The organism is Streptomyces niger (assembly GCF_000718305.1).
Taxonomy (GTDB): Bacteria; Actinomycetota; Actinomycetes; order Streptomycetales; family Streptomycetaceae; genus Streptomyces; species Streptomyces niger.
Map to the genome: position 1 here is coordinate 342572 of NZ_JOFQ01000001.1, position 448589 is coordinate 791160.

Below are 448589 nucleotides of genomic sequence, written 5' to 3' on the forward strand. Positions count from 1 at the left end.
GTCCGCCCCCCTCTTCGCGCGCTTCAGCCGTGCCACGGCTCCCACAAGGCCTTCTCGTCAGGAGTGAGCGGCGGCCCCCACACCAGCATCGAGCCGATCAGCCCCGGCCGGTAGCCCGGGAACAGCTTCGGGTACTCCAGTCTGTCGGCCGTCTCCTCCAGGAACATGGTCAGCGACAAGTCCTCGACCGTGCGCTCGGCTGTCTCGGTCCAGCGCCCGGTTTCGCCCGTCCCGCCGTCGACGAACATGCCGTAACTCAGATCCGTGACGCTCCACGAGCAGAAGGGAATCCAGGACGGCCGCCACAGCGGCATTCCCTCCTCCTCGCCGAACCGCTGCTCCTGCCGGCGCCGGCTTTCCATGTGCCACCGGTACGACCTCGCCACCGCGTCAAGATCCATCAAGGCCCAGCCGTGGTCGGGAAGCAGCCCGGCGCCGCGCACGTCGAGGCTTCCCGCACACAGGCGCCACAGCGCCCGCAGCGATGCCGGTACCCGCACGCCGAGCGCCGCCTCGCACGCCGCGATCTCGCTCTCCGACGCGCCGGGTTTGAGCGCGGCATGCGTGGTGGGGGCGTTCCGGCGCAGCCAGGCCTCGATGCGCCGCCACGCTTCGGTCACCTGCCGCGCCTGCACCGCGTCCGCGAGCGGCCGCTCGTTCCGGCCGGCGTGTTCGGGCTCCGTCGTGCGCGCAGGCGCACGGGGCAGCACGTCCACGCTGCGCACCTGCACCACGCCCTCGACCGACGCCGGCGGCCCGTAGGCGTACACAACGTCCAGCGCCGGGCAGTCGTCGAAGGTCTCGTCGTCGACATGGACCACGTACTCCGACGGTTCCCAGCCCGGCGTCCCCATCAGCGGGTCAGCCGCCAGCTGGGCGCACAACACCTTCAACGCGTATACGACGCCGGGCCCCGAGCGTGTGCACTGATCCCGTATCTCGTCCGGCACCTCGACCACCACAGCCCCGCCTCCTCGGTTCCTCCCGCCCCCCATCGGTGGCGAGTTCACATCATCACCGAAGGCGCGCCACTCCTCGCCGCTCGCCGACCGGTGGCTGTCGGGCCGGAGCGCCCCGTTTCCTTTTCCTGCGGGCCTTGGTGGGACGGTCGTTCGCGTCCCCAGGCGGCCAGCGGTTGGAGTGCGGTGTTGAGGCGGGTGCCGTCCTCGGTCAGTGTGTACTCGACGCGGGGCGGCACCTCGTCGTAGGAGACACGCTGCACGATGCCGTCCGCCTCCATCTCACGCAGGTGGGAGGCCAACACCTTCTCGGTGATGCCCGGAAGCAGTCGGCGCAGCTCGCCGAAGCGGCGGCAAGGATGCTCGTGCAGCGCCCAGAGGATCAGCACCTTCCACTTGCCGCCGATCACCTCCATCGCGGCGTCGATTCCGCAGACGTGGCCGCCTGCTGCACCCGGCCGATTCAGCGTCGTCATGCCCCACCCCTCTGACCTGCTCACTCACCCCGGGGTAAGCACCCACTCCGAAGTGCGTACTTGAGGACGCCCGGGCCTGGTACCAGCCTAATCGGCATGGCAGACAACAACATTGAGAAGACTCCCGTCGCACTGCTGGGCCTCGGCGCAATGGGCGCCGCGCTGGCCCGTGCCTGGCTTGCCGCCGGCCACCCGGTCACCGTCTGGAACCGCACACCGGCCCGCGCCGCGGCGCTCGCCGCCGAGGGGGCGAGGGTCGCGGGCAGCGCGGCCGAAGCGGTCGCGGCGCATACCCTGGTGGTCGCGTGCCTGTTGGACGATGCCTCGGTCGACGAGGTGTTGACCGGCGCCGACCTGACCGACAGAGACCTGGTCAACCTGACCACCAGCACCCCCGCCCAGGCCCGCGCCCGCGCCGAGTGGGCCCGCGAGCGCGGCGCCCACTACCTGGACGGCGGCATCATGGCCGTCCCGCCGATGATCGGTGTCCCGGAGGCCGGCAGCTACGTCTTCTACAGCGGCTCGCGGGAGCTTTTCGAACGGCACCGGGAGACGTTGGCGGTTCCGGCCGGCACCACCTACGTCGGCCACGACGCGGGGTTCGCCGCCCTCCACGACGTGGCCCTGCTCAGCGCCATGTACGGGATGTTCGCCGGGATCACGCACGCCTTCGCGCTGATCCGCAAGGAAGACATCGACCCCGCATCGCTCGCCCCGCTGCTCGCCGACTGGCTCGTCGCGATGGCCCCGGGAATTCACCAGACCGCCGACCAACTGCGGCACGGCGACTACACCAAGGGGGTCGTCTCGCGTCTCGCCATGCAGGTGGCCGGCACGCCGACCTTCCTGAGCACCGCACAGCAGCAGGGCGTCAGTCCGGAGCTGCTCAGCCCCTACTTCGCGCTGATGCGCCGCCGCTTGGCCGAGGCCGGCGGCGAGGAGGGCCTGACGGGGCTGGTCGACCTGCTGGTGCACTGACCCGCCGCTCAAGGCCCCGGAGACGGACCACGCCCCTCGGACCTCGGCCTTTGCGACCACGCCCCTCGCACCTCGGCCTCCGCCCGGGATTCAGAGTTCCCGTCGCATGAGGACGCACATCGTCTCGTGGCGACGGATCGACCCGTCCGGTCCTTCCTCGTCCCAGCCGTCGGGCGCACGGCCGTATGCGGTGTACCCCAGACGTGTGTAGAGAGCGCGAGCCCGGGGGTTGTCCTCCTCCACGGCGAGCGCGGCCCGGTGCAGGCCGCGTCCTTTGATCCGTTGTTCGGCAGCTCGGATCGACAGCGTACCCAGGCCGCGGGATTGCAGTGCCGGCACCACCGCGAGCTGCCACAAGGTGCCGGCTCCCGCAGCGACCTGGTAGTCGACGCCGCCGATCGCCACCGGCAGATCCACCGGGGTGCACACGGCCAGGTAGTCCACCTCGCCGGCTTCGGCTCGCTCCAACGCCCGTGCCACGTGACGCAGGTGCGTGGCCGAACCCGACCAGGTGCAGGCGGGGAGGTCTCGCGGCAGGAGGTCACGCACCCGGACGGGCATCGTGACGCGGAGATGATGACGCCTCCGAGCAGTGGGCCGATGGCCAGCCCAGCCCGAAGCCGTTGTCCCCGTGCAGTGCGCCGATCGCCCGGCCGCGCCGGGACTCGGAGAACGCGTTCCGCACGATCGCGCCGGTGGGGGTGTAGAGCACGGCGTCCGGCCGAACGCCGGCGGCAGGCTGCCGGAGCCGGATGAGTTAGGTTCGCTGGAGACCACTTGCGTGCTGTGGCCCGGGAACGGTCCGGCCAGAACCGGAGGAAACCATGCCGAATCCCACAGGACCGGCGCCGATGGACGGCGAACCGTCGGACGCCCGGCAAGAGGAGCTCGACCGGCTCCAGCGGGAAGTACGGGACCTGCGCGCCAAGGTGCGCACGCACCCACTGATCTCCCTCGCACAGGGCATCGTCCAGGAACGCTACCGACTGCCGGACGCACAGAGCGCTTTCGACCTGATGAAGCGTTGTTCGCAACGGCACAATCTCAAACTGCGTGTGCTGGCGTCCGCCGTGGTGTCCGTGCCCCGCCCGGACGACGACCGGGGCCTGTGGTTTCCCGGCCGCTCCGACCGGAGACCGCCGGCGCTGCGGTTTTTGCCCGGTCACCGGCCGGACAAGGTCAACCGCAGCACCGTCCTCAAGCAGGTGCTGCACCAGGCACTGGACTGCACCGGGGCACCGATGGGCGATCTGCAGACGGTCGAGCCTCCGGTCGGGCTGCGGATGGAGCAGCATCGCGGGCTCAGCGAGGAGTTCCTGGACTTCTTCGCCGTGGTCGACGAAGGCACCTCCTGTTCCCTCGCCGCCCGGCGCCGGGTCCGTGTCGCCTCCGACGTCGCCTCCGACCCCACGGTCAGCGAACCGGCGCGCGAAATGATCCTGTCGGTCGGCAGCCGCACCACGCACAGCACGCCGATGCTCTCCCCCGCAGGCCGCACCGTCGGGGTGTTCTCCCTCCACCTCCCGCGGGAGAACCAGGACCTCACACGGGCGCAGGCCACCGCCATGGACGCGATAGCCGTGCAGGCCGGCCGGTGGCTCGACTGGCATCAGCGCACCATCGTCCTGAACGCCCTGGAAGACGTCCACCGGTACGGCACGGCCCTGCGGGGCACACCGATCCGGCGACCGACCGACGACAGCGCCGGGTAGCACACACTTCGCCGCCCCGTGACGCAGCACGACACCGGGCGACGCCCGCTGCTACGGACGTCGCCCGGCGCTCCGTGTCAGTGGCGCCGGCCGGCCGAGCGCGGGGACGAGCAGCAGGAGATGAACCCCCGCGTGAGGCGATCCGCGAGCGCGGAAGGCGCGGCCTCACGCGAGCCGAAGGCGGAAGGGGCGGAAGGCGCGGCTCACGCGAGGCGAAGTTCGATCCACACCTCGGCCGACCGGCTACCGCTCGGCCCGGGTACCACGTGCACCCGGGCCTCCCCCGATGCCGACGCCCCCTCGGGAAGCTCCGCGTGGCACGCCAGGGTGTAGTCGCCCGGAGCCGGAACGGTCAGGGTGAACCTGCCCGCGCCGTCTGTCAGTACGGCGATATCGGGCAGCGGCTGCGGGCTTTCCGTGAAAAAGACCCGGGCGTCGGCCACCGGAGCACCGGAGGCATTGCGGACGACGCCGTTGAGCAGAGCAGCGGGGGCAGGTCCGGTTTCACTCATGCTGAGATGTTCACGCCTTCCAGGCCACATAGTTGTTGAATACCGGCGTGGTGATGCGCGTACCGGAATTCACCCTGGCACCACCGTAGGCATGGATGGCAAACCCGAAACGGCCGCCGGTGTCGGTACGGATGCGATAGACGGAGCTACCGCTCTGGCCGCCCGCCGTATCGATGTCGTAGTACACCTTACGTGCGGCTACCGAGTCGATACCGCGCGCCGCGTACCACAGGGTCCCCGCCGGCTTGTCGCCCGGATAACCCGCGATGTTCCCGGTCGTCTTCAGCAGGTCGGCATCCGGGTACACCCCGAAGCCGAAATAGCCGAGGGTGGAACCGACGTTGGACGGAGTGATGATGGCGCCGTAGTCGTAGTTCTCGTCGCCGTTGTTCGTCCAGCCCGTCACCGAGCGGAAGCTGGTGCAGTTGATGCTTCCGAACGGCAGCGACGAACCGTTGCGGCCCGGCATGACCTGGATGCTCTTGACCCAGCCGTCCCGGCCGGCCACGCCGCTGCCCTTGATGTAGACCACGTGCCCGGCCGTGGCAATGGTGTGCGGTCCGAGGAACCAGCCAGTTCCCTGATATCGGGTGTTGTCGGCGGCGGTGATGAGCAAATAGCAGTGCACTCGCCACGGATAAACGGTGGTGTTGGTTATCTGGACCCGGTCGTCCGGTCCGTGGACCGTCTCCGCGACGGGCGGCGGAGGACCGAACGAGGCCTCTCCGATATCGGGCAGCGACGCACTCGGCGCGGTCCAGGACTCCGGCGAGAAGTGCTCGGGTCGCCGATATCCCTCCACCTGTTCCAGGCCTTCGGCGGTCGAGTGGAGCGGTTCGCCCTGCGCCCCTTCCGACGGGGGTTCCGTCATGGCCGGCTGGTCCGCGGCCAGGGCTACGGCCTCTTCCGCGGGCTCGTTCGACACAGCGGTATGCAAATCTTGCGGCATTGTGCGTCACCCGGTCTTCCGGTGAGTTGATGGTCTCAACGCCGCGGCCGCAACGCCCTTCCTTCCCTCCTTCTTCTACTGCCGCTCGATAAGGGTGGCAATAGCCCCGCAGAGAGAACTCGTACCGGCCCGTGGAGTACCGCACGACGGAACGATCCCTACCGCCGAACGTTCGTTCACGATATAGGGTCGGTGATTACAGCGAATTCCTTTGCGACGCCCTCTCCGCCGCTCTCCGTCGCCTCTCCGCCGCTCTCCGTCGCCTCTCCGCCGCCGCTCCTCACCGCCTCTCCGCCGCTCTCCACCGCCTCTCCACCGCCTCTCCCGACCGGAGATCGAGCGGGTCAGCGGGTGGCGAGGAGGCCGTCCACCAGCGCCCGCAGCCCCTCCATGTAGGTGTCCTCGGCGGTCAGCGGCGCCCAGTGGTCCGCGACCTGGGCCAAGCGAGGGGTCTCGCTCGGGTCGAGGTCGGCGAAGACCCGCTCCCGATAGGTGGGGCGGTCGTCGTCCGCACGCCGCCGGGCGGCTGTCGTGCGGACCACGATCTCTCCGGCGGTGTAGTACCAGATCGCACGGTATCCGTGTACCGCCCGCTCGGGCGTCAGGCCGCACTCGACCAGGCCGTCGACGATCTGCTCGACGAACCACAGGGCGGACGCGGCCATCAGGTCATCGGCGGTCAACACCGGCACGATCCAGGGGCAGGCGGCGAGCACTTCGTGGATCGTGGCGGCGGCGAGGACGACCCGCTCGCGAGGCCGGTCGGGCATGCGGGGCCGGCGCAGGGTTCGCGCGGCGTAGTCGTCCAGCAGCAGGACGAGCAGTTCTTCCTTGTTGCTGACGTGGTGGTAGAGCGCCATCGGCGTACTGCCGATCTCCGTGGCCAGCCGCCGCATGGTCAGTCGGTCCACGCCGTCTTCGTCGACGATCCTGCGGGCTGTGTCGAGGACCTGCTCGCGGGAGATGCGGGGAGGTCGGCCGGTGGTTCTGCGCGGTGCGGACGGTTGCGGCATGGCCCTCATCATTCCTCAGGCATCGACGGCATTCCTCAGGTGTCGACAGCGGCGACTCCTGACGCTACTTTTCTTACATGTACAAAAACGCTCCCGAGCCCACCGCGCCAACGACGAACCAGCGAAAGGCGATCCCGTCATGACCACCACGTCCACCACGTCCACCACTCCCCGCTCCCCCGTCGATCTGTTCGCCTCGGCGCTGCACATCGGCCCCGACGGCACTGTCCGAGCCGCCGAACGCCGCATGACCAGCGGCGATCCCGGCACCTGGCACGTTGCGACGTTCCACGTCGAGACCGATGCCGACGTGCACGCCGACCACTGGGAGATGCATCCGGAGGCCGAGGAGGCAGTGTGTTGCCTGACCGGCGGGGTCCGCCTCTACTTCCGGCCCACCGAGCCCGGCGACGCCGAGGACGTGGTGCAGTTGCCGGCGGGCACCGCCGCGATCGTCCCCCGCGGCCGCTGGCACCGCCTGGAACTGGACGCCCCGAGCGACCTGATGTCCCTCACCCTTCGCCACGGCACCCGCCTGGAGAAGCGCACCGAACTGGAGAAGCGCATCGACCTGGAGAAGTGCACCGACACCGGCTGCTCCTGATCGCCGCCGGTCGCGCGTCGCGGCTGACGAACCCGGGCGAGTGCACCACCGTGCGGAGTCGCTCCGCTCGTGACACAGGCAGCGGGGCCATGCGGAGACGGCCCGAGCGAGCAGCCGATGGTTTCATCGCCCAACGAGCGGGCAACCGCAAAGAAGGCCGCCCGCTGATGCATCCCCCGTCGTCAGCGAGCGGCCTTCTCGTATCGCATCGATCGCATCGGAAGCATCGAACGCATCGAACGCGACGGACGCGACGGACGCGACGGACGCGATGAACGCGACGGACCCGACGGACCCGACGGACGCATTGAACGACCCGCCACGGCACGATCCGGGCGAGCAAGGCACCGCCTGGGGCGCGTCACCGGGCGGGCGGCAGCGCGAGCCAGTCCTGCCAGGAGATGTCGCGACCCAGGTAACGGGGGTGCCGGAAGGGCCAGTCGGCGGCGATCCACTGCGGCACCAGCGCGTCGAGCGCGCGCTCCACCTCGCCACCGGCATGGTCGTCCACCACCCACCAGGCGATCTCCCCGTCGGAGCCGATGCGCTCGGGCGGGTCGATGTAGACGCAGCCGAGGAGCGTCGTTTCGTCCTCGTCCAACAGCGCGTAGTTGAACGACTGGTGCGCGGCTATCTCCTTCTCGTGCCGCAGCAGGTCGACGCGGTCCTCTTCATACGTCATCGTCTCCTTGGGCCAGCCCCAGGCCGGACCGAAGATCTCCCACAGGCGCTCTCGGGAGCCCATCACGGCGGGGTAGTCGATCGCGGTGTCCGCCTCCCGGATCGGCCGCAGGTGCAGCGCGGTGTCGGGCACGCGCACGTACGTGGGGTGGACGAAGTCGTCAGGCAGCCAGCTCATAAGGGCCGAGGCTACAACTCGGCGGGACGAACCGGGCGTCCTACGGGGCGATCCGGGCGAAGCAGTCGGCGTCACGGCGGACGATCACCGGAATCCACGCAGGCCGCCGCCACGCGGGGCAACGCGGTCGGGCGCACGCCGGTCGGGCGCACGCCGGTCCAGGCCGCGGGTCTCGCGCCGATCGGTCTCGCCTTCCCTGTCGGACGAGAATCCGCGCGCGGCCGCCCTGTCACGGCCACCCTCGGCACGGCCGCCCGTCAGGTCACGAGGTGGAACCGGCCGCCGATGCCGGGGACGTGGTGCGGTGGACTTCGTCCTGAACGAGCAGGGAGAGCAGGGAGGCCACCGTCAGGCCCGCTTCGGCCGGGTGGCGCAGCACCTTGCCGGGGTCGATCCGGTAGGTGTTGGTGCGGCCCTCCCTCGTGTGGGAGAGATAACCGGCCTCTTCCAGGTCGGCGATGATCTTCTGGACGGCGCGTTCGGTGAGGCGGCAGTAAGCCGCGATCTCACGGATGCGGACACTGTGGTTGTCGGCGATGACGGCCAGTACCCGCGCGTGGTTGGTGATGAACGTCCATCCGGTGTAGGGCTCGGGCACTCCATCCATGTGGTCGACTTTACCGTCCTGGGGTGCAGGTTTCCAGAAACACGCATCGGGCTTCAGGTATTGGCTGACGTGCATGTGCTGTCCACACATGCCCCTGCGACCGGCCGGTTCGCGCTCTTCGGCCGCCGTGCGGTCGGGGCGTCGATCGCATGCGGGAATCGCATGCGGGAATCGCATCCGGGAGGGGTCTCCGCACGGCCCGCGGGGAAGCCGGTGGCCATGCCGGCGACCTTGTACCGACTCTCGTACCGGCCGGTGCTGCACCGCCGGAGGACGGCTCGTCAAGCCCTACTAGGGTGGGGCCGGTCTTGGCAACAGCGAGAGAAAGGCGCCCCCGTGGTAGACATGACAGCCGCAGCGCGAAAGGTCTTCGAGCGTTACGACCTCGACGGTGACGGTCAGCTGACCGCAGAGGAGTACCGGAAGGTCGTCGAGGAGCTCGGCGAGACGGGCGTCACCGACGAGGCCGCGCAGGCACTCATCGACACCATCGACAGCGACGGTGACCGCAAGGTCTCGTTCGAGGAGTTCCGGGCCTCCATGGGCCTCTGAGCGCCTGTCTCCGTGACGTACGGAGAACGCCCGAGACGTCGGGCACGTACTCCGGGCCCGCGGGCACGTACTCCGGGCCCGTGCGGCCGGCGTACGTGCCCGCGGGTCGCGTGGAGCCCTCGGTCGGTCGGAGACCGACTCACCGATTACGTATACCGATTAGGTACACAGGCTCCTACCGCATAGAGTGGCCGTACCGACGCGGGGTGGAGCAGCTCGGTAGCTCGCTGGGCTCATAACCCAGAGGTCGCAGGTTCAAATCCTGTCCCCGCTACTCGTCACTGGGCCCGCCGGAGCATCTTCCGGCGGGCCCAGAACCGTTTGCGCGAGCGGATGCATTGGTTCCCCTCATGGGCTCCAAGGCAAGCGCACGGCCTCGGTCTCACTGTCGTGCAGAAGAGCGTTGATCAGCGCTACGGGCCCTGCGAGCGGTCCGCGGCCCAGAGGTTGGACGGGCTGAAGTCGCTCTCGGGGCGGTCGTACAGGACCGCGGCGTCACCGAGGCGGCCCGCACGCCACGACTCCGCCGAGCAGCGCACGTACCGGTACACGCGGGAGCCGGGCCTGCCCCGGCAACCTTTCCGGGGTGGGGGTGGTCTTACCCGGTGGCGCGTTCGGAAGATGAGCGTGCAGCGGCGCAGCGGCCCGTGCCGGCAATCGTATGGAAAGGCGCAGTGATGGCGATCGATCCCGACCTCTGTCTGGACGTTCCGGAGGACTTCGACGACTCGGGTGAGGAGAGTCAGGTTCATCCCATGGCCAGGAAGCTCTTCCCCGTCACCACTGCCGAGGAGGCTTTTCGGCAGGCCCACGAGTGGGTGAAGGAGCACGACGTCCGCCTGATCGATGTGTCGTGGAAGCATGTCGACGGCGAGCCCTACTCGTACCAGCTGAGCATCTATTTCACGTTCGAGCTGGAGCCCGAAGACGCGGAGTGACGACCGCCGGAGGCTGGTCGACCGTACGCGGGCGGCTCGACGACCGAGCAGCGCCACCCGCCCGGCCACCTTCGTCGACCCCATCGGCTGAGGAGTCGACACCGGCCGGCTGCGACCGCGGGCGTACACCTGACCCGGACCACGGTCGATGCAGTGCCGGTGATCCTGCGGCAGAGACCTACCGCGCACACCGATCGCCTCCCCACTGCTGACGCTTGAGGCACCCTTGCGCCGGGACGCGGCCGTATAGTCGGCTACCCCTCATGAGGAGCATGAGGAGCATGAGGAACAGAGGCATGGGTGCGCTGGCCGCCGTCGCCCTGGTCGCGGGAACCCTGTGTGCAGCCGTACCGCATCCGCGAGCGGAAGGCGCGGAATCCGGTGCCGACGGCTCGCCGGTACCGGCCGGTTCGCCACCGAAGCCGGGGGGCGACCTCGACACGGTCACCATCCCGGAACTGCAGTCGCGCATGGCTGCCGGCTCTCTCACCTCGTCGGCGTTGACCAGCACTTATCTGTGGCGGATCAAGACCGTGGACCCCAAGATCAACGCGGTGTTGCGTACCGATCCGACGGCTCTGCGCCAGGCCGCCGCCAGCGACGCCCGGCACCGGCAAGGGCGCACCCTCGGCCCGTTGGACGGCATTCCCGTGCTGCTCAAGGACAACGTGGACACCCGCGACATGCCGACGACGGCCGGGTCGCTCGCCCTGGCCGGCAGCCCGCCGCGTACCGACGCTCCCCTGGTCAAGCGGCTGCGGGCCGCCGGCGCCGTGATCCTCGGCAAGACCAACCTGTCCGAGTGGGCGAACTTCCGCGCGGAGAAGCCGACATCGGGCTGGTCGGCAGTGGGCGGGCAGACCCACAATCCGTACGTACTGGACCGGAACCCGTGCGGGTCCTCCGCCGGTTCGGGTGCCGCGCTCGCCGCGTCCCTGGCTCAGGTGGCGATCGGTACCGAGACGGACGGTTCCATCGTCTGCCCGGCCGGGATGAACGGGGTGGTCGGCCACAAGCCCAGCCTCGGACTGGTCAGTCAGGACGGCGTGGTGCCGATCTCCGCGGAGCAGGACACCGCGGGCCCCATGGCGCGCAACGTGACCGACACCGCGCTCACCCTCTCGGTGCTCAGCGGTGACGGCTCCGCTGCGCCTCGCGGCGGCGCCGCCGGTCTCCCGGGCGGGTCGGCGCACCGTGGCGACCTGCGCGGCAAGCGGATCGGCCTGTGGCGGTTGCCTTCGCTCGGAGCGGAGGTGGACGCGCTGATGTCCCGTACCGCCAAGAAATTGCGCGCGGCGGGGGCCGAGGTCGTCGAGGTGACGCCGCCGTATCAGAAGCGGCTCGCCGAACTCGAATTCCCGGCGCTGCTCAGCGAGTTCCACCGGGACATCGACGCCTACCTCGCCACTCGCAAGGGGCCGAAGAGCCTCGCCGAGCTCATCGACTTCAACCGCACCCACCCGGCGGAGCGGACCTGCTTCGCCGGCCAGGAGCTGTTCGAGCAGGCTCTCGCCGCGCCTCCCACCACCGACCCCGCGTACCGGGCCAAGCGCGCCGAACTGAAAGACCTCTCCCGGCGTTCCATCGACGAGACCATGGCCGCCCATCGGCTGGACGCCATCGCCTCCCCGACGAATCCGCCGGCCTGGACGACCGACTGTGCGCGGGGCGACAACGACGTGATCCCGTCCTCCACCCCCGCCGCTGTCGCCGGATACCCGTCCTTGTCGGTGCCCGCCGGGTTCGTGAACAAGTTGCCCGTCGGGGTGCTTCTGATGGCCGGTGACCACCAGGACGGCGATCTGCTGTCGTTGGGGGCCGCGGTGGAGCACCGGCTGTCCGCCTGGCGCGCACCGCACTACCTGCCGTCGGTGGGCTCCGACGCAGCCCCGCCGTCGTCCTGACGGGCCGAGCCGTGGGGACCGACGTGCCCACCCACTGTCAGTGACGCGCCCGCCCACCGTCAGTGAAGCGCCCGACCAGCATCAGTGACGCGCCCGCCCACCGTCACTGTCGTGCCCGGCCACCGTCAGTGTCGTGCCCGGCCACCGTCAGTGATGTGACCGTGGCCGGGCGCGGGGGCGGTGGGGTCCTGGAGTCAGTGTTGGGGGTGCGGGCGGGAGTGGAACAGGGGTCGCCGCCGCGTTTCGGTGCCCCGAGCGAGGCGGCCGACCGCGACCCGCATCCTGACGGCGTGGCAGACCTCGACCACCCCGAGCACTATGGCCAGGATGCCCACGGTGAGGGTGAGAGCGGCGATCGAGGTGAGCGGCGAGACGATCAGTACGATGCCCGCCAGCATGCTGATGATGCCGTAGAACAGCGTCCAGCCTCGCGCCGGCACGGCCTTCGCCGAGACCGTCGCGACCGTCATCATGATGCCGCGCACCAGCCAGCTGAAGCCGATCCACAGGGCGAGCAGGAGGAGTGACTGCAGGGTGCCCCGGAAGCAGATCAGTCCGAGCAGGACGGAGAGCGCACCGGTAAGGAAATGCAGCGCCCGAAGATGTCCGGGGACGTGCGTGCCGAAGGCGGCGGCGAGCTGGAAGACACCCGTGACCAACAGGTAGATGCCGAAGAGCACACCGATGACCCGCAGCGTCTCCCCCGTCCAGGCAAGAATCACCACGCCCAGGGCGATGGTGGCCAGGCCCGCGGTGAGCAGGAATTGCCAGCCTGCGTTCGCCAGGGGGGCCAGGCTTTGGGGGACGGCGGCGTCTTGTGGTGCGGCGCCGGTCAGGGGGTCTGTGCCGGAGGACGTTGAATCCGAGGAAGATGTCATGCCGTCTCCTCCTAGGGACAGCGTGGCAGGGTCAGGTCACCCCTATCGTCATCCCGTCCGTCCCCGATGCGCCCGCTGAGGACGGCGGTGGCGCCGGTGGTGGCACCGTCCACGCGGACGCAACGGCCCGGACCAGTACGGTTCGCAGGGCTGCACCAAATGGTGCGAGCCGTTTGCTCCATACCGGTCCGGGCGGCGGCGTAGGTCACCGGGCGTCGAACGCAGCCGTGGCCTCAACCGCGCGGCGGACTCGGCCGTCGGCTCCCGCTCACGCGAGGTGGTGGACCTCCTGCAGGCCGTAGACCGGGGTGGGCAGACCCTCGTAACGCGCCTTGAGCTGCAGGGCGAGGTAGAGCGAGTAGTGCCGGGACTGGTGCAGGTTCCCGCCGTGGAACCACAGCCCCGGCTGCTGGGTGGGTTTCCACATGTTGCGCTGCTCCCCTTCCCAGGGGCCCGGGTCCTTGGTCGTGTCCGAGCCCAGCCCCCAGCACTTGCCGACCCGGTCCGCCATCTCCTGGCCACACAGGTCGGCGACCCAGCCGTTCATGGAGCCGTAGCCGGTCGCGTACACGATGAGGTCGGCGTCCAGTTCGGTGCCGTCGGCGAGCACGACGCCGGTCCGGGTGAGGTGGTCGACCTGGCCTCGGGCGAGCTTGATCCGGCCGTCGGCGACGAGTTCGGCCGCGCCCACGTCGATGTAGTAACCGGAGCCGCGGCGCAGGTACTTCATGAACAGGCCCGACCCGTCGTCACCCCAATCGTGGTCGAAGCCGGCCTTCTCCAGGCGTTCGTAGAAGTCGGCGTCGCGTTCGCGGATCTGCTCGTAGATCGGGATCTGGAACTCGTGCATGATGCGGTACGGCAGCGACGCGAACACCATGTCGGCCTTCTCGGTGGTCATCCCGGCGCGTACCGCGCGTTCGGAGTAGAGGTCCCCGAGGCCCAAGTCCATCAGCGACTCCGACCGCACGACGTGCGTCGAGGAGCGCTGCACCATCGTCACGTCCGCGCCGTGCTCCCACAGCGCCGCGCAGATGTCGTGGGCGGAGTTGTTGGAGCCGATGACGACCGCCTTCTTGCCCGCGTACCGGTCCGGGCCCGGGTGCTGCGAGGAGTGGTGCTGCTCGCCCTCGAAGTCCGCCATGCCGGGGAACGACGGCAGGTGGGGTTTGCCCGACATGCCGGTGGCGAACACCACGTGGCACGGCGTGAGCACGATCTCCTCGCCGTCCCGGTCCACCACGACCCGCCAGGTCTCGGTCGCCTCGTCGAATGCGGCCGAGGTGGCCGCCGAGCGCGTCCAGTACGGCACGTCCATCACGCGGGTATACATCTCCAGCCAGTCCGCGATCTTGTCCTTCGGCGCGAACACCGGCCAGTTGTCCGGGAAGGGCAGGTAGGGGAGGTGGTCGTACCAGACCGGGTCGTGCAGGCACAGGCTCTTGTACCGCTTGCGCCAGGAGTCGCCCGGGCGGTCGTTGCGTTCCACGACCAGCGCCGGCACGCCGAGCTGGCGCAGCCGGGCACCGAGCGCGATGCCACCCTGGCCGCCGCCGATGACCACCACGTACGGCTGCCGGTCGTACCCCAGCTGTTCCTGCTCCAGCGCCCGCTCCTCGGCCCAGGACCGGCGGTGGGTGATCGCGCCGTGCTGCGCGCCCTTGGGCCGCAGCTCACCCAGCGGTTCGGGGAAGTCCTTGAGCTCGCGCAGGCTGGTCAGCAGCGTCCACGCGCCGTCGTCCGTCAGCCGCAGGTGGCCCTTCGCCCGCCCCACCGCGGTCTCGAACTCGATCCACGCCTCGGTGACCCCATCGGCCTCCACCGGCGCCTCGGTGGTGCGGAAACCGGCCGGGTCGGTGTGGTCGAGGCAGGCGGTGAGCAGGTCCGCGACGCCCGCCCGCCCCTCCACGGTCTTGATGTTCCAGGTGAAGGCCACCAGATCCCGCCAGTAGCTGGTGACGGCGAACAGCGAGGCCGCTGCCGCCACGTCCCGCGCCGCGAGTGCGGCCTCGAACCGGGCGAGCCAGCCATCCACTCGTGCCTGAGGAGAACGGTCCTCTCGTGCCCGGGAAGGACGATCCTCGGAACCGTCCTGCCGCGCCACGTCCAGCGTCTCTGTCATCGGGGCTCCCTCCGACCGGCGTTCCTGCTGTAACGCCGATCACAGCCGACCGAGGCGCCGGCGGCAAGGGTTGCGTCGAGTTGCACGCGCGCAGGACCGTGGCCTTCGCCCCGGCGCCTCTTCGGGGCGGTCGTGGACACCCGCCTGTACCGGCTCGCCGAGGGCGTACGACTCACCATCCGTCCCGAGCGATGACGATGGTGCCGCGGATGCGCAGCGTGTGGGTGCCTTGAGCCGGCGGTCGCCGGGCCGGCCTGCGCCAGCGCTGCGCTGGCATCCAGCCACTCACACCCCGGGTACGACGAAGGACACCATGAGCGCGAGCGTCGAAAGTGCGAGCAGGCCGAGACAGTTGAGCCAGAACTCGGACCGGAGGAAGCGTGCGCGAATGTGTGCGACGGACGCCGCGAGGAAGTAGCAGATGACACCGGCGTTCGCAGCCACGCCGATGCCCGCCACGTAGATGCCGGTGATGAGGCCCGCGGCGGCGAGGAGCTTGATCACGACGAGCGTCCACCACCAGTCCTCGGGGAATCTGACCCCGTTCAGACAGGCACGGATGAAGGCAGGCGGGCGGATGGACATCGCGGCATCCACGGCAAGGATGCCCGCGAGGACTGCCTGCGGCCACCACGGGTCCGGAAGCACGGTCATCGCTGCTCACTTTCTTGGCGCTCGTTGTCACTGTCGGCCTTGCTGTTGCTAGCTGTTGCCTTCGGCGGCGTTGCTGTTGCCTTCGGCGGCGTTATTGCTGTCGGTGATGAACCGCACGACGGAGACGAGGTCTTCGACGGGGCCGCTCAGGTCGGCCCCGCCGGCCCCGGCACCGACGAAGAGAGCGCCGAGGTAGGCGAGGTGGATCGCGGTCGCGCCACCGGCGGCGGCCTCCGGTGTGAAACCGGCGCGGATGAGTACGTCGCCGATCTCCCGCCGTAGCGCCGCACCGAGCTCGTTGAAGACGCCCGCTCGGTGTTTGCCGGTCACGAGGGCCGCCGCGTAGTGGCGGGCGAGCTCGGGATCGCCGGCGAAGAGGGCGAGGAACGGCTCGAAGAGGGCGAGGACGTCGTCGGCAAGGCGGCCCGGAGAAGGAGCCGTTCGGCGCGGTGCGTCCCGCTTCGCTCGCGTCTCGTGCAGCGCCGAGATGCGTCGATCGAACAGCTCGACCAGGATCGTCGCCTTGTCGCCGACCGCCATCACGGTGCCCACGCTCACACCGGCACGCGCGGCGATGTCCCGGATGGTGGTGGCGTCATACCCGTGGGCGGTGAACAACTGCTCCGCCGCACTCAGGACCCGCTGGCGGGTGACTTCCCGCTGTTCTTTCCGTGAGGTCACGTCGCCTCGTAATGAACGCGTTCACTGAACATGTTCATAGAATCTAATGCGGTCGATCGATCTGCGTCAATGCACCAAGGCGTCAACGCATCAAGGCGTCAATGCGCCAATGCCCGGCATCCCGCCGGTAGCGCCGACCGGCCGGACGCGTACGCCCGACGGCCGGTACGCCGGGAGGCCCTGAGCCACCTCAGCAGCCGCGATGCCGGAGGAGGAATCCCCGCTTCGGTACACCAACACCGCCAACTGCTCACCCTCGCCGTAGCGTTGCCGTGGCGATCGCCAGGAAGTCGCGCAGCAGTTTCTCGTGTCGGTCGGCGGGGGCGACCAGGCATGTTTCGGTCTCCGGCGCGTCCGTGACGGGCACGTGGACGAGGTCGGGGCGGGAGTAGGCCCGCGCGACGCTCAACGGGACGAGCGCAATGCCGTGCCCGGAGGCGATGAGCTCGAACTTCTCCTCGATGGAGGACGTGCGCCGGGTCGGCGCGTCGAGCAGGCGGACGCCGTCGAGGTCCGCCGAGGTGAGCTGCCGGCGTGGAGCCAGCGGGTGCGTCGCGGGCATGCAGGCGGTCCTCGGCTCACGACCGATGGGAATGACGTGCAGCCCCGCCTCGTCGAACGGTCGCCGAATGTACGCGACTTGGGCCCGGCCGTCCCGGATCGGCGCGTCCTGCTCCCACCAACGCACGGGCACGACGTCGGTCTCGACGTCCGGATGGCGCGACGTGAACGCCCGTATCGCCTCGGACACATGCAGCCCGGTGGAGAAGGCGACGACGAGCCGTTGTACGCCTCGACCGACGTCGTGCACGCGTCGGACCGCCGCGCCGACGGCCGCGAGGATCCCCTGCGCCTCTTGGTAGAGCTGCTTACCGGCGGCGGTCAGCTCCACGCTTCGGGTGCTCCGCACGAGCAGTGTGCACTCCAACTCCTTCTCGAAAGCCTTGATTTGGCGGCTGAGGACCGGCTGGGCGATGTAGAGCTGTTCTGCCGCCCGGCCGAAGTGCCGGTGCTCGGCCACCGCGACGAAGTAGCGGAGCTTGCGCAGATCGAGATCCATGCCCTCAAGGTATCAATCGCCAGGAAGGGTATTGGACGCCGCAAATGAACACCCCGAGACTCAAAACATGATCGTCATCACCACTCCCACCGGCCAGATCGGCGGCCGGCTCCTGGACATCCTGCTCAACGAGTCCCCCACGTGCAGCGACGAGCTGCGCGTCATCGTGCGCGACCCCGCCAGGCTCCCCGCGGCGGTCCGCTCCCGCGTCGACGTCGTCACCGGCTCGCACGGCGATGCCGAGGTCGTCGACCGGGCCTTCGCCGGCGCGGACGCCGTCTTCTGGGTGGTCCCGCCGGCGCCGCGGACACCGAGCCTGGACGACATGTACTCCGGGTTCACCCGCGCTGCCGCGAAGGCGTTCACCACTCACGGCGTCGGTCACGTCGTCGGGGTGTCGGCGCTCGGCCGCGGCACTCCCATGGCCGGCCGCGCCGGTCACGTGACGGCGTCGCTGGCCATGGACGACCTCATCGCGAGCACAGGCGTGGCCTACCGGGCGCTCGCCAACCCGACCTTCATGGACAACCTGCTCTGGGAAGTGGCCTCGATCCGCGACGACGGCGTGTTCACCAACACCGTCACCGCCGACCGCGCAGCGCCACTGGCCGCCACCCGGGACATCGCCGCGGCCGCCGCCGGACTGCTGCGCGACCGCTCGTGGTCGGGGACGGGCGAGGTCCGGGTGTTGGGGCCCGAGGACCTCTCGCCGAACGACATGGCGCGCATCATGTCCGACGTGCTCGGCCGCCCGGTCCGCTACCAGCAGCAATCGCTCGACGAGTTCCGTGCCGCACTGGTGGGACGCGGGGTCGGGGAGGCGCTCGTGGCGGGTTACGTCGACATGATGCGCGCCAAGGATAACGGCCTCGACGGCGGCCTGCGACGCACCCCTGAGACCACCAGTCCGACGACCTTCCGCGAATGGTGCGAGCAGGTCCTCAAGCCGGCGGTCCAGGCATGAGCACGAAGACCGCTCTCATCGTCGGGGCGTCCCGCACCCTCGGACTCGGTCTCGCCACCGAGTACGCGCACCGCGGCTGGAACGTCATCGGAACCGTACGAGGCGACGGGCGCACCGGGCTCCACGACCTGGCCGAGGCGTCCGAGGGCCGCGTCACGGTCGAGTCGCTGGACATGACGCAGCCGGCACAGATCGCCGCGCTGCGCGACCGGCTGGCGGGACGCACCCTCGACATGCTGTTCGTCAACGCCGGCATCACGAGGGGCGACATTCCGATCGGCGACGTCCCGACGGAGATGTTCGTCGAGGTCATGGTCACGAACGCGCTCAGCCCGATGCGCGTGATCGAGTCCTTGCGGTCTCTGGTGGCACCGGCCGGGACCATCGGCGTCATGTCGTCTCGCCAGGGCAGTCTCGGCTTCAACACCAGGGGCGGTCAGGACGTCTACCGCGCCGGCAAGTCCGCCCTGAACCAGCTGATGCGCTGCTACGCCGTACGGTACGCCGACGCCGCGCACACACTGCTGCTCATGTGCCCCGGCCACGTACGCACCGAACTCGGCGGCCCGGACGCACCACTGACCGTCGAGCAGTCCGTCCCCGGCGTGGCGAACACCATCGACCGCCACAGCGGCGAGCCGGGTCTGAAGTACCTCGACCACACGGGCGAGACCGTGCCCTGGTAACGGCCATCGGAGCGACTTCCCGGCCGGGCCCCCGCCTGCGGAAGCCAGGTGTCCGAAAGCACCCCCCGGACGGCGCAACAGCACGCGGTACCGCCCGTCAGCTGCCACCATTATTGGCTTCTGCAATGGTGTGTATGCAAAGACAGGTATTCGGGGTGCCCGCGATGCGTCCGTCCACCACCACGACCGGCGACAGATCCGTACCGGCGGCCGCCCCGGCGCCACCCCGTGCCGGCACCGGGCGCACCGCGGCCCTGCTCGTGCTCTTCGTGGCCGCCACGATCATCTCGCTGGCGGGCCCCGGAGCCGCGTTGCACGGCACGGGAGAGGCCGCGGCTCCCGGCGCCCACTGGGTCACACTGCTCCGCGTACTGCTGTTCGCGGCGGTGTGTGTGCAGGTCGGCGAGGTGATCGCGCCGTGGCTGGCGCGTCGTGTCCCCCGGGCGCCCGAGCTGCTGCCCCGCGGCTGGTCCGCGGCGGCAGCGTGGGGCGGTGCCGTGGCCGCGCTGGGGCTCGCCCTGATCGTCGCCGCCGGCAACCTCGTGCCGTCCCGGCTCGCCGACATGGATCTCGCCGATCTCTACCGCACGCGCGACGGGCTGCTGGCACTGCTGGAAGTCGATGCCTTTCTCGTCGCGGCCCTGCTCGCACGCTCGCGCCGCCCCGCGGCGCAGGCCCTTCCGCTGGCCGCGATCGCCGTGGCAGAGGCACTGCGCGCGCATCCCGCCACGGAGGACGGCCCGCTCCTCGGCTCGGCCCTGACCCTCGTCCACTTCACGTGTGCCGCACTGTGGGCAGGCGGGCTGCTCCACGTCCTGCGGATGGTGCGGCTGTGGCGTGCGCTGGAGCCGGCGGCCGGTGCGGAGCTGCTCGCCCGGTACGCGCGCGGCGCCGCCGGCCTGCTCATCGCGCTCACCGTCACCGGCGTGTGCAGCACGCTGCGGCGGATGCCGCCCGGCACCGTCCTGGACCAGCTCACCAGCACCGCTTACGGTCGTACGCTGCTCGCCAAGGTGCTGCTGGTCGCGGTCGCGAGCGCACTGGCGCTGTGCGCGCGCCGCCGGCTGCGGCACGCCGCCGACCCGCTCACGGCCTGCACTCCGGCACGCTTCGAAGTTCTCACCCTCGGGCTGACGGTCGCGGTCACCGCGCTCCTCACCGCCCTCCCGGTTCCGATCCGCTGGTAGCGGCCGGTGTCGACCCGCTGGTAGCGGCGGCGGCACGCGCCCGCTCGGGGAAGAGACCCGGGCCCCGACAGAGAAAGACGAGGGGGAAAAGAGAAAGGCAAGGAGGTGAATCCTCTCCTTGCCACTCTCAACTTATAGCGCAGTGGGGGCCTTGCGGCAAGGCCCTGGTCGTGGGGCAGAATCGCGGGCCGATGCGAGAAGTTCCACAAATGGGGGGATGCACGAAGTGAGTGCACTTTTGAGGCCTTACGGGGAGCCGCGCAAAGGCAGCCCCAGCGCGTTCCGGCTTCCCGACCACCTCTCCCACAAGGCCGACCCGACGCTGATCGACGCCGACGAGCGGCACTTCGCGGCCATCGCGGAGAGCCTCGATCAGTCGATCAACGAACTGTCCGACCGCCTCGCGGCCGAGCGCAGGGCGCCCGGTGGCGTCGGCCGCGCGGCGATGGACCGGGACGCGGAGGTGCACCGGCTGACCGGTCGCCTGCGCGCCCTGCGCCGCTTCGGGCTCGACCTGTGCCTGGGACACATCGTCAGTGGGGACAGCCCGGAACCCGTGTACATCGGGCGCCTCGGCCTCACCGACAGCACGGGGCGCCGACTGTTGCTCGACTGGCGCTCCCCCGCGGCCGAGCCGTTCTTCGCCGCTACCCACGCCCACCCGATGGGCCTGGTGAGCCGCCGTAGGTACCGCTGGTCCCACGGCCTGATCAGCGACTACTGGGACGAGGTGTTCACCGCCGAGGGGCTCGAAGGGCACGCCGCGCTGGACGACCAGTCCGCGTTCATCGCCAGCCTGGGCAGCAACCGGTCGGCGCGCATGCGCGACGTGCTCGCCACGATCCAGGCCGACCAGGACGCCATCATCCGAGCCGGCTCGCAGGGCACCCTCGTCGTCGACGGCGGCCCCGGCACGGGCAAGACCGTCGTCGCGCTGCACCGCGCCGCGCACCTCCTCTACTCCGACCCGCGCCTGGGGCACCGCCGGGGCGGCGTGTTGTTCGTCGGCCCGCACGAGCCCTACCTGGCCTACGTCGCCGACGTCCTGCCCAGCCTCGGCGAGGAGGGCGTACGGACCTGCACCCTGCGCGACCTCGTGCCGGAGGGAGCGGGAGCGGTGGTCGAGGCCGACCCGAGCGTGGCCCTGCTGAAGTCGTCGGCGGACATGGTGAAGGCGATCGAACCGGCCGTCGCCCTCTACGAGGAACCGCCCACGGAGGGGATGACGGTCTCCAGCCACTGGTCCGACATCTGGCTGAGCGCCGAGGACTGGGCGGCGGCGTTCGATGCGGTGGAACCCGGTACGCCGCACAACGAGGCACGCGACCAGATCCGCGAGGAACTGCTCACGATCCTGATGGACAAGGACGACAGTGACGCACCGCCCGAATCGCTCCGGCGGTCGCTGTTGCAGGACCGGGAGCTGATCAGGACGCTCAACCGTGCGTGGCCGATGCTGGCGGCGAGCGACCTCGTCGGAGACCTGTGGTCGGTGCCCGCCTACCTGCGCAAGTGCGCCCCCTGGCTCAGCCGCGAGGACGTACGGAAGCTCCAGCGCGCGGACGCCCAGGCCTGGACGGTGTCCGACCTGCCGCTCCTGGACGCGGCACGGCAGCGGCTCGGCGACCCGGAGGCCTCGGTACGCAAGCGCCGGCACGAGGCCGCCGTCGCCGCCGAACGGGCACGCAGGGCCGACGTCATCGCCGGCATCCTGCAGGACACCGAGATCGATGAGAGCGAAGGCGCGGTGGGGATGCTGCGCGGCCAGGACCTGCAGGAGGCCCTGATCGACGAGAGCGCACTGCCCGGCACCGCCACGGACCCCCTCGCCGGGCCGTTCGCGCACATCATCGTGGACGAGGCCCAGGAGCTGACGGACGCCGAGTGGCAGATCCTGCTGCACCGCTGCCCGTCCCGGAGCTTCACCGTCGTCGGCGACCGCGCCCAGGCCCGGCACGGATTCACGGAGTCGTGGCAGGAACGCCTGGAACGCGTCGGACTGGACCGCACCACCGTGTCCTGCCTGAGCATCAACTACCGTACGCCGGAAGAGGTCATGGCCGAGGCGGAGCCGACCATCCGCGCCGCGCTCCCGGACGCCAACGTACCGACGTCCATCCGCAGCAGCGGCCTCCCCGTCCGCCACGGAACCGTCGCTGACCTGGACTCGATCCTCGACAGCTGGCTGGCCGCCCACGCCGAGGGCACCGCCTGCGTCATCGGCGCCGGTGACAACGGAGCGGGCACGTTCCGGGGGACCTCCCGCATCCGGTCGCTGAGCCCGGAACTGTCGAAGGGGCTGGAGTTCGATCTGGTCGTCCTCATCGATCCGGAGTCGTTCGGCGACGGCATCGAGGGCGCCGTCGACCGCTACGTCGCCATGACCCGCGCGACCCGGCAACTCGTCATCCTCCGGGGGTCCGCCCGGCATGAGTGACCGGGCGGACGGTGCCGCGCCGGGGCGGGCCGAGAGCGGTGCGGGGAGTCCTCAACCGCTGAACGTCCACGCCACCGAGTCGTCGGCGGCGACGAGGGCGCCGTACACGATCAGGTCGCAGACGCCGAGCCCCAGGCCCGCCATCGCGGGGAGGCGGCGGCTGGTGGCGCGCGACAGCGCGAGGCTCGCCATGACGATGGCGACCGGCCCCAGGACCAGGTTCATGACCAGCAGTCCGAGGAGTCCCAGGACGAACGAGGCGACGGCCATGCCATTGGCGTCGCGCAGTCCGGTGCGCCTGCGGGGAGGAGCGGTGACCTCCATCATTCGGCTCCTTCGGGTCATTGGTGCCGGTGGCGGACGCGCTCACGTATGGCGAACGCGAGCAGGCAGCCGCCGATGACGATCGCGGCGGGCAGCGTGGCGGCGGGCGGGGCGTGCGCCGAAGCGCCCATCAGGCCCTCCGTCAGCAGGAGTCCGAGAAAGGGCAGAAGCATGTGATGCCTCTCATCGTGGACTTCGAGGTCATGGGTACCGTTCGTTGTGCAGCGCCCCGCGGGTACCCACCCGTCTCGGTTTCACCACATCACTCCGTGCCCCCGCGGCGCAGCCGCGCTGCGAGATGGTGTTGCAGCGGCTGACCGACCGCCGCCAGGTCGTGGCCGAAGTCGAGGGTGTCCGCATCGGTCAGGGTGTACCGGCGGCGGGTCGCGGTGACCTCCTTGGCGGTCGGCGTGCACGCCACCTGATGGGTGGCGAGGTCGACCGTCCCGTCGCCCACCCGGCCCACCAGGATTTCCGCGATCCCGGTGGGCTGCGTGATCAGCGCTTCCACCCGGCCGTCGGGTTGCAGCCGCCACCAGCCGCTCTCCCGGGCCGCCGGCCGCAGCGGCGCGCCGTCGGCGTCCAGCAGCCAGGCCCGGGCCTCGTAGGAGAGGAAGGGCCGGCCGTCGTGGCGGAAGGTGACCTCCTGTGCGTACGTGAAGTCCTCGGCGAGCGTCGGATACTCGCCGCTCCCCCGGCCGGTCCAGGTGCCCAGCAGGCCGAGCACCGGGGCGAGCAGCGCGTGCGGTGCCGGTGCGTCGCCCTGGTCGTAGGCGTCGGGGAAGGGGAGCTGCGGGGTGGGGTGGGCCATGTGGAGCGCTCCTGGGTCGGGGCCGGTGCCGGGGTTGGCAGCCTAGGGGGTGCCCTCGTGCCGCTCGTGTCGCCCGCACTGTGATCACACCGGTGACCGATATGCGGACACTCGCGTGGCCGGATCCGACCGGAGCCTACGATTCCGCCCTACCATGTCCCTGATCTGCACCGGAAGGCGCCCGTGAGCTCCACCTCTCCCCCGCCCGCCAGCACGTCGCCGGAGACGGCGTCCGGCACGGTGCTGATCCGTTCGGCGGCCGACGTCTCCGATCTGGTCAACTCGGGCACGGCACGCGGCCGGCACGCCAGGATGATCGTGATCATCGCGCTCGGCGGCATCTTCCTCGACGCGTACGACCTGAGCTCCCTCGCGTACGGGCTGCCCGACATCACGAAGCAGTTCGGCCTCAGCTCCACGATGGCCGGCCTGGTCACCGCCTCGATCAGCGTCGGCTCGCTGCTGGGCGCCCTGCTCGGCGGCTGGCTGGTGGACCGCATCGGCCGCTACCGGGTATTCATGGCCAACATGCTCTTCTTCGTCGTCACCGCGCTGGTGTCCGCGGTGGCGCAGGACGTGTGGACCCTGACCGTCGCGCGCTTCGTGATGGGCATCGGCGTCGGCATGGACATACCGGTCGCCATCGCGTTCCTCGCCGAGTTCTCGCGGCTGCGGGGCAAGGGCAGCAAGGGTTCCCGCACGGCCGCCTGGTCGCCCGCGTGGTACGCCGCGACCAGCGGCTGCTACCTGGTGATCATGCTGCTGTACTTCGTCCTGCCGGACGCGCAGCTGGGCTGGCTCTGGCGGTTCACCGTCGGCTTCGGCGCGGTGCCCGCACTGGTCGTGCTGCTGCTCCGCCGGCGCTACATGAACGAGTCCCCGACCTGGGCCGCCGACCAGGGAGACCTGGCGGGCGCGGCGCGGATCCTGCGGCAGTCCTACGGTGTGGACGCGCGCGTCGCCGACGACGTACCGGCGAAGGCGCCCCGCCCGCCCCGGCCGGGCCTGGCCTCGTACGTGCGGCTCTTCACACCGCCGTACCGCACCCGCACCATCCAGTCGGTGACGGTCGGCATCGCCGAGACCTTCGGGTACAACGCGGTCGCCTTCGGCCTGCCGATCATCATCGCGACGCTCATGACCCAGGGACCGCTGACCACGATCGCGTCGTCCTTCGCCCTGAACCTCGTCTTCGCCCTCACCGGTGGGCTGCTCGGCATCCGCTGGGCCTCGACGAAGGGCGCCTGGCCGATGATGACGCTGGGCTTCGCGATCCAGCTCGTCGCCATCGCGGTGCTCGGCCTCATCGGGGCGCCGTCCGGGACGGCCGTGGTGACGGCGGCGATCCTGATGCTCGGTGCGTTCATGTTCGCCCAGGGCTTCGGCCCGGGCGCGCACATCATGAGCTATGCCTCGCTGGGCTTCCCGACGTCGATGCGCGGCGTCAGTATCGGCTTCAACCAGGCCGTCCTGCGCCTCGGTTCGACCCTGACGCTGTTCTTCTTCCCGATCCTCAGCAGCGGCCTCGGGACGGACGTGTACTGGGTCATCCTCGGCGCGCCCGTCCTCGGCCTGATCGCCCTGCTCGTGAAGCGCTGGGAACCGGTCGGCTTCGACGCGGACGCCGAGGACCGCGCCCGGACGGCCACCGGGACGGCCGCCCGGAGCTGAGCCCCGGGGCCGTCCCGGCCGGCGGGCGCCTCAGTCCTGGTAGACCTTGTTGCTGCCCGGGCCGCCGGAGAGGGTGTCCTCGCCCCGGCCGCCGTACAGCACGTCGTCGCCGCTGTTGCCGTACATGGTGTCGTTGCCGTCCTCGCCGTACAGCTTGTCGTTGCCGCGGCCGCCGTAGACCTCGTCGTTGTCGGATCCGGCGTGCAGGATGTCGTTGCCGTCGTCGCCGTACAGCGCGTTGATGTCGCCGGTGCCGGTGACGGAGTCGTCGCCGGCGCCACCGCGGCAGACGTACTGGCAGGCGCCGGTGATGGTGTCGTTGCCGGCGCCGCCGTCGGCGCCGAGGCCGTCACTGCCGTCGATGCGGTCGTTGCCGTCGCCGCCGTTGTACTGGTTCTGTCCGGTGCCCTTGAGGACGTCGGCGCCGGCTCCGCCGTTGATCGCGGCGATGGCGCCGGTGTCGGAGGTGATCGTGACTCTGTCGTCGCCGTCGCCGAGGTCCACCTCGTAGTTCGTCGAGTCGTCGGAGCCGAGCGGCTCCGGGACCGTGCACTGCACGACGGTGTGGTCGGCCGCGGTGGGGTACGTGCAGGAGTCCCACTCGGCCGCGCCCGCGTCGACGGCCATGCCGGCCGGGTCCCGGAAGGTGATGAGGTAGTCGCCGCCGAACTCGGAGGGGTCGACGTCGATGCCCTCGACGGTGACCGCGAGGTCGTTCCGCTGCCCGTCGGCGGCCTGGTACCGGAGCACGCCCTCGTCGTGGACGACGGTGGCCCGGCCCGTTGCGGGCGTGGCGTCCGCCTGAGCGGCGGGCGCCACGAGCACGACCGCACCGAAGGCGAGGCCGGCGGCAGCGGTGGCGGCGAGTAATCCGTGCTTACGCATGCAGAGGTGCCTTTCACGTGGCTGATGGCGATTGCCCGGTGTTTCCGATCACCTGCTCAGACAGCGCCTCAGGGGCACCGGTTGCACCGAAATGCCCCTGTGGTCACGTGAGTTCGAGAATTCACCTACGAGCCGCCCGGGGTTCTCCCGGAGTGCTCCGGGAGGCCGCCGCGGAGACATGTCCCGCGGCGTTGCCGCCACCGCGGGCCGACGTCACCCCCCGAGCGCCCCGAGTGCCGCGTCCATGGCGAAGACGCCGCCGAGGCCGAGGACGGCGAGGACCGTCGTGTAGGTCGTACGTGCCTTGATGGCGTCCAGGACGGAGAGGTTGAAGTACTCCTTGAACATCCAGAAGCCGGGGTCGTTGACGTGGGAGAAGGCGATGGAGCCGCAGGACACCGCGAGGACCATCAGCTCCGGGGAGGTGCCGCTGCCGGCGACGAGCGGGGCCGCGATGCCGGCGGCGGTGGTCACCGCGACCGTCGCCGAACCGAGCGCGATGCGCAGGATCGCGGCGATCAGCCAGGCCAGCAGGATCGGCGAGATGGACCAGCCGTGCGTGAGGTCCTTGATGTAGTCGGCGATCCCGCCCTCGACCAGGACGTTCTTGAAGGCGCCGCCGGCGCCGATGACCAGCAGGATCATCGCCATGGCCTTGGCCGCGTCGCTGCAGGAGGTCGCCACGTCCTTGAGCGGGCGGCCGATGCGCGGGCCGAACACCCAGGCCGCCAGCACCAAGGTGAGCAGCAGGGCGACCGGAGCCGAGCCGAGGAAGGCGACCAGCGGCATCCCGGCGTGGTGTTCGCCGATCACCATCTCGGCCACCGACGCACCCGCGATGAGCACCACCGGGAAGAGCGCGACCGACAGGGACCAGCCCATGCCGGGCATCTCCTCGTCGGTGAACCGGCGGTCGCTGACCAGACCGGTCGGGATGGACGGGTCCATCCGGCGGACGAAGGCCAGCCGGGGCCACACCAGCGCGATGAGCGCACCGGCCGGGACCGCGATGAACAGGCCGAAGAAGAGGGTCTTGCCGATGGAGGCGTCGAAGGTGGCCGCGACGGCGGTCGGGCCGGGGTGCGGGGGCAGGAAGCTGTGCATCGTGGACAGTGCGATGGACATCGGCAGGCCGATCCACAGCAGGTTCTTGCCGGTGACGCGGACCAGGGTGAACGCCACGGGGACGATGATCACGAAGGCCACTTCGTAGAACATGGTGACGCCGATGAGCATGGCCGTGACCACCATGGCGACCTGGACCCAACGGTCGCCGAACCGGTCGGACATCGTCGTCGCGATCCGCTGGGCCGCGCCGGAGTCGCCCATCACCCGGCCGACCATCGCCCCCAGTCCGATGACGAGCATGGTGTCGCCTATCTGACCGCCGACACCTTCAGCGAGTACGTCGGGGATCTTCTCCAGGTCTATTCCCCGGATGACTGCCACGGCCACCGCGACCAGCAACAGAGCGATGAACCCGTTGAGCTTGAGCCGGGTCATCAGGAAGAGCAGCGCCACCACGCTGAGCGCCACGACGAGCAGGGGCATATCACTTCTCCCTTGAAGTGATGCCGGGTGCGGACCGCCGGAGCCGAGGGCCCGGCGGCCAGGATTCCCGGGTGGTGAGTGGAGGGGAAGGCGGTGCGTGTCGGGGGATCAGCGGACGAGCGCCGGCCGCTTCGGGTCGAACTTCCAGCCGGGCAGCAGGTACTGCATGCCGGCGGCGTCGTCACGGCCGCCGAGGCCGAGGCTGTGGTAGAGCTCCTCGGCGGCCGCCACGCGGTCCAGGTCCAGGTCGACGCCGAGGCCGGGTCGGTCCGGCAGGGCGATGGCGCCGTCGCGGATGGCGAGCGGCTCGCGGGTCAGGTGCTGGCCGTCCTGCCAGATCCAGTGCGTGTCGATCGCGGTGATGTTCCCGGGCGCGGCGGCGGCGACGTGGGTGAACATCGCCAGCGACACATCGAAGTGGTTGTTGGAGTGCGAACCCCAGGTCAGGCCCCAGGCGTCGCAGAGCTGGGCGACGCGCACCGAACCGTTCATGGTCCAGAAGTGCGGGTCGGCGAGCGGGATGTCGACGGCGTCGGCCTTGATCGCGTGCCCGAGCTGCCGCCAGTCCGTCGCGATCATGTTGGTGGCGGTGGGCAGTCCGGTGGCGCGGCGGAACTCCGCCATCGTCTCGCGTCCGGAGTAGCCGCCCTCGCCGCCGCAGGGGTCCTCGGCGTACGCCAGGACGTCGCGCAGCCCGCGCCCGATCTCGATGGCGTCACGCAGCAGCCAGGCGCCGTTGGGGTCCAGGGTGATGCGGGCGTCGGGGAAGCGCTCGGCGAGGGCGGTGACGGCGGCGGCTTCGGAAGGCCCGTCCAGTACGCCGCCCTTGAGCTTGAAGTCCTGGAATCCGTACCGCTCCTGGGCGGCCTCGGCGAGTCGGACGACGGCCTCGGGGGTGAGCGCCTCCTCGTCGCGCAGCCGCAGCCAGTCGTCCTCGGCGTCCGGGTCGCTGCGGTAGGGCAGGTCGGTGCGTGCGCGGTCGCCGACGTAGAAGAGGTAGCCGAGGACGGGGACGCTGGTGCGCTGGACGCCCTCGCCGAGCAGGGCCGCGGTCGGCACGTCGAGGTGCTGGCCGAGCAGGTCGAGCAGTGCCGACTCGACGGCGGTCACCGCGTGCACGGTGACGCGCAGGTCGAAGGTCTGGGCGCCGCGGCCGCCCGCGTCGCGGTCGGCGAAGCGCTCGCGGATGGTGCGCAGCACGGCGTGCGGGTCGCCGACGGGCCGGCCGACGACCAGGTCGCGGGCCTCCTCCAGGGTGCTGCGGATGCCCTCCCCGCCGGGCACCTCGCCGACGCCGGTACGGCCTTCGGAGTCGGTGAGCAGCACCAGGTTGCGGGTGAAGTACGGGGCGTGTGCGCCGCTGAGGTTCAGCAGCATGCTGTCCTGGCCGGCGACCGGTATGACGCGCATCGCGGAGACGACAGGGGTGCTGGTGGGAGGTGTGCTGGTGTTCATGAAGCGGTGCCTTTCGGAGCGGGTGCGGCGGGTGTGCGCGGCGGCGGCTCAGGCGCCGATACCCCGGATGAGGGTGGTGAGCTGCGCCAGCTCCGCCGGCTCCAGGTCGGTCAGCGGCGGCCGGACGGGTCCTGCCGGGTGGCCGGTGATCTGCATGCCGGCCTTGACGATGCTCACCGCGTAGCCCTGCTTGCGGTCGCGGATCAGGGTGTAGGGGAGGACGAAGTCGTCGAGCATGCGCAGGACGTCGGCCCGGCGGCGGTCCCGTACGGCGGCGTAGAAGTCGAGCGCGAATTCCGGGAGGAAGTTGAAGAGGGCCGAGGAGTAGGTGGTGACGCCGAGTTCGAGGAGCGGCAGTGCGTACGTCTCGGCCGTCGGCAGGCCGCCGATGTAGGTCAGGCGGTCGCCCATGCGGGAGTGGAGGCGGGTGAGGGTGTCGATGTCGCCGACGCCGTCCTTGAAGCCGATGAGGTTCGGGCAGCGCTCGGCGAGGCGGGCGACGGTGTCCGGGGCGTATACGGCGTTGGACCGGCTGTAGACGATGACGCCCAGGCCGGTGGCGCGGCAGACCGCCTCGACGTGGGCGGCGAGGCCGTCCTGCGAGGCTTCGGTGAGGTACGGCGGGAAGAGGAGCAGGCCGTCGGCGCCGGCACGCTCCGCCGCCTCGGCGAGCTCGACCGCGGTCGCCGTGCCGTATCCGGCGGGGGCGACGATCGGGGTGTCCGCCGGCGCGCTGTCGGCGGCGGCGGTGACGACGCGTGCCACCTCCGCCGGGGTGAGCGAGAAGAACTCGCCGGTGCCGCCGGCCGCGAAGAGTCCCGCCACGTCGTACTTCCCGAGCCGGGCGATGTTCGTGCGGTACGCGTCCTCGTCGAACGCGAGGTTCTCGGGCCGGAAGTGTGTCACCGGGAAGGACAACAGGCCGGAACCGAGGCGGCGGCCCAGTTCGGCAGGAGTGAGGTCGGTCATGGCAGGAGGCTCCTGGGGTGCGCGGAGACGGGCGGCTCACGCGGCTTCCCGGCGCCGGGCGTGGTCCGCCCACGACTTCCGGAACTCCCGGGCGGGCGGGGCGATGGCCCGAGCCCCGGACGGAAGCCGCTTCGATTGCTGGCCGGAACGTTAAGAGCCGGTTGCGATGCGGGTCCAACACCATTTCGGCATGCTGTGATACCCGCGGCGCATCATGAGGAGCGCCTGCTCATGCGGTGTTTCACAGGTCGGGCGCCGGCGGGCCGGAGGCCTCGCTCACAGGTGCCGGAGCAGCGCGTGCAGGGCCGGGTTGTCGTTGGCCCTGCGCCATACCAGGTGCAGCTCGACGGGGGTGGGGTCGGGCAGTTCGAGGGGCCGGAAGGTGATGCCCGAGAAACGCATCTGGGCGGCCGCCTCGGGGACGAAGGCAATGCCCCAGCCCGCGTTGACCATCGCCAGGAGGCTGTGGACCTGGCTGAGGTACTGGGTGAACCGTGGGGTGACGCGGGCGGCCCGGAAGATGCTGACCAGCAGTTCGTGGAAGTAGCGGGCCTCCACCGGGGAGTACATGAGGACGTCCTGCCCGTCGGAGTCGCTGATCCGCAACGGGCCGTCGTCCGCGCCGAGCGGATGGTCGCGGGGTACGGCGGCGAGCAGGCCTTCGCGGATGGTGGGGCGGGTCGCCAGGTCGGGGCCGGTGCTGGAGGGGCGGATCATGCCGAGGTCGAGGGAGCCCTCGGTGATCGCTTCGAGTTGGTCGCGGGTCACCTTCTCCCGCAGCACTATCTCGGTGCGGGGCATGGTGGAGCGGGCGACGTCGAGCAGTGTGCCGAGCGCGGAGTAGGCACTGGCCGCGGTGAACCCTATGGCGATCGCCCCGGCCTGCCCGGCGGAGACCTGCTTGGCGGAGAGGGTGGCCGCTTCCGCCTGGCGCAGGATGTTGCGGGCTTCGTTGAGGAAGGCGCGGCCGGCCGGGGTGAGGCGTACGGTGCGATTGGTGCGGTCCAGCAGCTGTACGCCCAATTCGTGCTCCAGCAGCTGAATCTGGCGGCTCAGGGGCGGCTGGGTCATCCGGAGGCGTTCGGCGGCTCTGGTGAAGTGCAGCTCCTCGGCCACCGCGACAAAACTCGCCAGCTGCACGAGTGTGAACACCAATACCCTCCAGGTATGGAATCATCCAAAAACTAAGTTGGACGTGGATCAATCGCCGACCTTAGCGTCAGGCAAAACCCACGGCGAGCCGCCCCTCCCCCGCCGGCGCCCGGCCCGGAGGGGGCTGCCCGTGCCTCTGGGGCCCGGCACCGCCACCACGGCCGGCCGCATCCGCATCCACCCACGACCCCAGGGACACGAAGTGGTGACCATGACGCACTCAGCCACCTCCGCAGCCGGCCGTCACGGCGAGGCGACGCTCGACACCATCGCCTGGATCAAACTCTCCTCGGTCACCCTGCCGCTGGCCACCCCGATCAGCGATGCCAAGGTGCTGACCGGGCGGCAGAAGCCGATGACCGAAGTGGCCTTCCTGTTCGTGGAGATCGAGACCGAGCAGGGGCACCGGGGCATCGGCTTCAGCTACTCCAAGCGCGCCGGCGGCCCCGCCCAGTACGCACACGCCAAGGAGATCGTCGACGAGCTGATGGGCGAGGACCCGAGCGACATCGGCAGGCTGTGGACCAAGCTGGTGTGGGCCGGCGCTTCGGTGGGGCGCAGTGGTGTCGCCACGCAGGCCGTCGCCGCCGTGGACGTCGCCCTGTGGGACCTCAAGGCCAAGCGGGCCGGACTGCCGCTGGCCAAGCTGCTGGGTGCCCACCGCGACTCGGTGCGCTGCTACAACACCTCCGGCGGGTTCCTGCACACCCCCACCGAGCAGGTCCTCGACAACGCCACCGCGTCGCTGGCCAGCGGCATCGGCGGCATCAAGATCAAGGTCGGGCACCCGGACGGCAAGCAGGACCTGCGCCGCCTGACCGCCGTGCGCGAGCACATCGGGGACGACGTGCCACTGATGGTCGACGCCAACCAGCAGTGGGACCGGCCCACCGCCCAGCGCATGGGGCGCGCCATGGAGGAGTTCGGCCTGGTCTGGATCGAGGAGCCGCTGGACGCCTACGACGCGCAGGGGCACGCCGCGCTCGCGGCCTCGCTGGACACCCCGGTCGCCACCGGCGAGATGCTGGCCAGTGTGGCCGAGCACTACGAGCTGATCCGGCTGAACGCCACCGACGTCATCCAGCCCGACGCGCCGCGCATCGGCGGCATCACCCAGTTCCTCAAGCTCGCCGCGCTCGCCGAACACCACCACCTGCAGCTGGCCCCGCACTTCGCCATGGAGATCCACCTGCACCTCGCCGCCGCGTACCCCATCGAGCCGTGGGTGGAGCACTTCGACTGGCTGGAGCCGCTGTTCAACGAGCGCCTCACGATCAGCGACGGGCGGATGCACGTGTCCGCGCGTCCCGGACTGGGCATCACCCTCAGCGATCAGGCGCGCGCCTGGACGCAGGCCACCCACGAGGCCGGCAAGCGCCCCTGACGTCGCCGCCACCTCCTTCCGGCGCGGGCCCCGCTGTTACGGCAGCGGGGCCCGCGCCGCGTGCGTACGGGCAAGCCGCAACGATGCTCAGCAGGTATTGATGAATGCCAAAACAGTGTTGGACCCGCATGACTCATGGCTCGTAGCGTCGTCACCGGGCACACCGCTCACGGCGCGGCCACGCCACCACCCCTGCATCTCATCGCGGAGACCACGCATGACCTCTTTCAGCCCGTCAGAGCTCGGCCGGCGCATCGGCTCGGGCCTGCTCTCCTTCCCCGTCACCCATTTCACGGCCGACGACCTCTCCTTCGACGAGGGCGCCTACCGCAGCAACATCGAGCGGCTGTCGGCGTACGAGGTCGGCGGGCTCTTCGCGGCCGGCGGCACGGGTGAGTTCTTCTCCCTGACCGCCACCGAGACCGAGCAGGTGGTGACCGCGGCGGTCCAGGCGGCCCCGGAGGGCACGCCGATCCTCGCCCCGGCCGGGTACGGCACCCGTACGGCCGTCGAGTACGCCCGGGCCGCCGAGCGGGCCGGCGCCGACGGCATCCTGCTGTTCCCGCCCTACCTGACCGAGGCGGGGCAGGACGGGCTCGCCGCACACGTGGCGGCCGTGTGCCGCGCGACCTCCCTCGGCGTCATCGTCTACGGCCGCGCCAACGCCACCTACACCGCCGGCGCCCTCGCCCGCCTCGCCGACGCGTGCCCCAACCTCATCGGCTACAAGGACGGCACGGGCGACATCGACGCGATGACCCGCATCCACACCCGGCTCGGCGACCGGCTCACCTACGTCGGCGGCCTGCCCACCGCGGAGACCTACGCCCTGCCGTACCTCGAACTCGGCGTCACCACCTATTCCTCCGCCATCTTCAACTTCCTCCCCGACTTCGCCCTGCGGTTCTACGGCGCCGTCCGCGCGCGGCAGCACGACACCGTCCGCGCCCTGCTCAAGGACTTCGTCCTGCCCTACACCGAGATCCGCAACCGGCAGCCCGGATACGCGGTCAGCATCGTCAAGGCCGGCATGACCGCCACCGGCCACGGCGCCGGCCCCGTACGGCCGCCGCTGACCGACCTGACACGCAGCGAACTGGCCGAACTCACCGCGCTCATAGGCGAGTTGCCGACCGTCACCGCCTGAGGCGCCGCTCGCCCCGCCCGCACCACCGCGCACACCCCCGCAGAAGGACGAACCCCAGGTGACCACGGCGGCCCGCACCCCGCCACCTCCGACGTCCGCACCACCTCTGTCGGCTGCCTGGCGATCGACCGCTTCCTGCGCCCCGTCGCCTATCAGAACCTGCCTGAGCACCTCCTTCCCGCCCCTCCAGGATGACAACCCCTACGACATCCCCCGCCGCATCGACGGCGCCCTCACGTCGGGCTGACGGCCCGCGGGGTCAGGGCTGCCGGGACACGTAACGGAATTCGGGGCCGTAGGTGGCTTCCGGGTCGCCGGGCTGCGGGATCTGCATCAGGGCGCGTGCCAAGGCACGCATGCTGGTCATGGCGCTCACCGCGCCCCGCAGCGTGTTCAGCCGGTCGGTTGCGTCCGGTGTGCGCCAGGCCGCCTCGAAGGTGCGGAGCATCTCGCTGAAGTAGGCGTTGAACTCGTCGAGCAGCACGACGACCGCTTCCGGTACCCGCGAGGCTCCCCTGTCGTTCGCCCAGCCACCGGCCGGCACCCTGCCCATGGGATACACCGGGGGAATGACGACAGGTCGGTCCGAGAACTCCCACCTACCGGAGCGGTTCTCCAGCTTCCGGCCCCGGCTGATCTCCAGGAAGGCGTAGTAGTGGGCCAGCTCCCCGGGGTCGAGGGGGTACGGATTGATCGGCGAGGCCGAGGTGCCCTCGCCCTGTTCCTTGATGATGGTGAGCGCTTCGTCGGCGGCCTCCCACGTGGCGAGGGGTTTGACGTCGTTGCCCCGCCCGTGCACCTGCTGGAGCGGCCACTGCAGTTGGTGCCCCTTGTCACCGACCAGGTGCCGGTTCGCGCTCAGGACGCGTTGCACCTTGGCGTAGAAGGCACCGATCGAGGAGTAGTCCTCGCCTCGCGCGGAGACGACCGGGTCATCGGTCTTCTCGATCGCCGCGAACATGCCGGCGGCTGCCCTGTCGAAACCGCTCAGCTGGACGGTCAGGCCACGGTTCACGCCGCCGGGTAGCGGGCCCGGATACCTGGGCAGCTGCTCCGGATCGGTCAGCACGGGGGTGCCGCCGATGGCGCTCAGCAGATTGCCGACCAGCCCGAAGTGCGACATCTCGTCGAACAGGATCTCCCGGACGGTCTTGTACACGCCCGGCGTGGACTCCACGTCCTTGATCGACCAGACGGCACAGGCGTACGGGGGGATGGTGGCGAGCTCCAGCATGAGCGCTGTCTGGAGCGCCTCCCTCAGCCACTCCTCCCCACACTTCACGTCCGCCACCTGCATGAGCTCGGCGACGGTGTTGCTCCGGTGTTCGAGGTGGGTCATGGCGCGTCCTCTCCACTGCGGGTCCTCTGCTGGATCACCGCTGTGTGGGCTGCCGCCGCAGCGGGAGTGGTCCTGGGACGCCACTCCCGCTGCGGCGGCGGATGGTGGCCGGGGCGTCACGCGGCGGCGGCCTCGACCTTCTCCTTGATCAGGTGCATCTGGGTCGCGGTGTTGCGGTTGAGCCGGTCGGTCATCTGGGCGTCGTCCAGCGGGGCGCCGGGCTTCATCGCGAAGTCCTGGACCCAGCGCATCCGTACGCCCTCGGGGCTCTGCACGTACGACCAGTGGATGTTCATGTACATGAAGGCGCCGGTCTCCACCCGGTGGGCCGACACCGTGCGGTTCGCCGCATCGGTGGTGCGCCGGGAGACCCAGCTCCAGATGGTGCCCGTCTCGTCCGGATGGAGCGTGAGCCGGAAGGTGACGGTGTCCCCGTCCCGGTCCAGGATCTCGGCCGCCGCGTACTCGCTGAACAGCTGGGGCCAGGCGGCCACGTCGTTGGTCATGGACCACACCAGGTCCATCGGTGCGTCGATGACGATCGTGTTGTCCGTGTGTCCCGCCATCAGACCTTCACCTCCGCGAGTCGCGCGACGACGTACGTGACGGCCTCGCGCAGGGTCATGGTGTGCGACAGGTCGCCGTCCGGGATCGTGATGCCGTATTCCCGCTCGATGCGGCTGGACAGTTCCAGCACCGCGAGCGAGTCGTAGTCCAGGTCGGTGAACCGCTGGTCGGCGAGGTCCGCACCGTTCATGTGGACGTCGTCGTTGGTCCCGGCGGCCTCGTACAGGATGCGCTTCAGGTCGTTGACGGTGAACTCAGCCATGGTGAACTGCCCTTCCGGCATGGGTCATCGGATACGGTCCGTCGGTCATGGGGTACGGTCCGTCGGTCGTGAGGTACGGTCCGTCGGTCATGGGGTCGGTCATGGGGCGACGTCGGTGCGGTTGCCCGCCGCCACCACCAGTGCGGAGGTGAAGCCGCCGTGGCCGCGCGCGAGCACCAGTGCGGTACCCGGGCCGAGGGGCCGCGGCCGGTCCACGACGAGGTCGATGGCGTACTCCGGAGCGGCCCGGTCGAGGCCGGCGGTGTGCGGCACCACTCCCGCGCTCAGGGCGAGCAGCGCGGTCGCGACGTCCAGGGCGGCGCCGCCGTAGAGCCGGCCGGTGAGGACCTTCGGTGCGGTCACCGGCACGCCACGGGCGCCGAACACCTCGGTGAGCGCCCGGGCCTCGGCCCGGTCGCGTCCCGGTACGCCCGAGGCGTCGGCGACGACCATGCCGATGTCCGCCGGGTCGAGCCGCGCGTCGGCGAGGGCGCGGCGGATGACCGACGCGAGGACCGGTGGCCGACCGGAGTCGGCCGGCGGGTCGAACCCGGCGGCGTAGCCGAGGAGTTCGCCGTAGTGTTGCGCTCCGCGGGCGCGGGCGGACGTGGCGGTCTCGACGACCAGGAACGCACCGCCCTCGCCCGGTACGAACCCCGATGCGGCGGCGTCGAAGGGCAGGTAGGCGCAGGCCGGGTCGTCCGCTGTGGACAGTTCGCCGGTCATGGTCTGCGCGACCAGGCCGTACGGGCTGAGTGAGGCGTCGGTGCCGCCGCTGAGCACCAGCTCGGAGCCGGTGTTCAGGAGCCGCCGGGACTGCCCGAGCGCGTCGAGCCCGCCGGCCTGCTCACAGCACAGCACTCCGCACGGGCCGCGCATGCCGTGCCGGATGGACACCTGGCCGGTGGTCGCCGCGTAGAACCAGGCGATGGACTGGTAGGCCCCCACCCACGACGGCCCCTGCTGGTACAGCCGCTCCATCTCCCGCTGGCCGAATTCGGTGCCGCCGGAGGAGCTGGCGGTCACCACCGCCATCGCGTACTCGGGCAGCGCCTGCGGGTCCACGGCCGCGTCGTCGAGGGCCTGCTCGGCCGCCGCCAGCGCGAAGTGCGTGAACCGGTCGGTCTGCGGGACGAGCCGGCCGGGCACCCGTTCCTTGGCCACGAACCCGGGCACTTCGCCCGCCACCCGCACGGGGTAGCCGGCGGGGTCGAACCGGGTGATGCGGCCGAGACCGCTCTTCCCGGCGAGGACCGACTCCCAGTGCCGGCGCGCCCCGATGCCGGTGGGGGCGACGACGCCCAGTCCGGTGACCACGGCCGTGCCGCGGTGTCCGGCGCGGATTCCGGATGCGCTCATGCCGCCTCTCCCTTGCTGTCCAGGTCGTACCGGCCGAGCACCATCGCGCTCTGGAAGCCGCCGAACCCGCTGCCCACGGTGAGCACCCGGTCCATCCGGTGGGCGCGTGCCGTCACCGGTACGTAGTCCAGGTCGCACTCCGGGTCGGCCGCGGCGAGGTTGGCCGTCGGCGGAACGGTCTGGTGGCGCAGTGCGAGCGCACAGGCGGCGATCTCCAGCGAGCCGATGGCGCCGAGCGAGTGCCCGATCATCGACTTGATGGAGCTGACCGGCACCTCGTACGCGCGCGGGCCGAGGCTCCGTTTGAAGGCGGCGGTCTCGTGCCGGTCGTTCTGCTTGGTGCCGGAGCCGTGGGCGTTGATGTAGTCGATGTCGTCCGGGTCGAGGCGGGCCCGGTCCAGGGCGACGCGGATGGCCTCCGCCATCTCGCGGCCGTCCGGCTTCAGACCGGTCATGTGGAAGGCGTTGCTGCGCCCCGCGAATCCCAACACCTCGGCGTACACCGTGGCGCCCCGGCGCCTGGCCGCTGCCGCCTCCTCGATGACCAGTACCGCGGCGCCCTCGCCCAGCACGAAGCCGTCGCGCCGGCCGTCGAAGGGCCGGGAGGCGTGCGCGGGGTCGTCGTTGTTGGGCGTGGTGGCCTTGATGGCGTCGAAGCAGGCGGAGGTGATGGGCGAGAGCGGGGCGTCGGTGGCACCGGCGAGGACGAGGTCGGCGCTGCCCTCCTCGATGAGCTGGACGCCGTGCCCGACCGCGTCGATACCGGAGGTGCAGCCGGTGGAGACCAGCGCGACCGGGCCCTCGGCCTCGGCCTGCCGGGCCACCTCGACGGCGAGGGTGCTGGGCACCATGTAGCCGTACAGGTGCGGCACTCCGTAGGAGTGGTCCACCAGCCAGTTCCGGCCGCCGTCGGACAGCACGGCGTACTCCTCCTCCAGCCCCATCGTGCAGCCCACCGCGCTGCCGATGCTGACGCCGACCCGGCCGGGGTCGCCGGCGGGCAGTTCGATGCCGCTGTCCGCGATCGCCTCGCGCGCCGCGACGACCGCGAACTGCGCGGCCCGGTCCATCCGCCGCGCCTCCTTCGGCGTCAGGCCCGCCGCCGCGGGATCGAAGTCGCACTCGGCGGCCACCCGGGAGCGGAAGCCGGTGGCGTCGAAGAGGCTGATCGGGCGGGTGGCGGTACGCCCGGCGGCGAGCAGGTCCCAGTAGGCGTCCCGGCCGTTGGCACCGGGCGCCACCACCCCCACACCGGTGAGCACTGCGCGGCGCGTCATCGCACACCACCGACGTCCGGGTTGCCCGCCTCGGCGTGCACGGGGCTTTCGGTGTCGACGTGGCCGAGTTCGGGACGCGGCGCGAGCGGGGACAGGTGGAAGACGCCCTTCGCGGGCACGTTCCCGGTGTTGACCAGCCGGTGGCGTACGCCGATCGGCACGAGGAGTGAATCGCCGGGCAGGAGCGGTGTCGGGTGTCCGTCCAGCGTGATCTCCACCTCGCCCTGGACGACGTGCAGGAACTCCTCGGAGTACGGGTGGTAGTGCTCGGTGACGTGTTCCCCCGCGGCCAGCTGCAGCACTCCCCCGAAACCGGAGCTGCAACCGGCCGTCTTCGGGCTCAGCGTCACCCGGATGTCGCCGCCCCGCTTGGTGTTGGCCGGCACCTCGTTCGAGGACACCTTGCGCGCCGGCCGAGCCTCCCCCGCAGGAAGGGTCTGCGGGCTCGGTGCGGGCGGCGGGTCGCCCGCCGTCCAGGAGTAGAAGGGCACCGCAAGGGCGTCCTTCCGGTCCCGCGCCTCGGGGTCGAACGGAGAGAGGAAATGCCGCAGGCGGGAATTGACCTCGTGGAACAGCGGATGGTTGCGCACCTTGTCGAGGTTGGACTCGAAGTCCTGGTCCGACTCCGCCAGGTGGAAGTACAGGCCGTTGAAGGTGAACAGTGTCCTCCTGGTGAGGCCCACCAGGTGCGGCAGTTCAGAGCTGTCGGAATCGGCGAATATCGCGCGCACGCTCTCGGCGCTCTCCGGATCCATTTTCGCGACGGTCAGAGTTCGATACATGGTGGTCTCCCGATTCATCGGTGGTGTCCTCGCGGGTGCCGGACCGAGCCGGTTCCGGATCGAAGCAATCGAGCAACAGGCCGTAGATCATGTCGAGTTCCACGACCCGGATGGTCGTCGAGCGGGCCGGCCCGAGTTCAGAGCGCACGGACGGCCACCTCCACCCCTCCTTCAAGAGGCAGCGAGAGCGAGACGTAACCGTCGTCGTGGCTGAGGAAGCGGACCAGCGATTCCCCGTCTGAACGATCGCCGCGCGCCTGGCTCCCCATGGCCACGATCAGCGCGCCGGGCAGCAGCCTGGGCTCCACCGCCCGGAATATCGGCAGGTGTTCCTCGCCGGGGCAGCCGAGTACGAGAAGGTCGACCGGCCCGGGCAAGCGCCGCAACGCCTGCCGGATGTCGCCGTGCAGCACGTCGACGTACCTGGCGACGCCCGCCGTTTCGAGCATGACGGACGCGTCCAGGGCCTGGTCGGCGTCGGACACGCAGGCCACGACCCGGCCGCCGCCGTTGTCGCGGAGCGCGCAGGCGACGGACGCGGCCCTGCGCACCGCCGCCGGCCCGCACGCCACCACCGCGGTGGCGCCCGTGGCGAGCACGAGCTGCTGCAGCAGGGTGGCCGTCGATTCCGTGTCCGCCTGCGCGGGGCGTACGGCGGTGCGGTCGGCGGAGTCTTCGGGTAATTGCTTCACATGGGTCCTGTGCACTTGCAGGGCCTTCCGTACGTAGGGCGCTTGTGGTGTCAGACGCAACTGGCGGCGAGGGCCTGCTCGAATTCGAAGAGCTCCAAGTGGTTCAGCACCGCGTCCGCCATCTGCGGAGAGTCGAGGATGCCGAGGTGGCCGCCGCCGGAAAGGCTGAGGGAATCGACGTGGTGTCCGTCCGTCGCGCTGGACACCGGGACCACCCGATCGGTGGGCGACCCGATGAGGGACCAGCGGACCCGGCCGCTCGAACACATCGCGGGCAGTCCGCGGAGGAATTCCGAATTCACCCGCATCTGCTGCGCGGCCGGGCCGACCCCCGCGTACGCGAGCGGCGTACCGCGATGCGGCGTCGCGACGGTGGTGACGCTGACCGGGTCGCCGGTCAGGCCCAGTCGCTGCACGGCATACCGAATGATCAGCCCGCCCATGCTGTATCCGATGAGATGGACGCCGGCACTTCCGGCGGCCCGGGTGGCATCGGACACCTTCACGGCCAGCGCCTCGGCGATCTCCGGAATCCCCGCGCGCAAGGAGTCGTAGGGAAAGCAGATGGTGTTCCGGTAGCCGTTCGCGTGCAGCCGGGGCAGCAGGGCGTCCCAGCATCCCAGCGGGGAGAGGTACCCCGAGACCAGGACGATGGGGGTGTCACTGCCCCGTTCCCAGCGCGGCGGACCGGCCGGGCGGGGAAACCCGGGACGCCGGGTGGCGAACGGCTGCCTGGGTGCTGCTTTCCTGAGCGTGCGGAAAGCGGTGGTCAGGGCGACCAGGGTCGCCTCGGTGGGAACGAGCGCGGCGGCACGCGCGCGCCCTTCCGGGGCGGTCACATTGATTCGCATCTCACCGGCCTCTGCATTCCTGTCCGACGTCTGCCGTGCGCCGCGGATGCTTCCGATGCCTTTCGGCACGGACCCGGAGAGCAGTCCCCCCGCTGCCCTCCGGGAGCCTCCGCGGCGACGACTTCATCGTGCTGCGGGGCATTGCAGGGCTCGTTGCAGTCCTCACTGCAGCGCGAACGGAGTCCTATGAAGGGCAGTTGAGGCCATGGAAGTGCCGCACAGGATTGTCATGCGTCGGGTGACGGAGGTGCGCCGGGCGGAGTGGCCGTCAGCCTGTCGTGTCGTCGTCGCCGTCGCCGCACTCGTCGTCCGGTCGGGCCGGGCCGAAGGGGTGGATCCTGGGGTTCGCGTAGGGGCCCTGCGTGCCGGGCAGCCCCTTGATGCGCGAGCCGGCCTCCTCGGTCACCATGAGGGCGAAGAGGTTCCGGGCAGGGTCGATGGACACCAGGCCGTACCCCGCATCGACCTCGTCGTCGGCCAGCCCGAGCCGCCGCTGGGCATCCTGGAGCGTGCTGCCCGGCGGCAGTGTCACGGTGACGAGGGCGGTGCGGCTTCCGGGAGCCATGGGCCTCCTACGATCGGGCGGTGTGCTTGCTGCGCCGGCGCAGCGCCTCCACGATCGCCGCGGTGTTGAGGATGCCGTAACCGTGGTCGTAGTCGAAGCCGGCGACACCCGCGTCGTTGGCGGTACGCCGCAGCAGGGTGCGCATCCTGGCCGGCGAGAGGTCCTGCGGCGACAGCCGCGTGCGGACGGCCGCGACGACGCCCGCGGCGACCGGGCAGGCGGCCGAGGTGCCGGAGTCGGGACTGTCCGGGCCGAACGCCTGTGAACCGGCGAAGTGGGTGCAGGTGGCGACGTCGGGCTTGCGCTGGCTGAGCCGGCCCGGGCCCTGGGACGAGTAGCCGACCCGGGCGCCTCGGGTGTCGACGCCGGCCACGGACAGCACCCGGGGGTGCGAGTTGGCGCCGGTGATGGGCCGGTCGGGGTAGGCGCACCGGCCGTCGGGGCAGTCGCGGCCGCAGTTGCCCGCGGCGAAGAGGATGTCGGCGCCGGCGTTCTCCAGGGCGGCCACCGCGAGGTTGAAGGGGTGGGCGCGGTTGTCGGAGTAGTTGCCCGGATGCCCCGGCGGGAAGTCCCACCGCGGACTGTACGAGCCCCAGCTGTTGCTGACGACCAGCCCGGGGCGTTGCTCGGGCGGGACCGCCTCCAGCAGTGCCCTCAGGTGAGCGTAGGCGGCGATCGCGTCGGAGAGCAGCCCTTCCATGACCGTGGCCCCCTGCCGGGCGGCACGGAGCACGGGGAGGTCGAGGAGGGCGACGCGCCGGGCGACGATCAGCGCGTCGAAGGCGCACATGGTGCCGTGCGCCACGGGGAACCGGCCGAAGGCCTCGTTGACGCCGGCCGGCTTCCAACTGCGTTCGGCGTCGACCGCTGCGGTGCTCCCCAGCACCTGCCCGAGGTGGTCGACGTTGATGCCGGTGTCGACGACGGCGAGGGCGACGTTCCGGCCGTCGAGCCCTTCGCTCTTGAGCTCGTCGGTGACGGCGTGTTCGACGTCGTGCCAGTCCCCGACGGGAGCGCCGCCGCAGACCGGCATGGTCTCGACGACGGGGTCGGAGGAGATGCCGACGATGTCGGGCCGTGCTGTGGCGAGCGCCGACAGCCGGCTGGCGACGTCGTAGTCCTGGACCTCACCGCGGACCAGGACGCTGGCGTCCTCGGGGGCCATGGAGAACACGAGCGGCTGCTCCAGCGACAGCGGATCACCGCCGGGCGTGGCCGGCCTCGGCTGCGGAACGGGGACCGGCGTGAAGGCGGCATCGAGGGCGAGGCCGGGAATCGGCCCGGCCACGTCCGCGGCCGGCGGAGTGGTGACATGCGGATCGATGACGGCTGCCACGACGTCGCGTTCCGGCCGCATTTGCAAGATGAGTCGCATGCTTCCCCCTTGCGCGGAAGATTCATGCAGGTGAACGCCGGACGCGTGCCGACGCTGGTATGGACCGGAATCCATCCTATGGTGGGGTGTGCCACCCTTCCATACGCACTAGGGCGTAGTGCTTTTCAGCGCCGTTGCGCCGTTGGCCCTTCGTCCGGCTTCTCAGCGCCGTTGGCCCTTCGTCCGCGGGACGATCATGAACTTGTCGCCGCGTGCGCTGTAGACGACCTGCACGTCCTCGCCTGCCGCGTTACGGCCCGCCACTTCCGCGTCCAGCCGCGGCAGCGACCGCGGGTCTCCGGCGGGCAGCCACCTGGCGCTGGTCCGAAGCTGCGTCGCGTTGCTCATGGTGGTGCCTCCTGACCCTGCGTCGGTCTGTGCACCCCATCGTTCCCGCCCGCGTTGCAGGACTCGTTGCAGCAGCGGTTACAACGCCCGGGGCCGGTCGCTCCGTCAGGGGTGCGGAGCCGGGTCGGCTTCCTTGCGCACGAGGCCCTCGCGGTCGAGAGCGGCCAGCTGGGCGCGCACGGTGTCGGCGGCGGGGACGCCGAGGCCGGCGTACAGGCTCAGGGCGTACTCCCAGTGCCGGCGGGCGCGGTGCAGGTCGCCGGTGGCGTGGTGGAGGGCGGCGATGCCCTCGTGCGCGCGGGCCTGCTCGAAACGTTCCCCGATCTCCACCGCCTTGGCCAGCGCGTCCGCGTGCGAGGCACGCGCCGCTGTCGCTTCGCCGCTCGCCCGCAAGGCCTCGCCCAGGCCGTTGAGCGCCTCGACCTCGCAGGCACGGTAACCGGTCTGCCGGGCCAGCTCCAGGGCCAGCCGGTGGTGGTCGACGGCTTGCTCGTAGCGGCCCTGGTGGCAGTCGACCAGGCCCAGGTGGGTCAGTGTGTAGGACTGGCCGTCGCGATTGCCGGTCCGCCGGAACAGGACCAGCGCCCGGCGGAGTTGGTCGACGGCCTGCCGGTAGCGCCGCTGCTCGCAGTGGTCCAGGCCCAGGTGGGTGAGTGCGTAGGCCTGACCGTTCCGGTCGCCGAGCTGCTCGAAGAGGTCCAGGGACCGGCGGTGCTCGTCGACGGCCCGCTCGTACCGGCCCAGCCGCCAGTGGACCAGGCCGAGGAGAAGCAGTGCGTAGGCCTGTCCGTACCGGTTGCCGGTCCGCTGGAAGAGGCCGAATGCCTGCTCGTAGTCGTCGACGGCGCGCTGGTAGTGACCTTGGCGCCAGTGGACCATGCCCAGGTAGGACAGTGCGGACCCCTGGCCGTCGCGGTTGCCGGTCCGCCGGAAGAGGTCCAGCGCTCTGCCGTGGTGGTCGACGGCGCGCGCGAAGTGGCCCTGCCGCCAGTAGACATACCCCAGGCAGGTCAGGGCGGAGGCCTCGCCGTCACGATCGCCGATCTGGCGGGCGGCCTGCTCGGCGTGCGTATGGATGACCAGGCCGTCGGCGTAGTGTCCGCCGGTGTCCAGGTAGCGGAAGAGCGTGGTCCCCAGTTCCACGGCGTGGCTGTTCCAGCCGTGGCTGGCGGCCTGCGCACAGACGGCAGCCAAGTTGGTGCGTTCGGCGTCCAGCCAGGCCAGTGCCGCCTCCGGACCGTCGATCGACGGCATGGGCGTGGCCGACGCGGACGGGGCGGGGAGCGGGAGCCGGTCCACCCGGTGCTGGTGGAGTGTGGTCGTCGCGGTGATGGCGGTGGCCAGGTAGTGGTCGAACAGACGGGTCAGCGCGGCGTGCCGGTCGGCGGGTGGATCGATGTCGGCGGCCAGTTCGGCTGCGTAGGCGCGCAGCAGGTCGTGCATGGCGTACCGGTGGGTGCCGGTGGGTTGGATGAGGTGGGCGCGGGCCAGCCGGTCGAGCAGCAGTTCGGCCTGCTCGGACGTGGTGCGGGTGAGGGCGGCGGTGGCGTGGGTGTTCCAGTCGGGGCCGGGGTGCAGGGCCAGCAGGCGGAAGGCTCGGGCGGCCTCGCCGGGCAGGCGCTGGTACGACCAGGAGAACACCGCGCGCACGTCGGCACTGGGATCTTCGTCGTCGTGGAGGAGGTCCAACTGATGTACCCGGTCGCCCAGTTCGGCGGCCAGTTCGGCCAGGCTCTGGTGGGGGCGCGCGGTGACCAGTTCTGCGGTGAGCCGCAGGGCGAGGGGCAGCCGGCGGCACCGGTCCGCCAGTACGCCGGCGGCCCGGGGTTCGGCCTCCACTCGCGGGCCGATGAGCTGGTGCAGCAGGGCGTGCGCGTCCTCGGCGGGCAGCAGGTCCAGCTCGATGCGGTGGGCGCCGTGCAGCGCCACCAGGCCCGGCAGGGCGTCGCGGCTGGTCACCAGGGTCGAGCAGCCGGCAGTCCCGGGCAGCAGCGGCCTGATCTGCTCGGGCGTCGCGGCGTTGTCCAGGATGACGAGCATGCGGCGCCCGGCCAGTTCGCTGCGGTACCGGGCGGAGCGGTCGGTGACGTCCAGGGGGATGTCCTGGCCGCCCAGCCCGAGGGCGGCCAGCAGCCGGGCGAGCGCCTCCCCGGCGGCCATGGGCTGTTCGGGGTCGTAGCCGCGTAGGTTCACATACAACTGCCCGTCGGGAAAAGCCTGTCGTACGCGGTGCGCCCAATGCACCGTCAGGGCCGTCTTGCCCACCCCCGGGGCGCCGGTGACCAGGCAGATCACCGCGGCCGTCGACGCCGGGTCCGGACTCGTCAGCGCGTCCAGTTCCGCCAGTTGCCGGGCGCGGCCGGTGAAGCCCGCGACATCGCCGGGGAGCAGGCACGGCACCGGACGCGGTGGGGACTGCGGATGCGCGGGCGAGGTGAGGGTGGGGTCGGCGTTGAGTACCGCCTGTTCCAGTCGTTGGAGTTCGGGGCCGGGTTCGATGCCCAGTTCCTCGGCCAGCAGCGTCCGGGTGGTGCGGTACGCCGCCAATGCCTCGGCCTGCCGCCCCGACCGGTACAGGGCCACCATCAGCCGCTCGCACAGCCGCTCGCGCAGTGGGTGCTCGCGTACCAGCGCGGCCAGCTCGGCCACCACCGAGGCGTGCCGGCCCAGTTCGAGGTCGGCTTCGATGCGTTCCTCCAGCACGCTGAGCCGGTGTTCCTCCAGCCGGTCGCGCTCGGCGTCCAGCAACGGTCCGGCCAGGCCCTCGCACAGCTGCCCCCGCCACAACCGCAACGCACCGTGCAGCGCCGTGGCCGCCGCTTGCCAGTCACCGGCGGCCCGCGCCCGCCGCCCCCGTTCGATGTGCTCCTCGACGGCCTCCAGGTCCAGCGCGCCGGGCGGTACGGACAGCACGTAACCGCTCTCGGTCCAGGTCAGCAGCCGGGACGGGGAACGGGCCGGCCGGTCCGGCTCCAGCACTCTGCGCAGCCCGGCGGCGTGCCGCTGCACCAGATTCACCGCGCGCCCCGGAGCCGCCGGGCCCCACACCGCATCGATCAGCTTCTCCCGCGACAGTGGCCGGTTCGCGTGCAGCAGCAGCACGGCGAGCACCACCCGCTGCTGCACCGGCCCCACGTCCAGCTCCACCCCGTCCCGCCACACCCGCAGCGGGCCCAGTGCCTCGAAACGCAACGCCCCCGGTGTTCCGTGATCGCCCATTCTTGCCTCCCCGCGTGGCAATCCCTCACAAGTTAACCCGGACGGCGCCATACGGACACCCAACGGCACCCATCGACACGCAACGGACAGCTACCGGCAGGGCCCTTCTCCCCGTGTTCTCCCCGTATCCCACCGACGGGTCCTGCGACCCCACTTCGCACCTCGTCCCCCGGTCCACTTTTCGACCTGTCGCCGACGCTTCCCGCGTGAGTACGGTGGGACCGGCAGGACGCCTGTCGGACGTGCGTGTCGTTCCGTTCCGGTCCGGTGGGGTCCGCAGCACACCGCACCCCCAGGAGGTCTCGGGGAGAGCCGTAGCGGCCTCGGAGACGAAAGGCGGTCGGCTCATGTCCTTGCATTTCATCGCCTATTCACCGGACGTCGAAAGCGTCGAACCGGACTTCGACGAAAACGTGCGGACGGTGCTCGCGAAGCTGGAGCAGCACATCACCGGCTCCCTGACGTCCGACGGGGCCGGCCGCGCGCTCCGCGAGGCGCACGCCAAGGGGTACGGGCTGGTCCGGGGCGAAGTGGAGATCCTCGACGGGCTTCCGAAGGAGTACGCACAGGGCATCTACGCGGCCCCGGGCAGGCACGATGCGCTGGTGCGGTTCTCCAACGGTTCGGCGCACCCCGGGCCCGACCACCGGTTGGGCGGCGCCGTAGGGCTGGCGCTCAAGATGTTCGACGTCGACGGTCCGACGTTGCTGGAGGACGAGCCCGACAGCCGGACGTTCGACTACAACGCCATCAACTCGCCGGTGTTCTTCTGCAGCACCGTCCGGCACTACCTCTTCGTCCAGGAGCTCTTCTTCCGGGCCGGGGCCTACTTCACGGAGGGGAGGCACGGTCGGCACCGCTTCTACCACGACTACGTGACCGGCATGGGCGCCCTGCCGCCGGACGAATGGGCATGGGATGAGCTGCTGGCCTTCCTCGCCCTCGCCCAGCGGCCCATGGTGAACGTACTGCTGTCGACCTACACGACGATGGGAGCGGTCCGGCACGGCGACCACATCGCCAAGGTGCGGTTGGCACCCGACCCCACCTGCGCGGCCGCCGTCGTCGAGCGGCGCATGGCCCCCGCCGCCACCGCCGAGTTCTTCCGGCCCGCGCTGGTGGCCGAACTGCGCGAGCGGCCCTACGTCTTCGACATCCAGGTCCAGCTCTGCACCGACCCGGACCACATGCCGGTCGAGGACCTCACGGTCGAATGGCCGGAGTGGCGGTCCCCCTACGTCACGGTGGCCAGGCTCCGCTTCCCCGCGCAGGACATCTCCGGCCCGGACAACCTGGAACGGATGGACGCCCTGTCCTTCACACCCTGGCGGGTACCCGCCGCCCACCGGCCGTTGGGCAGCATCATGCGTGCCCGCAAAGAGGCGTACCGCCGCTCCTCCCTCCTGCGCCACCGGCTCAACCACCAGGAACGGCGCGAGCCGCGCACCGCGGACGAGGTGCTGCCGCTGACGGCACCGGGCCCGACCACGACGGCGCCCGAAGTGCCCGGGCCCGCCACCGGGCCCTGAACCGCGAGCCGGTCGCACCGCAGAGGAGGAGGGAGACGGATCGCCATGGCAGAGCGTACGGACCCGTCCGCACCGCAGGCGCTGGAGCTGGCCGACATCCAGGGCGCCATGCTGCGGAAGCGCCCCGGCCCCTACGTCGGCAGCTACCTGCTGCTGCGCATCGATACCCCTTCGGACGGCCGCCGGCTGCTCGCGCACCTGCTGCCGCACGTCGCCTCGGCTGCCCGGTGGTGGGATCCGCCCGGCGGCGCGTGGCTGGGCGTCGCGCTGAGCCACTCCGGGCTGCGGGCGCTGGGAGTACGGCAGGAGTCGCTGGACAGCTTCCCGGCGGAGTTCATCGCGGGCATGGCCGACCGCGCCGCCCGGCTCGGGGACACCGGCGAGAGCAGCCCCGAGCACTGGGACGCCCCCTTGGGCAGCCCCGACGTCCACCTCGTCGTGGCGGCCTTCGCCGCGGACCGGGCCGCGTGCGACTCCCTGGTGGAGACGGTACGGGAAGCCCTGCGCGGCCTGCCCGACGTACAGCTGCTCCACCGGCTGGAAGCCGCGCAGCTGCCGAGCGGGCGCACGCACCTGGGCTTCGTGGACAACATCGGCAAGCCGAACATCGAAGGCACCGGTGCGCCCCGGGACGACCGGGCGGGCGCTGCCGGCCCGGGGCACTACGGCGATCCGCCCGGCGCCGGTCCCGCGGTCAAGGCCGGCGAGTTCGTACTCGGCTACCCGGACCAGGACGGGGTACTCGCCACGCAGCCCCTGCCGGACGCACTGCGCCGTAACGGCACCTACGTCGCCTTCCGCAAACTGCACGTGCGGGTCGCGGAGTTCCGCCGCTACCTCAAGGAGAACGCCTCCTCGGCCGCGGAAGAAGAACTGCTGGCGGCCAAGATGGTCGGCCGCTGGCGCAGCGGAGCCCCCCTGGTGCTCGCGCCCTCGCAGGACGACCCCGTGCTCGCCGCGGACGCCGCGCGCAACAACGACTTCAGCTACCGCGAGCAGGATCCCGAGGGCCGGCGCTGCCCGGTCGGCTCCCACATCCGGCGCATGAACCCCCGTGACTCCCCGGGGGTTTCCGTGGACGTGCTCCGCCACTGCATCCTCCGGCGCAGTACCACCTACGGCCCCGAACTGCCCGAAGGGCAGCTGACGGACGACGGCGCCGCGCGGGGCATCGTCTTCCTCTTCATGGGCACCGACATCCGCCGGCAATTCGAGTTCGTCAAGCGGCAGTGGGCCAACGACGGCAATTTCGCCGGGCTCGAAACGGAGCAGGACCCGCTCACCGGCAACCGCGAGGGGGCCAGGACCTTCACCGTTCCGCTGCCCGCGCGGGCCCGCCGCCACCAGTACGAGCAACTGCCCCGCTTCGTCGTCACCAAGGGGGGCGAGTACCTCTTCCTGCCGGGCATCCGTGCCCTGCACTGGATCGCCGGCCTCGACCACTGAGCCGCCGGCCGGAAGGCCGTGGGCCGGCCGCACCGAGGCGGCGCACCCAGCCCATCGCCGAGAAGGGACCCAAGATGACCACACACCCCGAGAAACCGGCCCGGCCGGGCGCGATCGACGGGCGGACCTCCGAGTTCACCCTCTTCTTCAAGGTCAAGCCCGGTCACGGCAAACTGCTCCGCGACATCTTCCAGCAGAGGTCGTTCGACCAGCTCAGCAGGCAGGTGACCGAGCAGATCGGCACGCTGCACGACGCGCGGTGGGTCCTCTTCGACGACGACACGCGCCTGATGTTCGCCACGTCCTTCGACGGTGACTGGGACGTCTACATCGAAGAGTTCGCCCGCCGTATCCCCCAGATATTCGACGACATCCTGATCCATGCCGAGGACTATCCGGGCATCAACGCTCCCGTCATCAAGGAGTACATCGTCGCCCACCAGGTCACCGCCTGCTCGTACTTCCGCGCCATTCCCGATGCCACGGTGCGGGACCTCAGGAGGGCACGAGCCGTCTACGAGGCCTACGACACGCTGGTGAAGGCGTACGGCTGACGCTCCACACCGCGCAGGGCCAGGAGGGCTCCGGCGGTGAAGCAGGCCGCGCTGATCAGTGGGCCGATGCGTATGCCGTGGAGGAAGGCGGATGCCGGCGTGATCAGCGCGCCCAGCAGCGCCACGCCCACCGCGCTGCCGACCTGGCGGGCCGCGTTGAAGGCGCCCGAGGCCAGCCCGGCGCGGTGTGCGGGAGCCGATTCGACCACGGCGGCGACCGCGGCCGGCATCGTGAGGGCGGTGCCGAAGCCGGGGATGGCGGCCAGCGGCGGAACCAGGGCCGGGTAGGGCGTCGTACGGCCGGCCAGGAGCAGGCCCAGGAAGCCCAGCACGCCCAGTCCGAGACCCAGCACCATCGGCGTCCGCGGTCCGCTTCTCCACCACGAGGAAACCGCCGCCGCAGAGGACGAACAGGGCCGACGCCGCGAGGGCACCGGGGTCGGTCCAGCCGGCGTGTCCCGCCTCGATGACGGCGAACGTGGGAGGTGCCGGCGGCGATCGGCGTGACGGTTCCGGAGAGCCGCAGGCGGATGGTGCGGTACTGCGTGGACTGGACCGAGCAGCGTCACCACCTGTCGGGGGCCGTGGGGGCCGCCCTGCTCGACCGCTGCATCGAGCGGCCTGGGTGGAACGCGCGCCGAACAGCCGGGTCGTCCGCATCCTGCCCGCCGGCGAACAGGGACTGCACGACTGGCTGGGTCTCGACACGAGCGCCTTCACGCGTGGCTGACGGCAGGGCCACGCCCGGCTCGATTGCGCGCAGCGCCCGGGTGCGCCCGATAGGTTGTGTCGTCGGAGTCGGACGGTTCGTCAGGGCGGCCGTCCGCACCGGGCCGCCCACGCGCGCACCCTCGCCAGGACGGAGCAGGTGCGGCCGACGCCAGGGATGATCGGATCCGCCCTGTGCGTTGTACGGGACCAGGAAACGCAGAAGAAGAGTGTTCCAGAGCTGGGAGATGGTGACATGCCGCTCAAGGGCGAGTACGAACCGAGCAGCACGAAGTTGGTACGTGACCAGGTGGAGCTGTACGAGAGCTCCGGTGGTACGGAGGGGACGACGCTGCGCCCCATGGTCGGCCCGGACGACGAGAAGCGGCGGGACCTGCCGGTCGTCATCCTGACCACCATCGGCGCGAAGAGCGGCAAGATCCGCAAGACGCCGCTCATGCGCGTCGAGCACGAGGGCCGCTACGCCGTGATCGCTTCCCTCGGCGGGGCCCCCAAGCACCCGGTCTGGTACTACAACGTGGTGGCCGACCCGCGGGTGGAGCTCCAGGACGGCCCGGTGCGCCAGGACATGGTGGCGCGCGAGGTGACCGGGGAGGAGAAGGCCGCGTGGTGGGCCATCGCGGTCGAGGCGTTCCCGGACTACGCGGACTATCAGAAGAAGACCGACCGCGAGATCCCGGTCTTCGTCCTGGAGCCGGCGGCGCAGCCGCACTGACGATGCCGGCCCCCGGGGGCGGCGGTATACCGACCGCCGCCCCGGGGCTCCGTCGTTTCGACGTACGCGCCCGGGCGTGCCCGCTCGCCCGCGAGGGCGCCTGCCGTGCCCGTTACTTGTCGAGGTGGGTGGGGGCAGGCTCCCGGACGGGGGTCGTCCCCGCTCCGTCGGCTTCCGCGTCCGCCTCGATCGTGCCCGCTGCCGCCGGGGCGGCGTCCAGCCGGACGGGCCGGGCGGTGCGGCTGACGAACAGCGACGCGAGGAATGCGAGCAGGCCGATGACTCCGGCGACCATGAACGCCGTACGCAGGCCTCCGGCGTCCGGCGCGCCCGAGGGGTCGGAGGTGCTCAGCGACGCGACGGTGACGAACACGGCCGTACCGAACGCGCCCGCCACCTGCTGAAGCGTGGAGAGGATCGCGCTGCCGTGGGAGTAGAGGTGATCGGGCAGCGCACCCAGCGACTCCGTCATCAGCGGCGTCATCATCAGCCCGAGCCCGGCCATCAGCAGGATGTGGATGGCGATGACCGCGGCCAGCGGCGAGTGGGGGCCGAGGAGCGTGAAGAGCCACAGCGACACGGCCAGGGCGAGCGCGCCGGGGATCACCAGGGGGCGGGCGCCGAAGCGGTCGAACAGCCGCCCCACCGGGCGGCCGAGCAGGCCGAGCAGCAGGCCGCCGGGGAGGACGGCCAGACCGCTGACGAACGTACTGGCGCCCAGCACCGTCTGGAGGTACAGCGGCAGCATGATCGACCCGACGCCCAGCAGGCACATGAACAGCAGCGCCGAGAGGACCAGGGCCACGCTGAACGCGCGGGTCCTGAACGGACGCAGGTCGAGCAGGGCGCGGTCGGCCCGCTGGAGCCTCAGCTGACGGGCGACGAAGACGCCCAGCGACACCAGGCCGACCGCGATCGGTATCCACGGCGGGAGCGTGTGCGCCCCGCCGCCGGACTCGCCGACGGACGCCAGGCCGTACAGGACGCCGCCGAAGCCGACGGCGGACAGCACGACCGACAGCACGTCCAGCGGCACCTGCCGCGTCTCGCTGTCCAGGCGCATCAGGACCGCGCCGGCGGCCAGCGCCGCCACGGCGAGCGGCAGCACGATCCAGAACATCCAGCGCCAGCCCAGCGAGGCGAGCACGGCGCCGCCGACCGTCGGGCCCACGGCGGGGGCGACGGCGATGACGATGCTGATCGTGCCCATCGTCGCGCCGCGCTTCTCCGGCCGGACGAGGCGCATCACGGAGGTCATGAGCAGCGGCAGCATGACGGCGGTACCGCACGCCTGGATCACGCGCCCGGCCATCAGCACGCCGAACCCGGGGGCGAGGCCGCTGACGAGCGTGCCCACGCTGAACAGGGTCAGCGAGGCCAGGAAGACCTGGCGCGCGGTGAAACGTTCGAGCAGGAAGCCGGTGATCGGAATGATCACGGCCATGGTCAGCAGGAAGCCGCTGGTCAGCCACTGCACCGTCGTGGTGGAGATGGACAGGTCGACGGTGAGGTCGCGGAGCGCGACGCTCAGGATCGTCTCGTTGAGGATCATCACGAAGGCCGAGACGACGAGCACGGCGATCAGCACGGGGGCACGTGCGGGGGAACTGCCGCGGGGCGAGTCGACGCCCCCGGCGTTCGCGGATTCGATCATGGTCAGGCACACCTCACTGGTATCGGTCGGTATCGGCGCGGGCACGGCGTGCACCGGGTCTCGGCCCGGTGGTCCGTCGGAAGCTCGGTCGTCGGGGCGCCGGGGCAGCGGTCAGGACGCCCTCGGCCGCTGTACGGCACCGTCGTTCGCTGACCGCGGTGATCGGCTCGGACTACGGGAGCGCCCCCACCGCTCCTCGCCTTCCGTGTCCCCCGAGCCTCACCTGCGTGGTGTCTGCAACCCCTGCCCCCGTCATCTTCATCGTTCTGTCAGTCTATTGAACTTTCCGCACCGGTTGCGCCGGGGTTTTCGCCCGCCGGATCACGGATAGCGGTTAGCCGGGGCGGGAAGGCCGGTGCTGCGCGTCCATGATCGGGACGACGACCTTCCGAGGAGAGGCGGGGCCCATGCGAGCTGTGGTGTTCGAGCAATACGCGCAACCGGCCGAGGTACGGAACGTTCCCGACCCCGTACCGGCGCCGCACGGCGTGGTCGTGCGGGTCGAGGCCACCGGGCTGTGCCGCAGCGACTGGCACGGCTGGATGGGCCACGACCCCGGCATCACGCTGCCGCACATACCGGGCCACGAACTCGCCGGAGTGGTGGCGGAGGTGGGGGCGGGCGTCGGGAACTGGCGCCCGGGCGACCGGGTGACCGTGCCCTTCGTCTGCGCCTGTGGAAGCTGCGCTTCCTGTGCGGCGGGCGACCAGCAGGTGTGCGAGCGGCAGACGCAGCCCGGCTTCACCCACCGGGGCTCCTTCGCCGAGTTCGTCGCGCTCGATCATGCGGACGTGAACCTGATCGCGGTGCCCGAGGAACTGTCCTCGGCCACCGCGGCCTCGCTCGGTTGCCGGTTCGCGACCGCGTTCCGGGCCGTGACCGCACAGGCGCGGGTGGCGCCGGGCGAGTGGGTCGCGGTGCACGGATGCGGGGGCGTGGGGCTGTCCGCCGTGATGATCGCGGCAGCGGCCGGGGCGCGGGTCGTCGCGGTCGATCTGTCGCCGGCCGCGCTGGACCTGGCGCGGAAGTGCGGTGCCGCGGAGTGCGTGGACGCCTCGCGTACCGCGGACACGGCGGCGGCGGTGCGCGAGCTGACGGGTGGCGGCGCCCACGTCTCGCTGGACGCGCTGGGCTCGGCCGAGACCTGCGCGGCGTCGGTCGGCAGCCTGCGGCGGCGGGGCCGGCACGTACAGGTCGGGCTCCTTCCGCAGGCCGTACCGGTGCCGATGGACCGGGTGGTCGCGCTGGAGCTGGCCGTCCTGGGCAGCCACGGCATGGCGGCGCACGCCTATCCGCCGATGCTGGACCTGGTCCGGGCCGGAGTCCTGCGCCCGGACCTGTTGACGACGGCGACCCTTCCGCTGGACGCCGCGCCGGCCGCCCTGGCGGCGATGGGTGCGGCGCCGGGCTCCGGGGTGACGGTGATCCTGCCGGGCACATGACGCTTCGGAGCCCGGCGAACGCGCAGCAGTCGTGCCCGGCGGAGGGTCATCCCTCCACCGGGCACATGACGCACCATCACGCAGGCGACGGCATACGGACCTGCGTGGCGCCGAGGCCCGTCGCGGGGTCAGCAGCGCTTCGAGCTGGCCCCCTGGGCGGCGACCGGGTCGCCGGCCTGGCGCAGCGAGCCGATGCCCGCCGTGCAGGCCTTCACGGTGGCGGTGCCGTTGGACCAGAATTCCTGGGCGGTGCTGTTCGTCCAGGTCCGGGTGCCGAGAATCTCGTCCTTGGAGTAGCTGTAGATCGACGTACTGACGTCATAGTCGCCGGCCTTGGCCCGGAAGGAATCCCAGACCCAGAGGTAGCCGTAGTTCTGCTGGCATTTCGGGGAGTAGAACTGCTTCACCGATGCGATCTTCACGCCTTGCCGGGTGATGTATCCGGTGTTACCGATCGCGTAGGCATCGCTGCACACACCGGCCGCCTGCGCCTTTGCGCTGAGCGGATTTCCGGTGGCCGAGGGGGCGGTGGACTTGGCCAGGCTCCGCTCCGACGGGGCGGGCGCCGGACCGGTGCCGGCCATTGCGGCGCCAGCCGGAACGAGCGCAAAAGCACAGGTCAGCCCAACGAGGGCGCGCTTGGCATATCTCACGACGGAATACCTCCTGGGATTCACACATAAGTGCGCGACTTTTCCGAAGAACCCGCGCGGCAACCCTGACGGTAATGTGGAACGACCCCACCCCGCGGAAATCTCCGACTACCCAAGAAGACCAGCGACCCAGGAAGATGGTTGTACGTGTGCCGCGGATCGATGTGCCGAAGCGACGACTCGCGCACGGTAAAGGGGACACCGCTCCGTCAATTCCCACGCCAGACAAGAAAACGGCAGCGGGAATTCCGGAAAACTCCCCGGGCCGGCGCCGGCAGCGCCGGGCCCGCACCCTTGACTCCCGCCCCACTCGGCTCTAGCTTCGCCAAGTCCCCTGCGGGACAACGTCGTCAGCACTGGCCGTGCCCTCACCCGGTAGCCGTTCGCAACGGACAGGAGCAGCCACCCATGTCACGTCGCCCCGCCACAGGACGCCGCAGACCGGCGCGTCGCCGCATCGCCCGTTCCCTCCTCACCGTCCTTCTGCTCCTGTGCACCGGCATGCTCCTGACGCCGTCCGCCCGGGCCTCGGCCCCCGCCGACGCGTCGCCGGGCGTGCGGGCCGACGACGGCGCCTACCTCACCGCCGCCGAACGCGTCGACGACCGTATCCTCGACCTGACCATCCACTCCCCCGCCCTCGGCCGGGAGGGGCACGCCCGGGTGCTGCTGCCCACCGGCTACGACCGGGACCACCGCCGGCTGCCGGTGCTGTACCTGCTGCACGGCTGCTGCGACAGCACGCCGGGCTGGCGCGCCTGGACGGACAACACCGACGTGGTACGGGCCACCGCTCGCACCCGGGCATTGATCGTGCTCCCCGAGGGCGGCCCGATGGGCTTCTACAGCAACTGGTGGAACCACGGCGCGGGCGCCACGCCCGCCTGGGAGACCTTCCACCTCACCGAGGTACGCCAGCTGGTGGAACGCACCCTCCGGACGAACGGCCGGCGGGCCGTCGCGGGGCTGTCGATGGGCGGCTTCGGCGCCCTGTCGTACGCCGGGCGGCACCCGGGCATGTTCCGGTCGGCCGCCTCGTTCAGCGGCGTCGTGGACACCGGCGCCGATCCGCAGCGGCTCCTGGACGTCGTCGCCGGATACACCGACGACCCGACGGCCCTGTGGGGCGATCCGCACGCCCAGGCCGACATCTGGCGGGCGCACAACCCGTACGACGTGCTGCGCCGACTCCCGCGCGGCTTCCCGGTGTTCGTCTCCACCGGCAACGGGACGCCGGGACCGCTCGACCCGCCGGACGCCCAGCCGGACACGCTGGAGCAGTGGCTGGGCGGCATGTCGGAGCGGTACGTCGCACAGGCCCGCGCCCACGGCCTGCGTGTCACGGCCGACCTCTACGGCCCCGGTACCCACACCTGGCCATACTGGGAACGCGAACTCCACCGTGCCCTGCCGATGCTGACGGCCTCGCTCACCAAGTAGCAGGCAACCAGGCAACCAGGCACCCAGCGGCGCTCCACTCGCCATGGCGCTGACTGAAAACGCCGGACAAGGACACCGGTCACAGCGGTTACAGCGGTTACAGCGATTCGTCACCTCCTTCTCCTCGCCTCTCTGCTCACCCTCCCCCCTCCGCGGAAAGTTGCAGGTAACGTCTGACCGTCGGTCGGGGACACCCGGAGAGGCTGCGCTCCGTTGCGTTGCGTACCTCTCCCTGCGTGGACTGGGAGCTGAGGTGCATGGCGGGCTGGAAACCTCGGATGCGCGCGGCCTTCGTGCCGGAGCCCGGGCGGGTCGAGGTGGGCGAATTCCCCACTCCGGCCGCCGGTGCGGGCGAGGTACTGGTGGAGCTGGCGCACGCCTCGGTGTGCGGGTCGGACATCCGTAAGGTCTTCGACGGTTTCCACGATCCGGAGTGGCTCGGCACGCCCGGCTGGCCCGGCCATGAGGGCGTCGGCGTCGTGCTGGACAGCCACACCCCCGCCTTCCCGCCGGGTACCGGGGTGCTGACGGTCCCGCCGGGGCGGTCGGGCCGCTGCTTCGCCGAGTACGTAGCGATCGATGCCGCTCACGTCGTGCCGCTGCCCGCGGATGTTCCCGCCCAACGACTTTTGCCGGCGCAGCAGTTGGGTACGACGGTCTTCGCCCTCAAACGCTTCCTGCGGCACCCCGGGACGCGCGGCGCCGGGTGCGCCGCGGTGATCGGTGCCGGTTCTTCGGGGTTGTTCTTCGTCCAGCAGTTGCTGCGGCGCGGCTTCACGACCGTCGTCGCATGCGACCTCAACGCCGACCGGTTGCGCGAGGCAGCGCGGCTCGGTGCCACGCACACCGTGCTCGGCCCGGCCGGCTCCTCGCCGTTCGTGGCGCAGGTGCTCGATGCCACCGACGGGCGTGGAGCGGATCTCGTCGTCGAGGCGGCCGGTGGCGACGACTGCCGGCAGGCCGCCGTCGAGGCCGCCCGTGATGCGGGCACGCTGGGCCTCTTCGGCTATCCGCAACGCCCGGGTGACGCACCGTTCCCGGTCGACCGGGCCTTCCGCAAGCGCCTCACCATGGAGTGGGTCAACGGTGCGCAGAGCGAACCCGGACTGACCTCGTTCCGTACGGCGCTCGATCTCATCGCGCGGGGCGAGATCGAGGTGGACCACTGCCTGCGCACGGCGTACCCCCTCGAAGACGCGCCGGCCGCCTTCGCCGCCGCGCGGGCACAGGGACACGGCGCGGCCAAGGTGAACGTGGTGCTCCCGGCAGGTGCGGCATGACATCGAGCGGTGGGCGGTGACGTCGACACCTCGGTGCGGCAGCGTGCCGAGTACTCCACCGACGCCTCCGACCACCGTGTCGTGCGTGTCATCGTCACCCCGCGAGCCACTCCTGCACCGTGGTGACGTGTGCCTGCCTCGGGAGGAGTTTCTCGGTGAGGAAGCGGTGCATCTCGGGGTCGAGGTCCAGGCACGCGTCCGTCAGGACCGTGAGGGCGAAGTCCAGGTCGGCGGCCTGGCACCAGGTGGAGAGCACGACGCCGCTGGTGGAGATGCCGGTGAGGACGAGGCTGTCGATGTCGCGGGACCTGAGGACCAGGTCGAGGTCACTGCCCGAGAAGGCGCTCGTCCGCCGCTTGGTGATGACGATGTCGCCCCGGCGCGGCCCGACTTCGGGGTGGATCTCCGTGCCCGGGTCGTCCTCGGTGAAGAGGCCGGCCCGCGCGGCGGCACTGACCGCCTTGTTGCGGCTGCTGACCTCCGGCCGGTCCGTGCGCAGGGCGATGACGACGTAGATCACGGGAATGCCGGCGGCACGAGCGCCGTCGATCGCGCGCCGCAGTCGCGCCAGGTATCCGGATCCGTTGCCCGCCAGGTCCACGATGGCCTGCTGGACGTCCATCACGAGGAGCGCGGTGTTCGCCATGTTCTTCCCTTCTCGGGGCCCGGCCGGACGGTGCTCCGCCGCTGATCGGGCAGGGAGATACTCGCGTGCCCTGCGCCTACCCCGCGCTCTACGATCAACGGGTACGGCCGGCGGGAACGGGGGCGGGAATGGCCGAGGACGAGGTGCGGCGTGGCGCGACGGCAGCGGCGCGACTGGCCGAGGGGGAGCCGCTGCAAGAGGTGTTGGACGTCGCCGATCCCGGTGAGTGGCTCGCACTGGACGCAGGGGTGCGGCAGGTGCGCCGGTGCCGGCCGGACGAGTCGGTGCCGAAATGGGAGTGGAAACTGGAGTGGGATGCTCCGCTGCCCAGGGATCTCATGCGGGCCGGCGAGTCCGGGCTCGCCGTCGCGCTCTGCCACCGGAACGGGTGGATCCGTGAGGCGGCGGTGCGTCGGGCGGCGCAGCACCCCGGGCTGCTGCCGCTGGTCGTGATCCGGTGCGCCGACTGGGTCGCACCGCTGCGCCGGTACGCCCGGCAACTGCTGCGCGACACGCTGGACGTTAACAACGCCGCCGACCTCGCGCCCCTGCTGCTGCGCGTCGGCCGCCGGGACCGCGGCGCCTTCGGTGTCCAACTGCTCGAAGAGGTCCTGCAGGGTGCCCCTCAGGGCCGGCTCGCCGCACTCTTCGCCGCGCCCGATCGCGGCGTACGGCGGTTCGCCTACCGGCTGGCCGTGGCGGAAGGCCGCCTCGGCCCCGTCGACCTGGCGCGCACCGCCGCCCGGGACGAGGACAACGTCGTTCAGGACCTGTGTGCCAACGCGACGCTCACCGCACTCGCCGCCACGGCGGACGTGGACCGGAACACGTACGACGACGTGCTCACGCCGCTGCTGGCCGCGCGGAACCCGCGTACCCGCTCGACGGGGGTCACCGCTCTGCGACGGGCGGGGCGTCCGCAGGAGGCGGAGCGCTTCCTCAACGACCGGTCCGCCGTGGTACGCGCCTGCGCCCGGTACGTCGTGCGGCAGTACGGCGGCGATCCGACGACCTGGTACCGCACACGGTGCACGGGGGCCGACGACGCCGCGCTGCTGCCCGGCACGGTGATCGGGCTGGCCGAGTGCGGGGACCGCGCGGACGCCGGCCTGTTGCGGTCGCTGCTCGCCCACCCGGACGGCGCGGTGCGGGCGCAGGCCGTGGCCGGACTGCGGGCGGTGGACCGCAGTCCGGCCACCACGACGCTGCTGCCGCTGCTCGACGACCCGGTGCCCGCCGTCGTCCGCGAGGTGACCGTCGCGCTGTTGCCATCGGCTGCGGAGCTGCCCGCCGACCTGCTGCTGGACCGTACCGGTCCGGAGCGGCCGCGCCACCTACGGAGCGCCGCCTTCCGTCTGCTCGATGCGCACGGTGGTGTCATGGCGCTCCGTGCCGCCGTCGGACTTCTGGCAGACCCGGACGTGAAGCTGCGTGTCCGGGCCGAGCACGCCGTCCGGCGCTGGCGCCCGGCCGCGGACGAGCGGCGCGGGGACCCGGAGGTGGGGCGGCTGCTCGACCGTGGTCGGCACCTCTTCAGCGACCGTGCGCTACGGCAGCTCGCGTGGGAGGCGGGCCTGGACGGCTGAGGTCAGCCGTCCGGGGCCGCTTCCGGCCCGGCGTTGCGTACCGCGGTGCGCAACGCCAGCGGGGTGGCCGCCGCCCAGGCCTGCGGGGAGCAGGAGTGCGGGTAGGGGACCGGCGCCGGGTGGCGGTCGCGGTCGTAGCCGGCGAGGACTTCGGGGAGCCGGTGGCCGTGCAGAGCGGCGGCCTCGATCAGGCCGTCTGCGATCGTGTGGACCTCCTTGTGCAGCCCGTAGCGGGCCAGGCCGAGGGCGATGACCGCGTTGTCGTGCGGCCAGATGCTGCCGCGGTGGTAGGAGAGCGGGTGGTACGGCGGCTGGCCCGCGGCCAGCGTGCGGACGCCCCAGCCGGAGAAGAAGTCCGGCTCCAGCAGTCGCCGGCCCACCGTCTCCCCCGCTTCCTGGTCCAGGATGCCGGACCACAGGAGATGGCCCGCGTCGGAGGCCAGGACGTCGGCTCGGCGGCCGGTAGCGTCCAGCGCGAGCACGGGGAAGGACCGGTCGGCCATCCAGAAGTCGGCCGCGAACCGCCGGCGCAGGGCCTCGGCCGCGGTTCCCAGACGGGCTGCGTAGGGCTCGTCGCCCCACAGGTCGCGGGCGAGGCGGGCGGTGCGGCGCAGCGCGTCGTAGGCGTATCCCTGCACCTCGGCGACCAGCACGGCCCCCGCCGGGCGGGTGCCGTCCGTGGCGCAGACGGCGCCGGGCGAGTCCTTCCAGTTCTGGTTGGCGAGGCCGCCCTCGTGGGCCCGGTAGGCGAGGTAGCCGTCGGTGTCGAGGCCGCCGTGCCGGAACATCCACTCCACGGCCGCGCGAGCGGGCCCCTCCAGCCTGCGGGCGAGCTCCGTCCCGGCGGCGCCGGCCGCCTCGGCGTACGCGTCGAGCAGCACCAGGTACAGCGGGGTCGCGTCCACCGAACCGTAGTAGCGCCCGTACGGGACCTGGTCGAAGAAGGCCAGTTCGCCGTGGCGGATCTCGTGCACGATCTTGCCGGGTTGCGCGAGCCGTGCCGGGTCGGCCGCCGTCGCCTGCGCCGCGGTGAGCGCGAGCAGCGTGGCCTCGGCGAGCTCGGGCCGGTACGGCAGGGCGAAGAAGGAGGTGAGCAGGGAGTCCCGGCCGAAGAGGGTGAGGAACCAGGGCACGCCGGCGCCGGGCACGCGCAGTGCCTCACCGTCCGGCCCCGGTACGGTCACCCGCAGGCCCGCCAGATCGACGAGGCCCTGCTCGCAGGCGCGGTCCAGCTCGGACCGGTGTGCCCCGTGCGGCCCCATGGTGAGGGGTGCGAGGGGCGCGGTGCCGGCGAAGTCGGCGACCTCGGCGGCCAGCCGGTGTGCCACCGCCGCCGGGTCCGCGTCGCCGGTGCGGTCAGCGTCCGGCTGCGGAGCGCCGTGCGGGTGTGCCGTCACCCGCAGCCGCAGCTCGGCGGCGCCGTGCGGGGGCAGTTCCAGGCGCCAGTGCAACACTCGGGCCCGGCCGTCGTGCGGTTCCTTGCCAACCGTGTCGGGCCGGGGCTGGGCGGTGACCGTCGTACGCGAGTGCCACGGGCCGCGCCGGTAGCCGAACTCGACGCCGTCCGCGCGTGTTTCGCGGGTGCGGACGGTGTGCGGCTTGGCGTAGGAGCGGTGGTCCGCACGCAGCTCGAACTGGTCGGCGAAGTCGGCGTCCGCGGTGATCTCCAGGGTCGCCGTGGTGGCCTCGCCACGGTTGCTGGTGAGGCGAATGCGCTCGATCAACGTGCCGGAGAATACGGCCTGTTCGCGGAACACGGTGTAGGCGGGCGGTTCGTCGCGGGTGCCGTGCGGGGTGAGTACGGAGGTGAGCGGCTGCGTCGCACCGCCCGCCGTGGTCGGGACCAGGAGGGCGGGGGCCGCGCCGTCGACCGTGAGCTGCCAGCGGCTCAGGTGGCGGGCGTCGCGCAGGAAGAGGCCGTCGGGTGCGGTGCCCCGTACGCCGGTGACGTCACCGGCCGGGCCGAGGACGGCGAAGGTGCCGTCGTGGACGAGGACCCGCTGGTCCGTCGAGGTCATCGCTCCCCCTCTCCGTGGCGGACGGTTCCGGCACGGTGGTCGTCGTCGCCCGGGCCGGGAGCGGCCAGCAGGTCCAGGGCCAGGGCCGCGGTCCAGCTGAAGTCGCGGGTGCCGCGCCCCTCCGCCGTGTACGGATCGACGTACTCCGCGAAGCCGGAAGCGGCCGCTGCGTCCAGGATCGCGGTACGCAGCGCGTCGGCGGCGGCGCGCTCTCCGTGCCGGCGCAGGGCGCGCTCCATCAGCCAGTTGACGTTGGACCAGGCGGGCCCGCGCCAGTAGCGGTGCCGGTCGAACGCGGGGCCGCGCAGGTCGTAGCTGGGCAGCAGCCGGACCGTGGTGCCGAGGCCGAAGTGCGTGCCGCGGACGGTGTCCAGCAGCGTCCGTACCACCGCGCGCGGCAGGTCGGGGACGAGGAGCGGGAGGAGTCCGGCCGCGCTGCGCTCGGGCAGCGGTTCTCCGGCGATCAGGTCCCGGCAGAGGAACTGGCCGGCGTCCTGGTCCCACAGCCGCTCCAGCAAGGCCGAGGTGAGCGCGCGTGCGCGGTGCCGGTGCGGGGCGGGGTCGGTGCCGAGCGCGGTGGCGATCTCGGCGAGGGCGTGTTCGGAGGCGATGAGCAGGGCGTTGACGCCCGGGTCCTCGACTGCGAAGGCGGGGCCGGGCGTCCGGAGGGGCGTGGTGCCGTCCCGGTAGCCCCGGTCGCGGTAGTCCGTGGCGAGCCGTACGTAGCGCCCGTAGTCGAGGTCGGTGGGGCGATCGGCGGCGGCACCGTGGTCGAGGTCCGCGCGGCGGAACGCGCCGGGCGGGGCGGGCTCGACGCGTGCCAACGGCCGGTCCCAGCAGGGGCTGTTGTCCATGCCCGGCTCCCACGGGTGCACGATCGCCGCGAGGCCGCCGCCGCCCAGGTCCCGCTGCTCGGTGAGGTAGCGGTGCCAGGCGACCAGGCGCGGGTACACCCGGGCGAGGAAGCCCCTGCCGCCGGAGAGCGCGGGGTCGGCCCGGTGCACCAGCCAGGCGGCCAGCGCGTGCACGGGCGGCTGGACGATCCCCGAGGTCTCCAGCCCGCGGGGCGCGCCCGCGGCCGCGCCGGCCGTGCTGGAGCGCCAGAAGTCCGGGCTGGGGAAGTAGGCGTCCAGCGGCACCGCGGGGTTGAAGACGATGTGCGGTACGCGCCCGTCGCCCCACTGCGCGCCGAGCAGCGTCTCCAGCTCCCGTTGCGCGCGCAGCGGCGAGAGGTGGCGCAGGCCGATGGCGATGAAGGCCGAGTCCCAGCTCCACTGGTGCGGGTAGAGGCCGTGTGAGGGGACGGTGGCGGCGCCCGTCCAGTTGCGCAGGAGGACGCGGCGGGCTGCGCGGCGCAGGGTGTGCCGGTCCGCCGGTAGTGCCGGCGCGCTCGCCGGTGTGCGGAGCGGTGCCGGGGTCGCGGTCGGTGGCGGCGGAGTCATCCGGCGGCCCTCGCCAGGAAGGGCGGGATCGACCGTACGGCCCGTACCGGGTCGCCGGTCAGCCGGCATTCCACGGCCAGGTGGCCTTGGTACCCGGCGGCGTCCAGCGCGCCCAGCCAGGCGGCCCAGTCCAGGTGCCCGGCACCGGGTTGGCAGCGGTTGGAGTCGCTGACCTGGGCGTGGCCGATGAAGGGCGCAGCGGCCAGGATCGCGCCCGCGGGGTCGGCCTCCTCGATGTTCATGTGGTAGCTGTCGATGCCGATGCGGACCGAGTCCAGTCCCACCTCGCGGATCAGGTCGGCGGCCTGCTCCAGCCGGTTGACCATGTGGTCCTCGTAGCGGTTGAGCGGTTCGAGGAAGAGGGTGACGCCTTCGGCGCGGGCGTGCTCGCCGAGCTCGGTGAGTCCGGCGAGCAGGACGTCGCGGTCGGCGCGCTCGTCGCGGGGCGGCTCGAAGGGCGGCAGGCGGCGCGAGAACATGCCGTACGAGGCCGGGGTCTGCGCGCCGGCACCGCCCAGTTCGGCGATGACCGACAGCTGGGACTTCATCTGTGCCACGGCGTCGCGCCGCCGGTCGTCGTCGAAGTCGCCGAGGAAGTGCAGCATGTCGACGCAGACGGTGGGCATGACGACGCCGTCGGCGGCGGCCCTGCGCAGTTCCGGGAGCCGGTCGCGGAAGTGGAAGTCTCCCTTGCCGCGCAGTTCGATGGCGTCGTAACCGGCTTCCCGGGCGAACTCCCACTTCCGCTGGAGGGTGTCTCCCGGCAGGAGTTGTTCCTGGCAGGCGGTCTTGAACATGCTTCGGGCCTTTTCTACGTGTTGGAGCGTGGCGTACGGACCTGCGTTGGCCATCCGTGCCGAGCCGGGCGGTGGGTGCGGTGTACCGGAAGCCGGGCGGTGGGTGCGGTGTACCGGAAGCCGGGCGGTGGGTGCGGCGGCTCAGAACTCCAGCACCATCTGCAGCGCCTCGTGCGGGCGCTCGTCCAGCAGTCGGTAGGCGTCGGCCACGTCCTCCACCGGGATGACGTGGCTGACCAGTGACTTCACGTCCACCTTGGCTTCGGCGACCAGCCGCAGGAACGTCTGCTGGAGGCGTTCGACGGTCCAGCGGCCCGCCAGGTGCGGGGGCACGCCGCCGATCTGGGAGCAGATGAGCTGGGCGCGGTTGTGGTGGAACTCGTCGCCGAGGCGCAGCCCTTCGCCGTCGCCCTGGTAGAAGCCGGCGGCGACCACCCGGCCGTCGACGGCGACGCAGCGCAGCGCCTCGTGCAGTGCGGGGTAGACGCCGCTGATCTCGATGGCGGCGTCGGCGCCGCGGCCGCCGGTCGCTTCCCTGATCCGCTCGGCGACGGCGTCGGTGCGGGCGTTGAGGGTGCGTTCGGCGCCGTACTGCCGGGCGGCCTCCAGGCGGATGTCGAGCGCGTCGACGGCGGTGACGCGGGCTCCGCCGAGTTGGGCGAGGCGAGTGGTGAGCAGGCCGATGACGCCCTGCCCGAAGACGGCCACGTCCTCGCCGAGGTTGATGCCCGCGCCGAGCACGGCGTTGTACGCGATGGCGCCCACCCGGGCGAACGCACCGGCCAGCGGCTCCAGGCCGGCCGGCAGGGTGTGTCCGACCAGCCGCTCGGCGGGCACGATGCCCTCGCTGCGATGCCCCCAGATGCCCCATACCAGGTCGCCGACGGCCGGCACGTCCGGCCGGTCGGTCAACTCCGGTGAGACTTCAACCACTTCGCCGACCTCGGAGTAGCCCCAGCCGACGACCGGGTACGAGATGCCGGCCGCGCCGTCGCGGAAGAGCCGGGCCTCGGCGTCCCAGGTGCGAGTGAGGTAGGGGTTCGTCCCCCGGTAGGCGGTCAGTTCCGTGCCCGCCGATATGCCGGAATAGCGAGTGCGTACCCGGAGGTGCCCGGCGGGCAGTGGTGCGCTTTCGTGCTCGGCGATTTCGACATCACGGGGGCCGACGAACTGGACAACTCGCTCCACAAGGGACTCCGGAAGGACGTGAGTTCAGTGGTTTCGTCGAAGATACATCAGGGTTACGTCTTGTTAATAGACAAAATTGGTGCTGGGATGCAGGGCAAATAAACGGAAGTGCTGTGAGGACGTGGCATGCGTATGTGGTCCCGACGGTCGAGGGCGACCGCGGCAGGACTCGCCGTGACACTGGCCGCCGCCCTGTTGACGAGTTGCTCGGGCGGGCAGGCGGACGGCAGGGCGGCGCCGGACAAGAAGATCACGGTGTGGACGCAGGAGAACCTGCCCGCGCGGATGGCGGCCACCCGCAAGGTGGTCGGGCGGTTCGAGAAGCAGACCGGCATCACAGTGAACCTGGTCGGCGTGGACGAGGGGCAGTTGCCCCAACTGATCATGTCGGCAGCGGCAGCGGGCAACCTCCCCGACGTCATCGCCGCACTCCCCCTCGGCCAGACCTGGCAGATGTACAGCAACGGCCTGCTCGACACCCGGCTCGCCGGCGACATCGTCGAGGACCTCGGCGCCGGCACGTTCAACGCCAACGCCCTGCGGCTGACCTCCGACCACGGCACGCCGCTCGCCGTGCCCTCGGACGCCTGGCTGCAGCTGCTGGTCTACCGCAAGGACCTGTTCGAGAAGGCCGGCCTGGCCGCACCCGACAGCTACGGCGCGCTCCTCAAGGCGGCGCGGAAGCTGGATCGCGGGCACCTGGCCGGCATATCCGTCGCCAGCGACCCCGGTGACGCCTTCACCCAGCAGAGCTTCGAGAGCCTGGCCCTCGCCAACGACTGCCAACTCGTCGACGACAAAGGCGAGGTGACGCTCGACTCCCCCGCATGCCGCCGCACCTTCGCCACCTACCGCTCGCTGGCGCGCGACCACGGCGCCCCCGGCACCCAGACGCTCGACACCACGCGCGCCACCTACTTCGCCGGCCGCTCCCCGATGCTCGTCTGGTCCTCGTTCCTCCTCGACGAGCTCACGGGGCTGCGCGCCGACGCCACGCCCAGCTGCCCGGAGTGCAGGAAGGACCCGTCGTACCTGTCCGACCACAGCGGCATCGTCACCGGCCTCAAGGGTCCCGACGGGACCCGCCCTGCGCAGTTCGGCGAGGTCACGTCGTGGGCGGTGACCAAGAGCGCGGAGCGGGCCGCCTCCCGCGCCTTCATCAGGTACATGATGGGCGCCGGCTACGAGGACTGGTTCGGAATGGCCCCCGAGGGCAAGATCCCGGTCCGCGAGGGAACCGCGGACGACCCGGACAAGTACACCCGCGCCTGGCACCACAGCCGGCTCGGCGTCGAGGCAAAGGTGCGCAAGCCCCTCGACGCCCTCTACTCGGACCGCTTGCTCGACCGCATCGCCGACGGCATCAGCGGCATGCGTCGCTGGGGCATCACGCAGGGCGAGGGCGCCCTCGTCGGCGCCACCAACGGCGAACTCCCCGTGCCCAAGGCGCTCGGCGAGATGGTCAGCGGGCAGACCCCGCCACAGGAAGCGGCCCGCAAGGCCGACGAGGAAGTCACCGCCCTCAAGGAGTCGCTCCGGTGAACGCCGCCCCCACAACCCGCACCGCGCCACGCACCGGCCACCGCCCGCGCCACGTGGCGTCCGCCGCGGCCCGCGAGAACCGCGCCGGGCTCGCCTTCGTCACCCCCACCTTCGTCGTGGTGCTGGTCGTCGTCGTGCTGCCGATCCTGTGGACCGTGCTGCTGGCCTTCCAGCACGCCCGGCTCGTCGACATCCAGGGCATGAGCCTGCTGGGCAACTGGTCGCTGGAGAACTTCGGCAAGGTCTTCGGCTCCCCCGGCTTCTGGTCCAGCCTGTGGACCACCGTGCTCTACACGGTCGGCTCCACCGCCGGCTCCGTGTTCCTCGGCCTGATCGCCGCGCTCGCCCTCCGCAAGCCCTTCCGCGGGCGCGGGCTCCTGCGCGCCTCGATGCTGCTGCCGTACGTCGCGCCGGTCGTCGCCGTCGCGTTCGTCTGGGAGATCGCGCTCAGCCCCCAGCTCGGCATCGTCAACGACTGGGGCACCAGGCTGCTGGGCTGGGACGACCCGATCGCCTTCCTGTCCACCCGCTCCTACGAGGTGAGCCTGCTCGGGCTGCACTTCGACGTGCCGCTGGCGCTGCTCACCGTCATCGCCTTCGAGACCTGGCGTTACTTCCCCTTCGCCTTCCTCTTCCTCCTCGCCCGCCTCCAGGCGGTGCCCGACGGGCTGGAGGAGGCCGCGAAGGTGGACGGCGCCGCGCCCACCCAGCGGTTCCGCTACGTGCTGCTGCCGGAGCTCATGCCGGTGATCGCGCTGCTGTGCGTGCTGCGGTTCATCATGACGTTCAACAAGTTCGACGACATCTATCTGCTCACCGGCGGCGGCTCGGGCACCGACGTGGTGGCGGTGCGGGTGTACGACTTCCTCACCGCCCGCTTCGACGTGGGCGCCGCCGCCGCCCAGGCCCTGGTCCTCGCCGTGCTCCTCATGGCGCTGCTGGGCGTGTACTTCGCGTTCTTCGCCAAGAAGACGCAGGAGGAGGCGTGATGAACAGCGCGACGACGACCCGTCCCGCCCCGCCGACCCGAGGCGATACCGCCGCTCCCCGCGCCACGGCCCGCCCGCGGATGAGCCGGGCCCGCTTCGAGGAGCGGTTCTTCGGGGTGGCCCGCCGATTGGTGATCGCGTTCCTGGCGCTGATCACCCTCGTCCCCTTCGGTTACATGCTGCTGCTGTCGGTCAAGCCGATCGACGCGCTCCTGCTGGACCCCGGGCAGCTGTGGGTCTCGGCGAAGGACTTCACGCTCGCGACGTACGAGGAAGTGCTGCGCCCCACCGCCGAGGGCGGCCAGGGCTTCCTCGGCATGCTCGGCAACACCGCACTGGTCTCGCTCGGCACCGTCGCCCTCACCATGCTCGCGGCGATACCGGGCGCGTACGCCGTCAGCCGGCTGAGGTTCTTCGGCGGGCGCCAGGTCAGCGCCCTGTTCCTCGCGGTCTACCTCTTCCCCGCGACCCTGCTGGCCGTGCCGCTATTCGTGATGTTCGCGCGGCTGGGCCTCCAGGGCAGCCTGGTCGGCCTCGCCATCGTCTACATCGCGCAGACCGTGCCCGTGTCGATCTACATGATGAAGAACTACTTCACCACCATCCCGTACGGCATCGAAGAGGCCGCCGCGCTGGACGGCTGCTCCCGCCTGCAGACCGTACGCAAGGTGGTGCTCCCCCTCGCGCTGCCCTCGCTGATGGCCACCGGGCTCTACATCTTCATGATCGCCTGGAACGAGTTCCTCTTCGCGCTCCTCTTCCTCGCCGCCGCGCCCGACAAGTGGACCGTCTCCCTCGGCCTCCAGCTGCTGTCCAACGGGGTGGAAGTATCCAAAACGGTGCTCATGGCAGGATCGGTGGTGCTGACCGTCCCCGTCATGCTGCTCTTCTTCGCCGCGGAGCGCCTGCTGACGGAGGGGCTGACCAGCGGCGCCGACAAGAGCTGAAGCGGGGAACGAGGGAATGAACGCCAACCAGGCCAGCGCGGGCCACCTGCTGCGCCTCATCCGCGAGGGGACCGCCACCACGCGCGGCGCGCTGCAGCGTGCCACCGGGCTGTCCCGTTCGACGGTGGGCCACCGGCTGGACCAACTGTTCGCCGCCGGCTGGCTGCGCGAGGGCGCGGCCGAGCCGGTCGAGGGGTCCACGGGCGGGCGGCCGTCGGCGCGGTTGGAGTTCGACGCGGGGCACGCCGTCGTGCTCGCGGCCGACCTCGGCACCCGGCACGCCCGGGCCGCCGTGCTGGACCTGGCGGGCACGGTGCTCGCCGAGCGCTCGGGCGAGCTGGTGATCAGCGACGGCCCGGAGACGGTGCTGGACCGACTCGGCCGGTGGTTCGCCACACTGCTGGAACAGGCCGGGGCCGCCCCCGGGACCGTCTGCGGTATCGGGCTGTCGGTGCCGGGCCCGGTCGACTGGGACACCGGCCTGGTCATCCAGCCACCGATCATGCCCGGCTGGGACGGCTACCCCATCCGGGACCGGATGCGGCAGGCGTACGCGGAGCACGTCAGCGCGGCCGGCGGCGACGTGCCGGTGCTGGTCGACAACGACGCCAACCTGATGGCCTACGCCGAGCAGCGCATCGGCCACCCCGACTGCTCGGCCTTCTTGCTGGTCAAGGTGTCCACGGGCATCGGCGCCGGAGTCGTCGTCGGCGGCCGGATGTACCGGGGCATCGACGGCGGCGCCGGCGACATCGGCCACATCCGGCTGCACGACTGCCCGGACGCGCTGTGCATGTGCGGCTCCTACGGCTGCCTCGCCGCGGTCGCCAGCGGCCGGGCCCTCGCGGGTCAGCTGGCCGCCGCCGGCGTCCCGACCGCCTCGGGCTCCGACGTGCGCGACCACCTGGCCGCCGGCCAGCCGGACGCGGTACGCCTCTCCCGGGAGGCGGGGCGCCGGGTCGGCGAGGTGCTCGTCACCGTCGTGACGCTGCTCAACCCCGGGGTGCTGGTGATCGCCGGGGACCTCGCGGGCACCCCGTTCCTCACCGGCGTGCGCGAGCTGCTGTACCAACGCGCGATGCCCCGCACCACCGCCCACCTCCAGGTCGTCACCTCCCAGCTCGGCGACCGGGCGGGTCTGCTCGGCGCCGCGGCCATGGTCGTGGAGGACCGCTACGCCCCGGACCGCGCGGACGCCCGCCTCGCGGCGCTCACCGCCTGACCGCCGGCGCCCGCCGGCCACTGCGGGGCCGCCTCTCCGGAAGCCCCAACCCCACTGCCCGGCAAGGAGTTGCACGTGACCGAGTCCTGGACCGGCCGCCCCGTGCGGGTCGGCCTCGTCGGAGCCGGGCCCTGGGCCCGCACCATGCATGCCCGAATGCTGGCCGCCGGGCCCGAGACCGAGCTCGCGGGCGTCTGGGCCCGCAGGTCCGAGGCGGCGGCCGAGGTCGCCGACGCCTACGGAGCGCCCGTCGCCGCCTCGTTCGACGACCTTCTCGACCGGTGCGAGGCCGTGGCCTTCGCCGTACCGCCTGCCGTGCAGGCGGAGGCGGCCGTACGCGCCGCCCGGGCCGGCAGGGCGCTGCTGCTGGAGAAGCCGCTCGGCCCGGACCTGGCCTTGGCGCGTGCCGTCGCCGAGGCGGTCGAGGAGAGCGGCGTGGTGACGCAGCTGGTGCTGTCCAAGCGGTACCACCCCGCCACCCGCGCCTTCCTGGCCGAGGCGCGGACCTTCGAGGCCACCGGCGCCCGCTCCTGCTACCTGCACGGCGCCTTCCTCGGCGGCGACTTCGCCACCTCCTGGCGGCTGGAGCACGGCGCACTGCTCGACCTCGGACCGCACCTGCTCGACCTGCTGGACCTCGCGGTCGGGCCGGTGGTCTCCGTGCGCGGGACCGGGGACCCGCGGCACTGGATCGAGTTGACCTGCGAGCACGAGAACGGCGCCGTGAGCCAGGCCTCGCTGTCCGGGACCGTACGGCTTCCCCAGGCCCGTACCCGACTCGAACTCTTCGGCCCTGCCGGCGAGTTGACGTACGACACCGCCGAGATCGACCACGAGGAGTGCTGGCCGGTCCTGCGCCGGGAGTTCGCCACGGCGGTGCGCACCGGCCGCAGCTCCGACACCGACGTCCGCCGCGGACTCCGCCTCCAGGAGCTTCTGGAGCAGGCACTGCCGTAGTCGTTCCGCGGTCGTGCCGTGGTCGCAAGGACGCCGGACGGGCGCGCTTGACGGACCCCCGTCAAGCGCTATGGTCTAGACTAATCCGGCTCTCGCACCCCCTCACCCGCCGGAGAACTTCACGCAAGCCCCCATCCCATGCACCACCCCCCTGAAGGAGAACGCATGGACAGCAAGCGGAAGTTGGCCGCCACCATCGGTGCGGCAATGGCACCCGTCCTCGCCCTGACCCTGCCGACCGGCTCGGCGTCCGCGCACGGCTGGGTCAACGCCCCGGCCAGCCGCCAGGAGCAGTGCGCCAGGGGCACGGTGTCGTGCGGCGCCATCACATGGGAACCGCAGAGCGTCGAGGGCCCCAAGGGCCTGCGGAGCTGCAGCGGAGGAAACTCCAGATTCGCCGAGCTGGACGACGACAACAAGGGCTGGAAGGTCAGCGACGTCAGCCGCACCACGACCTTCACCTGGAAATTCACCGCCCGGCACCGCACCTCGAACTACGAGTACTTCGTCGACGGCACCAAGGTCGCCACCATCAACGGCAACGGCCAGCAGCCGCCCGAGACGGTCTCGCACCAGGTCAACCTCGGCAGCGCCACCGGACGGCACAAGGTGCTCGCGGTGTGGAACATCGCCGACACCGCCAACGCCTTCTACGCCTGCATCGACGTGAACATCCGCTGATCCCCGCACGCGGAGGCCGCCCGGCGCACGCTGCCGGGCGGCCTCCGCCGTACGCGTCCCCGGCCGCTACTTCACCGCACCGAGCGACAGCCCCTGCACCAGCTTGTCCTGCGCCGCGAAGCCGGCGGCGAGCACCGGCAGCGAGATGACCAGCGACGCGGCGCACACCTTGGCCAGGAAGAGGCCCTGGCTGGTGATGAAGCCGGTCAGGAAGACCGGCGCGGTCTCGGCGACCACACCGGTCAGCACCCGCGCGAACAGCAGCTCGTTCCAGCTGAAGATGAAGCAGATCAGCGCGGTGGCCGCGATGCCGGGCGCGGCGACGGGCGCGACGACACGGGCCATGATCGTGGGAAGCCGGGCGCCGTCGACCTTGGCCGCCTCGATCAGCGCGACCGGCACCTCCCGCAGGAAGGACTGCATCATCCACACCGCGATCGGCAGATTCATCGACGCGTACAGGATGACCAGCAGCCACACGTTGTCCAGCAGGCCGGTCTGCTCGGCGAAGAGGTAGATCGGCAGCAGGCCGGCGACGACCGGCAGCATCTTCGTCGACAGGAAGAAGAACAACACATCGGTCCACTTGCGCACCGGCCGGATGGACAGCGCGTACGCCGCCGGCAGCGCCAGCAGCAGCACCAGGAGGGTCGACACCACGCTCGCCGTCACGGAGTTGGCCAGCGGCGGCCAGGGGCTCGCGCCCCCGCCCACGCCGAAGAACTCGCGGTAGCCGTCCAGGGTGAGCGGTGCACCCAGCGACGGCGGGTTGGTGGCCGCGTCCGTCTCGGAGTGGAACGAGGTCAGTGCCATCCAGGCGATCGGCAGGAAGAACGCGATCGCGCAGGCCCAGGCGAGCAGGCCGAGGAGTGTGTTGGCGGTACGGGGGCTGCGGGCGCGGGCGGCCGGGGCGCCCGTGCGGCGTGCACCGGTGGTGGGGGCGCTGGCGCTCATGCGGCGGACTCCTCACGGAACAGGGACGAGACGACCCGGAGGGCGAAGGTGGCGATGATCAGGGAGCCGATGACCACCAGCACGCCGGCGGCGGAGGCCCGCCCGTACTCGTGCCCCTGGTAGAAGGTCTGGTAGATGGTGTACGGCAGGTTGGCGGTGCCCAGGCCACCGGAGGTGATGGTGTAGACGGCGTCGAAGTTCTGCACGACGTACACCGAGCCCAGCAGCGCACCCAGTTCCAGGTAGCGGCGTAGGTGCGGCAGGGTGAGGTAGCGGAAGATCTGCCAGGCGCCCGCGCCGTCGATGCGGGCGGCCTCGATGGCGTCGGCGGGCCGGCTCTGCAGCCCCGCCAGCAGGATCAGCATCATGAACGGGGTCCACTGCCACACCAGCGCCGCCTCGACCGCGCCGAGCGGCATCTCCGCGATCCAGTCGGGCTGCGTTGCCCCGTCCCCGAAGACCCAGTGGAGCAGGCCGTTGAAGAGTCCGTACTCGGGGTTGAAGAGGACGTGCTTCCACAGCAGCGCCGCGGCGATGGGCACCACCAGGAACGGCGCGATGAGCATCGTACGGACGATGCCGCGCCCGGCGAAGGAGCGGTCCAGCAGCAGGGCGAGGCCGAGGCCGAGCGCGAGGCTGACCAGCACCACGGTCACGGTCAGCAGGACGGTGGTGAGGACCGAGTCACGCAGCGCCGGTTCGCTCAGCACCTCCTGGTAGTTGGCGAACCAGGTGAAGCTGCGTTCCTTGGGGTAGTAGGCGTTCCACTTGAAGAGGGAGATCACCAGCGTGGCCACGAAGGGCAGCTGGGTGACCAGGATCAGGAACACCAGCGCGGGCAGCAGCGGACCGCGGGCCGCCCAGGCACGCAGCCGGTCGGACGGGCCGCCGGGACGGCCCGACGCCTTGGTGGTGCCGCTTCCCCGTGCCGGGGTGGTGGTGCTCGCAACGGTGCTCACTGGGTGTCCCGCCCCTCGTAGTCCTTGGCGACGACGGCGGCCAGCTCCTGCGAGCGGCGCAGTGCCTCGTCGGTCGACCGGCGCCCGGCGATGGCCGCGCTGATTTCCTGGGAGACCTTGGTGCCCAGGTCGGGGAATTCCGGGATGCCGACGAACTGGATGCCGGGTGCGGGGCGCTTCTGCACACCGGGATCGCGCGGGTCGGCCTCGACGATCGCCTTGCGGGCGACCTCGCTGAAGGCCCCGGCCTCCTTCTTGTACGCGGGGTTGCGGTAGGTGGAGGCGCGCTTGCCGGCCGGCACGTTGGCCCAGCCGTACTCCTTGCCGACCAGCTGCTCGTACTCCTTGCTGGACGCCCAGGAGATGAACTTCCAGGCCTTGTCGGGCTTCTTGGACGCCTTCTGCAGGCCCCAGGCCCAGGAGTAGAGCCAGCCGGCGGACTTCGTCTTCTCCACCGGCGCGGCCACATAGCCGACCTTGCCCTTGACCGGCGACCCCTTGGCCTCCAGCGAGCCCGCCCCGGCCGTCGCGTCGTACCACATGGCGCTCTTTCCTTGCGTCATGTTGTTCAGACACTCCGCATAACCGGACTGCGCGGCACCCGCCGTACCGTGTTTCCGTACGAGGTCGACGTACGTCTTCGTCGCATTGCTGAAGCCTGGGTCGGTCAGCTTCGCCCGCCACTTGTCGTCGAACCACGTGCCGCCGAAGGTGTTCACCACCGAGGTGAGGGGCGCGATCAGCTCGCCCCAGCCGGGCAGACCGCGCAGGCAGATACCACGCATGCCCTTCTGCGCACCGTCCACCTTCGCCGCGAGGCCCGCCACCTGGTGCCAGGTGGGGTGGTCGGGCATCGTCAGCCCCTTCGCCGCGAAGACGTCCTTGCGGTACATCAGGAAGGACGACTCCCCGTAGAAGGGCTCGGCGTACATCTTGCCGTCGGCGCCGCTGAGGGACTCGCGTACCGAAGGAAGGAGGTCGGCGCGGTCGAAGGCCTTGTCGCGCTCGGCGTAGGCGTCGAGGTTCCGCAGCCAGCCGTTGCGGGCGTAGATCGGGGTCTCGTAGTTGCTGAGGGTGGCGACGTCGTACTGTCCTGCCTGGTTGGCGAAGTCCTGGCTCAGCTTGTCGCGGACGTCGTTCTCGGGCAGCACGGTGAAGTTGACCTTGATGCCGGTCTTCTTGGTGAAGTACTTGGCGGTCAGCTTCTGCAGATCCATCATCTGCGGGTTGTTCACCATGAGGACGTTCACGGCGTCGCTGTCGGCGCCGGCGCCGCCGGCTCCCGCGCATCCGGCGAGCAGCGCGCTCGCGGTGGCGGCCGCTATGGTCGCGCAGATCCTCCGGCGGGTCTGACTGCGCATGGTGGCTCCAGGAACTCGGGGACGGGGGACGAAGGGCGGGGGACGCCAGGCATGCGGTAAGGCGCAGACGGGACGCCGACCGGGCCGGTGGCGGGCAGGGGCCTCACACACGGATGACCTTGGGCCCCAGGAGCTGGTAGCGGTGGGCCTCCGCGGCCGGCAGACCGCTGCCCGTGACGATCGCTTCCAGGGCGGCCACGTCCGCGAACCGGCAGAAGCTCGCGGTGCCGAACTTGGTGTGCACGCCGGCGAAGACGTGCCGCCGGGCCGACCGCATCGCCTGCTCCTTGACCGCACCGACGACCGGGTCGGGCGTGGTGAGGCCGTGGGCGCGAGAGATGCCGTTGGCACCGATGAACGCGAGGTCGATGACGAAGTCGGAGAGCATGCGGACGGCCCAGTGGTCGACGGTGGCCATCGTGCCGTTGCGTACCCGGCCGCCCAGCAGCAGGACCGCGGTCTTGGGCCGGTTCGCGAGGGCGCTCACCACCGCGAGCGAGGCCGTCACCACGGTCAGCTGCCGGTCGTACGGCAGTGCCTCGGCGATGAGCTGCGGAGTGAACCCCTCGTCCACGAACACCGTCTCGGCGTCCCCGAGAAGCTCCGCCGCGGCAGCGGCGATACGCGACTTCTCCGGCACCTGCTGTGTCGCACGGAAGGCCAGCGTGGTCTCGAAACCCGCGCTCTCCACGGGGTACACACCGCCGTGCGTACGGCGTACGAGTCCCTGGTCCTCCAGCATGTTCAGGTCCCGGCGCACCGTCTCCTTCGAGACCTCGAACTCCTCGGCCAGTCGGACGACGTCGACGGAGCCCGTACGCCGGACCAGCTCCAGCATGCCCCTGCGGCGTCCCGCGGCGTCCATCACACTCCTCCTGCGTCCGGGTCGACACGCTGCCCGTTCGGGCAAGTGGGTGTGATTCAAACAAGCACCTCGTGCGCTGACCAGCCTCCCCACAGCCGATCCCGTGCCCGTTTTCCCCACACCGCCACCCGCAAGCCACCACGTCAGCCCGCTCCCCGGCGCCACCCCTTGCCCGTTTCCCCCTCTTCCCCTGCCCGTTTCCCGCCCGCTCCCACGGGCGCCACCGCCCCGGAACCGGTCATCCGCCGGGGCTTGCCCGAACGGGCGGTGGACGGCCGAGAGGGTCGCGCAGCAGCCTTGTTTCACGGTACATGTAGATACATAATGAGGTTATGCATAAGCGGGTTATGGACATCGACGTGTCGGCCGAGGAACTGATGGACGCCGTCGAGCGGCTGGTGCGGCATGTGCGGCAGAGCGCCAATGCCGGCGGGCTGAGCACGGCGGCGTCGTCCGCGCTCGGGCGGCTCGGGCGCGAGGGGCCGTACCGGCTCACCGAACTGGCCCGGGCCGAAGGCGTTTCCCAGCCGAACATGACCCAGGTCGTCACGCGGATGGAGCGGGCCGGCCTCGTACGGCGCGTCGCCGACAGCAGTGACGGCCGGGGGGTGCTGGTGGAGGCCACCGACACCGGCCTGGAGATCTTCCGTCAGCGGCGCGCGGAGCGCACGCACGCGCTCCAGCTGCTCGTCGAGGAGTTGAGCGAGCCCGAGCAGCAGGCGGTCAAGGTCGCGCTGCCCGCCCTGGCCCGCGCCATCCAGGAGCGTCAGTCCCGCTGCTGAACCACTCCGGACCGCCTCCTGACCCGCCCGAGCACCTGTCCCCTCCCCTCACCTTTCCACGGGAGTGAAGCGCATTGAGTGCACCGAACGGAACGGCCGCGAGTCCGTTCAGGTAGCCCAAGGCCGTCTGGGCCGTGGCGTTCGCCTGCGTGATCTCGTCCATGGGCATCGGCCTCGTGGACCCCATCCTGCCTGCCCTGGCCGGTGCCACCGGCTCCATCAACGGCATCGTGGGCTTCCGCGCCGGCTGGGGCCTGGGCAACGCCGTCCTGCCGGGGCTTCGCGTTGCGGGTCCGTCAGTCCCCCTGCGACCAAGCAGCCACCGGGAGCGAGAGGTAGACGCCGAACTCACGGAGTCCGGTCGCGGAGGCGAGCGCCGCGTGCAGCCGGTCCGTACGCTCCTGACGGTCGGCGGCCCTGCTCTCGAACCACTTCGACCGCACTTCCACCACGACGTCCAGCCCGCTGCGGTCCAGCGGCCCCAGCCTCCGGAACCGGATCTCCACATCGCCCGGCTGCAGGTCGCCGTCGTACGGCTCCTCCGGACACTCCACCGCCTGGGAGACGAGATGCGGCAGCACCGCGGCGAGGTCGCGGAGGGTCGCTTCGGGGACGTGCGGCGCGTAGGTGACTTCGATGAGAGGCGTCGGATCACCTTAGGGCGTGCGGCTCGGGTCATCTCAGGGCGTGCGGCTCGGACCGCCTCAGGGCGTGCGGTGGGGCGTCTCGAAGCGCTCCGGGCGGAACGGTGCCAGCATCGGGTGCTCGGCCCCGGTGAGGATTTCGTAGGACAGCAACTCGCCGGCGATCAGGCCGAGTGTGGCACCGGAGTGGGTGAAGCCCACGAAACACCCGGGGACGTGCGCCAACTCCCCGAAGACCGGTTCGCCGTCGCCGGGAATGGGCTTGCGGCCGAGTTTCCAGGAGGCCGGGGTCAGCGTGACGTCGCCGGCGAAGAGCGCCGACGCCTCCGCGGTCAGCTCCTTCACCACCGCTTCGTCGATCGTGCAGCCGCCGTCCGGGGCCTCGGTGATCTGCGACTCGTACCAGGAGTGGTCCAGGGCGTACGCACCGCCGGGGTGCGGACGCACCGCTACGCGCGGGGTGTTGAGCACGGTGGTGACCTCGGCGTCCACCGGTTCGGTGACGACCAGCATCGACAGCGGCGAACCGTCGGCGATGGTCACCCCGAGGTCGGCCACGACCGCGGGCGTGGCCGCACCGCACGCGACGACCACCGCGTCCGCGTCGAATCGGCGCCCCTCGGCCGTCGTCACGCCCCGCGCCGCACCGTCCTCGACCACGACGGCGGCCTTGCCGGCGTGGGTGACCAGTTCTCCACCGCGCCGGGTGAACTCGTCCGCCAGGTAGGCGATCAGCTCCGGCAGCGACACCCAGCCCTCACCGCGATTGACGACCGCGACCTCCGGCACCGCGGCCGGGTCGACGCCCGGGGCGTGCTCGGGGAGGGCGGAGGGCGCGACGAGCCGCGAGTCGTAGCCGTGCGCCACCTCGTGGCGGTGGCGGTCCTCGGCCTTCGCCCGCTGTCCGGCGCGTGCCCAGTACACCCCGCCGTCGAAGCGGAGCCACTCGCGGCTCGGGTCGGCCGCGAACAGGGTGCGGTACCGGTCGATGCCGGCCACGCGCAGGGCGTGGTACGCGTCGGATCGGGCGCCCGCCGAGTTCAGCCAGGACAGCGAGCGGCCGGACGCCCCGCCGGCGAGCCCGTCCTCGGTCACCAGCACCACTGACGCGCCGTCACGCTGAAGGTGTGCCGCGGTGGAAACGCCGATGATGCCGCCGCCCACCACGACGACACGCTTGGCCGGTGCCTCTCCGGTACCTGCGGACATGTGCCACCACCTTGCCCTTCCTTCGTGCTTCCCCAGCAGGATTGAGAACGTTCCCAATCAGATGGTGAGAACGTTCTCAGTCTGCGTGCGGCGCGTCAAGTCACGGGGGGTGTCGCGGGAGTGAGGCGCGGTGCGGCGTTGCGGGAGTGAGGCGCGGTACGGCATCGCGCAGGGCACGGGTGGCCGGGTGCCGGGGGTGGTGGAGCACGTCGGCGAGGTCGCCCTCCTCCACCACCCGTCCACGGTGCAGCACGATCACGTGCGGGCAGAGTTGTTCCACCACCGCGAGGTCGTGCGAGATCAGCAGGCAGGAGAGCCGGTGTTCGGTGCGCAGCCCGCGGAGGAGGTCGAGGATGCGGGCCTGGACGGTCGTGTCCAGCGCGCTGGTGGGTTCGTCGAGGACCAGGAAGAGCGGCCGGACGGCCAGCGCGCGGGCGATCGCCGCCCGCTGGCGCTGGCCGCCGGAGAGCTGGTGCGGGAAGCGGGCCGCGTGCTCGGCGGCCAGGCCCACGTCGGCCAGCAGCTCGGTGACGCGCCCGGCCTCGGCGGCGCGCGGCACCATCCGGTGGGCCCGCAGCACTTCGGTGATCGCCGTGCCCACGCGCATCCGCGGGTCGAGGGCGCCCTCGGTGTCCTGCACGACGATCTGCACGGCACGCCGGTACGGGCGCGACCGCCGCAGCCCGCTGATGTCGGCGCCGCGGAAACGCACCGTGCCGTGCGTCGGCGTCACCAGGCCCAGCAGGCAGCGGGCCACCGTCGACTTGCCCGAACCACTCTCGCCGATCAGCCCCAGGCCGAACGGCCCCTCGGGCAACGTGAGGCTCACCCCGTCCACCACGGCCGTACCGCCGTACACCACCGTCAGCTCGCGCGCCTCAAGCACCACCGGCCGTCCCTTCCCCGCGCCCGTCATTGAGTCCACCGTGCCTGTCGTGGGGCTCACCGCGCCCGTCGTTGCGTCTCCCCGCGCCCGTCATCGCGTCCCACCGCGCCCGTCGTTGCGTCCTTTGCCGTTCTTCTCGTTCGCGGTCCTCGGTCCGGGGGCTCCGGGCGCTCCGCCCAGCCGCGGGGCCGCTGCCAGCAGTTGTCCGGTGCGGTCGGCCCGGGGCGCGGCGACCAGGTCGGCGGCCGGCCGGTCCTCGATCACCCGGCCCCGGTGCAGTACCGCGATCCGGTCGCACAGCCCGGCCAGCAGCGCGAGATGGTGGCTGATGAACAACAGGGCCGTACCGTGCGCCCTACGGAGTTCCGTCAGCAGCGTGCAGATCTGCGCCTGGGCCATCACGTCCAGCGCGCTGGTCGGCTCGTCGGCGATGAGCAGCCGCGCTCTGAGGGCCGACGCCAGGGCGATGGCCACGCGTTGGAGCTGCCCGCCGGAGAGTTGGTGCGGGTAGCGGGCGAGGTACCCGGTGGGCAGTCCCACTCTTTCCAGCCCGGCGGCGGCGCGGGCCCGGGCCTCGGCGCGGGTGCAGCCGTGCAGCCGCAGCGTGCGCAGCACCGTCGTGCCCACCGGCAGGACCGGGTTGAAGGCGGCCGCCGGGTTCTGCGGGATGAGCGTCATCGTGGAGCCGCGCAACCGCCGCAGCCGCCGTTCCGGCGCCGACAGCAACTCCTCGCCGGCCAGCCGGACGCTGCCGGAGACGCGGGCGCCCGCGTGCCGGGTCAGGCCCAGGACGGTCAGTCCCGTCGTCGTCTTGCCCGCACCGCTCTCCCCCGCGATTCCCAGGAACTCGCCCTCGTGCAGCACCAGTTCGTCGATGTGCAGCACCGGCTCCGGCGGCTCGGGGCCGAAAGCGACCCGAACGTCGTGCAGCTCCAGGAGGGGTGTGCGGTTCATGGCCGGACCCGTGGGGTGTACCGCGGGTCGAGGCGGTCCCGCAGCACGTCGCCGAGCAGGAAGAACAGCGCCGCGACCACCATGATGGCCAGGCCGGGGAAGGTGCCGAGCCACCATTGCGTGGTGAAGTAGTTCTGCGACTGCTCCACCATCAGGCCCCAGTCGGGGGTCGGTGGCTGCGGGCCCAGGCCGAGGAAGGAGAGTGCGGAGGTGGCGAGCAGCACCCCGCCGACGTCGGTCGATGCCTGGACCAGCAAGGGGGTCGAGGCGTTGGGCAGGACGTGGCGGATCAGCGTGCGGCGGTGGCCGAGGCCGAGGGCCCGGCACGCCTCGGTGTACGGGCGGCCGGTCACCGACGCGGTCTCGCCGCGTACCAGCCGGGCGTACCACGGCCACCAGGTCACGGTGAGCGCGACGGTCAGCCCCGTGGGCCCGGGTGCCAGAACCGTGGCCAGGGCCAGTGCCAGCAACAGGGCGGGTACGGCCAGGAAGACATCGGTGACGCGCATGAAGACCTCGTCGATCCAGCCGCCGAAGTAGCCGGCCACCAGCCCTACCGTGGTACCGAGCAGCAGTGAGACCGCCACCACGACCACCGCGACGAGCGGGCCGACGCGAGCGCCGTAGAGCACCCGGGAGAAGACGTCACGGCCCAGTTCGTCGGTGCCGAACCAGTGGGTCGAGGAGGGCGGGCGCAGGATCCGGGCGGTGTCCGTGGTACCGGTCGCGTCCGCCGGGTACGGCGCCAGCACCGGTGCGAGCAGTGCGACGACCAAGACCAGCAGCACACCGGCCGTGACCAGGATCAACACCGTCCGACCGCGTCGGGGACCGGAACCGGCTGCCATCGCCACCCCCTCACCGCAGGGTGACGCGCGGGTCGAGGGCCGCCTGTGCCAGGTCGACGGCCAGGTTCGCGGCGAGGTACAGCAACGCGACCAGGAGGGTCACGCCGACGACGGCAGGGACGTCGAGGCTGCTCACCGCGTCGGCCGCGTACCGGCCGAGCCCCGGATAGTCGAACACCGCCTCCACGAGGAACGTGCTCACCAACGAGTACCCGAAGATCAGCGCGAGGAGCTGCAGTACCGGGTTCCAGGCGAGCCGCAGGGCGAAGCGGCCGAGGACGGCGCGCTCGGGGAAACCGAGGGAGCGCACCATCTGGATGTGGGGCTCGCCGACCGCGTCCAGAAGGCTCGCGCGCACCATGCGGGCGATGACGGCCGCCGGATAGGAGGCCACGACGAGCGCCGGCAGGAGCAGGTGGTCGAAGAGGTCGGCGGCCGCCGCCCCGTTGCCGGTGAGTACGGCGTCGAGCAGGGGCAGGCCGGTGACGGTGGTCACCGGGTGCGCGGCGAGCACCGCGCGGTCGTGGCTGCCGGCGATGGGCAGCAGGCCGAGCCGGCTCGCGAAGAGCGTCTGCAACAGGAGGGCCAGCCAGAACGTTGGGATCGAGGCACTGAGCAGCGCGCCGGTCCGCACCAGCACATCGGGGGCCCTGCCGTGCCACCGTACGGCGGCCAGCCCCGCGGGGATGCCCACGACCACCCCGATGGCCAGGCCGGCGAGCACCATCTGCAAGGTGTTGGGCAGCAGCGTGAGCAGATCGGTGAGGACGGGGCGGTGGGTGCGTACCGACAGGCCCCAGTCGCCGCGCAGCACCCCGGCCACGTAGCGGACGATCTGTTCGGCGACCGGCCGGTCCACCCCCAACTGAGCTCTGACCCGCGCCCGTTCGGCGGCCGAGGCCCGCGGCCCCGCCCAGACCCCGGCCGGGTCGCTGGGTACCACCCAGGCGATCAGGTACGTCAGCACCACCACTCCGGCGGCGACCAGGACCGCGAGCACCGAACGGCGGGCCGCGTAGTGGAGCATCGGCATGCCGCGCCCGTTCCGGGTGCGCTTCATGTCCACCCCCGGGGCTAGTGGTGGGTGAGGTCGTGGACGAACACCACGTTGGCGTAGGCGGGGTTGTCGACGAAGCCCTCGACGTCACTGCTCAGCACCCGCTGGTCGGTACCGGTCCCGAGGAAGAGCACCGGCGCGTCCCTGATGAGGATTTCCTGCATCGTGCGGTAGGTGCGCACGGCTTCGCGGGGGTCCGTGGCCGTGAGCGCGCTCACCCGGTCGATGAGTCGGTCGAGCCGGGGATTGGAGTAGTAGGCGAGGTTGTAGGAGATCTCCTGCTCGGTGCGGAACACGTTGCGGAAGTACGACAGCGACTCTGGGTCGTCCGGCCACCACCACATGACGAAGATGTCCTGGCGTTCTTCGGGGTTCTTCTTCTTGGCGCGCGGCCACTGCGCCGAGGACCAGGTCAGGCCCTGGACCCGGAGGTCGATGCCGAACGGGCGCAGTTGTGCCTTCATCAGAGCGCCGACGGTGCTGACGGTGCCGTAGCCCGCGGGGTAGGTCATCTCCAGCTTGATGGTCCGGCCGCTGCCCGGGCCGTATCCGGCCTCCTTCAGCAGCTTCCGGGCGCGGGCGCGGTCGCCCGGCATGTCCAGGGTGGTGGTGTGTCCGAACATGCCCTCCGGTATGAGGCCGTCGGAGGCCACGAGGGCGCCCCGGCTCGCTTTGATGATCTCGTTGTAGTCGAGTGCGTTCGTGATCGCCTGACGTACCCGGATGTCGTCCAGCGGTTTCTTCCGGGTGTTCAGCAGGCCGATCAGGGTCTGCCACGAGGGGCGTTCGTAGACGGTGAGGTTCGGCCGGTGGCGCAGTGTGTCCAGGAGCTGCGGCGGTATGTCACCGGCGTAGGTCCCCGCACCGGAGCTCATGAGCTGGGCCGACGTGGACGACTGCGGCACCGCCTGGAAGATCACCTTCTTGTAGCGCTTGCCGTGCCACCCGCCCCAGTAGTCCTTGAAGGCGGTCAGCTCCAGCTCGTCCTCGCTGCCCGGGTTCCACGAGGCGACCGTGTACGGCCCGGTGCCACGGCTGGTCGCCCGGTAGTCCTTCGGGTTGTCGGAGACCTCGTAGATGAAGGCCGCGTAGGTGGCGGAGGCCACGACGTCCAGCGGCGCCGGCCGGGACAGCTCGAAGCGGACCTCGTGTTTCCCTACGGGGACGATCTTCTCCACCGGGTCCCACACGTAGGAGGCGCTGGCCTTCAGCCTCATGGTGCGCTCGATCGCCGCCTTCACCGCCTCGGGGGTAAGGGGACGACCGGAGTGGAAGCGCACCCGGTCCCGCAGGGTGAACGTCCAGGTCCGGCGGTCCTTGGAGGAGGCCCATCGGGTCGCGAGCACGCCTTCGGTCTTATGGGTGTCGGCGTTGTACCGGGTGAGGGTCTCGTACACGTTCGACAGGGCCACTACTTCATCGGAGTAGGAGCGCGCCGGGTCCCACTCGGTGACCAGCCCCGTGCCGGCCAGGTACACGAAGGTGTCGTCGTCGTCCGCTCCGTCGTCCCCGCCGGAACAGCCGGCCGCCAGCAGCGACAACGTCAGAACGGCGACCGCTCCGGCCGTACGGGGCCGGATGCGGCGGTGCGCGGGCCGAAAACCCAGGAGGAGCTGCAACGACATCACCGTGCCTCCCGGAACACACCGGTCAGGGACGCCTGCCGTGCACCGCACACGGCGCACGATGGTTGCCAGCATGGCACGCGGTCGCCCGCACGGGCAGGCGTCATTGCGCTGTTCCCGTCAGGCCCCTCAGCCGGTCGCCGGGAGACCGCTCATGCGGTGCCGGTCAACTCCGCCCCCACCCGTGCTGCCGTTTCGCGTAGCCAGATGTGGGGTGCGTCGTGCAGGTGGACGGGGTGCCACCACAGTGCTTCCTGGAGGGGGACGGCTTCGTAGGGCGGGGGCAGGACGCGGACCGGGGCGACGCCGGCGAGGAGTTGGGCGAGGCGTTGTTGTACCAGTGCGATGCGGCGGGTACCGGCGACCATGAAGGGGAGCAGCTGGAAGCTGTCGACGGAGACCTCGACGCGCGGTTCGATGCCGAGCATGCCCAGTTGGCGGACGGCGGGCGCGTCGTAGGTGCGCTGGTAGGTGACCCAGGGCAGCCGGGCCAAGTCCTGGCGGGTGAGCCGCTCGCCCACTTCGGGATTGTCCTCGGCGACCAGGAAGACCCACTGATCCTGGTAGAGGTCGGTGGCCGGCAGGTCGCTGAGGATGCCGTGCGGCATGAGCAGCCCGTCGGACGTGCTCAGCAGGGTGGTGGCGTCCTCCACCACGGTGTTCGGCGTGTGGGTGAAGCGGAGGCGGATGCCGGGGGCTTCGGCGTGGACGACCCGGGCGAGTGCGGCGCCGAAGACGGTGACGGCGTAGTCGGAGGCCAGCAGCTTGAACTCGCGGCTCTCGGTGGCCGGATCGAAGTCGGCCTGGCTGCTGAACAGCCGCTCCAGCAGGTCGCAGGCGGTGGAGGTGCGGTCCAGCAGGACCTGGCCGAGTGCGGTGAGTTCGTACCGGCCGCCGACCCTCGCCAGCAGGTCGTCGTCGAAGTGGCGGCGCAGCCGGGCGAGGGCCGCGCTCATGGCGGGCTGGCTGAGGCCTACCCGGTGTCCGGCGTGGGTGACGTTGCGCTCCTCCAGCAGGGCGCGTAGTGCGACGACGAGGTTGAGGTCGAGGCTCGCCAGGTTCAAGGGGTCTCCAGTGGGGGGGCGGTGACGCATGGCGGGGCGTGCGGGGGAGCTGGGCGGTAGGAGAGCGAGCATAAACGGGGTGGATGGCGGTGATCCAGAGAATCTATTTCCATGATCGACCGATGCGGGGCCAGACTGGCCGCACCGCAACGGAAGGTCATCTCTGTGGAATCCCCCTCCGCGTCCCCGCACGCACACGCCTCAGCAACCGCGTCCCTCTCGGGGCCGGCAGCCGCCTCGTCGGTCCCGCCCTTCGCCGGGCCTTTCGCGCTGGGCACACTGTCGGCACCCGCGCCGTCGGTGGGTACCGCCTTCCCGGCGCTGGTCACCCCGGACGAGCGGGTGCTCGACCTGCGCACAGCACTCGACCGGTCGGACCTGACGGTGCGTGGGGTGCTGGAGACGTGGGCCGAGGTGCTGCCCGAGCTGCACCGGCTGGCCGGGGACGGCAGCCTCGCCCGGCGGCCGCTGGCGGACTTCCGGGTGCATGCGCCGATCGAGCCGCGGCAGGTGTTCCAGTCCGGCGCCAACTACCGGCAGCACGTCATCGACCTGCACGTGGCGCACCGCGACCCGGACGACGGCCGGTCCGTGGCGGAGGCGCGCGCGGAGGCCGCCGCCCTCATGGACCGGCGGGCGGCGGAGGACCTGCCGTACGTCTTCCTCGGGCTGCCGAGCGCGATCACCGGACCGTACGACGATGTGGTCCTGCCCGCGTGGGCCGAAAAGCCCGACTGGGAACTGGAGTTGGCGGCCGTCATCGGCAGGCCCGCACACCGGGTACCGGTGGCGGAGGCGCTGGAGTACGTCGCCGGGTACACCATCGCCAACGACCTGACCGACCGCGCCACCGTCTTCCGCCGCGACATGCCGCAGATCGGCACCGACTGGCTGCGGTCGAAGAACGCGCCCGGCTTCACCCCGCTCGGGCCGTGGATCGTGCCCGCCGCGTCGATCGGCACCCCCGACGACCTGCGGGTGACGCTGAAACTCAACGGTGCGGTGAAGCAGGACGAGTCCACCGCGGACATGCTGTTCGATGTGGCGCGCGTGGTGGCGTACGCCTCGCAGAGCGCCCGGTTGCTGCCGGGCGACCTCGTACTGACGGGCAGCCCGGCCGGCAACGGCATGCACTGGGGGCGACTGCTGCGCGCCGGGGACGTCATGGACGCCACCATCACCGGGCTCGGCGCGCAGCGCACCCGTTGTGTCGCGGAGGAGGCGTGACGACCGTGGACCGCACCGATCCGGCGGCCTCGATCGCGCGAGCCGCCAAGGCGTACTCCAACTGGGGGCGTTGGGGTGCCGACGATGTGCTGGGCACGCTCAACTTCCTCGACGAGGCCAAGCGCCGGGAGGGCGCCGCGCTCGTCCGCCGGGGCGTCAGCTTCTCCCTGTCCCAGCGTTTCGACATGGACGGGCCGCAGAAGGGCTGGCGGCGACGCACCAATCCGGTGCACACCATGCTCGACACCGGCACCGACGCCGCCGCGGGCCGCCAGGGCTTCCCGCACGGCCTCGGAGGCGCCGACGATGTGATCGCCATGCCGTTGCAGTGCTCCACCCAGTGGGACGGGCTCGGGCACATCTTCGACCACGGCAGGGCGTGGAACGGACGCAACGCCGCAGAGGTCGTCACCTCCGACGGTGACCTGGTCACCGGCATCGAGCACATGGCGCCGTACGTCGCGGGGCGCGGGGTGCTGCTGGACGTGGGCCGGGCGATCGGCACCGCCGGAGAGCTGCCCGACGGCTTCGCCGTCACCGAGGAGCAGCTGACGGCGACCGCCGAGGCCCAGGGCGTGGCGGTGGGCCGCGGCGACCTGGTACTCGTCCGCACCGGGCAGCTCGCCCGGGCCCGGCGGGAGGGGTGGGGTGAGTACGCGGGCGGGCCCGCACCCGGCCTGTCGTTCACCACGGCCGGCTGGCTGCACGGTACGGAGATCGCCGCCGTCGCCACCGACACCTGGGGCTTCGAGGTGCGGCCCAACGAGTTCGCGCACGCCTTCCAGCCGCTGCACCAGGTCGCCATCCCGCACATCGGGCTGCTGATCGGTGAGATGTGGGACCTCGACGCGCTCGCGGCGGACTGCGCGGCCGACGGCGTGTACGACTTCTGGCTCACCGCCGCCCCCCTGCCCATCACCGGAGCCGTCGGCTCCCCCGTCAACCCGATCGCCGTCAAGTGACCGGCGGAACCAGGAAGACCACCATGCACCCTCCCCGTACCGTCCTCGTCATCGGCGGGGGCGCGGCCGGCAACTCCCTCACCCTCCTGCTGCGCCGCGCCGGCATCGCGGTCGACCTCATCGAGGCCAAGGCCGACTGGAACGCCACCGCCGGCTCCGGCATCACCCTTCAGGGCAACGCGCTGCGCGTGCTGCGCACGCTCGGTGTGTGGGAGCGCGTCGCGGACTCCGGCTACGCCTTCGACTCCGCCGGCCTCACCACGCCGGACGGTACCGTCCTGCACGTCCAGCACGACCTGCGCATCGGCGGCGACGACCTGCCCGCCACCGTCGGCATGCAGCGCCCGCACCTCCAGCAGATCCTCATCGACGCCGTCCGCGGGAGCGGGGCTTCGGTACGGCTGGGTACGAAGGCGGTCTCGCTCGACCAGGACGCCGACGGTGTGTCCGTACGGTTCACCGACGGCTCAGCGAAGCGCTACGACCTGGTCGTCGCCGCCGACGGAGTGGGTTCCGCCACCCGCGCCGCCGTGGGCATCACGGACCGGCCGGAGCCGACCGGCATGGCCATCTGGCGCGTCGCCGCCCCGCGCCCGGCCGGCGTGACCCGCACCGACCTGGCGTACGGCGGGCCCGCCTACATCGCCGGCTACTGCCCCACCAGCGACTCCACCCTGTACGCGTATGTCGTCGAGGACCGCCGCGACCGCGCCACCATCCCGCCGGAGTCGTACGCCGACGAGATGCGCGCACTCGCCCGGCACTACGGCGGCAACTGGCCGGAGATCACCGCCAATATCACCGACCCGGCCCAGGTCAACTACGCCTGGTTCGACCGGATGCTGGTCGAGGGCTCCTGGCATCGGGGGCGGGTCGTCCTCGCCGGGGACGCCGCGCACTGCTGCCCGCCCACCCTCGCGCAGGGCGCGGCGATGTCGCTGGAGGACGCCGCCGTCCTCGCCGAGTTGCTGACCGGCGGCCGGCCCTGGGACGACGACCTCTTCCAGGCGTACTACGAGCGTCGCGTCCCGCGGGTGCGAGCGGTCGTGGAGGCGTCCGTACAGATCGGGCAGTGGCAGCTCGACGGGGTACGGGACGCCGATGTGCCCGGGCTGATGACCCGCACCATGACGATGCTCAGGGAGCTGCCGTGACGACGTTCCGCACCGTCCCGACCGTCGACGTACACGCGCACGTCCTGCTGCCCGAGGTGGAGGCCCTGGTCGCGGGCGCGCCGGGACTCGTCGAGGCCAGGGCGCTGGACGCCCGCCGCAACGGCCCGGCGGCGCTCGCCGTCAGCGGCCCCATGGTGCGCGAGCGCATCCCGCGGCTGACCGACGTCGCCGTGCGGCTGGCCGCGATGGACGCGCAGGGCGTGGACGTGCAACTGGTCAGCCCGTCGCCCTCGCACTACCACTACTGGGCGGACGAGGAGACGGCCGGGAAGCTGTACCGGCTGGCCAACGAGGCGACGGCCGCGCACTGTACGGGGGCGCCCGACAGGCTGCGCGGACTGGGTCTCGTGCCCCTCCAGCACCCCCGTCTCGCGGTCGACGCCCTGGACCACGCGCTGGCGCAGGGCCTGGCGGGCGTGGAGCTCTCCAGCCACGCGCCGGGACGCGAGCTGTCCGACCCGGCCTACGAACCCCTGTGGGCGCGGGCCGAGGAGACCGGGGCGGTCCTCTTCCTGCACCCCTTCGGCTGCACCCTCGACGAGCGTTTGGACCAGTGGTACCTGTCCAACTCCGTCGGGCAGCCCACCGAGAACGCCGTCGCGCTCTCGCATCTCATCTTCTCCGGCGTGCTGGACCGGCACCCCGGCCTGAAGCTGGTCGCGGCGCACGGCGGCGGCTATCTGCCCACCCACATCGGCCGCTCCGACCACGCCTGGTCGGCCCGCCCGGACGCGGGCGCCGGCTGTGCGCACCTGCCCAGCAGCTACCTGAAGCGGCTGTACTTCGACTCCCTCGTCCACGACCCGTACGTACTGCGGGAGCTGGTCCGGGTGGCCGGCGCCGACCGCGTGCTGCTCGGCTCCGACTTCCCCTTCGACATGGGCACCGAGGACCCGGTCGGCGCCCTGCGCGCGGCCGGGCTTCCCGACGCCGACTTCCACGCCGTCCGGGGCGGCAACGCCGCCGCCCTGCTCTCCAAGGAGTGACACCATGCGCCTGCTCACCCATCTGCGCCACGTCGACCTCGCCGTGCCCGACTACGACAAGCAGTTGGACTTCTACGCCGGCGTCTGGGGCCTGACCAAGGTCGCCGAGGACTCCGGCATCTCCTTCCTCGCCGCCGAGGGCTCCCCCGAGCAGTACGTCGTCCGGCTGCGCAAGGCCGACGAGAAGCGGCTGGACCTGGTCTCGTACGGTGCCGCGAGCGCCGCGGACGTCGACGCGCTGGCCGAGCAACTGCTGTCCGGTGGCGTCGAGTTGATAACCCGGCCGGGAAAGGTCGACACCCCGGGCGGCGGATACGGATTCCGCTTCTTCGACGTCGACGGGCGCACCATCGAGGTCTCGGCGGATGTCGAGGTCAGGCAGCACCGGAAGATCGAGGAACGGGAGTCCATCCCGGTCAAGCTGTCGCACGTCGTCCTCAACTCGCCCGATCTGAACCGGACTCGGGAGTGGTACGAGCGCCACCTCGGCTTCCGCCTCAGTGACACCCTCGGTTCGCCGCGCATGGGCGAGGTCATGCACTTCATGCGGATCAGCAACCAGCACCACTCGATGGCGATCGCGCAGGGGCCGCACACCGCCCTGCACCACGTCTCGTTCGAGATGCGCGGCCTGGACGAGTACATGCGCGGCTCGGGGCGGGTGATGCGCGCCGGGTACCGCAAGCTGTGGGGCCCCGGGCGCCACCTGGCCGGCGACAACACCTTCACGTACTTCCTCGACCCGCACGGCAACACCGTCGAGTACACCACCGAGCTGGAGACCCTCGACGAGGACACCTGGCATCCGCACGTCTACGACTTCTCGCAGCCCGAGGTCACCGACCAGTGGGGCACGGCCAACGCCATGAACGAGCTCGTCGCCAAGGAGTCGTTCAACGACCCTGACCGCGGCTGCTTCGTCGCCCCGCCGGTGTGATCCGCCGTCCTCCAGGAGTTCTGCCATGCGCATAGCCACCTACGTCCACGAAGGCCGCCGGCGGTGCGGGGTCGTCGAGGACACCGTCGTCCGCCACCTGCCGGACGGTACGTCACCGGTCGAGGCGGCCCTCGGCGGTGTGCGGCCCGTCGGCGCCACCGCCCCGCTCGCCGAGGTGCGGCTGCTCGCTCCCGTGACGCCGCCCTCGATCCGCGACTTCGTCACCTTCGAGGAGCACGTCGAGGGGGTACGGCGGTCGATCGACGGCTCCGGCGGGGTGCCGGACGCCTGGTACGACGCGCCGACCTTCTACTTCAGCAACCCGCACGCGGTCATCGGACCGTACGACGACGTGCCCGTGCCGCCGGGGTCGCGGGCGCTGGACTTCGAGCTGGAGGTCGCCGCCGTCATCGGCCGGGAAGGCCGCGACCTCACCCCGGAGCAGGCCCGCGACCACATCGTCGGATACACGATCCTCAACGACTGGTCGGCGCGCGATCTCCAGTCCCGCGAGATGCAGGTCGGCCTGGGGCCCTGCAAGGGCAAGGACACGGCGGCGACCCTCGGCCCGTACCTGGTGACCGCCGACGAACTGGAGCCGTACCGCGACGCGGAGGGTTTTCTGCGTCTGACGCTGACCGCCGAGGTCAACGGTGTGACCGTGGGCGAGGACCTGCTGTCCCACATGAGCTGGACCTTCGAGGAGATGGTCGGCTACGCGTCGCGGGGCACCCGGGTCGTGCCCGGCGACGTCCTCGCGTCCGGCACCTGCGGCAACGGCGGCTGCCTGGCCGAGTTGTGGGGCGTACGGGGCGAGCAGTCACCACCACCGCTCGCCCCGGGCGACACCGTCACCCTCACCGTCGAGGGCCTCGGCACCGTCGCCAACACCGTGGTCCCGGGCCCCGGGCCGGTGCGCCTGCCGGCTGCCCGGCGCCGGGGCCGGGGCATCACCGGCTGACAGCCCGGCCCCCGGCTTCAGCGCGGCGATCCGGTGTTCGTCGCCGGGTCCGTCGCGGGCTGTGCGGGTGCGCCGCCGTTCCGGACCCACAGCGGCTTCCGGCGGTACGTCAGGAGGTACAGGACGGCGGCGGCGCCGGCCGCGATGAACATGCTCAGGTCGCCCGTGTGCGGGAACGCCGCCGCGAACGGGCCGGTGAAGAGGGTGGAGTGCCAGAACGGCACCGAGGCCAGTACGCCGCCCGCCCAGGCGACGACGCCCCAGTGGAGCACGCGGCCCTTGTCGTACAGCTCGGCGATCCGGCCGGGGTCGCGCCGGCCGCCCAGGTAGTAGTCGAGCAGCAGGACGGTGGCGAAGGGGGCGATGAAGTAGGCGGTGAGGTTGAGGAAGACGGCGAACTTCTCCTCGGTGCCGGCCTCGCCCCAGAGGCTGATCACGTAGGCCAGTGCGCAGATGATGACGACGGCCTGGGTCCGGCTGACCGGGATCTTGAGGGTCTGGACGGAGATCGCGCCGCCGTAGACGTTGAGGAAGTTCTGCGCGAGCGCGGAGAGGGTGACCGCGATCAGTGCGGGCACGGCGAACGGCCCGGCCAGCTGGTGCAGTGCGGTGATGGAGTCCGCGCTCGTGGCGTGGCCGCCCACCAGGACACCCAGGATGCCGAGCCAGCAGATGGTGACGAAGTTGCCGAGGCCGGTGTAGAGGGTGGTGCGCTTCACGACGTGCGGGGTGTCGGGCAGGTAGCGCGAGTAGTCCGAGGCGAAGGGCGCCCAGGCGACGAGGAAGGAGAGGAAGCCGGCGGCGAAGGTGATCCAGCCGCCGGTGGCGCCGGCGTAGCCGGCGGCGTGCGTGTCGGCCTCGAAGGTGCCGGCGCCGCGCACCAGGGCCACGACCGTGATCAGCAGGAACAGCGGGGTGAGGACGTAGGTCAGCATCCGCTGCAGGAAGTTGATCATGTTGTAGCCGTAGATGGCAACGACGACTTCGACCAGCGTCAGCAGGAGCCCGCAGGCCCAGAACGGCAGGTGGGTCAGTTCCGCGAACGCCTTGCCGCCGAGGATGACGGTGACGGCCGCCCAGCCGACGCCGGCGAAGACGTTGATGTAGGCGACGGGCAGGAAGTTGCCGAAGAAGCCGAGCGGGCCGCGCGCCTGGATCTGCTGCGGCACGCCCAGCCGTACGCCCATCCGGGACATCACGGCCATCAGTACGGCGCCGGCCGCTGCCCCGGCCACGATGGCGAGGACCGCGGCACCGAAGCCGATCCCGAGGCCGGCCGCGCTGAAGCCCAGGAGGATGATCGGGAAGTTCAGTCCGGCGGCGAACCAGACGAAGAACTGGGAACTGGCTTTGCCGTGCCGTTCACTCTCGGGAATGTGGTCCACCCCGAAGGGTTCGACCTTGGCGACCGCGCTGCCGTATACCGGCGCCGAGGCGTCGTGGGTCATGCCGATGCTCCTGGGAACGGACGAAGAGGGGTTCTTCGAAGAAAGGTGGGAAACGGGTCCGAAGGTTTCACCAGGGCAACCAGGGCAAAGGTGCCGTCTGCGAGATGTCGAAGAACCCGCCGCCACTGTAGACCAGTGGGGCGTCGTCGTGGTAATGCGCCGGAACGCCCCCGGGCCGGCGAGACCCCACGAGGCCGGTCCGGGGCGCCGGCGGCGGGGCCGGCCGGCGCCCGGTCCGTCAGTCGTCGAGCGCCTCGGTGACGTCGGCGAGGTCGACGTACTTGAATCCGGTGGCGGCGCGGTCGCCGTCCGCCGGGGCGTCGTGCCCGTCCTGGACGACGAGCAGGCCGTGCGGATACCGGCGGCCGAGCGGCGCGTTCAGTACGGCGGCGCCGTCGCACTCCTCGGAGCCGTCGAGCTCCGGCGAGGCGGCCGTGACCCGGAAGCCGCCCTCGTACTCGTTGTCGTCGGCCTGCTCGCGGTCGTACCCGGCGAAGGTGTCGTCGCCCTGGCTGGAGGCGAGCAGGTGGCCGTCCCCGTCCGGCTCGGTGAGCAGCGTCAGCCCCTCGACGTCGGCGGAGAGCCGGGTGCCGCCGTACCCCGGGTCGGCGCCCGGGGTGCACTCGTCGGTCTCCGGGTCGTACCGGCCGGGCACCCCGTACTCGCGCACCTTGTCGACGAGGTGCGGTGTACCGGAGAGGTCGGCCGGCAACCGCCAGATCCCGACGTCCTCCTGACCGGCGTACAGCGTGCCCGCGCCGGCCGGGTCGACGACCATGCCCTCGATCTGGGGCAGTTCGCCGGGCTCGGCGCAGGGCGTCCACGAACTGCCGTTGGGCAGGCGGAAGGTGGCGGGCAGGTCCAGCGTGCGGACCGTGCGGTAACCGACCGTGCCGTGTGCTGTGGCGGTGAGCTCCAGCAGCGCGAGGGTGGTGGTGTTGCGCCGGCTGACGAGGGCGTAGGAGCGGCCCGTCCCGGTGTCGGTCCAGGTGGCGAGGCCGTAGGCGGTCCGCTGCTCGTTGATCTCGTGCTGGCCGTCGGAGAACACCGGCGGCGCGGCGGGGTCGGTGACGTCGGTGAGCGGCCCGCCGGGCCGGTCCCGGTCGATGCGGTACACGCGCAGGGTGTCGTGGCCGCGGTCGGTGGTCACGGCCAGGTCGGCGCGGCCGGACGGCAGCCGCAGGCCGTGCACGAGGTCGACGTTGTTGAAGCGGCCGGGGGCGTCGTCCGGGCCCGGCGCCGGTGGCGCCGGAATCGACTGCACGGGCCGCGCTTCGAGGTCGTAGACCCGCAGGCCGCCCTCCTTCGCGGTGGCGATCACCAGGCTGCGGTCGGGCGCAGCGGTGTTGCGCCAGATCGCCGGGTCGTCGGCGTCGGCGTTGCCGCCCGCTGCGTCGTCGTACAGCGTCGGGGTCTCGGCCCGTGGCGGCACGGCGGGCAGGGCGGCACCGTCGCTGCCGGCCGCCGGGGGCGCCGCCGCGGCGAGGGCGACGAGGGTCGTGCCCAGTAACAGGGTGAGCGGTCGGGCCAGCGGGGATCTGCGCATACGGGCGCTCCTCAGTGGGGGGCGGATGACCTGAAGAGCCTGTGGCGTGGCGGTGTCCGCGGCGTGGCGGGGCGCGGTACGCCGTCCGATCACCGGGTGAGCGCGCGGTGAACGGCCGGGCCGGCCCCCTCGTCAAGTGCCGATTCCGGGCGCCATTCTGACGTGATGTCAGGGGCGCGGCCAGGGGCGGCCGCCGATGCGCTCGATGTCGGTGTTGAAGCGCCGCAGGTAGGCGGCGAAGGCCGCGATGTCCGCCTCCGGCCAGTCCACCATGATGTCGTCGAGTATGCGGACCAGGTCCTCGCGCTCCTCGTCGAGCATCAGCGCGCCCTTGTCCGTGAGCTGGAACTTGCGGGCCATGCCCCCGGCGGGGTCGGGGATGCGTTCGACGAGTCCGGCGCGCATCGCGGCGGCGGTCTGCCGGTTGAGGGTGGAGGCGTCGAGGCCGAAGGCGTCGCTCAGCTCGCCGATCGACATGGGCCCCTGCATGCGGATGCGGCTGAGGAGGATGTAGGCGCTGCGCTCCAGCGCACCGTCCTTGTGCCGCCCGCCCCGCTTGTTCAAGAAGGTGTGGCGGCTGAGCAGCATCTGCTCGTACTCGACCTCGTGCGTCGGCCTGACCATGCGTCCCGCCGCCTCCTGCTTCCTGCTCCTGCCGCGCCGCCGACGCATCGCGCCTGTAGGTGGCTCCTTGCCGCCATTCTCTCACGAGGGTGCATCACGCACACAATGTGCCCCATACATGTGACGTGTACGATGCACATCGCTGCGAGCACAGTCGTGGTGCCGCGAACACAGTCAGGAGTCCCCGCGATGGACGCCCCTCGCTCGACACCCCGCCCGCACGGCGTGGTCGCCACGCTGGCGGTCGCCGGCATCACGGCGGCGACCACGCAGACCCTGGTCACCCCCCTCCTCGCCGAACTGCCGACGATCCTGCACACCAGCGCCTCCAACGCCGCCTGGGTGATCACCGCCACGCTGGTGGTGGGCGCCGTGTGCGTCCCGGTCTTCGGCCGTCTCGGGGATCTGGTGGGCAAGCGCCGCATGCTGCTCGTGTGCGCGGTGCCGCTGGTGGCCGGTTCGGTGGTGTGCGCGCTCGCCTCCTCCGGCCACCGGCCACGGCCTGGGGCAGTCGATGCTCGCGGCGGGCCTGTGGATGGCGCCCGGCGGCATCATGATGATGCTGGTCTCCCCGCTCGGCGGGAAACTCACCGACGCGCGCGGCCCGAAGACCACCCTGGTCTGCGGCGCCCTGGTGATCGCCGCCGGCTACGGGCTGTCCATGGCGCTGCTGGGCACCGCCTGGGGCATGATGCTCTTCGCCATCGTGATCAACAGCGGTGTGGGCCTCGCCTACGGCGCCATGCCGGCGCTCATCATGAGCGCGGTCCCGCAGTCCGAGACCGCCGCGGCCAACGGCTTCAACACGCTGATGCGCTCGCTGGGCACCTCGATCGGCGCCGCCGTGATCGGGGTGATCCTCGCGCAGCTGTCCACCACGGCGGGCGGCCACACCTTCACCTCCGAGAGCGGTTTCCGCACCGCCCTGCTCGTCGGCTGCGGAATCGCGCTGGTCGCCGTCGCGATCGCGACCGCCATACCGGCCGGGCCGCGCGCCGCTGCCGCCGGCCCGGCCACCGGGACCGCGCCCGGGCACCTCGCCTCCGCACCGCGGCACGGCTGACAGACCCGTACCGCAGCACCGCTACGGCGCCGACATCCCGTACCGCGCCGTACCGCAGCACCGCTACAGAGAGGAACAGGACCGCCGATGCCCTACCCCCACACCCCGTCCGAGCCCGCTTCCGCCGACGCCGGGGAACCGGAGCTCGACCTCGACGCCCTCAAGGCGCGCTACCGGGCCGAGCGGGAGCGCCGGATCCGGCCGGAGGGCGGCCGCCAGTACCAGCCCGTCACCGGCCGGTTCGGGTATTACGACGAGGACCCGTACGCCGAGCCGGCGCCGGACCGCGCACCGCTGCGCGACAGGGTCGAGGTGCTCGTCCTCGGCGGCGGGTTCGGCGGTCTCCTCGCGGGCGCGCGACTGCGCCAGGCGGGCGTGGAGTCGATCCGGGTGGTCGAGAAGGGCGGCGACTTCGGCGGCACCTGGTACTGGAACCGGTACCCCGGCATCCACTGCGACATCGAGTCGTACATCTACCTGCCGCTGCTGGAAGAGGTCGGCTACGTCCCGAAGTGGAAGTACGCGCCGGGCGAGGAGATACGGCAGCACGCGCGGGCCATCGGGCGGACCTTCGACCTCTACCGCGACGCGGTCTTCCAGACGCAGGTGACCGGGTTGCGGTGGGCCGACGAGGCGGCCGAGTGGCTGGTGAGCACCGACCGGGACGACCTGATCAGGGCCCGGTACGTGATCACGGCCAGCGGCACGCTGAGCGAGGCGAAGCTGCCGGGCATCCCCGGGATCGAGACCTTCCGGGGGCATACCTTCCACACCAGCCGCTGGGACTACAGCTACACCGGCGGCGACGCCGACGGCGGCCTGCACAAGCTCGCCGACAAGCGGGTCGCCCTGATCGGCACGGGCGCCACCGCCATCCAGTGCGTGCCCCACCTCGGCGCGGACGCGGAGCGGCTGTACGTGTTCCAGCGGACGCCCTCCTCGGTGGACGTCCGCGGCAACCGCCCCACCGACCCCGAGTGGGCCGCCGCCCTCTCCCCCGGCTGGACGCGGCGGCGCAGGGACAACTTCCTCGCCCTCGTCACCGGCGGCCGGGTCGAGGAGGACCTGATCGACGACGGCTGGACCAGCAGCGCCCGTCTGCAGCAGAAACTCATCCCGAGCGACAGCTACCGGGACGTGCCGCCCGAGGAGCGGGAGCGCGCCTACGAACTCGCCGACCACCAGAAGATGAACGAGATCCGGGCGCGGGTCGACGAGGTCGTCACGGACCCGAGGACGGCCGAACTGCTCAAGCCGTGGTACCGCTACATGTGCAAGCGGCCCACGTTCAGCGACAGTTACCTGCAGACCTTCAACCGGCCCAACGTCACCCTGGTGGACACCGCCGACAGCCACGGCGTGGAGCGGATCACCGAGAATGCCGTCGTGGTCGGCGGGGTCTCGTACGAGGTCGACTGCATCATCTTCGGCACCGGCTTCCAGGTCGGCGTCTCCGGCATCACCTCCGGTCGGCTGCCGGTGCACGGCAGAGGGGGCATCGCCCTGCCCGAGGCGTGGCGGGAAGGGCCGCGCACGCTGCACGGCTTCTACAGCCACGGCTTCCCCAACCTCTTCCAGCTCGGCCCGCTGCAGAACGCCAGCTCCGTGAACTACGTGCACATCCTCGACGAGCAGGCGACCCACGTCGCCGAGGTCGTCGCCGCGGCACGCGCACGGCGGGCCCGGTACGTGGAGCCCACCGTCGAGGCCGAGGCCGCGTGGGTCGCGACGATCCGCGCGAAGGCGCCCGACCTGTACGCGTTCCAGGCCGAGTGCACCCCCGGCTACTACAACAACGAAGGCATGCCAAGGAAGCGCAGCGAGTCCTACGGGGACGGGCCGGTCGCCTTCCACTCGCTGCTCAGGGAGTGGCGCGCCAACGGCGGCCTGGACGAGGTCCTCGTCGACGCCGGGCCGGACGGAACCGCGGAGGGGACACGAGGATGACGGCGCGTCAGCAGAGCCGGTACGGCGGGATCGCGTCCGCACCGGCCTCGGGCGGCACGCGGTGGGACGTCCGGCGGCTCAACCTGCCCAGCCCGCTGTGGGGTTCCAACGGTGTCGCGTTCGGCCCGGACGGACGGCTGTACGCCGCGCAGTTCCTGGCGGGGCAGATCAGCGCGGTGGACCCGGCCACCGGGGACGTCGAGACGATCGTGCCGATGGACGGCCCGGTGCAGTCACCGGACGATCTCGCCTTCGGTGCCGACGGCTCGATGTACATCACCGACCTGGTACCGGGGCGGGTGTGGCGCCGCTCCCCGCTGGGGGACTACAGCCTCGTGTCCGACGAGGTGCAGGTGCCCAACGGCATCACCTGCATCGGCGACCGGCTCTTCGTGAACGAGATGCGGATGAACGGCCGGCTGCTGGAGCTCTTCCCGGAGAGCGGTGGCCCGCCGAAGGTGCTCACCGAGGGGCTGGCCCTGGGCAACGCGATGCAGCTGGGCCCCGACGGGCACCTGTACTACCCGCACATGGTGACCGGCCAGGTCTGGCGGATACCGCCCGACGGCGGCACTCCGGAGGTGGTCGCCGAGGACGTGCACGAGCCGGTCGCGGTCCGCTTCGACCTCGGCGGCGTGCTGATGGTCCTCTCCCGGGGCCGGGCCGGCATCGTGACCCGCATCGACCTGCACGGCACGGGCTCCCGGTCCGTCGTCACCAGCGGACTCGTGGGCCTCGACAACGCGGCGTTCGACACCGAGAACCGGATGTTCGTCTCCAGCTTCGCCACCGGCGGCATCACCGAACTGCACCCCGACGGCCGGACGCGGGAGATCGTGCCGCGTGGCCTCGACGGCCCCTTCGGGGTGGCCGTCGACCCGGTCGGCACGGTGTACGCGGCCGACCACTATCGCGTGGCCGGGCCCGAGCACCGCGCGGCGGACGGCACGGACGACGTGACCACACACGTCCTGCGGCCGTTCGCGCACGGCATCGCCGCCGACGGCGGGCTGCTGCACCTCACCTCGCAGTACGGCGAGGTCACCACGTACGACCCCGAGCGCGGCAGCACCCGCGTCCGGGCGACCGGGCTGCGGCGGCCGACGGGCATCGCCGTGCTGCCCGGCGGAGGGCTCGCCGTCGCGGAGACGGACGCCGGCCGGGTCCTGGTTCTGGAGGGCGGCGGCGAGGGGGACGAGGGAAACCACGACACCGTCACCGTGCTCGCCGAGGGGCTCGACCACCCCGTGGACGTGGCGTACGACGCTGCCGGGCGTTGCTACGTGAGCGATGAGCGGCGCGGGGCCGTACTGCGGATCGAGGCCGGGCGTACGGTCACCGTCGCGGACGGGCTCGACGCGCCGCAGGGCTTGGCCGCTCTGGGGGACGACCTCTACGTCGTGGAGACCGGCGCGCGGCAGCTGCGGGCCGTGTCGCTCACCACCGGGGAGCACCGGATCGAGGCCGCGGAGCTGCCGGTCGGGCTGCCGCCGGGCACCGGCCCCCGCACCGATCCCGCGCTGTTCACGCACGGCATGCCCGGCGCGCCACGGCAGTTCGCCGGCCTCGCCGCGGCGCCCGACGGCTCGCTGCTGCTCTCGGCCAACGGCGAGGGAACCGTCCTGCGCCTCACTCCCCACGGGGGAGCCACCGTTCACCGTGCCGGAGCCCCCGGCGGAGAGGAAACCCCATGACGAGTACAGGACTGTCGGGACGTGGTGTCGTGGTCACCGGAGCCGCGTCCGGCATCGGCCGGGCCGCGGCCCTGAAGTTCGCGGCGGAGGGCGCCCGGGTGCTGGTCGCGGACCTGAACCGGGAGGGTGCCGAGGACGTCGTCCGCGAGATCGGGAAGGCCGGTGGTACGGCGCTGGCCGTCGCCGGCGACCTCAGCGACCAGCAGGTGGTGGACGCGGTCGTCGAGCGGGCCGTGGCGGCCTTCGGCGGCCTGGACGTCCTGGTGAACAACGCCGGGATCATGGACCGGATGTCCGCGCTGGGCGAGACCGACGACGCGGAGTGGGAGCGTGTCGTACGGATCAACCTGACCGCGCCGTTCCTGCTGACGCGGGCCGCCCTGCCGCACATGCTCGACGCGGGGCGCGGGTCGATCGTCTTCACCGCGTCCGAGGCCGGTCTGCGGGGTGGCGCGGCGGGCGCGGCCTACACCGCCTCCAAGCACGGCGTGATCGGCCTGGTGAAGAGCCTCGCCGTGATGTACCGGAAGCAGGGCATACGGGCCAACGCCATAGCCCCCGGCCCCACCGCCACGAACATCAGCGTCGATGCGGCCCCCGACGCGCACGGCCCCGCCCTCATCGGGCAGCTGATCGGCGCGAACATCGGCCGGCTGGGCAGCGCGGAGGAGCAGGCGGACGCCCTCGTCTTCCTCGCGTCCGACGCGGCGGCGTTCATCAACGGCGCCGTCCTCCCGGTGGACGACGGTTGGTCGGCGGTCTGACGACGGAGCCTCTGACGGGAGGACACCGCTGGACCGGAACACGCTACGGCCGTGCCGCGCGAACTCCTTCGCGCGGCGCGGCCGTTGCGTCACCGTACGGGTCAGCCCGCCGCCGGCAGGTGGCCGAGGAAGTCCAGCAGCGCCGCGTTGACCTCGGCGGGGCGCTCCTGCTGGGTCCAGTGGCCGCAGCCGGGGAGCACCACCTTGTCGTGCAGCTTCGGCGCGACCTTGTCGAGGGAGGCGATGAGCCGGTCGATGCCGTGCAGGGAGGTGACCATGTCGCGGTCGCCGGTGACGTACAGCGCCGGCACGTCGATGCCGCGGCCGCGGAAGACCGCGAGGAGCTCGTTGTTGCGCTCGATGTTGCGGTACCAGTTGAGGGGCCCGGTGAAGGCGCGGTCACCGTGAAGCGCGTAGTCGCGGGCGAAGGTGTCGATGTCTTCCGGGGTGAGCCAGGACGGCAGCTCGGGGTCCGGGCCGGCGCCGAGCAGCGAGGCGCCCTCGGGGACGATCCAGGGGCGCGGCTTCTCGTTGGTGGGGTTGTCGCCCGAACCGTTGAACAGCATCCGGCGGAAGGTCGACGGCAGGTCGCGGGCCAGTTCGGCGTCCGCGACGCCCGGCTGCTGGAAGTAGACCTGGTAGTACCGGTCGCCGTACTGCTGCCGCGTGACGGACGGCGGCGCCATCCCGGCGGGCAGGACCGGCGGCACGCTGAGCCCGGCGACGGCGCGTACGACGTCCGGGCGGAGCATGGCGGCCGTCCAGGCGACCGGCGCGCCCCAGTCGTGCCCGACGACCACGGCCCGCTCCTCGCCCAGCGCGTGGATCAGGGCGATCACGTCGCCGGTGAGGTGCAGCAGGCTGTACGCGTCGGCGTCGGCGGGCGACTCGCTGCGGGCGTACCCCCGCTGGTCGGGCGCGACGACCCGGTAGCCGGCCTCGACCAGCGGCCCGAACTGGTGGCGCCAGGAGTACCAGCTCTCCGGAAAGCCGTGCAGCAGGACGACCAGCGGCCCCTGCCCCTGCTCGGCGATGTGCAGCTTGACCCCGTTGACCTCGACGAAGCGGTGCTCGATCGCGGCAGTCACATGTCCTCCTGGACGTGGGCGTGGACAGTGCGGTCCGGGCCTACCCCGGACGACATGAGCAAAAGCTTACGCTCCTGTCATGGCTGCGCGTCACCCCCATCCGGCCGAAGTTCGTGCGCGTACCATGGGCGCATGAAATGGCCGGCCACCGAGCGCTACTACCCCACCGCCGTGCCGGGCGGCCTCGGCCTGATCCAGGACCTGCTGAACACCGCGTCCGGCGGACGGCCACGTCAGCCCGACCTGCTGGCGGAGGTCCCGGCGGCGCAGGAGTGGGCCGCGGCGGCACTGCGCTCCTGGGCGGAGGGCACCGGCCGAGGCCGGGTGCGGCTGACGCTGACGGAGGAGGACCTGCCGGAGCTGCGGCGGCTGCGCGAACAGCTGCGGCGGGCGCTGACCGCCCGGCAGGGCGCGGCGGACGCCGACGCCGTGCGCTTCACCTCGTGCCCGCTCCGGGTCAGCCTGCACGGGGACGCGGCGCTGACCGCCGAGCCCGAGGGCGAGGGCTGGCGCTGGCTGACCTCCGCCGTGCTGGGCGAGGCGCTGCTGGCCCAGGCCACGGGGGTCTGGCAGCGACTGAAGATCTGCCGCAACGAGAAGTGCGGCGGTGCGTTCTACGACCGGTCCCGCAACAACAGCGGGGTCTGGCACTCCACGCGCGGCTGCGGCAACGCCGCCAATCTGCGCGCCTCCCGGCAGCGCCGCCGCGAGCGGGAACGCGCGCAGGAGAGTACGGACGCGCCGGGCGACTGAGGCCGCCGCCGCACGTGCCCGGCGACGCGTCAGGCGAGGTGGAACACCTCGGTCAGCGGGCGCACGGCCTCGTCCGGCCGGGTGTCGTCGAGCGACTCGAAGAAGAGCATCTCCGGCCACACCTCGGCGTGGCGCCGACGGTATTCGTCGAGCCGCTTCCGGTGGTCAGGCGCACAGGACGTTCTCGGCCGGCTGCCAGCGGGCGCGTACCGACTTGCCGCCCGGCCGGTTCTCGATCGCCACGTCGCCGGCCAGCCGCTGGACTATGTGCCAGCCGTGGCCGCCCGCTCCGCCCAGGTCACCCTGGCGGGCGACGGGCGCGGCCTCGCTGCCGTCGCGCAGCTCCACGACCAGGGAGCCCTCCTGCACCGAGACGCTCAGCCGCCACCAGCCCGAGGCGTGCTGTTCGGCATTGGCGATCAGTTCGGAGACCACGAGCACCACCGCGTCCCGGTCCACCCATGGGCAATTCTCCGCCAGGAAGGCGGCCGTGGCACGCCTGGCCTGAGAGACGTCGGCCTCCTGCGAACTCGTGATCATCCCGCTCGTTCCTCCGGTCTGCACCGGTCTCCCGCTGTGGGCGCGGCGAAAGCATGCGCACACTCGTTGCATGGTACGGGTCCGTCCCGCACTGTGCTGTTCCGCGTCGGAGGTGCTGGTGCCCACCGTGGCAGCTCTCACACCGGTCCGGCCGGAAGAGAGCCGGCGGTAGGTGCCTCGGTCCGGACCGCTCCGCAGGTCGTGCGACGGATGAGGCGCCGAAATCTTCTCGGTGTGACGAATGTTTAACTCCACCATTCGGGGCAGTACGTGAGAGGGAACCGTCAGCACACCCGTGCCCGCGTACCCGGCCGAGCCGACCGGCAGGCACCCGGGCCACCCATCCCCACAGGAGGTACCGCGCTCGTGTCCACCGACAACGAAGCACTGAACGTCGAGGTCGAGGTCGAGGTCCGGAGCGCCGACACCGCCGTCGTCACCGTCGGCGGTGAGCTGGACCTCGACTCGGCGACGCTGCTCCACCACCACCTGGTCAACCAGCTCCACCACGGCCGCAAGCACCTCGTACTGGACCTGGCCGCCCTGCACTTCATGGACTCCATGGGGCTGAACGTCCTGCTGCGCGCGACCCGGGAGGCGCGGCAGGTGTCGGGCAACCTCTACGTCGCGGCCGTGACGCCCGCCGTGAGCCGGCTCCTGGAGCTGACGGGGCTGAGTGCCACCAGCCCGGTGTACGAGACGGTGGCGGACGCCCTGGCCGCCATCGACAGCGCCCCGGCCGCCCCGCAGGGCTAGCGGAACGGCGAAGCCCCCGGTGGCCCCGGGGGCTTCGCCGTGCTGCGCCGGGCCCGCTCAGTTCGGCCGCACCACCCGTACGGCCAGCGCAAGCGTGTCGTCGGAGTGCAGTATGACGCGGTGCATGTCCTCGGCTACGGCCCCGGGGATCTCGTCGATCGGCAGGTGCCGGTGGTTGCGGGCGCTCTCGATGAGCCGGCGTTCGCCCTCCAGCGGGTCGCGCCGGCTCTCGGTCAGACCGTCGGTGTAGAGCATGAGGAGGTCGCCTGCCTCAAGGCGGGTGTCCAGCACCGTGTCGCTGCCGGGCGCGGGGAAACCGATGCCGCGTCCGCGCGCCTCCTGGTACTCCCCCGTGCCGTCCGCGCGCAGCACCAGGGCCGGCGGGTGGCTGCCGTTGGCCAGCTGCAGCCGGCCGGTGGCCGGCTCGATCCGGGCCAGCAGCACCGTCGCCATCAGGTCGGGGTCGAAGGGTGCCAGGACTTCGTTGACGCGTTCCACGATGAAGTGCAGTGGGTGGCCTTCGAGGGCCAGCGTGCGGACGGCGTGGGTGACGTTGAGGGCGCTTTTGGTACTGCGTACGCCGTGCCCGAGGGCGTCCACGACGGTGATGTGCACGGTTCCGTCGGGCAGCACGAACCAGTCGTAGAAGTCGCCGCCGGTCGGCGCGGCCGCCTCGGCCGGTGCGTAGTGCACCGCCAGCTCCAGGCCGTCGACGGCGATGGGCGACGGCCGCAGGGCGTCCTCCAGCTCGCGCAGGATCTCGCCGTGCGCGTTCCGCAGCTGCTCGTCGCGCTCTTCGAGCTGGACGTAGAGCGCGAGCACGCCGCTGTTGGTCTCGGCGAGCTCATGCTTCAGGCGCTGGTGCTCGGCGTTGACGGCGTCCAGGTGGGCGAGCGCGGCACGCAGCTCCTCCTCCAGCGCGGCGACCTCGGCCGAGGGGGCCGGCGGCTGCCCCGTGCCGTCCTGGCGCGCGGGCCGGTGCCCGTCCGCCTTCGCGGCCTGCTGCCCGTCGTCGGCGCCCGCCGGCGGCGCGCCGCAGCCGTGGGCGAGCCCCTCGGTGGGTACGTCGGTGGATCCACCGGTGCCGGGGGTGACGCGCCAGACCGCGGCACCGTCGGGGGTGGCCTGCGCGGGGAGCGGCAGCCCCGAGGTGGGCAGCAGGCAGCGCTTGAGCGGGGCCCGCAGGATGACGGTCAGCGGGCTCGGCTCGCTGCTCTGCCGTGCGGGCAGCGTCTCCAGAACGGTGTAGCCGCCCGCCTGGAACTCCTGCTGCGCGACCGCCGATATGGCGAGCACCAGCCGGGCCCGGGTCTCGATGGGCAGCCGGTGGGCGTCGCCGAGCCGGCGCACCGCACCACGGAGCGCCGGCAACGTGTGGAAGGTCTGCGGGGTCACGGCATTCTCTATCGGGGAGTGGCGGCCAGTACGGTCGCGTCGTCTCGGGTGATCCGGTGTCCGTGCGCGAGGGAGGCGGCCAGCAGCGGGGGCGGCAGCCGGCGGGTGAAGCGCGGGAGCGCCTGACTCCAGCGGTGGTCGATGCCGTCCGTGTGCAGGACCACCACGCCGACGGGGCCCAGCACGAGGTCGCTGACCCGGCCGCCGGCCGGCAGTTGCAGGCCCGCGATGCCGGGGCGGCCGGTGAGCCGGTGGTGGACGCCCTCCGGGCCGAGCGTCAGGACGCGGATGTTGCCGACGCCACAGTATTCGCCGCGCCCCTCGTACAGGCGCAGCAGACCCACCGCGGCCCCGCGGGTGCGCCGCAGGGCGCGGTGGACGGTGGTCAGGACGTCCGGCAGCGGCGCGTCCGGTACCCGGCGGAAGGCGCGCAGCGCGGTCTGTGCGGCTTCGGCGGCGGCCGGCCCGTGGCCGAGGCCGTCGACGACCATGGCAGTGCGGCAGTCGTCGGTGTCGATGACGGTGCAGGCGTCGCCGCTCTCCTGCTCGCCGTCGGCGGGCAGGCACACCGCGCCCACCTCCTCGTCGCACGCGGCGAGTTGGTCCGGCGCGCGGAGCCGGGCGCAAGCCAGCGTGCCGTCGGCGGCCCCGCTGCGGATGCTGAAGTGGGACGCCATCCGCCGCACCGCGCCCAGCCCGGCGCCGAGCGTGCCGGTGGTGCTGAAGCCGTCCGCGAGGCACCGTTCCAGTTCGGGCATGCCGGGTCCGCGGTCGGCGGCCAGCACCTCCAGGCCGCCGCCGGTGGGCAGTTGCTGGAGATAGAGGACGCCGTCCGTGGCGTGTTTGGCGAGGTTGCTGCCCAGTTCGGACGCGATGACCGCGGCCTGGTCGGGCAGCGCGCCCGGCAGGCCCGACCGCTCGGCGAGTTGCCGGGCGGTCCGGGCCGCGACGTACACCGCGCTGTAGTGGTCGATGCGGACGGCGAGGGTGGGTGGTACGGGGTCGGTCAACGGCTCGCCCACCGCGTGGCCACGACGGTCGTGCCACGCCCTTCCGTGGTGTCCACCTCGAACTCGTCCATCAGCCGGCGTGCGCCGCCCAGGCCGTGTCCCAGCCCGGCGCCCGTGGTGTAGCCGTCGGTGAGGGCGGTCTCCAGGTCGGCGATGCCGGGCCCCTTGTCCCGTACAACCAGGCGCAGTCCCGTTCTGTCGGGACCGGCCGGGTGCTCGATGGTGAGGGTGCCGCCCCCGCCGTGGATGTAGGCGTTGCGGGCCAGTTCGCTGGCGGCCGTGACCACCCGCGTCTGGTCCACGATGCCGAAACCGGCGCGGATGGTGGCCGCCCGCACGGCGTGCCGTACGGTCAGCAGGTCCTCCTCGCTCTCGACGGGGTACATCGACGGCGCCTCCCTGCCGCCGGTGACCCCCGCTTCCGACTTTTCCCGCTTTTCCGGCTTTTCCGGTCCGTCACCGGTCAAGTCGGCCATGGCCGCGTGCAGTTCACCTATGGGCGTCACGCAAGACTCCCTCGGGTGCCTGGGGACTTCGGTGCCAGCCCAGGGCGGTCAGGCCCTGTTCGGCGTTGAGCGCGGTCTCCACGCCGGTCAGCTGGAGGCCGAGCTCGACCAGGGTGATGGCGACGGGGGGCTGCATGCCGGCCACTATGACCCGCGCGCCGAGCAGGCGGGACATCGTGGTCAGTTCCATGAGCATCCGCGCCACGTAGGAGTCGATGATCTCCAGACGGGAGATGTCGATCAGCACGCCGCGTGCGCCGTCGGACGAGATCCGTTCGGTGAGCTCGTCGGCGAAGGCGACGGCCGTCTTGTCGTCGAGCTCGTTGAGCAGCCCTGTCACCAGGACGTCGCCGAGGCGGAGGATCGGCACTCCGGTCGATGCGGGCACGGTCATCGCTCCGCCAGGGCCGCCTGGGCGGGCGAGTCCCTGAGTTCGATCGCCGCGGAGAGCGCGTCCGCGAGGGTGGCGCGGGTGAGGATGGTCGACAGGTCGATGCCCAGCTGGGCGATGGTCTGCGCGATGGGCGGCCGGATACCGCTGATCACGCAGTCGGCGCCCATCAGCCGTACGGCGTTGACCGTGTGCATGAGGTGCTGTGCGACCGCGGTGTCCACGGTGGGGACGCCGGTGATGTCGATGATCGCGACCCGTGCCTCGTGCTCCTGGATGGCCTGGAGGAGGTTCTCCATGACCACTTGGGTGCGCGCGGTGTCCAAGGTGCCGATCAGCGGGACGGCGAGCACTTGGCGCCAGAGGCGCACCACGGGCGTGGAGACCTCCAGCAGCTGCCGGCTCTGCCGCCGGATGATCTCCTCGCGGCCCTCGACGTACGTGTCGAAGCAGAGCGCCCCGGCACCGTCCAGCAGCTGGTTGATCAGCAGGGCGGCGGCGTACAGCTCGTCGCCGTCGTGCGTCCGTCGCTGGACGGCCGCCAGCAGCGCTTCCTTGAGGGTGAGCACCGCCATGGACGTCGCGGTCGGCGCCGCGCCCTTGCGAGCCCTGCGCATGGAGAACTCGGACACCGCGCGGCGCAGGTCGTGGTGGGTGGCGACCAGCCGGTCCACGGGTACGTCGCTGCGCAGGCCGGCGGTGACGGCGCCGACGAGTCCGTCGGCCTCCTCCCGCAGGACGCCCTCGTTCGACTCGGCGCCCTGCTCGGTCCGCGCCAGCTGCAACTGCACCCAGCGGTCGGCGATGTCGTCGGCCTCTGCCTCCAACGCACCGGCGACGAGCTCCCGCACGCCGGTCTCGGTGGAACTCAAAACCACGGTCCTTCCAGGTCAACGGCGATTCCGGGTGGCCCCGGCTATGGTCTGCTGCGACCGGAAGCCACCTTTCCCGAGCTTCTTCGGCCCGGCAAATATTACCGAGCGCAGTCAACCACGCAAAGATCCACCAACGCTGCCCCGCCGTCGGCCAAGTCCGGGCAGCCGCACCCCAGTACCCCGAAAAACAACTTTCGCACCTCTGATTTCCGGCACATTTTCGGTGCCGTCGAGCGGGTTCCCGGAGCGGCCCGTATGACGGCGATCACTTGGCCCCGGGGCGCCGGCCTTCACCGTTCCCACCGGCCCAGGTGATCGCTCGCCTCTCAGTACGGTCAGCGCGGCGGCCTTTCCGTCCGGCGCCGTGGGCCGACCCGCCGCCGGTTCATTTCAGTCGTTTGACTCAGACCGACCGGACGCGTTCACTCAGACCGGATGTCGGGAACCGGAAGGGATACGTGATGGCCGGCAGGACGACCCGGTCCGGGCGGGCCGAGGGGACGAGGGAGACGATCCTCACCGTCGCCGAGCGGATGTTCGCGGAGCACGGTGTGTTCGCCGTCTCCAACCGCCAGGTCAGCGAGGCCGCCGGGCAGGGCAACAACGCCGCCGTCGGCTACCACTTCGGTACCAAGAACGACCTGCTGCGGGCGATCGTCGGCAAGCACGCCCGGCGGATCGAGGAGCTGCGGCAGGCGATGCTGGCGGAGACCGGCGACTCGGCGGACGTACGCGACTGGGTGGCCTGCCTCGTCCGCCCGAACACCGACCACCTGGCCGAGCTGGGCAGCCCTACGTGGTTCGCGCGGTTCGCCGCCCAGGTGATGACCGACCCGGTGCTGCGCGAGATGATGATCGACGAGACGTTCGGGCCGACGATCCAGCAGACGCTCGACGGACTCAACCGGTGCCTGCCGGACCTGCCGCTGCCCGTACGGATCGAGCGCGGCGAGATGGCCCGGCACCTGCTGATGCACATGCTCGCCGAGCGGGAACGCGCCCTCGCCGGCAACACGCAGGCCACCGCCTCCACTTGGCCCGAGTACGCGAGCGGGCTCATCGACGCGATCACCGGCATCTGGCTGGCGCCCGTCACCCCGAGCACCTCACACAGCCGCTCCTGAGCGGGCCCGCGGGACCACGACCGGCGAGCCGTCCCCGGGCGCCGGCAGGATGTCCGCTTCGAGACCGTAGACCTCCTTGATCAGTGGGCCCGTACTTCGAGGCCCGGCGCGGTGCCGGGCGGGGTGGCGGTCATCCGGGTGTTCATGCTGAAGGCGACCAGGCACCACTTGCGCTCGAACCGGTCGGTGACCAGGGATGCCAGATGCAGGTCAGGGGCGCTTGCGCGCGCGGAGCACGGAGTCCTGCAGAGTGCCGCCGTGGCCGCCATGACCGTCGTGGTCACCGTGACCACCGTGGCCGTGGGCCGGCCGGGTCCGCGCCTCGGCGACGAGGACGTCCCAGCGGTCGGGGTCCAGATCGGCCGCGACTTCTTCCGCGGTGAAGTGCACCTCGCCCGGCGCGTCGTGCGTCCCGTCGGTGCCGTGGCCCGAGGGGTCGTGGCCGACGACGAGCAGCGTGCCGCCCGGCGCGACCGCGGCGGCCAGCCGCCGGAACAGCTCCTGCGGCGACCCCGCCGGGTGCACGTAGTGGGTGGAGACCAGGTCGAAGTGGCCCTCGGGCGGCACCCAGGCGGTCAAGTCGGCCTCCCGCCACTCGATCCGGTCCGCCACGTCGGCACCGGCCGCCGCCGCCTGCTGCCGGGCCCGGTCCAGCGCGCCGGCCGCGATGTCCACCGCCGTCACCCGCCAGCCGCGCGCGGCGAGCCAGCGCGCGTCGGCCCCCTCGCCGCAACCCGCGTCCAGCGCCCTGCCGGGTGCCAACTCCGCGGCCTCCGCCACCAGCTGGGGATTGGGCCGCGGTACGCGCGCGCCGTGCTGCCCGCGGTAGCGCTCCTCCCAGAACGCCTTGTCGAAAGCCTCGTTCACGATGCCCGGTTCCTCTCCATGTCGTACAGGCCGTGACGGCGGTCGCCCGCCACCAGTTCACAGACGCGCGCTTCGACCTCGGGCGAGAACGGGGCGCGGTACGCGGCGACCGCCCGCCGCGTCTCCTCGGCGATCAGGTCTCCATTGATGTGAGCCGCCGCCGCGGCGCCCGCGGCGGCCGCGGCGCCCACCTGGGACGCCGGCTCGGTGACATTGCCCGCCGCCCACACTCCCGGCGCCTCGGTGCGGCCGGCCGCGTCCACGGGGAGGTACTCCCCGGCTCCCGAGGGGTGTGCCACCGGCCGCAGCCCGAGCCCGGCCAGGAATCCGGCGCGCACCGCCATCCGCGGCGCGACCGCCAGCGCCTCCCGCGCGACCACCGTGCCGTCGCTCAGCCGCACCCCGGCCAGCCGGTCACCGGCCGTCTCCAGGGCCGCCACCTCGCCGTCCACCACCCGGATCCCGCGCGCCGCCAGCTGCTCGGCCTCCTCGTCGGTCGGCCGTGCGGCGGTGTGGGTGAAGAACGTGATGTCGTCGCTCCACTGCCGGAACATCAGCGCCTGGTGCACCGAGAGCGGCCCGACGGCCAGGACGCCGACGGGCCGGTCGCGGACCTCCCAGCCGTGGCAGTACGGGCAGTGCAGCACGTCCCGGCCCCACCGCTCCGCGAGCCCCGGCACGTCCGGCAGCTCGTCCACCACCCCGGCGGTCACCAGCAGCCGGCGCGCGCGGACCGTACGCCCGTCTGCCAGCGTCACGGTGAACCCCGCCGCGTCCCGGGCCGCCGCCGCGACCTCGCCGGTCACCACCTGCCCGCCGTACGCGCGGACCTCCGCCCGGCCGCGCTCCAGCAGCTCGGCCGGCGCCATCCCCTCCCTGCCCAGCAGGCCGTGCACGCCGTCCGCCGGCGCGTTGCGCGGCGCGCCCGCGTCGATCACCACCACCGACCGGCGCGCCCTGGCCAGCATCAGCGCCCCGTTCAGCCCCGCGGCGCCACCGCCGACCACCACCACGTCGCAGTCGTTCCTCAGTTCCTCGGCCACCGTGACCACCTCCTTCACGACGACCATGCGGATTCATGGGCCATAACCGCAAACTTCTTTGCCGGTATGGCAAGCTTGCGGATATGGACAACGACCTCGACCAAGCGCTGGAGGCGGTCGGCCCCCGGCTCCGTGCGCTCCGCACCCAGCGCGAGATCACGCTGGCCGAGCTGTCGGCGGCGACCGGCATCTCGGTGAGCACCCTCTCCCGGCTGGAGTCCGGTGACCGCCGCCCCAACCTGGAGTTGCTGCTCCCCCTGGCCAAGGCACACGGCGTCACGCTCGACGAGCTCGTGGACGCGCCGCCCACCGGCGATCCGCGCGTCCACCTCCGCCCGGTCACCCGGCACGGCATGACCATGCTGCCGCTGACCCGCCGCGCCGGCGGCATCCAGGCGTACAAGCTCGTCATCCCGGCCGACGGCACGCGCCGGGAGCCCGACCCGCAGACCCACGAGGGCTACGAGTGGCTCTACGTCCTCAACGGCCGGCTGCGGGTCGTCCTCGGCGAACACGACCTGGTGATGGCGCCCGGCGAGGCGGCCGAGTTCGATACCCGCGTCCCGCACTGGTTCGGTGCCGCCGACGACGAACCCGTCGAGATCCTCAGCCTGTTCGGGAAACAGGGCGAGCGCGCCCACCTCCGCGCCCGCCCGAAGACCAAGGACTCCCGCGACGGCAACCGCCTCCGGGTGGGCACACCGACGGACTGAACCCACCGCCGCCCGCGTCCCGCCCGCCGTCAGCCGGCCCGCCCGGCGAAGTCCTCAGCCGGCCCGCCCGGCGGAAGCGGCGTCCGCGACGTGCGGGGGCGGGACGGCTTCCGCGCCGATGCGCTCGTTCATGCGGTCGTCGCTACGGTCGTCCATCCGGTCGGTCGGCCGTGGGCTGCGGCCGGACGGTGAGGATCTGCTGCGCGTGTCCGACGGGGCCTGCCGTGTCGTGCAGCACGGTGCTGGTGATGCCCTGGCCGGTGGGTCCGAAGACGACGGTGGTGTCCAGGCCGGTCCAGCGGCCCCGGGGCTGCCGGTGCAGGTGGATGGTCAGGTCGACGTTGGGGAACATCCACTCGGCGGGCGACTGCCGGACGGCGATGCCGTTGGCGGTGTCGACCAGCGTGACGAACGACGCCAGCGGACCGGCCTGCTCACCGGCGACGAGGTCCACGCCGGTGCCGATCCAGGCGGTCGTACGGCCGGGTTGCGGCGGGGCGACCGGCCGTACGTCCAGGGTGCCGATGTAGCCGCCGGGCCACACGTCGGCCATGTGCCAGGACTCCAGCTCCTCGGGCGGGGTGAGCCGGTCGGCGCCACCGCCCGCGACGGCGTCGGTGTCCAGGGAGGTCAGCAGCCAGGCGCGGGCGCGGACCACCGGGCGGCCGGCTATCAGGACGGTGGCCTCGACCAGTTCGATGGTGCGGCCGGGCCGGACGGTCTCCACCCGGATCTCGCACTCGTCGGTGGCGAGCCGCCCGAGGATGTCGAAGCTGATCCGGCCGAGCACCATGCCCGTGTCGGGGCGCCCGGCCAGGTACCGGTCGATGGCGTGCACGACCAGGCCGCCGAGCGGGCTGAAGTGCTGCTCGTCCGGGTCCCATGCGCCGCCGACGTGCGGGGTGGGCTTGTAGCGGTGCTCGTCGATGCGCTCGAAGTAGCTGTCCGGGGCCGGTGCGCTGGGGTTCAACGGGTACTCCTCGGCGGGCTTGCGAAGATCGAATGCGGTGCCGAGGCCAATGTAATCGGCGGGGCGGGGAGCGTGGCCCGCCGCCTCGACGGGCGGCGGGGCAGCGGGCGGCGGGCGGCGGCTCAGCTTTCGGCCGGTACACGGCTCCGCAGGCGGATGTCGGCGAGGGAGCGGCCGGACTCGGCGGTGTACGTGCCGGGGACCAGCCGCCAGCCGGGCGCCTGCTCGTCCCAGATCTCGGCCGCCCGGCGGGGCAGGGCGACGACGGCCTCGGCGGTCTCCCCGGGCGCCGCCGAGACGGTGGCGAAGCCCGCGAGGCGGCGGGCCGGCCGCTCGACGGCGTCACCGTCCGGGACGGCGAGGTAGACCTGCACCACCTCGCGGCCCGCACGGTCGCCGGTGTTGCGCACCCGCACGGTGACCGTGCCCAGCGCGTCGCCGTCGTCGGCGGGGGTGTACGTGGCCGTTTCGTACTCCCAGTCGGTGTACCCCAGGCCGTGCCCGAAGCAGTACGCGGGCTCGGCGCCCGCCCGCTGCCACGCCCGGTAACCGATGAACACGCCCTCCTCATAAGGGAGTTCACCGCTGTCGGGGGTCACGCGGGTGACCGGCGCGTCGGCGAGGCGGGCCGGCCAGGTGGTGGGCAGCCGCCCGCCGGGCTCCACCGCGCCGAGGAGGACGTCCGCGAGGGCCGCGCCGGCCTCCTGACCGGGGAACCAACTGAGCAGTACGGCGGCCACGTCGTTCCGCCAGGGCAGCTCCACCGGCGAGCCGGAGTTGACCACCACGACGGTACGGGGGTTGGCGGCGGCCACCCGCTCGACCAGCTCGTCCTGGCGGCCGGGCAGTCGGAGGTCGGTGCGGTCGAAGCCCTCGCTCTCCACCCGCTCGGTGGTGGCGACCACCACGACCGCGGTGTCGGCGGCGCGCGCCGCGGCCACCGCCTCCTCGATGAGCTCCTCGGCAGCGCGCCGGGGCTCGCGGTGGGCGAGCGCGAACCCGACGGCCTGGATCGGCGCGTCCGGCAGGTCGGGCACGGTGTGCAGGAGGGCGACCTCGACCTGCTCGCCTGCGGTGAGCTCCACCTGGCCGCGTACCACGGGCGCGCCGAAGAACGCCTCGAACGGGTCCGCGTGGTCGGGGGCCTCGGTGCCGTCGTGCAGCACGCGGTCGCCGACGGTGAGCCGGAAGCCGCCCAGCCCCTTGGTGCCGAAGAGGTGCGTGCCGCTCTCACGCGGGGTGAAGGTGCCGGTGATCTCGACGGTGTGCAGCGCTTCGTGGGTGACGCCGGCCGGCAGGTCGTCGCCGTGCCACTGGACCGCGCCGTTGGGCAGCGTGGTCTCCCCCAGCACCTGCCCGGACCGGTCGCGGCACACGGCGCGCAGGGTGAAGCCCTGCCCGGCGGCGGCCAGTTCGTCGCTGGGGTGGGCACCGACGGAGTAGGTGAGGCTTCCCTCGGGGAGCGCGGCGCGCAACCCGTCGAGCGGGGAGACGATGTGGTCGGGGAAGACCTGCGCCGAGCCGCCGCCGAGCACGCGGGCGTCGCGGGCCGCCGCGCCGATGAGGGCGACGGTGCCGGGCCGCGCGTGCCTGAGGGGCAGGGTGTGGTGCGCGTTGCGTACGAGGACGAACGCGCGGCGGGCGATCTCGCGGGCCAGCGCCGCGCCGTCGACCGGGGCCGGGAGCGCGGCGGGGGCGACGGCGGGCGGTGCGCCGTCCAGGACGCCGACCCGCGCGGCGAGCCGCAGCACGCGGCGTACGGCGTCGTCGACCAGCGCCTCGTCGACCTCGCCCGCGCGGACGGCGGCGGCCAGCGCGGCGCCGTAGACGGTGCGCGGTCCGGGCATGGCGACGTCCAGGCCGCCTTCGATCGCGCCCTTGGTGGAGCGGGCTGCCATCCAGTCGGAGACGAGGAAGCCGTCGAAGCCCCACTCGCCGCGCAGCACCTCGTTCTGGAGGTGGTGGTGCTCGGTCATGGTGGGGCCGTTGACCGAGTTGTAGGCGGCCATGATGCCCCAGGGGTGGGCGTTCTTGACGATGGTCTCGAACGGCGCGAGGTAGAGCTCGCGCAGCGGCCGCGGCGCGACGGTGTTGTTCACGGTGAAGCGCTCGGTCTCGGCGTCGTTGGCGACGAAGTGTTTGACGGTGGTGCCGACGCCGCCTTCCTGCACGCCGGTGACGTAGCCGGTGCCGATCTCGCCGGTGAGGTACGGGTCCTCGGAGTAGCACTCGAAGTGGCGGCCGCCGAGCGGGGAACGGTGCAGGTTGACGGTGGGCGCGAGGAGCACGTGCACGCCCTTGCGGCGGGCCTCCTGCGCGAGCAGGTGCCCGGCCCGGCGGGCCAGCTCCGGGTCCCAGGTCGCGGCCAGCGCGGTGGGGCTGGGCAGCGCTACGGAGGGGTCGTCGGCGGTCCAGCGGACGCCGCGCACCCCGATCGGGCCGTCGGACATGACCAGCGACCGCAGGCCGATCTCGGGCAGTACGGGCAATGCCCACATGTTCCGGCCGGCCAGCAGCCTCGTCTTGGCGTCGAGGTCGAGCTTGCCGAGCGCGTCCTCGACGAGGGCGTCGTACGCGGTGGTGTCGTGCGCGGGCGTCATGCGGGACTCCTTGCCGAGGCGCTGCGTGCGGTCCGCAGCATCGTGGCGCAGCCACCTGTGAGCCGGTAGGCGTTGTCACCTTCTCGTTACTTTTCCGGGTTCCCGGCGGCTCCGTCGATTACGCTCGGCCCGTGTCAGCGAATGAACGCCCTGCCGTGCACCCGCGCCCCCCGGCGAGCGGGCCGGCGGCGCGCCGGGGCCGGGCCGTGCGCGGTGAGGACCGGCGTGCCGAGATCCTGCGGGCCGCGCTGGAGGTGATCGCCGAGCGCGGTTACCGGGGCGCCTCGCTGAGCGCCGTCGCCGAACGGGTCGGGATCACCCAGCAAGGGCTGCTGCACCACTTCCCGACGAAGGAGGCGCTGCTCATCGCCGTACTGGAGGCCCGGGACGCCTGGGACACCGGCGGCGGCACCCGGGAGCGCGGGGAGCCCTGGCCGCTGGAGCTGTACGCCTCGCTCGTCGACTACAACGCGACGCGGCCCGGCGTCGTCCAGACGTTCTCGGCCCTGCTCGGCGAGAGCGTCACCGAGGACCATCCGGCGCGCGAGTTCTTCACCCACCGCTACACGTCGGTGCGCGAGGCCGCCACCGCCTCGCTCCGCGCGGAGTTCGGCGACCGCCTCCCCGGCGGCCTCACCCCCGAGGAAGCGGCCCCGCTGCTCATCGCCGCCATGGACGGCCTCCAGTACCAATGGCTGCTGGACCCCGGAGCCGTCGACATGCCGGCGGCCTTCCGCGCCTTCCTGCGCCTGCTCAGCCGCGCGGACTAGGCGGGCGGACCAGGCGGGCGGCGGGGCAGCAGAAGGACGGCCAGGGCCGGTACCGCGGCGAGGGCGAGCCAGGGCACGACCGGCGGCAGCGCCGTGTTGAGGAGGGAGCCGGTGGCGGAGCTGCCGGCCAGCACCAGGAGGCCGGAGACGGAGGACATCGCGCCGGTGTAGAGGCCGAGGCGGCCGTCCTCGGCGAGGTCGGGGACCCAGGCGCGGGCGGCGGGGGCGACCAGCATCTGGCCGAGGGTGAGCAGGACGACGAACACGGCGGCGGGCAGCAGGCCCGTCACGCCCGTCCGGCCGGCCGGACGGGCCAGCGCCACGGCACCGAACCCGGCCGCGATGAGCAACAGACCGACCGTCATGGAGCGGCGCAGGTCCAGGCGGTCGGCCGCCCACCGGGTGACCGGCAGCTGGGCCGTCACGACCAGCAGCGAGGACAGCGCGAACAGCCAGGCGAGCGGGGCCTGCGAGCCGGTGGCGCGGGCCACCTCCTCGGGCAGCGCCAGGTAGAGCTGGTTGTAGGCGAGCAGGTAGGCGCCGTAGGCCACGCAGAGCGCGAGGAAACGGCCGTTGCGCAGGGCCTTGCGTACACCTCCCCTGCCGCGCGCCCGGACCCGGCCGGGGATGTGCTGGGGCAGCAGCCGGGCGTGGCCGGCCAGTACCAGGACGAAGACGCCGGCTCCGGCGAGGCAGGCCGTACGGAAGTCCACGGCCAGCAGGAGGGAGCCGAGGAGCGGACCGAGGAACGCACCGGCCTGGCCGGCCACGGTGAGCAGCGCCAGGACGCGGGTGCGGGGCCCGTTGCCCGCGTCCTCCCAGGCCACGGCCTGCCGGGCGACCTCGGACTCCACGGCGGGCGAGAACAGCGCGGCGGCGAAGCCGATGAGCAGCACGGCGCCGATGACGGCCCAGGGGCGTTCGGCGTACCCCAGCCACGCGAAGCCCGCGATGCGCAGCACGCAGCCGGCCAGGACGACGGGGCGTACGCCGTACCGGTCGGCCAGCGCCCCGCCCACGACGAACAGCCCCTGCTGGCTGAAGGTCCGCAGGCCCAGCACCAGTCCCACCAGCCAGCCGGCCAGGCCGATGCCCGTACCGAGGTGTTCGGCGAGGAACGGCAGGACGGCGAAGAAGCCGATGTTGAACGCGAGCTGGGTGAGGATCAGCAGGCGGAGGAGCGGCGAGAGGGCCCGCCAGGTGTGGTGGAGGGAGCCGGGCGCCCGGAGTCGCGTCCGGCGCGGGAGCCGGACCCCGGGGCGGACGTCGTTCACACCAACTCCCGTACGCTATGCGCCTGTTGAACGTCCGGGCTGGTATCCGGAAGCGGGTTCCGCGGGCCGGCGCCGCCGTCCGGGCCGCCGGGTGCGGGCGCGCCCTTGCGACGGCGGCCCCGGAACGCGCCCGCCGCCGTCACCGCGAGGGCGCCGAGCACGGCGAGGACGGCGGCGGGCGCGAGCACCGTCCAGGGAGCGCGTTCCACATACGGCTGGTTCTCGGCGAGCAGCAGCCCCCACTCGGGCGACGGCGGCTGGGCGCCCAGGCCCAGGAAGCCGAGCGCGGCGAGGGCGAGGGCGATCCCGGGCAGCCGGACGAGCGCGTGCCGGGTGACCGGCGGCAGTACGGCCGGCAGCAGCTGGTGCCGGAGCAGGTACCAGCGGCCCGCGCCCAGCGCGCGGGTCGAGGCGAGATGGGTGGTGGCCCGTTCCTGCTGGAGCAGTGCGGTGGTGTGCGCGGCCAGCGGCGCCCACGCGACGGCGGCCACGGCGAGCGCGGGCGTCGCCGGGCCGCTGCCCGCGACGCCCGCGACGAGCAGGCCGGCGAGGACGGGCGGTACGGCGTTGACGGTGTCGACCAGCGGGCCGGAGAACCGCGGCAGCAGGCCCAGCAGGACGCCGAGCACGAGGGCCGCGGCGCTCAGCGCGAGGGCGAGCGTCAGGGTGTCGAGCGCACCGTGGGCGACCCGCGCCAGCATGTCCCGGCCGAGCGAGTCGGTGCCGAAGGGGTGGGTTCCGGAGGGCGCCTGGAGCTTGGCGGTGGTGTCCAGCGCGAGCGGGTCGCGGGGCAGCCCGGCCGCGACCACGCCCAGCAGCACCACTCCGTAGAGGACCGGCAGGGTCCGGCGGGCGGGCGCGACGGGCCGGTGGAGCGTCGGCAGCGCGCCGTCGCGCAGCGCGGGGCCGAGCAGCAGCCGGGCGGCCCCGCGCGTGACCACTCCCGAGACCGCCGCGAGCAGGACGAGGGCCAGCGTGCCGGCCTGGAGGACGGGCAGGTCCTGGGCCGTGGCGGCCTGGAGGGTGAGCCGGCCGAGCCCGGGAATGTCGAAGATCTGCTCCACCGCGACCGCACCGCCGGTCAGCCCGACCACGAACAGCCCGAGGTTCGGCAGCAGACCGGGGACGCAGCGGCGCAGGGCCTGCCGGGCGATCCGCCGGGCGGGCAGACCGCGTGCGGTGGCGGCCAGCGCCCAGGGCTCGGCGAACGCGCCGGGCAGCAGGTCGTCCAGCACCCGGCCGAGCAGGCCGCCTGCCGGCAGCCCCAGCGCGAGCGCGGGCAGCACCATCCACCGCGGCCCGTACCAGCCGAGCGCGGGCAGCCAACCGAGCTGTACGCCGACCACCGTGGCCAGCATCGACCCGGTCAGGAACTCCGGCAGCGCGGCCAGCATCGCCGTTCCACCGCCCCTGGACCGGCGACCGCCCAGCCGGCGCGCCGCGCCGAGCCGGAGGGTACGGGCGCACACCGCCCCCGCCGTGAGCAGGGCGACCACGAGAGCCCCGGCCATGAGCAGCAGGGAGGCGCCGAGCGCCTGGGCGACGGACGGGGTGACCTCGGCGCCGGAGATCCAGGAGTGCCCCGCGTCGCCGTGCAGGACCAGCCGGCCGAGCCACCGGCCGAGGAGGTGCAGCGACCCGGCGTCGAGTCCCAGCTCGTCCCGGATGGCGCGCAGCACGTCGGGGGTGGGGTCGCGGTCGGCCGAGCGCGCCTTGAGCACGGTCAGCGCCGGGTCGGTGCGGGACAGCCACGGCAGCAGCCCGATGCCGCAGAGCAGGACCGCGGCGAGGACGAGTCGCCAGAGCAGCGCCGGGCCACGCCCGCTGCCGAGCGCCCCGGCGGCCGTACGGATGCGCGCCACCGGACCGGTACGGTCACCGCCGCCGGTCACCCCGGTCGCGTCGCCGGTCACTTCGGTCCCGCCGTCCCGCATGCCGCTGTCCTGCCCGCCGCTCAGCGTCGCGTTCCGGTGCCGAGGAGGGCGCGCTCGTACGGGTCGTAGGTGACGCCCTGCACGGAGGTGCCGACCCCGGTGATGATCCGCTGGTGGACCAGCGGCACCACCGCGTCCGTACCGAGGACCGCGGCCTCCGCCGCCATCGTGGTGTCCTGCCGCTCGGCGGTGTCGGCCTGCCCGGCCGCCTCGGTCACGGCCGCATCGACCTTCTTGTCGCAGAGCTGCGCCAGGTTGTAGCTGCCCTTGCAGGTGTAGTCGCTGGCGAGGATCGACACGGGGTCGCCGGTGTCGAGCATGGTGTTGCGGGCCGAGACGATCGCGTCGAACTTGCCGTCCAGGGCGTCGCTCTCCAGCCGCGCGTAGTCGCGCACCGTCAGCTCGACCGTGAAGCCCGCCTTCTCCAGCTGCTGCTGGAGCACCTGCGCGACCTCGGGCAGCTCGGGGCGGTTGTCGTACGTGGCGAGGGTGAGGGTGCGGCCGTTCGGTGCCGCCGCCTCCGCCCGGCCGGCCGGCTTCTCGCGCTTGTCCTCCGCCCAGGTCAGGGCGGGCCCGAAGATGCCCTTGCCGGGGTCGGCGTGGCCCTCGTACACGCCCTTGGCGAGTGCGGAGGTGTCGATCGCCTTGCGCGCTGCGGCGCGCAGCCCGGCGTCGGCGAAGGCGCCCTTGCGGGTGTTGAGCAGCAGGCTCGTGGTGCGTGCGGTGCCCGTCTCGTGGACGGTCTTCTCGTCCAGGGAGGCCGCCTGGGAGACCGGCACGGCCTCGGCGATGTCGACCTCTCCGGTGCGCAGCGCGTTGGTGCGGGCCGCGCCGTCGGCGATGAACCGCGCGTCCACGCCGGACGCCTGGGCGCGGCCGCCCCAGTAGTCGTCGAAGCGGTCCAGGGACGCCCGGGTGGTGCCGGTGACCTCGGTGAGCTCGAAGGGGCCGGTGGCGGTGCCGACGGGGTCGACGGTGTCCTTCGTGCCCGCACCCGCCTTCTTGCCGCCCTCGTACGCCTTGCCGGAGAGGACCGCGAGGCCGGGGCTGGACATCCGGAGGGGCAGCGCCGGGTCGGGGTCCGCGGTGCTGATCCGGACCTTCCGGTCCCCCGCCGCCTCGGCGGTCAGCCGCACACCGGACAGCGCGGCGGGCACGGGCTTCGCCGCGGCGGCGTGGGTGAGGGACGCCGCGACGGCCTTCGGGGTGACCTCGGTACCGTCCTGGAACGTGGCGTCGCGCAGCGTGAAGAGCCAGCTGTGGCCGTTCTCGCGGGTCCAGGACTCGGCGAGCGCGGGTACCGCGGTGCCGTTGGCGTCGAGCCGGGTCAGGCCCTCGGTGACGCCGAGCCGGCTGAGGAGGGTGGCGTCGGCGCCGTACGGGGAGAAGTGCTCGGCGGGCGGGAAGGCCATCGCGACGCGGAGCCGGCCACCGCCGGCGGCGTCCGGCGACGACGATCCGCCGTCGTGGCCGGCGAAGCAGCCGGAGAGCAGGGGGGCGAGCAGCACGGCGGCGGCGAACCGACGGCGACGGAGAGGGCTCATGTCCTCGTTCTCTGCGTTGCGGGGGCGAGGGGTACGTGGCGGGCGGCCCGGTCAGGGCGCGGGGCGCGGGGGTCAGGAGGCGGGGGGCGCCGGGGTCAGGAGTCGCGACGCGCCGGGGGCAGGAGGCGCGGGGCGCCCGGGTCAAGAGGCGCGGGGCGCCCCGGCCAGGACGCGGGGCGCGGGGACGGGCACCGGCAGCTCCACCTCGAAGTGGATGATCCCCTGGCCGCCGTCCGGCAGCTCCCGCTCGTCGCAGACGACGGTGGAGAGCGACCGCCAGAACGGCTCGGCGCCGGTCACCGCCGGGTCGGTGTGCAGGTACACCGCGTCGTAGCCGCCGTCGGCCGCGGCGAAGTCCAGCAGTTCGTGGACCAGCAGCCGGGCCAGTCCGCGCCGGCGGTGCTCGGGCCGTACGTAGGTGCGGCGCAGCTGCGCGGTCTTCCCCGAGGGGAAGCGCTCGGCGATCTCGCGGGGGTTCGGCGGGTGCGCCGGGCCCCGGGAGTCCAGCGCGCCGGTCGCGACGACCGTGCCGTCCGCCTCGTCGACCGCCACCAGCAGCGTGTGCCGGTCGGGTGCGACGTAGGCTCCTTCGAGGTCGATGATGTCGCGGTGCCAGCGCGGCACGTACCCCGTACCGAAGTCCCGGTAGACCGTGTCGAGCATGACGCCACGGGCGCCGTCGAGATCGTCGGGGGTCGCCGTCCTGATGCTGTAGCCACGCATTTGCACATCATATGCATGAGGTAAATCGGCACAGAAACCCCCTTCGCCCGGCTCTTCACGCAGGTCACGCGGGGGTGCGTCTGCACAGCTCACTCAAAGGTCCGGCCAAGCCTCCCCACATCGAAGGAGCGCAGGGTGTGAGGGCACTTGCACTTCTCCGTCCCCGTGAGGTCTTCCATGCCCGTACGCACCTCCCTGCCTGTCCGCACCTCCGTGCGCAAGGCCGTCGTCCCGGCCGCCGGTCTCGGCACCCGCTTCCTGCCCGCGACGAAGGCCACGCCCAAGGAAATGCTGCCGGTCGTCGACAAGCCGGCGATCCAGTACGTCGTGGAGGAGGCGGCCGACGCGGGTCTGGACGACGTGCTGATGATCACCGGCCGCAACAAGCGCGCCGTCGAGGACCACTTCGACCGCGCCCAGGAACTGGAAGAAGTACTGGCCGCCAAGGGGGACGCGGACCGGCTGGAGACCGTACGCGGCCTCGCCCGGCTGGCCCGTATGCACCACGTCCGCCAGGGCGCTCCGCTCGGCCTGGGCCACGCCGTGCGCTGCGCGCGCGACCACGTCGGCGACGAGCCGTTCGCCGTGCTGCTCGGGGACGACCTGATCGACCCGCGGGACACCCTGCTGACCGAGATGCTGAAGGTGCACGCGCGGACCGGCGGCAGCGTCGTGGCGCTCACCGAGGTCGACCCCTCGGAAACGCATCTGTACGGCTGCGCCGCGGTGGAGCCGGCCGAGGACGGCGTGCTCCGGGTGACCGGGCTGGTCGAGAAGCCGGCGCCCGGCGAGGCCCCCAGCAACTACGCGGTGATCGGGCGGTACGTGCTCGACCCGGCCGTCTTCGAGGTCCTGGAACGCACGGCTCCCGGGCGCGGCGGCGAGATCCAGCTCACCGACGCGATCCAGGAGCTGGCCGGACGGGACGGCCGGCAGGGCGGCCCCGTGCACGCCGTGCTCTTCCGCGGGCGCCGTTACGACACCGGGGACCGCGCTTCCTACCTGCGCACCGTCGTGCAGCTGGCCTGCGCCAGGCCCGACCTCGGCCCCGGCTTCCGCACCTGGCTGCGCGGCTTCGTCGACACCCTGCCGGGCGCGGAGCTGCCCGCCGTTCGTGCGGGCGCACCGGCCGAAGCCGCCGCCACCCACTGACCGTCCCTTTCGAGGCCGCCACCAACTGACCGTCCCTTTCGAGGAAGAGCCCGTCGCCATGACCGCCCCGCCCGCTCCCACCGTCCCCCCGCCCTCCTCACCGGCCCCGCCGCGGTCCCGGCCCGCGGCGTTGCTGCTCGGCCGCCGGGACGAACCGCGCTGGTCACGCCCGGTCCTGTGGGCCGCGCTCGCCGTCGCCGCACTCCTGTACCTCTGGGGCATCTCCGCCGGCGACCTCAACAGCTTCTACTCCGCCGCCGTCTACAGCGGCACCCGGAGCTGGCAGGCGTGGTTCTTCGGCTCCCTCGACGCCGGGAACTTCCTGACCGTCGACAAGCCGCCGTTCGCCCTGATGGTCATGGGCCTGTCCTGCCGGGTCCTCGGCTTCGGCACCTGGCAGATGCTGCTGCCGATGGTCGGCGCTGCGCTCGGCTCGATCGCCGTCCTGCACACCGCGGTCAAGCGGGTCTTCGGGCACGGCGCGGCGGCGGTCGCCGCCTTCGTGCTGGCCCTCACGCCGATCACCGTGGCCATCACCCGGGACAACAACCCCGACCCGCTGCTGGTGTTCCTCATGGTCACCGGCACGGCGCTGGCGCTGCGCGCGATCCGGACCGGCCGGCTCCTGCCGCTGCTGGGCACGGCGCTCGCGCTGGGCCTGGCCTTCCACACCAAGATGCTGCAGGCGTACATCGTCCTGCCCGCCATCGCCGCGGTGTACCTGTACGCCACGAACCTCGGCCTCGCGAAGCGGATGCGCAACCTGCTGCTCGCCGGCGTCGCCCTGGTGGCCGCCAGCGGCTGGTGGGCACTTGCCGTACAGCTCTGGCCCGCGGACAGCCGGCCCTACATCGGCGGTTCGACGGACGGCACCGCCTGGGACCTGATCCTCGGCTACAACGGCCTGGGCCGGGTCCTCGGCGGCGAGGGCAACGGCGGGGGCGGTGGCGGAGGCGGCGGCAGCTTCGCGGGAACCGCCGGCTGGGGCCGGATGTTCAACGAGACGCTGGGCGGCCAGATCTCCTGGCTGCTGCCCTTCGCCGGCATCGCGCTGGTCGCCGGGCTGGTGCTGCGCGGCCGGGCGCCGCGCAGCGACGCGGTGCGCGCCTCGCTGCTGATGTGGGGCGGCTGGACCGTCCTGCACCTCCTGGTGTTCAGCCTGTCCGAGGGCACCGTGCACCCGTACTACACGACGGCGCTGGCGCCCGGCATCGCGGCGCTGTGCGGCGGTGGCGGCGCGCTGCTCTTCCGGGCGTTCCGCGACCGCCGCCGCTGGATCTGGGTGCTGCCCGCCGCGCTGGCCGTGACGGCGGCGTGGGCCGTGGTCCTGCTGCGCCGCGCCGCGGACTGGAACGCCTGGCTCGTGCCGGTCGTCGTGGTCCTGACGCTCGCCGCGCTGGTGGGTCTCCTGGTCTTCCGCACGCCGGGCGGCGCGCGGGCGGCACGCCGTACGAAGCTGCTCGTGGTGTCGCTCGTCGTGGCCGTGGTGGCGGGACTGGCCGGACCGGCGGCGTACGCGGTCTCGGTGCCGACCTCCTCCGGTGGCGGCGGCATGGGCGGGGTCAACCCGACCGCCGGCCCGTCGACCGGCGGCATGGGCGGCGGACCGGGTGGCCGTGGTGGTCCCCCCTCGGGCATGAAGGGCCGGCTGCCCGGTGGCGCGGAGGGCGGCATGCCCGGGGGCGCCCAGGGCCGTATGCCCGGTGGCTCCGAGGACGGGGCCATGACGCCGCCGACCGGTGGCCAGGGTTCGTCCCGATCCGACGGCAAGTCCCTGGAACAGGGCGGTACTTCGGGTGATTCCGCGCGCCGCGGCGGCATGCGCGGCGGCCCCGGCGGCATGGGCGGCGCGGACCGCGAGATGCTCTCCTACCTGGAGCGGCACCGGGACGGCGCCACCTGGCTGGCGGCCGTCTCCAACTCCCAGAGCGCCGCGTCGATGATCCTCAGCAGCAAGCAGCCCGTGCTCTCCATGTGGGGCTTCACCGGCTCGGACCGGGCGATGACCGTGGCCACGCTGAAGTCCCTCGTCAAGGCCGGCAAGCTGCACTACGTGCTGGTCGGCGGCGGTACGGGCGGCGGCCCCGGCGGCGGCAACAGCCTCTCCACCGAGGTCAACGCGTGGGTCGAGAAGCACGGCACGGCGGTGAAGGCGTCGGCGTACGGCGGCAAGAGCTCCGGCAGCAGCGAAAGCGCCAACAACAACAGCAACAGCCAGACGCTGTACCGGCTCGACGCGGCCGACGTCTCCTGACGCACCCGGCCCCCTCCGGCCTCTGCTGACGCAACGTCAGGAGCCGGCGGGGGCCGGCGCAGGGCGGGCCTCAGGCGAGCCGCGCCGCCACCAGCTCCGCGACCTTGGCGACCAGCGGGTTCTTCGCCGGGCCCGCGGGGTCGTACGTGGTGGAGAGCACGGACAGGGCGAGCGGTGCGCCGTGCGGAGGCCACACGACACCCACGTCGTTGGCGACGCCGTAGTCCGAGCCGCCGCCGGTCTTGTCCGCCAGGACCCAGTCGGCCGGGAGGCCCGCGCGGAAGCGCTCGGTGTTGGTCGTGTTGGCGACCAGCCAGCCGGTGAGCCGCTCGCGGTCCGGCGCGGTGAGCACGCGCCCGAGGAGGAGGCGGGCGTAGGTCGTCCCGACGGCCTGCGGGCTGGTGGTGTCGGTCCGCCGCCAGGGCTCGGCGGAGTTCAGCTCGGGCTCCCACCGGTCCAGCCGGGTGGTGCCGTCCCCGACCGAGCGGCAGAACCGGGTGATGGCCGTCGGGCCGCCCAGCTCGCGCAGGAGCAGGTTCGCGGCGGCGTTGTCGCTCTCGCCGACCGTGGCGGCGCACAGCGCCTCGACCGTCATGCCGTGCGCGAGGTTCTCGGGCTTGCCGGTGACGGGCGTGTGCCCCGCCTTCTCGACATCGGCCCGCGTGTAGTGGATGCGCCGGGCGAGGAACTCGCCGTCGCGGTCGAGGTCCCGCAGGACGGCGGCCGCGGCGAGTCCCTTGAAGACCGAACACATCGGGAAGCGTTCCGCCGCGCGGTACCGCACCGTCCGGCCGGTGGCCATGTTGCGGGCGAACACCCCGAGCCGGGCCTCGTACTGCCTCTCCAGCGCCCGAAACTGCTCGGTGACGCCGTCGGCGCGAGGGACGGTGGCGTACGCCGTGCCGCCGGCGGGCAGGGCGGCGGCCAGGGCCGTGCCGGCGCCGAGGGCCAGCACCGTACGACGGGACGGATGCGCTCTGGTGGTTTCCACGTTCCTTCTCTCTTCTGTGGACAGCCCCCTGCGGGCAGCCTCCTGTGGGCAGCCCTCTGCGGGCAGCGGGGTGTGCGAATCAGTCGATGTTCTTCAGGAAGCGCGCCGCGACCGGGCCGGCGTCCGCACCGCCGGAACCGCCGTCCTCCAGGAAGACCGCCCAGGCCAGGTCGGAGCCGCCCTGGTAGCCGATCATCCAGGCGTGGGTGTGCGGCGGGTCGGCCGTACCGAACTCCGCGGTGCCGGTCTTGGCGTGCGGTTCGCCCGGCAGGTCTTTCAGTGCGTGTCCCGAGCCGGCGGTGACCGTGGCGCGCATCATCTTGCGGAGGTCGCCGACCACTTCCGCTTCGAGCTTCTCCGGCGCCCGGTACTTCTTCTTCACCGCGTCCGGCACCAGCACCGGCTGTTCGAAGGACCCGTTCTTGACAGTGGCCGCGATGGACGCCATGACCAGCGGTGACGCCTGGACGCGGGCCTGGCCGATGGCCGCGGCGGCCTTGTCGTTGTCACTCGTATCGGCGGGGACGCTGCCGTCGTACGTCGTCACGCCCGCGTCCCAGCTGCCGCCGATGCCGAACGCCCGCGCGGTGTCGCGGAGCGATGTGGCGGAGAGCTTGTCGCGGGAGTCGACGAAGAAGGTGTTGCAGGACCGGGCGAAGGCGTCCTGGAACGTGGCGCCGTCGGGGAGCGTGAACAGGTCCTGGTTCTCGAAGCGTTGGCCGTCGACGCGGGCGTACTTGGGGCAGTCCGCGGGATCCGAGGGACGCATGCCCGACCTCAGCAGCGCCGCCGCCGTGACGACCTTGAAGGTGGAACCGGGCGGATAGCGTCCCGCCAGCGCGCGGTTCAGCCCGCCGGGCTTGTTGGCGGCGGCCAGGATGTGGCCGTTGCGCGGGTCGACGGCGACGATCGCCGCCTTCTTCCGCACCCCCGACAGCGCCTCGGCGGCCGCCCGCTGCACGCGGGGGTCGACGGTGGTCCGCACGGGCCGGCCCTTGGCGGGCTTCACGGCGGTGAGGCTCAGCACCGCCCGGCCGCTCTCGCGGTCCACGATCACCAGGGACTTCTTCGGCCCCTTGCCGCCGGAGAGGCGCGCGTCGTAACGGGCTTCGAGGCCGGAGGTGCCCTTTCCGGTGGCCTCGTCGACGGTGCCGACGAGGGAGGCGGCCTCCAACGGGTCGCCGTTCCTGTCGAGGACCTTCGCCCGGGTGGCGCGGCTCTTGAGGGCGAGCGTCTGGCCGGACTTCATCTTCGGGTGCACCGTCGGCGTCGTGAACTCCACCGTCCACCTGCCGGCCGTCTGCCGCAGCCGGGCCTGCGTGTTCCACCGGACGGGGCCGGCGCCCGGTACCTCCATCGCCACGGTGAACGGCAGCCGCACTTCTCCGTCGCGCTCCTTCTCGCCCTCGCCGGGGGTGATCTCGGTGGCGGACGGGGCGAGGTTCGTCATCACGGAGGTGAGGAGCGACCGTGCGGCGTCCGGACTGTCGGTGTACGCGGCGGCCTTGCGGGCCGCGCCGTCCTCCCAGGCCCCGGCGAACCGCTCGAAACGCGCGGTGGCGGCGGCCACCTGCGGGTCCCGCGCACCGCGGTCCGCCAGCAGGAAGTGGTAGCCGGCCCCCGCCGCGCCGCCCAGGAGCAGCAGGGCGGCGACGCTTCCGTACCGCCGCCGACGGCTCCGCCGCTGATCGTGCGGGCCCGGCCCCCCGGGGAAATGCGGGTACGTCATGTGGCTCCCTTCGCTGTGCCGGGGCACCCGCGACGAGCGCGGCCCTCCCCCTGGCGTCACGCCTCGGAGTCAACCCGCGCCCCCGACCCATGTCGAATATGCTTTTGCGCCAGAGGCGATTCGCACGTGATATCGCCGCACGCCACGAGGGCAGGATGCTGACAGAACGCCACTTGGAAATCTTCGTCGCGCTGGCCGAAGAGGAGCACTTCGGTGCCGCGGCGCAGCGGGTGGGAATCACCCAGCCGCCGCTGTCGCAGGGCCTGCGCCGGCTGGAGGCCCTGCTCGGCGTCCGCCTCTTCGACCGCACCCGCGGCGTCGCCCTGACCGACGAGGGTTCCCTGCTGCTGCCGCACGCGCGCCGGGCGCTCGCCGCGCTCTCCGAGCTGCGCGAGATCGGCGCCCGGGAGCACGCGGACGGCCGGCGACTCCGGCTCGGGCTGGCGCCCGAGGTGCCCGCGCGGCTCACCGCCGCCGTGGCCGCCGCACCGGTACGGGCCGGGGAGCAGTCCCGCATCGGGGTGCTGACCGCGCCGACCGCCACCCTGCTGTCCGACGTCGCGGCCGGCCGGCTCGACCTCGCCGTGATCCGGCATCCGGCGGTACTGGGCGGGTTGGCCGCCGGCCGGGTGGTGCTCTTCCCGACCTGGCGCCTCTCCCCCGAGGGTCACGACGACGGGGCTGCCGGCGGTACGCCTCGGCGGCTGCCCGTGGCCGTACGGCCGCGTGAGGAGGCGCCCGCGGCGCACGACCTTTTCGTCGACACGCTGGCCAGCCGCGGGCGGCGGGTGGAGACCGTGGTGGTGTCCGACGAGCGCGCCGGTCTCGCGCTCGTGGCGGCCGGGCAGGCGGTGCTGGTCACCGCGGACGAGACGCTGACCGCCGAGGGCATCGAGCGGCGCCCGGCCACGGATCCGGCCCTGCCGCTGCGGCTCCGGGTGGTGTGGGACCCCCGGCGGCCGGACGCCGCGGAGACGGCGGACACGGCGCAGCTGCTGGTGGACACGCTCGCCCGGCAGGCCGCGAAGTGAGCGCGGCGCGGCGGAGCGGCGGCGCGGCCCGCACGATCCGCGAGATGTTCGCCGACGCCGGGGTGCGCGGCTGGCTGCACGTGGCGGAGCTGCACCGGCCCGAGGCGCGGGTGACCGTCGACCCCGACGAGCCGGTGCCGATGGGCTCCGTCTACAAGGTGCCGCTGATGGTGGCGTTCTGCCGGCTGGCGGACGCCGGGGAGCTGGATCCGGCCCTGCGGGTCACCCTGGAGCCGTCGCACCGGGTCGCCGGCCCCACCGGCATCTCGATCCTGCAGGACGCCGTCTCGATGTCGCTGCGCGACCTGGTCGTCCTCATGATGACCATCTCGGACAACACGGCGGCCGACGCGGTGCTTCGCGCCGTCGGCTCCACGGTGGTCGACGGGGTCTGCCGCGAGCTGGGCCTGCCGGACACCCGCATCCTCGGCGGTGTCGCGGGCACGTGGGCCCAGTTGGTCACCGAGACCGGCACCGAGTCGCTGGCGGCCGCCATGGAGCGCATCACCAGTAACGACGCGACCGTCCCGGCCGGCGTCTACGACCCGGTGTCCAAGGCCTCCACCACGCCGTCGGACATGGCGCGGCTGCTGCGCGCGATCTGGACCGGCGCGGCGGCCTCCGCCGAACGCTGCGCGTTCATGCGGGACGTCATGGGCCGGCAGCCGTGGCGGCACCGGCTCGCCTCCGGTTTCCCGTACGACGACGTGACCGTGTCGGGGAAGACGGGCACGTTCGGCTCGATGCGGCACGAGGCCGGGGTCGTGGAGCTGGCGGACGGCAGTGCGTACACCGCCGTCGTCTTCACCCAGGCAGCCCGCGCCGACAGCACCCTGCCCCGCGCCGACGCGGTCATCGGTGCCGCGGCCCGCACGGCGGTGGAGGAGCTGCGCGGCAACGAGGGCACGTGACCGGGCGGCCCCCGGGTCAGTCCCGGAGCGGGCCCGGGGCGTCGCGGCGGAAGAGGGCCGTCCACAGGAACGGCTCGCCGAAGTGGGGGGAGTCGTCCGGCTCGTCGTGCATGCGGCGCGATTCCACCTCGGTGAGGCCGCCGAAGATCCGGCGCAGCGATTCCGGCGTGTAGGCGAGCCCGCCGTGCAGGCGGGAGCTGCGGTACAGCTCCCTGTCGGAGAGTTCGGACCCCATCGCGCCGCCGGCGAAGCAGGCGAGGGCGAAGTGGCCGCCGGGGGCGAGGGATCGCTCCCCTCCACGCCTGCCGACAAGGTACGGCCGGGAGCCGTGGAAGGCCAGGCCCGTCCGGCCGGTCCGGGCGTCCGGGCGTCCGGCAGGTACCGCTATCCCTCCGGCAACGGCCGTTCCCCCGGCAGGTGTTCCAGCGTCGCCGCCATGTCCGTGCGGCGGGCGACGTCGGTCAGCGCGCGGGCCAGGACCGAGCCGGGCTCGCGGGCGGTGAGGACCAGGCCGATGGGCGCGGTGCGGACCGGGTCCACCAGCGGTACGGCCCGCATGCCGGGCGGCATGTCGAAGACGCGGAGCCAGGCGCGCGGCACGATGCCGGCCCACCGGCCGGTGCGGACGTGCGCGTACACCGAGGCGATGGAGTCGGTCTCCACCTGGGGCGCGGCCCGGACCCCGGCCTCGGCGAACACCTCGTCGAGCACCCGGCGCCCCTGCATGCCGGTGCTGAGCAGGCAGAGCGGCAGGCCGGCGGCGGCCGCCCAGGACACCGTGACCGAGGCCGCCGCCGGATGCGCGGCGCCGGTCAGCAGGACGTACCGCTCCCGGTAGAGCGGCACGGTGCGGAACTGGTCCGTGATGTCCTCGCCGAGGTACGTGACGCCGGCGTCGAGCTCGAAGTTCTCCAGCCGGTCGAGGATGTCCCGGGACCGTAGGTCCGAGGCGATGCGCGCGTCGACCAGCGGGTGCGCCGCGCAGAACGGCTCGACGAGGAGCGCCACGGCGGCCGAGGCGGTGGGGACGCAGCCGATGCGCAGCTCCCCGCTCAGCCCGGTGCGCAGCGCCTGCACCTCGGAGGTGAGCGCGTCGCGGTCGGCGAGGATGCGCTGCGCCCACAGAACGACGCGCTCGCCTTCAGGGGTGAGCCCCTCGTACTTGCGGCCGCGGCGGATCAGTGGGACGTCGAGCTCCCCCTCCAGTTTGCGGATCGCCTCCGACAGTGCGGGCTGGGAGACGTAGCAGGACTGCGCGGCACGGGCGAAGTGGCGTTCGCGCGAGAGCGCGACCAGGTATTCGAGCTGGCGGAAGAGCACCGCACCGGTCTACACCGGCCGGGGCCGAATCACCAACACGGGCCGCATCGCCCGTCAGGCCCCGGTGGGTTCCAGGCGTACCAGCACGCTCTTCGACGTCGGTGTGTTGCTGATGTCGGCGACGCTGTCCAGCGGCACCAGGACGTTGGTCTCCGGGTAGTACGCGGCGGCGGACCCCGGCGTGGTCGGGTACGGGATGACCCGGAACGCGGGCGCGCGCCGTTCGGCACCGTCCCGCCAGACGCTGACCAGGTCCACCTCGTCGCGGTCGGCCAGGCCGAGCGCCGCCAGGTCGGCGGGGTTGACGAGGACGACGCGGCGGGCGTGGTGAATGCCCCGGTAGCGGTCGTTCATGGCGTACGGGATGGTGTTCCACTGGTCGTGGGAGCGGAGCGTCTGGAGCAGGAGGTGGCCCTCCGGTACCTGCGGCGCTTCGAAGGCGTTGCGGGTGAAGACGGCCTTGCCGCTGGGGGTGGGGAAGACGCCCTCGTTGACCGGGTTGGGCAGCCGGAAGCCGCCGGGCCGGGCCACGCGGGCGTTGAAGTCCTCGAAGCCGGGGATCACGCGGGAGATCCGGTCGCGGATGAGGCCGTAGTCCCGCTCGAACTCCTCCCAGGGGATGTCCGGGCTGTCGCCGAGCGTGCGCCGGGCCAGCCGGCCGATGATGGCGACCTCGCTGAGCAGGTGCTCCGACGCCGGGGCGAGCCGGCCGCGGGAGGCGTGCACCTCGCTCATGGAGTCCTCGACCGTGATGAACTGCTCGACGCCGTCCTGGATGTCGCGGTCGCTGCGGCCGAGGGTGGGCAGGATGAGCGCCGTCTCGCCGCACACGGCGTGCGAGCGGTTGAGCTTGGTGGAGATGTGCGCGGTGAGGGAGCAACGGCGCATCGCCCGCTCGGTGACGTCGCTGTCGGGCGTGGCCCGGACGAAGTTGCCGGCGACGCCGAGGAAGAACTTCGCGCGGCCGTCCCGCATGGCCCGGATCGCGTCCACCGAGTCCAGCCCGTGCTTGGTGGGCGGGGTGAAGCCGAACTCGCGCTCCAGGGCGTCCAGGAACCGCTGCGGCATCTTCTCCCAGATGCCCATGGTGCGGTCGCCCTGCACGTTGCTGTGGCCGCGTACCGGGCAGACGCCCGCTCCGGGACGGCCGATGTTGCCGCGGAGCAGCAGGAAGTCGACCACCTCGCGGATGGTGGGCACGCCGTGCTTGTGCTGGGTCAGCCCCATCGCCCAGCAGACGATGACCTTCTTGCTCGCCAGGACCATCTCGTGGACCTGGTCGATCTCCTCGCGGGACAGTCCGGTGGCGGCCAGGACGTCGTCCCAGGAGACCTTCCGCGCGTGTTCGGCGAACTCGGCGAAGCCGGTGGTGTGCTGCTGGATGAAGTCGTGGTCGAGCACGGTGCCGGGCGCGGCGTCCTCGGCCTCCAGGAGCAGCCGGTTGAGGCCCTGGAAGAGGGCGAGGTCGCCGCCGGGCCGGATCTGCAGGAAGCGGTCGGCGATCTCGGTGCCCCGGCCGATCACGCCGCGCGCCTTCTGGGGGTGCTTGAAGCGCAGCAGGCCGGCTTCGGGCAGCGGGTTCACGGCGATGACGCGGCCGCCGTTGCGCTTGGTCTCCTCCAGCGCGGAGAGCATCCGGGGGTGGTTGGTGCCGGGGTTCTGGCCGACGACGAAGACCAGGTCGGCTTCGTAGAGGTCCTGGAGGCTGACGCTGCCCTTGCCGATGCCCAGCGTCTCGTTCAGCGCGCTGCCGCTGGACTCGTGGCACATGTTGGAGCAGTCGGGCAGGTTGTTGGTCCCGAAGGCCCGGACGAACAGCTGGAGCAGGAAGGCGGCCTCGTTGTTGAGCCGGCCCGAGGTGTAGAAGAGCGCCTCGTCGGGCGAGTCCAGGGCGCGCAGTTCCGTGGCGAGGAGGTCGAAGGCCTCGTCCCAGCCGATCGGTTCGTAGTGCTCGGCGCCGGGTCGCTTGACCATGGGCTCGGTGAGGCGGCCCTGCTGGTTGAGCCAGTAGTCCGACTTGGTGGCCAGCTCGGAGATCGGGTGCTGCCGGAAGAAGTCGGCGGTGATCCGGCGGCTGGTGGCCTCGTCGGCGATGTGCTTGGCGCCGTTCTCGCAGTACTCGTTCTTGTGGCGCTCCTTCGCCCCGGGCTCCGGCCAGGCGCAGCCGGGGCAGTCGAACCCCTTGGCCTGGTTGATGTTGAGCAGGGTCAGCGCGGTGCGCCGGGGGGAGGTCTGCCCGAGGGCGTACTTCAGCGCGTGCGCCACGGCCGGCGCGCCGGTCGCCCATGTCTTCGGCGGGGTGACCGCCAGTCCCTCGTCCGTCGGGTCCTCGTCGGCACGCATCGCCTGACCTCGCCTTCCCCTGCCCGGGCACGCCCGCGCCACCGCTTCGTCACCGGCCCACGCCGTGCCCGTACGGGCACGGCTCCCCGGCCTGATCAGCTTCCGCCGGTCCGGGCGAGGCGTCAAAGACGGGCTGATTATTGATCAATAGGCCGCGTTTATCGAACGGTGGGGAGCGTCCCGGGATCGGGGCGCTCAGCTCCGCAGATGTCCCAGCACCGAGCGGACCGCATGGCGGACGGCGGCTCGGGTCTGATCGGTGTGGTCGATCGTCTCGAAGCCGTGGCGGGCGTCCGGTACGTCCACCACTTCGACCGCGGCCGCGCACTCCGCCGCGGCGGCCAGGAACTCCTCGACGGTGGCGGCGATCTCGGGGATCTCCTGCCCGACCCGGGTCAGGACGAACGGCAGCCGGCCCGCCGAGCGGAGCGCGTCCGCGGGGCGGAACCGGGATCCGGTGAGTCCCCAGCTCGGCGGCGGCTGGAGAACCGGATAGGTGGCTGCGACGCACCGCAGCCACGGCGGGGGCGCCGCGAGCCGGTCCGCCGACAGCAGGCCGCCGCCGGAGAAGTACCACAGCGCCACCCGGTCCCCGTCGACCCGCGGGTCGGCGCGTACGAGCTCGACGGCCTCGGCGATGTCCTCGGCCGCGCGCGGGTAATCGGCGAGGCCGTGCAGCCGGTGGTCCACCGTCACCCCGACCGCGCCCTGGTCCGCCACGTACCGGCCGTAGCCGATCAGCGCGGGCCAGTCCCGGGGCGTCGGCCGCGCACCTTCGGGGACCGGGCCGCCGTGCACGAACACCACCGCGGGCCGCGGCCCGTCCGCGTCCGGCAGGTACAGGTCGACCCGTCCCACCCGCTCGCGCGGCCGCTCCGTTGCGTCCAGCAGGAAGGGCCGGAGGTGCGCCGGCTGCTCGGGAGCGGGCGCCGACAGCCGGTGCCCCTCGCCGGTGGCGGCGCGGCGGAGGACCTCGGCCAGTTCGGCGGGCGCCGAGAGCATCGGCCAGTGGCCGGTGGCCAGTTCGAAGAAGGTCACCCGGGGATCGACGAGTGCCAGGAGTCGCGGGTCGCCCATCCGCAGCACCTGCTCGACCATCGCGATGCTCGACCCGTTGGCGGTGCACAGGATGCCGGTGGTCGGCAGTGCGGCGGCGGCCTCGGTCAGCCGGAGCGGCTGGGTGAGGGTGCCGAGCGGCTGGGGCGCCGCGCGGTCGGCCAGGCGGGCGAGCGCGGCGTCGGGGACGCCCGCGGTGCTGCCCCAGCGGTGCCACTCGCCGGGCGCGGGCGGTGGCACGAGCCAGTCGTCCCCGGTCCGTGCGTCCGGCCCGGTCGCCCGCGCCAGCCGGTCGCGCACCGCCTGGTCGGGGATCAGCGTGAGCGCCGGGTCGCCGTCCTGCGGCTGACCGACGTCGAGGTACACGATGCGGGCGATCCGTTCCGGGCGGCGGCCGGCGGCGCCCAGTACCGGGTGGATGCCGTAGCAGTGGCCGACGAGCACCACGTCCGGCGCCCCCACCCGGTCGATCAGTGCCACCACGTCCTCGACCTGCGTCTCCAGGCCGGTGTCCGGTCCGGCCTCGTGGCGGCGGTCGCCCATGCCGGTGAGCGTCACCGGGTGGGCCTCGGCGCCCGCCTCGCGCAGCCGGGCGGCCGTCTCCTGCCACACCCAGTCGCCGGTGTGGGCGCCCGACACCAGGATGAATGCCGTCATGGTGGTCTCCTCGCATGCCGTGGGTCCGCGTGCCGGCCTCGTACGCCGTCCGCGTTCGCCGGTACGGTAGGAACTCCCCCTGAGGGAGGTTCAAGCGTGCGTCCCGAGTCGTCCGAGTTCTCCGAGACCTCCGAGTTCTCCGCGCGGCCCGAGGGGCCCGTGTCCCCGGTGTCGGCCGACGGGCTGTGGAGCATCGGCGAGCTGGCCGAGCGTGCCGGCGTCACCGTCAAGACCGTCCGCTTCTACTCCGACCGCGGGCTGCTGCCCGAGGCGCGGCGCAGCTCCGGGGGCCACCGCCGGTACGGCCCGGAGGCGCTGGACCGACTCCGCACGATCCGCTCCCTGCGCGCGCTCGACCTGCCCGTCCCGGACGTGGCCCGGGCGCTCGATCGGGAGGACGCGCTGGAGAACGTCATCGCGGGGCAACTGCGGGAGGTGGGTGCGCGGTTGGCCGCGCTGCGCTGGCGCGAGGCCGCGCTTCACCTGTTGCGGGACTGCGCTCCGGGGGAACGGGCCGAGCGGCTGCGCCTGATCGGCTCCGTCACCGCCCCGCCCGACACGGCGGCGCTGGCCCACTTCTGGAAGCGCTGGCTACCGCCGCGGCTGCCGGCCCGGCTGACCTCCGCGATCCTCGACCACGCGGTGCCGCAGCCGCCCGCGGACCCGACCCCGGACCAGGTGCTGACCTTCACCCGGCTGCACGCCTTCGTCTCCGGTCCCTGCCCCCGCGCCGGCACGGCCCACTGGCAACCCGCCGCGCACCGCCCCGACGAGGGCTACCGCCCGGCCGTCCTCTACGAGGGGCTCATCGAGGCGTACGCGCTGGCCGCGGTGGACGTCCGGGCGGCGCGTGCGCCGTACGCGGGCGAGGCGTTGGACTGTTTCGTCGCCGCCTACGCCCGCTCCCGCGCCACCCGTGACACGCCTGCCTTCCGGCGACTGCTCGGCGGTCAGCTCGCCGCCGATCCCCGGGTCGACCGCTACTGGCAGCTCGCCGCGGAACTGGCCGGCCCCGCGGAGCCGACTCCGGGCGCCCTCCACGACTGGCTGCGGGCCGCCCTGGAGGCCGGGAGCGCCCGGCCGGTCTCCTGACCGGCCGGGCGCCGACCGGCGGCCGGCGGGCGGCGCGGCCCGGACTCCTCGCCGTCCACGTCCGCCCGGCTCAGCAGGGTCCGCAGCTCGGCCGGGGCGGCTTCGGTGTCCGCCCGGTCCCCCAGGGTCGGTTGGTGCAGGACGAGCCCGTCCAGCGCGGCGAAGACCAGGCGGGCCGGTGCCGGGCCCGGCTCGTACGGCAGCATCCGGGACAGTTCGCGTTCGGACGCCTCGAAGTGGGGCTGATCCCGCGCCTCGCCGACATCCGCGTGGCCGGCGAAGTGCCCCGCGTACGCTCCGACTTCGTCAACGGCAGCAAGCAGCTGCCGGTCGAGGTCGCCCTCGCCCGAACGGCGGGCGGCCGCGGCAGGGCGCACCGCTAGTGCGTCGTCACGGGCGGCCAGGTGGGGCGGGCCTCACCGGGAAGGGCGGCGAGGGCCTTGCTGACCGTGGGGTGCTGCGGGAACAGCTTCTCGCTGCCCGTGTGGGCGAGGAGGTCGGACAGCCGGCGGCCGGCGCACGCGAGCAGCAGGGTGCCCTCCCTGCGGCGCAGGATCCAGTGCAGTGCGAGCAGGCAGTTCAGGCCGCGGGAGTCGCAGAACGTGAGCGCTGCCACGTCCAGCACGAGGTAGCGGTAGCCGTCGGCCAGCACCACGCCGGTGGAGGAGAGGAACGAGGCTTCGGAGGCATGGTCGAGCTCGCCGCTGACGCGCAGCACGGCGCACTCGGCGGACTGGGTGAGAACAGTGACGGCCAGCCGTCCTGTACCCGTGGACATCGCACCTCCGGTCACCTGTCGCACGGACTTGCCAGGCTTACCAGGCGGTAGCCGCTATGCGACCCCGGACCGTGAACTACAGGCAGTGAACTACGGGCATGTGGTACAAGCCGAGTGTCCCACATGGAGAGACACATGTCGGAAATGTCCATATTGCCGGTACCGTCAGCCCACGAGCCCCCGACGCCCGTTCGAATGAACCCCGAGGCGATGAGGTGATTCGGCCGAACTACGCCTCGTCCACCAGGCCCGCCTGTCCCCCGCCGCTCCTCCGACCCCGGCAGCGGCCACCGGCAGCCCGTCCCGTCACGGCGGGCGTATCGCGGCGGGTGGGTCACTGGCCGACAGCGAGCCGGTACGGGCGGACGGCCGCCGTCCGGCGTTCCCCCCTCCGGTGCCCGGGTACGCGTGAACCGCATCCGGCGACTGCCGGGTGACCCTCGTGAGAAGGCAGGCGCATCATGACCGCAGCCTCATCCCCCGGGTACTCGGAATCCGGCATGCCGAGGAGTACCTACACCACCGCGCGACCGACCAGTACGGAGACCAAGCCGTCCTTCAAGACCACCGAGTTCTTCGTCTTCGTGGCCGCGGTGGTGGCCGTCCTCATCGCCTCAGCGGTGGTGGGCCGCGGCGACGGCATGGTGGACCGTTTCCCCGCCGATCAGGCATGGCTGTACGTCACGCTGCTCAGCATCGGTTACCTGATCAGCCGGGGTCTGGCGAAGAGCGGCAGCCGGGAGCCCGCCGGCCGCACGCGCGACTGACCGCCCCCTCGCGACGGTTTCCGCGCGGCCGTGGCCGGCGGCCGTCGCGTCGGGGGCTGAATGAGTGACGGGCGGAGCCCCGGGGCGACACCGGCCCGGGGCTCCGCCGTTGCCCGCACCGCACGGGTGCAGGTGAGTGGTGCCTCGTCCGCGGACGGGCCGGAAGGTCTCGGACCGCCTGACAGGCGTCCGACGGACCGGAAAGCGTCAGACGGGCAGGAAGGCGTCCACCTTCGGGTCGTGCGCCGTCACCAGGCCGGTGTGCACCTCGTAGAACCAGCCGTGCAGCGCCACCTCGCCGGCGTCCAGGCGCTCCTGGACGCAGGGATAGGCGCGCAGCCGCTCGATCTGCTCGCACACGTGGCGCTGGACGGCACCGGCGACCGTGGGGTTGTCGTCCCGGGGCAGCTCGGCGGAGAACTCCTGGGCGAGCCAGTCGCGCACGGCGGGCGCGTCGTTCAGGTCCTCCGCGCGTGCCCGCGCGCCCACCGCGCCGCAGTGGGAGTGGCCGCACACCACGATGTCGGACACCTTCAGCACCCGCATCGCGTACTCGATGGTCGCGGCCTCCGAGCAGGCCATCCCGTCGTGGTAGGCGGGGACGGCGTTACCGGCGGTCCGCAGCTCGAACAGCTCGCCGGGGCGTGCGTCGGTGATCAGGGAGGGGATGACCCTGGAGTCGGAGCAGGTGATGAACAGGGCCTGCGGCGACTGGCCTTCCGCGAGGCGACCGAAGACCTCCCGTTCCTCGGGGTGCTCGGCAATGCGGGCGTTCAGCTTCCGGGCGTGCTGGATGAAGGACTCCACGGGAGGTGTCTCCTGTTGGTGAGGGTGCCACGGAGAGGCGTGGCGGTTGCGGATGGCTGGCGGAACAACGGCGGAACACTGATCGTCGGTACGGCGCCCGCGCGGCTCGGCGGGGTGCCCGGACGGTGCCGCGCGGGGGCGACCGCGCGCCCCGGATGACCGGCCCGGTCGGTGTGGCCGGTGCGGTCGCCCCGACGGGTGCGGTCGGGCCGACGGGTGCGGTCGATCCCGTCGGATCGGCGGGGGTACGGGGCAGGGTCACGCCGAGGGCTCCTCCTGTGCGCGCCGGGGTGCGGCCATCGCACCGGAGCGCCGCCGTGCGGTGAGCGCCAGGACCGGGACGATCGCCAGCGCGAGGACCCCGCCCGCGAGGGCCAGCGCCGGGAAGCCGCCCGCCACCACGACCAGCCCTGAGGACATGCCGCCGGTGGCCCCGGCCACGGCGATGCCCACGTCCAGCACTCCCTGCGTACGGGCCCGGGTGGCTGCCGGGAGTGCGTCCGTGACCAGGGCGGTGCCGCTGATCAGTCCGAAGTTCCAGCCGATGCCGAGCAGGACGAGGGCGGCGGCCAGCGCCGGTACGGAGTGGGCCGGCGCCAGGGCGGCGACGGCACCGGCGGCGAACAGCGTCATCCCGGACGCCACCGCGACCGGCAGCCGGCCGACCCGGTCGACGAGCTGCCCGGTCAGCGGCGAGGGCAGGAACATCGCCCCGACGTGAAGGGCTATGACCAGTCCGGCATCGCCCGTGCCGTGTCCGTGCGCCCGCATGTGGACCGGCGTCATGGTCATGATCGCGATCATGGCGAGCTGGCCGAGCACCATGACGCACGTACCACCGAGGAGCCGGCGCCGGTCGGGACGGCCGTCGCCCGCCCGGCCCCGAGGCGTGCCGGCCTGAGCCGCGGATTCGGCTTCCGCTGCCGCCTCCCTCCTCGCCTCCGCCGCCGTCTCCGCGTCCGCCAGCGTGCGGGCCAGGCGCAGGGGGTCGGGACGCAGCAGCGCGGCCAGGAGGAGGGCGGCAGCCGTGAAGGCGACGGCGGCGAGCGCGAACGGGCCGGCGAGGCGCGGGATGCCCCAGGCGTGCGCCGCCTCGCCCGTTGCGGTCACCAGCAGCGGCCCGGCCACCGCGCCGAGCGTGGTGGCCAGCAGTACCGTGCTCACCGCGCGGCCGCGCCGCTCGGGCGTCGCCAGGTCGGCGCCCGCGTACCGCGCCATCAGGTTGGTGGCCGTACCCGCGCCGTAGACCGTGAGCGCGAGGAACAACAGCGGTACGTCGCCGGTCGCGGCGGCCACGACGATGCCGAGGCTGCCGACCGCGCCGCCGGCGTATCCCAGCGCGAGGCCGGGGCGTCGGCCCCACCGCTGGGACAACCGTCCGATGCCGACCGCGCCCAGCGCCGCACCGGCGGTGAACAGGGCGCTGGGCAGCCCGGCGAGGCCCGTCGAGCCGAGCATCTCCTCGGCGAGCAGCGCGCCGACGGTGATGCCGGCGGCCAGGCCCGCACCGCTGAGGACCTGCGAGACCACCAGGACGGTCAGTACGCGCCGCTGCGCGGCGGCGACGGACACGGCAGGGTCTGCCTCGGCGGCCGGCGCGTCCGGATGCGGTGGGTCGTGGGCGGCGGGCACCGCACCGGCCCGGCCGGTCACGTGCCCGTCCCCGTCCCCGTCGCCGTCGCCGTCGCCGTGCCCGTCTTCGGCATCGGTTCCAGCGCGGAGATCTCCCGCAGCTCCATGTCCAACTGCTCGTGCAGGAAGCGGACGACGGTCCAGTGCGGCAGCGCGCCCTCGTCGAAGGGGCCGAACTCCCGGCAGTACAGCGGTATCCAGCGCAGCGCCTCTTCGGCGGCCTGCTCGCGGCCGGGCTCCCTCTGGTACTCCTCGTACGGAATGCTGCGGTGCTCGATGAAGAACCTCCCCGGCAGGCGCTCCTCGCAGAGGTGGCGGTACTCGCGCGTCTGCAGGATGAGGTAGTGCCAGAACTCGTCGATCTCCTGCTCCACGGGGAGGAACAGCCCGCTCAGCTCCTCGGGGTACTTGGAGATCAGGTAGAGGTAGCGCAGGCATTCCAGGGCCTGCCGCTCGGTGTACTCCCGCGGTGCGTCGCCGGCGGCGGCGAAGTGGTCGACCAGCTCCGTGTACAGGGCGGGGCCGAGCAGCGCCGTGAGGTCGTCCGCGGTGACGAGCGTCTTCGTGGTCATGGTGGCTCTCACTTTCCGTCCCGGGCGAGCCAGGCGTACTTCCCCGACTTTCCGATGGCGATGTGGTCGCGGTGGTCGAGTACGCAGCGGCGGCCGGTCAGTTCGCGGACGCCGTGCCCCAGGGCGGCCACCTGCCGCGGTGCGAGGGGCCGGCCGTCGAAGGTGGTGTACGCGAGTACGGCCTCGGCGGGGCTGAGGACGCGGAGTTGGTGGACGAAGACGTGGGGCGAGACGGAGCCGACGAGGGCGTCGAGGTCCCCTTGCGCCACCGGTCCCGAGGGGGACTCCAGCAGCTCCTTCTCCCGGCCGCTGAACTGCTTGATCTTGGCCGGGTCGGGGGTGCCGTCGAGGGTGCGGGCGCAGTCGCCGGAGCGGTAGCGCACCAGTGGCATGTGCGGGTTGCGCACGCTGGTGACGATGAGGTGGAACAGCCCGCTGCCCTCGGTCACCGGCGCCAGCTCGACGCTCATGTCCTCGAGGTAGGGGTGGTAGCGGCCGCGGCGGTCGCTGTAGAAGAGGTAGCCCAGTTCCGTGCTGCCGAACAGGTCGATGATCGGGCACGCGAAGTGCTGTTGGAGATACCGCCGCACGTTGACCGGCGTGAATTCGTAGGCGTGGATGATGCTCGCCGGCGGTGAGAAGGCGTCCCACAGCCCCCACTTGTTGATCTTCTGCAGCAGGTGCGCGAGGTGGTAGCCGGAGCAGTCCAGGTGGTACCACCCCTGCGGATGCGCCTGCCGGGCCTCCGCCATCTCGGCGAGCATCCGCTCGACGTCGGCGCGCTCCCAGAGCGCGGGGTCGAGGCGGGTGTTGAGGTAGAAGGTGCGGGCGTCGATGCGGCGGTCCGCAGGCCGCGGGTCGGGCCGCGGCTCCTCGCCGCGCTTCTTAGCGTTCACCCGGGCCACGTGCTCCGTGGCGAGCACCGTCGTCAGCGAGACGCGCCGGCAGCCGGCCTCCCAGGTCTCCTTGATGTCCGGATGCGTACTCCACAGCCGGTAGTAGGACTTCAGGAGGAAGTACGGGGGCCGGATGAGCTGCATGCGGGCGTGGTTGGTGCCGGTGGAGAGCACGAACTCCGCCTCGCCGGCATCGAGGGCGGCCGCGAGCGCCGGCGTCATCCAGTTGTCCGGGAAGCCGCGCGCGATCTCGGCCTTCTCCAGTACGGGGAAGTGGCCGCGCGCCACCGCCTCGCGGTAGAGGGGGATGTCCTTGACGCGCGCGATGACGTCGGCCGTCGGCTGACCGTCCGGGGAAACCTTCAAGGGAAACCTCAACAGTGCTCATGGACCGGTGCCGGGGCCGGCCGGCGGCGCGGGTGCACCACCGCCGGCCGACCCCGGAACGCCGGGCGGCGACGGGTCAGGAGATACAGCCGGTCTTCGTCGCGCTGATGCAGCCGGACTTAGGGGACGCACTGATGCAGCCGTCCTTGTCCCCCTTTTGCGCCGAGTTGGCGGCTACCCAGCCCTGCCAGACGTCGTCCTGGGCCATCTTCTTGACGAGCTGTTCCATGCGAACCTCCGTGAGGTGGAACGTGAGCTGGACGTGCGGCGCTGACGTGCGCTTTTACCGCACCGCTCGAAGGTAAAAGATTCGCCAAGCAAGTGTCAATGAATGGCAATACCTGTGGATGACGAAGCGGGCGGGGCGCGCCAACTTTTGGCGGGATCACGTCGTGACAGCCCTTCCGCGAGCCCGGCACGCCGAGCGGCCCCGCCCGGAGGCGTGGCCCGGTCCCGCGAGGCACCATGTCCGTATGCTGCTGGCCCACCTTGCCCGCGTGTCCCAAGAAGTCGCCTCGACCTCCGCGCGCTCCAAGAAGGTCGCGCTGCTGGCCGAGCTGTTCCGGGAGGCCGCGCCCGAGGACGTACCGGTCGTCATCCCGTACCTCGCCGGGCGGCTGCCCCAGGGACGCATCGGCATCGGGTGGAGTGCGCTGCGCGATCCGGCTCCCCCGGCGGCCGACGCCACGCTCACCGTGCGCGGCGTCGACACGGCCCTGACCGAGTTGTCGAAGGTCACCGGGTCCGGGTCGCAGGGCGAACGCCGGCGGCGGGTACAGGAACTGCTGGCCGCCGCCACCGAGCCGGAACAACGCCTCCTGACCGGCCTGCTCACGGGCGAGGTGCGCCAGGGCGCGCTGGACGCGCTCGCCGTCGAGGCGCTCGCCGCGGCCACGGACGCACCGGCCGCCGATGTCCGCCGGGCCGTGATGCTGGGCGGCCTCCAGGAAGTGGCCCGGGACCTGCTGGCCTACGGGCCGCCCGCGCTGGCCCGGTTCCGGCTGACCGTCGGGCGGCCGGTCGGCCCGATGCTCGCGCAGAGCGCGAAGTCACCGGCCGAGGCGGTCGCCAAGCTGGGCCCCTGCGCCGTGGAGGAGAAGCTCGACGGCATCCGCGTACAGGTGCACCGCGACGGCGGCGACGTACGCGTCCACACCCGCACCCTGGACGACGTCACGGACCGGCTCCCCGAGGTCGTCGAGGCCGCGCTGACCCTCCCGGCCGACCGTTTCGTGCTCGACGGCGAGGTGATCGCACTGGACGCGGGCGGCCGGCCACTCCCCTTCCAGCGCACCGCCGGGCGCTTCGGCTCGCGCGTGGACGTGGCCGCAGCACAGGCCGCGCTGCCCCTGTCGCCGGTCTTCTTCGACGTCCTGTACGCCGACGATCGGGACCTGATGGACCTGCCCTTCGAGGAGCGTCACGCGGAGCTGGCCCGCCTCGTGCCGGAGCCGATGCGCGTCCGCCGGGTCGTCGTCCAGGAGTCCGGCGGTGCGGCGGCCCTGGAGGCGGTGGAGGATTTCTGGGCGGCGACGCTGCGCCGCGGCCACGAAGGCGTCGTCGTGAAGGGGCTCGCCGCGCCCTACAGTGCGGGGCGGCGCGGCGCCTCGTGGCTCAAGGTGAAGCCGGTGCACACCCTCGACCTCGTCGTCCTGGCTGCCGAGTGGGGCCACGGCCGCCGCTCCGGGAAGCTGTCCAACCTCCACCTCGGGGCCCGCGCGGAGGACGGCTCGTTCGTCATGCTCGGCAAGACCTTCAAGGGCCTCACGGACGCCGTGCTGGCCTGGCAGACCGAGCGGCTGCGCGAACTTGCCGTGGACGAGAGCGGGTACGTGGTGACCGTCCGCCCGGAACTGGTCGTGGAGATCGCCTACGACGGCCTCCAGACCTCCTCCCGCTACCCGGCCGGGGTGACCCTGCGGTTCGCCCGGGTCGTGCGGTACCGCGAGGACAAGACCCCCGAGGAGGCCGACACGGTGAAGAGCGTCCTCGCGGCCCATGGCGTGCCGGAATCATGACCGGCAAACGGAGCGCCGGGCTGCTGCTGTACCGCCGCGCCGGCACGGATGTCGAGCTGCTGCTGGCCCACATGGGCGGGCCCCTGTGGGCACGCCGTACGGCCGGCGCGTGGACGGTCCCCAAGGGTGAGTACGTACCGCCGGAGGAACCGCTCGCGGCCGCCCTGCGGGAGTTCGAGGAGGAACTGGGCCTGCCGCCGCCGGACGGGCCGTACGTCCCGCTGGGCGAGGTCCGCCAGTCGGGCGGCAAGACGGTCACCGCCTGGGCCGCCGAGTCCGACCTCGACCCCGGGGCGATCGTCCCGGGCACCTTCGAGACGGAGTGGCCCAAAGGCTCCGGCGTCGTCCGCTCCTTCCCGGAGATCGACCGGGTGGCCTGGTACGGGCCGGACCCCGCCAAGGAAGTGCTCGTCACCGCCCAGCGCGCCTTCGTGGACCGCCTCCTCGCCCACCTGAAGGACGACCCCTCGCCCCTGTGAAGGAGAGAGCCCCCGATTGAAGGAGAGAGCCCCCCGACGGTCGGCCCTCAGACGGTCGCCCCTCACACCGCGGTGTCGAACAGCGCCTCCGCCTCGGTGAGCGCCTCCATGAGGCGCTGCGGGTCCGGCCGCAGGCCGGCGATGATCGCGTCGAGGCCGCGCAGCCCCGCCTGCTCCAGGAGCCGCTTCTCGTTGGTGGTCCACTCCCCGCGCGCCGCGAGGACCGCGTGCGCCGTGTCCATGGCGGCCGTGGCGAGGGCGCCGGCCACCTCGGTGGCCCGGCCGCGCGCGGCGTACGCACTCCTGGCGTACCCGAGCGTGAGCTCCGCCCGGCCGCGCCACACCGGCGGGGCCGCGGCGCGCAGCGCTTCGGGGTAGGCGGGGCGGGGCAGTTCGCCGCGCAGCACTTCATTGATGGCGAGCTCGGCGACCACGAGGTAGCTGGGGACGCCCGCCAGGTGGAACATCAGCGGCTCCCAGTGGAAGCGGCCCTCCCGCGCCTCGGCGAGCTCGTGCTCGACCACGTCGAGGTCCCGGTAGTGGACGTCGGCGCGCCGCCCGTCGACGGTGAGCCAGGCGCCGCCGTTGAAGACGCCGCCGCCCCAGTCACCGAGCTCGGACACCTCGCCCTCCCAGCCGACGGCCCGCAGGTCGGCGGGGTCGAAGGCGCCGCGGTAGTAGAGCGCGAAGTCCCAGTCGCTGTCCGGGGTGTGGGTGCCCTGGGCGCGTGAGCCGCCGAGGGTGACGGCCTGCACGGTGGGCAGGGCGGCGAGCCGGTCGGCGACGTGGCCGGGGAAGTCCTGATCGGTGAGAGCAGCCATGCGGGTGCCGTTCCTTCGCGGGTGTCCGAAGACGGGTGACGGGCGGGTGGCGGGCGGAGGCCGGGCGTTCGGGTGACGGCGGCCCCCGAAGGCGGCTTCCGGCGCCGGGACCGAGGATATGCGCCGTGGCTGCGGGTACCCGTGGGCGCATGACGAAGCGCACCGTGACCCGTTCCGTTCCGCGCGGCCCGCGAGGCGACCGGCTCGCGCTGCTCGGCGTCTATCTCAACGACCACCTGGCCGGGGCGACCTTCGGTACGCAGCTGGCGCGCCGGCTGGCGAAGAACCCGGTGGACGCCGCGTCCGGCGACACGCTCAGGACGCTGGCCACCGAGATCACGGCCGACCGGGCGGCCCTGTTGCGCCTCATGAAGGACCTCGGCATCCGGGCCCGGGGCTACAAGGCCGGGGCGGGCTGGGCCGCCGAGAAGATCGGCCGGTTGAAGCGCAACCGCCGGCTGCTGTCCCGCTCGCCGCTGAGCCCGCTCCTGGAGCTGGAGGCGCTGCGGCTCGGCGTGGCCGGCAAGGCGGCGGGCTGGCGGACGCTGCGCGAGCTGGCGGAGACCGACGCCCGCCTGGACGCCGCCCGCCTCGACGACCTCCTGGAGCGCGCCGACCGCCAGGCCGAGACCCTGGAACAGCTCCGCGTCCGGCAGGCCGCCGAGAGCTTCCGTACCGCCTGACCTCGCGCGTACGCCTCGCCCCTCGCCCAGGGCCCGACAGCGGCGAGCCGAGGAGGCTTCGCCGCCGGGAGCGGGGGTACTCCGGCGTCCTCGGATCCACTCCGACCGCCCGGGAGGCCGTCGTGCCGTTCAATCCCTTGGAGCAGCGGGGCATTCCGCTGGACCGCCAGCTGCGCAACTGGCGGGAGCTGAACGTGACCCCGATCGACCCCGACCACTGCGACCCGTACACCCGGTGCCGGATCATCACGATGAACGGCATCGAGGTGGAGGCGATCCTCTTCAGCCACCAGTTCGCCCGGCACTGCAAGGACCCGGAGGTCAAGCGGCAGCTGGCGCGTACCCGGTACATCGAGTCGCAGCAGCAGAAGGCGGTGAACTGGCTGCTGCCGGGGGTGTCGTCGGTGCTGGAGACGACCCTCGCCTATGAGCAGGTGGCGGTGGACCTGACCGCGTGGGTGGCGCGCAGCGAGCCGGACCCGTACCTGAAGCAGGCGTACCAGTTCGGCGTCCTGGAGGACTTCGACCACCTGTACCGGTACGCGAACCTCTACGAGATGATCGAGCACCGCAAGGCGGAGTCGGTCGTGGACGGGCTCACCGAGGTCATGCCGGGGCGACCGACCCGTATGCACCACCGCAACCCCGTCGACAACGTGCGCGAGCCCTACGACAAGGCCCGTACCGATCCGCTGTCGAAGCTGCACGCGCTGACGGTGATGTCGGCCGAGCAGCAGACGATGAACTTCTACATGAACGTCGGCCCGACGTACATGGAGCCGATCGCCCGCCGGCTGTACCAGGAGATCGGGCTCATCGAGGAGGAGCACGTCACACACTACGAGTCCCTGGTGGACCCGGGCGAGACCTGGTGGGAGCAGCTGGTCGATCACGAGTACAACGAGTGCTACCTCTACCACTCCTTCATGGAGCAGGAGAGCGACCCGAAGGTGAAGGCCATCTGGGAGCTGCACCTGAACATGGAGCTGGAACACCTCCACCGCGCGTGCGACCTGATGCGCCGCCACGACGAGCGGGACCCTGCCGAGGTGCTGGCGCCCGAGCTGCCGAACGTGCTGACGTTCGAACCCAACAAGACGTACCTGCGCGAACTGATCGCCGACCAGCTCGACCTCACCACGCTGGGCACCGGGTACGTGCGCGAGGCGCACGAGCGCTTCCAGGCGATGCAGGAGGCGCTGCACGGTGACGAGGCGCCGCCGAGCGACCGTGTCATCGCGGAGCACCACCAGACCTTCGGCCGCGAGTACCGGGTGCAGACCGAGGGCGACCACCCCGTGCCCGCGCTGCGCGAGAACAGCTGAGACCACCGCATCGACGCCTGGAGGACACGGTGAGCCCGACGACGGCACCCACCCCCGCACCCGCACCCGAACAGGACGTGGTCGCTCTGCTCATGGCGCAGCACGGGGAGATCCGCAATCTCTTCGACGAGGTCGAGCAGTCCGTCGGCGACGCCCGCCGGGACGCCTTCCGACGCCTGGTGCGGACGCTGGCCGTGCACGAGACCGCCGAGGAGGAGGTCGTCCATCCGTACGTGAAGCGCACCGTCGACGGGGGCGCGGACCTCGTGGCGGAGCGGCTGGCCGAGGAGAATGCCGCCAAGGAGGCACTGAGCGAGCTGGACGGGATGGCCCCGGAGCACTCCGCCTTCCTGCCCCGGCTGCTGGAGCTGCGTACCGCGGTGATGCAGCACGCCCGCGCCGAGGAGCGGTACGAGTTCGCCCAGTTGCGGCGGCTGCACGACGCCGGCCGGCTGGCCGCGATGGCCAAGGCCGTGCGGGCGGCCGAGGCCATCGCCCCCACCCACCCGCACCCCGGCACCGAGAGCGCCGCGAAGAACCTCGCCGTCGGCCCCGTGGCGGCGGTCATGGACCGGGCCCGGGACGCCATCCGCAAGGTCATGGGCAAGGACGGCTGACCGCGGCGCCTTCGGCACCCGGGCCTCATCAAGGCGTCAGTGAGGCCCGGGAGTTGAGTACGGCCACGTCGCTGCCCGTGGCATGCCGGTAGGTGCCGGTGATGCGGGCCAGCTCCTGCGGGGTCCGGCCGGCGGCCCGGTGCATCGCGCGGTTGGCCCGCACCACGGCGGCGGTCGCGGCGCGGCGTGCGGACTCGTAGCGGGCCAGTCCCTCCGGTACGTCGGGGGCGGAGGCGAGGGCGTGGGCGAGTACGCGGGCGTCGACGATCGCCTGGGACCCGCCGTTGGCGCCGACGGGGTACATCGGGTGCGCGGCGTCACCGAGCAGGGTGACCCGGCCGCGCCCCCAGGTGGGCAGCGGGTCGCGGTCGACCATGGGGTACTGCAGGAGGACGTCGCTGCGCGCCACCAGGCCCGGTACGTCGAGCCAGCCGAGCTCCCAGTCCGCGACGTGCGGCAGGACGTCCGCCGGGCGGCCGGCGCGGTTCCAGCCGGCGTCCTCGGCGAGCGGTTGCGCCTCGGCCTCCCGGACCAGGAGGACCCAGTTGATGCGGCCGCGGCCGATCGGGTACGCGACCAGTTCCGCGTCCTCCCCGGTCACGATGGTCATCGAGGAGCCGGTGAGGAACGGCGGGGCCTGGGTCACCCCGCGCCACATGCGGATGCCCGACCACCGCGGTGGGCCGTCCTGCGGGTGCAGCCGGGCCCTGACCACCGAGTGCAGGCCGTCGGCGCCGACGAGCGCGGTGGCGTCGTACTCCCGCTCCTCCCCCGTCGCCCGGTCGAGGAGCCGGGCCCGGACGCCGTCCGTCCGCTCCTCGAAGCCCACCAGGCGGGTCCCGGTGCGGACGGCGTCGGCGCCCAGCCGCTCGCGGACCGCGGCGAGGAGCAGCAGCTGCAGTTCGCCGCGGTGGACGGAGTACTGGGGCCAGTGGTAGCCCTGCGCCCGGCCGCACAGGTCGGTGAAGATCCGCCGGCCGGTCCGGTCGGTGTAGACGTTCTCGGCGGTGGCCACGCCGAGCGCCGCGAGGCCGTCGGCGAGGCCCAGTTCGGTCAGCTCGCGTACCGCGTGCGGCAGCAGGTTGATCCCGACGCCGAGCGGCCGGACGTCGCGGGCGCTCTCCACCACGGTCGCGTCGGTCCCGGCGGCGTGCAGGCTCAGCGCCGCGGTCAGCCCGCCGATGCCGGCGCCTGCGACGAGGACGGTCATCGTCCGGCCTCTGCTGCGGGAGCCGCGGGGGCCGCAGGGACCTCCGGGCGGTCCATGATGCGCAGCCAGGTGCCGTCGGGCCGGCGGCGCGCGACCTGGACCCGGCCCCCCGCGCCGTCGGCGGGCCGGGTGGCGGTCAGGGCGAGGTCGCCGTACCGGACCGTCGGCAGCGGCTCCTCCTCGGCGAACGGCAGTGGCGCGTGGGCCACCAGCCGCTCGCACACGGCGCGGATCGCGTCGCGGCCCACGGTGACGGAGCCCGGCGGGTAGGCGAGGACGGCGTCGGGTGCGTACAGCTCGGCCAGCCCTTCGGCGTCCCGGGCGTTGGCGCGGGCCACGAAGAGCCGGGCCAGGTCCTCGGGGGTGGTGGCGCGTGCACGGGTCTCGGTCATGGCGGTTCCTCCCTCGTCTCCGCGGCCGGTCGGTCCGCGTGTCTCCACTCTCGTCCGACGTCGGTGAGAAGTCCAAGAGATGATGAGTCTGCGTATCAGAAGCAATGGTTATGACGGGCTAGACTCCGGTCATGGAGCTTCATCAGTTGCAGTACTTCGTCGCCGTGGCCGAGGAGCGGAACTTCACCCGGGCCGCGGAGCGGCTGCACGTCGCCCAGCCCGGGGTGAGCGCGCAGATCCGGCGGCTGGAGCGGGAGCTGGGGCAGGAGCTGCTGGACCGCTCGGGGCGCGCGGTGCGGCTGACCGAGGTGGGGGCTGCCGTCCTGCCGTACGCGCGGGCGGCGCTGGCCGCGGTGGACGGGGCCCGGGCGGCCGTCGACGAGCTGACCGGGCTGCTGCACGGGCACGTCGCCGTGGGGACGGTGACCTCGCACCACGTCGACCTGCCGGGCCTGCTGGCGGAGTTCCACGACGCCCACCCCGCGGTCGACATCACGCTGTCCGAAGCCACGTCGGACGCGCTCATGGAGGACCTGCGGACGGGCCGGCTGGACGCGGCGATCGTCAGCGTGGGGGCCGGCGCCCCGCCCGGTCTGGAGTTCATCGTGGTGGACGACCAGCCGGTCGTCGCGGCGGTCGGCCCGGACCACGAACTGGCCGTCCACGAGGCCGTCTCGCTCGACACCCTGCGCGGCCGCCCGCTGATCAGCCTCCCGCACGGTACGGGCCTGCGCGCCCGGCTCGACGAGGCGTGTGCGGCGGCGGGGTTCACGCCGCAGATCGCCTTCGAGGCGAGCAAGCCGGAGGTCCTCGCCCAGCTCGCCGCCCGCGGGCTGGGGGCCGCGATCCTGCCGGGCGCCTACGCCGAGTCACTGGCGGGACAGCTGCGGACGGTCCGCATCGATCCACCCGCACTGCGTGGGCGCCTGGTGTTCGCCTGGCGGGCCGACGGGCCGCGCAGCCCTGCGTCCCGTGCGCTGCTCGACCGGGCCCGCGCCATGCTGCACGCCGCGCCGTAGCCGGCCGCGGGCCCGTCAGCGCTGCCCGCCGGCTCCCGGCCGGCCCTCGACCGGGAGTGCCAGGTGCAGCCGGTAGCCGCCCTCGTCCGTGGGGCCGGCGGTGACGGTGCCGCCGAGGAGCCCGGCCCGTTGGCGCAGGCCGACCAGGCCGTGGGACGCGCTGGGCAGCGGGAGCGCCGGCCGGGTGGGGGCCGTGTTGGTGACGACGGCGTGCAGGGTGCCGTCCTCGGAGTGGATGCGGACCGTCGCGGTGGCGCCCGGGGCGTGCTTGCGCACGTTGGTCAGAGCCTCCTGGACGGTGCGGTAGACGGCGCGCTGGACGGTCGGCGGGAGCCCTTCGGGCAGGTCGGTCTTGAGCTCCGCCTCGATGCCGCTGCAGCTCACCAGGCGCTGGATGTCGGCGAGGGAGGGCTGCGGGGTCAGCTCGGTCGGCCGGCTGCCCGAGGCGCGCAACACGCTGACCATGTGCCGCAGCTCTTCCAGGGTCTGCACGCTGAGCCGCCGGATGGTGGCCGCCGCCTCCTTCACCGCCGGGTCGCGGGTGCCGACCTGGAGCGCCCCGGCCCGTACGGCGATCAGGCTGACCTGGTGGGAGACCACGTCGTGCATCTCCCGTGCGAGCTGGGCGCGTTCCTTGGCGAGGACGGTCTGCGCGAGCAGCATCCGCTCGTGGTCGCGGGCCTCGGAGATCTCGGCGAGCCGCACCGACAGGTCCCGGCGGGCCTGGACGAGCTGGCCGAGGAAGACGGGCGCCGCCGCCATCGCCAGCTTGTACCCGACGTGGATCAGGGTCGAGGTGTCCTGGTAGTCGTCGTACTCCGGGTACGGCCAGGGCACGACGTGGCCCGCCACGACCGTCAGGGCGCAGATGGCCAGCACCACGCGGCGGTGGGTCAGCGAGGCGAAGGTGTACAGCGCGGCCAGCGAGGCGTACTTGGCGTCCGCGATGACGAGCGCGGGGAGCGTGAGCACGAAGGTGGTCAGCGGCAGGCGGCGGCGCAGCGCGAGGGAGAAGGCGGCGACCAGGGAGGAGGCGGTGCCCCACGGGTCGTCCGGCTCGTAGTGGGCCCAGGCGTCCAGCAGGACGGCGACGATGAGGGCGGCATCGAGCAACAGCACCGGTGGCCGCCGGGACTTCAGCAGGCCGAGCGGGCGACCGGGTCTGAGCAGTGGCCGCGTCTCCCGGGTGGTCATGTGGCCTTCCCCTCCCGCGGGACTCTGAGGAGGCCCGCGCGTTCGGCGAGCAGCGCGGCCTGGACCCGGCTGCCCACCTCCAGCTTGGTGAGGATGGTGCTCACGTGGTCCTTGACCGTGCCGGTGCTCAGGTGCATCCGTGTCCCGATGTCGGCGTTGGACAGTCCGTCGGCGATGAGCCGGAGCACGGCGCGTTCGCGGTCGGTCAGCCGGGCCACGCCGCGCACGGCGGGCTCGTCGGGGCCGCTGTCCAGGAAGCCGTTGACGACCGTGCGGGTGACCGTGGCGGACAGGACGACGCCGCCGGCCGCCAACGTGCGGATCAGATGCGGCAGTTGTTCGGGGTCGGTGTCCTTGAGGAGGAAGCCGTCGGCGCCGGAGCGCAGCGCGGTGGCCACGTACTCGTCGGTGTCGAAGGTGGTGAGCATCGCGACCACCGGCGGCTGCCGCATCCGGCGGACGTTGGCCAGGACGGTGAGCCCGTCCACGTCCGGCATCCGGATGTCGAGCAGCACGACGTCCGGCCGCAACTCCCGTACGGACCGGACCGCCTGGCCCCCCGGGACCGCCGCCACGACCTCGATGTCGTCGGCCGCGCCGAGGATGTGCTGGAAGCCCGTACGGATCAGGGCCTCGTCGTCGACCACCAGTACCCGGATCACGCGTGCTCCACTCGCCTCGGGACACCGCCCGATGTGTACCACGCCGAATGCCGCATTCCGGGTGCCCGCGGTGGGTTCCCGCCATGCGGCGGGGCGGTTCCCGCCGGTAGGTGGGCCGGGACCGGCCGGTCGGCGGAAGGGCTCCGGCCGCCCGGCGGGGCGGCTCCGGAAACCTGGCGGATCGGTTGAATTCCGTTCGTTCTCAAGACTGTGGGCCGTGACGACGCACAGCGCACTGCCGCAGGTGCCACCGGTCCCGTACCCGGCCGGGCGGGCCCCGAGACCCGCACCACCGCCGATGGCGGTCCGGTGACCGCCCCCGGTCCCTTTCCTCCGGCCCCGGGGGCTTCCCCCACCGCACCCCCTGGTCCCCGAGGGCCCGTCCCCCACTCGCGGGCGCCCGGGCGCCTCCACTCCGCCCTCGCCCGCCCGCTCGACCATTACTCTCAAGGAGTTCATGTGGTGGGAAACAACGCCCAGGTCACGACGGCCGACCTGGCGGAACCGTCGACCGTCCCACGCGCGCACACCGTCCCGGCGACAACCGGCACCGAGAGCCTCCTCGCCGAGGTGCTGGCTTCCGTGGTGCACGTCGAGCACATACCGCTCGACAGCCACTTCTTCGACGACCTCAGCGCCGACTCGATGCTCATGGCGCGATTCTGTGCCCGGGTCAGGAAGCGCGACGACCTGCCGACGGTGTCCATGAAGGACATCTACCGGTACCCGACCATCCGCAGCCTCGCCGCGGCCTTCGACGCCCCGGCGCCCGCACCCGCCGTGCCGGACGTGGTGGTGCCCGCGGAATCGGCCCCGCCGGAACCGGCGGCCGAGGGGAGCACCGCGCGTTACGTCCTGTGCGGCGCCCTGCAGTTGCTGCTCTTCCTGGGCTACGCCTACGTCACCGCCCTCGTCCTCGCCCTCGGCTACGGCTGGATCGCGGCCGGCTCGGGGCTGCTCGACGGTTACGTGCGCACCGTCCTGTTCGGCGGCGCCGTCTTCGTCGGCATGTGCGTCCTGCCGATTCTGGCCAAGTGGCTGCTCATCGGCCGGTGGAAGCCGCAGAAGATCCGCATCTGGAGCCTGGCGTACGTCCGGTTCTGGCTGGTCAGGACGTTGATCCAACTCAATCCGCTGGTGTTGTTCGCCGGTTCACCGCTGTACGTGCTCTACCTCAAGGCACTGGGCGCGCACATCGGACGCCGGGTCGCGTTCCTCTCCAAGCACGTGCCCGTCTGCACCGACCTGTTGACCGTCGGCGACGCCACGGTCATCCGCAAGGACGCCTTCCTCACCTGCTACCGGGCCGAGGGCGGCTGGATCCACACCGGCCCGGTCACCCTCGGCAAGGACGTGTACCTCAGCGAGAACACGGTGCTGGACATCGATGTCTCCATGGGCGACGGGGCGCAGCTCGGCCACGCCTCTTCGCTGTACGCCGGGCAGTCCGTGCCCGCGGGTGAGCGTTGGCACGGGACGCCCGCGCAGCCGACGGACACGGACTACCGGAGGGTCGGCCCCGCCCGGTGCTCCACGGCGAGCCGGGTCTCCTACAGCCTGGTCCAGCTGCTGACCGCGCTGCTCGTGTACGTGCCGCTGGCGTTGAGCGGCGCGGACCTCCTGGTCACACAGGTGCCGCAGCTCGACTCGCTGCTGACCGCCGAGCCGCTGACCTTCACGAGCTGGGTGTTCTACCGTGACGCGCTGGCCGCGTCCTTCGTGCTGTTCTTCGGTTCGCTGATCCTCGGGCTCCTCTTCGTGACCACCGTGCCCCGGCTGCTGAACCTCTTCCTGCGGCCGGACAAGGTCTATGCGCTGTACGGGTTCCACTACTCGGTGCACCGGGCGATCGCGCGCCTGACCAACAGCAAGTTCTTCATGCGGCTCGCCGGCGACAGCTCCCTCGTCGTGCACTACCTGCGCGCCATCGGGTACGACCTGGCGGGGGTCGAGCAGACCGGATCGAACTTCGGCACGGACGTCAAGCACGAGAACCCGTACCTGAGCACCGTCGGGACCGGGACGATGGTCGCCGACGGGCTGTCGGTGATCAACGCGGACTACTCCAGTACGTCCTTCCGCGTCACACGGGTGACGATCGGCCCGCACAACTTCCTCGGGAACCAGGTCGCGTACCCCGCCGGGGGCCGGACGGGCGACAACTGCCTGCTCGCGACGAAGGTCATGGTCCCGGTCGACGGCGAGGTACGGGAGGGCGTCGGGCTCCTGGGGTCGCCCAGCTTCGAGATCCCGCGTTCGGTCGAGCGCGACGCGACCTTCGACCACCTGCGCAACGGTGCGGAGCTGCGCAGGCAGCTCGCCCGCAAGAACCGGCACAACGCCGTCACGCTCGCCTCGTTCCTGTTCGCGCGGTGGATCCACCTCTTCGGCGTGCTGCTGCTCGCGGCCGCGGCCGCCGGTCTCTACGCGTCCGTGGGCGCGCTGGCGTTCGCGGCGGCCACCGTCCTGACCCTCGCGTTCACCCTCGGCTTCACCGCGGTCGCCGAGCGCGCCGCGATCCGGTTCCGGCCGCAGAGCCCGCGCTTCTGCTCCATCTACCACCCGCACTTCTGGCAGCACGAACGCTTCTGGAAGCACCAGGCGATGGAGCTGCGCCTGCTGAACGGCACGCCGTTCAAGGGCCTGTTCTGGCGGCTGCTCGGGGTGCGGCTCGGGCGGCGGCTCTTCGACGACGGGGCCCGGCTGCCGGAGCGGACGCTCGTCACCATCGGCGACGACTGCACGCTCAACATCAACAGCGTCATCCAGTGCCACTCCCAGGAGGACGGCACGTTCAAGTCCGACCGCAGCACGCTCGGCAACGGCTGCACCCTCGGCACCGGCACGCTCGTCCACTACGGCGTGACCGTGGGCGACGGCGCGGTGCTCGGGCCCGACTCCTTCCTCATGAAGGGCGAGGAGGTACCGCCGCACGCCCGCTGGGGCGGTAACCCGGCACACGAAATGTAACCACCGGGCGGGGCGGTACGCCGCCCCGCCCAGGATCGACCGCCGCCCGGTAGCGGTACGCGCCACACCAGGCACGTACCGCCGTCGGGCGGTGGGCTGGGAACAGTGCGTGCGTGCTCCCGGCCGCTACGCCTTCCCGCTCAGCGGCTCGGCCGCGTACACCGCCTCGACGAGCTGGAGGTTGCGGGTGTCGCCGCCGGTCGTGCTGCCACCGAAGCGGTTCATCGTGTAGGCGTAGGAGAGGCGGTTCTCCGGGTCGGCGAAGGCCAGCGAGCCGCCCGCGCCGCCGTGTCCGAAGGCGCCGCGGTTGGGGCCGAAGTAGCCGTAGCTGTTGAGCATGTACCCGGCCGCCCAGGCGAACGGCAGCCGCTCGGGGGCCGCGGCGCTGAGCACCAGGTCCTCCTCGTCGTCGCGACTCTGCAGGGCGCGCATCGCGGCCAGCGTGCCGGGGCCGACCAGCTCGCCGTTGGCGAGGGCGCGGTAGACCGTGGCGAGGCCGTGCGCGGTGGCGTTGCCGTTCGCCGCGGGGATCTCGGCGCTGCGGCATCGAGCGCTGTTCACATCGCCGATCGGCAGGTGCCCCATCGCCACGGCCACGCCGGCCAGCGGGTGTACGTCCAGGGACGTCAGGGGGCCCTCGGGCATTCCGGGGAAGATCTGCTGCAGGCCGCCGCCCTCGCCGGGCGGGATCAGATCGGCGCAGCGGGCGTGCTCGGCTTCGGGGGTGCCGATGTACAGGTCGGCGCCGAGCGGTTCGGTGATCTCGGTGCGCAGGAACGTGCCGAGGGAGGTGCCGGTGATCCGGCGGACGACCTCGCCGACCAGGAACCCGAAGCTGACGGCGTGGTAGCCCTGGGCGGTGCCCGGCTGCCACCACGGTTCGGTGGCGGCCAGGACGGCGCAGGTCTTCTCCCAGTCGTAGACGTCCTCGGTGGTCAGGGGCGTACGCGGGGCGATCAGGCCGGCGCGGTGGGAGAGCAGCCAGCGCACCGGGACGTCGGCCTTGCCCGCCTGGGCGAACTCGGGCCAGTAGTGGGCCACGGGGGTGTCGAGGTCGAGTTCGCCGCGGTCGGCCAGCAGGTGTGCGCAGAGCGCGGTCATGCCCTTGCTGGTGGAGTAGACGTTGACCAGGCTGTCGCGTTCCCACGGGCGGCTCCGGGCGGCGTCCGCGTGGCCGCCCCACAGGTCCACCACGAATTCACCGTCGAGGGTCACGGCGAGCGAGGCGCCGACCTCGCCGCGCTCCGCGAAGTTGCGCGCGAACTCGGCGCGGACGTTCTCGAACCCGGGGGCGCAGTGCCCCTGCACGACTGCTGTCACGATCCCTCGCTTCACACCGATCAATAGTTGCCTTCGGCAACATAACCCGGTCAGGAATCTCCCAACAAGTGCATGAACATGCTCTCGTGCAGGGTCTGTACGTGGCGCCGGGCGACCTCCGCCGCGGCGGCCGGATCGGTCCGGCGCACCGCCTCGACCAGGGCCCGGTGCTCCGCGTTGGACTCGCGCAGGTGCGCCAGCGGATACGGCAGGTAGTAGCGGTACAGCTCCTTCAGGGCCCGCTCGTAGGGCTCGACGACGGACGGGAGGCCGGTGGCCGCGGCCACCGCGAGGTGGAACCGCTCGTCCCAGCGGTGGAATTCGGCCCAGCTCGCCGCCTGCTCCATCTCCTCGACCAGCCGCTCCAGCGCACGGCCGGCCGCCTCGTCCGGGCCGCGGACGGCGGCGAGATGGGCGATGCCGCATTCCAGGACGAGCCGGTGGTCGATCAGGGCGTGCACGTCGGGCGCCGCGGCCCGGTAGGACGCCACGGCGCCGACCGCACCGCGGGGCGGGTGCTCCGCCACCAGCGTGCCGCCGGTACGCCCGCGGCGGCGCTCCAGGACGCCGTCCCGGCACAGGGCCACCAGGGCGCGGCGGACGGTGATCTCCGAGGTGTCCAGCGCCTCGGCGATCCGGTCGCTGGCCGGCAGCCGCTCGCCGGGCTTGAGGAGTCCCAGGTCGACCGCGAGGGCGATCCGCCCCCGCACCGCGTCCAGCGCCGACAGCCGCCGGATGCTCGCGAGCGGTGGCGCGTTCAGGGCGTCGGGCGCCGACGGTATGGGTGGGCGCGCCGCGGTCGGCGGCGCGTCGGGCATGGAGCGGGACGAAGAGGAGCCGACCATGGAGGCACCGTAACCAAAAAACTGCTCATCTTGAACACTCTTGTTTAAGTGATCAATGTGCTCTATTTTCTCGACGATCGAAAGAACGCGTTCCGCTTCCCCGAAACAGGTGACCGCCATGTCCCGCCCGCTGCCCGTCGCCCTCGCCCAGGCACCGCCCCGCCCCGCCGAAGCGCCCGTGTCCGATTTCGCCGACGACGTCCAGGCGCTGCTGGCGAAGTTCCCGCGGACCCGGCTCGTCGCCCACCCCGAGCTGCACCTCTGCGGAGTGACGAGCTCCGGCGCGGAGAGCGAGGCGCGGCTGCAGGACGCCGCCGAGCCGCTGGACGGCCCGCGGACCAAGGCCCTCGCCGAGCTCGCCGGTGACCTCGGCGTCTGGCTGCTGCCCGGCACCGTGTGCGAGCGGGGTCCTGACGGCGAGCTGTTCAACACCGCCCTGGCCTTCTCGCCGGAGGGCCGGCTCGCCGCCTCGTACCGCAAGGTCTTCCCCTGGCGGCCGTACGAGCCGTACGCCTCCGGGGACCGCTTCGTCGTCGCGGACCTGGGCGACGCGGGCCGGGTCGGGTTCTCGATCTGCTACGACGCCTGGTTCCCGGAGGTGGCGCGGCAGCTGGCGTGGCTGGGCGCCGAGGTCATCGTGAACCCCGTCATGACGACCACCGCCGACCGGGCGCAGGAGCTGGTCCTCGCGCGCGCCAACGCCATCGTGAACCAGGTCTACGTGCTCAGCGTGAACACGGCGGGCCCGGAGGGGACCGGCCGCAGCCTGATCGTCGACCCGGAGGGCCGGGTCCGTACCGAAGCGGTGGACTCCGCCGCCACCGTCCTCACCGACGTCCTGGACCTCGACGACGTCGAGCGGGTCCGCACCTACGGGACGGCGGGCCTCAGCCGCATGTGGGAGCAGTTCGACGAGCGGGACGCCGCCGTCGAACTGCCGCTGTACGACGGCCGGATCGACCCCCGTACCTGGCGCCCGGGCCCGCACCGCGCCCGTCCCTGACTCCGGGCCCATCCGCTCCCCGCACCCTCGTCACCACCACTCTGGAGCACCGCCGTGACCGAGCCAGCCCCCGCGCTCCGCCGGACCCTGTCCCTCAAGGGCGTCGTCGCCTTCGGCCTCGCCTACATGGCCCCGCTGATCGTGCTCGGCACGTTCGGCGTGGTCGCCGGCGAGACCGAAGGCTCCGTACCCACCGCGTACCTGCTCGCGATGTTCGCGATGATCTTCACGGCGCACAGCTACGGCAAGATGGCCGCGCGCCACCCCGTCGCCGGCTCCGCCTACACCTACGTACGCCGTGCCATCGACTCCCGGGCCGGGTTCCTCGTCGGCTGGGCGACCCTGCTGGACTACTTCTTCCTGCCGATGGTCATCTGGCTGATCGGCGCCGCGTACCTCAAGGCCCAGTTCCCCGCCGTCCCCTCCTGGGTGTGGATCCTCGCCTTCATCGCGCTCACCACCACGCTGAACATCTGCGGCATCCGCACCGCCGAGCGCGCCAACGACCTCCTCATGGCCTTCCAGATCCTGGTCATCGGCTTCTTCGCGGTCCTCTCCCTGCTGCACGTCTTCCACCGGGGCGGCACCGGGGCGCTGTTCAGCGCCACGCCGTTCGTGAACGACGCGACCACCGTGACCGGCATCTCGGCGGGCGCGGCCGTCGCCGCCTACTCCTTCCTCGGGTTCGACGCCGTCACCACCCTCACCGAGGAAGCGGTCGAGCCGAAGCGCACCATTCCGCGCGCCATCCTGCTCACCGCCCTCATCGGCGGCGGTATCTTCGTCGCCCTCGCCTACACCACGCAGCTCGTCCACCCCGGTGCGACGTTCGACGAGCCGGACTCGGCGGCCTTCGAGATCGCGAAGACCATCGCGGGCGACCTCTTCGCCTCCGTGTTCCTGGCCGGTCTGGTCGTCGCCCAGTTCGCCTCCGGCATCGCGGCCCAGGCCAGCGCCTCCCGCCTGCTGTACGCCATGGGGCGCGACGGCGTCCTCCCGCGCCGCCTCTTCGGCTACCTCCACCCCAAGCTGCGCACCCCTGCCCTCAACATCGCCCTCACCGGACTGATCGGCCTCATCGCCCTCCGGCTGAGCGTCACCACGTCGACGTCCTTCATCAACTTCGGTGCCTTCACCGCCTTCACGCTGGTCAACATCAGTGTGATCGCGACGTGGCTGCGCGAGCGGCACGCCGGGACCCGGCTCAACCCGGTGACCTACCTGGCGTTCCCGGCCATCGGCGCCGCGGTCGACCTCTGGCTCCTCAGCCGGCTGGACGGCAAGGCCCTCACCCTCGGACTGATCTGGCTCGCCGTCGGCATCTGCTGTCTCGCCCACCTCACCCGCCTGTTCCGCGTCCCGCCGCCCGAGATGCAGTTCACGGAGGAGCCGGCCGAATCCGGTGCCACCGGCTGATCATGTCCGGGCAGAATGTGCGGTATGCCGAACGCGCGTACCCCGAAGGCGGCGACCGCCGACGACGCACCGTCGATCAGCCGGTCGCTGGCCCGGGCCTTCGACGACGACCCGTTGATGTGCCGGCTGCTCCCCGACGCCACCACCCGTGGTGAGCGGCTCGAACGGTGGTTCACGACGCTCTTCCGGCGACAGAACGCGCCGCACGGCAGGTGTGAACTCACCGGATCGGGCGCCGCCGTCAGCGCGGAGATCCGCCCGCACGCCGACGGCCCGCCCCTCTGGCCCATGTGGCGCCCGGCCCGGAGCGCTACGACCGGAGAGCGCTGAGGGATGCTGAGGGACATGGCCCGGATGCGGCGCGTGAACGCGCGGAAGGTGTACGTCACGTACGGCAGTTGGTGCGTGCAGGACGGCCACGAGTCGGCGGAGCCGCTCTATCCGGATCAGGGCGGCGGTCGGCCCGGCGACGTCGCGTACGGCGCGGGCTTCCTCACCGAGTACACGGGGCGCTTCGACGTGGCCAGTGCGGGACACACGCACACCGCGGCGGTGACCGTCGAGCAGTGGGACGGCGCTCCCCCGCCGGACACGCGCCGGCGCTGGGACGAGCGGAGCGAGGTGACCTTCGCGTCGGCATCGGGAGTGGCCGCCTTCTGGTCGGACGGCCGCGACGCCGAGGTGCAGCTGCTGACGCCGGGGACCTGGCGGGTGCGGGCCTACTGTGCCGGGCGGGAGGCGGTGGCGCGGCTCTCCCGGGAGGTGGGCCCGGTGCTCGACGTCGAGGTGTACCTGCTCCAGTTCTGGCCCGCGGCGGCCGGTACGACGCAGCCGGAATGACGAGGAGGGCGGCATCCGTACCTGTCGTACGGGTGCCGCCCTCCTCGGGCGCCCAGGGTGTCAGTCCCCGTGCGTGAGGGTGAGGTCGAAGCCCTCGTGGCCCTCTGCGGTCACGGTCAGCGGGGTGGCGACCGGCGGATAGCCGCTGGCCACGACCGTGTACTCGCCGCCGGACAGGTCGGTGAACGCGTACGCGCCGTCCGGGCCCGTCGTACTGACCGCCACCACGTTGCCCGCGGGGTCCAGCAGCGAGACGCGTGCCTCGCCCAGCGGCGCGCCGGAGCGGTTGACGACCGTGCCGCGGAGGGTCGCCGCGCGCTGCAGCACGGCGTCCTGGCGGGTCGGTACGCCGCCGGAGACCTCGACCATGCCGGCGTACGGCTGGAAGCCCTCCGCACTGGCCGTCAGGGTGTAGACGCCCGGCACGAGCGAGGGCAGCCGGTAGCCGCCGTCCTCGCCGGAGGCGGCCGACTCGATGACGTCGCCGCGCTCGTCCGTGGCGACGACCAGGGCGCCCGCCACCGGCGTGGTGCCGCTGCGTACCGTGCCTTCCAGGCCTCCGGTGCCGGCCAGCATCAGGTCGAACGCGACCGGCTCCGCGCCGACGGCCAGGGTGGCCACACGCGGCTGGTGCCCCGCGGCGGCGCCGACCAGCACATAGCTGCCGGCGGCCGGGGTGGCCAGCGTGTACCGGCCGTCCTCCGCGGTGCCGGCACGGCCGAGCTGGCGGCCGTCCGGGGCGATCAGCGTGACGGCGGCGTGTGGCACGGGGCCGCCGGCCGCGTCCAGGACCCGGCCGTGCACGGCGGGCCCGGACGGCGTCTCCGAGGCCGTGGTCACCGGGGTCGGTGCCGTCTCCGCGCCGGCTGCGGCGGTGGCGCCGGTCACCGGGAGTTCGGCCGTGGTCGTGGGATCCGCCCCTTCGGAGGGGTCGTACGGCGCACCGTGCCGGCCGTGGCCGTGGCCGTGGTGTTCGGCTTCGACGGCCACCGCCGGGCCGTGGTCGGACACGGCCTTGCCCCGGCGGTACAGCAGCAGCGTGATGACGAGGCCGGCCGCGAAGAAGGCGGCGGCCCACCAGTACGCGACGTCGTAGCTGTGCAGCGCCGCCTCGGCCTGGTTGAGCCTGGTCGGCTTGCGGTCCGCGAGGTAGTTCGTGACGGCGCTGGCGGCCATCGTGTTGAACAGCGCGGTCCCGATCGAGCCGCCGACCTGCTGCATGGTGTTGACCGTCGCGGAGGCGACACCCTGGTCGTTGGGCGCGACGCCGAGGGTGGCCAGGCTCATGGCGGGCGGCATGACCATGCCGAGGCCGAGGCCCATCACCAGCAGCGGCGGCAGCACGTGCGCGGCGTAGGTGCTGTCCACTTCCAGCCGCGTCAGCCAGACCATGCCGGCCGCCGCGAAGAGCATGCCCAGCGGCACGATCGGCTTGGGACCGATCTTCGGCACCAGGATGTTCATGGACAGCTGCGCCATCACCATCAGCATGCCGACCATCGGCAGGAAGGCGAGACCGGTCTTGACCGGCGTGTAGGCGAGCGTCTGCTGCAGGTAGTAGGTCAGGAAGAGGAAGACCCCGAACATGCCGGCGCCCGAGATGAACACGGATATGAAGGACGCGGCACGATTGCGGTCACCCAGGACACGCAACGGCAGCAGCGGGTGCCCGGCACGCGTCTCCCACAGCACGAAGGCGAGCAGCAGCACGCCGCCGGCCGCGAGGAACGCCCAGCACATCCAGTGGCTCCAGGCGTGCGTCTCGGCGTTGGAAAAGCCGAAGACGATGCCGAAGAGGCCGGCCGCCACGAGCAGCGTGCCGAAGAGGTCGAGGCGGGGCCGGGTGGCCGGCGCGGGGCGCCGGATGAAGACCAGCGCGCCGATGACCGCGACGACGGCGATGACGAGGTTGACGTAGAGGGTCCAGCGCCAGTCCAGGTGCTCGGTCAGTACGCCGCCGAGCAGCAGTCCGATGGCGCCGCCGGAACCGGCGATCGCACCGAAGATGCCGAACGCCTTGGCGCGTTCCTTGGCGTCGGTGAACGTCGTCGTCAGCAGCGAGAGCGCCGACGGTGCGAGCAGCGCACCGAACAGGCCCTGCAGGGCCCGGCCGATGACCAGCATGGAGAAGCCGTTGGCCGCGCCGGCGAGCGCGGACGAACCGGCGAAGCCGACCAGGCCGATCAGCAGCGTCGTCTTCCGGCCGAAGAGGTCGGCGAGCCTACCGCCGAGCAGCAGCAGTGAGCCGAAGGCGAGGGAGTAGGCGGTGACGACCCACTGCCGGCCGTCGTTGTCGAAGCCCAGATCGCGCTGGGCGGACGGGAGGGCGATGTTCACGATGGTGGCATCCAGCACCACCATCAGCTGGGCGAGGCCGATGACGGCCAGCACCCACCAACGATGGGGCGCGTGCCCCGCCGCCCGGCCGTCGGACGGCGCGTCCCCCGGCTGACCGGTGTCGGCGCGTGCATCGACAGGGGTGGATGTCATACGGAGTCCTTCGGTTCTTCCGGGGTCCGGTACTCCTCTTCCGAAGCCCCGGGGGGTGGTTCTCGTGCGTACTGCCCGGCTCCGGTCCGGGCTCTCCGTTCGGGCTGCCGGCCGCGGCTCGCGGCCCGGTTCGGCCCGGGCCGGAGTCAGGCCCGCAGCAGGGCGGGAAGCACCACGGCGTCCAGGTACCCCGTGAGGTACGCGGCGTCCGCGGGACGCTGTTCGATCATCGGGCGGGCGAAGACGGCGCCGGACAGCGCGTGCGGGAAGTAGGGGATCGCGGGGCAGGCCGCATCGACCTCACCGCGGGCGACCGCCCGGTCGAGCATGGCCTGCATCACCTCCAGTTCGGGTTCGATCAGGGCCGCGCGCATGGCCTCGGCCAGCTCCGCGTCCTTGTGCACGGCATGGGTGATGCCGCGCATCAGGTCGATGTCCTTCTTGGTGTCCCCGATGCGCCGGGCGAGCTCGTGCACGTCGCCGCGGAGCGATCCGGTGTCCAGGTCCTCCAGCGAGAAGGGCCGCAGGTGCCGCAGCGCGGCGGACACCAGCCGGGGTTTGCCGTGCCAGCGGCGGTACAGCGTGGCCTTGCTGCACCGGGACCGCGCGGCGACGGCGTCCAGGGTGAGGCTCTCGTAGCCGACCTCGCGCACCAGGTCGAGGACGGCCGCGTACAGCTCGCTCTCGCGCTCCGGCGAGAGCCGGGTCCGGCGGGCCGCCCCCTCGCCGCTGTGGCGCGGCGCGGGGGTGGCCGACGACGGAGTGGAGACGGACATGTCCACCTGTTCTTCGGGGCGTGTGTGCGTACCCGGGCGTGCGGCCTTCGGGACGATCGACGGGGCAGAGCGGATCGAAACGGTTTCGTACTCTTACCCTCTCCGAGCGTACGCCCGGCTCCGATCGAAACGCAAACGTTTCGTTATGGTCCCCCGCACACCCTTCCCCTCCAGGCTGCGCCTCCCCTCCCCGCCCCGCATCCCCGCACGTGAGATGCGCTGCGGGGCGCTCAGATACGGTTCGCCGGCAGCACCACGGCCGTCGTCACCAGGCCCGACCCGATGAGCCACCGGCCGCTGAACCCGGTCAGCTCGCGGCCCCCGACCACCGGCCCCGGGACGCGGAACCGGGCGGTGAAGGTGGCGTCCGTCGGGTCCAGCGTGATCCGCGCGTCCTCGAAGCCCAGCCAGCGGCGGGCGAGCGGGTACCAGGCCTTGTAGACGCTCTCCTTCGCACTGAACAGCAGCCGGTCCCAGCACACGTCGGGGACCAGCTCGGCCAGCCGGGCCAGCTCGGCCCGCTCCTCGGGGAGGGCGACCAGTTTCAGTACGCCCGGGTCGCCCACCGGCGCGTGCGGCTCCGCGTCCAGGCCGAGCGTCAGCACGTCAGTGGCGCGGGCCACGGCGGCACCGCGGTATCCGTCGCAGTGGGTCAGCGCCCCGACGACGCCGTCCGGCCACTGCGGCGCGCGGTCGGCAGCCGGCAGCAGCGGGGCGGGGGCGAAGCCCAGCCGCCCGAGCGCCTCGCGGGCGCAGCTGCGTACGGTGCCGAACTCCTGCTGGCGCTTCGGTACGGCGCGGGCCACCAGCGCCCACTCCTCGGGGAACATCTCCGAGACCGGCACGTCGTCGAAGGCCTCGGCGGTGATCACTGGAGCGGGCAACAGCTTGTCGATCACGTCGGGCTCCCGGCGGTCGTGGTGGCCGGCGCGGTCACGGCCGGCAGGATCTGGACGGGCCGGCCCTGCGGGCCGGAGCGGTGCCGCCACTCCCTGGGGTAGCCGAGGGAGACCTCCTGATGGGGCACGCCGTCCCACATCACGAGGCGCGGGATGTGCAGATGGCCGTGGACGACGGTGGCCGCGCGGAACCGGCGCGGCCAGTCCGCCGTCGCCTCCGTACCGCACCACAGGGCGAACTCCGGGTACCGCAACGGCCGGACCGGCTCGCGGACGAGCGGGAAGTGGTTGACGAGGACGGTGGGCAGCTCCTCCGGGACGGCGGCGAGCCGCGCCTCGGTGGCCGCCAGCCGGGCCCGGCACCACGCGTCCCGCGTCGGATACGGGTCAGGGTGCAGGAAGAACTCGTCGGTGCAGACGATGCCCGCCTTCTCGGCCACGGCGAGCGCCGCCTCCTTGGTGGCCGTCCCCGGCGGGCGGAAGGTGTAGTCGTAGAGCAGGAAGAGGGGCGCGACGACGACCGGGCCGCCCTCGCCCTCCCAGACGGGATACGGGTCCTCGGGGGTGACGACGCCCAGCTCCCGGCAGAGGTCGACCAGGTGCTCGTAGCGTGCGACGCCGCGGAGCCGCACCGGGTCGTTGGTCGGCGTCCACAGCTCGTGGTTGCCCGGTACCCAGACGACCTTGGCGAAGCGTTCGCTCAGCCGTTCCAGGGCCCAGCGGATGTCGGCCACGTACTCGCCGAGGTCCCCGGCGACCAGCAGCCAGTCGTCGGCCGAGGCCGGCTCCAGCCGTTCGACGATGTCGCGGTTCTCCGCGTACCGGACGTGCAGGTCGCTGACGGCCACCACCCGGCCGGCCCGGCCGCGGCGGCCCGAACCGGCCTGCGGAGGAACGGCCCGGGCGTCGCCGGGGAGGGCACGGATCTCGTAGGTCACGACTGAAGTAAAGACCGTTCCGGGCCAAGAGTGAAGGGCCCACCGGAAGGCCGGAAGCCGGCCGATCGGCCGGCCATGGAACCGGACCGCACCGGGTCCCGCAACCCGGCGGCCCTCGATATGGCCCATCCGAGCGGCGACGGCCGGAGCGAGGGATGAGGACCGGCCGAAGGGGGCACTCGTGGGCCATGCTGCTACTGCGACTTCTCGCCCGGCCGATGCTGGCCTCGACCTACGTCTTCGCGGGCTACCAGACCTTCCGCAACCCCGCACCCCTGGTGCCGGCCGCCGAGCCGGTGGTCCAGCCGATCGCCCAGCGCGTTCCCGGCCTGCCGCAAGAGACCGAACAGCTCGTCAAGCTCAGCGGCGGCGTCCAGCTGGTGGCCGGCTCGCTGCTGGCGATCGGCAAGCTGCCGCGGCTGTCCGCGCTGGCGATCGCCGCCACGCTGGTGCCGACGACGCTCGCCGGACACCGGTTCTGGGAGGCGGAGGACGAACAGACGCGGGGTCAGGAGCGCATCCAGTTCCTGAAGAACCTCTCCATGCTCGGCGGGCTGCTGATCGCCGGCGCCGACACCCACGGCAAGCCGTCGCTCGCCTGGCAGGGCCGGCACGCGGCGCACCAGGCGCGCCGGGAGGCGGCGCTGCGGGCCCGCACGGCCCGCAGGACGCACAAGGTCAGCAGCCGGCTCCCGGTCGGCTGACCGCAATCGGTCCGCTGTCCCGCGGCGCCGTGCCCCACTGCGGACGGTGCCGCGGGACCGGTGCGCCGACGGCCGGTCAGCGGCTCACCAGCTGAGCGGCAGTTCGTGCAGACCGTAGACCGCCATGTCCGTACGGAAGGGCAGCTCCTCCAGGGGCCGGTCCAGCCGGAGCCCCGGGAAGCGGCGCAGCAGCGCCGGGTACGCGAGCTGCAGTTCGATACGGGCCAGGTTCTGCCCCAGGCACTGGTGGGGGCCGGAGCCGAACGCGAGGTGGGCGCGGGCGGCCCGGTCCACGTCCAGCCGGTCGGGGTCGGCGAAGACCTCGGGGTCCCGGTTGGCCAGGTCGTTGGCGCAGATCACGGCCTCACCGGCGCGGATGAGCTGCCCGCCGACCTCGATGTCGGCGACGGCGACGCGGCGCCGCCCCATGTGGGTGATCGTCAGGTACCGCAGCAGCTCCTCGACCGCGCCGGCGACCCGCTGCGGACTGCCGTCCCGGACCGCGGCGAGCTGGTCGGGGTGCTGGAGCAGGGCACAGGTACCGAGCGCGATCATGTTGGCGGTGGTCTCGTGCCCGGCGATCAGCAGCAGCCGGGCCTGCTTGGCGCACTCGTCGACGGTGCTCTCGCCGGTGAGCAGGTACTGCTCGGCCAGCCGGCTCAGCAGGTCGTCGCCGGGCTGCTCGGCCTTGAACTCCACGAGCTTTTCGAGGTAGTCGAGCAGCTCCTGGGAAGCGGCGAGGGCGGCCTCCGGCGCGCTGCGCGTGTCGATCATGACGGCGCTGCACCGCTGGAAGAAGTCGTGGTCCTCGTACGGCACGCCGAGCAGTTCGCAGATCACCAGGGACGGCAGCGGCAACGCGAAGTCGGTGACCAGGTCGGCCGGCGGGCCCGCCTGCTCCATGGCGTCCAGCAGGTCGGTGATGATGCGCTCGATACGCGGCCGCAGGGCCTGCATGCGCTTGATGGTGAAGTCACCGGTGAACCGGCGTCGCTGGGCGTTGTGTTCGGGCTCGTCCATCGTGATGAACGTGCGGTTGTGGGCCCGGGTCGCCTCGAACGACGCGCTGACGGTGGGGTAGCCGGAGTGCCGGCTGTCCGCGCTGATCCGCGGGTCGCGCAACAGCGCGACCTGCTCCTCGTGCCGGGTGACCAGCCACGCCGTCGAGCCGTTCCACAGCGACACGCGGGTCACGGGCGCCTGCTCGCGCAGCTCCTGGGTCACGGGCGGCGGGTCGAAGGGGCAGCCGGGGGCGCGTCGGGTGGTGAGGGCGGGTGCGGGGGCGGCGGGAGCCTCGGTCATGGTTGTCCTTCCACGGTGGGGCGGGCAGGAGCCGGTGGTGACGGCGGGTCAGGCGAGCGCGATGGCTGCCGCGGGGCAGATCTGCGCCGCCTCCGTGACGGCCGCGTGCTGCTCGGCGGGCGGTTCGGCGTCCAGCAGGACCACGACGCCGTCCTCGTCCCGCTGGTCGAACACCTCGGGCGCCGCCAGCACACACTGCCCGGCCCCGCAGCACTTGTCCTCGTCGATGGTGATGCGCACGGTCTCTCCTTCTGCTCCCCCGCGGAGCGGTCCCCGCACGGGTGGGGGGCGAACTCGGTTGTACGGAGCGGCGGTTGACCAACCCTCGAACAGTCCTTGCCGACTCCTTGGACGGGCCTTGCTCGCGCATTACTTAACAAAAGTAACTACGCGCCGCCGACGCTAACACCGCGATCACCGCACCGGAATCCCCTCGTCCAGACCGGTACATGCAAGAGGCACGTTTTTCGCCAGCCCTTATCCGCGCCCCGCGCTGCCCCCGCACCCCGGCACTGCGACATGATCGGGGCGTGGACCACACCGAAACCCCCGACCGGGAACCGATAGCCGACCTGCACGCCGCGCTCTCCGGCCTCGCCTACGTAATGGCCGGAAACCGCACACACAAACGGCTCCGCTCGGAGTCGGGCGTAGCCGTCGACCGCGGCTCCCTCGCCCTGCTGCGCGCCCTCGCGGCCGCCCCCGCCCCCTTGCGGATGGGCGAACTCGCGGAAGCGCTGATGGTCCGGGCCCCGCACGTGACGCGCGAGGTCCGGCGCCTGGAGGACCTCGGCCTGGTGCGGACCACACCCGAGCCCGGGGACCAGCGGGTGCGCCGGGCCGAGGTCACCGACCAGGGCCGGGACGTCGTCCTGCGCGCCGAGGCGACGGGCCGGCAGTGGCTCTCCGACGCGCTGCGCGGCTTCTCCGAGGAGGAACTGCGCACCACGGCCGCGGTGATCGACCGGATCGTGGCCGTGTACCGGAACTGAGACCCGCGGCGAGCCTGTCACCCGCCACGGAGGAGGCGGGCCCCGGCGCGCCGTGCTGCGATGCCGGGGTGAAGGGGCATGTCGCGGCGGCGATACGGCGCCGCACCGGGTACGGCGTACCCGGCCCGGTGCGGCTCGGCGGACGGGCCGTCACCTGGAGTTGGGCCGTGGTCCGGTGGCTCGTACCGGCCGGCGTGGCGGAGGCGGCGGACACGGTCCGGTCGGCGGTCCGCGCGGCGGTCCGCGCCTCACTCCGGTCGGCGGTACGCACCGCGGTGGACGCCGTACTCGACCAACTGGACCTGGACGCCGTGGTGGCGCGGGTCGATCTGGACGCCGCGGTGGCGCGGGTGGACCTCGACGCGGCGGTGGCGCGGGTGGACGTGGACTCCGTGGTGGCACGGGTGGACGTGGACCGGGTGGCGGACCGGGTCGACGTCCACCGCGTGGCGAACCGCGTGGACGTGAACCGGATCGCGGACCGGGTCGACGTCCACCGGGTGGCCGACCGCGTGGACGTGGACCGGATCGCGGACCGCGTCGACGTCCACCGCGTGGCGGACCGCGTCGATGTGGACCGGATCGCGGACCGGGTCGACGTACGCCGGGTCGCCGACCGGGTCGACATCGATGCGGTACTGGCCCGGCTCGATCTGGCGGCGATCGTCGAGCAGGTGCTCAAGGAGGTCGACATCGGCCGGATCGTGCGGGACACGGGCGGCGGGATGGCCGAGGAGACCGTCGACGCTTTCCGCCTCCGGGCCGTGCACGCCGACCACCTCGTGAACCGGGCCGCCGGCCGGCTGCTGCGCCGGCGGCCCGACGCCGCGGGCCCTGATCCCGCACGCCCCGAGCCCCCGTGACGGGGCCGGCGCCGTGACGACATCAGCGCCGCGTCCCGGTCCGGCCGCGCTGCAGGGGCGGCCGGCGGGGCTGGTGTCCCGTGCCGTCGCGGCCGTCGTCGACGCGGGCGTCGTGCTCGCCCTCGGGCTCGCGACGCTGCTGGCCGCCGGCGCCCTGCGGTTCATGGTCACCGGGCCGCCGTTCGCGCTGCCGCACCTGCCGCCCCGGGTCAGCTCCACGTGCGCGGCCGTGCTGACCGTCGGCTACCTCGCGGGCAGCTGGCTGACGGCCGGCCGCACCGCCGGCGGCCGGCTCATGGGCATCCGGGTGGCCGGGCGGTCGGGGCGGCCGCTCGGCCCCGGACGCGCCCTGCTGCGGGCGGTGCTGTGCGTCGCCTTCCCGTGGGGCCTGCTCTGGATCCCCGTCAGCCGGCGCGGCAGATCGCTGCAGGACCTGGTGGTGGCCAGCACGGTGGTCCACGACTGGTACCGCGGCCCACCCGGCCGCGACCTCACCCGTTCCGGGTGACGCCCGAGGACGCGGACGGCGGCTCAATGGGACGGGGATCCACCGGGCCGTGGGGTCCGGGATCCACCGGACCCGTAGGAGGTTGCCATGACCGATCTCGTCGTACTCGGCTTCCCCGACAAGGAGAAGGCCGAGGCCGTCATGCGGCTCGGCAAGGAGCTCTCCCGCCAGGAGCTGCTCGACCTGGAGGACGCCGCCCTGGCGTGGCGGACACCGGACGGCAAGATTCATGTGGCGCAGACCTACAACACCACCGCGGCAGGGGCGGCGGGCGGCGCGCTGTGGGGGACGCTGTTCGGCATGCTCTTCCTGATGCCGGTCTTCGGCGCGGCCGTCGGCGCCGCCTCCGGCGCGCTCGTCGGCAGGCTCACCGACGTCGGGATCAACGACGCCTTCATCAAGGAGGTGGCGGCCACGCTGGAGCCGGACCGGGCGGCGGTCTTCGCCCTCGTACGGCGGTCGACGCCGGACCGGGTACGCGAGGCGCTGCGCCCCTTCGACCCGACCGTGCTGCGTACCTCGCTCACGAAGGACCGCGAGGAAGAACTGATCGCCGCGCTGCAGAAGAGCTGACCGAGCCGGCCGGACGAGCTGCCGCTCGCATGCGGCCGCTCCGCACGGCCGCTGCTGGATCAGGCCGCGACCGTTCGCCGCCCTCTCCCGGATCTCCTGAGCCGGGCCTGGCGGGCTCGCGTCGCGGCAAGTGGAAGGGGCGGGCCCGGAGAACCGGGCCCGCCCCTTCGTGTGCGTGCAGGAGCTGTCAGCGGGTGTACCGCATCAGCGTGCGGACCATGTGGCAGGTGGTGTCGGACGGGCGGTGGATGCCGACGAGCGCGGCGGTGTCGCGGATGAGCCGGTTCGGCGCGCGGTCCGGCGTGTGCACGCCGGAGTCGAGCAGCGCGATGGCCAGGCGCATGGCCTTCAGCCGGCGGTTGTGGGCGATGTACCACTCGCGCGGCCGGCCGGCGGGCAGCGGCTTCTTGGCGAGCGGGGCGTACGGCAGGTCGAACAGAGCGGACGTCGGGGTCATTGCGGCAGCCGTCACAGGGTCCCTCCTGTCGTGGTCGAGAGCCCCGGATCCCCCCGTGAGCTCTCTCGAACACTGCTTCTATATTACCCCGCCGCACTGACAAAAGTCCCTGGCCAGAGGGCATTTGTGACCCTCTGGAGACAGTTTCTCGAAAGGTTTTGCGCGGGTCCGCGAGGCGGCCCGACGGTCCGGAGCGGAGTACGGTGCGGCGCCCTCCTCTCCTCCGGTCCGCCCGGTCGACACTTCCGTCCCGGTGGCCCCACCGGTTAATTGAAAGGTTTCAGAGGAAAGTTGCACACCGGGTATTGACCCCCGAGCCACACGCATTCATTGTTTGAGTCGTTTCAACACGGCTGTTTCGCGCAGCCCGCTTCACGACAGTGCGAGGACGAAGGAGTCCAGGTGACATCCCTGCAGAGCACGCAACCCTCCGCCGCCCCGGGCGGGGAGGGCGCCGTTTCGCGGCAGCAGTGGAAGTGGACCGGGCTGGCCGGCATGGCGTCGTACCTGGATGCCGGGTCGATCGTCGCGCTCAGCTCCGGTCTCGCCTTCTTCCAGGACCGCTTCGGCCTCTCCCAGAACGGGCTCGGCGCGCTCACCGCCATCGGCCCCAACGCCATCGGCGCGGCGATCGGCGCGTTCATCGGCGGCCGGCTGGGCGACAAGCTGGGCCGCAAGCGCATCTACCAGTACGACCTGCTGGTGTACGCGGCGGCCATCCTGCTCATCGCCTTCGCGGTCAACCCGGTGATGCTCTTCGCCGGCACGTTCATCGTGGGTCTGGCCGTCGGCGCCGACGTGCCGACCTCGCTCGCGCTGGTCGGCGAGTTCTCGCCCGCCAAGGCGCGCGGCAAACTTCTCGGGCTGACCCAGGTGACCTGGAGTCTCGGTCCGGTGGTCGTCCTGTTGCTGGCGCTGGCCCTGTCCGACCTCGGCCTGCTCGGCATCCGCATCGTCTTCCTGCACCTGTTCGTGGTGTCGCTGGTGACGTACGCGATGCGCCGCGGCATGGTCGAGTCGGCGGTCTGGCGGACCGCGTCGGAGGCCGCCCCCGCCGCCCGCCCGAAGGTGCGCGACCTGCTGCGCGGCGCCCATCTGCGGGCGCTGCTGTTCACCGGCGGCATCTACCTGTTCTGGAACCTCGCGGCCGGCACGAACGGCATCTTCACCCCGTACATGGTCAAGACCCTGGGCGCGGGCAGCCAGGCCACCAGCGTGGCGCTGTCCTGCGCCAGCTTCGCGCTGGTGATCGTCGGTACGGTGGCGTTCTACATGCGGTACGCCGACCGCGGCCACCGCTACCGCAAGGCGATGTGGATCGCCGGTTCGGTCATGCAGGTCTGTGCGTACGGGGTCTTCCTCGTGCTGCCGTTCACGCTGCCCGTCATCGTCTTCAACGTGGTGCTCTTCGGCGTCGGCCAGGCGATGGCGGGCGAGGCGGTCTACAAGACGATCAGCCAGGAGGTGTTCCCGACGATACTGCGCGGCACCGCGCAGGGCATCACCTTCGGCACCTCCCGCGTCGTCCTCGGCGTCTGGTCGTTCTTCGTGCCCGCGCTGGCGAGCACCGGCATCGCGCCGGTCGCCGCCTTCCTGACCGCCTCGCTCCTCATCTGCGGCGTCATCGGCCTGTTCATGCCGAACACGGCAGGCAAGTCGCTGGAGCAGGTGGAAGCCGAACGCGCGGCCACCGCCTGACGCACCGTCACGCACGCGGGCTCACCCGCTCACCCGCGGGTGAGCTCGCGCTCGATGTCCTCCAGGCTCTTGCCGCGGGTCTCGGGGATGCAGCGGACCGTGAACAGGGTCAGCAGTGCGCACACCACCGCGTACGCGGTGAAGGTGGCGGCCCCGCCGAGCGCGTCGAGCAGGGTGAGGAAGGTGAGGGAGACCAGGAAGTTCATGGTCCAGTTGGCGAACATGGTGGCGCTCATCGCCGTGCCCCGGATGCGCAGCGGGTACAGCTCGGACGGGATGATGAAGACGACCACGTTGAGCGTGGTGGCGACCGCGGCGATGAAGAGGACCACGAACGCCACGGCGAGCCAGGCGAACGAGGAGTGGCGGCCGCCGGCCGCGAGGGTGGCCGCCAGGCCGGCGAGGGCGAGCGTCATCACCGCGGCGCCGGACGCCAGCAGCTTCTTGCGGCCGATGCGGTCGACGGCGAACATCCCGACCGGGGTCATCAGCAGGTTGACCAGGCCGACGCCGACGGTGGCGAGGACGGCCGAGGAGGAGCCGAGGCCGCTGCTCTCGAAGATCTTCGGCGCGTAGTAGATGACGGTGTTGACGCCGGACGCCTGGCCGAGGATCTGGAGGCCCACGCCCGCGAGGATGGCCGGGCGTACGGAGCGGCCCGTGAGGGCGCGCCAGCGGCCCCGGCGGGCCGGCGCCGCACCGTCCTCGCGCCCGGCCGTCACCGCGGCCAGCTCCGCATCGACCGCCGCCGGGTCGCCGGGGCCGCGGAGCCGCGCCAGGACGGCGCGGGCACGCTCGGTACGGCCGCGCAGCGCCAGCCAGCGCGGGGATTCGGGCATCAGCAGCATGCCGGCGCCGAAGAGCAGCGCGGGCACGGCGGCGAGGCCGAACATCCAGCGCCAGCCGTGGGTGGCGTGGGCCAGGGCATAGTTCGCCACGTAGGCGAGGACGATGCCGAAGGTGATCATCAGCTGGTTGAGACCCACCAGCCGCCCTCGGTGGCGGGGCGGGGCGACCTCGGCGAGGAAGACCGGGACGAGGTTGGACGCCGTACCGATGCCCAGGCCGAGGACGAGGCGGGCCGCCGTGAGCACGGCGGCGGAGGGGGCGAGGGCGGCCAGTGCGGCGCCGACCGTGAACACACCGGCGGCGGCGACGAGGACGGGGCGGCGGCCGTACCGGTCGGCGAGGTTGCCGGCGACGGCCGCGCCGGCCATCGCGCCGACCAGGATGGCGCTCACCACGACGCCGGAGCCGAAGGCCGTGAGCCCGAAGTCGGACTCGATCGTGAGCAGGGCGCCGGATATGACGCCGGTGTCGTAGCCGAACAGCAGTCCGCCGAGCGCGGCGACCAGGGCGACGCCGATCACCGGCCGCAGGGTGGTGCCGCCGCCACCGCTCCGCGTCACCGTGTCCGTACCGAGTGACGCCATCGCGTTTTCCTTTCGCCGACCAGAGATTGGAAGGTACCAATCTGACACTCAGCTTGGACTCCGACAAGATCTCCCGTAATAATTTCCGTATTGGTTGGCACCAATCACAACGGCGCCGGCCGCCCGACGACTGGGATGGTGAAGCGTGGCCCGACAGGCCAAGCACGAGGAACTGCGGCTGGCATTGCTGGCCGAGACGGCCGGGTCTCCCCCGCACACGCCGCTCCCCACGGAGCGGGACATCGCCACGGACCACGGGGTCTCGCGCAACACCGTCCGGCAGGCGCTGGACGCGCTGGAGGCGGCGGGCAACGTCTACCGGGTGCAGGGCGCGGGCACGTTCGTCGCCCCACCCGTGGTGTCCAAGTCGCTCACCCTCACCTCCTTCTCCGAGGACATGCGCGCCCGTGACCTCGAACCGGCCTCGCGGCTGCTGGCGGCCGAGACCGTACGGGCCGGCCGGCAGATCGCCGACCGGCTCGGCGTCGCCCCGGACTCCGACGTCGTACGCGTCTCCCGGCTGCGGTTGGCGGACGGCGCCCCCATGTGCCTGGAGAACGTCCACTTCCCCGCCGACCGGGTCCCCGGCCTGGTCGACGAGGACCTGACCGGCTCGCTCTACGCCCTGCTCGACGCGCGGTACGGGCTGGACATCCGCTCGGCGGACCAGATCATCCGCGCCGTCGACCTCGACGAGACCGAGTCGGCCCTCCTCGGCGTGCCGCTGGGCAGCTCGGGGCTGCGGGTGCAGCGGGTCGGCCTGGACCGCCGGGACACCCCCGTCGAGGCGACCACCACGATCTACCGCGCCGACCGCTACGACATCCGCTTCACCGTGCGCCGGGCACAGCCGTGACGGCCGCCCGGCAACCGCGACCGGTCCACATACCGGAGCCCGCACCCGCCGCCCCGACCCCGCGCCCGCTGCTCGGCGTCGACGTCGGCGGGACGAAGATCGCCGCCGGGGTCGTGGCGCCCGACGGCACCCTGCTGGCGACGGTCGTCCGGCCCACGCCCGCCGCCGAGGGCCCGACCGCCGTGCTCGACGCCATCGCGGCGGCCGTCCGCGAGCTGCCCGGACACGAGGACGCGACGGGCCTCGGCATCGGCACCGGGGGCGTCATCGACCGCGACCGGGGCATCGTCCTGTCCGCCAACGCACTGCTCCCCGGATGGGCCGGCACCCGGCTGAGCGAGGAGCTGGGCGACCGCCTCGGACTGCCGGTGGCCGCCGACAACGACGCGAACGTCTTCGCGCTGGCCGAGCAGACCTACGGCGCCGGCGCGGGCTGCTCCTCCGCGCTGTACGTGAGCGTGGGCACCGGCATCGGCGGCGGGCTGGTCGGCGGCGGGCGGCTGCTGCGCGGCGCGCACTGGACGGCGGGCGAGTTCGGCCACCTCGCCGTACCGGAGGCCGCGGGGCGGCCGTGCAACTGCGGCCGTCCCGGACATCTGGAGGCCGTCGCGGCCGGGCCCGCGATCGCCGCCCGGTACCGCGAGCTGGCCGGGGAAGCGGACGTGCACGACCTCCGGAAGGTCGTGGCGGCGGCGGAGCAGGACGCCGGGCCCACCGGGGAGACCGCACGGGCCGTCCTCGCGGAGGGCGCGGGCGCGCTGGGCCGGGCCCTGGCGGGGCTGGTCAACACCGTGGACCCCGAACGGGTCGTGGTCGGCGGCGGGGTCGCGTCGATCGGTGCGCCGTTCTGGGCGCCGCTGACCGAGGCGTTCGCCGCCGAGCTGCTGCCCGGCCCCGCCGGGGTGCGCCCCGTGCCGGCCGCGCTCGGCCCGCGCGCCGCGGTGGTCGGCGCCGCCGCGCTGCTGCTGGAGGAGGCCGCCGGGGACGCGCCGGTACGGCCGTCCGCGCGCTCCTGACGCCCCCGCACCACCAACCGACACGAGACAACGAGGACAGCACATGACCGGGACCGCACCCGACACCCCGCACGGCCCGATGCCCGCCGACCGCGCCCGCGCGCTCCTCGGCGGGATGCGCGGCCGGCTGATCGTCTCCTGCCAGGCGCCGCCCGGTGACCCGCTGCGGTCCCCGGCGCACATGGCCGCGATGGCCGCCTCGGTGACCGCGGGCGCGCCGGTCGCGGGCGTCCGGGTGCAGGGCGTGGCGGACATCGAGGCGGTACGGGCCGTGGTGGACCTGCCGGTCATCGGGCTGTGGAAGGACGGCACCGAGGGTGTCTACATCACGCCGACCGCGGCGCACGCGCGGGCGGTTGCCGAGGCCGGGGCGGAGATCGTGGCCGTCGACGCCACGGACCGGCCGCGCCCGGACGGCCGCCCGCTGCGCGAGACGGTCGAGGCGGTGCACGGCCTGGGCCGGCTGCTGATGGCCGATGTCTCGACCGTGGCGGAGGGCGTGGCGGCCGCGGCGCTCGGTGCCGATGTCGTCTCCACGACCCTCTCCGGTTACACGCCCTACAGCCGTCGGCAGCCGGGCCCGGACCTGGAGCTGGTCGCCGAGCTGGCCGGCCGGGTGGACGTGCCGGTGTTCGCCGAGGGCCGGCTGCACACGCCGGAGCAGGCGGCGGCCGCGATCGAGGCCGGGGCATGGGGCGTCGTCGTGGGCGGCGCCATCACCGCACCGGCCGCCATAGCGACCCGCTTCGCCGCCGCGCTGCCCCACCCCTGACAGTCCGCCCACCGCACTGCGACGCCCCCTGACAGTGCGTCCACCGCGCCGCCACGCCCTTGACAGTGCATCAGGCGGTGGTCGCCGTCAGAGGTGCGGCAGCAGCGCGTCCGGGGTGACCGGCAGGGCGCGGATGCGGACGCCGGTGGCGTGGTGGACGGCGTTGGTGACGGCGGCCGCGGTGCCGACGATGCCGATCTCGCCGATGCCCTTCGAGCCCATCGGGTTCAGGTGCGGGTCCTCCTCGTCGAGCCAGTGCACGTCGATGTCCGGCACGTCGGCGCAGACCGGCACGTGGTACATGGCCAGGTCGCGCTCCGCGTAGTCGCCGAACTCCCGGTCCACCGTGCTGTGCTCGGTCAGCGCCATGCCCAGCCCCATCGTCATGCCGCCGAGGAACTGCGAGCGCGCGGTACGCGGGTTCAGGATGCGGCCGGTGGCGAAGACGCCGAGCAGCCGCCGCACCCGGGTCTCGCCGGTGGCGGTGTCCACCTGCACCTCGCAGAACTGGGCGCCGTACGCGTGGCGTGCGTACTCCTGGCCGCGCTTGGCCTCCTCGGTGGTGTCGGCGGTGGCCGTCAGGCCGGTCTCCGGCACTTCGTCGTGCTCCGCCAGCTGCCGTCGCAGCCCCTCGCACGCCTTGTGCACGGCGGAGCCCCACGACGAGGTGCCGGACGAGCCGCCCGCCACCGGGGCCTCGGGGAGCTTGCTGGAGCCGACGTGGATGCGGACGCGGTCCAGCGGCATGCGCAGCGCGTCGGCGGCGATCTGGGCGAGGACGGTACGGGCGCCGGTACCGATGTCGGTGGCGTTCACCCGCACGTCGATCAGCCCGTCGGCGCGGGCGTGCGCCTCGGCCCGGCACGGGGAGACCATGACCGGGTACGTCGAGGCGGCCACTCCGGTGCCGAGCAGCAGCCGGCCGTCCCGGCGGCCTTGGACCGCCGGGTCGCGGTGCTGCCAGCCGAAGCGGCGGGCGCCCTCGCGCAGGCACTCCACGAGGTGGCGGCTGCTGTACGGGCGGCCGGAGTCCGGCTCGCGGTCGGGTTCGTTGCGCAGCCGCAGTTCGATGGGGTCCAGGCCGCAGGCGAGGGCGAGTTCGTCCATGGCCGATTCGAGCGCGTACATGCCGGGGCACTCGCCGGGCGCCCGCATCCACGACGGGGTGGGGACGTCCAGCCGGGTCACCCGGTGGGTGGTGCGGCTGTGCGGCGAGACGTACATCGTGCGGCTGGGGGCCGCCGCCTGCTCCACGAACTCCTGGATGGCCGAGGACTGGGTGACGATCTCGTGGGCGAGCGCCTGGATGCGGCCGTCCCGGTCGGCGCCGAGGCGGAGGCGCTGGAGCGTCGGGGCGCGGTGGCCGGTGACGGCCGCGAGCTGCTGGCGCGCCAGGGCGAGGGTCACCGGGCGGCCGGTCACCCGGGCGGCCATGGCGGCGAGCACCGCTTGCGGGCGCGGGGTGCCCTTGGAGCCGAAGCCGCCGCCGACGTGCTCGCTGGTGACCTGTACCCGCTCCGGGCCGAGGCCGAAGAGCTGGGCCAGCATCTGCTGCACCGTGGACGAACCCTGGCTGGAGTCGTACAGGCACAGCCGCTCGCCCTCCCACCAGGCGGTGGCGGCGTGCGGCTCCATCGGGTGGTTGTGCAGCGGCGGGGTCTCGTACACGGCGTCGTGCTGGACGGCCGCCTCGTCGTACGCGGTGTCGAAGTCGCCACGTTCCCGGTCGGCGGGGTGGCCGCCGTTGGCCTCCTCGGGCGCGTAGAGGCCAGGGTGGTCGAGGCCGAGCAGGACGTCGTGCGGCTCCGAGGTGTAGTCCAGACGGACCGCACCGGCCGCTGCCCGGGCCGCCTCCAGGGAGGTGGCGACCGTGAGGGCGACGATCTGTCCGCGGTGCGCGACGCGCGGCGACTGGAGGACGGCGAGCGTGGGATCGACGCCTTCTTCGAGGCGGGGTGCGTTCTCGTGGGTGAGCACGGTGAGGACGGCGGGGTCGGCTAGCGCGGCGCCGGTGTCCACGCCGGTGATCTCCCCGCGGGCGATCGTGGCGGGCACCGCCCAGGCGAAGAGGCCGTCGGGGTGTCCATGGTCGGCGGCGTACCGCGCCGTGCCGGTCACCTTCTCGCGGCCCTCCAGCCGCGCGGTGTCCGCGCCCAGGGTCCGGGGCAGGGTCGTCATCGCGCGCCTCCCTCGTCGGCGCCCGCCAGGTCCGTCAGCACGGCGACGGCCAGCCGGCGGGCCAGCGGGATCTTGTAGCCGTTGTCGCGGAGCGGCTCGGCGGCCGCCAGCTCCTGGTCCAGCGCCCGGCCGAAGGACTCCTCGGTGGCGGGTTGGCCGACCAGCGCCGCCTCGGCGGCCCGAGCCCGCCACGGTTTGGCCGCCAGCGCGCCGAACGCGAGCCGTACGTGCTGCACGGTGCCGTCGCTCACCCGCAGGTCGGCGGCGACCGAGGCGAGCGCGAAGGCGTACGAGGCGCGTTCGCGGGCTTTGCGGTACGCCGAGCGCGCCGCGGGTGCGGGCGGCGGCAGTTCGACGGCCGTGATCAGCTCGCCGTGCTCCAGTACGGTGTCGCGTTCCGGTGCGTCGCCGGGCAGTCGGTGCAGTTCGGCCACCGGCAGCGTCCGCGTGCCCTCGGCCGAGACGCAGTGCACGGTCGCGTCGAGGGCCGTCAGTGCCACCGCCATGTCCGACGGGTGGGTGGCGACGCAGTGCTGGGAGGCGCCGAGGACGGCGAGGTCGCGATGGATGCCGCTGCGCGCGGGGCAGCCGGAGCCGGGCCGCCGTTTGTTGCAGGGCTTGCCGATGTCCTGGAAGTAGGTGCAGCGGGTGCGCTGCAGCAGGTTGCCGCCGATCGTGGCGAGGTTGCGCAGCTGGGGCGAGGCGCCGGCCAGCAGCGCCTGGGACAGCACCGGGTAGCGCCGGCGGACGAGCGGGTGCACGGCGAGGGTGCTGTTGCGTACGGTGGCGCCGACCCGCAGGCCGCCGTCCTCGGTCTCGGTGATCTCGTCGAACGGCAGCCGGCTGACGTCGACCAGCATCTCGGGCACCTCGACCCCGAGCTTCATCAGGTCCACCAGGTTGGTGCCGCCGCCGAGGAAGGCCGCGCGAGGCCGGCGGGAGAGCAGATCGACGGCGGCTGCCGGGTCGGTGGCCGTCTCGTAGCGGAAGGGTTTCACCGGGCCGCCTCCCGTACCGCGTCGATGATGTTCACGTACGCGCCGCAGCGGCAGATGTTGCCGCTCATCCGCTCGCGCACCTCGCCGCCGGACAGCTCCACCGGACCGTCGGGCACGCCGTCCGGCGTCACCGCGCTGGGCCAGCCCTCGGCCGCCTCGGCGATCGCGGCGACGCCCGAGCAGATCTGGCCGGGGGTGCAGAAGCCGCACTGGAAACCGTCGTGCGCGAGGAACGCCTCCTGCAGCGGGTGCAGCGCGTCGCCGTCGGCCAGGCCCTCGACGGTGGTGACCTCCGTACCGTCGGCGGCCACCGCGAGCAGCAGGCAGGAGTTGACCCGCCGGCCGTCCAGCAGGACGGTGCAGGCCCCGCACTGGCCGTGGTCGCAGCCCTTCTTCGCGCCGGTCAGCCGCAGGTCCTCGCGGAGCAGGTCCAGCAGCGAGGTGCGGTTGTCGACCGTGCGCTCCTGGCGTTCGCCGTTGATGTGCAGGGTGAGCGCGGTGGTGGTGTCCGCGCAGCCCGTACCCTCCGTGCTTCTCATGGAGTCACCAGTGCCCCTGAAGGCGTCACCCGAAAACGGACAAACCGGCTCCGCACCTCGCTCGGACCAACCGGGGACCGTCAGGCCGGGCCGATCCGGCGCTCCGCGGCGTCCCAGGCGGCGCGGTCGCCGCCCGGGGTGTAGTGGCGCAGCGGCTGGGTGGTGGCGACCAGGCGGCGCATCGCGGCCCGGTCCGGGACGAGGCCGTGCGCGCGGGCCTGGACGAGGACGTTGCCCAGCGCGGTGGCCTCGGCCGGTCCCGCGACGACGGGGAGCCCGGTGGCGTCGGCGGTGAGCCGGCACAGCAGCTCGTTGCGGCTGCCGCCGCCGACCAGGTGGACGGTGCGGATCTCCCGCCCGGCGAGTGCGGCGGCGCGGCGCAGGGTGCGGGCGTGCGCCAGGGCGAGCGCTTCGAGGACGGTGCGGACGACGGACCCCTGGTCCTGGGGCGGCCGCTGGCCGGTCCGGACGCAGTACGCGGCGATCCGCGCCGGCATGTCACCGGGGGCGAGGAACTCGGGCGCGTCGGGGTCGATGACGGCGGCGAAGGGGCGCGCCCGCTCGGCCGCCGCGAGCAGGGGGCCCAGCTCGTGCGGCAGCCCCTGCTCCCGCCAGGTGCGCTGGGACTCGGTCAGCAGCCACAGGCCCATGATGTTGCGGAGGTAGCGGGTGGTGCCGTCGATGCCCAGTTCGTTGGTGAAGTTCGCGGCGCGGGACTCCTCGGTGAGCACGGGCGCGGCCAGCTCCAGGCCGGCCAGGGACCAGGTGCCGCACGAGACGTAGGCGACATCGGGTCCTTCGGCCGGTACGGCGGCGACGGCGGACGCGGTGTCGTGCGAGGCCACGGCGGTGACGGGGGTGGTGGTCGGCAGTCCGGTGGCCTCGGCGACGTGCGGGAGCAGGGTGCCCGCCGGGTCGCCGGGGCGGCGCAGCGGCGGCAGCAGCGCCGGGTCGATGCCGACCCGGCCGAGCAGCTCCTTGGACCAGGTGCCGGTGCGGGCGTCGTACAGCCCGGTGGTGGAGGCGTTGGTGGCCTCCGCGCCGACCGTGCCGGTCAGCCGGTGCACCAGCAGGTCCGGGATCAGCAGCAGGGTGCGCGCTGCCGCGAGCCGGTCGCCGTCGGCCGCCAGCTGGTAGACGGTGTTGAACGGCAGATGCTGGAGCCCGGTGACGGCGTAATGATCCGCCGGTCCCACCGCGGCCCGCACCCGCTCCGCCACGCCCTCGGTGCGTGGATCGCGGTAGTGGTACGGCTGGTCCAGCAGCGCCCCGTCGGCGTCGAGGAGGCCGTAATCCACCGCCCAGGTGTCGATGCCGATGGAGTGCGCGCCACCCGCCGCGGCCACCGCGCGCAGCCCGTCGAGCACGCCCCGGTGGAGTGCGCCGAAGTCCCAGCGCAGCCCGTCGGGCGACCGCAGCGGGGTGTTGGGGAACCGGTGGGCCTCGGCCAGTTCGAGCAGGCCGGGACCCACCCGGGCGCGCATCACGCGCCCGCTGGTGGCGCCGAGGTCGACGGCGGCGAAGGTGCGGGTGTCGGTCACAGGGTCTCCGGTCAGCGCAGGAACGCCGCGGCGACCCCGGCGTCCACGGGAACGTGCAGTCCCGTCGTGTGGGTCAGGTCGCCGCCGGTCAGCGCGAACACCGCGTTCGCGACGTGCTCCGGCAGCACCTCGCGCTTGAGCAGGGTGCGCTGGGCGTAGAACTCGCCGAGCTTCTCCTCCTCGATGCCGTACGTCGCGGCGCGCTGCGCGCCCCAGCCGCCGGCGAAGATCCCGGAGCCGCGCACCACACCATCGGGGTTGACGCCGTTGACGCGAATGCCGTGTCCACCCAACTCAGCGGCCAGCAAGCGCACTTGATGGGCCTGATCGGCCTTGGTGGCGGAGTAGGCGATGTTGTTGGGCCCGGCGAAGACGGCGTTCTTCGACGCGATGTAGACGAGGTCGCCGCCCATGTCCTGAGCGATCATGACGCGGGCCGCCTCGCGGGAGACGAGGAAGGAGCCGCGGGCCATGATGTCGTGCTGCAGGTCCCAGTCCTTCGCGGTGGTCTCCAGCAGCGGCTTGGAGATGGAGATGCCGGCGTTGTTGACGACCAGGTCGACGCCGCCGAAGGCGAGTACGGCGGCCCGGAAGGCGGCGGCGATCTGCTGCTCGTCGGTGACGTCCACGGTCACCGCGACGGCCTTGTCCGGGCCGCCCAGCTCCTCGGCCACCGCACCGGCGCTCTCGGCGTTCAGGTCGGCGACCACGACGCAGGCGCCCTCGGCGGCCAGCCGGTGCGCGATGGCCTTGCCGATCCCGCTGCCCGCGCCCGTCACCAGCGCCACCCGGGTGGCCAGCGGCTTCGGCTTCGGCATCCGCCGCAGCTTGGCCTCCTCCAGCTCCCAGTACTCGATGCGGAACTTCTCGGCCTCCTCGATCGGCGCGTACGAGGACACCGCCTCGGCGCCGCGCATCACGTTGATCGCGTTGAGGTAGAACTCCCCCGCCACCCGGGCGGTCTGCTTGTCCTTGCCGTAGCTGAACATGCCGACGCCCGGCACCAGCACGATCGCCGGGTCGGCGCCGCGCAGGGGCGGCGAGTCGGGGGTGGCGTGCCGCTCGTAGTAGGCGCGGTACTCCGCCCGGTACTCCGCGTGCAGCTCCTTCAGGCGGGCGATCGCCTCGTCGAGCGGGGCCGTCGGCGGCAGGTCGAGGACGAGCGGCCGGACCTTGGTGCGCAGGAAGTGGTCGGGGCAGGAGGTGCCGAGCGCGGCCAGCCGGGGGTGTTCGGCTCGGGCCAGGAAGTCCAGTACGGGGGCGGTGTCGGTGAAGTGGCCGACCTGCGGCTTGTCGGCCGAGGCGAGCCCGCGGAGCACGGGCGCGAGGGCCGCGGCCCGCTCCTTGCGCGCGTCCTCGGGCAGCGCTTCGTACCCCTCGACGACCGGGCCGAACGGCTCGGCCTTCCCCCGCTCCGCCAGGAACGTCTCGGCGGTGCGGATGATGTGCAGCGCGTTGCGCTCGCACTCCTCGGAGGTGTCGCCCCACGCCGTGATGCCGTGTCCGCCGAGAATGCAGCCGATCGCCTGCGGGTTGGCCTCCTTGACGGCGGCGATGTCCAGGCCGAGCTGGAAGCCGGGGCGCCGCCACGGCACCCAGGCGACCCTGTCGCCGAAGCACTCGGCGGTCAGCTTCTCACCGTCGGCGGCGCAGGCCAGCGCGATGCCGGAGTCCGGGTGCAGGTGGTCGACGTGCGCGGCGTCGACGAGACCGTGCATCGCGGTGTCGATCGAGGGCGCCGCGCCGCCCTTGCCGTGCAGGCAGTAGTCGAACGCGGCGACCATCTCGTCCTCGCGCTCGACGCCCGGGTACACCTCGGTCAGCGCGCGCAGCCGGTCCAGGCGCAGCACGGCCAGGCCGGGCTCCGTGAGGGTGCCGAGGTCACCGCCGGAGCCCTTGACCCACATCAAGGCCACGTCCCCGCCGGTGACCGGGTCGGTGGCCGACCCCTTGGCGGAGGCGTTGCCACCGGCGTAGTTGGTGTTCCGCGGATCGGATCCGAGCCGGTGAGCACGTGCGAGGAGTGCGTCGACTTCGGGGTGGGGTGCCATGGTGTTTTCCGTCCTTCGCGACGATTACGTACGTCCAGCTACGTACAGGAAGGCGCCCCGAAGGGGCGCGGGGCTGCGGTCTTGTCTGCGGCTCCGCCGCGTGGGCGCGACCGGCCACACACGGCCGGTGGACGCCGTCGAACAAAGCGCGGCAGCCGCTCAGGCGCCCCAACCGGCCTGCGTACCGCCCACCCGTTCCGCGACGATCCGCTCCTGCCAGCCGGAGGTCCGGTACGCGGCGACCGGATCCGGGTGCAGCCCCATCTCCTCCCGCACCTCCGCGAGCAGCGGCCGCACGTCGGTGTTGTACGCGTCCATCAGGACGCCGTTGGCCGCGAGCACATCGCCGGAACGCTGCGCCGCCCGCAGCGCATCCGCGTCCACCAACAGCGCCTTGGCGGTGGCTTCCTGCACGTTCATCACGGAGCGGATGACGGCCGGGATCTTCGCCTCGATGTTGTGGCACTGGTCGAGCATGAAGTTGACGTTGCGCTCGGGCTCCAGCCCGCCGTTCTTGATCACCTCGTGCGCGATGCGGAACAGCTGGAACGGGTCCGCGGCGCCCACCATCAGGTCGTCGTCGGCGTAGAACCGGGAGTTGAAGTCGAAGGCGCCGAGCTTCCGTTCACGGAGCAGGAAGGCGACGATGAACTCGATGTTGGTGCCGGGCGCGTGGTGCCCGGTGTCGACGACGACCTGCGCCTTCGGGCCGAGCTTCAGGCAGTGGGCGTACGAGGTGCCCCAGTCCGGCACGTCGGTGGTGTAGAAGGCCGGCTCGAAGAACTTGTACTCCAGCAGCAGCCGCTGGTCGTCCCCGAGCCGCTGGTACACCTCGGCCAGCGACTCGGCCAGCCGGTCCTGGCGGGCGACGATGTCGTCCTGGCCGGGGTAGTTGGTGCCGTCGGCGAACCACAGCTTCAGGTCCTTCGAGCCGGTCGCGTCCATGATGTCGACGCAGTCGAGGAGGTGTGCCACGGCCTTGCGGCGGACGGCCGGGTCGGGGTGGGTGACGGACCCGAGCTTGTAGTCCTCGTCCTGGAAGGTGTTGGCGTTGACGGCGCCGAGCGTCAGGCCGCGCTCCGCCGCGTACTCCGCGAGCTTCCCGTAGTCCTCGACGGTGTCCCAGGGGATGTGCAGCGACACCCGGGGCGCGACACCGGTGAACTCGTGCACCCGTGCCGCGTCGGCCAGCTTCTCGTACGGGTCGCGGGGGACGCCGGGCTGCGCGAACACCTTGAAGCGGGTGCCGGAATTGCCGTAACCCCAGGACGGTGTCTCGATCACCTGTGCCTTCAGGGCGGCCTTCACGGCGGACGGGGCGGGCGTGCTCGGCATGGATCACCTCGGCGGTGTGCGACGGCGAAACGCTTTTGAATCGTTTCAGTGCGCCCTAAGCTAGGCCGCCGGAGGAGAGAGCGTCAAGAGGGCGGCCACACAAAGCGCCGTGCCCGGCCATCGCACGGCCGGGCACGGTGAAAAACGATTCAGGCGACGCGCACGCCACCCGCCCCTGGAGCCTCAGGGCTGCTGCCGCGCCTGCTTCCCCGCCGCCCGCGCGGCCCCCGCCTCACTGGTCTCGCTCGCGGTGCTGAGCTTGCCGCCGGAGCTCTCCAGGTGGGCACGGATGAACCACTGGAACAGTTCCAGACTGCGCAGCTGCTCGATGAGCATGTCCTGGGTGATCGGGTCGGGTTCGTCGGTGGCGCGCACCGCCTCGCGGTGGTCCTCGATGACGCCGGTGTAGACCACGTCCAACGCGCCGAGGTGCTCGATGGACTCGGCACGCCCGATGGCGTAGTCCTCCCAGGTGCGCTCGGCGACCATGACACCGGGCGTGCCGGCGGGCTCGCCGCCCAGCGTGGAGATGCGCTCGGCGGTGGTGTCGATCATGTCGCGTACGGCGTCGACCTGCGGATCGAGCATCTCGTGCACGGCGATGAAGTGCGGGCCGACCACGTTCCAGTGCACGTGCTTGAGGGTCAGCGCCAGGTCGTTGAGCGCGTGCAGCCGCATCCGCAGCAGCTGAACGACCTCCGAGCCCTGGGAGGTGCTCATGCCCGGAACCGTATAGGCGAGCTTGGAGTCGGCTTTCGAGGCCACGGCACTGTCTCCTTCGACGGTCTTCAGGCGGTCCGGCGGACGTGCCGGTCGCCCCGGGCCCGACGGGGCGCCGGGCGTGCGCCCACAGCCGTACCACCGAGCGTCGCACGGCAAACGCCAGGTTCCTCCCGTTGCACCGCCTTCACCCCGTTATGGCGCTCCCGGGGTGGGACGGCCGCACCGGCACCGACTGCGGGCGCCCCGCCGACCGCGTCAGGAGGCCGCCGTGTCGAGGGCCTCCGCGAGCGCGACAGGCGCCGACAGCATGGGCCAGTGCCCGGTGGCCAGGTCGATGCGACGCCACGGCGGCCGGCCGAGGAAGGCCAGCATCGGCACGTCCGCGTCCAGCAGGGCCTTGAACTCGTTGCAGGCGATCAGCACGCGGTCCACCTCGGGCCCGGGTTCGACCGCGACCGTGAGGGGCTGTTCGTACGTGCGGAAGGGCTGGGGCGTGGCGCGGCTGTGCAGGAGCGCGCGCAGCTCGTCGGTGAGCCCTTCGAGGTCGCCCGCCGAGCCGAGGGCGTCGAACTGCGGCATCGGCAGCCGCCAGCCGTCCCCCTGCTCCGCGACCCGCGCACGCAACGCGTCGACCTCCTCCTGCCCCATGAGGTCGAGCAGTCGCATCCCGTCGGCGAACGGCGCGCTGTCGACGAACACCAGCCGCCGCAGCCGCTTCCCGAGCCGCCCGGCGGCACCGCTGACGGGGGCCGCCGCGTAACTGTGCGCGACGAGCGTGACGTCGCGCAGGTCGTGCTGCTCGATGACGGTGACGATGTCGTCGACGTGGGTGTCCAGTCCGGTCTCCGGCGTCGCCTGCTCGGCCCGCTCACCGAGACCGGTCAGCTCCGTCGCCAGTACCGTATGGCCGCGCTCGCGCAGCTCACGAGCGGTGTCTTCCCAGACCCAAGCACCCAGCCAGGCGCCGGGAACGAGCACGAACGTGGCCATCCATCTTCTCCTTCTCCCAGGTAACGGAGACACAGTAGAACAAATGGCCGACTATGACCGGCAAAAGCGGATGAGAAGGCCGACGACAGGCAACTCCTGCGATATCGCGGGCACTTGCGAGGCAATCACCGATTGATTTTCGATCGAAAGCCATCAAAGATCGCGAAGGCGGTACGGTTCACCACCCTCGAAGCGATCTGCCGCACCCTCGACTGCCGGCCCGGTGACGTGCTGCGCTGGGTACCCGACGAGCAGTCGGCGGACGGCTGGCCACAGATGACGGCATCCGCCGCCGGGCGATGGCCCGGCGGCGGATGCCGTGTGGTGCGTCTGCCGGTCAGCTGCGGCCGTGGCCCCAGCCGCCGTGGTGCTTGCCCTGGTGCACGTCCGCGACGCAGGAGTTGCTGTCCGCGGGGTTCAGCAGGCCGATGACGTCGACGCTCGTTCCGCAGACGTTCACGGGCAGATCCACCGGCACCTGGACGGCGTTGCCGGACAGGAGACCCGGACTGTTGGCGACCGTGCCTCCCGCGCCGGCGTCGGCGAAGGAGGCGGTGGCGCCGCCGAGGACGGTCGCGGCGGCCAGTGCGGTCGCCACGAGGGCGGTACGGATCGACATGTTCTCTCCCGTGAAGAGGGGTGTTCGTTCACAGAGAGAATTACCGCCCACGAACGGTTCGCCACCTGAGAAGCATCGGGACCGCCTGATTGCAGTAGCACATCAGGCTGAACGAGGCAGGGACGTCCCCCGGTCAGCCCTGCCCGGTCGGGATGGCCAGGTACTTGTACTCCAGGAACTCCTCGATACCGACCCGGCCGCCCTCCCGGCCCAGCCCGGACTGCTTGATGCCGCCGAAGGGAGCCGCCGGGTTGGAGACCAGGCCGGTGTTGACGCCGACCATGCCGGTCTCCAGCTTCTCGCCGACCCGCAGCGCGCGGTCCAGGTTCTCGGTGAAGAGGTAGCCGACCAGGCCCCATTCGGTGTCGTTGGCGGCGCGGACCGCCTCGTCCTCGTCGTCGAAGGTGAGGATCGCGGCGACCGGGCCGAAGATCTCGGTGGACATCAGCGCGGAGTCGGGGTGCACGTCGGTGAGGACGGTGGGCGGGTAGAAGTAACCTGCACCGTCCGGTGCCTCGCCGCCGATCACGGCCTTGGCGCCGCGCCGTACGGCGTCCTGGACCAGGTCGGCGGCCTTGTCGCGGCCTGCCGCGTCGATCAGCGGGCCGACGTCGGTGCCGTCCTGCGTGCCGGGGCCCACGGTGAGGGCGCCCATCCGCTCGGCGAGGCGGGTGGCGAAGGCGTCGGCGACGGAACGGTGCACGAAGAAGCGGTTGGCGGCGGTGCAGGCCTCGCCCATGTTCCGCATCTTGGCGATCATCGCGCCGTCCACGGCCTTGTCCAGGTCGGCGTCGGCGAAGACCAGGAACGGTGCGTTCCCGCCCAGCTCCATCGAGGTCCGTACGACGGTGTCGGCGCACTGGGACAGCAGGATGCGGCCGACCTGGGTGGAGCCGGTGAAGGACAGCTTGCGTACGTCACCGCTGCGCAGCAGGGGTTCCACGACGCCGGCCGCGTCCGTGGTGGTGACGACGTTGAGGACGCCGGGCGGCAGGCCGGCCTCGGTCATGATGGCGGCCAGCGCCAGGCTGGAGAGCGGGGTCTGCGGTGCGGGCTTGAGCACCATCGTGCAGCCCGCGGCGACCGCCGGGCCGATCTTGCGGGTGCCCATCGCGAGCGGGAAGTTCCACGGGGTGATGAGCATGCAGGGGCCGACGGGCTGGCGCATCACCAGGACGCGGTTGGCGCCGTCGGGGGTGCGCGACATGCCGCCGTCGATGCGTACGGCCTCCTCGGAGAACCAGCGGAAGAACTCCGCCGCGTACCCGACCTCGCCGCGCGCCTCGGCCAGCGGCTTGCCCATCTCCAGGGTCATCAGGAGGGCGAGGTCCTCCTTGCGCTCGATGATCAGCTCGTAGGCGCGGCGCAGGATCTCGCTGCGGGCGCGCGGCGCGGTGGCCGCCCAGGACTCCTGGGCCGCGACCGCGGCGTCCAGGGCGCGCCGGCCGTCCTCGGGCGAGGCGTCGGCGACCTGGCAGAGCTCGCGCCCGGTGGCCGGGTCGTCGACGGGCAGGGTGCGGCCGCCGGCGGCGTCCTGCCACCGGCCGTCGAGGAACAGCTGTTTGGGCGCCGCGTCGACGACGCCGATGCCGGAGCGCGGCGCGTCGGCGGCGCCCGACGACTGGGTGCTGGTGGTCGTGGTCATGGTCGGTGCCTCCCGGCGGTTCGGTGCGCGGAGCGAGCAGGGATGCGGGGCCGGCCCCTGGTGGGCGGGGTACGGGCGGCCGGCTCCCCGGCGGACGGGAAGCGGACGGCCGGCCCCGGCGGACGGGATGGGGGCGGCCGGCCCCCGGCGGACGGGATACGGGTGGCCGGCCCCGGCGGGGAGGGGGATGGGCGGCCGGCGTCTTTCCGTGCGGCCGGCGGCCTTCCGGGTGGCCGGCCCCCTGCCGCCCGGGGGCCGGCCGGTCCGGTCGGGGTGGCGCGTCAGCGGTCGGCGCAGCCCGCCTGGACGGCGGCGGACCAGGCCCGCAGCCCCTCGTCGATCTGCTGCTCGGACACGATCAGCGGCGGGATCAGCCGCACGACGTTGCCCCACGGGCCGCAGGTCAGCAGGAGCAGTCCCTCCTCGACGGCGGCCTGCTGGACGCGGGAGGCGGTCTTGGGGTCCGGCTCCCCGGCGTCGGTGACGAACTCGTTGGCCAGCATCAGGCCGAGCCCCCGCACGTCCCCGATGGCCGGGGTCTTCGCTGCCACGTCCTCCAGACCGCTGCGGAGCCGGGCGCCCTGGGTGGCGGCGTTGCCGACCAGTCCCTCGTCCTCGACCACGTCGAGGGTGGCGAGGGCCGCCGCGCAGGCCACCGCGTTACCGCCGTACGTGCCGCCCTGCGAACCGGGCCGGGCCTTGGCCATGATCTCGTCGGACGCCGCGATGCCGGACAGCGGGAAGCCGCTGGCCAGGCCCTTGGCGGTGATGATGATGTCGGGCCGGACGCCGAAGTGGTCGTGGCCCCAGAAGCGTCCCGTACGGCCCACGCCGGTCTGCACCTCGTCCAGCACCAGCAGGATGCCGTGCCGGTCGGCGCGCTCCCGCAGGCCCTGCAGGAAGGCGCTGTTGGCGGGGGTGTAGCCGCCCTCGCCGAGCACCGGCTCGACCATGATCGCGGCGGTGTCGGAGGGGTCGGTGACGGTCTGCAGGAGGTGGTCCAGCTCGCCCAGCGCGAAGCGGGTGGTGGTCTCCTCGTCCCAGCCGTAACGGGAGTTGTAGTAGTACGTGCTCGGGAAGGGCGTGACGTGGACGCCGCTCATGAGCGGACCGAATCCCGTACGGACCTTCGTGCCGGAGGTGGTGAGGGAGGCGGCGGCGACGGTCCGGCCGTGGAAGCCGCCCTGACAGACGACGATGTTGGGCCGGCCCGTGGCCTGCCGGGCGAGCCGCATGGCGGCTTCGACGGCCTCACTGCCCGAGTTGGCGAAGAAGAGGCTGTCGAGCCCCGGCGGCAGTACGTCGCCGAGCCGTTCGACCAGCTTCTGCAGCGGCTGGTGCATGACGGTCGTGTACTGGCCGTGGATCAGGGTGGCCACCTGCTCCTGGGCGGCGGCGACCACGCGCGGGTGGCAGTGGCCGGTGCTGGTGACGCCGATGCCGGCGGTGAAGTCCAGATAGCGGCGGCCGTCCGTACCGAAGAGGTGGACGCCCTCGCCGCGTTCGGCGACGACGGGTGTGGCCTGGCGCAGATGCTCGGAAAGGTGGCTCATACGACAGCTCTCTCCCACGGCGTTGAGGCGGTGCGGATATGGACGGTGGAACCGGTGCCCGGATCCTGGCGGGATCAGTCACAGGCTCCTACTCACCTTGTGGGAGAGGGGCGGGGAGGGTCAACGACCAACGGGTTCGGCGCGCGCGGCGATGGTGACCGGTGCGCCCGCCGCGCGGCACCGTGTGATCGTCGTGGAACCGTCGCCGACGGGCGCGGAACCGCCGGTCAGGTGGGGGCCGCGAGGGCCACGAGACCCTCCAGGGCGCGCGTCAGCTCCGGCGCCGGCCCGGCGACCGTGGCCTCGGCCGTGGCGGCCCCGGCAGTGGCGGGGCTCTCGGCGGGGCCGGTCAAAGAGCTGCGGGCATACGGGCTCAGTCTGTGCGCGTCGGGAGGGCGCAGGCGTCGGCGATGGCGTGGGTGTCCCAGTAGAACGGACGGACCTCGGCGATCCGCCCCTCCTTGACCGTGAGGGTCTGCAGAATCGGGAAGTCGAGTGCACGGCCGGTCGCGCGGGCGCGGGCGTGCACCTGTGTGAGCACGACCGCTGTCTCGCCGGTGGCGAGGAAGCGTTGGCCTCAGTGGCCACGCGCGCCGCGGAGCGCGACGGACAACCACCACCACGGGGCATCGGAGGCGGGGATCTACGTGGTCAGCGGCCGCCCCGTGTTCGTCTTCCACGACGGCGCGCAAGAGGTGCGGCTCGCGGCCGGACCCGGCGACTTCGTGCTCGTTCCCCCCTTCGTCCCGCATCGGGAGGAGAACCCCTCCTCCGACGAGCACGTCGTGGTCGTGATCGCGCGCACCACGCAGGAACCGATCAAGGTGAGCGTGCCCGAGTTGTACCAGCTCACGGAGACGGGTACGCCCTGAAGCGGGTGGCGGAAGGAGAAGTAGGGGCCGAACATGGTGCGGCCGGGCGGGGCGGCCCCGCCCGGCGGCGTCAACGCCGGTCAGTCCCCCGCCGGCCGGCCCTCGCCGCGCAGTGACGCCGAGATGTCTTCCAGGCTGCGGCCCTTGGTTTCGGGGAGTTTGCGGTAGAGGTAGCCGACGCCGAGGAGGCCGAAGGCGGCGTAGAGCCAGAACAGGCCGGTGGGGGTGAGGGCCTGGATGGTGGTCAGCACGGTGAGCGAGATGGCGAAGTCCAGGCCCCAGTGGGTGACGTTGCCGAAGGAGGACGCCTTGCCGCGGGCGGCGGTCGGGAAGATCTCGCTGTTGATCAGCCAGATCGCCAGGCCCAGGCTGGGGGCGAACGCGCCGATGTAGAGGCAGAGCCCGGCGACCAGCAGGCCGCTGTGCGCGGGCTGTCCGTCGCCGGCGAGGTAGAGGGCGCCGAGCAGGACGAGGGCGAGGATGACGACGGCGGTGCCGCCGAGCAGCAGCGGGCGGCGGCCGACCTTGTCGACCAGCAGCAGCGCGATGCCGGTGAGGACCATGTTGACCAGGCCGATGCCGAGCGAGGAGAGGATCGCGGCGGAGCTGGCGAAGCCGGCCTGCTGGAGCATGGTGGGCGCGTAGTAGATGACCGCGTTGACGCCGACCAGTTGGTTGGTCGCGGCGACCACCACGCCGAGGACGACCGCGGGGCGCATGGCGGGGCGCAGCAGGTCGCGGTAGCCGATCTTCGACTCCTGGGCCGCGAGCGTCTCGATCTCGCGGATCTCGCGCTCGGCCTCTTCGGCGGTACGGGTGCGGCGCAGGACCGTGCGCGCCTCGTCGGGGCGGCCGTGGGTGAGCAGCCAGCGCGGGCTCTCCGAGAGCCGCAGGACGCCGACCGTCATCAGCAGGGACGGGACGGCGCCGAGGCCGAGCATCCAGCGCCAGCCCTGCGCCGCGTCGTCGAAGGCGTAGCCGACGAGGTAGGAGACGAAGATGCCGACGGTGATCATCAGCTGGTTGAGCGAGACCAGCTTGCCGCGGCTCTCCTTGGGCGCGATCTCGGCGATGTACGCGGGGACGGCGAGCGAGGCGGTGCCGATGGCGAGGCCGAGGACGAAGCGGGCGGCGATCAGTACGGCGTCGTCCGGCGCCGCGGCGCAGCCCAGGGCGCCGACGGTGAAGATGCCGGCGGCGGCGAGCAGCGTACGGCGGCGGCCCACCGCGTCGGTGACCGCGCCGCTGACCAGGACGCCGACGATCGCGCCGAGCAGCAGGGACGCGACGGTGACCTGCTGCATTCCGGCGCTGAGGTTGAATTCGGGGGTGATGTGGAGCAGGGCCGAGGAGATGATCCCGGTGTCGTACCCGAAGAGGAAGCCGCCGAGCGCGGCGACCGCGGAGGCGCCGAGGACCGCTGCGCGGCCGCGGGTGCGCGGCGGTGCGCCCGGCTCGGGCGGGAGGACGGTGTCGGTGGGCGCCATGACGGCTCTCCTTCACATGAGCTGACGCGCGGTCAGCTGGTACCGGTGCGTTCCGCCGCACCCCTCCGGTCGTCCGGCGGAGCGGGGTGCGGCGGTGCTCCCGCCGCCGTCCGTCGGCGGGACGGCGGCGGGAGCCGGTGCCGCGTCGCACGGCAGCCGGAGGGGGCGGTCACGGAGCTCCGGCACGCGACGCTGAGTGCCGGGGCTGCCGGTCGGGAGGGACCGCCCGGTACGGCATCGTGACCTGTCGAACGATTTCGCGCAAGCGTTTGCGCAAGCGCTTTTCTCGTCAACCCGGCACCACCGCCGACCTCACGTACGATCGCGGGGACGTACAGACCGCTGAGGAGGTACGCATGGCGACCATGGCCGACGTGGCACGTCGGGCCGGTGTCTCGGTCTCGACGGTGTCCCACGTGATCAACGGGACCCGGTTCGTGAAGGAGGAGACCCGGGACCAGGTGCACGCCGCCATGCGCGACACCGGCTACATCCCGAACACCATCGCCCGCTCGCTGGTGACCTCCAGCACCAAGACCCTCGGCCTCGCGGTCTCGGCCGTCACCAACTTCCACTTCGCCGACATGGTCTCGTCGATCGACGCCACGGCCCGCGCCGCCGGCTACACCCTGCTGATAGCCGACACCCACGACGACCCGGCCGAGGAGCTGCGGGTGGTGCAGAACCTCCACCAGCGCCGCGTCGACGGCCTGCTGCTGGCCACCGCGGCGGGCGCCCGCGGCGCGGCACTGCGGTACCTCAAGGACACCGGCCTGCCCACCGTCCTGATCGACCGCTGCGCCTCCTCGGCCTTCGACCAGATCGGCACCGCGAACGTGGAGTCCACGGCCCGGCTGGTCGACCACCTCGCCGACCTCGGCCACACCCGGATCGGCATGGTGGCCGGGCGGCGCGGGATCCGGACCAGCTCGGAGCGGGTGCGCGGCTGGCAGCGCGGCATGAAGCGGCAGGGCCTGGACCCGGCCCCGGAGCTGGTCGTCACCGGGCACAGCCACGCGTACATGGCGGAGCAGGTCACCGAGAAGCTGCTACGGGGCAAGGACGCGCCGACCGCGCTGGTGGTCGGCAACAACCACATGACGCTCGGCGTGCTGCGCGCCCTGTCCCGGCTGGGCCTGAAGGCGCCGCAGGACATCGCCCTGAGCGTCTTCGACGACTTCGAGTGGGCCGACCTGCTCCAGCCGCAGCTGACCGCCATCGCACAGCCGGTCGAGGAGATCGGCGCCCGGTCCGTACGGATGCTGATCGACCGGCTCGCGGACCCGGACGGCGCGAAGCGGACGGTGCTGCTGGAGCCGACGCTGGTGCACCGTACGTCGTGCGGCTGCCCCACCGAGCCGGCGCGCTGACCCCGCCTCCGGCCCTCTGGACATTTCCGGGCACGGGCTTCTACAGTCTGCGGCGGACCGCGCCCGGGTGTCGCCGGGCAACGTCCCGCGGTGCGGCCGCATTTCGTCGGCAGCGGCCGCCGCACGCACCACTCAGCCGTCCGGTTCGTCGGGAGCCGAGGACGCGGGCCACCTCCCTGGTTCGGCCCACCTGCCCTGGTACGCAGCCTGCGCTGCGCTGCCCGACTGGAGGCACCTCATGCCCGACACCCCGCACCGCCACGTCACCCGGCGCACCGTCCTGACGGCCGCCCTCGCGCTGGCCGGCACCGGCGCGCTCAGCGTCCGGTCCGTCTCCCCGGCCGCCGCGGCCGGGCTTCGCGCGTACGACGAGCCGTACCGCCCCCAGGTGCACTTCTCCCCCGCCCGGAACTGGATGAACGACCCCAACGGGCTGCTCCACCACGACGGCACGTACCACCTCTTCTTCCAGTACAACCCGGCCGGGAACACCTGGGGCAACATGTCCTGGGGCCATGCCACCAGCCCCGACCTCGTGCACTGGGAGGAGCGCCCGGTCGCGATCCCGCACGACGAGGAGGAGATGGTCTTCTCCGGCAGCGCGGTCTTCGACCGGGACAACACCAGCGGCCTGGGCACCGCGGCCGCGCCGCCGCTGGTCGCCGTCTACACCAGCATGGTCAAGGCGACGGGGCGGCAGCGGCAGTCGCTCGCCTTCAGCACCGACGGCGGGGAGACCTGGACCCGGTACGCGGGCAACCCCGTCCTGGACATCGGCTCGGACAACTTCCGCGACCCCAAGGTCTTCTGGCACGCCCCGACCGGCCGCTGGGTGATGGCGCTCGCGCTCTCCGCCGAACACCGCATCCGGTTCTACGCCTCCCCCGACCTGAAGACCTGGACGCACCTGAGCGACTTCGGGCCCGCCGGGGCGACCGGCGGCGTCTGGGAGTGCCCCGACCTCTTCGAGCTGCCCGTGGCCGGCGCGCCGGGCCGCCGCAGGTGGGTACTGATCGTCAACCTCAACCCCGGCGGCCCGGCGGGCGGTTCGGCCGGGCAGTACTTCACCGGCGACTTCGACGGGACCACCTTCACCGCCGATCCGCAGGACGCGCCGCGCTGGCTGGACCACGGCGCCGACGCGTACGCGGGCGTCACCTACAACGACGCGCCGGACGGCCGCCGCATCCTGATCGCCTGGATGAACAACTGGCTGTACGGCGAGAAGATCCCCACCGACCCGTGGCGCAGCGCGATGGGCTTCCCGCGGGAGCTGGGGCTGCGGGCCGCGGCGGACGGCAGCGCCGTCCTCGTGCAGCAGCCGGTCGCCGAGCTGGCCACGCTGCGCCGCCGTCCCGCACTGCGCATCGCGGGGCGGCGGATCCCGGCCGGCACCTCCCGGCTGCTGCGGGACGCCGCGCTGACGTACGAGGTCGAGGCGGAGCTGCGGCCGGACGGGGCGCAGCGCTGCGGCCTGGAGGTGCGGTCGGGCTGCGGGCAGCGCACGAGAATCGGCTACGACGTCGCCGGCGGCGAGCTGTACGTGGACCGTACGGCCTCCGGCGACGTCGGGTTCTCGGCGGACTTCCCGGCCGTCCACCGTGCGCCGCTGGCGCTCACGGACGGCGTGCTGAAGCTGCGGGTGCTCGTGGACCGGTCGTCGGTGGAGGTGTTCGCGGCCGACGGCGCGGTCTGCCTGACCGACCAGATCTTCCCCGGCCCGGACGCCACAGGGCTGGCCACCTTCGCCGAGGAGGGCGGGGTGCGGGTCGAGCGGCTGACGGTGTGGCCCCTGCGGTCGGCCTGGTGACGCGGCCCCTTCGCCTGATCCCGCGGCCCCCTCGGCGACCGGTACGGCGGCGGATCAGCCGGCGCGGCGACGGGTGAGCCACGGGACCGCGGCGATCAGCACGCCGCCGCCGGCCATGCCGATGCCGAGCGTCCTGCCCTGCTGGACGAGTTCGGCGTCGGCGTCGGCCGCCGCCGGATCGCCGGCGTCGGTGCCGACCGCGGCGAAGATCCCGTACCGGTCGGCGCCGGCGCTGGTGGCCGGCTGCGCGGCCGGGCCGGCCGCGCTCGGATGCTGTCCGTGGATGACGAGTCCCCACAGGGCGAGGACGGCTCCGATGAGACTGACGATCAAGCGACTTCCGGACATGCGCGACTCCCCCGATCGACGTGCGTGCCTCAAAGACCGCCGGAGTCCCGAAAAGGTTGCGTACCGGTCGGAATGACGCCGATGAGCAGGCCGGCCGCCGCTGCGGCGACCCCGGTGGCGACCACGGCGGGCCAGCCGCCGGCCGGCCACGCCAGCGTGCCGGCCAGCGAGCCGAGCGCGATGCCGAGGAAGCGCAGGGTGAAGTAGACGGTGTTGAGCCGGCTGTGCAGGGCCGGGTCGAGGGTGAACAGGACCGTCTGGCAGACCGCCTGGCCGCCCCAGACTCCGACGTCCAGCACGACGACGCCCACGATCAGCGGGACGAGCGCCGTGCCGCCCGGCAGCATGATCAGCCAGCCCGCGAGGACCAGGCCGGTGAGGAGGGCCGACGCGCCGCGGCGGCCCAGCCGTTCGGCCGCCCGCCCGGCGTACGGCGAGGTCAGCGCGCTGACCGCGGCCACCAGCCCGAACAGCCCGATCGCGGTCGCGCCGAATCCGTACCGGCGCACCAGCAGGAACGTCAGCGTCGTCCAGAAGGCGCCGAAGGCGATGCCGACCAGCGCCCCGGAGACGACGACCCGCCACACCAGCGGGTGCCGGACGAGCCGCGGCAGGGAGGCGAGCGCGGCACGGTACGGGGTGGTGGCGGTGGTGGGGACGGCGGGCAGGGTGCGGCGCAGGACGGCCATGAGGAAGAGGGTCAGCAGTGCCGAGCAGAGGTACACGGCCCGCCATCCGGCCAGGTCGGCGAGGGTGCCGGCGTAGGCGCGGGAGGCGAGGACGCCGACCAGCAGGCCGCCCTGGACGCTGCCCACGACCCGGCCCCGGCCGGCGCCGCCGTGCGCACCGGACAGCGCGACGGCCAGCGGCGTGACCAGTTGCGGTACCGGCGAGAGCAGGCCCAGGGCGAAGCCCGCCACGGTCAGCCACCACACCGAGGGGGCGAGCGCGCAGGCGACGAGCGCCGCCGCCGAGGCGGTGCCCAGGCCGAGGATCAGGCGGCGCCGGTCGCGGCTGTCGCCGGCCGGCACGATCAGCAGGATGCCGGCCGCGTACCCCAGCTGGGTGGCGGTGGGTACGGCCCCGAGGGCGTCGGGGGCCACGCCCATCGAGGCGGCCACGGAGCCGAGCAGGGGCTGGCCCAGGTAGACGTTGGCCGCGGTCACGGCGCTGGTGGCGGCCAGCAGGAGGGTCGGGGTGCGGGCCTGGGCACGGCCCGGCGCGTCGATCGGTGGTGCGTTCACGTAGGTCGACGCTAGGACGCCCGCCGGGTGGCATACTTTCGCGGTCCCGCCATCACCTGTCGAGAGTGCGCCATGTACGGGAAGAGCGAGAACCGCGACGACTACCAGGACGTGCCGAGGCCGCTGGCCGCGATGGCGCGCGACCTGCCCGACGGGCACCGCATCCCCCCGCACCGGCACGTCCGCGCGCAGCTGATCTACGGCACCACCGGCGCCATCACCGTCACCACCGCGCACGGCGCGTGGGTGGTGCCCGCCACCCGGGGCGTCTGGCTGCCGCCCGGCCTCACCCACGCGATGACCTGCGCGGGCCCGGTCGCCATGCGCACCCTCTACATCGAGCGGCAGGCGGCCGTGCGGCTCCCGGACGCACCGACCGTCGTCTCGGTCTCCCCGCTGCTGCGGGAGCTCATCGACGAGGCGACCCGGCTGCCGGTGCTGTACGACCGCGCGGGCCGGGACGGCACGCTCATGGAGCTGCTGCTGCTCGAACTCGCCCCGCACCCGGTCCCGGCGCTGCACCTCCCGGCGCCCGCGGCCGACACGCAGCTCGCCGAGGTGTGCGCGGCGATCCAGCGGCGGCCGGGCGAGCGGTGGACGGCCGCGGAGGCGGCGGCCGTCGCGCACTTGAGTACGCGCAGCCTGCACCGCAGATTCGCCGCCGCGACCGGCATGGGCCTGGCCCGCTGGGTGCAGCAGGCCAGGCTCGTGCACGCGGTGACTCTGCTGGCCCGGGGCACACCGGTCACCGCCGTCGCCGGCGCGGTCGGATACGCCACGCCCAGCGCCTTCACCGCGATGTTCCGCCGCGCCCTGGGGACGACGCCGACCGCCTATTTCGCGGGCGCCGGGGAGCCGTGGGCGCCCGTGTCCTGAGCCCGACGGCCGCCGCGCCGCCCGGTTGTAGGGTCGGGGACGCCGCCGGTGACGGAAGCGCAGGTGGCAGCGGGAACGACGCCGACGAGAGGGAGGGTGCCGTGATCGGCATCGCGGACATCGAGGCAGCGGCCGACCGGATAGGCGAGTACGTCGTACGGACCCCGACGGTGCCGAGTCCGGGCCTCTCGGCGCTGCTCGGTGCGGAGGTCACCACCAAGCTGGAGCTGTTGCAGCGGACCGGCTCCTTCAAGGCGCGTGGCGCCACGGCGAAGTTGCTGTCGCTGAGCGAGGCGGACCGGGCAGCGGGCGTGGTGGCGGTCAGCGGCGGCAACCACGGCATCGGGCTCGCGGTGATGGCCGGGGCGCTGGGACTGAAGGCGACCGTGGTGATGCCGCGTTCGGCGCCCGCCAGGGCCGTGGACATCGCGACGGCGGCCGGCGCGTCGGTGCAGCTCACCGACGACATGGACGGCGCGTTCAAGCTGGTGCAGGAGTTGGAGGCGGACGGCCTGACGCTGGTGCACCCCTTCGACGACCCGGTGGTGGTGGCCGCCCAGGGCACGGTCGGCAAGGAGTTCGCCGAGGACGCCGGGGAGCTGACCGACGTTCTGGTCAGCATCGGGGGCGGCGGGCTGATCGCGGGCGTCGCCGCGGCGCTGCACGCGCTCCGGCCCGGGGTACGCGTCTGGGGCGTGGAGACGGAAGGCGCGCAGGCCATGTCCGAGGCGCTGGCCGCCGGCGGCCCGGTGCCGGTGCGGCTGTCCTCGATCGTCTCCACGCTGAGCGCCCCGGCCGCCTCGCAGCTGACGTACGAGCACGCCGCGGCGCTGGTGCACGAGGTGCTGGTGGTGCCGGACCGGGAGGCCGTGCGGGGCGTGCTCGACCTGGCGGAGCACGCGAAGGTGTGGGCCGAGCCGGCGGCCGGCTGCCTGCTCCCGGCGGCCCGGCAGGTCATCGAACGGGTCGGCGACGAGGCGCGGATCGGGCTGGTGCTGTGCGGCGGCAACGTCTCGACGGCGGACGTCGTGCGGTGGGCCGGGGAGTTCGGCCTGCCGACCTGAACTCCCCGGCCCCGTACGCTCACGGCTGGAGCAGCGTCTTCACCATGCCGTCCTTCTTCGCCTGGAAGGTGGCGTAGGCCTGGGGGCCTTCCTCCAGCGGCAGCCGGTGGGTGGCGAAGTCCTCGACGCCGAGGACGTCCGCGTCGTCCAGCAGCGGCAGGATGTCGTCGACCCAGCGGCGCACGTTCGCCTGGCCCATGCGGATCTGGATCTGCTTGTCGAACATGGTCAGCAGTGGCAGCGGGTCCACGTTGCCGCCGTAGACGCCGGAGATGGAGAACGTGCCGCCGCGCCGGACCGCGTCGATCCCGAGGTTCAGCGCGGCGAGCGGGTCCACCCCCGCGCGCTCGGTGACCTTCTGGGCGACCGGGCTCGGCAGCAGGCCCACGGCCTGCTGGGCGAGCTTCGCACCGGGCGTGCCGTGTGCCTCCATGCCGACCGCCTCGATGACGGCGTCGGTGCCCCGGCCGTCGGTGAGCCGGCGGATCTCGTCGGCGGTGTCCTTGCCGTACTCGCCGAGGTCCAGGGTGTGGACGCCGCGGGCCCGTGCCCGCGCGAGGCGCTCGGGCACCAGGTCGACGCCGATGACCTTCGAGGCGCCGCGGTGCAGGGCGATCCGCGCGGCCATGTCCCCGATCGGGCCGAGGCCGAGGACGGTGACGGTGCCGCCGGGCGGGATGTCCGCGTACTCCACGGCCTGCCAGGCGGTGGGCAGTACGTCGGAGAGGTAGACGAAGCGGTCGTCCGGGGGCCCGTGCGGCACCTGGACCGGCAGGTGGTCGCCGAACGGCACCCGCAGGAACTCCGCCTGGCCGCCGGGCACCTGCCCGTACAGCTTGGTGTAGCCGAAGAGCGAGCCGCCCTTGCCGCGCTCGCGGTTCTGGGTGGTCTCGCACTGCGAGTGCAGGCCCTGGGAGCACATCCAGCAGGTGCCGCAGGAGACGTTGAAGGGCACCACGACGCGGTCGCCCGGCTTCAGCTTCGTGACCTCCGGGCCGACCTCCTCGACGACGCCCATGGGCTCGTGGCCGAGGATGTCGCCCGGTTCCAGGAAGGGGCCGAGGACTTCGTACAGGTGCAGGTCCGAGCCGCAGATGCCGGTGGAGGTGATCTTCACCAGTACGTCGGTCGGATCCTGGATCTTCGGGTCGGGGACGGTGTCGATCCGTACGTCCCGCTTCCCGTGCCAGGTGAGGGCGCGCATGGCTGCCTCCCGCTCGCGCGGAGCTGTGGGTCAGGTGGGGGGGTCGGCTCAGGACTGGTGGTCCTGGGCGGTGAATTCCTTGACGAGGGCGCCGTTGAAGGCCTTCAGGTCGTCCGGCTTGCGGCTGGTGATCAGGGTGTTCGAGCCACCGGTGCAGACCTTGACCTGCTCGTCGACCCAGACGCCGCCCGCGTTGCGGATGTCGGTCTGCAGGCTGGGCCAGGAGGTGAGGGTGCGGCCGCGCACCACGTCGGCCTCGATCAGCGTCCACGGGGCGTGGCAGATCGCGGCGACCGGCTTGCCCGCGTCGAAGAAGCCCTTGACGAAGGCGACGGCCTTGGCGTCCATGCGCAGGAAGTCGGGGTTGGCGACGCCGCCGGGCAGGACGAGACCGCCGTAGTCCTCGACCCGCGCGTCGGCGACGGCGGAGTCGACGTCGAAGGTGTCGGCCTTGTCCAGGTGGTTGAACGCCTGGATCTGCCCGGACTTCGTGGAGACCAGCCGCGGTTCGTGGCCGGCGTCCTGCACGGCCTGCCAGGGCTCCGTCAGCTCGACCTGCTCGACGCCTTCGGGGGCCACCAGGAATGCCACCTGCATGGTGTTCACGTCCTCACGCATCATCGGAAACAAGTGGGCGTTATGAGTGCCTTGTCCAGAGTTCCACGCGCACGGCGGATCATGCGTGTCCGGCTGGGCCGAACGCGCCTTCCGGGCTGCTCAGCCCACGTACCGCCGGGCGCTGGACCCCCGCCGCGCCGCTTCCAGCGCCACGATCCGCGCCTCGGTGGCGGCGGAGACGGCGACCCGCTGTCGCAGTACCCACGGCAGCCCGGCACACGCATGCCCGAAAGCACGGACCGACGCGAGATCGTGCGGGACCGTACGCGCCAGGTACGCCGTACGCCGCAGCGCGGACACCGCGGGCCGCCGCAGCCAGGTGAACCACAACGTGTTCCGCAGCCCCAGCACCCGCCGCTGCGTGCTGTCGCGTGCCGTGGAGGCGGCATGGTGGATCGTCAGCGCCTCGTCGTACGCCAGCCACCAGCCACGCTCCATCAGATCGGTGGCCAGCAGCTCCTCCTCACCGCCCAGCCACAGCCCGGGGTGGAACCCGCCGGCCGCCCGGAACGCGTCGGTGCGCAGCACGGTCGCGGCGGCGAGGAACGAGCCGAGCGCGGGACCCGGCAGCCAGTCCGGCCCGCTCAGCGGGGAGTCGCGCAGCTCGGCGACGACCGGGTCCTCGGTCCCCGCGGGCTCCACGACGATTCGGGCGGTGACGGCCGCCAGCCGGGGCCGGGTGTCCAGAACGTCGGCGGCGCGCCGCAGTGCGCCCGGGTCCCACCAGGTGTCGTCGTCGCAGAACGCCACGTAGGGCGTGGCCGCGAAGTGCACGGCGAGGTTGCGGCCGACGGCACCGAGATTGCGGCCGGGCCGCAACAGCCGGACCTCGGGGAACTCCCGCGCCACCGCCTCCGCCGTGCCGTCCGTGGACCCGTTGTCCGTAACGATCACCGGGGGCCGCTCCGGCAGCTCCCGCAGGGAGCGCAACGTGCGCAGAAGCTCCTCGCGCCGGTTGTGGGTGATGACCACGACGGTCGTCCGGCCGTCGGGCCCGGCCGGCCGCGCCGCGGTGCCGTCGGGGGCCGGCGCGGTGGCCGTGTCGTTCGCCTCGTGCTGCGTCATGGCCGGTGTGTCCCTGCTCGTACGGTGGGCGGTGCGGAGGCCGGGCGCTCCAGGAGGGCGATGGCGTGCTCCACGTGGGCGGGCAGCGGGCGGCGCCGGGCGAGCGCGGGCGGGATGCGAACGAGCAGGCCCAGCAGGGCGCGCGCCGCACCCGGCTCCCCGCGCGCCGCGGCGACCGCCAGCGCCCCCGTACGCCGCAGGGCGACGCGCGGCGGGCGGCGCAGCCAGCCGGTGAGCGCTTCGTTGCGGCGCAGCAGCGGGGAGCGGCCGGGCTTGGCCCGGGCGTCCGGATGGTGGTGGGCGGTGAGCGAGGGCTCGTACACCACGCCCCAGCCCGCCGCGGCCAGGTCGTACGCCAGCAGCGTCTCCTCGGCGCCGAAGAACAGCAGTGGGTGATAGCCGCCGACGTCCAAGTAGGCACGGCGGCGGACCACGGCGGCGCAGGCCAGGAAGCCGAGCACGGGCCGGCCCGGAAAGCGGTCGGAGACCGGCAGCGGGGAGCCGGCGAGCACCGCGTTCAGCGGGTCCTCGGCGTTCCGCGGCCCGACGAGCGTGCGCGCCGCCACCAGGCCGAGGTCCGGGTGCTCGTCCAGCAGCCGGGCCGCCGTGGCCAGCGCGCCGGGGGCCCACCACGAGTCGTCGTCGCTGAAGGCGACGTAGGGGGTGCGGGCCTGACGCACCGCCAGGGTGCGGCCCAGCGCGCCGGTGTTGCGGCCCGGGCGGAGCACCCGGGCACCGACCGGGTGCGCGCGGACGGCGTCCGCCGTGCCGTCGTCGGAGCCGTTGTCCACCACGATGACCGGGGGCCGCTCGGGGAGCTCGGCAAGCCGGTCCAGGGTGTGCAGGAGGCTCTCGCGGCGGTTACGGGTGATGATCGCGACGGTGGTACGGGCGGGGGGCCGCGCACCGTCCTCGGCGAGCCCGGGGGACGCCTGCCGGTCGACGGTCACGGTCCGACCTCCCCGGTGGTCCGGGGCCGCGCCGTACCGGGCGCGCCGCGGTGCGGGGCCGAGCCGGGCGCCCGCAGCCTGCGCCGCAGCCCGGAGCGACCGGCCTCCATGCCACCGGCCTCCATGCCACCGGCCTCGGTGGCCCGCGGCATCGGGGCGACCTCGCGGTCGTGCCAGAGCACCGCCTCCACCACCTCGTCCACGCCGATCCGCAGCAGCAGCGGGTCGGGCTCGGTGCCGTGCGGGTCGCCGGGCGGGCCCGGGTGCCACAGGGCGGTGTGTCGCTCGCTCGGCGGCGGCCCCCACAGGCGCGGCGGGACCGGCCCGAAGAGCGTGACCGACGGCGTGGCGTGCGCGGTGGCGAGGTGGGCCGTGCCGGTGTCGCCGCTGACGAGCACCGAAGCCTGCGCGATCAGCGCGGACAGTTCGCCGAACGGCAGCCCGCCGGTGAGGACTTCACCCGGCCCGAGCCCCGCGGCCTCCGCGACGGTCAGCGTCAGGTCCTCCTCCCCCGGCCCGCCGAGCACCACCACGCGCCGGCCGGCGGCCCGCAGCCGCGCGGCGACCGCACCGTAGCGGTGGGCCGGCCAGCGGCGGGACCCGGCGTCGGCCCCGGGATGGATCACCACGGCGCCCGGCGCGGGCGAGGGGTCCTGCGGTGCCGGGAGCCGGTAGTCCTCGGGGTCGGCGGCGATGCCGTACGCACCCAGGACGCTGCACCAGCGGGTGCGTTCGTGCTCACCGCGCTCCCAGACGCCGAGCGCCGCCGCGGGCGAGTCCCGCGCCGCGTACGCGATGAGCCGCCCCGGGTGCAGCTCGGCGAGCACGTCGACGCTGGCCGGGCCGTTGCCGTGCAGGTCGATGGCGACGTCGGGGGCCGCGCCGGGCCAGTGCCGCAGCGCGGGGACCCCGCGCCCCGGCGCCTGCGCGGCGAGCACGGCGTCCACCGCGCCGGTGGCCAGCGCCGCGTCGGTCAGCGCCGGCGGCGCGGCCAGCACGACGGCGTGGCCGGGGAAGTGCCGGCGGATGCCGCGCAACGCGGGCACGCCGGCCAGCAGATCGCCCAGGCCCAGCGCGCGCAGCACCAGCAGGCGGGGGCGCGGCGAGCAGGGCCCGGTGGGGTCGGCTGCGGACGTCATGTCAGACCACCCTGTCGGCCGTGGCGCCCGGCAGCGGGTCGCCGTGCGGGTCGCCGAGCCGGCCCGCCGCACGTTCGGCCAGCTTGGTGCTGGACCGGCCGTCGAGGTACGGCAGCAGCATGACCTGACCGCCCCAGCCCTCCAGCGTCTCGGTCTCCGGCATGCGGGTCAGCGCGTAGTCGCCGCCCTTGACCCAGATGTGCGGGCGCAGTTCCTGGAGTACCTGCTCGGGCGTGTCCTGCTCGAAGACGGTGACGGCGTCGACGCAGCCCAGCGCCTGGAGCACCCGCACCCGGTCGGCCTCGGGCACGATCGGCCGCTCGTCGCCCTTGCGGCGGCGTACGGACGCATCGGAGTTCAGGCACACGATGAGGCAGTCGCCGGCCCGCCGGGCGGCCTGCAGCAGGGCGACGTGCCCGGCGTGCAGCAGGTCGAAGCAGCCGCCCGCCGCGACGACCGTGCCGCCGGCCGCGCGCACCCGCGCCGCGAGTTCGGTGGCGGTCTCGGCCGCACCGTCCTCGGGGGCTGCGGCGGACTCGAAGTGGGTGGTGAAGCCGTGCGCGCCGCCGTCCTCGACGAACCGGGTGGCCGCGTGGACGGCGCCCTGCACGGCGTCCTCGGGCAGCGCCTCGTCCGCCAGCAGCCCGGCGGCGGAGGCGGCGAAGCGGTCCCCGGCGCCGCAGGGGTCGCCCTGCGCGCTCCACGGCGCGGGCACCAGCATGGGCGCCTCGCCGTGCGTGAGCAGCGCGCCGCGCTCCCCCATCGTCACGGCGACCGAGGCCGCCTGCCAGGCGCTCAGCAGCGTGCGCGCGTCGGTGGCGGCCTGGGCCAGTTGGATGCGGGGCGCGCCGCCGGCCGGTTCGTCGCCGGATGCGGTACGGGGCGACCGGGACCGGGCAGCGGCGCGCGGCGCGGTGTCCTCGGCGAGTGCCGCGGCGAAGGCGCGGGCCTCGACGGCCGCGGGGGTCGCCAGCTTCACGCCCGGCACGGGCGGCTGCCCGTTCGGATGCGGATCCCAGACGACGGGGACGCGCCGCGCCGCGCGGGCGAGCGCATCGCGTACGGCGTCGGCGGTGCCCCGGCCGTAGTCCGCGACCAGCACCGCACCGGCCGCGGCGATCGCCTCCGCCGCCTCCGCCGTGGCCTCGCCCGCCCGGCCCTCTCCCTCGTCCAGGCGGAGCAGCGGGCGGTCCCGCGCCATCAGCCGGGTCTTGCTCGACAGCGCGCCGGTCAGCGGGAGTTCGACCAGCCGCACCCGGTCCGCGAGCAGCCGGCGCAGGGTGCGGCTGCTCTCGTCGTCGCCGAGCGCGGTGACGAAGGTGACCTCCCGGCCGTCCTCGGCGGCCAGGCAGGCGGCCAGCGCCGCGCCGCCGGGCCGTACGGCACGGCGTACCCCCTTCAGTACGGGCACCGGGGCGTCGGGCGCGAGGCGCTCGGCGCGCCCGGAGAGGTCGTGGTCGAGCAGGCCGTCGCCGACGACGAGCAGGGGGGCCGGCCGGTTCATGACTCCTCCACACGGACGCGGTACCGAGCCGGTTCGGCCCGGGCGGCGGCGCCGTCCTGCCGGGCGATGGCCCGGTCGAAGGCCTCGCAGATCATGTGCACGGCGACCAGGTGGAGCTCCTGGACGGTGGCGGCCACCGGTGCGGCCACGCACAGCGCCTCGTCCCCGGCCGCCTCCAGCGGATTCGGGGCCGGCCCGGTCAGCGCCCACACCGTCATGCCGATGCGGCGCGCCTCGCCAGCGGCGGTGAGCAGGTTGGCGCTGGCCCCGCTGGTGGACATCAGCAGCAGGACGTCGCCGGGTCGGCCGTGGGCGCGCGTCTGCCGGGCGAACACCTCCTGCACGCCGTAGTCGTTGGCGATGGCGGTGGTGGAGGAGGTGTCGGCGTGCAGCGCGAGCGCCGAATAGGCGGGGCGGTCCTCGCGGTACCGGCCGACCAGTTCGGCGGTGAGGTGCTGGGCCTGCGCCGCGCTGCCGCCGTTGCCGGCGACCAGCAGCCGGGCGCCCCGGCCGAGGCGGTCGGCCAGCCGGCTGCCCCAGGATTCGAGCCGGGCCGCCGAGGCGCGGAAGGAGGGCAGCGCGTCCCGCAGGGCGTCACAGTGCCGGCCGTCGTCGATCGTGTCGTCGTCCAGTGCGGTCATCGGGCCACTCCGGAGAGTTCGGGTACGGAGAGCAGGCCGTCGTAGACGGCGGCGACGCCTTCCGCGACGCGGTCCCAGGTGTAGCGGTCCAGGGCGCGTTCGCGGCCCGCGGCGCCGAGGCGGGCGAGCCGGGCGGGGTCGTCGAGGAGGGAGCGGATGACGCGGTCCAGGCCGTGGTCGTCGACGGGCGGCACGAGGACCCCGGTGACGCCGTCGACGACGGTGTCCAGGTGCCCGCCGACGGCGGTGGCCACCACGGGGGTGCGGCAGGCCATCGCTTCGAGGGGGACGATGCCGAAGGGCTCGTAGCGCGGCAGCGAGAGCACCAGGTCGGCGCTGGACATCAGCGCGGGCATCGCGTCGTGCGAGACCGCGCCCAGCAGCCGTACCCGTTCGCTCACGCCGTGCTCCTCGGCGACCTTGCGCAGTCGTTGCGCCTCCGGGTCGTCGAAGAGCAGCGGCTCCTCGGGGCCGCCGGCGATGAGGAGTTCGGCGTCGGGGATGCCGGCGAGGGCGCGGATGGCCCGGTCGAAGCCCTTGCGGGGGACGAGCCGGCCCACGGCGAGCAGCCGTTTGGGGTGGTCGTCCGGCTGCCGGGCCGCGCCGGGGACGGGCGCGAAGTGGGTGGTGTCCACGCCGCACGGCACGACGCGTACGTGGCTGCGGTCGATGCCCATGGCGAGGAGTTCGCCGACCTCGTCGGAGCACGTCGCGAGGACCCGCCGGCAGGTTCTGCCGACGCGGGCCTCGGTCTCGATGCGTTCGGGCGGGCTGGTGTCGTCCGAGCCCTGGTAGCGGCGCTTGACGGTGCCGAGCGCGTGGAAGGTCTGCACGACCGGGATGGACCGGTCACGGGCGCCGGCCAGCGCGGCGGTGCCCGACATCCAGAAATGGGCGTGCACCAGGTCGGGCGGCGCGGCCGCCCAGGCGCGCGCGAGGTGGCGGCCGAACTCGGGCATGTGGGCCGGCAGTTCGTCCTTCGGCACGGGGGCCGGCGGGCCGGCGGGCACGTGGACGACCTTGAAGCCGTCCCGCGTGGTGACGGTGGGCGCGAGCGCGGGGTCGTCACGCCGCGTGTAGACCGTGACCTCGTGCCCGCGACCGACCAGATGCCGGGCGAGCTGTGCCACGTACACGTTCTGGCCGCCCGCGTCCGGGCCGCCGAGAGCGGCCAGCGGGCTGGCGTGCTCGGAGACCATGGCGACGCGGAGGGCGGGGGCTTCGTGCTTCATCGCGTGACCTCTTTCAACAGTTGGTCCCAGTCGTCCAGGAAGCGCTTCACCCCGTAGCGGGCCTGGACGGCGGCCCTGGCTTCCTGGCCCGTCCGCGCGGCGAGGTCCCGGTCGGCGACGAAGGCGCGGACCGCGTCGGTCAGCGTCTCCAGCCGGTTGGAGACGACGCCGGCTCCTTCGGGGACGGCCTCGCGCACCTCGGTGGTGTCCAGCGCCACGACCGGCATGCCGAGGAACATGGCTTCCAGCAGGGAGAGACCGAGCGAGGTCCAGCGGATCGGGTGCACGTACACCCGGCACCGGGCCATCGCCGCGTGCAGCTCCGCCTGCGGCAGGTCACGGGTGCGGCACCGGTCCGGTGGCAGGTCCAGGTGGCGGGCCAGCCCGTCGGTGCGCATGCCGAAGACGTCCAGCGGTGCCGCGGCGGCGAACCGCGGCAGCAGGTCGGTGCCGGTGGTGCGGCCGCGCCGCACCGGCTCGTTGACGACCACGGCGGCCCGCTGCTCCGCGCCGGTCCAGCGGTCGCCCGGGTCGATGATGCCGTGCTCCACGACGGTGGTGGGGGCGCGGCCGTTGTCCCACATGAGGCGATTGAAGTGGGTGACGTGGACGAGTGGGATGTCGGTGCGGTCCGCGAGCGGGTGGCGGGTGTCCACGGGCGTCTCGTGCGGGCTGTTGTGTTCGACGTACACCGCGGGTACGTCGCGGCCCGGCCGCCGCCCGGTCCATCGGTGTGCCAGCTCCACCTCGTGCGGCCGCTGGAGGACCATCAGGTCGATGTCGGCCTCGCGCAGCTGCTCCGGGGAGAGTTCCCGGACGGCGGCCGGCCAGTCCCAGGTCCGGGCGCGGCCCAGGCCGTCCGGGCCGCGGTCCGGTGTGACCGGGACCAGGTAGGTGTGCGCACCCTGGACGAACGCGGTGATCCAGGAGCCGTGCACATGCCAGATGAGGACGTTCATGTGCTCTCCTTGAGCAGTTTCTGCACGGCGAGCACCACGTCGGTCGGGGTGACGTCGTCCAGGCAGGGATGGCCGGGTTGCGGGCAGTACCGGGCGCGGCTGCCGGCGCACGCCGCCTGCTGGTCACCGAGCACGATCGTGGACACGCCGTACGGCGCCCACCGGTCGGCGGGCACCACCGGCGAGAACAGCGAGACGACGGGCGTGCCGACGGCCGCCGCCAGGTGCGCGGGCCCGGTGTTGCCGCTGACCACCACGTCGGCGGAGCGCAACACCCCGGCCAGGCTGCGGGAGTCGGTGCGGCCGCCGAGGTCGCGGGCGACCGGCCCGGCGACCTCGCGGGTCAGCTCGGTCTCGGCGGGGCCGCCGGTGACGACGACGCGGTGGCCGGCGTCGGCCAGGGCCGCGACCGCCTCGGCGCAGCGGTACGGGCTCCAGGCGCGGGCCGGCGCGCTGGCGCCGGGGTGGACCACCACGTACGGGCCGTTGCCGGTGAGTCCGACGGTGTCCGGTGGCGGCAGCACCCGCAGCCGGCCGTCGTCGCGGGGCTCGGGGACGAAACCGAGGGCCGCCGCCGTGTCGAGGGCGGCCTCCGCCTCGTGCCGTCCGGGCAGCCGCCGGTGGCGTACGTCGAGCAGCCGGCCGGGGTGGTCGCGGCTGTCGGCGCCGATGCGGCCGACGTGTGCCATGCGGAGCAACAGTGCGGCGGGCAGCGGGCTCTGGTGGAAGGAGGTGAGGATCAGGGCCGTGTCGTAGGCGCCCTCGCGCACCCGGCGGATCAGGCCTGCCACGTCGGCGTCCTCGACGCCGGGCGGGCTGAAGCCCTCCCAGGGCGCCTCCCACACCAGGACCTCGTCGACCCCGGGCAGCATCCGGGCCGCGTCCTCGCCGCGTGGTCCGCACACCATCGTGACGTGCGAGGAGTGCGCGGCGACGGCGCGGACGGCCGGGCCGGCGAGGAGGACGTCGCCGAAGCTGTCGAGGCGTACGACGAGTGATCTCACCGGTCCCACCCCCAGGTCTCGGCGACGACGGGCGCGGCCTCGGGGACGGGGCCGAGGAGTTGGCGTACGGCGGTGAGCACGTCGGGCGCGGTGCAGGGCGCCGCGGTGATCTCTTCTCGGCGGGTGACGGCGTTGGGGACGAGGACGGCGCGGGCGCCGGCGGCCTGTGCGGCCAGCACGTCGGCGCCGATGTCGCCGATGACGACGCACTTCTCGGCCGGTACGGCGAGTCGGCGGGCGGCTTCGATGACCAGTCCCGGCTTCGGTTTGCGGCAGTGGCAGCCGGCGTCGGGGCGGTGCGGGCAGTACGCCCAGGTGCCGAAGCCGCCGAGGGCGTCGTCCACCCGGGCGTTGACCAGCCGCACCTGTTGCTCGGTCAGCAGGCCGCGGCCGACGCCCGATTGGTTGCTGACGACGGCGGTGGGGATGCCGGCGTCGCGCAGCAGCCGGAGCGCCTCGGGCACGCCGGGCAGGATGCGGACCAGTCGCGGGTCGCTGTTGTAGGGCACGTCCTCGATGAGGGTGCCGTCGCGGTCGAAGAGGACGGCGGCGGGGCGCTCGTGCCGCCCGCCGGGTCGGCCGTCCGCGAGGGACGCGCCGTCGTGGGGCGCTTCGGTCATGCTCCACCTCGCCAGGCCGGTGCTTGACGGTGCATCAGCTCGCCGCGGAGGCGGTGCGCGACGGCGAGCGGCGGGATGAGGACGCTGGTGGACAGCATCGTGGTGATCTCGTCGCGGGTGCGCGGGCCCGGCGCGATGCGGGCCCAGGCGAACTCGGCGGTGCCCAGCGCCCAGAGCGCGGCGGCCGACGTGGCGGCGCGCGGGCGGCGGGCCAGTGCGAGGGCCGCCGCGGCGGCGCCGGCGGCGGTGATGACGGCGTGCCGGGCGAGCCGGCCGCGCGGCGCCTCGGCCCGCTGCCACCAGTCGCCGCCGTGCAGCCGCCGCATCAGGGCGTCGTCGGCGTTGCCGCGCTGGACGCGTACGGACACCCAGCGGTCGGCGGGGCGTACCGGGTGGTGGGTGACGCGGTGGCCGCGGCGTAGTGCCCAGCCGGCGTCCATGACGCGCAGCGCCAGGTCGGCGTCCTCGCGGAAGGCGCGCGGGAAGCGCTCGTCGAAGCCGCCGACGTCGCGGAGGGCCGCGCTGCGGTAGGCCATGTCGGCGGTCGCCCAGGCGGCGCCCTCCAGGCCCGCGGTGCCGCGTTCCCAGTCGGTGGGGCGGCGTCCGCTGTCGAGCGGTACGTGGAGGCGGCCCTGGACGCCACCGGTGCGGACGTCGGTGGCTTCGAGGTCGGCGGTGAGCCGGCGGCTCCAGTCGGACGTGACCTGTACGTCGTCGTCGAGGAAGACGATCCAGGGGGTGCTGACGGCGGCCAGGCCGGCGTTCCGGGCGGCGGCGGGGCCGCGCCCGCCGGTGGCCGTCGTACGGACGCGGTCCCGCAGCAGGCCCGCGGCCTCCAGGGGCAGCGGTGCGCCGGGCTCGGGGCGGTCGTCGACCAGCACGACCTGGTCGGGCCATGGTCGGCCGGCGTCGGCGAGGGCCCGCAGGCAGTCCGCCAGGCAGGGCCTGCCGAGGGTGGGGATCACCACGGCGTACGCGATCTCGCCCTCGGCGGGGCGTCGGGCGGGGTCGACGGTGCGGGTCGCGGTGGCGGCCGGGGGGTCCGGAGGTGTCATGCGAACGCCCTCCCCCGGCGGACCGCGAACGGCCCGATGGCCAGCAGGTCGATGGGGGCGCTGCCGAAGCACTCCAGCGCTTCGCGGGGGCTGTCGACCATGGGGCGGCCTGCGGTGTTGAGGCTGGTGTTGACCACGACCGGGATGCCGGTGCGCCGGTCGAACGCCGTGAGCATGCGGGCGACCAGCGGTTCGGTGGTCTCCTCGACGGTCTGTACGCGGGCGGTGCCGTCGACGTGCACCACGGCGGGGATCTTCGTCCGCCACGGCTCGCGCACGTGGTGCACGAAGAGCATGTACGGGCTGGGCAGCGGCCCGCCCTCGAACAGCTCGGCCGCCCGCTCTGCCAGCACCATCGGCGCGACGGGCCGGAACTCCTCGCGGCCCTTCACGGCGTTGAGGCGTTCCAGGTTGTCCGGGTGGCCGGGGTGGGCCAGCAAGGAGCGGTGGCCGAGCGCCCGCGGGCCGAACTCGCTGCGGCCCTGGTACCAGGCGACGATGCCGTTGCCGGCCAGCGTCTCGGCGACCGTCTCGGCGATGTCCTCGGGCTCCTCGTACGGGACGGCGGCCTCTTCGAGGACGGCCCGCAGCGCCTCGTCGGACCAGCCGCGGCCGAGCGCGGCGGTCGGCATCGGGGAGACGGGGGCGGCCTCCTGCTCCTGGGCGACGTGCAGCGCGGCACCCAGCGCGGTGCCGGCGTCGCCGGCCGCCGGCTGGACGAAGATGTCCTCGTACGGGCCTTCGCGGTACAGGCGGGTGTTGGCCACGCAGTTGAGCGCGACGCCGCCGGCCATGGCCAGGGTGCGCCGGCCGGTCTTCTCGTGCAGCCAGCGGCCGAGGTCGAGCGTCATGTCCTCCAGGCAGAGCTGGGCGCTGGCGGCGAGGTCGGCGTGGTCGCCGGTGATCCGGCGGCCGGGGAGCCGGCGCGCCACCATCCGTTCCCAGGGCACGTGGTGCGCGACGTAGCCGCCGGTGCCGTCGGCGTGGACGTACTCGCGCAGCTGCTCGCGGAAGCGTGGCGTGCCGTAGGAGGCGAGCGCCATGACCTTGTACTCGTCGCTGCTGCGCAGGAAGCCGAGGTGGTCGGTGAGCTCTTCGTAGAACAGGCCGAGGGAGTGCGGGAGTTCCTGGGCCGCGAGGACCTTGAGCTCGCCGCCCGCGTAGACGCCCGCGAGGTGCGAGGCGCACTCGCCGCGGCCGTCGAGGACGAGGACGGCGCTGTCGTCGTGCGGGGAGGCGAGCCCGGCGGAGGCGCCGTGGGCGACGTGGTGGGCGACGAAGCGGACGCGCTCGGGTTTCAGGCCCGGGAGCGCCTCGGCGAGGAATTCCGGTGCCCGACGGGCGTACTCCTGGCGCAGGTGGTCCCAGGGGTCGTCCAGGCTCATCGCCTCGGCGGGGCGGGCGAGTTCGGGGTCGTAGGAGTAGGCGACCGCGTCGAGGTCGGCCGGGGTGAGGCCGGCCTGTTCCAGGCACCAGCGGGCGGCGAGTTCGGGGAGTTCCCAGGCGGCGAAAGGCACCGGGCGCTTGCCGTGCTTACGGCGACTGAACCGTTCCTCCTCCGCGGCGGCGACGGTCACGCCGTCGATGACGAGAGCGGCTGCGGGGTCGTGGAAGAGAGCGTTGACACCAAGGACGCGCATGGAGTGATCCCTCAGGGGTGGGGGGCTTCGTCGGGCGGGGCGGCGTGGGCGGCGGCCGCAGGCGGTTGCGCGGAGAGCCGTTCACGGGGGTCACGGCTCGCGAAGTAGCCGATGGTGCGCTTGATCCCTTCCTCCCACGCCACCTTGGGCTCCCAGCCGAACATCTCGCGGGCCAGCGTGGTGTCGGGCCGCCGTCGTTCGGGGTCGTCAGCGGGCCGCTCGACGTAGCGCAGTTCCGACTTGGAGCCGGTCAGCGCGATGATGCGGTGCGCGATCTCGGCGACGGGGGTCTCCTCGCCGCCGCCGATGTTGACCGGCCGTACCGCGCGGCTCGCGGCCACCAGCAGGATGCCGTCGACCGTGTCGTCGACGTAGCACAGCGAGCGGGTCTGCTCGCCGTTGCCGGCGACGGTCAGCGGCTCGCCCGCCAGCGCCTGGCAGATGAACGTGGGGACCGCCCGGCCGTCGTGCGCGCGCATCCGGGGTCCGTAGGTGTTGAACATCCGCACGATGCCGGCGTTGCTGCCCTTGGCGCCCACGTGGGCGGTGACCAGCGCTTCGGAGAACCGCTTGGACTCGTCGTACACGCTGCGGGGGCCGACCGGGTTGACGTTGCCCCAGTAGTCCTCGCGCTGCGGGTGTTCGAGCGGGTCGCCGTAGACCTCGGAGGTGGAGGCGAGGACGAGGCGTGCGCTGTCGCGGTGCGCGATGGCCAGCGCGTTCCGCGTGCCGAGGCTGCCGACGTCCAGCGTCTCCAGCGGCATCCGGAGGTAGTCGACGGGGGAGGCGGGGCACGCGAAGTGCAGGACGAGGTCGTAGGGGCCGCGGAGTTCCTCGATGCACTGCGGCAGGCAGACGTCGCGGTCCAGGAAGCGGAAGCCGGGGCGGCCGAGCAGGTGCTCGATGTTCTCCATGGACCCCGAGCAGAGGTTGTCCACGCAGTCGACCTCGACGTCGCTCTCCAGCAGGCGTTCACAGAGGTGGGAACCGAGGAAGCCGGCGCCTCCGGTCACGAGCGCGCGGCGCCATGCGGGCCGCAAGGGCAGGGCTGTCACCCGTCGTCCTCCTTTTTGTGCGGCAGAGTCTGGGCAGCACGGACACCTAGGTGTCCCCTTTCGATGCTTTTACACATCTTCGTACTGTTCTACCGGCGACTGACCGGGTACGCCTCCCGAGTGCGCACCGAGCGAAGGAGCAAACTCCCATGCACCACCCGCTTCGAGCCCTCACCGACGATCTGCTGGCCCGCCCCGGAGGACCCGGGCGGACGCTGCTGACCGGGTGGTTCAGCTTCGACGACGGCGAGGTCACGGTCGGTGACGCATTGGCCCAGCGTCGGGTGTCCGAAGCGCTCACGGCCTGCGGCATCGCCCACGACACCGCCTGGAGCAGGGGTTTCGCGCCGGCCCTGATGCCGCTGGACGCCGCCGACCCCGCCGCGTACGGGCACGTCCTGTTCGCCTGCGGGCCGGCGCACGGCGAACAAGTACGGCGGCTGCACCGGCAGTTCGCCGGCTGCCGGCGGCTCGCCGTCGGCGTGAGCGTCATCGACCCCGGCGACCCCGCCGTGACCGGCTTCGACCGGGTCTTCGCGCGGGACGAGCCCGCCGCGGCACCTGCCGTCGACCTGGCCGCCGCGGCACCGCTGCACGCGATGCCACCCGTCGTAGGAGTGGTGCTGACGTACGGGCAGGGCGAGTACGGCGAGCGGCGCCGGCACGACACGGTCGGCGGGCGGCTGACCGAGTGGCTCACCGGACTGGACTGCGCACGGGTGACCGCCGACACCCGGCTGGCGATCGACGACTGGCGGCACTGCGCCACCCCGGAGCAGTTCATGGGGCTCGCCGCCCGGCTGGACGCCGTGATCACCAACCGGCTGCACGGCATGGTGCTGGCGCTGCGGACCGGGACGCCCGCCCTGGTCGTCGACCCCGTACTGGGCGGCGCGAAGGTGACGGCCCAGGCGCGGGCGCTGCGCTGGCCCGCGGTCCTCCCCGCTGACGACGTCACCCCGAAGGCCCTGGACCGCTGGTGGGAGTGGTGCCTCTCCCCCGCGGGCCGCGCGGCGGCCGGCCGGCGGGCCCGACTCATGGCGCGGTCCCGCCCGCTCCCCGCCGACGGGGGACGGTGACACCAGCGGGGCCTGCGAAGGGTCGCGCGAGACGGTGCCGGGCCGCGCGCCCCACCGCGGAAGATTACGTTCCGCGATTCCGGTAACCCGAGGAACAGGAACAGTCCACGTATACGAGGAGGAATCGTGCTCAGCGCCATCGCCGACGTACTGCGGGCCATCGGCGGCGCCATCGCCACCGTGGTGACGCTTCCCTTCCGCGCGCTCGCCCGGCTCTTCGGCGGCGCCTCGCGAGGCGCCCACTGATCCCCGCGCACCGACCCGCACGAGGAGTACAGGTATGACGGCGGAGCAGCGGAAGATCGCGCAGGCCCTGCTGACGACACACGGGCAGACGTACGCCGCGGAAGCGGGCATCAAGCTCCGCGACACCCCGCAGCCTCTGTACCAGCTGCTCGTGCTGTCCTGCCTGCTCAGCGCCCGCATCCGGGCCTCGGTGGCCGTCGCGGCGGCCCGCGAGCTGTTCGAGGCCGGCATGAAGGACGCCCGCAGGATGCGGGACGCGACCTGGCAGCAGCGGGTGGACGCCCTGGGCCGGGGCAGCTACCGCCGCTACGACGAGCGCACCGCCACGCAGCTGGGGGACGGCGCGCAGCTGCTGCTGGACGACCACGACGGAGACCTGCGGAAGCTCCGCGACGAGGCCGGCGGTGACACCGGCCGGCTGCGGGAGCTGCTGCAGAAGGTGCCGGGGCTCGGCCCGGCCGGCGCGGACATCTTCCTGCGCGAGGCCCAGGCCGTGTGGCCGGACCTCACCCCCTACATCGACGGCAAGGCCGTGCAGGGCGCGGAGCGGCTGGGCCTGCCGAAGGACGCCGACGCGCTGGCGCGCCTGGTGCCCGCCGACGACACCGCCGCCTTCGCCGCCGCCCTGGTGCGCGCCGCGCTGGAGAAGGACGTGGTGGAGGACGTGACGGCCGAGACCTCCTGAGCCCGGCAGCCGCGCCGCCGGGCTCACGGCGAAGGGGCCGGGACTCGTACGAGTCCCGGCCCCTGCCGGCTTTCCGGAGTACGTCCGTCAGGCGGCGGTGCCGTAGGCGGCCGCGGTCGCCGGGGCCCGTACGGTGTTCTTGCGGGTGTGCAGCAGCGCGCCCACGCCGGTCACGGCAGCGATGATCACGCCGCCGAGCACCAGCGCGCCGCGCGCGCCGGCCCACTCCATCAGCAGGCCCAGCAGCGGCGGGGCGACCAGGCCCCAGCCGGTGCTCAGGCTCCGCCAGACGCCGAGGACGCGGCCGCGCATGTGCGCCGGCGGGTCGGTCTGCAGCACGGTGGTGCCCGCGGTGTCGGACACCGACTCCACCACCGACATCGGCAGCACGAGCACCAGCAGGAAGATCAGCGAAGGCGACAGGCCCGCGACGACCTGGAGCAGCGCTCCGGCGGCGGCCAGCGCGCCGACCAGCTTGACCGAGGGGTTGCGCAGCCGCGCGGCGAGGATCGCGCCGACGATGCCGCCGGCGGCCAGGACCGAGGAGACCGTGCCGAAGGCGCCGGCGCCCGCGCTCAGCGGACCGGTGACCAGGACGGCCAGGGTGAGCTGGTAGTTCCGGCCGAAGATCGCGCTCAGGCCGGTGATCACGGCCAGCGCGACCAGCCGGGGGCGGCGCAGGAAGAAGGCCATGCCCTCCCGGGCCGTCATGGCGGGCTCGTCGTCCGCTGCGGCGGGCCCGGCGGCCGGTCGCGGCGCCTTCTCCAGGCTCACGGCCGGCTCCGCCGCCTTCTCCGGCGCGGCCTTGCCGGCCGCGCTCAGCGCCTGGCCGACCGGCCGCAGGAAGGGGATGACCGCGGCGACGAAGAGGAAGGAGAAGCCGTTGGCGGCGTACGCGGCTCCCGTGCCGAGGATGCCGACGGCCACACCGGCCAGCGCCGTGCCGCCGAGCCGGCCCACGCTGTGCACCAGCGAGCCGACCGCGATGGCCGAGGGCACGTCCTCGCGGCGTACGAGGTCGTTGCCGAGCAGCGCGGTCGCGGGGCCGTCGATCGTGGCGATCAGGCCGGTGACGGCGGACAGCGCCATGAGCAGCCCGTAGTTGAGCTGGTCGGTCGCGACCAGGAAGGCGGTGGTGAAGGCCACCAGCCCCAGTACGGCCTGGCTCGCCGCGGCGGTGAGCTTGCGGGGCCAGCGGTCGACGGCGGCACCGCCGAATAGGCCCATGAGCAGGCCGGGGCCGGCCTGTACGGAGAGCGACAGACCGGTGGCGGCGGCGGACCCGGTGAGCTGCAGCACCAGCAGGTTCTGCACGGTCAGCTGCATCCAGGTACCGGCGTTGGAGACCAGGTTGGCCACCGACCACCAGCGCATGCTGCGGTAGCGCAGCGAGCGCCACGGGGCGTGGTCGCCGCTCGTGTCGCGCGTACGGCCGCGGCCGAACAGGTAGCGCAGGTTGGCGGTGTACCGGCGGACCACGGAGGGGGCGCGCTCGCCCCGTGGGTCGCCTGTGGGATCGCCCGGTTCGGCGGCGGTGTCCGCGGCGTCGGCGGTGGTCGCGCGCTCGGACGGCTGCCCGGGGTCGTGCTCGGGAGCAAGGACGGGAGAAGGCACAGCGGAAGACACTTCGTGAAGAGCCCGTCAGGCTCGGAAAGCGGCTCGGCGGGCGCGCGGGCACGACTGCGTGCGGCGGCGGGCCTTGGCTGCCGAGATCGGTCGGTGTCGGGCCGGCGGCGGGCGCGGACGGCGCGCCTCTCGGGCTCGACAAGGTTCGACTTTCACACACCGGTGCGGCCGGTGAAACGCATACGGGGTGCGATGGCCGTCACCCCACCGCGGATCCCTTGCGCCCCAAGGGGTGTGCCGAGTGGGTGCGGATTCTCACAGCGGGCGGTGAGCCGGTGACACACGGGTACTCGCCGACAGCCCGAAGTTGCGTTTGCACGATGTGTGACGGTTCCGCAGGGTGGGGTGCAGAGGGACAGGAACGGGCACCCGTTCCGCACCGGCCGGGACGGCGGCCCGGAGAACGCACCGGCACGATCCCGGCGGAACGGCAGTCCAGGAGAGGAGAGCGGCCATGTCCGACGAGGCGATGGGTGACGAGGTCTACCAGCCGGCGGTCGAAGAGGGACCGGCCGAGCCCGACGACCTCGACATGCAGGACGCCCTCGACGAGCCGGACGCCGACGAGCAGCTGGAGCGGGGGTACTCCCCGCCCGAGAAGCCCCTCGGGGTGAACAAGAAGGGCACCACGGCGAACGAGCAGCGCGAGGGCGAGAGCCTGGACGACCGGCTGGCCGAGGAGGTGCCGGACGTGACGCCGCCCGACGGCGACGGCATCGGCGACGCGCCTGACACGGACGGCGAGCCGGTGGACGACCAGGTCGGCGAGGACCGCGCCGGCCGGATCGTCGGCGGTGACCAGGGCTTCCCGGCCCGCGGCCGCAACGCCAACGACGTCGTCGCCCGGGACGTGGGCATCGACGGGGGCGCGGCGGGCGCCGAGGAGGCCGCGGTGCATGTCGTGGACGACGAGAACGTCACCGACGACGAGTCCCCGCCGCTGCCCTGACACGGTAGAAAGGGGGCATGACCGAGGGCGCCGGACAGGCACAGGACGATGTGGACGCGGTGACGCAGGCGGTGCTCACCGCGTCCCGGGTGCTGGTGGCCGTCTCGGCGCGCTCGCTGGCCGCCCTCGGGGAGACCGTCACGCTGCCGCAGTTCCGGCTGCTGGCCGTACTGTCCGCGCACGGGGGCGCCAAGCTGGTGACCGTCGCGGAGCTGCTGGGGGTCAATCCCTCCACCGCGCTGCGGATGATCGACCGGCTGATCGCGGCCGGTTCCGTACGGCGCGAGGTGAACCCCCACAGCCGTCGAGAAACGATTCTGCAGCTGACCGACGAAGGCCGGCGCATCGTCGCCGAGGTCACCGCGCGGCGGCATGCCGAGATCGCGGAGATCGTCGGCCGGATGCCCGCCGCCCACCGCGCCGAACTGGTGTCGGCGCTGACCGCCTTCGCCACCGCCGCCGGCGAGCCCGCGGCGCCGGCCGCCGGCCCCGACCCCTTCCCGCTCGGCTGGGCCGCCCCCGGCTCCCCCTGACGCGCGGCCGGCCCAACCCGCCCCACCCGGAGGTGCGCCGCCATGACCACCGTCGACGCCCAGGGCGCCGCGGACGGCCCGACCGTCACCGCCGTACGCGGCCCGCTCGTCCGCATCCTCGCCGACCCGTTCCGCGTCGGCTCCGAGGAGGCACTGAAGTACACCGCCGACGCGCTGTTGATCTGCGCCGACGGCCGCGTCACCGCCGCGGGCGAGCACGCCGCGCTGCGCCACCGGCTGCCCGCGGGCGTCACCCCCGTGCACTACCCGGACCACGTGATCGTCCCCGGGTTCGTCGACGCCCACGTGCACGGCGTGCAGACCGCCGTCATGCCGGCCTCCGGCGCCGACCTGGCGGGATGGCTGGAGCAACGCGCGTTCCCCGAGGAGGAGCGGTTCGCGGACGCCGGGTACGCCCGCGAGGCCGCCGCCGTCTTCTGCGACCAGCTGCTGCGCAACGGCACCACCACAGCGCTGGTCTTCGGTTCCGTGCACCCCGGCTCCGCCGACGCCCTGTTCGAGGCGGCCGCCCGGCGCGACCTCCGGATCGCCTGCGGCAAGGTGCTCATGGACCGCAACGCGCCCGACGCGCTGCTCGACACGGCGGACGGCGGCTACGCGGAGTCCAAGGCGCTGCTCGACCGCTGGCACGGCAAGGGGCGCGCCCGGTACGCCGGCACCCCGCGGTTCGCCCCCAGCTGCAGCCCGGCACAGCTCGAAGCGGCCGCCGCGCTGTGGCACGCGCACCCCGGCACGCTCCTGCACACCCACGTGTCGGAGACGCCGGACGAAGTGGAGTGGGCCCGCTCGCTCTTCCCCGGCCGGGCCGGCTACCTCGACATCTACGACCACTACGGGCTGCTCGGCCCGGGCGCGGTGCTCGCGCACGGGGTGCACCTCTCCCCCGCCGAACGCGACCGCTGCGCCGCCACCGGCACCGCGCTCGCCCACTGCCCCGGCTCCAACCTCGCGCTCGGCAGCGGCCTGTTCCCCGCGCGCGAGACCGCCGGCGCCCCGCGCCCGGTCACCGTCGGCCTCGGCACCGACGTCGGTGCGGGCCCCACCTTCTCGATGCTGTCGACGGTGTACGAGGCGTACCGGGTGGCCGCGATGTGCGGCGCCCCGATCGACATCGTGCAGGCGTACCACCTCGCCACCCGCGGCGGCGCGGCGGCGCTCGGCCTCGCGGACACCGTCGGCTCCCTCGCGCCCGGCCAGGAGGCGGACTTCGCGGTGCTCGACCCGCGGGCCACGCCGCTGCTGGCCCGTCGCGCCGCGCGTGCGGAGGACATCGAGGAGCTGCTGCTCGTGCTCGCGGCGCTGGGCGACGACCGCGCGGTGCGCGCCACGTACGTCGCGGGGCGGCTCGCGCACGACCGGGACACGGCGCCGGCCGGCGGGAACGGGTGCGACCCGTAGGGCCGATGCGGGGGTTCACCCGATGGTCCGGTCGGCGGGATCGACCTCACGCCGGAGCGCCCGCAGGACGTACGGGCCGAGACCTCCAACGGTGCCATCACGCTCACCGTGCCGGCCGCGCGGTACGACGTCTCCGCGCGGACCAGCAATGGCGACAAGCGCATCGGGGTGTCCGCCGCCCCGGACGGCCGGTACCGGCTCGGCCTGACGACGAGCAACGGGTCGATCACGGTCGACCGCTCCTGGCGCGCCGCGCGTACCCGGCCCGGCGGGGCCGGCGGGTCAGCGGCCGAGGGCCTTGGCCAGCTCGTCCTTGTTCATCGAGGAACGGCCGTCGATGTTCTTCTTCTTGGCCTCGTTGTAGAGCTGCTCCTTCGTCGGGCCGTGCGAGCCGACGCGGTTGCCCGAGCGCTGGCCGCCGCGCTGCGGCGCGGACTTCCGGTCCTGGGTGGAGGACTTGCTCGCCGTCTTCGACTCGCCGCTGCGGGCCCGCTCCTTGTTGACGGTGCGCGCGGCGATCTCCTTCGCCCGGCCGGTGGAGGTGCCGCGCTTCTGGGCGCCCTCCTTGATGTGCTCGTACTGGCGCTCGCGCTTGCTGCTGGAACCTCGCGGCATCTCAGGTCTCCTCGTGGTCGGCCCCGGCCCGCCGGGAGTGCGGACCGGTGGCACCTTCCACTCCACCCCTCACCTGCGCGGTCCGCGAGAGGAGGTGGGCCGTTCGGGAACGCCGTCGGCGCCGGCCAGCCGGGCCGCGCACTCCAGCATCATGGCGTGCACGAAGGACTGCGGGAGATTGCCCCGCAACTGACGCTGCGTGATGTCGTACTCCTCGGCGTACAGCCCCGCAGCGCCGCATGCGGCACGGTTGCGCTCGAACCAGCGGTACGCCTCAACTTCCCTGCCCTGCTGGTGTTCCGCGAGCGCCGTCGCGAAGCCGCAGAGCACGAAGGCGCCTTCCGCCGCCGCGAGCGGCCGGTCGTCGTGCCGGAAGCGGTACGCGTAGTGATGATCGGTCAGCCGCTCCTTGTAGGCCGCCAGCGTGGCACGGGTGCGGGGGTCGTCGGCGGGCAGCCCGCCGCGCAGTGCCGGGAAGAGCAGCGCCCCGTCCAGGCCCGGGTCGTCGGCGGCGCGCTGCCAGTGGCCGTCGGGGTGCAGGGCGGTCGCGCTGGTGGCGGCGAGGAGGGTGTCGGCGAGCGCGGTCCACCGGCGGGCCCGCGGCCCCGGCGGCCCGGCCGCTGCCATCGCGCGCAGCCCGGCGGAGCAGATGAGGCGGCTGTGCGTCCAGGCGCGGGGCTCCAGTTCCCAGATGCCGGCGTCCTGCTCCTGCCAGCGGCGGGCGACGGCGTCCGCGGCGATCTCCGCGGCGCGCCGGCCGTCGCCGTCGAGCCGGTCCGCGCGGGCCGCGGCGGCGAACAGCAGCAGCGCCTCGCCGAAGGCGTCGAGCTGGAACTGCCGGTTGACGCGGTTGCCGATCCGGTCGTAGCCGCCGGGGTAGCCGGCCAGGTCCAGTTCCCGCTGGTCCGGTACGGGGCCGCCGTCCACGGTGTACGCCGGGCTGAGCCCTGGCCCGTCCTCGTGCAGCCGGGCGCCGATGAACCGCACGGCGGCGTCCAGCAGCGGGTACTCCCCGGCCGCCGCCGCTGCCTGGCCCGCGTAGCACTGGTCGCGGATCCACACGTACCGGTAGTCGTAGTTGCGGCCCTCCTCGGCCCGTTCGGGCAGGCTGGTGGTGGCCGCGGCGATCATCCCGCCGCTCGCGCCGGTCATGCCGCGCAGCACCGCGTACGACTGGCGCGCGTCCCCCGCCGCGACGGTGTGGTCCAGCGCCGGTACGGCCTCCCGCCAGGCCTGCTCGGTGCGGGCCCAGGCGGCATCGGGCTCCGGGGGCGGGCCGTTCGGTGCGGTGCGGCCGAGCTCCAGCACGAAGTCGTGCCGCTGACCGGGGTCGAGTCGCAGGTCGAGGACGAGGCGGGTGGCGCGGCGGGAGCCGGCGCCACTGTCGGGACCCGGGCCGCCGGTCTCCGCGTGCCCGCCGGAAGCCGCGCCCCGGTCGTCCGGATCGTCCGTCAGCCGGGCCGCCGCGCCGCCCGTCCAGCGCAGCTGGAGGCCGCCGACGCGGGCGGTCCACACGCCGCGCTCGTCGCGGTGCGGCTCGGACAGCGGTTCGGCGCCGTAGTCGGCCAGCGGGTGCAGGACCACCCGGAGGCGCGCCGGGCCCTGCCGTGCCTCGACGCGGCGCAGCAGGACGACGCGGGCCGGGTCGCCGGGGCAGGCGAGCGCCTCCCGGCATTCGACGATGCCGCTCTGCGTGATCCAGCGGCTGCGCCAGATCAGCGTGCCTTCTTCGTAGTGGCCGCCGGGGACGTAGCGCTCCTCCGGCGTCACCGCGTAGACCCCGCCCCCGCCGATGAGGGTGGCGAAGACCGCCTCGTCGTGCCAGCGCGGGGCGCACAGCCAGCAGATCTCGCCCCGCGATCCGACCAGTGCCGCGCGCTCGCCGTCGGCCAGTACGGCGTAGTCGCGCAGCACCTGTGGCGGGAAGGCATGGCTTTCGGGCAGTTCGATGGTGCTCATCGTTCTCCGGAGGGGGTGGTGCGGGGCGTGCTCCGTGGCAGGGGTGGCGCGTCCGTCGGGGGGCGGGAGCAGGCGGTCAGCCGGTGCGGTACTTCTCCGCGAGGTCGGCCCGGAGCGTGAGCCCGTGTCCCGGCGCGCCGTCGGCGCCGGGCCGGATGTTGCCGCCGGCCGGGTCGAGGACGCCGTCGAAGAGGAGGTTCTCGATGCGGACGTGGTCGTGGAACCACTCCAGGTGCCGCAGGTTGGGCACGGCGGCGGCCGCGTGCGCGTGCACGTGCGGCGCGCAGTGCCCGGAGATCTCCAGCCCGGCGGCCTCGGCGAGCGCGGCGGCGCGCAGCCATACGGTGAGGCCGCCGCAGCGGGTGGCGTCGGCCTGCAGGCAGTCCACGGCGTCCGCGCGGAGCATGTGGTGGAAGTACGGCAGGGTGTAGCCGTACTCCCCCGCGGTGACGTCGGCGGTGACGGCGGCGCGGACGTGGGCGAGGCCGGTCAGGTCGTCGGAGGAGACCGGCTCCTCGAACCAGGTGACGCCCTGCTGCGCGAGATGGTCGGCCATCCGGACCGCCTGCTTGCGGGAGTAGCCGCCGTTGGCGTCGACGTAGAGCTCCGTGGTGTCGCCGATGGCGCGGCGGGCCGCGGTGATGCGCTCGGCGTCGCGCCGGGTGGCGCCGCCCCAGGACTCACCGATCTTGATCTTGACGCGGGGGATGTCCTGTTCCTCGACCCAGTGCCGCAGCTGGCGTTCCTGCTGTCCCGCGTCGTAGGTGGTGAAGCCGCCGCTGCCGTAGACCGGTACGTCGGGCCGGCAGGCGCCGAGCAGCCGGACCAGCGGCAGGTCCAGCAGCCGGGCCTTGAGGTCCCACAGCGCGAGGTCGACGGCCGAGAGCGCCCCGGCGATCAGGCCGGGCCGGCCGGCGTTGCGGACGGCCCTGTTCATCGCCTCGTTGGCGGCCGGCACATCCAGGGCGCAGCGGCCGGTCACCACGTCCGCCAGCTGGTCGGTGACGACCTGTGCGGTGGGGGGCGCGCCGTAGGTCCAGCCGAAGCCGGTGGTGGCGCCGGACCGCACGGTGACCAGCACCAGCGTCGTGGCGTCCCAGGTGAGGGTCCCGTCCCCTTCCGGGGCGTCGGTCGGGACGGTGTAGACCGCCGTCCCGACCGACTCCACCCGGGGGTCGGCGCCCCCTTCGTGCGCGGCGGTCATCACTCGTTCCGGTCGCCCTCGGCGCCGGGCCGGTCCTCGCGGTGCCGCTTGCCGGGCAGCATCTCCTGCACCTTGGCCTTGAGTCCCTGCTTGACCACGTCGGCGCGGTCGCTGTCGCCCTTGAGGATGGCGGTCGCGGCGGCCTCGATCTGGTCGAAGCTGGCGTGCGGCGGGATCGGCGGCACGGCCGGGTCGGTGCGGAAGTCGATGACGAACGGGCGGTCGGCGGAGAGGGCCTGGCGCCACGCGGACTCCACGTCGCCGGGCTTCTCCACCCGGACGCCGCCGAGGCCGATGGAGCGTGCGAAGTCGGCGTACGGCACGTCCGGGATGTGCTGCGAGGGCTCGAACTGCGGGGCACCGGACATCGCACGCATTTCCCAGGTGACCTGGTTGAGGTCCTGGTTGTTCAGGACGGCGACGATCAGCCGCGGATCGGACCACTGGTGCCAGTACTTGGCGGCGGTGATCAGCTCCGCCATGCCGTTCATCTGCATCGCGCCGTCACCGACGATGGCCAGCGTGGGCCGCTCGGGGTGCGCGAACTTGGCGCCGATGACGTAGGGCACGCCCGGGCCCATGGTGGCCAGCGTGCCGGACAGCGAACCGCGCATGGCGCCGCGCATCCGCAGGTGGCGCGCGTACCAGTTGGCGGCGGAGCCGGAGTCGGCGGCCAGGATCACGTCGTGGGGCAGCAGCTGGTCCAACGCGTGCACGACGTACTCGGGGTTGATCGGGTCGGCGTCCACGGCGGCGCGCCGCTGCATGACCTCCCACCAGCGCTTGGTGTTCTTCTCGATCTTCTTGCGCCAGTCGCCGTGCTTCTTACGCTTCAGCTGCGGCAGCAGCGCCCGCAGCGTCTCCTTGGCGTCGCCGACGAGGTTGACCTCGAACGGGTAGCGCATGCCGACCATGTGCGGGTCGATGTCGATGTTGACGGCGCGTGCCTGGTCCAGTTCCGGCATGAACTGGGTGTACGGGAAGCTGGAGCCGATGACGACGAGGGTGTCGCACTCCATCATCAGCTCGTAGGACGGCCGGGTGCCGAGCAGCCCGATGGCGCCGGTGACGTACGGCAGGTCGTCCGGCAGCGCGTCCTTGCCCAGCAGCGCCTTGGCGACGCCGGCGCCGGTGACGTCGGCCAGCTCCTCGACCTCGGCGCGGGCGCCGCGGGCACCCTGGCCGATGAGGATCGCGACCTTCTCGCCCGCGTTGATGACCTCGGCGGCGTCGGCGACCGCGGACTGCGCGGGGACCGGCGCGTACTGGGCCATGCCCAGGCTGGAGGGCACCATCTTGAACGCGTGCTGCGGCGGGGAGTAGTCCAGCTCCTGCACGTCGGCCGGGATGATGACCGCGGTGACGGTGCGCCGAGCCATCGCGGTGCGCATGGCGCGGTCGATGACGTTGGGCAGCTGCTCGGGGACGGTCACCGTCTCGCAGAAGTCGGACGCCACGTCCTTGTAGAGGCTCGCGAGGTCGACCTCCTGCTGGTACGAGCCGCCCATGGCGCTGCGGTTGGTCTGGCCGACGAGGGCGACGACGGGTACGTGGTCGAGCTTGGCGTCGTAGAGGCCGTTGAGCAGGTGGATGGCGCCGGGCCCGGAGGTCGCGGCGCAGACGCCGACCTTGCCGGAGAACTTGGCGTAGCCGACGGCTTCGAACGCGGCCATCTCCTCGTGCCGCGCCTGGACGAACACCGGCTTGTTGTCGGCCCTCCCCCAGGCGGCCAGCAGGCCGTTGATGCCGTCACCCGCGTAGCTGAAGACGTGGTCGACGTCCCACTCGCGCAGCCGCTGCAGGATGTAGTCGGACACCTTGATCGACACTTGGCTTACCTCTCACTTTCCGATGGGAGACGTGCGGTGCGGGCGGCGGGCCGACCGGACGGCGACGGCGGCCGCGGCGCCGAGAGCGGCCAGCGCGCCCGCGGTGAGCAATCGGCCGTCGCGGGTTCGGACGGCGGGCCGCCGGGCGAGCGCTTCGGGGCGGGTGGCCGGCAGCGGCCCGTCGAGGGCGAGCGCGAGGGCCTCGGCGAGGTGCAGCGCGCGCCGTCCCGTACCGCCCTGCTCGATCTGGGTGCGGCAGCTGAACCCGTCGGCGAGGACGAGGTCGCTGGGCGCCGCGTCCCGTACGGCGGGCAGCACGCCCAGCTCGCCGACCTTCATCGACAGGTCGTGGTGGCCGCGTTCGAAGCCGAAGTTGCCGGCCAGCCCGCAGCACCCCTCGTCCAGCACCTCGGCCTGGATGCCGGCCCGGCGCATCAGCTCCCGGTCGGCGTCGTCCTTGAGGACGGCGTGCTGGTGGCAGTGGGTCTGCACGGTGGCGGTACGGGCCAGCCGGGGCGGCCGCCAGTCGTCGGGCGCGTGGTTGAGCAGCTGCTCGGCGAAGGTGCGGAACTGCTTCGCGAGCCGCATGACGTCCTTGTCCTCCGGCAGCAGCTCGGGCGCGTCGGCGCGGAAGACGGCCGCGCAGGACGGTTCCAGGCCGATGACCGGCGTACCGGCCTCCAGCCAGGGCCGCAGCACTTCGAGGGTGCGGCCCAGGACGTGCTTGGCGGTGCGCAGCTGTCCGGTGGAGATCCAGGTCAGCCCGCAGCAGACGGCCCGGGTGGGCACGGCGACCCGGAAACCGGCGTCCTCCAGTACGCGCACCGCGGACTTGGCGATGCTCGGGTGGAAGTACGTGCTGAAGGTGTCCGGCCAGATCAGGACGGTACGCGGGTCGGCGGGGTCGGGCTCCGGTGTGGAGCGCGCCCGCCACCACTGCACGAAGGACTCCTCGGCGAAGACCGGCGCGGTGCGCTCCCCGGCGACCCCGGCCGCGATCTTGCCGAGCCGGCCGAGGCCCGGTGCGGAGAGCGCCGCATTGACCAGTCGCGGTGCGGCCCGGGAGAGCCGGGCCCACAGCGGCAGCCAGCCCATCGAGTAGTGCGCGGCGGGCCGCAGCCGTCCTTCGTAGTGGTGGGCGAGGAACTCGGCCTTGTAGGTGGCCATGTCGACGCCGACCGGGCAGTCGGACTTGCAGCCCTTGCAGGCCAGGCAGAGGTCGAGGGCGTCCTTGACCTCGGTGGAGCGCCAGCCGTCGGTGACGGGCGAGTCGTCGTGCCCGCCGAGCATTTCGAAGAGCAGCCGGGCGCGGCCACGGGTGGAGTGCTCCTCCTCGTTGGTCGCCCGGTACGAGGGGCACATCACGCCGCCGGAGTGGGTGCGGCAGTTGCCGATGCCGACGCAGCGCATCACCGCGCGGGTGAAGGAGTGGTCGTCCTCGGGGTAGCCGAAGTGCGTGTCGTGGCTCTCGGGGCGCCAGTCGGCGCCGAGCCGGAGGTTCTCGTCCACCCGGTAGGGCGCGACAATCTTGCCGGGGTTCATCCGGTCGTCCGGGTCGAACAGCGCCTTGAGCTCGCCGAACGCGGTGACCAGCCGGTCGCCGAACATCTTCGGCAGCAGCTCGCCGCGGGCCTGCCCGTCGCCGTGCTCGCCGGAGAGCGAGCCGCCGTAGGAGGCGACGAGGTCCGCGGCGCGGTGCAGGAACTCCCGGAAGGCGGCCACCCCGTCGGCGGTCTTGAGCTCGAAGGGGATGCGGGTGTGCACGCAGCCCTGCCCGAAGTGCCCGTAGAGGGAGGGGTGGTCGTAGTCGAACTCGGCGAAGAGCTGCTTGAGGTCGCGCAGGTAGTCGCCGAGTTTGTCGGGCGGTACGGCGGAGTCCTCCCAGCCCTCCCAGGTCTCCCGGTCGTCCGGGGGCCGCGCGGTCACGCCGAGCCCGGCCTCGCGGGCCTTGAGCATCTTCTGCTCGCGCCGGGGGTCGTCGGAGAACGCCACGTCCGGGTCGCCCTCGCTGCGGTTGATCGCCTGCAGCAGGTCGCAGGCCTGCCCGTCCACGTCCTCCTGGTTGTCGCCGCTGAACTGCAGCAGCAGCCAGCTCTCGCCCTCGGGGAACCGTTCGAGGGAGTCCAGGAACGCGCCCTCCTCGCGCATGAGCTGCGCCATCCGCCCGTCCAGCGCCTCCAGCTGGGTGGGGCGGCAGTGCTTCAGCAGCCGCGGCACGTCGTCGGCCGCGGCGCAGATGTCGTCGTACCCGAGGACGAGTATGGCCTCGGCGGCGGGCACCGGTACCAGGTCCAGCTCCGCCTGCAGGACGGTGACCAGGGTGCCTTCGCTGCCGATGAGGGCGCGGGCGAGGTGGAACTCGTTCTCCGGGAGCAGCGCGTCGAGGTTGTAGCCGGAGACCCGGCGCGGGATGCGCGGGTAGCCGCGCCGGATGTCGGCCATGTAGCGGTCGGCGAGGCGGCGCAGGCCTTGGTACAGCTCCCCCTTGCGGCCGCCGCCGGCGACGGCCTCCTCGAACTCCGCGTCGGAGGTGGCCCCGACCCACATCCGGGTGCCGTCGTAGGTGAGCACTTCCATCCGGCGTACGTTGTCGGCGGTCTTGCCGTACGCCTGGGCCGAGGCCCCGCAGGAGTTGTTGCCGATCATGCCGCCGATCGCGCAGTGGCTGTGCGTGGACGGCTTCGGGCCGAACTTCAGGCCGTACTCCGCGAGCTGCCGGTTGAGGTCGTCCATGACGATGCCGGGCTCGACGACGCAGGTGCGGCGCTCGGGGTCGACCGAGACCAGGCGGTGGCAGTACTTCGTCCAGTCGATGACGACGGCGGTGTTGGTGCACTGGCCGCCCAGGCTGGTGCCACCGCCCCGGGAGAGCACCGGCGCGCCGAACTCCGCGCAGACCGCGACCGCCGCCGCGCCCGCCCGCACGGTCCGGGGCACGACGACGCCGAGGGGCACCTGCCGGTAGTTCGAGCCGTCGGTGACGTACGCGCCGCGGCTGCCCGCGTCGAAGCGCACCTCCCCCTCGACCCGCTCGCGCAGCGCCCGTTCCAGCGCCGCCACATCCAGGTCCCCGCTGCCGGGCACCGCGCGCTTCCGATCGGTGAGCGCCGCCTGCTCGTTCGGTGCCATGGTCACCTTCCTCGTCCTTCTCCGCCTCGGTACCGCCGTCGTCCGCGGGGCGCCGGCCCCCGTACGGCCGGTACGCCCGCCGGCGGTACCGAGACGGGCGTACCGGGACGCCGCGGCGGGCCGGCGGACCGGCCCCGGCCGTCGCTACCTGCCGCGTCCGGTGACGAAGTCCCGGGCCCGGTCCACCAGCCCCGTGCCGGGCGCCAGCAGCTTGTTGGCGGGCGGGGTGCTGGGGGACTTCGGGTGCGGGCGGGTGGGCGCCGTCTTCTTCGCGCTGCGGATCTTCTCGCCGAGCGCGTCCAGCTCCTCCTGTGGGCAGGCGTCACGCAGCTGCGGGAAGAGGCGGCCCTCCTCGTCCCGCACGTGCTCGCTGACCTCGACCCGGAGCTTGACGACCAGATGGCTGAAGTCGGGGTGCTCGGCCCCGGTCTTCTCCAGGTCCTTCAGCAGCTGCTCCACCCGGCTGTGGTCGGCGATCTCCTCGTCGGCGAGCGCGTCGCCGTCGGGGAGGTGCTTGCGTACCGCGGGGTAGAGGTGCTGTTCCTCGGCCACGGAGTGCCGGACCAGCTCGATCGTCAGCTCGTCGGCCAGGCGCTTGCGCTCGTCCGAACCAGGCGCCGCGCCCTCGATCCGTCCGAAGAGCTCGGTCACCTCTCGGTGATCGGTGGTCAGTTCCTGGATGACGTCGCCGCCGTGCCCCATGAGTGCTGCCACCTTTCGCGGAAGCGGCGCGACCGGTCCTTCCGGGCGCCATCGGACGAGTTCCCGATACCTCGGGGCCATAACGCCGCAACCTCGACTGATCAGGATTGATTGGGCCGAACGGCGCACTTCTCCTACCAGGCTGAGCGCCGGGCCGGCTCGACGGTGACCGGCCCGGCGCCTCCCATCCCCATGGACCCCATGGCCCGGCGTCCGGGTCCCATGCCGCGGTCGGACCAAACCTCCGCCCGACGAAAACGAGCCGGCCGCGGCACGGTCGGGGTGGTGCGGAAGAGACTGGTCAGGCGGTGGGCGTCAGGTCGGCACGGCCGAACAGCAGGGCGTATCCGCGGGGCAGCTGGGCCAGCACCCGTTGCAGCAGCTCCTCACCGAGGTGGGCGCCGACAGCGGTGAGGACGGTGCTCGCGTCCCAGCGCGCGGTCGCGTGCGTGGCGCCCTCCGTGCGGGCCGCCACCCGGTCCACGAACGCACACGCGGTCCGGCGCCGCTCGTCCCTGATCTCCCCCGCGACGATCCCCGCGACCTCGGGCGGCAGGGCGCGCAGGAACCCGACGCGCACGGCGCCGGTGAGCTGTCCCGCGAAGGCGGCCAGAACGTGCCGGACCGCCCGCTCGGCCTCCACCGCGGTCCGGTAGCGCCCCGCGGTCCGCACCGTCGCGAGCAGGTCGCCGCCCATGCTGCCGCCCTCCTCCGTTCCTCTCCATCCTGCGGCACCCGGCGGAACCCGCAACACCGGGCCGGCGGGCCCGCGCCGCCCCGCTGCCCGGCGGCCCCCACCCCTCCGTACGAGCGCATCACCGGGCCGGCAGGCTTCGGTCCCGGCCGGGTGGGGCACCCGTTGCCGCATGTTCCACACTTCAGACCTACCGGGCATCGACGAGTCGTACTGGATGGCCAGCGCGGACACCACGTCCTACGCACCGCTGACCGAGGACACCGAGGCCGACGTGACGGTGATCGGGGGTGGCATCGCGGGGCTCTGCACGGCGTGGGAACTGTCGAGAACCGGCCGGCGCGTCGTCGTCCTCGAAGCGGACCGGATCGCCGCGGGCGTCACCGGCTACACCACCGCCAAGCTCTCGTCGCTGCACACCCTGGTCTACGACCGGCTGCGCCGCACCCGCGGCAGCGGTGGCGCGCTGCAGTACGCCGTCTCGCAGCAGGGCGCGGTCGAACGGGTCGCCGAGGTCGCGCAGGAGCTGGGCATCGACTGCGAGCTGGAACGCTTCCCCGCGTTCACCTACGTCCGCGACCCGGCCGGCACCGACCAGCTGCGCGCCGAGGCCGACGCCGCGCAGGAAGCGGGCCTCCCCGCCTCGTACGTCACCGAGACCGGGCTGCCCTTCGACGTGGCCGGCGCCGTGCGCGTCGAGGACCAGCTCCTCTTCCACCCCCGCAAGTACCTGCTGGCGCTCGCCGAGGACCTGCGGCGGCGCGGCGGCGGGGTGTACGAGCGCACGCGCGCCACGGGGCTGCACGAAGGTTCGCCCTGCCGGGTGACGACCGAGACCGGCGCCACGGTGACCTCCCGCGAGGTGGTCGTCGCCACCCACTACCCGGTGTTCGACCGGGCCCTGCTGTTCACCCGGCTCTCCCCACGCCGGGAGCTGGTGGTCGCCGCGCCCATCGAGACCGGCCGGGACATCGGCGGGATGTACATCACCGAGGAGGAGGGCAAGCGCTCGGTGCGCACCGCGCCGTACGGCGCGGACCGGCGGCTGCTGGTCGTCACCGGCGAAACCTTCACCCCCGGTACGGGCGACACCATCGAACGGTTCAAAAAGCTCGCCGACTGGACGGTGCGGAACTTCCCCGGCACGGAGATCGCCTACCGGTGGGCGGCCCAGGACAACGACTCCACCGACACGGTGCCGCTGATCGGGCCCTTCCACCCCGGCGCCCGGCACACCTACGTGGCGACCGGCTTCGGCGGCTGGGGCCTGAGCGGCGGGGTGATGGCGGGCAGCCTGCTCACCGGGCTGATCACCGGGGACCCGCCGCCGTGGGCCGGGCTGTACGACCCGCGACGGCTGTGGGGCCCGGTCCGCGAGGCGCCCGCCTTCCTCAGCCACCAGGCGAAGGTCGGCAAGCACTTCATCGGCGACCGGCTGCGTACCACGCACGTCGACTCCGTCGCGGACATCCCGCCGGGCACCGGCGCGGTGGTCCGGGTCGGCGGGCAGCGCGCCGCGGTGTACCGGGACGAGGAGGGCACGGTGCAGGCGGTTTCGGCCCGCTGCACCCACCTGGGTTGTCTGGTCGCCTTCAACGCGGCGGAGACGGCGTGGGAGTGCCCCTGCCACGGCTCCCGCTTCGGCACGGAGGGCACCGTACTCCAAGGTCCGGCGCTGCACCCGCTGGAGCAGCTGGACCTCGGCCGCGACGTGTAACGACGGGCGCCCGGGGAACCCAGGACGGGCGCCGTCCGTCCGCCTCGCCGGCGCCCCGGCGACAGGAGAGGAAACAGCTGATGAGCAGTGCTTCCGTGCGGCGGGTCGTGGTGACCGGCGCCACCGGGAACGTCGGTACCAGCGTGGTCCGCGTGCTGAGCGAGGACCCGGAGATCGACGAGGTCCACGGCGTCGCGCGCCGCATGCCGCACAGCGCACCGGAGAAGACCACCTGGACCGCGGCCGACATCGCGGACGAGGGGTACGACCTCGCCGCCGACTTCGCCGGCGCGTCCGCCGTGGTGCACCTGGCGTGGGCCTTCCAGCCGACCCACCGCCCGCCGGAGACCTGGCGCACCAACGTGCTGGGCAGCATGCGGGTCTTCGAGGCGGCGGCCACGGCCGGGGTCCCCGCGCTGATTCACGCCTCCTCCGTCGGCGCCTACTCCCCCGGCCCGAAGGACCACAAGGTGGCCGAGGACTGGCCCACCCACGGCTGGCCGGACGCCGCGTACTGCCGCGAGAAGGCGTATCTGGAACGGGTCCTGGACGGCTTCGAGCGCGACCACCCCGACATGCGGGTGGTCCGGATGCGTCCCGGCTTCCTCTTCAAGGAGGAGTCCGCGTCCGAACAGCGGCGGATCTTCGGCGGTGTCGCGACGCCCGCGCAGCTCGGCAAGCTGGCCCGTCCCGGGCTGCTGCCGGTCCTGCCGGACATCCCCGGCCTGCGCTTCCAGGTGCTGCACACCGACGACGCGGCCCGCGCCTACCGGCTGGCCGTCCTCGGCGAGGCGCGCGGCGCGTTCAACCTCGCGGCCGAGCCGCCGGTGGACATGCCCTTCCTCGCCCGGCTGCTGAAGGCTCGTACGGTGCGAATGCCCGCGGCGGCGGCCCGCGCCGCGCTCGGCGCCGGCTGGCGACTGCGGCTGGTCCGCGCCTCGCCGCATCTCTTCGACGCGGTTCTGGGGCTGCCGCTGATGGACTGCCGCCGGGCCCGCGAGGAGCTGGGGTGGCGGCCCGAGCGCACCGCGACCGAGGCCGTCGACGCGCTGCTCAGCGGCTTGCGGAAGGAGAGCGGCGCGCCCACACCGCCGCTGGCACGACGGCCGAAAACCGCCTGAGGGACCAGTACGCGGGGCCGCTCCCCGGGTCGCTGCGCCGTTGGGCCGAACTTGATCGTTTCGAGTTTCCCGGCCCGCGGTGACGGGCACTCCGGGAGCGCCGCGGGCAGGTCTCCGCGCCACCGTGCGCGCGCCGCGGACGCTCCCTGCGGCACGCAGCCCAACAGCACCGAACCTCTGGAGGAACACATGGCGGAGAAGGGGAGCGGGCCGGACAGCCCGCTGCACGACGACGAGGTGAAGAAGCGCCTGGAGGGCGAGCTGCGGGCCAATCGTGGCATCCGGGTGGAGGAGGAGCACGAGCCCGAGCCGGCGGGCGAGGACCAGCCCGCGGTGCGGCGCTCCCCCGAGGGCACCCTCGAAGGCGGTACGCCGCCGGGGATGACCGGGGACGACGTGGAGCTGCGCTCGGACCTGGCCCGCCACCTCGACCCGAGCATCTACCCGGCCGACCGCGCCGCGGTGCTGGATTCCCTGCGCGGCAACAACGCGCCCGACAACGTCCTGGCGCGGGCCGAGAACCTGCCCGGCGGGCAGCAGTTCGCCAACGTCCAGGACATCGCGCGGGCACTCGGCCTCGGCGTCGAGGAGCGGCGGACCTGACACCCCCGGACAGGAGTGCGCCGGGCCGGATCTCCCATCCGGCCCGGCGCTTTCCCATCTCCCAATGGCCGGCCGCTCGGCCAGGGGTGTCGAGTGCCACACTCCCGCGAGTCCCAAACCCCCGCCTTCCGCGGGACCGCCGTACGGCGTATGCCGGGGTGCGGTCGCCGCCCGTACGGGGTGCGATGGGGCGAGGAGGTGGCGGCACATGGCACACGCGGTCTGGTCCGGTGCGCTCTCGTTCGGGCTGGTCGCCCTGCCGGTACAACTGGTGACCGCGACGGAGAGCCACACGGTCCACTTCCATCAGCTGGAGCGCGGCACCTCCGACCGGGTGCGCAACAAGCGCGTCAACGAGCGCACCGGCAAGGAAGTCCGGTACGACGACATCGTCAAGGGTTACGACACCGGGGACGAGTACGTGCTCGTCGAGCCGGACGAGCTGGACGAGATCGCGCCGGGCCGCTCCAAGTCGCTGGAGATCACCGGGTTCGTCGACCTCGACGCCGTGGAGCCGATCTACTTCGACAAGACGTACTACCTCGCGCCGCGGAACAAGGAGTACGCCAAGGTCTACGGCCTGCTGCGGGAGGCGCTGGCGCGGGCGAACAAGGCGGGCATCGCCACCTTCGTGATGCGCAACCGCGAATACCTCGTCGCCGTGAAGGCCGAGGACGACATCCTGGCCCTGCACACGCTGCACTGGGCCGACGAGGTGCGGGACCCGCACAAGGAGCTGCCGACGGTGCCGGGGCGCGCCAAGCCGGACAAGAAGGAGCTGGACACCGCGGTTTCGCTGATCGACGCGCTGACCGTCGAGTGGGAGCCGGCGGAGTACCGGGACACGTACCAGGAGAAGGTGCGCCGGCTCATCGAGGCCAAGCGCACCGGCGAGACCGTGGAGAAGGCCGAGCCCGCTCCGGAGCCGACCAACGTCATCGACCTGCGCGAGGCCCTGCAGGCCAGCGTGGACCGCGCGAAGGACCGCCGGAAGTCCGGCGGGCGCGGCGCCGGTACCGGTACCGGCACGGGCGCTGAGGACCTCGACGGGCTCACCAAGGCCGAGCTGTACCGCCGGGCCACCGACGCCGGCGTGCCCGGCCGCTCGTCCATGAGCCGGGACCAACTCGTCGAGGCCCTCTCCGGCGGCGGCAAGAAGAAGAGCAGCCGCCGGAAGAAGGCCTCCTGACGCGTTGTCGGCGGAGCGCTACGGCAGCGGCGTACCGCCGGTCGCGTTCACGATCTCCGCGGTGATGAACCCGGCGTGCTCGGACGCGAGGAACACATAGGCCGGGGCCATCTCGGCCGGCTGGGCCGGCCGGCCCAGCGGCGACTGCTTGCCGAACTCCGCGGTGTCCGGCAGCGTCGCCGGGATCAGCGGCGTCCACACCGGGCCCGGCGCCACCGCGTTCACCCGGATGCCGTCGGGCGCGAGCATCTGCGCGAGCCCCTGCGTGAAGGTGACGATGGCGCCCTTGGTCGTCGCGTAGTCCAGCAGGTGCGGACTGGGCTTGTACGCCTGCACCGACGTGGTGTTGATGATGGAGCCGCCCTTGGGCATGTGCGGCAGCGACATCTTCGACAGCCAGAACATCCCGTACAGGTTGGTGCGCAGCACGCGGTCGAACTGCTCGGTGCTGATCGCCTGGATGCCGTCCGGCTGGGACATCTGGTACGCCGCGTTGTTGACCAGGATGTCGATCCGGCCGAACTCGGCGACGGTCCGTTCGACCAGTTGCCGGCACTCGGACTCCTCGCGGATGTCGCAGGGGACGGCGACCGCCGTACGGCCCGCCTCCTCCACCAGCCGAGCGGTCTCCCGCGCTTCGTCGGCCTCCTCCGGCAGATGGGTGAAGACCACGTCCGCGCCCTCGCGCGCGAAGGCCAGCGCCACCGCGCGGCCGATGCCGGAGTCGCCGCCGGTCAGCAGCGCCTTGCGATCCGTGAGCAGTCCGCTGCCGCGGTAGGACTCCTCACCGTGGTCGGGCGGCGGGTCCATCGGCCCGGTCCAGCCCGGGTGCTCCTGGTCCTGCTGCGGGAAGTCCGGCTGCGGGTGCTTCTCCCTGGGGTTCTGCGGCTGTCCGCTCGTGGTGCCGTTGTCGTGGTGGTCCCGGTGTTGCGCGGCCACTGATTCCTCCTGTTCCGCGTTGACCGTGTTCCGTGGTCAGCCGTCCCCTCCGGCTGCTCCACGGGTCCCCCGCCCGACGGGCCTCAATCCATCATCGGGGCGCCCGGCAAGATCGGCGACCGGACGTCACCCGGGACACGGAGCGGAACCCGAGACCTATGGGTTTCCTTTCGCCCCGGAGCGGTACTCGATGCCGCATGGACTTCCCTGCGGAGGCTCCCGGACGGAGAACCCCGATCGGGGTGGCCTCATGACGCACACGACGAACACACCGGACGAAGGCGACCGACGGGCCGCCTCGGGCCGCCCGGCACTGCCCGAGCTGATGCGCGCGGCGCGCGCCCAGCTCGCCGAGCTCACCGGCCTGCAGCCGGAGACCGTCACCCGGTTCGAGAAGACGGAGGACGGCTGGCTGCTGGAGGCGGAGGTGCTGGAGCTGGCCAGGGTGCCCGACACGATGAGCCTGATGGCGCTCTACGAGCTGGTCCTGGACCACGAGGGCCTGCTCATCGGGTACCGGCGCATCGGCCGCTACGAACGAGCGAAAGGAAACCAGTGACATGACCGTGGTTCCCGCTCAGCAGGAGAACGGCCGGGGAGGAGGCGGCTCCAGCGGCCTGTACGACGTCCTCGAACTCGTACTGGACCGCGGCCTGGTGATCGACGCCTTCGTACGCGTCTCCCTGGTCGGCATCGAGATCCTCAAGATCGATGTACGTGTCGTGGTCGCGAGTGTGGACACGTACCTGCGCTTCGCGGAGGCCTGCAACCGGCTCGACCTGGAGTCCGGTCCCAAGAAGGACCCCGGCCTCCCCGACCTGGTGGGTGAGATCACCGAGTCCGGCGCACGCGGCAAGAGCAAGGGCGCCCTCTCCGGCGCCGCCGAGACCTTCGCCGACGCCATCGGCCAGGGCCGCGAGGCGGCCGGCGGACGGAACGGCTCGTCCTCGTCCGACGGCGAGGAGGCCCCGCGCCGCACCCGGCGCACCACCAGCTCCCGCAAGAAGGAGGAGAGCTGATGACCACCTACGTCTACGGCATAGCGCACGCCGACCACCCGCTGCCCGAACAGCAGGTGCTGGGCGTCGGTGACCCGCCCTGCCCGGTGCGCATCGTGCGGTCCGGCGAGCTGGCCGCCGTGGTCAGCGACTGCCCCGACGGGCTGCGCCCCAAGCGCCGCGACCTGCTGGCCCACCAGCACGTCCTGACCGAGATGGGCGGTGCGGGCGCGGTGCTGCCGCTGCGCTTCGGGTCGCTCTCGACGGACGACGACGCGGTGCGCGACGCGCTCGGCGAGCACGCCACGCACTACAAGACGCAGCTGGCCGACCTGGACGGCCGGGTGGAGTTCAACGTCAAGGCGGCGCACCGCGAGGAAGCCGTGCTGCGACTCGTCGTCGACGACGAGCCGGAGGTCCGCCGACTCACGGAGGCCCTCCAGTCCGCCGGCGGCGGCAGCTATCCCGAGCGGGTACGGCTGGGCGAGCTGGTGGCCAACGGCGTACGGGCCCGCGAGGTGCAGGACGCCCACACGATCGAACGGACCCTGGCACCGCTGGCGGAGCAGTCGGCGCCCGGCCCCGAGGGCTCGGGCTGGCTGGTCAACCTCTCCTTCCTGTTGCCGCGCACGGAGACCGCGCCCTTCCAGGAGGCGGCGCACCGCCTCGCCGAGGAGCAGCCGCACCTGGAGCTGCTGGTGAACGGGCCGCTGCCGCCGTACAGCTTCGTCCGCCCGGCCCACTCGGCCACGGACGAGGAGACCCGGGAGCGCACTCCGGAAGGGTCGGGCCGGGGCTGATGGGTCTGCTCAAGGAAGTGTTGCTGCTGCCCGCCGCCCCCGTGCGCGGCACCGCGTGGGTGCTGCGCCAGGTGGTGGCCGAGGCGGAGCGGCAGTACTACGACCCTCAGGTCGTCCAGAAAGAACTACGGGAGTTGGCCCGTCAGTTGGACGACGGCGAGATCGACGAGGCGGAGTTCGACCGGCGTGAGGACGAGCTGCTGGACCGGCTGGCGGTGGCGCGCGGAGCGGCCCCGCAGGGGCCGGCAGCGCAGGGGCCGAGGCCGTGATGACGGACGACACAGGCACCGGCCGCGCAAGGACAGGCACGACACGGACAACGGGGACATGAGGAGACGGGTGAGATGAACAACCGGGCGGCACTGGCACTGGCCGTCGCCGGAGGATACGCACTGGGCCGCACGAAGAAGATGAAACTCGCGCTCGGCGTCGGCGGCATGGTCCTGGGACGGCGGCTGCAGCTCGACCCGCAGCGGCTGCTGAGCCTGGTCGACGAACGGCTGAAGGCGGATCCGCAACTCGCGGAGCTGCGCGATCAGCTGCGGGAGGACCTGGGCGGCGTGGGTCGCGCGGCGGCGGGCGCGTTCGTCAATCGCCGCATCGACGGCCTGGCGAACAGCCTCCACGAACGCACCCTCGGCGTGCAGGACCGGATCGCCGGCGGCACGGCCCCGAAGCAGCGGGCCGACGACGCCGAGGAGGAAGCGGACCGCGAGCCGGAGGACGCGGACCGCACGGCGGACGACGAGGCCGGGACCGAGGCCGACGAGCCGGACGAGAGCCGCGCGCCGCGAGCCCGCAAGCCGCGCAAGCAGGCCGCCGGGAAGCAGGCCGCCGGCAAGGCGACCGCGGCCCGGCGCCCCGCACGGACCGCGACGAAGAGCGGTACGAAGGCCGCGAGCAGGGCCGGTACGAAGGCCACGGGCCGGGCCGGTGCCAGGACGGGCACCGGGTCCGGCGGCAGGGCCGGCACCAGGTCGTCGGGCGGGGCCCGGTCGTCGGCCGGCCGGAGCCGGGAGCGTAGCGATGGCTGACGACAAGCGCGGTGGCACCGCCACCCGACTGAAGGACACCATCGTCAACAGCCCGGCCACCGACCGGCTCAAGGAGGAGGCCTCGGCGTTCGCCGCGACCCAGGCCCAGCGGCTGCTGATCGCCGGTGGCCGGAAACTGGGCGCCGCCACCACCCGGCTGCAGGACATGGCCGAGGGCAACGGCCCCGGCCTCGGCCGGATGGTGCTGGACGGCGGCCGCCGCATCGCCGAGGGCGAAGGGCCGCTGCGGGCGGCCGTCGGCGCCGGCGCTTCCGGCGCGAAGGAGCGGATCCAGGAGACGCTGCGCAAGGTGGGCGGCGGCGCCAAGTCGGGCACCGGACAGGGCTCGTTCGTCACCGTCGTCGAGGACACGGACGTCGGGGTGCCGGTGCGCACCGCGTACGACCAGTGGACGCAGTTCCAGGAGTTCAGCACCTTCACCAAGGGCGTGCAGAACGTGGACCGCGCCGACGACACCACGTCCAACTGGCGGGCCAAGATCTTCTGGTCCACCCGCAGCTGGCAGGCGTCCGTCACCGAGCAGGTGCCGGACCGGCGCATCGCCTGGACGGCGGAGGGGGCGAAGGCCTCCCTCAAGGGGGTCGTCACCTTCCATGAGCTGGCACCGGACCTGACCCGCGTCCTGCTGGTCATCGAGTACTACCCGAAGGGCCTCTTCGAGCGGACCGGCAACATATGGCGGGCGCAGGGGCGGCGGGCCCGGCTGGACCTGAAGCACTTCCGCCGCTTCGTGATGCTGCGCGGGGAGTCGACCGGCGGCTGGCGCGGGGAGATCCGCGACGGCGAGGTCGTCGAGTCGCACGAGGACGCGGTGGACCGCGAGGAGGACCAGGAGCCGGCGTCGTCCGACACGACAGCGGACGGGCAGGAGGAGCCCGCGGAGTCGGCGGACCAGGAGGCCCCGGAGGCCCGGGAGGACTCCGAGGACCTGGTGGAGCCGGAGGGCCCTGAAGACTCGGCAGACACGGAAGACACGGCAGCCCCGGAAGAAGCGGAAGACACGGAAGAGCCGGAAGAGGCCTACGACGACGAGGAGTTCGCCGACGAGGATGCCGGCGACGAGGAGGAGGAGTACGCCGACGAACCGGAGGCATACGAGGACGCCGAGGCCGCGGACGCCGAGGCCGCGGACGTCGAGGCCGCGGACGCCGAGGCTGCGGACGCCGAGGCCGAGGAGTACGAGGAGTACGAGGACGAACCCGAGCCGGAACGGGTGAGGTGAGCACGCGCCCCATGTCGTATCCCGCAACCGGCGCCGGCGGCGGCGCCAACCTCGCCGACATTCTCGAACGCGTCCTGGACCGTGGCGTGGTGATCGTCGGTGACATCCGCGTCAACCTGCTCGACATCGAACTCCTGACCATCAAGCTGCGGCTGATCGTGGCGTCGGTGGAACGTGCCGAACAGATGGGCATCGACTGGTGGCGGGACGACCCGTCCCTGTCGGCCGGCGCCCGCCGCCGCGAGGTGGACCGGGAGGACCGGCAGCAGCAGGACCTGGCTCGGGAGAACGCCGAGCTGCGCGAGCGCATCGCCGCCCTGGAGGGCCGGCGGGACGCGCTGGAGGACGGAAAGGAAGAGGCACCGTGACCACGCCTCACGACAACGGCCGGCTGACCTACGCCTACGCCGTTCTCCGCAGCGGCGCCCGGCCGCCGGCCGGCCTGCTCGGCATCGGGGAAGCGCCCGTGCACACCGTGACCGAAGGGCCGCTGGCCGCGCTGGTCTCCACGGTGCCGGCGGCCGAGTTCGACCAGCCCCAGGTCCACGAACGCCTGGAGGACCTGGCGTGGCTGGAAACGACCGCGCGGGCGCACCGCCGGGTCGTGGACGAGGCCGCGGCGGAGGTCGGCGTGCTGCCGCTGCGGCTGGTCACCGTCTACCGCGACGAGGACTCCGTCCGGGCCGTGCTGACCGCGAACGCGGAGCGGTTCGAACGGCTGCTGGCGCGGCTGGACGGCCGGCTGGAGTGGGGCGTCAAGGCGTACGCCCGTGCTCCGGAGGAACGGCGGCCGGCGGAGGGGCACGAGCCCACCGCGCCGCCGGCGCCCGGCGCGGAGTCCGGCCGGGAGTTCCTGCGACGACGGCTGCGCGACCGCAAGGTCAGGGACAGCGCGCGGCAGGAGTCCGACGGCCTGGCGCGGGCGGTGCACGACACGCTGACGCAGGCCGCCGAGGAGAGTCGGCTGCACCGCCCGCAGGACCCGAAGCTGGCCGAGGCCGTCGCCGCGTCCGGCGCCGCCGACGCCGACGGCCACGCCCCCACGGGGACCCGCGCCGCCGTGACCCGCGGCCCGAACGTGCTGAACGGCGCCTATCTGGTCCGCCGTGAGCAGGCCGGGGAGTTCGCCGAGCGGGTCGGGGAGCTGGCGGCCCGCTCCCCCGCCCTGCGGATCGAGCTGACCGGCCCCTGGGCGCCGTACTCCTTCACCGATCTGCCGGAGGAGGCACCATGAGCACCCCGCTCTCCAGCGCTCAGGTGACACTGGTCGATCTGCTGGACCGGCTGCTGGCCGGCGGCGTGGTGATCGCCGGGGACCTGACGCTGCGCATCGCGGACGTGGACCTGGTACGGGTGGACCTGCGCGCCCTGATCAGCTCGGTCAACGAGAACGTGCCGTCGCCGTTCGCCGGGCTCGCCCCGGAGGAGCCGGCGGCGGATCCGCTGCGGGTGACGGGGCCGTCGCGGGCCGCCGCCACGGTGCGGGTCGAGGAGGCGGTGCGGCCATGACCAGGCGGGTGGAGCTGGACGAGGAGAGCGTCGAGCGGGATCTCGTACGGCTGGTGCTGACCGTCGTGGAGCTGCTGCACCAGCTCATGGAGCGGCAGGCGCTGCGCCGGGTCGATCAGGGCGATCTGTCCGAGGACCAGGAGGAGCGCATCGGCATGACGCTGATGCTGCTGGAGCGCCGGATGGACGAGCTGTGCACGCGGTACGACGTGGGGCGCGACGAGCTCAATCTCGATCTGGGGCCGCTGGGTTCCCTGCTCCCGAGGGAGGGGGACGGGTAGCGACCCGGTAGCCGTTGGCCGGAAAGCTCCGTGGGTCGGGCGTGCCGGGTGCCGACGCCACGGACCGACGGCCCCGCCGCTGAGGCGGGGCCGTCTGTGCGTTCACCGGCCCGATGAACCGGCCGTCACGGCAGGCCGGCCGGTCAGCCCTTGCCCATGGCGGCGCGTATGGCGTCCTTGGTGCGGTCCACCACGGACGCGAACGGGGTCGCGACCGCGCTCTTCAGCCCGGTCTCGGTGCCCGGGTGCGGGTGCGTGGGCGCCACTGCCTCGGCGGCCTCGACCGCTATGGCCAGCCCCCGCATCGCCCGCTGGTCGGAGACCGCGCGCAGGTGGGTGAACTCGTTCTTCTCCTCCGCCTTGGCGTGCTCCAGCACGGCCCGCTGGAGCTGCTTGAAGAGGTCGACGAACTCCTGCGACTCGGTATCCATGTCCTCCAGCCTGCTGAGCGTCTCCTTGGCGCTCTTCTCCTCCTTCAACCGGTCGTCGACCACCTTCTCGCCGCCCTCGACGTGGTCGCGGATGTAGGGGTGGACGACCTCTTCCTCTGCCGTCTCGTGCACCGCCAGCAGACGTACGACGCGGTGGAAGGCGGCCTTGCGCTCCTCGCCCTTGCTGTTCACGACGTCGTCCAGGAGGCGGCGGATCTGCTGGTGCTGCTGCTCGAGCAGCTCCACGACGTTCTTCTGCTTCTCGGCCATGTCGTGCGGGCCCCTCTCGTCTCGTCGTGCGGGACGGCGGACGAGTACCCCGGCCGCCACCGCCCGAGACGACCGGAACCGGCCGCACCGCGAGCCGGTGGTGGGGCCGGAATCGGATTTACCGCCCTCCGCTACACATAAGGGCGAAATAAGCGCAAGATAGCTCTAGCGGCGCCTGCCACTCCAGGAGACAGGGCCGCAGAGTTCGAAGGAGACGAGTCTGATGGCAGACGTCTCACACACCAGAGGCGATATCGCCAGTCACCCTGATGTTCCCGAGATGCGGGACCGGTACGCCCGCATGCTCGGCGGTCGCGATGTGGCGCTCGTGGACGGACCGGTCTTCCTCGTCGGTCTGTACTGCGCCATCTCGCCCTGGACACTCCACTTCACCGCGAGCCAGCCCGCCCTTGTGACCCACAACCTCATCCTGGGCATCGCGATCGGCCTGCTGGCGCTGGGCTTCACCGTCACACCGGAGCGGATGTACGGCATGAGCTGGGCCATGTCCGCCATCGGCGCCTGGCTGATCATCTCGCCGTGGATCGTCGGCAGCAGCCCCGACGCGGGAGTCGTCTGGAACAACGTCGTCGTCGGCGCCCTGACCGTGCTGCTCGGGATGGCGTGTGCGGGCGCTGCCGCAAAGGTCGGCAAGCGACCGTAGCGGACGGCGGAACACCGTGGCGGACGGTGGAACGACGAAAGGAAACACATCGACAAGCCCACCGACAAGCACACCGACAAGCACATCGAGAAGCACATCGAGAAGCACTTCGACAGCCGAAGACAGCCGAACACCGACAGGTCGGCCGGTCCGCCCGCGGACCGGCCGACGCACGCGCCCCTCGGCCGCCCCCACTCCCCCGTACCCCTCCCGGTCCCGCCCGGTGCATGAAGCGGCGGCGTACGGATACCCGGACCGGCACCACCCGGCGACGGCCGGGCGGCCCACTCCGGCGGGCGGCACCGCCGGACGGCCCGGAACGGGAGACACAGGTGATGGCAGAGAACGCGGACACCGGCCTCTTCGACGAAGCCTTCGTCTACGTGGAGGCCGCGGTGGTGGTGCTGGACTGTGCGGAGCCCGAGCCGGTGGCGGAGTTCTACGCGAAGCTCATAGGCGCCGAGCTGCCGTCGGAGATGGGCGTCGAGCTCATCGAGATCACCGGCCGCCACGGCACGCGGATCGCGTTCCGGCGGGACCACGGCGCGGCCCCGCCCTCATGGCCCCGGCCCGACGACTCCCAGCAGGCCCATCTGCACCTGCTGGTGCCGCGGGACCGCATGGACGACGTGGAGCGCCAGGTGATCGACTACGGCGGGCGGCCGATGGAGACCCCGCGCAAGGAGGGCATGGAGGAGCTGCGCTTCTTCTCGGACCCCGCGGGCCATCCCTTCGTGCTGCGCTCCATGTGACCACCGGCCACGGCAGTACCGCCCGGCACGCTCCCGCATGCGCCGTACGTGCCGGTGCGCGAGAGTGACACCAGCGGCCATCGGCAGGAAAGGGGTTGCCGTGAAGGGCGAGCGAGGCCTCACGACGTATCAGAGCAAGCGCGACTTCGAGCGGACCCGTGAGCCGCAGGGGCGGCAGGCCTCCGGCGCGCCGCCCGCCGACGGCGCCGATCCGGTCTTCGTCGTGCAGATCCACGACGCCTCCACCATGCACTTCGACTTCCGGCTGGAGGTGGACGGCGTCCTGAAGTCCTGGTCGGTGCCGAAGGGCCCGTCCACCGACCCGCACGACAAGCGGCTGGCCATGCCCACGGAGGACCACCCGATGGAGTACCGGGAGTTCGAAGGGGTGATCCCGAAGGGCGAGTACGGCGGCGGCACGGTCATCGTGTGGGACCAGGGCACGTACCGCCCGCTGCCCCCGAAGAAGCGCAAGGACCGCGACGCGACCTTCGCGGAGCGGCTGGAGCACGGGCACGTGACGTTCTGGATGGACGGCGACAAGCTGCACGGCGGCTACGCGCTGACCCGCTTCCGCACCGCCGAGAACGAGGGCCGGGAGTCCTGGCTGCTGGTGAAGGAGAACGACGAGCGGGCCGGGCAGCGCGGCGCCCCGGACCCGCGCCGGGCCAAGTCGGCGCGCAGCGGCCGGACGCTCGGACAGGTCGCGGCCGACGAGGGCACCGAGGACTCCGGGGCCGGCAAGGGCGCAGGGCGGAAGGGGAAGTGACCGTGGCGGGCCTCCTGGAGTCACTGCCCGGCGCACAACGACGGCTGCTGGCCGACGCGCCCTCGGGCGCGGAGCTGGCAGCCCACCCCATGCTCGCGGTCCTGACCGACCGCAGGGACTTCGACCGGGACTGGATCTTCGAGCGCAAGCTCGACGGGGTCCGGGCGCTGGCCGTACGCGACGGCGACCACGCCACGCTGCTGTCCCGCACCGGCCGCTCGATGGCCGGCACGTATCCGGAGATCGTCGACGCGCTGGCGGCGCAGGGCTGCCGGGACTTCGTGGTGGACGGCGAGGTCGTCGCCTTCTCCGGCGGCCGTACCGAGTTCTCCCGCCTCCAGCAGCGGATGGGCATCACCGACCCCGAACAGGCCCGCGCCAGCTCGGTGGCGGTCACGTACTACGTCTTCGACCTGCTGCGACTGGACGGCCAGGACCTCACCCGGCTGCCGCTGCGCACCCGCAAGTCGCTGCTCCGCCGCGCCCTGCGCTTCGTCTCCCCGCTGCGCTTCACCCCGCACCGGAACCAGGGCGGCCCGGCGGAGCTGGCCGACGCCTGTGAGCGCGGCTGGGAGGGCCTGATCGCCAAGCGCGCCGACGGGCCGTACGTGCCGCGCCGCTCCGGCGACTGGCTGAAACTGAAGTGCGCCCGCGGCCAGGAGTTCGTCATCGGCGGCTGGACCGAGCCGGCCGGCAGCCGCGTCGGCTTCGGGGCCCTGCTGCTCGGCTACCACGCGAACGGGACACTGCGGTACGCCGGCAAGGTCGGCACCGGCTACGACCGGACGACGCTGCACCGCATCCGTGGCCTCCTGGACGAGCGCGAGCAGACCCGCTCGCCCTTCGGGGACCCGGTACGGGAGCGCGGCGCGCACTGGGTGCGCCCCGAGCTGGTCGCCGAGGTGGGCTTCACCGAGTGGACCCGGGACGGCATGCTCCGCCACCCCCGCTTCCTCGGCCTACGGGACGACAAGCAGCCCGCCGAGGTGGTACGCGAGGAGCCCCGGGCGGCGTGAAGCCCGCCCGGGGCCGTGCGCCCCGCCGATCCGTGCTCAGTGCACGTCGGTGACGGCGAAGCCCTCGCCGACCATGGAGGGGACCCGGTGCAGCGGGATGCTCAGGTCCTGCTCCGGTACCCGGTACTCCAGCCGGGCCAGCAGCGGGACGAGCGTCTGGAGGAGAGCGAGCACGATGTCCTCGCCCGGGCAGCGGTGTCCGCCGGAGACCTCGCCGCCGCCCTGCGGGATGAGGTCGTCGCGCCCCGGCTCGGCGTCCGTGAAGCGCGTCGGGTCGAAGGTGTACGGGCGCGGCCACAGCTCGGGATCGTGCAGGTACCCGTAGACGTCGAGCAGCACCATCGTGCCGGCGTCGACGGTCTCGCCCTGCCAGTCCAGGTCGCGGGCCGCCAGGCCGCCGAGGAACGGCACGAAGGGGTAGAAGCGCCGTACCTCGTGCGCGAAGGCCCGGGCGTACGTGCTGTCGCCCTTGGCGAGCGGCGCGCGGTGCTCCGGCCAGCGGTGCAGCGCGTGCGCCGCGTACATCAGGAACCAGGCGACCGCGACGGTGGGCCGGATGACGTTGAGGATCTCCACTGCGGCCGTGTGCGCGTCCAGCGGGGAGCCGTCGGCCTCGTGGTGCCGGGCCACCTCCGCCAGCGCCGCGCCGGTCGGCGCGGCGTGCTCGGTGGGGCCGGTGCGCCGGATGTCCTCGATGCGGCGGGCCAGCCGTTCCTCCTGGCGGCGGCGGGCGCGGCGGGCCCGCCAGTGGCGCGGCCCCGGTGTCGCGAAGCCGTCCACCATGGTGACGAGGTCGTCCGCCGTCTCCCGGGCCTCCGCGTCGTCGAGCGCGATGCCCGCCCACTCGCAGACCGTACGGGCGAGGAGCAGCGCGAACGCGTCGAAGAGGACGACCTGGGTCCGTCCCGACCAGTCGGCGCGGGCGCGCTCCCACTCGGCGGCCGCGCGCTCGGTCAGGTCGGTGATGGACTCCCGGTCCTTCAGGAGGTGGACGAAGAGGGCCTTGCGTACGCGGTGCTGCTCGCCGTCGAGCGTGTGCACGGCACCGCGGCCGAAGAGTGTGTCGAGCACCGGTCCCGGCAGTGCGTCGCGCCGGTGGATGTGGCTCTCGTCGTAGAAGAACCGCACGGCGTCGCGGCCGTGCAGGGCGATCGCCGGCTTGCCCAGCAGCCGGGTGCGGACCGGCGCGCCGCCGTTGCGGCGCCGCCGGTCCGGCAGCCAGGCATACCCCTCCAGCAGGAGCGGCAGGGTGCTGTCGGAGAGGCCAGACAGGCCAGACAGGGCGGACAGGGGCGCTGCCACGGCTTCAGTCCTCCTCCGCGCGCGGGGGCCGGGTGTGCTCGGGCCGCTCCGGGGCGCGCCGGGTGCCGGCCTCGGCACGGGCGTCCTCGTCGACGTCCTCCTGCGCGTCCAGGCTGGTGGTCAGCGGGTCGCCGCTCTCGCCGACGACGTGCCGCTCCTCCTCGGGCTCCGCCACCCGGGTCTCGGCGTCCTCGAACTCGGCCAGCACTTCCTTCGCCGCGGTGTCGCGGTCCCGGGGATCGCCCCGGCCCGCTCCCTTCGCTGCGCTGGAGCCGTTCTCGTCGTGTTCATTCTTCCGCGTCATAACACTCCGTTCCGTCCTTGCGGGACCGTCCGGGTGCCCGCCGTGCGGGCCTCAACTCATGATGGTGGGCCACGTCATATCCGGCATCACGAGGCCTTCCGCCGGCCCCTCTCCCCGTCCGTCACCTCGGCCTACCCGTCCGTCACCTCGGCGAGGAGGCTGTCGTCCAGCCGGTCCAGCAGTTCGGCGGGGTCGGCGTAGACCTCCGAAGCGCCGGCCTCCACCAGGTCGGCGCGCGGGATGCCGCCGCAGAGCAGGGCGATGGCGCGGACGCCCGCGCGGGTCGCGGCCTGCATGTCGTAGACCGAGTCCCCCACGAACACGGCCTGCTCGGCGGGCACGCCGGCCAGCTCCCGGGCGTACTCCACGGGCTCCGGCGCGGGCTTGCCCTCGCTCACGTCGTCGGCGCTCGCGGTGTCCGTGATGGCGTCGTCGGCGTCGATGGCCCGGCGCAGCGCGCCCAGCTCGTATCCGCCCGCCGAGGTGACCAGGATGTTGCGCCAGCCACGCTCGGCGAGGGCGCGCAGCAGGTCGCCGGCGCCCGGCAGTGCGGGCAGCCGGTCGAAGTACGTCCCGTACAGCGTCTTGTGCGCGGCGCTGATGTCCGCGTCCCGGCTCGTGTCGCGGTCCTCCCCCAGTACGTGGCCGATCAGGTCGCTCGACGGGCGTCCGAGGGCGTGGTGGATGTCGGTCATCGCCACGTGGTGGCCACGCTGCCGGAACGCCTCCCACCAGGCGGTGACGTGCAGGTGGTTGGTGTCCGCGAGCGTGCCGTCGACGTCGAAGAGTGCGGCGCGTGCCATGGGTGTGCCTTTCCGTCCGGGACCTACGCAGTACCCGCGTACCCGTCACAGCGTGACCACGCCTCCGCCGCCCCGCCGACCCGCACCGTCCGAACGGGTGAGGCGGAGTACGGCAAGGGGGCCGGCCGCAGTGGCCTACCGCTGGGCGGACCACCTCGGGATCGGGATGGGCGGCACGGCGCGGGTCGCGGCGTGCCGCCCTGGTGGTGTGGGCGGGGGCGGTCGGCGGGCGTGCGCTGGTGCGGAGCGCCCGCCGACCGCCGGGAGCGGCTCAGCCCGTCGGGCCGGTGGGCAGCGGCAGGCCCGTGTAGTTCTCGGCCAGCTCGGCCGCCGCGTGGTGGGAGGTCGCGACGCGGTCGAGCTGGGAGATCTGCAGGCGCGTCTCGAAGGGGGACTGGTCAGGGGCGGTGTGCAGGGTGGTGGTCATGAAGTACGAGAAGTGCTCGGCGCGCCAGACGCGGCGCAGGCAGGTGCCGGAGTAGGACTCCAGCAGGTCCGTGGCGCCGGTGGTGTGCCAGCGGGTCAGGGCGCGGGCCAGGACGATGACGTCGGCGGCGGCGAGGTTGAGGCCCTTGGCGCCGGTGGGCGGCACGATGTGCGCGGCGTCGCCGGCCAGCAGGACCCGGCCGTACGCCATCGGCTCGGTGACATGGCTGCGCATCGGCAGCACGGACTTGCTGGTGATCGGGCCGCGCTTCAGCCGCCATCCGGGGTCGGCGTCCAGGGCGAAGCGGGCGTCCAGCTCGTCCCAGATGCGGTCGTCGGACCACTCGGCGGGGTCGGTGCCGTTGGGGACCTGGAGGTAGAGCCGGCTGACGGACGGGGAGCGCATGCTGGCGAGCGCGAAGCCGCGGTCGGAGTGGGCGTAGATCAGCTCGTCGGCGGCGGGCGGCGCGTCGGCGAGGATGCCGAGCCAGGAGTACGGGTAGACGCGTTCGTACGTGGTGCGCAGGTGCTCGGGCACGGCGTTGCGGGCCACGCCGTGGAAGCCGTCGCAGCCGACGACGTAGTCGCAGGTGAGGGTCTGCTCCTCGCCCTCGCGGGTGTAGCGGATCGACGGGCGGTCGGTGTCGGCGCCCTCGACCGCGTGCACCTCAGCCTCGAAGAGCAGCGGGCCGCCCTCGGCGAGCTGGAGCGCGATCAGGTCCTTGACCACCTCGGTCTGTGCGTACACCGTCACCCGTCGGCCGTCGGCGAGGGAGGGGAAGTCGACGCGGTGCGCGCGCCGGTCGAAGCGCAGCTCGATCCCGTCGTGGACCATGCCCTCGGCGTCCAGCCGGGCCCCGGCGCCGCACGCCCGGAGGGCGTCCACGGTGGCCTGCTCCAGGATTCCGGCGCGCTGCCGCTGCTCGACGTACCGGCGGTCCCGGCTCTCCAGTACGACGCTGTCGATGCCCGCGGTGTGCAGCAGGCGGGCGAGCAGCAGGCCCGCGGGGCCGCCGCCGATGATCCCGACGGTGGTGTGCATACGTCTCTCCTCGTCGTCGAGGACGGGCCCGCTTTCCGACGTCCCAGCAAGCGGGCTTGTGCAGGATGTTCGCGTGGTGAATTATTATTCACTGGCGTTCCGCAGAGTTTGCGCGCGCCGCTGCCGGCTGTCAACGGTTCACCGGCAACGCCCCTGGTCCACCGCGATGCGGACCCTCGGTGCGGGCGGCCGCCCGCATTCCTTACGGTGTCCTGCACAGACCGCGACGGAGAGCCGATGCCACCGACCGACATGACGACGCCGCCCGCCGCCCCCGCCGGGGCGCCGGCCGAGGCGGTCACGCCGCTGATGCGCGGCATCGCCGTGCTGCGCCGGCTCACCAAGGCCGACGGCGCACTGAGCCCGAGCGAGCTGGAGCGCGCCACCGGCCTCGCCCGCTCCACCGTCGACCGGGTGACCGCGACGCTGGCGCGGATGGGCTACGTACGGCTGGACGGCCGGGACGCCGTGCTCACCCCGCGCGTCATGCAGCTGGGCAACGCCTACCTCGCCGCGCTGCGGCTGCCCGGCCTGCTCGGCGGGCACGCCGACGCGTTGGCCGACGCGCTGGACGAGTCGGTCTCGCTCGCGGTGTCCGACCGGGACGGCATCCGCTTCCTGCACCAGGCGACCCGCCGCCGCGCGATGTCCCTGAGCTTCCGCATCGGCGACCTGCTGCCGGCCGAGCGCACCGCGCCGGGCCCGCTCTTCGCCGCCGGCTGGTCCGAGGCGGAGTGGGCACGCTGGCGGGAGCGCCGGGCCGCCGATCCGGAGCACCGCGACTTCCCCGCCGTACCGCCGTACGACGCCGCCCGGGCCGCGACCGACGGCGCCCCCTTCGAGGAGCGCGCCCGGCAGGCGCGCGAACAGGGCTGGGCGCTGGACGACCAACTGATCGAGCCCGGACTGGTCGCACTGGCCGTACCGGTGCACGCCCCGGACGGCTCGGTCGTCTGCGCGGCGAGCGTGGTGAGCCACACCAGCCGGCACAGCGCCGCGTCCCTGCACGACACGCTGCTCCCCCGGCTGCGCGAGACGGTGGCCGCGATGGAGGAGGAGCTGCGCCGGGCGCAGGACGCGCCGCCCGAGCCCGGCCTCGCCCCGCCCCCGCCGCTCGCGGCCTGGACCGCCGCCTCGAAGCAGGAGCTGGGCCGGGAGTTCATCGAGTCGCTGGCCCGCGGCCTGACGGTACTGACGGCGTTCGGTACGGGCCGCGCCGAGCTGACGCTCTCCGCGGTCGCCGAGGCGACCGGGCTGGCCCGGGCCACCGCCCGCCGCGCCCTGATCACCCTGGAACACCTGGGGTACGTCGCTTCCGAGGGCCGCGCCTTCCGGCTCACGCCCCGGGTGCTGGCACTCGGTTATCCCGCGCTCTCGCGCACGACGCTTCCCCAGATCGCGGGACCCCATCTCGCCGCGCTCGCCGCGCGGGTGCACGACTCGGCGTCCCTGGCCGTGCTCGCGGGGGACGACATCCAGTACACGGCCCGGGTCGCCACCTCCCGCGTGATGAGCGTCAACCTCACCATCGGCACCCGGCTGCCCGCGTACGCCACCGCGATGGGCCGGGTCGCGCTGGCCGGCCTGTCGCCCGCCGAGCGGTCCGCGCGGCTCGCCCGCACCGAGCTGCGGCCGCTGACCCCGCGGACGGTGACCCGCGCCGCCGACCTCGCCGCACTCCTGGACCAGGTGGCCGACCAGGGCTACGCGCTGGTGGAGGACGAGTTGGAGGAAGGGCTCCGGTCGATCGCCGTACCGGTCCACAACGGCGCGGGGGACGTCGTGGCGGCCGTGAACGTCGCGATGCACACCGTCCGCCGCACCGCGGCGGAGTGCGTCACGGACATCCTGCCGGAGCTACGCACCACGGTGGCCGGCATCGAGGCGGACCTGCACATCGCGGGTCGGTTCACCCGCATCCCGACGGCCTGACGCGGGCCGCGTCGGCTCAGCCCTCGTCCCGCTGCTCGGCGACCCGCAGCAGCAGGGCGTGCAGCGTGTCGCGCTCCTCGGCGGTCAGCGGGCCGGTCAGTTCGTCGGTGACGCGGTGGCTGGCCTCGTCGGTGTCGCGGAGGTAGGCACGGCCCGCTTCGGCCAGGACGACGATGCGGCGGCGCCGGTCGGCGGGGGCCGGGCGGCGCTCGACGAGGCGGAGGCGTTCGAGGTCGTCGACGAGGCCGACGATGGCGCTGGGGTCGTAACCGAGCCGGACGCTCAATTCGCGCTGCGGGGCGCCCTCGACCGTGGCGAGGTACCGCAGGAGTGCGTAGTGCCGTAGCCGGAGGCCCGATTCCTGGAGGGCCGCGTTGAAGAGCTGACCGGAACGCAGGCCGAGCCGGTACAGCAGGTACCCGGTGTCGGCGTGCAGCCCCCGCATCCACGGCTCGTCGGCGTCGACGGGCCTGGCCTGGGCGGTGGGCGGTCCCTGGGGGGTCATGGCGCTCCCTGTTCCGAGCCCCGGTGCGGGGCGGTCTGTCCGGCTCTCCATCTCACCAGCGGGTCCAGCATGCCGCAGATTCGATTACGAGAACAACCATTGACGTCAACAACGATTGGTCTTAGCTTCGGTCACGGCGAGGCCGGCAGCCGACCACTCGCCGCACCCCACCCTTCCCGCTCACGTCAACTTCGTTGTGCAAAAAGCAAGTTGAGAGGACGTCACCGTGCCCGAATCTCCTGCCCACTCCCCCGTCGACCTCACCGGGAAGGTCGCCGTCGTGACCGGTTCCGGCCGCGGCCTGGGCCTCGCGTACGCCTCGGCGCTCGCCGCGGCCGGCGCGTCCGTCGTCGTCAACGACCTGGACGAGTCCGTGGCCGAGCAGGCCGCGAAGAGCATCACCGAGGCCGGCGGCCGGGCCGTCGCGGAGGCCGTCGCCGTCGGTACCACCGAGGCCGCCGACCGGCTGGTGGGCCGCGCCGTCGAGGAGTTCGGCCGACTGGACGTGATGGTCACCAACGCGGGCATCCTGCGCGACCGCGTGCTGTGGAAGATGACCGACGACGACTTCGACGCCGTGCTCACCACGCACCTCAAGGGCACGTTCACCTGCGCTCGCGCCGCCGCTGTGCGGATGCGGGAGCAGGGCGACGGCGGCCGGCTGATCCTGGTGGGCTCCCCCGCCGGGCAGCGCGGCAACTTCGGCCAGACCAACTACGCCGCCGCCAAGGCCGGCATCGCCGCCATGACGCGTACCTGGTCGATGGAGCTGGCGCGGGCCGGCATCACCGTCAACGCGATCGTGCCCGTCGCGGCGACCGCGATGACCGAGACGATCCCGGCGTTCGCGCCGTACGTCGAGGCGATGCGGCGCGGCGCTCCCCTGCCGGACTTCCTGCGCAAGGGCGAGGGCTTCGGCACGGCCGAGGACTGCGCCGCGCTGGTGCCGTTCCTCGCCTCGGACGCCGCGAAGGACGTCACGGGCCAGTGCGTCGGCATCGGCGGCGACAAGCTCGCGCTGTGGTCGCACCCGCAGGAGGTGTCGGTGGCGTACGCGGACGGGGGCTGGCGTCCGGAGACCGTCGCGGCGGCCTGGCACACGTCCGTGGGCCGCGAGCCGCAGTCCGTGGGCATCCCCGCGCCCGTGATCCCGGAGGCCTGAGCCATGACGACCCGCACCATGAACGTGGCCGAGCTGGTGGCCATCGACGTGCACACGCACGCCGAGGTCTCCGCCAAGGGGCAGGCCTCCCTCGACACCGAACTGGCCGACGCCTCCAGCGCGTACTTCAAGATCGAGGGCAACCGGAAGCCGACGCTGCCGGAGATCGCCGCGTACTACCGCGAGCGGAAGATGGCCGCCGTCGTCTTCACCGTGGACGCCGAGTCCGCGACCGGCACCGAGCCGGTACCGAACGAGGAGGTGGCCGAGGCCGCCGCCGACAACGCCGACGTGCTGATCCCGTTCGCCTCGCTCGACCCGCACCGCGGCAAGGCGGCGGTCAAGCAGGCGCGGCGGCTGGTGGAGGAGTACGGCGTACGCGGCTTCAAGTTCCACCCGAGCATCCAGGCGTTCTTCCCCAACGACCGGCTGGCGTACGGGCTGTACGAGGTCATCGAGGAGACCGGGGCGATCGCGCTCTTCCACACCGGGCAGACCGGCATCGGCGCCGGGGTGCCGGGCGGTGGCGGCATCCGGCTGAAGTACTCCAACCCGCTGCACGTCGACGACGTGGCCGCCGACTTCCCGCATCTGAAGATCATCCTCGCCCATCCGTCCTTCCCCTGGCAGGACGAGGCGCTGGCCGTCGCCACGCACAAGCCCGGGGTGCACATCGACCTGTCGGGCTGGTCGCCGAAGTACTTCCCGCCGCAGCTCGTGCAGTACGCCAACACCCTGCTCAAGGACAAGGTGCTCTTCGGCTCCGACTATCCCGTGCTCACGCCGGACCGCTGGCTCGCGGACTTCGAGAAGCTGGAGATCAAGGAAGCGGTCCGGCCGAAGATCCTCAAGGAGAACGCCGCCCGGCTGCTCGGGCTCGCCTGATCCCACCGCAAGGCCATCCAAGGAGAGCCGCCGTGCGCAACGAGGGACTGGGGTCGTGGCCCGCCCGCCGGGCCCGCAAGACCCCGCACCGCATCGCCGTCCGCCACGAAGGCGCGACGACCACCTACGCAGAGCTGCACGACCGCACCGCTCGACTGGCCCGCGCGCTGCGCGCGACCGGCGTCCGGCGCGGCGACCGGATCGCCTTCCTCGGGCCCAACCACCCCTCCTTCCTGGAGACCTTCTTCGCCGCCGGTGCGCTGGGCGCCGTCTTCGTCCCGCTCAACACCCGGCTGGCCGGGCCCGAACTCGCCTACCAGCTGGCCGACTCGGGCGCCGGCACACTGATCCACACCCCCGAGCACGCCGAGCTGGTGGCGGGGCTGCGCGACACTGCCGCCCCCGTCCGCACGTACCTCGAAGTCGGTTCGGCATACGAGGAGTTGATCGCGGGCGCCGCGGGCGGGCCGCTGGACGAGCCGGTCTCCGGCGACGACGTGTGCATCATCATGTACACATCCGGCACCACGGGCCGGCCCAAGGGCGCCATGCTCACGCACGCCAACCTCACCTGGAACGCGCTCAACGTCCTCGTCGACACCGACCTCACCACGGACGAGGTGGCGCTCGTCTCCGCGCCGCTGTTCCACACCGCCGGGCTGAACATGCTCACCCTGCCGGTGCTGCTCAAGGGCGGCACCTGCGTCCTGGTGGAGTCCTTCGACCCGGACGCCACCTTCGACCTGATCGCCGAGCACCGGATCACCTTCATGTTCGGCGTGCCCACCATGTTCGAGCGGATCGCGCGCAGCCCGCGCTGGTCCACCGCCGACCTCTCCTCGCTGCGCCTCCTCACCTGCGGCGGCTCCCCCGTCCCCGAGCCGCTGATCGCCGCGTACCAGCAGCGCGGGCTCACCTTCCAGCAGGGCTACGGCATGACCGAGGCGGCGCCCGGCGCGCTGTTCCTGGACGGTGAGCACGCCGTCAGCAAGGCGGGCTCGGCCGGGGTGCCGCACTTCTTCACCGACGTACGGGTGGTACGGCCCGACCTCTCCCCCGCCGGCGTCGGCGAACCCGGCGAGGTGCTGGTGCGCGGCCCGAACGTGATGGCCGGCTACTGGGGTCTGCCGGAGGAGAGCGCGGCCGCCTTCGCGGACGGCTGGTTCCGGACGGGTGACGCGGCCCGGACCGACGCGGACGGCTACGTCACCGTCGTCGACCGCCTCAAGGACATGATCATCTCGGGCGGCGAGAACATCTACCCCGCCGAGGTCGAGGGTGCCCTGCTCGCCCACCCCGACATCGCGGAGTGCGCCGTGATCGGCGTACCGGACGAGCGGTGGGGCGAGGTGCCGCGCGCGGTGGTGGTCCCCCGGGACGACCGCACCGTGGACTCCGCGGAGGTGCTCGCCTCGCTCGCCGGGCGGCTGGCCAAGTACAAGATCCCGAAATCGGTCGTGGTGGCGGACGAACTGCCGCGCACCGCCTCCGGAAAGCTCCTCAAGCCCCGCGTCCGCGCCCTGTACGGCGCGCGCCCACCCCACGGAAACGAACCCCACGGAAACGAAAGAGGAACCTCATGACCGTCACCGTCAACGGCCTCGAAGAACTGAAGAAGCTCGCCGGCAGCGACCTCGGCACCAGCGACTGGCTGGAGGTCACCCAGGACCGCATCGACACCTTCGCCGACGCCACCGGCGACCACCAGTGGATCCACACCGACCCGGAGAAGGCCGCGCAGGGCCCGTTCGGCGCGCCCATCGCGCACGGCTACCTCACCCTCTCGCTGTTCATACCGCTCTTCACCGGCCTCCTGGACGTCCAGGGCGTCACCACGAAGGTCAACTACGGCCTGGACAAGGTGCGGTTCCCCTCCCCCGTCAAGGTCGGCTCGCGCATCCGGCTGGCCGCCACGCTCGCCTCCGTCGACGAGGTGAAGGGCGGGGTGCAGATCGCGGTCGACGGCACGGTCGAGATCGAGGGCGCCGCCAAGCCCGCCTGCGTCCTGCGCAGCCTCTCCCGCTTCCACGGATGACCGCCGTGCGCGAGACGCAGGACGCACGGCAGCTCAGACGCGTCGCGCTCTCCGGGCTGCTCGGCACGGCCGTGGAGTTCTACGACTTCCTGGTCTACGGAACGGTCGCCGCGCTGGTCTTCGGCGACCTGTTCTTCCCCGCGGCCGACCCCGCGGCCGGCACCGTCGCGGCGTTCGGCACCTTCGCCGCCGGGTACGTCGCCCGGCCCCTCGGCGGCATCGTCTTCGGCCACTTCGGCGACCGGCTCGGCCGCAAGTCCATGATGCTGGCGACGATGGTGCTGATGGGCGTCGGCAGCTTCCTCATCGGGCTGCTGCCGACGTACGCCACGATCGGCGTGTGGGCGCCCGTGCTGCTGGTGTTGCTCCGCGTCGTCCAAGGGATCGCGATAGGCGGCGAGTGGGGCGGCGCGACGCTGATGGTCGCCGAGCACGCGGGCGGCCGGCCGCGCGGCCGGTGGACCAGCCTCACCCAGCTGGGTGCCCCGCTCGGCACCGTCCTGTCCACCGCGGTCGTCACCCTCGTCGCCGCCCTGCCGGACGAGCAGTTCCGCGCCTGGGGTTGGCGGGTTCCCTTCCTGCTCAGCCTGGTCCTGCTGTTCGCGGGCCTGTACGTACGGCTGAAGGTCACCGAGAGCCCGCTGTTCCGCGCGCTGAAGGAGGAGCGGGCACCGGCCCGGCTGCCGCTGCTCGACGTGGTGCGCAGGCCGCGCGCCGTACTGATGGCGGCCGGCGCCGGCATCGGGGCGTTCACCGCGCAGTCCCTGCTGACCAGCTTCATGGTGTCCTACGCGGTCGGCCACGGCTTCTCGCGCACCCAGGTCCTCACCGGCGTCACGCTCGCCTCCTGCACCGCCCTGCTGGTCCTGCCCTGCGCCGGGGCGCTGTCCGACCGGTTCGGGCGGCGGCCCGTGGTGCTGGCCGGCGCGGTCCTCTCGGCCGCCACCGCGTTCCCGGTGTTCGCGCTGGTCGACAGCGGCCGTCCCGGACTGCTGATCCTCGCGCTCGTCCTCGGGCACGGCGTCGCCCAGTCCACCATGTACGGGCCGCTGGGGGCGCTGCTCACCGAGATGTTCGGCACCCGGGTCCGCTACACCGGCGCCTCGCTCGGCTACCAGACCGCGACCCTGCTCGGCGCCGGCTTCTCCCCGCTGATCGCCGGCAGCCTCCTCGCCGCGTACGGGAGCAGCACGCCCGTCGCCCTGCTGATGACCGCCGGCGCCGCCGTCACCGCACTCACCGTGTGGCGGGTCCGGGAGACCAGCCGCGACCGGTTCGGCACCGAGCAGTACCAAGAGAACTCGTTCCGACCGGAAGGAGCCCATTGATGAGGGCACGTCATAAGACGGGGATGGCCGCGGCCGTCGCCGCGCTGCTCCTCACCGCCGCGGTGCCGCCCGCGACCGCCGCGCCGGCCGAACCCCGCCACCTCGACGGCACGCTGCCCTCCGGTGCCACGTACGTCATCGACACCCCGGCCCGCTGGAACGGCACCCTGCTGCTGTTCAGCCACGGGTACCGGCCCGCCGGTGCCCCGAACGAGGCGGTGGACGCCTCCGATGAGGCGACCAGGAAGCTGCTGCTCAGCGAGGGCTATGCGCTGGCCGGGTCCTCGTACTCCGCCACCGGGTGGGCCGTCGAGCAGGCGGTGCCCGACCAGCTCGCCACACTGGACGTCTTCGCCCACCGGGTCGGCCCGGCCCGGCGCACGCTCGCCTGGGGCGAGTCCTACGGCGGGCTGGTCACCACCACGATCGCCGAACGGCACCCCGGCCGTATCGACGGCTCGCTGTCCCTGTGCGGCCTCGTCCAGGGCGGCGTCGCCAACTGGAACTCCACCCTCGACCCGGCCTTCGCCCTGAAGACACTTCTCGCGCCCGGCTCCGGCATCCCGCTGACCGGCTTCGCCGACGCCGGCGAGGCGGACCGGGCCGCCGGCCGGCTCGGTGACGTGCTCTCCAAGGCCCAGGGCAGCGCGGCCGGGCGGGCCCGTATCGCACTGGCCGCCGCCCTGCACAACATCCCCGGCTGGAACGATCCGGGCCAGGACCGGCCCGCGCCGGACGACTACGAGGCGCAGCAGGCCAACCAGTACCGCGCCGTCAGCACGATGCTGGTGGACGCCGCCTTCCGGCGCCGCCAGGAGGCCGAACAGCGAGCCGGCGGGAACATGGCCTGGAACACCGGCGTGGACTACGCGGCGATGCTGCGCAGGTCGGCCGGGTACGCGGAGGTCGAGGCGCTGTACCGGTCGGCCGGGCTGTCGCTCGGCAAGGACCTGCGCACGCTCGCGGGCGCACCCCGGATCCAGGCCGACCCCGCGGCCGTCCGCTACATGACCCGCAACGTCGCGTTCACCGGGAAGCTGCGCAAACCGCAGCTGGACGTGCACACCACCGGCGACCCGCTGGTCCCGGTACAGGTGACCGCGGTGCACCGCCGGGCCGTCACGGCCGCCGGATCGGGCGGCCTGCTGCGCCAGGCATTCGTCGACAACGCCGGGCACTGCACGTTCACGCCCGCCGAGCAGCTGGCCGCGCTGCACGCGGTCGACCGCCGGATCGGCACCGGGCGGTGGGACGGCACCTCACCGGTGGACCTCAACGCGGAGGCGCGGCGGGCCGACCCGACGACGGCGGCACGCTACCTCGCCTTCCGGCCGGGACCGTACCCGCGCCCATACGACCTGGCGCACCCGGGCGACGGGCAGTAGGCCCGGCGGGGCGGTTCAGCGGCCGAGCGCCTTGGCCAGCTCGTCCTTGGTCATCGAGGAGCGGCCGTCGATGTTCTTCTCCTTGGCCTCGCGGTAGAGCTGGTCCTTGGTCGGGCCCTTCGGGCCCGTGCGGTTGCCCGAGCGCTGGCCGCCCCGCTCCGGCGCGGACTTCGGGTCCTGCGTGGACTCCTTGCTCGCGCTCTTCGCCTCGCCGGAGCGCGCCCGCTCCTTGTTGACCGTCCGCGCGGCGATCTCCTTCGCCCGGCCGGTGGAGGTGCCCCGCTTCTCGGCGCCTTCCTTGATGTGCTCGTACTGCCGTTCGCGCTTGGCGTTGGAGCCGCTGGGCATCGTGCGCTCCCTTCCTCCCACGGAACGCGCCTCGCGTCCCGCTCGGCTTCTTTCCCGCCCCCCGAGTGCCCGGCACAGCGGCCGTCAATCACGCCGCGCGGCCGCCTGCCAGTCCAGGGTGTCCACCGTGCAGATGTGCGTGTTCATGTTGCGTTCCATCATCCGGAGCGCCGCGTCGGCGAGGTCGGGGTGGATGTGCGCCACGGCATCGTCCGGAACGGTGACCTTCAGGTGGCGGATGTGCGCGTCCAGCGCCGAGTACAGGACGCACTGCTCGGTGACCTGCCCGCACAGCACGACGTGGTCGATGCCCAGCTGCGCGAGCAGATAGGTCATCGGCGTCTCGAAGAAGATCGAGTGCCGGGCCTTGATGATGAACAGCGAGGAGTCGTCCGGGCGGACGGGGTCCACCAGCTCCGCGTGCGGCCCGGCCAGCGCGGTTTCCAGCAGCTCGCCGTGGTGCGAGCGCCACTCGCCGAAGTTGTCGTTGGCGTAGATCACGGGCACGCCGTCCGCGCGTGCCCGGTCGATGAGGCGGACGACGGCGGGCAGCGCCTTGCGCACCGAGGGCAGCAGCAGCTCGGCGTCCTCGTGGTCGTAGGTATTGATCATGTCGATGACGATCAGGGCAGTAGTACTCACGCCTCCCAGAGTTGACCGCCGAGCCGCTCTTCTCACCTCGGACACCCGGTCCGCCTCCCTGCACCGGTCCCGGTACCGCTCCCCCGATCGGCGGGTGTGAGCGGCATGTCGGCGGGCACCCGTCCGCACCAGGGGCAACCCTGAAGGCATTGGTTGCGTACCGAGGAACCGCATTCCGCACCGCACAGCAGACGCCGACGGCTGGAGGACCCATGGGCGTACAGCGGCTGATCCGCGACTGGCCCGTGTACCGGCAGCTCACCGGGAAGGACCCGCTCGGCCGCGGGCGCGCCGCGATGTCCGGGTACACCGAGCAGCTGCGGCCCCGTACGGACTCCGCCGACCGGGTGGTGCAGTCGGTCTGCCCGTACTGCGCGGTCGGCTGCGGGCAGCAGGTGTACGTCAAGGACGAGAAGGTCGTGCAGATCGAGGGCGACCCCGACTCCCCCGTCAGCCGGGGCCGGCTGTGCCCCAAAGGGTCGGCGACGCTCCAGCTGACGACCGGCGACGCGCGGGAGCACCAGGTGCTCTACCGGCGGCCGCACGGTAAGGACTGGGAACCGCTCGACCTCGACACCGCCATGGACATGATCGCCGACCGGGTCATCGAGACCCGCCGCGAGACCTGGCAGTGGGAGGCCGAGGGCGCGCGTGTGGCCCGCACCCTCGGCATCGCCAGCCTGGGCGGCGCCACCCTGGACAACGAAGAGAACTACCTGATCAAGAAGTTGCTGACCGGCCTCGGCATCGTTCAGGTGGAGAACCAGGCACGGGTCTGCCACAGCTCCACGGTCGCCGGCCTCGGCACGTCCTTCGGACGCGGCGGCGCGACCACCTTCATGCAGGACCTCCAACACGCCGACTGCATCATCATCGAGGGCTCCAACTTCGCCGAGGCCCACCCGGTCGGCTTCCAGTGGGTCATGGAGGCCAAGGCGCGCGGCGCGACCCTCATCCACGTCGACCCGCGGTACACCCGCACCAGCGCGCTGTGCGACCTGCACGTACCGCTGCGGGCCGGCACCGACATCGCCTTCCTCGGCGGGATCATCAACCACGTCCTGAGCGAGGGCAAGGAATTCCGCGACTACGTCCTCGCCTACACCAACGCCGCCACCCTGATCAGCGAGGACTACCAGGACACCGAGGACCTGGCCGGTATCTTCTCCGGCCTGGACGAGGAACACCACCGGTACGACGCGGAGACCTGGCAGTACGCGGGCGGCGGCGTGCAGGCCCCGTCCGGCGACGTGGAACAGCGGCACGACCAGCGCCTCCAGAAGGACCCCGAGACCGGGCGCAACCTGCACGATGCGGCGCACGCCGAAACCCACGGCTCGGGCGGCGCCCAGGCCGAGTCCGACCCCGAGCGGGATCCGACGCTGCAGCACCCGCGCTGCGTCTTCCAGATCCTCAAGCGGCACTACGCGCGCTACACGCCCGAGATGGTGGCCGACATCTGCGGCGTCCCCGAGGAGACGTTCCTCCGCGTCTGCGAAGCCCTCACCGCCAACTCGGGCCCCGACCGCACCAGCGCCTTCGCGTACGCGGTGGGCTGGACACAGCACACCGTCGGCTCGCAGTACATTCGCGCGGCCAGCATCCTGCAATTGCTGCTGGGCAACATCGGACGCCCCGGCGGCGGAATCCAGGCGCTCCGCGGCCACGCCTCCATTCAGGGCTCCAGCGACATTCCGACGCTGTTCAACCTGCTGCCCGGATACCTTCCGATGCCGCACGCCCACACCCATGAGGATCTCGACGCGTTCGTCACGGCCAGCCGTACGGACAAAGGATTCTGGGCCAATATGCGGGCCTATTTCGTCAGCCTGCTCAAGGCCTATTACGGGGACGCTGCCCAGCCGGCGAACGACTTCTGCTTCGACCACCTGCCGCGGCTGACCGGATCGCACGGCGCGTACGACATCGTCCTGGCCCAGCTGGACGGCGCCTGCAAGGGCTACTTCCTCATGGGCGAGAACCCGGCCGTCGGCTCCGCCAACACCCGCCTCCAGCGGCTCGGCATGGCCAACCTCGACTGGCTGGTGGTCCGCGACTTCTCCCTCATCGAATCCGCGACCTGGTGGCAGGACGGCCCGGAGATCGAATCGGGGGAGCTGCGCACGGAGGACATCGGCACGGAGGTCTTCTTCCTCCCCGCCGCCTCGCACACCGAGAAGTCCGGCTCCTTCACCAACACCAACCGCTGGCTCCAGTGGCACCACGCCGCCGTCGAGCCGGACGGCGACGCCCGCAGCGACCTGTGGTTCATGTACCACCTCGGACGCCGCATCAAGGAGAAGCTGGCCGATTCCACCGACCCGATGGACCGCGCGATCCAGGACCTGGCCTGGGACTACCCCGTACAGGGCGAGCTGGACGAGCCGGTCGCCGACGCCGTCCTCGCCGAGATCAACGGCCGCGGCCCCGACGGCACCCCGCTCTCCGCGTACACCCAGCTCAAGGACGACGGCTCCACGAGCTGCGGCTGCTGGATCTACTGCGGGGTGTACGCGGACGGCGTGAACCAGGCCGACCGCCGCAAACCGCACAGCGAACAGGACTGGGTCGCCGCCGAATGGGCCTGGGCCTGGCCCGCCAACCGCCGCATCCTCTACAACCGCGCCTCGGCCCGGCCCGACGGCACCCCCTGGAGCGACCGCAAGGCCTACATCTGGTGGGACGCCGAGGCCGGCAGGTGGACCGGGCACGACGTCCCCGACTTCGTCCCCGACAAGGAGCCGGGGTACGTACCGCCGGACGACGCCGAAGGGCCGGACGCGCTGCGCGGTGACGACCCGTTCATCATGCAGGCCGACGGCAAGGGCTGGCTGTTCGCGCCCGCCGGGCTGCTCGACGGGCCGCTGCCCACGCACTACGAGCCGCAGGACTCCCCGTTCACCAACGCCCTGTACCCCGGCCGCTCCCGGTCCCCCGCCCGGCAGCTGCACTCCCGCCCAGGCAACCGCTACCACCCCAGCGGCGACGAACCCGGCGCGGGCACCTACCCGTACGTGGTCACCACCCACCGGCTCACCGAGCACTTCACCGCGGGCGGCATGAGCCGCTGGTCCCCGTACCTCTCCGAACTCCAGCCGGAGTTCTTCTGCGAGGTGTCCCCGGAACTGGCCGCCGAACGCGGCCTCACCCACACCGGCTGGGCCACCATCATCACCGCCCGCAACGCCGTCGAGGCCCGCGTCCTGGTCACCGAGCGGATCAAGTCCCTGCGCGTACAGGGCCGTACCGTGCACCAGATCGGCCTGCCGTTCCACTGGGGCCCCAACGGCACGGTGACCGGCGACGCCGCCAACGAACTGATGGCCATCGCGCTGGACCCCAACGCGCACATCCAGGAGGACAAGGCGCTGACCGCCGACATCCGGCCCGGCCGCCGCCCGCGCGGCCCGGACCTGCCACGGCTGGTCGCCGACTACCGGCGGCGCGCCGGGATCACCGAGCTCACCGGAGGCGAGCACCAGACATGACCGGCGTGTTCTTCGAAACCGGCAGCCTCTTCAGCGGCCCGGAACCCGACCCGGCCGGCGACGCCGGCCACCCCGACCCGCCCGCACGCATGGGCTTCTTCACCGACACCTCCGTCTGCATCGGCTGCAAGGCCTGCGAGGTGGCGTGCAAGGAGTGGAACGCGATCCCCGAGGACGGGCTGTCGCTCACCGGCATGTCGTACGACAACTCCCAGGGCCTGGGCGCCTCCACCTGGCGGCACGTGGCGTTCATCGAGCAGTCCGCACCGCGCCGGGTCCCGGCGGAACCGCCCGCGCCGGACGGACGTACGCAACTCCCACTCGCCGAGGAGGACCCGCAACAGCCCGCCGGGGACATCCGCTGGCTGATGTCCTCCGACGTCTGCAAGCACTGCACGCACGCCGCCTGCCTGGACGTCTGCCCCACCGGCTCGCTCTTCCGCACCGAGTACGGCACGGTCGTCGTGCAGGAGGACATCTGCAACGGCTGCGGCTACTGCGTACCGGCCTGCCCGTACGGCGTGATCGAACAGCGCAAGGACGACGGCCGCGCCTTCAAGTGCACGATGTGTTACGACCGGCTCGGCGCCGGGCAGGAACCGGCCTGCGCCAAGGCCTGCCCCACCGACTCCATCCAGTTCGGCCCGCTGGACGAACTGCGCGAACGCGCCGCCCTGCGCGTCGACCAGCTCCAGGAGGCCGGCGTACCCGAAGCCCGGCTCTACGGGCACGACCCGGAGGACGGTGTCGGCGGCGACGGCGCGTTCTTCCTCCTCCTGGACGAACCCGAGGTCTACGGGCTGCCGCCGGACCCGGTCGTCACCACCCGCGACCTGCCCGCGATGTGGAAGCACGCGGGCGCGGCGGCCCTGTCGGTGGCGGCGGGCGCGGTGACCTCCTTCGTGCTCCCCGCGCTCCTGCGACGGAAGGGACGGCGATGAGCGGGACGACGACCGGCATCCAGGGGAAGGGCCGCAAGGGGCGCCGCGGCAAGGGCGAGGAACTGATGGTGCCGCGCGCGGAGTTCGACTCGTACTACGGCCGCCCCGTCATCAAGGCGCCGTCCTGGAAGGACCGGGACATCGCCGGGTACTTCTTCACCGGCGGCCTCGCCGGCGCCGGCTCGGTGCTGGCCGCGGGCGCCCAGCTGACCGGCCGCCCCACGATGGCGAAGGCCCTGAAGATCTCCTCCCTCGCGGCGATCTCCCTCTCCACGGCCGCCCTGATCAACGACCTGGGCCGCCCCTCCCGCTTCGCCAACATGCTCCGCGTCTGCAAGCCGACCTCTCCGATGAGCGTCGGCTCCTGGCTGCTGGCGGGGTACGGGCCGATGGCGGGTGCCGCGGCCGCGAGCGCGGTGACCGGGTGGCTGCCGCGCGCCGGAGCCGCCGCGACCGGCGCGGCCGCGGTGCTCGGCCCTGCCGTCACCACGTACACCGCGGTGCTCGCTGCCGACACGGCGGTGCCCGCCTGGCACGGCGCACACCGCGAACTCCCGTACCTCTTCGCCGCCTCCGCGACCGCCGCCGCCGCCGGCATGGCCCTGGTGGTCTCCCCCACCCGGGAGACCGGCCCCGCACGGTGCGCGGCGGTACTGGCAGCGGCGGCGGACAAGGCAGCCGCCTCGGCCGCCGAGCGGCGGCTCGGCATGGTCGCCGAGACCTACCGCTCGGGCAAGGCCGGCAAGCTGATGCGCTGCGCCCAGGCGCTCACCGTGGCGGGCGCGGCGACCGCCGGCCTGCTCGGCGGCCGCAGCCGCCCGGCCGCCGTCGCGGGCGGCCTCGCCCTGCTCACCGGCTCCGCCCTCACCCGCTTCGGCGTCTTCCACGCCGGCATGGCCTCGGCGGAGGACCCGAAGTACACGGTGGAGCCCCAACGGGAACGCCGCGGAGAACGGGCGGCGGAGACCGGAAGCAGGGGCCGCAGCCACACCCGCCCCCACTCCCACAGCTAAAGCTCGACGCCGTACAACGATGCCGCGTTGACCGAGGAGAACCGTCGACGTTCCGCGTCGGACGAGAAATGGCTCAGAAAGGCATCGATGTCCTCTCCGGCCGGCCGTTGGAAGGGGTAATCGGTCGAGAAGAGCAGACGGTCGACAGAGGTGACGGCCAGGGCATGCCGCAGGAGTGCCGGGTTCAGCATGCCGGAGGCGGTGAAGTAGAAGTTCGACCGAATGCATTCCAGAACCGAGCGCCGCAACCCGGCGACACGGGAAAGGCTGTCGGCTCGGTCCAGCCAGAACAGCAGCGTCTCCCCCCAGTGGCCGAGCACGACCTGGAGCCCGGGATGACGGTCGAACGTCCCTCGCAGGATCAGCCGCAGTGCCGCTGTCGCGGCGTCCAGGTGCCACCCCCACCCGTAGGTGGCGAGGGCGAGTTCCGTCCTGGGGTCGAATCCGCGGTAGGAAGCGTCACGGACGGCCGCCGAGGGCAGCTGCGGGTGGATGAACACCGGCTGGCCGAGTTCCGCCGCGGCGGTGAAGAAGTCGTCATAGACGGGATCGTCGAGGAACAGGTCTCCCGACCGGCCGTAAATCATGGTGCCTACGTGCCCCATCCTTGCGGCCCTTTCCAGCTCGTCCGCAACATCCTTAGGGGACGACATGGGCAGGGTGGACAAGGCACGGAAACGGCCCGGATGCCGGGCGACGGCTGCCGCGGCCATGTCATTCGCGGCGCGGCTCAGCGGCACAGCCTCGCCGGGCGGCAACGGCTGTGTTCCCGGCGGCGTCAGGGCGAGGACCGACAGGTCGATGCCTTGAGCGTCCATGGCTGCGACGCGGCCGGCCCCCAGGTCCTCCAAGCATTGCTGATGGTCACCCGTCTCGTTGAGGAGAAGGCTCTCGTCGGGACGGTGCGCGGCGCGAAGTGCGGACGTCAGTTCCGGCATCATCCAGTGTTCTTCGACAGCGATGAGAGGAGCGGTCCTCATCTGTGTGCGGTCTCCTGAAGGGTCGCCACCGCACGCATCCGAGGCGGCGAGTGGCTATGAGAGCGGCCAGTGGCTATGAGGGCGGCGCGCGGGCCGGAGCGGGTCGCGTGGTGACGCCGCCGACAGCGCCGCGCGTACGGTTCGGCAGGGCTCACCAGGGGACGGTCCGGCCCGAGCGGTCCAAATACTCCAGGCCGGGCGTGCCCAGCTTGGCCAGCAGGACATCCACCAGTAGCGGGACGCTCTCCTCGACGGTGTACGGTGCGTCCGGTCCCCCGAGTGCGGTGCGTATCCAGCCCGGCGCCAGGAGGACGAAGCCGCGCTGCGTCGCGGCCTGCCGGACCGCGAAGCTGCGCATGAACATGTTCAGGGCCGCCTTGCTTCCCCGGTAGACCTCGCGTCCCCCCTTCGTGTTGTGCGTGATGCTGCCTTGCCCGGACGACATCACTCCGATGAGTCCGGTGGCGGTGACAAGGTCTTCGAGCGCTTCGATGACGCGCATGGGGCTGAGTGCGTTGGTGACCATCACCTCGACGAAGTCGGCTGTCGGTACCGCGCCGATCGGTGCCGACTCGTTGTTCGTGGTGCCTGCGTTGACGAAGAGCAGGTCGAGCCGGTGCCGCGCGAGGCGTTCGTGCAGGGGTGCCAGCTGGTCGGGCTCGTTGATGTCGAGATGTTCGATGGTGACGCGTCCGTCGGCCCGGTCCGCGAGATCGTGCAGGGGCGTGCGGGCCGTGGTGTCGCGGACCGTGCCGATGACGCTCCAGCCCCGGTCGAGGAATTCGGCCGCCATCGCGTGGCCGAGGCCGCGCGAGGCACCGATGATGAGAGCGGTCGGCCTGCTCTGCCCGGTGTCAGTCGATGACATCCAGCGTCATCTCCGTTCTGTACGTGGTGAGTTCTGGTGAGTTCTTCGTGTGTGTCACCGGGACCCGAGGGCGGTGTCGGTCGGTGATGCCGTGCCGGCTCTGCAGCCGTGCGAGCCGTATGTGGCGAGTGTGTCCGCCGCGGCGTCGCCGGAGCGAGCCGAAGGGGCCTGTCCGTAGGATTCCCCTCATGCCAGGTGCATCCATGTCCGAATCCCTCACCGTGCAGCCGGACGATGTGCGAATCATTCGCGCACTGCAGATCGCTCCGCGGGCTTCCTTCGCCTCGATGGCGGTCGCGCTCGGTCTCACGGAAAGCGCCGTGAACCGCCGGTACCGGCGTCTGCGCGCCGAGGGCGTCATCCGCGTCGCCGGTATGGTCAACCCGGGGGCGCTGGGACAGAGCAGGTGGCTGGTGCGGCTCCGCTGCCGTCCCGGCAGCGTCGCAGCGATCGCCGACGCGCTGGCCAAGCGCGACGATGTCAACTGGGTCGCCCTGGGCGCTGCGGGCTGCGAAGTCACCTGCGCGATCCAGTCACGGACGCGGGAACAGCGCGAGAACCTGCTCGGTCAACGGCTTCCGCGTACCGCGGCGGTGCTCGACATCAACGCCTACGCTGTACTCCGACAGTTCGTGGGAGGGCGCGGCCACTACTGGACCGCCCTCCAAGGCGTGCTGTCCCCGGAGGAGGAGGCCATGCTCGGGAGCGACGGTCCGCCGTTCACCGAATCCCCCGTGGTCGCTCGCGATCCCGTACACCTCACCACTGAGGATGAGAAGATCCTCGGCGCGCTCGCCGCGGACGGTCGCGCCAGTCTCGTCGACCTCGCCGCAGCGGCGGATTCCACTCCGGGGCGGGTGTCACGTCGTCTCAGCGCCTTGCTCCGGCGCCGCGTCGTCCACATCGATGTCGAGATCGCCGCAGTCGCTCTGGGGTATCGCGCTCGGGCCAACCTGTGGCTGCGCGTGCACCCGTCGGCGGTGAAGTCGGTCGGGCGCACACTTGCGCAGGAGCCCGAGATCGCCTTCGCCGCGGCGATCTCGGGGCCCTGCAACGTCCACGCGGTCGCGCACTGCCGGGACCTCGATGAGCTGTTCGAGTTCACGTCCGATCGCATCGGTTCCTTGGCCGGCCTGGAGAGTATGGAGATCTCGCCTGTGCTGCAGCACGTCAAGCAGGCCGGCACGCTGCTGTCCGGCGATCGCCTCGTCGAGCCGTCTACAGCGCCCGGAGTTCGTCGAGCAGGTTCTTCTGGGCCCAGTCGATGAACGGTTCCTGCTGGTCGCCGCCGATCTGGACGAGGGCGATCTCGGTGAAGCCGGCGTCCGCGTACGGCTTGACCGCCTTCACGAACGTCTCGACGTCGTCCCCGCACGGGATCGCCTCGGCGATGTCCTCCTTGCGGATGTACTGCGTGGCGCCGCTGAAGCCGGACGGCCCCGGCAGCTCGGAGTTGACCGGCCAGCCGCCGAGCATCCAGCGGAACTGGTCGTGCGCCCGGGCGATCGCCGCGTCCCGGTCGGTGTCGTAGCAGACCGGGATCTGTCCGACGCGCGGCTTGCCCTTGCCGCCGTGCTCGTCGAACTTCCGCAGCAGCTCGCTCTTCGGCTCGGTGGCGATCACCAGGTCGCCGAGGCGGCCCGCGATCGCGCAGGAGCGGCCGCCGGACACCGCGACGCCGATCTCCGGCAGCTTCTCCGGCAGATCCCACAGCATGGCCTGGTCCACGTCGAAGTACTCGCCGTGGTACGTCACCTCGTCACCGGAGAACAGCGCCCGAATGATCTCGATGGCCTCCTCCAGCTTCTCCAGCCGGACCGGTGCCGTGGGCCAGCCCTGCCCGACGACGTGCTCGTTGAGGCTCTCGCCCGAGCCGAGGCCGAGCCGGAACCGGCCCTCCGCGAGCAGCTGCATCGTCGCGGCCTTCTGGGCGACGACCGCGGGGTGGTACCGGGTCGTGGGGCAGGTCACGTACGTCATCAGGGGAATGCGGGAGGTGGCCTGCGCCGCGGCGCCCAGGACGCTCCAGGCGTACGGAGCGTGGCCCTGGGATTCCAGCCAGGGGAAGTAATGGTCCGAGGTGACCGAGAAATCAAAACCGGCTCGTTCGGCCATGACCACATGGTCGACAAGTTCGCGCGGGCCCGCCTGCTCGGTCATCATCGTGTAACCGATGTCCACCATCGTCACTCACCTTTTCGCCTTCGGTCCGGTTGCGGAAATACCTCCGCGGTTCTCATTCATCGAACCGGGTACACGCTCCGTTGATGCGTATTACCGATCGATCGCAACCCTCGCGTCCCCCGAATGGCGGCGGTGATTCATGGTGAAGCGAAAGGATTCCGACGGCCGTACCCGAGTGACCGTTGTCGTGGCACTCGCGGCGAATCTCCTCATCGCGCTCGCAAAGGCCGTCGGCGGTCTGCTGTCCGCCTCGCCCGCGCTGCTGTCGGAGGCGGCGCACTCCGTCGCGGACAGTCTGAACGAGCTGTTCCTGCTCGCCGCGCTGCGCCGCAGCCGCCGCCCCGCCGACCGCCGGCACCCCTTCGGGTACGGCATGGAGCGCTATTTCTGGGCGCTGCTGGCCGCGGTGGGCATTTTCGTGATGGGCGGCTGCTTCTCCTTCTTCCAGGGGGTCGACGCGCTGCGCGAGGGTTCGCACGAGTCGCCGAGCGGCTATACGGCCGGGCTGATCGTGCTGGGCGTAGCGTTCGTCGCGGAGGGCAGTTCGCTGGTCCGTGCGGTGTATCAGCTGCGGGTGCAGAAGGCCGGGGAGAGCGATCCGGCGCTGCGTACGGTGCTCGCGGAGGACGGTGCGGCGGTGCTGGGCGTGCTGCTGGCGGCGGGCGGCATGGTGCTGCATCTGGTGACGGGCGATGCGGTGTGGGAGGCGTCGGCGTCCTTCGCGATCGGGGTGCTGCTGGTGTTCGTGGCGTACCGGCTCGGCAAGGAGGCCCGGGACCGGCTGATCGGTGAGTCGGTCGCCCCGGAACTGCGGGACAGCATCGAGGAGTTGCTGGTCGGGCAGCCGGAGGTGGACAACGTCGCGGAGCTGCTGACGATGCGGCTCGGTGAGGACAGCTGGCTGCTGGCGGCCCGGATCGATCTGGCACCGGGGTTGGACAGCGAGCGCGTGGAACTGGTCTGTGTGCGGATCAAGCGGGAGGTCGAGCGCACGTGGCCGCAGGCGGATCAGGTCTTCCTCGACATCACGGAGGCTCCGGCGGGCGTCGAGGGTGCTTCGGTGGCGAGTGATGTCTCGGGGGTCGCGGGCGGTTGACCGCCGGTTTCCGTGGCGGCGGGCTACTGCTGTTGCTGCGGGGGCCGTAGTCTCGGGTTGCCTTGACGTGGTCAGGGCGACCCGTGCGCGTTCCGGCTCAGCGAGGTGGCTCTTGCCCGGTCTGTGGGAGTTGGCGTACACCACGGCGGGCGGCGTCGTCGGCGCGGTGGTGACCACGTACGTCGCGGGGCATCACGAGCGCCGGCAGCTCCGTGCCACCGTCCAGCAGCAGCTCCTCCGCCTGGCGGGGGTGCGGGACGGTCTGGCGGACGTCGTGCGGCGACCGGGTCGGGCGGGACGTTCCGCTCGGTATCCCGGTGGCCGGCGGCCGCGCGTCTCGGACGAGCTGGGGCTGTCGGTACTGCTGGCGGACGGCGGTGACGCGGAGCGCGCTGCGCGGGAGGCCGTCGAGGGGCTCGTGGTGGCCGCGCTCTCGGCCGGGGTACCGCGCCGGGTGCTGGATTTCGCGGGCGGCGGCGAGGAGCGCGCGCTGCAGTGTGAGGTCATCAGGATCGTCGACCACCGTCTCGGGGGTGTACTGGGCGATCCTCTGACGGAGTTGACGGAGATGTGCGACGGCTACCGGCAGGCGACCGCCCAGCTGCTGTTGCAGGCGCTGTGGCATCCGTGGCGGAGCAGGTGGCGCAGGGCCGCGCGGATCCGTGCGCTGCGTGAGCGGGCGGCGGCGTTGCACCGCCGGCAGGTGGCGGCGGTGGCGGTGCTGGCCCGGCCGGAGTTCCTGGACCGGCTCTGAGCTGCTCCGCTCGCCGCTGTGCCGGTCTCCCCTGCCTCCGCGCGCAGGCGCACGCAGGCGAAAAGGTGTGGCCGGGTTGCTCGCTGCTCGATACGGTCGCGGCCATGCTGACCGAGTGGCTCGACGGGTGAGGAACGTATCCGTGTCCACCGTCCCCGTGGCGCGCAAGGGCGGACGCTCCTGGGCCCTGCTGTTCGTGCTGTGCGGCACGATCTTCCTCGAGGGCAGTGATGTCGCCATGCTGGCGGTCGCCGTCCCCAGCATCCGCGCCGACCTCGGTCTGACCACCGGCACCGCGGCGTGGGTGATGAGCGGCTACGTGCTGGGGTACGCCGGTTCCACCCTGCTCGGCGGCCGCGCCGCCGATCTGTTGGGCAGGCGGCGGATGCTCCTCGCCTGGCTGGGCGTCTTCCTGGTCTTCTCCGCGTTGGGCGGCTTCGCGACCGTCGGCTGGATGCTGGTCGTGGCGCGGTTCGTCACCGGCGTGGCGGCGGCCTTCATGACCCCTGCCGCCATGTCGATCATCACGACCTCGTATCCCCAAGGGCCGCAGCGTGACAAGGCTTTGCTGGTCTTCGCCGGCTTCGGAGCCGGCGGCTTCTCGTCGGGCCTGGTCATCGGCGGTTTGCTGACCGAAGTCGGTTGGCGGTGGGTGTTCTTCACCCCGATGCTCGTGGTCGGCGCGCTGTTGCCGGCGGCGTTCGCGCTGGTGCCGGCCGAGGTACGTCCCGAGCCTGTCCGGCGCGGTTACGACCTGGTCGGCGCGGCCAGCGCTGCCGCCGCGATGCTGCTGTTCGCCTACGGCATCGTCCGGTTGGAGCACCGCGGTGACGGGTTCGGGCCGACCCTCGGTGCAGTGGCCGCCGGGCTGGCGCTGGTGGTGGTGTTCATCGTGACCGAGCGGCGCGCCGAAGCGCCGCTCGTCCGGCTGGGGCTTTTCCGGAAGGTCGCGATGGTGCGGGCCGATCTCGCCGCGCTGCTCTTCCTGGGCGCGTCCTTCGGCTTCCAGTTCCTCCTGACGCTCTATCTGCAGGAGGTGCGCGGCTGGTCCGCGCTGCAGACCGCGTTCGCGCTGATCGCCATGGGCTGCGACGCCGTGCTCGCGCCCGTCCTCACCCCGCGCCTGGTGGCCCGTTACGGCCACAGTCGGGTGGTCCTCGGCGGCTTCCTGCTGGCGGTCGTGGCCTACGGGCTCTTCCTGCCGGTCGGAGTGGACCGGTCCTACGCGGCGATGTTCCCGAGCCTGCTCCTTTCGGGTGTCTCCTTCGCCCTCGCCTACGGTCCGCTCACCATCGCGGCGACCGACAGTGTGGCTCAGGAGGAGCAGGGCCTGGCCGGCGGGCTGTTCTACACGTTCACCCAGTTCGGTTCGGCGGTGGGGATCTCCGCGGTGACCGCGGTGTACGGGGTTGTCGCGGCCGGCACCGATGGCTCTTCGGACGGGGTGCTGGATGCCTACCGCACCGCACTCGTCGTTCCGGTGGTGATGGTGCTGTTGGGGGCGGTGGTCACCGGCCTCGGCCTGCGCGGCGCCCGGCCCGTCGCGGGCCGGCGCAGGGGTGCGCCGCCCGTGGCCCGCAACGGGGTCGGCGACGGCGTTTCAGAGCAGGCCGGTCAGTGCGAGGGCGCCCAGGAGCGTGGTGCCGGCCAGAGTCCAGGCGACGTAGTCGCCGATGTGGCCGGAGTGGAGCAGGCGGAGGGGGTCGAGCCAGTGGCGGCTGCGGGTGTGCTGGGGGCGGCGTACGGCGAGGACGGCGAGGCCCGCGGCCACGGCGGCGGAGAGCAGGCCGAGGAGGATGCCGGGGGCTGACCAGTGGGGTGGGGTGAGGGCCACGGTGACGCCGGGGGCGGCTTCGTCGGCGGCGCTGCCCACCGCGCTGTGCAGGGCGGGTAGGACGCCGGCGAGGAGGGCGCCGACGAGGAGTACGCCGGGGACGGCGAGCATGGTGGCGGGTACCCGGGTGAGTTGTTGTTCGGTCTCGGGTCGTTCGCCTTCGCCGCTGGTCTCGCGTTCCTCGCCGGCGGCGGGCGGGGTGCCGTGGCCGCCGAAGACGCGGGCGGCGACGCGGAGTACCGCTCCCCCGGTGACGGCGGAGACGAGGACGAAGAGGGCGGTGAGCCAGGGTCCGGCGGCCTCTTCGGTGACGGCTTTGCCCAGTGCGGTGCCGAAGGGCGGGAGTCCGGCGAGGGCGAGCCCGCCGGCGGTGAAGCAGGCGGCGGTGAGGCGGAGTTCGCGGGCGCGGCCGTGCAGGGCGTACTCGTCGATGGAGCCGTAGCGGTCGAGGAGGATGCCGGCGCAGGCGAAGAGCGCGGCCTTCACTCCGGCGTGGCCGATGAGGTAGAGGGCGGTGCCGCCGGTGGCTTCGGGGGCGAGCAGGGCGAGGCCGATGAGGAAGAGGCCGGTGTGCGCGACGGTGGAGAAGGCCAGCAGCCGTTTGATGTGGCGCTGGTACCAGCACATGAGGGCGCCGACGGCGGCGGAGAGCACGCCGAAGGTGAGGAGGGTGTGGGCGACGGTTTCGGGTGGGATGCCGCCGGGTCCGCTGAAGATCGTCCAGTAGATGCGTGCGGTGCCGTAGACGCCGAGTTCGACCATGACGCCGGAGAGCAGCATGCAGACGGGGGTGGGGGCGACGGCGTGGGCGTCGGGGAGCCAGAAGTGGAAGGGGACGGCGGCGGCTTTGACCAGGAGACCGGTGAGGAGGAGGACGAAGGCGGCGAGGACGAGTGCGTCGGGGGCGCCGCGGGCGTCGAGTGCGGCGCCGATGTGGCGCATGGCGAGTTCGCCGGTGCGGGCGTAGAGCAGGCCGACGCCCATGAGCATGGCGTAGGCGCCGAGGGAGTTGACGACGCCGAAGGTGAGGCCGCCCTGGACGGCTTTGGCGGCTTCGACGCGGTAGCCGGTGAGGGCGTAGGCGACGACGCCCATGAGTTCGAAGAAGACGAAGGCGTTGAAGAGGTCGCCGGTGAGGACGAAGCCGCACATGCCGGCCTGGAAGAGGAGGACGAGGGCGGGGAAGGAGCCGGCGTGTTTGCGGGGTGGTTCGTCGAAGTAGCGCCAGGAGTAGACGAGGACGGCGAGGACGAGGAGGGAGACGAGGGCCGCCGTGCCGAGGGCGAGGCGGTCGGCGTGGAGGACGATGCCGACGCTGTGTCCGTTGCGGGGCGTCCAGGCGCCGAGCCAGTCGATGACGGGCGAGGGTGCGTGCAGGAGCAGGTGGAGGGCGAGGGCCGCGGTGGCGGCGGCGAGGGCACAGGCGAGGGCTTCGGCGGCGGGGCGGGGGACGAAGCGTCCGGCGGCGACGAGGAGGGCGGCGCCGAGGAGTGGGGTGACGATGACGAGCGGCAGCAGGTGGTTCATCCGCGCAGCTCCGAGAGTTCGTCCGGGTCGAGGGTGTGGTGCCGTTTGGCGACCTGTATGACCAGGGCGAGGAGGAGTGCGGTGACGGTGGCGCCGACGACGACGTCGGTGAGGGCGAGGGCCTGGACGACGGGGTCGACGACGGGCCGGGTGTGGGGGGTGAGGTCGGCGAAGACGGGTGCGGTGCCGCTGTGGCGGTAGCCGACGGAGAGCAGCAGGACGTAGGTGGCGGCCTGGCAGACGGCGAGGCAGCCGACGGCGTGGATGAGGTTGCGGCTGGTGGCGAGGCCGTAGCAGCCGACGAGGAAGATCCAGGCGGCGACGAGGTAGGGCAGGACGTCCATCATGGCGTCCGCCTCCTCTCCGCCGTGCGCGTCGGGTGCGCTGTCATGACCGGTCTCCCTCCTCTTCGATTTCGACGGCCTGGTCCAGGAAGCGGGCGAGCAGCACGACGACGGCACAGGCCACTTCCATGCCGATGGCGGCGTTGAGCAGGGGGACGGTGCCGCCGGAGGCCAGGGAGTCGAGGGTGCCGAGGGGCAGGGCGTTGGTGAGGTAGGCGGTGCCGGCGAGGAGTCCGGCGGCGCCGGTGATCAGGTAGGCGGCTTCGCCGACCGCGTCGCCCACCTCGAAGAGGCCGAGGGGGCGGATCCGTTCCAGTGCGCGGTAGTCCACGGCGATGTAGAGCAGGTGGAGGGCGGTGGCGGCGACGACACCGCCCTGGAAGCCGCCGCCGGGGGTGAGTTGGCCGTGGGCGACGATGTAGAGCCCGGTGACGAGGGTGACGGGGAGCAGTACGAGCGCGTAGCGCCGTACGGGTGCGGCGACGCGTGCCGGCGCGGGGGTGACCTGGTGTTCGTCGCGGGCCTGGCGGAGCAGGACGACGGTGCCGAGGACGGCGCCGAAGAGGATGGATTCCTCGCCGAGGGTGTCGAAGGCGCGTTGGTCGAAGTTGACGGCGGCGATGGCGTTGGCGGTGTGCCGGGCGAGCGCTTCGTGGACGGCGCGGTCGCCGTAGGGGTGGAAGTCGCTGCCGAAGGTGGGGAGTCGGAAGGCGGCGGCGACGAGGAGTGCGGCGACGCCGGCGAGGCCGAGGAGGAGTACCCACAGGCGCTGTCGTCGGTTCATGGCCGCTCCTCCGCTTGCTGTTCGGCGCGTACCCGGTCCAGGGAGCGGCGGCGGGCCTTGCGTACGGAGAGGAGGACGAGCAGCGGGGTGAGTGCCGAGCCGACGGCGAGTTGGGAGAGGGCGACGTCGGGGGCTTGGAGGACGGTGAAGAGGAGGGTGAGGGTGAGGCCGAGGAGGGAGAGTGCGAGTGCTTGGCGGGCGGGTTCGCGGACGGCGACGGCGGCGGTGGCGGCCGCGGCGACGAGCAGCAGGGCGAGGGCGATGAGCAGGTCAGCCACGGTCGTCGGCCTCCTCGGGGCGGGCGCCGGCCAGGGCCTTGCTGGAGACGATGTTGCCGCCGACGAGGAGGGCGCCGATGACCAGGAGTTTGATCAGGGAGCGGCCGGGGCTCTCGGCGAGGCACAGGGGCAGCAGGACGGCCGCGGTGGCGAGCACGGCGAAGACCGTGGCGCGGGGGCCCTGCTGGGGGTCGTCGCCCATTTCGGGGCCGAGCAGCCGGGCGTAGACGAGGGTGCCGACGGGGCCGAGGAGGGCGACGACGAGCGCGATGTCGGTGTAGGGCGGCCGGTCGTAGCCGCGGGCGAGCAGCAGCAGGACGAGGCAGACGAGGAGGGTGCCGGTGTTCTGGGCGGCGACGCGGCGGCGCAGCGGGCCGGTGGCGGCGTACCACAGGACGGGGGCGACGCCGAGTGCCATGAGTGCGGCGGCGGCCGCGAGCCAGCCGTTCACCGGTCGGTCACCGCCCGTCGCGCGGCTCCGGCCGCGACCGCGCCCACGAGGGAGACGGCGGCCCCGACCAGGAGCTCCAGCGTGTCGACGGTGGAGATCAGGACGGTCCACAGGGCGAGGAGGGCGGCCCACCACACCGCCACCTCGACCGTGTCCCGCATCCGGCGCCGCGCCATGCTGCCATCAAAACACCGCATGTCCGCCCCTTCACCGTCGACGCGCTGGCCGGGTACCCCGTGTCACAGGGAGTCGCGCGGGAGGGTTTCGTTCCAGGTGCGGGAGAAGACCCGGCGGTCGCCTTCGTAGCCGTCGAGGGTGGCGTCGATGCAGAAGGTGTCCTCGTCGGACCAGAGGGCCTGGGAGGTGACGATGCGGACGTCCCAGTCGCCGCGCCGGAAGCGCATGGTCCAGGTGGTCTCGCCGCGTACGGAGGTGAAGTCGTCGGCGACGGAGGTGTACTTCTCGTAGGCGCGGCGGCCGACGTCGATGTCTGCTTCCTCGTAGTGGACGAGGCCGGCGTCCTTCACGATCTCCAGTGCGTTGTGGTAGTTGACCAGGTCGCGTTTGACGTCCCAGCGCTGTTCGGCGGGGAGCAGCTGGGTGGTGGCCAGCGGTGCGGTGCCTTCGGGTTCGCCGAAGGCGGGCTCGGGCACGTCGTCGGGTGCGTCGTTGGGGCGTACCGGCAGGGCGAGGGCGCTGGTGCCTTCGTAGACGCTGAGCCGGACGGGGCGGGGCGGCGGCCAGGCCAGCGGCCAGTAGGAAGTGGAGAGGGAGAGCCGCAGGCGGTGGCCGGCAGGGAAGGCCTGTGCGGTGCAGTTGAGCTGCACGGTGGCACGGTAGCGGCGGCCGGGTTCGAGGGTCTGGGGCACGCCGGTGCCGTCCCGCCGGGTGAGGTTGAGCAGGCCGTAGGTGACGCGGGTGGCGCTGCCGTCGGGGGCGACGTCGGAGAGCCGGGCGGCGACCATGGCGACCGGCTCGGAGACGGAGACCTCCAGCTCGACCGTGGCGGTGCCGAGGAGTTCCAGGGGCTCGGTGAGTGGCGGGCTGTCGAAGACCAGCGAGCCGCCGTCCTCCTCGCGCTGGTCGTAGGGCAGGTCCGGGGGCGCGTTGTAGGAGGCCCACTTGCCGGCGAACTGGCCTACGGACAGCGGGGATTCGACGGTCAGTGCGTCGCCGCGCGCGGCGTCGTCGCGGGTTTCGTCCCGGGTGCCGTCCTCGGCCCAGGTGTCGTCGCGCGGGCAGATGCGGTGCCGGGTGAGGGGGTGCACGGCCCGCTCGATGCGCGGGGAGGGCCAGGTGGGTTCGCCGACCCAGCGGCCGGGGCGCTCCTCGTAGGAGGTGGAGGGCGGCATGCTGTCCTGCATCCAGGTGCGGAGCATGGGGCCGTCCATGGCGCCGTTGTCGATGCCCTTGAGCCAGTGGTCCCACCAGCGCACGACTTCCTGGAGGTAGCCGATGGCGGGGCCGGGCTCGCCGAGGTGGGGGAACTTGTGCGACCAGGGGCCGATGAGTCCCCTGCGGGGTACGTCGAGGTTGCTGAGGAGGCGGCAGACGGCGTTGGAGTAGCCGTCGGCCCAGCCGCTGGAGGCCAGTACGGGCACCTTGACGGCGTCGTAGTCCTCGCAGACCGAGGCGTGCCGCCAGTAGTCGTCGCGGCGCTGGTGGCGCAGCCATTCCAGGGCCCAGGGGCGGGTGGACTCCAGGCGTTCGTGCCACATGTCGCGCCAGCGGTCGCCGACGACGGCGGGGTCGGGCGGGCAGGTGGCGTAGGCGAACATGGTGCCGGCCTCGGCGAGGTTGTCCGAGAGCAGGGTGCCGCCCATGTAGTGCATGTCGTCGCTGTACCGGTCGTCGGTGAAGGACGCAATGACGATGGCGCGGAGGCTCTCGGGCTGCCGGGCGGCGACCTGGAGCGCCGCGAAGGCGCCCCAGGAGATGCCCATCATGCCGGTGGTGCCGTCGCACCAGGGCTGGTCGGCGACCCAGGCGAGCACTTCTTCGGCGTCGGCCTGTTCCTGTTCCAGGTACTCGTCCAGCAGGACGCCCTCGCTGTCGCCGGTGCCGCGCAGGTCGACGCGGACGCACGCGTAGCCGTGGCCGGCGAGGTAGGGGTGGTGGATCGAGTCGCGGACGGAGGTCAGGTCGCGTTTGCGGTACGGGATGTACTCGACGACGGCCGGCACCGGTTCCCCGTCGGAGGTGACGGGGCGCCAGATGTGGGCGGAGAGCCGGGTGCCGTCGGGCATGGGGATCGCGACGTGGTGTTTTTGCTTGGTCGCGTGGGGCAGGTCGCTCACGTACTGCATGCGGCTGCCGTGCTCCTTTCCGATGTGCCGGGGTGCGCTCGCCGCGCCGACGGGCCGTGTGTTCAGGCGGCGGTGTCCGCCGGCGGCGGGGTGCCCTCGAAGTGCTCGTTGAGGGCCGCCACGCAGCGGTCGTACTTCTCGGTCATCTCCTCCACGCTGTCGGCGCCGGTGATGATGTGGGCCAGCTCGCAGCTGTAGCTGTCCTGCTGCGGGCTCTCGGAGAGGTTCCTGCCCTCTTCCGGAACCATCTCGATCTGGACGCCGGGGATCTCCTGTTCGATGTGCTCGATCTCCGCGGGGGTGGGCACGTTCTTCACCACCGCGTCCGTGAACCAGCGGTAGTACCACTTGGCGGCCATGCGGTACTCGCCGGCGCCGGGCGTCCACCGCGGATCCTTGCCGAGGGCCAGGGCCACCATGACGTGGTGGTTCGGCTCGCCGTGCACGTAGTGGAACATCTCGGCGTGCGACTGGGAGTGCCGGGGGTTGATCTCCAGCAGGTTGATCCGGTCGGTGTGCGGATCGTAGAAGTACTCGATGCTGAAGGTCGCGGCTTCCATGCCGATCTGCCGCATCACCCGCTCACTGGCGACCCGGAGCCGCTGGACGACCTCCGGCGGCAGGGTGGAGGGGTACTGGTGGCGGAGGAAGCTGGAGCTGTCCGGGTAATTGATGGAGTCCAGCGTGCCGTAAACGGTGACCTCACCGTTGAGGACGTAGCCCTCCACGGCCACCTGAATTCCGTGGATCGCCTCTTCGGCGAGGCAGACCTGGCCGCCGACGCCGGACATTTCCGGGGGCAGCTCCAGCTGCTCCATGATGTATTCGAAGGGGCGCCCCACCCGGCTGATGCCCTGCCGGATCTTCTCGACCGCCTCCTGAAATTCCGCCTCGTTCTTGACGCCGTAGGCGAGCTCCGAGGAATAGGAGAGGGCGGGCTTGAGCCACATCGGGAACCGTACGCCCTCGGGCGGTTCCGGGTGCTCGGCGGTGAGGTCCACCCGGCCGAAGCGCGGGTGCTCGTCGATGACCTTCTGCTGTTCCAGCCGGCTCCAGTACTTGTGCTCGCACTTGACGATGGATTCCAGGCTGGTGTGCCGGGTGCCGTACCGCTCGCCCAGGATCGGGACGAGGGTGCTGGCGGGAAAGTCCCAGTAGGTCACGATGGCGTCGATGCTGCCGTCGAAGGCGTCCAGGATGCCGTGCGCCTTTTCCAGCAGCTCCGGCACGGACACCTCCCCCTCCTGCAGTTCCGAGGGGGTCAGCAGACCGTGAAAAGCGTATTCCGCGGCATCGGGAACGGCCTGCAGCTCCCGCAGGTTTCCCTCGTCCATACCGACGACAAAGATGTTCTTCCTACTCAAGGGACCTCCTTCTTTTCGGCTGCGGGGCCCCGGCTACCCGTCCTTCTACCGTGCACACACGGTCCGCGTCAGCACAGACACGCGTGAAGACCGGCGCGCCACGCGCCTGCCCCGGGATCGGTCCGCCGAGTACCCAGCACGCCGGAGTCATGCAGCGGCCCGGGAAACTCCTGTGCCGGCACACGGTCGCCGGGGCGTGCCGGATGGGAAGGGCGAAGCGGGGCAGGATGGTCCCCGCAGGGACTGCACGTCCGATGGATGGAGAGCTGACACCGTGGAATACCGCCGCCTGGGCCGCAGTGGCCTGACCATCAGCGAGATCGCGTACGGCAACTGGCTCACGCACGGCTCGCAGGTGGAACAGGACGCCGCCACCGCCTGTATCCGTGCCGCACTGGACGCGGGCATCACCACCTTCGACACCGCCGACGTCTACGCCGAGACGCGAGCCGAATCGGTGCTGGGCACCGCGCTGCGGGGCGAGCGGCGCGAGGGGCTGGAGATCTTCACCAAGGTCTACTTCCCGACCGGCACCGGCCGGAACGACCGGGGGCTGGGCCGCAAGCACATCATGGAGTCCATCGACGGATCGCTGCGCCGCCTGCGTACCGACTACGTCGACCTCTACCAGGCACATCGGTACGACCACTCCACACCGCTGGAGGAGACCATGGAGGCCTTCGCCGACGTGGTCCGCTCCGGCAAGGCGCACTACATCGGTGTGTCGGAGTGGACCGCCGACCAGCTGCGCGCCGGGCATGCCCTGGCCCGCGAACTGAAGATCCCCTTCATCTCCAACCAGCCGCAGTACTCGGCGCTGTGGCGGGTGATCGAGTCGGAGGTGGTGCCGGCGAGCGAGGAGCTGGGCATCGGCCAGATCGTGTGGTCGCCGATCGCGCAGGGCGTACTGACCGGCAAGTACCTGCCCGGCGCCCCGTTGCCGGCCGGGTCGCGGGCCACGGACGAGAAGGGCGGTGCCACCTTCGTCCAGCGCTTCCTGCGGGACGAGGTGCTGGAGCGCGTGCAGCAGCTGCGGCCGCTCGCGGAGGACGCCGGGCTCTCGCTCGCCCAGCTGGCCGTGGCGTGGGTGCTGCAGAACCGCAACGTCTCCGCCGCGATCATCGGTGCCTCGCGGCCCGAGCAGGTCGAGGAGAACGTCGAGGCGGCCGGGGTGCGGCTGGAGGCGGACCTGCTCAAGGCCATGGAGGAGATCCTGGCCCCGGTGGCGACCCGGGACCCGGCACTGACCGCGGGCAACCCTGCCAACGACTGAGCACGGCCGCCACGACGGGGCGACGGGGTGACGGGCGCGCACCGCGAGTGCGCGCCCGTCACCGTGGGTCATACGGTGTCGCCGGTCATGCGGTGTTGCCGGTCATGCGGTGTGCCGGTCATTCGGTGTTGGCGTGGGCCGCGCGGGCGCGGTCGTTGTCCACCTCCAGGAGGTTCGCGAGGCGGAGTGCCACGACGTCCAGGGTGACGTGGGTGGCCTGGTCGAAGAGGCTGGACAGCGGCTGCACGCTGGCGGCCTCGCCGGCGCGGCGGTACTTCGTCGCGGCGGGCAGCAGCAGGACGGTGGCGGCGAGGTCGCCGAGCGGCGCGTCCGGTGCGGTGGTCACGGCATGCACCTCGGCGCCCGCCTTGACGGCCTGTTCGGCCACCCGCACCGTGCCGGCGGTGGTGCCGGAGCCGGAGACGGCGACGACGGTGTCGCCGTCGGCGACGGCCGGGGTGGTGGTCTCGCCGATGACGTGGACGGGCAGGCCGAGGTGCATCAGCCGCATGGCGAAGGCCTTGGCCATGAAGCCGGAGCGGCCCTCGCCGGCCACGAAGACGCGGCGGGCGCGCAGGAGTGCGGTCGCGAGCGCATCGAGCGAGGCGGTGTCGACGGCGCCGAGCACCCCGCTCATCTCGTCCTGCACGGTGTGCAACAGCGTTGCGGTGGTGGGGAGTTCCGGCCGGTCGGTCATGGTGGTCCCTTGCGTGGTGGTGGGTTCGGCGGGGTGGGGTCAGCGGCCGGCGGCCGCGGCCAGGGCGCGGGCCGCCGCTTCCGGTTCGTCGGCGGCCGTCACGGCGGAGCCGACGATGACGCGTACGGGGTCGGGGCCGGCGAAGGCCGGCAGGTCGGCGGCGGTGAGACCGCCGGCAACGGCGATCGGGCGGCCGTGCCGCCAGTCCCCGAGGAGGTCGGTGGGGTTGCCGCCGGCGCGCTGGGCGTCCTTGCCGACGTGCGCGGCGAGCACGGTGTGGGCGGGCAGCCGGGCGGCGAGCGCCGTCCGCCGCTCCTCGGTGGTCTGCATCAGGTCGACCACGGTCTCGGTGCCGCGGTCGGCGGCGACGCGTACGGCGGCGTCCAGGGTGGCGTCGGCGGCGGTGCCGAGGACGGTCGCGGAGGCGGCGCCCGCGTCGTACGCGAGAGTGAACTCGAACACCGCGTCGTCCGCGGTCTTCAGGTCGGCCAGTACGGGGACCGGCCCGGCCGCCGCGGCGACCTCCGTCACGGCCCGCATCCCGAAGTGTTTGATCAGGGAGGTGCCGACCTCGATCCAGTCGGTGTGCGGCGCGACGGCCTCGGCGATCCGGACCGCCCGCTCCAGGGGCATCCGGTCCAGGGCGATCTGCAGGTGTCCGGCCATGGGGCCAACTCCTCGTGGTGCTCGGGTACTTCGGGTGGGTCAGGCGGCGGCGCGGGCGCGGAGGAAGGCCTCCAGCCGGTCCCGGGTGGGCAGGCCGTCGCGGTCGCCGTGGCTGGTGGTGGCGAGCGCGCCCACGGCGGCGGCCCTCGCCAGGGACTCCTGCGGGCCGAGGCCGTCCAGGTGGGCGCTGATCAGTCCGGCCGCGAAGCCGTCGCCGGCGCCCACGGTGTCCACGGCCCGGACCGGGAAGACCGGCTGCGTCCAGGTGCCGCCCGAGGCGTCGTACAGGGTGGCACCGCGGGCGCCGTCCTTCAGGACGACACGGCGTACGCCGCGCTCCAGGTACCGGTGCGCCACGTCGGCCGGCTCCCGGGCGCCGGTGAGCAGCCGGCCCTCGCTCAGGCCGGGCAGTACCCAGTCCGCCCGCGCGGCGAGGTCGTTGACGGTCCGCACCATCTCGGCGCGGTCCGGCCAGAGCGCCGGCCGGAGGTTCGGATCGAAGGACACGGTGCTGCCGGCGTCGCGCGCAGCATCCATGGCGCGGTGGGTGAAGGCGCGGGCCGTGGCGGACAGGGCGGCGGGGATGCCGGTCACGTGCAGGTGGCGGGCGCCGCGTACGTAGGCGTCGGCGGCTTCGGAGGGGGCGAGGCGACTGCCGGCGGAGTGCTTGCGGAAGTACACCACCTCCGGGTCGCCCTCGGCGACGCGGCTCTTGAGCTGGAAGCCGGTGCGGGCCTCGGGGTCGACGGTCACCTGGCCGGTGTCCACGCCTTCGGCGCGCAGCGCGGCCAGGGCGTGGGTGCCGAGCGGGTCGTCGCCGACCCGGCCGACCCAGCCCGCGGTGTGGCCGAGGCGGACCAGTCCGGTGGCGACGTTGATCTCGGCGCCGGCCAGGGAGCGGGTGTAGTGGGTGACGTCGGCCAGGGGCCCGGCGTCGGCCGCGACGAGCATGCCCATCACCTCGCCGAACGTCACCACGTCGAGCCGGGGCCGGGCTGCGGGAACGGCGGTGGGCTTCAACGGGGGCCTCCGGCGCGTGCGGGGGTGGTCGCGGTGGCGACGGGGGTGGTCAGGGTGCCGATGCCGGTGACGGTGGCGTCGGCGCGGCCGCCGGGGCGGAGCGGGCCATACTCCCCCGGCGCCCTGGTCAGGACGACGTCGCCGGGGCCGAGCGGGAGGACGCCACCGAGGTGGCAGAGAATCTCGGCCACTCCGCGGGCGAGTCCGCCGGTGGATGCAGGGCGCAGTGGTACGCCGTCGAGGGCGGTCCGTGCGATACGCATGCTGCTGTCAGGCGTCCTTCGGGGTGGGGACGGGGCGCGGCTCCGGGGTGTCGTCGGGGGCCGCTGCGCCCCGGGGTGCCCGTACCGCGAACATCAGCAGGGCGGCGAGGACCAGGCAGCCGGCCATGGTGAGGAACGAGGCGGCGGTGGAGCCGGTCACGTCGTTGAGGGTGCCGATCAGGTAGCTGCCGGCGAAGCCGCCGAGCGCGCCGAAGGAGTTGACGAGGCCGACGGCGGCGGCGCTGAGCTTCTGCGGCAGGAGTTCGGGGATGGTGGCGAAGTACGGGCCGTACGGCGCGTACATGCCGGCGGCGGCGAGGCAGAGCAGCGGGTAGGAGAGCCAGAAGGCGTCGCCGAGGAGGTAGGAGCCGTAGAAGCCGGCGGCGCCGAGCAGCAGCCACGGCCAGATGTACCGGCCGCGCGCTCCGGCCCGGTCCGAGGCGCGGCTGTTCCAGAGCATCGCGGCGCAGGCGAAGAGGTAGGGCAGCGCGGAGATCAGGCCGGTGAGGCCGATGCCCTCGCTGCTGCCGGCCTTGACGATGGAGGGCAGCCAGAAGACGAAGCCGTAGACGCCGAGGCTCCACAGGAAGTACTGGAGGGAGAGCAGGACGACGTTGCGGGAGCGGAGCGCGGCGAGGTAGCTGCCGCCGGCGGCGGGCAGTCGGCGCTGTTCGGCGGCGAGCGCGCCTTCGAGGGCGGTGCGCTCCTCGGGGGTGAGCCACTTGGCGTCGCGCGGGTGGTCGTCGATGTACTTGTGGAAGACGAACGCCCAGATCAGTGCGGGGATGCCCTGGGCGATGAACATGCCGTGCCAGCCGACCCATTCGACGAGGTAGCCGGAGACGACGGTGAGCCAGAGGACGGTGGCGGGGTTGCCGAGGATGAGCCAGGTGTTGGCGCGGCCGCGCTCGCGTGAGGTGAACCAGTGGGTGATGTGGATGACCATCGCGGGCAGCACGGCGGCCTCGGAGACGCCGAGCAGGAAGCGCACCACCATCAGCACGCGCACGTCGGGGATGAGTCCCTGGGCGGTGGCGAGCACGCCCCACAGCAGCAGGCACCACACGATGAGCCGTTTGACGCTCCGTCGCTCGGCGTAGAGGGCGCCGGGGATCTGGAAGGCGAAGTAGCCGAGGAAGAACAGCGAGCCGAGCAGCGCCGAGACCGAGCCGGTGATGTGCAGGTCGTCGGCCATGCCACCGGCGGCGGCCACGGAGAAGTTCGAGCGTTCCAGGTACGCGAAGCTGTAGGTCACGAAGACCACGGGCATCAGCCGGGTCCAGCGCCGGCGGCTGAGGGCTGCGGCGGACGCGGACGCGGGGGCCGCGGCCGGGGGCGGGGGCGGGGTCGACATCCAGGAGGCCTTTCTCCCGAGACGGCAAGGGCACAAGAGATACAGACTTTTGCCACGATGCGGCAAGCGCTGCCGCAAGTTGAAAAGAGAATGACGGGCACGTTTCTGCCTGTCAACGGATTGTTTCCGCATGGAAGAAAGGCTTGCCGCGATGCGAGAAACAATGTGGGACACTGACGGCATGTCCGCCAGCGAGCCCTCCGCCACGCCGCCTTCCGACATGGTCGGCAAGGCCCTGCACGTCCTCACCCTGCTCGGCGATCGCCCGGCCGGCGTCACCCTCTCCGAGTTGGCCCGCACCTCCGGCTTCCCGACCAGCACCTGCTACCGGCTGCTGAAGTCCCTCACCCGGGACGGCTTCGTGGAGTTCGAGGCCCGCTCGAAGCACTACACGCTCGGCCTGCGGGTGTACCAGCTCGGCCAGCGGGTCTCGCACGCGCACGGCTTCGCGGGCGTCGCACTCCCCGTGATGCGCAAGCTCGCCGAGACCTGCCGGGAGGCGGTCCTGATGTCGGTGCTGGACGGCGACAAGCAGCTCTACATCCACCACGTGGAGGGCCCGCAGCAGGTGAGCGTGCGCGGCGAGCCCGGCAAGCACGGCCCGGTCCACTGCACGTCCATGGGCAAGGTGCTGATCGCGTTCGCGCCGCCCGAGGTCCGCGACGCACTCGTCGAGACCGTCGAACTGTCCGCGCTCGGCCCCCACGCGATCACCGACCGGGCGGCGTTCCGTACCGAGATCGAGGCCGTACGCGCCCAGGGGCACGCGGTCGCCGACGAGGAGCACGAGCCCGGCATCCGGGCGCTGGGCGTCCCCATCACCGGCCCGGACGGCGTCGCGCACGCCGCGCTCTCGGTCGCGGCCCCCGCCTTCCGCATGCCGCTCGACGAACTGCTGGCACTGCGCCCCGCCCTGACGAGCGCCGCACAGGAACTCGCCGTACTGCTCCCGCCCCGACCCTTCTGAGCCGCCTCGGTCCGGCGGTTACTAAAGCGCATTAGTAGCCGCCGGGGTCTGGCTTTCCGCATTCCTCCCTCGCCAGAATTGCCGGCGGCCCGGCCCGCGTTCGTCCGGAAAAAGGGAGCGACCCGATGCACATGACCAGACGTGGCGTACTCCTCGCGTCCATGGCACTGTCCATGACCGCGGCGACCCCGGCCTGGGCGGCACCGTCCGCCGCGCCGGGCCGACGGCTCGCCGTCTATTACCAGACGCAGTACACGAACGGTACGTACGTCTCCCCGCTCGGCCTCACCGAGCACGGCACGGGCACAACGCACGTACTGGTGGCGGCAGTTCACCTCAACGACGTGAACGGACCGTACCCGCCGGTGCACCTGAACGACGACCCGCCGCAGGCCGCGAAGTTCGCGCCGATGTGGCGTGACCTGAAGTCGATGCAGGGGCAGGGGATACGCGTACTCGCCATGCTCGGCGGCGCGGCGCCCGGCACGTTCCAGCGCCTGGACACCGAATTCGCCACCTATTACCCGCTACTCCGGGATTTCCTGCGCGCTTACGGTCTGAACGGTGTGGACCTCGATGTCGAGGAGCGGATGTCGCTCGCCGGGATCGAGCGGGTCGTCGACGCGCTGCGGGCGGACTTCGGGCCGGACTTCCTCATCACGCTCGCGCCGGTGGCGAGCGCGCTGAGCGGCGGTGGAAACCTCTCCGGCTTCGACTACGAGCGGCTGTACCGGGACCGCGGCGGCGACATCGCGTGGTTCAACGCCCAGTTCTACAACGGCTGGGGCAGCATGACCGCCACCCGCGACTACGACGCGATCGTCGGCCGCGGCCTGATCCCGGCCGCCAAGGTGGTGGCCGGCGCACTGACCGCCCCGGGCAACGGCAACGGCTACGTCGACCTGCCGTCCCTCACCCGGACGGTGCGCGCCCTGCGCGCGAAGTACGGCGACTTCGGCGGGGTGGCCGGCTGGGAGTACTTCAACTCCGAGCCGGGCGGCCCGACCGCACCGTGGCAGTGGGCGTCGGAGGTGTCGGGCGCACTGTTCCGCTGAGCCGCCGGTGATCCGTCCGGGGCCACTGCGGCGTACGGGTCGTCGAGATCGGCGCGTACATGGCCGCACCGTTCGCGACCATGCAACTCGCCGACCTCGGCGTCGAAGTGATCAAGGTGGAGAGTCCCGGCACCGGCGATCCCACGCGTGCCAACGGGCCGAGCCCGGGGAAGATCGTGGACTCTCCCGCGCTCACCGACCACCTCCGCGACCCGGCCCTGCCGTCCGCGCCCGCGCTGCGTACCCGGCTGGACTTCGAAGTGGTGGACGGTATGCGCGGCGCGGCCGACCGCTGCCTGAACATCGGCCTGTGCCGCAAGGCGGACTCCGGTGCGATGTGTCCCTCGTACATGGCGACGAAGAACGAGGCGGACTCACCCGGGGGCGGGCCGGCGCCCTGGTGAAGGCGCTCTCCGAGCCCGACCCGAAGCGGGCGTCGGGCGACGAACGGCTGCACGAGGTACTGGACCTGGCCGAGACGGTCGTCGTCGCGAGCGGCGTCTCCTGCCGCCAGCAGATCTTCCACGGCACGGAGCGCACGGCCTGGCACCCGGTACAACTGCTCCGGGAGGCGCTGGACGTGGACGTCTCCTGACCGGAGTGGATTCGCGCGTGTCGTACCGTCTCCGCAGAAAGTGACAAGACCAGGAGGCGGGGACGTGCAGCTGACGCGCGAGGTCGTTCGGGGGTGGGCCGAGGCGATCCTTCCGCAACTCGGCCCGCCGGCCGGCCATACGCTGACCGTGACCGGCCCGGGCTTCGCCGACGAGGCCGGCGAGACCGCCGACGGCCGGAGCGGCCCGCTTCTTGCGGGTGGGCCCGTCACCGGAGTCCTCGTGGCGATCACGTTCGCCGACGGGTCCGCGGTGGGCGTGCACGTCGAGCAGCCGATGCCGCCGGCCGATGCCATCGCCCTGGTGGCCGACCGACTCCAGGACGCGGTACTGGAGGAGACCGGGGGCGCGCCGAATCCGCCGTGCCCCGGGCACCGGCATCCCGCTGTGGCCGAAGTGGTGGCGGGAGTCGCCTGCTGGACCTGTCCGCGCGGCGACAACGCGGCGTGGCCCATTCTCCCGGCCTCGTGACCGGTCCCGCCGACGACATGTTTGCGTCACCGGCTTGACCGGTGACGCGGAGGGTGCGAAAGTCATGGCGCAGGGCAAGAGCGGTGACCGACGCGCGGAGGCTTCGCATGATCGACAGGCGTACGTTCAGCAAGGTCTTAGGGGTGGGGACGGGCGCCGCGGCCGCCGCTTCACTCGCCGGTCCACCCGCGCTGTCGACCGCCTCGGCCACCACGGCGCAGGAAGCCGGGCCGGCGACCGCACCCGCGGCAAGCGCCGGCGGGCACCCCTCCTTCGCCTCGCTGAAGCAGGTCGACGCAGGGCTGTTGAACGTCGGTTACGCCGAAGCGGGGCCCGCTCACGGGCCGGTGGTCATCTGCCTGCACGGCTGGCCGTACGACATCCACAGCTTCGTCGACGTCGCCCCGCTGCTGGCGGCGAAGGGGTACCGCGTCCTCGTCCCCTACCTCCGCGGGCACGGCACGACGCGGTTCCGCTCCGCGCGGACGTTCCGCAACGCCCAGCAGTCGGCCATCGCCCTCGACATCATCGCGCTGATGGACGCCCTCGCCATCGAGAAGGCCGTGCTCGCCGGCTTCGACTGGGGGTCACGGACCGCCGACATCATCGCGGCGCTGTGGCCCGAGCGGTGCAAGGCCCTGGTGTCGGTGAGCGGTTATCTCGTCACCGACCGCGAAGCGAACCTCCGACCGCTGGCGCCGGCGGCGGAGTACGCGTGGTGGTACCAGTACTACTTCGCCACGGAGCGGGGGCGGCTCGCCGTGGAGGACCGGACCAAACGCACCGAACTGGCCCGGCTCGTGTGGAACACCGTATCGCCCACCTGGGACTTCGACGACGCGACGTTCGCGCGCACGGCCGCCGCCTTCGACAACCCCGATTACGCCGCCATCGTGCTGCACAACTACCGCTGGCGGCTGAGCCTCGCGGACGGTGAGCGCCGTTACGACCGGTGGGAGAAGCAGCTCGCCACCCGCCCGGTCATCGAGGTGCCCACCGTCACCCTCGATGCCGAACGGGACCCCTTCACCGCGCCGGGCGACGGCTCCTCGTACCGGGACCGGTTCGCGGGGCCGTACGACCACCGCACCTTGAAAGGCATCGGCCACAACCTCCCGCAGGAGGCCCCCGCGGCCTTCGCCCGGGCCGTCGTCGATGCCGATCACCTCTGAATCACGGAACGAACGGATGAACCACGGAATGAACGGAGACCGCTGATGGAGCACCGCGACACCACGGCGCACCACAACACTGCGGACCGCGACGCCTCGGCAGCGCGCCGCACGCGGTTCGGTGCGCTGCCCGAGCGCGTGCGGTTCGAGGACATGGTCGAGGAGCGGCCGGCCGCGCCGCGGGACCCCGCACGCGACAACTACGACCCCGAGGGGTCGTGGCGGTCCTTCTCCTGCCTGGCGGCGGATCTGGCACCGTGAACCTGCAACACGTCTTCGTCTGCGGCAATCCGGCCCTCGACTTCGCCGCCACGCTGCGGGCGCGCCGTACCGCACGGTTCGAGATGTTCCCGTCACCGGACCGGCTGGCCGCGTGGTACGTGGAATCCGGCATCGTCGACGCCGTCTCCCCCTGCCGGGAGGCCGACGTGACCGCGGCGACGACCGTACGGGAGGCGCTCTACCGGCTCATCACGGCCCGGCGCCTGGAAGAGGACTACGACGACGAGGCGCTGGCCGTGGTGAACGACGCGGCCCGCGTGCCCCCGGCGGTGCCGCAGCTCACCCGCTCCGGCCGGTGGACGGCGGCGACGCCGCAGGAGGCGCTGTCCACGGTGGCGCGGCACGCGGTGGAGCTGCTCAGCGGTCCGGACGTCCCCCTGCTCAAGGAGTGCGGCAATCCGGAGTGCACGCGTACCTACCTCGACCGGTCGCGCGGCATGCGGCGGCAGTGGTGCGGCATGGAGTCCTGCGGCAACAAGATCAAGGCCGCCGCCTACCGCGCCCGGAAGAGGAACAGCCCGGCCCCGGCCACCGGTTGACGGGGCCCAGGGCCTGCGACTGCTCCGCCGGACGGTGCGGGTCATGGGGTCGGCAGCCAGGTGTCGAGGGCCGCGGCCAGTTCCTCGCGCCCGGTGAAGAGGTGTCCGTTCATGCCGGTGGCCTGCGCCGCGCGGACGTTCTCGGCGCGGTCGTCGACGAAGAGGAAGTCGGCGGGGTCGGCGTGCAGGGCGGCGACGCAGTGGCGGAACGCCGCCGGGTCCGGCTTGGCCGCCTTGATCTTGCCGGAGAAGGCGACGTGGTCGAGGTGGCGGAGCCAGGGCTGGGCGGTGCGGAAAGCATCTGCATGGTCGGCGGGGATGTTGGACAGCAGGGCGACCGCGGCGCGCTCCCGCAGGGACTGCGCGTAGGTGACCATGCGGTCGTCGACGCGTGACCAGCTGTCGATGTCGGCCAGCCGCAGTACCTCGATCGTGTCGGGGCCGGCGGTGAGTGACAGCGAGTCCAGTACGGCGGTCCAGTACTGGAATGCGGTCCACTCACCGGCGTCGTAGGGCCGGCGGAGGGTCCAGTAGGCGGTGGTGAAGGCGTCCGTGGGCGCGCCGCTCAGGGCGGCCATCTCGTCCATGGAGCACGGGCGTTGGTGGCATGCGAGGACGCCGAAGAGGTCGAACAGCACGATGGGCCGGCGGCTGGACATGGCGTGGTCCCTCCAGGTCCGGTGGTGGGTGTCAGGGGCGGCGGGGCAGGGCGCGGGCGAGGGCATCGAGGGATGCCGGGGCGGCGGGGCCGGCGGGGGCGAGGACGACGCCGGTCGCGCCGGCCGCGTGGCGGGCGTCGATCGCCGCGCGGGCCTGATCGGGGGTGCCGGCGATGCTCAGCTCACGGACCCAGGCGGCGGGCATGGTCCGGGCGAACTCCCGGCCGTCGGGGCAGGCGGCGCGGTGTGCGCGCAGTTCGGCGGCGAAGGGCAGGGGGTCGATGTGCGCGGCCCGGTCCGGCTCGCCGATCGCCTCCAGCCCGGCGCGGACGCGGGTGAGGGCGGCTTCCTCGTCGTCGTCGACGGCGGCGGCATCGTAGGTGATGATCTCCGGGTGCTTCCCGGCGGCCGTGGGGCCCAGCCGGTGCAGGGAGGCGGTGACGTAGGCGGGGGCCGCGGGCTCGGCCAGGAGGAGCCCGTCGGCGACCTCGCCCGCGGCTGCCTGTGACCGGGGGCCGCGGACGCCCAGGACGACCGGCGGGACGGCCTCGGTGGCGGGGGTCTCGGTGAGGACGACGCCTTCGCAGCGTACGTAGCGGCCGTCCGCGGGCCCGGGCTCGCCGCGCAGGAGCCGGCGCAGCGCGGTGGCGTACTCCTTGATCAGCGTCAGGGGACCGGCGGGCCAGGCTCCGGCCTGACGCATCCAGCCGGGCATGCCGTGGCCGACGCCGGCGATGAGGCGCCCGGGATGGAGCTGGGCGAGGGTGGCCAACTCCATTGCGGCGAAGCACACGTTGCGGGCACCGGCGGGCAGGATGCCGACGCCGACGGTGATCTTCGTGGTGGCGGCCAGGACGGTGGCCGCCTGTGCGATGCCGCCGCGCCAACCGAGGTCCTCCACCACCCAGAGCTGCTCGAAGCCCAGTTCTTCGGCGCGCCGTGCGTACGGCAGCACGTCACGGACGGGGAGATCGCGGGGCAGCAGTACCCCGACACGGCCGCGGGCGGGCAGGGCGTGGGGCTCGGGCATCAAGGACTCCTCCGGTCGGCTGCGGGTTTTCCGCCCCGGCCCCGGTGGGCCGGGCAGGGCTCGTGCGGCACGGGTCAGGTCCGTGCCGCACGAGCGGTCAGTGGCCGATGCGCGCCATCTCGCTCTCGCGAATGTTGTCGGATCCGGTGCGCAGGACCCGGGCGCCCACAGCGGTGGTCGCACAGAGCAGGGTCAGCAGGACCAAGGCGTGGTCGAGCGCGACGAGATGGGTCAGCCAGCCGATGACGGCGGGGCCGGCGAGCATGCCGACGTAGCCGAGTCCGGCGACACGGGAGACGTTGGCGCCGGCGGCCGCGGGGTCGGCGTGCCCGGCCGCGCTGAACAGCTGCGGGACACAGCCCGACAGGCCCAGCCCGAACAGTGCCCAGCCGGTGAACGCGGCCCACGTCCACGGGCCGAGCGCAACGAGGGTGATGCCGACGGCGGCCGTGGCCGCGCCGTGGCGCAGGATCGCCAGGGAACCGAACCGGGCGACGAACCGGTCCGCGAGCAGCCGGCCGACGGTCATGGCCGCCGCGAAGGTGCCGTACGCGAAGGCGGCCGTGCCGGCGGGCGCCCCCAGGACGTCCTTCATGTGCAGGGCGCTCCAGTCGTTGGCTGCGCCCTCGCACAGCATGACCATCAGCGCCAGGACGGCCAGCAGCCGGACCCGGCCCGCGGTGCGGTGGGGCTCGACGACGGGTGGCGCCTCGCTGCTCTCCCCGGAGCCGGGGCTCTCGGCGGCGGGAGCGGCGGGAGCGGCGGGCAGCAGAGCACGGGCCGAGGCCAGGGCGATCACGATGCCCACGGCTCCCATCGCGGCCATGCCCGCGGCCGGGTCCAGGCCGGCGCTCGCGGCGCCCGCCCCGACGAGCGAGGCGAGGACACCGCCGACGGAGAACGTGGCGTGGAAGCCGGACATGACGGGCCGGCCGTAGGCCTTCTCCACGTGCACGGCGTGGGCGTTCATGCTCACGTCCAGGCAGCCGTTGCAGAACCCGAAGACCAGCAACGCGCCGGCCAGCGTCCACGGGTCCCGGGCGAGGCCGGGCAGGACCAGGGCCGCGCCGCACAGGATGCCGCCGGCGGGGACCACGATGCGGGTGCCGAGGCGGTCGGTCAGGCGGCCGGCCACCTGCATGCCGATGAAGGCTCCGAGCCCGAGCAGCACCAGCAGGCCGCCGAGCGTGGCGTGGCTGATGCCCACGCGGTCCTCGATCGCGGGGATGTGCACCACCCAGGCGCCCATCAGGGTGCCGCACAGGATGAAGTAGACATACGTCGCCACGCGGGCGGCTCGGAGCGAACGTTCCATGCGCTCACCCTAATGAACACATTCGACGTTCGGAAGGGCGCCTAACGAACAGATTACTTGTTTGATCATCCGGCGCGACCTCGATCCCTGGCCGCCGGGTGTGCGTCCGGATCACTCCGTGTCCGTCTGGACCGCGCGCAGTACCGGTACGCGGGCGGCCTGGCGGGCGGGCCAGGTGGCGGCCAGGACGCCGACCGCGGCGGCGAGCGCGAAGAACAGCGCGAGCCGTCCCCACGGGAGCACGAACGGGGCACCCTCCTGTCCGGCCACGGCGGCGAGGCCGATCGCGGTGCCCGACAGCACGCCGAGTGCGGCGCCGAGCAGGGAGATCAGGAGCGATTCGAGGCGTAGGACGGCGGCTACTCGGCCGCGTTCGAAGCCGATGGCGCGCAGGGTACCGATCTCCCGGACGCGTTCGAAGACGGCCATCGCCATGGTGTTGACGACGCCGAGGCTGCCTATCAGCACGGCCAGGCTCAGCAGGGCGTACACGATGTCGAGGAGCGGGGCGAACGGGCGCACCGCCTCGCGGCCGGCCTCGGCACGGTCCTGAATGAGCAGGGCCGGATTGTCCAGGGTCTCGCGGATGTCGTCGCGGAGGGCGGCCGTGCGTCCGGGGGCCGCCTTGACGAGTACGGCTTCGGTACGCGGGCCCTGTACGGAGGGGTCGGCGGGGAGGCGCAGGGCGTTGCGGGACAGGAGGGCGGGGGCGAGGGCGTCGGGGCCGTCGTAGAGCGCGACGACCGGCAGTCCGATCCGCTGGCCGGTGCCTTCGACGGTGCCGGTGATCCGGGAGCCCAGGCGCCAGCCGTGCGCCCGCGCCTCCTCGCGGGTGACCGCGATGCCGCGGTCGAGCCTGCTCAACGACCCGGCGCGGACGTTGAGTTGAGCGGCCTTCGCGACCGTGTCGGGGTCCACGGCGGTCGCGTCGAGGTAGTCCCCGGCGGGCAGTGCCAGGTACGCGGAGACGGTGGGCGTGACCGCGGCGGCGTCCTTCAGCCGGGCGATCCGCGCCGCGGTGCCCGCGTCGAGCTCGGCGTGGTCGACGGGGGTCACCCGCAGGTCGGCGACCATGGCGTCCGCGGCCCTCGCGGCGGAGACCTCGCGGAGCGAGGCCGCCGCGACGGTGACGGCGCTGATCAGCGCGAGGCTGATCATCAGCATGGCCGCGGTGGCGGCCGTGCGGCGGGGGTTGCGGCGGGCGTTCTCGACGGCGAGCGTGCCGATGACGCCGGTGAGCCGGGTCAGCGGGCGGCGGATCAGGCCGGTGACCCCGAGGGCGACCGCGGGGGTGAGGATGATCAGGCCGAGCAGCAGGACGGCCCCGGCGACCGTGACGGCGCCCAGGTCCGCGGCGCCGGACGCCGCGGCGACCAGGAACGCACCCAGTACGGTGACGACCGCGCCGGCCAGGTGGCGGCGGCGCAGCGAGGCCGGGGTGGGCGGCTCGCCGCTGCGCAGCGCCGCGACGGGCGGCACGGCGGCGGCGCGGCGGGCCGGTACGTAGGCGGCGAGCAGGGTGACCACGATGCCGACCCCGAAGGCGGCGGCCAGCGGCGCGGGCGCGAGGATCTGGAGCGGTGCGCCGGGACCGTCGGTGGCGCCGAAGAAGCGGCCCAGTACGGTCGCGACGCCGATGCCGAGCAGGTGGCCGAGGGCCGCGGCGAGGGTGCCGATCAGCAGCGCCTCGGTGAGGACCAGGCGGAGCACGTACCGGCGGGACGCGCCGACCGCGCGCAGCAGCGCGTGTTCGCGGGCGCGGGCCGCGCTGAGCATGGTGAAGGTGTTGGCGACGACAAAGGTGGCGACCAGCAGCGCGATGGCGCCGAAGCTCAGCAGGATGCCGGTCAGCTTGTCCTCGTCGCCGCCCGACGCCGCCTCGCGCTCGGCGTTCAGGGCCTGCCGGGTGACGGCGCGCAGCCCGTCGGGCAGTACGGCGTCGGCCGCGCGGGCGAGCCGTTGCGCGGAGACGCCGCGGTGTGCGGTGAGGGTGAGCGCGGTGTAGGCGTCCGGGGCGGGCGCGAACCACCGTTGTGCGGTGGCGGTGTCGAAGAGGGTGAGCGTGCCACCGGAGACCAGCCGCGGGTCGTGCGCGGTGACGGTGCCGACCAGCCGCTCGGTGCGGGCCCGGCCGCGTACGACGATGCGTACGTCGTCGCCGATGCGGTGGCCGGCCCGGCGGGCGGTGTACTCGTCGAGGGCGATCTCGCCCGCGGCGCGGGGGCCGCGCCCCGCGGTGAGCGGGTAGCGCGGATCGCCGCCGCCACGTACGGGGACGAAGTTGGCGCCGCCCGCCTCCTGGCGGGGCCCGATCAGCTCGCCGTCGGGGCCGACGACGAAGGCGATGCCCTCCGCCGTTCCGCGTGCGGCGGCCGCGTCCGGGAGCGAGCGCAGCCGCTTCAGCAGCCGGGTGTCGAGGGCCGGTGCCGTGGCCTTGCCGGTGTCGTCGGCGGCGGGGTCCGGCCGGACCGTCACGGACGCGTCGGGCTGTGCGGCGGTCCGCGCCTGCGTCAGCGCCGTACGTACGGACTGGGTGTAGAGAAGCGAGCCGGAGGTGAACGCCACGCCCAGCAGGACCGCCAGGGCCGGCAGCAGGAAGCGGCGCCGATGGGCGCGCAAGGAGCGCAGTGCGGTGCGGAGCATCGGGGGCCTTCGGACGAGTGCGGGCGGGCGGGGAGGCAGGGCCGGAAGCGGCCCGCGGTTCGATGATCCGGCGCGGCGGGCGGCCGGCGGATCAGCCGTATTGCCGAGCCGGCGGGGCGTACGTGCCGTCCGTGTCGGCCGAAAGGCCGAGGCGTCCGGTGCTCCGCCGCCGTACCGTCGGCGACATGATCCGCACGTTCCGCCACCGCTCCGTACTCCAACAGGCCCTGCTCCTGTTGGCCGCCGCCGTCGTTCTCGCCCTGTTGGTCGTCGAGGGAGCGAACACCGGCTTCGTGCCCACCGCGGCGGCCACCGTGGCGACCGGCGCGCTGTGCGTGGCGGCCCTCGTCGTGCGGCCGGCCCGCTTCCCGCTCGTGGCGGCCGGCGCGGTGACCGCGTCGGCCGTCCTCACCGTGGTCACCACACAGCTGACGCACCGTCCGGAGAACACGCCCGGCATGACCGAGCTGTGCGCACTGTTGCTGGTCACCGCCCGTGCCGTCCGGCTGCTGCCACTGCTGCGCACCATGGTGCTCGTCCCCGCTGCCGCGTGCGCCGCCGGTGTCCTGCTGCTGCGGATGCCGGGCACCGAGTGGCACACGGCGGCCACCTTCGTCGCCCCGTTCGTCCTGCTCGGCGCGGTGCTGGCGGTCGTCCTGGGCCTGTACCTGCGCGTGCTCGACACCCTGCGGGAGCGCGAGCGGCTCGCCGACCGGCAGGACCAGCGCCTGGAATACGCCCGGGAGCTGCACGACTTCGTGGCCCACCACATCACCGCGATCGTCGCCCAGACCAAGGCCGTACGGTTCGCCACCGCCTCCGGGCACGCGCCGGCCCCCGCCGAACTGGACACCATGCTCGGCCGCATCGAGGAGGCGGGCTCCGAGGCCATGGAGTCGATGCGGGGCATCGTCTCCGTCCTGCGCACCGCGGCGGATCCGGCCGCCACCCGGCCCGGCTCCACCCTCGACCGGATCCGCCCGCTGATCGCGGACTTCGCCCGGACCGGCCCGCCGGCGGAGCTGACGCTCGATCCGCGGCTGACGGACCGTCCGCTGCCGCCCGAGCTCACCACGGCGGTGCACGGGCTGGTGCGGGAGAGCCTGACCAACATCCGCAAGCACGGCGTCGACGTCGGCCGCGTCACCGTCGACGTACGGCTGCGCCCCGATGACGCGGGCCGGCTGGAGGCCACCGTGGCCGACGACGGCCGGGTGGCCAGGGCGGGGCTGCGCGCGCGGGGCGACGGCGGTTACGGCCTGCTCGGCCTGGCGGAGCGGATCGAGGGGGCCGGCGGGCGCTTCACCGCCGGGCCGGGGGCGGCCGGCGGCTGGCGGGTGGCCGCCGACCTGCCGCTGCGTACGGAGCGGCGCTAGCCGGCCCCGCGGCCGCGAGGCGGGCGGGAGCGCCGCCGGCCGCGGCTGCCATCATGGACGTATGACGATCCGGGTGCTCATTGCCGACGACCAGGAGATGATCCGGTCCGCCTACCGCATGATCCTGGATTCCCAGCCGGACATGCAGGTCGTGGCGGAGGCCGCCGACGGGGCCACCGCGGTCGAGCTGGCCCGCTCGCTCCGCCCGGACGTCTGCCTCCTCGACATCCGCATGCCGGAGCTCGACGGCCTGGAAGCCACCCGGCACCTGGCGGGCCCGGACGTCCGCGATCCCCTGCACGTCCTCATCGCCACCACCTTCGACCTCGACGCGTACGTGTACCGGGCGCTGCGCAACGGCGCCTGCGGCTTCCTGCTCAAGGACGGCTCCCCCGCCCTGCTCACCGAGGCGGTGCGGGCGGCGGCCAAGGGCACCTCGCTGATCTCCCCGGCGATCACGGTGCGGCTGCTCCGGCACATGGCGCCGCCGGAGCGGCCCCCGGCCAGGAACCACCCCGCCGCCGGCCCCGCGTCCCGGACCGCCGCGCCGTCCGAGCCGCTGACGGAGCGGGAGTTGGACGTCGTACGGCTGGTCGCCCGCGGCCGTACCAACGACGAGATCGCCACCGAGCTGTACGTGACCCTCTCCACCGTGAAGACGCACCTCGGCAACGTCCAGCGCAAGCTCGCCGCCCGCAACCGCGTCGAGATCGCCGCCTGGTGCTGGGAGAACGGCCTCTGCGACGACCGGGGCGCGGACGTACCGTGACGCCGTCCGCGGCGTGCGCCGGCGGCGCGGCACGGTGGCGGCCGCGGACGCGGGAGGGCCCGGCCTCCTGGGAGTTCGGGCCCTCCCGCGTCTTGCCGGACGAGCTGGGTGCTCAGTAGATGTCGGCTCAGTAAATGTTGGCGTCGACGGCCGGGCCGTCGCCGCGGGTGCTGTTGATCTGCGCCCGGAGCGCGATCTCGTCGTAGACCCGGACCTCCTTCACGATCCGGCCGCCCTGGATCAGGAAGTGGGAGGCGCCGAGCACGGTGACCGGCTTGTCCGTCAGCGGGCCGAAGGTGGGGTTGCCGCGGTAGGTGCCCTGCATGGTCCAGAGCACGGCGATCCGCAGGCCCGCGTAGCGCTCGGCGTAGTTGGTCTGGATGTCCCGTACTTCGAAGCGCGCGTCGGGGAACGGCCCGACGGTGGCCAGCAGATCACGCTGGTAGCGCTCGGGGCGGATGACGGTCTGGTCGCCGATGGTGTGCAGGAAGAGGTCCCGCGCCATGAAGTCGTTGACCTTCTGCAGCCGGCGCTGGGTCCAGACCTCGTCGATGAATTCGAGGACCATCTCGCACTCGGGCCGGTAGTCGTCCGGGCGCGGCCCGCTGACGCCCTCGGCGAGGACGTCCTTCGGCGGCGCGTCGAGCATCGAGCCGGACCAGCCCTGGAAGCGCAGCGCGCGGGCCGCCTCGTCCGGGTCCAGGCCGCGCTGCAGGCAGTCGGCGAGTTCGTCGCGGACGACCCACTCCTCGACCATCCGGCCCCTGCGGTAGAGGCAGTTGGGGATGGTGCGCTTGCGGACCCGGACGTGCTGACCGTTCACGAGGTACTCGTCGGCGGAGAAGACCAGGTGCGAGCTGAGGAAGGCATCGTCCCCGCGGGCCTCCCACACCACGTCCTCGGCCTGGCCGATGTGCTGGGGCGCGCTGCCCATCCGCATCGTGCTGCCCTCGATCACCCCGTCGCGGCCGACGACGGTGCCGAGGCTGGCGTGGACGATCGAGTCCGGCTCGTAGTTGTCCACGATGTAGGAGATGTCGCGGTCGACCCAGATGCGGTCGGTGACCTCGCGGATGAAATCGTCGGGGTCCTCGTAGGGGAGGTAGGCGACGGGGTCGAGTGCCATGGTGTTTTCCTTTCGGGTGCTACCGCATCGATGAATGCGTATGCAGAGAGGGTTGGCCGGAGGTGGCGGACGGCGGCGCTCAGCCCGCCTCCATGGGCATCACGCCCTGAACTTGTCCGCGCCCAGATGGCTCCGGTACGTCTCCGTCATGAAGGCGCTCACCACGACGAGGGCCAGGAGTGCCGCCGCGGCGAGGTAGACCCACACGGCGTAGATCGTGCCGAAGGAGGAGACCAGGAGCGTCGCCACGAAGGGCGTGATGCCCATGAAGATGGAGAACGAGGCGTTGTACGCCATCGCACCGGCACTGAACCGGGTGCGGGTGGCGAAGAGTTCCGCGAGGCAGACCGTCACGATGCCGGTCAGGAAGAACTCCGGGACGATGTAGATGAGTTGACTCGCGACCGCGGCGCCGAAAGTGGCCTGTTCGCCGACGTGGAAGGCGAGCGGGACCAGCACGATACAGGCGACGGCACCCGTGATCAGCATCGGTTTGCGGCCGATCCGGTCCGAGAGCTTGCCGGCCAGCGGCAGCAGCGGCATCAGGACCGCGACCGAGATCGCGTTGGACGCCAGGGCCATCCACCGGGGCAGGCCCAGCGTCCCCGTCAGGTACTCGGGATAGAAGGTGACCCAGCTGTAGGAGAGGATCGCCAGCATGATCGATACGCCGCAGTAGACGAGGATCGGCCGCAGCTGGGACCGGAGCGCCTCACGGATCGGCGCCTTGACGACCTGGGTGCCGTCCTCGGTGGCGCGGACGAACTCCGGCGTCTCCTCGATGCGCTTCCGCAGCCAGACGCCGACCGCGCTGAGCGGCAGGGCGAGCAGGAACGGGATCCGCCAGCCGTAGGAGTCGAGCGCCTCCCCCTGGAACACCGCGCTGGTCAGCGCCGCGGTACCGGCACCCGCGAGGATGCCGAGGAAGCAGCTGTTCGAGGCGTACGACGCGTAGTAGGCGCGCCGGCGCGGCTCGGCCCACTCCACGACGAAGGCCACCGCTCCCACGTACTCCCCGCCGGAGACCATGCCCTGGATGATGCGGATCACCAGCAGGAGCAGCGGTGCGACGAGCCCGATCCGGTGGTACGTCGGCAGCGCACCGATCAGGGCGGTGGACACGCCCATGACCACGATGGTCCACAGCAGCGTCTTCTTGCGGCCCAGCCGGTCGCCCCAGCGGCCGACGAGGGTGCCGCCGAGGGGGCGGAACAGGCACGCGATCGCGATGATGCCGTAGGTGCTGAGCACCGCGGCGGTGGGGTTACTCGCGGGGAAGAAGGCCGGGGCGAGTATCGGGGCCAGGTAGCCGTAGAGCCCGTAGTCGAACTGTTCCACGAAATTGCCGATACTGCCCGCGCCGATGGCCCGGCGTATCGCCTTGCGCTTCTCGGGGTCGGCGGCCTCCGTGGGGGCAGCGGCTGTGGGTGGCGCTACAGCGGACATGGCTTCTCCGTTCGCGCGGTGCGGGAGTCAGAGGGGTTTCACGGGGAATTCACGAGGGGTGCGACGAGGGCGCGTGCTATGCATACGTATGAACAACACGGCGATGCGCCGACCCTAGAGAGGGCGGTGGGGGGCGTCAAGAGGTGGCACGCGGTCAGCCGTCGTGCGTACCGGGTGTCCCGGTACGCGGCGCGGCGAGCGTCCGGAAGGCGTCCATCAGGACCTGTGCCGTGTTGTAGAGCACCAGCTGGGCACCGGCCCGCTCGGCGGCCCGGGCAGCGGCCGTGCCGGGCACGATGGACATGACCGCACGGCCGGCGTCGTGCGCCGCCCGGTACGTCGCGGCGATGAGCCCGTCGAGGGTCTCCTTCGGCGGGAACCCGCAGTCCACGGCGAGGTCGGCCGGGCCGACCAGGATTGCGTCGATGCCGTCCGTCGCGACGATCTCCGGGGCCGCGGCGCACGCCCGCGCCGTCTCGATCATCGCCACGACCAGGGTCTCCTCCGCGGCGGCCAGGTGCTCGGCCGCGGTGACCGTGCCGAATCGGCCCGCCCTGCTGTACGTGGCGAAGCCCCGCTCCCCCAGCGGTGGATAGCGGTCCCCCGCCACCGCCCGCCGCGCGTCCGCCGCGCTGTCGATGTGCGGATGGATGATGCCGGCAGCGCCCAGGTCCAGGCAGCGCAGGGCGAGCGCGGGCTCGGCGGAACCGACCCGGACCAGTACGTCGATGCCCTGCGCTGCGGCCGCGGTCAGATGGTGCTGCAGCGCCGTCGTGTCGGCCGGGCCGTGCTCGCAGTCGATGACCACGTAGTCCAGGCCGGCCACCCCCGCCATCTCCACCAGCGTCTCCGACGGCAATCGGAGCAACGCACCGTGGAGCCGTTCCCCCGCGGCCAGCCGCTGCTTGAGGGAGCGTCGCGCCGGCGGTGCCGGGCGCCCCTCCGTCGCGCCCGTCATCGCGCCACCATCCCCGCGGAGAGGTCGATGTCGGCGCCGCACAGGCCCGGCATGCGCAGCATCGCCGTCACGGCGGCCCCCACCTCTTCCTCGGTGACCATCCGGCCGAGCGCCGACCGGGACACGAAGGCCGCTTCCGCCTCCTCGTAGCTGCTGCCGGTGCGCTCCGCCTCCAGGCGGAAGTTGCGTGCCATCCGCGGGCCGGACACCGGGCCGGGCGAGAGCGAGTTCACCGTGACGCCCAGCGGTCCCACCTCGCCCGCCAGTGTGGTGGTGAGGCCGATGACCGCCATCTTGGACGCGCAGTAGGGGGTGCGGCGCAGCAACGGCCGCTTCCCCGACACCGAAGCGATGTTGATGACGTCGCCCGCGCCGCGCGCCGTCATGGCGGGCAGGAAGGCCTGGCACATCAGGAACACACCGCGGACGTTCACGGCGAAGACCTCGTCCCAGTCGTCCGCCGTGATGTCGGTCAGCGGGGCCACCGGTCCCGCGATGCCGGCGTTGTTGACGAGAACGGAGATCTCCTCACCGGCGAGGCTGTCGGCGAGCGCGGTCACCTCGGCCGGGTCGGACACGTCGCAGACGCGGTGGGAGACGCCGGGGCCGAGCCGCGTTGCCGTCTCCTTCAGGTTGCGTTCGTTGCGGCCGGTGATCACGACCCGTGCGCCGTCCGTCAGCAGGGCGCTGGTGATGGCGGCTCCCAGCCCGCTGCCCCCGCCGCTGACGAGTGCGGTACGCCCGGCCAGCGGCGCCGTTCCGCCCGTCATACGGCACCTCCGGTGTCCCGTGTCGGGCGACCGTTGCCGGGCTCCGCGCTGCCGACGCGCGTCGCATCGACGAGTTCGGGGGGTGGTGGACATCGCAGCATGGTGACTCTCCTCGGAAGGGTGCCGGAGGGGGTGGAAGGGTGTGGGAGGGGGTGGGAGCGGACGAGCGGTGGTGAGAGAGTTCGGGCGGGGGTGAGTGGGTGTTCAGGTGAGGGGTGGACGCGTACGCGGCGTCGCGCGCGTTTCCTCCGCCGCCGCGACCAGGTCGCGTACCGCGGTGGCGACGGGCCCCGGTTCCTGAACGGGGAGCAGGTGGCCGGCGCCGGGGACCTCGGTCAGCCGGGCGTGCGGTACGGCGTCGGCGATCGCACGGTGGAAGTCCGGCGGGCACAACGCGTCCCGCGTGCCGTACAGGACGGTCACGGGGCAGCGGACGGTGCGCAGTGTGTCCTGCGCGTCGGTGCGGGTCGCCTGGGCGGCGAGCTGGGCGCGGGCGGCGACCGGGCCGACCCTGCGGGCCATGTCCCGGTAGCGGCGGGCCGGTTCGCGTGGCGGGTCGGGCACATCGAACATGCCGGGCAGGGTCCGCTCCACGACCTCCTCGAAGCGGCCCTCGGCGATCAGCCCGTCCATGGCGCGCCAGGCGGCGTACTGCTCCGGGCGCGGCGCCCCCGCGTTGGTCGACATCGCGCAGAACCCCGCGACCCGTCCGGGCGCTCGGCGCAGTACCTCGAAGCCGACGATCGCCCCGAGGCTGAGCCCCACGAGGACGAAGGGGCCGGGGACCGCCGACAGGACGTCGTCGGCCTGCCGGCCGATGTCGGGCCGGGTCAGCGCGACCTGCCGGACCCGGTGGTGTGCGGGGAACGCCACGCCGGACCAGAGGTCGTGGTCGCACAGCATGCCGGGGACCACCACCAGCGGCAGCGGGCCGGGCGCCGCGTCCGGAGCTGCGGTGGACATCAGCGCCGCGCGGAGCGGGGCAGCAGGGCGTACGGGGCGACGTAGCCGTTGTGGTCGACACCGAGGCCGGCGTCGGCCGCGGCCTTGACGACCTCCTCGTCCCACTCCAGACGCACCCGGCCGTCGCCGCCGTTGACGATCAGGACGTCGCCCTCGGACTCCCCGACGTTGCGGAGGGTGCGCCAGGCGCCCTCGGGGACGGAGAGGATGTCGCGCGGCCCCAGGCGCACCGAGACCGGGTCGGTGCGGTTCAGGGTGACCTCCCAGAGCCCGTCCTTGACGATCAGCGCCTGGGTCTCGTGCTGGCGGTGCCACGAGACGCCCTGCCCCGGCTCGGCGCGCAGCCAGGCGGCGTTGTGGCCGTGCGGGTTGTGGATCCGCGGCTCCTGGTGCAGGTCCTCGGTCATGCCGTAGCCGATGACGCAGCTCAGTCGCGCCCCGCCACCCGGCAGCGTGCTGTCGAGGAAGGGGCGGTCGGACCAGACCAGTTCGTCGGACGCGGCGACGCGTCGGTTCATCTGCTCGGTGCTGTAGCTGCGCAGCCGGTCGATGTACTCCTGCGCCATCGGCTGGGTCAGCTCGGTGTCGGCGGGCACCTCGTCGCCGGCGACCGTGTCGATGAGCTTGTTGTCAGCCGTGAGGTACAGGCCGTGGCCCTCCGCTTCGCGCAGCACCGAGGGGCCCCAGATGATGCCGCCGGTGTTGTCCATGCCGAGGACGGTGAACATCCAGCCGTCGTCCGGTCCGGTGTTGGTGAAGCCGCGGAAGATCCAGGTGGGGATCGAGGCCACGTCGCCGGCCTTGAGGGTCAGCTCGCCCTCGTCGCCGTCGGCGCCCCAACGCAGCAGGTATTCGCCCTCGGTGCAGATGAACACCTCGGCGGTGTAGTGCAGGTGGAGGTTGTTGGTGACGCCGTTCGGCATGGCCGCCGCGCCGATCTGGAAGCCGTGCGGGAGGCGGAGGTTGACGTGCTGCCCGGAGGACTGCGAGACCCCGGGCCCGATCATCGCGTAGTTCTCCTTCCGGTCCGAGCCGGGCGTACGGCAGTCGATGAAGGCCTGGTTGCAGGAGACGAAGTCGCTGCGGCGGATCGTGCGGCGATCCAGTTCGGCGGTGGTCACGACGACATCGGACACGGTCGCTCCTTCTCTCGGAATTCCCCCGAGGTCTCTCGGAAATTGCCGTGGAATACGTATGCATTGATCTGACAGCTCCGTATCCGGCACTGTCAAGGGGTCGGTGGCGATCGATTGCAGGCGTATGCTGCACAGGAACGGACGCGAGGCCGACTGCCGGGCCCCGGCGTCTACATACGTATACTCCTGGCCGTACGGGCCGGTGCCGCGGACCAGGCGAGGGGATGAGTGCGGGTGGCGATCACGAGTCACGATGTGGCGAGGCTGGCGGGCGTCTCGCAGGCCACGGTCTCCCGTGCGCTCCGTGACGACCACCGGGTGTCGGCGGCCACCCGCGAGAAGGTCCGGCAGGCGGCGCAGGCGCTGAACTACTTCCCCAGCGAGGCCGGACGGACCCTGTCCACCCGCGCCACGCGCCGCGTCGGGGTCATCGTCACCGACCTGACGAACCCGTTCTACCCGCACGTCGTCGCCCCGCTGCACGACGAGCTCCAGGCCCTCGGCTACCGCATGATGCTGATCACCGAGCGGTCCGACGAGGCGGTGGCGGGCGAGAAGCTCCTGGACCAGTCCCTGGACGGGGTGGTCCTGGCGACCGCGACCACCGAGTCCCGGCTGCCGGCCCAGCTGGACCGCCGCGACATCCCCTACGTGTTCCTCAACCGCGACACCGGGCAGCCGGGCGACTACGCGTCCGTCGTGGACAACGAAGGCGGCGGCCGGCTGGTGGCCGGGGTACTCGCCGAGCTGGGGCACCGCCGCATCGCCGGCATCTTCGGCTCGCCCAACACGACCACCGGCCGGGACCGCGAGCTCGGCTTCCGCCTGGCGCTGGCCGAGGCGGGCATCGGCCTGCCGGACAGCCGGGTCGTCCGCGGTGCCTTCGAGTACGCGACGGGGTACGACGCGCTCCCCCGGCTGCTGGCCGCCGACGAGCCGCCCACCGCCGTCTTCTGCGGCAACGACGTGGTCGCCATCGGCGCGCTGAACGCGGCCATCGCGGCCGGGCTGCGGGTGCCGGACGACCTGACGGTGATCGGCTTCGACGACCTGCCGATGGCCGACTGGGAGGTGTTCCGTCTGACCACCGTCCGCCACGACCTGCGGGAACTGGCCCGCCAGGCAGCCCGTCTGCTGGTGCGCCGGATCACCGGGGAGGCCGATCCGGCCGGCGAACGCCTCGTCCTGCCGACCGAATTCGTACCCCGGGCCACACACGCGCGCCTGCACTGACCCACCCGCTCGCCGGATCGCCGGTCAGCGTTGCGGTGCGCTCTCGCGCCGGGCGGCCGGGCCGCGGGCGCCGGCGTCCGGTGGCTCCGTACCGTCGGAGCGGGCCGGCGATTGCGTACCGGCGGAGTGGCCGGTGCCGGAGCCGCTGCCGTACTTGCGCTGGAGCCGCAGGCCCACGGTGACGAGGACCGCGGCCAGGCCGAACGTAAGCCAGAGTTCGAGGCGGTGTCCGGGCAGGATCGCCATCAGGACCAGCACGCCCGCGATGAAGACGATCGTCGCCACGGTGAGGTACGGGAAGAGCCACATCCGCACTTCGGCGGGTTCCTGCCGGCGGCGCCGGGTGGCGTACTGGGTGACCGCGATGACCAGGTACATCATCAGCGCGATCGCTCCGCTGGACGCCAGCAGGTACGTGAAGACCTGCGGCATCAGGTAGTTGGCGAGGACCGCGACGATGCCGACGACGGTGGACGCGGCGACCGCGTTGCGGGGCACGCCACCGCGCGAGACGACCGCGAAGGCCGTCGGTGCGTCCTTGCGCCGCGCGAGGGAGAAGGCCATGCGGGAGGCGGTGTAGATGGCCGAGTTCAGGCAGCTGCACACCGCGATGACGACCACCACGTCCATGATCTGGCGTGCGCCCGGGACGTTCATGCGCTCCAGGACGGCCTGGTAGGAGCCGGCGGCCAGCCCTTCGGCGTTCCACGGCACCAGGCTGACCACGAGGAAGATCGAGCCGAGGTAGAAGAGCCCGAGCCGCCACACGACGGCCTTGACGGCCTTCTTGATGTTCTTCTTCGGGTCCTCCGACTCGGCCGCCGCGATGGTGACGATCTCGCTGCCCTGGAAGCTGAACATCGCGGTGAGCAGGGCGGCGAGCACGGCGATGCCGCCCTTGGGCGCGAAGCCGCCGTTGCTCCAGAGGTTCGACACGCCGCTGGTTCCCGAGCCGGGCAGCACGCCGAAGACCGCGAGGAGGCCGAGGACGAGGAAGCCCACGATCGCGATGACCTTCAGCAGCGCGAACCAGTACTCGAACTCGCCGTAGTTCCGGACGGCGAGCAGGTTGGTGCCCGCCAGTACGGCGATGACCGCGAAGGTGGGGAGCCAGCTGGGCACGCCGGTCATGCCGCCGAGCACCTCACCCGCGGCGATGGCCTCGATGGGGATGACCAGGACGTAGAACCACCAGTAGAGCCAGCCGATGGAAAATCCGGCCCAGCGGCCCAGGGCCCGGTCGGCGTAGGTGGAGAAGGAGCCGGTGTCGGGGTTGGCCACGGCCATCTCGCCGAGCATCTGCATGACCAGGACCACCAGCGCGGCGGCGGCCAGGAACGCGAGGATGACGGCGGGGCCCGCGGTGGCGACGGCGGTGGACGAGCCGACGAACAGGCCGGCTCCGATCACACCGCCGATCGAGATCATCGTGATCTGGCGGCCCTTGAGTCCCTGGGTGAGCTGCGCTCCGCCGGGGCTGCCGGAGGGCGGTGGGACGGGTGACTCGTGTGGCATGGGGTGGTCCTCGGGGAGTGTGACGGGCCCCGCCTCCCGGAAGCCGTGGAGGCGGGGCGGACGAGGCTACAGCTGCTCGCGCAGGGCCTCCGGGACGGAGTCGAAGGCACCCGAGTGCCGGCCGATCTCGTCGATGCGCAGGGTGGCGGTGGCGCCGTGCGCCGCCAGGCCCTCGAATGCGGAGATCCGCTCGACGGCCGGGGCCAGCGCTGCCGTGCCCTCCTTGGCGGCGCGCTGGTAGGTCAGCGGCTTGAGGAAGCGGGACACCGAGAGCCCGGCGTTGTAGCGGGCCGTCTTGCCGGTCGGCAGGACGTGGTTGGTGCCGGCGATGCCCTTGTCGGAGTAGGCCACCGTGCTCCAGGGGCCGATGAACAGCGAGCCGTAGTTGGTGAGGTTCCGCAGGTAGAAGTCGTCGTCCTCGGTCTGGATCTCCAGGTGCTCGGGGCCCAGGACGTCGGCCACGGCGACGGCCTCGTCGGCGTTGCGCACGACGATGACGGAGCCGAAGTCGCGCCAGGCGGCGCCGGCGATCTCCCGGGTGGTGAGCGTTTCGAGCTGCCGGTCGATCTCGGCGATGACCTTGCGGCCCAGCTCCTCGGACGTGGTGATCAGCGCGGCCGGGGAGTTCGGTCCGTGCTCGGCCTGGCCGAGCAGGTCGGCGGCGACCCAGGCGGGGTTCGCGGTGTCGTCGGCGAGGACGGCCACCTCGGAAGGGCCGGCGAGCAGGTCGATGCCGACCTGGCCGAACAGCTGCCGCTTGGCCTCGGTGACGAAGGCGTTGCCGGCGCCGACGAGCATGTCGACGGGGGCCTCGCCGAGCAGCCCGAAGGCCATCGCGCCCAGCGCCTGTACGCCGCCGACCGCGAAGACCCGGTCGGCCTGGGAGAGGTACGCGCCGTACAGCACTGCGGGGTGCGCACCGTGCTCTCCCGACGGCGGGGTGCACGCCACGACGGTGGGCACGCCGGCCGCCTTGGCGACGCCGACGGTCATGAAGGCGCTGGCCAGCAGGGGGAAGCGGCCGGCCGGGAGGTAGCCGCCGACCCGGGTGACCGGGACGTAGCGCTGGCCGCCCCGCACGCCCGGGGCGAGCTCTATCTCGAAGTCGGTCAGGTGCTCACGCTGGGCGGAGGCGAAGCGGTGCGTCCGCTCGTAGCCCATTTCGAGCGCGGTACGGACGTCGGGCGGCAGCGCGTCGCCGGACTTCTTCAGCTCGTCGGCGCCGATCTCCAGCTCCCCGGACCAGCCGTCGAGCTCCTCGGCGTAGGCGCGGACGGCGTCGAGGCCCTTGCGCTCGATGGTGGAGAGCATCTCCGAGACGCGCTCGACGACCTTGGGGTCGCGCTGCGCGGGAGGGCCGTCGACGGCCGGCTTCTTGAGCCACTGGAACGGGGCGAGGGCTTGGGCTTCGTCGTGCGTGATCTGCATGTCAGGGACGGTAGAGCGCACACCATCCATAGGACCAGAGGAGTGATTCCTGCGCCTCCCACAGGGTTGCCCTATGCCTCAGCTTGTCCTGTGCCGTGTGCGGGGTGCTCAGCCCTGCACCTCCTCGCGGAGCTCGCGGATGGTGTCCTCCGCGAGGCGGGCGAGCTCGCGGGTGGCCCGGGACAACGGGTGCCCGCGCCGCCTGACCAGCGCGATCGTGTCGTACAGCGGCTCGGCGAAGGGCACGGTGTGCAGTCCGGCCGGGAGGCTCGGGCTGTCGATCACCGCGCGGCTGGCGATCGTGTCGCCCACTCCGGCGGCGGCGAGTTTCAGCGCCGCCTCGACGCGCTCCAGCTCCATCAGCGGTTCCACGCGGACGCCGGCCAGCTGGGCGCGCTCGGCGATCTGCCGCCGGGTCGGGTCCTCCCATCCGTAGTGGGCGTCGTACAGCACGAGCGGTGCCGCGGCGAAGGCCTCGATGGTGACGGGCGCCGCGGCGCGCTCCGGGTCCGCGGTGACGTAGTAGACCTCGTCCCGCATGAGCGGCCGTACGACCAGGCCTTCGTCGTCGATCGGCAGCACCACCAGGCCCGCCTCGATCTTGCCGGCGGCGACGGCGTGGGCGGTCTCGGCGGAGTTCTGCCCGACGAGGCGTACGCGGACGGCGGGGTACCGGGCGTGGAAGGTCTGCGCGAGGTTGGCGAGGAGGTAGTAGTCGGCGTTGCGCAGGACGCCGAAGGTGGCGGTGCCGCCGCCCAGCGATCCGAGGGACCGCACCGCCTTCACGCCGCCGTCCGCGGCGCGCAGCGTCTCCTGTGCGTACGGCAGCAGCTCGCGCCCGGCCGCGGTGAGGGCGAGCCGGCGGCTGCCGCGGACGAACAGGACGGCGTCCAGTTCCTCCTCCAGGCGGCGTACCAACTCCGACACGGAGGCCTGCGCGATCTCCATGGCCGCCGCCGCGGCGGTGAAGGAGCCGAGCCGCTCGGCCTCGGCGAAGGCGCGCAGCTGATTGAGCGTCATGCGGTGGCCCACCGGGTACGAGGGGACGGTGCGGTCGGGGCGTACGGAGGTCGGTGGCCGTCCGGGGTGGCGGGTGCTCCGCAGGGTGTGGCTGTGCGCATGCGCGGCACTATAGGTCAACCCTGTGGACCAGGGGCCGGCGCTTCGGCGGGCAGCCAGCTGCCGTCGGGTGCGCCGAACCACGGGTGCGCACCGCGGCCGTCGTAGATGACCTGGCCGCGGCGTACGGTGACGTCCGGGCGGCCGGTGAAGGTCCACCCCTCGTACGCCGACCAGCCGCACTTGGACCGGGCGTGCTCGGCGGACATGCACCAGGTGCGCTCGGCATCGAAGAGGACGAAGTCGGCGTCCAGCCCCGGGAGGATGCGTCCCTTGCGCCCGGCCAGGCCGAAGAGGTCGGCCGGCGTGGCGGAGGCCAGCCGGGCGATCCGCAGCAGCGCCTCGTCGGCCGGCAGCTCGGGGTGGCGGCGCCGCATTCCGGTGTGGACCGCGGTCAGCAGTTCCTGCGTGCCGGGCAGTCCGGGCGGTGCGTCCGGCACCGGCCGGACCTTCTCCTCGATGGTGTGGGGTGCGTGGTCGCTGCCGATCGTGGCCACGCCGCCGGCCATCAGCGCTGCCCACAGCCGGTCCTGATCATGGGCGGTGCGAAGGGCGGGGCTGAGCCGGAGGCGGGCGCCCTGTCGCCGGGTGTCGGTGGCCGTGAAGGACAGGTGGTGCGCGGTGACTTCGTGGGTGAGGGGCAGTGCGGCGGCGGCCGCGGCACGCAGCAGGTCGGACTCCTCGGCGGAGGAGACGTGCACGACGTGTGTCGCGGTGCCGTGTCTGCGTACCAGCTCGATGACGCGGGCCGCGGCCACGATCCCCCCGGTACGCGGCCGGCGGGACTCGTAGGACGCGTAGCTGTCCGGCGGTGTGAGGAAGGCGTCGAGCAGGGTGAAGACCCCGTCGTCCTCCGCGTGCAGGACGAGGCGGAGACCGCGCTCGGCGGCCAGGGCGAAGATCCGGTCCAGGGTCGCCGGGTCGCGGATGACGTGCGGCGCGGTGTGGTGCCCGGTCATGAACACCTTGACGGAGGTCGCGAGTTGCGGGGTGAGGTCGCGCAGCCGGTCGACGGTCTGCTCGGTCACCCCGAAGTGGAAGCGGTGGTCCACCAGCGAGGTGCCCTCGATGAGTGCGGCCTTCGCGGCGGCCTCGCCCGGATCGGTCAGCGGGGGCCGGGTGTTGGGCATGTCGATGACGGTGGTCACGCCGCCTGCCGCCGCCGCCCGGCTGCCGTGTGCCCAGTCCTCCTTGTGGGTCAGGCCGGGGGTGCGGAAGTGCACGTGCGAGTCGATCACACCGGGCAGGAGGTGGCGGCCCGCCGCGTCCAGTACGCGGTGCGCCGCGGGGCGGGCATCGGGCGCGGTCAGTGCGGTGATGCGGCCACCGTCGACCGCCACGCCGGCGCGGCGCACACCGTCCGGCGTGACCACGCGCGCGCGGATCACCAGGAGGTCGTGGGCCCTGTGTGCGGTGCCGTCCGAGCCCGCTCTCAGGCGGTCAGCGGCCGGCATACCGGGTCCTCCTGGTCGAAGTCGCACAGTGAGGTGATGCGGGCGCTGCCGGTGAGGTGGGCGAGCTTCCGGCTGACGCTGACCCACTGGAGGGTGAGGGAGTCGTCGTCCTCACCGTCTGACGGGCCAGCCGCCGCGACGACGGCCGCGGTGGCGGCGGTGGAACCGCTCGGAGTGTCGATCTCGATCACCCCACGGGGGCAGCCCGCTTCCTGCGCCAGGCGGTGCGGAACGGTGCCGGCGATGGTGGTCGCGGCGGCCAGGCAGGTGGCCCCGGTCAACGCGACGCTGGGGTGCCAGCCGGGGACGGAGACGGCGCGGACGGCCAGCCGGCCCGTCTCGTAACCGCCCACCGCGGCAATCTTGGGGAAGGCGCCGCCGCCGGGCAGGCCGAGGAGTTCGGTGGCGGCGATGCGGATGTCCTGCAGCCGGCCGAAGACGTGCTCACCCGCGGCGAACAGCGCTTCCTTGCTGGTCAGGCCGAGCGATCGGGCATCGACGAAGACGTAGGGGTTGCCGACCGCGACGAGGGAGGCGGCGTGTGCGCCGGCCCGCGTCAGCAGCTGGTCGGTGCAGTGGCCGGTGAGGAGGAACCGGGTGACCGGGAGCGGGGTGTCCTGGACGAAGTGCACGGTGAAGCTGCCGCTGTGGCGGCGTACCTCGTCCACTTCGCACACCACGTGGTCGCCGTTGTTGAGCACGCGGACGCGCACCCGGTCGCCCGGCGCCAGCCGGGGCAGCCAGCCGCGTTCCTCCGCCGCGACGATGGCCGCGAGGATGGAGTGGCCGCAGTTGCCGCGGAAGTCGAAGCGGTCCAGCCCACCGGGGAGCGCCTGGACGAAGCGGTAGTCCAGGTCGAAGAGCGGGTGCTTCGAGGGGTTCAGCAGCGCCATCTTGAGCACGTGTCCCCGGCCGGTGTCGGTCAGCCACTCGCGGACGGTGGTCAGCGCCGGCCGGAGTACGTCCTCGTTCCGCGGCAGCCGGTCGGCGTCCAGCACCACGGTCGGGCACGGCGCGCCCTCCGCCTGCGCGATGTGCGCGGTCATCGGGTTGCCCACGGCACCACCGCCACTGTCCGGCAGCCCGGTGGGGGCGGGGCAGAACTGCTCCAGCCACAGCTCGTGCACCAGCAACGACCAGATGGCGAGCGCGGTGGTGTCGTCGGGCGTCTCGGCCTGTCGCTCGATCAGCCGGGCCACCCGCTGCGGGTCCAACTGACCGCGTCGGCGCAGCCGTTCGCCGGTGAGGAGCTCACGTGCGTACTCCATCAGCGGCGCGCCGGGTCGCAGCATGGCGGCGATCGGGAGGGTGAAGGGCTGCTTGGGCCGGCGGAGCACCGAGTCGGGCAACCGGCCGGCGGCCGCCCGGTAGAGCACCTTCTTGCCCTGCCCGCCCGCCACCTTCCACTCCTGCGGCAGCGCCCGCGCGTGGCGGAGGACCGAGCGCTGGCAGAACGGCAGCCGCACCTCGACCGAGGCCGCCATGGACAGGTGGTCCACCCGGCGCAGGTGGTAGGCGGGCAGCCGGGAGCCGATCTCGAAGTCCGTGAGGGTGCGCAGCCGGTCGGTGCCGGCGGCGCGCAGTCGCGCGGCGATGGCGTCGGCCGGGGAGCCCTCCTGCCGCACGAACGCGCGGTAGTCCGCGGTGTAGAGCGAGGCGCGCAGCTCGCGGGGTACGGCGGCCAGGGCCTCGACGTACGGGGGCACCCAGTCCGTATCTGACGGTGCGTCGACCGCGGCCTTCATCCGGCCGTACCCGCCGAAGAGTTCGTCCGCCGCGTCGCCGGTGAGGGCCACGGTGAAGCCGGCGTCGCGCACCGCCCGGAACAACGCGTACGTGCTGAGGGTGATCGGGTCGGCGTTGGGCTGGCCCAGGTGCCAGACCACGTCCGGCAGCAGGTCGGGGAAGCCCGCCGGATCGATCTCCACCTGGTGGTGGCGGGTGGCGCAGTGCTCGGCGACCTCACGGGCGTAGCCCCGTTCGTCGCAGGGCCAGCTGCCGCGGTAGGCGATGTTGAAGGTGTGCAGGTCGGCGAGGTCTTCCGCGGCCAGCGCGGTGACGAGGCCGGAGTCGAGACCGCCGCTGGTGACGGCGGAGACCGGTACGTCGGCGCGGGTGAGCCGGTGCACTTCCCTGCGCAGCAGTGTTAGCGTCCGTTCGGCGGCCTCCTCCCCATCCTGCTGAACGTCGGCGTCGTCCGGGTGCTCGGGGGCCGGGCGCCGGACGAGGCGGAGTCCGCCGGAGCGGGTGAAGCGGGCGGTGGTGGCGGGTGGCAGCACCTGGACGCCCTCGAACATGGTCTGTTCGCCGAAGGGGGTCTTGGTGGCGAGATAGGCGTCCAGCCCCGGTTCCCAAGGGCGTGCCGTGACGCCGCGGAAGGCGAGCAGGGCGGGCAGTTCGGAGGAGAAGTGCAGGTGTCCGCGTGCCTCATCCCAGTGGTGGTACAGCGGCTTCATGCCGACGTCGTCGGTGACGAGCCAGAGGGTGGGTTCCGTGCGCAGATCGACCAGCGCCACCGAGAACATGCCGTCGAGGTGTTCGGCGAAGGCGGGGCCGAACTCCTGGTACAACGCCGGGATCACCGAGCCGTCGCAGCGGTCGGCGAAGGTGTGGCCACGAGCGGTGAGTAAGTCGCGCAGCTCGTCGTGGTTGTAGATCTCGCCGTTGAAGACGGCCACGATGTTCTCGCCCAGGGTGTAGGGCTGTGCACCGCCGTCCAGGTCCACCACGGCCAGCCGGTCGGCGCCCAGCGCCCACCCGGCACCGGACGTACGGGTCTGCGCGTCGGGGCCGCCGTGCCGCTGGAGCGCGGCCACCGTCCGGAGTTCGTGCGGCGTGGCCCGGGCGTCGAAGTGGCCGAAGATTCTGCACATGTGCGTGGATCACCGAGCCTCGGTCGGGTGCCCTGCCGGTCGCAGCGGCAGCCGCCCCCTCCTCGCCGGTGACACCACACTTCATCGGTGACAGCACACCGTGGTGGCCTCGGCCGTGGCGGTGGTGGCGTTGGCCGCGTTCCCGACTCTCAGGCTGCGCAGGCGGCCGGGGCCCCGCAATTCGTCACCTGGCCCGGCGCGTCCCGGCAACCGGCCGACCCCGGCTCCCCCAAGACGTGCGGCGCCCGGCCGGCCTCACCCCGGTTAGCCCATCCAGGTGAGACCGGCCGCGGCGCGACGCCACGCGGTGCCGTTTGCTTCAGACGGTTCCCGCGGTGAGGCGGGCCGCGACGCACGGCGGCAGGTTGGGGGAAGCCGTGGACAGCTCGATGTAGACCATGCCGTCCGCGACGAGGACCTCGTGCGTGCGTACCGGGCGCCGGGCCGGCGGCGCGTCGACGGCGCCGGTCCGGAGGTCGAATTTCGAGGAGTGCAGCGGGCATTCCACCTCGCAGCCCTCCAGCCAGCCGTCGGCGAGCGAGGCGTCCTGGTGGGTGCAGGTGTCGTCGATGGCGTAGAACTCGCCGCCCTCGGTGTGGAAGACCGAGACGGGCGGGTCGATGTCAAGCCGGTAGGCCTCGCCTCGGGGCAGATCCTCGAGACGGCACGCGGGAATCATCATGACACCTCGGTGCGTATAACGAAACGGATTGCGGTTGGCGCAACAGCGCGATGCCAGTGTGCGGTCGCGCCGGAACCCGTGTCAAGGCACGAAAATCCCGACCACCCCCTCGCTGCACTGTTGCGCACAGCGCAACTATCTCTCTGTCTACGCAACGCGCATCGACCCCCGCCACAGCCCGCGAAAACCTTCCTCGGGCAGGTGAACACGGTGCCGCGCACGGGCCGGTGACGGTCCGGGAGATCTCCGGTAGGCAGTCTTGACGAGGACGAGCTCTCGATGTTCCGTTGCGTATGCCGAAACGCGACGCCTCTTGAGAAACGAATTCACCGCGTGAACCGCCGGCCGCGACGGCGCCGTTCAGGTCGGCCGACGACCTCGGCGGTACGGGCGTCGCGCCGCGCGGTTCGCGCCGTCCACCGTCCCCTGCCCCGGGAGGTCACATGTCCATCCGTGCCATCGACGAGGCGCCTCTGAACGCGTTCCACCGAAAACTCACCTGGGCCTGCGCGGGAGGCCCGTTCCTCGACGGTTACCTGCTCAGCATCATCGGCGTCTCGCTGATCGGCATGAGCAACGAACTGCACCTGACCACGGCGGACGAGAGCCTCATCGGCGCCGCCGCCCTGGTCGGCATCTTCATCGGCGGTCTGTGCTTCGGCGCCGTCACCGACCGGCTCGGCCGGGAAGCGATGTACACCATCGACCTGGCGGTGCTCGTCGGCGGCTCCGTCCTGTCGGTCTTCGCCACCGAGACCTGGCAGTTCGTCATCCTGCGTTTCATCCTCGGCGTCGCCATCGGAGCCGACTACCCGATCGCCACCTCGCTGCTGGCCGAGTGGGTGCCGAACAAGCACCGCGGCCGGCTGCTCGGCGTCCTCATCCTCGCCTGGTACATCGGTGCGGCGGCCGCGTACGCCGTCGGCTTCGTGCTCGCCGAGATCGGTGGTTCCGGCACCTGGCGCTGGATGATCGCCTCCTCCGCCGTACTGAGCGCGCTGATCCTGCTCATGCGCATCGGCACCCCCGAATCACCACTGTGGCTGGTCAACAAGGGCCGCACCGAGGATGCCCAGAAGGCGATCGAACGCGCGCTCGGCCGTACCGTCCCGACCAAGGAGCTGCTCGCCGCCTCGGCCACCGAGCAGTCGCTGCAACAGCACGGATTCCGCGGCCTGTTTCACGGCAGGTACCTGCGCCGGACGCTGTTCTGCGGCCTGTTCTACATGTGTCAGATCACGCCGATGTTCGCGCTCTACACCTTCGGCCCCACCATCCTGGGCTCCTTCGGCCTGGGGGACGGCAACGACAGCAACCTCGGCTCGGCACTGATCAGCATCGTGTTCGTGCTCGGCTGCCTGCCGGCACTGCGGCTGGTGGACCGGATCGGACGGCGCCCCGTCATCGTCTGGTCGTTCGCCCTCATGGCGCTGCCGCTCGTGGTGCTCGGCGGTGGTTCCTCGCTGCCCCTCGCGGTGGTCGTACTGTGTTTCTGCGCCTACGCCCTCTTCTCCGGCGGGCCCACCGTTCTGGAGTGGACCTACCCCAACGAGCTGTTCCCCACCAGCATCCGGGCGACGGCCGGCGGTGTGGCCACCTCCATCAGCCGCGTCGGAGCCGCGGCGGGCACCTACCTGCTGCCGATCTCCCTGAGCACACTGGGCATCGGCGTGACCATGCTGATCGGCGCCGGCATCACACTGCTGGGCTGGCTGGTGTCGGTGCTGTGGGCCGAGGAGACCCGCGGCCGCACACTGGCGGAGACCAGCGCCCTGCCCGCAACGCAACCCACCGCTTCCGTTGAAGACCGCCGCGCGAAACTCCGGGAAGACGAGTACGAAGGATCCTGACGTCGTAGGCACGCCACTCTCCGGCAGCGGGCCGGCCTCGTTCGGGGCCGGCCCGCTGCCGTAACGAGAAGGCCGGTCGTACTGATGGACCGCGTAGGTCGCTCCGATGGGGCCCGGTGCGCGGCCGGGCCGTCACCGGCCACCGCGGGACGGTCGATGCTCTGAAGCGGCTGGTGCAGCCAGTGCTGCAACCTCGGCACACACAATGAGGTCCGTAAGCACTCGTTGCAGTGCCGGATCGACCCGCTGCCGAGCGCTCCCACCGGACAGAGGAGCACCGACGCCATGATCAGCACCACCGACCTTCTGACCACTGCCAGGGCCGAAGCGCTCTTCAGCAGCAGCATGACGGTGGAGTCCCACCCGACGAAGGGGGAACTCGCGGCAGCCGTTACGGAGGCGATCCGCCGGCACGGTGGGACCCGTGGATGTGCCGTTGTGCTCGCCGGAGCCTACGGGGAACACCCGGAGACCGCGGCGCCCCGCATGCGCTGGGCATTGCGGCAGGTTCGTGCGGCCTACCCGCGGAGTGCGCAGTCCGTGCACGGCTCCCGCAGCGACCGATTCCTGATCGCCCCTCGGCTGAAGGAGGCGTCATGACCGGGAGCGAGACGTTCCACGCGGACGGCGAGCACGAGTACCGTGCGGTGTTCCTGGCCTACGAACTCATCGTGGACGCAACGGAGACGCTGGTCCGGCACGGTGTGCAGGTGCCCGAGCCGGCGGAGTTGAGAGCCGCGGCGGCCCGCATGACCACACTGGACGAGGCCTTGAGCGCGATCCGGGAGCTCGGCCGCATGCTGACCGCGGTCATCGCGGGGCAAGCACAGGGGTCTGCTGAGCCCTCCGAAACAGGCGCCTGACACCACGCCGTTGTGCTGCAGCGGCCGGTGCAACGGTCACTGCAACCGTGCACACCAGGACGGGGACGGCAGCCGCACCTCGACCGAGGCCGCCATGGACAGGTGGTCCCCCCGGCGCGGCGCATACGGCCCGAGCAGCCGGTTCCCGCAAAGCAGTCACGGGAGGATTTTGAAGTGCATCGCGATATCGACGCTTCCCCCACCGGAAACCGCGCCGTCGAGTCTCCCTGAAGAGAGGGACAGAGAGCTTCCGCAGTGGGCCGATGACGGCCGCCGAGGTCGCGGACTGGATCGTCGCCTAGTACTCCAGTCCGGTTTCGTGATCTATCCAGTGGGTTCGCTTGCCGTCCGGCGTCGGTGGTGGCTGCGTCGGGCTGTTGCCTGGCGGCGTGTGCGCCAGATGGACCAGTTCAGCAGCGGATCGCTGATCTGTCCGGCGCGAGGGCCTCCGTCGGCCGTACCACCGTGATCGCGGATGGCGGTTACCGGTGCACTGACCTGGTCATCCCACACCGCCGCGAACCAGGCCGACCATCCCGGCGGAACGACACCACTCACCGGCTCGCCCAGCGCGTCGCTACTCGTCGGGCAGGTCGGTCTTGCAGGGCTCGCGCTCGCTCACGGCGACCAACCCAGCACACCCATGGACGCAGTGCAGAAGCAGAGTGTTCGCGATCACGGAGAAACTTCACGGGTGTGGAAGGCGCGACGGACGGTCTCGGCCAGGGCGTGCTTTCGGCGCTCGTGGTCCGGTGGGGAGGTGTCCTGCGCGGTGCCGGAAGGGCCCACATCCGACCAAGTCAGCGCCATGGACGTCACCAGCGCGAGAAGATCCTCTGCCTGCAGCGATGACACGACTCGCCCGTCGCGCTGGGCCTGCGTGATGGCCTGTAGCTTGGCGCCCGTCTCCGGTGCTGCGGCCGCGGTGTTCGTGGGCGTGACTCCCTCCAGCTGAGCCCAGGCGGCAAGCCTGATCAGTTCCGGTTGCGCGAGAGCGGCTTCGTAGAGCCCCGTGGCGTACTGGGCGAGGTCGTCGGCAGTGAAAGGGACCGAGTCGACGACGGTTTGGGAGTGGGCGCGGAAGACGGCGTCGAAGAGGCCGAGCTTGTCACCGAAGTAGGCGTACAACCGAGCTTTGTTGATCCCTGCGGCGGCCGCGATGCGGTCGACGCGGGCACCCGCGATGCCGTGGGCCGCGAAGTCGGTGGTTGCGGCGTCCAGCAGGCGGCGGCGGGTGTCTTCACTCTTGGGGTACGGCACAGCCTCATCATACAAACCAGTTAGTTTTCATCGCGCCCGCGCCCTCTGGTGATGTATGAATGAAAACGAACTGGTTAGTTTTCTCGATCGGATTGGATCGTTTGCATGACTGTGCACGCGTATGCGGTGGAGCGGGCGGGTGGCCCTGTGCAGGTGCGTCAGTACGAACCGGAGCCGCTGGGACCTCTTGAGGTGGACATCTCCGTGACCCACTGCGGCGTCTGCCACACCGATATAGGCATGATCGACAACAGTCACGGGATCTCACGGTTCCCGGTGGTAGCGGGGCATGAGGCTGTCGGGGTGATCACGGCATTGGGTGACGCCGTGGACCGCTCCCGCCTCACTCTGGGACAGCGTGTGGGAATCGGCGCGTACGCGGGGTCGTGCTTCGCCTGCGAGTGGTGCATAACCGGCCGCCAGCACCTGTGCCCGGCCGGCGACGCAACCGTCTTCCGCGGCGACCGCGGCGGGTTCGCCACTCAACTCCGCGCCAGCGACTGGCGGCATGTGCACCCGCTCCCGGACGTCATCACCTCCGAGCAGGCAGGGCCGCTGCTGTGCGCCGGTGCGACCGTTTTCTCGGCCATCGTGCGTCACGACGTCCGGCCCACAGACCGGGTCGCCGTCGTGGGTGTGGGCGGTCTGGGCCACCTGGCCATCCAGTTTCTGGCCAAGTGGGGCTGCCACGTCACCGCCGTTTCCAGGAGTGCCGAGAAGGCGGACGACGCCCGCCGTTTCGGCGCCCACGCGGTCGTCACCCCCCCCACGACGGGTTCGAGGACCTGGCCGGCTCGTTCCACTTCGTACTGTCCACCGTCTCGGGTGATCTGCCGTGGGACACGTACCTCAACGCGTTGCGCCCTCAGGGAACCCTGTGCGTGGCCGGCGTCCCCGACAGCAGCTTCACCGTGCACCCACTCAGCATCCTGACGGGCGAAAGAAAACTCGCGGGAGGCCTCACCGGGACGCCCGCCGAGACCCGGCAGATGCTTGACTTCGCCGCGCGCCACGGGATCCGCCCCGCCACGGAGACATACCCGGTCTCCCGCATCAACGAGGCGCTCGACCACGTTCGCCGTGGTCGAGCGCGCTACCGCGCCGTCCTTGAGATGTGAGCGTCGTAGGCCACTGCCCTGCCTCCTCGCCGACACGGCGCCCGGCGATCCGTGGGAGCAAGCCGTCAAGGCCTGCCCGACCGTTCTGTGCCACCGCGACGCCGGGCAGACGGTCGACCGCCACCTGGCGCAACCGGTGACGGCCCATCCCGGACGGGAGAATGAACCGCCCCGGTTCGGCAGGTCGGCCGGCGCCGATGGCCCTGCGGCCCACCCTTGACTCGGCCCGTGGAATCACGGGGGGGGAAGCGAGCGGGCCGCCCCGAAAAAGAGGGCCCGGTCGGGCGGCCCTCAGTACTCCGGTCTGACTTCGCGATCTTGCGGCGGACCCGGCTGGGAACGGGTACGGCCGTCGGCGTCCTTCGCCGGGTCCATCCGCTCCAGTACGGCGTTGGCGTCGAGCCCGCGCGGCAGGGGCAGCTGGACGATGTAGCCGGTGCACGCCGGGTCGGCGTTGAGTTCGTCGATGACGCGCTCCACCTGCTCCTGGGTCGCGTCGGCCGGCAGCTCGCGCCGGATCGAGGCGATCCCGACCTGCGCGCAGTCGCGGTGTTTGCCGCCGACGTAGGCGTGGCTGCCGGGGTCGTCCCCGACCAGTACCGTGCCGAGGCCGGGTACGACGCCGCGTTCGGCCAACGCCGCGACGCGGCTGGTGAGTTCGGTGCGGATGGCGGCCGCGGTGCGTCGCCCGTCGAGGATGGTGGCGTTCATTCGTCTCCCCTTTGCCGGCCCTGTCGGCCTCACCGGCCGCGGAGGATCATCGGCATGACCTGCCGGGCGTTGCTTTATACGCAACGCATATCGAAATGCGCAACACGCAGTGCAGCCCGTCCGGAGCACTGTCAAGAGGTGATTGCCGGGGCTGTGCAGGCGAGTTGAAGTACCGGCATTCGGCCGGGGCGACGCCCCGACGCGCAGGTGGGCGAGGTCGGAACGGGGGCTTGACCGCGAACCGTCACGTCCGGACCATGTTGCGTATCAAACACGCTGTTGCGTATTGCGCTTCTCCTTGGAGGCCCGATGTCCGCTCGACCGCAGCCCGCGCGCGAGTTCGTCCTCACCGTCTCGTGCCCCGACCGCTCCGGCCTCGTCCACGCCGTCACCGGCTTCGTCGTCCAGCACTCCGGGAACATCGAGGAGAGTCAGCAGTTCGACGACCGACTGCAGGACCGCTTCTTCCTCCGTATGCGCTTCCATGTGCCGGATCCGGACACGTCGCTGGACGATCTGCGTTCCGGTTTCGCGCCCGTCGCGGAGGCGTACCGCATCTCCTGGAATCTCTACGAGGCGTCGACCCCCACCCGTACGCTGATCATGGTGTCGAAGTTCGGCCACTGCCTGAACGACCTGCTCTTCCGGCGCAGCACCGGCGCGCTCAACGTCGAGATACCGGCGATCGTCTCCAACCACCGCGACTTCGAAGCCCTGGCGGAGAGCCACGGCATTCCGTTCCACCACATCCCCGTGACGCGGGAGACGAAGCCCGAGGCGGAGGCGCGGCTGTTGGAGCTCGTCGACGAGCTCGACATCGACCTGGTGGTTCTCGCCCGCTACATGCAGATCCTCTCCAACGACCTGTGCAAGCAGCTCGAAGGCCGGGCGATCAACATCCACCACTCGTTCCTGCCGAGCTTCAAGGGCGCGCGGCCGTACGCCCAGGCGCACGACCGCGGCGTCAAGCTCGTCGGAGCCACGGCGCACTACGTCACCCCGGACCTCGACGAGGGACCCATCATCGAGCAGGACGTGGTCCGCGTGGACCACTCGCAGGGGCCCGAGAACCTGGTCGCCCTCGGCCGCGACGTCGAGGCACAGGTCCTCGCCCGCGCGGTGAAGTGGCACAGCGAGAGCCGGATCATGGTCAACGGGAACCGTACGGTCGTGCTGCGCTGACCTGCCGTGCCCCTACCCGTACCGTTACCGGGAAACTTCGTGCAGGGGCGCCGGCGCGCTGGTGCGTCCGTCAGGTGCCGAGGTCCACTGCGCGGGACACAGCGGCGCCGGGGCGTGGGGCGGGTGCGGCCGCCGCGGTGCTGACGGCCCCTCCCGTGTCGAGGAAGCGGCTGAGCGGCAGGGTGGCGGCGCCGACGGTGACCGCGTCCGTGCCGAGGCGGCCGAGTTCGATGGTGGCGCGGGCCGCCGGGTAGCGCAGTGCGTAGGCCGCGGTGGCCTCCCGTACGGCGGGCAGCAGGCGGGTGCCGAGGAGGAGGCCGGCCCAGCCGGCCAGCACGATGCGTTCGGGGTTGAAGAGGTTCACCAGGTCGGCGATGCCCGCGCCGAGGTATTCGGCGGTCTCGGCGAGGACCTCGGCGGCGGCCGGGTCGTCGGCGGCGAGGAGGGCGGCCAGCGCTCCTTCTTCGCCGGCGCCCGGGGGTGTCGTGCCGCCCGCTTCCTGCCACCGTTCGAGCACCGCTTCGGCGCCGACGTACGCCTCCAGGCAGCCGCGGGCGCCGCACCGGCAGCGGCGGCCGCGCAGCTGCATGGTGGTGTGGCCCCACTCCCCCGCGCCGTGCGCGGCGCCGCCGTACGCGCTGCCGTCGGTGATCACGCTGGCGCCGACGCCGGAGCCGATGAGGGCGATGACGGCGTCGCGGGCGCCCCGCCCGGCGCCGAACCACATCTCCGCCTGGCCGAGCGTCTTGGCACCGTTGGACACGAACAGCGGTGTGTCGTGGCCGAGTTGGGCGGCTTCGCGGAGCAGGGACTCCAGGGGGACGGCGTCCCAGCCGACGGTCTGGCCGTGCACCACAGCGCCGCCGCGCGCCGGGTCGTCCGCGACGATGCCGGGCACGCCGACGCCGATGCCGAGCAGCGGGCCGTGCGGGACGTCGGTGCCGCGCACCGCCTTCAGCCCGTCGGCTATCAGGCGGACCACATGGGTGACGTTGTGGCCGTCGTCCTTCAAGGGATGTTCACAGCGGGCCAGCTCGGTCATCGACACGTCGAAGAGTTCCACGCGTATTCGTGTCTCGCCGACGTCCACCCCGATGAGCGATCCGGCGCCCGGCGCGACCCGCAGCAGGATGCGCGGGCGGCCGCCGTCGGAGTCGACCGAGCCCGCCTCCTCCAGCAGCCCGTCCGCGAGGAGTTCGGCGGTGACGTTGCTGACGGACGCCGAGCTCAGGCCGGTCAGCGCGGCGAGTTCCTGGCGGCTCAGCGGCCCTTCCAGGTACAGCCGGCGCAGCAGTCGCGCGCGGTTGCCGCGGCGCAGATCACGGACCGTCCGGCGGTGGCGTTCGGGCATGTGGCTCCTTCCTTTCCCTTCCTTCCTCGGCTCCTTCCCCGGCAACTTACCGGTGCCGAGTGTCTTGACGACCCCTTCTTTCACTACTTAACTCACGCTTTAAGTTAATACGGAGCCGCGTTCAGAGCTTTGATGCTCGCCTCCTGGAGGGGCCACAACGACCATGCGTAGAACCCGTATGGCGGCAGTCGCCGCGCTCACCACCGCACTGACCGCCGCCCTGGCCACGGGCTGCGGCGGCGGCACCGCCCTCGGCGGCGGTGCCAACAACGACAGTCCGAAGGAGCTGACCTACTGGGCGACCAACCAGGGGTCCAGCCTGGAGGCGGACAAGAAGGTGCTCGGCCCGGAGCTGAAGAAGTTCGAACAGCAGACCGGGATCAAGGTCCATCTGGAGGTCATCCCCTGGGCCACCGTCCTCGACCGGATCCTCGCCGCTGCGTCCTCCGGTCAGGGCCCGGACGTGCTCAACCTCGGCAACACCTGGTCCTCGTCGCTGCAGAAGAGCAACGCGCTGCTGCCGTTCGACGCCAAGAACTTCAAGAAGATCGGCGGCAAGGACCGCTTCGCGCCGGCGCCGATGGCCGCCACCGGCGCGGCCGGCAAGGATCCGGCCGCGGTGCCGCTGTACTCGCTGACGTACGCGCTGTACTACAACAAGCAGATGTTCAAGGAGGCGGGCATCTCCCGGCCGCCCACCACCTGGGACGAACTTGTCGCGGACGGCAAGAAGCTCACCAAGGACGGCACGTACGGGCTGGCCATGGAGGGCGGCAACCCGGTGGAGAACGCGCACCACGCCTTCGTCTTCGGCAAGCAGCACGGCGCCGACTTCTTCGACGCCTCGGGCAAGCCCACCTTCGACAAGCCCGCGAACGTCGCGGCCGTCAAGCAGTACATCGACTTCCTCGCCAACGACAAGATCGCCGCGCCCGGCAACGCCGAGTACGCGCAGAACCAGTCGGTGCGGGACTTCGCCACCGGCAAGGCCGGCATGCTGCTGTGGCAGGCGGCCCGCACCTCGTTGCAGGCGCACGGGATGAAGACCGACGAGTACGGGGTGGCGCCGGTGCCCTTCCAGTCCGGCGGCACGGACGGCCGGCGCAACGTCGACTCCATGGTGGCCGGCATCAACCTCGGCGTCTTCCAGAACACCGACAACGTCGACGGCGCCCTGAAGTTCGTGAAGTTCATGACCTCCACCGAGGAACAGCGGATCCTCACCACCAAGTACGGCTCGATCTCGCCGGTGCTGGAGGCGCAGCGGAGCAAGCCGCGGGACAAGGACGAGGCCGTGCAGCGCGAGGTGCTGGCCAAGAGCGCGGCGCCGCTGCCGCAGGTCCCGGACGAGTCGCAGTTCGAGACGCTGGTCGGCGGCGCCATGAAGGAACTGCTGGCCGACGCCGCGGCGGGCAAGAAGACCGGCACCGCCGAGGTGCAGGCCGCACTGACCAAGGCCCAGCAGCAGATGCAGAAGTGAGACCCGCGCCATGACCACCACCGCACCGCACGAAGCGGCCGGGACGGCGGCGGCCGGCACGTCGCCGTCCGGCGCCTCTCCCCCGAACCGGCCGCCGCGCCGCTCCTTCCTCCCCGATCGGATCCGACGCGGCGGCCTTCCCTACCTCCTGCTGCTCCCCGCCCTCGCCCTCGAACTGCTCATCCACATCGTGCCGATGGTCATCGGCATCGCGATGAGCTTCAAGCAGCTCACCCACGAGTACATCCGCAACTGGGGCTCGGCACCCTGGGCCGGCCTGGACAACTTCCGCATCGCGGTCGACTTCGACGCCCCGGTCGGCCGGGCACTGCTGCACTCCTTCGCGGTGACCTGCGGGTTCACCGTGCTCGCCGTGGGCCTGGCCTGGCTGTTCGGCGTGACGGCCGCGATCCTCATGCAGGACCGGTTCCGCGGCCGCGGCCTGCTGCGCGCACTGTTCCTCACCCCGTACGCGCTGCCCGTCTACACCGCCGTCATCACCTGGTCCTTCCTGCTCCAGCGGGACAACGGGCTGGTGAACCACGTACTGCACGACCAGCTCGGGATCACCGACTCGCCCACGTTCTGGCTGGTCGGTGACAACAGCTTCTGGGCGCTGGTGGTGACGTCGGTCTGGCGCACCTGGCCGTTCGCCTTCCTGATGCTGACGGCCGCGCTGCAGAACATCCCGCGGGAGTCCTACGAGGCGGCGCAGCTGGACGGCGCCGGGATCCGGCAGCAGATCCGGCACATCACCCTGCCGGCCCTGCGCCCCGTCAACCAGGTCCTGATACTGGTCCTCTTCCTGTGGACGTTCAACGACTTCAACGTGCCGTACGTGCTGTTCGGCAAGGCGGCGCCGGAGGCGGCCGACCTGATCTCGATCCACATCTACCAGGCGTCCTTCGAGACCTGGAACTTCGGCTCGGGCTCGGCGATGTCCGTCCTGCTGCTGCTCTTCCTGCTCGTCGTGACGGCCGCGTACCTGCTGGTCACCGGCCGTGGAAGGAGGGGCGAGCATGGCTGAGGCCGGCAAGTCGCCCACCGCGCCGCCCCGGTCCTTCGTCTGGACCCGGCGGGTGCTGCTCACCCTGCTGACCCTCTTCACGGCCACCCCGCTGTACGTGATGCTCAGCAGCTCGCTGAAGCCGCTGCAGGACGTGACCGGTGCCTTTCGGTGGTTCCCCAGCACGGTGACCTTCCAGCCGTACCTGGACATCTGGAAGACCGTGCCGCTGGGCCGGTACTTCGTGAACTCGCTGATCGTGGCGGGCGCGGCGACCGCCTGCTCGGTGGTGATCGCGGTGTTCGCGGCGTACGCGGTCAGCCGCTACCGCTTCCGGGGCAAGCGGCTGTTCACCGTCACGGTGCTGTCCACGCAGATGTTCCCCGGCATCCTCTTCCTGCTGCCGCTCTTCCTGATCTTCGTGAACATCGGGAACGCCACCGGCGTCGCGCTCTACGGTTCGCGCGGTGGCCTGATCCTCACCTACATGACCTTCACCCTGCCGCTGTCCATCTGGATGCTGGTGGGCTACTTCGACTCCATCCCGCGCGACCTGGACGAGGCGGCGCAGGTCGACGGCTGCGGGCCGCTCGGCGCGCTCGTCCGGGTGGTCGTACCGGCCGCCGTTCCCGGCATCGTCGCGGTCGCCATCTACTCCTTCATGACCGCCTGGGGCGAGGTGCTCTTCGCCTCGGTCATGACCAACGACGTCACCCGCACCCTCGCGATCGGCCTGCAGGGCTACGCGACCCAGACCGAGGTGTACTGGAACCAGATCATGGCCGCCTCGCTCGTCGTCAGCGTCCCCGTCGTCGCGGGCTTTCTGCTCCTCCAGCGCTACCTCGTCGCCGGACTCACGGCCGGTGCCGTCAAGTGACCACCGCGGAAAGGAACTCCGTGTCCGACTCGTACCTCGACTCGCTCCCCGACGATTTCGTGTGGGGGACGGCCACCGCCGCGTACCAGATCGAAGGCGCGGCGGCCGAGGACGGCCGCGCGCCGTCCATCTGGGACACCTTCAGCCACACCCCCGGCAAGGTCGACAACGGCGACACCGGCGATGTGGCCTGCGACCACTACCACCGCTGGCGCGAAGACATCGGACTGATGGGGCGGCTCGGCGCGGACGCCTACCGCTTCTCGGTGGCCTGGCCCCGCGTCGTGCCGGGCGGTGACGGGCCGGTCAACAAGGCGGGCCTGGACTTCTACGACCGGCTCACCGACGGCCTCCTGGCAGCCGGCATCACGCCCTACGTCACGCTGTACCACTGGGACCTGCCGCAGGCGCTGCAGGACCGGGGCGGCTGGCCGGCCCGGGAGACCGCCGAGCACTTCGCCGCGTACGCCGCGGTGGTCGCCGAGCGGCTCGGCGACCGCGTCACCCACTGGGCCACCCTCAACGAGCCGCTGTGCTCCGCGTGGATCGGCCACCTCGAAGGGCGGATGGCGCCCGGGCTGACCGACATCGAGGCCGCCGTCCGAGCCTCCTTCCACCTGCACCTCGGGCACGGCCTCGCGGTGCAGGCGATCCGGGCCGCGGTGCCCGGTGCGCAGGTCGGCATCGTCAACAACCTGACGCACTGTGAGCCGGCGAGTGACAGCGAGGCCGACCACGCGGCCGCGCGCCGCTCCGACGGGCACACCAACCGCTGGTGGATGGATCCGCTGCACGGCCGCGGCTACCCGCAGGACATGGTGGAGCTGTACGGCACCGAGCCGCCGGCCCGCGCCGGGGACCTGGAGACCATCGCCGCGCCGCTGGACTGGCTGGGCCTGAACTACTACTTCCGCAACGTCGTCGCCAACGATCCCGGGGGCTCGCTGCCGTACGCCCGGCAGATCGAGCTGCCGGACTCCCGCCGCACCGGCATGGGCTGGGAGGTGCACGCGGCGGGGCTGACGAAGACGCTGCGGCGGATGACCGAGGACTACGGCGCCCGCCGCCTCTACGTCACCGAGAACGGCTCCGCCTACCCCGACACGGTCGGCCCCGACGGACAGGTGCACGACCCGGAGCGGGCCTGCTACCTGGAGGAGCACCTGGCCGCCTGCGCCGACGCGGTAGCCCAAGGGGTGCCGCTCGCCGGGTACTTCGCCTGGTCGCTGCTGGACAACTTCGAGTGGGCCTACGGCTACGACAAGCGGTTCGGCCTCGTCCACGTCGACTACGCGACCCAGCGGCGCACCATCAAGGACAGCGGACGCCGGTACGCCGAGATCGTCCGCGCCCACCGGGACCGGGAGCGCCGCGCGGCATAACACCCCCACGAGCACCGCTCGGGCGCGTCGCCACATCGGATCGCCAAACCCTGCCACGACGCGCCCGGGCGGTTCTGCACCGCCTGTACACAACACGGCCCACATCTTCCGGAGGAGCCGCATCATGGCACACAGGCACCATCAGCATGCCCAAAAAAGATCGCCCGGGACACGGTGGAGGAGGGTGATGGCCGTCTCAGCCGCGCTCGTCATGGCCGCCGCCGGCTATGCCTACGCCGCCCCCGGGCACGGCCGGGCCGCCGCGACCGGCGCCCAGGTGTGGATCACCACGGCCGACGGCACGAAGAAGCTCAGCAGAGCCGCCGACGTGTCCTTCGACGGCAGCAGGCAACAGATAGACATCAGTGTGGACTCCCGGGTGAAGAGCCAGGAGTTCACCGGCGCGGGCGCGTCCTTCACCGAGGCGTCGGCGCACCTGATCGCCGGGCTGCCCCAAGGGCAGCGCACCACCCTGATGAACGATCTCTTCTCGCGGAACGGTACGGGCATCGGCCTGAACTACCTCCGCCAGCCCCTCGGCGGCACCGACTTCGTCGCCCGGCTGCCGTACTACACGTACGAGGACACCAAGGGGTCCTTCTCGATCGACCGGGACACCGCGGAGATCCTGCCGCTGCTGAAGCAGGCCAAGGGCATCAACTCCGGCATCCGCGTGATGGGTACACCGTGGTCGGCGCCCGCGTGGATGAAGGACAGCGGGAAGCTGGCGGGTGGCAAGCTCACCCGTGAGCACTACGGGGACTACGCCGACTACCTGGTCAAGGCCGTCAAGGCGTACGGCGCGGCCGGCGTGCCCGTCGACGACCTCACCGTCCAGAACGAGCCGCTGTTCCAGACGACGTACCCCTCGATGGGCATGTCGGCCGAGGAGCAGGCGGACTTCCTCCGGGTCCTGGACGGCCGGCTGACCGCCGCAGGGCTGCCCACCCAGCTGTTCGCCTACGACCACAACTGGGACCGGCCGGACTTCCCGCTCACCGTCCTGGACCGCACGAAGGACCTCGCCCGCGTCCAGGGCGCGGCCTTCCACTGCTACGGCGGCAATCCCGAGGCGCAGCAGCAGGTGCGGGACGCGGGCAAGCGGGTGTTCTTCACCGAGTGCTCCGGCACCGACAGCGACGACCCGTCGCGTACCTTCGCCGACTCCCTGAAGTGGCAGACGGAGAATTTGGTCATCCGCAGCATGCGCGCGGGAGCGGAGACCGTGGTGCTGTGGAACGTGGCGCTGGACAAGAACGGCGGGCCGCACTTCGGGAACTGCGGCAGCCGCTGCAACGGCGTCGTGGAGGTGAACGGCTCCTCCGTGACCAGGAACGCCGAGTTCTACACCCTCGGCCACGTCGCCAAGTTCGTGGACCGCGGCGCGCACCGCATCGCCTCCACCAGCCAGGGCTCCGGGGGCGTGCAGAACGTGACCTTCGAGAATCCGGACGGTTCGCGGGTCTCCGTCGTGCTCAACGCCACCGGCTCGGCGCAGACCTTCTCCGTGACCGAGAGCGGCAGGTCGCTCCGGTACCAGCTGCCGGCGGGCGCCGTGGCCACGTTCAAGTGGCCCGGCGCCCCCACCGGCTGAGCGGCCCGGCCCCCCTCAGCCGGCCAGCAGGGCCGTGATGGCCTTGTCCAGGGCGCCACCGACGTCCTCGACGTGCAGGTGGCGCCCGTCCACCACGACCGGCTCGCCGCCGACGATCACATGGCTGACGTCGGCGGCGGTGCCGGCGAAGACGGCGTGGGCCAACGGATCACCGGCCCGCGCCCCGGCCGTACGGGGCGAGTCCAGCCGTACGGTGGCCAGGTCGGCGTGTCTGCCGGGAGCGATGCGGCCGGCGTCCCAGCCGAGCGCGGTCGCACCGGCGGAGGTCGCGGCGGTGAGCAGCTCGCCGGCGGTCCAGTGGCCGCGGCGACCGCTGATCAGCCGCTCGTCCAGCTCGATGGCGCGGGCCTCCTCCCACAGGTCGATCATCATGTGCGCGTCGGTGCCGAGGCTCAGCGGTGTGCCGGCCGCCGCCAGCCGCTCGGCGGGGCCGATGCCGTCGGCGAGGTCGCGTTCGGTGGTCGGGCAGAGGCAGACGCCGGTGCGGGACTCGCCGAGCAGCACGATGTCGGCGCCGTCCAGGTGCGTGGCGTGCACGGCCGTCGCGCCCTCGCCCAGTACGCCCTTCTCGTGCAGCAGGCGGGTGGGGGTGCGACCGTACCGCTGGCGGCAGGCGGCGTTCTCGGCGGGCTGCTCGGAGAGGTGGACGTGGAGCGGGACGGCGCGGCGGCGGGCGTCCTCGGCGACGAACGTCATCGCCTCGCGCGGCACGGCGCGCACGCTGTGCACGGCGGCGCCGATCCGCAGCCGTTCGCCGTCCCGCAGGGCGCGGGTGCGCAGGGCCCAGTCCTCGGCGCTGCCGTCGCTGAAGCGCCGCTGCACGCCCGCCAGCCGCCTGCCGTCGATATCGGCCATCAGGTAGCAGGTGTCCAGGAGGGTGAGCCGGATGCCGGCGTCGTCGGCGGCCCGGGCGAGCGCGCGGCCCATGGCGTTGGGGTCGTCGTAGGGGGTGCCGTCGGGGTTGTGGTGAACGTAGTGGAACTCGCCCACGGCGGTGATGCCGGAGAGCGCCATCTCCGCGTACGTGGCGCGGGCGAGGGTGTACATCCGGTCGGGGTCGAGGTGCTCGGCGGCGCCGTACATGACGTCGCGCCAGCGCCAGAAGTCGGTGACGCCGCTCTGGCCGCGGCCGCGGATGGCGCGGTGGAAGACGTGGGAGTGGGTGTTGGCCAGGCCCGGGACGGTGAGTCCGGGCAGTCGGACGGCACCGGGCGGTGCCGGGGTGTTGTCGGTGACGCGGGTGATCCGGCCGTCGGCCACTTCGATGAGGACCTGTTCGGCGACGCCGGTGCCGCCGAGCCAGGCGTACTCGCAATGAAACGTCATCCGGCCTCCCTGATGACGGACCGCCGCGGCCGGTCACGCACCGCGGCGACCACGGAGCTCTCCGTCAACGGTAGTTGACCTCCGAACGACTGGGAACGGCTTGTACGGACGTGGCCTCAAGAGGGCTGTGCCGACGGCGAGTTCAGGATGTCTGCCGTGGGCCGGAACGGCCTTCTTGCGGCGCGGTGGCCGGGGCCGTACCCGTGCTGCCGCGGGCCTCCAGCCGGGGCAGGGGTTCCTGGGTGTGGCCTGCGGGGGCGCCGTCCAGCAGGGCGGTGAGGGCCTGCGCCGCGTGCCGGCCGAAGGCGGCGGTGTCGCGCAGCGGGGCGGTCAGCGCCGGGTGCACGCTGCGGCACAGTACCGAGTCGTCCCAGGCGACCAGGGAGAGCTGGTCGGGGACGCGGATGCCGCGTTCGAGGGCGACGGCGAGCCCGGCGACGGCCAGCACGTCGTTGTCGTAGATCAGGGCGGTGGGCGGCTGCGGCTGGTCCAGCACCCGGCGGGTGGCCGCGGCGCCCTCGCTGTCGGAGTAGTCGGTGGTCACCGAGGTGGCCTCGGTGAGGCCGAGCCGGGCGGCCTCGGCGCGCAGGGAGGCGATCCGGCGCTGGGTGTGGGCGAATTCGGGCAGTCCGGCGATGTGCGTGATACGGCGGTGGCCGAGCGCGTGGAGATGGCTGACGATCGCCGCCATGATGCCGGCGTCGTCGGCGCCGAGCGTGGAGACCGCCGGCGACTCGTCGTCCGCCGTGGCCCGGTCCGCGTCGCCGATCATCACGGCGGGCAGGCCCAGCCCGCCGAGCAGGTCGGGGCGCGGGTCGTCCTGACGCGGGTCGACGACGAGGACGCCGTCCACGCGGTGCTCGGCCCACCAGCGGCGGTAGGTCGCGCACTCCGCGTCCAGCCCCTCGACCACCTGGAAGAGCAGCCCCAGCCCGCGCTCGGACAGCTCCTCCTGGATGCCGGAGACCAGTTGGAGGAAGAAGGACTCGACGCCCAGGGTGCGGGCGGGCCGGGCCAGGACGAGCCCGACGGTGGCGGAGCCCTCGCCGGACAGCGCGCGGGCGGCGGCGCGGGGCTGCCAGCCGAGCTGTTCGGCGACCCGGCGGATGCGCTCCCGGGTCACGGGCGAGACGCCGGGGCGGCCGTTGAGCGCGAAGGAGACCGCGCTCTCGGACACCCCGGCACGCAGGGCGATGTCCTTCATGGTCGGCCGCCGGGCCGGCGTACGGCGCATGTTCCCTCTTCCGCTGCACCTACTAATGCGCTTGAGTGCGCAAAGACTAAAGCGCATTAGCTCTTCGCGCAACGGTTCCGAACTCACGCTTCTGGCCTGGCCTTTCGGGGTGAGGAAAAGAAATACCCGCGAAAAGTGTTGACGCAACTCGGCGGCTGCGGGCACCTTTTGGTGCGCCCACCCAGGACCGACCGAAGGAGCCCTGCGGCCATGCGCACTTTCCGGGGGACACCTGTGCCCAGACCCGCCCGTACCGCCGTACCGCTGCTGGCGGGTGCGCTGCTCCTCGGCGCCTGCGGCAGTGGCGGTGCCGAGGGCGCCGGCAGCGCCGCCGACGGCAAGGTCAGCGGCCACATCACCTTCCAGACCTGGAACCTGCGGGCGCAGTACAAGGACTACTTCAACGGCCTCATCGACGAGTTCGAGAAGGCGCACCCCGGCACGAAGGTGAAGTGGATCGACCAGCCGGCGGAGAACTACCCGGAGAAGCTCAGCGCGGACGCCGGCGGCGGCACCCTGCCCGACGTCGTGAACGTCTCCCCCGACCTGTCCTACCCGCTGGCCAAGGCCGGGCTGCTGATGAACCTCGACAAGGAGCCGGTCACCGCACAGGCCAAACGGGATTACACGCCGGAGGCCTGGCAGGGCAACGAGCTGCCGGGGCTGGACGGCGCGTACGCATTCCCCTGGTACCTCAACACCGGCCCGCTCTTCTACAACAAGGCGCTGTTCAAGAAGGCCGGGCTGGACCCGGCGAAGCCGCCGAAGACGTACGACGAGCTCTTCGCGGACGCCGCGAAGATGGCGAAGTCCTCCGGCGGGAAGGTCGCCACGCTGGCCGGGGTGCCCGCGATCGAGGACTTCGGGCGGTACGGCGTGCAGCTGATGAACGCCGACGCGACGAAGTTCACGTACAACGGGCCGCGCGGTGTGGAGCTGCTGACCGAGTACAAGAAGCTGTTCGAGAGCGGCGGGCTGGACTCGCAGGCGCTGAGCGCCACTCCGGAGAGCGCGGGCCGCAAGTTCCTCCAGCAGCGGGTGGCCATGAATCCGGGCAGCGCGCACGATTTGGCCAACTTCAAGGAGAACGCACCGGACCTCTACAAGAACCTCGGCATCACCGACGCGCCCGCCGACACCGGCAAGCCCAACATGTATGTGATGGGTCTGGGCATCAACGACCGCAGCGAGCACAAGGCCGCGGCCATCGCCTTCGCGCGGTTTGTCACCAACCAGCGCAACCAGGAGTCCTTCGCGCACCAGGTCGCCGTCTTCCCCAGCACCAAGGGCTCGCTGGACAAGCCGTACTGGACGAAGGACGACGGCACCGACGAGGGCCGGGTGCGGGTGGCCTCGGCGAAGATGCTGGACGGCGCGGTCAACTACACGCCCGTGGTGATGACCGACGAGATGAAGACCGTCCTGCAGAACGAGGTCGCCAAGGCGCTGCAGGGTGACAAGTCGCCGAAACAGGCACTGGACGACGCGGTCGCACAGAGCAACCGGCTGCTCCAGCAGGGCTGAGGCATGAGCGTACGGACCCAAGGCGTACGGACTCATCGCGCGGCCAGCCCCTGGCTGTTCCTGCTGCCGGGGCTGGCGGTGGTCGCGGTCTTCGTCCTGTACCCGTTCCTCAGTACGGTGCAGCACGCCTTCACCGACGCCCGCACGCTCACCCCCGGTGTGTGGGTGGGGCTGCGCAACTTCGAGGAGATGCTGCACGACCCGCAGTTCTGGACCGCGCTGCGCAACAGTTCGCTGTACGCGGTGGTCGTCGTGCCCTCCACGGTGCTGCTGCCGCTGCTGATCGCCCTCCTGGTGGAGAAGCCGCTGAAGGGCGTGGTCTTCTTCCGGGCCGCGTTCTACACCCCGGTGGTCGCCTCCGTGGTCGTGGTGGCGCTGATCTGGGTGTGGATGCTGGACGACCGCGGGCTGCTGAACAGCATGCTGGAGACGGTCGGCGCGGGCCCGGTGTCCTTCCTCGGGGACGCCTGGCTGGTGCTGCTGTGCGCGATGGCCCTGACGGTGTGGAAGGGCCTCGGCTACTACATGATCATTTATCTGGCGGCGCTGGCCCAGGTGCCGAAGGAGCTGCACGAGGCCGCGGCCGTGGACGGCGCGGGACCCTTCCGCCGCTTCACCACCGTCACCGTGCCCGCCGTGCGCTCCACGATGGTGCTGGTCGGCGCGCTTTCGTCGGTCGCCGCCTTCAAGGTGTTCTCCGAGGTGTACCTGCTGGCCGGGCCGACCGGCGGCCCGGCCGGCGAGGACAGCACGCTGGTGATGCTCGTCCAGCGCTCCGGCACGGGACTGTCGGGCCGGGTCGGCTACGCCTCCGCGCTCTCCCTCGTCATCTTCTGCATCGCCCTGCTGCTGATGCTGCTGGTGCTCCGCGCCGACCGTAAGGAGAAGACCGCGTGACCCGCGTCGGCCGCACGGAGCGGATCGTGCGCTACGTGCTGATGCTCGCCGTGCTGGCGATCTCCGTCGGCCCCTTCCTGTGGCAGCTGTCCACCTCGCTCAAGGGTCCGGCCGAGAACATCTACCCCTCGCCGCCCTCCTTCGTCCCGCACGACCCGACCCTCGCCAACTACGCCGAGGTGGCCCGCATCATTCCGGTGTGGGACTACGCGCTGAACTCGCTGAAGGTGGCCGCCGCCAACGTCCTCACCAACTGCGTCGGCGCCTCGCTCGCCGGCTACGCGCTGGCCAGGCTGCGCTTCCGCGGCCGTACCGCGGCCGGCCTGGTCTTCGTCGCCGCGCTGCTCGTCCCACTGGAGTCGATCATCATCGCGCAGTTCACCACCATGCGTGACCTGGGCCTGAACAACACCCTGGTGGCCGTCGTCCTGCCGGGCAGCGTCGGCGCGCTCAACGTGCTGCTGATGCGCAACGCGTTCCGCGCGCTGCCGTACGAGGTCGAGGAGGCGGCCGTCGTGGACGGCGCCAACGTCTGGCAGCGCTTCCTGCGCATCGCACTGCCGTCGGTGAAAGGCACCCTCGCGGTCGTCGCGATCTTCGCGTTCATGGGTGCCTGGGACGACTTCCTCTGGCCGCTCATCGTCCTCTCCGACCCGGACCACTTCACCCTCACCGTCGGCCTGAACTTCCTGCACGGCACCTTCGCCGACAAGCCCCGCGTGGTCGCGGCCGGCACGGTCATCGCGGTCGCGCCGCTCATCGTGATGTTCGCCTGCCTCCAGCGGTACTTCTTCCGCGGCGTCGGCGAGGGCGCGGTCAAGGGCTGACCCACCACCGAAGGAACAGGACCCCTGCCTATGCCCCCCTTGCGCTTCGGCGTGAACTACACGCCGACCCGCGGCTGGTTCCACCACTGGCTCGACTTCGACCTGGACGAGGTGCGGAGCGATCTGGACTCCATCGCCGCGCTCGGCCTGGACCACATCCGCGTCTTCCCGTTGTGGCCGCTCTTCCAGCCCAACCGCACCCTGATCCGCCCGCGCGCGGTGGACCAGCTGGTCGCCCTCGCCGACGCGGCCGCCGAGCGCGGCCTGGACGTCGCCGTCGACGGCCTCCAGGGCCACCTGTCCAGCTTCGACTTCGTGCCCGCCTGGACCACCACCTGGCACCGCCGGAACCTCTTCACCGACCCGGACGTGCTGGACGGGCAGGCCGCGTACCTGCAGACACTCGCCGCCGCCCTCGCCGACCGGCCCAACTTCCTCGGCATGACGCTCGGCAACGAGACCAACCAGTTCTCCGGCGACCCGCACCCCGACCCCGACCGCATCACCCCCGCGCAGGCCACCGCCTGGCTGGAACGGATGCTCGCCGCCTGCGAACGCGGCGCACCGGGCCGACTGCATCTGCACGCCTCCTACGACGCGGCCTGGTACCTCGACGACCACCCGTTCACCCCGGCCCACTCCGCCACGCTCGGCGCGCTGACCGCCGTGCACGCGTGGGTGTTCAACGGCACGGCGCAACGCTACGGCCGGGAGTCCACCGCCACCGCGCAGCACGCCGCGTACCTCGTCGAGCTGTCCAAGGCCTGGGCGGAGGACCCGGCCCGGCCGGTGTGGCTCCAGGAGGTCGGCGCGCCCGCGCCGCACATCCCCGCCGAGCACGCCCCCGCGTTCGTGCGCGAGACCGTGCGGGCCGCGCTGGACTGCCCGGACCTGTGGGGCATCACGTGGTGGTGCTCGCACGACGTGGACCGGGCGCTGGCCGACTTCCCCGAGCTGGAGTACAGCCTCGGGCTGCTGACGAACGACCGGCGGGTCAAGCCGGTCGGCGAGGCGTTCGCCGAGGCCGTCCGCGCATTCCGGGCGGAGCCGCGTACCGCCGCGCCGCGCACCCTCGCGCTGGCCGTCGAGAGCGGCACCCCGTGCGCCCCCGGCGGCCCGGTCTTCGAGGCGTGGATGCGGCTCGCGGAGCGCGGCCTGCGACCGGCCTGCGTTCGGCGCGAACGGGCTGCGGACAGCGCGTACTTGAAGGACCGCGGCATCGCGGAAGTGATCCAGCCCCACGAGGCGTGAAGGAGCCGTACCGCCATGCACGACCACCGCACCACCACCGAAGCCCGACTGAAGCGGGTGCTCGAAGAGCGCCTGTGGCCCGCCGTGTACCCGGAGTCGGTGCCGCTGACCGTCGGCGTGTGGCACGCGCCCGGCGAGCCGGTGCCGGTCGCCGAGGGCATCGCCGCACCGCGCACCCCCATCGAGCCCGGCGCGCCCTGGGGCCCGCCGTGGGGCACCAGCTGGTTCACGGTCGGCGGCACCGTCCCCGCGGAGTGGGCGGGCCGCACCGTCGAGGCCCTGCTGGACCTGGGCTTCGACGAGAACATGCCGGGCTTCCAGTGCGAGGGCCTGGTCTACCGCCCGGACGGCTCGCCCGTGAAGGGCCTCAACCCGCGCAACCAGTGGGTACGCATCGGGGCGCCCGTCCGCGGCGGTGAGGACGTGCAGCTGCACATCGAGGCGTCCGCCAACCCCGTCATCCTGGACTACCACCCCTTCCTCCCCACCGAGCTGGGCGACCGGGAGACGGCCGGTGACGTGCCGCAGTACAAGCTGGCACGGATGGATCTGGCCGTCTTCGACCACACCGTGTGGGAGCTGGCGCACGACCTCGAAGTACTGGGCCAGCTGATGGCCGAGCTGGGCGAGGACACGGCGCGCCGCTGGGAGATCCTGCGGGCGGTGGAGCGGGCCCTGGACGCGGTGGATCTCCAGGACATCGGCGGGACCGCGGCCCGCGCCCGGGAGCGGTTGACGGAGGTGCTGTCCGCGCCCGCCCATGCCTCGGCACACCGGATCAGCGCGGTCGGCCACGCGCACATCGACTCGGCGTGGCTGTGGCCGCTGCGCGAGACGGTGCGGAAGGTGGCGCGTACGGCGTCCAACATGACCGCACTGTTGGAAGACGAGCCGGACTTCGTGTACGCGATGTCGCAGGCGCAGCAGTACGCGTGGCTGAAGGAGCACCGGCCCGAGGTGTACGCGCGGGTGAAGAAGGCGGTGGCGGACGGCCGGTTCGTGCCGGTGGGCGGGATGTGGGTGGAGTCGGACACCAACATGCCGGGGTCCGAGGCGCTGGCCCGGCAGTTCGTGCACGGCAAGCGGTTCTTCCTGGAGGAGTTCGGGGTCGAGACGGAGGAGGTCTGGCTGCCGGACACCTTCGGGTACTCCGCGGCCCTCCCCCAGCTCGTGCGGCACGCGGGCGCGAAGTGGTTCCTGACCCAGAAGATCTCCTGGTCCCGGACCAACTCCTTCCCGCACCACACCTTCTGGTGGGAGGGCCTGAACGGCACCCGCGTCTTCACGCACTTCCCGCCGATGGACACCTACAACGCGCAGCTGTCGGGCAAGGAGGTCGCGCACGCGGCCCGCAACTTCCGCGAGAAGGGCGCGGCGACCCGGTCGCTGGCGCCGACCGGCTGGGGCGACGGGGGCGGCGGCACCACCCGCGACATGCTGGCGCGGGCCAGGAGGCTGGGTGACCTGGAGGGCTCGTCCCGGGTCAGGTTCGAGAAGCCGGCCGACTTCTTCGCGAAGGCGGCGGCGGAGTATCCGGACGCGCCGGTGTGGACCGGTGAGCTGTACCTGGAGCTGCACCGCGCGACGCTGACCAGCCAGGTCCGTACGAAGCAGGGCAACCGGCGGAGCGAGCACCTGCTGTACGAGGCGGAGCTGTGGTCGGCGACGGCGGCGGTGCGCGCCGGATTCCCGTATCCCTACGAGCAGTTGGACCGGCTGTGGAAGGAGGTGCTGCTGCACCAGTTCCACGACATCCTGCCGGGTACGTCCATCGCGTGGGTGCACCGGGAGGCGGCCGAGCGGTACGCGCGCATCGCGGCCGAGCTGGAGGAGCTGATCGGCGCCGCACAGCGGGCGCTGGCGGGCGACCCGGCGGCGGGCGCGACGCTGGTGTTCAACGCGGCGCCGCACGGCCGCGCGGGCGTGCCGGCACGCGGCGCGCGGCCCGAGCCGGCGGCACCGAACGGCACCGGTTGCGTGCCCCGCGCGGGCGGCGGCTACGTTCTGGACAACGGGCTGCTGCGGGCCGAGATCGACGGCCGGGGCCTGCTGGTATCGCTGTACGACCTGCGGGCCGCGCGGGAGACCCTCGCCCCGGGCAAGGCGGCCAACCTGCTCCAGCTGCACCAGGACTTCCCGACGATGTGGGACGCCTGGGACGTGGACGAGTTCTACCGCAACACGGTGACGGACCTGACCGAGGCCGATGAGGTGACGGCGGTCGACGGCGGCACGGCCGGGGCCGTACGCGTGCGTCGTACGTTCGGTGCCTCGTCCGTCACGCAGGTGCTGACGCTGCCGCCGGGCGCGGCGCGGCTGGAGATCGCCACGGAGGTGGACTGGCACGAGAGGGAGAAGTTCCTCAAGGCGGCCTTCCCCCTCGATGTGCACGCCGACCGGGTCGCGGCGGAGACCCAGTTCGGGCACCTGTACCGGCCCACGCACACCAACACCAGCTGGGACGCGGCGAAGTTCGAGGCGTGCGCGCACCGGTTCGTGCACGTCGAGGAGGTGGGCTGGGGTGTGGCGCTGGTGACGGACTCGACGTACGGGTACGACGCCTCGCGCGCCGCCCGCGAGACGGGCCGTGGCACCACCACGACCGTACGGCTGTCGCTGCTGCGGGCGCCGCGCTTCCCCGACCCCCGTACCGACCAGGGCGTGCACCGCTTCCGCTGCGCGCTGGTGCCGGGCGCGGGCGTCGGCGACGCGGTGCGCGAGGGCTGGGCGCTGAACCTGCCGGAGCGGCGGGTGGCGGGCACCGCGGCGGCGGTCGAGCCGCTCGTGTCGGTGGCCGACGAGGCCGTGACCGTGACCGCGGTGAAGCTCGCGGACGACGGCAGCGGGGATGTGGTGGTGCGGCTGCACGAGGCCCGCGGCGGACGCGTCCGCACCCGGCTGGCCTGCGGCTTCCCGGTGGCTTCCGTGGTCCGGTGCGACCTGCTGGAACGGCCGGTCGGGGGCGGAGAGGAACACACCGACGACGGGCTCGGCCTGACTCTGCACCCCTTCGAGATCGTCACACTGCGGCTGGGCCGCCGGGCCGGCTGATCCGGAGGAGGCGGCTCACTCGCCGTACACGTACGGCGTGGTGGTCGTCAGCGGGGCGAAGCCGAGGCGCTGGAGGATGGGGCGGCTCTGGTCGGAGGCGTCGACCTGGAGGTAGCGGTGCCCGCGGGCCGCGGCGATGCGGGCGCGGTGGGCGACCAGGGCGCGGTACAGGCCGCGGCCGCGCCATTCCGGGAGGGTGCCGCCGCCCCAGAGCGAGGCGAACGGGGCGTCCGGCGGCAGGTCCGCGCGGGCCGCGCTCACCGGGGTGTCGCCGGCCATCGCGACCACCGCCGCCACCGTCTCCGGTGCCTCGGCGAGCCGGTCGAGGAGCTGGGTGCGGAACCGGGCCCGGCCGGGGCCGAAGACCTGTGCGTGGACGGCGACCATGAGGTCCACGCCGGCGGGGCCGGTGACCGGTTCCAGCCGGATGCCGTCCGGGAGGTCGGCGGCGGTGGGCAGGGTCGCGGTCTCGGCGACCATCAGGGTCTCCTCGTCCTCGGGTGTGAAGCCGGCAGCCCGCAGCCGCTCGGCGAGGCAGGCCGGGCGGTCGTGCGCGTGCAGCTTCCACTCGAAGGCGCGGCCGAGCGCGGTGAAGTGCGCGATCTGGGCGGTGATCGCGGCGTCCGCGGTGCCGCTGGTGAGGTCCGACCAGAGCACACCGTGCCAGCCGTCCGCGGCGTCGGCGGTCTGCCGGACGACCCCGTCCACCCGCTCGATCCGGACCCCTGGGCCATCGGGCCGGGCTTCCTGCCGCATGCGCCGGTCGTACTCCGCGAGCACCGCTTCATGATTCATCCGGATACTTCAGCAGGGAGTGTGCTTCCGGACAACCGAATTTGCGCCCCGCAAGGGGTGGTTGCGGAGGTGCGGGCGGGTAGGGAGTCTGCGATCCGCTCCTCCCACGTGGTGCGAAGCGGCCGGTTCGCCGATTCGCACCATCTCGGTTGCAGGTTTAGGTTTGCCTAACCTAACGTAACGACGCGTGGTGAGACCGAACCACCTGCCACCGAAGCCCCGTTGGCCGGCGCCCACCGCAGCGCACGCACCACCCCGGACCGGAAGGGGCCCTTTCATGCGGATGCACCTGCTCGCCCTGAACCCCACCGACTCGGTCACCGACGGCTTCCTGCCCGCCGCCGCCCGGCTCGGCCTCGACGTCACCGTCCTGACGGACCGCCCCGCGGCCCACCGCGCGAAGTACCCGGACACCGAGCTCGTCGAGTGCGACGTCCACGACGTCCGTGCGGTCATCGGCCGGATCGCCGCGCACGGCCCCGGTGACGCGGTCTTCACCAACAGCGACCACCTGCAGACCCAGGCCGCACTGGCCGCCGAGTTCTTCGGGCTGCCCGGCAAGGACTGGCGCGCCGCACTGCGCACCAAGGACAAGGCCGAGATGCGCCGCCACCTCGCCGCCACCGGCCTCGACACCGTACGCACCGCACAGCTCCTGCCCGACGAGGCCCCGGAGACTCTGGCCGCCGCCGGCCTGCCGTACCCCTGTGTCGTCAAGCCCCGCGAGGGAGTGGCCAGCGAGGACGTCGTACTGGTGGAAGGCCCCGGCGAACTGGTCCGGCGCGTCCAGGAGATACGGTCCCGGCGCCCGGACGCCGCGCTGGTCGCCGAGGAGTACCTGCCCGGCGAGCTGCACACCCTGGAGACGCTCGGCGACGGCCGGACCCTGCACCTGCTCGGCGGCTTCCACACCACCGTCTCTCCTCCCCCGGCCTTCGTCGAGGAGCAACACGCGTTCGTCGCCGGCCACCCGGCACCCGTCGCGGCGCAGGTGCTGGCCCAGCTCGACGCGCTCGGCGTGGGGTTCGGCGCCTGCCACACCGAGTTCATGGTCCACGAGGGCCGGGCCCGGCTCGTCGAGGTCAACTACCGTGCCATCGGCGACCAGTGCGACCTGCTGCTGGCCGAGCTGCTGGACATCCCGCTCTTCGAGCACATCCTCCGCGCCCATCTCGGCGAGCCGCTGCCCGCCGACCTCAATGCGCGCCGGGACGGCGCCGCGCGGGTGCGGTTCGCGCTCGCCGACCGGGCCGGCACGCTCACCGCGGCCCCCGCCGCACAGGACCGCACGGTCGACGGCGTCCGCCTCACCTACCGCCCGCTCCGCGCGGTCGGCACCACGCACCCGCACCACCGCACCAACCGCGACTACCTCGGCGTCCTACGGGCCACCGGCCGCGACCAGCGGAGCGTCGACCGGGCGGCGGAGGAGTTCTTCGCCACGGAGCGCTGGGAGATCACCCGGTGACCGCCGCGACCGCGACCCTTGCCGGGCCCTGGACGGACCGGGCGCCGGAGGAAAGCGCGCTGCTGGTACGCGTGTTGAGCGCACTGCTGCGGGAGGACGTGGTCGGCCTGCGGACCCGCGGCGCCGTGCTGCCCCGTCCGGACGGACCATGGCTGCGGCTGCCTGCCGGTGCCGCCGGTGCGCTGCTTTTGCCGCTGGCCCCCGACGGCTATCAGGCCGGGTACGCGGCGCGACTGCCGCTGCTCGTCCGCGAGTCCGACGGCGCCCGGCTGACCGGCCTGGACGACGTCCTCACCGCGCTGCGGGCGCTCGCCGACCCGCGCGACCGGGACGGCTTCGACGCGTTCGCGACGGAGTGCCGGCAGACCCTGGCGACGCTGCGGCTGCACACCGCCACGCACGACGAAGTGACCACCGCGCTGGCGGGCCGGTACGGTCCGGACCCCGCCCGCTGGACGGGCCTTGCCGCCGGGCTCGCGTACGACGCACTCGCCGCCCGTCTCGACCACCCGGTGTACCCGACCTCACGCGGGCGCACCGGCCTGGACGAGGCACAACTACGGGCGTACGCGCCGGAGTTCCAGCCACGGTTCGCACTCCGATGGCTGCTGCTGCCGCGTGCCGCGGTCACGAGGGCCGGCGACCCGGACGAGCCCGGCCGGGAGACACTCGCCGACACCGCTGAACCGGGCGCCGAGCACGTTGCCTTACCCGTCCACCCGTTGACGGTCGGCGGCCCGCTGGACTCCGCACTGCGGGAGGCGGGACTGGCCGGGGAGGCGGTGCTGTCCGCGCGTCCGGGACCGGCCGTCGTGCCGACCCTGTCGATGCGTACCGTGGCGACGGCCGCCGACCCGCGGCTGCACCTCAAACTCCCCCTCGCCACCGCGACGCTCGGGCTGCGCAACCGGCGGACCATCAAGCCGGGCACGCTGGCCGACGGGGCGGCGGGCCAGCGGCTCCTGGAGACGGTCCTCACCCGCGAGCCACGGTTCCGGGCCTCGGTGCTGCAGGCCGACGAGACCGGGTACGCGCACGCCGGGCACGAGCTGCTGGCCGTACTGTATCGCCGCTACCCGCCCGGGCTGGACGGCAGCGCCGTCGTCCCGCTGGCCGCGCTGCTCGCCCCGGCGCCCGGCGGCCGGCTGGTGATCGACCACCTCGCCGACCGGTTCTACGGCGGCGACCCGCTCGCCCTGCTCGACGCCTTCCTGACCCTGCTGTTCGACTGGCAGGCCACGCTCTTCGGCTACGGCATCGGCCTCGAATCCCACCAGCAGAACGTCTCGCTGGTGCTGGACCGGCCGGCGGCGGCCGGGACCCGGCTACGGCTGCTGTTCAAGGACAACGACGGGCCGCGGATCAACACCGTACGGCTGCGGGAGCGGCTGGGGCGGGCCGCGCCGGGCCCGGCGGTCTTCGCCGACCGGCGGACCTGCGGCGACAGCGACGGCCCTGTGGCCGATGTGTTCACCACCATCACCGTCCACCTGTGCGCCGGTTCCTACGCCTTCAGGCTGGCACGACACGGCCGGGCGCCGCTGGACCGGCTGCTGGAACTGGTCCGCGACCGCCTCACCGAAGCCGTCGAGCGGCTCGGCACCCGCCCCGGCGAACCCGGCGCCGTGCTCCGCGGCCGACTGCTGGACGCCCCGCGGCTGCCTATCAAGGCCATGGTGAGCGCCGGCACGCTGCTGTCGAAGGAACGCTCGGGCGCGGCCGACATCAACAAGCACTACACCACCGGCCCCAACTACCTCCTGCCGACGGCGCGCGCCCGGTGAGCGCCGCCGCACCGCGCAGCCCCCGCCCGGCCGCCGCGGCTCCCCCTCCCCACCGACGTCTTCCCGTTACTCGCAGGAGCCCCCGATGCCCCCGCTGACCAACCCCGCAACCGACCGGGTCGCAGCACCCACCGCAGCGCCCACCGGGCTGCCCACCGCCGACGACGCCGTGGCCCACACGCTGCTCAACTGCCTGCTCCGCGAGGTCGCGGGCCCCGAGCACCAGACCGCCGTCGACCGGGGACACCTGCTGCTGCGACTGCCCCGCCGCGGGATCCGGCTGCGTGTCGCGCTGCGCCGCACGTCGCTGATCGGCGCGCACCGCTTCACCGGTCCGGTCGCCGAGCGGGACGGGGACGGCTGGACGGAGATCGACTGGCGGCGGCTGGCCGAGCTCGTGCACGCGGAGCTGACCCTGCGGACCGGCGTCACCAACGACGAGTTCCTGACCCAGGTCGGCGCCGGCCACCGGGCGACCGCGGCGGCCCTGGCCGCCCGCGCGGACGGCCCCCTCGCCGGTACCGACGCCGTCCGGTACGGCACCGGCGACTGGCACGACGTCTATCTCGCCTCCGAGCGGTCGCTCGTCCTCGGCCACCGCTTCCACCCCACCCCCAAGGCCCGCACCGGCGACCCGGAGGCCTGGCAGCAGTACGCGCCCGAGACCGGCGCCGCCTTCCCGCTGCTGCTCCTCGCCGTCCGTGCACACCTCGTCGCGGAGGAGACCGTCGCACCGGACGCCGCCGCACCGCTGGACGCGTCCCCCGTGCCGGTCCCCGACGGGTTCCGGCTGCTCCCCGTACACCCCTGGCAGTACGAGCTGCTGCGCGACCACCCGGGGCTCCGGGCCGCGCTGGCCCGGGACGACATCCGCGTCCTGGGCACCGGCGACGTGCCCTACGCGGCGACCGCCTCGGTCCGCACCCTCTACACGCCCGACGCCTTCCTGAAGTTCAGCCTCAACGTCCGCATCACCAACTGCCTTCGGAAGAACGCCCGTTATGAGCTGTCCGGCGCGGTGGCCCTCACCCGGCTGCTAGCCCCCGTCCTGGACGACCTGGCCGCCCGCTTCCCCGGCTGTGCCGTGCTCCGCGAACCCGCGTACCGCAGCCTCGCCGTACCCGGCCCCGACGGCACCCCCGACACCGCGCTGCTCGAAGGGTTCGGGGTGATCGTCCGCGAGGGGCTGTCCCGGCGCCTGCGGCCCGGCGCCACGCCGCTGCTCGCCGCCGCCGTCGCCGACGAGTACCCGGCAGGCCCCGCGCACCTCTCCCGGTTGCCCGCCGGCGCCGACCGGGCCACCGCACTGAAGTGGTGGGCGGCCTACCTCGATCTGCTCGTCCCGCCGGTGCTGGCCGCCTACTTCGACCACGGCCTGGTCTTCGAACCGCACCTGCAGAACGTGCTGATCTGCGTCGGCGGCGACGGCATGCCCGCGCAGGTGCTCCTCCGCGACCTGGAAGGCACCAAGCTCGTCGGCGAACGCCACGCGGACACCCTCGCCGCCCTGCCCGCCGAGGTCGCCGGGTCCCTGGCGTACGACGCGCAGCGCGGCTGGGACCGCGTGGTGTACTGCCTGCTCGTCAACCACGTCGCCGAACTCCTCGCCGCCCTCGCCGACCGCCACCCCGACATCGAGGCCGAACTGTGGCGCGAGGTACGCCGCACCCTCCGCCGCCACGCCGACCGGTACGGCTGCCCGCCGCGGCTGGCCGCGCTGCTCGCCGGCGTACCCTTGCCCGCCAAGGCCAACCTGCTCACCCGCTGGGCACGCAAGCCCGACCGCGCGGCCGGCTACGTCCCGCTGCCCTCCCCGCTCGCCGAGTCCGTCCTGTCCGCCACCTCCAGGGCCAGCCGATGACCGATCCCACCTCCGCCGTCCGCGCGCGCATCCGCACCCTGCGCCCCGCGGACCTCCCCGCGTACTGCTACGACCTGTCGGCCCTCCGCGACCATGCCGACCGGGTGCGGGCCGCCCTGCCGGACCGCGTCGAGCTGTACTACGCCGCCAAGGCCAACCCCGCACCGGAGATCCTGGCGGCGCTGCGCCCGTACGTGCACGGCTACGAGGTCTCCTCCGGCGGCGAACTCGCGCACGTGCGCCAGGCCGAGCCCGGGCACCCGCTGGCGTTCGGCGGCCCCGGCAAGACCTCCGCGGAGCTGGCCGCGGCGCTGGCCGCCGGCGTCGAGCGGTACCACGTGGAGAGCACCCACGAACTGCACCTGCTCGCCGCGCTGGCGGCACACCACGCGCCCGGCCGCCGGATCGCCGTCCTGCCGCGCTTCAACCTGCCCGGTCCCGGCGGCGCCCTGGACGGCAGCGCGCTCGCCATGGGCGGCCGCCCCACGCCCTTCGGCCTGGACCCCGCGGAAGCCGACCGCACCGTACGGCTGCTCACCGACGAGACCTACCCGCAGCTCGAACTCCGCGGCATACACGCCCACTTGGCGAGCGGTCTGGACGCGCCGGCCCAGCTCGCCGTGGCCGACTCCGTGCTCTCCTGGGCCACCGCGCTGACCGCCCGGCACGGCGTGCCCCTGCACGAAGTGGTCGTCGGCGGCGGCATGGCCGTCGACTACACCGCGCCCGAAGCCCGCTTCGACTGGGCGGAGTACGGCGCGGGCCTGGCCCGGCTCACCGCCGACCACCCCGGCCTGACGCTGCGCATCGAACCCGGCCGGGCCCTCACGGCGTACTGCGGCTGGTACGTCACCGAGGTACTGGACGTGAAGCGCAGCCACGGCGAGGAGTTCGCCGTCCTCCGGGGCGGCACCCACCACCTGCGCACCCCCGTCACCAAGGGCCACGACCAGCCCTGCACGGTGCTGCGCAGCGACGCGCCGTGGCCGCACCCCTGGCCCCGCCCGGCGGCCCGCGGCGGCCGGGTGACGCTCACGGGCCAGCTGTGCACGCCCAAGGACGTACTCGCCCGCAACGTACCGGCGGCCGGACTGCGGGCGGGCGACCGGGTGGTGTTCGGGATGGCCGGGGCCTACGCCTGGAACATCTCGCACCACGACTTCCTCATGCACCCGCGCCCCGGCTTCCACTTCCTGGGCGCGCCCGAAGCAGGCTGAGGCCGGCCGGTACCGGCGTCCAGTGGGGGGTGCCCGTCCGGGACCGGGTTCGTGCGGTCGGCGACGTATCCGGTGGACAGCGGAGCGCGGCGGGACGACTCTGGACCGACGACATTCGCACACGTATGTCACGGAGGGGAGCCACCATGTCGCAGGCAGCACCCCACGCAGCGGGCCCCAAACCGCCCCGGGCACATGGCCCGGAGAACGTCTGGGCGGCCAGCGGCACGCTCTTCGCCGGGGTGATGATGCTGGTCGCCGGCGTCCTCGGCGTCCTGGAAGGCATCGCCGGCATCGCCAGGAACCAGGTGTACCTGCTGAGCAACGAGCTGACGGGCACCTACGTCTACGAGTTCAACACGACCACGTGGGGCTGGATCCACCTGGTGCTCGGCATCATCGTCGCCGTGACCGGCTTCGGCCTGCTCAAGGGCGCCCGATGGGCCCGCACGTCCGGCATCGTACTGGCGGGCCTGTATGTGATCGCCCACTTCATGTGGCTGCCGTACCAGCCCATCTGGGCCACCGTCGGCATCGCGCTCGGCGTCTTCGTCATCTGGTCGCTGTGCACGGACCGCACCCGCTACATCCCCTGACGGCGAGGGTGCCGGCGGCCCACCGGACCGCCGGCACCCTGACGCACCGTCAACGTCGCACCGCCGCCGCCCCCGTCCCCGTTTCGCCCCCGCCGCCGCTTCGGCGCGCGTACTCTACAAATCTGTAGAGGACGAGGGCGGCGGTGCGGCCGGAGGGCGGAGGTGGGCGATGGCGTCACACGGGGTGCCCCCGCGGCGGCTGCCGCCGCTGCGTGGCGGGCCGGTGCCGGACGCGGCCTCCGTCAGCTATCGGCAGGCCGGGCCCATGTCGCCGGCCGGGCGCCGGGAGATCGGGATGTGGGACGCGGCGGGGCGGTCCGTGGGCCGGCTGGACTACCAGCTGTGCCACGAGTGCCGGCGCGGCTGGATCCGCAACATCGCCGTGGCCGAACACTGGCGCGGCCACGGCCTGGCCCGCGAGGCGCTGCACCGCGCACTCGCCCCGGCCGCTGCCTACCGCTGGTACACCTCCCGGCAGACCGCGGACGGCCGCCGGTTCTTCGCGGCGATGACCGAGGAGACCGCCGTGGCCTTCCCGGCCCCGTTCCTCGCGCGCGGCGCGCGCTGCCGCCACATGACGGGGCGTCGGCGCCGCGCCGCGCAGTGAGCGCGGGCGTTCACCGTTCCGTGGGAAGGTCCGTGGAAAGGCCCGCGGAAAGGTCCGCGGAAAGGCCGTCGAGGGCCTGCCACACGCGGTCGCGGGTCAGGGGGAGCGCGGTGAAGCGGACGCCTGTCGCGTCCCGTACCGCGTTGGTCAGGGCGGGCGGGACCGGGTTGAACGGGCTCTCGCTCATCGGTTTGGCGCCGAGCGGTCCGGTGGCGTCGGCCGTCGCGACGAAGTGCACCTCGGTACGGGGTACGTCCGCGAAGGCGGGCACGCGGTAGCGGCGGAAGGTGTCGGTGGTGACCGCGCCGTGCTCGTCGATGTCCAGGTGCTCGAAGAGGGTGACGCCCAGGGCCTGGGCCACGCCGCCCTCGACCTGGCCGCGGCACTGCAGCGGGTTCACCACCGTGCCCGCGTCGGCGGCGTGCACGCTGCGCAGGACGCGGATCTCGCCGGTACCGGGGTCGACGGCGACCCGGAACCACTGCGCGTCGAAGGCGACCGAGCGCGGGAGCCCGTCGGACCGTCCGTCCGCGGCCAGTTCCCGCCCGGCTGCGCGGGCTTCCGCGTGCAGGGCGCTGAGCGGTACCCGCCGGTCGCCGGCGACCACCGCGCCCTCCGTGAGGCGGCAGTCGGCGGCCGGCACCCCCAGGTGCGGTGCGGCGGCCGCGCGGATCGCGTCGGCGAGGGCCCGTGCGGCGCGCTGTGCCGCCTTGCCCGCGACCACCGTGCCGGTGGAGCCGAAGGTGCCGGTGTCGTGCGGCACCAGGTCGGTGTCGGCCTGACGCACGGTCACCCGCGTGCTGCTCGTGCCGAGTTCGGCGGCGGCGAGTTGTTGGTGGACGGTGGTGGCGCCGTTGCCGCACTCCGGGGTGCCGACGGCGAGGACGTACGTGCCGTCCGCGCTCAGGGTGGCGCGGGCCGTGGCGTGGTGGCCGCCGGGTGGGCCGCCGGCGAGCATCGACAGGGCGGTGCCTTCGCCGGACAGCCAGCCGTCGGGGGCGGGTGGCGCGGGTTCGGCGCGGGCCCGGCGGACGGCCTCCAGGCACTGGTCCAGGCCGTAGCCGGCGAGGCGGACGTCCGCCGCTTCGCCGGCCGGGGAGCGCAGGGGGTCGTCGGGGCCGATGACGTTCTTCGCGCGGAATTCCAGGGGGTCCAGGCCGAGGCGGCGGGCGAGTTCGTCGAGGGCGGACTCGACGGCGAAGACCGCCTGGCCGAGGCCGTAGCCGCGGTAGGCGCCGGCGGGGACGGTGTGGGTGAGGACGACGCAGCCGTCGACGCGTGTGTTCGGGCAGCGGTAGAGGGCGAGTGACTCGTCGCAGGCGCGGCGGAGTACGGCCGCGCCGTGGTTGCCGTACGCGCCGGTGTCGGCGACGAGGCGCAGGCGGAGTGCGGTGAGGGTACCGTCGCGGCGGGCGCCGGCGGTGACGTGGACGGTGAACGGGTGGCGGGTGGTCGCCGCGTGGAAGGTTTCGGTGCGGGTGTGCGCCAGCTTTACCGGGCGGCGGAGTCGTAGAGCGGCGAGGACGACGATGTCCTCGACGAGCAGCTCCTGTTTGCCGCCGAAGCCACCGCCGATGCGGCCGGTGACGACGCGGAGGGCCTGGGGTGCCAGGCCGAAGAGGGTGCACAGGGTGCGGCGGGCCAGGAAAGGGGTCTGGGTGCTGGACCGGACGACCAGCCGCCGTCCCTCGGCCGCCGGCCCGCCGGTGTCCTCGGGCGCGCCGTCGGGGGTGTCCTCGAACCAGGCGAGTGCGGCGTGCGTTTCCAGCCCGGCGTGTTGGACGCGCTGGGTGCGGAAGGTCTCCTCGTACACCACGTCGGCTTCGGCGAGTCCGGCGGCGATGTCGCCGGTCCCGCCGTGGACCTCGGCGACGATGTTCCGTTGCGGCCGGGCGATGCGCGAGGTGCGCGGGTCCTTGTCGTGCACGACGGGCGCGCCGGGGCGCAGGGCGGCCTCGGGGTCGAGGACGGCGGGCAGTACCTCGTATGTCACGCGGATGCGGCGGCAGCCTTCTTCGGCCGCCGCCTCGGTGTCGGCGACGACGGCGGCGACCCGTTGGCCGACGTGGCGCACGGTGTCGTCCAGGACGCGGGTGTCGGCGGGGTCCTCCTCGGAGTGTTCGTGGCAGGCGCTGGAGTAGTGGTGTGCGGGTGCGTCGTGGTGGGTGAGGACGGCGTGCACGCCCGGCACCTGGAGCGCGTCGGCGGTGTCGATGGCGGTGATCCGGGCGTGTGCGTGCGGTGAGCGGAGCAGGGCGAGGTGGAGCAGTCCCGGTACGTCGACGTCGAGGGTGTAGCGGGCGGTGCCGGTGACGATGCGGTGGCCGGCCGGGTCCTGGAGGCTGCGGCCGGCGGCCGGTCCGGGGGCCGGGTCCTCGGTGTGGCGTACGCCGTGCAGGGCGTCCTCGATGGCGCGGTAGCCGGTGCAGCGGCAGAGGTTGCCTTTGAGGGCGCGGGGCAGGTCGGCGCGGTGGGTGTCGTCGAGGGCGGCGGCGGTCATCAGGAAGCCGGGGGTGCAGTAGCCGCACTGGTAGCCCTGTGCGTCGAGGAAGGCGCGTTGGACGGGGTGGAGTTCGCCGTCCGGTGCGGCGAGCCCCTCGACGGTGGTGACGGAGCGGCCGTCGGCGCGGAAGGCGGGGTAGAGGCAGCTGTGCACGGGGTCGCCGTCGACGTGCACGGTGCAGGCCCCGCAGTCCCCCGCGTCGCAGCCTTTCTTCACTCCGTACCAGCCGTGTTCTCGCAGGTAGGAGCGGAGGCACTGGCCGGGGCGCGGCGCGGTGTCGTGGTGGCGTCCGTTGACGCGGGTGCGGAAGCCCATGGGCGGGGGTGGTTCGCCTGCCGACGGTGGCACGGTCTCCAGCATAGCGAGCAGGGGCGGTGGGGCGGGGCGGCGTGCCGGTGGGTTTCAGATGTGGTGGCGTCCCCACCGGGGCCCTATCCGGGCCCATTCGCGCTCCCAGCCGGCGAGCCGTACGCGGTCCAGGTAGCGGCGGCCGCCCCAGCGGACGGCCAGGACGGCGAGGCCGAGTGCCATGCCGGTGCCGAGGCCGGCGGCGACGCCGTCGTCGGCGGCTTGGGCGGTGGTCATGGGCGGGTCGGCGAGGCGTCCGTCGGGGTGGGTCCACACGGGGACGGCGGCGCCTTTGCGGGTGCCGGGTTCGACGTCGACGGTGCCGGTGTGGCGGCGGCCGTCGGGGCCGGTCCAGCGGACCTTGGCCGGTACCCGGTCGATGCCGGCGGCGAAGCCGGTGGTCGAGGGGTCGGCCGGTACGGGTTCGAGGAGGCGGCCGGTCAACGTGCGGCGTTCGGCGAGCTGTTCCGCGCGTTCGGTGCGCTGGCTGCCGTAGGTGGCGAGGCCGGCGGAGAGGCCGGCGGCCGGTACGCCGAGGATCAGGGCGAGGGCCGTGAGCAGGCCGAGCCAGGCGTCCAGCACGTCCCACCGGCGGCGCAGCGGGCACCGCCGCCACCGCCATCGCCCGCCGATGTGCTGCATGGCTGTCGCCTCTCTCGGCTCGTCGCGCTCCCTCTTCTCTCCGCTCCCCCGTGTCGCTCTGTAGTCCGGCTACCCCCATTTCGGCGGAAGGTGCCGGCCGGGAGGCGGGGAATGCGCACATGAGTGCGTTATTGCTCACGTTTCGGCCGCCGAGTGGCCCTGTCAGCAGGCTAGCCCGTCCCGGGGCGTCGTGCCGGAGCCGGGATCGCGGGCGTGGTTTACGGGGTCGGGGCGCCGGTACCCGTACTGCCAGAGATTCGAACGCGAGAACGCACGGAGAGGACAGTGGTGATGACCACGAGTCCGGAAGTGGACCCTCCGTATGCCCCGGTCGGCGGGCCCCTCCATGCGCACGGTGTCGTGCGAAAAGGGTTCCGGCCCCGGCCGGGACTGGTCGGGGTCGGTGGCGGGGCCGTGGTCGCGGTGGCGGAAGGATCGCTGGCCGCGCTGGTGTCGGTGCCGTGCGGCCCGGGCGGAGCGTGGGGGTCGTACGGTCCCCATGAGGCGCTGGATGCCACGGACATGTCGGCCTCCGAATGGGCGGCGCAGGCCGCCGATGCGCACCGCAGGATCGTCGACGAGGCGGCCACCGCGGTCTGCGTCCTGCCGCTGCACATGGGTACCGTCCACGGGGACGAGGAGCAGGTGCGCCGAGCCCTCGCCGCGCGCGCCGAGCTGTACGAGCGGCTGCTGACGCGGCTGGACGGGCGGTCGGAGTGGGGCGTGAAGGCGTACGCGGGTGACGCGGAGGGGGACGACGGCCGGGCCGTGACGGACGGCGCCGGCGAGCCCGTGGACAAGCTGGCGCGGACGGCACACCATGCGCTGGCGGACGTCTCCGAGTGCAGCCGGGTGCACCATCCGCGGGACGCCTGCCCGCCGGGTGCGCTGCCGGGCGCGGCCGCCTGCTGTGCCACCTCCGCGTACTGGACCTCGCCCATCTCCGGGGCGCCGTATCCGCACGGCCGGAACCTGCTGGACAGCGCGTATCTGGTGCACCGGGAGGCGGCGGGCGCCTTCGCCGAGACGGTCGGCGGGGTGGTCGCCCGCTGTCCGGAGCTGCACATCGAACTGACCGGCCCGTGGGCGCCGTACTCCTTCGCCGATCCGGGCGGCCTGTCCGCCCTCTCGGGCTGAGCGCCGCCACCGGACCGTGGCCGGTGGGCGGCGGCGCGGTGCCTGTCCGGTTCGCTCCGGCCAGGCGGAGTCCCGGGTCGTGGTGACGAAGTCGCCGCGGCGGAAGCCGGGCACGAAGTGCTCCAGGGGCGGGTCCGGTCTCGTCAGGAGCCGCCGCGGACCGTCGTCACCGGCACGCCGAGGTCGCGCATGCGGCGGAGTTCGGTGACCGGCAGGGCGTCGTCGACGAGGACGGTGTCGAAGTCGGTGAGCGGGGCCAGCGCGTAGATGCCCCGGCGGGTGAACTTGGTGTGGTCCACCAGCAGCACCCGGCGCGCGGCCCGCTCCATCAGTGCCCGCTTGACCTGCACCGTCTCCTGCGACTGGTGGTAGCAGGTGTCACCGGTGACGGCCGTGGTGGACAGGAACAGCACGTCCGCGCGGAAGGAGCGGACCGCCTCCGCCGTGTGCGGGCCGAGGAACGCGTCGTACGCCGGGTAGTAGGCGCCGCCCAGCGCGAGCAGGCTGATGCCGGGCTCGCCCGCCAGCAGCTTGATGACGGGCAGGAAGTTGCTGATGACGGTGAGCGGGCCGCGCTCGGTGAGGTGCTGGGCGAGCGCGAGGCAGGTCGTGGACTCGTCGATCATGACGGTCTGGCCGGGGGTCAGCTGCCGGAGGGCGGCCCGCGCGAGCCGGTGCTTGGTCGTGCGCATGGCTGCCATGCGCTCGCTGAGATCGCCGTGGAAGAGCAGTGACGGCAGCGAGGAGGCGCCGCCGCGCACCTTCCGCAGCCAGCCCTGCGCCTGGAGGACGTCCAGGTCGCGGTGGATGGTCATGATGCTGACCGCGTACTCCTTCGCGAGGTCGGCGGTGCGGACGAAGCCCTCGGCGGCGACCCGTTCGCGGATGCGCTGCTGACGGTCGTGCTGGATGTCCTCCCGCCGCGCGGCGCCGCCGGGCGCGCTGCCGTGCTCCTCGGTCACTGCGGGAACCTCCCGTTGATTTCACACGGATGTCACACGGCAAAGCTGCGCCCGCGCCCCAGGTCAACGGGGAAATGCCGAGCTCACACCGCATTGCCGCCATGTTAAGCCCGCGGTGCGGAGGCCCGCCGCCGGCGGATTTCACCCGGCGGCCCGGCCGGCTCGCGAGAGGTCGGCCGGCGGGCGTTGACCGGCTCGGCGCCGCCCGCGTTGCATCGGTGCCACACGGGCCCGGCCACGCCGGTCAGGGACGCGGGCGGCCCGTACCGCTGGACGATCCGTACCAGGGAAAATACGAGGGAAGAGGTGCCGTGGTGGCCAGTGACGCTCCCACACCTGCCGGGCCGCCGGACGCCGGGCGGCGGCCGGCCTGGACCGAACGGCTCGGCATCCCGCACGGGCTCGCCTGGGGCTTCCTCGGCGTGCTCGTCTTCATGATCGGCGACGGCGTGGAGTCCGGGTACCTGTCGCCGTACCTGGCGCAGGAGGGCCTGTCGGCGCAGCGGGTGGCGATGCTGTTCACCGTGTACGGCATCACCGCCTCCGTCGCCGCGTGGCTCTCCGGCGCGCTGTCGGACCTGTGGGGGCCGCGCCGGGTGATGATGGCCGGGTTCGGTGCCTGGATCGGCTTCCAGGTGCTCATGCTGGCGATCGCGGTGCCCTCGATGAACTATCCGCTGCTGCTCCTCAGCTACGGTCTGCGCGGCATCGGCTATCCGCTCTTCGCGTTCGGCTTCCTGGTGTGGATCGCGGCGACGGCGCCGGAGCGGCGGCTCGGCACGGCGGTCGGCTGGTTCTGGTTCGCGTTCACCGGCGGGCTGCCGACGCTCGGGTCGCTCGTCGCGAGTTTCCTCGTGCCGCAGGTCGGGGCCTACCGCACCCTGTGGTTCTCGCTCGGCCTGGTCGTCCTTGGCGGGCTGATCGCGCTGCTGCTGGTCCGCGAGCGGACCGGCTTCGCGCGGCTGGCGCCGGCCGGTGAGCGGCCCCTGGCCACGTTGTTCGGCAGCCTGGCGCTGCTCGGGCGCAATCCGCGGATCGGCGCGGGGGCCGTGGTCCGCATGATCAATACGGTGCCGGAGTTCGGCTTCCTGGTCTGCCTGCCGGCCTTCTTCACGCAGACGATCGGGCTGAGCCTGGCGCAGTGGCTGCGCCTGCTGTCCGTGATGTTCGCGGTCAACATCGTCTTCAACCTGGTGTTCGGTGCGCTCGGGGACCGGTTCGGCTGGCGGCGCACGGTCGCCTGGTGCGGTGGCTTCGGCTGCACGGTCACCTCGCTGCTGCTGTACTACGTGCCGACCGCGCTCGGCGGGCAGTACGCGCTCTGCCTGCTGGTGGCGGGTCTGTTCGGCGCGACGCTGGCCGGGTACGTGCCGCTGTCCGCGCTGATGCCGTCGCTCGCCCCCGCGCACAAGGGCCAGGCGATGGCGGCGCTGAATCTGGGCGCCGGCGCCAGCACCTTCGTCGGTCCGGCGCTGGTCGCGGTCTTCCTCGGGCCGCTCGGTGTGCAGGGCGTCATCTGGATCTTCGCCGGTCTGTACGCGCTGAGCGGGGTGCTGGCCCTCTGGCTGCGCACGCCCGCCGAACGCGACGCTCGGCCCCACGCACCCGCCACCCCGGCAGCCGTCGGCGCCACCGAAGGAGTGTGACCCGTGTCCGTACTCTCCATCGACGTCGGCACCTCGCTGATCAAGTCCGTGGTCTACGACGCCGAGGGCCACGAGGTGGCCGTCGCCCGGCACGCCACCACGGTCGACCGCCCGCACCCCGGGTGGGCCGAACAGGACATGGACGCCGTGTGGGACGCGGTGGTGCACACCGTGCGCGAGGCGCTCGACGCGGTGCGGGACCGGGGCGCGGCACCGGTGTGGCTGGTCACCTTCACCGCGCAGGGTGACGGCTGCTGGCTCGTGGACGAGGCCGGCCGGCCCACAGGACCCGCCGTCCTGTGGTCCGACGGGCGGGCCGCCGACACGGTCACCGAATGGCAGCGCGCCGGGGTGCTGGCGGACGCCTTCCGCCGCAACGGCTCGCTCACCTTCGCGGGCCTGCCCAACGCGATCCTCACCTGGCTCGCGGAGCACGACCCCGCACGCCTGGCCCGCTCGACCACCGCCCTCACCGCCGCCGGCTGGCTGTTCCTGCGGCTCACCGGGGAGCGGGTGATCGACGAGTCGGACGCCTCGGCGCCCTTCCTCGACCACGCCACCGGCACCTACGACCAGGAGGTCATCGACCTCTTCGGACTCCGCGCGGCGGAACGGCTGCTGCCCGACGTGGTCGGCGACGAGCGCCGCATCGCCGAGATCACGTCTGCTGCCGCCGCCGAACTGGGCGTCGCCGCCGGGCTGCCGGTCGTCATGGCCCCGTACGACATCGCCGCGACCGCGCGCGGCATCGGCGTGGTCAACCCCGGTCAGGCGTGCGCCGTCCTCGGCACGACGCTCTGCGCCGAGGTGGTCCGCACCGCCGTCGACACCGCCGGCGAGCCGAGCGGCATCAACATCGCCTACCGCGGCCGGGAACGCGTCCTGCGCGCCTTCCCCACCCTCTCCGGCACCGAGGTCCTGAACTGGACCGCCGGGGTGCTCGGCCTCACCGGTGCGGAGGAGCTGTGCGCCGAGGCGTTCCGCTCCGCACCCGGCGCCCACGGCCTGGCCTTCCTGCCGTACCTCTCCCCCGCCGGCGAACGGGCGCCGTTCCTGGACCCGCGCGCCCGCGGCACCTTCTGGGGGCTGAGCCTGGAACACTCCCGGGCCGACCTCGCCCGCGGGGTGTTGGAAGGGCTCTCGCTCACCCTGCGCGACGCGCTCACCGCCTCCCGCACGGACGTCAGCGAGCTGCGGCTGTGCGGCGGCGGGGCCCGCAGCGACGCGTGGTGCGGCCTGATCGCGGACGTCACGGGCGTGCCGACGACCCGCTCCACCGACACCGAACTGGGCGCGAAGGGCGCCTTCCTCACCGGCCTCGTCCTCACCGGCGCCGAGTCCAGCATGCACCGGGCCGCCGACACCTACGTCCACCTGGGCCCGGCCTGGGAGCCCGCCCCCGAGCGCACCGCGCTCTACACCGAGCGGTACGCCGCCTTCCTGTCCTGGCGCGCGCTGGCCCGCGAAGCGGGCTGGCAGCCGCACGCACCGAAGGCCTCACCACTGCACGCACCGAAGGAGGAGATCTGATGCCCCGCCCCGCCGATCCCGTTCGGCTCGGCCTCGACCTGGGCACCCAGAGCGCCCGCGCCGTCGCGGTGGACGCCGCCGGCCGGCTGCTGGCCGCCGCCTCCCGGCCGCTGCACAGCAGCCGGACCGGCGAGCGCCACGAGCAGGACCCCGAGGAGTGGTGGCACGCGCTCGCCGCGGCCTGCCGCGAGGCCCTCGCGGACATCGATCCGGCGCGGGTGACGGCCCTGGCCCTGGACGGCACGTCCGGCACGATCCTGCTGGCCGGCGCGGACGGCACCCCGCTCACCCCGGGCCTGATGTACGACGACGGGCGCGCCGCCGCGCAGGCCGTACGGGTCAACGAGGCGGGCGCCGCGGTCTGGGAGGAGCTGGGCTACCGCACCATGCAGCCCTCGTGGGCGCTGCCGAAGTCGGTGTGGCTGCTGGAGCACTCCGCGGCCGCCACGGCGCCGGGGGCCCGGCTGCTGCACCAGGTGGACCTGGTGACCTGGCGGCTGGCCGGCCGTCAGGTGGCGAGCGACGCCAGCCACGCGCTGAAGACCGGCTACCACCTCATCGAGGAGCACTGGCCGGAGAAGGAGCTGGCCGCGCTCGGCGTGCCCGGCTCCCTGCTCCCGGAGGTGGTGCGCCCGGGGACCGTGCTCGGTACGGTGTGCGCCGCCGCGGCGCGGGCCACCGGCATCCCCGAGGGCGTGGAGATCGTCGCGGGCATGACGGACGGCTGTGCCGCGCAGATCGGGGCCGGTGCGCTGGCCCCCGGTGCGTGGAACTCCGTCCTCGGTACGACGCTCGTGCTCAAGGGCGTCAGCCCACGCCTGGTCCGCGACCCCGGCGGCCTGGTCTATTGCCACCGCGGCCCCGGCGACACCTGGCTGCCCGGCGCCGCGTCCAGCAGCGGCGCGGGCGCGCTGACCCGCGAGTTCCCCGGCGCCGACCTGGCGGAGCTGACCGAACGGGCCGCCCGGTACGGCCGGTCGGCGACGGGTGCGGCACACGACGCGGTCGCGTACCCGCTGGCCGGTTCCGGCGGCGAGCGCTTCCCCTTCCGGGCGCCCGATGCGAGGCCGTTCGTGCTGGGCGACCCGGCGGACGAGACGGAGTACTTCCACGCCCACCTGCTCGGTACGGCCTGCCTCGAACGGCTCTGCTTCGACTACCTCGACCACCTCGGCGCCCCGGTCGACGGCCCGCTGACCCTCACCGGCGGCGGCACCCGCAACGCGTACTGGAACCAACTCCGTGCCGACGTGCTCGGCCGCACCGTCACGCTGCCCGAGCACGCCGAGGGCGCCCTCGGCATGGCGGTGCTCGCCGCCACCGCCGACGGCACCCCGCTCACCGAAGCAGCCGCCGCGATGGTCCGGGTACGTGCCGAGCTCCGGCCCGACCCCGCGCGCACCGCCCGCTTCCGCCCCGCCTACCTGGCGTTCGTGGACGCCCTGAACCACCGCGGCCTGCTGGCTCCCGACGTGGCCGAGCACGCCGTCAGAAAGGCCCAGCAGTGACCGACTTCCTTCTGGTACGCCACGGCGAGACCGTCTGGCACGCGGAGAACCGCTACGCCGGGCGCACCGACGTCGCCCTCACCGAGCGGGGCCACGCGCAGGCCGCCGAGCTGGCCGCGTGGGCCGCCGGGGCCCGGATCGACGCGGTGGTCTGCTCGCCGCTGTCCCGGGCCCGGCTCACCGCGGAGCCGGCGGCGCGCGCCCTGGGTCTCGTACCGCGGATCGAGGAGCGCCTGGTGGAGGTCGACTTCGGGCGCGGTGACGGGCTGACCCGGACCGAGATGCGGGAGGCGTTCCCGGAGCGGCTGGACGCGTTCCTCGCCGACCCCGTCACCCACCACCTTCCCGGCGGCGAGGACCCGCAGGCCGCCGCCGCGCGGGCCGCGGCCTGCCTCGCCGGCCTGGCCGAGGAGCTCCCGGACGGCCGGGTCCTGGTCGTCGCCCACTCCACCCTGGTCCGCCTGCTGCTCTGCCACGAGCTGGGCATCCCCCTCGGCACCTACCGCAGGGTCTTCCCGGCCCTGGAGAACGGCGCCCTCACCGAGCTGCGCCTCCACCGCGGGCAGGCGTCCCTGCTGCGCCTGAACGCGCCCTGTGCCGTGTCCCCCGCCGGCACCCACTGACCCGCACCGCACCCACGGAGAGACCACGCATGTCCACCACCGTCCTCGCCGCCGGCGACCACTTCGTCCTGCCCCGCCTGCTCACCGAGCAGGTCGACGCCGCGACCGGCGGCGCCGCCGAGGTCCGCGAGCTGCTGCTGCCCTGGCCGCACACCCCCTTCGGCCCGGTCGCCGAGGTCCAGGAGGCCTCCGGGACCGAGGACGAGATGATCGAGGCACTTCAAGGGGCCCGGGTGTGCGTCACCCAACTGGCCCCGCTCACCGAGCGCATCCTCGCCCACTGCCCGGATCTGGAGCTGTTCTGCGCCAGCCGGGGCGGCCCGGTCAACGCCAACCTCGAAGCGGCCACCCGGCACGGCGTCGCGGTCTGCTACGCCCCCGGCCGCAACGCCGTGGCCACCGCCGAGCACACCCTCGCGCTGATCCTCGCCGCGGCGCGCGGCCTCGGCGACGTCCACACCGATCTGCGGCGCGGGGTCTGGCGCGGTGACTACTTCGACTACGCCGACTGCGGCATCGAGATCGAGGGCGCGACCGTCGGTCTGGTCGGCTTCGGTGCCGTCGGCAGCCGGGTCGCCAAGGTGTTGCTCGCGCTCGGCGCGACGGTCCTGGTCCACGACCCGTACGCCGATCCCGAGCGGCTGGCGGGCATCGCCGAGCAGGTGTCGCTGGAGGAGCTGTTGAGCCGTTCGCGCATCGTCTCGCTGCACGCCCGGGTGACCGAGGAGACCACCGGCATGATCGGCCGGAGCCAGCTCGACCTGATGCCTGAAGGGGCCGTACTGGTCAACTGCGCCCGCGGGGCGCTGCTCGACTACGACGCCGCGTGCGACGCGCTCGCCTCCGGCCGGCTGTCCGCCGCCGGCTTCGACGTCTTCCCCGAGGAGCCGGTCCCCGCCGGCTCGCCCCTGCTCACCGCGCCGGGCGTCGTCCTCACCCCGCACATCGCGGGCGGCAGCCAGGGCGTCGCCCACAAGGCCGCCCGGATCGTGGGCGCCGAGGTGGGCCGCTTCGTCCGTGGCGAGGCCCTGGCCCACTGCGCCAACCCGGAGGTGCTGGAGCGCCGCTGAACACCGGGCCCGCCGCGCCTGGTCTCAGGAGCGGGAGGCCGTGCCGCCCCCGGCCGGTACCCGGCCGTGGGGCGGCTTTTCCTCGTCCGGTGCCGGGCTGGGAGCACCGGGCAGGAGGGGCGTCACACCACCGCTGCCTCAGTGGTTGCCGTGGTGGTGGTGGTCCTGCTGCTGGGCGGCGTCGCCCACGCAGCTGTTGCCGAAGGCCGGGTTCAGGGCGCCGATCACGTCGACGGTGTTGCCGCAGGCGTTGATCGGGACGCTGACCGGAACCTGGAGCACATTGCCCGACAGCACGCCCGGGGAGCCCACGGCAGCCGCGGAGGCCGACGCGCCCCCGCTGCCGCTGCCGCTGTCGTGCGCGGCGGCGACCGACGCCCCGCCGAACACCGCGGTGGTCGCAAGAGCCGCAAAAGCAGTGAGCTTCGCCATTCGTGACATGACAACTGGCCTTTCCGTAAAAGAGTGGGAAGCGGCCGCACTGCCGCTTCCCTTCTCCCTCTTGATCGGGCCAGCCGCGTCGAAAGTTGCGCGGAAAACAGTTTTTCACCTGTTCGGCCGCACAGCATGTCGGGCCCGGCTTTCCATTCGGCGGCTCCCCCGCCATTCGGGCGTGCCCACGGCGCCGACAGCCGACGGTCATACAGAAGCTTTGTTAGCTTAGCGTTTTACTGACCCGTTCGACCCATGAGCGACATACGTAATGAGGGGTAGCGTGCCGTTCTCCCGGAAAACTGCCATGGATCAGCACGGTGGCCACCCGTCGGTCGCGGTCGACAGCCGTACAGCACGAAGGGAGGACGGCACGGAAACCGAAGTCCGCCGCCCGGCGGACGAGGCGCCGTCCGTCCCCCGTTACGACTACGAGAAGTTCAGCCGGCTGGCAGGCCCGTTGACCGTGCCGGACGCCGGCGCCGAGCCATACCGGGTGCAGTACCGCTCCCTGCTGAGCAGCAGTACCCACCGGGTGCTCTCCGCCCTGCTGCTGGCCTGTGCGCCGCTGGCCTCGCTGGCGCTGCTCATCTGGCTGCTGCGGCCGCAGCACTGGGTGCACCGGGAGTACGCGGCGGGCTGGGAGGTCTTCGCCGACACGGTCATGCTCGTCTCCATCGGACTGCTGGAGACCTTCCGCGTCCTGAACGTGGTCTCCATCGCCCACGCCACGCTCGTCGCCAGGGACCCGGTGCCGGTCAGGGCCGCGCCCGGTACCCGGGTGGCGTTCCTGACCACTTTCGTGCCCGGCAAGGAGCCCCTGGAAATGGTCCGGGCGACGCTGACCGGCGCCACCGCGCTGCGGCACGACGGGCCGCTGGACGTGTGGCTGCTGGACGAGGGAAACGTTCCCGAAGTGCGGCGGATGTGCGAGGAACTGGGCGTCCGGCACTTCTCCCGCAAAGGGGTGGAGAAATGGAACCAGCCGGCGGGCCCGTACCGCGCGAGAACCAAGCACGGCAATTACAATGCCTGGCTCGAAGCGCACGGCGACGACTATGAATTCATGGCCGACGTGGACACGGACCACGTGCCGCTGCCCGCGTACCTGGAACGCATGATGGGCTTTTTCCGGGACCCGGACGTGGCTTTCGTCGTCGGCCCGCAGGTCTACGGGAACTACGAGAGCACGGTCGCCCGAGCCTCCGAGAGCCAGCAATTCCTGTTCCATGCGCTGATTCAGCGGGCCGGTAACGCGTACGGCTCACCGATGTTCGTCGGCACCAACAACTGCGTACGGATCAGCGCCCTGAAACAGGCCGGCGGCTTCTACGACTCCATCACCGAGGACATGGCCACCGGGCTGGAGATCCACCGCCGGCGCAACCCCCGGACCGGCCGTCCCTGGCGTTCGGTCTACACCCCCGATGTGCTGGCGGTGGGCGAGGGGCCGGCCACCTGGACCGACTTCTTCAACCAGCAGCTGCGATGGAGCCGCGGCACCCACGAATCGGTCATCCGGCAGTTCTGGCGTGCTGTCGCCCACCTCTCCCCCGGCCAGGTGCTCAATTACGGGCTGATGATGGCGTACTACCCCGTCGCCGGGATCAACTGGATCATCGGCGGCCTGTCCTGTGCGCTGTTCCTCTGTCTGGGCGCCTCCGGCATCCAGGTCGAGTCGCAGATGTGGATGATGCTGTACAGCGATGCCGCGGCCCTGCAGATCGGGCTCTACATGTGGAACCGGCGGCACAACGTCAGCCCGCACGAGCCGCAGGGGTCCTCGGGCATCGCGGGCATGGCGATGTCCGCGATGTCCGCGCCGCTGTACGCGCGCTCGCTGACGGGAGCGGTACTGCGGCGGAAGGCCGGCTTCGTCGTCACCTCCAAGGGGGCCACCGCCCACCCCGACCGGCTGCGCACCTTCACCACCCACCTGGCGTGGGCCGGGCTGTTCGCCGTGACGCTGCTCGCCTCGGTCTTCCTCGGCCACACCCATGTGGCCATGCGAACCTGGGCAGCCATCGCGCTGGTGCTCGCCCTCGCCCCGCTGGTGGTCTGGCGCGCGTCCCTTCCCCACGAACGCCACCGCGCCGAGAACGCGGTGGCGGCGACGCCGGCGCCGGTCCCGGCCGTGGTGGGTGAGCTGGAGCGGTTCCGGGAGTTGGTGCGGCACGCCCTCGACACACAGGCACCGTTCTCCTGGGTGACCGCCGACGCGGCGTACGGGCGGGACCGGCCGCTCCGCGACTGGCTGGAGGAGTCCCGGGTCCCGTACGTCCTCGCGCTCCGGGCCGAGGACAGGGTGCACACCGCCGACGGTGCCGACACACGCGTGGACGCCCTGGTCACCTCCCTCCCCGTGCAGGCGTGGAAGTACGTACGGGGCCGGACCGCCCCGCGGGCGGCGGACGAGTACGTCTGGGCGCGGGTCGTGATCCGCCCGGCCCCGCACGAGGGGTTCGGGCGCTGGGTGCTGGCCCGGCGGACCGGCGGCGACCCGGAGGGCACCGCCTACTACGTCTGTTACGGGCCGTCGGCCGCGCGCCTGACGGACCTGGTGAAGGTCGCGTCGAGCCGGTGGGCGGTGGAGGAGTTCCTGCGCAGCCCCGACACCGGAGGCGGCCCGCCCGGCATCGACGGGGCCGACGTGCCCGCGCCGTCCTGACGTCCGGGCAGCCCCTGTCCCTTCTCTCTGGTCCTGCGGGACCGCCTCACCCTCAGGAGGCCTCCACGTGAGATTCAGGCCCAGCCCCCGCACCCGCAAGGTGGCGGTCGGCGCCGTCGCGCTGAGTGCGGTCGGTGCGATGAACGCGCCCGCGGTCATCGGGTACGCCTCGCACAAGTACCACGAGTACAAGATCAATCAGCCGTCCTACAAGGCGCGGTACGGCCACTGGGACGTGGTGAACGTCCCCGAGCGCTTCCGGATCAACTCCATCCACGCCGCGCTGCTGCACACCGGCAAGGTGCTGATGATCGCCGGTTCCGGCAACGACCAGAAGAACTTCGACGCGGGTACGTTCCAGAGCGTCCTGTGGGACCCGGTGAGGAACACCTTCAAGGAGATCGACACGCCGAAGGACATGTTCTGCGCCGGCCACGCCCAGTTGCCGGACGGCAAGCTGCTGGTCGCGGGCGGCACCCGGCGGTACGAGAAGCTCAAGGGCGACGTCACCCGGGCCGGCGGCCTGATGGTCGTCAAGAACGAGGACCCCGACGAGCCGAGGACGCTGCGCAAGGGCACCGTCTTCCGCAGCCCGAAGGGGGTGGAATACCGCGCGCAGTTCCCCGTGGTGGTGCCGCGCGCCAAGAAGCAGCCGGCCGCCGACGGGAGCGGGAGGACGGGCGTCACCGCGAGCCAGGCACGGGTGTACGTCGAGGCGGTGCGGCACGGCAAGGCCGGGGTGACGAACACGGCCGCGCAGTACGACATCAAGGGCCTCAAGGGCGCGGACGCCCGTAACCACTACGGTCTGGCGGCCAAGCTCGGCCTGGACAAGAAGGACTTCCAGGGGCTCAGGGACGCGTACGAGTTCGACCCGGTCGCCGAGCGGTACCTGCACGTCGACCCGATGAGCGAGGCCCGCTGGTACCCGACCCTGGTGACGCTCAAGAGCGGCAAGGTCCTGGCGGTCTCCGGGCTGGACGACATGGGCGAGATCATCCCGGGCAAGAACGAGATCTACGACCCGAAGACCCGCACCTGGTCCGCGGGGCCGCACCGCTATTTCCCGACCTATCCCGCGCTGTTCCTGACCGGCGACGGCAAGCTCTTCTACTCCGGCTCCAACGCCGGTTACGGTCCGGCCGAGAAGGGCCGCGTGCCCGGCATCTGGAACGTCGGGAAGAACACCTTCACCCCGGTGCCCGGCCTGTCGGAGGCCGACCGCACCGAGACCTCCGCCTCCGTGCTGCTGCCGCCCGCGCAGAAGCAGCAGGTCATGCTCCTCGGCGGGGGCGGGGTGGGCGAGTCCCCACGGTCCACCGGGCGTACCGCGCTGGTGGACCTGACCGAGAAGCACCCGCGGTACCACGCCGGGCCCCCGCTCTCGGAGGGCACCCGCTACCTGAACGCGGTGCTCACCCCCGACGACAAGGTGTTCACCAGCGGCGGGTCCCGCGATTACCGGGGCAAGGGCGCCAGCGACAACCACAAGGCGCAGATCTTCGACCCGCGCACGCGGGCCTTCACCCGGGTCGCGGACCCGGCCGTCGGGCGCAACTACCACTCCGAGGCGCTGCTGCTGCCGGACGGCCGGATCGCGGTGTTCGGTTCGGACCCGCTGTTCTCGGACCGCGCGAACAGCCGGGACGGGGAGTTCGAGAAGCGCATCGAGGTCTACACGCCGCCCTACCTGTACGAGCGGTCGCGCCCCGCGGCGGCGCACGGCCCGGTCGAGCTGGAGCGGGGCGGGACCACCCGCTTCACCGTGGCCGGCGTCAAGAAGGTGAAGACCGCCCGGCTGATGCGCCCGAGCGCCGTCACCCACGTCACCGACGTGGAACAGCGGTCCATCGCGCTGGACTTCACGCGGCGCGGCGGAAAGCTGTCGGTGAAGGTGCCCGGCAGTCACTCACTGGTGCCCCGGGGCTGGTACATGCTCTTCCTCACGGACTCGCGGGGGACGCCGTCGCAGGCGACGTGGGTGCATGTGAAGTGACGGGGTCCGCGGCCGGCGCCGGGAAGGCGGAGGCGGCGCCGGCCTGCTGCGGTTCGGGCCGTTGCGGCGGCTCGGGGGACGGCTGTTGTGGGGACTCCGGGTCCGGCCGGCGCGGCGGCTCCGGCGCCTGCGGGGGCTCCAGCGAACCGCGGACGAGCTGGAGCGCGTAGTCGGTCCACCACTGGCCGGCCGGCGGCCCGCCGCGGCAGGTGCCGTCGGACTCGCCGGGCCGCTTGACCCACAGGTAGGCGTCCACGAGCGGGTGCCCGGTGTGGGTGGTGGGGGGTGTGCCGAGCGCGCGATCCGGCGGGTTGCACCAGCTCTCCGTGTCGCTCCCCTGACCCTGGCCGTCCGGGGGCGGGCCGTTGCCGTTGCGGCTGGTGTCGATCACGTAGTGGGCGCCGCCGAGCGCCCGGGAGAGCTTGTCGCCGTACTCCTCGCTGACCTCGGTGGTCTGGAAGTTGGAGACGTTGAGCGCGAAGCCGTCGGCGCGTTTGACGCCCGCGGACGACAGGTACCGGGCGAGCGCGTCGATGTCCTTGATCCAGGAGGCGTTGCCCGCGTCCACGTAGACCGAGGCCCCCGGGCGCGCCTTGAGGGTGCGGACCGCCTCGTCCAGCAGCGCCAGGCGGTCGGCGCGGGCGCGGTTCCGGCAGCCGGCGACGGTGTGCGGCACCGCGTCCGGCTCCAGTACGACGACCGCCTTGCGGTTGCCCAGTCCTTGGGCCAGCCGGGCGACCCACCGGCGGTAGGCGCTGTCGCTGCCGGCGCCGCCGGCCGAGTAGTGGCCGCAGTCGCGCTGCGGGATGTTGTAGGCGACGAAGATCGGGACCTGGCCGTCGCCCGCCGCCTCTTCGGTGATGCGTGCGACGCGGGGCGTGGGGTTCTCCTCGGTCAGCCAGACGGCCACGGGCCGGTCGGCGATCCGGCGCAGCAGGCTCGCCTCCGCCTCGCGTCCCCGCTCGGCGAGCACCCGTGCCTTGCGGGCGCCCGCGGTGTCGGGGTCGACCCAGAAGCCGGTCGGCTCGCCCTCGGGTGCCGCGGCCCAGCATGCGGCGGTCAACATCCCGAGCAGCGGCAGCACGCCCAGGGCCACGCCCACCCGGTTATTTCGCCTGCTCATCAGCGGCCTGCCCAGTCATCGGCGTCCTTTCCTTCGCGGTGCGCTCCGTACGGCGCGCCACACAACGAAACGGTCATTCCATGTCATACCCTTTCAGAGTGTCATGGAATGACCGTCGTTCGTGTTATTTACCGCCCGGCTGCGCCGAGCCGCGAAAGGGTGGCACGCCGTCAGGGCACCTCGGGTAGCGCGTACTCGGACATCGCGTCGATCAGCCAACGCGCCAGGTGGTCGGCGAACGAGGCGCGCGGCAGCAGCCGGTAGGTGTCCTCGGCCGTCCGCCAGAGGATGACGGGGACGGAGCCGAGCTGGGTGCCGACCGCCCGGCCCGGGGCGAAGACCCGCGGGTGGAGGTCGAGCGGACACCCCTTGTCCAGCACGTCCCGGGCCGCCGGGCCGCGCAGTTCGAGGACGGTGCGGTTGCCGGAGACGTCGACGGCCGAGCCGGGCTCGCCGGCCAGCGCCTCCTGCAGTTCGGCGGTGAGCGGGGCCGCGCCGGGCGGCGCGACCACCAGCCACTCATCGGGACCGAGCCACAAGGTGGTGCGCGGTCCGGCCGGCGCCGTCTCCCCGCAGCGCGCGGGCAGCGCGGCGCCGAGGCACTTCTCGACGCGGGCGGCGGCGAACGATTCCGGGTCGACGCGCAGGCTCACCATCGTGGCGTACGGCCACTCGCTGACGGCGACCCCGCGCGGCCCGGTGACGGTGGCGTCCCGAAGCCGGTCGGCGAAGTGGGCGAGCGGGCTGCGGCGGAGCGCCGCGGGTCCGGCGGCGGTGTCGGTGAGGGTCGGCTCAGCCATCGCGCTTGGTCCCTTCGGGGTCGTAGAGGACGGGTCCGGTGACCTCGACGGGTACGAGGTCGTCGCCGACGACGGCGAGCAGGGTGTCACCGATCCGGTCGCGGCCGCTCTTGACCAGCGCCAGGCCGAACGGGCGGCCGAGCGCCGGGCTGTAGTAGGCGGAGGTCACGTGCCCGAGCATCGGCACCGGGCCGTCCTCCGGCGTCACGGGGACGCCCTGGTCGATGATCTGGGTGCCTTCGGGGAGGCGGGTGGTGCGGTCGGTGGGCAGCAGGCCGATCAGGTGCTTGCGGTCGGCGCGCGCGGTGTCGGGCCGCGAGAAGGAGCGTTTGCCGACGAAGTCCTTCAGCTTGGAGACCACCCAGGCCATCCCGGCGTCCTGCGGGGTGACCGTGCCGTCGGTGTCCTGGCCGACGATGATGAAGCCCTTCTCGGCCCGGAGCACGTGCATGGCCTCGGTGCCGTACGGGGTGATGCCGTACGGGCGGCCCGCCTCGTACACCTCGTCCCAGACCGCCCTGCCGTACCAGGACGAGACGTTGATCTCGAAGGCCAGCTCGCCGGAGAAGGAGATCCGGCAGACCCGCGCCGGCACCCCCGAGGCGAGCGTGGTCTCGCGGAAGGTCATGAAGGGGAAGGCGTCGTTGGAGACGTCCAGGTCGGGCGCCACCTGAGCGAGGACGTCACGGGACTTGGGGCCGACGACGGCGACGGTGGTCCACTGCTCGGTGACCGAGGTGCACTTGACGTCCAGCTCCGGCCACTCGGTCTGGAGCCACTCCTCCAGCCAGTCCAGGACGGCGGCGGCGTTGCCGGTCGTGGTGGTCATGAAGTAGCGGTCCTCGGCGACCCGCAGGGTCACGCCGTCGTCGAAGATCATGCCGTCCGGCTTGCACATCACGCCGTAACGCGCGAACCCGGGCTTCAGCTTCTTGAAGCCGTTGGTGTAGATGCGGTTGAGGAACTCCCCCGCGTCGGCGCCCCATATCTCGATCTTGCCGAGGGTGGAGGCGTCCATGACGGCGACGCCCTCGCGGGCGGCCCGGCACTCCCGCTGCACGGCGGCGTCCATGTCCTCGCCGGCCTGCGGGTAGTACCACGGCCGCTTCCACTGCCCGACGTCCTCGAACTCCGCGCCCTGCTCGACGTGCCAGTCGTGCACCGAGGTCCGGCGCACCGGGTCGAACAGCTCACCGCGCTCGCGCCCGGCCAGGGCGGCGAAGGCGACGGGCGTGTAGGGCGCGCGGTAGGTGGTGGTGCCGATGTCGCCCGGCGAGCACGCCGGCGAGCCGGCCTCCTTCAGCAGCTCGCCGATGACGCCGATGGCGTTGACGCCGGAGGTCTTGCCCTGGTCGTTGGCGGTACCGAGCGAGGTGTACCGCTTGACGTGCTCGGCGCCGCGCATCCCGGCACCGGTGGAGCGTCGCACGTCGGCGACGGTGACGTCCCGCTGGAGGTCCACGAAGTGGGTGTCCCAGGCGCCGGGGTCGTCGCCCTCGCCGGGGACCAGCCAGACCGGTCGTACCGGCGCGGGCGGCTCCGGCGTCCGCGCGTCGGGGACGACGGTCGCGTACCCCGCTTCCGCCGCGGCCAGCGCGCCGGCCCGGGCCCCGGCCGCGGCGCAGTCCGCCGGGCCGTATGTGCCGCACACCGCGCCCGCGAGGTGCTGCCCGCGTACGGCTTCCACAGGAACGAACCCGGCCACGTCCTCGTCCCAGCGCAGCTTGCCCTGCCGCTGACTGTGCAGATGGACCACCGGGGTCCAGCCGCCGGAGACCGCGAGCAGGTCGCAGTCGAGGGACCGGGCCGGGCCGCTCACCCGGCCGTCCTCCTCCAGCGCGCGCACGGTGACGCCGGTCAGCCGCGGGTCCCCCGCGGTGCCGGTGACCACACCGCCGGTCAGCACCTCCACCCCGGTCCCGGTGGCGAAGTCGCCGGCCCGGTCGGAGAGTTCGGTACGGGTGTCGACGACGGCGGCGACCTCGACGCCGGCCGCGCAGAGGTCGGCGGCCGTCTCGTAGGCGCTGTCGTTGGTGGTGGCGACGACGACGCGGCGGCCGGGCGCCACGGCGTACCGGTTGAGGTAGCTGCGGACCGCGGAGGCGAGCATGATGCCGGGCCGGTCGTTGTCGGCGAAGACCAGCGGTCGTTCGTGGGCGCCGGTGGCCAGCACGACACGTGCCCCCCTGATGTGCCACAGCCGCTGCCGCGAGACGCCCGCGGGCGCTTCGCTGCCGAGGTGGTCGGTGCGCCGCTGCACGGCGAGCACGTAGTTGTCGTCGTAGGAGCCGAAGGCGGTGGTGCGGGTGAGCACCGTCGTCTCGGGGGCCGCGTCCAGTGCGGCCCGGGTCTCGCGCACCCAGGCCCGGGCGTCGCGGCCGTCGACCGTCTCGCGGCGCCCGGAGAGCAACGCACCGCCGGGCTCGGGCTGTTCGTCGACGAGGAGCACCCGGGCGCCGGTGGCCGAGGCGGTGGCGGCGGCCGCGAGCCCGGCCGGGCCCGCACCGATGACCAGTACGTCGGTGTGCACGTACTTCTTGTCGTAGACGGCCGTGTCGGGCGTCGGGTCGAGGCGGCCCAGGCCGGAGAGCGTGGTGGCGGAGAGGCCGTCGTGGAGCTCGACGGTGGTGGCCGGGAGCATGCCCTCGGAGCAGTCCCCGGCGAGCTGGAGGAGCGCGTTGGGTTCCTCGACGCCGGCTGCGGTGATGCCCCGCGGTCGGCCGCGGTAGATCGAGGGCGCCACCTCCACGGCGCCGGAGGCCAGCAGCGCGGAGGCGACGGTGTCGCCCGGGTGGCCGGTCAGTTCGCGGCCGTCGACGGTGAAGCGGAGCGTGGTGGCGCGGTCGACGCGACCCCCGTGGGGAAGGCGGCAGTGCTGCTCGGTCATCGGTTCCCTCCCTCGGACAGGGCGTCGGGGCGCTGCTCGTCGAGCCGGTAGGTGGCCAGCACCTGGTAGGTGGCGGTGTCGCGGACGGCGTTGAACCAGCGGCGGCAGCCGGTGGCGTGCGACCACCGCTCGGCGAAGGGACCCTTGGGATTCTCGCGGTAGAAGACGTACTCGGCCCACTGCGGGTCGTCGAGGTCGGCGGGGGACTCGGGGTACGGGAGATGGGCCTGGCCCCCGTAGTGGAACTCGGTCTCGTCGCGGGGCCCGCACCATGGGCAGTTCAGCAGGAGCACGGTGCCGTCCTCTCAGTGGGCCACGGCGGCGGCGCCGTGTTCGTCGATCAGGGCGCCCGAAACGAAGCGGTCCAGGGCGAAGGGTGCGTTGAGGGGGTGTGCCTCGCCGGTCGCGATGGTGTGCGCGAAGGTCCAGCCGGCGGCCGGGGTGGCCTTGAAGCCGCCGGTCCCCCAGCCGCAGTTGACGTACATGTTCGCCACCGGCGTGGCGGAGATGATCGGCGAGGCGTCGGGGGTGACGTCGACGATGCCGCCCCAGGTGCGCAGCACGTGCGCGCGGGCGAAGATCGGGAAGAGCTCGACCGCCGCGGCCATCTGCTGCTCGATGACGTGGAAGGCGCCGCGCTGCCCGTAGCCGTTGTAGGAGTCGACGCCGGCGCCCATCACCAGCTCGCCCTTGTGCGCCTGGGAGACGTAGACGTGCACGTGGTTGGACATCACGACGGTCGGATGGACCGGTTCGTGGAGCTCGGAGACGAGGGCCTGGAGCGGGTGGGACTGCACGGGGAGGCGGAAGCCGGCCTTCTCGGCGAGGACGCTGCTGTGGCCGGCGGCGGCGAGTCCGACCCGGCCCGCGTTGATGCGGCCGCGGTCGGTCTCCACGCCGACGACCCGGTCGCCGTCCTTCACGAAGCCGGTGACCTCGCAGTGCTGGATGATGTCGACGCCGAGTTCGTCGGCGCGGCGGGCCAGCGCCCAGGCCACGTGGTCGTGCTTGGCGATGCCGGCCCGCGGCTGGTACGTGGCGCCGAGTACGGGGTAGCGGGTGTCGGCGGAGACGTTGAGGATCGGGCAGACCTCGGCGACCTCCTCGGGGCCGAGCCACTCCGCGTCCACGCCGTTGAGCCTGTTCGCGCCGACCCGCCGGACGCTCTCCCGGACGTCCTGGAGGGTGTGCGCGAGGTTGAGGACGCCGCGCTGGCTGAAGAGGAAGTCGTAGTCCAGCTCGGCCGGCAGGCCCTCCCACAGCTTGAGCGCGTGTTCGTAGATCGCCGCGCTCTCGTCCCAGAGGTAGTTGGACCGGATGATGGTGGTGTTGCGGGCCATGTTGCCGCCCGCGAGCCAACCCTTCTCCAGGACCGCGACGTCGGTGATGCCGTGGACGGTGGCGAGGTAGTAGGCCGTGGCGAGGCCGTGGCCACCGCCACCGACGATCACCACGTCGTAGGAGGACCGGGGTTCGGGGTTGCGCCAGAGATGCTCGGGGTGCTCGGGCAACGGCTTCGTGCTCATGCGGTGGCTCCGTTCGGGCCCGGGTACAGGGGGAACTTCTCCGCGAGCGCCGTGACGCGGCCGCGCAGCGTGGCGGCGCGCGCCTCGTCGGGCTCGGCCATCAGCGTCTGCGCGATGACGTCGGCGACCTCGCGGAACTCCGCGGTGCCGAAGCCGCGGGTGGCCAGCGCCGGGGTGCCGATGCGCAGGCGGAGGAGACCATCGGCGGGCGGGGGTCGAAGGGGACGGCGTTGCGGTTGACGGTGATGCCGATGCGGTGCAGCCGGTCCTCGGCCTGCTGCCCGTCGAGTTCGGAGTTGCGCAGGTCGACCAGGACGAGGTGGACCTTGGTGCCGCCGGTGAGGACGGAGACGCCGGTCTCGGCGACGTCGTCGGCGAGCAGCCGCCCGGCCAGGATGCGGGCGCCCTCCAGCGTCCGCCGCTGCCGCTCCGCGAACTCCTCGCTCGCCGCGACCTTGAACGCCACCGCCTTCGCCGCGATCACATGCTCCAGCGGGCCGCCCTGCTGACCGGGGAAGACCGCCGAGTTGATCTTCTTGGCGAGCTCCGCCTTGGCGAGGATCACGCCGCCGCGCGGGCCACCGAGCGTCTTGTGGGTGGTCGTGGTGGTGACATCGGCGTACGGCACGGGGCTGGGGTGCAGCCCGGCGGCGACCAGGCCGGCGAAGTGCGCCATGTCGACCATGAGGTACGCGCCGACCTCGTCCGCGATCCGGCGGAAGGCGGCGAAGTCCAGCTGACGCGGGTACGCGGACCAGCCCGCGACGATCAGCTTCGGCCGGTGCTCGCGGGCGAGCTTCGCGACCTCCGCCATGTCGATGCGCAGGTCGTCCTTGCTGACCTGGTACGGGACGACGTTGTAGAGCTTGCCGGAGAAGTTCAGGCGCATGCCGTGGGTGAGGTGGCCACCGTGCGCGAGATCCAGGCCCAGGATGGTGTCGCCCGGCTTGAGCAGCGCGAACATGGCCGCGGCGTTGGCCTGCGCGCCGGAGTGCGGCTGCACGTTGGCGTATTCGGCACCGAACAGTTCCTTGACGCGGTCGACGGCCAGCTGCTCGACGACGTCGACGTGCTCGCAGCCGCCGTAGTAGCGGCGGCCGGGGTAGCCCTCGGCGTACTTGTTGGTGAGGACCGAGCCCTGGGCCTCCATGACGGCGAGCGGCGCGAAGTTCTCCGACGCGATCATTTCGAGGGTGGACTGCTGGCGGTGGAGTTCGGCATCGACAGCGGCCGCGACCTCGGGGTCCAGCGTGCCGAGCGGGGAGTTGAGGGCGTTCGAAGGTTTCGCTGCCATCTGCGGCGCTCCTAGAATCCGCTTGAAGCCCGACTGATATATCAGACTGTGCGGTAAGGTATGTGAGCCCGGAGAACAGGTCAAGAGGTGCCCAGATGAATGGTCCCCAGCCCCCAGCGGAGGAGCTGTCGCTCGCCGAGCAGGCCTACCGCGCGATCCGGGACCGACTGGTCCTGCTGGACATCAGACCCGGCGCCCCGATCAACGAGGAACAGCTCTCCCAGTCCCTCGGCTTCGGCCGCACCCCGATCCGCGAAGCGCTCAAGCGCCTCCAGTACGAGCGGCTGATCGCGACGTTCCCCCGCCGCGGCACCTTCGCCACCGAGGTCAACATCACCGACCTCGCGCACCTCTCCGAAGTCCGCCGGCAACTGGAGCCGATGGCCGCCTCCCAGGCGGCCCGGCGCGCCACCGCCGGCGACCGCGACCGGCTGACCGACCTCCAGCGCCGGCTGGAGAGCGCGAGCGAGCAGGGTCGCAGCCCGGACGATCTGATGCGCCTGGACCTGGCCGTGCACCGCGCGATCTACGCCGCCACGCACAACCCGTACCTGGAAGACACCCTCGTGCGGTACGACAACCTCGCCACCCGCGTGTGGTGCCTCTTCGTCGACCGACTGCCCGGCATGGCGGGCCACGTCGGCGAGCACGGCCCCCTGCTGCGCACCATCACGGCCGGCGACGCCGACAAGGCCGCCGAGCTGGCCCGCAGCCATGTCGAGGGCTTCGAGCGCGCGATCCGCGAAGCTCTCTGACCCACCTCCGGAACGAACGCAGGTTCCATTGCGGTCCGTGATGTTCTGACCTTGGTTTCCCCGGGGCCGGGCGACTTTGGGACCGTATACCGAAGGGGACCGGGGGAACTCGACAGCACCGCGCGGCAGTGGCCTGCGGCGCGGCGGGGCCCGGCGGCGACGGTCCACCGTCGAGCCACAGCGCGGCGCACCGGCCCCGCGCCGGACCAGTCGAGGTGACCCTGATGACGACGACAGCCCAGCCCACGACGACGGCCCCACCCGGCACGACCCTGCCCCAGGCGGAGCCGCCGCCCCTCGCCGCTCCCCCGACACCGCGACAGATGCGGGCCCTGGGCGCCTTCGCGACCGGGGTGACCGTGGTGACCGGCCTGGACGCCGCGGAGCCGGTCGGCTTCACGTGCCAGTCCTTCGCCTCGGTCTCCCTCGCTCCCCCGCTGGTGCTCTTCTGCGCCGACCACCGGGGCCGCAGCTGGCCACGGATCAGGGTCGCCGGCCGGTTCGCGGTCAACGTGCTGGCCGAGGACCAGGCGGAGCTGAGCGCGCGCTTCGGATCGCGGACGGGACGGAAGTACGAGGGGCTGTGCTGGGAGCTGTCGCGCTGGGGCACGCCGTCGCTGCCCGGGGCGCTGCTGCGCGTGCACGCCGAGATCGCCGACGTGTACGTCGCCGGGGACCACGACGTGGTGATCGGGCGGGTGCTCGCACTGGAACCGGGACGCGAGGCCCGCCCGCTGCTCTACCTCCGCGGCCAGTTCGTCAGAACCGCGGCCGCTCCCGCACCGCCCAACTGGCCGCAGTCCCGGCCTGCGTGAGAAAGGCCGGCGTGCGGCACCAACCGGCTCGCTCGCGCCCTCACCCGGCGGACTCGCACCTCGGCCCGGCTCAGCACACCGTCGCCGAGCCCTCCGGTTCCTGTCCTCCGGGTCCCGGCATCCGGGCGGCGATCACGGCGATGTCGTCGCTGCTGTCCGCGGCCGGCCCCGAGACCAGGGTCCGGCAGAAGTCGTCCAGCGGCTCGCCAGCGAGCCGGGCCGCCTGCCGGCGCAGCCGTTCCAGGCCCACATCGATGTCCTCGTCGGGCCGTTCGACCAGGCCGTCGGTGTAGAGGAGGACGGTGCTGCGCGGCGGCAGCGGTTCGATGGTGCTCGCCCGTTCCTGGTCCGGGGCGAGCCCGCCGAGCATGATGTCCTGGGCGGCGTCCAGGTACCGGGCCTCGCCCTCGGCCGTGACCAGCAGCGGCGGCGGGTGCCCCGCGACGCTGAAGTGCAGCTGCCAGGGGCCGCCCGCCGGACCCTCGATCCGGGCGTACACGCAGGTCGCCGTGCCCTCTTCGGTGCCGAGGATCTGGGTGCTCACGTCCAGCCGGCGCAGGATGTCACCGGGCGGCTCCTGCCGGTCCACGACGAGGCTGCGCAGCATGTTCCGCATCTTGCTCATGGCGACGGCGGCGGTCAGGTCGTGGCCCGCGACATCGCCGATGATCAGGGTGGTCGCGCCGTCGGGGAGTACGAAGGAGTCGTACCAGTCGCCGCCGACCTCGTCCGCCATCGAGCTGGGCAGGTAGCGGGCGACGATCTCCAGCCCGTCGACCAGCGGCGGGTCGGTGAGCAGGCTCCGCTGCAGTGCGAGGGCGATGCGCTGGGTGTGCCGGAGCTCCAGGGTGTTGCTGAAGACCGGCAGGGACTGGTCCAGGACGGCCCGGACGAGGCCCAGCTCGTCGCGGCCGAACGACTGCCGCGGACGGCACGCGTAGACGGCGACCACCGCGTGGACGCTGCCGGCGATGGTGACGGGGAACATCACCACGTCGTGCACCTCCGCCGCCTCCGCCCACGGCGCGACGCCCGGCGGCACCTTGTCGGGCTGCACGGGGCCGGGGGCGAGCCTGCGGTGGACCGGGCGGCGCTCGCGGATCGCCTGGTCGAAGGCCGAGCCGGGCGTCACCCGTTCGGGGCGCAGCGGGGCCACGGCCGGGGGCAGCCCGTCCCGGATGGTGGAGGAGATCCGGTGGATGATCCCCGCCTCCCGCTCGGCGCCCGGCTCGCTCTCGGGGAAGAGGTACACGCCGCAGGCGTCGGCCAGCTCCGGCACGATCACCCGGCCGACCGCCGCGAAGGCCCGGTCGGCGTGGGCCGACTCCGTCACCGCGGCGGAGGCCCGCGCCAGCAGCGCCTTGCGGCGGTCGGCGACCCACTGGTCCTCGACGTCGGCACAGGCGCCGACCCACTCCACGACCCGGCCGTCCTCCCGGATCGGGACCGCGCGCAGCTCGCAGTGGCGGTAGCAGCCGTCCCGGTGCCGCAGCCGAAACCGGTGCTGGAACAGCTCCGGCACCTCCCGCACCGCGCGCCCCCACGCCACGGCGAGCTCCGGCCGGTCGTCGGGGTGCGCGGCGTCCAGCCAGCCGCGGCCGCGGAGCCGGTCCCAGGCCATGCCCGTGACCGTCTCCCAGCCGGGGCTGCCTTCCACGAGCCCGCCGTTCCGGTCGGTGACCCACACCTTCTGGGCGCCGGCCGTGACCAGGCTCTGGTACCGCATGAGGGCGCGGAGCCGTTTTTCCGACAGCATGCGGGCCCGCTCCCGTGCGGTCACCTCGCCGGTGACCTCCATGGCCACCAGCAGCACGCCCACGTCGTCCGGTGTGCCCACCCGCCCCTCGGGCGCGGCCCGGGAGAGGCTGAGGCTGAACCACCGGTCGCGCACGTCCCCTTGCGCGTCCTCGATGCGGACCGGCCGGTCCGGGCCGATCTGGACCGGCTTCCCCGTCCGGTACACCTCGTCCAGAAGGGTGAAGGCCTCCTGCGGTTCCAGGTCGGACATGACCTCGCGCGCGGGCACGCCGAGCGGCCGGTCGCCGAAGAGCTGCCGGTAGACGGCGTTGGTGTACGTGAGGACGTGGCCGGGCCCGCGGAAGACGGCCACCGCGACCGGCGCCGGGTCGAACACGTCCAGCGCCGGGATGACCAGGGGTTTCCGGTCCCCCGTGCCGTCCGTGCCGTCCGTGCCGTGCGGCTGCTCGGTCACCATCGCGCCCACTTCCACGTCGCCTGCCTCTCATTATCTACTCAATAGGGCATGTTTCCGCTGAAAAGAGTGCGTGAATGGGTGGGCCGGACCGTACACCGGCCGGAAATCGCCGGCCCCGGCGGCGACGGCCCCGGCCGTGCCGGAGGCGCTGGCAGGATGCTCGGCATGACCGACCATCCGCTGCTCGGAACGTACGAGGTGCCCGCGCTGGAACCGTTCCTCGCCCGGATCGGCGAGCTGTTCGCGGCGGGCCCTGCCCACGACTCGGGGTGTCGCACGTACGGCGTACGGCTGCCGGACGGCGCACGCTGGGCCGTGAAGGAGGCCCTGACGGACGCGGCGCAGCGGTCGCTGGACCGCGGCTGGGCGTTCCATCAGGCGGTGCAGCACCCCGTGATCGTCCCGCAGGTGCACCGGTTACGGGTGGGCGAGCGGTCGGCGGTCGTGCTGCCCTGGCGGGACGGCGAGTCGCTGTACCACCGGGCGCCGGCGGCCGGCCCCGGACAGCGACCGGGCGGCGCGCTGGCGCGGTTCCGCGCGCTGCCCGTGGCCCGGGTGCTGGCGGCGCTGGACCTGATCCTGGAGGCGCACCTCGCGGTGGAGCGGGCCGGGCATGTCGCGGTGGACTTCTACGACGGTGCGGTGCTGTACGACTTCGCCACGCACACCCCGCACCTCATCGATCTGGACGAGTACCGCCGCGGGCCGTTCGTCGTGCAGGAGGACCGACTGCCGGGCTCGCGGCGGTTCATGGCGCCCGAGGAGTGGGTGCGCGGCGCGATCATCGACGCCCGGACGACGGTGTTCACCCTCGGGCGTACGGCGCGGCTGCTGCTGGACGCGGGCGACGAGGAGCGGGCCTGGCGCGGCACGCCGCGGCAGCGCGCCGTGATAACCCGAGCCACGTGCGCCGATCCGCCGCACCGCCACGCGAGTGTGCGGCAGTTCGTCGGGGAGTGGCGGCAGGCGTGTGACGGGCCGGTGATCGACCCTCATGCACCCCTTGGCCGGGGCGAGTTGATGCATTAATCTACCGAGCAGCACGGTGCATTAATGCATCGAGGAGGGATGCGCGCACCGCGGCGGCGCCCGGTCAGGCGATGGCGTCGTCGGACGTGGAACCCAACGGGTCGAGCGCGGAGAGCAGATCGGGATGGACCTCGAAGGAGTCGAGCAGGCCGGTCAGGCGCAGCACGCGGACGACACAGGCGCTGTCGTCGTCCGAGATGAGCCGCAGCCGTCCCTCGCGCGCCAGGATCCGCAGCCGCGCCCGGCACAGCAGCGACAGTCCGCTGCAGTCCACGAACGTCACCCGCCGCAGGTCCACGACCAGGTCGGGTCGGCCCGCGCTGGTCAGCAGGTCCATCCGGTCGGCCAGGTTGACCTTCGCCAGAATGTCCAGTTCCCCACAGAGTTCGATGACCGTGGTGGTGCCCACGGCCCGTTCACGGCCCCCGAAGGACCGCCTCTCTTCGGCCATCCCCGTCCCCACTTCACTGTTCGGCCGAGACGCGCGATCGCGCCGTACACCGGCGATGGAGGCTTGCGGAGGTGGGGGACACCCGCGGAGAAAGGTCAGCAACGACCACCGTCGACGTTCGGGGATCCGCGCCGTGCCGGCCGTCGGCAGGGTCCGGGTCATCGGCCGGTCCGTTACGTGTGAATACGGTGTACCCGGCTCTGCTGGCCTGAGTCAACAACTTGGTTGTACCGGAAAGTTGTTGGCCCTCTTACGCCACTCCTCGCCACCCCCCGCGCTGGCTCCTCTCCGCGTGTGCACGGACGGAAGGCCCGCGTGCCGTGATGCGTCCGGACGGGCGGGGAGCGCCGACCCGCACGGACATGCGCCGATGCCCCCGCCTTCCCCGTTCGGCGCTCCCCGTCGCCGGGCACCGGCCTGCCGCCTGCGACGGGTCCGTGAGAAGAAGGTCCTGACAGGTCTTCGGCGCACTTCGATACGCCGGCGCTCACCAGCGGCCGCGCCGCGGGCACCGCTGCCCCCCCTCTTGCGGCCCGCCCCCGCACCACCGTGGCGGTGATCGCCACCACTCGGGTGATTATCGGCGTCCTCGCGGGGCACCCGGCGCACCTGGGACGCCGGTACTCACCCGGTCGCACGACCGCGGCCCCGGCCCGATGGCGGGCCGGAAGGGTGCGTGCCAGCGTGTCCAGGGGTGGCGTCGCCACCGGGCCCCTGCTGCCGATATTGCGAGGACCGTGATGGAACGACCCAGAGTGCTGATCGTGGGCGGCGGTTTTGCCGGCGTGGAATGCGCCCGCGCCCTCGAACACGGCCTGGAGGCCCGCGAGGCCGAGCTGACGCTGGTCTCCCCCACCAACTACCAGCTCTATCTGCCCCTCCTGCCGCACCTCGCGGCCGGTGTGGTCACCCCCCAGTCGATCGCCCCGTCACTGCGCCGCATCCTGCGCCGGACCCGGCTCGTACCGGGCGGTGTGATCGGCGTGGACAGCGCGAACAAGGTCTGCACGGTCCGCCAGATCACCGGCGAGACCATCAACCTGTCGTACGACCACCTCGTCCTCACCCCCGGCTCCGTCACCCGGACCTTCGACATCCCGGGCCTGACCGAGCACGCGCTCGGCATGAAGACGCTCGCCGAGGCCGCGTACATCCGCGACCACGTCATCGCGCAGCTCGACATCGCCGCGTGCTGCGCCGACCCGGCCGAGAAGGCGGCCCGGCTGCAGTTCGTCGTGGTCGGTGGGGGGTACGCGGGCACCGAGACGGCGGCGTACCTGCAGCGGCTGACCAGCGCGGCGGCCGAGCGGTACGCGGGCCGCATCAATCCGGACGAGATCAAGTGGCATCTGATCGACATCGCGCCGCGGCTCATGCCCGAGCTGGGCGAACGGCTCGGCACCAAGGCGATGGAGCTGGTGCGGAAGCGGGGGATGGAGGTGTCGCTCGGGGTGTCCGTGAAGTCGGTGACCGGGGACACCGTGACCCTGACGGACGACCGGGTGCTGCCCTGCCACACCCTCATCTGGACCGCCGGGGTGGCCGCGAGCCCGCTGATCGGCACGCTCGGCGCGGAGACCGTGAAGGGCCGGCTGGCGGTGCACTCGGACCTGTCCGTGCCGCGTATGCCCGGCGTCTGGGCCTGCGGTGACGCGGCCGCCGTGCCGGACATCACCAAGGAGGGCGGCGCGGTCTGCCCGCCCACGGCGCAGCACGCGCAGCGGCAGGGCAAGCACGCCGCGAAGAACATCATCGGCTCGCTCCGCGGGCAGCTGTGCACGCCGTACAAGCACAAGGACCTGGGGCTGGTGGTCGATCTCGGCGGCGCCGACGCGGTGTCCCGGCCGCTGGGCAAGGAACTGGTCGGCCTGCCCGCGCAGGTGGTGGCCCGCGGCTACCACCTGATGGCCCTGCGGACCGGCACCGCGCGGTTCCGTACCGTCGCGAACTGGCTGCTCAACGCCACGGCCGGCGACGACTTCGTGCGGACCGGGTTCCAGTCGGGGCGGGATGCGACGCTGCGCGACTTCGAGCGCACGGACGTCTACATCTCGCCGGACGACGTACGGGCGCAGAGCGGCGGCGGTCGCCGGAACGGCTGACGGCCGGGCATACCCACAGCGGCCGGGCGGGGTTCAGTCCCGCTCGGCCGCTTCGTCGTCGGAGGGCAGGTCGCGGGCGCCCAGGCGGAGATGCTCGATGTGGTAGACGGCCTCGTCGAGGAGCTGGGCGACGTGGTTGTCGTACAGGCTGTAGACGATGCGGCGGCCCCGGCGGGCGCCGGTGACCAGACCCAGCGCGCGCAGCAGCCGCAGCTGGTGGGAGACGGCCGACTGCTCCATGCCCACCGCTTCGGCCAGCTCCCCCACCGGGCAGGCGCCCTGCCGGAGCCGGGTGAGGATCATCAGCCGTGACGGCGTGGCCAGCGCCTGCAGCGTGGCGGCGATGGTCGCGGCGGACTCCGCGTCCAGGTGCTCGGCCGGCGTGACCCGGGCGTCGACTCCATGTCCCATGCGCCCATCGTAACGACCAGCATATTTGAAGACCTCTTCATGTATTCGGTTATGGTGGCGGCGACGCGTACGAATGAAGACCTCTTCATGCGTACGTGGTTCCACGTCCCCGTCCGCACCCTCGTGCCTTGGGTCCCCACCCGGGCACGAACCCGCTTCCGAGGTGTCTCTCATGGCTCCCACGCTGGCCGACGAGCACACGGCCGCCGCGGCCACCGCTCCCGCGCCACCGGCCCCCGCGGCGCTCCCCCGCCGCACCCGGCTGCTCGCGCTGCCCGAGGTCCGCTGGGCGGCGCTCGCCGCGCTCGCCTTCCTGATCGCCTTCCCGCTCGACCTCGCGGGCGCCCCCGCCTGGGCGTGGGGGCCGCTGTACGCCGTGTGCTACGCGGCGGGCGGCTGGGAACCGGGCTGGGCGGGCCTGACCGCGCTGCGCGAACGCACCCTCGACGTCGACTTGTTGATGGTCGTGGCAGCGATCGGCGCCGCCGCGATCGGCCAGTACCTCGACGGCGGGCTGCTGATCGTGATCTTCGCCGTCTCGGGCGCGCTGGAGGCGCTGGCCACCCGGCGCACCGAGGACTCCGTACGCGGCCTGCTGGACCTCGCGCCGTCCACCGCCGTACGGCTGACCGCGGCCGGCGAGGAGACCGTGGCCGCCACCGCGCTGGCGGTCGGTGACACCGTCCTGGTCCGCCCCGGCGAGCGGCTGCCGGCCGACGGCACCGTGCTCGACGGCGCGAGCGAGGTGGACCAGGCGTCCATCACCGGCGAGCCGCTGCCCGTCGAGAAGCGCACCGGCGACACCGTGTTCGCGGGCACCCTCAACGGCACCGGCGCCCTGCGCGTCCGCGTCGAGGCGGACGCCTCCGAGTCGGTCATCGCCCGCATCGTGACGATGGTCGAGGAGGCGAGCGGCACCAAGGCGCCGACCCAGCTGTTCATCGAGAAGATCGAGCAGCGGTACTCCGTCGGCGTGGTGGTGGCCACCCTCGCGCTCTTCGCGATTCCGCTGGCCTTCGGCGCGGACCTCACCGCGACGCTGCTGCGCGCCATGACCTTCATGATCGTGGCATCCCCCTGCGCGGTCGTGCTGGCCACCATGCCGCCCCTGCTCTCCGCCATCGCCAACGCCGGCCGGCACGGCGTCCTGGTGAAGTCGGCGGTGGCGATGGAGCGGCTGGGCTCGGTCGGCCGCGTCGCGATGGACAAGACCGGCACCCTCACCGAGGGCGCCCCGCGGGTCGCCGCCGTTCAGGCGCTGTCCGGCTTCGGCGAGGACGAGGCGCTGGCGGCCGCCGCCGCTGCCGAGCTCCCCAGCGAGCACCCGCTCGCCCGCGCCGTGGTCACCGCGGCCCGCGACCGCGGCCTGCGCCCGGCGGACGCGGCGGACTTCTCCTCCGTGCCGGGCCGCGGCGTCCGCGCGAGCGTGGCAGGCCGCACGGTCGAGGTCGGCAGCCCAGCGGGCCTGCTGACGGCCGAGGGTGCGGACGGCTCGGCAGCGGCCCGAAAGGCCGACGCCGGGTACGAGGCCGCCGGGCACGCGGCCGCCCGTCAGGCCGTCACGGCGCACGAGGAGGACGGCCACACCGCCGTGGTCGTGCTGATCGACGGCGCGCCCGCCGCCGTGCTCGCGCTCGCCGACCGGCTGCGCCCCGGCGCGCCCCGCGCCGTCGCCCGGCTGCGCGCCCTGACCGGCGCCGAGCCCGCCCTGCTGACCGGTGACAACGCCCGTACGGCCGCCCGTACCGCCGACGAGTCGGGGCTGACCGACGTACGCGCCGGGCTGCTCCCCGAGGACAAGGTGGCGGCCGTACGCGCCTGGCAGGAGCGGGGTGAGCGGGTCCTGGTCGTGGGCGACGGGGTCAACGACGCACCCGCGCTGGCCGCCGCCGACAGCGGCGTGGCGATGGGCCGGGCCGGCTCGGACCTGGCGCTGGAGACCGCCGACGCGGTGGTCGTCCGGGACGAGATCGGCGCGGTGCCCACCGTCGTGGCGCTCTCCCGGCGCGCCCGGCGGCTGGTGCTCCAGAACCTCGTCATCGCGTCGGTGTGCATCGGCGGCCTGGTGGTCTGGGACCTGGTGGGCCACCTGCCGCTGCCGCTGGGCGTGCTGGGCCACGAGGGCTCGACCGTCGTGGTCGGGCTGAACGGGCTGCGGCTGCTGCGTACGGCGGCGTGGCGGCGCGCGGCGGAGGCGCACTGAAGCTCGGCGGCGTCTCCGCGTACCGGAACACGCCCCGCTCTTCCGGGGAAGCAATTGACCTCAACATTGGTTGAGGTCATAGCTTCCTGAGGTGTCGCCGGTCATCCCGACCGCGACGGATGACCACGCACCCGGAGGACCGCGATGGACATGGAAGTCGCCGCCTGGCATTCGATGCACAGCTCCCTGACCGCGCAACAGGACAAGCGTCCCTTCTCGCGCGCGACGGTGCGCCGCATCGCGGCCTTCGCCCGCCCGCACCGGCGCAACCTCGTCGCGTTCCTGCTGCTCAGCACGGTCACGGCCACGCTGGCCGTGGCCACTCCACTGCTCGCGGGACGGGTCGTGGACGCGATCGAGCACCGCTCCTCCACCGGGCTGGTGCTCGGCCTGTCCGGGCTGATCGCCGCCATCGCGGTCGCCGAGGCGGGCCTCGGCCTGGTGACCCGCTGGCTCTCCGCCACGATCGGCGAGGGCCTGATCCTGGACCTGCGCACGACCGTGTACGACCACGTGCAGCGCATGCCGGTCGCCTTCTTCACCCGTACCCGCACCGGCGCCCTGGTCAGCCGCCTCAACAACGACGTCATCGGCGCGCAGCGGGCGTTCAGCGACACCCTCTCCCAAGTCGTCGGCAACCTCGTCACGCTGGTCCTCACGCTGGTCGTGATGATGGCCCTGTCGTGGCAGATCACCCTGATCGCCCTCGTACTGCTGCCGGTGTTCGTGCTGCCGGCCCGGCGCGTCGGCCGGCGCCTGGCGCAGCTGCGCCGGGAGGCCGCCACGCACAACGCCACGATGGGCACGCAGATGACCGAGCGGTTCTCGGCGCCCGGTGCCACGCTGGTCAAGCTCTTCGGGCGGCCCGAGCGCGAGTCCGCCGAATTCGCCGCACGGGCGAGCCGGGTGCGGGACATCGGCGTCCGTACCGCCATGGTGCAGACGTTCTTCGTCACCGCCCTCACCTTCGTCTCCGCGCTCGCCCTGGCCGTCGTCTACGGGCTCGGCGGCTATCTCGCGCTCCGCGGCGTCCTGGGCCCCGGCGCAATCGTCTCCCTCGCGCTGCTGCTGACCCGGCTCTACGCCCCGCTGACCGCGCTGTCCGGCGCCCACGTCGAAGTCATGAGCGCCCTCGTGAGCTTCGAGCGGGTCTTCGAAGTGCTGGACCTCAAGCCGCTGATCAGCGAGAAGCCGGACGCCCGCCCGGTACCCGACGGCCCGCTGGCGATGGAGTTCGACAACGTACGGTTCGGCTACCCGGCCGCCGACAAGGTCTCCCTGGCCTCCCTCGAAGAGGTCGCGACGCTGGACACGAGGGGCGGCGACGAGGTCCTGCACGGCGTGTCCTTCCGCGCCGAACCGGGCCAGATGATCGCCCTGGTCGGCTCCTCGGGAGCGGGCAAGTCCACCATCGCGCAGCTGCTGCCGCGGCTGTACGACACGGACGAGGGCGCCGTACGCATCGGGGGCGTGGACGTGCGCGACCTGTCGGCCGCCTCGCTGCGCGAAACCCTCGGCATGGTCACCCAGGACGGCCACCTCTTCCACGACTCGCTCCGCGAGAACCTGCTGCTGGCCCGGCCCGAGGCCACCGAGGAGGAGCTGTGGGACGTGCTGCGCCGAGCCCGGCTGGACGGGCTGATCGCCTCGCTGCCGGACGGCCTGGACACCGTCGTCGGCGAACGCGGCTACCGGCTCTCCGGCGGCGAACGCCAGCGGCTGACCATCGCCCGCCTGCTGCTGGCCCGCCCCCGGGTGGTCATCCTGGACGAGGCCACCGCCCACCTGGACAACACCTCGGAGGCGGCGGTGCAGGAAGCGCTGTCCGAGGCGCTGGCGGGCCGCACGTCCCTGGTGATCGCCCACCGGCTGTCCACCGTACGCTCCGCCGACCTCATCCTCGTCCTCGAAGGCGGCCGGATCGTGGAGCGCGGCAGCCACGAGTCGCTGCTCGCGGCGGGCGGGCGCTATGAGGAGCTGTATCGCACCCAGTTCGCCGAGTCCCCGGCGGAACAGAAGGCGGCGGCGAACTGACCACGGCGCCGGGCGCGCGGCCACTTACGGCCGGTGCCCGACGAGGACGCCGCCTCAGGTGGCGCATCTCCCGACACGTACGGCGTCACCGGCCGGTCCCGCCCCTTGGCGGCGACCGGCCGATGCCGAACACTCGAAGGGTGACTCAGCGCGCTGAACACTCGACCGTCATGGACCGCCTCGCGATCGACGACCTCGTCACCGATTACGCCATAGCCGTCGACGACGGCGACTGGGCCGCCTACCGGCAACTGTTCACCAAGGACGGCCGGGCGGACTACCGCTCGGCCGGCGGCATCGAAGGCGGCTGGGAAGAGATCGCCGCCTGGCTCGCGGACATGATGCGCCACTTCCCCGTCCGCCAGCACCTGATCGTCAACCGCCGGATCACACTGGACACCCGGGACGGCGCCCCCGGCGACACCGCCACCGTACGGGCCGACTACCTCAACCCCATGCGGCTCGCCGACCCGTCGGCCCCGCCCGCCACGGACCTGCCCGCCGAGGACCCGCGCGGCCACGCCGCGCTCGTGCCGAACTACACCTGTGCCGGCCGCTACTCCTTCACCGCCCGCCGCACCGCGGACGGCTGGCGCCTGGCGGAGGTCGTCGTGCACGAGAAGTGGCGCCAGGTCGGAGCGGTGCCGAAGGGGTGAGCCGCTCGTGATCAAGACATAGGGGGACGTCCTCCGCACGGCTTCCTCCGAGCGAGGGTCGCCGCGCCCCCTGTGCCTGATCGTTGTCGTGGCGCACACTGGGCGTCCGACCCGAGAGGGGCCGACCCACAAGGGCCCGGCCCGAGAGGGGGCACACGGTATGCGCCGCCCGGCCGGCCGAGAGGACGGGAGCCCCGGCTCCCCCTGGTGGCGCGCCATCGCCGCGCTGGTGGCGGGCGCGCTGCCGGCCCTGTGCTTCCCCGCGCCCGCCCTCTGGTGGCTCGCGTACGTCGCACTGGTCCCCTGGCTGGCTCTGCTCGCCACGGCCGCCACGCCGCGGCGCGCCGCGCTGGAGGGCTGGCTGGGCGGCACCGCCTTCATGCTCGCGGTGCACCACTGGCTGCTGCCCAGCCTGCACGTCTTCCTCCTCGTCCTGGCCGCGCTGCTCGGCGCGCTCTGGGCCCCCTGGGGCCTCCTCGTCCGCGACCTGCTGCGGAACCGCCCCACGGCAACCGGCACCCGCGGCCCCGGACCGGCCCGGTGCGCGGCAGCACTGGTCCTCGTACCGTCCGGCTGGCTGGTCATCGAACTGGTCCGCTCCTGGGAGTACCTGGGCGGGCCGTGGGGCGTGTTCGGCGCGAGCCAGTGGCAGGTGGCGCCGGCGCTGCGGCTCGCCTCCCTCGGCGGTGTCTGGCTGCTGACGCTGCTGCTCGTCGCGGTGAACACCGCGCTGGTGCTGGCCCGCACCGCGTGGCGGGCCGCGCTCGCCGGGCTGCTGACGATCGCCGTCGCGGCGGGCGCCGGCTGGCTGTGGACACCGCGCCCGCAGCCCGCCGGCACGACCCGGATCGCGGTGGTCCAGGCGGGCATGGTGAACGGCCCGGACGCCCGGTTCGCGCGCGGCGAGGAGCTCACCCGCCGCCTGGCGGGCCGCGGCGTGGACCTGGTCGTCTGGGGCGAGAGCAGCGTCGGCGCCGACCTGACCCACCGCCCGGACCTACGTGCCCGGCTGGCCGCACTCGCCCGGGAGGTGGACGCCGACCTGCTGGTCAACGTGGACGCCCGGCGCGCCGACCGCCCCGGTATCTACAAGTCGTCCGTGCTGATCGGTCCGCACGGCCCGACCGGCGACCGCTACGACAAGATGCGCCTGGTGCCGTTCGGCGAGTACGTACCGGCCCGCTCGATACTGGGCTGGGCCACCAGCGTGGGCAAGGCCGCCACGGAGGACCGCCACCGCGGCACGCGCCAGGTCGTCATGGCAACGGGGCCGGCCGGCGACGGCCTGCGCTTCGGCCCCCTCATCTGCTTCGAAACGGCGTTCCCCGACATGAGCCGCCGGCTGGTCCGCCAGGGTGCGGGCATCCTGGTCGCGCAGTCCGCCACCTCCTCCTTCCAGGACAGCTGGGCCCCCGCGCAGCACGCCTCGCTGGCCGCACTGCGTGCCGCGGAGACCTGGCGGCCGATGGTGCACGCGACGCTGACGGGGGTCAGCGCGGTCCACGGTCCGCACGGCGAGCAGGTCGGCCCCCGCCTGGGCACCGACCGCGCCATCGCCGCCGTCTACGACGTCCCCCTGGCCCACGGCACCAGCCCGTACGTCCGGCTCGGCGACTGGCCCCTGTACGCCGCCCTCCTCGCGATCGCGCTGCACTGCCTGGGCGCGGGGGTACGGGCGGTACGGAGCCGGTCGGCGGGGCCGGGCGGCAGCGGGGCCGGAGGCCGCCTCACCGGGACGGACGACACTCGTTGTCCAGCGTCTCGGTGATCGCGCGCTGTTCGGCGCCTGGATGATCACCCGCTGTTCAGCGCCTCGGTGATCACTCGTTGTCCAGCGCCTCGCTGATCACTCGTTCGCAGAGTTCGTGGGTACGGAGCGCGTCCTCGGCGGTCAGCAGCTTCCCGGCGCGCACGGCGTCCAGGAAGGCCAGCACCGCCTGCTCGATGCCGCGCTGCCGGGCGACCGGCACCCAGTCGCCGCGCCGCCGCAGGCTCGGCTGCCCCTTGTGGTCGATCACCTCGGCGAGGTTGACGACCTGCCGCTTGGTGTCCTGCCCCGAGACGTCGAGGATCTCCTCGGCCGAACCGCTCACCCGGTTCATGGTGCCGATGGCGGAGAACCCGTCACCGGCCAGATGCAGCACCACGTGCTCCATCAACCCGTCCCGGATCCGGGCCCGTACGTGCACCTGGTCGACGGTCCCCGGCGCCAGGAACCGCAGCGTGTCGACGACGTGTATGAAGTCGTCCAGCACCAGCGTGCGCGGATCCTCGGGCAGTCCGACCCGGTTCTTCTGCATCAGGATCAGTTCGCGCGGGTGCTCCAGGCACTGCGCGTACGCGGGCGCGTAGCGGCGGTTGAAGCCGACGGCCAGGCTGACGCCGCGGTCCGCCGCCCGGCGAACGATCCGCTCGCTCTCGTCGTAATGGTAAGAAATCGGCTTGTCGACATAGGTCGGCACACCGGCTTCGACGAGCCGACCGACGATCTCCGGGTGCGCCCCGGTCGGCGCATGCACGAACGCCGCGTCCAGCCCGGCCTCGAGCAGCGACTCCAGGTCGGCATGGCGCTGCGCGGCGGGCAGGTGGAGGGTGTCGGCGACCCGTTCCAGGGTGGCGGGCGTACGGGTCTGCACGTGCAGCTCGACCCCGGGCTGCGCCCCGAGCACCGGCAGATACGCCTTCTGTGCGATGTCACCGAGGCCGATGCAGCCTAGCTTCACAGTGCTTCACCTCTGAGGTATCGGGCCGGGCCAAGAGGCCGGCGTCGCTGAGCGTCCGAGCCTACGCGGCCGGGCGACGGCCTCGGACGGCGCCGGGTGGGGGCCGGTCTCGGGCGGGGGTCGGTCTCGGGCGCGAGGCACGCGCTGCCGGCTCGCGCCTCCGGAGCAGCCCGAGGCGTCCACCGCATCCCCTTCCGACAGGCTGGCGCAAAATTGCGGGCCGTGCGGGCCGAACCAGGAAAAACCGGGTCAGCGCGCACCGCAGCGGCCATGCTGAGCGGCATGACAACATCCGATCCAGCACGCGCCGTACCCACCGGCACCGGCGACGAACTCACACAGGTGGTGCGCTGGCTGGACTACCACCGCGCGACCCTGGCCGTGAAATGCACGGGGCTCACCGAAGAACAGCTGCGCACCCCCTCGGTGCCACCCTCCGAGCTGACCCTGCTCGGCCTGCTGCGCCACATGGCCGAGATGGAGCGGCACTGGTTCCGGCGGATCATGACCGGCGAGGACCTCCCGTGGCTCTACTGCGACGAGGAGGACTGGGACCACGACTGGCACTTCGGTGAGCAGGACACCGCGGCCGAGGCCCTGGCCACCTGGCAGACGGAGGTGGAGCTGGCCACGAAGGCCGCCGAGGGGCGCGTCCTGGACGAGCCGGCACCCGACCGGTTGCCGGGCAAGGAACTGACGCTGCGCTGGATCTACCTGCACATGATCGAGGAGTACGCCCGCCACAACGGCCACGCCGACCTCCTCCGCGAACGCATCGACGGCGACACGGGCGTCTGACCCCACACCACCCCCGGCGCCGCACGCATACCCGACCGGCGCCCGGCTGTGCAGGAATCGGCGCCTGGCAAAGCATGGGCGCCTCCCCGTACGCGCACCCGCCCCCGTCCCCGTCCGTCCCCGCAACCGGCTTTCCCGAGACCGGCGTCCGGCACGGGGCCGACGCCAGGCGCGTCGGCGCTACGCGCGCGGGCCGCCCGCGCGGTCCAGGCGGCGCTGGAGGCGTTCGACGGCGGCGCGGATGCCCTGGCGGTGCGGGTCGTCCTCCAGCGCGTCCAGCGCGGTACGGGCCCGGCCCAGCTCCCAGCGCGCCTCGGGGTGCCGGGCCAGCCGCGCGTAATCCGCCGCGAGGTCGAGATGGAGCGCGGGCAGCAGCGCCCGCAGCTCGGTGCGCCCGGCGTCCGCGTGCCCCCGGACCCCCTGAGCGGCACTCAGGGCCCGCAGGTCCCAGCGCAGTTCCTCCAGCGGGCTGTCCTGGGTGTCGGCCAGGTAGTGGGCGAGCGCGCAGCGCTGGTACGCATCGGCGGACGGGCCGAGCTCCTGCCACAGCGCGGTCATCCGCGAGCGGGCCTCCTCCCGGTCGCCGCCCCGGTGCAACATGACGGCCTGTCCGATCCTGGTCAGGACGGCGTGCTCGGCCGTCGCCCCCTGCCGCCTCTGTGCCACTGCGCTCTCCCGCGTCCGTACGCCGCCTCGCCGACTGCACTCCCGACGCTAACCGCGCCCCGCTCCCCCGGCACGGCGAGCGGTCCGGACGGAGCGAGGTGCCACCGGAGCGGCGGTGCCACCGGGCAGCGGTGACGGGTGACCGGACACTCAGCCGAGGTCGGGAATGCGCCAGTCGATGGGGGTGTGGCCCTGGGCGGCGACCGCGTCGTTTATCTGGGTGAAGGGGTGCGAGCCGAAGAACTTCTTCGCGGAGAGCGGCGAGGGATGCGCACCCTGCACGACCACGTGCCGCTGCCCGTCGATCAGCGGCAGCTTCTTCTTGGCGTAGTTCCCCCAGAGCACGAACACCGCCGGATCGGGCCGGTCCGCCACCGCCCTGATCACCGCGTCGGTGAACCTCTCCCAGCCCTTGCCCTTGTGGGAGTTGGCCTCGCCGGCCCGCACCGTCAGCACCGCGTTCAGCAGCAGCACCCCCTGCCGGGCCCACGGCATCAGGTAACCGTTGTCGGGGATCGGCGTACCGAGCTCGTCGTGCATCTCCTTGTAGATGTTGCGCAGGGACGGCGGGGTCTTGACCCCGGGGCGCACCGAGAAGCACAGCCCGTGCCCCTGGCCCTCGCCGTGGTACGGATCCTGGCCGAGAACCAGCACCTTCACCTGGTCGTACGGCGTGGCGTCCAGCGCGGCGAAGACCTCCTCGCGCGGCGGGTAGACCGGGCCCCGGGCGCGCTCCTCCTCCACGAAGGCCGTCAGCTCCTGGAAATAGGGCTTGGTCAGCTCTTCGCCGAGTACGCCGCGCCAGGATTCGGGCAGCATGTCGGGCATCACGTCAACGACCTCCGGTGGTTCCGCGTGGTTCGGCGTGGTTCGGTGTGGTTCTGCGTCTTTCCCTGCAGCATCCGAACCTACCGGCGGCCACTGACAACGCCGCCCGCCGGGTGCCGCCGGCCCGCCCCGGCCTGCCGACTTCGCACTCACTCCCGGGTACGGCAACAGCCGGTGGCGGCGGCCCGCAGGACCGTCGCCACCGGCAGGCAGAAGCCGGCGAGCCGCGGAGAGGCCGGCGAGCCGCGGAGAGGCCGGCGAGCCGCGGAGAGCCGCGAACCCGAGCGCTCAGACCCCCGCGTTCAGGAAGCGCCCGCCGTCGATCACCAGGTTCTGGCCCGTGATCCAGCCCGCGTCGTCGGACAGCAGGAAGGCGGCCGCCCCGCCGACGTCCTGCGGCACGCCGAGCCGCGCCATCGGGTACTGCGCCGCCGCCTCCGCCTCGCGGTCCTCGTACAGCGCGGCCGCGAACTTGGTCTTGACCACGGCGGGCGAGATGGAGTTCACCCGCACAGTGGGCGCGAACTCGTGGGCGAGCTGCTGCGTGAGGTTGATCATCGCGGCCTTGCTCATGCCGTACGCGCCGATGAACGGCGAGGCGGAGATGCCCGCGATCGAAGCGATGTTGACGATCGCCCCGCCGTTGTCCTTCTGCCACGCCTTCCAGGTCTGCTGGGCGAAGCCGAGCGCGGAGACGACGTTGGTCTCGTACACCTTGCGGGCGACCGCGAGGTCCAGCTCTGCCATCGGCCCGAAGACCGGGTTGGTACCGGCGTTGTTCACGAGGTAGTCGACCCGCCCGAAGGCCTCCATGGCCCGCTCCACGGCGGCCGCCTGGTGCGCCTCGTCGTGCGCCTTGCCGGCGACGCCGATCACCCGGTCCACGCCGAGCTTGTCGACGGCTTCCTTGAGGGCGTCTTCGTTGCGGCCGGTGATCACGGCGCGGTGGCCGCGTGCGAGCACGGCCTCGGCGACGCCGTACCCGATGCCGCGGCTGGCGCCCGTGATGAGGGCGACCTTGGCGTTGTCCTGCTCAGTCATGTTTCTTGGATCTCCTGGCGTCGGTTGACCGTGTCCCGTCGGTGGGCCGCATCCGGCCGGCCGGCGAGGTGCCGTCGGCCGGCCGTACGTCGCGGTGGGCCGGCGGCAGTCGCCGGCCGTCCACGACGTGCGGGAACGTCAGTTGAGCGGGCCGCCGGCCACGTACATGACCTGGCCGGAGACGAAGCCGGCCTGCTCGCCGGTGAAGAACGCGATCGCGTTGGCGATGTCCTCCGGCTTGCCGACGCGCTGAACCGGGATCTGGGTGGCGGCCGCGGCCTGGAACTCCTCGAAGCCCATGCCGACCCGCTCGGCGGTGGCCGCGGTCATGTCGGTGACGATGAAGCCGGGCGCGACGGCGTTGGCGGTGATGCCGAACTTGCCGAGCTCCTTGGCGAGCGTCTTGGTGAAGCCCTGCAGACCGGCCTTGGCGGCGGAGTAGTTGACCTGGCCGCGGTTGCCGAGCGCGGAGCTGGAGGAGAGGTTCACGATCCGGCCGAACTTGGCGTCCACCATGTGCTTCTGGCAGGCGCGGGACATCAGGAACGCGCCGCGCAGGTGCACGTTCATGACCGTGTCCCAGTCGCTGTCGCTCATCTTGAACAGCAGGTTGTCGCGGAGCACGCCCGCGTTGTTGACCAGCACGGTCGGCGCGCCCAGCTCGTTCGCGACGCGCGCGACGGCGGCCTCCACCTGCGCCGAGTCCGACACGTCGCAGCCCACCGCGATGGCCTTGCCGCCGGCCGCGGTGATCTTCTCGACGGTGTCCTTGCAGGCGGCCTCGTCCAGGTCGAGTACGGCGACGGCGCGGCCCTCGGCGGCCAGGCGCACGGCGGTGGCGGCGCCGATACCGCGGGCGGCACCCGTCACGATGGCTACGCGCTGCTCGGTGGTGGACATGCGGGGTTCTCCTCACCTCGAAAGCGGCTCACCGCTCCCGGAAGGCAGGTGAGCAACCGCTTAGTCGCTTCAGCAGAGCTGACGCTAGAAGCCAGGCCATCCGCTGTCAACGCCCCGTAGCCCGCCGTTGCACACCTCACCTGCGACATCGACCGGCGCGAGCGGGCACGAAGGCCCCAGAGGCCGCAAAGATCCCGGAGGTCACGCACCCGCCCGCCACTGCCATCGCCACTGCCGCTGCCGCTGTCACTCACCGCACCAGCAGATCGAGCAGCCGCTCCGCTTCCTTACCGGGGTCGGCCGTCAGCCCGGTGTGCACCGGCCCGGGCTGCACGATGGTGCTGCGCGGCGCGATCAGCCACCGGAACCGCCGCCCCACGTCCTCACCGGCCGCCTGTCCGGCCCGCTCGCCACCGTGACAGACCCCTTCGACGGCATGCAGCGCGGCTCGTACACCCTCCACGTCCACCGTCGGGTCAAGCGCCCGCAGCCGCGCTTCATCCAGATGCGTACGCGCCTCCACGAAGCGCCGCGCATGGCAGTAGACGACCACGCCCGCATTGATCATCTCGCCGCGCTCGACCCTGGGCACGATCCGCAGCAGCGCGTACTCGAAGACGTCCCGTCCGTTGTGCAGTCCGCTCACTTCACTGCCCTCCGCGGCAACTTTCCGGCCAGCCATTCCGGCGCCTGCGAAGGCCTGTCCTCCGTACGCTCCCCGACTTTGATGTTCTCGCTGATCACACCGGCCCGGGCGGCCAGCGTCCGCACGTACGCCTGCCGCACCTCCTCGGCCGATGCGAACCCCGGCTCGTCCACCAGCCACTCGTCCGGCACGTCCGCCACGACCTCGGTCAGCAGCTCCTCGGTCACCTTGGGCGCCAGCTCCTCGGCCGCGGCCGCCACATCAGGCCCGAAGGTGGCCAGCACATGATCCGACGCGTCATACGGCTTCACGGCCGCCTTCTCCGCACCCGGCCAGTTGTGGTGCCAGATCATCGTGGCCCCGTGGTCGATCAGCCACAGCTCACCGTGCCACACCAGCAGATTCGGATTCCGCCACGACCGGTCGACGTTGTTGATCAGCGCGTCGAACCACACCACGCGGCCCGCCTCGCGCGCGCTCACCTCGAACGCGAGCGGATCGAACCCCAGCGACCCCGGCAGGTAGTCCATCCCCAGATTCAGCCCGCCACTGGCCTTGAGCAGCTCCTGAACCTCCTGATCGGGCTCGCTCAGCCCGATCACGGGATCCAGCTGCATCCGCACCAGATCCGGCACCCGCAACCCGAGCCGCCGCCCCAGCTGCCCACACACCACCTCGGCAACCAGCGTCTTCCGCCCCTGCCCGGCCCCGGTGAACTTCATGACATAAGTACCCAGGTCGTCTCCCTCGACGATCCCGGGGAGCGATCCACCCTCCCTGAGGGGTGTCACATATCGAGTCGCAATGACTTCTGTAAGCATTTCCCCAGGCTATCCGCCCGCCCGACCTCAGAAATCACGCCGGACCGACAAGGCCCTCCGACCTGCCGATCCGCCCTGAACCCCTGGGGAGGCTCTGGGGCTCTGGGGAGTAGCTGGAGAGTTACGGCCGCAGAGCCCGTTCAGGGCCTGCACCTGCTGCTTCCGGACATGCAGGATGCCCCGCGCCCGGTCGATGTCCTCCGAGCCGATGCCGAACGCCTCTCCCTGGCGCAGCCCGCATCACTGCTCAGCGCCTGGGCGTCGTTGTCCGTGGCCCGGTGGCGGTAACAGTCCTTCCATGGCTGGAGGCAACGTGCCCGCGCCGGCCGCCTCATCAGCGACCTGCTCGTCTCCCATCAGGCCGCGGCCGGGATCCGCGTCCACGGCATCGGCTCCTTCCTGCTGCGGCACTTCCGCCTCATGGCCGAGGACGGGACAGGAACAGACCGCCTGGCACGCCTGGCCGCCCGTACCGGTCTGATCGCGTTCAAGTCGGCTGACGAAGGACCGCATGGGTTGAGCCGCTCTGGTACGTCACCGCGTTCGATGGCGGTCCACCGTCCGGGCGCGCGCCGTGGGCTTGACGCGCAAGCGGGCTCGCAACGCGCGCCGGCTCACCCAAAGGTGCAGCACGGCCGCCACGACGAGCATGGTGCTTACCGCTGCGTGGCCGGTTTCGTCCGGCGGCTTCCCCGCCCAGCGCATCCCACCGGTCGCCGTCATGAGCAGTGCCGCGAGGAGGAAGAGCGTGTACCCGCCCCGCCGCCTCCCTCTGCGCGATGCCGTACGCCGGTCCCCCCGCAGCAGTTGAGTGACTCTTCCGCGGCGTGTCCACAGGTGAGTCGCCGTGAGGACAACCAACGCCACCCCTGTCACGATATGGGACCAGTACAAAGGCACCAGCATGAAGCACGCCACGAGCATGACCAGCACCGGTAGGTCGGTGGTCAGTGCCGGTGGGAGGCGACGGATCCGACTCACTGAATACGTCAGCGAAAACTCCTTGGACATGTTTGCGACGACTTCACGAACGAACCGACAGGGAATGCCTGGTCTCGGCCAGACAGTCGGCAGCCATGGCGCCGGGCCTCGTGGTCGAGGGGCTGGTGCCTACGAGAGGGACGGCGCGGATGCGCTCGCCAGGACCTTAATCGCGTCGGAGGAGCGGCTGAAGCCCCAGGTGGCGTACCGGATCGGGTAATGCCGAGAACACCAGTTCACTCCCTGCCTCGGCCGGCGTCTGTCGCTCTTGCGTGCAACTGCGTACCGCACTTCTGGGCCCGCTCTTGAGCGGCATCGCCGGCGGGCGAGTGTGCCGTAGTTGTCCCGCTCTACTGACCGCCGAGGCCGGCAGTGGCGACGGACTTCACGATGTGCCGCTGGAAGAACATGAACATCACGATGAGAGGGAGGCTGCTGAGCACTGCGGAAGCCATCGTCTGCGCGTATTGGATGCCATAGGCGTTCTTCACCGAGGTCAGACCGACCGGGAGCGTCATCAGGTTCGGGTCGGAGGTCGAGACGAACGGCCACAGGAAGTTGTTCCACGCGCCGATGAACACGAAGATGGCCACTGCTGCGAGCATGGGGCGGGAGAGCGGCAGGATGACTGACCAGAAGGTGCGGAAGTGGCCCGCGCCATCGAGCCGCGCGGCCTCCTCCAGCTCCCGAGGGATGCCGTCGAAGTGCTTCTTCAGGATGAAGACCATGACGGGTGCCACCGTCTGCGGCAGGATGACCGCGGCGTAGGTGTCGGCCAGGCCCAGCGACAGCATCTGCTGGAACCAGGGAACGATCAGCAGCTGCGGTGGCACGAGGATCGCGGCGACGGTCGCGGTCATCCACAGCTTGCGGCCCCGGAACAGCGTGCGCGAGAAGGAGTAGGCAGCCAGGGCGGATATCGCCACGGTGATGATCGTGACGACCGAGGCGATGAGCAGGCTGTTGAACATCCACAGGGGAAGGTCCCCCCGCTCGATGACGGTACGGAAGCCATCGAGGGTGAAGCCGTGTTGAGGCCAGAACCAGTGGTCCGCGTTGCTGGCGTCCTGTTCCGATTTGAGTGCTGTGAAGAGGGCCCAGCCCAGGGGCAGCAACCACAGCGCGGCCATGACTCCCAGCGCGCTCAGCGCCAGTATGCGCGGCAGCGGGCCGTCTCCGAGGATGTGGTGGGAGCTGCTGTTGGCCGTCGTGCGCGCCCGTCGCGCCCCCATGGGCCGCGGCCTGGCGGACGCGGTGGTCGCTGTCGTCCGTCGTGGGGCTTCGGTGACGGCCATGTCAGCTCTCCTTGCGGCGGAAGGCGGCGAACTGGGCGATCGAGATGGCGATGACGATCGCGAAGAAGACGTAGCTGACAGCAGAGGCGTAACCCAGTCGGTAGCCGGTGAATCCCACGTCATACATGTACTCGATGACGGGGCGGGTGGAGCCGTTGGGCCCGCCCTTGCTCAGCAGGTAGACCTGGTCGAAGACCTTCAACGAGGCGAGGATCTGGAGAATGGTGATCATTGCTGTGGTCCGGCGCAGTTGCGGCAGGGTGATCGACCACAGCCGGCGCCACGCCCCCGCGCCGTCGAGCGCCGCCGCCTCGTACAGGTGGTCCGGGATCGATTGCAGTGCGGCAAGGTAGAGCAGGAAGTTGAACCCCACCGTCCACCACAACGTGGTCAACACGATCGACCACATGGCAACGGATTCATCACTCAGCCAGGCGACCCCCTCCCCGCCCACCGCGGCGAGCAGCTGGTTGTAGAGGCCGAGGTCCGGCTGGTACAGCCAGAGGAACAGCAGGGCGACAACCCCTACAGGGAGCAGGTACGGCGCGAAGAAGGCCAGCCGCCAGGCCCACTGTCCGGGCAGTCCTGTGTACACCAGGATCGCCATCACGAAGGCCACCGCGACCAAGGGCACGGTGGACAGTGCGGTGAACAGGAGGGTGTTGCCGATGGCACGCCACATCTCGGCGTCGACGAGCGCTTCGGCGTAGTTGTCCCAGCCGATGAACTGACCGGCGCGTGCCGACAAGGAGGCATCGGTCAAGCTCATCCAGAGCCCCTGGATGAGGGGCCATACGAGAAAGCCCACGAACAGGACCAGGAAGGGAAGGGCGAACCACAACCCTGGCGAGATGCGCAGACGTGCACGGTGTTCACGTGGTGAACCGGCGGCGGGGGTGGTGGGTGCGGACATCGTTGTTTCTCCTATGCCGCGGTTCATGCCGGGTCGGGCTTGGACAGGAAGGTGTCGGCACGGCGGAGCATGCTGCGGGCCGCTCGGTCGGGAGCCACGTTGCCCAGCACCGCGGTCTGCAGGATCTGGGACATCGTGTTCTGGAAGTCGGAGCCGGCGCCGGTGAACCAGGCGGGTGGGTCGAACACCACGTGGTCCTGTGCGTTGAGGTAATCGGTCTGCGGGGAAAGTCTGCGGTAGGCGCTGGTTCGTGTGACCGGTTGGTAGGCGGGGATGTGACCGGCCTTCGCCCAGGTCTGCCCGGCCTTGAGGACGGCCGCGACGAAACGGTGGGCGCGGGTCAGTTGTGAGGGGGGAACGTCAGGTCGTCGCGGCAGCACGAAAGAGTGGGCGTCGGCGTAGACGGCCGGCTTGTCGAAGACGGTGGGAAATGTCGCCGCTCCCACCTTGGGGTCGGCGGCACGGAAGGTGGCCAGTTCCCACTCCCCGGACAGGATCATCCCGGTCTGCCGGTTGGCGAAGGCGGCGATGGACGAGGCGTAGTCGAGCCGCCCGGGGTTGACCTTGCCGTCGATGAGTTTCGTCATGAACTCAATGACCTGGGTCATCTTGTCCGGGTCGGCTTCGGCTCGGCCACCGGGCCGCAGCTTCAGGTCGGCGCCTGTCTGCCGATACAAGCCGTAGAACAGTCGCCATAGTTGTGCGGCGTCGGTGACGTAACCGAAGGCGACGCCCTGTTTTCCGCTTGCCCGGGCGAGCTCCCGGCTCGCTTGCAGGAATCCTTGAGGTGAGGAGAAGGCGTCGAGGTCGAGCTTGCCGTCCTTGTCCAGCAGGCCGGCCCGGTCGGCCAGGTCGGGGTGGTAGAAGGTGATGAAGGGATGCGTGTCGAGGGGAATGGCGTAGGTCTTGCCCTGTGCACCGGTGCGGGCCCGGACGGCCTCGGTGAAGTCGTCGGGCTGAACGCCGTACTCGCTCAGCAGGTCGACGTTCCAAGGGGTGAGCAGGCCGGTCGGTGCGTAGCCGGCGAGCCGTGACAGGTGACAGATGGCAAGGTCGGGGCCCCGCCCGCCCGCAGAGGCCATGGCCAGCTTGGTGTAGTACGGCGGCCCCCACTCCAGCACGGTCCGCTCGACGGTGAGATGGCCCATGGCCGGTCGGGCCTGGTCGATCATCTCGTTGAGCAGAGCTCCGTCAGCGCCGCTGAACAGATCCCACAAGTGCAGTGTTCCGTCTCCAGCTGCCGCCGCGGTGCCGCAGGAGGTGATCGAGGTCCCGGCGAGTGCGGCAGCAGCACCCGTGAGGGCGCCGCGGAGGAACCGGCGCCGGCCGGGCGTGCCGTTCTTGGGCCAGGTGGAGAGGGCAGGAAACGAGTGAGGGGGCATGGCACTCCGTATCGGTAGGCGGACGGGCGTCTTCGCCCGTCCCCTGGAGCAGTGCAGTGCTGGGGTGCGGGCACGGCCGCTCGGGGGCGCGCGGCCGTGCCCGCTTTCGAAGGTCCTCGGCGTACGCTGATCCTCGGCGTACGCTTGAGGACTTGGTTCTAGTGCTGCTCGATGGCTGCGGGACGCTGCTGAGCCTCTCGCAGACGGGTGACATCGAGCTTTTCGGTGCGGTCGAAGCGGTAGACACCGTTGCGTTCCTGGAACACATCGGTCAGCTGCGTGTAGCAGTAGCCGAACATGTTGGGGTCATCGAGCAGGACGGCGACCAGGCCGCCGAAGCGGTCGTGGAATTCCTCCTCGGTCCGGGGCCGTAGGCCGTACCCCCACGACGTCTCCGGCTGCTCGCCGCTCTCGGCTTCCGCCTGCGGATCCCACCAGATGCCGCCGAACTCGCTGCAGAAGTAGGGCTGGCCGCGGTAGGGAACGGACCACTGGGAGCCGTCGGGGCCGGCGTTGATGTACGGCCGGTCCTCCGCCAGCCCGGACATGAGCTTCGCGAAGGCTTGCGGGTCCTGCTCATAGCAGTGCGAGTCATAGATGTCGGTGTGCGGCACACGGTGGGCGTAGCCGGATGCGTCGATCACCGGGCGAGTGCTGTCGGCTGCCTTGGTGGCCAGGAACATCGACCATGTGACGTCGTCGAGTTGAGTGATGCGGTCGTGCAGCCGCTGGTAGGTCTCGTTGAGTGGGCACCAGCCGATGAGCGAGGGGTGGGAGTAGTCCCGCTCGACCGCTTCCACCCACTGGGCGGCATAGGAGGCGCCGGGCTGCTGGTTGTCGTCGCGTACGCCGGTCTCGCAGCCCCAATCACCGAATTCTCCCCAGACCAGGTAGCCGAGCCGGTCGGCGTGGTAGAGGAATCGCTCCTCGAAGACCTTCTGGTGCAGTCGCGCCCCGTTGAATCCGGCGTTCAGCGCCAGTTCGATGTCGCGCACCAGGGCCTCGTCGCTCGGGGCGGTCATGAGGCCGTCCGGGTAGTAGCCCTGGTCGAGTACGAGTCGCTGGAAGAGTGGTTCGCCGTTGAGCAGCACTTGCTTGCCGCGCATGGCTATGGAGCGCAGGCCCGCGTAGGAGCGGGCGGTGTCCACCGTGTGTCCGTGCTCGTCGAGGAGCTCCAGCCGCAGTTGGTAGAGGTGCGGATCGGCCGGGGACCACGATCGTTGCCTCTTCGGGGGCACCGGCAGTGTCAGGCGCGGGCACAGGTCGAGGTCGGCGCGTGCCTCCGCCCGGGTGACCTCGCCCTCTCCGTCGGACAGCGTGGCGCGCACGGTGTGGCCGGGCGGGTTGCTGCTCAGCGGCATCTCGATGTGGAAGGCGCCGCCGGCGAGGTCGGGGGTGATGCGTGGTCGCCGGAGGTGGGCCGCGCGGGGTACGGGCTCCAGCCACACCGTCTGCCAGATGCCCGTGGTGCGTGTGTAGTGGCAGTGTGAATTGGCGTACCAGGTGGCCTGCTTGCCCCGTGCCTGTGGGCCGTGGCGGGTGTCGCGGGCCCGCACGACGACGACGGCCTCCTGGCCGGCACTCACCACTCCGTCCAGGTCGGCGGTGAAGGGAGTGAAGCCGCCGCGATGACGTGCGACCTCCACTCCGTTGACCCACACCGTGGTGTCGTGGTCGACGGCCTGGAAGTGCAGCAGGACTCGGTCACCGGCCCACGCGGCGGGGATGGTGATGGTCCGGCGGTACCAGACCGCCTCCAGGAAGTCGGTGTCGTTGATCCCGGAAAGCGCGGATTCCGGGCAGAACGGCACGGTGATCGCGTGGTTGAGCGTCCGTCCCGGCATGCCCCGTTCCAGGCCGCTGTCGGAACGGTCGATCTCGAACTCCCATTCGCCGTTGAGGCACTGCCACCGTTCGCGGACGAACTGCGGGCGCGGGTACTCCGGCCTGGGCTGGTTGGCGGGCGCGGCCATGCTGCTCCTTGGGGTGGCGCTGTGTTGGCGGACATGCCACCACGCGATGTACATCGATGTAAATAGCCAGGTGGCTACTTGACGCGGCGGCCTGGCAGTGTGGTCACGCTCGGTACGATCAACGCAACGGAAGGACATGCAACGTGGCGGCAGGCAGGCCGAGGATCAAAGACGTGGCCGAGTACGCGGGGGTCTCGCAGAAGACGGTCTCCAACGTCATCAACCAGTACGAGCACGTCTCGGACAAGACTCGCCGGGCGGTGCAGGAGGCCATCGACGCTCTCGGCTACCGGGTCAACCTCGCCGGCCGTCATTTGCGGCAAGGCCGCACCGGCATGATCGCCCTGGTCGTGCCCGAGCTGGACGTCGCGTACTTCTCCGAACTCGCGGCGCACGTCGTGGCGGCGGCCGAGCAGCGGTCTCACACCGTCCTCATCCACCAGACCGGTGGCCGACGTGACCGGGAGACCTCTGCCCTGCACGGCTTCGACGCCGACTTCGTCGACGGCGTGATCATCAGCCCGCTCGCCCTGCTGCCGGACGATCTGCGCGCAGCCGACCGCGGCCTGCCGGTGGTTCTGCTCGGCGAGCGGGACACCACCGAAGCACGGGACCATGTCGGCATCGACAACGTCGCCGCCGCCCGGGAAGCCACCGCCCACCTGCTGGCCGGCGGTCACCGGCGCATCGCAGTGGTGGGCGGTCGCCTCGACCCGGCGAGCGGCACGGATCGGCTCCGGACGCAGGGTTACCGGCAGGCCCTGGAGGCGGCCGGGCTGCCGTTCGATCCCGACCTGGTCGTACCGGTCGACGCTTTTCACTGGCTGGACGGTGCGCGTGCCGCCGCCGCGCTGGCTGACCGCGGGGCCGTCCCCGACGCGCTTCTCTGCCTCAACGACCATTTGGCGCTCGGGGCCATCCGCGCTCTGCACGAGCGAGGCTTCAAAACGCCCGACGACGTGGCGGTCTGCGGATTCGACGACATCGAGGCAGGTCGATTCAGCATTCCCTCCCTCACCACGGTTGCTCCTGACAAAGCCGCACTGGCTCGGGCAGCGCTGGAACTCCTCCTGATGCGCGTTTCCAGCGGCTCGGCAGTACCTCTCCCACCCGTGGAGGAACGCTGTGTGGCGCACCGTCTGGTCGTCAGGGAGAGCACCGCCGGCTGCTGAACGCCGCATCGGCATGGAGCGTGCCTGTCCCCAGGGAACTCCTCCCGTGCACGGCGCTGTCGAGCGACGTGAGATGGCCGGCACCGGCCCCTCCACAACTGGTCTTTCCGCGCCCGATCCATGGATATTTTCCGGCCCGGATACAAAGTGGGGCGGAGTACGCAGATAAGCTCGGGTTACGCAGCAGCGAGCCCGGACTCACCCCTTGAGGACCGTCACAGTGTCACCGCCGGGCCGCCGACCGGGCCGTTTCAGCGCCCCTCGGACCAGGCGCGGCGAGCGGCGCCGCTGACAAGATCAAGATCGTGGCGGCTGGCCATGTCGGCTCGGCTGGTCTTGTCGTAGCCGAGGACTTCGCCGAGCACGGTCCGGTTCATGCCGTGCACGGCGCGGAAGAGGCGCAGGATCGGTCCCGGTTCGCCGGTCGCGAGTACCGCCTCGGCCTGCGGTGTGGCCCGGTGCCACAGCGCGTACGGAGCCATCGGAGACTGTTGACCCGAGCGGGCGTCGGTGGCCTCGGGGCTTCCGCGTCGCTCCGTGCCCTCTCTCCGCGCCATGGTCGCCCTACTACGTCTCGCTGCGGGGATCGGCTCCGTCGAGTCGGGCGTACCAGGTGGCGATCGACTGCTTGTAGCCCTCGGGCATGGTCAGCCCCGGTACCTCGTCCCGGCGGAAGAGGCCGATCTGCTTGTGCTCGTGGCTGATCACTGGCTCTGCCTCCGGCGTGCCGACGGTGCAGCCGTAGGTGACGATCAGGACGCGACGACCGGGGATCGGCTCGTAGATCCAGGTATCCAGCAGGGGGCCGGTCTTGACCTCCCAGCCCGTCTCTTCCTGCACCTCGCGCGCCACCGCGGCCTCCGGGCTGAGGTCCGGGAGCTGACCGGTGTCCGCGTTGCCCACCTCCAGGCGTCCACCCGGGAGTTCCCACTCCTCCCGCTCGTTGCGGAGCAGCAGCACACGGTGCTGCGCGTCGAGAGCGACGCCCTTCACGGAGACGGGCCACAGCGGCGGTGTGTATCGCATATCGGTCCTCACGGCGGCTGACCGGGGCATTCGGAACGTAGCACGCCGCCCGCCCGGAGTTCGCCGGCCTCGACTACTGAGAGCTGTCGACGGGAAGGTGTGCCTGACTGTTGATGGCTCGGATGCCTCCGTCGCGGGTGGTCCCCCAACCGGTGGCGGCAACCACCTCTCGGGCGATGTCAACGACGAGCCGTCCGTCCGTCGCCACTCGCACGGTCTCCGCAGGGGCCCGCCGGTCCAGGAGCCGTGCCTTTCGGGCACTTGCTCCAAGCTCCTGCGCCAGCTCTGATCCGAGTTCTCGTCCCACCAGCCGCTCGTGGGCGGTTTCATCGGAGGCGGTGAGCAAGACTCGTATGATCTCCACTCCGGCTCCCATGGCGCGCTCGAACATGCCGGTCATCTCCGGCAGCACACTCATGGTGTTCGTATAGATCAGGCGTCGGTAGCCGCGCTGGGCGAAGTTCGCCCACACGGCCGTCAGATTGCTCTCGGTGATCTCCGCGCGGTGTGGGTCTCCCTTCGGAGCCGGATGCACCTGCCCCATGAAGTCACCATCGATGATCGCGTGAGCGACTGCCTCGGAGCGCAGTAGTGCCGAAACCTCCCACCCCACCGTCGTCTTGCCGACACCAGCTCGTCCTCCGATGAGCAGCACTTCTGCATGATTCATGGGGGCAGCGTGCCAGCGGTCGACCACCTCACGCGACCCGATATCGATCCGGTCTCCTGATCCCCCCGCCCACAACATGACGATCTACGGCCGGAGTATCACGTCGGACACGCCCCAGCAGTCACGACGGACCGACGAGACCCTCCGGCCTGGCGATCCGCCCTGAGCTCACCGCCATGCGGCGCCCGCGCCGACCGTGCACTGCTGCGGCACGCCGAGTACCTCCGGCGAACACCGCTGCTCAGCGATCGGACACGGCCCCGGTCCGCAGCCAGACGGTGGTCCACGGCGGGAGCTCGTCACCGGTCAGCGGGCCGGAGGCGAGCAGCACCTCACCCCGTGGCAGCGGGGCCGGCTCGCCGCAGAGGTTGCTGACGGTGTGCCAGCCGCCGGCGCGTGCGAAGTGCAGCAGCCCCTGGCGGGTCTGCTCCTGCGAGCCGACCCACTCCAGCGCCTCGTCCGTGACCAGCGTGCGGCGCAAGCGCAAAGCTTCGCGGTACAGCTCCAGGAAGGACTCCTTGTCACCGCTCTGCGCGTCCGCCGCGTACCGGCCCCAGTCGGCGGGCTGCGGCAGCCACGAGCCACCGGGGCCGAAGCCGAAGTTCGCGCCCTCACGACTCCACGGCAGCGGCACCCGGCAGCCGTCGCGGCCCTTGACACGTCCGTCGCTGCGTACCCACATCGGGTCTCGTAGATCCGCACGGCTCAGGTCGGCGACCTCGGGCAGCCCCAGCTCCTCGCCCTGGTAGAGGTACGCGGACCCGGGCAGCGCCAGCATCAGCAGCGTCGCGGCGCGTGCCTTGCGCGCACCCGTCGGCAGGTCGGGAGCCGGTTCCCGGCCGTCGGTGAGCAGCCACGCCTCGATGTCGTACTTGGTGTGGTCGCCGGGCAGGGCGTAGCGCGAGACGTGCCGTACCACGTCGTGGTTGGAGAGCACCCAGGTGCTGGTCGTCCCCGCGCTGCGGGCGCCGGCGAGGGCGGTGCCGATGGTGGCGCGCAGTGCAGCGGCGTCGAGCCGTGCGCCGAGGAAGTCGAAGTCGAACGCCTGGCCCAGCCCGTCCGCTGAGGCGTAGGCCGCCCGTCGCGAGGCGGGCACCCAGGCCTCGGCGACGGCGAAGCGCGGCGGGTCGTACGCGTTGAAGACCTGGCGCCAGCCGCGGTAGATCTCGTGCACCGCGTCGCGGTCCCACAGCGGATGACTGCCGTCGGCCGGCAGGGCGTCGGGCTGGTAACTCTGCCGCTCCCCGAGGTCGCGCAACGGTGCGCGCAGGTCCTTGGCGAGGCCGTGCGCGACATCGACGCGGAATCCGGCGACACCCCGGTCGGACCAGAACCGCAGGATGTCGTGGAAGTCCTCGCGGACCTCGGGATGGTCCCAGTTGAAGTCGGGCTGCTGGGGTGCGTAGAGATGGAGGTACCACTGGCCGTCCGGCACCCGTGTCCAGGCCGGGCCGCCGAAGCTGGAAGGCCAGTCGGTGGGCGGCAGTTCGCCGTCCTCGCCACGGCCGTCACGGAAGACGTAGCGTTCGCGGGCGGCCGATCCGGGTTCGGCTGCGAGCGCTTCTCGGAACCACGGGTGCTGGTCGGAGGAGTGGTTGGGAACGATGTCGACCATGATCTTCAGGCCGAGCCGACGGGCTTCGCCGACCAGCTCGTCGAAGTCCTCCAGGGTGCCGAGACGGGGGTCGACGTCGCGGTGGTCGGCCACGTCGTAGCCGCCGTCGGCGAGTTGCGAGGGGTAGAACGGGCTCAGCCAGACGGCGTCCACGCCGAGGTCGGCGAGGTAGGGCAGTCGAGAGGTGACGCCGGGGATGTCGCCGATGCCGTCGCCGTCGGAGTCGGCGAAGCTGCGGGGGTAGATCTGGTAGACGACGGCCTGCCGCCACCAGTCGGCGTCGTGCCAGGAGCGGGCGGGGGAATCGTGGCGGGGCATCAGTGAACCTCTCGGGCGGGTGCCCAGATGGGTGCGGGGGTGCGGACAGGTGGGGCCGGCCGGATACGGCCGTCAGCGGGAACGGGGGCGCGTAAAGGGGCAGTTCAGCCCTTCACGGCGCCGGTGGTCATGCCGGAGACCACCGACCGGCGGAAGATCAGTACCAGGACCGCGATCGGCACAGTGGCCACCATCGCGCCGGCGAAGATCACGCCGTACGGGACCTGGTACTGGCTGGTGAAAAGCGCGATGCCGACGGAGACGGTGCGGCGGTCGTCGGAGCCGTTGAACGTGAGCGCGAGCAGGAATTCCGACCAGGTCGCGGTGAAGGAGAACACGCCGGCCGTGAACAGCCCCGGCCGGGCCAGCGGCAGGATCACCGTCACGGCGGTGCGCAGCGGGCCGGCGCCGTCCACGAGGGCGGCCTCCTCCAACTCGCCGGGGATGCCGCTGAGGTAGTTGCGCATGATCCAGATCGCGAACGGCAGATTCAGCGCCACGTACGGAATGACCAGGCCCGGATAGCTGTTGAGCAGCCCGACCTGGCGCTCCATCAGGAACAGTGGCACGAGCAGCGCGATCGGCGGGAAGACCGACAGCATCAGCAGCGCCGTCATCACGGCCCCGCGCCCGCGCAGCGGCAGCCGTGCGAGGGCGTACCCGGCGAAGAACGCCAGGGACAGAATCAGCGCGGTCGACAGACCGGCGACGACTACGCTGTTCAGGAAGTACTGGCCTATCCCGTTGCGGAAGAACGCGGTCCCGTAGTTGTCGAGCGTGGGGTGGGCCGGCAGCAGGGACGGGGGTGTCGCGCTGATCTCACCGGGCCCCTTCAGGGAGGCGGACGCCATCCAGACCAGGGGCAGCGTGGCGCACACGGCGATCAGCAGCCCGCCGAGATTGACGACGTTGACGTAACGGCGCACGCCCGTGCGCGGGACGTGGCGGCTCATGCCCGGCCTTCCTCGTCGACGTGGGCGCGGAATACGCGCAGGAACAACAGGCAGCAGCCCATGACCATGGCGGCGGTGGTGACGGCGACGGCGGCGCCGCCTCCGAAGTCCAGGTTCTGAAAGAGGAGCCGGTGGCCGAGGATCGCCACCGACTGGGTGGCCGTGCCCGGGCCGCCCTGGGTCAGTACGAACGGCAGGTCGAAGATGCCGAACGCCTGGAGGATGCGGAAGAGGACCGCGATGGAGACCACCGGCCGCAGCTGCGGCAGCGTGACCTTCCAGAAGGTGGTCCATGCGTTGGCACCGTCGATCTCGGCGGCCTCGTAGACGTCACCCGGGACGAGCATCAGACCGGCGAGGACGACGATGGCGACGAACGGCGTCGTCTTCCACACGTCCACGGCGACCATCGCCGCCATCGCGGGCACCGGCTGCCCGAGGATGTCGGGATGGCAGCCGAGCACTTGCTCACACAACCAGCTCACAGCGCCGTAGGTGCTGTTGAACAGGTACGACCACAGCTGTGCGGCGATCACGTTGATCAGCGCCCAGGGCAGCAGGAGCAACGCGAGAATCCAGCCGCGGGCGGCGCCGAGCCGCTCCAGGACAAGCGCGATGAGCGTCCCGAGGATCAGCTCGACGAGGACCGAGACGATCGTGAAGCCCAGCGTGAAGGCGAGTGCCCGGTACCACTCGGCGTGCGTCAGCAGCGCCTCGTAGTGACCGAGGGTGGGTGAGCCGAGCCGCAGGCCGCCGTACTCCAGCCGGACCTCGCAGAACGACAGCACCAGGGAGAAGATGACAGGAAAGACGGTCACCGCTGCGACGACCAGGAGGGCAGGAGAGGCGAACAACCACCCGGTGCGGGCGCGGCGGCGGGCGGCGGAGCCCCGGGGCGTGGTCCTCGAAAACCGCTGCGAGGCATCGGCACGCGTGCCGCCATCCGCGCCATTCGACGGCGCCTGCGCCTTCTTGCTCTGCAGTGCGGAACTCACAGCGCTTTCCCTTCCAGGGCCGTACGCAGCCCCTCGCGTGCGGCACGGATGCCGGCCGCGGGGGTGAGGCTGCCACGCACGACCGCGTTCGCCTGCGTGTACAGCGCCTTGCTGACCTGCGGGTAGTACGGGGTCTGCACGGGCCGGGCGACCAGTCGCAGGTCGGCGGCGCGCAGGACCGTCGGGTCACCGGCGGCGCGCGCCTCTCGGCCGCCGAGCACGGAAGTCATCGCCGGGATGACACCGGCTTCGCGGGCGAGGAGGCGTTGCACCTCGCTCCCGGCGCAGAACCGGGCGAACTCCACGGCCGCGCCGAGCGCCTGAGAATTGGGGTTGACGAAATTGCTCCAGCCGCCGGCGCACGAGACGCCGGAGCGGCCGGTGCCCTCGAAGCCCGGACGCGGCGCGGCCCCGACCTTCCCGGCGACGCGGGAGGCCTTGGGGGTGCTTGCGTTGACCCAGGCGTAGGACCAGTTGCGCAGGAACAGCCCGCGCCCGTTCACGAAGGCGTCCTGCGCGTCCGATTCCTGATACGTGGCCACGGTGCGCGGTGTGACCCCGCGGGCGGTGAACTCGGCCATCAGCGAGAACGCCCGCTCCGCCGCCGCGCCGCCCAGTACGGCCCTGCCCCGCCCGTCCAGGACGGCGGCACCCGCGTCGGCGAGGAACTCGGTGACGTTGGCCGTCAGTGACTCGGTCACCGCGGCCTGCCACAGGAACCCGGCCGCCACGTCACCGGCCCGCTGCACCGTGCGCGAGGTGTGCAGCAGCTCTTCCCAACTGCGGGGGACGCGCAGCCCGTGCTTGGCGAGGAGGTCCTTGCGGTAGAAGAGATAGGTGCTGTCGGTGAAGAACGGCACCGCGTAGACCATTCCCCGGTACGTCGAACTGCTGCGCAGGGCTGCCGGGTAGGCGTTCCAGAAGCCGTCCGGGAGGAGCTTCTCCACCGGCAGCGCGAGCGAGGAGTGACCGAACTGCGCGGGCCACGTCGTGTCGCCCAGGTACACGTCGGGCTGAGCGGATCCCCCGGCGAGCTGAGTGGCGATGGCACTGCGATTGCCGTCCGAGGTGGACAGCGCATTGATCTTCGAAACGCGGATACCGGGATGCCGCCGCTCGAAGGCGCGGATGATCAGGTCCGCGACGACGGCGCCCCGCCGCGCGGGGATCTCGGAGACCCACCAGGTCAGCCGGGCCGGTTTGTGAGGAACGCTCGCGGCCTGCGCCAGCAGGCCGTCGAGGTCTTTCCCTCCGCACCCGGCCAGCAGCCCCGACGCGGCGGCGCTCAGGGCACCCGTCAGCAGCGCTCTGCGGTGCAGGGACATGGCGTACTCCTCCCCTCTCGGACTGCCGGATGACAGCGCTGGCACCGTACGGAGCGGCAAGGAGACGTGTCAACGGTCACAGTCGCTGCAATATGGAGAGGACGAAAATGACAGCGCTGACATCCCGCGTGCTCCGTTGAGCCAGCCTTCGTGTTAACGTCCAGCGCATGGTCGGTAAAGCCGCTGAAAAGGGCGCCACGCTGGCGGATGTCGCTCAGCGGGCCGGAGTCTCCCCCACGACCGTCTCCCGCACCCTGCGCGGGCTGCCGACGGTGTCCCCCGGAACCCGGGCACGCGTGGAAAAGGCAGCGCACGAACTGTCGTTCGCCATCTCACGCAGCGCGTCCAGCCTGGTCACCGGGCGCACGGGCCGGGTCGCCGTGCTCGTACCCAACCTCGACTCCTGGTTTCTCGGCGCGGCGCTGGCCGGCCTGGCGCCCGCGCTCAACGCGCTCGGCCTGGACATGCTCATCTACAGCGTCACCACAGCCGAGCAGCGCACACAGTTCTTCGACCGGCTGCCGGCCCGCCGCAACGCCGATGCCCTGCTCGTCGTCAGCTTCGCGCTCTCCACGGAGGAACGGGCGCGCCTGGACGACCTGGGCATGCCACTGGTCTTCGTCAGCCAGCACGAACAGGGCCGGGCCGGCGTCTACGTGAATGACGTGGAAGCCGCCCAGCGCGGCACCCGCTACCTGCTCAACCTCGGCCACCGGCGCATCGCCTACCTGGAGCCCGCGGACCCCTCGGGTTTCGCCTGGAGCAGCAGGGCCCGCCTCGACGGGTACCGTACGGCCTTGGCAGAGGCCGGCATCGACCAGGACGACGACCTCGTCCGCCAGGTCGCCGACTGGCAGGGGGCGGGCCTGGAAACGGCGGTGGGACGGCTGCTGAGTCTTGCGGAGCCCCCGACGGCGGTCTTCGCCGAGACGGACGACATCGCCTTCAGGCTTCTCACCGTGCTGCGCGGCGTCAACATCGCGGTACCCCAACAGATGTCCGTTCTCGGCTTCGACGGCCACTCGATGGCCGCGCCGTGGGACCTGTCCACCATGGCCCAGCCGGCCCGCCGACTGGGCCAGGCCGCGGCCGAGCTGGTCCACCGCGTGATCCACGACCCCGAGGCCCATCTGGAACAACACGTGGTCCTGCCGGTGGAACTCCTCCCCCGGGGCAGCACCGGCCCGGCACCCCGTCCCACGCGCCCGGGGACGACAGACCATGTCACAGTCACATCTACGGCAAGTGACAGCGGCGAGGCGGCCCTCCGGTCCGGTCCTGGGGAGACAGACGCGGACTGAGCCTGCTGTCAGGGCCGGACCGTGCGGGCCTGATGGTGGCTGTTGCGGGCTCCGCCGTGTCGGGGGCCTCAGCCCAGCCCGGGTACCGCGGAGAGCAGCAGGTCGATCAGTTTGATGCCGATGAAGGGCAGGACGAGTCCGCCCAGGCCGTAGCGCAGGAGGTTGCGGCGGAGGAGGTCGTGGGCGGAGGCCGGGGTGTAGCGCACACCGCGGAGGGCCAGCGGGATGAGCGCGATGATGATCAGGGCGTTGAAGATGATGGCGGAGGCGATGGCCGAGGTGGGGCTGTGCAGGCCCATGACGTTCAGCGCGGACAGGCTCGGATAGGCACCGGCGAACATCGCGGGAATGATGGCGAAGTACTTCGCCACGTCGTTGGTGATCGAGAAGGTCGTCAACGCCCCTCGGGTGATGAGGAGTTGCTTGCCGATCTCGACGATCTCGATGAGTTTCGTCGGGTTGGAGTCGAGATCGACCATGTTGCCGGCCTCCTTGGCGGCGGAGGTGCCGGTGTTCATCGCCACGCCCACGTCGGCCTGGGCGAGGGCCGGCGCGTCGTTGGTGCCGTCGCCGGTCATCGCGACCAGCTTGCCACCGGCCTGTTCCCGTTTGATCAGGGCGAGCTTGTCCTCGGGGGTGGCCTCGGCGAGGAAGTCGTCGACGCCCGCCTCCTCGGCGATGGCGCGCGCGGTGAGCGGGTTGTCACCGGTGACCATGACGGTCTTGATGCCCATCCGGCGCAACTCCGCGAACCGTTCGCGAATGCCGTCCTTCACCATGTCCTTGAGGTGGATCACGCCGAGTGCCCGCGGTCCGTCCCAGTCGTGTACGGCGACGAGCAGCGGTGTGCCGCCGGCCGCGGCGATGGCGTCGGCGAACCAGCGCGCCTCGTTCGGTACGTGGCCGCCGTACCGCTCCACCCAGTCGATCACCTGCGGTACCGCGCCCTTGCGGACGTGGCAGACGGCGCCGTTGGGCCAGCGCAGGTCGATGCCGCTCATGCGGGTGCGGGCGCTGAACTCCACGAAGCGGGTCCGCTCCAGCTCCCCCACCGGCGGCTCGTGCACGCCGTACTTCTCCCTGGCCAGGGCCACCACGGAACGGCCCTCCGGAGTTCCGTCGGCCAGTGAGGAGAGCTGCGCCGCGTCCGCCAGCCGTAGCTCGGGGATGCCGGGCAGCGGTACGAAAGCGGTCGCGACACGGTTTCCGTGGGTGATGGTGCCGGTCTTGTCCAGCAGCAGGGTGCCCACATCTCCGGCCGCCTCGACGGCGCGTCCGCTCATGGCGATGACGTTGCGCTGGACGAGGCGGTCCATGCCGGCGATGCCGATGGCGGAGAGCAGCGCACCGATGGTGGTGGGGATCAGGGTGACCAGGAGGGCGACCAGGACCGTGGTGGACTGGTCGGAGTCCGCGTAGTCGGCCATCGGCTGGAGGGTGACCGTCACCAGGACGAAGACGATGGTGAGTGCGGCGAGGAGGATGTTCAGCGCGATCTCGTTGGGCGTCTTCTGCCGGGACGCGCCCTCCACGAGCGCGATCATGCGGTCCAGGAAGGTGTGGCCGGGGCGCGAGGTGACCCGTACGACGACCCGGTCGGACAGCACCGTCGTACCGCCCACCACACCGGACCGGTCGCCGCCCGCTTCCCGGATGACGGGCGCGGACTCACCGGTGACCGCGGACTCGTCGACGGCTGCCGCACCGTCGACCACCTCGCCGTCGGCGGGGATCAGCTGGCCCGCCTCGACCAGGACGAAGTCGAAGGGCTGGAGGTCGGTGGCGCGGACCGCCTCCGTCACCGCCCGGTCCAGGTTGGTTCCGACCCGCCAGTTGTCGCGCAGCCGCAGCGCCACGGTGTCCGTACGGGCCTTGCGCAGCGACTCCGCCTGCGACTTGCCGCGCCCCTCGGCCACGGCCTCGGCGAGGTTGGCGAAGATGACGGTGAGCCAGAGCCAGCAGCTGATCACCCAGGTGAAGACGGTGGGGTGCAGCAGCGCCGAGAGCGTCGTCAGCGCCGCGCCCACCGCGACGACGAACAGCACCGGCTTCCTGACCAGCGCCCTGGGCCGCAGCTTGCGCAGGGCTTCGGGCAGGGACGACAGCAGTTGCTTGGGGTCGAAGAGACCGGCAGGCGCGGCCCGTCGCCGTCTGCCCCGCCCGGGCCGCGGATGTGGGCTCCGGTCCTCGCCGGTCGTCCGAGGCCTGGTGGTCGTCGGATCGGACGGTGCCTGCTGTGGGGCGGCAGGAAGCATAGGAGGTGACCTTCTGGGCGTGACGGGCCGGTTGTCAGGGCGGGTTCGGCCTGCGGGGCGGCAGGGAACGATGGCCGCCGGGCTCTGCCGGGGCCGGGGCGTCGGCCCCGGCAGAGCTGCGCGCGACAGCGACGGTGTTGAGGGAGCCGCCGCGTGCGCGCCGCCAGGAGGTGCGCTTCCTGTCGGTATCGGGCGCGGTGCGTCCGGCCGTTCCCTCGGGGAACGGCCGGGACCGGCATCCCGATGACGAGCGCGGGCCTCCGGTGGCCGAGCAGGAACGTATCCCGGACGCGAGGCCGGGAACCACGGTGCCGCCGCGTTTTGTCGGCTCCCTGACGGGCCGTCCGACCACGGCGCCAAGCCTGCGTCAACGGCCCCCGGGAGAACGTCAGGAGGGCGTCAAGAGTGCTACTGGTGTGCGAGAACGATCGCAGACTGGGCGGCGCGAGGACGACAAGCCGTCCCTGTCGCGCGACCGGCGGCTGCCGCTCACCGTCGGTGCGGCGGGTGGCCCGGAGAGGGGGCCCGGGCCACCCGCCCCGGCGCGAGGCGGCACGGCTGTCCCGCCGCAGGACCGAGCCGGCCGCATCGACGAGGGGGATGCGGCCGGGCGGCCCGTTGGCTTCCCGCTCCGTCAGGCGGGCGTCAATGCGGCAGGCCCACGCGACAAGAAAGTGCGGCCGGCTCTCCCTCGCCGAGCCCACCCGGGTGACCGTGGTCGGCCGGCACTGCGAAGCGGGCGACATCCTCGCCTCCCACGTGCCCCTGCCGGGCGACATCCGTCCGGGTGACCTGCTCGCCGTGCCGGCCGCCGGCGCCTACCACCTGTCCATGGCGTCCGCGTACAACCTCATCGGCCGCCCGCCGGTGGTCGCCGTGGCAAGCGGGAGGCCACCTCCGAGCGGCCGGCCACGTGTTCCCTTCCGCCGCCCGGAGGTGCCCACGGCCACGGCCTCTTCTGCTCTGCCCTCCCGCCCCCACCGTCAACGGACCGTGAAGACCGGGGCCAACAGCGCGAAGAACGCGTCAGGGTCGCACGCGATGGTCTCCGGGCGGCCCGAATCTGGGCGGACCCAGGTATGTCGAAGGAGTACCCGCATGTCCGTCCTGACCAGCGAATACCGCAGTGCCCCCGGGCACGAGGACCCGTCGGACCCGCCCGACCGCGACCCCGGTGAACGGCACCGGCTCACGACGGTCACCGGCCTGGCCGCGCTGTCGCTGGACGCGATGGCCTCGGTGGCGTACGGGCCCGAGGCGATCGTGCTGGTGCTGGCCGCTGCGGGTGGCTACGGGCTCGGCTTCACCCTGCCGGTGACGCTGGCGATCGCCGGGCTGCTGGCGGTACTGGTGGCCTCGTACCGGCAGGTGATCGCCGCCTTCCCGGACGGCGGCGGCTCCTATGCGGTGGCCAGGACGTACCTGGGCCGGCGCGCCGGCCTGGCCGCCGCGGGATCGCTGGTACTGGATTACGTGCTGAACGTCGCGGTGGCGGTTACCGCCGGTGTCGCAGCGCTCACCTCCGCCTTCCCGGCGCTGTACCCGGACCGGCTGTGGCTGTGCCTGGCCGTCCTGACCCTGCTCACGGCAGTCAACCTGCGCGGCATCGTCGACTCGGCGCGGGCGTTCATCGTGCCGACCGCGGTCTTCGTCCTCTCGATCCTCGCACTGATCGTGGTGGGGCTGTTCCGCTCGGCGCCGGTGAGCACCGAGGCCACTGCCGGGCACGCCCCGGTCCTGGCCGACAACGCCACCGGCGTCGGCGCACTGCTGCTGCTCAAGGCGTTCGCGTCCGGCTGCTCCGCGCTCACCGGTGTCGAGGCGATCGCCAATGCCGTGCCCTCCTTCCGGATTCCGCGGGCCGGGCGGGCACAGCGCGCGGAGGTCGCCCTCGGCGCGATCCTCGGCGCGATGCTGATCGGGCTGGGAGTGCTGATCTCACGGTTCGGGCTGCAGCCGGTCGAAGGCGTCACGGTCCTCGCGCAACTCGCCGATGCCGCGCTCGGGCACAACTGGGCTTTCTATCTTGTGCAGTTCGCGACGACGATGCTGCTCGCGCTGTCCGCGAACACGTCCTTCGGCGGCCTGCCGGTACTGCTGAAGCTGCTGGCCCGCGACAACTACGTACCGCACGTCTTCGCGCTCAAGGCCGACCGCCAGGTCCATCGGCACGGCGTGCTGGCCCTGGCCGGCATTTCGGCGGCGCTCCTGGTCTTCTCCGGCGGGAACACCAACGCCCTCGTCCCGCTCTTCGCGATCGGCGTCTTCATCGGCTTCACCATCGCGCAGGTCGGCCTGGTCCGCCACTGGCGTCAGGTGCGCGGCCCCAAGTGGCGTGCCAAGGCGGTGCTGAACTGTTCCGGTGCGGTCCTCACCGGCAGCTCGGCGGTGGTGGTCACCGCCACGAAGTTCGCCGACGGTGCATGGCTCGTCGTCATCGCTCTGCCCCTGCTGGTCGCGGCCTTCGAGACGGTGCACCGGGCCTACGCGGCGATCGGCGAGCGGCTCGGCCTCGGCCGGGTCCCCGAATGCCCGCACCGGGATCGCTCACTGGTGATTGTTCCGGTGTCGGGTCTGTCGAAGCTGACCAGCGAGGCGCTGACCGCCGCCGTGTCCCTCGGCGACGAGGTACGAGCGGTGACCGTCTGCCATCCCGACGCCGAGGACCATGCCCGGACCGACGCGCTGGAGCGGGACTGGGCACTGTGGCAGCCGGGCGTCCCGCTGGTCCGCCTCCGTTACGAGCGCCGGGCACTGGGCCGCCCGATCGCCGCGTACGTACGAGAGACCGCGGCCGCCGAGCCCGGCACCCGGATCACCGTCCTGATCCCGGAGGTCGAGCCCGCCCGGCTGTGGCAGCGGCTACTGCAGAACCAACGCGGCGCGATCGTCGCCCACGCCGTGCGTCGCGACACCGACGCGGTCATCTGCCGGCTGCGCTTCCGCCTGTCCTGATCGCTTCCGTCTGTCCTGGCCCACCACGGTTTCCTGCCGGCCCGCCCCGTCCGGGTGCGCGCCGTCAGCGACCTTTTCGCAGGTCGGCGGGGTGCGCGTATGGGATGCGTCAAGGGCGAGCCACCCCTCGTAAGGAAGCCGTCAACGGCAATCACAGTGGCTCGAAAAGGCGGTTTGCTCTAACCGTCAGTTCAACATTCCTTCTCGTTCAGGAGCTCTCGATGGCCGACGTGGCCTTCGTCGTCACCACACTCGCGGTCTTCGCGCTGGTGGCCCTCGTCGCCAAGGGGGTCGCAAAGCTGTGACCGCCGAAAACATCGTCGGCCTCGCCGTGGCCGCTGCCCTGCTGGGCTATCTCGTCCTCGCACTGATCTACCCGGAGAGGTTCTGAGCACCACCATGAGCCCCTTCCTCGCAGCGGTACTGCAGCTGCTCGCGCTGATAGCCGCGCTCGCTCTGGCATACCGCCCCCTCGGCGACTACATGGCCCGCGTCTACTCCTCCCCGCGCCACCTGCGCGTCGAGAAGTGGATCTACAAAACCATCGGTGCCCGCCCGGACACCGAGATGCGCTGGCCCGCGTACCTGCGCGGCGTGCTGGCCTTCTCGGCCGCCGGCGTGCTCTTCCTGTACCTGCTGCAGCGGCTCCAGGGCTCGCTGCCCGGCTCGCTCGGCTTCGCCTCGATCGACCCGGACCAGGCGTTCAACACCGCCGCCTCCTTCGTGGCCAACACCAACTGGCAGTCCTACGCGGGCGAACAGGCCATGGGTCACGTCGTGCAGACCGGCGGCCTGGCGGTGCAGAACTTCGTCTCCGCGGCGGTGGGCATGGCGGTAGCCGTGGCCCTGGTCCGCGGCTTCGCGAGGTCCCGCACCGGTGAACTGGGCAACTTCTGGGCCGACCTGGTGCGCGGCACCGTCCGCATCCTCCTCCCGATCTCCGTCATCGGCGCGATCGTCCTGGTCGCGTGCGGCGCGATCCAGAACTTCGCCGGCATTCACGAGGTCGGCCAGTTCCTGGGCGGCCACCAGCAGTGGCAGGGCGGCGCCTACGCCTCGCAGGAGGTCATCAAGGAGCTGGGCACCAACGGCGGCGGCCTCGCCAACGCCAACAGCGCCCACCCCTTCGAGAACCCCAACGGCTTCACCAACCTCTTCGAGATCTTCCTGATCCTCCTCATCCCCTTCGCCCTGACGCGGACGTTCGGCCGCATGGTCGGCAACCTCAAGCAGGGGTACGCGATACTCGCGACGATGGCGACCATCTGGCTCGGCTTCGTGCTGCTGATGTGGGCCACCGAGTTCACCCACCACGGTCCGGCGCTCCAGGCGGCCGGCGGTGCGATGGAGGGCAAGGAGACTCGCTTCGGCGTCGGCGCCTCGTCGATCTTCGCGGTCACCACGACCCTGACCTCGACAGGAGCGGTCGACTCCTTCCACTCCTCGTTCACGGGTCTCGGCGGCGGCATCACCCTGCTGGGCATGCAGCTCGGCGAGATCGCGCCCGGCGGCGTCGGTTCCGGTCTCTACGGCATGCTGATCATGGCCATCATCGCGGTGTTCATCGCGGGCCTGATGGTCGGCCGGACACCGGAGTACCTGGGCAAGAAGATCGGCACCCGCCAGATCAAGCTGGCCGCCTGCTACATCCTGATCACCCCGGCACTGGTGCTCTGCTTCGCCGCCGCCGCGATGGCGCTGCCCACCCCGCCGCACTCCGTTCTCAACCCCGGTGCGCACGGGTTCTCGGAGGTCCTGTACGCGTACACCTCCGGCGCCAACAACAACGGTTCGGCCTTCGCCGGGCTGAGCGCCGACACCCCGTGGTTCAACACCACCATCGGGCTCGCGATGCTCCTCGGCCGCTTCCTGCCGATGGTGTTCGTCCTCGCGCTGGCCGGCTCGCTGGCGGAGCAGAAGCCGACGCCGGAGACGGCGGGCACCCTGCGTACCGAAAAGCCGCTGTTCAGCGGCCTGCTGGTCGGCACCATTCTGATCATCACCGGGCTCACCTACTTCCCGGCACTCGCGCTGGGCCCGCTCGCCGAAGGGCTGGCGTCATGACTGCCGAACCAACGAAAACCGACACGACGAAAACCGACACGACGAACCAAGAGAACGCGATGTCCTCAGCCACTCCCACGCGGGCACCGCACCAGGACCTGCCGACCGGGCACAAGGATGAGGGGCGGGTCGGCTCGGGCCTGTTCGAGCCCAGGCAGCTGATCAAGTCGCTGCCGAACGCGGTGCGCAAGCTCGACCCCCGCATCATGATCAATTCTCCGGTCATGTTCGTGGTCCTGGTCGGCTCGGTGCTGACCACGGTGTTCTCCTTCAAGGACCCCGGCGACTGGTTCGGCTGGGTGATCAGTGCCTGGCTGTGGCTGACGGTGATCTTCGCGAACCTGGCGGAGGCCGTGGCCGAGGGCCGCGGCAAGGCGCAGGCCGACACCCTGCGCAAGGCCAAGACCGACACGGTCGCCCGCCGGCTGACCACCGACGGCGGCACCGAGGAGCAGGTGCTGGGCACCGAACTGCGCGTCGGCGACCGGGTGGTGTGCGAGGCGGGCGACATCATCCCCGGCGACGGCGACGTCGTCGAAGGCGTGGCTTCCGTCGACGAGTCGGCCATCACGGGCGAATCGGCCCCGGTCATCCGGGAGTCCGGCGGCGACCGGTCCGCGGTCACCGGCGGTACCAAGGTGCTGTCCGACCGCATCGTCATCAGGATCACGGCGAAGCCCGGCGAGACCTTCATCGACCGGATGATCAACCTGGTCGAGGGCGCGGCCCGGCAGAAGACACCCAACGAGATCGCGCTGAACATCCTGCTCGCCTCGCTGACCATCGTCTTCCTGCTCGCCGTGGTCACCCTGCCGCCGTTCGCCGACTACGCCGGCAAGCACCTGACCATGGTCGTCCTGGTCGCACTGCTCGTGTGCCTCATCCCGACCACGATCGGCGCGCTGCTCTCCGCGATCGGCATCGCCGGCATGGACCGCCTCGTCCAGCGCAACGTCCTGGCGATGTCCGGGCGAGCCGTCGAAGCCGCGGGCGACGTCTCGACCCTGCTGCTGGACAAGACCGGCACCATCACCCTCGGCAACCGCCAGGCCGCCGAGTTCGTACCGGTCAAGGGCGTCACCGCCGCCGAGGTCGCCAACGCCGCCCAGCTCTCCTCGCTGGCCGACGAGACCCCCGAAGGCCGCTCCGTCGTGGTCCTGGCCAAGGAGAAGTACGGCCTGCGCGAGCGCACTCAGGGCGAGCTGGAACACGCGGAGTGGATCACCTTTACGGCCCAGACCCGCATGTCGGGCGTGGACGTCGACGGCCGCAGGGTACGCAAGGGCGCGGCCGGTTCCGTACTCAACTGGGTCCGGGAACAGGACGGCACGGTCGCCGAGGACGCCGACACCCTCGCCAACGAGATATCCGAGGCGGGCGGCACACCGCTGCTGGTGGCCGTCGAGGACACCGAGGGCGCCCGCGTCCTGGGCGTCATCCACCTCAAGGACGTGGTCAAGGAGGGCATGCGCGAGCGCTTCACCGAGCTGCGCCGGATGGGCATCAAGACCGTCATGATCACCGGTGACAACCCGCTCACCGCCAAGGCCATCGCGGAGGAGGCGGGCGTGGACGACTTCCTCGCCGAGGCCACCCCCGAGGACAAGATGGCCCTGATCAAGCGCGAGCAGGCCGGCGGCAAGCTGGTCGCGATGACCGGCGACGGCACCAACGACGCTCCCGCCCTCGCCCAGGCCGACGTCGGCGTGGCCATGAACACCGGCACCTCCGCCGCCAAGGAGGCCGGGAACATGGTCGACCTCGACTCCAACCCGACCAAGCTCATCGAGATCGTCGAGATCGGCAAGCAACTCCTCATCACCCGCGGGGCGTTGACGACGTTCTCCATCGCCAACGATGTCGCCAAGTACTTCGCGATCATCCCGGCACTGTTCGCGGCGGTCTACCCCGGCCTGGACAAGCTCAACATCATGCAGCTGTCCTCCCCCGACTCCGCGATCCTCTCCGCCGTCATCTTCAACGCGCTCATCATCATCGCGCTGGTACCCCTCGCCCTGAAGGGCGTCCGGTACCGGCCGACCAGCGCGGACAAGCTGCTCCGCCGCAACCTCGGCATCTACGGCCTCGGCGGCCTGATCGCCCCCTTCCTCGGCATCAAACTCATCGACCTGCTCCTCTCCCTCATCCCTGGCATCGGGTGACGACCACCATGAACAACTCGGTAACGAACACCGCGCGACTGTTCGGCGCGGGCCTGCGCGCCCTCCTCGTCCTCACCGTCGTGTGCGGCGTGCTCTACCCGCTCGCGGTCACCGGCATCGCCCAGGCGCTGTTCCACCACAAGGCCAACGGCTCCGAGATCAGGAGCGAAGGCAAGGTCGTCGGCTCCGAACTCATCGGCCAGCGCTACGACCTGCCGCTGAAGAAGGGCCAGGAGACCCCGCAGCCCGACCTGAAGTGGTTCCAGCCGCGCCCCTCCAACGGCCTCGGCACCAACACCGTCAACACCCAGTACAAGCTGCTGGTCTCCGGCGCCACCAACCTCGCCGCCGACAATCCCGAGCTGCTGAAATCCGTGAAGGAGGCGCAGACCGCCGTCATCAAGGACAACTCGGTGAACGGCTACCGGGTGAAGCCTTCGGACATCCCGGCCGACGCCGTCACCTCCTCCGGCTCCGGCCTCGACCCGGACATCTCGCCCCAGTACGCAGAACTCCAGGTACACCGCATCGCGGCGAAGAACCACCTCTCCGTGGGGCAGGTACGGAAGCTGGTCGAGGACCACACCGACGGCCGCGTCGCCGGCTTCATGGGCGAACCCCGGGTCAACGTCCTCCAGCTCAACCTCGCACTCCGGGAACTCACCGAGAAGGGCTGATGGGCTTACCCGCACGACCGCGCACCGACGGGCTCAGGACAACACCTGACCCCGTCGGTTGCCGTACTCACCGAACCGATGACGGCACAGGCGGTCCCCACAACCACAGCTACGGCAGGAAGGGCGCGGACCGATGACCCGGGTACTGGTGGTGGAGGACGATCCGCAGCTCGTCCGTGCCCTGGTGATCAACCTGCAGGCGCGCCGCTACGGCGTCGACACGGCACCGGACGGCACCACCGCGCTGCGGGTCGCCGCAGCGCGGCAACCGGACGTGGCCGTGCTCGACCTGGGGCTGCCCGACATGGACGGCGTGGACGTGATCAAGGCCTTACGCGGCTGGACCAGGATTCCCCTCCTGGTGCTGTCCGCGCGCCAGGGATCCGATGACAAGGTCGCGGCACTCGACGCGGGCGCCGACGACTACATCACCAAGCCGTTCAGCATGGATGAACTGCTAGCCAGGCTGCGCGCCGCCGTCCGCCGCACGGAGACCACCCCGCTCGCCCCGGAAACGGCGGTCGTCACCACGAAGGACTTCTCCGTCGACCTCTTGGCCAAGAGGGCTTCCCGCGACGGGCAGGACGTACGCCTGACGCCCACCGAGTGGCACCTCCTGGAGATCCTCGTCTGCCACCCGGGTCGCCTCATTTCGCAACGGCACCTTCTCCAGCAGGTATGGGGCGCGTCCCGGAGCGACAGGACCCACTACCTCCGGGTGTACATGGCGCAGATCCGGCGCAAACTCGAACCGGACCCGTCGCACCCGCGCTACCTGATCACCGAGCCCGGCATGGGATACCGCTTCGAGCCCTGACGCACCCTTCCCACCCGCCCCGACCGCATGTGGCCACCACGCCCACACCGACCACCACGCCCACACCGACCACAGAGACGAGACGATGGCACGCGGAAAACTCCGGATCTACCTCGGTGCGGCGCCCGGCGTCGGCAAGACGTACGCGATGCTCGCCGAGGCACACCGCCGCGTCGAGCGGGGCACGGACTGCGTCGTCGCCTTCGTGGAACACCACGGGCGGCCGCGCACCGAGGTCCTGCTGCACGGCCTGGAACAGGTCGAACGCAAGGAGCTGGAATACCGCGGCAGCGTCTTCACCGAGATGGACGTGGACGCCGTCCTCGCGCGGCGACCGGCCGTCGCCCTGGTCGACGAGATGGCCCACACCAACGTCCCCGGGTCCCGCAACACCAAACGCTGGCAAGACATCGAAGAGCTGCTGGCCGCCGGCATCGACGTCGTCTCCACGGTCAACATCCAGCACCTGGAGTCGCTGGGCGACGTGGTCGAGTCGATCACCGGAATCCGGCAGCAGGAGACCGTGCCGGATGAAGTGGTGCGCCGCGCCGACCAGGTCGAACTGGTCGACATGTCCCCGCAGGCACTGCGCCGCCGGATGGCACACGGCAATGTCTACAAGCCGGACAAGGTCGACGCGGCCCTGTCGAACTACTTCCGCCCCGGCAACCTGACCGCGCTGCGGGAGCTGGCGCTGCTGTGGGTCGCCGACCGGGTCGACGAGTACCTGCAGGAGTACCGCACCGAACACCGCGTCTCGAAGATCTGGGGCTCGCGTGAGCGCATCGTCGTGGGGCTGACCGGCGGTCCCGAGGGCCGTACGCTGATCCGCCGGGCGGCGCGCCTGGCGGAGAAGGGGGCGGGCGGTGAGGTGCTGGCCGTCTACATCGGCCGGAGCGACGGACTGACCTCCGCCTCCCCCAAGGAACTGGCCGTCCAGCGCACCCTGGCCGAAGACCTCGGCGGCACGTTCCACCACGTCATCGGCGACGATGTCGCCACCGCGCTGCTGGACTTCGCCCGCGGCGTCAACGCCACCCAGATCGTGCTCGGCGTCTCGCGCCGCAAGCCCTGGCAGTACGTCTTCGGGCCCGGTGTCAGCGCCACCGTGGCCCGCGGCTCCGGCCCCGACCTGGACGTCCACCTCGTCACGCACGACGCGATGGGCAAGGGACGCGGGCTGCCGGTGACCCGCGGCGCACGGTTCGCCCGCCCTCGGCTCATCGGAGGGTGGCTGACCGGCGTGGGCGGACCACTCCTGCTCACTCTCCTCCTCAGCAGCTTCGCACCGGAGGTGGGCCTGGCCAACGACATGCTGCTGTACCTGTCCCTGACGGTCGGCGCCGCGATCCTCGGCGGACTGTGGCCCGCCCTCGCCTCGGCCGTCGTCGGCTGCCTGCTGCTGAACTGGTTCTTCACCCCGCCGGTCCACACACTGACCGTCAATGACCCGCAGAACATCGTCGCCATCGCAGTCTTCGTCGGCGTCGCGCTCTCGGTCGCCTCCGTCGTGGACCTCGCGGCCCGCCGCACCCAGCAGGCGGCCCGGCTCCGCGCCGAGTCGGAGGCGCTCTCGTTCCTCGCCGGCAGCGTGCTGCGCGGCGAAACGGGCCTGGAAGACCTGCTGCAACGGGTACGGGAGACGTTCGCCATGGACTCCGTGGCCCTGCTGGAGCGGCAGAGCGACGTCGACCCGTGGACCTGTGCCGGCCGGGTGGGAAACGGCTCCCCGGTCGAGCGGCCGGAGGACGCCGACGTCGACATGCCCGTCGGCGACCACATGACCCTGGCGCTCTCCGGCCGGGTCCTGCCCGCCGAGGACCGCCGCGTGCTCGCCGCCTTCGCCGCCCAGGCGGCAGTGGTCCTGGACCACCAGCGCCTCCAGAACGAGGCCCAACGGGCACGGACCCTCGCGGAGGGCAACCGTATGCGTACCGCCCTGCTGGCGGCCGTCAGCCACGACCTCCGTACGCCCCTCGCGAGCATCAAGGCATCCGTCACCTCGCTCCGCTCCGACGACGTGGACTGGTCCGAGGAGGATCAGGCCGAACTCCTCGCCTCCATCGAGGAGGGCACCGACCGCCTCGACCACCTGGTGGGCAACCTCCTGGACATGTCCCGGCTCCAAACCGGCACGGTGACGCCGCTGAACAGAGAGATCGACATCGACGAGGTGGTGCCGATGGCCCTGGGCGGCCTCCCCGAAGGCAGCGTGGAACTGGAAATTCCGGAGACCCTGCCGATGGTCGTCGTCGACCCCGGACTGCTGGAGCGCTCGGTCGCCAACATCGTCGAGAACGCGGTGAAGTACAGCCTTGACGGCACACCGGTACTGGTGTCGGCCAGCGCCCTGGCCGACCGGGTGGAACTACGGGTGGTCGACCGCGGCCCCGGCGTCCCGGACGAGGCGAAGGAGCGCATCTTCGAACCGTTCCAGCGTTATGGCGACGTACCACGCGGGGCCGGCGTCGGCCTCGGCCTCGCGGTCGCCCGTGGCTTCGCCGAAGCCATCGGCTCCACCCTCACCGCGGAAGACACCCCAGGAGGCGGTCTCACGATGGTCCTCACCCTCCCCATCGCGCCAGGCCACCCGCCGGCCCGCCCCGACCTCCCGGCCACGGCCGTCTCATGAGAACTCGTGAGAACTCATGAGAACTCGTGAGAACGAGCGCCGTGCCGGCCCCCTCCCGCGCGCGTCGCTGCCTCCCACCTCCTCATCTCACAGCGCGGAACAGGCCTTCGACCGCCTGAAGGACGGCATCCCGGCGTTCCTCATGGAGCCAGCCGTGCCCGGCCTCGTGGCCGGGAGGGCCAACCCATAAGAGTTGGCCCTCCCGGAGTCGTTGCCCCACCCGAAATCGGCGTTCCTGCCTACGTCACAACGGCATGTCGATCCGATGGGTGCTTTCGTGCTCTCCGCAAGTGAGCGAGAAAGTGAGGCTCAGGGCTCCGGCGCCCGGTGCGGGCCCGGGCTGGAGTGAGATCGAGCCGTCGGTGAACCGGCCTTCTGGTTCGGTACCGAACGCACCGCCTCCGTCCAGGTACTCTCCACCGAGATCGTCCACCGCCTCCACCGACAGGTGGACCGGCGGCCCGACCTCCGTCATCGAACCATCAGGCTCGTCCCGCCACCTCTCCGGGAGCGGAGGCGTGATCCGGTAGAAGAGATCGATCCGATCAGGCCCCCACTTGAGGCGCCGCACCTCCAGCTCGTGACGGCCGCCCAGGACGGCAATCGTCCGCCCCGCACCGGCTGTCCCACTCCTGCGTTTTCCCTTGCCCATGTCCTCTCCATACGCGCATGGCGTCGGCTCCTACGGCTCACCCTGAACCCTTGGGCGGCACCTGGCACGTGATGTACCGCGTGGCGCCCGCCCGCGGATTGCTGTGGCTCTTGATGAGCCAGTAGAAAGTGATCTTGTCCTTGGTGCGGATGGTGTGCTTCGCGCTGCTCCCCTTGCGGTTGTACTTCTTCATGCTGCCGTGGAAGTTGTAGGTACTGGCCCTGGGATGAGGACCGTACGGCGCGTTGATGGCGTGGTTGTTCACCCATGCGTTGGGCATGGACACCGTCACCGCCGGACCGAGCTTCGCGCGGGACTTCGCCGTCAGCTTGAAGTTCCAGCGGACGGTGCCCGCGGGCGTCCGGTCCCAGTCGACATTGGCAACACTGTGCTTCCACACTCCGGTGCACTTCTTGTCCGCCGCGGTGCGGGCATGTATCTCTTCGGCACGCTGGACGACGCGGTCGTACGTGGTCGCCGGCGTCTCCCCCGCCGGAATGGTGATCAGCTCGCCCACATCGGCGTCGTTGTGCTGCTCAGCCGCGTGCGCCGGCAGGGCTCCTCCGATCAGGAGGGAGGCGCTGAGCGCGGAGCAGACCAGCACCAAGCGATGGCTCTTCTGGGCCATTTCCGGGTCCCCGTTCGGTTCGTGCTCACCGGAGCATTCCGATGAGCCCCTATGGTCACCCAGGAAGACGAACCCCCTTGCGCACCACGTTCCTCAGCCACCATCAAGAGATCGTTAAGCTCGCAGTTGGTCTCTGGGCACACGGATACCAGTCACCGCTCGGCTTTCCGCCGCCGATACATTTACGGACCGTTGTTATCTCGGCGATGGCTCCCGCGGAATGGGGGCGACCGTCCGCCGGGACCTCGTCTCCGGCCGGGAGGAGCACGATGGCGCCTGCCACCACTCGTTCGGCCGGGATTTCGGCTTCCCTGCCGTCCCTGCGCACCCGCGCGTACGCCTTCATCATCGGGACCGCGCACTACGCCTGCTTCCGCCGACCGTCCTTTCGTTGCCGCGCACGGCTCTTGCCCGTGTCGGGCGCCTCGTACGGATCTGCCGGGACCCCCTGCGGCGCTTCCTTCTCCAACTCCGTTTTGGCCCGGGCGAGGTCCCGGCGGGCCGATTCGCTCATCATCGGGTAGTGCGGGTCGATACCGATCAGTGTGTGCGCGAGTACAGCTGCCGCGCAGAGCCGGGCCAGCCACTTGCGATCCGCCGGTACGACGTACCAAGGAGCCCACGGGGTGCTGGTGGCCGAGAGCATTCGGGAGAGGGCATGCTGGTAGTCGTCCCAGTGCGCACGCTCACGCACATCGGCCGCCGAGAACTTCCAGTTGCGTTCCGGCACGTCGATCCGCTTGAGGAACCTGACCCGTTGCTCTTCCTTGGACAGGTTCAGGAAGAGTTTGACCACCGCGAAGCCGTTCTCGGCGAGATACCGCTCCCAGGCGTTGATCTCCCGGTAGCGCCGCGCCCAGACGCCACCGTCCTTCGCCTGCTCGGGGAGCCTCTGGCGGTCGAGGTTCTCCGGGTGCACCCGCACCACGAGGACCTCTTCGTAGTGCGACCGGTTGAAGATGGCGATCTCGCCGCGCCGGGGCAGCCGACGTGCATAACGCCACAGGTAGTCGTGGTCGAGCTCTTCGGCGGAGGGCACCTTGAAGTTCGACACGTGTACGCCCTGCGGGCTCATCCCGCTCATCACATGGCGGATCGTCCCGTCCTTGCCGCCGGCGTCCAGCGCCTGCAGACACACCAGCACACCCCAGGCCTGCTCTGCGGCCAGCCGCCGCTGGTATTCAGCCAGCAACTCGATGCCCACGCGCAGCAACTCGACCCCGTCCGACTTCTTCTCGACCCCCGCTCGGGAACCGGGGTCGAAGTCCGTCGCCAGATCCACCTCCGACCCAGGGAGCACCCGCAGCGGTTCGATGAACGCCTCGATGCGTGCGGCCATCGTGTCGGCCGTCGTGTCGGCCGTCGTGTCGGCCGTCGATCCGAGCTGCTCGCTTTCCCAGCGCGCGGACCTCGTCGACGGTAGGTCCCGTGGTAGATCCCGTTGGGGCATGTCGCATCACCTGCCGCCCATCTCGGCCCCGCTCTCCATGACACGAGCCGCCTGGGACCGGGGCGGTGACTGCAGAACGAGCCTACGGCGGCCCATCGGCTTGCGGAACACGTACGGCATTTCCGTCCGCAGGCACCGGCACCACTGCTCACGAGGGTCTCCGCCGGTCTCCCCGAGCGGTGGCCGACCCCGTCAGCAGCGCCGTACGGGGACCCAGCTGCCGCCACGTTCCGCGCCAGGTGAGCACAGCGATCACGGCGGTGGGAAACTTCTCCTGGACTTGCGGGATCCCTTCGCCGATGTCGTCGCCGAGGGGGCCGACGGGCCCTGGTCACCGGCGAGAGTCAACCGCCGGTCCGTGGCCGCCCGTCGGCCTCCGCTCGCCGCCGCTACGCCGCACCGCGGGGCTGCCGGGCCGGCCGGACGGCGAGCCGGCAGACCCGCCGCCAGTCCAACGACGGACGGGGTTCGGGCACCCCGGGGCGTGTACGGGGCACCAGCACACGGAGCGCCAAGGGCCGCACCTCGCAGGTGAGGGGGGTGGGCAGCAACAGTGCTTCGCCGTCGATGCCCACCGGTATGCGCGGGCGGTCGGCATCGACCGTCACGCTCTTCGCCGTGCACCGGGTCAGTCCGGCCGAACGCTGTCCTCGCAGCAGTGCGGCGGCCTGCGCCGCACTGGCGACCTTCACGCCGATCACGCCGAGTGTGCCGCCGTTCAGGTACGGCCGGCGGCCCAGGCCCGTGGCGTCCCCCATGCCGTACGGATTGTTGCTGACGAGTACCGCCTGGGGGCCCGTCATGGTGACGTCGGCGGTCCGGGCTGTCAGGTGGGCGCCACGGTGCCCGGCCAGGAAGTCCGGGAGCATGGCTGCGATGGTGCGGGTCTTGCCGTCCCGGTAGGACGGACTCTGCACCACTTCGGCGTAGGCGCCGAACGACACGTTGTTCACGAAGGGCCGGCCGCCCGCCCGGCCGAGGTCGACGTGGAGTTCCACCCCGTCCCGCAGCGCATCGAGGGCCTTCGAGGGATCGTCGCGGTCCAGGCCCAGGTCGAGGGCGAAGTGGTTGCGGGTCCCCGCCGGAATGACCAGCAGCGGTACGTCGTGCGAGGAGGCCACTTCGGCGACGACGGCCTGAGTGCCGTCCCCACCGGCCACGCCCAGGAGGTCGGCGCCCTTGGCGACTGCCGTCCGCGCCAGTCCGGCCACGTCCACCGGAACTGGGTCTGGGCCTGGGCCTGGGCTTTCCAGGAGCACGACGTCGGCTCCCAGTGCCTCCGCCTTCTCACGCAGTCCCCAACGCTCGACCTTGCCGCCGCCGGAACGCGGGTTCATGATGATGAAAGGCTGCCGTGGCGGGAAAGCCGGGAACTCCGGCATCGCGGCCGGACGGTCGACGCGCACCAGGGCCAGCCGGCCGGCCACGCCGGCGGTGAGCCACAACGCAACGGACAGCGCGGCGATCCACGTCACGTGTTGCCGCACGTACTGCACCAGCACCAGGGCCGGCGCGGCAACGGCCAGTACGAGGGCGAGAACCCTGGGAGCACCGCGATGCGTGAGCGCCCACCACATGGCGGCCACCATCACCACCAAGCCGCTCGCCCCCACCCCGACCAGAGCAACTGCCCTCAGTCCCGCGCACAGGAGCAACACGGTCACGGCCGCCGCTGCCGTCAGCAACGACATGCGTGCCCACCACTGCTCCCCCGCCACCGTGCGACCCCGGGGCCGCACGGCTCGCCCTCCCCGCGCCACGGTGCGTCGTGGTGACCGGGCAGTGGCCCCTTGCCGAGCGAGTCGGTGCCAAGCACTCATCAGCGCCTCCCCCCTGCTCCGCCCAGCTTGGCACGGAGCCCGCCGCACGGCACCCTCCGCAATCCCCGGCACCGCTGCCTTTTCGCCCGCCCGGCCATGGCCCCCTCCGCACGGCCGCCCTACTGCCGACAGCAACCGGACCCAGGACAACGGCCGTGGGCGCGGGCGGACTCGGTGCCGACATCGTGCATCCGCCGGCCGCCGCCGGTCGGGAGGCGTCCGGCTTCTTGTCATCGACGTGGACCAGGTCGCCGACCCGGTCGCGCTCGTACCACTACCGCAGACCGACGAGAAGGCCGAGTTCTTTCACAGCACCCTGCTCGCCGAGTGGGCTCACCAGCGGCCCGCCACCTCAGAGCGTGAACGCCCGGCCGTCGCGAGCGGTGCACGACAAGGCCGTCGGCCTCGGTTCAGGGGCGCGGTGGGCGCGGCGGTAGGCCAGTGGGGACAGGCCGAGGTGGGTGTAGAAGTGCTTGCGCAACGCCACGGGGTCCCCGAAGCCGCAGGCCGTGGCGATCCGCGCGACGGTCAGGTCGCTGGATTCCAGCATGGTGCGCGCCTGGGTCAGCCGGCTCTGCAGCAGCCATTGAAGGGGGCTCGTACCCACCTCGGCGCGGAACCGCCGGGTGAAGGTGCGCTCACTCATGTGGGCATGGCGGGCCATGTCCTGCAGCGTGAGCGGCTCGGCCAGCCGGTTCAGTGCCCACTGGCGGGTGGCCGAGGTGGAACGGTCGGCATCCTTCGGCACCGGGTGCTCGATGAACTGTGCCTGTCCGCCCTCGCGCCATGGAGCCACCACGCACCGTCGTGCTGCGGAGGTGGCCACGGCCGCGCCGTGGTCCCTGCGGACCAGGTGAAGGAACAGGTCGATGCCGGCCGCCCCGCCGGCAGCTGTCAGGATGCGTCCGTTGTCGACGAACAGTACGTCCGGATCCACCTCGACGTCGGGGAACAGCCGGGTGAACCGGTCGCACAGTGCCCAATGGGTGGTGGCCCGCAGTCCGTCGAGCAGGCCGGCCGCCGCGAGCAGGAATGCCGAGGTGCACAGGCTGACGATGCGGGCCTCGGGACCGATCCGGGCGAAGGCTTCGGCAACCCGGGCGGGCAACTCGCCGGTGGTCAGCAGGTGTTCGTCGGGCTCCTGAGTGGCGATCACCACGGTGTCCGCACCCTCCAGGAGGGACTCGTCGTCGTCGACGACGATCCGGAAGCCCTCGTTCGTGTGGACCGGCCGGCCGCCGAGCGAGCAGGTCGTCACGGAGTAGAGCCGTGCTCCGGACGGGTCGAGGGCCTCGTTGAGCACCCGGGCCGGAATGCCCAGGTCCATCGGCATGACCCCGTCGAGGGCGAGAACGGCTACACGATGCGGCATGGCTGGAATGGTACGACAGGTGGCCGCCCGGCCACTCACGGCGTCCCTGAGCGCTCGGCGAGGCTGAAGCACGTGCCCGGGCTCCTGACCTGGGCCGAAAGACATACGAAGCAGATACGAGCGAGGAAATATGAGCGAGCAGACCATGCGCGCCGTCACCGTCAAGGAGTTCGGCGGGCCGGAGGCGCTGACCGTCGACCGGGTCGCGCGCCCCGAGCCACTGCCGACCGAGGTGCTGGTGCGTGTGCATGCCGCCGGGATCAATCCGGTGGATTGGAAGACCCGCGCGGGCCACGGTATGGCCGGGCTGCAGACGCTGCCGCTGATCCTCGGCTGGGACGTCTCCGGCGTCGTCGAGGAGGTCGGTTTCGGTGTCACCACGCTCGCACCCGGGGACGAGGTCTACGCCATGCCGTGGTTCCCGCGCCCGGCCGGCGGGTACGCCGAGTTCGTCACGGCACCGTCCCGCCAGTTCGCCCGTAAGCCGGCCTCGCTCTCGCACGTAGAAGCCGCCGCCCTGCCGCTCGCGGCGCTCACCGCGTGGCAGGCCCTGGTGGACACGGCGCGCGTCACCGGCGGGCAGCGGGTGCTGGTGCATGCCGCGGCCGGTGGCGTGGGGCACTTGGCGGTGCAGTTCGCCAAGCACCTCGGCGCCGAGGTGATCGCGACCGCCCGCGAGCCCCGGCACGCCTGGCTCAAGGAACTGGGCGCGGACGAGACGATCGACTACACCCGGCAGCGGTTCGAGGAGGCCACCGGCCAGGTCGATGTCGTCATCGACCTGATCGGCGCCGCGGACGGCACCGATGCGCGATCGGTGGCGGTGGCCCGGCCCGGCGGCCTGATCGTCTCCATCCCGGGCGGTGTCTCGGACGCGCTGGCCGCCGCGGCCGGACAGGCCGGTGTGCGCACCAGCCCGCTGCTGGTCGAGCCGGACGCAGCCGCCCTGACGGCCATCGCCGACCTGGTCGACTCCGGCGCGGTCCGGGTCGAGGTCGAACGCACCTTCCCCCTGGAGCAGGCCGCCGAAGCGCACCGGCTGGGCGAGACCAACCGCACCCGCGGCAAGCTCGTGCTGGAGGTGGCGCAGTGACGTCGGCGACCGCGCTCGTGGTGGGAGGCACCGGGGCCATGGGTTCCCGGGTCGTCCGCGCCCTCGCCGCACGGACCGGCACCGTCGTGCGCGTACTGACCCGCGACCCGTCATCGGACCGGGCTCGCGCGCTGGTCGACAACACCCCTGGCGACGTCCGGCCCGTCCGCGGTGACCTGGACGACGAGCAGTCTCTGAAGGCCGCTTTCCAAGGCGTCGACGAGGCCTTCTGCAACACCGACTTCTTCGCCACCGCCAGCCCTCAGCAGGAGTACGCACAGGGGCTGCGGGCCCTGCGCGCGGCACAGCAGGCCGGGGTGGACCGGTTCGTCTGGTCGTCACTGGACAACGCCGCCGTCCTCACCGACGGGCGTATCCCGGTCCCGCACTACGACGCGAAGGCCGCTGTGGAGGCTTACATCGCGTTGCAGCGCTCCGAAGAGGCCATGCGGCAGGAGACCGACGGCTGGTACTCGCGGCACGTCGCCGTCCTGGTGACCGCACCGTACTTCGAGAACCTGTACGGCCTGGCGCCGCAGCCGGCCCGGCTGCCCGACGGACGTGAAGGCCTCGTGTTCGCCCTGCCGCTCGGGGAGACCGGCCGCTGGCCCCTGATCGCGCTCGACGACATCGCCTACTTCGCCCGCCACCAGCTCGACCACTGGGACGACTGGGGCGGCCGGACCCTGCGCATCGCCGCCGAAGCGCTCACCGGTGACCAGATCGCGGCGGCGTTCGAGAAGGCGACCGGTGTACCGAGCGTCTACCGGGCGGTGGCCCTCGACGAGTTCAGCCGGTCCCTACCCGGAATCGGCCACGACCTGGCCGCGATGTTCGCCTTCTTCCAGGACCGCGACCTCGTCTCCCACGACCGGGACCTGCAGAACTTGCGCGCCCTGCACCCCGAACTCGCCACCTTCGGCGACTGGTTGACCGTCACGGGATGGGACGGCACCGCCGGGGGATGACAACGCGACGGCACCGCACTCCGTACGTCGCACTCCGGACTCCGCACGTCGCACTCGGGACTCCGCACTCCTTTGGCGCCCTCTCGCCGGTCCGGTCGACACCGGCAGCCGGCCGAAGACAACTTTTGCTCCTGAAGAGGATTTCGATGCAGAACGTCACGCGGGCGCATTCCCTGCCCGCACCTTCGATCACCCGCTCCTCCGCCGCTGAACTCGTCGCAGCTGTACGCGTGGCTGCCGAGGACATCGGATTCGAAGCCGCCATCGCGGTCACAGATGCCGGCGGTCATCTGAAGGCTTTCGAACGCGCCGACGACGTACCGTTCCTCGCCGCTGAGGTCGCCGTCGACAAGGCATGGACGGCAGCCTCCTTCCGCAGCGCCACCCACGTATGGAATTCCTACGTAGCCGACCCGCAGGTCGCCCCTCTCGCGCATCACCCACGGCTCATGGCCGTCGGCGGCGGCTGTCCCGTCGTTGAACTCGGCGAGACCATCGGCGGTTTGGGCGTCTCCGGCGGCAGTGCCGAGCAGGATCAGCGGGCCGCAGAAGCCGGGCTGCGAATGCTGGGGTTCGAAGTCCCTGCCTGAGCCAGGTGCGCACCCGGTCGGCGTCGACGCCGGAGGAGCGGAGCTCGCCGGCGACCAAGGGCATCGAGTTGTGCGTCCAGGGACCGCCCGGCGGTGGAGGCGCGGCGTAGCCGAGGCGGCCGTGCTCGACGTGTCGTGTCGACCGAGCTGCCCCGGCCCGTGTGGCTGTGCAGCGTCGTCGCCGAGGACGAAGCCGGCGCCGGGGCTGCAGAGCCACAGCACGGCCTGGGCGATTTCGTCGGCGGTGCCGAGGCGGTTGATGGGCTGGTTGCCTTCGGCCTCGGCGCGGTCGAGCTCACCGTTGCCTACGAGGGCTTGGAGATGGCCGCCGAACCCGGCCTCACCCTCACCATCTACACCGCCGAACCCGGCTCCCCTTCCGAAGAAGGCCTACGCCTGCTCGCCTCCTGGGCCGCCACGCAGGAAACGGAGCCGTCGGCGGATTCCGTGCCGAGCAACTGACACTCGCAGGCTCGCCCGGGCGCAGCCCCTACCACTCGGCCAAGGAGCCGTCGGACTGGCGCCATACCGGGTTGCGCCACCGCTGGCCTGTCTCGGCAGCCCGGCGTACGGCGGCTTCGTCGATCTCGATGCCCAGGCCGGGGCCGGTCGGCCGGGTGATGTGGCTGTCGGTGAAGTCGAAGACGCTGGTGTCGACGAGGTAGTCCAGCAGGTCGTTGTCGGCGTTGTAGTGGATGCCGAGGCTCGTCTCCTGAATGAGGGCGTTGGGAGTGGCGAAGTCGATCTGCAGGGAGGCCGCGAAGGCGATCGGCCCGAGCGGGCAGTGCGGGGCGAGGGAGACACCGTACGCCTCGGCCATCGCCGCGATCCTGCGTACCTCCGAAATGCCGCCCGCGTGGGACAGGTCGGGCTGGGCGACAGCGATGCCGGAGCGCAGGACCTCGCGGAAGTCCCAACGCGAGTACAGCCGCTCGCCGGTGGCGATCGGGACGACGGTGGAGGCGCAGATGCGCTCGAAGTCGCCGGTCAGCTCGGGCACGATCGGCTCTTCGACGAAGAGCGGGTGCAGCGGCTCCAGCAGCCGGCAGGCCTCGCGGGCCAGGGCCGGGGAAACGCGTCCGTGGAAGTCGATGGCGATGTCCGCCTCGTCACCGATGGCCTCGCGCACCGCGGCGACGCGGCCCACCAGCATGTCCAGTTCGGCCTTGGACTCCAAGTGGCGAACCCGGCCGGTGCCGTTCATCTTGACCGCGTCGAAGCCCTGCTCCATACGCTCGCGGGCGTGCTCCGCCACCCGGTCCGGCTCGTCACCGGCGATCCAGGAGTACGTCCGCATGCGGTCGCGCACCGCGCCGCCCAGCAACTCGTGGACAGGCACGCCGAGGGCCTTGCCCTTGATGTCCCACAGCGCCTGGTCGATGCCGGCCACCGCACTGGACAGGATCGGGCCGCCGCGGTAGAAGCCACCCTTGGTGAGGACCTGCCAGTGGTCCTCGATCCGGTACGGGTCCTCGCCGATGAGGTAGTCCGAGAGCTCTTCGACGGCGGCCGCGACGGTGGCCGAACGGCCTTCGACCACCGGTTCGCCCCAGCCGGTGATCCCCTCGTCGGTACGGATGGCCAGGAACAGCCAGCGGGGTGCGACGGAGAACGTCTCCAGTGCGGTGATCTTCATCGGTGTGCCTTTCGGTTGATGTCCTCGATCAGCTCGGGGAGCCGCTCGAACTGGTCGGGATCGGCCAGCGCCGACCCCAGCGAGACGGCGGCGGCTCCGGCGTCGAGAAACTCCAGCGTGTTGTGCAGGCCCATGCCCCCGGTCGCCACGAAACGGGCCTCGGGGAACGGGCCGGCCATCGAGGTGATCCAGCCGGACCCGAGGTCGGCGGCGGGGAAGGCCTTCAGCCAGGTCAGGCCGAGGGCCTGGGCCTGCTGGATCTCGGTGGCGGTCGCCACGCCCGGCAGATGCGGCAGGCCCGCGTCGAGCGACGCCTCCGCGACCTCGCGGTCGAACCCCGGGGCGACGGTGAAGCGTGCCCCGGCCGCCACGGCTTGCTCCACGCGTTCGAGGGTGGTCACCGTGCCGGCGCCCACCACGGCGCCGCGCTCCTCTCCCGCTGCCACCGCCGCCCGCAGCGCAGCCACCGCGTCCTCGCTCTGGACGGGCACTTCGACGAGTTCGATGCCGACGTCCCAGGCCCGCCGGCTCACCTCCACGGTGCGTTGCGGGTCGAAGCCGCGCAGAATCGCCATGAGGGGGAGCGCGTCGAACGCCTCCTGGAACAGCCGGTCGTCTTCGGTCATGTGACGCGTCATCGTGGGGTCCGGTGTCATCGGGTCCAGCCAAGTGCTCGGGAGATGGTGTGGGCGGTGGCCCGGATCGTCGGCAGCAACTCTTGCAATCGGGCGAGGTCCACCTGCGCTTTGAGCGCCGTGACGGACAGGGCGGTGCGCACCGCGCCCGTGCCGTCCCGCACCGGGACGGCGACGCAGTTGATGAAGTGCTCGTACTCTCCGTCGTCCGCCGCCCAGCCGCGCTCGCGGATCTCGCTCAGCTGGGCCGCGAAGTCGTCGGCGGTCGTCACCGTCGCGTCGGTGAACCGCTCGTAGGAGTAGCCCTTCAAGGCCTGGGCGCGTTCCTCCGGAGACATATAGGCCAGGATCACCTTGCCGACGCCGGAGGTGTGCAGCACGACCGCCTTGCCGATCTGCGAGTACAGCCGTACTCCGCCCTGCGGGTCGACCTTGTCGACGTAGAAGACGCGGCCTTCCTCGACGGTGGCGATGTGCACGGTGAGGCGGAGCTTGCGGCCCAGTTCCAGCAGGTGCGGGTGGGCGATCGTACGCAGGTCGAACTGTTCCAGTGCGGACTGCGCCAGGCCGGCCAGCCGGTAGCCGACGGCGAACGAGCCGTCCTCCCGCTTGCGGGCGAGCCCGCCCTGGCACAGGTCCTGCAACAGGCGCAGCGCCGTGGTCCGATGAACGCCCAGGCTCGCGGCGACATCTGTCGGATGCTGCGGGCTTTCGCTGATCAACTCCAGGGCACGGATGGCGCGTTCCACGGTCTGGCTCATCGGGCGTCCTCCGCCGTACGCAGGGCGGAGACATCCGCGTGGTCCTCGATCGCGCCCAGGGCGAAAGCGGCCAGGCGGTGACCGAGCCGCAGTCGGTCGGCCGGCTCGGCGCCGCGCAGCCAGGCGGAGAGGTAGCCGGCCGCGAAGGCGTCCCCCGCGCCGACGGGCTCGACCACCTCGACCGGGTTCGCGGGGACGAAGACGGCCGGGCCCTCCCCTGGCGGGAAGTGCGTGGCACCGACGTCCGCGTCCTTCACCACGAGACGCGCCCCCGGCCCGACCAGCTCACGCACCTGCTCCGCGGTCTCGGCTCCCCAGACGTGCTGGGCCTCGTCGAGACCGACGAAGACGACGTCCGCCTGGCGTGCCAGGGCGAGGAGCGGACCGGCGGCCTGCTCCGTACTCCACAGCGCGGCGCGGTAGTTGACGTCGAACGAGCACAGCGTCCCGGCCGCACGCGCGCGAGCGAACAAGGCTGTCGACGTCGCGGCACAGCCGTCCGACAGGGCCGGTGTCACACCGGACAGATGCACCAGGCGCGCCGTGGACAGCGGGAGGCTGTCAAGGTAGGTGGGGGTCATCTTGGAGGCAGCAGAACCGGCCCGGTAGTAGTGCACCCGTGTGCCCTCCGGGCTCGGGTCCTTGAAATACACACCGGTCGGTGCCGATCCGTCCCGCTCGACGTGGCCGACATCGACGCCCGAGCGCGCGATCGCGGCCAGCACCTGATCCCCCAGCGGGTCGGCGCCCACTCGGCTCGCCCACGCGGTGCGGTGGCCGAGGTCGGTGAGGTACTGCGCGACCGTCGACTCGGCTCCGGCGACCCGGATGGCCGCCTCGCGTGCGGTGGCGAGCCGCTCGCCCGGCGCGGGGGCCACCAGGACCATCGACTCACCGAGGCACAGCACTTCGGGTTCTGACACTTTTCCTCACACCTCTGCGTACTCGATGTCGGCCGAGGTGCGGCCGTTGCCGTCGCCACCGTCCCTGAGTTCCTTGCGGCGCAGGACACGGGGCGCGGTCTCCGGCAGCAGCAGCACCGACACGGCGGTGACGATGCCCGACAGCGCCATGTATCCGGCGAGCAGCCATGGGCTTCCGCCGCCCGCGTGCACCAGCAGGGTGGCGATGAACGGCGCCGTGCCGGAGAACAGTACGGCGGTGGTTTCTCGGGCGAGGACCAGGCCGGTGTAGCGGACCTCGGTGGGCAGCAGCTCGGAGAAGAACGAACCCGCCGGGCCGAAGATCATCGAATTCAGCAGGACGGCGAACACGAGGATCACGGCCATCACGATGAGGGGCGTCGACTCCGTGCCCACCAGGAGCCAGAACGGTCCGGCGAACACGGCGACGGCCAGGCCGCCGGCGATGATCAGCGGGCGCCGGCCGATCCGGTCGCACAGCCAGCCGCAGAACGGTACGCCGAAGAGGGAGACGGCGGAGGCCACGGTGATGGCGATGACCGCCACGTTGTCCGGCAGTCCGAGCTGCTGGGTGGTGTATACGGGCAGGTAGCCCTGGATCGAGTACGAGGCGATCGCGGTGGCGCAGCCGGCACCGATCATGAGCAGGATCCGCCGTCCGTGCCGGCGGACCGCCTTCACCAGCGGGGCCTTCTCCGTCCTGCCCTCGGCCACGGCGTCCTTGAAGCTCTCGCTCTCCTCGGAGGTGTACCGCAGCACGATGCCGCCGATCACCACGAGCAACGAGGCCAGGTAGGGCAGCCGCCAGCCCCAGCTGAGGAACTGCTCCTGGGGCAGCGAGGAGACCACTGCCATGGATCCGGACGCGCACAACACGCCCAAGAACTCGCCGGCGCCGGGCAGCGACGCGTAGAAGCCGCGATTGCCGGGCTCGGCGCTCTCGGTGGTCCACACATAGGCGCCGCCGAGTTCGGCGCCGACGCCGAGTCCCTGCAGGATCCGGCAGACGACGAGCAGCGCCGGGGCCCACAGACCTATCTGTTCGTACGTCGGCAGCACGCCGATGGCCAGGGTGCCGAAGCCCATCATCAGCAGCGTCACCATCAGCACCGGTTTGCGTCCCCAACGGTCACCGAAGTGCGCCAGGATCAGCCCGCCGACGGGGCGCGCCGCGAAACCGACGGCGAAGGTGGCGAACGAGGCGAGAGTCGCGGCGAACTCGGACTCACCCGAGAAGTAGATCTTGTTGAACACCAGCGCCGCGGAGGTGCTGAACAGGAAGAAGTCGTACCACTCCAGAACAGAGCCGACCACGGCGGCCATGGCGTTGCGGCGCCGTGCTCTGCGCTGGAGATCCTGACCGGCCGTCTCGACCACAGGGCTGTCCGGCATGCGTGCTCCTTTGCACGGCAGGAGTCCTGCCAAGGCGTTTCGGCGAAGTTAACCTCCTGTTGAGCGGTGTGCACACCAGCTGTGCACATGTTGCACATCCCATCCGGATGCGAGAGGCACTCCCCGGGCGTCCGGTCCGAGCCGGCCGTACTCGCCGACGAGCACCCCCATCGCGTGCACGAACTTGCCCGCAGCGGCACCCGCCCCGTACGCATACGCGTGGAGCGGTGGCTCCCTTACGGCCGGCGGAAGGTATCGCTCGCTACGTCACTCAGCTGCGCTGTCGCGGGTTCGCTGGTAGTGCCGTCTGGCCTTCATCCTGTTGCCGCAGACGGCCATGGAGCACCATCGGGCCCTGTTGGTCTTGCTTCGGTCAAGGAGAAACAGACGGCACTCCGGGTTGGCACACGGACGCAGCCGGCCAGGCTTCGCCTCTTCGAGCGCGCTCCAGGCCAGGACCGCCTCTACGGCGAGTCGGCGCTCCGCCGGGGCGTCCAATTCCCAGGCCACTCCCCCGGTGGAGACGCGCGGCCGACAGACCACGCCCTTGAGGAGCGGGGCCAGTGACGTAGCCGGGTGACCGTCGCGCAGTACGGCCTGCAAAGCATCGCGCGCCTGCACCAGGTGCCAAAGCTCCTCGTCGCTACCGCTGCCACCGTGCGCCCGCTGCCAAACCCTGGCCGCTTCGGGATCCGCCAGTTCATCCTGGGCCGCCCCGTTGACCACCGGTGTGGTGTTGAGCAGCTCCAGCAGCGTGTCCGGCTGCTCCGGACCAACCACTGCCGTCACCTCCTAACCGGATTGGTTTGCGTGGAAGGTTACTGGACCCCAGGGCGAGCGACCGAAGTGCACAATCACGCCTAACCCATTATCCATCATTGACGGGTTAGGTCAGGAGTGCTGGACTGTGTGCGTAACCACTCACGCTCGCCAGAAGGGTTAGAGACATGCTTCCTGCCGTCCACCACCGCACCGCCACCGTCAACGGCCTCGAAGTCTTCTACCGGGAGGCGGGCGACCCGAAGGCGCCGGCGGTGGTCCTCCTCCACGGCTTCCCGACCAGCTCGCACATGTTCCGCAACCTGATCCCGGCGCTCGCCGACCGCTACCACGTGATCGCCCCCGACCACATCGGGTTCGGCCAGTCCGCGATGCCTGCTCTGCGGGACTTCCCGTACACCTTCGACGCCCTCGCCGAGGTCACCGCCGGACTGCTTCAGCACTTGGGCATCGACAGGTTCGCGACCTACGTACAGGACTACGGCGCCCCCATCGCCTGGCGGCTCGCGCTCCAGGCCCCGGAGCGGATCACCGCGATCATCACCCAGAACGGCAACGCCTACGAAGAGGGCTTCGTGAAGTCCTTCTGGGACGACCTCTTCGCCTACGCCGCGGCCCCCGGGCCGGACACCGAGGCCCCCATGCGCGCGGCCCTGACCGCTGAGGCCACCCGCTGGCAGTACGTGACCGGCGTCGCCGACCCGAGCCTGGTCAGCCCCGACAACTGGGTGCACGACCAGACCCTGCTGGACCGGCCCGGCAACGACGAGATCCAGCTCAAGCTCTTCCGCGACTACCCGACCAACGTGGGCCTCTACCCGGCCGTCCACCAGTACTTCCGCGACTCCCAGGTCCCGCTGCTGGCGGTATGGGGAGCAGGTGACGAGATCTTCGGCCCTGACGGCGCCACGGCGTTCCGCCAGGACCTGCCGAATGCCGAGATCCATCTGCTCGAATCCGGGCACTTCGCCCTGGAAAGCCACCTCGAAACCATCGCCGGGCACATCCGCGACTTCCTCGCCCGCACACTGGCCTGACGCGCAGACATACCGGGACGGCCGCGGCGATCGAGGTCCGCGAAGCCGATCGAGGTTCGCGATGCCGGCGGCCGCACCGAGCCGTTTCCTCTCGCACCCCGGGCATCCCGCGCATCCCGGCCGCGTCACACCCCGGTTCGTGGGTACGTGCTCAACTCCGAGCACGGGTGTGCTCTCAACTTCGAGCAAAGGAAGCGTCCTTGTCACCCAAGACCATGTCCACGACCGTGTCCACGACCATGTCCGCCGTGCTCCTGACCGGCCACGGCGGGATCGACAAGCTGGACTACCGCACCGACGTCCCCGTCCCGTCCCCCCAGCCGGGCGAAGTGCTCATCGAGGTGGGCGCCGCCGGGATCAACAACACCGACATCAACACCCGCATCGGCTGGTACTCGAAGAAGGTGACGTCCGAGACCGAGTCCGGCGGCGCCGAGGGCTTCGACACCGTCGCCGACGGCGACCAGGCCACCTGGTCCGGCACCGCCCTCACCTTCCCGCGCATCCAGGGCGCCGACGTCTGCGGCCGGGTCGTCGCCGTCGGGGAGGGGGTGTCCCCGCAGCGCATCGGCGAGCGCGTCCTGGTGCGCACCATGCTCCGCGGCCCGGTCGACTTCGCGCCCTACGCCTGCTGGACGTACGGCAGTGAGTGTGACGGCGGCTTCGCCCAGTACGCCACAGCGCCGGCCGCCGACACCTACGCGGTCGAGAGCGACTGGAGCGACGCCGAGCTGGCGGCCGTCCCGTGCGCGTACTCCACGGCCGAGAACATGCTGCACCGGGCCGGTGTCGGCGCCGAGCACGTACTGATCACGGGCGCCTCGGGCGGCGTGGGTCTCGCCGCGGTGCAGCTCGCGAAGCGGCGCGGGGCGTCCGTCACCGCCGTCTGCTCGGCCGCCAAGGCCGCCGACGTGCTGGCCCAGGGCGCCGACCGGACCCTCGACCGCGGCGCCGATCTCGTCGCCGAGCTGGGCACGGGCTCCGTCGATGTCGTCGTCGACCTGGTGGTCGGGCCGCAGTGGCCGTCCCTCCTGGACGTGCTGCGCACCGGCGGCCGGTACGCCGTAGCCGGGGCCATCGGCGGTCCGGTCAGCGAGATCGACCTGCGGACCGTCTACCTCAAGGACCTCACTCTGTTCGGCTGCACGTTCCAGCCCGACGCCGTCTTCGAGAACCTCGTCTCCTACATCGAGCGGGACGAGATCCGCCCCGTCGTCTCCGCCACCTTTCCCCTCGCCGAGATCGCCGCGGCGCAGGAGGAGTTCCTGAGCAAGAAGCACACCGGAAAGCTCGTTCTCGTACCGCCGACCGCCGGGCGCCGGGCATGACCACTGATCTTCCGGTCTTACGACGTCCGCGACCGTGACGTTGGGTCCTTGGAGCCGGTTCTTGGGGAGGAACGCGGGCTCGACCTCGGCGTACGGCTCGATGAACCGGTCGAGGCGGAACGGCAGGTTCTGGAAGTGGAAGTCGCCGGCGAGCAGGTGCCGGTATCGGGGCGGGTGTCGGTGATCTGCTGGATCGCCTGGCGGGCCCGGCGGACCGACAGTACCGCTCCCTCCCCCACTCCCACCCACCCCTTGCTTCACCTATCGAAATTCGATAGATTCCCATCGCAATTCGATGGGAGGATGGGCCGTGGGGAAACTGACAGTGGGTGCGTTGCGTGCGGTGCTCGCGGTGGTGCTCGCCGGCACCGTGTTCGTGCAGGCGGGAATGGTGTGGGCGTTGGTCGGCGGGAGCGACCCGGAGGACGGGTCGCTCCCGCTGACCCCGCTGCGCCTGATCACGATCCTGGGCATGGTGTCGGTCCAGTTCGCCATCGTCTGCGTATGGCGGCTGGTGACGATGGTGCGGCGCGGAACCGTGTTCTCCCACGCCGCCTTCCGATACGTGGACGGGATCATCGGCGCGATCGTGGCGGCGGCCCTCATGTGGTTCGCGGTCACAGCCCTCAACGCACCGGGCCAGCGGGACGACCCGGGCGTCACCGTCATCATGGGCGGAGTCGGCGTGGCCATCCTGGGCGTCGCGCTCATCGTGCTCGTGCTGCGGATGCTGCTCGCCCAGGCCGTCGCGCGCGACGTCGAGGCGTCGCAGATGCAGGCCGAGTTGGACGAGGTGATCTGATGCCGATCACCGTGGACATCGACGTGATGCTGGCCAGGCGGAAGATGTCCGTGGGCGAGCTCGCCGACCGCGTGGGCATCACACCCGCCAACCTGGCGGTGCTCAAGAACGGCCGCGCCAAGGCGGTGCGCTTCGCGACGCTCGCCGCGCTCTGCGAAGTGCTCAAGTGCCAGCCGGGTGACCTGCTGCGCTGGGAGGCCGAGGACACCGCGGGCGGATGAACCTGCCGCTCCCACCCGGTGCGGCGTGAAGCGGCGGTGGGGGCGCCGCAAGGGCACAACAGCCGGCCTGCGCGGTCCTGTTGCACGTCCCCCGTCCGCGGGGAAACGACTCCCACGCACCGTCTCCGTACCGGCACGTCCACCGGCACCGGCGCCTTTCTTCTCGGGCACGCCGGACGGGTCGTACGTACCAGGGCCGTTCGGCCGGCGCCCAGGACCACGTCGACGTCGCCAACCGCCTCTCCGGCCGAGACCTCACGCCGTACATCAAGAGCTGGCTCTACGAGAAGATCACGCCGCCGATGCCGGGCCACCCGGACTGGAAGCCGGGCAAGGCCGGTGAGCCCTCGGTCGTCACTCCTCGGTCGTCACTCCGATGCCGTCTCCCTTCTTCGCCTCGCCGACCCGCACACTGCTCGCCTGCGGTGTGCGGCATGCGGTACCGCACGGATCACAGCCCCTGTCCGAGCGAGTGAGGGCCACTCTCGACCGCGCCCGCTCCCCCGCAACGCCGGTGCCGGTCGTGGTGGGGGCGACCCCCTTCGACCTGGCGGCACCCTGCGCCCTCGTCGTACCGCTGCGCTTCACCGGTCGCCCACCCCGGCCTCCGACCCGCTGATCGGGCAGTCCGGCCGCTCCCCGGTCCACGGAAGGTGCCGGCTGCGTCCGCACCCCGCGCCGCACGAGTACGCCGCCCTCGTCAGCGCGGCAGTCGGGCGCCTGCGTTCCGGCGAACTCGACAAGGTGGTCCTGGCCCGTGTCCTCGATGTGGTCGGCGTGCAGGAGATCCGCCTGCCCGGCGTACTGCGCCGGCTGGCGGGCTGTATGACCCGGCGAAGCCGACGGAGGGCACGTCGTGCAGTTCGACAACCCGCAGCCAGGGCCGCGGCGGTGGGGCGATGCGGTCCGGCATTGGCATGGACCTGATGACCGGGTGCGGCTAAGCTCGGACCGACCCTATGAGAGCGCTCTCAAGCAGCGGTTGTTCCACCCCTCCTTGTGGAAACGACGAAGGGCAACTCCCGTGAGACGCAGCAGACTCAAGCACGTCGGCGTGGCCACCCTCCTCATGCTCGGCAGTTGGGCCGCTTCCAGCGCCCTGCCGGCCTCGGCAGCCGACTACTCCCCCACCGCCGCCAAGGCACCCAACGCCGCCGAAGCCCCCGCCTCCGCCGGCCTGCTTCAGGCAATGGAGCAGGCCTTCGGTCTCACCCGGGCCCAGGCCGAGGACCGGATCGCGGCGGAACGCCGGGCAACCGGCATCGCGAGCGAGGCGCGGCGGGCCGCCGGGGACGCGTTCGGCGGCTCGTGGTTCGATGCCGGCCCCGACCGGCTGACCGTGGCTGTCACCTCGGACGCGACACCCGCCACTGTTCGGGCCGTCCGCTCCACCGGCGCCCAAGTACGCACCGTCGAGCACAGCGCACGGGAGCTGGACGCCACCAAGTCACGCCTGGACCGCTTCGACGCGCCCGCCGGCGTCAGCGGCTGGCACGTCGATCCGGCCGCCAACACGGTGGTGGTGGACGTGGTGCGCGGCAAGCGCGCCGACAACGATGTCCGACGCTTCGTGAACCGAGCCCGCGCGGCAGGCCCGGTCTCGGTGCGGACGGTGGCGTCCGCGCCGCGCACCTTCGCGGCCGGCACGGTCGGCGGCGACCCGTACTACACCGGCAACGTCCGCTGCTCCATCGGCTTCTCGGTACAGGGCGGATTCGTCACCGCCGGCCACTGCGGTCGGGCCGGTGCGGCCGTCAGCGGATGGGACCGCTCCCCCATCGGCACGTTCCAGGGCTCGTCGTTCCCGGACAACGACTACGCCTGGGTCAGTGTGGGCAACGGCTGGTGGACGGTGCCGGTGGTCCTCGGCTGGGGCACGGTCTCCGACCAGCTCGTACGCGGTTCGGCAGAGGCCCCGGTCGGCGCCTCCATCTGCCGTTCCGGCTCCACGAGCCACTGGCACTGCGGCACCGTGCTGGCCAAGAACGAGACGGTGAACTACAGCGAAGGCGCCGTGCACCAGATGACGAAGACGAGCGTCTGCGCCGAACCCGGCGACTCCGGCGGTTCGTTCATCAGCGGCGACCAGGCGCAGGGCGTCACCTCCGGCGGCTGGGGCAACTGCACCAGCGGTGGGGAGACCTGGTTCCAGCCGGTCAACGAGATCCTCAACCGTTACGGACTGACTCTGCACACGTCCTGATGTCGCAGGGGACGACCGAGCGCCGGGTGGCACCCGCGACGATGGCGCAGGTCGTTCCATCCGCGACGCCAGGGGGACGTGGCTGACACGCCTCGCACGGCCGATTCGAGCGGATCCATGCGGTACGTGCATTAGTGTGCCGTGACCGCTTCGGCAGTACCGAGGAGGAAGGCAGCGGGGCGAGCACGCCCGGAGACAGCCATGGACCTGCAGTTTCTCCGCCCTCTCCACGAGGGGGACAGCGCTGTCGCGTCGGTGCGCCTGGACACCACGCGTGCGGATCCGCAGCCGTACGCCTCCCGCCGATGCGCTGCACGGACGGCGTCGCCGCAGCTGCGCCACTGAACGACACCTCACCGGAAGGTCCATCGGATGGTCCAGCCCGTCGTCGTCGGCATCGACGGCACCGCCGAGAGTTTGGCCGCCGCTGACTGGGCGGCGGAGGAGGCGCTCCGCCGCGATCTGCCGCTCACCCTGGTGCACGCCTGGGACCCCCAGCGGCTGGCGAACGCCACACTCGCGATGGCGCCGGATGCGCAGCAGACCGTCGCCGCTCGCCTGGTACGGGACACTGAGGAGCGGGTGGGCGCACGACATCCGAACGTGCGGGTCACGGGCGAGCTCGTGACGGGCCCGGAGGTCGCCGGGCTGGCCGAGCGGAGCGAGAGCGCGGCATTGCTGGTGCTGGGCTCGCGCGCGCTCGGCCCCGTGCTGGGGTTCCTGGTGGGTTCGCTCGGCCTCAAGGTGCTGAGGCGGACCCGCTGTCCGGTGGTGCTGGTCCGCGGCCGTGACCAGGAGGGCGGGACGGCCGGCGGCGACATCGTCGTCGGGGTGCAGGACGCGGGCGAGGCGGCGGCTCCGGTGCTGTCGTTCGCCTTCGAGGCGGCCGCGGCCCGTGGCGTGGCGGTACGCGCGGTACGGGCCTGGAGCCTACCCACCGTCTTCACCTTCCGGCCCTCGACGATGCGGCGCGCCGACGAGCACGGTGGCCTGGAGGCGCTGGAGCGGCAGACGTTGGAGGACACGCTCGCGCCGTGGCGGGAGCGGTATCCGCGGGTGCCCGTGGTGCCGGTGCTGGACTTCGGCAGTGCGTCGGAGGTCCTGCTCTCCGCCGCCTCCGACGCGCAACTGGTGGTCGTCGGCAGCCGCGGCCGGCCGGGCGGCGGCCGTCACATCGGTGCGGTCGGCCACGCCGTACTGCACTTCGCCGAGGTCCCGGTCGCCTTGGTCACCGACAACGTTTGAGGGTCCCGGTCGCCTTGGACACAGACAACACCTGACGGTCCCCAGCCGCCTCGGTCACCGACAACACCTGACGGTCCCCAGCCGCCTCGGTCACCGACAACATCTGACGGTCCCGGCCGGCTCGGTGGCGGACGCCCGATGGCTATCGGTGCCTGCGGGCTCCGGTGCCTGCGGGCTCCGGCCCCTCCCGGGCCGGCAGTCTTGACCGCCTTTCGCCACGCTCTCTACGGTCGGGCCGGAAGACCGGGCCGGTTCGTATCGCCGGCCGGTGCCGTTCCGACCAGCGGGAACACCATGCCCTCTCCGACCGACCCGTCCGCCGCCGCACACGGACAGGACGCCTTCCACCCCGACCTGCCGGACCACGATCACGACCACGACGGCGGGCAGCTCCCGCTGCGCGCCCGGCTGCATCACGTGCGCGCCGACGCGTTGGACGGTGACACCGCGCAGACGGGCGGGATGCGGCGGTTCGCCGCGATCAGCGGGGGCACTGTCGGGTCGGAGCGCATCTGGATGGGGCAGACCCACGTCGCCCCGTCCACCGCCTCCTCCAACCACCACCACGGCGCTTCCGAGACGGCGATCCACGTGGTCAAGGGGCACCCGGAGTTCGTCTTCCTCGACGACTCCGCCGGTACCCCGGAGGAGGTCCGCATCCGCACCTCACCGGGCGACTACATCTTCGTACCGCCCTACGTGCCGCACCGCGAGGAGAACCCCAGTCCGGACGACGAGGCGGTGGTCGTGATCGCACGCAGCACGCAGGAGGCGATCGTCGTCAACCTTCCCGAGCTGTACGTCCTCGGTGGTGCGGACGCGCCGGAGCCGCCCGCCGCGGACTGACCCCGCCGCGGGCTGACCCCGACGAGGACTGACCCCGCGGCGGGCGCACCGTGTTGGGCTCTCAGTCCTCGTCGTCGCCTTCGTCCTCGTCGTCGAAGACCTCGTCGATGACCTCGGCGGCGACGAAGCCACCCACGACGCCGACCGCCGCACCCGCGGCGACGCCCGCCACGACGGCTCCCGTGCTCGGACCGGAACGGTGACCGCCCTCGTGGTGGTGGCTGTCGTGGTGGTGGTTGTCGTGATGGTGAGCGTCGAAGTGGGGGGCGGCGTGGCCGTCGTGGGGTGCGTACGGGGCGGCGTACCCGGTGGTGTGTGCGCCGTGGCTGTCCACGAGCTGCCGTACCCAGGCGTCCACCTGCGCGTTCCAGTCGACGTGCGCGACGCCGTCGTGGCCGACGGTGAAGCGGTTGACCACGTCGTGGCCGCCGGTGAACATACCGCCGCGCTTGTCGGCCTCCAGGACGACCTCCAGCCCGGCCGGCGAGGCGAGGAAGGTCACCTCGATCTCGTTGACGGCGTGCGCGTACTGCGGGGGCGGGGTGAGCTCGATCTCCTGGTAGAAGGGCAGCGTCTGGCCCGTACCGTGGATGTGCCCGAGCTCCAGGTCGGCGGAGGTGAAGCCGTAGCCGAGCTGCCCGAGTGCTTCGAGGATCGCCTCCTGGGCGGGCAGTGGCTCGACCCGCAGCGGGTCCAGGTCGCCCTTGTCCTTGGCGCCCGTCACGGCCAGTTCGGTGCGTACGCCGAGGACGATGCCGAGCGGCTGCCCGTACAGCTCGGTGATCGGCGTCTCCCAGGGGAGCCGGACCGTGAACGGGACGCTGCGGCGCTCGCCCTCCGCGAGGCGGAAGCCGCCGCCGACCGTGAACCGGTCGAAGACGAGGGCGCCTTCGCGCTCCCCGTCGTCGTGCTCGGCCTCGACACGGGCGACGAGTTCGAGGGTGATGTGCTCGATGTCGAAGGCGGCGCTGCCGCCTTCGAGGTGCACCTGTCCGGACAGGCTGCCACCGGGCCGGACGGCGCCGCCGTCCAGGACCGTGTCCACCGAGGGGGCTCCCACGCCGATCGCGCCGAGCAGCCGTTTGAACACCATCGCGGCGTTCTCCTTCAATTGTTCAGTTGGTTGAGCAAGGGAGGGTTCGTTGGTTGAGCAGGGGGAGGATTCATTGGTCGAGCGGGGCGGTGGAGTGGCGGCCCCGCCGCGGGGCGCCGCTGTGGGACCGCCACTGTGGGGCCGCCACCGTGCCGGCGTGGGCCGCCTACTTGGCGGTGGCGTCCAGCGTGGCCAGGGCCGACGCCCAGTGGAAGTACTTCAGGCCGGCGAGATCGGACACGGTCTTGATGCCGAACGCCTCCTCCAGCAGTGCGCCCTGGCGGTCCGAGACCCCCTTGAGCGCCGACGCCGGCGCGGCCAGCACCTCCGCGAGGTCCTTCTCCGCCCACGCCTTGTCGAGCACCTTGGTGAGGTCGATCGAAGCCATGTCTCTCCTCCGTGTTGGTCGTCTGTTCAGCTGCGGGCGGCGGTCAGCCGCGCGCCTTGATGCGGTCCAGGGCAGCCACACCGACGCCGGCCAGGACGATCTGGATGATCCATTCGATCCAGTCGACGCCCTTGGTGTCCGCGACGCCGAAG

407 protein-coding genes, 1 tRNA gene and 12 pseudogenes (1 of these 420 cut by a window edge) are annotated in these 448589 nt (G+C 72.2%); 188 read left to right on the forward strand and 232 right to left on the reverse strand.

Annotated features, from left to right (window positions below; genetic code table 11):
* Positions 1-23: 23 nt before the first annotated feature.
* A complete protein-coding gene (locus IF20_RS01510) occupies positions 24-962 on the reverse strand; it encodes an SMI1/KNR4 family protein (RefSeq protein WP_052863044.1) in 939 nt (312 codons plus the stop codon).
* A 44-nt stretch (positions 963-1006) separates the two neighbouring features.
* Positions 1007-1435, reverse strand: a complete 429-nt coding sequence (locus IF20_RS01515; protein WP_052863045.1) for a winged helix-turn-helix transcriptional regulator — start codon at positions 1433-1435, stop codon at positions 1007-1009.
* Positions 1436-1531: 96 nt separating this feature from the next.
* On the opposite strand from IF20_RS01515, the gene IF20_RS01520 reads away from it, so the two are divergent.
* Positions 1532-2413: an NAD(P)-dependent oxidoreductase gene (locus IF20_RS01520; protein WP_052863046.1), complete on the forward strand. Its 882-nt coding sequence runs from the start codon at positions 1532-1534 to the stop codon at positions 2411-2413.
* A gap of 90 nt (positions 2414-2503) precedes the next feature.
* On the opposite strand, the gene IF20_RS01525 is transcribed toward IF20_RS01520, so the two are convergent.
* Positions 2504-2974: a GNAT family N-acetyltransferase gene (locus IF20_RS01525; RefSeq protein ID WP_052863047.1), complete on the reverse strand. Its 471-nt coding sequence runs from the start codon at positions 2972-2974 to the stop codon at positions 2504-2506.
* A 263-nt stretch (positions 2975-3237) separates the two neighbouring features.
* Here IF20_RS01525 and IF20_RS01530 point away from each other — a divergent pair, with 263 nt between their 5' ends.
* Positions 3238-4125 carry an ANTAR domain-containing protein gene (locus tag IF20_RS01530; protein ID WP_110943695.1) on the forward strand — a complete coding sequence of 296 codons (888 nt, stop codon included), beginning with the start codon at positions 3238-3240 and terminating at the stop codon, positions 4123-4125.
* 203 nt (positions 4126-4328) lie between these two features.
* On the opposite strand, the gene IF20_RS01535 is transcribed toward IF20_RS01530, so the two are convergent.
* The 3 genes from IF20_RS01535 to IF20_RS01545 form a co-directional block, all read right to left on the reverse strand.
* Positions 4329-4637: a carboxypeptidase-like regulatory domain-containing protein gene (locus tag IF20_RS01535; protein WP_199896442.1), complete on the reverse strand. Its 309-nt coding sequence runs from the start codon at positions 4635-4637 to the stop codon at positions 4329-4331.
* A gap of 10 nt (positions 4638-4647) precedes the next feature.
* Positions 4648-5562, reverse strand: a complete 915-nt coding sequence (locus IF20_RS01540) for a trypsin-like serine peptidase (protein WP_234426450.1) — start codon at positions 5560-5562, stop codon at positions 4648-4650.
* Positions 5563-5930: 368 nt separating this feature from the next.
* Positions 5931-6599 carry a TetR/AcrR family transcriptional regulator gene (locus IF20_RS01545; RefSeq protein ID WP_052863051.1) on the reverse strand — a complete coding sequence of 223 codons (669 nt, stop codon included), beginning with the start codon at positions 6597-6599 and terminating at the stop codon, positions 5931-5933.
* 139 nt (positions 6600-6738) lie between these two features.
* On the opposite strand from IF20_RS01545, the gene IF20_RS01550 reads away from it, so the two are divergent.
* Positions 6739-7203, forward strand: a complete 465-nt coding sequence (locus tag IF20_RS01550) for a cupin (RefSeq protein WP_052863052.1) — start codon at positions 6739-6741, stop codon at positions 7201-7203.
* Positions 7204-7564: 361 nt separating this feature from the next.
* Here IF20_RS01550 and IF20_RS01555 read toward each other — a convergent pair whose 3' ends face one another.
* Entirely contained in the window at positions 7565-8062 is a 498-nt protein-coding gene (locus IF20_RS01555; RefSeq protein ID WP_052863053.1) for a GNAT family N-acetyltransferase, read from the reverse strand.
* 262 nt (positions 8063-8324) lie between these two features.
* A complete protein-coding gene (locus tag IF20_RS01560; protein ID WP_052863054.1) occupies positions 8325-8669 on the reverse strand; it encodes a helix-turn-helix transcriptional regulator in 345 nt (114 codons plus the stop codon).
* A gap of 345 nt (positions 8670-9014) precedes the next feature.
* Here IF20_RS01560 and IF20_RS01565 point away from each other — a divergent pair, with 345 nt between their 5' ends.
* The 4 genes from IF20_RS01565 (at position 9015) to IF20_RS01580 (ending at position 12063) form a co-directional block, all read left to right on the forward strand.
* The gene (locus IF20_RS01565; protein ID WP_110943698.1) at positions 9015-9221 is read left to right on the forward strand and encodes an EF-hand domain-containing protein; all 207 of its coding nucleotides are present in this window, start codon (positions 9015-9017) and stop codon (positions 9219-9221) included.
* Positions 9222-9421: 200 nt separating this feature from the next.
* Positions 9422-9495 (forward strand) — tRNA-Met (locus IF20_RS01570).
* Between the two features lie 403 nt (positions 9496-9898).
* Complete coding sequence (locus tag IF20_RS01575; RefSeq protein ID WP_052863466.1) at positions 9899-10159, forward strand: hypothetical protein; 261 nt, start codon at positions 9899-9901, stop codon at positions 10157-10159.
* A gap of 281 nt (positions 10160-10440) precedes the next feature.
* The gene (locus tag IF20_RS01580; protein WP_052863056.1) at positions 10441-12063 is read left to right on the forward strand and encodes an amidase; all 1623 of its coding nucleotides are present in this window, start codon (positions 10441-10443) and stop codon (positions 12061-12063) included.
* 194 nt (positions 12064-12257) lie between these two features.
* On the opposite strand, the gene IF20_RS01585 is transcribed toward IF20_RS01580, so the two are convergent.
* The 5 genes from IF20_RS01585 to IF20_RS01605 form a co-directional block, all read right to left on the reverse strand.
* Positions 12258-12941, reverse strand: a complete 684-nt coding sequence (locus IF20_RS01585; RefSeq protein ID WP_052863057.1) for an HdeD family acid-resistance protein — start codon at positions 12939-12941, stop codon at positions 12258-12260.
* Between the two features lie 268 nt (positions 12942-13209).
* A complete protein-coding gene (locus IF20_RS01590; protein WP_052863058.1) occupies positions 13210-15063 on the reverse strand; it encodes a flavin-containing monooxygenase in 1854 nt (617 codons plus the stop codon).
* A 285-nt stretch (positions 15064-15348) separates the two neighbouring features.
* The gene (locus IF20_RS01595; protein ID WP_052863059.1) at positions 15349-15717 is read right to left on the reverse strand and encodes a DoxX family protein; all 369 of its coding nucleotides are present in this window, start codon (positions 15715-15717) and stop codon (positions 15349-15351) included.
* A gap of 48 nt (positions 15718-15765) precedes the next feature.
* Complete coding sequence (locus tag IF20_RS01600; RefSeq protein WP_052863060.1) at positions 15766-16398, reverse strand: TetR/AcrR family transcriptional regulator; 633 nt, start codon at positions 16396-16398, stop codon at positions 15766-15768.
* Positions 16399-16648: 250 nt separating this feature from the next.
* Entirely contained in the window at positions 16649-17458 is an 810-nt protein-coding gene (locus IF20_RS01605) for a LysR family transcriptional regulator (protein WP_052863061.1), read from the reverse strand.
* A 67-nt stretch (positions 17459-17525) separates the two neighbouring features.
* Between IF20_RS01605 and IF20_RS01610 the strand changes: the two genes are divergently transcribed.
* The 4 genes from IF20_RS01610 (at position 17526) to helR (ending at position 22732) form a co-directional block, all read left to right on the forward strand.
* Positions 17526-18422, forward strand: a complete 897-nt coding sequence (locus IF20_RS01610) for an NAD(P)H-binding protein (RefSeq protein WP_052863062.1) — start codon at positions 17526-17528, stop codon at positions 18420-18422.
* On the forward strand, positions 18419-19108 hold the full coding sequence (locus IF20_RS01615; RefSeq protein WP_052863063.1) for an SDR family NAD(P)-dependent oxidoreductase: 690 nt from the start codon (positions 18419-18421) through the stop codon (positions 19106-19108). Before IF20_RS01610 ends, IF20_RS01615 begins: the two co-directional genes overlap by 4 nt.
* A 134-nt stretch (positions 19109-19242) precedes the next feature.
* The gene (locus IF20_RS01620; protein ID WP_234426451.1) at positions 19243-20295 is read left to right on the forward strand and encodes a CopD family protein; all 1053 of its coding nucleotides are present in this window, start codon (positions 19243-19245) and stop codon (positions 20293-20295) included.
* 217 nt (positions 20296-20512) lie between these two features.
* Positions 20513-22732: an RNA polymerase recycling motor ATPase HelR gene (gene helR, locus IF20_RS01625; RefSeq protein ID WP_052863064.1), complete on the forward strand. Its 2220-nt coding sequence runs from the start codon at positions 20513-20515 to the stop codon at positions 22730-22732.
* Between the two features lie 51 nt (positions 22733-22783).
* On the opposite strand, the gene IF20_RS01630 is transcribed toward helR, so the two are convergent.
* The 3 genes from IF20_RS01630 to IF20_RS01635 form a co-directional block, all read right to left on the reverse strand.
* Positions 22784-23056, reverse strand: a complete 273-nt coding sequence (locus IF20_RS01630; RefSeq protein WP_052863065.1) for a hypothetical protein — start codon at positions 23054-23056, stop codon at positions 22784-22786.
* 17 nt (positions 23057-23073) lie between these two features.
* Positions 23074-23229 carry a hypothetical protein gene (locus tag IF20_RS38900; protein WP_199896443.1) on the reverse strand — a complete coding sequence of 52 codons (156 nt, stop codon included), beginning with the start codon at positions 23227-23229 and terminating at the stop codon, positions 23074-23076.
* Between the two features lie 89 nt (positions 23230-23318).
* Positions 23319-23867, reverse strand: coding sequence for a nitrobindin family protein (locus tag IF20_RS01635; RefSeq protein ID WP_052863066.1), 549 nt, complete (start codon positions 23865-23867; stop codon positions 23319-23321).
* 183 nt (positions 23868-24050) lie between these two features.
* Here IF20_RS01635 and IF20_RS01640 point away from each other — a divergent pair, with 183 nt between their 5' ends.
* Entirely contained in the window at positions 24051-25538 is a 1488-nt protein-coding gene (locus IF20_RS01640; protein ID WP_052863067.1) for an MFS transporter, read from the forward strand.
* Positions 25539-25568: 30 nt separating this feature from the next.
* Here IF20_RS01640 and IF20_RS01645 read toward each other — a convergent pair whose 3' ends face one another.
* From IF20_RS01645 to IF20_RS01665, 5 genes are all read right to left on the reverse strand, one after another.
* Positions 25569-26423, reverse strand: coding sequence for a calcium-binding protein (locus IF20_RS01645; RefSeq protein WP_052863068.1), 855 nt, complete (start codon positions 26421-26423; stop codon positions 25569-25571).
* A gap of 213 nt (positions 26424-26636) precedes the next feature.
* Positions 26637-27974, reverse strand: coding sequence for a gluconate:H+ symporter (locus tag IF20_RS01650; protein ID WP_052863069.1), 1338 nt, complete (start codon positions 27972-27974; stop codon positions 26637-26639).
* 108 nt (positions 27975-28082) lie between these two features.
* Positions 28083-29429 (reverse strand): glucarate dehydratase, encoded by a 1347-nt coding sequence (gudD, locus tag IF20_RS01655; RefSeq protein ID WP_052863070.1) that lies wholly within the window; start codon positions 29427-29429, stop codon positions 28083-28085.
* A gap of 48 nt (positions 29430-29477) precedes the next feature.
* On the reverse strand, positions 29478-30398 hold the full coding sequence (kdgD, locus tag IF20_RS01660) for a 5-dehydro-4-deoxyglucarate dehydratase (protein ID WP_052863071.1): 921 nt from the start codon (positions 30396-30398) through the stop codon (positions 29478-29480).
* A 276-nt stretch (positions 30399-30674) separates the two neighbouring features.
* The gene (locus IF20_RS01665; RefSeq protein WP_052863072.1) at positions 30675-31550 is read right to left on the reverse strand and encodes a LysR substrate-binding domain-containing protein; all 876 of its coding nucleotides are present in this window, start codon (positions 31548-31550) and stop codon (positions 30675-30677) included.
* A 211-nt stretch (positions 31551-31761) separates the two neighbouring features.
* Between IF20_RS01665 and IF20_RS01670 the strand changes: the two genes are divergently transcribed.
* The gene (locus IF20_RS01670) at positions 31762-32934 is read left to right on the forward strand and encodes an L-talarate/galactarate dehydratase (RefSeq protein WP_110943770.1); all 1173 of its coding nucleotides are present in this window, start codon (positions 31762-31764) and stop codon (positions 32932-32934) included.
* 217 nt (positions 32935-33151) lie between these two features.
* Positions 33152-34081, forward strand: coding sequence for a 5-dehydro-4-deoxyglucarate dehydratase (gene kdgD / locus IF20_RS01675; protein WP_052863073.1), 930 nt, complete (start codon positions 33152-33154; stop codon positions 34079-34081).
* Positions 34082-34340: 259 nt separating this feature from the next.
* Here kdgD (IF20_RS01675) and IF20_RS01680 read toward each other — a convergent pair whose 3' ends face one another.
* The 13 genes and pseudogenes from IF20_RS01680 to IF20_RS40410 all read right to left on the reverse strand — a co-directional run bounded on the left by IF20_RS01680 (position 34341) and on the right by IF20_RS40410 (position 46717).
* The gene (locus IF20_RS01680) at positions 34341-35420 is read right to left on the reverse strand and encodes a ferritin-like domain-containing protein (RefSeq protein ID WP_052863074.1); all 1080 of its coding nucleotides are present in this window, start codon (positions 35418-35420) and stop codon (positions 34341-34343) included.
* A gap of 116 nt (positions 35421-35536) precedes the next feature.
* The gene (locus tag IF20_RS01685) at positions 35537-35986 is read right to left on the reverse strand and encodes an SRPBCC family protein (protein WP_052863075.1); all 450 of its coding nucleotides are present in this window, start codon (positions 35984-35986) and stop codon (positions 35537-35539) included.
* A complete protein-coding gene (locus IF20_RS01690; RefSeq protein ID WP_052863469.1) occupies positions 35986-36249 on the reverse strand; it encodes an acyl carrier protein in 264 nt (87 codons plus the stop codon). Before IF20_RS01690 ends, IF20_RS01685 begins: the two co-directional genes overlap by 1 nt.
* A gap of 99 nt (positions 36250-36348) precedes the next feature.
* Positions 36349-37608 (reverse strand): ketosynthase chain-length factor, encoded by a 1260-nt coding sequence (locus IF20_RS01695; RefSeq protein ID WP_052863076.1) that lies wholly within the window; start codon positions 37606-37608, stop codon positions 36349-36351.
* The gene (locus IF20_RS01700) at positions 37605-38885 is read right to left on the reverse strand and encodes a beta-ketoacyl-[acyl-carrier-protein] synthase family protein (RefSeq protein ID WP_052863077.1); all 1281 of its coding nucleotides are present in this window, start codon (positions 38883-38885) and stop codon (positions 37605-37607) included. Before IF20_RS01700 ends, IF20_RS01695 begins: the two co-directional genes overlap by 4 nt.
* Positions 38882-39286, reverse strand: coding sequence for a cupin domain-containing protein (locus IF20_RS01705; protein WP_052863470.1), 405 nt, complete (start codon positions 39284-39286; stop codon positions 38882-38884). Before IF20_RS01705 ends, IF20_RS01700 begins: the two co-directional genes overlap by 4 nt.
* Positions 39287-39367: 81 nt before the next feature.
* Positions 39368-39685: pseudogene (locus tag IF20_RS38905) on the reverse strand (TcmI family type II polyketide cyclase); the annotation flags it as partial.
* 119 nt (positions 39686-39804) lie between these two features.
* Entirely contained in the window at positions 39805-40359 is a 555-nt protein-coding gene (locus IF20_RS38910) for an O-methyltransferase (protein ID WP_052863078.1), read from the reverse strand.
* Positions 40360-40409: 50 nt separating this feature from the next.
* Positions 40410-41210, reverse strand: coding sequence for an esterase/lipase family protein (locus IF20_RS01715; RefSeq protein WP_110943699.1), 801 nt, complete (start codon positions 41208-41210; stop codon positions 40410-40412).
* Positions 41211-41478: 268 nt separating this feature from the next.
* A complete protein-coding gene (locus IF20_RS01720) occupies positions 41479-41775 on the reverse strand; it encodes a hypothetical protein (protein WP_052863080.1) in 297 nt (98 codons plus the stop codon).
* 7 nt (positions 41776-41782) lie between these two features.
* Positions 41783-43150, reverse strand: coding sequence for a S8 family serine peptidase (locus IF20_RS01725; RefSeq protein ID WP_052863081.1), 1368 nt, complete (start codon positions 43148-43150; stop codon positions 41783-41785).
* Between the two features lie 162 nt (positions 43151-43312).
* Positions 43313-43498, reverse strand: a complete 186-nt coding sequence (locus IF20_RS01730; protein WP_052863082.1) for a hypothetical protein — start codon at positions 43496-43498, stop codon at positions 43313-43315.
* Positions 43499-43603: 105 nt separating this feature from the next.
* On the reverse strand, positions 43604-46717 hold the full coding sequence (locus IF20_RS40410; protein ID WP_199896444.1) for an AfsR/SARP family transcriptional regulator: 3114 nt from the start codon (positions 46715-46717) through the stop codon (positions 43604-43606).
* A 347-nt stretch (positions 46718-47064) separates the two neighbouring features.
* Here IF20_RS40410 and IF20_RS01740 point away from each other — a divergent pair, with 347 nt between their 5' ends.
* The 3 genes from IF20_RS01740 to IF20_RS01750 all read left to right on the forward strand — a co-directional run bounded on the left by IF20_RS01740 (position 47065) and on the right by IF20_RS01750 (position 50246).
* Positions 47065-48246 (forward strand): catalase family protein, encoded by a 1182-nt coding sequence (locus tag IF20_RS01740; RefSeq protein ID WP_052863084.1) that lies wholly within the window; start codon positions 47065-47067, stop codon positions 48244-48246.
* A 45-nt stretch (positions 48247-48291) separates the two neighbouring features.
* Positions 48292-49692: a Dyp-type peroxidase gene (locus IF20_RS01745; protein ID WP_052863085.1), complete on the forward strand. Its 1401-nt coding sequence runs from the start codon at positions 48292-48294 to the stop codon at positions 49690-49692.
* A gap of 74 nt (positions 49693-49766) precedes the next feature.
* Positions 49767-50246 carry a hypothetical protein gene (locus tag IF20_RS01750; RefSeq protein WP_052863086.1) on the forward strand — a complete coding sequence of 160 codons (480 nt, stop codon included), beginning with the start codon at positions 49767-49769 and terminating at the stop codon, positions 50244-50246.
* Here the strand turns inward: IF20_RS01750 and IF20_RS01755 are convergent.
* Positions 50216-50818 (reverse strand): MFS transporter, encoded by a 603-nt coding sequence (locus IF20_RS01755; protein WP_324605544.1) that lies wholly within the window; start codon positions 50816-50818, stop codon positions 50216-50218. The two genes, IF20_RS01750 and IF20_RS01755, sit on opposite strands and share 31 nt — an antisense overlap.
* A gap of 392 nt (positions 50819-51210) precedes the next feature.
* Here IF20_RS01755 and IF20_RS01760 point away from each other — a divergent pair, with 392 nt between their 5' ends.
* Positions 51211-51690, forward strand: a complete 480-nt coding sequence (locus IF20_RS01760) for a nitroreductase family deazaflavin-dependent oxidoreductase (RefSeq protein WP_052863088.1) — start codon at positions 51211-51213, stop codon at positions 51688-51690.
* Positions 51691-51802: 112 nt separating this feature from the next.
* Here IF20_RS01760 and IF20_RS01765 read toward each other — a convergent pair whose 3' ends face one another.
* The gene (locus tag IF20_RS01765; protein ID WP_110943701.1) at positions 51803-53344 is read right to left on the reverse strand and encodes a DHA2 family efflux MFS transporter permease subunit; all 1542 of its coding nucleotides are present in this window, start codon (positions 53342-53344) and stop codon (positions 51803-51805) included.
* A 407-nt stretch (positions 53345-53751) separates the two neighbouring features.
* Between IF20_RS01765 and IF20_RS01770 the strand changes: the two genes are divergently transcribed.
* Entirely contained in the window at positions 53752-54786 is a 1035-nt protein-coding gene (locus IF20_RS01770; RefSeq protein WP_052863089.1) for a zinc-dependent alcohol dehydrogenase family protein, read from the forward strand.
* A 128-nt stretch (positions 54787-54914) separates the two neighbouring features.
* Here IF20_RS01770 and IF20_RS01775 read toward each other — a convergent pair whose 3' ends face one another.
* A complete protein-coding gene (locus tag IF20_RS01775) occupies positions 54915-55439 on the reverse strand; it encodes a hypothetical protein (protein ID WP_199896445.1) in 525 nt (174 codons plus the stop codon).
* Positions 55440-55847: 408 nt separating this feature from the next.
* On the opposite strand from IF20_RS01775, the gene IF20_RS01780 reads away from it, so the two are divergent.
* Entirely contained in the window at positions 55848-56879 is a 1032-nt protein-coding gene (locus tag IF20_RS01780; RefSeq protein WP_052863091.1) for an alpha/beta hydrolase, read from the forward strand.
* Positions 56880-57136: 257 nt separating this feature from the next.
* Entirely contained in the window at positions 57137-58159 is a 1023-nt protein-coding gene (locus IF20_RS01785; protein ID WP_110943702.1) for a zinc-binding dehydrogenase, read from the forward strand.
* A 94-nt stretch (positions 58160-58253) separates the two neighbouring features.
* On the opposite strand, the gene IF20_RS01790 is transcribed toward IF20_RS01785, so the two are convergent.
* Positions 58254-58805, reverse strand: a complete 552-nt coding sequence (locus tag IF20_RS01790; protein ID WP_052863093.1) for a cysteine hydrolase family protein — start codon at positions 58803-58805, stop codon at positions 58254-58256.
* Positions 58806-58933: 128 nt separating this feature from the next.
* On the opposite strand from IF20_RS01790, the gene IF20_RS01795 reads away from it, so the two are divergent.
* Positions 58934-60391: a HEAT repeat domain-containing protein gene (locus IF20_RS01795; protein WP_199896446.1), complete on the forward strand. Its 1458-nt coding sequence runs from the start codon at positions 58934-58936 to the stop codon at positions 60389-60391.
* Positions 60392-60393: 2 nt separating this feature from the next.
* Here the strand turns inward: IF20_RS01795 and IF20_RS01800 are convergent, their stop codons facing one another.
* The 4 genes from IF20_RS01800 to IF20_RS01815 form a co-directional block, all read right to left on the reverse strand.
* Positions 60394-62409, reverse strand: a complete 2016-nt coding sequence (locus IF20_RS01800; RefSeq protein ID WP_052863094.1) for an amylo-alpha-1,6-glucosidase — start codon at positions 62407-62409, stop codon at positions 60394-60396.
* Positions 62406-63851 carry an MGH1-like glycoside hydrolase domain-containing protein gene (locus IF20_RS01805; RefSeq protein WP_052863095.1) on the reverse strand — a complete coding sequence of 482 codons (1446 nt, stop codon included), beginning with the start codon at positions 63849-63851 and terminating at the stop codon, positions 62406-62408. The genes IF20_RS01800 and IF20_RS01805 overlap by 4 nt, the downstream gene beginning before the upstream one ends.
* Positions 63848-64648 (reverse strand): sugar phosphate isomerase/epimerase family protein, encoded by an 801-nt coding sequence (locus IF20_RS01810; protein WP_052863096.1) that lies wholly within the window; start codon positions 64646-64648, stop codon positions 63848-63850. The genes IF20_RS01805 and IF20_RS01810 overlap by 4 nt, the downstream gene beginning before the upstream one ends.
* Before the next feature lie 141 nt (positions 64649-64789).
* Entirely contained in the window at positions 64790-65836 is a 1047-nt protein-coding gene (locus IF20_RS01815) for a zinc-binding dehydrogenase (RefSeq protein ID WP_052863097.1), read from the reverse strand.
* Positions 65837-65962: 126 nt separating this feature from the next.
* On the opposite strand from IF20_RS01815, the gene IF20_RS01820 reads away from it, so the two are divergent.
* The 6 genes from IF20_RS01820 to IF20_RS01845 all read left to right on the forward strand — a co-directional run bounded on the left by IF20_RS01820 (position 65963) and on the right by IF20_RS01845 (position 72174).
* The gene (locus IF20_RS01820) at positions 65963-67378 is read left to right on the forward strand and encodes an ABC transporter substrate-binding protein (protein ID WP_052863098.1); all 1416 of its coding nucleotides are present in this window, start codon (positions 65963-65965) and stop codon (positions 67376-67378) included.
* 53 nt (positions 67379-67431) lie between these two features.
* The gene (locus IF20_RS01825) at positions 67432-68367 is read left to right on the forward strand and encodes a carbohydrate ABC transporter permease (protein WP_052863472.1); all 936 of its coding nucleotides are present in this window, start codon (positions 67432-67434) and stop codon (positions 68365-68367) included.
* An 80-nt stretch (positions 68368-68447) separates the two neighbouring features.
* Positions 68448-69314 carry a carbohydrate ABC transporter permease gene (locus IF20_RS01830; RefSeq protein ID WP_052863473.1) on the forward strand — a complete coding sequence of 289 codons (867 nt, stop codon included), beginning with the start codon at positions 68448-68450 and terminating at the stop codon, positions 69312-69314.
* A 16-nt stretch (positions 69315-69330) separates the two neighbouring features.
* Complete coding sequence (locus IF20_RS01835; protein ID WP_052863099.1) at positions 69331-70536, forward strand: ROK family transcriptional regulator; 1206 nt, start codon at positions 69331-69333, stop codon at positions 70534-70536.
* A 75-nt stretch (positions 70537-70611) separates the two neighbouring features.
* Complete coding sequence (locus IF20_RS01840) at positions 70612-71493, forward strand: Gfo/Idh/MocA family protein (protein ID WP_052863100.1); 882 nt, start codon at positions 70612-70614, stop codon at positions 71491-71493.
* Positions 71494-71658: 165 nt separating this feature from the next.
* Positions 71659-72174, forward strand: coding sequence for a lytic polysaccharide monooxygenase auxiliary activity family 9 protein (locus IF20_RS01845; RefSeq protein ID WP_052863101.1), 516 nt, complete (start codon positions 71659-71661; stop codon positions 72172-72174).
* A gap of 66 nt (positions 72175-72240) precedes the next feature.
* On the opposite strand, the gene IF20_RS01850 is transcribed toward IF20_RS01845, so the two are convergent.
* The 4 genes from IF20_RS01850 to IF20_RS01865 form a co-directional block, all read right to left on the reverse strand.
* On the reverse strand, positions 72241-73128 hold the full coding sequence (locus IF20_RS01850) for a carbohydrate ABC transporter permease (protein WP_110943704.1): 888 nt from the start codon (positions 73126-73128) through the stop codon (positions 72241-72243).
* Positions 73125-74087, reverse strand: a complete 963-nt coding sequence (locus IF20_RS01855; RefSeq protein WP_052863102.1) for a carbohydrate ABC transporter permease — start codon at positions 74085-74087, stop codon at positions 73125-73127. The genes IF20_RS01850 and IF20_RS01855 overlap by 4 nt, the downstream gene beginning before the upstream one ends.
* Complete coding sequence (locus tag IF20_RS01860; RefSeq protein WP_052863103.1) at positions 74084-75448, reverse strand: ABC transporter substrate-binding protein; 1365 nt, start codon at positions 75446-75448, stop codon at positions 74084-74086. The genes IF20_RS01855 and IF20_RS01860 overlap by 4 nt, the downstream gene beginning before the upstream one ends.
* A gap of 103 nt (positions 75449-75551) precedes the next feature.
* Complete coding sequence (locus tag IF20_RS01865) at positions 75552-76313, reverse strand: DeoR/GlpR family DNA-binding transcription regulator (RefSeq protein ID WP_052863104.1); 762 nt, start codon at positions 76311-76313, stop codon at positions 75552-75554.
* A gap of 332 nt (positions 76314-76645) precedes the next feature.
* Here IF20_RS01865 and IF20_RS01870 point away from each other — a divergent pair, with 332 nt between their 5' ends.
* Positions 76646-77095, forward strand: a complete 450-nt coding sequence (locus IF20_RS01870) for a MarR family winged helix-turn-helix transcriptional regulator (protein ID WP_052863105.1) — start codon at positions 76646-76648, stop codon at positions 77093-77095.
* A 296-nt stretch (positions 77096-77391) separates the two neighbouring features.
* On the opposite strand, the gene IF20_RS01875 is transcribed toward IF20_RS01870, so the two are convergent.
* The 8 genes from IF20_RS01875 to IF20_RS01910 form a co-directional block, all read right to left on the reverse strand.
* Complete coding sequence (locus tag IF20_RS01875) at positions 77392-77733, reverse strand: hypothetical protein (protein ID WP_052863106.1); 342 nt, start codon at positions 77731-77733, stop codon at positions 77392-77394.
* 66 nt (positions 77734-77799) lie between these two features.
* Positions 77800-78948, reverse strand: coding sequence for an NAD(P)/FAD-dependent oxidoreductase (locus tag IF20_RS01880; RefSeq protein WP_052863107.1), 1149 nt, complete (start codon positions 78946-78948; stop codon positions 77800-77802).
* Positions 78949-79048: 100 nt separating this feature from the next.
* Positions 79049-79864, reverse strand: a complete 816-nt coding sequence (locus IF20_RS01885) for an ABC transporter ATP-binding protein (protein WP_052863108.1) — start codon at positions 79862-79864, stop codon at positions 79049-79051.
* A gap of 60 nt (positions 79865-79924) precedes the next feature.
* Positions 79925-80788 (reverse strand): ATP-binding cassette domain-containing protein, encoded by an 864-nt coding sequence (locus tag IF20_RS01890; protein ID WP_052863109.1) that lies wholly within the window; start codon positions 80786-80788, stop codon positions 79925-79927.
* On the reverse strand, positions 80785-81636 hold the full coding sequence (locus tag IF20_RS01895; RefSeq protein ID WP_052863110.1) for an ABC transporter permease: 852 nt from the start codon (positions 81634-81636) through the stop codon (positions 80785-80787). The genes IF20_RS01890 and IF20_RS01895 overlap by 4 nt, the downstream gene beginning before the upstream one ends.
* A gap of 10 nt (positions 81637-81646) precedes the next feature.
* Positions 81647-82696: an ABC transporter permease gene (locus tag IF20_RS01900; RefSeq protein WP_199896447.1), complete on the reverse strand. Its 1050-nt coding sequence runs from the start codon at positions 82694-82696 to the stop codon at positions 81647-81649.
* A 14-nt stretch (positions 82697-82710) separates the two neighbouring features.
* Positions 82711-84318 (reverse strand): ABC transporter substrate-binding protein, encoded by a 1608-nt coding sequence (locus IF20_RS01905; protein WP_052863111.1) that lies wholly within the window; start codon positions 84316-84318, stop codon positions 82711-82713.
* A 152-nt stretch (positions 84319-84470) separates the two neighbouring features.
* A complete protein-coding gene (locus IF20_RS01910) occupies positions 84471-85382 on the reverse strand; it encodes a LysR family transcriptional regulator (RefSeq protein WP_052863112.1) in 912 nt (303 codons plus the stop codon).
* A 270-nt stretch (positions 85383-85652) separates the two neighbouring features.
* On the opposite strand from IF20_RS01910, the gene IF20_RS01915 reads away from it, so the two are divergent.
* Genes IF20_RS01915 through IF20_RS01940 form a run of 6 tightly spaced genes read left to right on the forward strand, consistent with a single transcriptional unit; the run spans position 85653 to position 91630 of the window.
* On the forward strand, positions 85653-86609 hold the full coding sequence (locus IF20_RS01915) for a fumarylacetoacetate hydrolase family protein (protein WP_052863476.1): 957 nt from the start codon (positions 85653-85655) through the stop codon (positions 86607-86609).
* Positions 86606-87571: a cyclase family protein gene (locus IF20_RS01920; RefSeq protein ID WP_052863113.1), complete on the forward strand. Its 966-nt coding sequence runs from the start codon at positions 86606-86608 to the stop codon at positions 87569-87571. Before IF20_RS01915 ends, IF20_RS01920 begins: the two co-directional genes overlap by 4 nt.
* A 23-nt stretch (positions 87572-87594) precedes the next feature.
* Positions 87595-88725 carry an FAD-dependent oxidoreductase gene (locus tag IF20_RS01925; protein ID WP_052863114.1) on the forward strand — a complete coding sequence of 377 codons (1131 nt, stop codon included), beginning with the start codon at positions 87595-87597 and terminating at the stop codon, positions 88723-88725.
* Positions 88722-89732 carry an amidohydrolase family protein gene (locus IF20_RS01930; protein ID WP_052863115.1) on the forward strand — a complete coding sequence of 337 codons (1011 nt, stop codon included), beginning with the start codon at positions 88722-88724 and terminating at the stop codon, positions 89730-89732. The genes IF20_RS01925 and IF20_RS01930 overlap by 4 nt, the downstream gene beginning before the upstream one ends.
* A gap of 4 nt (positions 89733-89736) precedes the next feature.
* Positions 89737-90669 carry a VOC family protein gene (locus IF20_RS01935; protein WP_052863116.1) on the forward strand — a complete coding sequence of 311 codons (933 nt, stop codon included), beginning with the start codon at positions 89737-89739 and terminating at the stop codon, positions 90667-90669.
* A 25-nt stretch (positions 90670-90694) separates the two neighbouring features.
* A complete protein-coding gene (locus IF20_RS01940; RefSeq protein ID WP_052863117.1) occupies positions 90695-91630 on the forward strand; it encodes a fumarylacetoacetate hydrolase family protein in 936 nt (311 codons plus the stop codon).
* Between the two features lie 17 nt (positions 91631-91647).
* On the opposite strand, the gene IF20_RS01945 is transcribed toward IF20_RS01940, so the two are convergent.
* The 3 genes from IF20_RS01945 to IF20_RS01955 all read right to left on the reverse strand — a co-directional run bounded on the left by IF20_RS01945 (position 91648) and on the right by IF20_RS01955 (position 95248).
* Positions 91648-93078, reverse strand: coding sequence for a purine-cytosine permease family protein (locus tag IF20_RS01945; protein ID WP_052863118.1), 1431 nt, complete (start codon positions 93076-93078; stop codon positions 91648-91650).
* Positions 93079-93316: 238 nt separating this feature from the next.
* On the reverse strand, positions 93317-94624 hold the full coding sequence (locus IF20_RS01950) for a phytase (protein ID WP_052863119.1): 1308 nt from the start codon (positions 94622-94624) through the stop codon (positions 93317-93319).
* Between the two features lie 168 nt (positions 94625-94792).
* The gene (locus IF20_RS01955) at positions 94793-95248 is read right to left on the reverse strand and encodes a MarR family winged helix-turn-helix transcriptional regulator (protein WP_052863120.1); all 456 of its coding nucleotides are present in this window, start codon (positions 95246-95248) and stop codon (positions 94793-94795) included.
* A gap of 189 nt (positions 95249-95437) precedes the next feature.
* On the opposite strand from IF20_RS01955, the pseudogene IF20_RS37245 reads away from it, so the two are divergent.
* The 4 genes and pseudogenes from IF20_RS37245 (at position 95438) to IF20_RS01975 (ending at position 100716) form a co-directional block, all read left to right on the forward strand.
* A pseudogene (locus IF20_RS37245) lies at positions 95438-96311 on the forward strand (MFS transporter).
* Positions 96312-96398: 87 nt separating this feature from the next.
* Complete coding sequence (locus IF20_RS01965; protein ID WP_052863122.1) at positions 96399-98258, forward strand: flavin-containing monooxygenase; 1860 nt, start codon at positions 96399-96401, stop codon at positions 98256-98258.
* Entirely contained in the window at positions 98255-99952 is a 1698-nt protein-coding gene (locus tag IF20_RS01970) for an NHL repeat-containing protein (RefSeq protein ID WP_052863123.1), read from the forward strand. The genes IF20_RS01965 and IF20_RS01970 overlap by 4 nt, the downstream gene beginning before the upstream one ends.
* On the forward strand, positions 99949-100716 hold the full coding sequence (locus IF20_RS01975) for an SDR family NAD(P)-dependent oxidoreductase (RefSeq protein ID WP_052863124.1): 768 nt from the start codon (positions 99949-99951) through the stop codon (positions 100714-100716). Before IF20_RS01970 ends, IF20_RS01975 begins: the two co-directional genes overlap by 4 nt.
* 101 nt (positions 100717-100817) lie before the next feature.
* Here IF20_RS01975 and IF20_RS01980 read toward each other — a convergent pair whose 3' ends face one another.
* The gene (locus IF20_RS01980) at positions 100818-101804 is read right to left on the reverse strand and encodes an alpha/beta fold hydrolase (protein ID WP_052863125.1); all 987 of its coding nucleotides are present in this window, start codon (positions 101802-101804) and stop codon (positions 100818-100820) included.
* Positions 101805-101936: 132 nt separating this feature from the next.
* Here IF20_RS01980 and IF20_RS01985 point away from each other — a divergent pair, with 132 nt between their 5' ends.
* Positions 101937-102557 (forward strand): CGNR zinc finger domain-containing protein, encoded by a 621-nt coding sequence (locus tag IF20_RS01985; protein ID WP_052863126.1) that lies wholly within the window; start codon positions 101937-101939, stop codon positions 102555-102557.
* A gap of 165 nt (positions 102558-102722) precedes the next feature.
* Here the strand turns inward: IF20_RS01985 and IF20_RS01990 are convergent, their stop codons facing one another.
* A complete protein-coding gene (locus IF20_RS01990; RefSeq protein WP_052863127.1) occupies positions 102723-103097 on the reverse strand; it encodes an ATP-binding protein in 375 nt (124 codons plus the stop codon).
* Between the two features lie 366 nt (positions 103098-103463).
* Here IF20_RS01990 and IF20_RS01995 point away from each other — a divergent pair, with 366 nt between their 5' ends.
* Positions 103464-103853 carry an STAS domain-containing protein gene (locus tag IF20_RS01995; RefSeq protein ID WP_199896448.1) on the forward strand — a complete coding sequence of 130 codons (390 nt, stop codon included), beginning with the start codon at positions 103464-103466 and terminating at the stop codon, positions 103851-103853.
* Positions 103854-103910: 57 nt separating this feature from the next.
* Here the strand turns inward: IF20_RS01995 and IF20_RS02000 are convergent, their stop codons facing one another.
* The 5 genes from IF20_RS02000 to IF20_RS02020 are packed head-to-tail and all read right to left on the reverse strand — an operon-like array spanning position 103911 to position 108027.
* Positions 103911-105248, reverse strand: a complete 1338-nt coding sequence (locus tag IF20_RS02000) for a PP2C family protein-serine/threonine phosphatase (protein WP_052863128.1) — start codon at positions 105246-105248, stop codon at positions 103911-103913.
* A gap of 8 nt (positions 105249-105256) precedes the next feature.
* Positions 105257-106258 (reverse strand): SpoIIE family protein phosphatase, encoded by a 1002-nt coding sequence (locus IF20_RS02005; protein WP_052863478.1) that lies wholly within the window; start codon positions 106256-106258, stop codon positions 105257-105259.
* On the reverse strand, positions 106255-106764 hold the full coding sequence (locus IF20_RS02010; RefSeq protein ID WP_407702430.1) for an ATP-binding protein: 510 nt from the start codon (positions 106762-106764) through the stop codon (positions 106255-106257). Before IF20_RS02010 ends, IF20_RS02005 begins: the two co-directional genes overlap by 4 nt.
* Complete coding sequence (locus IF20_RS02015) at positions 106748-107158, reverse strand: STAS domain-containing protein (protein WP_052863129.1); 411 nt, start codon at positions 107156-107158, stop codon at positions 106748-106750. The genes IF20_RS02010 and IF20_RS02015 overlap by 17 nt, the downstream gene beginning before the upstream one ends.
* Complete coding sequence (locus IF20_RS02020; protein WP_052863130.1) at positions 107155-108027, reverse strand: STAS domain-containing protein; 873 nt, start codon at positions 108025-108027, stop codon at positions 107155-107157. The genes IF20_RS02015 and IF20_RS02020 overlap by 4 nt, the downstream gene beginning before the upstream one ends.
* A 464-nt stretch (positions 108028-108491) precedes the next feature.
* Between IF20_RS02020 and IF20_RS02025 the strand changes: the two genes are divergently transcribed.
* Complete coding sequence (locus tag IF20_RS02025) at positions 108492-109154, forward strand: TetR/AcrR family transcriptional regulator (protein ID WP_052863131.1); 663 nt, start codon at positions 108492-108494, stop codon at positions 109152-109154.
* A 210-nt stretch (positions 109155-109364) separates the two neighbouring features.
* On the opposite strand, the gene IF20_RS02030 is transcribed toward IF20_RS02025, so the two are convergent.
* Complete coding sequence (locus IF20_RS02030) at positions 109365-110021, reverse strand: class I SAM-dependent methyltransferase (protein WP_110943709.1); 657 nt, start codon at positions 110019-110021, stop codon at positions 109365-109367.
* Positions 110018-111091 (reverse strand): NAD(P)/FAD-dependent oxidoreductase, encoded by a 1074-nt coding sequence (locus IF20_RS02035; RefSeq protein WP_199896449.1) that lies wholly within the window; start codon positions 111089-111091, stop codon positions 110018-110020. The genes IF20_RS02030 and IF20_RS02035 overlap by 4 nt, the downstream gene beginning before the upstream one ends.
* A gap of 56 nt (positions 111092-111147) precedes the next feature.
* Here IF20_RS02035 and IF20_RS02040 point away from each other — a divergent pair, with 56 nt between their 5' ends.
* Positions 111148-111777: a helix-turn-helix domain-containing protein gene (locus IF20_RS02040; RefSeq protein WP_052863133.1), complete on the forward strand. Its 630-nt coding sequence runs from the start codon at positions 111148-111150 to the stop codon at positions 111775-111777.
* A gap of 142 nt (positions 111778-111919) precedes the next feature.
* On the opposite strand, the gene IF20_RS02045 is transcribed toward IF20_RS02040, so the two are convergent.
* Both IF20_RS02045 and IF20_RS02050 read right to left on the reverse strand, forming a co-directional pair.
* The gene (locus IF20_RS02045; RefSeq protein ID WP_052863134.1) at positions 111920-112747 is read right to left on the reverse strand and encodes a thioesterase family protein; all 828 of its coding nucleotides are present in this window, start codon (positions 112745-112747) and stop codon (positions 111920-111922) included.
* Between the two features lie 122 nt (positions 112748-112869).
* Entirely contained in the window at positions 112870-115347 is a 2478-nt protein-coding gene (locus IF20_RS02050; RefSeq protein WP_052863135.1) for a beta-glucosidase family protein, read from the reverse strand.
* A gap of 206 nt (positions 115348-115553) precedes the next feature.
* Here IF20_RS02050 and IF20_RS02055 point away from each other — a divergent pair, with 206 nt between their 5' ends.
* A complete protein-coding gene (locus tag IF20_RS02055) occupies positions 115554-116117 on the forward strand; it encodes a TetR/AcrR family transcriptional regulator (RefSeq protein ID WP_234426485.1) in 564 nt (187 codons plus the stop codon).
* Here IF20_RS02055 and IF20_RS02060 read toward each other — a convergent pair.
* From IF20_RS02060 to IF20_RS02075, 4 genes are all read right to left on the reverse strand, one after another.
* A complete protein-coding gene (locus IF20_RS02060) occupies positions 116114-117289 on the reverse strand; it encodes an MFS transporter (protein WP_234426486.1) in 1176 nt (391 codons plus the stop codon). The two genes, IF20_RS02055 and IF20_RS02060, sit on opposite strands and share 4 nt — an antisense overlap.
* A 98-nt stretch (positions 117290-117387) precedes the next feature.
* Positions 117388-119325 carry an ABC transporter permease subunit gene (locus tag IF20_RS02065; protein WP_110943711.1) on the reverse strand — a complete coding sequence of 646 codons (1938 nt, stop codon included), beginning with the start codon at positions 119323-119325 and terminating at the stop codon, positions 117388-117390.
* A 20-nt stretch (positions 119326-119345) separates the two neighbouring features.
* Positions 119346-120869 carry an ABC transporter substrate-binding protein gene (locus tag IF20_RS02070; RefSeq protein WP_052863137.1) on the reverse strand — a complete coding sequence of 508 codons (1524 nt, stop codon included), beginning with the start codon at positions 120867-120869 and terminating at the stop codon, positions 119346-119348.
* A gap of 141 nt (positions 120870-121010) precedes the next feature.
* Positions 121011-121592: a GNAT family N-acetyltransferase gene (locus IF20_RS02075; protein ID WP_052863138.1), complete on the reverse strand. Its 582-nt coding sequence runs from the start codon at positions 121590-121592 to the stop codon at positions 121011-121013.
* Positions 121593-121769: 177 nt separating this feature from the next.
* Between IF20_RS02075 and galU the strand changes: the two genes are divergently transcribed.
* Both galU and IF20_RS02085 read left to right on the forward strand, forming a co-directional pair.
* Positions 121770-122744 carry a UTP--glucose-1-phosphate uridylyltransferase GalU gene (galU, locus tag IF20_RS02080; protein ID WP_052863139.1) on the forward strand — a complete coding sequence of 325 codons (975 nt, stop codon included), beginning with the start codon at positions 121770-121772 and terminating at the stop codon, positions 122742-122744.
* A 58-nt stretch (positions 122745-122802) separates the two neighbouring features.
* Complete coding sequence (locus IF20_RS02085) at positions 122803-124998, forward strand: ArnT family glycosyltransferase (protein ID WP_052863140.1); 2196 nt, start codon at positions 122803-122805, stop codon at positions 124996-124998.
* Between the two features lie 70 nt (positions 124999-125068).
* Here IF20_RS02085 and bla read toward each other — a convergent pair whose 3' ends face one another.
* Positions 125069-125989 carry a class A beta-lactamase gene (gene bla, locus IF20_RS02090; RefSeq protein ID WP_110943712.1) on the reverse strand — a complete coding sequence of 307 codons (921 nt, stop codon included), beginning with the start codon at positions 125987-125989 and terminating at the stop codon, positions 125069-125071.
* 79 nt (positions 125990-126068) lie between these two features.
* Positions 126069-127718, reverse strand: a complete 1650-nt coding sequence (locus IF20_RS02095; RefSeq protein WP_052863142.1) for a penicillin-binding transpeptidase domain-containing protein — start codon at positions 127716-127718, stop codon at positions 126069-126071.
* A 155-nt stretch (positions 127719-127873) separates the two neighbouring features.
* Between IF20_RS02095 and IF20_RS02100 the strand changes: the two genes are divergently transcribed.
* Positions 127874-128749: a LysR family transcriptional regulator gene (locus IF20_RS02100; protein ID WP_052863143.1), complete on the forward strand. Its 876-nt coding sequence runs from the start codon at positions 127874-127876 to the stop codon at positions 128747-128749.
* The gene (locus tag IF20_RS02105) at positions 128746-129660 is read left to right on the forward strand and encodes a serine hydrolase (protein WP_052863144.1); all 915 of its coding nucleotides are present in this window, start codon (positions 128746-128748) and stop codon (positions 129658-129660) included. Before IF20_RS02100 ends, IF20_RS02105 begins: the two co-directional genes overlap by 4 nt.
* Before the next feature lie 16 nt (positions 129661-129676).
* Here the strand turns inward: IF20_RS02105 and IF20_RS02110 are convergent.
* The 4 genes and pseudogenes from IF20_RS02110 to IF20_RS02125 all read right to left on the reverse strand — a co-directional run.
* Positions 129677-129952 (reverse strand): annotated as a pseudogene (locus IF20_RS02110) (SAM-dependent methyltransferase); the annotation flags it as partial.
* 92 nt (positions 129953-130044) lie between these two features.
* Entirely contained in the window at positions 130045-130980 is a 936-nt protein-coding gene (locus IF20_RS02115) for a LysR family transcriptional regulator (protein WP_052863145.1), read from the reverse strand.
* A 54-nt stretch (positions 130981-131034) separates the two neighbouring features.
* Positions 131035-133323: an FdhF/YdeP family oxidoreductase gene (locus IF20_RS02120; protein ID WP_052863146.1), complete on the reverse strand. Its 2289-nt coding sequence runs from the start codon at positions 133321-133323 to the stop codon at positions 131035-131037.
* A gap of 195 nt (positions 133324-133518) precedes the next feature.
* Entirely contained in the window at positions 133519-135036 is a 1518-nt protein-coding gene (locus tag IF20_RS02125; protein ID WP_052863147.1) for an alpha/beta hydrolase, read from the reverse strand.
* 168 nt (positions 135037-135204) lie between these two features.
* Between IF20_RS02125 and IF20_RS02130 the strand changes: the two genes are divergently transcribed.
* Both IF20_RS02130 and IF20_RS39755 read left to right on the forward strand, forming a co-directional pair.
* On the forward strand, positions 135205-136128 hold the full coding sequence (locus tag IF20_RS02130; protein WP_052863481.1) for a helix-turn-helix domain-containing protein: 924 nt from the start codon (positions 135205-135207) through the stop codon (positions 136126-136128).
* 134 nt (positions 136129-136262) lie between these two features.
* Complete coding sequence (locus IF20_RS39755; protein WP_052863148.1) at positions 136263-136511, forward strand: hypothetical protein; 249 nt, start codon at positions 136263-136265, stop codon at positions 136509-136511.
* Here the strand turns inward: IF20_RS39755 and IF20_RS02140 are convergent.
* Positions 136508-136906 carry an STAS domain-containing protein gene (locus tag IF20_RS02140; protein ID WP_052863149.1) on the reverse strand — a complete coding sequence of 133 codons (399 nt, stop codon included), beginning with the start codon at positions 136904-136906 and terminating at the stop codon, positions 136508-136510. The two genes, IF20_RS39755 and IF20_RS02140, sit on opposite strands and share 4 nt — an antisense overlap.
* 500 nt (positions 136907-137406) lie before the next feature.
* On the opposite strand from IF20_RS02140, the gene IF20_RS02145 reads away from it, so the two are divergent.
* Positions 137407-137673, forward strand: a complete 267-nt coding sequence (locus tag IF20_RS02145; protein ID WP_234426453.1) for a hypothetical protein — start codon at positions 137407-137409, stop codon at positions 137671-137673.
* Positions 137674-137880: 207 nt separating this feature from the next.
* Here IF20_RS02145 and IF20_RS02150 read toward each other — a convergent pair whose 3' ends face one another.
* The 5 genes from IF20_RS02150 to IF20_RS38915 form a co-directional block, all read right to left on the reverse strand.
* Entirely contained in the window at positions 137881-138480 is a 600-nt protein-coding gene (locus IF20_RS02150; RefSeq protein WP_052863151.1) for a carbonic anhydrase, read from the reverse strand.
* Positions 138481-138738: 258 nt separating this feature from the next.
* On the reverse strand, positions 138739-140052 hold the full coding sequence (locus tag IF20_RS02155) for an MFS transporter (protein WP_052863482.1): 1314 nt from the start codon (positions 140050-140052) through the stop codon (positions 138739-138741).
* Positions 140053-140129: 77 nt separating this feature from the next.
* Positions 140130-140684, reverse strand: a complete 555-nt coding sequence (locus IF20_RS02160) for a glycine-rich domain-containing protein (protein WP_052863152.1) — start codon at positions 140682-140684, stop codon at positions 140130-140132.
* A gap of 8 nt (positions 140685-140692) precedes the next feature.
* Complete coding sequence (locus IF20_RS02165; protein WP_052863153.1) at positions 140693-141946, reverse strand: phenylacetate--CoA ligase family protein; 1254 nt, start codon at positions 141944-141946, stop codon at positions 140693-140695.
* A 97-nt stretch (positions 141947-142043) separates the two neighbouring features.
* The gene (locus IF20_RS38915; RefSeq protein WP_199896451.1) at positions 142044-142196 is read right to left on the reverse strand and encodes a hypothetical protein; all 153 of its coding nucleotides are present in this window, start codon (positions 142194-142196) and stop codon (positions 142044-142046) included.
* Positions 142197-142440: 244 nt separating this feature from the next.
* Here IF20_RS38915 and IF20_RS02175 point away from each other — a divergent pair, with 244 nt between their 5' ends.
* The gene (locus IF20_RS02175; protein ID WP_052863155.1) at positions 142441-143985 is read left to right on the forward strand and encodes an ATP-dependent DNA ligase; all 1545 of its coding nucleotides are present in this window, start codon (positions 142441-142443) and stop codon (positions 143983-143985) included.
* Entirely contained in the window at positions 143982-144464 is a 483-nt protein-coding gene (locus tag IF20_RS02180; RefSeq protein ID WP_052863156.1) for an NUDIX domain-containing protein, read from the forward strand. Before IF20_RS02175 ends, IF20_RS02180 begins: the two co-directional genes overlap by 4 nt.
* Positions 144465-144526: 62 nt before the next feature.
* Here IF20_RS02180 and IF20_RS02185 read toward each other — a convergent pair whose 3' ends face one another.
* Positions 144527-145285 carry a nucleotidyltransferase domain-containing protein gene (locus IF20_RS02185; RefSeq protein ID WP_052863157.1) on the reverse strand — a complete coding sequence of 253 codons (759 nt, stop codon included), beginning with the start codon at positions 145283-145285 and terminating at the stop codon, positions 144527-144529.
* A gap of 149 nt (positions 145286-145434) precedes the next feature.
* Here IF20_RS02185 and IF20_RS02190 point away from each other — a divergent pair, with 149 nt between their 5' ends.
* From IF20_RS02190 to IF20_RS02200, 3 genes are all read left to right on the forward strand, one after another.
* Positions 145435-145968 (forward strand): hypothetical protein, encoded by a 534-nt coding sequence (locus IF20_RS02190; RefSeq protein WP_052863158.1) that lies wholly within the window; start codon positions 145435-145437, stop codon positions 145966-145968.
* Positions 145969-146090: 122 nt separating this feature from the next.
* The gene (locus IF20_RS02195) at positions 146091-147293 is read left to right on the forward strand and encodes a hypothetical protein (protein ID WP_052863159.1); all 1203 of its coding nucleotides are present in this window, start codon (positions 146091-146093) and stop codon (positions 147291-147293) included.
* 29 nt (positions 147294-147322) lie between these two features.
* Complete coding sequence (locus IF20_RS02200; RefSeq protein ID WP_052863160.1) at positions 147323-147910, forward strand: hemerythrin domain-containing protein; 588 nt, start codon at positions 147323-147325, stop codon at positions 147908-147910.
* A 28-nt stretch (positions 147911-147938) separates the two neighbouring features.
* Here IF20_RS02200 and IF20_RS02205 read toward each other — a convergent pair whose 3' ends face one another.
* Both IF20_RS02205 and IF20_RS02210 read right to left on the reverse strand, forming a co-directional pair.
* A complete protein-coding gene (locus tag IF20_RS02205) occupies positions 147939-149120 on the reverse strand; it encodes a flavin-dependent oxidoreductase (protein WP_052863161.1) in 1182 nt (393 codons plus the stop codon).
* Positions 149117-149512: a YybH family protein gene (locus IF20_RS02210; RefSeq protein WP_052863162.1), complete on the reverse strand. Its 396-nt coding sequence runs from the start codon at positions 149510-149512 to the stop codon at positions 149117-149119. The genes IF20_RS02205 and IF20_RS02210 overlap by 4 nt, the downstream gene beginning before the upstream one ends.
* 131 nt (positions 149513-149643) lie before the next feature.
* Between IF20_RS02210 and IF20_RS02215 the strand changes: the two genes are divergently transcribed.
* A complete protein-coding gene (locus IF20_RS02215; RefSeq protein WP_052863163.1) occupies positions 149644-150531 on the forward strand; it encodes a LysR family transcriptional regulator in 888 nt (295 codons plus the stop codon).
* A gap of 15 nt (positions 150532-150546) precedes the next feature.
* Here the strand turns inward: IF20_RS02215 and IF20_RS02220 are convergent, their stop codons facing one another.
* Positions 150547-151725: a sensor histidine kinase gene (locus IF20_RS02220; RefSeq protein WP_199896452.1), complete on the reverse strand. Its 1179-nt coding sequence runs from the start codon at positions 151723-151725 to the stop codon at positions 150547-150549.
* On the reverse strand, positions 151722-152387 hold the full coding sequence (locus tag IF20_RS02225) for a response regulator (RefSeq protein ID WP_052863164.1): 666 nt from the start codon (positions 152385-152387) through the stop codon (positions 151722-151724). The genes IF20_RS02220 and IF20_RS02225 overlap by 4 nt, the downstream gene beginning before the upstream one ends.
* A 459-nt stretch (positions 152388-152846) precedes the next feature.
* On the opposite strand from IF20_RS02225, the gene IF20_RS02230 reads away from it, so the two are divergent.
* Positions 152847-155357 carry a Pls/PosA family non-ribosomal peptide synthetase gene (locus tag IF20_RS02230; RefSeq protein WP_052863165.1) on the forward strand — a complete coding sequence of 837 codons (2511 nt, stop codon included), beginning with the start codon at positions 152847-152849 and terminating at the stop codon, positions 155355-155357.
* Positions 155358-155483: 126 nt separating this feature from the next.
* Here the strand turns inward: IF20_RS02230 and IF20_RS02235 are convergent, their stop codons facing one another.
* Positions 155484-156680, reverse strand: a complete 1197-nt coding sequence (locus IF20_RS02235; RefSeq protein WP_110943780.1) for a serine hydrolase domain-containing protein — start codon at positions 156678-156680, stop codon at positions 155484-155486.
* A gap of 47 nt (positions 156681-156727) precedes the next feature.
* A complete protein-coding gene (locus tag IF20_RS02240; RefSeq protein ID WP_052863167.1) occupies positions 156728-157522 on the reverse strand; it encodes a FadR/GntR family transcriptional regulator in 795 nt (264 codons plus the stop codon).
* A 118-nt stretch (positions 157523-157640) separates the two neighbouring features.
* Between IF20_RS02240 and IF20_RS02245 the strand changes: the two genes are divergently transcribed.
* Genes IF20_RS02245 through IF20_RS02260 form a run of 4 tightly spaced genes read left to right on the forward strand, consistent with a single transcriptional unit; the run spans position 157641 to position 160781 of the window.
* Positions 157641-158525 (forward strand): carbon-nitrogen hydrolase family protein, encoded by an 885-nt coding sequence (locus IF20_RS02245; protein ID WP_110943714.1) that lies wholly within the window; start codon positions 157641-157643, stop codon positions 158523-158525.
* Positions 158526-158579: 54 nt separating this feature from the next.
* Positions 158580-159941, forward strand: coding sequence for an APC family permease (locus IF20_RS02250; protein WP_052863168.1), 1362 nt, complete (start codon positions 158580-158582; stop codon positions 159939-159941).
* A 24-nt stretch (positions 159942-159965) separates the two neighbouring features.
* Entirely contained in the window at positions 159966-160271 is a 306-nt protein-coding gene (locus IF20_RS02255; RefSeq protein WP_052863169.1) for a hypothetical protein, read from the forward strand.
* A 15-nt stretch (positions 160272-160286) separates the two neighbouring features.
* Positions 160287-160781 (forward strand): hypothetical protein, encoded by a 495-nt coding sequence (locus tag IF20_RS02260; protein WP_199896453.1) that lies wholly within the window; start codon positions 160287-160289, stop codon positions 160779-160781.
* 60 nt (positions 160782-160841) lie between these two features.
* Here the strand turns inward: IF20_RS02260 and IF20_RS02265 are convergent, their stop codons facing one another.
* The 4 genes from IF20_RS02265 to IF20_RS02280 form a co-directional block, all read right to left on the reverse strand.
* Entirely contained in the window at positions 160842-163271 is a 2430-nt protein-coding gene (locus tag IF20_RS02265) for an MFS transporter (RefSeq protein ID WP_052863171.1), read from the reverse strand.
* Positions 163272-163417: 146 nt separating this feature from the next.
* Positions 163418-164047, reverse strand: a complete 630-nt coding sequence (locus tag IF20_RS02270) for a TetR/AcrR family transcriptional regulator (protein WP_110943781.1) — start codon at positions 164045-164047, stop codon at positions 163418-163420.
* 230 nt (positions 164048-164277) lie between these two features.
* Entirely contained in the window at positions 164278-164946 is a 669-nt protein-coding gene (locus tag IF20_RS02275; RefSeq protein ID WP_052863172.1) for a 4'-phosphopantetheinyl transferase family protein, read from the reverse strand.
* Positions 164943-165884 (reverse strand): metallophosphoesterase family protein, encoded by a 942-nt coding sequence (locus IF20_RS02280; protein ID WP_052863173.1) that lies wholly within the window; start codon positions 165882-165884, stop codon positions 164943-164945. Before IF20_RS02280 ends, IF20_RS02275 begins: the two co-directional genes overlap by 4 nt.
* A 188-nt stretch (positions 165885-166072) precedes the next feature.
* Between IF20_RS02280 and IF20_RS02285 the strand changes: the two genes are divergently transcribed.
* A complete protein-coding gene (locus IF20_RS02285) occupies positions 166073-166588 on the forward strand; it encodes a DoxX family protein (protein ID WP_052863174.1) in 516 nt (171 codons plus the stop codon).
* Between the two features lie 84 nt (positions 166589-166672).
* Here the strand turns inward: IF20_RS02285 and IF20_RS02290 are convergent, their stop codons facing one another.
* A complete protein-coding gene (locus IF20_RS02290) occupies positions 166673-167890 on the reverse strand; it encodes a cytochrome P450 (protein WP_052863175.1) in 1218 nt (405 codons plus the stop codon).
* A 48-nt stretch (positions 167891-167938) separates the two neighbouring features.
* Complete coding sequence (locus tag IF20_RS02295) at positions 167939-168130, reverse strand: ferredoxin (protein WP_052863176.1); 192 nt, start codon at positions 168128-168130, stop codon at positions 167939-167941.
* 290 nt (positions 168131-168420) lie between these two features.
* Between IF20_RS02295 and IF20_RS02300 the strand changes: the two genes are divergently transcribed.
* The 4 genes from IF20_RS02300 to IF20_RS02315 all read left to right on the forward strand — a co-directional run bounded on the left by IF20_RS02300 (position 168421) and on the right by IF20_RS02315 (position 170826).
* Positions 168421-168882, forward strand: a complete 462-nt coding sequence (locus IF20_RS02300; protein WP_052863177.1) for a MarR family winged helix-turn-helix transcriptional regulator — start codon at positions 168421-168423, stop codon at positions 168880-168882.
* A 68-nt stretch (positions 168883-168950) separates the two neighbouring features.
* Entirely contained in the window at positions 168951-169745 is a 795-nt protein-coding gene (locus tag IF20_RS02305) for a hypothetical protein (protein ID WP_052863178.1), read from the forward strand.
* A 13-nt stretch (positions 169746-169758) separates the two neighbouring features.
* A complete protein-coding gene (locus tag IF20_RS02310; RefSeq protein WP_052863179.1) occupies positions 169759-170253 on the forward strand; it encodes an RDD family protein in 495 nt (164 codons plus the stop codon).
* A gap of 87 nt (positions 170254-170340) precedes the next feature.
* Positions 170341-170826 carry a DUF1269 domain-containing protein gene (locus tag IF20_RS02315; protein ID WP_052863180.1) on the forward strand — a complete coding sequence of 162 codons (486 nt, stop codon included), beginning with the start codon at positions 170341-170343 and terminating at the stop codon, positions 170824-170826.
* A gap of 187 nt (positions 170827-171013) precedes the next feature.
* Here IF20_RS02315 and IF20_RS02320 read toward each other — a convergent pair whose 3' ends face one another.
* Positions 171014-171283: a hypothetical protein gene (locus IF20_RS02320; RefSeq protein WP_051871249.1), complete on the reverse strand. Its 270-nt coding sequence runs from the start codon at positions 171281-171283 to the stop codon at positions 171014-171016.
* Positions 171284-171685: 402 nt separating this feature from the next.
* Here IF20_RS02320 and IF20_RS02325 point away from each other — a divergent pair, with 402 nt between their 5' ends.
* Positions 171686-172981 carry an MFS transporter gene (locus IF20_RS02325; RefSeq protein ID WP_052863181.1) on the forward strand — a complete coding sequence of 432 codons (1296 nt, stop codon included), beginning with the start codon at positions 171686-171688 and terminating at the stop codon, positions 172979-172981.
* 29 nt (positions 172982-173010) lie between these two features.
* Here the strand turns inward: IF20_RS02325 and IF20_RS02330 are convergent, their stop codons facing one another.
* Entirely contained in the window at positions 173011-174414 is a 1404-nt protein-coding gene (locus IF20_RS02330; protein ID WP_052863182.1) for a sugar porter family MFS transporter, read from the reverse strand.
* A gap of 145 nt (positions 174415-174559) precedes the next feature.
* Here IF20_RS02330 and IF20_RS02335 point away from each other — a divergent pair, with 145 nt between their 5' ends.
* The 3 genes from IF20_RS02335 to IF20_RS02345 are packed head-to-tail and all read left to right on the forward strand — an operon-like array spanning position 174560 to position 177058.
* The gene (locus IF20_RS02335) at positions 174560-175270 is read left to right on the forward strand and encodes a GntR family transcriptional regulator (RefSeq protein WP_052863183.1); all 711 of its coding nucleotides are present in this window, start codon (positions 174560-174562) and stop codon (positions 175268-175270) included.
* The gene (locus IF20_RS02340) at positions 175267-176286 is read left to right on the forward strand and encodes an ROK family protein (protein ID WP_234426454.1); all 1020 of its coding nucleotides are present in this window, start codon (positions 175267-175269) and stop codon (positions 176284-176286) included. Before IF20_RS02335 ends, IF20_RS02340 begins: the two co-directional genes overlap by 4 nt.
* A 43-nt stretch (positions 176287-176329) precedes the next feature.
* Positions 176330-177058: an N-acetylmannosamine-6-phosphate 2-epimerase gene (locus IF20_RS02345; protein ID WP_110943716.1), complete on the forward strand. Its 729-nt coding sequence runs from the start codon at positions 176330-176332 to the stop codon at positions 177056-177058.
* 87 nt (positions 177059-177145) lie between these two features.
* On the opposite strand, the gene IF20_RS02350 is transcribed toward IF20_RS02345, so the two are convergent.
* The 8 genes from IF20_RS02350 to IF20_RS02385 all read right to left on the reverse strand — a co-directional run bounded on the left by IF20_RS02350 (position 177146) and on the right by IF20_RS02385 (position 187413).
* Positions 177146-179236: a xanthine dehydrogenase family protein molybdopterin-binding subunit gene (locus IF20_RS02350; protein ID WP_052863184.1), complete on the reverse strand. Its 2091-nt coding sequence runs from the start codon at positions 179234-179236 to the stop codon at positions 177146-177148.
* Positions 179233-180234, reverse strand: a complete 1002-nt coding sequence (locus tag IF20_RS02355; RefSeq protein ID WP_052863185.1) for an FAD binding domain-containing protein — start codon at positions 180232-180234, stop codon at positions 179233-179235. The genes IF20_RS02350 and IF20_RS02355 overlap by 4 nt, the downstream gene beginning before the upstream one ends.
* Positions 180231-180773: a 2Fe-2S iron-sulfur cluster-binding protein gene (locus IF20_RS02360; RefSeq protein WP_052863186.1), complete on the reverse strand. Its 543-nt coding sequence runs from the start codon at positions 180771-180773 to the stop codon at positions 180231-180233. Before IF20_RS02360 ends, IF20_RS02355 begins: the two co-directional genes overlap by 4 nt.
* 80 nt (positions 180774-180853) lie before the next feature.
* Complete coding sequence (locus tag IF20_RS02365) at positions 180854-182257, reverse strand: rhamnulokinase (protein ID WP_110943783.1); 1404 nt, start codon at positions 182255-182257, stop codon at positions 180854-180856.
* Between the two features lie 68 nt (positions 182258-182325).
* Positions 182326-184365 carry a bifunctional rhamnulose-1-phosphate aldolase/short-chain dehydrogenase gene (locus IF20_RS02370; RefSeq protein WP_052863188.1) on the reverse strand — a complete coding sequence of 680 codons (2040 nt, stop codon included), beginning with the start codon at positions 184363-184365 and terminating at the stop codon, positions 182326-182328.
* Between the two features lie 159 nt (positions 184366-184524).
* Positions 184525-185700: an L-rhamnose isomerase gene (gene rhaI / locus IF20_RS02375; RefSeq protein WP_052863189.1), complete on the reverse strand. Its 1176-nt coding sequence runs from the start codon at positions 185698-185700 to the stop codon at positions 184525-184527.
* A gap of 183 nt (positions 185701-185883) precedes the next feature.
* Positions 185884-186420 carry a Dps family protein gene (locus IF20_RS02380; protein ID WP_052863488.1) on the reverse strand — a complete coding sequence of 179 codons (537 nt, stop codon included), beginning with the start codon at positions 186418-186420 and terminating at the stop codon, positions 185884-185886.
* 258 nt (positions 186421-186678) lie between these two features.
* A complete protein-coding gene (locus IF20_RS02385; RefSeq protein WP_052863190.1) occupies positions 186679-187413 on the reverse strand; it encodes an alpha/beta fold hydrolase in 735 nt (244 codons plus the stop codon).
* Between the two features lie 132 nt (positions 187414-187545).
* Between IF20_RS02385 and IF20_RS40850 the strand changes: the two genes are divergently transcribed.
* On the forward strand, positions 187546-187845 hold the full coding sequence (locus IF20_RS40850) for a helix-turn-helix domain-containing protein (protein ID WP_407702437.1): 300 nt from the start codon (positions 187546-187548) through the stop codon (positions 187843-187845).
* On the opposite strand, the gene IF20_RS02390 is transcribed toward IF20_RS40850, so the two are convergent.
* The 5 genes and pseudogenes from IF20_RS02390 to IF20_RS02405 all read right to left on the reverse strand — a co-directional run.
* Positions 187751-188032, reverse strand: coding sequence for a chaplin (locus tag IF20_RS02390; RefSeq protein ID WP_052863191.1), 282 nt, complete (start codon positions 188030-188032; stop codon positions 187751-187753). The two genes, IF20_RS40850 and IF20_RS02390, sit on opposite strands and share 95 nt — an antisense overlap.
* Before the next feature lie 133 nt (positions 188033-188165).
* Complete coding sequence (locus tag IF20_RS02395; RefSeq protein WP_110943718.1) at positions 188166-189677, reverse strand: NAD-dependent succinate-semialdehyde dehydrogenase; 1512 nt, start codon at positions 189675-189677, stop codon at positions 188166-188168.
* Positions 189678-189958: 281 nt separating this feature from the next.
* Positions 189959-191230 (reverse strand): aspartate aminotransferase family protein, encoded by a 1272-nt coding sequence (locus tag IF20_RS02400; RefSeq protein ID WP_052863192.1) that lies wholly within the window; start codon positions 191228-191230, stop codon positions 189959-189961.
* Between the two features lie 227 nt (positions 191231-191457).
* A complete protein-coding gene (locus IF20_RS40415; protein WP_267881116.1) occupies positions 191458-191583 on the reverse strand; it encodes a hypothetical protein in 126 nt (41 codons plus the stop codon).
* Positions 191584-191603: 20 nt separating this feature from the next.
* Positions 191604-191804 (reverse strand): annotated as a pseudogene (locus IF20_RS02405) (nuclear transport factor 2 family protein); the annotation flags it as partial.
* On the opposite strand from IF20_RS02405, the gene IF20_RS02410 reads away from it, so the two are divergent.
* Positions 191764-192102, forward strand: coding sequence for a cupin domain-containing protein (locus IF20_RS02410; protein WP_407702431.1), 339 nt, complete (start codon positions 191764-191766; stop codon positions 192100-192102). The pseudogene IF20_RS02405 and the gene IF20_RS02410 overlap by 41 nt on opposite strands.
* 80 nt (positions 192103-192182) lie before the next feature.
* Here the strand turns inward: IF20_RS02410 and IF20_RS02415 are convergent, their stop codons facing one another.
* Positions 192183-193589 carry a sugar porter family MFS transporter gene (locus IF20_RS02415; protein WP_052863193.1) on the reverse strand — a complete coding sequence of 469 codons (1407 nt, stop codon included), beginning with the start codon at positions 193587-193589 and terminating at the stop codon, positions 192183-192185.
* Between the two features lie 356 nt (positions 193590-193945).
* Between IF20_RS02415 and IF20_RS02420 the strand changes: the two genes are divergently transcribed.
* Entirely contained in the window at positions 193946-194959 is a 1014-nt protein-coding gene (locus IF20_RS02420; RefSeq protein WP_052863194.1) for a LacI family DNA-binding transcriptional regulator, read from the forward strand.
* 238 nt (positions 194960-195197) lie between these two features.
* The gene (locus tag IF20_RS02425; protein ID WP_110943720.1) at positions 195198-196769 is read left to right on the forward strand and encodes a glycoside hydrolase family 32 protein; all 1572 of its coding nucleotides are present in this window, start codon (positions 195198-195200) and stop codon (positions 196767-196769) included.
* Positions 196770-196823: 54 nt separating this feature from the next.
* Here IF20_RS02425 and IF20_RS02430 read toward each other — a convergent pair whose 3' ends face one another.
* Together IF20_RS02430 and IF20_RS02435 are read right to left on the reverse strand one after the other, a co-directional pair.
* Positions 196824-197117 (reverse strand): hypothetical protein, encoded by a 294-nt coding sequence (locus IF20_RS02430; protein ID WP_199896454.1) that lies wholly within the window; start codon positions 197115-197117, stop codon positions 196824-196826.
* 29 nt (positions 197118-197146) lie between these two features.
* Complete coding sequence (locus IF20_RS02435) at positions 197147-198361, reverse strand: MFS transporter (RefSeq protein ID WP_052863196.1); 1215 nt, start codon at positions 198359-198361, stop codon at positions 197147-197149.
* Positions 198362-198433: 72 nt separating this feature from the next.
* On the opposite strand from IF20_RS02435, the gene IF20_RS02440 reads away from it, so the two are divergent.
* Together IF20_RS02440 and IF20_RS02445 are read left to right on the forward strand one after the other, a co-directional pair.
* Positions 198434-199237: an AraC family transcriptional regulator gene (locus tag IF20_RS02440; RefSeq protein ID WP_052863197.1), complete on the forward strand. Its 804-nt coding sequence runs from the start codon at positions 198434-198436 to the stop codon at positions 199235-199237.
* 101 nt (positions 199238-199338) lie between these two features.
* A complete protein-coding gene (locus IF20_RS02445) occupies positions 199339-200301 on the forward strand; it encodes a threonine/serine dehydratase (RefSeq protein ID WP_052863198.1) in 963 nt (320 codons plus the stop codon).
* Between the two features lie 19 nt (positions 200302-200320).
* Here the strand turns inward: IF20_RS02445 and IF20_RS02450 are convergent, their stop codons facing one another.
* The 14 genes from IF20_RS02450 to IF20_RS02515 all read right to left on the reverse strand — a co-directional run bounded on the left by IF20_RS02450 (position 200321) and on the right by IF20_RS02515 (position 214987).
* Positions 200321-201505, reverse strand: coding sequence for a zinc-dependent alcohol dehydrogenase (locus IF20_RS02450; protein WP_052863199.1), 1185 nt, complete (start codon positions 201503-201505; stop codon positions 200321-200323).
* Between the two features lie 48 nt (positions 201506-201553).
* Entirely contained in the window at positions 201554-202102 is a 549-nt protein-coding gene (locus IF20_RS02455) for a type 1 glutamine amidotransferase domain-containing protein (RefSeq protein ID WP_052863492.1), read from the reverse strand.
* 120 nt (positions 202103-202222) lie between these two features.
* Positions 202223-203188 (reverse strand): glycosyltransferase family 2 protein, encoded by a 966-nt coding sequence (locus IF20_RS02460; protein ID WP_110943721.1) that lies wholly within the window; start codon positions 203186-203188, stop codon positions 202223-202225.
* The gene (locus tag IF20_RS02465; protein WP_052863200.1) at positions 203185-204138 is read right to left on the reverse strand and encodes a glycosyltransferase family 2 protein; all 954 of its coding nucleotides are present in this window, start codon (positions 204136-204138) and stop codon (positions 203185-203187) included. The genes IF20_RS02460 and IF20_RS02465 overlap by 4 nt, the downstream gene beginning before the upstream one ends.
* A complete protein-coding gene (locus IF20_RS02470) occupies positions 204135-205277 on the reverse strand; it encodes a glycosyltransferase family 9 protein (protein ID WP_110943722.1) in 1143 nt (380 codons plus the stop codon). The genes IF20_RS02465 and IF20_RS02470 overlap by 4 nt, the downstream gene beginning before the upstream one ends.
* Before the next feature lies 1 nt (position 205278).
* Positions 205279-206781: a D-glycero-beta-D-manno-heptose 1-phosphate adenylyltransferase gene (gene rfaE2 / locus IF20_RS02475; protein ID WP_052863201.1), complete on the reverse strand. Its 1503-nt coding sequence runs from the start codon at positions 206779-206781 to the stop codon at positions 205279-205281.
* Positions 206778-207422, reverse strand: a complete 645-nt coding sequence (locus IF20_RS02480) for a D-sedoheptulose-7-phosphate isomerase (protein ID WP_052863202.1) — start codon at positions 207420-207422, stop codon at positions 206778-206780. The genes rfaE2 and IF20_RS02480 overlap by 4 nt, the downstream gene beginning before the upstream one ends.
* Positions 207419-208654, reverse strand: coding sequence for a glycosyltransferase (locus tag IF20_RS02485; RefSeq protein WP_052863203.1), 1236 nt, complete (start codon positions 208652-208654; stop codon positions 207419-207421). The genes IF20_RS02480 and IF20_RS02485 overlap by 4 nt, the downstream gene beginning before the upstream one ends.
* Complete coding sequence (locus IF20_RS02490) at positions 208651-209613, reverse strand: glycosyltransferase (protein ID WP_052863204.1); 963 nt, start codon at positions 209611-209613, stop codon at positions 208651-208653. The genes IF20_RS02485 and IF20_RS02490 overlap by 4 nt, the downstream gene beginning before the upstream one ends.
* Positions 209610-210617 (reverse strand): glycosyltransferase family 9 protein, encoded by a 1008-nt coding sequence (locus IF20_RS02495; RefSeq protein ID WP_052863494.1) that lies wholly within the window; start codon positions 210615-210617, stop codon positions 209610-209612. Before IF20_RS02495 ends, IF20_RS02490 begins: the two co-directional genes overlap by 4 nt.
* Entirely contained in the window at positions 210614-211237 is a 624-nt protein-coding gene (locus IF20_RS02500) for a D-glycero-alpha-D-manno-heptose-1,7-bisphosphate 7-phosphatase (RefSeq protein WP_110943723.1), read from the reverse strand. The genes IF20_RS02495 and IF20_RS02500 overlap by 4 nt, the downstream gene beginning before the upstream one ends.
* The gene (locus IF20_RS02505; protein ID WP_110943724.1) at positions 211234-212292 is read right to left on the reverse strand and encodes a glycosyltransferase family 2 protein; all 1059 of its coding nucleotides are present in this window, start codon (positions 212290-212292) and stop codon (positions 211234-211236) included. Before IF20_RS02505 ends, IF20_RS02500 begins: the two co-directional genes overlap by 4 nt.
* Positions 212289-213932 (reverse strand): carbamoyltransferase family protein, encoded by a 1644-nt coding sequence (locus IF20_RS02510; protein WP_052863205.1) that lies wholly within the window; start codon positions 213930-213932, stop codon positions 212289-212291. Before IF20_RS02510 ends, IF20_RS02505 begins: the two co-directional genes overlap by 4 nt.
* 11 nt (positions 213933-213943) lie before the next feature.
* Positions 213944-214987, reverse strand: a complete 1044-nt coding sequence (locus IF20_RS02515; protein ID WP_110943725.1) for an NAD-dependent epimerase/dehydratase family protein — start codon at positions 214985-214987, stop codon at positions 213944-213946.
* A 149-nt stretch (positions 214988-215136) separates the two neighbouring features.
* Between IF20_RS02515 and IF20_RS02520 the strand changes: the two genes are divergently transcribed.
* From IF20_RS02520 to IF20_RS02525, 3 genes are all read left to right on the forward strand, one after another.
* The gene (locus IF20_RS02520; RefSeq protein WP_052863206.1) at positions 215137-216066 is read left to right on the forward strand and encodes a polysaccharide pyruvyl transferase family protein; all 930 of its coding nucleotides are present in this window, start codon (positions 215137-215139) and stop codon (positions 216064-216066) included.
* A 126-nt stretch (positions 216067-216192) separates the two neighbouring features.
* Positions 216193-216312 carry an LPFR motif small protein gene (locus tag IF20_RS40420; protein WP_267881117.1) on the forward strand — a complete coding sequence of 40 codons (120 nt, stop codon included), beginning with the start codon at positions 216193-216195 and terminating at the stop codon, positions 216310-216312.
* Between the two features lie 34 nt (positions 216313-216346).
* A complete protein-coding gene (locus tag IF20_RS02525) occupies positions 216347-216997 on the forward strand; it encodes a hypothetical protein (protein ID WP_052863207.1) in 651 nt (216 codons plus the stop codon).
* 87 nt (positions 216998-217084) lie between these two features.
* On the opposite strand, the gene IF20_RS02530 is transcribed toward IF20_RS02525, so the two are convergent.
* A complete protein-coding gene (locus IF20_RS02530; protein WP_234426490.1) occupies positions 217085-218452 on the reverse strand; it encodes an MFS transporter in 1368 nt (455 codons plus the stop codon).
* Between the two features lie 625 nt (positions 218453-219077).
* Between IF20_RS02530 and IF20_RS02535 the strand changes: the two genes are divergently transcribed.
* Genes IF20_RS02535 through guaD form a run of 3 tightly spaced genes read left to right on the forward strand, consistent with a single transcriptional unit; the run spans position 219078 to position 221524 of the window.
* Positions 219078-219572 (forward strand): DUF5709 domain-containing protein, encoded by a 495-nt coding sequence (locus IF20_RS02535; RefSeq protein WP_052863208.1) that lies wholly within the window; start codon positions 219078-219080, stop codon positions 219570-219572.
* A gap of 17 nt (positions 219573-219589) precedes the next feature.
* Positions 219590-220105: a MarR family winged helix-turn-helix transcriptional regulator gene (locus tag IF20_RS02540; protein WP_052863209.1), complete on the forward strand. Its 516-nt coding sequence runs from the start codon at positions 219590-219592 to the stop codon at positions 220103-220105.
* A gap of 42 nt (positions 220106-220147) precedes the next feature.
* Positions 220148-221524 (forward strand): guanine deaminase, encoded by a 1377-nt coding sequence (guaD, locus tag IF20_RS02545; RefSeq protein WP_052863210.1) that lies wholly within the window; start codon positions 220148-220150, stop codon positions 221522-221524.
* Positions 221525-221806: 282 nt separating this feature from the next.
* On the opposite strand, the gene IF20_RS02550 is transcribed toward guaD, so the two are convergent.
* From IF20_RS02550 to IF20_RS02580, 7 genes are all read right to left on the reverse strand, one after another.
* Complete coding sequence (locus IF20_RS02550) at positions 221807-222139, reverse strand: hypothetical protein (RefSeq protein ID WP_052863211.1); 333 nt, start codon at positions 222137-222139, stop codon at positions 221807-221809.
* 69 nt (positions 222140-222208) lie between these two features.
* Positions 222209-224098 (reverse strand): glycoside hydrolase family 15 protein, encoded by a 1890-nt coding sequence (locus IF20_RS02555; RefSeq protein ID WP_052863212.1) that lies wholly within the window; start codon positions 224096-224098, stop codon positions 222209-222211.
* Positions 224099-224174: 76 nt separating this feature from the next.
* Positions 224175-225302, reverse strand: a complete 1128-nt coding sequence (locus IF20_RS02560) for an enolase C-terminal domain-like protein (protein WP_052863213.1) — start codon at positions 225300-225302, stop codon at positions 224175-224177.
* Entirely contained in the window at positions 225302-227125 is a 1824-nt protein-coding gene (locus IF20_RS02565) for a thiamine pyrophosphate-requiring protein (RefSeq protein WP_052863498.1), read from the reverse strand. Before IF20_RS02565 ends, IF20_RS02560 begins: the two co-directional genes overlap by 1 nt.
* A gap of 18 nt (positions 227126-227143) precedes the next feature.
* On the reverse strand, positions 227144-230260 hold the full coding sequence (locus IF20_RS02570; protein WP_110943726.1) for an FAD-binding and (Fe-S)-binding domain-containing protein: 3117 nt from the start codon (positions 230258-230260) through the stop codon (positions 227144-227146).
* Positions 230261-230404: 144 nt separating this feature from the next.
* Positions 230405-230962 carry a hemerythrin domain-containing protein gene (locus IF20_RS02575; protein ID WP_052863214.1) on the reverse strand — a complete coding sequence of 186 codons (558 nt, stop codon included), beginning with the start codon at positions 230960-230962 and terminating at the stop codon, positions 230405-230407.
* A gap of 301 nt (positions 230963-231263) precedes the next feature.
* Positions 231264-231659: a DUF2267 domain-containing protein gene (locus tag IF20_RS02580; protein WP_052863215.1), complete on the reverse strand. Its 396-nt coding sequence runs from the start codon at positions 231657-231659 to the stop codon at positions 231264-231266.
* Between the two features lie 169 nt (positions 231660-231828).
* On the opposite strand from IF20_RS02580, the gene IF20_RS02585 reads away from it, so the two are divergent.
* The 4 genes from IF20_RS02585 (at position 231829) to ku (ending at position 236286) form a co-directional block, all read left to right on the forward strand.
* Complete coding sequence (locus IF20_RS02585) at positions 231829-233373, forward strand: FAD-dependent oxidoreductase (RefSeq protein WP_052863216.1); 1545 nt, start codon at positions 231829-231831, stop codon at positions 233371-233373.
* Positions 233374-233453: 80 nt separating this feature from the next.
* Complete coding sequence (locus IF20_RS02590) at positions 233454-234494, forward strand: SDR family oxidoreductase (RefSeq protein WP_052863217.1); 1041 nt, start codon at positions 233454-233456, stop codon at positions 234492-234494.
* 189 nt (positions 234495-234683) lie between these two features.
* A complete protein-coding gene (locus IF20_RS02595; RefSeq protein WP_052863218.1) occupies positions 234684-235097 on the forward strand; it encodes a DUF2795 domain-containing protein in 414 nt (137 codons plus the stop codon).
* A 208-nt stretch (positions 235098-235305) separates the two neighbouring features.
* Positions 235306-236286: a non-homologous end joining protein Ku gene (ku, locus tag IF20_RS02600; protein WP_052863219.1), complete on the forward strand. Its 981-nt coding sequence runs from the start codon at positions 235306-235308 to the stop codon at positions 236284-236286.
* A gap of 18 nt (positions 236287-236304) precedes the next feature.
* Here the strand turns inward: ku and IF20_RS02605 are convergent, their stop codons facing one another.
* A complete protein-coding gene (locus IF20_RS02605) occupies positions 236305-237225 on the reverse strand; it encodes an SDR family oxidoreductase (protein ID WP_052863220.1) in 921 nt (306 codons plus the stop codon).
* A gap of 250 nt (positions 237226-237475) precedes the next feature.
* Here IF20_RS02605 and IF20_RS02610 point away from each other — a divergent pair, with 250 nt between their 5' ends.
* The 10 genes and pseudogenes from IF20_RS02610 (at position 237476) to IF20_RS02655 (ending at position 243090) form a co-directional block, all read left to right on the forward strand.
* Positions 237476-237784 carry a gas vesicle protein GvpO gene (locus tag IF20_RS02610; RefSeq protein ID WP_052863221.1) on the forward strand — a complete coding sequence of 103 codons (309 nt, stop codon included), beginning with the start codon at positions 237476-237478 and terminating at the stop codon, positions 237782-237784.
* 1 nt (position 237785) lies between these two features.
* Entirely contained in the window at positions 237786-238244 is a 459-nt protein-coding gene (locus IF20_RS02615) for a gas vesicle structural protein GvpA (RefSeq protein WP_052863222.1), read from the forward strand.
* Positions 238244-239023: a GvpL/GvpF family gas vesicle protein gene (locus IF20_RS02620; RefSeq protein WP_052863223.1), complete on the forward strand. Its 780-nt coding sequence runs from the start codon at positions 238244-238246 to the stop codon at positions 239021-239023. The genes IF20_RS02615 and IF20_RS02620 overlap by 1 nt, the downstream gene beginning before the upstream one ends.
* Complete coding sequence (locus IF20_RS02625; protein ID WP_052863224.1) at positions 239023-239292, forward strand: gas vesicle protein GvpG; 270 nt, start codon at positions 239023-239025, stop codon at positions 239290-239292. Before IF20_RS02620 ends, IF20_RS02625 begins: the two co-directional genes overlap by 1 nt.
* A 75-nt stretch (positions 239293-239367) precedes the next feature.
* Positions 239368-240057 carry a hypothetical protein gene (locus IF20_RS02630; protein WP_052863225.1) on the forward strand — a complete coding sequence of 230 codons (690 nt, stop codon included), beginning with the start codon at positions 239368-239370 and terminating at the stop codon, positions 240055-240057.
* Positions 240050-241300 carry an SRPBCC family protein gene (locus tag IF20_RS02635; RefSeq protein ID WP_052863226.1) on the forward strand — a complete coding sequence of 417 codons (1251 nt, stop codon included), beginning with the start codon at positions 240050-240052 and terminating at the stop codon, positions 241298-241300. Before IF20_RS02630 ends, IF20_RS02635 begins: the two co-directional genes overlap by 8 nt.
* A gap of 11 nt (positions 241301-241311) precedes the next feature.
* Positions 241312-241668, forward strand: a complete 357-nt coding sequence (gvpJ, locus tag IF20_RS02640) for a gas vesicle protein GvpJ (protein ID WP_052863227.1) — start codon at positions 241312-241314, stop codon at positions 241666-241668.
* The gene (locus IF20_RS02645; protein WP_234426455.1) at positions 241665-242534 is read left to right on the forward strand and encodes a GvpL/GvpF family gas vesicle protein; all 870 of its coding nucleotides are present in this window, start codon (positions 241665-241667) and stop codon (positions 242532-242534) included. Before gvpJ ends, IF20_RS02645 begins: the two co-directional genes overlap by 4 nt.
* Positions 242531-242707 (forward strand): annotated as a pseudogene (locus IF20_RS40855) (gas vesicle protein); the annotation flags it as partial. The gene IF20_RS02645 and the pseudogene IF20_RS40855, both read left to right, overlap by 4 nt.
* A 98-nt stretch (positions 242708-242805) precedes the next feature.
* Positions 242806-243090: a gas vesicle protein K gene (locus tag IF20_RS02655; protein ID WP_052863229.1), complete on the forward strand. Its 285-nt coding sequence runs from the start codon at positions 242806-242808 to the stop codon at positions 243088-243090.
* A 143-nt stretch (positions 243091-243233) separates the two neighbouring features.
* Here IF20_RS02655 and IF20_RS02660 read toward each other — a convergent pair whose 3' ends face one another.
* A complete protein-coding gene (locus IF20_RS02660; protein ID WP_052863230.1) occupies positions 243234-243791 on the reverse strand; it encodes a hemerythrin domain-containing protein in 558 nt (185 codons plus the stop codon).
* A 223-nt stretch (positions 243792-244014) separates the two neighbouring features.
* Here IF20_RS02660 and IF20_RS02665 point away from each other — a divergent pair, with 223 nt between their 5' ends.
* From IF20_RS02665 to ligD, 4 genes are all read left to right on the forward strand, one after another.
* On the forward strand, positions 244015-244455 hold the full coding sequence (locus tag IF20_RS02665) for an SPW repeat protein (RefSeq protein ID WP_052863231.1): 441 nt from the start codon (positions 244015-244017) through the stop codon (positions 244453-244455).
* A gap of 335 nt (positions 244456-244790) precedes the next feature.
* Positions 244791-245207 (forward strand): VOC family protein, encoded by a 417-nt coding sequence (locus tag IF20_RS02670; RefSeq protein ID WP_052863232.1) that lies wholly within the window; start codon positions 244791-244793, stop codon positions 245205-245207.
* Positions 245208-245307: 100 nt separating this feature from the next.
* Positions 245308-245976: a DNA polymerase ligase N-terminal domain-containing protein gene (locus tag IF20_RS02675; protein ID WP_052863233.1), complete on the forward strand. Its 669-nt coding sequence runs from the start codon at positions 245308-245310 to the stop codon at positions 245974-245976.
* A 2-nt stretch (positions 245977-245978) separates the two neighbouring features.
* Positions 245979-246992 carry a non-homologous end-joining DNA ligase gene (gene ligD / locus IF20_RS02680; protein ID WP_052863501.1) on the forward strand — a complete coding sequence of 338 codons (1014 nt, stop codon included), beginning with the start codon at positions 245979-245981 and terminating at the stop codon, positions 246990-246992.
* Between the two features lie 36 nt (positions 246993-247028).
* Here ligD and IF20_RS02685 read toward each other — a convergent pair whose 3' ends face one another.
* The 4 genes from IF20_RS02685 to IF20_RS02700 all read right to left on the reverse strand — a co-directional run bounded on the left by IF20_RS02685 (position 247029) and on the right by IF20_RS02700 (position 250869).
* The gene (locus tag IF20_RS02685) at positions 247029-248294 is read right to left on the reverse strand and encodes a cytochrome P450 (RefSeq protein ID WP_234426456.1); all 1266 of its coding nucleotides are present in this window, start codon (positions 248292-248294) and stop codon (positions 247029-247031) included.
* 4 nt (positions 248295-248298) lie between these two features.
* Positions 248299-248598, reverse strand: coding sequence for a hypothetical protein (locus IF20_RS02690; protein WP_052863234.1), 300 nt, complete (start codon positions 248596-248598; stop codon positions 248299-248301).
* A 131-nt stretch (positions 248599-248729) separates the two neighbouring features.
* The gene (locus IF20_RS02695) at positions 248730-249401 is read right to left on the reverse strand and encodes an HAD family hydrolase (protein WP_052863235.1); all 672 of its coding nucleotides are present in this window, start codon (positions 249399-249401) and stop codon (positions 248730-248732) included.
* A 271-nt stretch (positions 249402-249672) separates the two neighbouring features.
* A complete protein-coding gene (locus IF20_RS02700) occupies positions 249673-250869 on the reverse strand; it encodes a 4-hydroxybenzoate 3-monooxygenase (protein ID WP_052863236.1) in 1197 nt (398 codons plus the stop codon).
* A 237-nt stretch (positions 250870-251106) separates the two neighbouring features.
* Here IF20_RS02700 and IF20_RS02705 point away from each other — a divergent pair, with 237 nt between their 5' ends.
* Positions 251107-252801, forward strand: coding sequence for an IclR family transcriptional regulator domain-containing protein (locus tag IF20_RS02705; RefSeq protein ID WP_052863237.1), 1695 nt, complete (start codon positions 251107-251109; stop codon positions 252799-252801).
* Between the two features lie 16 nt (positions 252802-252817).
* On the opposite strand, the gene IF20_RS02710 is transcribed toward IF20_RS02705, so the two are convergent.
* Complete coding sequence (locus tag IF20_RS02710; protein WP_234426457.1) at positions 252818-253306, reverse strand: MarR family winged helix-turn-helix transcriptional regulator; 489 nt, start codon at positions 253304-253306, stop codon at positions 252818-252820.
* Between the two features lie 226 nt (positions 253307-253532).
* Here IF20_RS02710 and IF20_RS02715 point away from each other — a divergent pair, with 226 nt between their 5' ends.
* The 6 genes from IF20_RS02715 to IF20_RS02740 are packed head-to-tail and all read left to right on the forward strand — an operon-like array spanning position 253533 to position 260101.
* A complete protein-coding gene (locus tag IF20_RS02715; protein WP_052863238.1) occupies positions 253533-254468 on the forward strand; it encodes an SDR family NAD(P)-dependent oxidoreductase in 936 nt (311 codons plus the stop codon).
* Positions 254469-254486: 18 nt separating this feature from the next.
* Positions 254487-255353, forward strand: a complete 867-nt coding sequence (locus IF20_RS02720) for an amidohydrolase family protein (RefSeq protein ID WP_052863504.1) — start codon at positions 254487-254489, stop codon at positions 255351-255353.
* Positions 255354-255385: 32 nt separating this feature from the next.
* Positions 255386-256936 carry an o-succinylbenzoate--CoA ligase gene (gene menE / locus IF20_RS02725; RefSeq protein ID WP_052863239.1) on the forward strand — a complete coding sequence of 517 codons (1551 nt, stop codon included), beginning with the start codon at positions 255386-255388 and terminating at the stop codon, positions 256934-256936.
* Positions 256933-257388 (forward strand): MaoC family dehydratase, encoded by a 456-nt coding sequence (locus IF20_RS02730; RefSeq protein ID WP_052863240.1) that lies wholly within the window; start codon positions 256933-256935, stop codon positions 257386-257388. The genes menE and IF20_RS02730 overlap by 4 nt, the downstream gene beginning before the upstream one ends.
* Positions 257385-258716 (forward strand): MFS transporter, encoded by a 1332-nt coding sequence (locus IF20_RS02735; protein WP_052863241.1) that lies wholly within the window; start codon positions 257385-257387, stop codon positions 258714-258716. Before IF20_RS02730 ends, IF20_RS02735 begins: the two co-directional genes overlap by 4 nt.
* A complete protein-coding gene (locus tag IF20_RS02740) occupies positions 258716-260101 on the forward strand; it encodes an alpha/beta hydrolase family protein (RefSeq protein WP_052863242.1) in 1386 nt (461 codons plus the stop codon). Before IF20_RS02735 ends, IF20_RS02740 begins: the two co-directional genes overlap by 1 nt.
* Before the next feature lie 15 nt (positions 260102-260116).
* Here IF20_RS02740 and IF20_RS02745 read toward each other — a convergent pair whose 3' ends face one another.
* Together IF20_RS02745 and IF20_RS02750 are read right to left on the reverse strand one after the other, a co-directional pair.
* Complete coding sequence (locus tag IF20_RS02745) at positions 260117-260449, reverse strand: hypothetical protein (protein ID WP_052863243.1); 333 nt, start codon at positions 260447-260449, stop codon at positions 260117-260119.
* Between the two features lie 84 nt (positions 260450-260533).
* Positions 260534-261091 (reverse strand): cysteine hydrolase family protein, encoded by a 558-nt coding sequence (locus IF20_RS02750; protein WP_052863244.1) that lies wholly within the window; start codon positions 261089-261091, stop codon positions 260534-260536.
* A 212-nt stretch (positions 261092-261303) separates the two neighbouring features.
* Between IF20_RS02750 and fdh the strand changes: the two genes are divergently transcribed.
* Genes fdh through nrfD form a run of 3 tightly spaced genes read left to right on the forward strand, consistent with a single transcriptional unit; the run spans position 261304 to position 266533 of the window.
* Entirely contained in the window at positions 261304-264579 is a 3276-nt protein-coding gene (gene fdh / locus IF20_RS02755; protein ID WP_052863245.1) for a formate dehydrogenase, read from the forward strand.
* A complete protein-coding gene (locus tag IF20_RS02760) occupies positions 264576-265520 on the forward strand; it encodes a 4Fe-4S dicluster domain-containing protein (RefSeq protein ID WP_052863246.1) in 945 nt (314 codons plus the stop codon). The genes fdh and IF20_RS02760 overlap by 4 nt, the downstream gene beginning before the upstream one ends.
* On the forward strand, positions 265517-266533 hold the full coding sequence (gene nrfD, locus IF20_RS02765; RefSeq protein WP_052863247.1) for an NrfD/PsrC family molybdoenzyme membrane anchor subunit: 1017 nt from the start codon (positions 265517-265519) through the stop codon (positions 266531-266533). Before IF20_RS02760 ends, nrfD begins: the two co-directional genes overlap by 4 nt.
* On the opposite strand, the gene IF20_RS02770 is transcribed toward nrfD, so the two are convergent.
* Complete coding sequence (locus IF20_RS02770; protein WP_052863248.1) at positions 266530-267513, reverse strand: amidohydrolase family protein; 984 nt, start codon at positions 267511-267513, stop codon at positions 266530-266532. The two genes, nrfD and IF20_RS02770, sit on opposite strands and share 4 nt — an antisense overlap.
* Positions 267514-267664: 151 nt before the next feature.
* A complete protein-coding gene (locus IF20_RS02775) occupies positions 267665-268381 on the reverse strand; it encodes an SDR family oxidoreductase (RefSeq protein WP_052863249.1) in 717 nt (238 codons plus the stop codon).
* A gap of 203 nt (positions 268382-268584) precedes the next feature.
* Between IF20_RS02775 and IF20_RS02780 the strand changes: the two genes are divergently transcribed.
* Positions 268585-269649 (forward strand): Lrp/AsnC family transcriptional regulator, encoded by a 1065-nt coding sequence (locus tag IF20_RS02780; RefSeq protein ID WP_234426459.1) that lies wholly within the window; start codon positions 268585-268587, stop codon positions 269647-269649.
* On the opposite strand, the gene IF20_RS02785 is transcribed toward IF20_RS02780, so the two are convergent.
* Positions 269600-270565 carry an LLM class F420-dependent oxidoreductase gene (locus tag IF20_RS02785; RefSeq protein ID WP_052863251.1) on the reverse strand — a complete coding sequence of 322 codons (966 nt, stop codon included), beginning with the start codon at positions 270563-270565 and terminating at the stop codon, positions 269600-269602. The genes IF20_RS02780 and IF20_RS02785 overlap by 50 nt on opposite strands.
* 139 nt (positions 270566-270704) lie before the next feature.
* On the opposite strand from IF20_RS02785, the gene IF20_RS02790 reads away from it, so the two are divergent.
* From IF20_RS02790 to IF20_RS37270, 3 genes and pseudogenes are all read left to right on the forward strand, one after another.
* On the forward strand, positions 270705-271661 hold the full coding sequence (locus IF20_RS02790; protein ID WP_199896455.1) for a cation diffusion facilitator family transporter: 957 nt from the start codon (positions 270705-270707) through the stop codon (positions 271659-271661).
* Between the two features lie 112 nt (positions 271662-271773).
* Complete coding sequence (locus IF20_RS02795) at positions 271774-272415, forward strand: hypothetical protein (protein ID WP_234426460.1); 642 nt, start codon at positions 271774-271776, stop codon at positions 272413-272415.
* A 142-nt stretch (positions 272416-272557) separates the two neighbouring features.
* Positions 272558-274030: pseudogene (locus IF20_RS37270) on the forward strand (MFS transporter); the annotation flags it as partial.
* On the opposite strand, the gene IF20_RS39765 reads toward IF20_RS37270, so the two are convergent.
* From IF20_RS39765 to IF20_RS02835, 8 genes are all read right to left on the reverse strand, one after another.
* Entirely contained in the window at positions 274016-275776 is a 1761-nt protein-coding gene (locus tag IF20_RS39765) for a complex I subunit 5 family protein (RefSeq protein WP_052863252.1), read from the reverse strand. The pseudogene IF20_RS37270 and the gene IF20_RS39765 sit on opposite strands and share 15 nt — an antisense overlap.
* Entirely contained in the window at positions 275773-276123 is a 351-nt protein-coding gene (locus tag IF20_RS02805) for a sodium:proton antiporter (protein ID WP_052863253.1), read from the reverse strand. Before IF20_RS02805 ends, IF20_RS39765 begins: the two co-directional genes overlap by 4 nt.
* Before the next feature lie 40 nt (positions 276124-276163).
* On the reverse strand, positions 276164-276904 hold the full coding sequence (locus tag IF20_RS02810; RefSeq protein ID WP_052863254.1) for an MnhB domain-containing protein: 741 nt from the start codon (positions 276902-276904) through the stop codon (positions 276164-276166).
* A complete protein-coding gene (locus IF20_RS02815; protein ID WP_052863255.1) occupies positions 276901-277182 on the reverse strand; it encodes a Na(+)/H(+) antiporter subunit B in 282 nt (93 codons plus the stop codon). Before IF20_RS02815 ends, IF20_RS02810 begins: the two co-directional genes overlap by 4 nt.
* Positions 277175-277633, reverse strand: a complete 459-nt coding sequence (locus tag IF20_RS02820) for an MrpF/PhaF family protein (protein WP_052863256.1) — start codon at positions 277631-277633, stop codon at positions 277175-277177. The genes IF20_RS02815 and IF20_RS02820 overlap by 8 nt, the downstream gene beginning before the upstream one ends.
* A complete protein-coding gene (locus tag IF20_RS02825) occupies positions 277630-277830 on the reverse strand; it encodes a hypothetical protein (protein ID WP_234426461.1) in 201 nt (66 codons plus the stop codon). Before IF20_RS02825 ends, IF20_RS02820 begins: the two co-directional genes overlap by 4 nt.
* A 42-nt stretch (positions 277831-277872) precedes the next feature.
* Positions 277873-279939, reverse strand: coding sequence for a CocE/NonD family hydrolase (locus IF20_RS02830; protein ID WP_052863258.1), 2067 nt, complete (start codon positions 279937-279939; stop codon positions 277873-277875).
* A gap of 62 nt (positions 279940-280001) precedes the next feature.
* Complete coding sequence (locus tag IF20_RS02835; RefSeq protein WP_052863259.1) at positions 280002-281273, reverse strand: ATP-grasp domain-containing protein; 1272 nt, start codon at positions 281271-281273, stop codon at positions 280002-280004.
* Between the two features lie 304 nt (positions 281274-281577).
* Between IF20_RS02835 and IF20_RS02840 the strand changes: the two genes are divergently transcribed.
* On the forward strand, positions 281578-282576 hold the full coding sequence (locus IF20_RS02840) for an aldo/keto reductase family protein (protein ID WP_052863260.1): 999 nt from the start codon (positions 281578-281580) through the stop codon (positions 282574-282576).
* Positions 282577-282694: 118 nt separating this feature from the next.
* On the opposite strand, the gene hxlB is transcribed toward IF20_RS02840, so the two are convergent.
* From hxlB to IF20_RS02865, 5 genes are read right to left on the reverse strand one after another with little or no spacing between them, the layout of a single operon-like run.
* Positions 282695-283273: a 6-phospho-3-hexuloisomerase gene (hxlB, locus tag IF20_RS02845; protein WP_052863261.1), complete on the reverse strand. Its 579-nt coding sequence runs from the start codon at positions 283271-283273 to the stop codon at positions 282695-282697.
* A gap of 39 nt (positions 283274-283312) precedes the next feature.
* Positions 283313-283939 (reverse strand): orotidine 5'-phosphate decarboxylase / HUMPS family protein, encoded by a 627-nt coding sequence (locus IF20_RS02850; RefSeq protein ID WP_052863262.1) that lies wholly within the window; start codon positions 283937-283939, stop codon positions 283313-283315.
* Between the two features lie 39 nt (positions 283940-283978).
* Complete coding sequence (locus IF20_RS02855) at positions 283979-284959, reverse strand: sugar kinase (RefSeq protein WP_234426462.1); 981 nt, start codon at positions 284957-284959, stop codon at positions 283979-283981.
* A complete protein-coding gene (locus IF20_RS02860) occupies positions 284956-285222 on the reverse strand; it encodes a fumarylacetoacetate hydrolase family protein (RefSeq protein WP_052863263.1) in 267 nt (88 codons plus the stop codon). Before IF20_RS02860 ends, IF20_RS02855 begins: the two co-directional genes overlap by 4 nt.
* 7 nt (positions 285223-285229) lie before the next feature.
* Complete coding sequence (locus IF20_RS02865; RefSeq protein WP_052863264.1) at positions 285230-286576, reverse strand: MFS transporter; 1347 nt, start codon at positions 286574-286576, stop codon at positions 285230-285232.
* 181 nt (positions 286577-286757) lie between these two features.
* Between IF20_RS02865 and IF20_RS02870 the strand changes: the two genes are divergently transcribed.
* From IF20_RS02870 to IF20_RS02905, 8 genes are all read left to right on the forward strand, one after another.
* Positions 286758-287543, forward strand: a complete 786-nt coding sequence (locus tag IF20_RS02870) for an IclR family transcriptional regulator (protein WP_052863508.1) — start codon at positions 286758-286760, stop codon at positions 287541-287543.
* Between the two features lie 131 nt (positions 287544-287674).
* Entirely contained in the window at positions 287675-288598 is a 924-nt protein-coding gene (locus tag IF20_RS02875) for a glycoside hydrolase family 18 protein (RefSeq protein WP_110943790.1), read from the forward strand.
* Between the two features lie 59 nt (positions 288599-288657).
* Positions 288658-289002, forward strand: a complete 345-nt coding sequence (locus IF20_RS40665; RefSeq protein WP_052863266.1) for a CoA transferase — start codon at positions 288658-288660, stop codon at positions 289000-289002.
* Positions 288999-289193, forward strand: a complete 195-nt coding sequence (locus tag IF20_RS38925) for a hypothetical protein (protein WP_052863267.1) — start codon at positions 288999-289001, stop codon at positions 289191-289193. Before IF20_RS40665 ends, IF20_RS38925 begins: the two co-directional genes overlap by 4 nt.
* 64 nt (positions 289194-289257) lie before the next feature.
* Positions 289258-289683, forward strand: coding sequence for a hypothetical protein (locus IF20_RS02890; protein ID WP_052863268.1), 426 nt, complete (start codon positions 289258-289260; stop codon positions 289681-289683).
* A gap of 107 nt (positions 289684-289790) precedes the next feature.
* Positions 289791-290855 carry an alpha/beta fold hydrolase gene (locus IF20_RS02895; protein ID WP_052863269.1) on the forward strand — a complete coding sequence of 355 codons (1065 nt, stop codon included), beginning with the start codon at positions 289791-289793 and terminating at the stop codon, positions 290853-290855.
* Positions 290856-290900: 45 nt separating this feature from the next.
* On the forward strand, positions 290901-291116 hold the full coding sequence (locus IF20_RS02900; protein ID WP_052863270.1) for a hypothetical protein: 216 nt from the start codon (positions 290901-290903) through the stop codon (positions 291114-291116).
* A complete protein-coding gene (locus IF20_RS02905) occupies positions 291113-291676 on the forward strand; it encodes a CGNR zinc finger domain-containing protein (protein ID WP_052863271.1) in 564 nt (187 codons plus the stop codon). The genes IF20_RS02900 and IF20_RS02905 overlap by 4 nt, the downstream gene beginning before the upstream one ends.
* A gap of 41 nt (positions 291677-291717) precedes the next feature.
* Here IF20_RS02905 and IF20_RS02910 read toward each other — a convergent pair whose 3' ends face one another.
* From IF20_RS02910 to IF20_RS02925, 4 genes are all read right to left on the reverse strand, one after another.
* On the reverse strand, positions 291718-292335 hold the full coding sequence (locus IF20_RS02910; RefSeq protein WP_052863272.1) for an HAD family hydrolase: 618 nt from the start codon (positions 292333-292335) through the stop codon (positions 291718-291720).
* 31 nt (positions 292336-292366) lie between these two features.
* A complete protein-coding gene (locus IF20_RS02915; RefSeq protein ID WP_052863273.1) occupies positions 292367-293365 on the reverse strand; it encodes an LLM class flavin-dependent oxidoreductase in 999 nt (332 codons plus the stop codon).
* A 97-nt stretch (positions 293366-293462) separates the two neighbouring features.
* Complete coding sequence (locus IF20_RS02920; RefSeq protein ID WP_052863274.1) at positions 293463-294680, reverse strand: MFS transporter; 1218 nt, start codon at positions 294678-294680, stop codon at positions 293463-293465.
* A 111-nt stretch (positions 294681-294791) separates the two neighbouring features.
* On the reverse strand, positions 294792-297323 hold the full coding sequence (locus IF20_RS02925; protein WP_052863275.1) for an ABC transporter permease: 2532 nt from the start codon (positions 297321-297323) through the stop codon (positions 294792-294794).
* 185 nt (positions 297324-297508) lie between these two features.
* Here IF20_RS02925 and IF20_RS02930 point away from each other — a divergent pair, with 185 nt between their 5' ends.
* Both IF20_RS02930 and IF20_RS02935 read left to right on the forward strand, forming a co-directional pair.
* Positions 297509-298699, forward strand: a complete 1191-nt coding sequence (locus IF20_RS02930; protein ID WP_052863509.1) for a sensor histidine kinase — start codon at positions 297509-297511, stop codon at positions 298697-298699.
* A gap of 61 nt (positions 298700-298760) precedes the next feature.
* The gene (locus IF20_RS02935) at positions 298761-299468 is read left to right on the forward strand and encodes a response regulator (RefSeq protein WP_052863276.1); all 708 of its coding nucleotides are present in this window, start codon (positions 298761-298763) and stop codon (positions 299466-299468) included.
* Positions 299469-299595: 127 nt separating this feature from the next.
* Here IF20_RS02935 and IF20_RS02940 read toward each other — a convergent pair whose 3' ends face one another.
* The 6 genes from IF20_RS02940 to IF20_RS02965 all read right to left on the reverse strand — a co-directional run bounded on the left by IF20_RS02940 (position 299596) and on the right by IF20_RS02965 (position 305867).
* Positions 299596-300594 (reverse strand): nuclear transport factor 2 family protein, encoded by a 999-nt coding sequence (locus tag IF20_RS02940; protein ID WP_052863277.1) that lies wholly within the window; start codon positions 300592-300594, stop codon positions 299596-299598.
* Between the two features lie 99 nt (positions 300595-300693).
* Entirely contained in the window at positions 300694-302040 is a 1347-nt protein-coding gene (locus tag IF20_RS02945; RefSeq protein ID WP_052863278.1) for an MFS transporter, read from the reverse strand.
* A gap of 154 nt (positions 302041-302194) precedes the next feature.
* Positions 302195-302998, reverse strand: a complete 804-nt coding sequence (locus IF20_RS02950; RefSeq protein WP_052863279.1) for an HpcH/HpaI aldolase family protein — start codon at positions 302996-302998, stop codon at positions 302195-302197.
* Positions 302995-303768 carry an SDR family NAD(P)-dependent oxidoreductase gene (locus IF20_RS02955; protein ID WP_052863280.1) on the reverse strand — a complete coding sequence of 258 codons (774 nt, stop codon included), beginning with the start codon at positions 303766-303768 and terminating at the stop codon, positions 302995-302997. Before IF20_RS02955 ends, IF20_RS02950 begins: the two co-directional genes overlap by 4 nt.
* Before the next feature lie 204 nt (positions 303769-303972).
* Positions 303973-304731 carry an alpha/beta fold hydrolase gene (locus IF20_RS02960; protein WP_110943728.1) on the reverse strand — a complete coding sequence of 253 codons (759 nt, stop codon included), beginning with the start codon at positions 304729-304731 and terminating at the stop codon, positions 303973-303975.
* Positions 304731-305867, reverse strand: a complete 1137-nt coding sequence (locus IF20_RS02965; protein ID WP_052863281.1) for a cupin domain-containing protein — start codon at positions 305865-305867, stop codon at positions 304731-304733. Before IF20_RS02965 ends, IF20_RS02960 begins: the two co-directional genes overlap by 1 nt.
* Before the next feature lie 234 nt (positions 305868-306101).
* Here IF20_RS02965 and IF20_RS02970 point away from each other — a divergent pair, with 234 nt between their 5' ends.
* Positions 306102-307100, forward strand: a complete 999-nt coding sequence (locus IF20_RS02970) for a LacI family DNA-binding transcriptional regulator (RefSeq protein WP_052863282.1) — start codon at positions 306102-306104, stop codon at positions 307098-307100.
* Positions 307101-307124: 24 nt separating this feature from the next.
* On the opposite strand, the gene IF20_RS02975 is transcribed toward IF20_RS02970, so the two are convergent.
* From IF20_RS02975 to IF20_RS03000, 6 genes are all read right to left on the reverse strand, one after another.
* Entirely contained in the window at positions 307125-308615 is a 1491-nt protein-coding gene (locus IF20_RS02975) for an amino acid permease (RefSeq protein ID WP_110943729.1), read from the reverse strand.
* A 66-nt stretch (positions 308616-308681) separates the two neighbouring features.
* Positions 308682-310043, reverse strand: a complete 1362-nt coding sequence (gene hisD / locus IF20_RS02980) for a histidinol dehydrogenase (RefSeq protein WP_052863283.1) — start codon at positions 310041-310043, stop codon at positions 308682-308684.
* A gap of 108 nt (positions 310044-310151) precedes the next feature.
* On the reverse strand, positions 310152-311063 hold the full coding sequence (locus tag IF20_RS02985; RefSeq protein ID WP_052863284.1) for a LysR family transcriptional regulator: 912 nt from the start codon (positions 311061-311063) through the stop codon (positions 310152-310154).
* Positions 311064-311179: 116 nt separating this feature from the next.
* Entirely contained in the window at positions 311180-312616 is a 1437-nt protein-coding gene (locus IF20_RS02990) for a dihydroorotase (protein ID WP_052863285.1), read from the reverse strand.
* A complete protein-coding gene (gene asnB / locus IF20_RS37285; RefSeq protein WP_110943730.1) occupies positions 312595-315489 on the reverse strand; it encodes an asparagine synthase (glutamine-hydrolyzing) in 2895 nt (964 codons plus the stop codon). Before asnB ends, IF20_RS02990 begins: the two co-directional genes overlap by 22 nt.
* Before the next feature lie 319 nt (positions 315490-315808).
* Positions 315809-316171, reverse strand: a complete 363-nt coding sequence (locus IF20_RS03000) for a bifunctional 3-phenylpropionate/cinnamic acid dioxygenase ferredoxin subunit (protein ID WP_052863286.1) — start codon at positions 316169-316171, stop codon at positions 315809-315811.
* 443 nt (positions 316172-316614) lie between these two features.
* On the opposite strand from IF20_RS03000, the gene IF20_RS03005 reads away from it, so the two are divergent.
* From IF20_RS03005 to IF20_RS39775, 4 genes and pseudogenes are all read left to right on the forward strand, one after another.
* Positions 316615-318021: an MFS transporter gene (locus IF20_RS03005; RefSeq protein WP_052863287.1), complete on the forward strand. Its 1407-nt coding sequence runs from the start codon at positions 316615-316617 to the stop codon at positions 318019-318021.
* A 285-nt stretch (positions 318022-318306) separates the two neighbouring features.
* Entirely contained in the window at positions 318307-318621 is a 315-nt protein-coding gene (locus tag IF20_RS03010) for a hypothetical protein (protein ID WP_199896457.1), read from the forward strand.
* A complete protein-coding gene (locus tag IF20_RS03015) occupies positions 318618-318884 on the forward strand; it encodes a hypothetical protein (protein ID WP_052863288.1) in 267 nt (88 codons plus the stop codon). Before IF20_RS03010 ends, IF20_RS03015 begins: the two co-directional genes overlap by 4 nt.
* 426 nt (positions 318885-319310) lie before the next feature.
* Positions 319311-319415: pseudogene (locus IF20_RS39775) on the forward strand (IS5/IS1182 family transposase); the annotation flags it as partial.
* Between the two features lie 144 nt (positions 319416-319559).
* On the opposite strand, the gene IF20_RS03020 reads toward IF20_RS39775, so the two are convergent.
* Positions 319560-320144, reverse strand: a complete 585-nt coding sequence (locus tag IF20_RS03020; protein WP_052863289.1) for a TetR family transcriptional regulator — start codon at positions 320142-320144, stop codon at positions 319560-319562.
* A gap of 240 nt (positions 320145-320384) precedes the next feature.
* Here IF20_RS03020 and IF20_RS03025 point away from each other — a divergent pair, with 240 nt between their 5' ends.
* Positions 320385-321077, forward strand: coding sequence for an alcohol dehydrogenase catalytic domain-containing protein (locus tag IF20_RS03025; protein WP_234426491.1), 693 nt, complete (start codon positions 320385-320387; stop codon positions 321075-321077).
* A complete protein-coding gene (locus IF20_RS39780) occupies positions 321026-321262 on the forward strand; it encodes an MDR/zinc-dependent alcohol dehydrogenase-like family protein (RefSeq protein WP_234426496.1) in 237 nt (78 codons plus the stop codon). Before IF20_RS03025 ends, IF20_RS39780 begins: the two co-directional genes overlap by 52 nt.
* A gap of 348 nt (positions 321263-321610) precedes the next feature.
* Here the strand turns inward: IF20_RS39780 and IF20_RS03030 are convergent.
* Positions 321611-321973, reverse strand: a pseudogene (locus IF20_RS03030) (tetrahydrofolate dehydrogenase/cyclohydrolase catalytic domain-containing protein); the annotation flags it as partial.
* A gap of 309 nt (positions 321974-322282) precedes the next feature.
* On the opposite strand from IF20_RS03030, the gene purU reads away from it, so the two are divergent.
* A complete protein-coding gene (gene purU / locus IF20_RS03035) occupies positions 322283-323155 on the forward strand; it encodes a formyltetrahydrofolate deformylase (RefSeq protein WP_052863290.1) in 873 nt (290 codons plus the stop codon).
* A gap of 70 nt (positions 323156-323225) precedes the next feature.
* Here purU and IF20_RS03040 read toward each other — a convergent pair whose 3' ends face one another.
* Complete coding sequence (locus IF20_RS03040) at positions 323226-324506, reverse strand: ROK family protein (protein WP_052863291.1); 1281 nt, start codon at positions 324504-324506, stop codon at positions 323226-323228.
* A gap of 163 nt (positions 324507-324669) precedes the next feature.
* Between IF20_RS03040 and IF20_RS03045 the strand changes: the two genes are divergently transcribed.
* The 5 genes from IF20_RS03045 (at position 324670) to IF20_RS03065 (ending at position 330845) form a co-directional block, all read left to right on the forward strand.
* Positions 324670-325986: an ABC transporter substrate-binding protein gene (locus IF20_RS03045; RefSeq protein WP_052863292.1), complete on the forward strand. Its 1317-nt coding sequence runs from the start codon at positions 324670-324672 to the stop codon at positions 325984-325986.
* A gap of 10 nt (positions 325987-325996) precedes the next feature.
* The gene (locus tag IF20_RS03050; protein ID WP_052863293.1) at positions 325997-327013 is read left to right on the forward strand and encodes a carbohydrate ABC transporter permease; all 1017 of its coding nucleotides are present in this window, start codon (positions 325997-325999) and stop codon (positions 327011-327013) included.
* Complete coding sequence (locus IF20_RS03055; RefSeq protein ID WP_052863294.1) at positions 327006-327869, forward strand: carbohydrate ABC transporter permease; 864 nt, start codon at positions 327006-327008, stop codon at positions 327867-327869. The genes IF20_RS03050 and IF20_RS03055 overlap by 8 nt, the downstream gene beginning before the upstream one ends.
* A 20-nt stretch (positions 327870-327889) precedes the next feature.
* A complete protein-coding gene (locus IF20_RS03060) occupies positions 327890-329251 on the forward strand; it encodes a GH1 family beta-glucosidase (RefSeq protein WP_052863295.1) in 1362 nt (453 codons plus the stop codon).
* 187 nt (positions 329252-329438) lie between these two features.
* The gene (locus IF20_RS03065; protein ID WP_407702432.1) at positions 329439-330845 is read left to right on the forward strand and encodes a glycoside hydrolase family 30 protein; all 1407 of its coding nucleotides are present in this window, start codon (positions 329439-329441) and stop codon (positions 330843-330845) included.
* A gap of 15 nt (positions 330846-330860) precedes the next feature.
* On the opposite strand, the gene IF20_RS03070 is transcribed toward IF20_RS03065, so the two are convergent.
* A complete protein-coding gene (locus IF20_RS03070; RefSeq protein WP_052863297.1) occupies positions 330861-332192 on the reverse strand; it encodes a formimidoylglutamate deiminase in 1332 nt (443 codons plus the stop codon).
* A gap of 142 nt (positions 332193-332334) precedes the next feature.
* Positions 332335-333426, reverse strand: coding sequence for a LacI family DNA-binding transcriptional regulator (locus IF20_RS03075; RefSeq protein WP_052863298.1), 1092 nt, complete (start codon positions 333424-333426; stop codon positions 332335-332337).
* Between the two features lie 210 nt (positions 333427-333636).
* On the opposite strand from IF20_RS03075, the gene IF20_RS03080 reads away from it, so the two are divergent.
* The 5 genes from IF20_RS03080 to IF20_RS03100 are packed head-to-tail and all read left to right on the forward strand — an operon-like array spanning position 333637 to position 340976.
* Positions 333637-334950 carry an ABC transporter substrate-binding protein gene (locus IF20_RS03080; RefSeq protein ID WP_052863299.1) on the forward strand — a complete coding sequence of 438 codons (1314 nt, stop codon included), beginning with the start codon at positions 333637-333639 and terminating at the stop codon, positions 334948-334950.
* Between the two features lie 3 nt (positions 334951-334953).
* Entirely contained in the window at positions 334954-335847 is an 894-nt protein-coding gene (locus IF20_RS03085; protein ID WP_052863300.1) for a carbohydrate ABC transporter permease, read from the forward strand.
* 41 nt (positions 335848-335888) lie between these two features.
* On the forward strand, positions 335889-336674 hold the full coding sequence (locus tag IF20_RS03090) for a carbohydrate ABC transporter permease (RefSeq protein WP_110943793.1): 786 nt from the start codon (positions 335889-335891) through the stop codon (positions 336672-336674).
* Positions 336675-336704: 30 nt separating this feature from the next.
* Entirely contained in the window at positions 336705-337925 is a 1221-nt protein-coding gene (locus IF20_RS03095) for a glycoside hydrolase 5 family protein (RefSeq protein ID WP_052863302.1), read from the forward strand.
* Between the two features lie 15 nt (positions 337926-337940).
* Entirely contained in the window at positions 337941-340976 is a 3036-nt protein-coding gene (locus IF20_RS03100; RefSeq protein ID WP_052863303.1) for an alpha-mannosidase, read from the forward strand.
* A gap of 15 nt (positions 340977-340991) precedes the next feature.
* On the opposite strand, the gene IF20_RS03105 is transcribed toward IF20_RS03100, so the two are convergent.
* On the reverse strand, positions 340992-341771 hold the full coding sequence (locus IF20_RS03105) for a GNAT family N-acetyltransferase (protein WP_052863304.1): 780 nt from the start codon (positions 341769-341771) through the stop codon (positions 340992-340994).
* 277 nt (positions 341772-342048) lie between these two features.
* On the opposite strand from IF20_RS03105, the gene IF20_RS03110 reads away from it, so the two are divergent.
* From IF20_RS03110 to IF20_RS03135, 6 genes are all read left to right on the forward strand, one after another.
* Entirely contained in the window at positions 342049-343239 is a 1191-nt protein-coding gene (locus IF20_RS03110) for an ATP-grasp domain-containing protein (RefSeq protein ID WP_052863305.1), read from the forward strand.
* On the forward strand, positions 343236-345023 hold the full coding sequence (locus tag IF20_RS03115; protein WP_052863306.1) for an IucA/IucC family protein: 1788 nt from the start codon (positions 343236-343238) through the stop codon (positions 345021-345023). The genes IF20_RS03110 and IF20_RS03115 overlap by 4 nt, the downstream gene beginning before the upstream one ends.
* An 85-nt stretch (positions 345024-345108) precedes the next feature.
* Complete coding sequence (locus IF20_RS03120) at positions 345109-346884, forward strand: IucA/IucC family protein (RefSeq protein ID WP_052863307.1); 1776 nt, start codon at positions 345109-345111, stop codon at positions 346882-346884.
* On the forward strand, positions 346881-348101 hold the full coding sequence (locus IF20_RS03125) for a type III PLP-dependent enzyme (protein ID WP_052863308.1): 1221 nt from the start codon (positions 346881-346883) through the stop codon (positions 348099-348101). Before IF20_RS03120 ends, IF20_RS03125 begins: the two co-directional genes overlap by 4 nt.
* A gap of 146 nt (positions 348102-348247) precedes the next feature.
* On the forward strand, positions 348248-348697 hold the full coding sequence (locus tag IF20_RS03130; RefSeq protein WP_052863309.1) for a DUF7144 family membrane protein: 450 nt from the start codon (positions 348248-348250) through the stop codon (positions 348695-348697).
* Between the two features lie 169 nt (positions 348698-348866).
* Positions 348867-349304 carry an N-acetyltransferase gene (locus tag IF20_RS03135; RefSeq protein ID WP_052863310.1) on the forward strand — a complete coding sequence of 146 codons (438 nt, stop codon included), beginning with the start codon at positions 348867-348869 and terminating at the stop codon, positions 349302-349304.
* A gap of 10 nt (positions 349305-349314) precedes the next feature.
* On the opposite strand, the gene IF20_RS03140 is transcribed toward IF20_RS03135, so the two are convergent.
* Together IF20_RS03140 and IF20_RS03145 are read right to left on the reverse strand one after the other, a co-directional pair.
* Positions 349315-352122: a molybdopterin-dependent oxidoreductase gene (locus IF20_RS03140; RefSeq protein WP_052863311.1), complete on the reverse strand. Its 2808-nt coding sequence runs from the start codon at positions 352120-352122 to the stop codon at positions 349315-349317.
* A gap of 87 nt (positions 352123-352209) precedes the next feature.
* On the reverse strand, positions 352210-352797 hold the full coding sequence (locus IF20_RS03145) for an Rv1733c family protein (RefSeq protein ID WP_052863312.1): 588 nt from the start codon (positions 352795-352797) through the stop codon (positions 352210-352212).
* A gap of 291 nt (positions 352798-353088) precedes the next feature.
* Between IF20_RS03145 and IF20_RS03150 the strand changes: the two genes are divergently transcribed.
* Positions 353089-353934 (forward strand): GvpL/GvpF family gas vesicle protein, encoded by an 846-nt coding sequence (locus IF20_RS03150; protein ID WP_110943733.1) that lies wholly within the window; start codon positions 353089-353091, stop codon positions 353932-353934.
* A 143-nt stretch (positions 353935-354077) separates the two neighbouring features.
* Here IF20_RS03150 and IF20_RS03155 read toward each other — a convergent pair whose 3' ends face one another.
* Positions 354078-354896: a DeoR/GlpR family DNA-binding transcription regulator gene (locus IF20_RS03155; protein ID WP_052863314.1), complete on the reverse strand. Its 819-nt coding sequence runs from the start codon at positions 354894-354896 to the stop codon at positions 354078-354080.
* Positions 354897-355210: 314 nt separating this feature from the next.
* Here IF20_RS03155 and IF20_RS03160 point away from each other — a divergent pair, with 314 nt between their 5' ends.
* From IF20_RS03160 to IF20_RS03180, 5 genes are read left to right on the forward strand one after another with little or no spacing between them, the layout of a single operon-like run.
* Positions 355211-356542, forward strand: coding sequence for an MFS transporter (locus tag IF20_RS03160; RefSeq protein WP_052863511.1), 1332 nt, complete (start codon positions 355211-355213; stop codon positions 356540-356542).
* Between the two features lie 3 nt (positions 356543-356545).
* Positions 356546-358072 (forward strand): FGGY-family carbohydrate kinase, encoded by a 1527-nt coding sequence (locus tag IF20_RS03165; RefSeq protein WP_052863315.1) that lies wholly within the window; start codon positions 356546-356548, stop codon positions 358070-358072.
* Positions 358072-359580 (forward strand): FGGY-family carbohydrate kinase, encoded by a 1509-nt coding sequence (locus IF20_RS03170; protein WP_052863316.1) that lies wholly within the window; start codon positions 358072-358074, stop codon positions 359578-359580. The genes IF20_RS03165 and IF20_RS03170 overlap by 1 nt, the downstream gene beginning before the upstream one ends.
* Positions 359577-360203: a histidine phosphatase family protein gene (locus tag IF20_RS03175; RefSeq protein WP_052863317.1), complete on the forward strand. Its 627-nt coding sequence runs from the start codon at positions 359577-359579 to the stop codon at positions 360201-360203. The genes IF20_RS03170 and IF20_RS03175 overlap by 4 nt, the downstream gene beginning before the upstream one ends.
* 29 nt (positions 360204-360232) lie before the next feature.
* Positions 360233-361273 (forward strand): 2-hydroxyacid dehydrogenase, encoded by a 1041-nt coding sequence (locus IF20_RS03180; protein ID WP_052863318.1) that lies wholly within the window; start codon positions 360233-360235, stop codon positions 361271-361273.
* Positions 361274-361411: 138 nt separating this feature from the next.
* On the opposite strand, the gene IF20_RS03185 is transcribed toward IF20_RS03180, so the two are convergent.
* Positions 361412-361705 carry a chaplin gene (locus IF20_RS03185; RefSeq protein WP_407702433.1) on the reverse strand — a complete coding sequence of 98 codons (294 nt, stop codon included), beginning with the start codon at positions 361703-361705 and terminating at the stop codon, positions 361412-361414.
* Between the two features lie 307 nt (positions 361706-362012).
* Here IF20_RS03185 and IF20_RS03190 point away from each other — a divergent pair, with 307 nt between their 5' ends.
* Complete coding sequence (locus IF20_RS03190) at positions 362013-364373, forward strand: glycosyltransferase family 2 protein (protein WP_199896458.1); 2361 nt, start codon at positions 362013-362015, stop codon at positions 364371-364373.
* A gap of 67 nt (positions 364374-364440) precedes the next feature.
* Positions 364441-366369 (forward strand): radical copper oxidase GlxA, encoded by a 1929-nt coding sequence (gene glxA / locus IF20_RS03195; RefSeq protein WP_052863320.1) that lies wholly within the window; start codon positions 364441-364443, stop codon positions 366367-366369.
* On the opposite strand, the gene IF20_RS03200 is transcribed toward glxA, so the two are convergent.
* The 6 genes and pseudogenes from IF20_RS03200 to glyA all read right to left on the reverse strand — a co-directional run bounded on the left by IF20_RS03200 (position 366317) and on the right by glyA (position 373999).
* Positions 366317-367492, reverse strand: a complete 1176-nt coding sequence (locus IF20_RS03200; RefSeq protein WP_110943736.1) for a glycoside hydrolase family 6 protein — start codon at positions 367490-367492, stop codon at positions 366317-366319. The two genes, glxA and IF20_RS03200, sit on opposite strands and share 53 nt — an antisense overlap.
* Before the next feature lie 170 nt (positions 367493-367662).
* The gene (locus IF20_RS03205) at positions 367663-368292 is read right to left on the reverse strand and encodes a sarcosine oxidase subunit gamma (RefSeq protein WP_052863321.1); all 630 of its coding nucleotides are present in this window, start codon (positions 368290-368292) and stop codon (positions 367663-367665) included.
* Entirely contained in the window at positions 368285-371179 is a 2895-nt protein-coding gene (locus IF20_RS03210) for a sarcosine oxidase subunit alpha family protein (RefSeq protein ID WP_052863322.1), read from the reverse strand. Before IF20_RS03210 ends, IF20_RS03205 begins: the two co-directional genes overlap by 8 nt.
* The gene (locus IF20_RS03215) at positions 371176-371472 is read right to left on the reverse strand and encodes a sarcosine oxidase subunit delta (RefSeq protein ID WP_052863323.1); all 297 of its coding nucleotides are present in this window, start codon (positions 371470-371472) and stop codon (positions 371176-371178) included. The genes IF20_RS03210 and IF20_RS03215 overlap by 4 nt, the downstream gene beginning before the upstream one ends.
* Positions 371473-371484: 12 nt before the next feature.
* Positions 371485-372705, reverse strand: coding sequence for a sarcosine oxidase subunit beta family protein (locus IF20_RS03220; protein WP_052863324.1), 1221 nt, complete (start codon positions 372703-372705; stop codon positions 371485-371487).
* Positions 372702-373999: pseudogene (gene glyA / locus IF20_RS03225) on the reverse strand (serine hydroxymethyltransferase). The gene IF20_RS03220 and the pseudogene glyA overlap by 4 nt, the downstream one beginning before the upstream one ends.
* A 95-nt stretch (positions 374000-374094) precedes the next feature.
* Between glyA and IF20_RS03230 the strand changes: the two are divergent.
* Positions 374095-374754 carry a GntR family transcriptional regulator gene (locus tag IF20_RS03230; protein ID WP_052863325.1) on the forward strand — a complete coding sequence of 220 codons (660 nt, stop codon included), beginning with the start codon at positions 374095-374097 and terminating at the stop codon, positions 374752-374754.
* A gap of 224 nt (positions 374755-374978) precedes the next feature.
* Entirely contained in the window at positions 374979-375569 is a 591-nt protein-coding gene (locus tag IF20_RS03235; RefSeq protein WP_110943737.1) for a flavin reductase family protein, read from the forward strand.
* A 70-nt stretch (positions 375570-375639) separates the two neighbouring features.
* Here IF20_RS03235 and IF20_RS03240 read toward each other — a convergent pair whose 3' ends face one another.
* Entirely contained in the window at positions 375640-377799 is a 2160-nt protein-coding gene (locus IF20_RS03240) for a SpoIIE family protein phosphatase (RefSeq protein ID WP_234426463.1), read from the reverse strand.
* A gap of 150 nt (positions 377800-377949) precedes the next feature.
* Here IF20_RS03240 and IF20_RS03245 point away from each other — a divergent pair, with 150 nt between their 5' ends.
* A complete protein-coding gene (locus IF20_RS03245; protein WP_052863513.1) occupies positions 377950-378813 on the forward strand; it encodes a serine/threonine protein kinase in 864 nt (287 codons plus the stop codon).
* A 64-nt stretch (positions 378814-378877) separates the two neighbouring features.
* On the opposite strand, the gene IF20_RS03250 is transcribed toward IF20_RS03245, so the two are convergent.
* Complete coding sequence (locus tag IF20_RS03250; RefSeq protein WP_052863327.1) at positions 378878-379264, reverse strand: STAS domain-containing protein; 387 nt, start codon at positions 379262-379264, stop codon at positions 378878-378880.
* 740 nt (positions 379265-380004) lie between these two features.
* Here IF20_RS03250 and IF20_RS03255 point away from each other — a divergent pair.
* Entirely contained in the window at positions 380005-381366 is a 1362-nt protein-coding gene (locus IF20_RS03255) for an NAD(P)/FAD-dependent oxidoreductase (RefSeq protein WP_052863328.1), read from the forward strand.
* A gap of 33 nt (positions 381367-381399) precedes the next feature.
* On the opposite strand, the gene IF20_RS03260 is transcribed toward IF20_RS03255, so the two are convergent.
* A complete protein-coding gene (locus IF20_RS03260) occupies positions 381400-381777 on the reverse strand; it encodes an ArsR/SmtB family transcription factor (protein WP_052863329.1) in 378 nt (125 codons plus the stop codon).
* Positions 381778-381949: 172 nt separating this feature from the next.
* Between IF20_RS03260 and IF20_RS03265 the strand changes: the two genes are divergently transcribed.
* The 4 genes from IF20_RS03265 (at position 381950) to lnt (ending at position 388438) form a co-directional block, all read left to right on the forward strand.
* A complete protein-coding gene (locus tag IF20_RS03265; protein WP_110943738.1) occupies positions 381950-383980 on the forward strand; it encodes a heavy metal translocating P-type ATPase in 2031 nt (676 codons plus the stop codon).
* 144 nt (positions 383981-384124) lie between these two features.
* The gene (locus IF20_RS03270; protein ID WP_052863330.1) at positions 384125-386014 is read left to right on the forward strand and encodes an ABC transporter ATP-binding protein; all 1890 of its coding nucleotides are present in this window, start codon (positions 384125-384127) and stop codon (positions 386012-386014) included.
* Between the two features lie 140 nt (positions 386015-386154).
* Positions 386155-386670: a nuclear transport factor 2 family protein gene (locus IF20_RS03275; protein WP_052863331.1), complete on the forward strand. Its 516-nt coding sequence runs from the start codon at positions 386155-386157 to the stop codon at positions 386668-386670.
* Positions 386671-386830: 160 nt separating this feature from the next.
* Positions 386831-388438 (forward strand): apolipoprotein N-acyltransferase, encoded by a 1608-nt coding sequence (lnt, locus tag IF20_RS03280; RefSeq protein WP_052863332.1) that lies wholly within the window; start codon positions 386831-386833, stop codon positions 388436-388438.
* Positions 388439-388490: 52 nt separating this feature from the next.
* On the opposite strand, the gene IF20_RS03285 is transcribed toward lnt, so the two are convergent.
* The gene (locus IF20_RS03285; protein WP_052863333.1) at positions 388491-389393 is read right to left on the reverse strand and encodes a Gfo/Idh/MocA family protein; all 903 of its coding nucleotides are present in this window, start codon (positions 389391-389393) and stop codon (positions 388491-388493) included.
* A gap of 282 nt (positions 389394-389675) precedes the next feature.
* On the opposite strand from IF20_RS03285, the gene IF20_RS03290 reads away from it, so the two are divergent.
* Positions 389676-390191 carry a DinB family protein gene (locus IF20_RS03290; protein ID WP_052863515.1) on the forward strand — a complete coding sequence of 172 codons (516 nt, stop codon included), beginning with the start codon at positions 389676-389678 and terminating at the stop codon, positions 390189-390191.
* Between the two features lie 180 nt (positions 390192-390371).
* Here IF20_RS03290 and IF20_RS03295 read toward each other — a convergent pair whose 3' ends face one another.
* The 10 genes from IF20_RS03295 to IF20_RS03345 all read right to left on the reverse strand — a co-directional run bounded on the left by IF20_RS03295 (position 390372) and on the right by IF20_RS03345 (position 401637).
* Positions 390372-390857 carry a hypothetical protein gene (locus IF20_RS03295; RefSeq protein ID WP_052863334.1) on the reverse strand — a complete coding sequence of 162 codons (486 nt, stop codon included), beginning with the start codon at positions 390855-390857 and terminating at the stop codon, positions 390372-390374.
* 150 nt (positions 390858-391007) lie between these two features.
* Positions 391008-391685 carry a uracil-DNA glycosylase gene (locus IF20_RS03300; protein ID WP_052863335.1) on the reverse strand — a complete coding sequence of 226 codons (678 nt, stop codon included), beginning with the start codon at positions 391683-391685 and terminating at the stop codon, positions 391008-391010.
* 288 nt (positions 391686-391973) lie between these two features.
* Positions 391974-392726 (reverse strand): SDR family oxidoreductase, encoded by a 753-nt coding sequence (locus IF20_RS03305; protein ID WP_052863336.1) that lies wholly within the window; start codon positions 392724-392726, stop codon positions 391974-391976.
* 138 nt (positions 392727-392864) lie between these two features.
* Positions 392865-393626, reverse strand: coding sequence for a 3-oxoacyl-ACP reductase FabG (fabG, locus tag IF20_RS03310; protein WP_052863337.1), 762 nt, complete (start codon positions 393624-393626; stop codon positions 392865-392867).
* Between the two features lie 250 nt (positions 393627-393876).
* On the reverse strand, positions 393877-394272 hold the full coding sequence (locus IF20_RS03315) for a DUF3037 domain-containing protein (protein ID WP_052863338.1): 396 nt from the start codon (positions 394270-394272) through the stop codon (positions 393877-393879).
* Complete coding sequence (locus IF20_RS03320; protein ID WP_052863339.1) at positions 394269-395093, reverse strand: HipA family kinase; 825 nt, start codon at positions 395091-395093, stop codon at positions 394269-394271. Before IF20_RS03320 ends, IF20_RS03315 begins: the two co-directional genes overlap by 4 nt.
* Before the next feature lie 1331 nt (positions 395094-396424).
* Complete coding sequence (locus IF20_RS03330) at positions 396425-397369, reverse strand: carbohydrate ABC transporter permease (protein WP_052863341.1); 945 nt, start codon at positions 397367-397369, stop codon at positions 396425-396427.
* Position 397370: 1 nt separating this feature from the next.
* On the reverse strand, positions 397371-398282 hold the full coding sequence (locus IF20_RS03335) for a carbohydrate ABC transporter permease (RefSeq protein ID WP_110943739.1): 912 nt from the start codon (positions 398280-398282) through the stop codon (positions 397371-397373).
* 23 nt (positions 398283-398305) lie between these two features.
* The gene (locus IF20_RS03340) at positions 398306-399664 is read right to left on the reverse strand and encodes an ABC transporter substrate-binding protein (protein WP_052863343.1); all 1359 of its coding nucleotides are present in this window, start codon (positions 399662-399664) and stop codon (positions 398306-398308) included.
* A 158-nt stretch (positions 399665-399822) separates the two neighbouring features.
* Positions 399823-401637 carry a glycoside hydrolase family 2 protein gene (locus IF20_RS03345; protein WP_052863344.1) on the reverse strand — a complete coding sequence of 605 codons (1815 nt, stop codon included), beginning with the start codon at positions 401635-401637 and terminating at the stop codon, positions 399823-399825.
* 173 nt (positions 401638-401810) lie between these two features.
* On the opposite strand from IF20_RS03345, the gene IF20_RS03350 reads away from it, so the two are divergent.
* Complete coding sequence (locus IF20_RS03350; protein ID WP_052863345.1) at positions 401811-402809, forward strand: LacI family DNA-binding transcriptional regulator; 999 nt, start codon at positions 401811-401813, stop codon at positions 402807-402809.
* 251 nt (positions 402810-403060) lie between these two features.
* On the opposite strand, the gene IF20_RS03355 is transcribed toward IF20_RS03350, so the two are convergent.
* From IF20_RS03355 to IF20_RS03385, 7 genes are all read right to left on the reverse strand, one after another.
* Positions 403061-403291 (reverse strand): hypothetical protein, encoded by a 231-nt coding sequence (locus IF20_RS03355; protein WP_052863346.1) that lies wholly within the window; start codon positions 403289-403291, stop codon positions 403061-403063.
* 85 nt (positions 403292-403376) lie between these two features.
* A complete protein-coding gene (locus tag IF20_RS03360; protein ID WP_052863347.1) occupies positions 403377-403835 on the reverse strand; it encodes an NUDIX hydrolase in 459 nt (152 codons plus the stop codon).
* Positions 403836-403908: 73 nt separating this feature from the next.
* Positions 403909-404505: an AAA family ATPase gene (locus IF20_RS03365; protein ID WP_199896460.1), complete on the reverse strand. Its 597-nt coding sequence runs from the start codon at positions 404503-404505 to the stop codon at positions 403909-403911.
* Positions 404506-404746: 241 nt separating this feature from the next.
* The gene (locus IF20_RS03370; RefSeq protein ID WP_052863348.1) at positions 404747-406438 is read right to left on the reverse strand and encodes a glycoside hydrolase family 13 protein; all 1692 of its coding nucleotides are present in this window, start codon (positions 406436-406438) and stop codon (positions 404747-404749) included.
* Positions 406439-406542: 104 nt separating this feature from the next.
* Positions 406543-407391 carry a carbohydrate ABC transporter permease gene (locus IF20_RS03375; protein ID WP_052863349.1) on the reverse strand — a complete coding sequence of 283 codons (849 nt, stop codon included), beginning with the start codon at positions 407389-407391 and terminating at the stop codon, positions 406543-406545.
* Positions 407388-408386 carry a carbohydrate ABC transporter permease gene (locus IF20_RS03380; protein ID WP_234426464.1) on the reverse strand — a complete coding sequence of 333 codons (999 nt, stop codon included), beginning with the start codon at positions 408384-408386 and terminating at the stop codon, positions 407388-407390. Before IF20_RS03380 ends, IF20_RS03375 begins: the two co-directional genes overlap by 4 nt.
* Positions 408383-409711: an extracellular solute-binding protein gene (locus IF20_RS03385; RefSeq protein WP_052863350.1), complete on the reverse strand. Its 1329-nt coding sequence runs from the start codon at positions 409709-409711 to the stop codon at positions 408383-408385. The genes IF20_RS03380 and IF20_RS03385 overlap by 4 nt, the downstream gene beginning before the upstream one ends.
* Positions 409712-409878: 167 nt before the next feature.
* Between IF20_RS03385 and IF20_RS03390 the strand changes: the two genes are divergently transcribed.
* The gene (locus tag IF20_RS03390; RefSeq protein ID WP_324605546.1) at positions 409879-411012 is read left to right on the forward strand and encodes a LacI family DNA-binding transcriptional regulator; all 1134 of its coding nucleotides are present in this window, start codon (positions 409879-409881) and stop codon (positions 411010-411012) included.
* Between the two features lie 68 nt (positions 411013-411080).
* Here IF20_RS03390 and kdpB (IF20_RS03395) read toward each other — a convergent pair whose 3' ends face one another.
* Entirely contained in the window at positions 411081-413267 is a 2187-nt protein-coding gene (gene kdpB, locus IF20_RS03395; RefSeq protein WP_052863351.1) for a potassium-transporting ATPase subunit KdpB, read from the reverse strand.
* A 648-nt stretch (positions 413268-413915) separates the two neighbouring features.
* On the opposite strand from kdpB (IF20_RS03395), the pseudogene IF20_RS40860 reads away from it, so the two are divergent.
* The 8 genes and pseudogenes from IF20_RS40860 to IF20_RS03425 form a co-directional block, all read left to right on the forward strand.
* Positions 413916-414071, forward strand: a pseudogene (locus tag IF20_RS40860) (diaminopimelate decarboxylase); the annotation flags it as partial.
* A 294-nt stretch (positions 414072-414365) separates the two neighbouring features.
* Entirely contained in the window at positions 414366-416222 is a 1857-nt protein-coding gene (locus IF20_RS03400) for an APC family permease (protein ID WP_234426465.1), read from the forward strand.
* A gap of 301 nt (positions 416223-416523) precedes the next feature.
* Positions 416524-416613 carry a K(+)-transporting ATPase subunit F gene (kdpF, locus tag IF20_RS37310; protein WP_110943744.1) on the forward strand — a complete coding sequence of 30 codons (90 nt, stop codon included), beginning with the start codon at positions 416524-416526 and terminating at the stop codon, positions 416611-416613.
* Positions 416614-416621: 8 nt separating this feature from the next.
* On the forward strand, positions 416622-418286 hold the full coding sequence (gene kdpA, locus IF20_RS03405; RefSeq protein ID WP_052863352.1) for a potassium-transporting ATPase subunit KdpA: 1665 nt from the start codon (positions 416622-416624) through the stop codon (positions 418284-418286).
* 59 nt (positions 418287-418345) lie between these two features.
* Positions 418346-420448 carry a potassium-transporting ATPase subunit KdpB gene (gene kdpB / locus IF20_RS03410; RefSeq protein ID WP_052863353.1) on the forward strand — a complete coding sequence of 701 codons (2103 nt, stop codon included), beginning with the start codon at positions 418346-418348 and terminating at the stop codon, positions 420446-420448.
* Between the two features lie 8 nt (positions 420449-420456).
* On the forward strand, positions 420457-421125 hold the full coding sequence (locus tag IF20_RS03415; protein ID WP_052863518.1) for a potassium-transporting ATPase subunit C: 669 nt from the start codon (positions 420457-420459) through the stop codon (positions 421123-421125).
* A 133-nt stretch (positions 421126-421258) separates the two neighbouring features.
* Entirely contained in the window at positions 421259-421942 is a 684-nt protein-coding gene (locus IF20_RS03420; RefSeq protein WP_052863354.1) for a response regulator, read from the forward strand.
* 85 nt (positions 421943-422027) lie between these two features.
* Positions 422028-424574, forward strand: coding sequence for a sensor histidine kinase (locus tag IF20_RS03425; protein WP_052863355.1), 2547 nt, complete (start codon positions 422028-422030; stop codon positions 424572-424574).
* Between the two features lie 244 nt (positions 424575-424818).
* On the opposite strand, the gene IF20_RS38930 is transcribed toward IF20_RS03425, so the two are convergent.
* From IF20_RS38930 to IF20_RS03450, 6 genes are all read right to left on the reverse strand, one after another.
* On the reverse strand, positions 424819-425049 hold the full coding sequence (locus tag IF20_RS38930; protein WP_199896462.1) for a hypothetical protein: 231 nt from the start codon (positions 425047-425049) through the stop codon (positions 424819-424821).
* A gap of 214 nt (positions 425050-425263) precedes the next feature.
* Entirely contained in the window at positions 425264-425854 is a 591-nt protein-coding gene (locus IF20_RS03435) for a hypothetical protein (protein ID WP_052863357.1), read from the reverse strand.
* Between the two features lie 103 nt (positions 425855-425957).
* Positions 425958-426203 carry a P-type ATPase gene (locus IF20_RS40425; protein WP_110943746.1) on the reverse strand — a complete coding sequence of 82 codons (246 nt, stop codon included), beginning with the start codon at positions 426201-426203 and terminating at the stop codon, positions 425958-425960.
* A gap of 12 nt (positions 426204-426215) precedes the next feature.
* Positions 426216-427193 carry a polyphosphate kinase 2 family protein gene (locus IF20_RS03440; RefSeq protein WP_052863358.1) on the reverse strand — a complete coding sequence of 326 codons (978 nt, stop codon included), beginning with the start codon at positions 427191-427193 and terminating at the stop codon, positions 426216-426218.
* A 500-nt stretch (positions 427194-427693) separates the two neighbouring features.
* Positions 427694-428995, reverse strand: coding sequence for a diacylglycerol/lipid kinase family protein (locus IF20_RS03445; protein WP_052863359.1), 1302 nt, complete (start codon positions 428993-428995; stop codon positions 427694-427696).
* Positions 428996-429476: 481 nt separating this feature from the next.
* Positions 429477-430496, reverse strand: coding sequence for a GlxA family transcriptional regulator (locus tag IF20_RS03450; protein ID WP_052863360.1), 1020 nt, complete (start codon positions 430494-430496; stop codon positions 429477-429479).
* Between the two features lie 130 nt (positions 430497-430626).
* On the opposite strand from IF20_RS03450, the gene IF20_RS03455 reads away from it, so the two are divergent.
* The 3 genes from IF20_RS03455 to IF20_RS03465 all read left to right on the forward strand — a co-directional run bounded on the left by IF20_RS03455 (position 430627) and on the right by IF20_RS03465 (position 433147).
* A complete protein-coding gene (locus tag IF20_RS03455) occupies positions 430627-431589 on the forward strand; it encodes an NADP-dependent oxidoreductase (RefSeq protein ID WP_052863361.1) in 963 nt (320 codons plus the stop codon).
* Complete coding sequence (locus IF20_RS03460) at positions 431586-432557, forward strand: NmrA/HSCARG family protein (protein WP_110943748.1); 972 nt, start codon at positions 431586-431588, stop codon at positions 432555-432557. The genes IF20_RS03455 and IF20_RS03460 overlap by 4 nt, the downstream gene beginning before the upstream one ends.
* A gap of 146 nt (positions 432558-432703) precedes the next feature.
* Positions 432704-433147: a GlcG/HbpS family heme-binding protein gene (locus IF20_RS03465; RefSeq protein WP_052863362.1), complete on the forward strand. Its 444-nt coding sequence runs from the start codon at positions 432704-432706 to the stop codon at positions 433145-433147.
* A 180-nt stretch (positions 433148-433327) separates the two neighbouring features.
* On the opposite strand, the pseudogene IF20_RS39790 reads toward IF20_RS03465, so the two are convergent.
* Positions 433328-433453 (reverse strand): annotated as a pseudogene (locus tag IF20_RS39790) (SDR family oxidoreductase); the annotation flags it as partial.
* Here IF20_RS39790 and IF20_RS37325 point away from each other — a divergent pair.
* A pseudogene (locus IF20_RS37325) lies at positions 433442-433609 on the forward strand (transcriptional regulator); the annotation flags it as partial. The pseudogenes IF20_RS39790 and IF20_RS37325 overlap by 12 nt on opposite strands.
* Positions 433610-433637: 28 nt before the next feature.
* Here IF20_RS37325 and dgoD read toward each other — a convergent pair.
* The 6 genes from dgoD to IF20_RS03500 all read right to left on the reverse strand — a co-directional run bounded on the left by dgoD (position 433638) and on the right by IF20_RS03500 (position 439283).
* Positions 433638-434783 (reverse strand): galactonate dehydratase, encoded by a 1146-nt coding sequence (dgoD, locus tag IF20_RS03475; protein WP_052863364.1) that lies wholly within the window; start codon positions 434781-434783, stop codon positions 433638-433640.
* A complete protein-coding gene (locus IF20_RS03480) occupies positions 434780-435409 on the reverse strand; it encodes a bifunctional 4-hydroxy-2-oxoglutarate aldolase/2-dehydro-3-deoxy-phosphogluconate aldolase (RefSeq protein ID WP_052863365.1) in 630 nt (209 codons plus the stop codon). The genes dgoD and IF20_RS03480 overlap by 4 nt, the downstream gene beginning before the upstream one ends.
* 26 nt (positions 435410-435435) lie before the next feature.
* Positions 435436-436179: an IclR family transcriptional regulator gene (locus IF20_RS03485; RefSeq protein ID WP_052863366.1), complete on the reverse strand. Its 744-nt coding sequence runs from the start codon at positions 436177-436179 to the stop codon at positions 435436-435438.
* Complete coding sequence (locus tag IF20_RS03490) at positions 436176-437102, reverse strand: sugar kinase (RefSeq protein WP_234426466.1); 927 nt, start codon at positions 437100-437102, stop codon at positions 436176-436178. Before IF20_RS03490 ends, IF20_RS03485 begins: the two co-directional genes overlap by 4 nt.
* 6 nt (positions 437103-437108) lie before the next feature.
* On the reverse strand, positions 437109-438494 hold the full coding sequence (locus IF20_RS03495) for an MFS transporter (protein ID WP_052863367.1): 1386 nt from the start codon (positions 438492-438494) through the stop codon (positions 437109-437111).
* A gap of 267 nt (positions 438495-438761) precedes the next feature.
* On the reverse strand, positions 438762-439283 hold the full coding sequence (locus IF20_RS03500; RefSeq protein ID WP_407702434.1) for a CGNR zinc finger domain-containing protein: 522 nt from the start codon (positions 439281-439283) through the stop codon (positions 438762-438764).
* Between the two features lie 158 nt (positions 439284-439441).
* Between IF20_RS03500 and IF20_RS03505 the strand changes: the two genes are divergently transcribed.
* The 7 genes from IF20_RS03505 to IF20_RS03535 all read left to right on the forward strand — a co-directional run bounded on the left by IF20_RS03505 (position 439442) and on the right by IF20_RS03535 (position 446956).
* Positions 439442-440311 carry an alpha/beta fold hydrolase gene (locus IF20_RS03505; protein ID WP_052863369.1) on the forward strand — a complete coding sequence of 290 codons (870 nt, stop codon included), beginning with the start codon at positions 439442-439444 and terminating at the stop codon, positions 440309-440311.
* A gap of 200 nt (positions 440312-440511) precedes the next feature.
* Positions 440512-441639 carry an alcohol dehydrogenase family protein gene (locus tag IF20_RS03510; RefSeq protein ID WP_234426467.1) on the forward strand — a complete coding sequence of 376 codons (1128 nt, stop codon included), beginning with the start codon at positions 440512-440514 and terminating at the stop codon, positions 441637-441639.
* A 310-nt stretch (positions 441640-441949) separates the two neighbouring features.
* Entirely contained in the window at positions 441950-442441 is a 492-nt protein-coding gene (locus IF20_RS03515) for a DUF2975 domain-containing protein (protein ID WP_052863370.1), read from the forward strand.
* Positions 442441-442662: a helix-turn-helix domain-containing protein gene (locus IF20_RS03520; protein ID WP_052863371.1), complete on the forward strand. Its 222-nt coding sequence runs from the start codon at positions 442441-442443 to the stop codon at positions 442660-442662. The genes IF20_RS03515 and IF20_RS03520 overlap by 1 nt, the downstream gene beginning before the upstream one ends.
* A 1024-nt stretch (positions 442663-443686) precedes the next feature.
* Entirely contained in the window at positions 443687-444865 is a 1179-nt protein-coding gene (locus IF20_RS03525) for a S1 family peptidase (RefSeq protein WP_052863372.1), read from the forward strand.
* 372 nt (positions 444866-445237) lie between these two features.
* Positions 445238-446110 (forward strand): universal stress protein, encoded by an 873-nt coding sequence (locus IF20_RS03530; protein WP_052863373.1) that lies wholly within the window; start codon positions 445238-445240, stop codon positions 446108-446110.
* 294 nt (positions 446111-446404) lie between these two features.
* Positions 446405-446956: a cupin domain-containing protein gene (locus IF20_RS03535; protein ID WP_052863374.1), complete on the forward strand. Its 552-nt coding sequence runs from the start codon at positions 446405-446407 to the stop codon at positions 446954-446956.
* 61 nt (positions 446957-447017) lie between these two features.
* Here IF20_RS03535 and IF20_RS03540 read toward each other — a convergent pair whose 3' ends face one another.
* From IF20_RS03540 to IF20_RS03550, 3 genes are all read right to left on the reverse strand, one after another.
* Positions 447018-448049 carry a sporulation protein gene (locus IF20_RS03540; RefSeq protein WP_052863375.1) on the reverse strand — a complete coding sequence of 344 codons (1032 nt, stop codon included), beginning with the start codon at positions 448047-448049 and terminating at the stop codon, positions 447018-447020.
* Between the two features lie 166 nt (positions 448050-448215).
* The gene (locus tag IF20_RS03545; protein ID WP_052863376.1) at positions 448216-448437 is read right to left on the reverse strand and encodes a hypothetical protein; all 222 of its coding nucleotides are present in this window, start codon (positions 448435-448437) and stop codon (positions 448216-448218) included.
* 43 nt (positions 448438-448480) lie between these two features.
* Positions 448481-448589, reverse strand: the 3' portion of a protein-coding gene (locus IF20_RS03550) for a GlsB/YeaQ/YmgE family stress response membrane protein (protein WP_052863377.1). The gene runs 155 nt beyond the window's last position; 109 of the gene's 264 nt are visible here — the last part of the coding sequence; its start codon lies beyond the right edge, outside the window; its stop codon occupies positions 448481-448483.

What these genes read in the sequence shown, in the direction of transcription:
- IF20_RS02865 (WP_052863264.1), bottom strand. Translation starts at nt 286,576, where the DNA reads ATGTCGACCCCGCCCCCGCCCCCGGCCGCGGCCCCCGCGTCCGCGTCC.
- IF20_RS02095 (WP_052863142.1), bottom strand. Translation starts at nt 127,718, where the DNA reads ATGACGTACCCGCATTTCCCCGGGGGGCCGGGCCCGCACGATCAGCGG.
- IF20_RS01965 (WP_052863122.1), top strand. Translation starts at nt 96,399, where the DNA reads ATGCCCTACCCCCACACCCCGTCCGAGCCCGCTTCCGCCGACGCCGGG.
- IF20_RS03385 (WP_052863350.1), bottom strand. Translation starts at nt 409,711, where the DNA reads ATGTCCCTGCACCGCAGAGCGCTGCTGACGGGTGCCCTGAGCGCCGCC.
- IF20_RS01895 (WP_052863110.1), bottom strand. Translation starts at nt 81,636, where the DNA reads ATGGCAGCCGGTTCCGGTCCCCGACGCGGTCGGACGGTGTTGATCCTG.
- IF20_RS02220 (WP_199896452.1), bottom strand. Translation starts at nt 151,725, where the DNA reads ATGACCACCCGGGAGACGCGGCCACTGCTCAGACCCGGTCGCCCGCTC.
- IF20_RS03040 (WP_052863291.1), bottom strand. Translation starts at nt 324,506, where the DNA reads ATGCCCGAACGCCACCGCCGGACGGTCCGTGATCTGCGCCGCGGCAAC.
- IF20_RS02505 (WP_110943724.1), bottom strand. Translation starts at nt 212,292, where the DNA reads ATGACACCTCCGGACCCCCCGGCCGCCACCGCGACCCGCACCGTCGAC.
- IF20_RS01700 (WP_052863077.1), bottom strand. Translation starts at nt 38,885, where the DNA reads ATGACGCGCCGCGCAGTGCTCACCGGTGTGGGGGTGGTGGCGCCCGGT.
- IF20_RS02415 (WP_052863193.1), bottom strand. Translation starts at nt 193,589, where the DNA reads ATGGCGCCCACCGACACCGTCCTCCCGCCCGAGCCGGGCGCACCGCCG.
- IF20_RS02175 (WP_052863155.1), top strand. Translation starts at nt 142,441, where the DNA reads ATGCTGCTGGCCCACCTTGCCCGCGTGTCCCAAGAAGTCGCCTCGACC.
- IF20_RS03130 (WP_052863309.1), top strand. Translation starts at nt 348,248, where the DNA reads ATGTCGCAGGCAGCACCCCACGCAGCGGGCCCCAAACCGCCCCGGGCA.
- IF20_RS01905 (WP_052863111.1), bottom strand. Translation starts at nt 84,318, where the DNA reads ATGTCGTTGCAGCTCCTCCTGGGTTTTCGGCCCGCGCACCGCCGCATC.
- IF20_RS01670 (WP_110943770.1), top strand. Translation starts at nt 31,762, where the DNA reads ATGACGCACTCAGCCACCTCCGCAGCCGGCCGTCACGGCGAGGCGACG.
- IF20_RS02265 (WP_052863171.1), bottom strand. Translation starts at nt 163,271, where the DNA reads ATGACATCCACCCCTGTCGATGCACGCGCCGACACCGGTCAGCCGGGG.
- IF20_RS02510 (WP_052863205.1), bottom strand. Translation starts at nt 213,932, where the DNA reads ATGCGCGTCCTTGGTGTCAACGCTCTCTTCCACGACCCCGCAGCCGCT.
- IF20_RS01810 (WP_052863096.1), bottom strand. Translation starts at nt 64,648, where the DNA reads ATGTTCAAGACCGCCTGCCAGGAACAACTCCTGCCGGGAGACACCCTC.
- IF20_RS03495 (WP_052863367.1), bottom strand. Translation starts at nt 438,494, where the DNA reads ATGCCGGACAGCCCTGTGGTCGAGACGGCCGGTCAGGATCTCCAGCGC.
- IF20_RS02590 (WP_052863217.1), top strand. Translation starts at nt 233,454, where the DNA reads ATGAGCAGTGCTTCCGTGCGGCGGGTCGTGGTGACCGGCGCCACCGGG.
- IF20_RS01605 (WP_052863061.1), bottom strand. Translation starts at nt 17,458, where the DNA reads ATGGATCTCGATCTGCGCAAGCTCCGCTACTTCGTCGCGGTGGCCGAG.
- IF20_RS02330 (WP_052863182.1), bottom strand. Translation starts at nt 174,414, where the DNA reads ATGGCGTCACTCGGTACGGACACGGTGACGCGGAGCGGTGGCGGCGGC.
- IF20_RS01835 (WP_052863099.1), top strand. Translation starts at nt 69,331, where the DNA reads ATGAACGCCAACCAGGCCAGCGCGGGCCACCTGCTGCGCCTCATCCGC.
- IF20_RS01610 (WP_052863062.1), top strand. Translation starts at nt 17,526, where the DNA reads ATGATCGTCATCACCACTCCCACCGGCCAGATCGGCGGCCGGCTCCTG.
- IF20_RS02915 (WP_052863273.1), bottom strand. Translation starts at nt 293,365, where the DNA reads ATGCCCGAGCCCCACGCCCTGCCCGCCCGCGGCCGTGTCGGGGTACTG.
- guaD (WP_052863210.1), top strand. Translation starts at nt 220,148, where the DNA reads ATGACCACCGTCGACGCCCAGGGCGCCGCGGACGGCCCGACCGTCACC.
- IF20_RS03050 (WP_052863293.1), top strand. Translation starts at nt 325,997, where the DNA reads ATGACCACCACCGCACCGCACGAAGCGGCCGGGACGGCGGCGGCCGGC.
- IF20_RS02075 (WP_052863138.1), bottom strand. Translation starts at nt 121,592, where the DNA reads ATGCGTGGCTACAGCATCAGGACGGCGACCCCCGACGATCTCGACGGC.
- IF20_RS01970 (WP_052863123.1), top strand. Translation starts at nt 98,255, where the DNA reads ATGACGGCGCGTCAGCAGAGCCGGTACGGCGGGATCGCGTCCGCACCG.
- IF20_RS02850 (WP_052863262.1), bottom strand. Translation starts at nt 283,939, where the DNA reads ATGGCCGGACACCTGCAGATCGCCCTGGACCGGATGCCCCTGGAGCGG.
- IF20_RS02825 (WP_234426461.1), bottom strand. Translation starts at nt 277,830, where the DNA reads ATGCGGTGTTTTGATGGCAGCATGGCGCGGCGCCGGATGCGGGACACG.
- IF20_RS01550 (WP_052863052.1), top strand. Translation starts at nt 6,739, where the DNA reads ATGACCACCACGTCCACCACGTCCACCACTCCCCGCTCCCCCGTCGAT.
- IF20_RS01720 (WP_052863080.1), bottom strand. Translation starts at nt 41,775, where the DNA reads ATGGCTCCCGGAAGCCGCACCGCCCTCGTCACCGTGACACTGCCGCCG.
- IF20_RS01955 (WP_052863120.1), bottom strand. Translation starts at nt 95,248, where the DNA reads ATGGTCAGGCCGACGCACGAGGTCGAGTACGAGCAGATGCTGCTCAGC.
- IF20_RS03370 (WP_052863348.1), bottom strand. Translation starts at nt 406,438, where the DNA reads ATGCCCCGCCACGATTCCCCCGCCCGCTCCTGGCACGACGCCGACTGG.
- IF20_RS03265 (WP_110943738.1), top strand. Translation starts at nt 381,950, where the DNA reads ATGGCTCCCACGCTGGCCGACGAGCACACGGCCGCCGCGGCCACCGCT.
- IF20_RS03365 (WP_199896460.1), bottom strand. Translation starts at nt 404,505, where the DNA reads ATGAATCATGCAGAAGTGCTGCTCATCGGAGGACGAGCTGGTGTCGGC.
- IF20_RS01975 (WP_052863124.1), top strand. Translation starts at nt 99,949, where the DNA reads ATGACGAGTACAGGACTGTCGGGACGTGGTGTCGTGGTCACCGGAGCC.
- IF20_RS01850 (WP_110943704.1), bottom strand. Translation starts at nt 73,128, where the DNA reads ATGAGCGCCAGCGCCCCCACCACCGGTGCACGCCGCACGGGCGCCCCG.
- IF20_RS02920 (WP_052863274.1), bottom strand. Translation starts at nt 294,680, where the DNA reads ATGGAACGTTCGCTCCGAGCCGCCCGCGTGGCGACGTATGTCTACTTC.
- IF20_RS03185 (WP_407702433.1), bottom strand. Translation starts at nt 361,705, where the DNA reads ATGGCGAAGCTCACTGCTTTTGCGGCTCTTGCGACCACCGCGGTGTTC.
- IF20_RS02100 (WP_052863143.1), top strand. Translation starts at nt 127,874, where the DNA reads ATGCTGACAGAACGCCACTTGGAAATCTTCGTCGCGCTGGCCGAAGAG.
- IF20_RS03025 (WP_234426491.1), top strand. Translation starts at nt 320,385, where the DNA reads ATGATCGACAACAGTCACGGGATCTCACGGTTCCCGGTGGTAGCGGGG.
- IF20_RS03390 (WP_324605546.1), top strand. Translation starts at nt 409,879, where the DNA reads ATGGTCGGTAAAGCCGCTGAAAAGGGCGCCACGCTGGCGGATGTCGCT.
- fdh (WP_052863245.1), top strand. Translation starts at nt 261,304, where the DNA reads ATGGGCGTACAGCGGCTGATCCGCGACTGGCCCGTGTACCGGCAGCTC.
- hxlB (WP_052863261.1), bottom strand. Translation starts at nt 283,273, where the DNA reads ATGACCGACCGGCCGGAACTCCCCACCACCGCAACGCTGTTGCACACC.
- IF20_RS02185 (WP_052863157.1), bottom strand. Translation starts at nt 145,285, where the DNA reads ATGGCTGCTCTCACCGATCAGGACTTCCCCGGCCACGTCGCCGACCGG.
- IF20_RS02145 (WP_234426453.1), top strand. Translation starts at nt 137,407, where the DNA reads ATGCCGAGGAGTACCTACACCACCGCGCGACCGACCAGTACGGAGACC.
- IF20_RS01565 (WP_110943698.1), top strand. Translation starts at nt 9,015, where the DNA reads ATGACAGCCGCAGCGCGAAAGGTCTTCGAGCGTTACGACCTCGACGGT.
- IF20_RS03540 (WP_052863375.1), bottom strand. Translation starts at nt 448,049, where the DNA reads ATGGTGTTCAAACGGCTGCTCGGCGCGATCGGCGTGGGAGCCCCCTCG.
- IF20_RS01530 (WP_110943695.1), top strand. Translation starts at nt 3,238, where the DNA reads ATGCCGAATCCCACAGGACCGGCGCCGATGGACGGCGAACCGTCGGAC.
- IF20_RS02555 (WP_052863212.1), bottom strand. Translation starts at nt 224,098, where the DNA reads ATGAGCACCATCGAACTGCCCGAAAGCCATGCCTTCCCGCCACAGGTG.
- IF20_RS02760 (WP_052863246.1), top strand. Translation starts at nt 264,576, where the DNA reads ATGACCGGCGTGTTCTTCGAAACCGGCAGCCTCTTCAGCGGCCCGGAA.
- IF20_RS02190 (WP_052863158.1), top strand. Translation starts at nt 145,435, where the DNA reads ATGACGAAGCGCACCGTGACCCGTTCCGTTCCGCGCGGCCCGCGAGGC.
- IF20_RS03340 (WP_052863343.1), bottom strand. Translation starts at nt 399,664, where the DNA reads ATGCCCCCTCACTCGTTTCCTGCCCTCTCCACCTGGCCCAAGAACGGC.
- ku (WP_052863219.1), top strand. Translation starts at nt 235,306, where the DNA reads ATGGCACACGCGGTCTGGTCCGGTGCGCTCTCGTTCGGGCTGGTCGCC.
- IF20_RS02770 (WP_052863248.1), bottom strand. Translation starts at nt 267,513, where the DNA reads ATGAGGACCGCTCCTCTCATCGCTGTCGAAGAACACTGGATGATGCCG.
- IF20_RS03245 (WP_052863513.1), top strand. Translation starts at nt 377,950, where the DNA reads ATGACCGACCATCCGCTGCTCGGAACGTACGAGGTGCCCGCGCTGGAA.
- IF20_RS01900 (WP_199896447.1), bottom strand. Translation starts at nt 82,696, where the DNA reads ATGAAGCGCACCCGGAACGGGCGCGGCATGCCGATGCTCCACTACGCG.
- lnt (WP_052863332.1), top strand. Translation starts at nt 386,831, where the DNA reads ATGCGCCGCCCGGCCGGCCGAGAGGACGGGAGCCCCGGCTCCCCCTGG.
- IF20_RS03360 (WP_052863347.1), bottom strand. Translation starts at nt 403,835, where the DNA reads ATGCGATACACACCGCCGCTGTGGCCCGTCTCCGTGAAGGGCGTCGCT.
- IF20_RS03205 (WP_052863321.1), bottom strand. Translation starts at nt 368,292, where the DNA reads ATGGCTGAGCCGACCCTCACCGACACCGCCGCCGGACCCGCGGCGCTC.
- IF20_RS02365 (WP_110943783.1), bottom strand. Translation starts at nt 182,257, where the DNA reads ATGCGCGCCCGGGTGGGTCCCGGCCTGCTCGAACTGGCCGAGGCCCAC.
- IF20_RS02935 (WP_052863276.1), top strand. Translation starts at nt 298,761, where the DNA reads ATGACGATCCGGGTGCTCATTGCCGACGACCAGGAGATGATCCGGTCC.
- IF20_RS03425 (WP_052863355.1), top strand. Translation starts at nt 422,028, where the DNA reads ATGGCACGCGGAAAACTCCGGATCTACCTCGGTGCGGCGCCCGGCGTC.
- IF20_RS02730 (WP_052863240.1), top strand. Translation starts at nt 256,933, where the DNA reads ATGACCGTCACCGTCAACGGCCTCGAAGAACTGAAGAAGCTCGCCGGC.
- IF20_RS02430 (WP_199896454.1), bottom strand. Translation starts at nt 197,117, where the DNA reads ATGTCCGGAAGTCGCTTGATCGTCAGTCTCATCGGAGCCGTCCTCGCC.
- IF20_RS01790 (WP_052863093.1), bottom strand. Translation starts at nt 58,805, where the DNA reads ATGGCGAACACCGCGCTCCTCGTGATGGACGTCCAGCAGGCCATCGTG.
- IF20_RS03015 (WP_052863288.1), top strand. Translation starts at nt 318,618, where the DNA reads ATGACCGGGAGCGAGACGTTCCACGCGGACGGCGAGCACGAGTACCGT.
- IF20_RS02990 (WP_052863285.1), bottom strand. Translation starts at nt 312,616, where the DNA reads ATGCCGGCCGCTGACCGCCTGAGAGCGGGCTCGGACGGCACCGCACAC.
- IF20_RS01590 (WP_052863058.1), bottom strand. Translation starts at nt 15,063, where the DNA reads ATGACAGAGACGCTGGACGTGGCGCGGCAGGACGGTTCCGAGGATCGT.
- IF20_RS03170 (WP_052863316.1), top strand. Translation starts at nt 358,072, where the DNA reads ATGCCCCGCCCCGCCGATCCCGTTCGGCTCGGCCTCGACCTGGGCACC.
- IF20_RS02930 (WP_052863509.1), top strand. Translation starts at nt 297,509, where the DNA reads ATGATCCGCACGTTCCGCCACCGCTCCGTACTCCAACAGGCCCTGCTC.
- IF20_RS01585 (WP_052863057.1), bottom strand. Translation starts at nt 12,941, where the DNA reads ATGACATCTTCCTCGGATTCAACGTCCTCCGGCACAGACCCCCTGACC.
- IF20_RS03120 (WP_052863307.1), top strand. Translation starts at nt 345,109, where the DNA reads ATGCCCCCGCTGACCAACCCCGCAACCGACCGGGTCGCAGCACCCACC.
- IF20_RS02420 (WP_052863194.1), top strand. Translation starts at nt 193,946, where the DNA reads ATGGCGACCATGGCCGACGTGGCACGTCGGGCCGGTGTCTCGGTCTCG.
- IF20_RS03345 (WP_052863344.1), bottom strand. Translation starts at nt 401,637, where the DNA reads ATGGCCGCGCCCGCCAACCAGCCCAGGCCGGAGTACCCGCGCCCGCAG.
- IF20_RS02125 (WP_052863147.1), bottom strand. Translation starts at nt 135,036, where the DNA reads ATGACGGCATTCATCCTGGTGTCGGGCGCCCACACCGGCGACTGGGTG.
- IF20_RS03440 (WP_052863358.1), bottom strand. Translation starts at nt 427,193, where the DNA reads ATGGCCGCACGCATCGAGGCGTTCATCGAACCGCTGCGGGTGCTCCCT.
- IF20_RS03250 (WP_052863327.1), bottom strand. Translation starts at nt 379,264, where the DNA reads ATGGCCGAAGAGAGGCGGTCCTTCGGGGGCCGTGAACGGGCCGTGGGC.
- IF20_RS01525 (WP_052863047.1), bottom strand. Translation starts at nt 2,974, where the DNA reads ATGCCCGTCCGGGTGCGTGACCTCCTGCCGCGAGACCTCCCCGCCTGC.
- IF20_RS03455 (WP_052863361.1), top strand. Translation starts at nt 430,627, where the DNA reads ATGAGCGAGCAGACCATGCGCGCCGTCACCGTCAAGGAGTTCGGCGGG.
- IF20_RS01595 (WP_052863059.1), bottom strand. Translation starts at nt 15,717, where the DNA reads ATGACCGTGCTTCCGGACCCGTGGTGGCCGCAGGCAGTCCTCGCGGGC.
- IF20_RS02450 (WP_052863199.1), bottom strand. Translation starts at nt 201,505, where the DNA reads ATGCGCGCCCTCACCTGGCACGGGAAGCGGGACGTACGGATCGACACC.
- IF20_RS03150 (WP_110943733.1), top strand. Translation starts at nt 353,089, where the DNA reads ATGACCACGAGTCCGGAAGTGGACCCTCCGTATGCCCCGGTCGGCGGG.
- IF20_RS01555 (WP_052863053.1), bottom strand. Translation starts at nt 8,062, where the DNA reads ATGAGCTGGCTGCCTGACGACTTCGTCCACCCCACGTACGTGCGCGTG.
- IF20_RS03045 (WP_052863292.1), top strand. Translation starts at nt 324,670, where the DNA reads ATGCGTAGAACCCGTATGGCGGCAGTCGCCGCGCTCACCACCGCACTG.
- IF20_RS02695 (WP_052863235.1), bottom strand. Translation starts at nt 249,401, where the DNA reads ATGGCACGCGCCGCACTCTTCGACGTCGACGGCACGCTCGCGGACACC.
- IF20_RS02985 (WP_052863284.1), bottom strand. Translation starts at nt 311,063, where the DNA reads ATGACGCTCAATCAGCTGCGCGCCTTCGCCGAGGCCGAGCGGCTCGGC.
- IF20_RS38900 (WP_199896443.1), bottom strand. Translation starts at nt 23,229, where the DNA reads ATGCTTCTGCCCTTTCTCGGACTCCTGCTGACGGAGGGCCTGATGGGC.
- IF20_RS03095 (WP_052863302.1), top strand. Translation starts at nt 336,705, where the DNA reads ATGCCCCCCTTGCGCTTCGGCGTGAACTACACGCCGACCCGCGGCTGG.
- IF20_RS02635 (WP_052863226.1), top strand. Translation starts at nt 240,050, where the DNA reads ATGGCTGACGACAAGCGCGGTGGCACCGCCACCCGACTGAAGGACACC.
- IF20_RS03075 (WP_052863298.1), bottom strand. Translation starts at nt 333,426, where the DNA reads ATGCGCCGTACGCCGGCCCGGCGGCCGACCATGAAGGACATCGCCCTG.
- IF20_RS02500 (WP_110943723.1), bottom strand. Translation starts at nt 211,237, where the DNA reads ATGACCGAAGCGCCCCACGACGGCGCGTCCCTCGCGGACGGCCGACCC.
- IF20_RS03330 (WP_052863341.1), bottom strand. Translation starts at nt 397,369, where the DNA reads ATGGCCGTCACCGAAGCCCCACGACGGACGACAGCGACCACCGCGTCC.
- IF20_RS02425 (WP_110943720.1), top strand. Translation starts at nt 195,198, where the DNA reads ATGCCCGACACCCCGCACCGCCACGTCACCCGGCGCACCGTCCTGACG.
- IF20_RS02160 (WP_052863152.1), bottom strand. Translation starts at nt 140,684, where the DNA reads ATGACCACGAAGACGCTCGTCACCGCGGACGACCTCACGGCGCTGCTC.
- IF20_RS01575 (WP_052863466.1), top strand. Translation starts at nt 9,899, where the DNA reads ATGGCGATCGATCCCGACCTCTGTCTGGACGTTCCGGAGGACTTCGAC.
- IF20_RS02830 (WP_052863258.1), bottom strand. Translation starts at nt 279,939, where the DNA reads ATGCAGTACGTGAGCGACCTGCCCCACGCGACCAAGCAAAAACACCAC.
- IF20_RS01865 (WP_052863104.1), bottom strand. Translation starts at nt 76,313, where the DNA reads ATGGACGCCGCGGGACGCCGCAGGGGCATGCTGGAGCTGGTCCGGCGT.
- IF20_RS01845 (WP_052863101.1), top strand. Translation starts at nt 71,659, where the DNA reads ATGGACAGCAAGCGGAAGTTGGCCGCCACCATCGGTGCGGCAATGGCA.
- IF20_RS02735 (WP_052863241.1), top strand. Translation starts at nt 257,385, where the DNA reads ATGACCGCCGTGCGCGAGACGCAGGACGCACGGCAGCTCAGACGCGTC.
- IF20_RS02775 (WP_052863249.1), bottom strand. Translation starts at nt 268,381, where the DNA reads ATGTCATCGACTGACACCGGGCAGAGCAGGCCGACCGCTCTCATCATC.
- IF20_RS03530 (WP_052863373.1), top strand. Translation starts at nt 445,238, where the DNA reads ATGGTCCAGCCCGTCGTCGTCGGCATCGACGGCACCGCCGAGAGTTTG.
- IF20_RS02780 (WP_234426459.1), top strand. Translation starts at nt 268,585, where the DNA reads ATGTCCGAATCCCTCACCGTGCAGCCGGACGATGTGCGAATCATTCGC.
- IF20_RS03320 (WP_052863339.1), bottom strand. Translation starts at nt 395,093, where the DNA reads ATGCTTACAGAAGTCATTGCGACTCGATATGTGACACCCCTCAGGGAG.
- IF20_RS40665 (WP_052863266.1), top strand. Translation starts at nt 288,658, where the DNA reads ATGGCCGCACCGTTCGCGACCATGCAACTCGCCGACCTCGGCGTCGAA.
- IF20_RS03230 (WP_052863325.1), top strand. Translation starts at nt 374,095, where the DNA reads ATGAATGGTCCCCAGCCCCCAGCGGAGGAGCTGTCGCTCGCCGAGCAG.
- IF20_RS03000 (WP_052863286.1), bottom strand. Translation starts at nt 316,171, where the DNA reads ATGATGATTCCCGCGTGCCGTCTCGAGGATCTGCCCCGAGGCGAGGCC.
- IF20_RS01795 (WP_199896446.1), top strand. Translation starts at nt 58,934, where the DNA reads ATGGCCGAGGACGAGGTGCGGCGTGGCGCGACGGCAGCGGCGCGACTG.
- IF20_RS02525 (WP_052863207.1), top strand. Translation starts at nt 216,347, where the DNA reads ATGACGGCGGAGCAGCGGAAGATCGCGCAGGCCCTGCTGACGACACAC.
- IF20_RS02660 (WP_052863230.1), bottom strand. Translation starts at nt 243,791, where the DNA reads ATGGCCGAGAAGCAGAAGAACGTCGTGGAGCTGCTCGAGCAGCAGCAC.
- IF20_RS01560 (WP_052863054.1), bottom strand. Translation starts at nt 8,669, where the DNA reads ATGGATGGAGTGCCCGAGCCCTACACCGGATGGACGTTCATCACCAAC.
- IF20_RS02245 (WP_110943714.1), top strand. Translation starts at nt 157,641, where the DNA reads ATGTCCCGCCCGCTGCCCGTCGCCCTCGCCCAGGCACCGCCCCGCCCC.
- IF20_RS38915 (WP_199896451.1), bottom strand. Translation starts at nt 142,196, where the DNA reads ATGGAACAGCTCGTCAAGAAGATGGCCCAGGACGACGTCTGGCAGGGC.
- IF20_RS03010 (WP_199896457.1), top strand. Translation starts at nt 318,307, where the DNA reads ATGATCAGCACCACCGACCTTCTGACCACTGCCAGGGCCGAAGCGCTC.
- IF20_RS03235 (WP_110943737.1), top strand. Translation starts at nt 374,979, where the DNA reads ATGACGACGACAGCCCAGCCCACGACGACGGCCCCACCCGGCACGACC.
- IF20_RS02960 (WP_110943728.1), bottom strand. Translation starts at nt 304,731, where the DNA reads ATGTCCACCGCAGCTCCGGACGCGGCGCCCGGCCCGCTGCCGCTGGTG.
- IF20_RS01535 (WP_199896442.1), bottom strand. Translation starts at nt 4,637, where the DNA reads ATGAGTGAAACCGGACCTGCCCCCGCTGCTCTGCTCAACGGCGTCGTC.
- IF20_RS02900 (WP_052863270.1), top strand. Translation starts at nt 290,901, where the DNA reads ATGGAGCACCGCGACACCACGGCGCACCACAACACTGCGGACCGCGAC.
- IF20_RS03445 (WP_052863359.1), bottom strand. Translation starts at nt 428,995, where the DNA reads ATGTCGTTGCTGACGGCAGCGGCGGCCGTGACCGTGTTGCTCCTGTGC.
- IF20_RS02315 (WP_052863180.1), top strand. Translation starts at nt 170,341, where the DNA reads ATGACCGATCTCGTCGTACTCGGCTTCCCCGACAAGGAGAAGGCCGAG.
- IF20_RS01680 (WP_052863074.1), bottom strand. Translation starts at nt 35,420, where the DNA reads ATGACCCACCTCGAACACCGGAGCAACACCGTCGCCGAGCTCATGCAG.
- IF20_RS03070 (WP_052863297.1), bottom strand. Translation starts at nt 332,192, where the DNA reads ATGACGTTTCATTGCGAGTACGCCTGGCTCGGCGGCACCGGCGTCGCC.
- IF20_RS01805 (WP_052863095.1), bottom strand. Translation starts at nt 63,851, where the DNA reads ATGACTCCGCCGCCACCGACCGCGACCCCGGCACCGCTCCGCACACCG.
- IF20_RS03065 (WP_407702432.1), top strand. Translation starts at nt 329,439, where the DNA reads ATGGCCGTCTCAGCCGCGCTCGTCATGGCCGCCGCCGGCTATGCCTAC.
- IF20_RS01745 (WP_052863085.1), top strand. Translation starts at nt 48,292, where the DNA reads ATGGCAGAGCGTACGGACCCGTCCGCACCGCAGGCGCTGGAGCTGGCC.
- IF20_RS03125 (WP_052863308.1), top strand. Translation starts at nt 346,881, where the DNA reads ATGACCGATCCCACCTCCGCCGTCCGCGCGCGCATCCGCACCCTGCGC.
- IF20_RS01945 (WP_052863118.1), bottom strand. Translation starts at nt 93,078, where the DNA reads ATGACCCACGACGCCTCGGCGCCGGTATACGGCAGCGCGGTCGCCAAG.
- IF20_RS01635 (WP_052863066.1), bottom strand. Translation starts at nt 23,867, where the DNA reads ATGGCCCACCCCACCCCGCAGCTCCCCTTCCCCGACGCCTACGACCAG.
- IF20_RS03135 (WP_052863310.1), top strand. Translation starts at nt 348,867, where the DNA reads ATGGCGTCACACGGGGTGCCCCCGCGGCGGCTGCCGCCGCTGCGTGGC.
- IF20_RS02440 (WP_052863197.1), top strand. Translation starts at nt 198,434, where the DNA reads ATGTACGGGAAGAGCGAGAACCGCGACGACTACCAGGACGTGCCGAGG.
- IF20_RS02350 (WP_052863184.1), bottom strand. Translation starts at nt 179,236, where the DNA reads ATGACGACCCTGCCCCGGACCCTGGGCGCGGACACCGCGCGGCTGGAG.
- IF20_RS02070 (WP_052863137.1), bottom strand. Translation starts at nt 120,869, where the DNA reads ATGAGCCCTCTCCGTCGCCGTCGGTTCGCCGCCGCCGTGCTGCTCGCC.
- IF20_RS01725 (WP_052863081.1), bottom strand. Translation starts at nt 43,150, where the DNA reads ATGCGACTCATCTTGCAAATGCGGCCGGAACGCGACGTCGTGGCAGCC.
- IF20_RS02395 (WP_110943718.1), bottom strand. Translation starts at nt 189,677, where the DNA reads ATGACCACGACCACCAGCACCCAGTCGTCGGGCGCCGCCGACGCGCCG.
- IF20_RS01770 (WP_052863089.1), top strand. Translation starts at nt 53,752, where the DNA reads ATGCGAGCTGTGGTGTTCGAGCAATACGCGCAACCGGCCGAGGTACGG.
- IF20_RS02140 (WP_052863149.1), bottom strand. Translation starts at nt 136,906, where the DNA reads ATGTCCACGGGTACAGGACGGCTGGCCGTCACTGTTCTCACCCAGTCC.
- IF20_RS02360 (WP_052863186.1), bottom strand. Translation starts at nt 180,773, where the DNA reads ATGAGAAGCACGGAGGGTACGGGCTGCGCGGACACCACCACCGCGCTC.
- IF20_RS01760 (WP_052863088.1), top strand. Translation starts at nt 51,211, where the DNA reads ATGCCGCTCAAGGGCGAGTACGAACCGAGCAGCACGAAGTTGGTACGT.
- IF20_RS38930 (WP_199896462.1), bottom strand. Translation starts at nt 425,049, where the DNA reads ATGACGGAGGTCGGGCCGCCGGTCCACCTGTCGGTGGAGGCGGTGGAC.
- IF20_RS03520 (WP_052863371.1), top strand. Translation starts at nt 442,441, where the DNA reads ATGCCGATCACCGTGGACATCGACGTGATGCTGGCCAGGCGGAAGATG.
- IF20_RS02240 (WP_052863167.1), bottom strand. Translation starts at nt 157,522, where the DNA reads ATGGTCGGCTCCTCTTCGTCCCGCTCCATGCCCGACGCGCCGCCGACC.
- IF20_RS01780 (WP_052863091.1), top strand. Translation starts at nt 55,848, where the DNA reads ATGTCACGTCGCCCCGCCACAGGACGCCGCAGACCGGCGCGTCGCCGC.
- IF20_RS02575 (WP_052863214.1), bottom strand. Translation starts at nt 230,962, where the DNA reads ATGGGGCACGGCGGCGACGTCATCCAGGAACTGACCACCGATCACCGA.
- IF20_RS02470 (WP_110943722.1), bottom strand. Translation starts at nt 205,277, where the DNA reads ATGACGTCCGCAGCCGACCCCACCGGGCCCTGCTCGCCGCGCCCCCGC.
- IF20_RS03375 (WP_052863349.1), bottom strand. Translation starts at nt 407,391, where the DNA reads ATGAGCCGCCACGTCCCGCGCACGGGCGTGCGCCGTTACGTCAACGTC.
- rhaI (WP_052863189.1), bottom strand. Translation starts at nt 185,700, where the DNA reads ATGCCGAGCACGCCCGCCCCGTCCGCCGTGAAGGCCGCCCTGAAGGCA.
- IF20_RS01765 (WP_110943701.1), bottom strand. Translation starts at nt 53,344, where the DNA reads ATGATCGAATCCGCGAACGCCGGGGGCGTCGACTCGCCCCGCGGCAGT.
- IF20_RS02050 (WP_052863135.1), bottom strand. Translation starts at nt 115,347, where the DNA reads ATGACGCCCGCGCACGACACCACCGCGTACGACGCCCTCGTCGAGGAC.
- IF20_RS02550 (WP_052863211.1), bottom strand. Translation starts at nt 222,139, where the DNA reads ATGCCGCGAGGTTCCAGCAGCAAGCGCGAGCGCCAGTACGAGCACATC.
- IF20_RS03190 (WP_199896458.1), top strand. Translation starts at nt 362,013, where the DNA reads ATGGATCAGCACGGTGGCCACCCGTCGGTCGCGGTCGACAGCCGTACA.
- IF20_RS01715 (WP_110943699.1), bottom strand. Translation starts at nt 41,210, where the DNA reads ATGCGAATCAATGTGACCGCCCCGGAAGGGCGCGCGCGTGCCGCCGCG.
- IF20_RS01690 (WP_052863469.1), bottom strand. Translation starts at nt 36,249, where the DNA reads ATGGCTGAGTTCACCGTCAACGACCTGAAGCGCATCCTGTACGAGGCC.
- IF20_RS02720 (WP_052863504.1), top strand. Translation starts at nt 254,487, where the DNA reads ATGAACGTGGCCGAGCTGGTGGCCATCGACGTGCACACGCACGCCGAG.
- IF20_RS02345 (WP_110943716.1), top strand. Translation starts at nt 176,330, where the DNA reads ATGACCGGGACCGCACCCGACACCCCGCACGGCCCGATGCCCGCCGAC.
- IF20_RS02260 (WP_199896453.1), top strand. Translation starts at nt 160,287, where the DNA reads ATGGCCCGGATGCGGCGCGTGAACGCGCGGAAGGTGTACGTCACGTAC.
- IF20_RS02615 (WP_052863222.1), top strand. Translation starts at nt 237,786, where the DNA reads ATGACCGTGGTTCCCGCTCAGCAGGAGAACGGCCGGGGAGGAGGCGGC.
- IF20_RS02655 (WP_052863229.1), top strand. Translation starts at nt 242,806, where the DNA reads ATGACCAGGCGGGTGGAGCTGGACGAGGAGAGCGTCGAGCGGGATCTC.
- IF20_RS03085 (WP_052863300.1), top strand. Translation starts at nt 334,954, where the DNA reads ATGAGCGTACGGACCCAAGGCGTACGGACTCATCGCGCGGCCAGCCCC.
- IF20_RS01630 (WP_052863065.1), bottom strand. Translation starts at nt 23,056, where the DNA reads ATGGAGGTCACCGCTCCTCCCCGCAGGCGCACCGGACTGCGCGACGCC.
- IF20_RS03055 (WP_052863294.1), top strand. Translation starts at nt 327,006, where the DNA reads ATGGCTGAGGCCGGCAAGTCGCCCACCGCGCCGCCCCGGTCCTTCGTC.
- IF20_RS02370 (WP_052863188.1), bottom strand. Translation starts at nt 184,365, where the DNA reads ATGGCACCCCACCCCGAAGTCGACGCACTCCTCGCACGTGCTCACCGG.
- IF20_RS02455 (WP_052863492.1), bottom strand. Translation starts at nt 202,102, where the DNA reads ATGCAGGTGGCATTCCTGGTGGCCCCCGAAGGCGTCGAGCAGGTCGAG.
- IF20_RS02745 (WP_052863243.1), bottom strand. Translation starts at nt 260,449, where the DNA reads ATGCCCAGCGGCTCCAACGCCAAGCGCGAACGGCAGTACGAGCACATC.
- IF20_RS03110 (WP_052863305.1), top strand. Translation starts at nt 342,049, where the DNA reads ATGCGGATGCACCTGCTCGCCCTGAACCCCACCGACTCGGTCACCGAC.
- IF20_RS03480 (WP_052863365.1), bottom strand. Translation starts at nt 435,409, where the DNA reads ATGACCGAAGACGACCGGCTGTTCCAGGAGGCGTTCGACGCGCTCCCC.
- IF20_RS02385 (WP_052863190.1), bottom strand. Translation starts at nt 187,413, where the DNA reads ATGGCCACGTTCGTGCTCGTTCCCGGCGCCTGGCTGGGTGCTTGGGTC.
- IF20_RS03450 (WP_052863360.1), bottom strand. Translation starts at nt 430,496, where the DNA reads ATGCCGCATCGTGTAGCCGTTCTCGCCCTCGACGGGGTCATGCCGATG.
- IF20_RS02490 (WP_052863204.1), bottom strand. Translation starts at nt 209,613, where the DNA reads ATGAACGTCCTCATCTGGCATGTGCACGGCTCCTGGATCACCGCGTTC.
- IF20_RS03485 (WP_052863366.1), bottom strand. Translation starts at nt 436,179, where the DNA reads ATGAGCCAGACCGTGGAACGCGCCATCCGTGCCCTGGAGTTGATCAGC.
- IF20_RS02945 (WP_052863278.1), bottom strand. Translation starts at nt 302,040, where the DNA reads ATGTCCGCTGTAGCGCCACCCACAGCCGCTGCCCCCACGGAGGCCGCC.
- IF20_RS01685 (WP_052863075.1), bottom strand. Translation starts at nt 35,986, where the DNA reads ATGGCGGGACACACGGACAACACGATCGTCATCGACGCACCGATGGAC.
- IF20_RS01750 (WP_052863086.1), top strand. Translation starts at nt 49,767, where the DNA reads ATGACCACACACCCCGAGAAACCGGCCCGGCCGGGCGCGATCGACGGG.
- IF20_RS03305 (WP_052863336.1), bottom strand. Translation starts at nt 392,726, where the DNA reads ATGACTGAGCAGGACAACGCCAAGGTCGCCCTCATCACGGGCGCCAGC.
- IF20_RS01740 (WP_052863084.1), top strand. Translation starts at nt 47,065, where the DNA reads ATGTCCTTGCATTTCATCGCCTATTCACCGGACGTCGAAAGCGTCGAA.
- IF20_RS02520 (WP_052863206.1), top strand. Translation starts at nt 215,137, where the DNA reads ATGCACCACCCGCTTCGAGCCCTCACCGACGATCTGCTGGCCCGCCCC.
- IF20_RS02805 (WP_052863253.1), bottom strand. Translation starts at nt 276,123, where the DNA reads ATGATGGACGTCCTGCCCTACCTCGTCGCCGCCTGGATCTTCCTCGTC.
- IF20_RS02710 (WP_234426457.1), bottom strand. Translation starts at nt 253,306, where the DNA reads ATGACCCCCCAGGGACCGCCCACCGCCCAGGCCAGGCCCGTCGACGCC.
- IF20_RS01885 (WP_052863108.1), bottom strand. Translation starts at nt 79,864, where the DNA reads ATGACGGGCGCGGGGAAGGGACGGCCGGTGGTGCTTGAGGCGCGCGAG.
- IF20_RS02895 (WP_052863269.1), top strand. Translation starts at nt 289,791, where the DNA reads ATGATCGACAGGCGTACGTTCAGCAAGGTCTTAGGGGTGGGGACGGGC.
- IF20_RS03005 (WP_052863287.1), top strand. Translation starts at nt 316,615, where the DNA reads ATGTCCATCCGTGCCATCGACGAGGCGCCTCTGAACGCGTTCCACCGA.
- IF20_RS02665 (WP_052863231.1), top strand. Translation starts at nt 244,015, where the DNA reads ATGGCAGACGTCTCACACACCAGAGGCGATATCGCCAGTCACCCTGAT.
- IF20_RS02625 (WP_052863224.1), top strand. Translation starts at nt 239,023, where the DNA reads ATGGGTCTGCTCAAGGAAGTGTTGCTGCTGCCCGCCGCCCCCGTGCGC.
- IF20_RS40425 (WP_110943746.1), bottom strand. Translation starts at nt 426,203, where the DNA reads ATGATGAAGGCGTACGCGCGGGTGCGCAGGGACGGCAGGGAAGCCGAA.
- IF20_RS02610 (WP_052863221.1), top strand. Translation starts at nt 237,476, where the DNA reads ATGACGCACACGACGAACACACCGGACGAAGGCGACCGACGGGCCGCC.
- IF20_RS02690 (WP_052863234.1), bottom strand. Translation starts at nt 248,598, where the DNA reads ATGACGCGGAAGAATGAACACGACGAGAACGGCTCCAGCGCAGCGAAG.
- asnB (WP_110943730.1), bottom strand. Translation starts at nt 315,489, where the DNA reads ATGTGCAGAATCTTCGGCCACTTCGACGCCCGGGCCACGCCGCACGAA.
- IF20_RS02630 (WP_052863225.1), top strand. Translation starts at nt 239,368, where the DNA reads ATGAACAACCGGGCGGCACTGGCACTGGCCGTCGCCGGAGGATACGCA.
- IF20_RS03090 (WP_110943793.1), top strand. Translation starts at nt 335,889, where the DNA reads ATGCTCGCCGTGCTGGCGATCTCCGTCGGCCCCTTCCTGTGGCAGCTG.
- IF20_RS01695 (WP_052863076.1), bottom strand. Translation starts at nt 37,608, where the DNA reads ATGAGCGCATCCGGAATCCGCGCCGGACACCGCGGCACGGCCGTGGTC.
- IF20_RS03220 (WP_052863324.1), bottom strand. Translation starts at nt 372,705, where the DNA reads ATGAGCACGAAGCCGTTGCCCGAGCACCCCGAGCATCTCTGGCGCAAC.
- IF20_RS39765 (WP_052863252.1), bottom strand. Translation starts at nt 275,776, where the DNA reads ATGAACCACCTGCTGCCGCTCGTCATCGTCACCCCACTCCTCGGCGCC.
- IF20_RS02180 (WP_052863156.1), top strand. Translation starts at nt 143,982, where the DNA reads ATGACCGGCAAACGGAGCGCCGGGCTGCTGCTGTACCGCCGCGCCGGC.
- IF20_RS03270 (WP_052863330.1), top strand. Translation starts at nt 384,125, where the DNA reads ATGGACATGGAAGTCGCCGCCTGGCATTCGATGCACAGCTCCCTGACC.
- IF20_RS01935 (WP_052863116.1), top strand. Translation starts at nt 89,737, where the DNA reads ATGCGCCTGCTCACCCATCTGCGCCACGTCGACCTCGCCGTGCCCGAC.
- IF20_RS01830 (WP_052863473.1), top strand. Translation starts at nt 68,448, where the DNA reads ATGAGCCGGGCCCGCTTCGAGGAGCGGTTCTTCGGGGTGGCCCGCCGA.
- IF20_RS02860 (WP_052863263.1), bottom strand. Translation starts at nt 285,222, where the DNA reads ATGCGTATCGCACGGACCGCCCTCGACGGCGTACCACTGCGCCCTGCA.
- IF20_RS02620 (WP_052863223.1), top strand. Translation starts at nt 238,244, where the DNA reads ATGACCACCTACGTCTACGGCATAGCGCACGCCGACCACCCGCTGCCC.
- IF20_RS02940 (WP_052863277.1), bottom strand. Translation starts at nt 300,594, where the DNA reads ATGGCACTCGACCCCGTCGCCTACCTCCCCTACGAGGACCCCGACGAT.
- IF20_RS03465 (WP_052863362.1), top strand. Translation starts at nt 432,704, where the DNA reads ATGCAGAACGTCACGCGGGCGCATTCCCTGCCCGCACCTTCGATCACC.
- IF20_RS01545 (WP_052863051.1), bottom strand. Translation starts at nt 6,599, where the DNA reads ATGCCGCAACCGTCCGCACCGCGCAGAACCACCGGCCGACCTCCCCGC.
- IF20_RS02400 (WP_052863192.1), bottom strand. Translation starts at nt 191,230, where the DNA reads ATGAGCCACCTTTCCGAGCATCTGCGCCAGGCCACACCCGTCGTCGCC.
- IF20_RS02015 (WP_052863129.1), bottom strand. Translation starts at nt 107,158, where the DNA reads ATGACCGTGCCCGCATCGACCGGAGTGCCGATCCTCCGCCTCGGCGAC.
- IF20_RS03100 (WP_052863303.1), top strand. Translation starts at nt 337,941, where the DNA reads ATGCACGACCACCGCACCACCACCGAAGCCCGACTGAAGCGGGTGCTC.
- IF20_RS03415 (WP_052863518.1), top strand. Translation starts at nt 420,457, where the DNA reads ATGAACAACTCGGTAACGAACACCGCGCGACTGTTCGGCGCGGGCCTG.
- IF20_RS03335 (WP_110943739.1), bottom strand. Translation starts at nt 398,282, where the DNA reads ATGTCCGCACCCACCACCCCCGCCGCCGGTTCACCACGTGAACACCGT.
- IF20_RS03290 (WP_052863515.1), top strand. Translation starts at nt 389,676, where the DNA reads ATGACAACATCCGATCCAGCACGCGCCGTACCCACCGGCACCGGCGAC.
- kdgD (WP_052863071.1), bottom strand. Translation starts at nt 30,398, where the DNA reads ATGACCGACCTCACTCCTGCCGAACTGGGCCGCCGCCTCGGTTCCGGC.
- IF20_RS02540 (WP_052863209.1), top strand. Translation starts at nt 219,590, where the DNA reads ATGACCGAGGGCGCCGGACAGGCACAGGACGATGTGGACGCGGTGACG.
- IF20_RS02535 (WP_052863208.1), top strand. Translation starts at nt 219,078, where the DNA reads ATGTCCGACGAGGCGATGGGTGACGAGGTCTACCAGCCGGCGGTCGAA.
- kdpA (WP_052863352.1), top strand. Translation starts at nt 416,622, where the DNA reads ATGAGCCCCTTCCTCGCAGCGGTACTGCAGCTGCTCGCGCTGATAGCC.
- IF20_RS02580 (WP_052863215.1), bottom strand. Translation starts at nt 231,659, where the DNA reads ATGGGCGGCGACCTGCTCGCGACGGTGCGGACCGCGGGGCGCTACCGG.
- IF20_RS02875 (WP_110943790.1), top strand. Translation starts at nt 287,675, where the DNA reads ATGACCAGACGTGGCGTACTCCTCGCGTCCATGGCACTGTCCATGACC.
- kdpB (WP_052863353.1), top strand. Translation starts at nt 418,346, where the DNA reads ATGTCCTCAGCCACTCCCACGCGGGCACCGCACCAGGACCTGCCGACC.
- IF20_RS02950 (WP_052863279.1), bottom strand. Translation starts at nt 302,998, where the DNA reads ATGACGGGCGCGACGGAGGGGCGCCCGGCACCGCCGGCGCGACGCTCC.
- IF20_RS02705 (WP_052863237.1), top strand. Translation starts at nt 251,107, where the DNA reads ATGCCACCGACCGACATGACGACGCCGCCCGCCGCCCCCGCCGGGGCG.
- IF20_RS01730 (WP_052863082.1), bottom strand. Translation starts at nt 43,498, where the DNA reads ATGAGCAACGCGACGCAGCTTCGGACCAGCGCCAGGTGGCTGCCCGCC.
- rfaE2 (WP_052863201.1), bottom strand. Translation starts at nt 206,781, where the DNA reads ATGAACCGGCCGGCCCCCCTGCTCGTCGTCGGCGACGGCCTGCTCGAC.
- IF20_RS02700 (WP_052863236.1), bottom strand. Translation starts at nt 250,869, where the DNA reads ATGCACACCACCGTCGGGATCATCGGCGGCGGCCCCGCGGGCCTGCTG.
- IF20_RS02065 (WP_110943711.1), bottom strand. Translation starts at nt 119,325, where the DNA reads ATGCGGGACGGCGGGACCGAAGTGACCGGCGACGCGACCGGGGTGACC.
- IF20_RS02380 (WP_052863488.1), bottom strand. Translation starts at nt 186,420, where the DNA reads ATGAGCACCTCCCAGGGCTCGGAGGTCGTTCAGCTGCTGCGGATGCGG.
- gudD (WP_052863070.1), bottom strand. Translation starts at nt 29,429, where the DNA reads ATGAACACCAGCACACCTCCCACCAGCACCCCTGTCGTCTCCGCGATG.
- IF20_RS02285 (WP_052863174.1), top strand. Translation starts at nt 166,073, where the DNA reads ATGCTGCTACTGCGACTTCTCGCCCGGCCGATGCTGGCCTCGACCTAC.
- IF20_RS02585 (WP_052863216.1), top strand. Translation starts at nt 231,829, where the DNA reads ATGTTCCACACTTCAGACCTACCGGGCATCGACGAGTCGTACTGGATG.
- IF20_RS01860 (WP_052863103.1), bottom strand. Translation starts at nt 75,448, where the DNA reads ATGCGCAGTCAGACCCGCCGGAGGATCTGCGCGACCATAGCGGCCGCC.
- IF20_RS02975 (WP_110943729.1), bottom strand. Translation starts at nt 308,615, where the DNA reads ATGCCACACGAGTCACCCGTCCCACCGCCCTCCGGCAGCCCCGGCGGA.
- IF20_RS02270 (WP_110943781.1), bottom strand. Translation starts at nt 164,047, where the DNA reads ATGTCCGTCTCCACTCCGTCGTCGGCCACCCCCGCGCCGCGCCACAGC.
- IF20_RS02570 (WP_110943726.1), bottom strand. Translation starts at nt 230,260, where the DNA reads ATGGCACCGAACGAGCAGGCGGCGCTCACCGATCGGAAGCGCGCGGTG.
- IF20_RS01800 (WP_052863094.1), bottom strand. Translation starts at nt 62,409, where the DNA reads ATGACCTCGACGGACCAGCGGGTCCTCGTCCACGACGGCACCTTCGCC.
- IF20_RS02040 (WP_052863133.1), top strand. Translation starts at nt 111,148, where the DNA reads ATGGACAACGACCTCGACCAAGCGCTGGAGGCGGTCGGCCCCCGGCTC.
- IF20_RS02595 (WP_052863218.1), top strand. Translation starts at nt 234,684, where the DNA reads ATGGCGGAGAAGGGGAGCGGGCCGGACAGCCCGCTGCACGACGACGAG.
- IF20_RS03355 (WP_052863346.1), bottom strand. Translation starts at nt 403,291, where the DNA reads ATGGCTCCGTACGCGCTGTGGCACCGGGCCACACCGCAGGCCGAGGCG.
- IF20_RS02740 (WP_052863242.1), top strand. Translation starts at nt 258,716, where the DNA reads ATGAGGGCACGTCATAAGACGGGGATGGCCGCGGCCGTCGCCGCGCTG.
- IF20_RS02485 (WP_052863203.1), bottom strand. Translation starts at nt 208,654, where the DNA reads ATGAAGCACGAAGCCCCCGCCCTCCGCGTCGCCATGGTCTCCGAGCAC.
- IF20_RS03260 (WP_052863329.1), bottom strand. Translation starts at nt 381,777, where the DNA reads ATGGGACATGGAGTCGACGCCCGGGTCACGCCGGCCGAGCACCTGGAC.
- IF20_RS03105 (WP_052863304.1), bottom strand. Translation starts at nt 341,771, where the DNA reads ATGAATCATGAAGCGGTGCTCGCGGAGTACGACCGGCGCATGCGGCAG.
- IF20_RS01940 (WP_052863117.1), top strand. Translation starts at nt 90,695, where the DNA reads ATGCGCATAGCCACCTACGTCCACGAAGGCCGCCGGCGGTGCGGGGTC.
- galU (WP_052863139.1), top strand. Translation starts at nt 121,770, where the DNA reads ATGCCCGTACGCACCTCCCTGCCTGTCCGCACCTCCGTGCGCAAGGCC.
- IF20_RS03300 (WP_052863335.1), bottom strand. Translation starts at nt 391,685, where the DNA reads ATGCCCGACATGCTGCCCGAATCCTGGCGCGGCGTACTCGGCGAAGAG.
- IF20_RS03180 (WP_052863318.1), top strand. Translation starts at nt 360,233, where the DNA reads ATGTCCACCACCGTCCTCGCCGCCGGCGACCACTTCGTCCTGCCCCGC.
- IF20_RS01620 (WP_234426451.1), top strand. Translation starts at nt 19,243, where the DNA reads ATGCAAAGACAGGTATTCGGGGTGCCCGCGATGCGTCCGTCCACCACC.
- IF20_RS02835 (WP_052863259.1), bottom strand. Translation starts at nt 281,273, where the DNA reads ATGGACGAGGGAAACCTGCGGGAGCTGCAGGCCGTTCCCGATGCCGCG.
- IF20_RS01785 (WP_110943702.1), top strand. Translation starts at nt 57,137, where the DNA reads ATGGCGGGCTGGAAACCTCGGATGCGCGCGGCCTTCGTGCCGGAGCCC.
- dgoD (WP_052863364.1), bottom strand. Translation starts at nt 434,783, where the DNA reads ATGAAGATCACCGCACTGGAGACGTTCTCCGTCGCACCCCGCTGGCTG.
- gvpJ (WP_052863227.1), top strand. Translation starts at nt 241,312, where the DNA reads ATGTCGTATCCCGCAACCGGCGCCGGCGGCGGCGCCAACCTCGCCGAC.
- IF20_RS02790 (WP_199896455.1), top strand. Translation starts at nt 270,705, where the DNA reads ATGGTGAAGCGAAAGGATTCCGACGGCCGTACCCGAGTGACCGTTGTC.
- IF20_RS01950 (WP_052863119.1), bottom strand. Translation starts at nt 94,624, where the DNA reads ATGCGCAGATCCCCGCTGGCCCGACCGCTCACCCTGTTACTGGGCACG.
- IF20_RS03435 (WP_052863357.1), bottom strand. Translation starts at nt 425,854, where the DNA reads ATGGCCCAGAAGAGCCATCGCTTGGTGCTGGTCTGCTCCGCGCTCAGC.
- IF20_RS02390 (WP_052863191.1), bottom strand. Translation starts at nt 188,032, where the DNA reads ATGTCGATCCGTACCGCCCTCGTGGCGACCGCACTGGCCGCCGCGACC.
- IF20_RS02560 (WP_052863213.1), bottom strand. Translation starts at nt 225,302, where the DNA reads ATGACCGCCGCGCACGAAGGGGGCGCCGACCCCCGGGTGGAGTCGGTC.
- IF20_RS03505 (WP_052863369.1), top strand. Translation starts at nt 439,442, where the DNA reads ATGCTTCCTGCCGTCCACCACCGCACCGCCACCGTCAACGGCCTCGAA.
- IF20_RS02785 (WP_052863251.1), bottom strand. Translation starts at nt 270,565, where the DNA reads ATGGTGGACATCGGTTACACGATGATGACCGAGCAGGCGGGCCCGCGC.
- IF20_RS02925 (WP_052863275.1), bottom strand. Translation starts at nt 297,323, where the DNA reads ATGCTCCGCACCGCACTGCGCTCCTTGCGCGCCCATCGGCGCCGCTTC.
- IF20_RS02320 (WP_051871249.1), bottom strand. Translation starts at nt 171,283, where the DNA reads ATGACCCCGACGTCCGCTCTGTTCGACCTGCCGTACGCCCCGCTCGCC.
- IF20_RS01645 (WP_052863068.1), bottom strand. Translation starts at nt 26,423, where the DNA reads ATGCGTAAGCACGGATTACTCGCCGCCACCGCTGCCGCCGGCCTCGCC.
- IF20_RS02035 (WP_199896449.1), bottom strand. Translation starts at nt 111,091, where the DNA reads ATGGTCGTCGTGAAGGAGGTGGTCACGGTGGCCGAGGAACTGAGGAAC.
- IF20_RS01985 (WP_052863126.1), top strand. Translation starts at nt 101,937, where the DNA reads ATGAAATGGCCGGCCACCGAGCGCTACTACCCCACCGCCGTGCCGGGC.
- IF20_RS03200 (WP_110943736.1), bottom strand. Translation starts at nt 367,492, where the DNA reads ATGAGCAGGCGAAATAACCGGGTGGGCGTGGCCCTGGGCGTGCTGCCG.
- IF20_RS01890 (WP_052863109.1), bottom strand. Translation starts at nt 80,788, where the DNA reads ATGAACCGCACACCCCTCCTGGAGCTGCACGACGTTCGGGTCGCTTTC.
- IF20_RS03545 (WP_052863376.1), bottom strand. Translation starts at nt 448,437, where the DNA reads ATGGCTTCGATCGACCTCACCAAGGTGCTCGACAAGGCGTGGGCGGAG.
- IF20_RS03535 (WP_052863374.1), top strand. Translation starts at nt 446,405, where the DNA reads ATGCCCTCTCCGACCGACCCGTCCGCCGCCGCACACGGACAGGACGCC.
- nrfD (WP_052863247.1), top strand. Translation starts at nt 265,517, where the DNA reads ATGAGCGGGACGACGACCGGCATCCAGGGGAAGGGCCGCAAGGGGCGC.
- IF20_RS02955 (WP_052863280.1), bottom strand. Translation starts at nt 303,768, where the DNA reads ATGACGGGCGGAACGGCGCCGCTGGCCGGGCGTACCGCACTCGTCAGC.
- IF20_RS03210 (WP_052863322.1), bottom strand. Translation starts at nt 371,179, where the DNA reads ATGACCGAGCAGCACTGCCGCCTTCCCCACGGGGGTCGCGTCGACCGC.
- IF20_RS03140 (WP_052863311.1), bottom strand. Translation starts at nt 352,122, where the DNA reads ATGGGCTTCCGCACCCGCGTCAACGGACGCCACCACGACACCGCGCCG.
- IF20_RS03080 (WP_052863299.1), top strand. Translation starts at nt 333,637, where the DNA reads ATGCGCACTTTCCGGGGGACACCTGTGCCCAGACCCGCCCGTACCGCC.
- IF20_RS02025 (WP_052863131.1), top strand. Translation starts at nt 108,492, where the DNA reads ATGGCCGGCAGGACGACCCGGTCCGGGCGGGCCGAGGGGACGAGGGAG.
- helR (WP_052863064.1), top strand. Translation starts at nt 20,513, where the DNA reads ATGCACGAAGTGAGTGCACTTTTGAGGCCTTACGGGGAGCCGCGCAAA.
- IF20_RS01820 (WP_052863098.1), top strand. Translation starts at nt 65,963, where the DNA reads ATGCGTATGTGGTCCCGACGGTCGAGGGCGACCGCGGCAGGACTCGCC.
- IF20_RS01650 (WP_052863069.1), bottom strand. Translation starts at nt 27,974, where the DNA reads ATGCCCCTGCTCGTCGTGGCGCTCAGCGTGGTGGCGCTGCTCTTCCTG.
- IF20_RS01870 (WP_052863105.1), top strand. Translation starts at nt 76,646, where the DNA reads ATGCATAAGCGGGTTATGGACATCGACGTGTCGGCCGAGGAACTGATG.
- IF20_RS02810 (WP_052863254.1), bottom strand. Translation starts at nt 276,904, where the DNA reads ATGAACCGACGACAGCGCCTGTGGGTACTCCTCCTCGGCCTCGCCGGC.
- IF20_RS01515 (WP_052863045.1), bottom strand. Translation starts at nt 1,435, where the DNA reads ATGACGACGCTGAATCGGCCGGGTGCAGCAGGCGGCCACGTCTGCGGA.
- IF20_RS02290 (WP_052863175.1), bottom strand. Translation starts at nt 167,890, where the DNA reads ATGACCGAGGCTCCCGCCGCCCCCGCACCCGCCCTCACCACCCGACGC.
- hisD (WP_052863283.1), bottom strand. Translation starts at nt 310,043, where the DNA reads ATGCAGATCACGCACGACGAAGCCCAAGCCCTCGCCCCGTTCCAGTGG.
- IF20_RS02210 (WP_052863162.1), bottom strand. Translation starts at nt 149,512, where the DNA reads ATGACCGAGACCCGTGCACGCGCCACCACCCCCGAGGACCTGGCCCGG.
- IF20_RS01520 (WP_052863046.1), top strand. Translation starts at nt 1,532, where the DNA reads ATGGCAGACAACAACATTGAGAAGACTCCCGTCGCACTGCTGGGCCTC.
- IF20_RS01880 (WP_052863107.1), bottom strand. Translation starts at nt 78,948, where the DNA reads ATGTCCGCAGGTACCGGAGAGGCACCGGCCAAGCGTGTCGTCGTGGTG.
- IF20_RS03255 (WP_052863328.1), top strand. Translation starts at nt 380,005, where the DNA reads ATGGAACGACCCAGAGTGCTGATCGTGGGCGGCGGTTTTGCCGGCGTG.
- IF20_RS02870 (WP_052863508.1), top strand. Translation starts at nt 286,758, where the DNA reads ATGTCCGCCAGCGAGCCCTCCGCCACGCCGCCTTCCGACATGGTCGGC.
- IF20_RS02085 (WP_052863140.1), top strand. Translation starts at nt 122,803, where the DNA reads ATGACCGCCCCGCCCGCTCCCACCGTCCCCCCGCCCTCCTCACCGGCC.
- IF20_RS01925 (WP_052863114.1), top strand. Translation starts at nt 87,595, where the DNA reads ATGCACCCTCCCCGTACCGTCCTCGTCATCGGCGGGGGCGCGGCCGGC.
- purU (WP_052863290.1), top strand. Translation starts at nt 322,283, where the DNA reads ATGTCCGCTCGACCGCAGCCCGCGCGCGAGTTCGTCCTCACCGTCTCG.
- IF20_RS01580 (WP_052863056.1), top strand. Translation starts at nt 10,441, where the DNA reads ATGAGGAACAGAGGCATGGGTGCGCTGGCCGCCGTCGCCCTGGTCGCG.
- IF20_RS02205 (WP_052863161.1), bottom strand. Translation starts at nt 149,120, where the DNA reads ATGACCGTCCTCGTCGCAGGCGCCGGCATCGGCGGGCTGACCGCGGCG.
- IF20_RS02255 (WP_052863169.1), top strand. Translation starts at nt 159,966, where the DNA reads ATGCCGAACGCGCGTACCCCGAAGGCGGCGACCGCCGACGACGCACCG.
- IF20_RS40410 (WP_199896444.1), bottom strand. Translation starts at nt 46,717, where the DNA reads ATGGGCGATCACGGAACACCGGGGGCGTTGCGTTTCGAGGCACTGGGC.
- fabG (WP_052863337.1), bottom strand. Translation starts at nt 393,626, where the DNA reads ATGTCCACCACCGAGCAGCGCGTAGCCATCGTGACGGGTGCCGCCCGC.
- IF20_RS02910 (WP_052863272.1), bottom strand. Translation starts at nt 292,335, where the DNA reads ATGTCCAGCCGCCGGCCCATCGTGCTGTTCGACCTCTTCGGCGTCCTC.
- IF20_RS03420 (WP_052863354.1), top strand. Translation starts at nt 421,259, where the DNA reads ATGACCCGGGTACTGGTGGTGGAGGACGATCCGCAGCTCGTCCGTGCC.
- IF20_RS03400 (WP_234426465.1), top strand. Translation starts at nt 414,366, where the DNA reads ATGTCCGTCCTGACCAGCGAATACCGCAGTGCCCCCGGGCACGAGGAC.
- IF20_RS03145 (WP_052863312.1), bottom strand. Translation starts at nt 352,797, where the DNA reads ATGCAGCACATCGGCGGGCGATGGCGGTGGCGGCGGTGCCCGCTGCGC.
- IF20_RS02120 (WP_052863146.1), bottom strand. Translation starts at nt 133,323, where the DNA reads ATGCGTGCCGACGAGGACCCGACGGACGAGGGACTGGCGGTCACCCCG.
- IF20_RS02480 (WP_052863202.1), bottom strand. Translation starts at nt 207,422, where the DNA reads ATGACCGCACTGGACGACGACACGATCGACGACGGCCGGCACTGTGAC.
- kdgD (WP_052863073.1), top strand. Translation starts at nt 33,152, where the DNA reads ATGACCTCTTTCAGCCCGTCAGAGCTCGGCCGGCGCATCGGCTCGGGC.
- IF20_RS01615 (WP_052863063.1), top strand. Translation starts at nt 18,419, where the DNA reads ATGAGCACGAAGACCGCTCTCATCGTCGGGGCGTCCCGCACCCTCGGA.
- IF20_RS01990 (WP_052863127.1), bottom strand. Translation starts at nt 103,097, where the DNA reads ATGATCACGAGTTCGCAGGAGGCCGACGTCTCTCAGGCCAGGCGTGCC.
- IF20_RS02670 (WP_052863232.1), top strand. Translation starts at nt 244,791, where the DNA reads ATGGCAGAGAACGCGGACACCGGCCTCTTCGACGAAGCCTTCGTCTAC.
- IF20_RS02460 (WP_110943721.1), bottom strand. Translation starts at nt 203,188, where the DNA reads ATGACGCAGCACGAGGCGAACGACACGGCCACCGCGCCGGCCCCCGAC.
- kdpB (WP_052863351.1), bottom strand. Translation starts at nt 413,267, where the DNA reads ATGCTTCCTGCCGCCCCACAGCAGGCACCGTCCGATCCGACGACCACC.
- IF20_RS02215 (WP_052863163.1), top strand. Translation starts at nt 149,644, where the DNA reads ATGGAGCTTCATCAGTTGCAGTACTTCGTCGCCGTGGCCGAGGAGCGG.